This is a genomic window from Pseudomonas sp. LS2P72, assembly GCF_054897865.1.
This window is the reverse complement of the sequence record NZ_CM142708.1, coordinates 4,622,184-5,081,293: the sequence shown is the minus strand read 5'-3', so window position 1 is coordinate 5,081,293 and position 459,110 is coordinate 4,622,184. Positions and strand designations below refer to the sequence as shown.

Genomic DNA, 459,110 nt, shown 5'->3' with positions numbered 1-459,110 from the left:
TGTCGTGGGCTATCAGGGCTTGTTGTATGCGCTTTATGATCCTGGTCGCTGGGAGGCAGTCGATGTGCTGCGCTGGCTCAAGGAGTTCACCGAAGCGGCGGCGCGCGCGCAGATACCGGCTTGAGGATTCTCTTCTAGGTTCGCTCCGGCCGCTGTTGGATAATGCTGCCCTGTATTGAGGGTCAGAACTTTCGTATGTCCATTTCATCTTTTTCTGCTGCGCACAACCAGGCCAGCACGCTCTACTTGCCGCCTGGTCCGTGGCAGACCGTACTCGATTGTCTGTGCGAACACTTCAGCGCCATCGGTCGTGAACAATGGCTGGACAGAATCGCTCGCGGTCGTGTCCTCGACGGTCACGGCATGCCGATCGCCCTTGATCTGCCTTACAAGGAAGGCTTGCGGATTCATTATTTCCGTGAGGTGCCGGACGAAAAGCCGATCCCGGTGGTCGAGTCGATTCTGTACGCGGATGAGCATCTGGTCGTGGCGGACAAGCCACATTTTCTGCCAGTGACTCCGGCGGGTGAATACGTGGAGCAGACCCTGTTGCGGCGGCTGATCCGTCGACTCGATAACCCGCATCTGGTGCCTTTGCATCGCATTGACCGGCACACAGCGGGGCTGGTGCTGTTTTCCGCCAATCCTCAGAGCCGTTCTGCCTATCAATCGTTGTTTCCTACACGACAGATCGAAAAGCGCTACGAGGCCATTGCCCGAGCGTTGCCTGAACTCTCTTTTCCATTGGTCCATAAGAGCCGACTCATCGATGGCGAGCCTTTTTTCCGCATGCAGGAAGGTCCGGGCGTCAGCAATACCGAAACGGCTGTCGAAGTCAGGGAGAAGAACGGTGACCTCTGGCGTTATGCGCTTTACCCGGTGACGGGCAAGAAACATCAGTTACGGGTACACATGACAGCCTTGGGCGCCAGCATCTGCAACGACCCGTTTTATCCGCAGGTCCTAAAGGATGTTCAGGATGACTATGCCAATCCTTTGAAACTGCTCGCTCAGGGGCTACGGTTCGTGGACCCGGTCACCGGCCAGGAAAGAGCATTCGAAAGCAACATCACCCTGCAGTGGTGATCACGAAGTTCAGCGAGTCTGTTGATCTTCAGCCACGAAAAAGCCCGCATAAAGCGGGCTTTTTCATATCCGGTTGTTACCGCAAAATTACAGCTCTTTAACGGTACGAACCTGATCCTTGTTGATGCGGGTCTGCTTGCCATCCAGTTGTTCGAATTCGTAGAAACCCGAATCCGTATCGAACTTTGGCGCGTCGACAGCCTGGATTTCTCGACCGTCATTCAAGGTGATCACTGTAGGCGATGCGCAGCCGGCGAGGGTAGCGAGGCCCAGTGCGAGCATGAAAGTGGCGAGGGTCCGTTGAGTCATGAGTGTGTCTCCGAATATGAATTCTTTTGGTTACTGAGCTTGAGACGTGTCCAGCGCGTGCAAGTTCCTTCTCCTGTCAGTCTGACACAGAGTTGTGGGCACTTAACAGTTCTGGTGTGTTGAGGTTGGCCAGGCGTGGGTCATTGTCGGGGCATTGCAGGGCGGTAGCGCCCAGTTTGCGCATGAGGCGACCCGGACTGCGCTCACCGTCGTCCCAGGCACTGTCGAATTCGGCCGAGAGCGCCACGGGGATGATGCACAGCAGAGGTTCCCAATGTTCGCCATGGCGCAGCATCAGCGGTTGGTCCGGGTGCTGGCTGGCGGAGTCGCGCATGCTGTTGAGTAGGGCGGCGTCGATGCGCGGTACGTCACACGGCAGTACCAGCAGATGTGTATGGCGGGCGGCCTTCAGGCCTGCACGAATACCGGCCAGGGGGCCAGGAAAGTCGCCTTCATCGTCATGAACCAGTTGGTCGGCGTAGGGCGCGTACTTTTCCAGGTTTCTGTTGCAGGAGATGATCAGGTCATCGCTTAGTGAACGGGTCTTGCGGTGCAAGTGGGCAATCAATGGCTCGCCATGCCATTCCAGCAGCCCTTTGTCCTGACCGCCCATGCGTTGGCCACGTCCACCTGCCAGGAGCAGAATGGAACAGGGCGGCAGATGTGTATTCGAGGTCATGGCAGGTCTCCATGGGGGCGGCGAAAAAATGAGGCGCTGTGATATAACACCGGGCTGTTTCTCCTACAACTGGATGAGCCTATGAAAGCCAAGGCTGATGTACCTTTCGCACCGCTCAACATCGCGGTGCTGACGGTCAGCGATACCCGTACCCTGGAAACCGATACCTCAGGCCAGGTCTTCGTCGACGGTTTGAGTGCTGCCGGCCATAACCTGGCGGCCCGGGTTCTGCTCAAAGATGATCTCTACAAAATTCGCGCGCAAGTCGCCAATTGGATTGCCGACGATGTCGTGCAGGTGGTGCTGATCACTGGCGGTACCGGGTTCACGGGACGCGACAGCACTCCGGAAGCGGTGACTTGCCTGCTGGACAAACAGGTCGACGGTTTTGGTGAGCTGTTCAGGCAGATATCGGTGGCGGATATTGGCACCTCTACTGTTCAGTCCCGTGCACTGGCCGGCCTGGCTAATGGCACGCTGGTCTGCTGCTTGCCAGGTTCGACCAATGCCGTGCGCACCGGTTGGGATGGCATTCTTGCCGAGCAGCTGGATTCGCGGCACCGCCCGTGCAACTTCGTCGCTCATCTCAAACAGGCGGCACCCTGTGAATCCCGCGGGTAAGCCAGGCAAGACTGGCAGTCTGATGGCTGTCGAGGTGGCACTGGCACGCTTGCTGGCAATGGCCGAAACTTCACCGATTTGTGAGCGTGAACGCTTGCCATTGGCGCAGGTTCAGGGCCGGGTGCTGGCCGATGACCTGGTTTCGACGCTTGATCTGCCACCTTGGCCCAACAGTGCCATGGACGGTTATGCCCTGCGCGTGGCCGACTGGACTGGAGAGCCACTGGTGGTCAGCCAGAAGATTTTTGCCGGTCAGGCTCCGGAGCCCTTGAAGCTTGGCACCTGTGCACGAATCTTCACCGGTGCGCCAGTGCCCGCAGGTGCAGATTGCGTCGAGATGCAGGAAAACGCCGAGGTTCAGGCGGATGAGCGAGTACGTTTCACCGAAACCATGGCCCCAGGACAAAACATTCGTCCTCAAGGCCAGGAAGCTACTGTCGGTGAGTTGATACTGCCAGCCGGCACGCGCCTCGGGCCGATCGAACAGGGGTTGGCTGCTTCGCTGGGATGCGCAGAGCTGGACGTGATTCGCAAGGTTCGCGTTGCTGTTCTGTCCACCGGGGATGAACTGATTGAACCGGGTCAGGCCCTGGGGCCGGGACAGATCTACAACAGCAATCGAGTGTTGCTGTGCAGTTGGTTGCAGCGCCTGGGCTGTGAGGTGATCGATGCCGGAATTCTTCCGGATGATTTAGCGACCACCCGCACTCAACTGGGTGAATTGAAAGATGTCGATCTGATCCTTTCCACCGGTGGTGTCTCGGTGGGAGAAGCTGACTTTCTGGGCATTGCCTTGCGTGAAGAGGGCGAGTTGACGTTGTGGAAACTCGCCATCAAACCTGGCAAACCGCTGACATTCGGGCATTTTCGCGGCGTACCTGTGATTGGTTTGCCTGGCAATCCGGCTTCAACGCTGGTGACCTTTGCTTTGTTGGCAAGGCCCTATCTCTTGCGCCGACAGGGTGTAAAAGAGGTCGAACCCCTGAAGTTTCAGGTGCCTGCAGGGTTTGCATGGCCAAAAGCAGGCAATCGACGCGAGTACTTGCGCGGCCGTCTGGAGAATGGCCGGGCAATTATCTACAGGAATCAGAGTTCGGGTGTACTGCGTAGCGCTGCCTGGGCTGATGGTCTGGTTGAGGTGTTGGAGGACCGCACGCTGATCGAAGGTGACAACGTGAGCTTCATCCCGCTGAGCGAAGTCCTGAGCTGACTCCTGTCGTTGGCTTACTGAGCAAAACCCGGTTGATCAAACCGGGTTTTGCGTTCATGGCTTACCCTTAACGAGCCAGGAGTGTCACGAGCTGGTCGAAACGGCTGTTGGCGATCCAGGCCAGAACCCCGATGACGACGGCTGCTCCCATAGCCGAATAGGCAAGCCGGTGTTTTATGGATTTGACGTCACTACGGACTTCATCCATGTCTCGTCGGATGTATTTGAGGTGTGTCTCCAATTCAACGACGCGAGATTCCATAGCAGCTTCTCCAATGGGCTTTGCGCTGTTTTTGAATTCAGCGTGATGATCGGCGCGTTTTTCGGCGAACGGTACGACCGGAATGACCGTTGACCTGATCTCTTGGCTTTGCATGGCACGTCCCTGTGTAGTTGCTGCTGATGTTTGATAACTGCAGGCGCCAAGGTGTACCAATCGCATGGAGCGGTCAATTGAGCCGATTCCTCACATCTTGTAAGAAAAAGTCCCGCCTTGTAGGACGCCATACTGCTCGACTTCAAATAATTCAAAATTCTTGCAACTTTTATAGGGAGAGATGAGGTCAACATCTCCCATACGGAACTCAATCATGGGAGTGACCACTAATGAGCGAACGCAAGGCGCTGTTGATTCTGCATGGCAAGCAAGCGCTCAACGAGGCGGTTCGTTCTGCCGTTGCGGACAAGCGCCAACAGGGTTGGGAGCTGGCCGTTCGAGTGACCTGGGAAGCGGGCGACGCACAGCGTCTGGTAGATGAAGCACTGGCGGCAGGCTACACGCAGATCATCGCCGGTGGCGGTGACGGGACCTTGCGCGATATTGCCGAGGCCATGGCGGCGCATTCGACGAAGGCCAGTCTGGTACTGATGCCGTTGGGGACCGCCAATGATTTTGCGCGTGCCGCCGGCGTGCCTCTGGAGCCCGAGCAGGCGCTGGAACTTCTCGACATTGCGCCGAGCGCCATAGATCTGGGGGAGGTCGGCGGGCAGGTGTTCCTGAATATGGCCACGGGCGGTTTTGGCAGTCAGGTCACGGCAAACACCTCGGAGGACTTGAAAAAAATCCTCGGGGGCGCGGCTTACCTGTTCACCGGTTTATCGCGCTTCAGTGAGTTGCACGCCGCCTATGGCGAGTTGCAGGGGCCTGATTTCCATTGGAGTGGCGAGTTGTTGGCATTGGGCATAGGCAATGGCCGACAGGCCGGCGGTGGACATGTGTTGTGTCCAGAAGCGCTGGCTGACGACGGATTGTTGGACATCAGCATTCTGCCTGCACCGCAGGAAGTCGTCGGCACCTTGAAAACCCTGCTGGCGGATGGCTTCGGCATCGACAACATGTTTGTGCGAGTCCGGTTGCCATGGGTCGAAATCAAGGTCTCGGAAGGCCTCTACATCAACCTCGATGGGGAACCTCTGGAAGGTGACAGCTTGCGTTTCTCGACACGTCCAGCGGCACTGCGCGTGCATTTACCTGAAAACTCGCCGCTGCTGGGGTCATCACAATTGATCAATCATCCAGGCTGATGATCTGCTCGCGAACGGCGAACAACACCAGGCCCGCCACATCGTAGATCTGTAAGCGCTTCATGATCTGCGAACGGTGGGTTTCAACGGTCTTGATGCTGAGGCCCAGGCCATTGGCAATTTCCCGGGTGGATTTTCCGCGAACGATCAGCCGAAGAATTTCCAGCTGACGCGCGGTCAGGTTGTGCGAGTCGGCAGGTTCGGGCTGGTTTTTCTGCGTTCGGGTCAGCGCCTGGTTGATGACGGTGTGGGCGATGGCCGGGCTCAGGTAGCGCTCGTTATTACGCAAGGCATCCAGGGCATGTTCGAGCTCGGTAGCCGTGGTGTCCTTGAGCAGGTAGCCATGTGCACCGGATTCCAGTGCTTGCATGATGAGTGCTGGATCAGTGTGCATCGACAGGATCAGCACCTTGCTGTGCGGGCGTACTCGCTTGAGTCGCTGCAATGCGTCAAGGCCACTGGTTTCCTTCATGGAAATATCCAGCAGGATGATGTCGGGGGACAGTTGCTCGACCATATCGAGCAACTGCGAGCCGTCATTGGCCTCACCGATTACCGCGTAGCCGGGAATATCCAGTACCAGAGCGCGCACGCCTGCCCTGATAAGCGAGTGGTCATCCACCAGAAGTAAGTTACAAGTCAACGCATAACCTTATTCGTACTGGCCCGTTCGAGTGCACGAGGCGCCCAGGGGAAGAGTGCTTCGATTTGAGTGCCTTTGCCCGGCTCGCTGGTCACGCTCAGTGTGCCTCCCAGCTGATTGATCCGTTCCGACATCCCTGCCATTCCACGTTGCCCCTCACGACCTGGATCGGTCGCTGGTGCGAATCCCAGGCCATCGTCACTGATCAATAGTGTCAGGCCCTGAGGCTGACGTTGCAGGCGGACCAACAGATTTTTCGCTTCGGCATGGCGCAATATATTGGTCACCGCTTCCTGAGTAATTCGAAAGGCGGCCAGGGTCATTTCCTCCGGTATACCGGTCAATCGCTGATGGCATTCCAGGCTCCAGTGCACCGGCGTGTTGGCCAGCGTCTTGAGTAAATGCGCCCGCAGACTGGCTTCCAGCCCGAGACTGGTCAGCTGCCTCGGATTGAGAATGGCCGATACGTCTCGCACTTTGGCGAGGGTTTCCTCCAGCGTGTCGCAGAGCACCGCACACTGGTCCTGAAGTTCTTCGGGCATTCGGCGTTTGAGCCAGTCGCTTTGAAGTTTTGCCGCAGTCAGCAATTGGCCGATGTCGTCATGCAGTTCCCGACTGAGCCGGTGGCGTTCGTTTTCCTGAACCTCCAACAGCCGGTCAGCCAACTCCTGGGGTTGAAACTTTATCGACTTGCGCGAAAGACAGTACTGCACCCAGACGCAGGTCAATGCCGCAATATTGAGCACCAGCAGACTCAACGGCAGGGGAGTGGACAGGCTGTAAATCAGCAGGCAGCCAAGCGCCGAGCAGGTACACAACACAAGCGTGACCAGGCGCGCGTTTTTTCGGGAGAGTGGCTTTAGGGTGATCGACTTGAGGCTGGCGTACATAGCGGATGGAGCCAATGGATGTTCGCTGCGGGAAGACCGGGCAATGTGGATGACGGGTCTCTGTCTGGAGTCACTCTGCTATTAATTGACGTCAACTAATGGGCGGCATAATACCACTTAAGATACCCTTGGTCGCGTTTGGTATATAAGTCTGCCGAGCCAGTAAACAGGCGTTTATGGACAGCAGTTCCATAATGGAAAAAGTTGGCTGGCAAGAATGGATTATTTGTTTCGAGTTGTCGTAAGCGCTGTGGAATATTCAATTGCGACATGAGCCCGCTAACGTTGAGAGGCAATCATGGCAATGAAAACTCGCAGCACGGCATAGAGGCCCGATAATTCAGGCTTGCCGACCTGCAAAGGAAACGAGTGTGAACGGTTTGGAATTAGCGGGGAGCTGAAACTGACTGTGTCCGACCTGAAAGGCGAAGGCTTCGATCAAGGAGGTCTGTTCGCTGTCATCAAGGCTGAGTTGGCCGGTCTTCTGATCGATAAGCTCGAGTTGCCAGGCGATCAACGTCAGGCAGTCTTTCAGCGCACTCAAGGCCTCGTCGTGTAGATCCATGTGATTCTGGGCATGGCTCAGCAAACCATGGATGTGCAACGAAAATTCCGAAACGGCTGCAAGAGCGAGGGCATCAGCCTTGTTGGCCAGTTTGAGCAGGGTGCTCAGCATGCAGTCGATGGCATCCTTGTCATTGCTGATCAGTTGCAAATGACTCAGGCATTCCTCGGTTTTAACCAGGAGTATCTCTGCTTCGACGAGAAATTCAGGGAGCCGGTGAGCCCATTCGTTACGATCGTTCGGCATGTTTATCTCCACAACGTCATGTCAAATGCGGGAATGTCGTGTGTGTCGACGGGAACGGTCTGAGTCCCCGCATTGCCATGCCGTCGTGAGATCGCGCGCCGGCCTGTCTGGCTGCAGGCTGGGAAACTCGATAGGGTGGATGGCCACTTACCTGCGATCGCACACAAAAGCCTGACTCCGTTCATGCAATGAGAATGGCGTCACATTAATGGCTATTGGATATTGCGAATATCAGGTTGGGCCTGATTGTTACTAGGGGAATCCCTTACACGGGGGAACCAACCGAACGAAACGAAGTCTCGCGGCAGGCAATGGGGCAGATGAAATCGCCTGGCCAGTAAAGCATGATGTTAATGTGACATCAATGTTTGGTCGTGGCATTTTACACGGGGGTCAAGGTCCGGCGAAAACAGCCGATAACCCGCTTTAGTGAATTCATCAGAACAAGCCCAGGAGTCATTGATGGCCGGCATTCTCGACACGGTAGACCAACGCACGCAACTGGTGGGTGAGAATCGCCTGGAAATTCTCATGTTCCGGCTGGCCGGACGTCAATTGTTCGCGATCAACGTCTTCAAAGTGCAGGAAGTGCTGCAACTGCCGAAGCTGACCCTGATGCCCCAGCGTCATCCGTTTGTCTGCGGCGTGGTTAATCTGCGTGGCCAGACCCTGCCGGTGATCGACCTGTCCCAGGCCATCGGCATGCGTCCGCTGGTGCCAAGCCCGACCAGTACGATCATCGTTACCGAGTACAACCGTTCGGTGCAGGCGTTCCTGGTCGGTGGTGTGGACCGCATCGTCAACATGAACTGGGAAGCCATTCTGCCGCCGCCGGCCAGCGCCGGTCGTCAACATTACCTGACGGCCATCAGCAAGGTCGACGACCAGTTGGTGGAAATCATCGACGTCGAAAAAGTCCTGGCGGAAATCGTCCCGTACAACGCCAAGGTATCGCGCGACAAACTCGACGATCCGGTTCTGGAACGTGCCCGTGGCCGTGAAGTGCTGCTGGTGGACGACTCGAACGTGGCCCTGTCGCAATTGCGTGACACCCTGGGTCAGTTGGGCGTGAAGATGCACATCGCCAGCGATGGCTTGAAGGCACTGAACATGCTCAAGGCCTGGGCCGATACCGGTGTGAACATGACCGACAAACTGCTGATGATCTTCACCGACGCGGAAATGCCGGAAATGGACGGCTATCGCCTGACCACGGAAATCCGCAATGACCCGCGTCTGCGAGGCCTCTACGTGGTTCTGCATACCTCGTTGTCCGGCAGCTTCAACGACTCGATGGTGAAGAAGGTCGGCTGCGACAACTTCCTCTCAAAATTCCAGCCGGACAAACTCGTCGATGTGGTGCGCCAGCGCTTGATGCTCGATGAAGTGCCTGCCTGACCACTATCAAGGACTGACCACATTCCCTGTGGGAGCGAGCCTGCTCGCGATGAGGCCCTGTCAGCCACCCTTCTGGTTACTGACACACCGCTATCGCGAGCAGGCTCACTCCCACCATGTATGCAGTGTCCCGTTCTCAGGCTTTGATTCAATCAGCAAGCTCGTATAGGGTGGCGTTTTTGCCCACAGGGAGCTGGCCATGTTGCGTCTGAGCGCGCTTTACCGTTATCCGTTGAAATCCGGCAAGGGCGAGATCCTGCAGCAGGTCCGCCTCGACAAGCTGGGCCTGGACGGTGATCGACGCTGGATGCTGGTGGACGAAGCCAGCGGGCGCTTTCTGACCCAGCGTGCGGTGGCGCAGATGAGTCAGCTGTCGGCATTGTGGAATGCCGACGGTGGCTTGACCCTCGGTGCGCCGGGCCGCTCACCGATCGATATCGCCTTGCCCGCCAGCGACGCGGAACTGCGTGGCGTGACCATCTGGCGCGACACACTGCGTGTACCGGATGCCGGTGACGAGGCGGGTGCCTGGGTCAGTGAGTTCATTGGCAAACCGACTCGCCTGGTACAAGTCCCTCTTGATCGCGCACGGACCACCCAGGCCGGCTATGGCAAGGACGACGATCAGGTGGCCTTCGCCGATGGCTTTCCGTTGTTGCTGATCGGACAGGCATCGTTGGAAGACTTGTCGCAAAAAGTCGGCCGCCCGCTGGAAATGCTGCGCTTTCGGCCCAACCTGGTGATCGAGGGCAGCGAAGCGTATGCCGAAGATGGCTGGAAGCGCATTCGCATCGGCGATGTCGAGTTCCGGGTGGTCAAGTCGTGTTCACGCTGCATTTTGACCACCATCGACCCGCAAACCGGCGAACGCAGCGAAGATCGCGAACCACTGGCCACGTTGCAGAAATACCGTTCCGAGGCCGATGGTGCGATGTTCGGACAGAACCTGGTCAACGATAGCAATGGCCAACTTGAGGTCGGTATGCCGGTGACCATCCTGGAATAAGACCATCTGAATGACTGCTCTTGAACAAAAAAATGCCCGTGTCCAAAGACGCGGGCATTTTTTTGTCGCTGTGAAACCCAGGGGTTTAGCCGCGGTATTCGCACAGGTAAGCGGTGTCGACGGCCACTTTCAGCTGGAATTTGCTGTTGGCGGGCACGTTGAACTGGCTGCCGGCGGCGAAGGTTTCCCAGTCGCTGCTGTCTGGCAGTTTGACGGTCAGGGCGCCGGACACCACGTGCATGATTTCACGCTGGCTGGTGCCGAATTCGTACTCGCCCGGTGCCATGACGCCGATGGTCGCAGGACCTTCAGCGGTGCCAAAGGCGATCGACTTGACGGTGCCGTCGAAGTACTCGTTGACTTTAAACATGGGCGATTCCTCGAAAAGGGCTGAAAAGGGCTGAAAAGGGCCGGCCAGTATGCACAAGGCCCATGCCGGCGTCACCTCTCTAAGACGGAAGAACCAGTGGCAATAATCGTGCGGTATTGCGCGCATCTTCCAGCGCCCGATGTTGTTGGCCGCTGAACTGCATGCCCGCCAGTTGCAGCGCGCCGTTGAGCCCCAGCGGGCGCTCCAGCCGGCGAGCCTTGGCAAAGCGCTGTTTGAGGTTCATGTGCGGCACTCGGCTCAGGGCGCTGTCGAGTTGCAGTCGCTCCCACTCCTGAACCAACTGTTTGCGATCGTAATCGCCCCAACTGACCCAGCCTTCGAGGCGCGAGTGATGCTGGCCGAGCCAATGCTCGAACGACGCCCAGACCTCGCTCAGAGGCTGCGCGGCGTCGATGTTGGCCTGGGTGATGTGGGTCAGTTGCCGGCAAAACGGCGTCAGCAAGGGCCGACGCAGCGGCCGGACGAAACGCTGGAAAGCATCCAGTTCGCGCCCCTTGCGGTCCACCAGGGTGGCGCCGATTTCGATGATTTCCATTTCTGTTACTGGCCAACCACCCTCATCGGTGGTGGCTTCTAGATCAATGACCAGCCAGTGAGGCATCGCAGGGTTCCTGGTATCCGCGTCCTGATAGGGCTTGAGCGTAGCCAAACCCGGCGGATCCGCCTAGCGGCTTATTCGACCTCCAACAAAATCTGACGATTTTTCACCTGATCGCCCACCCTGACCTGCAAGCGCGTGAGCACGCCGTCGATGCCCGACTTGAGCGGATGCTCCATTTTCATGGCTTCCAGCACGACCAACAACTGGCCTTTACTGACCGGGCTGCCTTCAGTCACCAACACGTCGACGATCGCCCCGTCCATCGGAGCCTTGAGGGTGCCGGTGCCGGTGCTGACGCTGGCCTGGCTGTTGACCAGCGCCTGTGTCCGGTCCACCAGCCGCACACTGCCGGGACGGGTGAACAGCCAGAGTTGCCCGGCCTCAAGACGGTAAGCATGACGTCGCCGGACACCGTTGATTTCCAGGCTGGCCCAGCGTCCGTCGCACTGGATGACCTTCAATTCAAAGGGCGTTGTGGCGACTTGAATCCGATACGGTTCACCCGGCACAGCGTTCAGTTCCACTGGCCAATCCTGATCCTCAAGGCCGATTCGATAGTGCAAGGGCACGCTGGCGTTGTTGCGCCAACCGGCCAGTGGCGCGTGATGAACCCGCGCCGAAGCTTGATAGAACAGCGCCGCTGCGATGGCCAGTTCTTCGGCGCTCGGCACATGCGCATGCAGGCAGGGATGCTCGGCAAAGTGTGCCGGGATGAACCCGGTGCTGAATTCGCCACTGATGAATTGCGGGTGTTCGAGCAGGCTGGCGAGCAAGCGCTGATTGCTTCGCACGCCGAGCAGCACGCTGTCCTGCACCGCCCGCAGCAACTGGCGCCGGGCTTCTTCGCGAGTGGCGCCGTGGGCGATGATCTTGCCCAGCATCGGGTCATAAAACGGGCTGATTGTCTGGCCTTCGATCAGGCCATGATCGATCCGTACGCCGCCCTGCAACGCAGGCTCCCAGGCGGAGATGCGGCCAGTTTGTGGCAGAAAACCGTTTGCCGGATCTTCGGCGTACAAACGGACTTCCATGGCGTGGCCATTGAGCTGGACCTGCTCCTGTCGTAAGGGCAGAGGCAGTCCTTCGGCGACGTGCAGCTGCCAGGCCACCAGATCGAGGCCGGTGATCAATTCGGTCACCGGGTGCTCCACCTGGAGTCGGGTGTTCATCTCGAGAAAATAAAACTGCCCGCGCGCATCCAGCAGGAACTCGACGGTGCCAGCGCCGACGTAATTCACTGCGCGCCCCGCCTTGAGCGCCGCTTCGCCCATGGCTTGGCGCAGTTCGGCGGTCATCACCGGGCAGGGCGCTTCTTCGATGACTTTTTGATGGCGACGCTGGATCGAGCAGTCGCGCTCGCCAAGGTAGATCAGGTTGCCGTGCTGGTCGCCGAACAGTTGAACTTCGACGTGACGCGGGTCGATCAGCGCTTGCTCGAGAATCAGTTCGTCACTGCCAAACCCGTGCAGCGCTTCGGAGCGGGCGGTGCGCAGTTGTTCGAGCAAATTATTGGCCTCGTGCACCAGGCGCATGCCACGTCCGCCACCGCCGGCACTGGCCTTGATCATCAGTGGATAGCCGATGCGTGCGGCTTCGCGGCTCAGGGTTGCTTCGTCCTGTTCTTTGCCCTGATAACCTTTGATGCACGGCACACCGGCTTCGAGCATGGCGAGTTTCGACAGGCGTTTGCTGCCCATCAGTTCGATCGCTTCGGGGCTGGGGCCGATGAAGGTAATGCCGGCATCCTGGCAGGCGCGGGCGAAGCCGGCATTTTCCGAGAGGAAGCCGTAGCCCGGATGGATCGCGTCAGCGCCCGTGCGCCGGGCGGCGTCGAGAATGGCCGGGATATTCAGATAGGACTGCTGCACCGGGGCCGGGCCGACGTTCACGGCTTCGTCGGCCATCTGCACATGCAGGGCATCGGCGTCGGCGTCGCTGAAGATTGCGACCGTGCGATAGCCCAGGGCCTGGGCAGTGCGCTGGATGCGGCAGGCGATTTCACCGCGGTTGGCGATCAGGATTTTTCTGAGTCCGGGCATGGGTTCTTCCCTTTGTTTTGCGGTGAATGTGATGGCCCCATCGCGGGCAAGCCTTGCTCCTACAGGGTTTGGGATTGAATCACCGTGGTGGGATCGACCGTGAACCTGTAGGAGCAAGGCTTGCCCGCGATGCTTTTAAAGGGCCCAGCCCGGTTTGCGTTTCTGCACGAAGGCCATGGTCCCCTCAATACCTTCAGCCCCGGTCACCGCCTCGCTGAACCAATCGGCCGCTTCATCCAGCAACGCATTCGACGGTTGTCCGGCACTCGCGAGCAGGAGCTTTTTGGTCGTCGCATTGGCCTCCGGCGCGCAGCACAACACGTGGGCCAGAATTTCATCGAGGCGCTCGGCCAATGCTTGCGCGTCATGCTCGACAAAATGCACCAGTCCCATGCGCCGTGCGTGTGTGCCATCGAAACGTGCCGCGGTCAGCGCCAGTCGGCGCGTCTGGGTCAGGCCGATGCGCTGCACCACGAACGGCGCGATTTGCGCTGGCAGCAGACCGAGGCTGGTTTCCGGCAGACCAAATTGCGCCTGATGATCGGCCAAGGCGACGTCGCTGACGCAGGCTAGACCAAAACCACCGCCGAGCACCGCGCCTTGCAGCACCGTGATTACCACTTGTGGTGCGTGTTGCACCTCTTGCAGCAGCGCACCGAACGCGCGATTCAAGTCGCGATAGGCGCTCGGGCCTTGAGCGCGTGCGTTGGCCATGTCCTTGATGTCGCCGCCGGCGCAAAAGTGCCCGCCGGCACCCCCGATCACCAAGGCACGAATCTCACGGTCATCGCGCACGGCCAACAGCACGGCACGCAGTTCCGCGACCATCAACAGGCTCATGGCATTGCGGCTTTCCGGGCGGTTGAGGGTGATGTGCAGAACGCCGTTGTGCGATTCAAGCAGCAAGGTCTGGCAAACCGGCAAGGTGCTCATTTCTTTTTCCCCGGCAGAATGCCCATGAGTTTGCAGATAATCCCCAGCATGATTTCGTCGGCACCGCCGCCGATCGACACCAGCCGCACGTCACGGTAAGCGCGGGCCACCGGGTTGTCCCACATGAAACCCATGCCGCCCCAGTATTGCAGGCAGCTGTCGCTGACTTCCCGGCCCAGACGCCCGGCCTTGAGTTTGGCCATCGACGCCAGGCGGGTGACGTCCTGGCCTTTGATGTATTGCTCGGTGGCCTGATAAACCAACGCCCGCAGGCATTCGATTTCGGTTTGCAGTTCGGCCAGTCGGAAGTGGATGACCTGATTGTCGATCAGCGCACTGCCGAAGGTTTTGCGCTCCTTGCAGTATTCGATGGTGCTGTCGATGCAGTACTCCAGGCCCTTGATCATGTTCGCCGCGCCGAACAGCCGTTCCTCCTGGAACTGCAGCATCTGCATCATGAACCCCGCGCCTTCATGGCCGATGCGGTTGCGTTGCGGCACGCGCACGTTGTCGAAAAACACCTGAGCGGTTTCCGAACTGCGCATACCGAGCTTGTCCAGGTGCGAGCTGAGGCTGATGCCCGGCGTGTTCATCGGCACCATGATCAGAGACTTGTTGATGTGCGGTTTGTCGTCCGAGGTGTTGGCCAGCAGACAGATGAAATCGGCGCTCGGTGAGTTGGTGATCCACATCTTGCTACCGTTGATCACGTAGTCGTCGCCGTCCTTGCGGGCGGTGGTTTTCAAACCGGCCACGTCGGAACCGGCGCCGACTTCGGAAACACCGATGCAGCCGACCTGCTCGCCAGTGATCGCCGGCCGCAGGAATTCTTCACGCAGTTCATCGGAGCCAAAACGCGCCAGCGCCGGGGTACACATGTCGGTCTGCACGCCAATGGACATCGGAATGCCGCCGCAGTGGATGGTGCCGAACTCTTCAGCCGCGACGATTGAATAGCTGTAGTCGAGCCCCATGCCGCCAAACTTTTCCGGTTTGGAAATCCCCAGCAGGCCGAGGTCGCCGGCCTTGCGGAAGATCTCGTGGATTGGAAAGCGCCCGGCCTTTTCCCATTCCTCGACGTGAGGATTGATCTCATGATCGACGAATTGGCGGACGGTGCGGCGCAGTGCTTCGTGTTCCTGGGTGAAGATCATTTTTATTGTTCTCCTTATCGTCCTTAGAAGCGGGCTACACCAAAACTGTTGGATTGCAGCGGCCGCACTTCAGCCTCATGACAGATATCCAGCAAGTATCCGAGCAGGGTCCGGGTATCGCGAGGATCGATCAGCCCGTCGTCCCACAAACTGGCGCTGCCATAGAGCGCGGTGGACTGACTGTCGAGTTTCTGCGCGGTGACCTGTTCCAGCATGTCGAGCATTTTCGGGTCGGGCACCAGACCGTCCTTGGCCTGCTTGGCCTCGGTGACGATCCGCAGCACTTTGCCGGCCTGGGCGCCGCCCATCACCGCCGTGCGGCTGTTGGGCCAGGCGAAAATGAAGCGCGGGTCGAGGCCGCGGCCGCACATCGCGTAGTTGCCGGCGCCGTAGGAGCCACCGACGACGATGGTCAGTTTAGGCACGCGGGCGTTGGCCACTGCTTGAATCATTTTCGCGCCGTGTTTGATCACGCCTTGCTGCTCCGACTCGGTGCCGACCATGAACCCGGTGGTGTTGTGAAAAAACAGCAGCGGCGTCTGGCTCTGGTCGCAGAGCTGAATGAACTGCGCCGCCTTGCTCGCACCCTTGGGCGTGATCGGCCCATTGTTGCCAATGAACCCGCAGGCGCGGCCTTGAATCTGCAAATGGCCGCAGACGGTTTGCTGATCGAACTCGCCCTTGAATTCGAGAAAGTTCGAGCCGTCGGCTATCCGCGCGATGATTTCGCGTACGTCATAGGGCTTTTTGGGGTCATCAGGAATCAGCCCGAGCAACTCGTCGATGGAGTAGAGCGGTTCTTCCCACCGACGTTCGGGTACCCAGTGCAACTGATCATTCCACGACAACAGGCTGACAATCTCGCGCACCTGGCGCACGCCATCGGCATCGTTCTCGGCCAGGTATTCAGCGGTGCCGGCGATTTGCGCGTGCATCTCGGCGCCGCCCAGTGCTTCATCGGTGGCGACTTCGCCGGTGGCCGCCTTGAGCAGCGGCGGGCCGGCCAGAAACAGCTTGGCCTTGCCACGCACCACCACCACGTAATCCGACAACCCTGGCTGATAGGCGCCGCCCGCCGTGGCCGAGCCATGGACTACGGTAATTTGCGGCAGGCCCATGGCCGACATCCGCGCCTGATTGGCAAAGCTGCGGGCGCCTTCGACGAAAATCTCCGCCGCGTAATTGAGGTTGGCGCCACCGCTTTCGGCCAGGGTAATGACCGGCAGTTTGTTCTCCATGGCGATCTGTTGCAGGCGCAGGGATTTTTTCAAACCGCTGGGGGAAATGGTCCCGCCCTTGATCGCACTGTTGTTCGCCACCACCAGCACCCGCACGCCGGACACGTAGCCGATCCCGGCGATCAAGCCGCCGCCTGCGGAGCTGCCGTCCTTGTCGTCGTGCAGTTTGTAGCCGGCCAGGCTCGCCAGTTCGAGGAACGGGGCGCCAGGGTCCAGCAGCAGATTGAGGCGTTCGCGGGGCAACAATTGGCCGCGCTTGTCGAACCGGGGTTTGGCTTCGGCCGCCTTGTTCAGCAGGGTCTGTTCGAGCTGGCGGACGTGCTCGATGCCGACCAGCATCGCCGCGCGATTGCGCGCGAACTGTTCGCTGAACGGGTCCACTTGCGACTGAATCACCGGCATGGCTTATTCCTTATCCTTGAGAACGTCCGGCAAGTAGGCGCGATGGAAGCCGTTATACGACTCGCTGATCTGCGCCTTGTGTATCGGCCAGGCGCGCCCGCCCAGGCTGGCGGCGCCGTCGATGCGCAAGGTGCTGCCGCTGACAAACGCCGCTGCCGGGCTGAGCAGGAAAACGATTGCCGCACTGACTTCCGATTCGGTGCCGATCCGTTTCAGTGGAACGTGCTCACGCAGCGTCGGGATCACCGCTTTGAACGCGCCTTCGTAGGTGTCCATGCCGCTGGACGCGATCCAGCCCGGCGCCACGGCGTTGACCCGCACCCCGGCATAACCCCATTCGAACGCGGCGGTCTTGGTGAGGTTGTCCATGCCTGAACGCGCCGCGCCCGAGTGGCCCATGCCGGGCATGCCGCCCCACATGTCGGCGAGCATATTGACGATGGCGCCACCGTGCGTGCTCATGGACTGGTTGAACACTTCCCGGGCCATCAGGAAGCCGCCCATCAGGTTGGTGCGCAACACCGTATCGAAGCCTTTTTGATTGATCGACGCCAGCGGTGACGGGTACTGCCCGCCGGCATTATTGACCAGGCCGTGAATCGGTCCGTGCTTGCGGATCAATTCGCTGACCACATGCTTGACCGTTTCTTCCTCACGAATATCGCAGGCCATCCAATCCGCCTTGCCGCCATCTTCGGCGATCTCGGCTGCGACGTTTTTCAACTTGTCGGCCTTGCGTCCCAGCAGAAGCACATGGGCGCCGAGGGCCGCCAGTTCGTGAGCGGTGCAACGACCGATGCCGCTGCCGCCACCGGTGACGATGATGTTTTGGCCTGCAAACAAATCGGCTTTGAAAATCGAATCGTAAGCCATGGCGGCAGTCCTCTAGTTGACCTGGTCGGCGATGCGCTGAGGCACCGGTATCTGGATTTCCAGCAGTTGCTGGGCGAAGGCCTTGCCTTGCGGATCGATCCGCAGGCTGGCCACGCCACCGCCTCCCAGGGCGTTTTCCAGCAGAAAATTAAGGCTGTGGGTGCCCGGCAGGTACCAGCGTTCGACACGTCCGTGGATCGGGTCGAGGACGTGACTCATCCAGTCGACGATCACTTCCGGCGTCAAGGCTTCGGCAATCCACGGCAGGTACTCCGGCTCGCGGGCCATGACGCCGATGTTGCTGTGGTTGCCCTTGTCACCGGAACGCGCCACGGCGAGTTTGACCAGGGCCACGCTGGCATCGGCCCGGTCTGAGGGTTTCGGTGGGGCGCACGCCACGGGCAAGTCGGCGGTGTCGAGCACATCAACGGCGGGCAGGGCGCAGGGGTGGCCCTGGCCCTTGAGATCAATTTCCAGCGTGCAGGCGGTTTTGTCGATAAGGAACGAGAACAGCCGGATCAGCGGATACACCGTCGGCCGTCCACCGACAATTCCGGTCAGTCCCGGCGCCATGCCGGTGGCGGCCTGGGCGATCTCTCGGGAGAACACAATCAACGCCTGTTTACCCGGATGGCGCACCGCGAGTTTGATCACCACTTCGCGGCTGTCCTGACGCTGACCGTGGGGGCCGTAAGTGGCCTCGCTGCCGAGCAGTTCGATGTTCACTTCGCTGTAAGGTGGCCAACCGCGCTGGTTGAAGATTTCCGAGGTCTTGTTGATGATCGCTTCGCTGACTCGACGCGCCTTGTCGACCGCATCGATCCCGGCGATCAGGCAACTGGCGGTGCAGCGGAAACCGTCCAGGTACGTCGCGCTGACCTTGTACTGGTCGGTCGGCGGCAAGCCTTTTGCGCCGTGCACCCGAACCGCGTTTTTGCCTTGTTGCACGAGTTTGACTTCAGTGAAATCGCAGACCACGTCCGGCAGCAGATACGCCTGCGGGTTGCCGATTTCATACAGCATCTGCTCGCCGACCGTCAGCGGGGTGACCAGCCCGCCGGAGCCTTCGGGTTTGCTGACGATGAACTGGCTGTCGGCGCTGACTTCGACGATGGGGAAGCCGATGTGTTCATAGTCGGGCACCTCGCGCCAATCGGTGAAATTGCCGCCGGTGCACTGGGCGCCACATTCGATGATGTGCCCGGCCAATGCGGCCTGGGCAATTTTGTCGTAGTCGTGCCACGACCAGCCGAACTCATGCACCAGCGCGGCACTGACCACGGCGCTGTCGACCACGCGTCCGGTGATGACGATGTCGGCGCCCAGACGCAGGGCTTCGACGATGCCCGGTGCGCCGAGGTAGGCGTTGGTCGAGACGCACATCGGCGGCAGGGGCGCGCCGCTGAACATTTCATGGATACCGCTGCTGCTCAGCTGTTTGAGCTGCGGCTGCAGGTCATCGCCCAGCAGCACGGCGATTTTCAGCGTTACCCCGGCCTTGTCGCAGGCCGCTTGCAGGGCGGCGGCGCAGGCTTGCGGATTAACCCCGCCGGCGTTGCTGATGACGCGGATTTTCTGTTCGGCGAGGTGACCCAACAGCGGGCTGAGGACTTCGATGAAGTCGCTGGCGTAACCGGCCAGGGGATCTTTCATCCGCGCGCCGGCCATGATTGACATCGTGATTTCGGCCAGATAATCGAAGACCAGATAATCCAGACCCCCACCTTCCACCAATTGCGCGGCGGCGGTCGAGGTGTCACCCCAGAAGGCGCTGGCGCAGCCGATACGGATTGTTTTGGGCACAGTCAACTCCATAGCCACCTCCGATAGAAGTGCGTCGAGACTACCAAGCAAGCGCTTGGTTTGTAAACGGCTGAAATATCTTCTGCCCGAGCGCTTGCTTGGTTGCCCTCGCCAGCTTAAATTGCCCGCGCAACCCCGCAGTTTTAGCGGCGAGCGGCGTATTTGATTGATCGACTGTAGGAGAGAACGGGTGGACGAGCAAAAAGCCCTGAGGGTGATGCGCGAATTGGTCGACAACGGCCAATTGACCGACCCGGACAGCGCCCGCGGCAAACTGCTGCAAGTGGCGGCTCACCTGTTCCGCAACAAAGGTTTTGAACGCACCACCGTGCGCGATCTGGCCGGCGCCGTGGGGATTCAGTCAGGCAGCATTTTTCATCACTTCAAAAGCAAGGATGAGATCCTGCGGGCGGTGATGGAAGAAACCATTCGCTACAACACTGCGTTGATGCGTGCAGCCCTGGCAGAAGCCGGCAGTGTGCGCGAGCGGGTACTGGCGCTGATTCGTTGTGAGTTGCAGTCGATCATGGGCGGCAGCGGCGAGGCCATGGCGGTGTTGGTGTATGAATGGCGCTCGCTGTCCGCAGACGGGCAGGCGCAGGTGCTGGCGCTGCGCGACATTTATGAAGACCTCTGGCTACAGGTGCTGGGCGAGGCCAAGGAGGCTGGTTTTATCCGCGGCGATGTGTTCATTACACGTCGTTTCCTGACCGGGGCGTTGTCCTGGACTACCACCTGGTTTCGCGCAGGCGGCAGCATGAGCCTCGATCAATTGGCCGATGAGGCATTGATTCTCGTGCTGGAAGAAAAGCAGTAGTTTTGTTTTGAAGCAGAAGGAAACTGGCTAAGTAGCCGAAACCGCCTAGCTTGAATGCATTGAAGCGTATTTTTTTTGGGGAGTGGGTTGTTTTGATGTCTTCGCCAATTCGGACGGCTTCGCGGCTTTTGCTGGCGACGCTTGCGGTGTTATGCATGGTTCCATCCCAGGCCGCACAGCTGGTGCGGGTCGGTGCCGCACATTTTCCCCCCTATACGGTGCGCCCGGAATCCGGTGCCGACACCGGTTTGCTGCCGCAACTGGTCGAGTCGCTCAATGCCTTGCAGAACGACTATCAGTTTGTATTGGTGCCCACTTCCATTCCCCGGCGTTTCGGTGACTTCAAGCAAGGCCGGGTGGACATGGCGATTTTCGAGAACCCGGACTGGGGCTGGAAGGACATCCCGCACACCACCGTCGACATGGGGCTGGAAGACGCCGAGATTTTTGTCGCACAACGCCAGCCCGATGGCCAGCCGGCTCGTCAGCAGAACTATTTTGCCGACCTCACCGGCAAGCGTCTGGCGCTGTTCAGTGGCTATCACTACGAATTCGCCAACTTCAATGCCGATCCAAAATTCCTCGCGCAAAACTATGACGCAACGCTGACGTATTCCCATGACAGTAACCTGCTGATGGTGCTGCGCGGACGTGCCGACGTTGCCCTGGTGACGCGCTCGTACCTGAGCGATTACCTGCTGCGCAACGAGAATGTCGCCGATCAACTGCTGGTGTCCCAGCGTATCGATCAGGTCTATCACCACTACGCCATCCTCCGGCCCGACGCACCGATCACTGGCGGGGCTTTCGGCAAGTTGCTGCAAGGGTTGCGGGACAATGGCCAGATGCTGAAGATTTTCGATCCCTACAAGATCGCCGTGGTACCGGTCCCGGGTAGCTGAGATCGCGCCACAGGTCGCGTATTGACCGACTTCTCTTAAATTTCCCGCACTGGCTCACGTCACCTCGTTGAACTGTCGACGATTAACGTGAGCCCGACCCATGTCCACTCTGAATGACCTGACTGCCCTGGCCTTGCCGACAGGAAGCCGTCTTGTAGCTGATGAAACCGAAAGCCGCCTGAGCCTCAGCCTTGAAGGGCAGCCGTTGATCCAGCTGTGCCTGACTCGCGAGCCCGAATTGCATGTGCAGGTTGAGGAACGCTTTGGCCATCCCGTCGGTCAGGCGGTCTGGGTGGCCTGTTATTGGCTGTTTGCCCGTGACCCGGCCCGCCAGTGCCTGACCTGGCAACTCGATGAAGTCCCCACCGAAGCATTGCGCAGCGGATTGCTGATCCCTACCGAAACCGTCGGCCAGTATCGTTGCGAACGCACGCTGTTCTGGCAGTTGCCTCAGCCTTGGCTGGGCGCGTCACTGACATCGGGTTATCCGCAGCAAATGGTCATCAGTGGCGGCAAGCGTCATCCGCTGCGGCCGGTGAAACCGCGTGGTGAAGTCTATCGGCGTTTTGATGCGCGCCTCGGTGCCTGGATTTCCCTGCGCACGGTGGACATCGACCTGGACCTGGCGCGTTTCAATCGTTGGCAGAACAGCCCGCGCGTGGCGAGTTTCTGGCAGGAGGAGGACAGTCTTGAACAGCATCACGAGTACCTGAGCAAACTTGAAGCCGATCCCCACACCCTGACGCTGATCGGTTGTTTCGATGATCAGCCGTTCGCCTACTTTGAAGCGTATTGGGCCAAGGAAGATCGCATCGCGCCGTTCTATGACGCCGGCGATTACGACCGCGGTATTCACATGCTGGTGGGTGAAGAAAATCACCGTGGCCCGCACAAGGTGGCGAGCTGGTTATCGGCGTTGACGCATTACCTGTTTCTCGACGAACCACGCACTCAGCGAGTGGTTGCCGAGCCTCGCGCCGACAACGCGAAGATGATCGGGCATATGCAGAATCAGGGTTTCTACTGCGAAAAAGCGTTCGACTTCCCGCACAAGCGCGCGGCGTTGATGGTGCTGGGGCGTGAGCGGTTTTTTGATCGGTGTGCGTTGGCTTGATGCATGAGGCTCAAGATCTGTTTCGGTCTTGAGTGCCCCATCGCGAGCAGGCTCGCTCCCACATTGGATCTTCTGTGACTACACAATTTGTGAGCACAATAGATCAAATGTGGGAGCGAGCCTGCTCGCGATTGGGGGCGACGCGAATCTCAGATCTTAGCGACGGGCAAAGGTATCCACACGACTGCCCGACACCTTGCGGCAGTGCACCAGCGCATCGCGAATCATGAAGTTCACCAGGGTCGGCGAGACGCCTAGCTCCTTGGCGATGTCCTTTTGTGGCACGCCGTGCAGGCGATACATCTCGAAGGCGTAGCGGGTGCGGCTGGGCAGCTCGGTCAGCGCGTCGGCGATGTGTTCCAGCGTCGAGAAGTTGATGTGCGAGGTTTCCGGCGAAGCGCCTTGAATCACCACGTTCAGGCCTTCCTCTTCCGGGCCCGAATACTTCTGCTCCAGCGCCTGTTTGCGGTAGTGATCGATCGCCAGGTTGCGCACGATCTGGAACAGGTAGCTGAGCTGAGCCTTGAACGAGGACGTGATCTGCGGCGCGGATTGCAGCCTGAAAAACGCATCCTGCACCACGTCTTCAGCACGCGACCGACAACCGGTAATGCGTGCTGCAATCTTGACCAGAATCAGTCGATTGTCGACGAATGCCTGAAGTAGCGGTGAATCGCACCTGCTTGTGGACACTTGTTCCGTCATGGAAATCACCTTGCTGCCAATAGGTTCGTGGGACGGCTCGCGGGGGCTGAGCCGTCCAACACATCGAGCGACAAATTATTCTTAATGATAATGATTGTCAAATGAGAAAGAGAACTAATGCTTCGCGAGAATGCAGAGTGAGAACTGCGACACGCGGACGCGCCCGCTTGCGGCACCCAGTCCCATTGGCGATCAGGCCTTTCGACTAATTATTTAAAGACGTCGTCCGTTCTCATTGGTGAATGGCACAGCACAACCCTCATTACCCCGTAGGAGCGAGCTCGCTCGCGATGGTCGTCAACGATGACGATGGGCGCCTGACACCCCGCGGCGTTCTCCGGATTTTCGCGAGCAGGCTCGCTCCTACCAAGCCGAATTCAGGCAGGAAACCTCATGACCGACGCGTTCGAACTCCCCAGCACACTGGTCCAAGCCCTTCAGCGCCGAGCGGCTCTGACGCCGGACCGGGTGGCCTTGCGTTTTCTTGCCGAAACCCAGGATCAGGCTGTGGTGCTCAGTTATCGCGACCTGGATCAGCGGGCGCGGACCATTGCTGGCGCGTTGCAGGCCGAGGCTGCATTTGGCGATCGCGCGGTGCTGCTGTTTCCCAGCGGCCCGGATTACGTCGCGGCGTTCTTCGGCTGCCTGTACGCCGGTGTGATCGCGGTGCCGGCCTATCCGCCGGAATCGACTCGTCGTCATCATCAGGAGCGTTTGCTGTCGATCATCAGCGATGCCGAACCGCGTCTGCTGCTGACCAGCGCCGGTCTGCGCGAGGCGTTGCAGCAAATAGAAGGCGCGCCGCCGCTGCTGTGTGTCGATACGCTCGACAGTGCATCGGCCGAACAATGGGTGGCGCCGATCCTTGCGGACGACCACATCGCGTTCCTGCAATACACCTCCGGCTCCACCGCGTTGCCGAAAGGGGTGCAAGTCAGCCACGGCAATCTGGTGGCGAACGAACTGCTGATTCGCCAAGGCTTCGGCATCGATCTGAATCCTGACGACGTGATCGTCAGCTGGCTCCCGCTGTACCACGACATGGGCCTGATCGGCGGTCTGTTGCAGCCGATTTTTAGCGGCGTGCCGTGCGTGTTGATGTCGCCGGCGTATTTCCTCGGCCGGCCGTTGCGCTGGCTGGAAGCGATCAGCGAGTACGGCGGCACCATCAGCGGCGGGCCGGACTTTGCCTATCGGTTGTGCAGCGAGCGGGTCAGTGAATCGGCCCTGGAACGCCTCGACCTGAGTGGCTGGCGCGTGGCGTATTCCGGTTCCGAACCGATTCGCCTCGATACGCTGGATCGCTTCGCCGAAAAGTTCGCGGCCTGCGGTTTCACCCAAGACAGTTTCATGGCGTCCTACGGGTTGGCCGAAGCGACGCTGTTCGTGGCCGGCAGCCCTCGCGGTCAGGGCACTGGCAACCTGCGCGTGGACGATCAGGCCCTGGCAAAAAACCGTGCCGAGCCGGGCGATGGCAGCCCGATCATGAGTTGCGGCACCAGTCAGCCGGATCACGCGGTGCTGATTGTCGATCCGATTGCGCTCGACGAGTTGGCTGACAATGCGGTCGGCGAAGTCTGGGCCGCCGGGCCGAGCATCGCCCACGGCTACTGGCGCAACCCGCAGGCCAGCGCCAAAACCTTCGTTCAGCACGCTGGCCGTACCTGGCTGCGCACTGGCGATCTGGGCTTTGTGCGCAACGGTGAACTGTTCATCACCGGGCGCCTGAAAGACATGTTGATCGTCCGTGGCCACAACCTTTATCCGCAGGACATCGAGCAAACCATCGAACGCGAAGTGGAGGTGGTGCGCAAAGGTCGGGTCGCCGCGTTCGCCGTCAACATCGAGGGTCAGGAAGGCATCGGCATTGCGGCGGAAATCAGCCGCAGCGTGCAAAAAATCCTCGCGCCAGACGCCCTGATCAAAGCCATCCGCCAAGCCGTGGCCGAGGCGTATCAGGAAGCGCCAAGCGTGGTGGTGCTGCTCAATCCGGGCGCGTTGCCCAAGACCTCCAGCGGCAAATTGCAACGCTTGGCATGCCGCAATCGTCTGGCGGACGGCAGCCTCGACAGCTACGCGCTGTTCCCGTCGGCAGACATCGAAAGTCAATCCGCGACTGAATCAGGTTCCGAGCTGCTAACCCTGATCGGCCAGATCTGGTGCGAACAGCTGAGCGTCAAACAGATCGGCGCCGACGATCACTTCTTCCTGCTGGGCGGCAACTCCATTGCCGCCACTCAGGTAGTCGCACGTCTGCGCGAAGCACTCGGTCTGGAGCTGAACCTGCGTCTGCTGTTCGAAGCGCCGACCCTCGGCGCGTTTGCCGCCGCAGTCGCTCAGCAACAGCAGGACGGCGGACTCGCCCAAGGCGCGATCACCCCGCTGTCGCGCACCGAAGCCATGCCGCAATCGCTTGCGCAAAACCGTTTGTGGATCACCTGGCAACTCGACCCGCGGAGCAGCGCCTACAACATTCCCGGCGCCTTGCGCCTGCGCGGCGAACTGGATGAAGACGCCTTGCGCGCCAGTTTCCAACAGCTGATCGAGCGTCACGAATCCCTGCGTACGCGGTTCTTCGAACGTGATGGTGTGGCGCTGCAACAGGTCGATGCAGCGAGCGAATTCAACCTGCAACTGATCGATATCAGCGACCTGCCGGCTGCCGAGCGTGAAGCCCGTGCGCAGCAAATCCGTGAGGACGAAGCCCGTACTCAATTCGATCTGGAGAAAGGCCCTCTGCTGTGGGTGACCCTGGTGCGCCTCGATGAAGAGGACCATCAACTGTTGGTGACGATGCATCACATCATCGCCGACGGCTGGTCGCTGAACGTGCTGATCGACGAGTTTTCGCGCCTGTATGCCGCAGCGTCACAAGGACAAAAGGCGACACTTCCAGCATTGCCGACCCAGTACGCCGACTACGGCAGCTGGCAGCGTCAATGGCTGGCGCAAGGGGAGGGCGAGCGTCAGCTGGCTTACTGGAAAGCGCAATTGGGCGATGAGCATCCGACCCTGAGCCTGGCCACTGATCACCCGCGCTCGGCGCACCACATTTACACGGCTGCCCGCCATTCTGTGAAGCTGGGCGCGACCCTGAGCGATGCGATTCGCCAGACCGCCCAGGCCCATGAATCCACCTCGTTCATGCTGTTGCTCGCCGCGTTCCAGAGCCTGCTGCACCGCTACAGCGGCCAGCGCGACATCCGCATCGGCATACCGAACGCCAACCGTCCGCGCCTGGAAACCCAAGGGCTGATCGGTTTCTTCATCAACACTCAGGTGCTGCGCGCCGAACTGGATTCGCAGTTGCCATTCGTTGAGCTGCTGGCGCAAACCCGTAGGGCAGCGTTGGACGCACAAGCGCATCAGGATCTGCCGTTCGAACAATTGCTCGAAGCCTTCCCGCAAGCCCGCGAACAAGGCTTGTTCCAGGTCATGTTCAACCACCAGCAACGGGATTTGAGCGCACTGCGTCGCCTGGCTGGGTTGCTGGCTGAAGAGCTGCCGTGGCATAGCCGAGAAGCCAAGTTCGACCTGCAATTGCACAGCGAAGAAGACCGAAATGGTCGCCTGAGCCTGTCCTTCGACTACGCCAGCGAACTGTTCGACGTGGCGACTATCGAGCGCCTGGCCGAGCATTTCAGCAACCTGCTGCGAGCCGTTTGCGAACAACCGAAAACCGCCATCGGTGATCTGCAATTGCTGACCCCGCCCGAGCTCGATCAGCAAACATCGTGGAGCGCCGCACCGTGTACGCCGGCCAGTGTTTGGCTGCCGGAACTGCTCAACGAACAGGCACGCCTGACCCCTGAGCGCACCGCGCTGATGTGGGACGGTGGCGCCATGGACTTCGCCGAACTGCACACCCAGGCCAACCGCCTGGCCCATTACCTGCGCGACAAAGGCGTCGGCCCGGATGTCTGCGTGGCCATCGCCGCCGAGCGTTCGCCACAGTTGCTGATCGGTCTGTTGGCGATCATCAAGGCCGGCGGCGCCTACGTGCCATTGGACCCAGACTACCCGGCCGAACGCCTGGCCTACATGCTCAGCGACAGCAGCGTCGAATTGCTGCTGACCCAGACCCAATTGCTCGACCGCTTGCCGGCCACCAATGGCGTCAGCGTGATCGCCATGGACGCCTTGCATCTGGAGAGCTGGCCGAGCCATGCTCCGGGTTTGCACTTGCACGGCGACAACCTCGCCTACGTGATTTACACGTCAGGGTCCACCGGCCAGCCGAAGGGTGTCGGCAACACCCACGCCGCCCTCGCCGAGCGCCTGCAATGGATGCAGAATACCTATCGTTTGAACGACACCGACGTGCTGATGCAAAAGGCGCCGATCAGTTTTGACGTGTCGGTGTGGGAATGCTTCTGGCCACTGATTACCGGTGCAGGCTTGCTGATCGCCGGCCCCGGCGAACACCGCGATCCGCACCGCATCGCGCAACGGGTTCAGCAATTCGGCGTGACCACGCTGCACTTTGTGCCGCCGCTGCTTTCGTTGTTCATCGACGAACCGCTGACGGCCGAGTGCACCAGCCTGCGCCGCGTTTTCTCCGGCGGCGAAGCCTTGCCCGCCGAACTGCGCAACCGCGTGCTGGAACAACTGCCTGCCGTGCAATTGCACAACCGCTACGGCCCGACCGAAACCGCGATCAACGTCACCCATTGGCACTGCACAACCGCCGATGGCGAACGCTCGCCGATTGGTCGTCCGCTGGGCAATGTGCTGTGCCGCGTGCTCGATGAGGCACTCAATCCCGTGCCGGCCGGTGTGCCGGGCGAGCTGTGCATCAGCGGTATCGGTCTGGCCCGTGGCTATTTGGGTCGTCCGGGTCTGACCGCAGAACGCTTCGTCGTCGATCCGCTGGGAGAGCAGGGCGCACGTCTGTACCGCACCGGTGACCGTGCACGCTGGACCGCCGATGGCGTGATCGAATACCTCGGCCGTCTCGATCAGCAGGTCAAACTGCGTGGCTTCCGCGTTGAACCGGAAGAAATCGAAGCACGATTGCTGGCTCAGGACGGCGTTGCTCAAGCCGTGGTGCTGGTGCGCGAAACGGCGGCCGGTGGGCAGTTGATCGGTTATTACACCGCAACCGATTCCACTGAAGATGTTGATGCTCAAACCGCACGCCTGAAAGCTGCGCTGGCCGCCGAGTTGCCGGAATACATGGTGCCAGCGCAACTCATGCGCCTGGACGAAATGCCCCTGAGCCCGAGCGGCAAATTCGATCGTCGCGCCTTGCCGGAGCCTCAGTGGCAGGTGCGCGAGCACGTTGAACCGGTCACTACACTCGAGCAGCAAATCGCCGGCATCTGGCGTGAAGTATTAGGCCTCGCGCAAATCGGCCTGCGTGACGATTTCTTCGCATTAGGCGGCCATTCCTTGCTGGCCACGCAAATCATTTCCCGCACCCGTCAGGCCTGCGACGTCGAGTTGCCGCTGCGCGCGCTGTTCGAAAACAGTGAACTGGGCGCATTTGCCGAACAGGTTCAACTGATCCAGACCAGCGGCCAAACCAACCAGCAGCCGCCGATCGAGAAAGTCGACCGCAGCCAACCGGTGCCGTTGTCCTATTCCCAGCAGCGCATGTGGTTCCTCTGGCAGATGGAGCCGGACAGTCCGGCCTACAACGTCGGCGGCATGGCGCGGCTGCGCGGGATGCTCGATGTCGGGCGCTTCGAAGCCGCGCTCCAAGCACTGATCATGCGTCATGAAACCCTGCGCACCACGTTCCCGAGCATCAATGGCGTGGCGCAACAACAGGTTCACCCGGACACCGGGATGCGCATGGACTGGAAGGACTTCTCCGCGCTGGATGCCGATGGCCGCGAGTGGGCGGTGCAGCAACTGGCCGACGACGAGGCGCATACACCCTTCGACCTGGAAACCGGACCGCTGCTGCGCGCCTGCATGGTCAAGACCGCCGAGCACGAACATTATCTGGCGCTGACCCTGCACCACATCGTCACCGAAGGCTGGGCGATGGACATTTTCGCCCGGGAACTGAGCGCGCTCTACGAGGCCTTCGTCGATGACCGTGAATCGCCGCTGGCACCGCTGCCGGTGCAGTACCTGGATTACAGCGTCTGGCAGCGCCAGTGGCTGGAGTCCGGCGAGCGTCAGCGCCAACTCGACTACTGGACCGCGCAACTGGGCCGCGAACATCCGTTGCTGGAATTGCCCGCCGACCGTCCGCGTCCTCCCGTACAAAGCCATCAGGGTGAATTGTTCCGTTTCGACCTCAGCGATGAGCTTGCCGCGCGGGTCCGCGCCTTCAATGCTCAAAACGGTCTGACCCTGTTCATGACCATGACCGCCGCGCTGGCGGTGCTGCTTTACCGCTACAGCGGCCAGACCGACCTGCGCATCGGCGCGCCGGTGGCCAACCGGATTCGTCCGGAAAGCGAAGGGCTGATCGGTGCGTTCCTCAACACCCAAGTGCTGCGTTGCCAGCTCGACGGGCAGATGTCCGTCGGCGAATTATTCGAGCAGGTTCGCCACACCGTGATCGAAGGCCAGTCCCATCAGGACCTGCCGTTCGATCATTTGGTGGAAGCTTTGCAGCCACCGCGCAGCGCGGCGTACAACCCATTGTTCCAGGTGATGTGCAACGTGCAGCGCTGGGAATTCCAGCAGAGCCGCACACTCGCCGGCATGACCGTCGAATACCTGGCCAACGATGCCCGCGCAACCAAGTTCGACCTCAACCTGGAAGTCACCGACCTCGACCATCGCCTGGGCTGCTGCCTGACCTACAGCACCGATCTGTTCGATGAACCGCGCATCGCTCGGATGGCCGGACATTGGCGCAACTTGCTGGAAGCGCTGCTGGCCGATCCGCAGCAGCGCCTCAGTGAGCTGCCGCTGCTGGACGCCACCGAACAGCAAAACCTGCTCGACAGCCTCGGCGTCGAGCCGGGTGAGCATCGCCTCGACCAGTGCATTCATCACCTGTTCAGCGAGCGGGCGCTGTCGCGTAAAGACGCGCCGGCATTGACCTTCGCCGGGCAAACCCTGAGCTACGCCGAACTCGACAGCCGCGCCAATCGCCTGGCCTGGATGCTCCGTGAGCGGGGCGTTGGGCCGCAGGTTCGAGTGGGTCTGGCACTTGAGCGCTCGCTGGAAATGGTCGTTGGCTTGTTGGCGATCCTCAAGGCGGGCGGCGCCTACGTGCCGCTGGACCCGGAATACCCGCTGGATCGTTTGCACTACATGATTGAAGACAGCGGCATCGGTTTGCTGCTCAGCGATGCGGCGATGTTCAGGGCGCTCGGTGAATTGCCATCGACCGTTGCGCGTTGGTGTCTGGAAGAAGACGCAGCAGAACTGGCCAACTACCCGGCCACCGAGCTGCCGTTTATCAGCCTGCCGCAGCATCAGGCGTACCTGATTTACACCTCAGGCTCCACCGGCAAACCGAAAGGCGTGGTGGTGTCCCACGGTGAAATCGCCATGCACTGCCGTGCAGTGATCGAGCGTTTCGGCATGCGTGCGGACGACTGCGAGCTGCACTTCTATTCCATCAACTTCGACGCCGCGACCGAGCGTTTGCTGGTGCCGTTGTTGAGTGGTGCTCAGGTTGTGTTGCGAGCACAGGGCCAGTGGGACGCGGAAGAAATCTGCGGGCTGATTCGCCGTCACAACATCAACATTCTCGGCTTCACCCCGAGCTACGGCAGCCAATTGGCGCAGTGGCTGGCGACTCAGGGCGAAATCCTGCCGGTGCGCATGTGCATCACCGGCGGTGAAGCGCTGACTGGCGAGCATCTGGCGCGAATTCGTGCGGCGTTCAAGCCGAGCCTGTTTTTCAACGCCTACGGCCCGACCGAAACCGTGGTCATGCCCCTGGCCAGTCTGGCGCCCGAGCAATTGGAAGAAGGCCTCGGCGGCGTGCCGATCGGCAGTGTGATTGGCGCTCGCGTGGCCTACATTCTCGACGCTGATTTGGCGTTGGTGCCGCAAGGCGCGACCGGCGAGTTGTACGTCGGCGGCGCCGGTCTGGCGCAGGGTTATCACCAGCGTCCGGGTATGACGGCCGAACGTTTTGTGGCTGATCCGTTCGCCCTCAACGGCGGGCGTCTGTACCGCACCGGCGATCTGGTGCGCCAACGCGCCGACGGTCTGGTGGAATACCTCGGACGCATTGACCATCAAGTGAAGATTCGTGGTTTCCGCATCGAACTGGGCGAAATCGAAACCCGTCTGCTGGAACATGAATCGATCCGTGAAGCCGTAGTTCTGGCCCTCGATGCACCGAGCGGCAAACAACTGGTCGGCTATCTGGTGACTGAAGTCGCTGAGCAGGACGAAGCGCAACAAGCTGTACTGCGCGAAGCGCTTAAGGCGCACCTCAAATCGCAACTGCCGGATTACATGGTGCCGACGCACCTGATCCTGCTCGCCAGCATGCCGCTGACCGCCAACGGCAAACTCGACCGCCGCGCATTGCCGGCGCCGGATCCGGAGCTGAACCGTCAGCAGTACGTGGCGCCGAGCAACGAGCTTGAACTGACGTTGGCCGCCATCTGGTGCGAAGTGCTGAACGTTCTGCAGGTCGGCCTCAACGACAACTTCTTTGAACTGGGCGGCGATTCGATTCTGTCGATCCAGGTGGTCAGCCGTGCGCGGCAGCAGGGCATTCACTTCAGCCCCCGTGACCTGTTCCAGCACCAGACCGTGCAGACCCTGGCCGCCGTGGCGACCCGCACCGAGCAGGTCACCGCCGAACAAGGTTTGCTGACCGGCGAATCGCGTCTGACGCCGATCCAGCACTGGTTCTTCGACACCGACATCCCCCAGCGCCAACACTGGAACCAGGCGTTGCTGCTGGAACCGACCGTGGCGCTGGAGCCCCATCGCCTGGAGCAAGCGCTGCTGGCAGTGATCGAACAGCACGACGCCTTGCGTTTGCGCTTCTCTGAGATTGCTGGGCAATGGCAAGCCGAACACCAAACGGTTTCCGACGCGCCGGTGTTGTGGCAAGTGCGCGTTTCGTCCATGGAAAAATGCGCGGCACTGTTCGCCGATGCCCAGCGCAGCCTCGACCTTGAGGAAGGGCCGCTGATGCGCGTGCTGCTGGTCGATGGTCCCGAGGGGCAACAACGGCTGTTCATCGCCATACACCACTTGGTCGTGGATGGGGTTTCGTGGCGGGTGTTGCTGGACGATTTGCAAACGGTGTATCGCCAACTGGACGCGGGGCAGTCGGCAAAACTGCCGGCGAAAACCAGTGCCTTCAAGGACTGGGCCGCACGCTTGCAGGCGTATGCCGGCAGCGAATCCTTGCGTGAGGAATTGAGTTGGTGGCAGTCGCAGCTGACCGGTGAAAGCGCCGATTTGCCGTGTGATCGCCCCGAGGGTGGCCGGCAGAATCGCCACGCGCAAACCGTCAGCGTGCGCCTCGATGTCGAGCGTACTCGCCAACTACTGCAACAGGCACCGAGTGCCTATCGCACTCAGGTCAACGACTTGCTGCTGACCGCATTGGCCCGCGTGCTGTGCCGCTGGAGCGGTCATGAATCGGCGCTGATTCAACTCGAAGGTCACGGCCGCGAAACGCTGTTCGACGAGATCGACCTGACCCGCACCGTCGGCTGGTTCACCAGTGCCTATCCGCTGCGGCTGATGCCAGCGGACGGGCAGGGCGCCTCGATCAAGGCGATCAAGGAACAACTGCGCGCGGTGCCGCACAAAGGTCTGGGTTATGGCGTGCTGCGTTATCTCGCCGATGACTCGAGCCGGCAGGCCATGGCAGCCTTGCCGGTGGCGCCGATCACCTTCAACTACCTCGGTCAGTTCGACCAGAGCTTCGGCGCGGACGCCTTGTTCCATCCGCTCGATGAAGCGGTCGGCGCGGCCCATGATCCTCGCGCGCCGCTGCCCAATGAGTTGAGCGTCGACAGTCAGGTCTATGGCGGTGAGCTGGTGCTGCGTTGGACGTTCAGTGCCGAACGCCACGATCTGCAGACCATCACTGAACTGGCAGACGCTTACCTCGGCGAACTGCAGAGCCTGATCGAGCATTGCCTGGGCGACGATGCGGGAGGCCTGACGCCGTCGGACTTCCCGTTGGCGAAACTGACCCAGCTACAACTCGACGCGCTGCCAATCCCGGCCGCCGCCATCGAAGACGTCTACCCGCTGACCCCGATGCAGGAAGGCATGCTGCTGCACACCTTGCTGGAACCGGGCACCGGCCTCTACTACATGCAGGATCGCTACCGCATCAACAGCGAGCTCGACCCGCAGCGTTTCGCCCAGGCCTGGCAAGCGGTGATCGCTCGTCACGAAGCCTTGCGTGCGTCGTTCTGCTGGAACGTCGGCGAAGACATGCTGCAAGTTATCCACACGCCGGGCAGCACGCCGATCGAGTATCTGGACTGGACGGCAATCGCCGAAACCGAGCAAGAACCGAAGTTGCAGGCGCTGCTGAAAAGCGAGCGCGAGGCCGGGTTCGATCTGCTCAATCAGGCACCGTTCCACCTGCGCCTGATCCGGGTGGGCGTGGCGCGTTACTGGTTCATGATGAGCAACCACCACATCCTCATCGATGCCTGGTGCCGTTCGCTGCTGATGAACGATTTCTTCGAAATCTACACCGCCCTCGGCGAAGGCCGCGACGCGCAGCTGGCCGTGCCGCCGCGTTATCGCGACTACATTGGCTGGCTGCAACGCCAGAGCCTGGCCGAGGCGCGGCAGTGGTGGAAAACCAACCTGCAAGGCTTTCAGCGGACCACGCCGATCCCGAGCGACCGGCCATTCCTGCGCGAACATGCCGGCGAAAGCGGCGGCATGATCGTCGGCGACCGCTACACAAGGCTCGATGCCCGTGACGGTGCGCAACTGCGCGAACTGGCTCAGGCCCATCAGCTGACCATCAACACCTTTGCCCAAGCGGCGTGGGCGCTGGTGCTGCGCCGTTTGAGTGGTGATCGCGACGTGCTGTTTGGTGTCACGGTGGCCGGGCGCCCGGTGGACATGCCAGAGATGCAACGCACGGTCGGGCTGTTCATCAACAGCATCGCGCTGCGGGTGAAGATGCCGGAAGACGACCAGCGCTGCAGCGTTCGTCAATGGCTGAGCGGTTTGCTCGACAGCAACATGCAACTGCGCGAGTACGAATACCTGCCGCTGGTGAGCATTCAGGAAAACAGCGAACTGCCCAAGGGCCAGCCGTTGTTCGACAGCCTGTTCGTGTTCGAAAACGCCCCGGTGGAAGTCTCGGTGCTGGACCGTGCGCAAAGCCTCAACGCGACCTCGGATTCGGGCCGCACCCACACCAACTTCCCGCTGACGGCGGTCTGCTATCCGGGCGATGACCTGGGCTTGCACCTGTCTTACGACCAGCGTTATTTCGATGAGTCGACCGTCGAGCGCATGCTCGGCGAGTTCAAGCGCTTGCTGTTGGCACTGGTCGAAGGTTTCCACGGCGACATGGCCGATCTGCCGTTGCTGGGTGCCGAGGAGCAAGACTTCCTGATTCACGGCTGCAACCAGAGCGAACACGATTACCCGCTGGAGCAGAGTTATGTCTCATTGTTTGAAGCGCAGGTTGCCGAGCATCCACAGCGCATTGCCGCCAGTTGCCTGGATCAGCAGCACAGCTACCTTGAGCTGAATGAGCGCAGTAACCGTCTCGGTCACGCCTTGATCGCTGCTGGCGTGAGGCTGGATCAACCGGTGGCGTTGCTGGCTGAACGTAACCTCGATCTGCTGGGCATGATCATCGGCAGCTTCAAGGCCGGCGCGGGTTATTTGCCGCTGGATCCGGGGCTGCCGAGTCAGCGTTTGAGCCGGATCATCGACCTGAGCCGCACGCCGTTGCTGGTGTGTTCTCAGGCCTGCCGCGAGCAAGCGTTGGCGCTGCTGGATGAGTTCGGTTGCGCCAACCGGCCGAAGTTGTTGGTCTGGGAAGAGGTGCAGGTCAGCGATGTTTCGGTTGCCGACCCGGGCATCTACAGCGGCCCGGACAATCTCGCCTACGTGATCTACACCTCGGGCTCGACCGGCCTGCCGAAAGGCGTGATGGTCGAACAGCGCGGCATGCTCAACAACCAGTTGAGCAAGGTGCCTTACCTGAACTTGAGCGATGCCGATGTGATCGCCCAGACCGCCTCGCAAAGTTTCGACATTTCGGTCTGGCAGTTCCTCGCCGCACCGCTGTTCGGCGCTCGGGTGGACATCGTGCCGAACACCATCGCCCATGATCCGCAAGGGTTGCTGGCGCATGCGTCGGCCCAGGGCATTACCGTATTGGAGAGCGTGCCGTCGCTGATTCAGGGCATGCTCGCCCAGGAACGGATGAGCCTCGATGGCTTGCGCTGGATGCTGCCGACCGGTGAGGCAATGCCGCCGGAGCTGGCGCACCAGTGGCTGCTGCGCTACCCGGAGATCGGGTTGGTGAATGCTTACGGGCCGGCGGAGTGCTCGGATGACGTGGCGTTCTTCCGCGTCGACATGGCGTCGACGCGCGGCAGTTACTTGCCGATTGGTACGCCGACCGACAACAACCGTTTGTACCTGCTTGATGGTGCGTTGGACCTGATGCCGCTGGGGGCGGTGGGCGAGTTGTGCGTCGCCGGCACCGGTGTCGGCCGTGGCTACGTCAGTGATCCGTTGCGCACGGCTCAAGTGTTTGTGCCTAACCCGTTTGGCGCGCCGGGGGATCGTCTGTATCGCACCGGCGACCTGGCCCGTCGGCGCACTGACGGTGTGCTGGAATACGTCGGGCGGATCGACCATCAAGTGAAGATCCGCGGTTACCGCATCGAGCTGGGTGAAATCGAAGCGCGTCTGCATGAGCAACCGGAAGTGCGCGAAGCAGCGGTCGGTGTACAGGAAGGCGTCAACGGCAAACACCTGGTCGGCTATTTGGTAGCGGCTGATGCTTTGATCAATCCAATCGAGCGACTGGAGCGCGTCAAGCAACGCCTGCGTGCTGAACTGCCGGAATACATGGTTCCGCTGCATTGGTTGTGGCTGGATCGGATGCCGCTGAACGCCAACGGCAAGCTTGATCGAAAGGCACTGCCGGTGCTGGAGATCGGTCAGTTGCAGAGTCAGGACTATCAGGCACCACGCAATGAACTGGAGCAGACGCTGGCGGATATCTGGGCCGAAGTGCTGAAGGTCGAGAAGGTCGGTATTTGCGACAACTTCTTCGAGCTGGGCGGGCATTCGCTGCTGGCGACGCAAATCGCTTCGCGGGTGCAGAAAGCCCTGCAGCGTGATGTGCCGCTGCGGGCGATGTTTGAATGCAGCACGGTGGCGGAGTTGGCCGAATACATCGATGGGTTGGCGGCGAGAGATATCACCGAGGAGAAGGTGGATCGTCTTAATGACCTGATGGCGGAGTTGGAAGGGCTTTGATTCTCTAGCGTCTGTGATGGCCTCATCGCGGGCAAGCCATGCTCCTACAGGTTTGGTGTCGTTCCCCAGTATTGAGAACAACATCAAACCTGTAGGAGCATGGCTTGCCCGCGAAGGCGTCGTTGAAATGTGCGCAGATTTGCGCGTTGACTGTCGCTTTGGACCGGCTCAGGCTGCCTGTGCTTTTTTGGGTGGATCGCAATTCACAAAGGAGACAGTCAATGCCCTTCGTTACGGTTGATGGACAACCCCTTCACTACATTGATCAAGGCACTGGCCCTGCCGTTCTGCTGGCCGGCAGTTATCTATGGGACCAGGCCATGTGGGCGCCGCAGATTGCCGCTCTGTCGCAGCAATACCGGGTGATCGCTCCGGACCTCTGGGGTCACGGGGAATCCGGGCGGATGCCCGAGTGCACACAGTCGCTGGATGATGTAGCGCGCCAGGCACTGGCACTGCTTGATCACCTGGACATCGACCGTGTCTCGCTGGTCTGTCTCTCGGTCGGTGGCATGTGGGGCGTGCGTCTGGCGCTGTCGGCACCGCAGCGGATCAATGGTCTGGTGCTGATGGACACCTACGTTGGCGTCGAACCCGAACCGACCCGCCAGTACTATTTCTCGCTGTTCAAACAGATCGAAGACACCGGCGTGATCGAGCCGCAGCTGCTCGACATCGTCGTGCCGATCTTCTTCCGTCCGGGCATCGATCCGCAGTCGGCGTTGTATCAGGATTTCCGCGCCAAACTGGCCGCGCTGCCGCCGGAGCGTTTGCGCGAAAGCATCGTGCCGATGGGGCGGATTACGTTTGGGCGTGATGATCTGTTGCCGCGACTGGGCGAGTTGAATCCTGACACCACGCTGCTGATGTGCGGCGATCAGGACAAGCCGCGGCCGCCATCGGAGACAAGGGAGATGGCCGAGTTGATCGGTTGCCCGTATCTGCTGGTGCCGGAGGCGGGGCATATCTCCAATCTGGAGAATCCGCAGTTTGTCACCGACGCACTGCTGAAGTTTCTGGCTGACAGAACTTAGTCGATCTTGCTGACGCCATCGCGAGCAGGCTCGCTCCCACAGGGATATGCGATCAACTGTGGGAGCGAGCCTGCTCGCGATGGGGCCGGTGAGGTCACTTCGGCCCGAGAATCTGCACCAACTTGTCCGGCGACGGCGCGCCTTGCTGTTGTTGCAGTTCGCCCTTGTCGTCCATGTAGAAAATCGCCGGGGTGGCCTGCAGCTCCAGGTCTTCCATCAACTGCATGTTGGCCGCCAGTTTCGCCTGAATCGCCGGGGGCACGTTTTTCAGGGCTTTTAGCGAGCTTTTCTTGCCTGACTTCTCATGGTCTTCCAGCGCTTTCTGCGGATCCTTGGCGGCCAGCAGTGCAGCCGATTTCCCCGGACTGTCTTCGCGAATGATGCCGACCATGATGTGCCGCAACTGCACCTTGCCAGACTTGACCCATGGCCGTGCCTGTTCCCAGAACACGTTGCAATAAGGGCAGTTCGGATCGCTGAACAGGTACACGATGCGCGGTGCATCTTTGTTCCCGTCGGCGATCCAGTTGCTGGCTTCCATCTTGCCCCAGACTTCCTTGGCCATCGGTGCGTAAACCAGCTTCTGCAACGGCTCGCTGGTCAGGTCATTGCCGTCGGCGTCGTACAGATTGCCGAGCAGCACGTGCTTGCCATCCGGGGTCAGGTACAGCGCCATGCCACGGTTCTGGTACTGCGCGGCATAACCGCGCAAGCCGTCGGGAGCGTCGAATTGGCCGACGATTTTTGCGCCCTTGGCTTCGATTTTCTTGATCGCTTCGGGCAATTCTTCGGCGGCCTGCACCGATGGTAGATGCAGCAGGGCGGCGCCCAGGGTCAACGTCAGCAGGTGGCGGAGGCGGGGCATGGCAGTTTCCTTGAAGAGGTGGCCGGTACGGCAGGATTCGGGGTGTCGAAGTTTTCCAGGGCGCGGGCCAGGCTGGCTTCCGACAGCTCACCCAGATGGCTGCCCAGCAGGCGACCGTCGGGGCTATAGAACAGCGTAGTCGGCAATGCCATGGAGCCGACGGCCTGACCCAATCGGCCACTGCCGTCAAAAAGTACGTTGGACAGGCTCAGGCCCTGAGTTTCCAGAAAAGTACTGACACTTTGCATGCTTTCAGCCTGATTGACGAACAGGAACGTCAGGTCCGGGCGGTGTTGCTGGGCGTTTTCCAGCACCGGCATTTCCCGGCGGCACGGCGGACACCAGGTGGCCCAGAGATTGATCACCAACGGGCCGCCCTTGTAATCGGCCAGTTGCACGGTTTCACCAGCGGCATTGCGCAGGGTGATTTCCGGCAGGCGTGTGCCTTGTTCGTAAATGGTCAGGGAGAAGGTCGCCAGCAGCCAGAACGCCAGGCCGCTGGCCACGCCAAAGCCCAACGGGCGGCGCAAGCCCGGGCGCCGCCAGCCTCGATACAACGCGGCCAGCAGCAGTACGATCACACCTGGCCAGGCGAGGAAACCGCCGTCGCGCAAGTCGATGATCTGCCAGGGGTCATCGCGATAGTGCGCCCAGTAAACGGCCACGAAACCGACCCGGGCGGCCAGCATGCCCAGCAGGAACAGGCTGAACAGCACCGACTCCGGATTCTCGCCGCCTCGCTTGGCCACCCGCCAGCCGACAAAAGTCGCCAGCGCCAGGGCGCTGATCAGCAGCAGGTGATTAAGCGCGATGGCAAAAGTGCCGAGGGTAAAGGTCAGCATTAACGGGCGTCTCGGGTGGTGGTCCAGCGTTGCAGGAAAGTGTCGGCATCGACTTCGCCGGTGATGCGCTGGCTGCGACGCTCGATGCCGTCGGCGCCGATCCATAGCAGGCTCGGTGGCCCCGGCACTTTATAACGGCCGAGCAGTTCGCGGCTGGCGGCATTGTCAGCGGTGACGTCCAGCCGTAGCAAGCGCACATCGCTCAAGGCTTCTAGTACGCGAGCTTTGCCGAACACCTGTTTTTCCATGACTTTGCACGACACGCACCAATCGGCGTAGTAGTCCAGCAGCACCCATTGGCCTTGAGCCTGTGCCGCGTCGAGCTCCCGTTGCAGAGCTGCCGAGTCCTTGATCGTGGTGAATGCGTCGTGCCCGACCGGGTTTGCGGCGCTGCTCGAGTTTGCAGCGCTGTAGACCTGCAAAGGCTTCACCAAGTCATCACTGCCGCCGGCAGCGCCGATCAGCAGCAAGCTGCCCCACACACCCAGCAACAGCGAGCTGGCGCCGAACACATGGGCGACGCGACTGAAACCTTCCGACTGCTTCCAGGCGCTGTACGCGGCAATCAGCAGCAACGCACCGCACAAACCAATCCACAGTGATTCATCCAGCACCGGGCGCAGCATCAGCAACGCGGTGGCGAGGAACAGGAAGCCGAATATGCCTTTGAGCAGGTTCATCCAGGCGCCGGGTTTGGGCAGGAAGCGATTGCCGACGGTGACCAACAGCAGCAGCGGTACACCGATGCCGATGCCCATGGCGAACAGAATCAGCCCGCCATGCAGCGCATTGCCGCTTTGCGCGATGTAGAGCAAGGCGCCCGCCAACGGGGCGGTCATGCACGGACCCACCAGCAAACCGGACAAGGCCCCCAACACTCCGGCACCGAACAGGCTACCGCCGCGCTGATTGCGCGAGACGTTTTCCAATCGATCACGCACGGTCACCGGCAGTTGCAACTCGAAGAAGCCGAACATCGGCAACGCCAGCAACACAAACACCGCCGCGAAACTGCCCAGTAACCAGGGGTTCTGCAACAACGCTTGCAGATTCGCCCCGAGCAGCGCGGCCAGCACGCCCAGCGCGGCATACACCAGCGCCATGCTCACGACGTAGCTGGTGGCCAAGGCGAAACCGCGCTTGGGCGTGGCGCCACTGCCGACGATCAAACCGGCCAGAATCGGCAGCATCGGCAACGAGCAAGGCGTGAAGGCCAGCAACAGCCCCAGACCGAAGAACACCAACAAGCTCCAGCCCAGCGCTCGTTGTTGCAGGCCGCTGGCCAGGGCCTGATCCGGGGCCTCGTTTGTCGCAGAAGTGGTCGCGTTGCCGCCCAGATCCACGACCTGAGTTTGCGGCGGGTAACACAACCCGGCATCGGCACAGCCCTGGAAGCCGACCTTGATCTGGCCGGTGGCACCTGCCGGAATCATCAGTTCCAGACCTTGGCGATAAACTTGCTGTTCGCCAAAAAACTCATCGCTGTGAGCTTCGCCTTCAGGTAATACGGGATGGTGTTCAACGGGTAAACCATCGAACTTCAGGCGTTTTTGATAAAGGTAATACCCGTCGGTGATCTGCCAGTAGAGCTGTGTTTCGCCCGATTCAAGGCGTTCGGAAGTGAAAACGAATGCCTTTTCCACGGGCAAAAATTCGGGTTTGGTCGCGAACGGATCAGTCCCTGCCTGGGCCGCACCCGAGATCAAGAGAACCAAAAATAAAAACAGTCGACGCATGGGTAGGCCTTATCCCTGTGCAAGTGAGGTGCAGGATGGGAGGCGGCGATTAACCGATGATTAACCACAGTGGTCTTGTGGCAATGGCGCTTGCGGCATAATGTCCGCTTAATCGGCCACCGGCCTAATCACCTTTTTTCAACAGGTCTCACCATGCACGTACTGGTTTGCGAAGACGACGAGTTGATCGCCAGCGGCATTGTCGCCGGCCTCACCGCTCAGGGCCTGACGGTAGAGCATGTCGCCACCGCATCGTCTGCGCGGGCGATGCTCAAGGTCGCCGAGTTCGATGTGATGGTGCTCGACCTCGGTCTGCCCGATGAAGACGGTTTGAAGCTGCTGCAGCAGTTGCGGCACAACGGTCTGGAAATCCCGGTGTTGATCCTCACCGCCCGGGATTCAGTCACCGACCGCGTCGATGGCTTGCAGGCCGGCGCCGACGATTACCTGCTCAAGCCGTTCGATTTGCGTGAACTCGCCGCGCGCCTGCACACCTTGTTGCGACGAGTGGCGGGGCGCAGCGTCAACCTGATCGAACATGGCCGTCTGACTTACGACCCAAGCAGTCGCGAAACCATGCTCGGCGGCCAGCCGGTGGACCTTTCCCGTCGTGAGCAGTCGCTGTTGCAGGCCTTGCTGCATAATCGGGGACGGGTGCTGTCCACCGAGCAACTGAAAGACAGCGTTTATGGTTTTAACGATGAGCTGGAAAGCAACGCTCTCAACGTGCATATCCATCACCTGCGGCGCAAACTCGGCAATGGCATTGTCGAGACGGTGCGCGGCCTGGGCTATCGCCTGGGGCCGGCTGATGGCGCAGAGGAATTGAAAAAGTGATGAGCCTGCGTTTGCGCCTGAGCCTGACTCTCGGCGCCGCTTTTGCCCTGATCTGGGCCTTGGCTGCGGCCTGGATGCTCAGCGACCTGCGCAATCAGATGATGTTTTCCCTCGACCAGCGGCTGGTGGCGTCGGCACGCATGGTCGCCGGCCTGATGGAGCAATTGCCGCCATTGCCGAGCAAGGGCGAGGGCACGCATTTCAGCGCTGAACAACTGAACCTCCCCGGCGGCATGGCCTGCCAGGTCAGTTCATTGCGCGGCGAAATCCTCGCCCGCAGTCACACCGATCCGCAACAAACCCTGGAAGCCGAGAAAATGGGCTTCCACGACCAGATGATCGATGGCGCACCGTGGCGCAGTTTCACCCTGGCCCGCGGCGATGTGCGCATCACCACCGCCGACCGGCAGATCGAGCGTGAGGCCTTGAACATGTCGATCCTGCTGGCGGCTTCGGTGCCGGTAGGCGTGGCCTTGCTTGGTTGCCTGTGCCTGCTCTGGCTGGGGATCGGCCAGGGGCTGGCGCCGCTCAACCGCATGCGCGATGCCTTGATGCGCCGCAGCGCCGACTCTCTGGAACCGCTGCAGATCCAGCCGTTACCCAGCGAACTGCAACCGTTGCTGGACACCCAGAATCAGCTGTTCCAGCGCATCGGCAAGACCATCGAACGGGAACGCCGTCTGACCGGTGACGCTGCCCATGAATTGCGCAGCCCACTAACAGCGATCAAGACCCACCTGCAAGTGGCGCGCATGACCGATGGCGCAGCCCGGGATCAATCCCTGGCCCGGGCCGAAGAGGGCGCCGATCGCCTGCACCGGACCCTTGAACAATTGCTGTTGCTGGCGCGGGTCGAGGGCAGTCTGTCGTTCGATGACGGCGTGCAATGCAGCGCCGAGCAAGTGGCGAAACTAGCGATTCAGGACGCCGCCAGCGGTGATCGTCAGCGGATCAAGCTGCAGATGCCGAACAAATACTCCGCTGCACCGGTACAAATGCCGGCAGTTTTGTCGATTGCGGCGTTGCGCAACCTGTTGGACAACGCCCTGCGTCATACCCCGGGCGACGGCGCGGTGGAGCTGAGTCTGGAAACCACCGGCAATCGCGTGCAGTTTTTGGTTCGTGACCATGGGCCCGGCATCGCCGAGGACGATCTGCAACATTTAACCCAACGCTTCTGGCGCAACGGCCAGAGCACCGGCTGCGGACTTGGTCTGGCGATTGTCCAGGCGATTGTCCAGCGCTGCGGCTGCACCCTGCATTTCGACAGCCGGCCGGATGGGTTGCGAGTCGAACTGACCATGCCGTTGCAACCCATCTAATAAACACCACGAACCCTGTAGGAGCCGAGCTTGCTCGCGATGGCGTCCGTACAGTCAACATCAACGTTGAATCTCAGGACGCCATCGCGAGCAAGCTCAGCTCCTTCAGGGCGCTGTGTTGCACATCAAATGTAACTCCTCTCCATTGGCATTCGAGCCACCACCGGCGCTATCGTCCCCGGCAGCTTTTTCTCAATGGATTGAGGTAACAGCGCCATGGATGCCCCCGTACAAATCTGCAAGGCAACCCCCGCCGACGCCGGCATCATCAGCCGGATCGTCGAGCGTTCCATTCGCGTGGGTTGCGCGCTCGACCATCGCAACGATCCGCTCACCGTCGCCACCTGGACCCACAACAAAACCATCGAACACGTGCAGCCCTGGCTGGCCGACGAGCGGTTGTACCTGAACATCGCCCTATTGCAGGACAAACCGGTCGGCGTCGCGATGGCTGCGATCAGCGGCAAAGTCGCGTTTTGTTACGTGCAACCGGAATGGTTTCGTCGCGGGGCCGGGCAAGCGCTGGTGCGCGACCTCGAAGGCTGGCTGACCAATCAGGGGTTATGCCAGGCACGGCTCAACAGCACCCGCACCAGTGAAGCGTTTTACCGTCATCTGGGTTACCAGCCTTGCGCCGAAACCTTCGCCGTAGCCGGGCTCCACGCGATTCCCATGCACAAAGCACTGCCACCACCTTCATAGAAAGCTGATCGAGGGTCTAAATCCTCGGCGCCCTGATGCGTTTCCAGAACAGGAAAACCTTATTGAGGGGTCGAGAGATGTCAGTCGCTACCAGCCTTATGGAAGATCAGTCGGCCCGGATCACTCCGGCGCCGACCGAGACGCTTTATCAGTTCAACGAATCGCCGCTGCTGGCCCGTCAAAACCAGCAGGAATCGAATGCCCGCAGCTATCCGCGACGCATTCCCCTGGCCCTCAAACGTGCCAAGGGCATTTATGTCGAAGACGTCGAAGGCCGCCGTTTCATCGACTGCCTGGCTGGCGCAGGGACGTTAGCCCTTGGGCACAACCATCCGGTGGTGATCGAAGCGATCCAGCAAGTGTTGACCGATGAACTGCCACTGCACACCCTCGACCTGACCACCCCGGTCAAGGATCAGTTCGTTCAGGACCTGTTCGGTCTGCTGCCGCCGGCATTGGCCGCTGAAGCCAAGATCCAGTTCTGTGGCCCGACCGGCACCGACGCGGTGGAAGCCGCGCTGAAACTGGTGCGCACCGCCACCGGACGCAGCACCGTGCTGTCGTTTCAGGGTGGTTATCACGGCATGAGCCAGGGCGCGCTGAGCCTGATGGGCAGTCTGGGGCCGAAGAAACCCTTGGGCGCCTTGCTCAGCAGCGGCGTGCAGTTCATGCCGTACCCCTACGATTACCGCTGCCCGTTCGGGCTCGGCGGCTCGCAAGGTGTGAAGGTCAATCTGAACTACCTGGAAAACCTGCTCAATGATCCAGAAGCCGGCGTGCAATTACCCGCAGCGGTGATCGTTGAAGTGGTGCAGGGCGAAGGCGGGGTGATCCCGGCCGATCTCGACTGGCTGCGCGGCCTGCGGCGGATTACCGAAAAGGCCGGCGTGGCGCTGATCGTCGATGAAATCCAGAGCGGTTTTGGCCGCACCGGCAAGATGTTCGCCTTCGAACACGCCGGGATCATCCCGGATGTGGTGGTCATGTCCAAAGCCATCGGTGGCAGTTTGCCGCTGGCCGTGGTCGTCTATCGCGACTGGCTCGACACCTGGCTGCCGGGTGCCCATGCCGGGACGTTTCGCGGTAATCAGATGGCCATGGCCGCAGGTTCTGCGGTGATGCGTTACCTGACCGAACACAAGGTTTGCGAACACGCCGCCGCCATGGGCGAACGCTTGAGCGAACACCTGCGCATCCTGCAACGGGACTTCCCGCAACTGGGTGATATTCGCGGTCGCGGCTTGATGCTGGGTGTTGAACTGGTCGATCCGACTGGCGAGCTGGATGCGCTGGGTCATCCACCGATCTTCGGTCGTCTGGCGCCGCTGGTGCAGCGTGAATGCCTCAAGCGCGGCTTGATTCTTGAACTGGGCGGCCGTCATGGCGGTGTGGTGCGTTTCCTGCCGCCACTGGTGATCACCGCGGCGGAAATCGATCAGGTGGCCGAGATTTTCGACCGGGCCATGGCCGCTGCCACCGCCAGCCTCTAAATTTCTCAGCCTCAGACACGTTCCTTCTACATACCGGCTGCGCACGCAGTGCAGCCCACCCTACAGCGATGGAGAAAACACCATGACTTCAGTATTCGACCGCGAGGACATCCTCTTTCAGGTCGTGGTCAACCACGAAGAGCAGTACTCGATCTGGCCCGACTACAAAGCCGTGCCAGCAGGCTGGCGCACCGTGGGCAAGAGCGGCTTGAAGAAGGAATGCCTGGCTTACATCGAAGAAACCTGGACTGACATGCGTCCGCTGAGCCTGCGGCAGAAGATGGAAGAGCAGGCGGCCGTGGCTCACTGAGTCACCGCGCAAAACGAAGCCCGCTGAACCAATAAGGTCAGCGGGCTTTTTTTTTGGGTGCGCCAGGCATGGCGCGTTGCGCGTAAGCGCAACCAGTTTGGCTGTGGTGGCCACGCTGGTGACTTGGAGGTGAGAGTCCTCTACACACCCGGCAAGGGGAAGTGTTAGCCAGAGGCAAGGGTGTCGCGGGTGACTGCGAATCTGAAGGAAGCCCGAGGCAAAATGCTGGCCTGACGAACAGGAAGCGGATAGAGGCGGCGCAGCGGGGTAAGACGGCCCAAATCGTCAAAGCCCAATACTTGCACGGAACGCTGTGACGTAAATCCGACAGGCATAAGCAGGAAGGTCGCGCGAATTACCCTGGGAGATCTGCACGTTTGCCACTGTGCTACCGAGCGTCGAGAGGCGACGGGATGAACGTGCAGAAGTCAGCCGAGGCCGTAGTAAGTGACGAATAACCACGTCACCAAGGGCCGAACAGGTTATGCCGCCAGTAGGCGTCAGAGTCTCGTCGAGTATCGAAATGCAGAAATTTCTCCCAGAGAAGACTGTTACCCCGAGTCCCGGACAGTATCCGAGGATGACGGCTGACAGGGCAGAGGTATCGACGGCGTCTGTGGCGTGGACGAACGCGGAGCCGGACACGCTGATGGCGCGGGTGCTTGCACCGGCGAACCTCAAGCGTGCGTATCACCGCGTGGTCAGCAACAAGGGCGCACCGGGTGCCGATGGCATGACGGTCGATGACTTGGCGGGCTACGTAAAACAGTATTGGCCGACCCTCAAGGATCGGTTGCTGGCCGGTGAGTACCACCCGCAAGGTGTATGCGCCGTCGACATCCCCAAACCCAAAGGCGGCACAAGACAGCTGGGTATCCCCAGCGTCGTGGATCGCCTGATCCAGCAGGCTCTGCTGCAACAGCTCACGCCGATCTTCGACCCGCTGTTCTCGGACTACAGCTACGGTTTTCGTCCGGGCAGAAGCGCCCACCAAGCCCTCGAAACCGCTCGGGACCATGTGGCAGCGGGTCACCGCTGGTGCGTGGAACTTGATCTCGAGAAGTTCTTTGATCGGGTCAACCACGATGTCCTGATGGCTTACGTGACGCGTCAAATCGAAGATAAGCGGGTGCTCGCGCTGATCCGTCGTTACCTCGAAGCGGGAACGATGTCGGGCGGACTCGTCAGCCGACGGCAGGAAGGGACGCCGCAAGGCGGCCCGCTCTCGCCGTTGCTGTCGAACATCCTGCTCAACGAACTCGATCGCGAACTGGAACGGCGAGGCCATCGCTTCGTGCGTTATGCCGACGACGCCAACATTTATGTGCGCAGTCGTCGTGCGGGTGAGCGAGTGTTGGCTGGGGTTGAGCGCTACCTGAATCAGCGTCTGAAACTGACGCTGAATCGGGAAAAGAGCTGCGTAGCACGGCCTTGGGTCTGCGACTACTTGGGCTATGGGATGAGCTGGCATAAACAGCCAAAGCTGAGGGTAGCGAGCATAAGCCTGCACCGCCTACGCGATCGACTCAGGGAAATCTTGCGTCGGATACGGGCTCGCTCAATGAGGTATATCGTCGAGCAAGTAACGCCCGTACTGCGTGGTTGGGCTGGCTACTTCAAGCTGACTCAGAGCAAGCGGCCACTTGAGGAACTGGACGGATGGGTGCGTCACAAACTTCGTTGTGTCATCTGGCGTCAATGGAAGCGGCCCTCTACGAGGGCGCGCAACTTGATACGTTTGGGACTCGACGAGGCGCGGGCGTGGAAATCGGCGACCAATGGCCGAGGCCCATGGTGGAACTCGGGAGCGTCGCATATGAATCAGGCGCTACCGAAGAAGCTGTGGGATCGACTCGGGTTGGTCTCGATACTGGATACGATAAACCGGCTTAGCCGCATAACCTGAACCGCCGTATACGGAACCGTACGTACGGTGGTGTGAGAGGACGGCGGCTGTGAAGCCGCCTCCTACTCGATTCTGGAATTTATGTTGTCTTTCAGGCCGCCTTCGCGAGCAGGCTCGCTCCCACATTGGATCTATGGCACGACACAAATCCCCTGTGGGAGCGAGCCTGCTCGCGATGAACGATAACGCGGACCAACTGACGTTACACGCCACTCAACCCCTTGATCAGCAAATCCACATTCCCTTCCAGCTCGGCCACCGGATCCGCCGCATCCACACTCAACACCACCAGACGACTCCCAGCCTCGGCAATCACCGTTTTCACCGCTTCCGACGGCTGTCGGTGGTGCAACACCACCGCCACCTCATTGTCCTTGAGCGTCGAGCCCAATTGCTTGAGCGCTTCGGGTGTCCATTCGGCATCCGGCCGCGCATCGAGGCCGATCAGTTCCAGGTTGAGACCGCCGATCAGATAGCCAAAGTGATCACTCAGGCTCATCACGCTGAGGTTGTCGGCACTGGCCAGCCGCGCTTCGCTGTCGGCGCTGAACTTGAGCAAGCGCTGTTTGAGCGCCGCCAGGTTGGCCTCGATCTTTGGCTTGGCCTCGGGCGCCAGGCGCACCAGGTCCGCCGCCATGACGTCCGCCATCCGCCCCATGTTGTTGCTGGAAAACCACGGCTGACTGTTCAACCCATCAACCTTGTTGCCAGGCAGCACGGCGATGCCGGGCAGGGCGCCGTCCACCGGTCGTGCGGCGTCGACCTCGACGATGCGGATGTTGCTGCGCCGGGAGATCGGGTAAAGCGGATCATCCGCCCACAGCGAACGCAGACCAATCACTGCATCGGCGTCGGTCGCCAGTTTGGCCAGCGCCGGAGCGCCACGACCCGTGAAGTACGCGGTCTGCCGGCTACCGGGCAGACTCGCCGGCGCAGCACGTTCAAGGTTGACATCTGTGCCTTTGAGCAAGACTTCGCCCAGACCATAAGTGATCGGCAAGGACGCCAGCACGCGCAGCGGTTTGGCGCTGTCAGCCGCAAAAGTTGTGTTGACCAGCCCGCAGAGGGCGGCGGCCAGGGTCAGTTGACGCAGAGAGAAAGACATTTATCCGAGATTCCCTTTCAGGCTGGGGACAACGCCGCGCGCAATGGCGGCGAGAGCGAAGGCGATACCGGCCACCAGAATGATCGCTGCGCCGGACGGGATAGGCAGGTCGAACACAATCGGCGCAAGGATCCCGCACAGCGTGCTGACCGTGGCGATCAGCACCGAGCACCAGAAGAAACCTTTCAGCGACTGACTCAGCAATCGCGCCGCTGCCGCCGGAATCACGAGCAGGGCGCCGACCAGAATCGCGCCGATGACTTTTACCGCCGCCACGGTGATCAGGGTCACCAGAATCACAAACAGATAATCCAGGGTCTTCACCGCCACACCACGCACCGCCGCCAGTTGCGGATTGAAACTGGCCAGCATGATGCGGTTGTACAGCGGCAAGGCCAGCGCCATGACCAGCGAGCCGACGATGGCCAACACCAGCAGGTCATTGCCGTTGACGGTCAGCACCGAACCGAACAACACGTTTTCGAGGATGTGCACGTTGACTTTGCCCGCCAATATCAGCAGCAGACTGGCACCCAGCGCCAACGACACCGACAGAAACACACCGATCAACGTATCCGGCGCCAGACCCGTGCGATTGCGCAGGTAGTTCAGCAATATGCCAAACAACAAGCAGTAGCCGAACAGACTGCCGTAAGGCCCGGTGTACGGTTCGCCCAGCAGAATGCCGATGGCCACGCCGGTCAGCGCCGCGTGGCCTACCGCTTCAGAGAAAAATGCGAAACGCTTGACCACCACCAACGTGCCCAAACCACCCAGCACCGGGCCGATCAGCAAACCGGCGAGCAACGCGTTGACCACAAATCCATAGGCCAGCGCCTCGGGCAGATAACCTGACGAGGCCCAGCCCTGGACCATCAAACGAAAGGCTTCGTAACTCATCAGGCAGCGCTCCGTGGATGGGTCGAAAACAGGGTCAGCAGGCGTTCCGGGGTCAGCGCCTGTTTCGGCGTGGCATCGAACAACACCCGGCGATTGAGCCCGGTGACCCGATCCGCCAGCCGTCCAACTGCTTCCAGATCATGCTCGATCCACAGCACGGTGATGCCGCTCTGGCGCCAGTCGCCGAGCAACCGTTCAAACACCTGAATTCCCGCCTCATCCAAAGCCGACATCGGTTCATCCAACACCAACAATTGCGGCGTCGGAATCAACCCTTGAGCCAGCAACACACGCTGGCGTTCACCGCCGGACAACGCACCCATGCGCCGCTTGCGTTTGTCCTGCATGCCGACCCGTTCCAGGGCTTCGCCAATCGCGGCGGCGTAGTGCTTGCTCAACCCGAGAAACGCCGGGCGTCGCTGGCACATCGCGGCCATGAAATCGTCGACGGTCATCGGCAAACCCCGATCGAATTCCAGGGCTTGAGGTACGTAGCCGATGGTTCCCGGTATGCCGGGCCATTGCAGACTCAAGCGACCCTGATGGGGCATCTGCCCGAGCAGGGTCTTGATCAGCGAACTCTTGCCGCCGCCGTTGGGGCCGACCAGCGCATGCACGCTGCTGGGCTGGACCTGAAACGTGACGTTGTCGAGGATCGTCGTGCGGCCCAACGTCAGGCTGACCTCCGAAAAATCTAAGGTCGGCCCGGAAACCTGTGGGAGTGACGGTGCGACGATTCGACCTGCTCGCGATTGCGGTGGGTCAGTCAACATTGATGTCGATTGACACTCCCTCTTCGCGAGCAGGCTCGCTCCCACAGGGGATTCGGGGTTGGTCGAACTGATGGTTTCTTTCGCGGTCATTTACCGGACTCCTGAATCGCCCGGACCACGGTGTTGAGGTTGCCGGTCATTTCCTTTTCATACTTGTCGGCGGTGTATTCGCCATAGGAAATGTGCGACAGCGGGTACAGCTTCACCCCGGATTCACGCTGGATGGTGTCGACGTAGGTGGACGGGAAATCCATCTCCGAGAAGATCACTTTCACATCCAGTTCGCGCAGTTGATCGATGGTTTTTTTCAACTGGCTCGGGCTCGGTTCGATGCCGTGGGCCGGTTCGACCACGGCCGTCACTTCCAGGCCGAATTCGCGCAGCAAATAGTCGTACGCCGCGTGAACCGTGGCCACTCGCAGTTCCGCGTTCGGTGCTTCGGTCAGTTTCGCCAGGGCGTCGGCGCGCATCTGCCGCAGGCGTTTGCCGTAGGCGCGGGCGTTCTGGGTGTAGGTCTTGGCGTTGGCCGGGTCGAGCTTGCCCAGTTCCCGGGCGATGTTGTTGACCTGGGCAATCGAGGCGCTGATCGACAGGAACGTGTGCGGGTTTACGACCTTGCCGGCACCGCGAGCGGCGACGCCGGTGGCGGCCAGCAACGGCACGTTTTCGTTGGCTTCGATCACCGGGACGTTCGGGGTTTCGCTGGCGGCGATCATGCGGTCGGCGAAGTCGTCATGGCCGACGCCGTTGAGCACGACCACGTCCAGACCACTGATGCGCTTGATGTCTTCGGCGCGCGGCTCGTAGGCATGCGGGTTGAAACCGGCCGGAATCAACGGCACCACTTCGGCCTTGTCACCGACGATGTTCGCCACGTAGCTGTAGTAAGGATGCAGGGTGATGCCGATGCGCAGGCGCTTGGCCTCGTCGGCACTGGCCAGCGGAGTCAGCAGACAAGCCAGTAAGCCGACCAGCATCAGGCGCAAGAAAGAACGTTGAGATGAAATAGGCATGGGAAAGCAGTCTTCTCTCGGGTGAAGGCGAGGGTTCAGTGCCGGTGCTGGCGGGTCACGCCGGCATCGAATTGCGCGACGATCTGCTGCCAGCCGGCGCTTTCCAGCGCAGCGTCGGTGAGGTCGGTCGGGGCCGCGAGGGCGTTGCCGCGGTTGAGCCAGACGTCCGGCGCATCGTCGTCAGCGGTCAAGCGCATCAGAAACGAACCCGCCACGGTGGGCGTCTGGCTCTGGCCGAAGTAAGCCTTGGCGTCGAGCAATTGCCAGGCATGACCGCCACGGCTGACGGAACTGGCGTCCTGGGCGAATGGCGCAAAACCCTCACTGGCGAGGGCGGCGGGGGCGGGTAGCGCCTGTTGCTCCTGACGCAGCAGATGAATTTCGTCGAGCGTCACCCGCAGGTCGGCGTAGATGCCTTGCTCGGACGCGCTCAAGTCACGGCGGGCGTCCAGTTGATGGCTGCCAACGCTGCTGACTTCCTGAGACTCACCGCGCCAAGCAACCACCGAACCGGCAACCGCGAGGATCATCAGGCACAACAGCAACACATAGAGGGTTTCATGGCCGGCACCGGCCGGGCGGACGATTTGCGTAGTCGGGGTACTCATGGGGCTTCGATGTCCGCTTGGTCGATCTCGACGACGTGACCGGGACCGGCGTCGAACAACACATAGAATTCGGCGCCCGGCTTCTTGAAAGTCAGGGTCGAATCGGCGCCGAGCTTGCCCGGCACCAGAATGGTTTCGTCGTAGCCGATCACGTCCAGGGTCACCCCCGGTGCGCCGCTGCCGTCGGAGAAACCGCCGGTGCATTTGATCTGCTCGGCGTCGATGGCTTTGCATTCGCACATCGGGTTGTGGGCCAGGGCGCTGGCGCTGAAACCGGCGCAGAGCGCCAGCAGCGCGGCGCTTAGAGGACGTAGAGCGTTGATCATGGTTTGCCTCCTTGTTGGTTCAGCCAGGCGAGGGTGGCCGGGGATGCCTGGCTCAGGGGAATGGAGGCCTGATGCATGGCGCCATCCCAGCCTTCCATGGTGATCCACAGCTCGGCGTCGGCTTTGGTCTTCTCGGGAATCGGCAACATCGCGCCCATGCGGTACGGCGTGCCGAAGAAAATCACCCCGGCAGCGCGCAGGCTGCGCGGTTTGCCAATGCGCAGGTACGTCGCCTTGACCTGATCGCGGCAACTGTCGCACAGCGCCGCGTTGAAGCTTTTCATGTAGCCGGCCGGGCCATCGAGGGTCGGGGCATCGTTGCGCAACTCGGCCAGGCGCAGACTCCAGGGGCCGACCTGAACCTCTCCGATCTCCCGCTCACCCAGGCCGGTGTCACCACGAAACAGCGCAGCGTCGGCAAAGTACTTGGGCATGAACCCCAGCGGCACCAGCAACAGCAGAACGTTGATGTGGAAGCGCCATTTGTGCCAGAAGCGACTCAGTTTCGAAGCCGGTTTATCAGCGATGAACAGGCTCATTGGCTAACCTCCGTGGTTTCACGGCTGTTGGCCGCAGCGATCTGATTGCGCGGGCGTTTATGGCTGCGCTTGAGGGCGTTGGCCGTGGCGAGGGCGGTGCGCTTGGTCCAGATCAACAGGCCGCTGAGGACCATCATGCTCAGGATCAGGCCGAAGAAGAACCAGATCAGTTTGATCCAGATGCCACCGAAGTCGCCGGTGTGCAGCGGACGCATGGACTCGGTCACCAGCTCCAGGCCGGAACGGTCCGACAACAGGCGGGTGGAGGCGATGTCGCCGGTGTACGGGTTGATGTCGGCGGTCTGGAACATCAGCGGATACCAACTGCGCCCGCCCACCGAGAGGTAGCTGTAGGCGTTGGCGGGCAGGCTGACAAAGCTGTCGTCCAGGCCGGGAATACGTTCCTTGGCTTCGCGGATCGCCGTCTCCAGGCTGATCATCGGCGCCGGCGAACCGTCGGCAGTCAGCGGGACACTTTCACGCGGAACCACGGCAGCGACCGGCGCGGTGGAAATTGTAATCTGGTTATCGAACATGAACGCCTGAATCAGAAACCAGGTGCTGGTGATGGAAATCACCGCGATAAACCAGATCGACCAGATGCCGCTGAGGCGGTGAAAGTCGCCCCAGAAAATCCGTGCACCGTGCCGAATGCGCAAAGTCGGTCGCAAGAATCCTTTCCAGAAGCGCTTGTAGACCACCAGCCCGGTGACCAAGGACGCTAATAGCGGCAAGCTCAGGAATGACACCAGGTACCAGCCCCAGCTGTAACCGTTGGTGAACGGCACCAGCCACCAGCCATGCAGGGCGCGGGTAAACGCCTTGAAATTGAATTGCGGGGCCGTGCCCTGAATCACGCCGCTGTAGGGATTGACGTAAACCGTCACCGAGCGACCGTCGGGATAGCTGACGTCCACGTCGAGGGCGAAGTGCGATTCATCGGGTCGGCTGATGGCCTCAACCAGAGTGTTGGGCTCAGCTTTCTTGATGGCGGCGATGATCTGGTCATAGCTGAGCAGCGGCGCATCGTCCGAGGGCTGGCTGGCGCGCATTTGCGGGTTGGCCAGCCAGACGATTTCCTGGCTGACCACCGCCAGGGTGCCGGTCACGCACACGATCAGCACAAAAAACCAGATCGGCAATGCCAGCCAGCTATGGACCAGAAACCAGAGTTTGGAACGGGATTTCTTCGACATGATTAAAGGTCTTGTTTCGATGAGATGGCCGCCGCTAGAGGGTTTCCCGGCGATGAGGTCCATGAAAGGCCGGGCCGTGGCTTTTGCCTACGCGGGCCGACTGCATCTAAATAAGACGGATGAGCATCGAAAATCCCGAAGGGGGATATGAAAGAAAATGTTTCGTATTGCCATGAAGCCTACCCTTTGTAGGAGCGAGCCTGCTCCGGGCGGCGTTCCGACGAAGGCGTCATATCAGTCAATTTCAACGTTGACTGACGCACCGCTTTCGCGAGCAGGCTCGCTCCCACAAGGGATGTTCATTCACTTCGCGGGATCATTGAGTCAACCCTGGCTGTACATCTCCTTCGCCCGCTGCTCGATCTGCTCCTGAGTCAGATCTTCCTTGCGCGTGGCCAGAAACCACAAATGCCCATAGGGATCCTTCAGGGTTCCCGAGCGGTCGCCATAAAACTGATCCTTGACCTCGGACACCACCGTGCCGCCAGCGGCAATCGCCTGTTTATAGGACGTGTCCACATCGTTCACATACAGATGCAGCCCCACGGACGGCGACGTGTCCGGATTGCTCAATGGCCCCTGATCGCACGGCGTGCCAAGCATGATCGGGCAATCGCCGATACGCAGTTCAGCATGGCCGATGCCGCCATCGGGCATGGACAGGCGCATGACTTCGGTGGCGCCAAAAGCTTTCTTGTAAAACTCGATGGCTTCGGCCGCTTTTTGAATGCCCAGATACGGGGTGATGCTGTGATAACCCTCTGGAATAGGTTTGACACTCATGATGGTTCTCCCTGATTTTTTTGTAGATGGAAGATTTCACTTCGCCGCTTTTCAGCAGGATCATCAAGTGTAGGTGCTGCCAAAAATGGCGAGGTCTTGATTTTTGATCCTCAGCATTCACCAAGTTCACAAAAAAGATCACAGCTGCGGCCGCATCACGAGGCAGCAGATTGCGCGGGTTGGTACTGAGAGGCTTGTATGCCTGAATCTACCGTTTATCCGATCAGCCCGCCGGTCGCCCATCGGATCGCCAACGAAGTCGCGCTTCATCCTGACCCGCTACAAAGGCCAGATTGCGCCGGGGTTCCAAGCGAATTAATTGTGGCGAGGGGGCAAGCTCCCTCGCCACAGGAGTGCGATCAGTTCGACTCCAACAGCTGCGCCCCCGGCCCGCGTTCCCCAGCACATCGCCAAGTTGCGCAACGGACATTGCCTCCATCGACAGACCAGTCCGCCCCGCCCTGCACTGCAATCTGGTGGGTTAGATCGACAGCTGCATGACACGCTCGCCCTGAAGGTTTTCGGTGGGCCGGCGCTTGTTCACGGCCAGTTCGCCAATCTTGATCAGACGCGTGCGCGTTACATTGCGGCTCAGCCCCAGCAAAGCAGCGGTGTGCACCTGGTTGTAATGGCTGAAGCGATAGGCCGCCCGCAGTAAAGCGTCTTCGACTTTCTCGTGCAGCGCTCCAGCCTGCTCTTCGAAAAGTTTTTGAAAGGCCCGATCGAGCAGGGCCTCCGGTGAATCGTCGACGGTGCTGTGGTAATCGTCCTGACGCTCGATGCGCATGTTCGACAGGCGCAAATCGTCGCGTTCGATCACGCCGTTTCGGCAGATCAGCAGGGTGTGGTGAATGACGTTTTCCAGTTCGCGGATGTTGCCCGGCCAGCTGTAGCTGCGCAGTTTCAGTTCGGCCTCTTTGCTGATGGTGATGGTGCCGTAGCCGAGGCGCTGGCTGTAGGCTTCGACGAAGTGTCGGGTCAGCGGCAGGATGTCGCCGGGGCGGTCGCGCAGCGGGCTTAATTCGAGGCTGACCACGTCGAGGCGGTAGTACAAATCCTCGCGGAAATGACCGGCGTTGATGGCTTTCTCCAGTTGCACGTTGGTCGCGGCCAGCACGCGCACGTTGATGGGAATGCTCTTGCGTGAACCCAGTCGCACCACTTCGCGCTCTTGCAACACTCGCAACAACTTGACCTGAATCGCCATCGGCAAATCGCCGATTTCGTCGAGGAACAACGTGCCGCCGTCGGCCTCTTCGAACCATCCGGCCTTGGCGCTCAACGCCCCGGTGAAGGCACCTTTTTCATGGCCGAACAACTCGGCCTCCACCAGCGATTCGGAGAACGCGCCGCAGTTCACCGCCACGAATGGCCGGTTGCGCCGGGCGCTGAGGTTGTGGATATGCCGCGCCACCAGCTCCTTGCCGGTGCCGGTTTCGCCGATGATCAGCACGCTGGCTTCACTCGGTGCGACTTGTTGAATGTGGGCGAGCAAGGCCTGGGATTTAGGGTCTTCGAACACCTGCGCCGTGGCGCGGATCGAGGTGGCCAGAGCGGGCGAGGGCGGTAAGGTCAGCAGTTGCATGGGCAGGCTCCATGAATGGAAGGCTATGAATAGAAAGTCGGAACCGGCAGGGACTGGTTGAGCGCCCAGTCACCGAGTTCATGGAGTTTGTAATCCACCGGGTCGTGCAGGGTTTGCGTGCGCAGGTTGCGCCAATGGCGATCCAGTCGCAGTGAGGCATGAGTTGAACGGGCGCCGGTCACTTCGAACAACCGGCTACAGAGTTCCAGACCGTTGCGAGTGGCAGCGACCTTGGCCGTGGCGATAGCGTTAGCGAGGTGTCCACGTTCTTCGGCGCTGAGGTTCGGGCCTTTGGCCCAGGCCTTGTCGAGCAACCCGGCAGCGCGCTCCACCAGCAGTCGAACACTTTCGAGGGCGACCCAGAATTCGCCGTAGTGGCCGAGCACATAAGGATCCTGACGCACATCCTGAGCACTGGATTTGTGCCACGGACGGGTCTCGGTGAGGGTGTATTGCCGCGCTTCTTCGAAGGCACCTTCAGCGATGCCGAGGAACATGTGAGTGAATGTCAGCTGGGCAATCAACGGCCGCAGGCAGGCGAATGGCGTACTCAGCGGGCCGGGATCGAGGAGTAATTCCGACTCTTCGACCCGTACCCGTTCGAACGTCGCGCTGCCGCTGTCGCTCTGGCGCTGGCCCATGTTGTTCCAGTCGTTATGCAAGGTGATGCCGCTGCGACCGCTGGGAATCGCGGCGATCAACAGCTTGCCGCCAGCGCTTTCGTCGACGGCCGAGGCGATCAGCATTTCCGAATCGCTGGCGCCGGAGCAGAAGCTTTTCTTGCCGGAAAACTCACGCCAGCCACCGAGGTTTTTTACCACGGTGCGGGTGTCCAGCGGGTTCAGGGCGTTGCCCCAGAACCAGTTTTTGCGCGCGGTCTGTTCGAACCATGGCTGCCACTGCTCGGGCCGGGCGAACAGGCGCACGGTGGCGAGCATCAGGTGATGGAAGCCGAAGACATGGGCAATCGAACTGTCGACCTTGGCGAACTCGCGCACGATGGTCAGGGTGTCACTCCAGCTGGCGCCGAGGCCGCCGTACTGGGTGGGAATGCTTAACGCGAGCAGACCGCTTTGGCGCAAGGCATCACGTTCGGCTTTGGGTGTACCGCCACGTTCATCGCGCTCGACAGCGGTCAGGGCAAACTCGGCGGCCAATCGGCGGGCGGTCTGCAAGGGGGATATCAGGGCGCTTTGCGGTTTGGCAGGCACACGGGGTTCCTCATGAAAATCGACGCCATCCCCTGTAGGAGCAAGGCTTGCCCGCGATGAACGATGATGCGGTCCAACTGGATAAACCGCAGTGACCGCATCGCGAGCAAGCTTTGCTCCTACAAGGGCGCGTGGGTCAGGCCGTGGCTTTGGTGGGGAGCACATCATTGGCAATCATTTCGCCGAACGGCCCGGTGAGATTAGTGACGCCGCGCCCGGCCAGGCTGGCGTACGGCTCAGGCAACAGCGGGAACACCAGCTCGGCAAAACGATAAGCCTCTTCGAGGTGCGGATAGCCGGAGAAGATGAAGCTCTCGATCCCCAGGTCCGCGTACTCCTTGATTCGCGCCGCCACTTGCTGCGGATCGCCCACCAACGCCGTCCCGGCACCGCCACGCACCAGACCGACACCGGCCCAGAGGTTGGGGGATATTTCCAGGTTGTCACGACGCCCGTCATGCAACGCCGCCATGCGCCGCTGACCTTCGGAATCAAAACGCGAGAACGACTTCTGCGCGGCCGCGATGGTTTCGTCGCTGATGTGTTCGATGAGTTTGTCGGCCGCTTTCCAGGCCTCTTCGGCGGTCTCGCGAACGATCACGTGCAAGCGAATCCCGAACTTCACCGTGCGACCGTTTCGCGCTGCACGCTCACGCACATCGGCCAGTTTTTCCGCCACGGCAGCCGGTGGTTCGCCCCAAGTCAGGTAGACATCAACCTGCTCGGCGGCCAGTTCATGCGCGGCTTCGGAAGAACCGCCGAAGTACAGCGGCGGATAGGGTTTTTGCACCGGCGGATACAGCGCCTTGGCGTTCTGCACTTGCAGGTGTTTGCCTTCGAAATCCACCGATTCGCCTTGCAGCACCCGGCGCCAGATTTTCAGGAATTCGTCGGTCACTTCGTAGCGTTCGCTGTGATCGAGGAAGATGCCGTCACCACGGTTTTCATCCGGGTCACCGCCGGTGACCACGTTGATCAGCAAGCGACCATTGGACAGTCGATCCAGTGTCGCGGCCATGCGCGCCGAGACCGTCGGCGAGATGATCCCCGGCCGAATCGCCACCAGATAACGCAGGCGTTCGGTCAGCGGCACCAGCGCCGAAGCAATCACCCACGAATCCTCGCAGGAGCGCCCGGTGGGAATCAGTACGCCGTGGTAGCCAAGGCTGTCGGCCGCCTGAGCCACTTGTTTCAGGTAGTTGAGTGTCACCGGGCGAGCGCCCTGAGTGGTGCCCAGATAATGGCCGTCGCCGTGGGTCGGCAGGAACCAGAAAACATCCATGAAGAAATCCTTAAGCGATTTTCAGCAGATTTTTGGGGTGCACGCCAAACAACGGCGCGGCGCGTTCTGCCGCAAGACGAATGCGGGCCTTCAAGGGCTCACTGGTTATTTGATAATTCGAGAAATCGGCTTCGGTGGCGTAGACGCCAATCGGCAAGGTCAAGGCCTGGAAGAAACTGAACAGCGGCCGCAACTGGTGATCCAGCACCAGTGCATGACGCTCGCTGCCACCGGTGGCGGCCAGCAATACCGGCGTGTCGATCAATGCATTGAGGTCGATCAGGTCGAACAGATGCTTGAGCAGTCCTGGGTAGGAACCGCGATAAACCGGGGCGGCGACGATCAGCAGGTCGGCGTTCTCGATCGCTTGTAGCTCGGCTTCGATCTCGACGCTCAACTCTTGACGGGACAGTGCAGCACCCAACGGGCGGGCGATGTCACCCAGTTCAATCAGTTTGCTTTCAATCGGCAATTGCTCGGCCAGTTGTGCCAACAGCGCCTGGGTCAGCACCAACGTGCGGGATGGACGCCAGGTACCGCCGGAGAGGGCAACGACTTTCAATGGACGCGACATGACCAGTTCCTTTTTAAACAGTTGCTCAGGGAGCAGTGAGTAGTCACTACAGAGAGCAAGAGCTGTACCAATCCATCGGAACCCCGATTTACGGGGCTTTCAGCGTGTTGGCCGGTAGACACTGTACGAATGGCAGAGCTGTTTGTTGAATGGCTGTTGCCTGGCAAACAGTTGCTTGGGCAACAGTGCGTGAAGCGATGACAGTTGTTATAAAGGCTCTGTGTTATTCCGCAAAAGACCTAGAATTAATATTTATAGATCGTTTAGAGATATAAGGCGCACGACCTGAGCGGCATTAGGCAAAGTTGATAGCCACTATCGAGAGCGTTGATTTCTGCTGATCGGATGCCCGGCGTAGCCTGTGTTCATTGCCTCGAAGCCAGATGTCAGGACACTCACAATGAAACCTCTAATCGCTACTTTCTTGCTGCTTGCGGTCTCCGTGCTCGCCGGATGTGCCAGCCATGTTTCCCCGGAATTACGGCCGTACACCGCAGAAGAAACCAGAGAATTGGCACTTGAGGCATTGAATCGTCGCGGTCTGTCTTTCGACGAGTACCACGCGAAAAAAGCCGAATTGCTCGGCCAACCGCAAAAGACGTTCAGTTTCGACAAACAAGGCGAGATGAACGCCGAACGTGCTGTACAGCTGCACGGTCGTCCTAGCTGATCGCAAACTGTACCGCTTGAAGTTTCACGCAACTGTCCATGGGTTTCCCTCAAAGCGTGCGATAGGGTCAACACCTGACTGACCCCAATGGACTGCCACCCATGACGCTCTCGCTCGATCTGCTGCTGGGCTTTGCCCTGTTTGCGCTTGTCACCTCGATTACTCCCGGACCCAACAACACGATGCTGCTGGCATCGGGCGTGAACTTCGGCTTTAACCGCACCATTCCCCACATGCTTGGCATCACCTGCGGCTTCTTCGTACTCGTGGTGGCGGTAGGTTTCGGCTTGGGCGCAGTGTTTCAAACCTATCCTTTGCTCTATAGCGTGCTGCGCTACGTTGGCGCGGCGTATTTGTTGTATCTGGCGTGGAAAATCGCCCATTCGGGACCGGTTTCCGAGAGTGAAAAGGGCGAGGGTAAGCCGATCAGCTATTTGGGCGCCGCAGCGTTTCAGTGGGTCAATCCCAAGGCCTGGATCATGGCCATCGGAGCCATCAGCACCTACACGCCGATGCAGGGTTATTTCACCAACGTGATCGTGATTGCGGCCGTGTTCGCCTTGATCAACCTGCCGAGCGTCAGTGTCTGGGCGGGCTGTGGCACGTTGTTGCGCAACGTGTTGAAGGATCGCCGCTGGTTGCGGCTGTTCAATTGGGGCATGGCCTTGCTGCTGGTGGCTTCGCTGTACCCGTTGTTGCTCGAAAGCTTTAGCTGACGCATTGCTTCAACCGGTCACCCGATGCCTGTTAAGCTCGACTTCAGGAGCGTTCCTACGCACTTTTAAATGAAGTTGTTCTTCTTTAACGGCCTCCGATCAGGTATTTCTAACGCTCTGAACGATCGGCGCAGCTCACGAGGCTGCGCTTTGACGTTTCAGTGACGAGCCTCCTGATCCCGGAACATGCTCTGCGAGTCTTCTATGAATAAACGTCCTCTGTATTTCGACTACGCCGCCACCACGCCGGTGGATGAGCGAGTCATCAAGGTCATGGTCGAGTGTCTGGGTTTTACCGGCAACTTCGGCAACCCGGCGTCCAGCTCCCATGCGTTCGGTCAACAGGCCCGGCAAACGGTCGAGCAGGCGCGGTGTCAGGTCGCCGAACTGGTCGGCGCTCAGGCGGACCAGATCGTCTGGACCTCCGGCGCCACTGAATCCAACAATCTCGCGCTCAAGGGCGTGGCCCAGGCACGCGGCGTTTCTGGCGGCCACATCATCACCAGCCAGATCGAACACAAAGCGATTCTCGACACGGCAAAGCAGTTGCAGGACGCCGGCGTCGCGGTGACTTATCTGGTGCCTGACGCCGAGGGTTTGATAACTCCGCAAGCGGTCAGCGAAGCGATGCGCGAAGACACCTTTCTGGTGTCGCTGATGCTGGTCAACAACGAGCTGGGCACGGTCAACGACATCTCGGCCATCGGCGAAGTCGTGCGTGCTCGCGATGCGTTGTTCCATGTCGACGCGGCTCAGGGTGCAGGCAAAGTAGTGATCGACCTGGCCCGGTTGCCAGTGGATCTGATGTCATTTTCCGCCCACAAGATTTACGGCCCCAAAGGCATCGGTGCGCTGTACGTCGGGCCGCGCGCGCAGCAGCGTTTGCAGGCGCAGATTCACGGCGGTGGTCATGAGGGCGGTTTGCGTTCCGGCACCCTGGCGACTCACCAGATCGCTGCCATGGGTGTGGCGTTCTCGTTGGCGGCCTCTTCGTTCGATGAAGAGAAAGCCACGATCGTGCGGTTGCGCGAGCGCTTGCTCAAACAGTTGCTGAGTATTCCCGGGGTTCGCCTCAATGGCAGTCCGACCCAGCGCATCCCTCATACCCTGAGCCTGACCTTCAACGAAGGTGAGTTCAGTTCTGCGGCGTTGAGCAACTCGATCGCGTTTTCCGCAACCTCGGCCTGCAATTCCGCGAGCAATGCGCCCTCCCATGTGCTGCTGGCCCTGGGGCATGACGCCCGCTCGGCGAGTCGCACCATTCGTTTGAGTCTCGGCCGGTTCACCACCGAGCAAGACATAGACCAAGCGGTACACCTGATTAAAGCGGCCTGCGCCAGTGCTCCGGCATTTTGGCAATAAGGCCTGAAAGTGCCGGCGTTGATCGGCACTCAACAATAATGATGAAGTCATTAGCAGGAGACATGATGAGTACGCAGCCTTCGATCAATGGATCGGTACCTCAACGCCTGGCGCAAACCCGCGAACTGATGAGCCGGGAGGGCATTCATGCTCTGCTGGTGCCGTCGGCCGACCCACATCTTTCGGAATACCTGCCGGGTTACTGGCAAGGGCGGCAATGGTTGTCGGGCTTCCATGGCTCGGTCGGCACGCTGATCGTTACGCCGGACTTTGCCGGCGTCTGGGCCGACAGCCGTTATTGGGAGCAAGCGACCAAGGAACTCAAGGGCAGCGGCATCGAACTGGTCAAGCTGCAACCGGGTCAGCCCGGCCCGCTGGACTGGTTGGCCGAGCAAACCCCTGAAGGCGGCGTCGTCGCGGTAGATGGTGCGGTAATGGCCGTGGCTTCGGCGCGTACGCTGGGTGGCAAGCTCGAAGAGCGCGGCGCACGTCTGCGCACCGACATCGATCTGTTGAGCGAAGTCTGGAGCGACCGTCCGACGCTGCCAAATGAACCGATCTATCAACACCTGCCGCCTCAGGCGACGGTCAGCCGCGGCGAGAAACTGGCCAAGCTGCGTGAGGTTTTGAAAAGTCGCGGTGCCGACTGGCACTTCATCGCCACCCTCGATGACATCGCCTGGCTGTTCAACTTGCGCGGCGGTGACGTGTCGTTCAACCCGGTGTTTGTTTCCTTTGCCTTGATCAGCCAGCAGCAGGCAACCCTGTTCGTGGCCCTGAGCAAGGTCAATGCCGAACTGCGCGCAATCCTCGAACAGGACGGCGTGACCCTGCGTGATTACAGCGAAGTGGCCGCCGCCTTGCGCGCCGTACCGAGCGGGGCGAGCCTGCAAGTTGATCCGGCGCGCGTCACTGCTGGCTTGCTGGATAACCTGGATAGCGGTGTGAAACTGGTCGAAGGCCTGAACCCGACTACGTTAGCCAAGTCGCAAAAAAGCCTGGCCGATGCCGAGCACATTCGTCAGGCCATGGAGCAGGACGGCGCGGCGCTGTGCGAATTCTTCACCTGGCTGGACACTGCGTTGGGTCGTGAACGCATCACCGAACTGACCATCGACGAACACCTGACGGCCGCGCGTACCCGCCGTCCGGGGTATGTGTCGCTGAGCTTCAACACCATTGCCGCGTTCAACGCCAATGGCGCAATGCCGCACTACCACGCCACCGAAGAAGAACACTCGGTGATCGAAGGCGACGGTCTGTTGTTGATCGACTCCGGCGGCCAGTACCTGGGTGGCACCACTGATATCACGCGGATGGTGCCGGTCGGTACGCCGACCGATGAGCAGAAGCGCGATTGCACGCGGGTGCTCAAAGGCGTGATTGCGTTGTCCCGTGCGCAGTTTCCTCGTGGCATTCTCTCGCCGTTGCTCGATTCGATTGCCCGCGCGCCGATCTGGGCTGAAAGCGTTGATTACGGTCACGGCACCGGTCATGGCGTCGGCTACTTCCTCAACGTGCACGAAGGCCCGCAGGTCATCGCCTATCAAGCCGCCGCGGCACCGCAAACCGCCATGCAGCCGGGCATGATCACGTCCATCGAACCGGGCACTTACCGTCCGGGCCGCTGGGGTGTGCGGATCGAGAACCTGGTGTTGAACCGTGAGGCGGGCAAAAGCGAATTCGGTGAGTTCCTGAAGTTCGAAACCCTGACCTTGTGCCCGATCGACACTCGTTGCCTGGAGCCATCGCTGCTGACTGACGACGAAAAGCAGTGGTTCAACGCCTATCACGCCGAGGTGCGCCAGCGCTTGAGCCCGTTGCTCGACGGTGCAGCCCTTGAGTGGTTGAACACCCGAACTGCGGCTATTTGATCGGTTGGAGTTCAGGCGCTTCTTCGAGCGCCTGGCTCATGTAGTCGACAAAGGCTTTGACCCTGGCGGATTGGCGACGATTCGCCGGGTGCACAGTCTCGCGCCGCTCTCGTTTCGTGGGGCGACGTATTCTGGGGTGTTTACCTTGTTGCCGTTACTGACTGGCAAGGGACGTGAGCATCACGGGGGAGATACTTCGGGAGGCTGCGCAGTTGATCGAGGCGGGTCAGTTGAAACCGTTGCTCGACCCTCGGCAGTTCACCCTGCAAACCGCCGAGGCCGCCCATGAACTGCTCGTTTCGGGAGCTGCGCAGGGGCGGTTGGTTGTCGAGATTTAACTCAGGGCTTCAAGGACGAAGTCCAGGCGATCCTGGCCGAAGAACAGCTGATTATCGACAAACATGCTTGGGGCACCGAACACGCCCCGTTGCACCGCTTTCTCTGTGTTGTCCTTGAGAGTGCCTTTGACCTCCTCGTCGGCGGTCAGGGCCAGCACCGCATTTGGATCGAAACCGTTCTGTGTCAGTACTGACGCGACGGTCGCCAGGTCATCGAGGCTGCGGCCTTCAACCCAGAGGGCGTGAAACAGGCAATCGATGAATGCCTGAAAGCGTTCGGGATGGCGCAACTGCATGCCGGTGACAGCGCGCATCAGCATCAGGGTGTTGATAGGAAAGTGAGGATTGAACTTCAGTGGCACGCCATAGCGCTTGGCATAGCGGTCCAGGTCTTGAAACATGTAGCGGCCCTTGGCGGGGATGGTCGCGGGGGAGGCGTTACCGGTGGCTTTGAAGACGCCGCCCAGCAAGATGGGTATGTAGATCAACTGGCTGTCGGTCTGCTCGCAGATCTTCGGCAGTTGGGTATAGGCCAGGTAGGTGGCGGGGCTGCCGAGGTCGAAATAGAACTCCACGGTTTTGCTCATGGTCGATGCGCTCTGTTTATTATTGTGGGGGAGGGCTTACCAGCGTTCGCTCCAGGGGCGCAGGTCCAGCTCGAAGGTCCATGCGTCACGGGGCTGGCTGTGGAGGTACCAATAGTTCTCGGCAATGTGCTCTGGATCGAGAATGCCGTCCTGGTCCTTGGTCGCGTACTTTTCGGGGAAACTCTCGCGGATAAAGTCGGTATCGATGGCACCGTCGACTACAACATGAGCAACGTGAATGTTCATCGGTCCAAGTTCACGCGCCATGCTTTGCGCCAGGGCACGAATCCCGTGCTTGGCGCCGGCGAACGCTGCAAATCCTGAGGCTCCACGCAGGCCGGCGGTAGCACCGGTAAACAAAATCGTCCCGCGTTGACGCTTGGCCATGCGCTTTGCCACTTCACGAGCGTTGAGAAAACCCGAGAAGCAGGCCATTTCCCAGATCTTGAAATATTTGCGCGCGGTTTCTTCAAGAATGCTGCAAGGCACATTGGCGCCGATGTTGAAGACGAACGCTTCGATCGGGCCAATCTGGCTTTCGATCTGCTCGACTAATGCAATCACGTCCTCTTCCTTGCGCGCATCGCAGGCAAAGCCGTGGGCCTCACCGCCATCGGCCTTGATGGCATCCACCAACGGCTGGAGTTTGTCCGCGCTGCGGCGGGTGACACACGCCACAAATCCTTCCTGCGCAAAGCGTTTTGCAATTGCGCCGCCGGTGGCATCCCCTGCACCTACAACCAGTACGACCTTCTTGTTATTCATGGTGGTTCCCTTTGCTAAACGATCGTTAACCAAACGAACGTTATGCTACGATTCGGCAAGCGTCAAGGCGATCAATCCTGAGGGCAAGACAATGCGTTACTCGGCCAGTCACAAACTGGAAACCAAAGAGAAGCTACTTGAAAGCAGTGCGGTGTCGGCCAAGAAGTCTGGTTTTTCAACAGTTGGTGTCGACGGTTTGATGAAGGCGATCGGTTTGAGTGGCGGGGCTTTCTACAGTCATTTTTCATCGAAGGATGAGCTGTTCGCTTCAATCGTCGAGCGTGAGCTGTCTCAAAGCCTGGAGCGTTTAGGGGCGGACCAGAATCGTGACAGGCTCAAGCGCTGCCTGAAACACTATTTGAGCATGGCTCATGTCGAGCACCCGGAATCCGGTTGTGCATTGCCGGCATTGGGGGCTGAGATTGCACGTTCAGACGTGATGATTCGCCAGCAGGCGGAGAACTGGATTTGTCGGCTTCAGAAGAGTTGGGCTCAGGTTCTGGAAAGCGACAGCCTGGCCTGGGCGATTCTGTCGCAATGTATCGGTGCGTTGGTCATTGCGCGAATGCTGGCCACGCCGGACATTCAGCGCGCAGTACTGAGGTCCAGTTACGATGAGATTGATCGCCAGATCGCAGGTCCACGAACCTGACAAGACGGCATCAATCTACTTGCAAATGACGATCATGCTGCGGCTGGTATAGCCGGCAGGGTTGAGGCCGAACGGGTAATCGCCTGGTTCCTCCACAGCGTCCCCTGACTTGGCGATGACCTTGTAACCTTTGGGAGCGCACGAGTTGGCAGCGCTGGTGTAACACTTGTCCCAGGATGACGAGAGCCCGGAACAGTTGATATGCAGCCCTCTCTTGCCGTGTTTTACCTGGGTTTTCGATGTCGCCGCGCAGCCCGCAACCGCAAGTGCGGCGATCAGTATCAAAATTCGTTTCATTACTGTCCTTATAGCGTCCCCGGATCTTTGCGCCCGGGTCTGGCTGCATTCGCTTTCGCTTGAAGCGTTCTGATATCCCTATCTGAAAAATCCATGTCTGACACTGGGTTACGGGTCTAAACATGGCCTAATTGCGCGGCAAATACCAGACCCTCGTCAAATCCTGTCTCAATCTGCAGCGACAGCAGGCTTGGCTGCACTCCCCATCGTCATGGTCGCGCCTATGGAAGCCAGAATGATGCACATGATGGCCATCCATTGTGACAGTGAGAGGTACTCCTGGAGAAACAACAGGCCTGACAGTGCGCCGATCGCAGGTTCAATGCTCATCAACGTGCCGAAGGTCCGGGTCGGGATTCGGGTGAGGGCGACCATCTCCAGCGTGTAGGGCACGGCGGTGGACAGAATGGCGACAGCGATGGCCACGGGGATCAGTGAGGGAGTGAGCAGCGCGGCGCCAGCATGGACGATGCCGATAGGGGCTACAAAAAGTGCCGCAATCATCACCCCCAGTGCCGCGGTCTGCACGCCGTTGTCGGCGCCCGCCTTTTGGCCGAACAGAATGTACAGCGCCCAGCAGACACCTGCGCCCAATGCATAACCGGCGCCTACCAGATCGATCCCCGCAGTCGTTTCTCCCATCGGTATTAACAGCAGCAAGCCGACGGCTGCCAGGGCGATCCACAAAAAATCGATCGCGCGACGTGAGGCGTAGATGGCTACCGCCAGTGGGCCGGTGAATTCCAGCGCAACCGCGATACCGAGGGGGACTGTTTGCAAGGACATATAGAAGAGGAAGTTCATGCCGCCCAACGCCATTCCATAGACGATGACGGTGCGCAGGGATTTTGCGGTGAGCTTCGCTCGCCAGGGGCGCAGTATTAACATCATGATCACGCTGGCGAAGATCAGCCGCAGGGTGGTGGTCCCTTGCGCACCGATAATGGGGAACATGCTTTTAGCCAGGGAGGCGCCTGACTGGATCGATGCCATGGCTATCAATAGCAGGCCAACCGAAAACAGGGTCGAGGCAAGGCTGCGAGGTTGGTCATTCATGGCGTGGCATCGTCCGCAGTAGGAAGCGAGAGTGTTGTTGGGCAATATACTGCGCATTCGCGGGGGGCGCGTCTATATATAAGCAGCGATTTTGAGCATCCTTATAGAAAAGCTTAATTAAGGGTTGACGGTAGATTCTGGAAGTCTATAATTCGCCCCACTTCCGTCGCAGTCGAAACGGAAAACTCCTTGGTAAACAATGAGTTACGCAGTTTTCGGCAGCGAGTTGCTTCAGGTCATCGAAGCCCAGAAGGAGTCGGTCAGGCCGGATGTTTAGCTTGATTGACGCTTCGATCTTCTCGGTCGAAAGCGGAGCAAAAGAGGTGTTGACAGCAGCGAATAACGCTGTAGAATTCGCCTCCCGCTAACGAGAGATCGAAAGCGCAAGTGGTTGAAGTTGCAAAGGAAACTTTGAAAACTTCGAAAAATAACCGCTTGACAGTAACAGAGGCTGCTGTAGAATGCGCGCCTCGGTTGAGACGAAAGATCTTAACCAACCGCTCTTTAACAACTGAATCAAGCAATTCGTGTGGGTGCTTGTGGAGTCAGACTGATAGTCAACAAGATTATCAGCATCACAAGTTACTCCGCGAGAAATCAAAGATGTAACCAACGATTGCTGAGCCAAGTTTAGGGTTTCTTAAAAACCCAAAGATGTTTGAACTGAAGAGTTTGATCATGGCTCAGATTGAACGCTGGCGGCAGGCCTAACACATGCAAGTCGAGCGGCAGCACGGGTACTTGTACCTGGTGGCGAGCGGCGGACGGGTGAGTAATGCCTAGGAATCTGCCTGGTAGTGGGGGATAACGCTCGGAAACGGACGCTAATACCGCATACGTCCTACGGGAGAAAGCAGGGGACCTTCGGGCCTTGCGCTATCAGATGAGCCTAGGTCGGATTAGCTAGTTGGTGAGGTAATGGCTCACCAAGGCGACGATCCGTAACTGGTCTGAGAGGATGATCAGTCACACTGGAACTGAGACACGGTCCAGACTCCTACGGGAGGCAGCAGTGGGGAATATTGGACAATGGGCGAAAGCCTGATCCAGCCATGCCGCGTGTGTGAAGAAGGTCTTCGGATTGTAAAGCACTTTAAGTTGGGAGGAAGGGCATTAACCTAATACGTTAGTGTTTTGACGTTACCGACAGAATAAGCACCGGCTAACTCTGTGCCAGCAGCCGCGGTAATACAGAGGGTGCAAGCGTTAATCGGAATTACTGGGCGTAAAGCGCGCGTAGGTGGTTTGTTAAGTTGGATGTGAAATCCCCGGGCTCAACCTGGGAACTGCATTCAAAACTGACAAGCTAGAGTATGGTAGAGGGTGGTGGAATTTCCTGTGTAGCGGTGAAATGCGTAGATATAGGAAGGAACACCAGTGGCGAAGGCGACCACCTGGACTGATACTGACACTGAGGTGCGAAAGCGTGGGGAGCAAACAGGATTAGATACCCTGGTAGTCCACGCCGTAAACGATGTCAACTAGCCGTTGGGAGCCTTGAGCTCTTAGTGGCGCAGCTAACGCATTAAGTTGACCGCCTGGGGAGTACGGCCGCAAGGTTAAAACTCAAATGAATTGACGGGGGCCCGCACAAGCGGTGGAGCATGTGGTTTAATTCGAAGCAACGCGAAGAACCTTACCAGGCCTTGACATCCAATGAATCTGCTAGAGATAGCGGAGTGCCTTCGGGAGCATTGAGACAGGTGCTGCATGGCTGTCGTCAGCTCGTGTCGTGAGATGTTGGGTTAAGTCCCGTAACGAGCGCAACCCTTGTCCTTAGTTACCAGCACGTAATGGTGGGCACTCTAAGGAGACTGCCGGTGACAAACCGGAGGAAGGTGGGGATGACGTCAAGTCATCATGGCCCTTACGGCCTGGGCTACACACGTGCTACAATGGTCGGTACAGAGGGTTGCCAAGCCGCGAGGTGGAGCTAATCCCAGAAAACCGATCGTAGTCCGGATCGCAGTCTGCAACTCGACTGCGTGAAGTCGGAATCGCTAGTAATCGCGAATCAGAATGTCGCGGTGAATACGTTCCCGGGCCTTGTACACACCGCCCGTCACACCATGGGAGTGGGTTGCACCAGAAGTAGCTAGTCTAACCTTCGGGAGGACGGTTACCACGGTGTGATTCATGACTGGGGTGAAGTCGTAACAAGGTAGCCGTAGGGGAACCTGCGGCTGGATCACCTCCTTAATCGACGACATCAGCTGCTCCATAAGCTCCCACACGAATTGCTTGATTCATTGAAGAAGACGATAAAAGAAGCAGCCCGAAATTGGGTCTGTAGCTCAGTTGGTTAGAGCGCACCCCTGATAAGGGTGAGGTCGGCAGTTCGAATCTGCCCAGACCCACCAATTTTGTGTGGGAACCTGTAGCAATACGGGGCCATAGCTCAGCTGGGAGAGCGCCTGCCTTGCACGCAGGAGGTCAACGGTTCGATCCCGTTTGGCTCCACCACTACTGCTTCTGTTTGTTGAAAGCTTAGAAATGAGCATTCCATCGTAGGATGGTGAATGTTGATTTCTAGTCTTTGGCTAGATCGTTCTTTAAAAATTTGGGTATGTGATAGAAAGATAGACTGAACGTTACTTTCACTGGTAACGGATCAGGCTAAGGTAAAATTTGTGAGTTGCTCTGTATGAGCAAGAATCGAATTTTCGGCGAATGTCGTCTTCACAGTATAACCAGATTGCTTGGGGTTATATGGTCAAGTGAAGAAGCGCATACGGTGGATGCCTTGGCAGTCAGAGGCGATGAAAGACGTGGTAGCCTGCGAAAAGCTTCGGGGAGTCGGCAAACAGACTTTGATCCGGAGATGTCTGAATGGGGGAACCCAGCCATCATAAGATGGTTATCTTAAGCTGAATACATAGGCTTAAGAGGCGAACCAGGGGAACTGAAACATCTAAGTACCCTGAGGAAAAGAAATCAACCGAGATTCCCTTAGTAGTGGCGAGCGAACGGGGACTAGCCCTTAAGTGGCTTTGAGATTAGCGGAACGCTCTGGAAAGTGCGGCCATAGTGGGTGATAGCCCTGTACGCGAAAATCTCTTGGTCATGAAATCGAGTAGGACGGAGCACGAGAAACTTTGTCTGAATATGGGGGGACCATCCTCCAAGGCTAAATACTACTGACTGACCGATAGTGAACTAGTACCGTGAGGGAAAGGCGAAAAGAACCCCGGAGAGGGGAGTGAAATAGATCCTGAAACCGTATGCGTACAAGCAGTGGGAGCCCACTTTGTTGGGTGACTGCGTACCTTTTGTATAATGGGTCAGCGACTTATTTTCAGTGGCGAGCTTAACCGAATAGGGGAGGCGTAGCGAAAGCGAGTCTTAATAGGGCGTCTAGTCGCTGGGAATAGACCCGAAACCGGGCGATCTATCCATGGGCAGGTTGAAGGTTGGGTAACACTAACTGGAGGACCGAACCGACTACCGTTGAAAAGTTAGCGGATGACCTGTGGATCGGAGTGAAAGGCTAATCAAGCTCGGAGATAGCTGGTTCTCCTCGAAAGCTATTTAGGTAGCGCCTCATGTATCACTGTAGGGGGTAGAGCACTGTTTCGGCTAGGGGGTCATCCCGACTTACCAAACCGATGCAAACTCCGAATACCTACAAGTGCCGAGCATGGGAGACACACGGCGGGTGCTAACGTCCGTCGTGAAAAGGGAAACAACCCAGACCGTCAGCTAAGGTCCCAAAGTTATGGTTAAGTGGGAAACGATGTGGGAAGGCTTAGACAGCTAGGAGGTTGGCTTAGAAGCAGCCACCCTTTAAAGAAAGCGTAATAGCTCACTAGTCGAGTCGGCCTGCGCGGAAGATGTAACGGGGCTCAAACCATACACCGAAGCTACGGGTATCACTTAGGTGATGCGGTAGAGGAGCGTTCTGTAAGCCTGTGAAGGTGAGTTGAGAAGCTTGCTGGAGGTATCAGAAGTGCGAATGCTGACATGAGTAACGACAATGGGTGTGAAAAACACCCACGCCGAAAGACCAAGGTTTCCTGCGCAACGTTAATCGACGCAGGGTTAGTCGGTCCCTAAGGCGAGGCTGAAAAGCGTAGTCGATGGAAAACAGGTTAATATTCCTGTACTTCTGGTTATTGCGATGGAGGGACGGAGAAGGCTAGGCCAGCTTGGCGTTGGTTGTCCAAGTTTAAGGTGGTAGGCTGGAATCTTAGGTAAATCCGGGATTCTAAGGCCGAGAGCTGATGACGAGTTACCCTTTGGGTGACGAAGTGGTTGATGCCATGCTTCCAAGAAAAGCTTCTAAGCTTCAGGTAACCAGGAACCGTACCCCAAACCGACACAGGTGGTTGGGTAGAGAATACCAAGGCGCTTGAGAGAACTCGGGTGAAGGAACTAGGCAAAATGGCACCGTAACTTCGGGAGAAGGTGCGCCGGTGAGGGTGAAGCATTTACTGCGTAAGCCCATGCCGGTCGAAGATACCAGGCCGCTGCGACTGTTTATTAAAAACACAGCACTCTGCAAACACGAAAGTGGACGTATAGGGTGTGACGCCTGCCCGGTGCCGGAAGGTTAATTGATGGGGTTAGCTAACGCGAAGCTCTTGATCGAAGCCCCGGTAAACGGCGGCCGTAACTATAACGGTCCTAAGGTAGCGAAATTCCTTGTCGGGTAAGTTCCGACCTGCACGAATGGCGTAACGATGGCGGCGCTGTCTCCACCCGAGACTCAGTGAAATTGAAATCGCTGTGAAGATGCAGTGTATCCGCGGCTAGACGGAAAGACCCCGTGAACCTTTACTATAGCTTTGCACTGGACTTTGAATTTGCTTGTGTAGGATAGGTGGGAGGCTTTGAAGCGTGGACGCCAGTTCGCGTGGAGCCAACCTTGAAATACCACCCTGGCAACTTTGAGGTTCTAACTCAGGTCCGTTATCCGGATCGAGGACAGTGTATGGTGGGTAGTTTGACTGGGGCGGTCTCCTCCTAAAGAGTAACGGAGGAGTACGAAGGTGCGCTCAGACCGGTCGGAAATCGGTCGTAGAGTATAAAGGCAAAAGCGCGCTTGACTGCGAGACAGACACGTCGAGCAGGTACGAAAGTAGGTCTTAGTGATCCGGTGGTTCTGTATGGAAGGGCCATCGCTCAACGGATAAAAGGTACTCCGGGGATAACAGGCTGATACCGCCCAAGAGTTCATATCGACGGCGGTGTTTGGCACCTCGATGTCGGCTCATCACATCCTGGGGCTGAAGCCGGTCCCAAGGGTATGGCTGTTCGCCATTTAAAGTGGTACGCGAGCTGGGTTTAGAACGTCGTGAGACAGTTCGGTCCCTATCTGCCGTGGACGTTTGAGATTTGAGAGGGGCTGCTCCTAGTACGAGAGGACCGGAGTGGACGAACCTCTGGTGTTCCGGTTGTCACGCCAGTGGCATTGCCGGGTAGCTATGTTCGGAATAGATAACCGCTGAAAGCATCTAAGCGGGAAACTAGCCTCAAGATGAGATCTCACTGGGACCTTGAGTCCCCTGAAGGGCCGTCGAAGACTACGACGTTGATAGGTTGGGTGTGTAAGCGCTGTGAGGCGTTGAGCTAACCAATACTAATTGCCCGTGAGGCTTGACCATATAACACCCAAGCAATTTGCGTCGAAAGGCCAGATTGCGGTGTGTGAAGACGCAACGAACCGAAAATTCGAGAGACTCACAAAACACCCGCTGTCACATACCCGATTTGCTGAAGCGAGGCCGACTGGCCACGACTCGGTACCCGAATTTCTTGACGACCATAGAGCATTGGAACCACCTGATCCCATCCCGAACTCAGCAGTGAAACGATGCATCGCCGATGGTAGTGTGGGGTTTCCCCATGTGAGAGTAGGTCATCGTCAAGATTAAATTCCAAAACCCCTATCTGCGAATGCAGGTAGGGGTTTTGTTTTGCCCGCAGGAAAGTGCGAGCGGACATACCGGTACGGTCACTCGCTACGACGCAGATGTAAACCAACGTGCTGCACACCTGCTTCACGTAAAGCCTGAAGCTCATCGATCAATGCCAGACTCCCGCAACTGCCGCCAAAATGTACAAGGTTTTTGGTATGGTGCAGCTCGTTTTTAACGGACTGATTTCAAGCTTACGGATTGGCGCCCCTTTTACAGTCAAGAGCTGCTGCAGAAATGCCCCAACCGATACCGATCAAGGACCACGAAAAAGAGACGCGCCTGGTCAACAAAAGACTGATGGCTTGCGCCCTGTTCGTTGTTGCCATTACCTGTGCGCTGGTAGTGCGCATGTATGTCCTGCAGGTGGTCGAGTTTGACTATCACTCGACGATCTCAGAAAACAATCGCGTCCATGTCCTGCCGATCACCCCCACGCGCGGATTGATCTATGACCGCAACGGCGTAGTTCTGGCGGACAATCGTCCCAGTTTTAACCTGACCATTACCCGCGAACGCGCCTCTGATGTCAAAGAGGAACTGGATGAAATAGTCACCCTCCTGCACTTGCCGACCGAAGACCGCTCGCTGTTTGACAAGGCAATGAAGCAGGCTCGACATCCATTCGTGCCGGTCACTTTGTTCTACGGGCTCAGCGAAGAACAAATCGCAGTGTTGGCGGTCAACGAGTTCCGTCTGCCGGGGATCGATGTAGAGCCACAATTCGTTCGCCACTACCCGATGGGGGCGCACTTTGCGCATTCGATTGGCTACGTCGGCCGCATCAACGAGAAAGAGTCCAAAGCCCTGGACACGGTGGAATACCGCGGCACTCAATCCATCGGCAAGACTGGCATTGAAAAATTCTACGAATCGCAGTTGCACGGCCAGGTGGGTTACGAAGAAGTCGAAACCAACGCTCAGGGCCGGGTCCTGCGGGTGCTCAAGCACACCGATCCTATCCCGGGCAAAAACATCGTACTGAGCCTCGACGTCAAACTTCAGGAAGCCGCCGAGGAAGCCCTGGGCGATCGTCGCGGTTCGGTGGTCGCTCTCGATCCGTCGACCGGCGAAGTACTCGCGATGGTCAGCAAGCCGAGTTTCGACCCGAACCTGTTCGTCACCGGCATCAGCTTCAAGGAATACGCAGCGCTCCATGACTCCATCGACCGGCCGCTGTTCAACCGCGTACTGCGCGGCCTCTATGCACCGGGTTCGACCATCAAACCGGAAGTGGCTATCGCCGGCCTCGACGCCGGCGTCGTTACCCCGCAGACCCGCGTATTCGACCCTGGTTACTACCAACTCCCGGACTTCGATCATAAATACCGTAACTGGAACCACAGCGGCGATGGCTGGGTGGACATGGACGCGGCGATCATGCGCTCCAACGACACCTACTTCTACGACCTGGCCCATAAGCTGGGGATCGATCGCCTGCATGACTACATGGCCATGTTCGGCCTTGGCGAGAAAGTCTCGCTGGACATGTTCGAAGAGTCTGCCGGTTTGATGCCATCGCAAGCCTGGAAACGTGCCACGCGCCGTCAGGCATGGTTCCCGGGGGAGACCGTGATCCTCGGCATCGGCCAGGGCTACATGCAGGTCACGCCGCTGCAACTGGCTCAGGCCACTGCACTGATCGCCAACAAAGGTGTCTGGAACCGCCCGCATCTGACCAAGACCGTGGACGGTGTTGCGCCCGTGGATGAGCATCCAATGCCAAACATCCTGTTGAAAGACCCACGTGACTGGGAGCAGGTCAACCATGGCATGCAAATGGTAATGCACGACGCTCGCGGGATTGCACGGGCGGCAGCGGCGGGGGCTCAGTACCGCATCGCCGGCAAAAGTGGTACCGCGCAAGTGGTTGCGATCAAGCAGGGCGAACGTTACAACCGGGCGAAAACCCTGGAGCGTAACCGCGACAACGCCTTGTTCGTCGGTTTTGCCCCGGCTGAACATCCGAAAATTGTCATCTCGGTAATGATCGAAAACGGCGAGGCCGGCGGTCGAGTCGCAGGTCCTGTGGTGCGGCAGATCATGGATGCCTGGTTACTCGATCAGGACGGTCACTTGAAGCCGCAGTACGCCACACCCAGCAAAGCACCGGGCGACCCTCACGTCTAAGCGATCAAGGCTTCACAGCACAGGCTCACGAATACTGAGCATGTGCTGGAAGCTTTCGAGGAACACGGTTTCGGCCTGACTCATCTGCTGCTCACGATTCACAACAGCTGGATATCGAAATCCACCACCCCAGGTGAACACAAACCCCGTGGCGAGGGAGCTTGCTCCCGCTTGAGTGCGCAGCACTCACAAAACCGGCGAGGGCTGCCAGAGTTTTGGGGCCGCTACACAGCTCAGCGCGCAAGCTCGCTCGCCACAGAGTGCTCATCCATGCACAAGATTTACGTTCACTGACAGTATTACCCCCAGGCAATTCAGGAGATTTCTACGACCTCGATGACGTGCTCTACGTCTCGGTGCATGGCGCCCCGACCAACTTCTATCCGGGGCTTGCCGGTTTCGCTGATGGGCGGGGTGTCGGGAAGGGCGAGGGCTTCAACCTCAACTTGCCGATGGCGCATGGCGCCAGTGAGGCGGACTTCCTGGGGCAATTGGACGTGGCATTGTCGGCGGTGAGGGTCAAGACGGTATCTACATGAGGATCGAATTCCATATGTAGGAATTGCCGAAGGCTGCGATCTTTTTTTGTCCATCGGGCAAACGCTCTACGGCACTTGCCATCGCCCTGACGTTAACGTAAAGATTGCGGCAGGGCGCTGATCTTGAAAAAGCGCAGGGCGGACCGATCCGGAGCGCTTGATGACGCTAATAAAAACAACTCTTCCAAAACTGCACCGCGAAGCCCGGCTAGCCCGGGAAAAACTCCATCTTGAGGGCGAAGTCCCGGATGGCGTGCTGCGGGCGGAAATCGATGCGTCGTGGCGGCGTAGCCTCAGCCATGGCGTGCACTTCAATGCCAAGCACGAGCTGGCGCTGGAATCGAGCGCGAGCCTCGACGTCCTGTTGGCGAGCAATCGGCTGCTGATCGATGCGGCATTGCCGGCCATCGATTACCTGGCCGAGCGCCAGGGCAAGGAAGGGCTGATCATCCTCGCCAATTCCGACGCCACCATCCTTGCGGTCGAAGGACGCGCCGATCGCCTCAAGGGCAGCGGCCTGCAAGACATCACCCTCGGTGCCTGCTGGAGCGAAGCCGCTCGCGGCACCAATGCGTTGGGCACCGCACTGGTGGAAGCCCGGCCAACGATGATCGATTGCGGCGAACATTACCTCGATCGCCTGACCGATTTCTCCTGCACCTCGGTGCCGATCCATTGCCCCCAAGGCGACATCCTCGGTGTACTCGACCTGACCCGCGAAGGCCCGCTCGGCCGCGTTCACGACAGCACCGCGTTGCTGGCGATGGCCGTCAGCCAGATCGAAAGTCGGGTGTTCAATGCCAGCTATCCGGACGAGATCGTGCTGGCTTTCCATAGCCGTCGGCAGTACCTCGAATCTCCTTGGCAAGGTCTGCTGGCAGTGAGCCTCGGCGGGCAGATTCTCGCGGTCAGCGCCCAAGCCTGTCAGTTGCTCCACGCCGAGCGCTCGGCGCTGCTCGGTCGACGTTGTGAAGAGTTTCTGGGCGTCGATGGCCTGCAACTGCTGTCGCGTCTGCATCAGGGCGGTGTCGGCAGTTTGCAAACGGCCAAAGGCGAGTTCTTCTACAAAACCCTGCGTGCGCCGCAGCGTTCGATCAATGTCAGCACGCCGCCGCGCAGCACAGCGAAAACCGCCAAAGCACAACCGGATCTTGAATCCCTGGCCGGCAGCAATGTCCGGTATGCCCGAGCCTTGCGCATGGCCCGTCAAGGCCTGGCCAATGAGCTGCCGGTGTTGCTGCTGGGCGAAACTGGCACCGGTAAGGAAGTCATCGCCCGCGCCCTGCACATGGCCGGCACTCGCTGCGACAAACCCTTCGTCGCGGTGAACTGCGCGGCGATCCCCGAAGGTCTGATCGAGTCGGAACTGTTCGGCTACCGCGAAGGTGCGTTCACCGGCTCGCGTCGCGGCGGCATGATCGGTCGTCTGCAACAGGCCCATGGCGGCACCTTGTTTCTCGACGAAATCGGTGACATGCCGCTGGCCTTGCAGGCCCGTCTGCTGCGGGTGTTGCAGGACCGCAAAGTGGCACCGTTGGGCGCCGGCGAAGAGCAAGACATCGACGTCGCATTGATCTGCGCCACGCACCGCGACCTCAAGCGTCTGGTCGAAGAAAAACATTTCCGCGAGGACCTGTTCTACCGCGTCAACGGCATCAGCGTGATGCTCCCGGCTCTGCGCGAACGCGAGGATTTCAGCGGTCTGGTCACTCGTCTGCTGGCGAAGTTGGATGCGCCGACGATGGTCCTGCATGACGACTTGAACCGCTTGCTCGGCGGCTATCACTGGCCGGGCAACATTCGCCAATTGGAAATGGTTTTGCGCACAGCGCTGGCCATGCGCGAGCCTGGGGACACCGTACTCACCCTCGACCACTTGCCCGACAGCATGCTCGATGAGTTGACCGCTACCGAACGCCCTCAGGCCGGCAGCATTCGCGAAAATGAACTGGAGCTGATTCGCCAATCCCTGGACACTCACCAGGGCAACGTCTCGGCCGCCGCCGACGCCCTGGGCATCAGCCGCGCGACCTTGTATCGCAAGCTCAAACAGTTGCGCTCGTGATGCAGCGCTTGATCGTTCGGCTGATCGACAGCCAGAACCCCGAAGCCCTGCAAGCGGCATTGCGCTGGCTCTATAGCTTCGTGCGGCCCCATCGTCTGGCGATTGCCGGGTTGCTCGGGTTATCGGTCTGCGCCTCGTTGCTGGTGCTGGTCCAGCCTTGGCTGACCAAACTGCTGATCGACGATGGTTTGCTGGCGCGCAACTTTCCGATGCTGGTGCTGATCGCCGGGCTGATGATCGTGGCCGGGCTGCTCGGAACGGGGCTGTCGGGGATCAACCGTTACCTGCACACGCGCCTGTCCGGGCGGATTCTGTTTGCCCTGCGCGATGATCTTTATCGGCATCTGCAAACGCTCTCGCCGAGCTTCTACGGACAGCGCCGCATCGGTGACCTGATGTCGCGCCTCGATGGCGACGTCGCGGAGATCCAGCGCTTTGCCGTGGACTCGTTGTTCTCGGCGGTGTCGAGCGTGATCGGTCTGGTCTGTGCCGTGGCGATGCTGCTGACCCTGTCGTGGAAACTCTCGTTGCTGGCGCTGGTGCTGATTCCCCTCGACGTGCTCTGGCTGCGCTGGATGCGCCGCAAGGTCGAGCGCGATGTGCGGCAATTGCGTGAGCGCTCGGCGGACATGTCTTCGTTCATGGTCGAGACCTTGCCGGTGATGAAGTTCATTCAGTCTGCCGGCCAGCAACAGCGTGAATCGCGGCGCCTGGAGACATTGGGCCAAGGCTACATGAGCCAGTTGCTGCGCCTGCAAGTCACCGAGTTTTTCACCCAGGCAGTACCGGGCACACTGACGTCTCTGTCCCGTGCCTGCGCGTTCCTGATCGGCGGATATTGGGTAGTGCAGGGGACCTGGCAATTGGGCGCGCTGATCGCGTTTTCCACCTATCTGGGCATGGCCGTCGGACCGGTGCAGAGCCTGCTGGGCCTTTATGTCGCGATTCAGCGAATGACCGTCAGCCTCGGGCGCGTGATGGAGTTGCGCGGCGAAGAGCCGACTGTTCTCACGCCGGCCACGCCGCAGCCGATGCCGACCTCCGGTGAACTGCGTTTTGACAATGTGCACTTCAGCCATCCCGGTCGCCCGACAACCCTGCGCGGCATCGAAGCGCGAATTCCCTACGGTTTGAAAGTCGCCCTGAGCGGCGGCTCCGGGGTCGGCAAATCGACCCTGATCGACCTGCTGCAACGGCACCACGATCCGCAGTCCGGTCGGGTGTTGCTGGGGGAGGTCGATCTGCGCGAACTGGACTTGTTCCAGCTGCGTCGACGAATTGCCGTAGTCAGTCAGGACATCGTGCTGTTTCGCGGCAGCCTCGCCGACAACCTCGCCTACGCGGTGCCGGACGCCAGCCGTGAAGCGATTGCCGAAGTGGCGCGGCTGGCGCAACTCGACAGCCTGATCGAGTCCTTGCCCGAAGGCCTCGACAGTCCGTTGGGTGAACGCGGTCAGCAGTTGTCCGGCGGGCAGAAACAGCGCATCGCCATCGCCCGGGCGCTGTTGCAGGATCCATTGATTCTGGTGCTGGACGAAGCGACCTCGGCGGTGGATGAAACCACCGAGCGCGAAGTCATCGAAGCCATCGATCGACTGTTTGCCGGGCGTACGCGGATCCTCATCAGCCACCGTCCTTCAACCTTGGCGGATGCCGATTTGCGCTTTGAATTGCTCGACGGCGTACTCACTTCAAAAACGGTGCTGCATGAAGCCTGAGCTGCGGATTGGCGTAGTGGACAGCGGTCACTCGGCGGCACAGCGGGTGCAAGTGGTCGCCGGGCGGCGCTTCTCGTTGCTGGCGGATGGATTGGCCGAGAGCGACTTGCGCGACGATCCGCTGGGCCACGGCAGCGCGGTGATCGAGGCCATCGGCCGGCGGGCGCCTTCGGCGGTATTTTGCGTGGCGCAGGTGTTCGACCAACGTGGGGTCACCAGCGCCTTGCAGATCGCCACGGCGATTGACTGGCTGGTGGCGCAGGACGTTCGGCTGATTAATTTGAGCCTCGGCCTGCGTCAGGATCGCAGCCTGCTGCGTGAAGCCTGTGCCGCGGCGGTAGCGCGAGGTGTTTTGCTCTGTGCGTCCAGTCCGGCGCAGGGCGAGGGCGTGTTCCCGGCGGATTATCCACAGGTCCTGCGAGTCACCGGCGATGCGCGTTGTGCCGAACAGGAATGGTCGTGGCTCAACAGCGCTCAGGCGGATTTCGCCGCGTGTGTGCATGGCACCTATCCGGGGCAGTCTGGCGCCAGTCTCGGTTGTGCGGCGTTGAGCGGGCACATCGCGGGGTTTCTGGTGGCACATCCCGAGGCGAGCAACGAACAGGTCACTGAATGGCTGCGGGAGAATGCCCGTTATCGCGGCCCTGAACGGCGCTTCGGAGCATGATTTTGATTCTTGGCGCAGGGCCCGCGGGCGCGGCGGTTGCCTTGGGTTTGCGCCGGCTCGGTTATCCCGTGACGCTGGTCAGCGAATGGCGGCGGTTTTCGGCGCTGGAAGGCGTTTCCATTCGGGTGCTGGAGGCGTTGCGTGGCGCGGGGCTTCATCAGGCGCTGGCGGATGCGGCGCTGCCGTCCCAACGACAGGTGTCATGGAACGGCCAGCAGCATGCGCAGAACATCGAATTTCTGCTGGATCGCCCAAGCTTTGATCGAGGCTTGCGCGAGGATCTGCGCCTGGCTGGCGTTGAGCTGATCGAAGGCCGTGTGCTGACGGTGCAGTCATCGGTTTCGGGCCATCGGATCGAGGTCGAAGGGCGTGAGGCGCTGCTGGCGGATTTTCTGGTTGAGGCGCGTGGACGCCAGGCCCCTGCGCTCGGCAAGGGCCTGCGCGGGCCGGAGACGGTCAGTCTGCTCAATCGCTGGCAAAGCACGCCGGGAAGCACCGCCAGTGCCGTGGAAAGTCTTGAGGACGGCTGGGCCTGGATGGCCCGGCGAGCTGACGGTCAGTGTTACTGGCAATGGACGGTGGACGTGGCCAGTGCTGAATTGCCGGGCAAGGCGATGTTGCTCGATTACTGTCGTCAACGGCGCCAAGGCTCGGCATTGGCGCGGGTGTTTTTCGGTGCAGAACCTGAGATCGATCTACAGCTGCATGCGCGCAGCAGCACCGCGATTCTTTGCCCGCAGGTGTGTGGCGAAAACTGGATTCGGGTAGGGGATGCGGCGATGGCGGTGGATCCGCTGTCGGGCAACGGGATTTTTCAGTCATTGTCCTCGGCGTTACAGGCGCCGACGGTGATCAACACGTTGTTGCGTAAACCCGAGCGAGCGGCACTGGCTCAGCGCTTTCATCAGCAACGGGTGGAGCAGTTGTTTTTGCGTTTTGCGCGGATCGGACGGGATTTTTATGCCGATGAGCAGCGGTGGCTGGAACAACCTTTCTGGCAGGCACGGCGGCAGTGGCCGGATGCTGAGGTGGCGCATGCCGAGGTGGATTTTTCCTCGTTGAGGATTGAGCGTGCGCCGGTGTTGCGCGATGGATTTGTGGATGAAGCCGAGGTGGTGATCACGGCGGATCAGCCGCTGGGGATCTGGCATGTGCAAGGGGTTGAGCTGGCGCCGTTGGTGCGGCGGCTGCGGACCGAACCGGCCGAGCAGGCGTTGATGGGGTTGACGGTGGAGCAGGGCAGGATAGTCAGGCGTTGGTTATTGGCCCAGGGATTCAAACCTTGAATGTGTGGTGACTGATCTGGCCTCTTCGCGAGCAGGCTCGCTCCCACATGGAATGTGTGATCGACACACAGCTACTGTGGGAGCGAGCCTGCTCGCGAAGGCGGCCTAAAGGTCGCCGGTGATTACAACTTGATCAACACCGACTTCAACTCGGTGTAATGCTCAATCGCCGCATACCCCATCTCTCGCCCAACCCCGGACATCTTGTACCCACCAAATGGCAAGGCCGGGTCCAGCGCACTGTGGCAATTGACCCACACCGAGCCCGACTTGATCCGCGGAATCATTCGGTGCACTGCCGCCAGATCGTTCGACCAGATACTCGCCCCCAGCCCATACGGACTGTCATTGGCCATGCGCAACGCATCGGCTTCATCATCAAACGGAATCGCCACCAGCACCGGCCCGAAGATCTCTTCCTGCACCAGCGAGTGCTTCTGATCGACATCGACGATCACCGTCGGTTTAACGAAAAAGCCCGGCCCGAACTGCTCGCCACCACAAGCGATGGTCGCGCCGCTTTCCCGTCCCTTTTCGATGTAACCGTAAACCCGCTCCTGCTGACGCGCCGAGATCAGCGGTCCCATCTCGACGCTAGGGTCCAGGCCATTGCCCAGTTTCATGGCATTGGCGATGTCGGCGATGTCCGCCACCACATTGTCGAAATGCTTACGCTGCACATACAGCCGCGAACCTGCGCAACACACCTGGCCCTGATTGAAGAAAATCGCACTGGCGGCGCCGGCTGCGGCGCTCTTCAGGTCGGCGTCGGCCATGACGATGGTCGGTGATTTTCCGCCCAGTTCCAGGGTAACCCGGGTCATGGAATCCATGGCAATCTTGCCGATCTGCTTGCCCACGGCAGTGGAGCCGGTGAAGGTCAGCTTGTCCACCAGCGGGTTGTGGGTCAGGGCGGAACCAGCGGTGATGCCGGTGCCGGTGACCACGTTGAACACGCCTTCGGGGTAACCGGCTTCCAGCACCAACTCGGCAAGTTTCAGCGCGGTCAGCGGGGTTTCGTCGGCGGGTTTGAGCACCACGGTGCAACCGGTGGCCAGGGCCGGGCCAAGTTTCCAGCAGGCCAGCAGCAGCGGGAAGTTCCAGGCGACGATGGCGCCGACCACGCCCACCGCTTCGCGGCGGATGAAACTGTGGAATTGATCGTTGGGCATCAACGGCAACGACACTTCAACGCTGGAGCCTTCGATCTTGGTCGCCCAACCGGCCATGTAGCGCAGGAAGTCGATGGACAGTTGCACGTCCATCACCTGGGCCACGGCCGCGCTTTTGCCGTTGTTCAGGCATTCCAGTTGCGCCAGCAGTTCGGCGTCGCGTTCCATCAGGTCGGCGAGTTTCCACAGCAGGTTCTGCCGCTCCCGAGGTCGGGTGCGGGTCCAGACGGAATCATCGAAGGCCTGACGGGCGGCGAGCACGGCGCGGTCGACATCCTCAGGTGTGGCCCGTGGCACGACGCACAGCACTTCGCCGGTGGCCGGGTTGTGCAGGGGCATGGTTTGGCCGTCGGCGGCCTCGACCCAGTCGCCGCCGATGAGCATGCGCGGGGCGTGCTGGATGAACGCCGAGGTGGCGGGAAGCAAATAAGGGAGGGGCATGACGAGACCTCTTGTTGTTTGTGAGAACAGAGGTTTCGCAATGGCTGTGCCAAGTATTCTGAAAGGCAGAGAGCCCTTGGCTGGCGGGGTTTTGAAACACTCAAGGAAGTCGTGGGTGCGGGCAGATTGTTGCAAATTGCGACAGCTATGAGACGACGAGCAACCGGGTTGCGACCTTGAGGTACCTATTGTTGAGGACTAGAATTTTTCAGGATCGGTAGGTGAAATGACGGACCGTTCATCCGGCAAACCATCTGGCGTGAGGGAGGTAACGATGTTTCTTTCAACCCTGGAAATTCAAAACATCATTGAACACAGTTTTCTGCCGTCCGTGTGCACCTGCACCGTGGCGGCGGACCAGTCCCTGACGATTCGGGTCTGTGACTGCATGACCGGCAAAGTGGATATTGTGGCCACCCACGTTCCCCTCTGGACACTGGACAGTCCCCATGCGATCGCGTCGCTGGTGGCGGACATGCAGCACGAAATCGATGTACAAAAAAGCATTTCCCCCACCTATGACATCTGAACCGGCATTACGCCGCACCGTGGGAAAACGGTGCGGCCCGCAGCGATTGTTCAGGCTACAAACTTCCGGGAAATCTCTTCAAACGTGCCGCCATCCACGGCAGCCAACAGCTTTCTGTCGTCCTTGAGTGTTGCCAGAAAGGTCACTTCGGTTTCCTTGCCGGCCAGCATGAACCCGGCGATTGCGCCGATGGGGCCCAACAGCATGGCCCCGGCCACGCCAAAGCCGATGGCATCCTTGATGTTGTTGATCGAATCCTCGTTGGCCACTTCCACACTCTTGAACGATGAGAGCGGGAGGGTAATGCCAGGCCATGGATGAAGCGACGTTCTGAGGGTGAAAACGCCGTCTCTGTACTCTCCATCACCCTGCAGAAAGTCCCCCGCCAGGACAGTGATGCTTGCCATTTTTTTATCCCCTGGTGGCAATCGGTGAACCACCATTTCGCGCTTGCAGGGGGGCGACGTCAATTGTCGGCCGATGAGCTGTTCCGGTCAGGCCATCTATGCTGTCTCAGACTGCAACAACTGTCGCGATATTAGACGCAGGCAATCTCGTTCAGCGATGAGGCAAAGCAGCCTTCTTCGTGCAACTCATTGATTAAAAAGGTAATCGGTAAGCTGGCACGCTCCGTGTATTGCTCATCGCAGACGTTTCTTTTGCCTCCGTCAGCGGTGCGCCGCCGACGGCAGAAACCATAAAAACGATAAGCCACAAAAATAAGAAAGCACCGTGCGAGGTTCGACGTTGATGAAGAGAAAACTCCGATCAGGCCTGAGCGCCAGTCTGCTGGCCGTGGCCGCTTGTGTGGCGCTGCATTCGCCTTACGGCCTGGCAGCCCGCGACGCCCAGACCATCCTCAAGGAAACCTGTCAGGGCTGTCATACCCCCGAAGCCGATAATGCCCTGAGCCGCATCAGCCACCAGCGTAAAACTCCGGAAGGCTGGCTGATGAGCATCGCCCGCATGCAAATCATGCACGGTTTGCAGATCAGCGATGACGACCGCCGAACCCTGGTCAAATACCTGGCCGACACCCAAGGCCTGGCCCCAAGCGAGACCGACGGCGTGCGTTATGCATTGGAACGTCGACTCAATACCGTCGAGAAGTTCGACGACCAGACCAGCCAGATGTGCGGCCGCTGCCACTCCGGTGCGCGGGTCGCGCTGCAACGCCGTCCGGCCCAGGAATGGGAGCATCTGGTGAACTTCCACCTCGGCCAATGGCCGTCGCTGGAATACCAGGCGTTGTCTCGCGACCGTGATTGGTTCGACCTTGCTCGAAAAGACATGGTGCCGCTGCTGGCCAAGCGTTATCCGCTGGACAACCCAGCCTGGAAAAAATGGCTGAGCACTGCGCCGAAAGCCGAGGCGCTGGTGGGTGACTGGAGCTTCAGCGGCCACCTACCGGGCAAGGGTGAATTGGCCGGTGTGATGAGCGTCACGGCCGATGGCAGTGACACGTTCAAGGTCAGCGTCAAAGGCCAATACGCCGATGGCAGTCCGTTCAACGGCGATGGCAGTGCGATTCTCTACACCGGCTACGAATGGCGCGGCAACGTGACCATCGACGGCGTGACCATGCGCCAGGTGTTTGCCGCCCAAGGCAATGCGATGCAGGGCCGGATGTTCGAGGCCGAGCACGATGAGCGAGGCCTGGACTTCGTCGCCGCCAAGCAGGGCAGCAGTCGTTTGCTGGCGGTGCAGCCGGGTTACCTGAAGGCTGGCGCTGAAACTGAAGTCACCCTGATCGGCAGCGGTCTCACCGGCAAACCGAACTTCGGCAAAGGTGTGGAAGTGGTCGACGTCATCGAGCAGAGCCCGGAGCGCATCAAGGTCAAACTCAAGGCCGCCGCCAATGCCCAGCCGGGCCTGCGCAACGTCACCGTCGGCACGCTGAAAGGCCCGACCCTGTCGGTCTACAGCAAAATCGCCGAAGTCAAAGTCGTGCCCGAGTTCTCGGTGGCGCGGATCGGCGACGGCGGTGGTTCGACACCGAAAGTCCAGGGCCGTTTTGATGCCGAAGCCTGGGGCAAGGGCGCCGATGGCAAGCCGTATCGCATCGGCGTGTTCCCGGCGCAGTGGTCGGTCGAAGCTTTCGACGACCGTGCCAAGGAAGACGAAGACGTCAAGTTCGCCGGCACCATGCAGGCTGACAGCGGCGTGTTCACACCGGGCGATGCCGGGCCAAACCCGCAGCGCAAAATGTCCACCAACAATGCCGGCAACCTCAAGGTGATCGCCGCGGTCGACGACGCAGGGAAATCCCTGACCGGCGAAGGCCACATGATCGTCACCGTGCAACGCTGGAACAATCCACCCATTCCATGAGTTGGCTGATCCAAAAAGATTCAGACACTTTTTCGGAATGACCGCAGGCCCCGTAGAACGGGGTTTGCACAGGAGGTTGCAATGGGCGCTATTTTGAATCTGGTCGAGCGGAATCTGCACGAAGTGCACGTCGATGCCGACCGCATGCTGTTTCACATTCCCAGCAGTTCGCTGTTCGCCAGCGATGAACTGACGGGCACCATCATCGACACCTTGCGCGGTCCTGGCTGTTCGTCGGACGACCTGATCCAGCGTTTGTCGTCACGCTTCAACGGCGAAGAAATCACCGAGACCTTGCGTGAGTTGATGTCCCTGGAACTGGTCAGCGACGGCTCGCCGCTGACCCCGGACATCGGCACCAAACGGGTCGAGCGCACGGCGATCAACACCGTGGTGCTCAACGTCAATACCGGCTGTAATTTGAGCTGCACCTACTGCTACAAGGAAGATCTGGACAAGCCATCGGCCGGCAAGAAAATGGACGTCGAAACCGCGGTCGCCTCGGTGGAAATGCTGCTGCGTGAATCGCCGGACGAAGAGCGTTTCACCGTGGTGTTTTTCGGTGGTGAGCCACTGAGCAATCGCAAGCTGATCGAGTACATGGTCGACTATTGCGAGAAGCGTTTTCGCGAGGCCGGCAAGTTCGTCGAGTTCGTCATGACCACCAACGCGACGCTGCTCACCGAAGAGACCGTGGACTATCTGAATGCCCACCGTTTTGGCCTGTCAGTCAGTATCGACGGACCAAAAACCGTGCACGACCGCAACCGCATCACCGTGGGCGGGCAGGGCACTTACGACGTGGTGCGACGCAAGGCTGAAATGCTGCTGTCGCGCTACAACAGCCGTCCGGTTGGTGCCCGCGTGACCCTGACCACCGGCGTGACCGACGTCGAAACCATCTGGGATCACCTGTTCAACGAACTAGGTTTTGCTGAAGTCGGTTTTGCCCCGGTGACCTCCGGCGACATCAGCACCTTCAATCTGTCCAGCGACGAACTGATCGAAGTCTTCGCCAACATGAAGAAGCTTGGTCGGCGTTATCTGGAAGCGGCGCTGGAGCACCGCAATATCGGTTTCTCCAACCTGCACCAGCTGATCACCGACATCCACGAAGGCCACAAAAAAGCCCTGCCCTGCGGCGCGGGCCTGAAGATGCTGGCGGTGGATCACAAGGGCGAATTGAATCTGTGCCACCGCTTTACCGGCTCATCGTTGCCAACTTTCGGCAACGTTCACAGCGGGGTGAAACAGGTCGAGTTGAACGACTTCCTGTCCCAGCGCCTCGACCGTACCAACACCGGTTGCGAAGACTGCCAGATCCGCAATCTGTGCTCCGGCGGCTGCTACCACGAGAGCTATGCCCGTTACGGCGATCCGACCCACCCGACCTATCACTACTGCGAACTGATGCGTGACTGGGTCGACTTCGGCATCGAGGTCTACACCCGGATCATGGCCCACAACCCTGCGTTTATCAGCAGCTACATCACTCCGCGCAAGGCTCACTGATATGAAACATCTCAAGGCAATCAATAATAAAGCGCTGAAACTGGATGAGGCCGCGGCCGAAAACCGCATCGAAGAAGTGGTGGCGATGAGTTCCGTCGCCGGCTGCGCCTCGACTACCGACCCGGGTTGGGAAATCGATGCGTTTGGCGGTGTGTCGTCGCTGTGCCAGCCGATGGAAGCCGACCTTTACGGTTGTTCCGACCCTTGCTGGTGGCCGGCCCAGGTGCCCGACATGATGAGCACCTACCCGGACTGGAACAAGGATGCCCAGGCATCCAACGACAACTGGCGCAACCTCGGGACTGTCTTTCCAAAAGACAAGTAATCGGTCAGATAGAAGGATTCCAGCATGCCTAGCATCAAAGCCTGCGGCCTGGCCGCATTCGCCGTCCTGAGCGCCTGTTCGCTCAACGTTCTGGCCGATGAAAACACTGCACTCGAAACGGGTCACGAGTACATGGTGACCACCAATTACCCGAACAACCTGCACGTCATCGACCTGGCCACCGACACCCTGTTCAAGACCTGCAAGATGCCGGATGCCTTCGGTCCCGGCACCGTGCAGTTATCGCCGGACCGCAAGACCGCTTACGTGTTGAACAACCACTACGCGGATGTCTATGGCGTTGAACTCGACAGCTGCAAACAGGTGTTCCACGCCAGCATCACCCAGAAACCGGGGGAGAAAGCCAAGTCGATGTTCGCCTTCACCCTCAGCCACGACGGCAAGGAATTGTTCACCATTGCCAACCCGACGTTGATGCGGAGCGACCGCTACGAAGTGCAGCAACCGCGGCTCGATGTGTACGCCACCGACGCCGGCATGAACGCCAAACCCGTGCGCAGTTTCCCGGCGCCACGGCAGTTGACCATCATGCAGAGCGGTGACGACGGCACGTTGTACGTGGCCGGGGCGGATGTCTACAGGGTTGATGTGAAAACCGGCAAGTTCGACGTGCTGATCCCCAGCCGCCACTGGAAACGCCCGAACTACAGCGCGCCGGACGTGCTCTACGTGTGGAATCAGCAGACCTACCGCCATGACTTCTCGCTGCTCTACACCGCCGCGAAATTCAAGGACAAGAAGCAGGATCCAGCGACTGCCGAATACCTTTACGGGCTGTTCAGCATCGACCTGAAAACCGGCAAGACCGAAACCACCGACTTCGGCCCGCTGACCGAAATCTACTTCAGCGGCATGCGCTCGCCGAAAGATCCGAACCTGATGTTCGGTGTGCTCAACCGTTTGGCGAAGTACGACATCAAGGAAAAGAAAATGCTCCAGGCAGCGACGCTGGATCATTCCTACTACTGCATTTCGTTCAACAAGGACGGCAGCAAGATTTATCTGGCGGGGACGTTTAACGATGTGGCGATCTTTGATCCCGAGAGCATGAAGCAGATTGGCAGCATCAAGTTGCCGGGTGGGGATATGGCGATTACGACGGCGCAGGTTTTCGTCCGGTAATCGAGGCGCCTGAACTGACGCCATCGCGGGCAAGCCTTGCTCCTACGGATCGGGTTGATCGCACCATTTGGTTCGACTCGAACCCGTAGGAGCATGGCTTGCCCGCGATGAGGCCCTCAAGATCACAGATTCATCAAACCCCAGGCACCGGACAACTCATATCCCCCCTCCTGGCACTTCAAATAATTCTTGAAAGTCTCAACCCGCGCCTTGGTCAACTCAGTGATGCAGTTGCTGTAGATCAGCGGATACACACTCCCGCCTTCCACCCCGGCGCTCGAGAACTTGCACTCGGCATCCCGAAACGCAATCCACGAACGCTGTGCCCCGAGCAGCAGCTTTTTGCTTTCGGGGTTGCTCTTCAAACGCTCGTTGAGCTGCTGGTAAAGCGCATTCAACTCCTTGTCCGCCGTCTTGTGCTGCTGCGCCGCGCACTGATTCATCGTCGCCTGATCAGTGGCGTTGTCGCAGTCCAAAGCATAAGCAGCGGTGGTGAACAGCAGAGGCGTCAGTGCCAGAAGAAAGCGTGGGGGCATGGGGATTCTCGTTGTGGCAGGAAAGTCGGGATGCAGTTTAGTGCCGTATTCGACCCTTTATGTTTGCCATTCATCGCACTTTTTAATCGATTCATAGGCGAGCCACGGCACATCATGTGACGCCCAGATATGCGCCTGAGGCGTCGTTTTCGGGTCATCGTCCAGAGTCGCCACACGAACAATAACGTGGGGTTGGGCCAGGCGCTCAGCCATCAAGTGTGAACCGCAGACCGAACAGAAATGCCGAAGCTTGCCCGGCGACGATTCGTAGCTGCTCAGGCGATCCTGGCCTTTGGTCCAGCGAAAATGTTCGCGCATGACCCCGGCTGTCGAGGCGAATGCCGCTGCGTGAGCCTTGCGACAGGTTTGACAGTGGCAATGACTGATGGGCATGTCGAGACGATCGAGCTCGTATTCGACGGCTTTACACAAACAGCTGCCATGCAGGCTAATCATCGCGTGCTCCTGATTGCGTGAGCCCGCAGGCCAGGCCCAGCAAGGCTCCGCGATAACGTTCCGTAAGTGAAAGCTGCATGAATCGTCCTTGTCTGAGTCAACTTCGTCCTGAACGTCAGCAGTTTCGGGCACTGACTATCGTGTTGAAGCCAGAACTTACACCTTGAAATACAGCCGAATATTTCAGGTAGGGTTGATTGCGATATCCGATTGATACAACTTTAAGGTTGGTCTTGTGGCCTGACAGGCCTACTGTTCAGTACAGGAGGTGACTTATGAATCCAGCATCAGATCGCATCGAAAGGAAGATCCTGCTCAAAACGCCGCGCTCGCAGGTCTGGCGCGTGCTGGCCAATGCCGAAGCCTTCGGACAGTGGTTTGGCGTGGCGCTGGAGGGCAAGCGTTTTGTCGCCGGTGAATGGACCCAGGGGCAGATTACGTACCCGGGTTATGAACACTTGCTGTGGAATGTACTGGTGGAGCGGGTCGAGCCGGAACGGGTGTTTTCGTTTCGCTGGCACCCGTATGCCGTGGAGCCTGAGCTCGATTACTCCCAGGAACCCACCACTTTGGTGAAGTTCGAGCTCGAAGACATGGATGAAGGCACGTTACTCAAGGTCACCGAGTCCGGTTTCGATCACATCCCCCAGACGCGCCGGCTCAAGGCGTTCCGGATGGACAGCCGCGGTTGGGATGAACAGATGAACAACATCGAAGAGTTTCTCAAAGTCAGTGCCAAGCAACGCGAGCGTCAAGAAGAGTGATGGCTGCATGTTCGAACCTTGGCTGAAACGCTGGGTGTTTCTCGAGGACGGTAACTCCGGGGCCTAAAGCTCAGCTACAGGCCGCGAAAACCGCGGCTTCGATGCTTGAAACCTGAGCCGTCTAAGGGTTTTCGGAAGGGCGGTTATAGCGAATGTCTTACACGCGATAGTAGCTATGTCGTCTATTGCACATTGGATCCCAAGCGTAATCTAGCCTCATCAACCGAAGCACAGGAAGTGCTCGGGATCATGGATGATCGACCATAAGCAAGGAATCGCTGCCGACAGGGAGTCGTAATGGTCTTGGGAAAAACCCGCTTCGGCGGGTTTTTTTTCGCCTGTCGAAAAGTACTTGGCAGATGAATTCGTGTAGCAGCTGCCGAAGGCTACGTTCGGCAGCTGTTACAGGAAAGGGCTTCAAGGCTGAAATGGTCAAAGGCTTACACCCGCTAACGGGTATGTCGTCTTTTGATGCATCACCGATGTGTTTAATCTGGATACATCAACTGAGTCGCAGGAAGCGCTCAGGATCACGGATGATCGACCATTGGCCAGGATGGCTGCCGACAGGATGTCGAAATGGTCTTGAGAAACCCGCTTAGGCGGGTTTTTTTATGGGTGCGCCAGGCATGGCGCGTTGCGCGTAAGCGCAACCAGTTTGGCTGTGGTGGCCACGCTGGTGACTTGGAGGTGAGAGTCCTCTACACACCCGGCAAGGGGAAGTGTTAGCCAGAGGCAAGGGTGTCGCGGGTGACTGCGAATCTGAAGGAAGCCCGAGGCAAAATGCTGGCCTGACGAACAGGAAGCGGATAGAGGCGGCGCAGCGGGGTAAGACGGCCCAAATCGTCAAAGCCCAATACTTGCACGGAACGCTGTGACGTAAATCCGACAGGCATAAGCAGGAAGGTCGCGCGAATTACCCTGGGAGATCTGCACGTTTGCCACTGTGCTACCGAGCGTCGAGAGGCGACGGGATGAACGTGCAGAAGTCAGCCGAGGCCGTAGTAAGTGACGAATAACCACGTCACCAAGGGCCGAACAGGTTATGCCGCCAGTAGGCGTCAGAGTCTCGTCGAGTATCGAAATGCAGAAATTTCTCCCAGAGAAGACTGTTACCCCGAGTCCCGGACAGTATCCGAGGATGACGGCTGACAGGGCAGAGGTATCGACGGCGTCTGTGGCGTGGACGAACGCGGAGCCGGACACGCTGATGGCGCGGGTGCTTGCACCGGCGAACCTCAAGCGTGCGTATCACCGCGTGGTCAGCAACAAGGGCGCACCGGGTGCCGATGGCATGACGGTCGATGACTTGGCGGGCTACGTAAAACAGTATTGGCCGACCCTCAAGGATCGGTTGCTGGCCGGTGAGTACCACCCGCAAGGTGTATGCGCCGTCGACATCCCCAAACCCAAAGGCGGCACAAGACAGCTGGGTATCCCCAGCGTCGTGGATCGCCTGATCCAGCAGGCTCTGCTGCAACAGCTCACGCCGATCTTCGACCCGCTGTTCTCGGACTACAGCTACGGTTTTCGTCCGGGCAGAAGCGCCCACCAAGCCCTCGAAACCGCTCGGGACCATGTGGCAGCGGGTCACCGCTGGTGCGTGGAACTTGATCTCGAGAAGTTCTTTGATCGGGTCAACCACGATGTCCTGATGGCTTACGTGACGCGTCAAATCGAAGATAAGCGGGTGCTCGCGCTGATCCGTCGTTACCTCGAAGCGGGAACGATGTCGGGCGGACTCGTCAGCCGACGGCAGGAAGGGACGCCGCAAGGCGGCCCGCTCTCGCCGTTGCTGTCGAACATCCTGCTCAACGAACTCGATCGCGAACTGGAACGGCGAGGCCATCGCTTCGTGCGTTATGCCGACGACGCCAACATTTATGTGCGCAGTCGTCGTGCGGGTGAGCGAGTGTTGGCTGGGGTTGAGCGCTACCTGAATCAGCGTCTGAAACTGACGCTGAATCGGGAAAAGAGCTGCGTAGCACGGCCTTGGGTCTGCGACTACTTGGGCTATGGGATGAGCTGGCATAAACAGCCAAAGCTGAGGGTAGCGAGCATAAGCCTGCACCGCCTACGCGATCGACTCAGGGAAATCTTGCGTCGGATACGGGCTCGCTCAATGAGGTATATCGTCGAGCAAGTAACGCCCGTACTGCGTGGTTGGGCTGGCTACTTCAAGCTGACTCAGAGCAAGCGGCCACTTGAGGAACTGGACGGATGGGTGCGTCACAAACTTCGTTGTGTCATCTGGCGTCAATGGAAGCGGCCCTCTACGAGGGCGCGCAACTTGATACGTTTGGGACTCGACGAGGCGCGGGCGTGGAAATCGGCGACCAATGGCCGAGGCCCATGGTGGAACTCGGGAGCGTCGCATATGAATCAGGCGCTACCGAAGAAGCTGTGGGATCGACTCGGGTTGGTCTCGATACTGGATACGATAAACCGGCTTAGCCGCATAACCTGAACCGCCGTATACGGAACCGTACGTACGGTGGTGTGAGAGGACGGCGGCTGTGAAGCCGCCTCCTACTCGATGCGATGGAAAATCCTCGTCGCATCATTTTGGCCGGGGGGAACGGCAGCCAGGCACTGGCTGCCGATCGGGATGGATCAGCGTGCTGACAACTGATCGAGTTTCGCCGCTACACGCTCAGTGATTTCCGAGCGCAGTTTCAATGACCCGGCAGCACGTTTGCGGGCCTCCTCCAGCACGCTGACCGGAGCCGTTTCAGGGCTGCCCGAAGCAAACGGCGGTGCCGGGGCGTATTCGAGCTGCAACTGCACCAGCTCTGCCGTGTCCTTACCGAACAACTCCGCGGCCAGGGTCAGGGCAAAATCGATGCCCGCCGTGATCCCGCCACCGGTCAGCAGATTGCCGTCGCGCACTACACGATCCTTCACCGGGATCGCCCCCAAAGGCACCAGCAATTCGTGATAAGCCCAGTGAGTGGTGGCGCGTTTGCCCTTCAGCAAACCCGCCGCACCGAGCACCAGCGCGCCGGTACACACCGACGTGACGTAACGCGCGGTGGCGGCCTGCGCCTTGATGAAGGCCAGCGTCTGTTCATCCTCCATCAACGGCCCGACGCCACTGCCGCCGGGAATGCAGATCACATCCAGCTTCGGGCAATCGTCGAACGTGGTGGTCGGTTTCAGCACCAGGCCTGTGCTCGCGGTGACCGGCACCAGATCCTTCCAGATCAAATGCACCTTCACGTCCGGCAGCGAGGCCAGTACGTCGTAAGGGCCGGTGAGGTCCAGTTGCTGAACCTGTGGAAACAACAGAAAACCGATCTGCAACGTCATGGCATTTTTCTCATGAAGTGGGTGGACGACTTCACTTTAGGCTCGTAGGATTTGGCGCATACGCCAATCACCCCACGAATTACGCCAATGCCGAAAAACATTCATGTGCTCGCCTTTGCCAATGTGCAACTGCTCGACGTCACCGGGCCATTGCAGGTGTTCGCCTCGGCTAACGATATTTCCCGCCAGCAAGGCTTGCCGGCGCCTTACGCGCCGACGGTGATTGCCTGCGGCGGCGGGGTGGTGATGTCGTCGGCGGGGCTGGCGCTGTTGGCCGAGCCGTTGCCCGTAGAGGGCAGTGACACGTTGATCATTGCCGGAGGCTGGGGCGTTTACGACGCGGCGCGAGATGAACCGCTGGTGGCCTGGGTACGTGAACATGCGATGGGGTGTCGACGGGTGTCGTCGGTGTGCACCGGGGCATTTTTGCTGGCGGCCAGTGGCTGGCTCGATGGCCGGCGGGTGGTCACGCACTGGACCCGTTGCGAGCAGTTGGCGCAGCAGCATCCGCGACTGCAGGTTGAGCCCAATCCGATTTTCATCAATGACGGTCCGGTCTGGACCTCGGCCGGGGTCACCGCCGGTATCGATCTGGCGCTGGCCATGGTCGAAGAAGATCTCGGCCGCACGATGGCCCTGGAAGTTGCCCGGCAACTGGTGGTGTTCCTGAAACGTCCCGGCGGCCAGTCGCAGTTCAGCGTGACCCTCTCTTTGCAAAAGGAAGGCAACCGTTTCGACGAACTTCACGCCTGGATCAGCGAAAACCTCACCAAGGACCTGGGCATCCCGACCCTGGCCTTGCAGGCGGGCATGAGCGAACGCAGCTTCGTCCGCCACTACCGCGCCGACACCGGCCAGACGCCGGCTCGAGCCATCGAACTGATTCGGGTCGAGACCGCCCGACGTTTGCTCAGCGATACCGGCGTACCGATCAAACGGGTGGCGGTGCAATGCGGATTCGGCAGCGAAGAGACGCTTCGACGCAGTTTTCTGCGGGCCATGGGCGTGACCCCGCAGGCCTATCGCGAGCGTTTCAGCGTCAGCCCACCAGCAGATCCAGTAATGCTCTGAGTGTTGCAACGAACCCGCCCCAGCCGTAGCCGCACAGGGTGGCTAGGTTTCGACTTCCGAAACTTGATTGAAGTACTTCGACCGATCCGGCGTAAACGTCACCACCATGTTGGTCCGCGAACAGGTCAACGCCCGCTCTTCACTCAAATCAATATCCAGATCGTCCCCGCGTAACCCTTGCCACTGAGCGAGGTACTTGAGGGATCCGTATTTTTCGAGTTTTTTCAGGCTGCGGCTGACGCCACCTTTCCAGCCCAGCACTGGCAGTTCGCCGGCCAGGCAGCGTTGGGCGAGTTCGGGGAAACGGGCGGCGCGTTGGCGGCCGATTTCCCAGCATTTGATCAGGCCTTTGTCGTGGCATTCCCACAATTCATCCCGGTTCAAGCCTGACCGGAGTGGGGCGTCGATGCTGCGGTGGATGCGTTGGGTCATTCTGGTTCCTTGAATTCGGGTTTTGTTGGACAGCTCCGCTGTACCCGTTGAGGGGGGATGGTAGGTGGGGATGTAACGGCTGGCAACAAAGGATTTTCCGGTGGCGGACGCGGGTTTTGTTTAAGCAATGCAGGACTTCGGACTACACAAACATGTGACGAGGTGCTCTCACGGCTGCCAGAAACTCTTCTCCCCACTCAACTTCCGATCCAGAAAACACGCCGCACTGATCAGTGCCAAATGCGTCAGTGCTTGCGGCGTATTGCCCCGATGCCGCGCATGGCTGTCGATCCGGGAGTCGTCATTGCGATAGCGGTAAACCATGCCTTCGCGCACCAGATTCTTTTCGATGGCGCCGAGGGTCGCGAGCCAGCGCGGGTCTTTGGCGCTGACGAAACGCACCAGTGGCATCAGCAGCATCGAGCCGTCGAGGGCGGTGCCGCCGATGTGCTGGACGAAATGCCCGCATTCTTCGTTCCAGAAATTTCCCCAGATGTCCGCGTAAATCGCCTGTGGGGTCTGGTCCCTGCGGGCGAACGGGGCGGGCAGGGAGCGTTTTGAGGCGAGGCGAATGGCTCGATCCAGTGCCACCCAGCACATCAGCCGCGAGTGCAGGAAATGATGCTGCTCGCCGCGCATTTCCCAGATGCCGACGTCCTTTTGCTCCCGGTTTTCGTAGACCTGGTCGGTATTCATAGCTTAGGTCCGGTAGCGACCACTGTGGCGATGCCACTCCAGACTTCCTGCCACCCAGCTTTTCACGCCTGCCAGAAAACGCTTGAGCAGGGGCGAAGCATCCACGAGCAGCTCCTTTTCGGCGGCTTCATACAGGCGCATGACGTCGTCATGAATGGTCGCACTCAGCTTCATGGCTTGTTCGATAGAGCATTGCCTCTCATTCGCCAGCAGCAACGGCAGATTGAAGTCACCGACTTGGGCAAGGTTTTCCTTGGGCGCCGAATACAGGTCGTTGGCGATGATTGTCGCACTGGCCGCCAACGTGGTGACGCGGCGCACCGCGGGAGAGGAATAGACATTGGCCGGCAGTTCATAGCCGCCGATGACGTCAATCAGCGACATGCAGGGCAAAAAACTATTGGTCTGGCGCTGGGCAAGATATTCCCAGAGGGCAGGTGTGACGCCACTGAAGCGCCAGGCCGCTTCGGCGGTCATGGTAACGAACATGGCGATGATTTCATGACGGACCCTGGCGATCTGGGTGAACGTGGCGAACTCGGCGACGCGTGCCATGTACGCGCGCAGGCCTACCAGCACTGGGTCGCTTTCCAGGGCGGTTTCAAGGTTCGGGCGATAATCCTCGGTCAAATGCACAGGTTCCAGCGCGGCGAGCGCGACGGACAGGCGAGGGCCGACCAGTGCCGGTATGGATCCGGTACGTTCATCATCGCAGTAGTAGTCGTCCACGGCGAATAACGCGGCGATGCATTGAGCGGATAAAAGCAGGCGATCGGGATTGTCGGTATCCGTGTGGCACAACATGGCGAACCGGCCGAATCCCGATGCACGAATTTTTTGCTGTTGACCAGCGAAAATGCCGGTTTTTTCAATCCATTGCATGAGGCGGTCATCGACTTCTGACGCGAGTGTTTCATTGATTCGAAAAGGCGCCACGCAATGCAGTGGCGGTACCTGCCAGTTCGTGACTGCCTGGCTGCGCGTTGCGCCACTCCGTGCGAGCTCATGCCATTGGTGTATGCCGTTCAGGCCGAATTGTTCGAATATCTTGCGAAACCATGCGGTGAACGCCTGTGGTGCCGCATCGATGGCGGCAGGGATTTTCGAGAGATCCAGCCATTGCCAGTTTTCGGCCTCTTCGGTGTTGGCAATGGGGTCGATATCGCAGACACCAGCAAATACATGATCGTATTCGTGCTCGATAAGTTGGTTCGAGACGGGCTCGTGATAGAGAAGTGTCGAGACCTTGAACAATTTGCAGCTGATGCCCATTTCTTCGCGCAACCGCCGTTGCGCCGCTGCGAGCGTTCGCTCACCCAAGCGAGGATGACCACAACAGGTATTGGTCCACAGCCCCGCCGAATGGTATTTGCCAAGTGCGCGTTGTTGCAGCAGCAGATGCCCGTTACGATTGAAAACGAAAATGGAAAACGCGCGGTGTCGCAGGCCTTGTTGATGGACCTGCAACTTGGGGGCGAAGCCGGTCTGGCGATCTTTCGGGCTGACCAGAATCAGTAACTCTTCCATAGCAAGACTCCTGCGTGCCTTCGCTACTGGACATTACTTCGGACCAGACTTCGTAGTGAACTTCAGACTAGTTTTCGGGAATAGAAAATCTAGTTCAGTTCCAATAGCGCCGCAAGGCGTTGCAGACTTTTACACCAGGTACTTTTTACTGCCAGTCGGGTTTGTGGCACCGTGCATCCGCAAAGGATGAGAGGATCCCATGGCAAACCCCTATCGCGAACTATTCAACGCCCCAGGTGCTCGAGCTTTTGTGCTGGCCGGGATGATCGCGCGCATGCCGATTTCCATGACCGGCATCGGCCTGATCACCATGCTCTCGCAATTGCAGGGCGGCTACGGATTGGCCGGTCTGGTGGCGGCAACGTTTGCCCTGGCCACGGCGTTTTGTGCGCCACAGGTCTCGCGGCTGGTGGACCGTTTCGGCCAGCGTCGGATCTTGCCAGTCTCGGCACTGATCGGGGGCGGGGCGTTGTTGCTGGTGTTGCTTTGCACGCGCTTGCAGGCGCCGAACTGGACGTTGTTTGTGTTCGCCGCGCTGGCCGGTTGCATGCCGAGTATGTCGGCGATGGTGCGGGCGCGCTGGACCGAGGTGTATCGCGGCCAGCCTGAACTGCAAACCGCCTATGCGCTGGAGTCGGTGCTGGACGAGGTCTGTTTTATTGTCGGGCCGCCACTGTCGGTGGGGTTGTGCGTGGTGGCGTTTCCCGAAGCGGGGCCGTTGGCGGCGTTGCTGATGCTGGCGATCGGGGTGACGGCGTTTGTGCTGCAACGTGACACCGAGCCGGCGATTCATCCTCATGAAGAACATCACCAAGGTTCGATCATTCGCTCCGGCGAGATTCAGTTGCTGATGCTGTTGATGGTCGCCATGGGCACCATCGTCGGCGTGGTGGATGTGGTCAGCGTGGCGTTCGCCCAGCAGCAGGGCCAGCCGGCGGCGGCGAGCATTGTGTTGTCGGTGTATGCCATCGGCTCGTGCCTGGCCGGGCTGGCGTTCGGGGCATTGCGCTCGAAACTGCCGTTGCCGCAACTGTTCCTGTACGGCGGGGTGGCGACGGCGGTGACCACGTTGCCGTTGCTGCTGGCGACGAACATTCTCGGGCTGTCGCTGGCGGTGTTCGTCGCCGGGCTGTTTTTTGCGCCGACCCTGATTGTGGCGATGGCGTTGGTGGAGCGCATCGTGCCGCCGGCCAAACTCACTGAAGGCCTGACCTGGTTGGTGACCGGATTGAGTATCGGCGTGGCGATCGGTGCGGCCAGTTCGGGTTGGCTGATCGATGCATTTGGAGCCCGGAGCGGGTTCTGGGTCGCCGTCGCCGCTGGCGCCGTGGTCCTCGGTTCCGCCGTGCAAAGCTTCCGCCATTTGAAATGATGATTTACCTGTGGGAGCGAACCCTGTGGCGAGGGGATTTATCCCCGTTCGGCTGCGAAGCAGTCGTAAACGCGGTTTAACTTTGAAATGCCGGGGCCGCTCCGCAGCCCAACGGGGATAAATCCCCTCGCCACAGGCTCACTCCTACAAGGGGGATGTGTACGACTAATTCTCCCCAGCGCTCATCCGTTCTTCTATACAGACAACTTTTCGAGGTAAACCCGGTGACCCAGCTGACATTGCTCTGCCTGCCCTATTCGGGTGCGAGTGCCATGGTCTACAGCCGCTGGCGGCGCAAATTGCCGGAGTGGCTCAAGCTGCAACCCGTGGAACTTCCGGGGCGTGGCGCCCGGTTTGGCGAACCCTTGCACACCGACATGCGCCGCTTGGCGCTGCAACTCGCGCAGGAACAAAAAGCCACGCTCAAGGCGCCGTACGCGCTGTTCGGTCACAGCCTTGGTGCGTTGCTGGCCTGTGAGATGGCTCATGCGTTTCGCTCGCTGGGCTGCCCGGAACCGGTGGCGCTGTTCGCTTCGGGGACGGCTGCACCGACGATGCGGGCCGACTACGACCGGGGTTTCGCCGAGCCCAAAACCGATGCCGAATTGATCGAACAACTGCGCACCCTCAACGGCACCCGTGAAGAGGTGCTGGCCAACGAAGAACTGATGAGTCTGACGCTGCCAGTGTTGCGTGCGGACTTCCTATTGTGCGGACGTTTCGAACCGCAACAGCGTGCGTTGCTCAAATGCCCGGTTCACGTGCTCGGCGGCAAGGCTGATCGCGCTACCACCGAGCAGTTGATCGGCTGGAGCAAGGAAACCCACGGCAGTTTCTCGGTGGACATGCTTGCTGGCGGACACTTCTTTATCCACGAGCACGAGGCCAAGGTGTTGCGGGTGATCAAGGATCAGCTGGACGTTCACCATCGACGGCACGCCATGGCCGTCAGCGCCTGACGCAATACCTGTAGGAGCCGAGCTTGCTCGCGATGACGGACTGACATTCAACATCGATGTCGACAGATACACCGTCATCGCGAGCAAGCTCGGCTCCTACAGGGTTCACTTCACATCCCGCATCAACCCTGGCTTCACCTCCTTCCTGATACTTGTTCTCATTCGCTAATTTTTCCGGTCTGCATTCGTTTTATAGGGACGACGTGCCTTTGTGCTTCCCGCCACTGATCCGGATGCTAAGAAATGAATGCTGAAGACTCCTTGAAACTTGCTCGCCGGTTTATCGGGTTGCCCCTGGAAAAGCGCCAGATGTTCCTTGCGGCCTTGCAAAAGGAAGGCGTTGATTTCTCCCGTTTCCCCATTCCTGCCGGCGTCGAAGCAGAAGATCGCCAGGCCTTGTCGTACGCCCAGCAGCGCATGTGGTTTCTCTGGCAACTGGACCCGCAAAGCGGCGCGTACAACCTGCCGGGCGCGGTGCGTCTGACCGGGCAGTTGAACCTGCCGGCGCTGGAGCAAGCCTTCGCCAGCCTCGTTGAACGTCACGAAACCCTGCGTACGGTGTTCCCGCGCCAGGCCGATGACACTTTGCTGCAAGTGCCGGCCAGCGCGCCGCTGGTCATCGATCAGGTGGATTTCAGCGCATTACCGGCCACGGAGCGCGAAAGGGCCATCGTCCGCGCGGCCGAGCAGCAATCCGTGCTGCCCTTCGATCTATCAGTCGGCCCGCTGTTGCGCGTCACCTTGCTCAAACTCGCCGATCAGGAACACGTCCTGCTGCTGACCCTGCACCACATCGTTTCCGATGGCTGGTCGATGAACGTGCTGATCGACGAATTCATCCGCTGCTACGACGCCTTCAACGCGGGCGCACAACCGCAACTCACGCCATTGCCGATCCAGTACAGCGACTACGCGTTGTGGCAACGCCGCTGGCTGGAGGCGGGCGAACAGGCGCGTCAACTCGACTACTGGCAGGCGCAACTGGGCGACGAACACCCGGTGCTGGAACTGCCCACCGATCACCCGCGCCCGGCGATGCCGAGCTATCGCGGCACCCGTTACGAGTTCGCCGTCGACGGTCAGTTGGCTGAGCAACTGCGGCCCACGGCGCAGAAGCACAACATCACCCTGTTCATGCTGTTGCTCGGTGCCTTCAATGCGCTGCTGCACCGCTACACCGGGCAGACCGACATCCGCGTCGGCGTGCCAATCGCCAACCGCAACCGCGCCGAAATCGAAGGACTGATCGGCTTCTTCGTCAACACCCAGGTGCTGCGCACCCAGCTCGACGGCCAGACCCGCGTCGACGACTTGCTGCGTGCCATCAAGGAAACCGCCCTCGGTGCCCAGGCCCATCAGGACTTGCCGTTCGAGCGCCTGGTCGAGGCGCTGAAACTGGAGCGCAGCCTCAGCCACACGCCGCTGTTCCAGGTGATGTACAACCACCAACCGCAGGTCGCGGACATTTCTACGGTCAACACCGTGTCGGGTCTGGCGCTGGGCGTGATCGAGTGGGAAGGGCGCACCACCCAGTTCGATCTGACCCTGGATACCTATGAAAAGGGCGGCAAGCTGCATGCCGCGCTGACCTACGCCAACGACCTGTTCGACGCGGCGACCATCGCGCGCATGGCGCAGCACTGGACGAATTTGTTGCAGGGCATGGTGAGTGATTCGCAGCAGCGCATCAGTGATTTGCCGCTGCTTGAGAACGCCGAATATCAACGCATCGTGCATGACTGGAATCGCGCAGACGAAAGCTTCCCGCAGGACTTGTGCATTCATGAACTGATCAGCCAGCAAGTCGCAGCGAACCCGACTGCATTGGCGGTGACCTTTGCCACGAAGCAGCTGACTTACGCCGAGCTCGATAATCAGGCCAATCGTCTGGCACATCGGTTGATCGAGCTGGGCGTTGGTCCGGAAATCCGCGTTGGCGTGGCGATGCAACGTTCCGAAAACTTGCTGATAGCGCTGCTGGCGGTACTCAAGTCGGGCGGCGCTTATGTGCCGCTGGACCCGGATTACCCGGCCGAACGGGTTGCCTACATGCTTGAAGACAGCCGCGCTCTGGTGCTGCTGACAGAACAATCTGTCGCCGCAACATTGACCGTCACCGACGACACCCAAGTGTTGCTGATGGACGACACGGAGTGGGCCGCTTACCCAAGTAGCGCGCCGGTCACCCGCGTCACGCCGGACAACATCGCCTACGTGATCTACACCTCCGGCTCCACCGGCAAACCCAAAGGCGTGGCCATCGCCCATCGCAATGTGCTGGCGCTGATCGACTGGTCGAAATCGGTCTACCGCCGCGAAGACATTCAAGGAGTTTTGGCCTCGACGTCCGTGTGCTTCGACCTGTCGGTGTGGGAGCTGTTTGTCACCCTGGCCAACGGCGGCTCGGTGATCATCGCCCGCAATGCCCTGGAATTGCCGCAGCTGCCGGCCCGGGATCAGGTGCGCCTGATCAATACCGTGCCGTCGGCGATCAATGCGTTGCAGCGCGACGGGCAGATCCCGCCGGGCGTGCGCATCATCAACCTCGCCGGCGAGCCGTTGAAGCAGAGCCTGGTGGACGCGTTGTATCAGCAGTCCACGGTCGAGCATGTCTACGATTTGTACGGTCCGTCCGAGGACACCACCTATTCGACCTGGACCCGCCGCGAGGCCGCTGGCCGCGCAAACATCGGCCGGCCGCTCAAGCACACCGCCAGCTATTTGCTCGATGCTGACCTGCAACCGGTGCCGCAAGGCGTGTCCGCCGAGCTGTACCTGGCTGGCGCCGGCATTACCCGTGGTTACCTGGCTCGACCGGGCATGACCGCCGAAAAATACGTGCCGAACCCGTTCTCCAGCACCGGCGAACGCCTGTACCGCACTGGCGATCTGACCCGTTATCAGGCCGACGGCACGTTGCAATACGTCGGTCGTATCGACCATCAGGTCAAGGTCCGTGGCTTCCGCATCGAACTCGGTGAAATCGAAGCGCGGCTGTTGCAGCAGGACGCCGTGCGCGAACTGGCGGTGTTGGCGCAGGACGGCATCAACGGCCAACAACTGGTCGCCTATATCGTGCCGGCCGATCCAGCGCTACTGGACGACATCGACGCTCAAGCGATCCAGCGTGAAACCTTGAAAGCCGCGCTGCGCCAACACCTGCCGGACTTCATGGTCCCGGCGTTTCTACTGTTCCTCGAACAGCTGCCACTGACTCCCAACGGCAAACTCGACCGCAAGGCCTTGCCGGCGATTGACGGCTCGCAGCAACAACGCGAACACGTCGCGCCGCGTACGGCGATGGAAAAAGCCATCGCGATGATTTGGCAGGGCGTGTTGGCCATCGAAAATGTGGGTCTTGAAGACAACTTCTTCGAACTGGGCGGCGACTCCATCGTTTCCATGCAAGTGGTCAGCCGTGCGCGTCAGGCCGGGATCGTGTTGAGCCCCAAAGACCTGTTCCAGCACCAGACCGTCCGCAGCCTGGCCCAGGCCGCTCGCAGCGGTGAGCAGCCATTGATTGACCAAGGTCCAGCGGTGGGCGCGGTGGCGTTGGCGCCGGTGCAACAGTGGTTCTTCGAGCAACCCATCCCCGAGCGTCAGCACTGGAACCAGTCGCTGCTGCTGGTGCCGCGTGAAGCGTTGAACGTCGAGGCGTTGGATCGCGCGTTTGAGCAATTGCTGACCCATCACGACAGCTTGCGCCTGCGCTACCAACAGACCGCCGAAGGTTGGCAACAAACCTACGCCGCGCCGACTACGGAGTCGGTGTTGTGGCAGCGTCAGGCGCAATCGGTCGCGGAACTCAACGCCTTGTGCGACGAAGCCCATCGCAGTCTCGATTTGCAAAATGGCCCGCTGATGCGCGCGCTGCTGGTTGCGATGGCCGACGGTACCGAGCGTTTGCTGCTGGTCATTCATCACTTGGCGGTGGACGGTGTTTCCTGGCGCGTGCTGCTCGAAGACCTTCAGCAGTTCTATAGCGGCGGTAATGTGTCGCTGGCGAAAACCAGCAGCTATCAACGCTGGGTCGCCCGTCTGCAAGCTCATCTTCCAGCCTTTGAAAACAGTCTCGGACACTGGCAGATCCAACTGAAAAACACGCCGAGCGATCTGCCGTGCGACCGCCCAACCGGCGCGCTGGAAAACCGCTTCGAACAAAAACTCGAACTCAAACTCGACGCCGAGCAAACCCGCAAACTGCTGCAACAGGCCCCGGCGGCCTATCGCACCCAGGTCAATGACCTGCTGCTGACCGCGCTGGCGCGGGCGGTTTGCCGCTGGAGCGGGCAGGGCAGCACGCTGATCCAGCTTGAAGGCCATGGCCGCGAAGACCTGTTCGATGACATCGACCTGACCCGCACCGTCGGCTGGTTTACCAGCCTGTTCCCGGTCAATCTGATGCCGTCCAGCGATCTCGGCGCGTCGATCAAATCCATCAAAGAACAACTGCGTGCCGTGCCGGACAAAGGCCTGGGCTATGGCGCGCTGCGCTACCTCGGCACACCGGCGATTCGCGCCGAATTGGCGGCGTTGCCGCAACCGCGCATCACCTTCAACTATCTGGGGCAGTTCGACCGTCAGTTCGACGATGCGGCGATGTTTGTGCCGTCCACCGAAGGCAACGGTATCGCGCAAGATCCATCGGCACCGCTGGGCAACTGGCTGACAGTCGAAGGTCAGGTCTACGGCGGTGAGTTGTCGCTGAGCTGGGGTTTCAGTCGCGAGATGTTCGACCCCGCGACCATCCAGCGTCTGGCGGACGATTACGCGCTGGAACTGAGCGCGCTGATCGATCACTGCTGTGCGCTTGAGTCAACCCAGGCCACGCCGTCGGATTTCCCTTTGGCGAATATCACTCAAGCGCAGCTCGACGCATTGCCTCTCGCTGCCTCGGCGATTGAAGACCTGTATCCACTGTCGCCGATGCAGCAGGGCATGCTGTTTCACACCCTGTACGAACCCGAAGTCGGCGCCTACATCAGTCAGTTGCGCCTGGACATTCAGGGCCTCGATCCGCAGCGATTCGCTCAGGCCTGGCAAACCGCGCTGGAGCGTCACGACATCCTGCGCAGCAGCTTCCACTGGCAAGGCCTCGACACTGCGCACCAGGCAATTGTCCGCCAAGTGGCGCTGCCGCTTGAAGTGCTTGAAACGACCGACACCGATGCGCTGGCCGACGCCGAACGCGCCCAGGGTTTCGAACTGGGCAGTGCACCGCTGTTCCGCTTGAAGCTGGTCCGTACGGGCGCCAATGACTGGCACCTGATCTACACCAGCCACCACATTTTGATGGACGGCTGGAGCAACGCACAGTTGCTGGCCGAAGTGATCCAGCACTACGTCGCCGGGCAATCGCTGCCGGCACCGACCGGGCAATACCGCGATTATCTGGGCTGGTTGCAGCAGCAATCGACCGTCGCTGGCGAGCAGTTCTGGAAAGCGGCATTGGCACCGCTGGAAGCGCCGACGTTGCTGGCCGAAGCCTTGCGGCCGCCGGTGGGTGCCGAAGGTAGTGAGGAATATCGCGTCGCCCTCGACAGCCGTGCGACCCAGCGTCTGGCCGAGTTCGCCCGTCAGCAGAAAGTCACCCTCAACACCGTGCTGCAAGCGGCCTGGAGTCTTTTGCTACAGCGCTACACCGGTCAGGATTGCGTGGTGTTCGGCGCCACCGTGGCCGGGCGTTCGGCGCCGCTGCCGGGCATCGAAGAGCAGCTCGGCTTGTTCATCAACACGCTGCCGCTGGTGTGCGCGATGAAGCCGGATCAAACCGTCAGCCAATGGCTGGGCGAGTTGCAAGGGCTGAACCTGGCCCTGCGCGAATTCGAGCATGTGCCGCTTTACGACATTCAGGGTTGGGCGGGGCAGCAGGGTTCGGCGCTGTTCGACAGCCTGCTGGTGTTCGAAAACTTCCCGGTGGCCGAAGCGCTGAAACAGGGCGCACCGGCCGGGCTGTCGTTCGGCAACCTGCACAACCACGAGCGCACGCACTATCCGCTGACCCTGGGCATCGAGCTGGGCGAAGGCCTGAGCCTGGACTTCAGCTACGACGCTGCGCGATTCAGCGCGGCGCAGGTCGCTGAGTTGTCGGCCAATCTGCAGCATCTGCTGGTGCAATTGGTGGCGCTGCCGGACGCGGCATTGGGCGCGCTGGAACTGCTCGATGTCGATGACAAAAATGCGGTGCTAGCGATCAGTCAGCGGGTGATGGTTGAGTTATCCACAACGCTTTTGGTCCACGAACAAATCGCCGCTCAGGCCGCCGCCACCCCGGACGCACTGGCGTTGCAGATCGACGGTCAATCCCTGAGCTACGGCCAGTTGAACACGCAGGCCAACCGACTGGCCCATCGCTTGATCGAAAACGGTGCCGGCCCCGGCAAGCGCGTCGGCCTGGCGCTGAACCGTGGCCCGCAACTGATCGTCAGCCTGCTGGCCGTGCTCAAAACCGGCGCTGCCTATGTGCCGCTGGACCCGAAATACCCGGCCGAACGTCTGGCGTACATGATCGACGACAGCCGCCTCGACGTGCTGCTGTGCGAGGCCGGCCTATTGGAGGACGTGCCAGGCGTGCGACGTCTGAGCCTCGAAGACAACGCCGACTACTCCGACCTCGATCCGCAAAACCACGCGCTCGCCGACGACCTTGCCTACATCATCTACACCTCCGGCTCCACCGGCCAACCCAAAGGCGTGGCCATTGCCCATGCCGCGCTGCGCGAGTTCTGCCAGACCGCCGCTGACTATTCGGCGCTGTCGGCGTCCGACCGTGTGTTGCAGTTCGCGACTTTCAGTTTCGACGGCTTCGTCGAGCAGTGTTTCCCGGCGTTGTGCGTCGGCGCGGCGTTGATCATGCGCGGCGATGATGTGTGGGATGCCGGCCGCCTCGCCGCCGAAATCGTCCAGCAAGGCGTGACCGTGGCGGATTTGCCGGCGGCTTACTGGTACTTGCTGGCCCGCGAATGCGCGAGCGGTGTGGTGCGCAATCTCGGTGATTTGCGTCAGGTTCACGTCGGCGGCGAAGCGATGTCGGTTGAAGGTCTGCGCTTGTGGCATCAGGCCGGTTTGAGCCATGTGCGATTGCTCAACACCTACGGCCCGACTGAGGCGACGGTGGTTTCCAGCGTTCATGAATGCCATCTCGAAGATGCCAGCGACGCGTTCGGCATCCCGATCGGTCGAGCCATCGCGGGGCGGGCGCTGTACGTGCTGGACGCTGCCGGTCAACTGCTGCCCAACGGTGGCGTCGGCGAATTGTGCATCGGTGCCCCAGCCAGCCTGGCGCAAAGCTACTTCGACCGCCCGGCGCTGGCCGCCGAACGCTTCCTGCCAGATCCATTCGCCCGCGAACCGGGCGCGCGGCTGTACCGCAGCGGCGACCTGGCGCGCTACAACGCTGAGGGGAATCTGGAATACGTCGGCCGCATCGACCATCAAGTGAAGATTCGCGGTTTCCGCATCGAAATGGGCGAGATCGAAGCCTGTCTGCAAGCTCGGGGAAAGGTGCGCGAAGCGGCGGTTATCGCTCAGGACGGTACGCAACTGGTGGCGTATGTCGTGGCCAACGGCGCGGTGGTTTCAGAGACGGAATATCTGGAAGGCCTCAAAGCCGTCTTGCGTCAGTCGCTGCCGGAATACATGGTGCCAAGCCACCTGATTCTGCTGGCCAAACTGCCGCTCAACAACAACGGCAAGCTCGACCGCAAAGCCTTGCCGCGTGCGGAAGCCACCGATGCCCAACGTGACTTCGTGGCCCCGGCCGAAGGGCTGGAAACGCAGCTCGCGCTGATCTGGCAAGAGGTGTTGCAACTCGAGCAAGTGGGCCGTGACGACAACTTCTTCGAGCTGGGCGGACACTCGTTGCTGGTGCTTCAGGTGATCTCTCGCGTGCGTCAGCAGTTGCAGCTTGAACTGTCGGTGAGCAGCCTGTTCTCCGCGACGAATCTGGCGGAATTTTCCGAACGTGCAGCACTGGCGAACGTCAGCGGCCAACCGCTGCTGCAACGTGCAGCGGTCGATCAGCCACACATTCTGTCGTACGCCCAACAGCGTCAATGGATTCTCTGGCAACTGGACCCACAAAGTTCGGCCTACAACATTCCCGCCGCGCTGCGCCTCAATGGCTCGCTGAACCACGAAGCCCTGCGCGAAGCCTTCACTCAATTGCAGGCACGTCACCAAACCCTGCGCACAACCTTTGAGCAGGACGGCCAACAGGCGCGTCCGATACTGCACGACAATCTGGCACTGCAACTGGATGAACGCACGCTCGATCAGTCGTCGATCGACAATGCCGTGGCCGAAGAAATCGCCCGTCCGTTTGATCTGCGTAACGGTCCGCTGTGGCGCGTGTTGCTGCTGCAAGTGAGCAGCGACGAACACGTGCTGGTGCTCACCGTGCACCACATCGCTGCCGATGGCTGGTCGATGCAGGTCATGGTCGATGAATTCAGTGCGCTGTATCAGGCGGCCGTCGAAGGCAAAGCTGCGAACCTGTCGAGCCTGCCGGTGAACTACAGCGACTACGCCCGTTGGCAGCGTGACTGGCTGGAGGCCGGGGAGGGCGCACGCCAGCTGGCGTGGTGGCGCGAGCAACTGGATGGCAGCCACGAACCGCTGGAATTGCCGAGTGAACTGACCCGCCCGGCCCGTCGCACAGAGCGCGGCACCAGCCTGGCGCTGAACGTTGATCGCGAGTTGCTCGCCGGTTTGCGTCACCGTGCCCAGGAACAACAGGTGACGTTGTTCATGCTGTTACTGGCGAGTTTCCAGACCTTGCTGCATCGCCAGAGCGGGCAGTCGAGCATCAGCGTCGGCGTGCCGAGCGCCGGTCGTTCGCGCCTGGAAACCGAAGGCCTGATCGGCTTCTTCATCAACACCCAAGTGCTGCGTGCCGAGATCGATGGGCAGCAGACTTTCAGCACCTTGTTGCAACAGGTCAAGCGCGTGGCATTGGGCGCGCAGGCCAATCAGGACTTGCCGTTCGAGCAACTGGTCGACGCTTTGCAACCGGACCGCAGCCTCAATCACAGCCCATTGTTCCAGGTGCTCTACAACCATCAGCAGCAGTTGGGCGCGAGCGTCGAGCGCAGCGTCGCCGACTTGCAGGTCGAGCGCCTGCACTGGCAGCAACACACCACGCAATTCGATCTGGTGCTCGACACTCAAGAGCAGGGCGAAGAACTCGATGCCAGCCTGACCTACGCCACGGATTTGTACGACGAGGCGTCGATGAACCGCCTCGCCGAGCAGTGGCTGAACCTGCTGCGAGCGGTGGTCGTCGATCCGCAGCAACGCGTCGCCGAACTGCCGTTGCTGCAAACCCCGCAACGCGATGCGCTGATCCAGCACTGGAACCCGACGTTCCAGGCACAACCGCCGTCGCCAACCTTGCACCACTTGTTCGAAACCCAGGCTGCCGAGCGACCGAACGCAATCGCACTGGTCTACGAAGGCGAGCAACTGACCTACGCCGCGCTCAACGCTCAGGCCAACCGACTGGCGCACAAACTGCGTGAACAGGGCGTCGGCCCCGAGGTGCGCGTCGGCATCGCCACCGAACGAGCGATGCCGCTGGTGGTCGGGTTGCTGGCGATTCTCAAGGCCGGCGGCGCCTATGTGCCGCTCGATCCGCAATACCCGGCCGAGCGCCTGAGCTACATGATCGAAGACAGCGGCATCACGTTGCTGCTGACCCAACAACACTTGATCGACGGTTTACCGGCCCGCGACGGCGTGCAGGTGCTGAGGCTGGAGTCGTTGCAACTGGAGGCCTTCAGCGCCGATAACTTGCCAGCGCTGGCGACCCCGGACAACCTCGCTTACGTGATCTACACCTCCGGTTCCACCGGTCGGCCGAAGGGCGCATTGCTCAGCCATGGCAACGTCGGGCGTCTGCTCACGGCCACCGCTGCCGAGTTCAACTTCGGCCCGAACGATGTCTGGACGCTGTTCCACTCCTACGCGTTCGATTTCTCGGTGTGGGAGCTGTTCGGTTCGCTGTGCAGCGGCGGGCGTCTGGTGATTGTGCCGTATTACATCAGCCGCGAGCCGCAAGAGTTCCATCGCTTGCTCTGCGATGAAGGCGTGACGGTGTTGAACCAGACCCCGACCGCGTTCCGCCAGTTGTTGCCGATTGCCTGCGCCAGCGAGCGAAACCTGGCGTTGCGTCAGGTAATTTTCGGCGGCGAAGCGCTGGAAGTCGCGAGCCTGCGTCCATGGTTCGAGCGTTTCGGTGACCAACAGCCCACCCTGGTCAACATGTACGGCATCACCGAAACCACGGTGCACGTGACCTACCGCGCCATCCGTTTGGCCGACCTCGACGGCAAGGCCCAAAGCCCGATTGGCCTGCCGATCCGCGACCTGCGCTGGTACCTGCTCGACAGCCAGTTGCAACCGGTGCCGGTGGGTGTGGCGGGCGAGTTGTACATCGCCGGCGCTGGTCTGGCGCGCGGTTATCACGGGCGTTTCGGCCTGACGGCTGAGCGCTTCGTGCCGAGCCCGTTCGAGGCTTCGCAGCGCCTTTATCGCAGCGGCGACCTGGCGCGTCAGCGTGCCGACGGCAGCATCGATTACCTCGGCCGGATCGACCAGCAAGTGAAGATCCGTGGCTTCCGCATCGAACTGGGTGAAATCGAAGCCGCGCTGCTGGCCCAACCGGGCGTTCGTCAAGCGGTGTTGAGCGTGCATGTCGGCGACGGCGGCCCGCAGCTCTGTGCCTACGTGGTGGCCGAGCACACTCCGCATGACCCGATCGCCTGGCGCGACAACCTGCGCGCCGTGCTCAAAGTGGATCTGCCGGATTACATGCTGCCGAGCCACTGGTTGCTGCTCGATGCCTTGCCGCTGACCGGCAACGGCAAGCTCGACCGCAAGGCCTTGCCGGTGCCTGACGCTCAGGAATGGCAACGCCCGTTCGAAGCCCCCGAAGGCGATCTCGAACGGCAACTGGCAGACATCTGGGCCAGCGTGCTGGGCGTGGCGCAGTTCGGCCGACGCGACAACTTCTTTGAACTGGGCGGGCACTCGCTGCTCGCCGCCCAGGCCAGTGCCCTTGTGGAACTGGAACTGGGCATCGAGCTGCCGCTGCGTGCGCTGTTCGAATCCACCGACCTTCAGGCTTATGCCGCCATGGCCGGGCAACACGCCCCGGCTGACAACGATGCACGTCTTGATGCGCTTGAGTCGCTTCTCGACGAGATGGAGATCAACTGATGGAACACACCACTGCCCAGCGTATCGCCAGCCGCTTCGCCGGCCTGCCTGCCGACAAGCGCCGCGAGTTTCTGCAACGCATGCAAGAGCAGGGCGTGAGCTTTGGCCAACTGCCGATTCCGCCCGCTGCCGAGCCGCAAACGACGTTCGAACTGTCGTATGCGCAACAGCGTCAATGGTTCCTCTGGCAGCTTGATCCGCAGAGCTCGGCGTATAACATTCCGGCCGCGTTGCGTTTGCACGGGCCACTGAATGTCGCGGCGTTGCAGCAGAGTTTCGACGTGCTGCTGGAGCGGCATCAGAGCCTGCGCAGCCGGTTCGTCGAGGACGACGGTCAGGTGGTGCAGACGCTGGCGGGGTTCACTTCGCTGCCGATCGAGCAGATCGACCTGCGCGATGAACCTCAGGAACAGCGCCTCGATCTGGCGATGAAAAGCGTTGAAGAAGAAATTGCCAGGCCGTTCGATCTCCAGCACGGTCCGCTGCTGCGGGTCAGCCTGTTGCAACTCGACGCCGAAGACCATGTGCTGTTGCTGACCTTGCACCACATCGTCACCGATGGCTGGTCGATGGGTGTGTTGGTGGAGGAGTTTTCCCGGCTCTACGCCGCCCACTGCCAAGGGCAAAACGCTGCGCTGGAAGCGCTGCCGATTCAATATTCCGATTACGCCCTGTGGCAACGCCGCTGGATGGAAGCGGGGGAACTGGAGCGTCAACTTAACTGGTGGCGAGAGACCCTGGGCAGCGAACAACCGCTGCTCGAATTGCCGACTGATCGCCCACGCCCGGCACAACCGAGCCAGCGCGGTGCGCGTCTGAATTTCGCCCTCGACGCGACCCTGGCCAGCGGCCTGATGACCTTGGCCAAACAGCGCGGCGTTACGCCGTTCATGCTGTTGCTGGCGAGCTTCCAGGCCTTGCTCTATCGCTACAGCGGCCAGTCCGACCTGCGCATTGGCGTGCCGATTGCCAACCGCAATCGCGCGGAAACCCGTGGCCTGATCGGCTTCTTCGTCAACACCCAGGTGATGCGTGCTGAACTGGACGGACGTCTGCCCTTCAGCCAATTGCTCGACCAAACCCGCGCCGCATCGCTGGATGCCCAGGATTATCAGGACTTGCCGTTCGAGCGTCTGGTGCAGGCGCTGCAAGGTGAACGCAGCCTCAGTCACAGCCCGCTGTTCCAGGTGATGTTCAACCATCAGCAAGCCAAACCGGCGGCGGTCAGCGGTTTGCTCGCCGGCCTGCGCGTCGAAGCACTGAACGCCACGGCGCACACCACGCAGTTCGATCTGCAACTGGACACGCAGGAAGAGGGCGACAAGCTGTTCGCCAGCCTGACGTATGCCACCGATTTGTTCGACGCTGAGCGCATCGAGCATTTAGCGCGTCACTGGCGCAATTTGCTGGCCGGTGTGCTGGCGAACCCGCAATGCCCGCTCGCCGAATTGCCGTTGCTGGATACCGACGAGCGTCTGCGGATCCTCGATGACCTGAACGACACGGCTCAAACCTATCCGGGCGAAGTCTGCGTGCAGCGGCATTTTGAAGCGCGCGTGGCAGAAAACGGTGAGGCGACAGCGCTGGTGTTCCAGGGTCAATCCTTGAGTTACGCCGAACTGAATTTGCGTGCCAACCGTCTGGCCCATCACTTGCGCACCCAGGGTGTCGGCCCGGAAGTACTGGTGGGGATTGCCTGCGACCGCTCGTTTGAAATGGTCGTCGGCTTGTTGGCGATTCTCAAGGCTGGCGGCGCGTATGTGCCGCTGGACCCGGAATACCCGATTGATCGCCTGAGCTACATGATCGAAGACAGCGGCATTTCATTGCTGCTGACTCAGGAACATCTGTTGGCGCAACTCCCGACCCCGGACAACCTGCGCACCTTGTGCCTGCACGCCGAAGCTGACTGGTTGAGCGACTTGCCAGGCACCGATCTGCCCAACCTTGCCATCGCAGAAAACCTCGCCTACGTGATTTACACCTCTGGTTCCACCGGTAAACCCAAGGGCGCGGGCAACCGCCATGTGGCATTGCATAACCGTCTGGAGTGGATGCAGCAAGCCTATAACCTGTTGCCGAGCGACCGCGTGCTGCAAAAAACGCCGTTCAGTTTCGACGTGTCGGTGTGGGAGTTTTTCTGGCCGTTGTTGAAGGGCGCCACCCTGGTCATCGCCGCCCCCGGCGAGCACCGCGATCCGCAACGCCTTGCTGCGTTGATCGTCGAACAAGCGATCACCACGCTGCACTTCGTGCCGTCGATGCTCTCCGCATTCATCAGTGCCGACGAGGCGCTGGCCTGCACGTCGTTGCAACGGATCATTTGCAGCGGTGAAGCGCTGCCGATGGAACTGCAACGCCAGACCTTGCGCAGCCTGCCGCAAGCCAATCTCTACAACCTGTATGGCCCGACCGAAGCGGCCATCGACGTGACTCACTGGACCTGCGTGGAAGAGTGGCGCGACAACGTGCCGATCGGCCGCCCGATCGCCAACCTGCGCACCTGCATTCTCGACAGCGAACTGCAACCGTTGCCGCTGGGCGCGGTGGGCGAGTTGTACCTGGGCGGTGTCGGTCTGGCTCGTGGTTACCACCGCCGTGGCGCGCTGACTGCCGAGCGTTTTGTGGTCGACCCGTTCGGCAGCGGCGAGCGCCTGTACCGCACCGGTGACCTGGCGCGTTATCGCGCTGACGGTGCCATCGACTACTGCGGGCGTATCGACCATCAAGTGAAGATTCGCGGTTTGCGCATCGAACTGGGCGAAATCGAAGCGCGTCTGCAAGAACATGCGGACGTGCAGGAAGCCGTGGTGCTGGCCCTCGACGGCCCGAGCGGTAAGCAACTGGTTGCGTACATCGTGCCGCAAGATCGAGCCTTGGTCAGCGCCGATGCCGAGCAGCAAGGCGCGTGGCGCGAAACCCTGAAAAGCCATCTGCTGGCGAGCCTGCCGGATTACATGGTGCCGGCGCAGACTGTGCTGATCGAGCAAATGCCCCTGAGCCCCAACGGCAAACTCGACCGTAAACGCCTGCCCGCGCCGACCGCACAGGTCAGTCAACGCGCGTTCGAAGCGCCACGCAGCGAACATGAACAGGTGCTGGCGCAGATCTGGCAGGACGTGTTGGGCGTGGGGCAGGTCGGGCGTCAGGACAACTTCTTTGAACTGGGCGGCGACTCGATCATTTCGATTCAAGTGGTCAGCCGTGCCCGTCGTGCAGGCTTGAGCCTGCAACCGCGCGATCTGTTCCAGCAGCAGACGTTGCAAGCGCTGGCCGCCGTGGTCAAAGAGCAGGCGGCACCGTTGGCGCAGCAAGGGCCGGTGGACGGCGTGCAAATACTCACGCCGATTCAGCGTTGGTTCTTCGACGAGCCGATTCCGCAACGCGCGCACTGGAACCAAGCCGTGTTGCTGACGCCGCGTGAAACCCTCGAATTGCCGCGCCTGCAAGCCGCGCTGCAACGCCTGCTCAAGCAACACGACGCGCTGCGTTTGCGCTTCAGTCAGGTCGCTGGGACACCGCAATCCCTGCAGGATCCCTGTGGGAGTGAGCCTGCTCGCGATGACGCGGGAGCAAACAACATCAATGGTGCCTGTGCTGGCCTTATCGCGAGCAGGCTCGCTCCCACAGAGTGGTCGGCGCGGTATGTCGGGGCCGACAGCGCCGATGTGATCGACATGCTCTGGACCGCTCGCGTGGCCAGCGATGCGTCGCTGGAATCGGTGTGCGACGAAGCCCAGCGCAGCCTCAGCCTGCAAGACGGTCCGCTGCTGCGCGTAGCGTTGATCGCTCAGGCCGATGGCTCGCAGCGGTTGCTGTTGGTGATCCATCACCTGGCGGTGGACGGTGTGTCCTGGCGGGTGTTGCTGGAAGATTTGCAGGCTGCTTATCAAGGGCAAGAGCTGCCACCGAAGACCAGTGCTTTCCAGGCCTGGGCAGACAAACTCGATGCCTATGCACGCTCCGAAACCGCCGCCAACGAACTGAACTGGTGGCAGGCGCAACTGAGCGTCGCCAATGATTCGCTGCCAGCCGCCAACGCTCAAGCCAGCCAGGCCGGGCACTTGCGTCAGGGCGTCAGCATCGGCCTGGACCGCGAGCAGACTCGCCAGTTGCTGCAACAGGCGCCAGCGATCTACCGCACGCAAGTGAACGACCTGCTGCTGACCGCGCTGGCCCGCACTCTCAGCCGCTGGACCGGCGACGCCTCGGCGCTGATTCAGCTCGAAGGCCATGGCCGCGAGGAGCTGTTCGATGACATCGACCTGACCCGCACCGTCGGCTGGTTTTCCAGCCTGTTCCCGGTGCGTCTGACGCCGACCGCCGACCTTTCGGGTTCGATCAAGGCGATCAAGCAGCAACTGCGCGAAATCCCCGGCAAAGGCATGGGCTATGGCCTGTTGCGCTACATGGGCGATGCCGCGACCCAAGCGGCGCTGGCCGCGTTGCCGCAAGCGCGGGTGACGTTCAACTACCTCGGCCAGTTCGACCAGAGCTTTTCCGACGACGCACTATTCACCCCGGCTCGCGAATCCAGCGGGGCCGCGCAATCGGCTGACGCACCGTTGCCGAACTGGTTGTCAGTGGACGGTCAGGTGTATGGCGGTGAACTGAAACTGGACTGGACCTTCAGCCGTGAATGCTTCGACCTGCGCGAGATCGAAGCACTGGCGGCGGATTTCCGCAGTGAGTTGCTGGCGCTGATCGCTCATTGCCTGAGCGACGGCGCGGGCGGCGTGATCCCGGCGGATTTCCCGTTGGCGCGTCTGACTCAAGCGCAACTTGATGGTCTGCCAGTACCGCCGGCGCAAATCGAAGACCTGTATCCGCTGTCGCCGATGCAGGCCGGTTTGTTGTTCCACAGTCTGTACGAGTCGGAGTCCGGCGCTTACGTAAACCAGCTCAGCGTCGAAGCCCGCGGGCTCGATGCCGAACGGCTGGGCCGCGCGTGGCAGGCGGTGCTCGACACCCATCCGATCCTGCGCAGCAGTTTCCACTTCCCGGACGGCTTCGAGGCGCCGATGCAGTTGGTGCATCGTCATCTGCAATTGCCGCTGACTTGCCTCGACTGGCGCAACCGCAGCGATCAGGCCGAAGCGTTGGTTCAACTGATCGACAGCGAACGCTTGCAGCTCGATTCGACCCGCGCGCCGTTGATGCGTTTGACCCTGGTGCGACTCGACGATGAGCGTCAGCAACTGATCTACACCCACCATCACTTGTTGCTCGATGGCTGGAGTAATTCGCTGCTGTTGAGCGAAGTCCTGCAGCGTTATGCCGGGCAAGACGTGCAGGCGCCGATAGGGCGTTTTGCCGACTACATTGGCTGGCTGCAACGTCAGGATGCGCAGGCTGACGAACTGTTCTGGCGCGAGCAATTGGCGACCCTCGACAACCCGACCCTGCTGGCCCAGAGCCTGGCCCATGGCGACAGTAAAAACCTGTCGACGGCGGAATTCGCCGATCACCGCCAGACCTTCGATGTCGCCACCAGCAAACGCTTCAGCGACTTTGCCCGTCAGCAAAAGGTCACCCTCAACACCTTGGTTCAAGGTGCCTGGGCACTGTTGCTGCAACGCTACAGCGGTCAACGCAGCGTCGCGTTCGGCGCGACCGTTGCCGGGCGTCCGGTGGACTTGCCGGGTGCTGAAAGTCAGCTCGGCCTGTTCATCAACACCTTGCCGGTGATCAGCAGCCCGGATGCGGTTGAAAGCGTCGGCCAGTGGCTGACCCGTTTGCAGGCGCAGAACCTGGAGTTGCGTGAACATGAACTCACCGCCCTCGGCGACATTCAGCGCTGGGCCGGGCGTGCCGGCGAGCCACTGTTCGACAGCCTGCTGGTGTTCGAAAACTTCCCGGTGGCCGAAGCGCTGCAACAGGGTGCGCCGGCCGGTTTGAGCTTCTCGATCCCGCAGAACCATGAGCGCACTAACTTCCCGCTGACGTTGGCGGCCACGGCCGAAAGCCAGCTCAGCCTGAACTGGAGCTACCAGTGCGCCCACTTCAGCGGCGAGGCGATTGCCCGCATGAGCGAGCATTTGGCCGCGCTGCTGGCAGCGATGGTCGCCGCGCCACAGGCTGCATTGAGTGAACTGGACCTGCTGACTGCGCCGGAACGTGCGCAACAGTTAGTGGAGTGGAACCCCGCATTCACTGCGTCGGAAAACCCGCTCTGCGTGCATCAGTTGATCGAGGCCCAGGCCGTTGTTCGCCCGGACGCCACGGCACTGATTTTCAACGACCTGGAATTGAGCTTCGACCAACTCAACCGCCGCGCCAACCAATTGGCCCATCGCCTGCGCGCACTGGGCATCGGCCCGGAAGTGCGGGTCGGCCTGGCGATGCAGCGTTCGCCGGAAATGATCATTGGCCTGCTGGCGATCCTCAAGGCCGGCGGCGCTTACGTGCCGCTGGACCCGGCCTATCCGGCCGAGCGCCTGCGTTACTTGATGGACGACAGCGGTATTTCGCTGCTGATCAGCCAATCGTGGCTGCGGGAAAAACTACCGTTGCCGGAAGACCTGTCGGTGCTGGAAATCGACCGCGAGCCGCTGGAGCAGATGTCGGAAACCAACCCGGTCAACCTGACCTGCGGTGAAAACCTCGCGTACCTGATCTACACCTCGGGCTCCACCGGCCGGCCGAAAGGCGTCAGCGTGGCCCACGGTCCGCTGGCCATGCATTGCCTGTCGATCGGCGAGTTGTACGGCATGACCCCGGACGATCGCGAGCTGCAATTTGCTTCGATCAGCTTCGACGGCGCCCACGAGCGCTGGTTGACGCCACTGGTGTTCGGTTCGGCGGTGATGCCTCGCGATGACGAGTTGTGGAGCGTGGAGCGCACGTGCGCCGAGATCGAAAAGCACGGCATCACCATCGCCTGTTTCACCCCAACCTATCTGGGGCAAATCGCCGAATTCATGGGCGAAGCGGGGCGTGAGCTGCCGATCCGCTCCTACACCCCGTGTGGTGAAGGCATGGCCAAACATGCGTTCGATGAAGTCCAGCAAGTGCTGCAACCGAAGCGCCTGATCAACGGCTACGGCCCGACCGAAACGGTGATCACGCCGTTGATCTGGCTGGCGTATCCGGATACCGAATTCGACTCGGCGTTCATGCCGATTGGCCGGCCGGTCGGCAACCGCAGCGCTTATATTCTGGACGGCGGCTTGCAGCCGTTGCCGGTTGGCGTGGCGGGCGAGTTGTACCTGGGCGGCGAGGGCGTCGCCCGTGGCTACCATCAACGTCCCGATTTGACTGCTGAGCGTTTCGTGCCGGACCCGTTCGTGCCGGGCGCGCGTTTGTATCGCAGTGGCGACCTCGCACGGTTCCGCGCTGACGGCGTCGTTGAATACCTCGGTCGTATCGACCAACAAGTGAAGATTCGCGGGTTCCGTATCGAACTCGGCGAAATCGAAGCCTGCCTGCTCGAACACGAAGGCGTGCGTGAAGCGTTGGTGATCGATCGCGATGGCCCGGTGAGTCGGCAGTTGGTCGGTTACGTGGTGCCGCGCGATCCGCTCGCCGACGAGCATGATTTGCGTGAAGCGCTGACCCTGCACCTGCGCAGCCGTCTGCCGGCGCACATGCTGCCGGCGCATTTGATGTGCCTGGCCGCGTTGCCGCTGACGCCGAACGGCAAGCTTGATCGCCAAGGCCTGCCAGCGCCGGAAGCGTCGCGGCAGAACCACGATCAAGTCGCCGCTGCGTCGCCGGCCGAAACGTTGCTGGTGGAGATCTGGCAGGAACTGCTGGGGCTGGAGTCGGTGGGCGTCACCGAGAACTTCTTCGAACTGGGCGGTGACTCGATCATTTCCCTGCAAGCGGTGAGCCGTGCCGGTCAGCGCGGGCTGGTGTTCAGTCCGAAGCAACTGTTCGAGCAGCAAACCATTCGGGCACTCGCTGCGGTGGCGACCAGTCGTGAAGCGGCGTTGGTTGAAGCGCCGAAAGTCCCTGCTTTTGCGTTGGTGCCGCACATCGACATCGCCGCCCGGGTCGGTCTGCAAGACCTGTATCCGCTGTCGCCGATGCAGCAAGGCATGCTGTTCCATTGCCTCGATTCGCCGGAGCTGAACCCCTACGTCAACCAGTTGAGCGTGGCGGTCGACGGCTTGCAGGTGCCGCGTTTCCGCGCCGCTTGGCAAACCCTGGTGGAACGTCATGAAGTGCTGCGCGCGGCGTTCCGCTGGCGCGATGGTCTGGCCGATCCGCTGCAAGCGGTGTTCGCTGACGTCGAGTTGCCGATCGAAGAACTCGATTGGCGTGACCGCACCGACACTGAACAGGCGCTGGGCGAACTGGCGGCTGCGGAACAGGCCAAGGGATTCGACCTGAGCTGCCCGCCGCTGATGCGTTTCATCCTGGTTCGCCTGGGTGATGACCGTTACCAGATGATCTGGATTTACCACCACCTGTTGCTGGACGGCTGGAGTGCTTCGCGTCTGCTGGGCGACATGCTGCGCCTGTACCACAACGACAGCCTGCCGACCCTGACCGGTCGTTACGCTGACTACATCGCCTGGCTGCAACGCCAGGACGGTGCGCAGGCGGAAGGTTTCTGGCGCGAGCGCCTGGCGTTGCTCGAGGAACCGACCATTCTGGCCAAGGCTTCGGGTGCCGCAGGTTCCGGCCACGGCGTGATGTACAGCAACCTCGACGCCGAGGCGACGCGCAAACTGCACAGCTTCGCCAAGCGTCAGCGCGTGACGTTGAACACGCTGGTGCAAGGTGCATGGCTCTTGTTGCTGCAACGTCACAGTGGCCAACGCAGCGTCGCGTTCGGCGCCACGGTGGCGGGGCGTCCGACCGGGCTGGCTGGCGCGCAGGACATGCTCGGTCTGTTCATCAACACTTTGCCGGTGATCCAGACCCTCGATCCGCAACAACCACTGGGTGAGTGGTTGCGCGAGTTGCAGGATTACAACCTGATGGTGCGCGACTACGAGCACACGCCGTTGTCGGACATTCAGCGCTGGGCCGGGCAGGGCGGTCAGGGCTTGTTCGACAGCATCATCGTGTTCGAAAACCATCCGGTGGACCGTGCCTTGAAGGGGGGCGAGGAAGGTGAATTGCGGTTCGCCGAAGTCGGCAGTGGCGGGGTGACCAACTTCCCGATGGACTTGATGGTCAGCGCCAACGAAGAAGGCCTGGAGGTTGAGTATCTGTTCCTGCGTGATCGCTTCAGTGACGTGGAAGTAGAACGGATTCGTTCGCAGCTTGAAGGGTTGCTGCGTGCGTTGCCGGAGGATGCCACGCGTCTGCTTGGCAACATTGGTTTGCCTGAAGCGCGTTTGAGTCTGCCGCAGGTGTCCGACGATAACGCCGATTTGCTGCACGCGTTCAATCAGCACGTACGCACGCAACCGCAGAAAGTCGCCTTGATCTGCGAAGATCGGGAAGTCAGTTATGCACAGCTTGAGGCGCAGGCCAATGGGCTGGCGCAGCAACTGATTGGTCGCGGCATCGGCCCGGAAAGTCTGGTGGCGGTGGCGTTGCCGCGTTCCGAACGCACCATCGTTGCGTTCCTTGCGGTGCTTAAAGCAGGGGCGGCGTATCTGCCCTTGGACCTGGCGTACCCGGCCGAGCGACTGGCTTATATGTTGAGCGATTCCGCGGCCAGCCTGTTGCTCTGCGACAGTGATCTGGGCGAACGACTGACCCTGGCTGATAACCCGCCACGGCTGTTGCTCGATCAGCTGGCCGTTGCTGGCAACACCGAGTGCCCGGATTCCAATCCACTGCCGGGGCACCTCGCGTACCTGATTTACACCTCCGGTTCCACTGGCCAACCGAAAGGCGTGGCCGTGGCGCGTGGTCCGATTGCCCGGCATTGCCGCGGCATCATCGAGCTCTACGAACTGGCGCCGCGCAGCCGCGAGCTGCACTTCATGTCGTTCGCCTTTGACGGTGCTCAGGAGCGTTGGCTGAGTGTGCTGTTGGCGGGCGGCAGTCTGGTGATTCGTGATGACAGTTTGTGGACCCCGGAGCAAACCCTGGAAGTGCTGCATCGTCACGCTGTCACCGTGGCCTGCTTTCCGCCGGCGTACCTGCAACAGATGGCCGAAGTCGCCGAACGCTTGGGCAATCCGCCGGCGGTCGAGGTGTATTGCTTTGGCGGTGATGCGGTGCCGGAGGCCAGTTTCGAACAGGTCAAACGGGCTCTGCGTCCGCAGCGTCTGGTTAACGGTTACGGCCCGACCGAAACCGTGGTCACGCCGCTGTTGTGGCGTGCCGAGGTCAGCGAAACCTGCGACGCGGCGTATGCGCCGATTGGTCGTGGTGTGGCCGGGCGTGGCTTGTATGTGCTGGATGCCGACCTCAATCCGTTGCCGGTCGGTGTCAGCGGCGAGTTGTACCTGGGCGGCGAATGCCTGGCGCGCGGTTATCACCAGCGTCCCGGCATGAGCGCCGAGCGTTTCATCCCCGATCCGTTCGGGGCCGGTGGCCGCATGTACCGCACCGGCGACCTGGTGCGCCAGCGTGAATGCGGGTTGATCGACTACCTGGGGCGTCTCGACCAGCAAGTGAAGATCCGTGGTTTCCGCATCGAACCGGGCGAAATCGAAGCGCGTCTGCGCGACTGCGCCGGGGTGCAGGATGCCGCCGTGGTGGTACACGACACGCCGACCGGCAAGCAATTGGTCGGTTATGTGGTGGCGGCCGGTGCTGTCGGGCTGGATCGTCGACTCAAGACTGAACTGCAAGCGCAACTGCCGGATTACATGGTGCCGGCGCGGATCCTGGTGCTGGAGCGTTTCCCGCTGTCGGCCAACGGCAAGCTCGACCGTCGCGCACTGCCTACGCCGGAATGGGCGCTCGGCGGTTATCGCGCACCGCGCAACGCACTGGAAACAGTGCTGACCGAGATCTGGCAAGAGGTGCTGGGCGTGCCTCAAGTAGGTATTGACGACAACTTCTTCGAACTCGGCGGCGACTCGTTGCAGGTGCTCAAAGTCATTTCGCGGGTACGCAGTCAGCCGCAACTGGGCTTCGAATTGAAACTGCGCGACCTGATGCAGAAACCGTGCATCGCCGAACTCAGTGGCTATCAGGCTGCCGAGCCGGCGTCTGCACCGGACCCGTTGCTGGCGCTGAATGCGCGAATCCCCAACGTGCCGGCGCTGTTCTGCCTGCACGCCGGTTTCGGCACGGTGTTCGACTACGAACCGCTGGCCCGTCGACTGGAAGGCCGGCGCACGGTGTACGGCGTGCAATGCCGGATGCTGCTTGATCCGCACTGGCAGGACTCGTCGCTGTTGGCGATGGCGCAAGCCTATGCGCAACGGATTCGCAGTCAACAGGCCAAGGGACCTTATTACTTGCTGGGCTGGTCGCTTGGTGGCGCGTTGACGCAACTGGTCGCTCACGAACTGGAAACCCAGGGTGAAACGGTTGCGTTTGCCGGGCTGGTCGACAGTTACGTAGCGGGCACCGCAGAAGCGGGGGATTGGCGCGAGGACCTGGGCGACTTCCTGAAGTTTGTGCTCGGTCTGCCGGCCGATGAGGCTCAAGCGTTGATTGCGCTGAAAGCCGCTGATTTGAATGAGCGCGAGGGTTCCACGGTGGTGATCGAGGCGGCGATGCACGGTTCCAATGAACAAGCTGCGTTGGGCGCGGGGGAACTCACGCAGATCTTCGCCACCGGCTCACGCCTCAAGCAACTGGCGTTGGCGCATCGGCAACTGCCGGCGATTCAGATTAAGGCGCATCGCTGGTGGGTGGCCGAACGCGATGACGAGCGTCGGGTGTTTGAGGCACAGGTCGGTAGCCACGGCGTTGATCGCCTGTTGGCGGGCGGGCATTACGAGTTGCTGCGCGGTGAAGAGTTGCTCGACGAGCTTGAAGACCTGTTGGAACGCAGGCCGGCTATCGCGTAACTGCTTTTCTGTAGGAGCAAGGCTTGCCCGCGATGGCGTCCTTGAGATCGCTATCGCGGGCAAGCCATGCTCCTACAGGTCCGGTGTTTCTTCCCGATTTACACCTAATTCAGTTGAAGGATTTTCCCATGGCTGTATTGCCAGAACTTGAAGCATTTCTGGAACTCGCCGAATTCGGCCGGATGACCGGCAAAAGTCGCGCGATGCATGAACAGTCGCCGCAACAGGCGCGGATCGATTTCGAAGCGTCGTCGGGGTTTCTCGATGTGCCGCTGGACAGCGTTGCCTGCGAGGACTTCACCATCGCCGCGCGAGATGGCCACAGCCTGTCGGCCAGGGTGTATCGCAACGGACTATCGGTCGAAGGGCTGCAACCGGTGGTGCTGTATTTCCATGGCGGTGGCTACGTGGTCGGCAGCCTCGATTCCCATGATGCGCTGTGCCGGCGGCTGACCTCCCAAGGCGGTTTTGCCTTGTTGACGGTGGATTATCGTCTGGCGCCGGAATGGCGGTTCCCGACGCCGGTGCAGGATGCCTGCGACGCGGGGAACTGGCTGGTGCGTGAAGGCGCGGCACATGGCCTGGACGCAACGCGGGTGGCCGTGGCCGGTGACAGCGTGGGCGCGACACTGGCGACGGTGTTGTCGATCATGGCGGTGCATGAACCTGAGGAACTGGCGTTGAAACCCAAGGCGCAATTGTTGGTGTACCCGGTGACGGATGCGACGACCCAGCGCGCGTCACATCGGGATTTTGCCGAGGGGTATTTGCTGGAGACGCCGACGCTGGATTGGTTCTATGCGCATTACGGGCGTACGCCAGAGGATCTGGCAGATTGGCGCTGCTCGCCGTTGCTGGCGGAGGATCTGTCGGGCGTGGCGCCGGCGCTGGTGTACCTGGCCGGGCATGATCCGTTGCATGACGAAGGGTTGGCGTATGCGGATCGACTGCGTGCCGCCGGTAATGACGTGACGTTGCTGGAACAGCCTGGAATGACCCATGACTTTTTGCGCATGGGTGGGTTGTTGAGTGAAGTGGCAGGAATTCATGCGGAAGTGGCGGGGTGGGTGCGTTCGCGGCTTTGAGATGAAGTCTGATCGTTCCCACGTTTCTGCGTGGGAATGCCGCCAGCTTGACGCTCTGCGTTCCGCTTTTGGATGTTAAATGCTGTAGATGTGTGTTTGATAGGGAGTGCATCTCTCTGAACACCTCAATCTATGGCCTCCCCGAGGCAACCTTTTTTCTGGCGTGTCAAACTCCCCGCGGAATTGGAAAGTTCGTAATGCCTAACCATTTAGGCCTCTATCCACTCGGGTGTATTACCTACCATGGAAACGCTAGTTGAATGTCGTCCTCGACCTTTCTTCTGACTTTTACAGAGAGCCCGATCAACCGCACGGCCCGGCCTTCCCGACGGGTATCCCAGAGCAGCCGACAAAGCGACGTGACGGTGTGTTGGCACAGGGTAGTGGCTGGCGCCTCCGTGGATGAGATCGAGAAGTCGGAGAATTTAAGTTTCACCTGATTTTTGATGATCAGGTAGTCATCGCCCATTTCTGCAATACGTTCCCTCAGGCCTTCCGACAATCGATCCAGTTCTTTCAGGCAACTGGCAAGCGTATGGCAGTCGAGGGGGAGTGTTCTTTCAGTGCCCACGGATTTGATATCGCTGCCCCGTTCGTCGTGTTCTTCGATACCCTGGCATCGCTCCCAGACATAGAATCCGTGCACGCCGAGATAGCGCATCAGCGCGGGGATTTTATCCTCTGTAATATCCTTGCACAGTCTACAGCCCAGATTTTCCAACACCGCGTAGGTCTTGGGGCCGACACCAGGAATTTTTCGAACATCGAGTTCGTCGAGAAAACCTCGTACCTGGTTCGGTGTGATGACGAACATTCCGTTTGGCTTCTGCACTTCCGAAGCAATCTTGGCCAGGTATTTCAACGGTGCGACCCCCGCAGATGCCGTAAGGCCCAGTTCCTGCTGAACCGTAGCGCGGATGTGCGCGGCCATGTAGGTGGCCGAGCCGTTGAAGCATGTCTGCCCCGTGACTTCAAGAGATGCCTCGTCCAGCGACAGAAACTCAACCTTGTCGGTATATCGCCTGAAGATCTCGTCGAGCTTTCGGGTGATAGCTTCATACACCTCGAACCGCGTTGGCAGCAGTACCAGATCCGGGCACAAGCGATGCGCCGTCGCGGTGGCCAGGCCGCTTTTGACGCCAAACTTCCTGGCGATGTAGTTCGCCGTACTGATCACGCCACGGTCGGCAGCCGTGCCGCCCACTGCGACGGGGCGCAGGCCTAGATGGGGCGCGTCGAGGAGTTCGACGGAAACAAAAAAAGAGTCCATGTCGACATGAATGAACTTGCGCTCGTTCGTGCCAGTTGTCGTGGCAGCCATTTACTCTCCCGTACGCATCGACATTAGACCGTTACGCCGTGCAGTACATTGACCAGCAGGGTCACCGTACCGTCGTCGTGGTGGCTGTAGTACACACCTTGGATATGGGGCGCGAACTCGGGATAGATATTGATCAGGGCTTGCACAGCCGTGAGGTAATCGATCAATGCCGCATTCCAGCACTCCCCGGGCGCAATGCACATGACTCCAGGCGGATACGGGATCACCCCCTCGGCAGCCACACGGTCCAGGACGTCTGCAAGACCGGTCAGCTTGTACTGTCCCCGAACGAAGGCCTGGTTTGCCGCATGGGGTGTCAACACTGCCTGCGCCGATGTCACAGAACTGAATATGTCCGATTGGAGCTGTTCGATCTGGTAGTGCTGAAACAGGTTGTTGATAACGTTGCACAGTTCACGCAAAGAGATATTGGCGTAATTGTGTCCGGCGTTGGCAAGCGACGGCAACACGTCGGTCACCCATGTGCCGTTCGCCAGTTCTCGCTCCAACTGCTTCAGTGCGTACATCAATCGAGTCAGTTGCACTGCGTCGGAAGAAGGAGATACCAGTAATGTGAAATTATAGAAGTCGGATTTTTCCGGGGTGAAGTTCATTTCTCTGAGGTAATAAGTGACGATGCTCGCGGGAATGGAAACGTACTCGGAATCTAATGCGTCTTTGCTCGCACGCGTAGTGAATATAACCTTGCACGGGTCCAGGTAGTGCAGGCCACCTTCGATTGGGCGGGCGTTGCGGCTGAGGGGACGGAATTCCTCTGCACAGACTTCCGGGGAAAGATCGTCCTGCGCGCTTGGAGCCTGCGGCGTCCTGTTGCCGTAATACGGTTTGATGATCCGGCAATGTCTATCGACCTGTCGTTTGAATTCGCTAGCGACCGAAACAGCAGAACTCCATAGCCGTTGACCGTTGCCATTGGCATGAATGGCCGCATTGATCTCCAATGACATGAACAAGGGATAGAACGGGCTGGTCGATGAATGCAGCATGAACGCGCTATTGAACACGTGGCCTGAGCAATAGCGCTGCTGATTCTGGATATGCCTGTCCTTTTTATGGATCTGCGAGGTTTGTGAAAGCCCGGACATCTGTTTGTGGACGGACTGCGTCACGATGATGCCCGGGGAATCCGGCGAAAGTGGAATGTGCAGAGGCGATCTGTGGGCAAGCAGGTCGACAAAAGGCTCGTAGCCCAACCAAGCGGAGTCGAATAGAACGTAATCACATAGGTGACCTATTCGCTCCAGCAGCGCGCCGGCGTCCACCACAACGCCATCGCACGTGGCGTGCTGCACGATTGCCAGGCGAAACGGCCTTGGCTGCCTGGCCCTGGTCTCGTCGATTCTGGCCGCTCTGGCCCTGAGCTGATCCTCTTGCAAGGCGCCTTTTCGGTAGCCACCGAGCACGCCGCAGTCATCGCGAAAATTATCGAGATACACCGCACGCGCCTCGCTTTGCACAAGCGCACCCAAATACACTGACTTGTGATTATTTCGATCCATCAGCACAAGATCGCCCGAAGCGAGCAACGCGCTGGTGACGATCTTGTTGGCGGTCGAGGTGCCGTTCAAGACAAAATACGTCTCGTCGGCATTAAACACCTCGGCAGCTAGATCCTCTGCCTGCTTGATTGGCCCCTCATGGCTGAGCACATCGCCAAGTTCGGGCGCTGCGTGGGGCACATCCACGGTGAAGAATTCTCCGCCCAGCAGCTGTTTGAAGCGCAACCCGGCGGGGTGCAGGTCAAGACACTGGCCACCCTGATGACCTGGGCAGGCAAAGGTAGGTCTTTTCCTTGAGACGAACTCGGCGATGGCCGAGCTAAAAGGCGGCAACGCCGCCGACTCGAAGGCTCTGGCGGCATCGATGACGCAGGCTGTGGCAACGTCCGACAACGGCACTTGAAGCTGGGTCGGGCGAAGTTTGGCGAGCGCTGAAGAACACAGGTTCTGATCGCCGTCCCGAATCACAAACAGCGGAATACGCCATCTGTCGACACTGTCGATCACACGATCCGTCGACGCATCTTCCAGGTTCAGTACGAGCGCGGAAGCCCAGAGCAGATTACTGCACTCTGCAAAAGCGACGACCGCAAGCCCTGGCCGCTCATCAAGGCGGACGGTTGCACTACAAACAATCTTTGTCTGCATCATCTCTCCTTACGCTCCAACCCAAGGGTGCAATACACAGCATGAAGGTCATGCCGATAAAAGTGGCCGGCCCCACGATCAGGAACATGAGACTTGCAATAAGGCCGGACACGGCATCGCCAATGACAGCCGTGAAGTAGTACAGGGAAAAGTTTTTACCGACTTCCTGCGGGTTCGACAGGCATTGAATGTTGGTGATGATTGCAATGTCTACAAAGGCGCCGATAAAACCAACGCCCAGCAGCAAGCAGATGAACAGGTAGGTGTTGAACTCCAGGGCGATGGCGGTGAGTAAAAAAAGTACGCCATACAGCAGCCAGTAGTGGATTACCGAACGCGCGGTTGTCGTCGAGTTGAATTTCACATACAGCATGCCGCCGATCACGGTCCCCAGCGCCAGTAGGGAAAATATGTAACCTACTGCGGCCTCGGATTGAAAGTTTTCGATGACCGCGGCCGGTAATATGAAGCGTATGACGGATGTGGCAAATATGGCGCACAGCGTCGTGCAGCAAATGACGGTAAATAGCGGCGTATTGAATTTGCGTAGGCTGCCGACGCTGCGAGTGGCATCCTTGAAAATAGCCAGTAGGTGGAACGGCTTTTTTACGCTTCTCGGTGATGACAGCAGGGTCAGGGTACAGGCGGCCGACACCAGCAAGCTGACCGAGAAGAATGCAAATGCATAACTGGGCGCCAGCAGAATTGTAATAAGAGAGAATATGAGCGGGCCAATGATCGAAGAGATATCTTCAATAACCTGTATCCCACTATTCACAGAAGGCAGATCTTCGTTATCTACGATATCGGGAAAATAGGAACGAAAGGTTGGGGTGTAAAGACAATCAAGTGCGGTCATGAGCATGGATGCCACGATGACCGCAGACAACGAAGCCTGGGCATGTTCGAACACCGCAAACAGCACCATTGCCACTGCACACTTCAATAATTCGACGGCGACCAGCGTGGATTTCTTTTCAACGTTATCGGCCAACCACCCGCCCACCGGGGAAAACAATGCGCTGGGCAGGTAACGGAAAAAATAAACCAGGCCAATTAACAGAAAGTCCGCATCGGTCAGGGTAACAACGGCCACGGCAAATGCTGTTTCGAATGCAAACTCGCCGCATTTGGAAAAAAAGTAGGCGACCGAAAGCCGTTGAGTACCATAGTTTAACGCAAGTGCCCGCATATCATTGCCTGCTGAGTAGTACTAGCCTGCGGAGTAAATCAACTCATCTCGAGTTATATCTCTTCCGTTAGCACTAAGCTTTTCGAATACTAACTTTTTCAAGATGTTTTGTTCACTTTCCGGAATTAAGTAAAACATAACGTTGCTGTACCACAACCAGCCCAGCTTGGTCAGTTCGAAGGTTGTGTCTGTTTCAATGACCAAATCCGCTTCGACTAATTCATGCAATCGCTCCAGCAAGCCTTGAGGCAACTGACTCATCGCCACCTTGGACTTGACGATTTCCCCGTGGTAGGGGAGCCGCATCACAACGGGCTTGACAAGATCGAGCACCGGGGCATGTTGGCTGACCTGACAGACATAGTCGCCAGCGGTCATCTTGGCGATATATTGCTCGCGCAACGAGGTATTGGTGATCACGTTTTCCGACACCGACGAGATGGCCCCGACGCCGAAGCCCAGCAAGTCATGATCGGTATAACCGTACACATGCTCGTGGTAGATGAACGAATATTCGCGAGTAATCAATGTCGGTTGCGCACTGGTGCGCCGCACATAACCATGGCCGTTGTAAGGCAGGTAGCCCTTATGCCGCATATGCTCGTCGATCATCAGCTTCATGTTCAATTTGCGCATGGCCGGGAACACTGCGGCAGTGCGTTCTTTGATTTGCTTGTGAAGTTTTACCGATGTAACAACATTGTTGATCGGGTAAATATCAATATTGCTCAGACCCAGTTCGACGGCTTTGTCGATATCTAGCAAGGTCTGAGTCTCGCTGCTGCCGTTCATGCCGTACATGATGTCGCATAGAACACGTTCGAACGTGGGAACCAGAAGATTGGACGCTCGCTCGATTTCGGCTATGTCTTCGTTGAGATTGAACAGTCTGCGCCAGGTGGGATCAATGGTCTGCAAGCCAAAGCGCGCGTGCGTAACGCCAATGTCAGCCAGCGCGATATTGCGTTCCCGCGTGACGCTGGTGATGTTGAATTCGAAAGAAAACTCCTCGACCGTCGACATATCGAAATAACGGTGTAAAGCTTCGCCGATGTCATTGATATTTTGTGGCGAGAGCAGCGAAGGCGTGCCGCCACCGAAAAAGATCGCTCTGACCGGAACGGCTTTAAAGTCCATCAGCCGGGACTTGTATTCGATTTCTTTTATCAATGCCTTGGTATAGCGGTTGATATCTTCTTCATTTTTGTACAAGCCACGGGTGAACGGGCAAAAAGAACAGATGGCTTCGCAGAAAGGAATATGAAAATACAATGCCCGCGACTTCGCCTTGGCGTTGGCGCCATCGAGCAAGCCGGACAACTGTGCTTCGCTGGGGCGAAAGGTATTTAGGGATTGTGAAGGGAAAAAGAAATTGTACAAGGGGAACTGGTAGTCGAATTTAACCATGCCGTTATTGATAAGTTTCATTTTCCACCTCTTCGGAAATGAGAACATTGCTTCCGCGAAGAAGTGTGTGGGTGGCGATCTGCACATCGCTACCGAAAAACTCCAGTATGCCTTCATTGATCGACATGTTATTCGAACCACATGTATAGACGTCGATACTGATGTAGTGGCTTTCCGGGTAGGTGTGATAGGAAAGGTGGGATTCGGACAGTAAATAAAGGCCAGTTACCCCCTCCCCGCCAGCACTAAATTTGTGTATTAGGTGATCGAGCACAGTGAAACGCGAACGCTGCAAGGTGCCGAGGAAGAAATCGTGCAGTGCAAGTGCGTCTTTTAACAAGCGGGCATCCACACCGGTAATATCCCAAATAGTATGATAACCCAAGTCATCCATAATGGTCGTTGCTCCTGTCCCTAAGAAACCTGAGATCGTCCAAACTAAGAAGAGGGGATTTAACTCCCCTCATCTTTTGTGCATTTACCAGAGGCACACACCTTTGGTGGTAACGCCGGTTACTTCAGTGCTAAATAGATCGATTGCAGATTTCATAGTACGTTCCTTGTTCAAATTTTAGATTGATCCTGCATCAGCAGGCGTTACAAAAACTAGCAGAAAACATTTATTGAGGAAGTCGTAAAATGTAAAAAAATCTTTCTGGATTTGTCTTGTTTTAATTATCTTCAATATTTTCAAACATGTACCCGGAGCGAGGTGGTCATCCCGAATGAAGTGTCACTCTAGTAACTCGAGGGCCGTTAATACAGCTGCCCCTGTACTCATGCACCATTCGACCTGGCAGACGACATGGATCTGTTAATCCATGTAGTACTTTTCTTACAGAAGTAGGGCTTAAACAGCGTTTTAATATTATTTGATCGCTCGCAAGATACTCTGGATACAGTCCCCAAAATAAAAACCGCCATGACAGTTGCTTCCAATTTTTGATCTCTGGTCGCACTCGCATTCTATCTCCACTGAGGATCCCCTGTGGGAGCTACCCGCGAAGGCGGCATTCACACAAATTCATAACCAAAAAAAATGCCCGGATCTCACGACACGGGCATTTTTTCATTTCAGCCTACCGCTCAGAAATCATACTTCGCCGTAATCTGCAGGTTACGCGGCTCTCCGTAGAACGTGGTGCCGAAGTTGCCCAGGCCCGACATGTACTTCTTGTCGAAGACGTTGTTGGCATTGGCGGTGAAGCTCAGGTGTTCGTCGTACTGATAACGGGTCATCAGGTCCACAAGGGTGTAGCCGCCTTGTTTGAGCATGGTGCTGCCGCCTTCGCCGTTGCCTACGTTGGGGCTGTAGCTCTGGCCGTAGAAAGCGCTCTGCCAGCTGACACCACCACCGACGGTGAATTGGTTCAGCGCGCCAGGCAGACGGTAAGTGGTGAACGTACGCACTACGTGTTCCGGTTTGCTGGAGGCCAGCGGGAAACCGAAGATGCGTTGTTCGTCCTTGTCACGGGTGCGGGCGTAGGTGTAGCCGGCAGACACGTTCCAGTCCTGAGCCAGTTCGCCGGCCAGTTCCAGTTCCACACCATTGGTGGTGGCGCCGTCGGTGGCTTTGAAAATGCCATCGCCCGTATTCAAATCGGTGCCGATCGATTGAGCGACGTTGTCTTGCTCAATGCGGAAGAAGGCCAGGCTGGCGTTCAGTTTGCCTTCGAAGTAGGCCGCTTTCAGGCCGGTTTCGTAGCTGTCGCCTTCGACCGGTGCCAGGGTCGAACCGTTGATGTCCTTGTTGATCTGAGGTTGGTAGATCTTGGTGTAGCTGGCGTAGACCGAGTAGGTATCGTTCAGGTCATAGACCACACCGGCGTAAGGCGTGACAACGCCGTGTTCCTTGTAGCTGGCGTGAGTGTCGGTGAGGGTGCCGCCCGGATAGTAGGAGTAATCCTCGTTGTACTTGAAGGTGCTCAGACGGCTGCCGAGGATGAACGACAGGTCGTCGGTCGGACGCAGGCGCGTGGCCAGGTAAAGACCGTTCTGGCTTTGAGTGCGTTCGTATTTACCGTTTTTCGGGAACTCCTGTTTCGGCAGGCTACCGTTCCAGTCATAGATGCTGCCCGGCACCAGTTCGAAGGCGCTGGTGTCGTACGTTGAACCGGTCTGGCGCGAGTGGGACGCCATGAAGCCAGCCACCAGTTCGTGCTCGCGACCGCCCAGGGTGAACGGTCCGGAGACGTTCACGTCAGCCGTGTTCTGCACGCGATGACCTTCCCAGCGACCCCAGTAAAGGAAATTGCCTTCGCCCGTGGCGCGGTCTGCGTAACCACCGCTGGCCGAGGCCAGTTGGGTATCGTGATCAGTGGTTTTCTGGTCGAAGCTGGCCTTGAATTTCCAGTCATTGGCCAGTGCTTGTTCCAGCGACGAGAAGTAGGTGACGCTGTCGAAATCACGACGGCTCCAGTCGGCGCCGGGGTTGAAACTGCGAGAGAAGTCGGTACGGCCGCCGTCAGTGAAGTACGGCGAGTTGCCGGTCCAGGAGCTGCCGCGCGGGGTGGCACTGGACTTGTCGACGCCGAGGGTCAACAGGGTGTCGTCCGTCAGATCGGCTTCGAGGATGCCGTAGAACAGGTCTTTCTTCTGGCTGTAGTGGTCGATGTACGAATCTTTATCCTGGAGGGCGCCGACAAAGCGGCCGCGCACGCTGCCGGAGTCGTTCAGCGAGCCGGAGATGTCGCCTTCGGTGCGGTAGTTGTCCCAGTAACCGGCGGTGGCACTGACCGAAGCCTTGAATTCCTTGGTCGGCTTCTTGCGCACCAGGTTGACGGTGGCGGACGGGTCGCCCGAGCCAGTCATCAGGCCGGTAGCGCCTTTGATGACTTCGACGCGATCGAGGCTGGCGGCGTCGTCGCTGTTGTTGGGGTTCTCACCGTAAACGCCGTCGTATGGGAGGTTGATGCCATCGTACTGGTAGTTGGTGATGGCGAAGCCTCGGGCGGAAAACTCGGTACGGTCACTGTCGTACTTCTGCGCCGTGACGCCGGGGGTGTTGCGCAATACGTCGCCGACGCTCTTGGCGCCGCGATCGTCCATTTGCTGACGCGTCACCACGGTCACCGATTGTGGTGTTTCGCGAAGGGTCAACGGCAGTTTGGTGGCGGTGGTGGTGGCGCCGGTAGTGTAGGAGCCGGTGTCCTCAGTGGTCAGGCCCAGGGCCTGGCCGGAAATGGTGGTCGCGCCCAGTTGCAGGCTTGAGCCGCCGGACACCAGCGTGACGCTATTGCCGCTGATCTGGAACGAAATGCCAGTGCCTTTCAGCAAAGCCGCGAGGGCCTCGGATGGCTCCAGAGAACCGGACACCGCGCGGGACTTGATCCCTGCAACCTGATCCGGGCTGTAAAGGATCTGCAGGTTAGTCTGCATGCCCAACTGGGTCAGCGCGTTGGAAAGCGATTGACCTGCAATGTTCACTTTTACAGGTGCAGCATTGGCCATCGAGCTCCCCAGCAAGGTGGCGGTCAGCAGTACGCTTGTGAACAGGGTGCGATGCAAAGTCGGGCGCTGTACGGCTAGCGCGAGAGGTGTGCGGCGTGTTTGAGGTCGCATTACTTACCTGAGCTCCTGAAAAAATGTTGTGCAGAGTTTTTGTTAATAAGAATGATTATTAGACGCAGCACGAGCGTAAAACCGGAAAGAAACCGGGAAAATAAATCTCGGAAGAGTGGAACAAGGGGGAAACGCCCGCTCTTGTAGGAGCACGGCTTGCCGGCGATGGCGTCCTCAAATTGGCCATCGCCGGCAAGCCGTACTCCTACAGAGGCGTTTATTCAGGCAGGGGCGAGCTCCGTGACAACCCGTCCGCTTTCCATGCGCACCAGTTGGTCCGCCACGTCGAAATAACGGTCATCGTGGGAGATCACGATGATGGTCTTGCCCAGACGTTTAAGGTCCGGCAGCAGCTCGGTGTAGAAAATCCGCCGGAAGGTCGGGTCCTGATCGGCCGCCCATTCATCGAACACCAGCACCGGACGTTCCTCCAGCCAGGCATTGACCAGGGCCAGGCGTTTGCGTTGGCCAGTGGAGAGGTCGGTGGTGGTGAAGTTGCCATCCTTGACGCTGACCTTGTGCGCGATCTCCAGCCGTTGCAGGTATTTGTTGGCGTCTTCGGGGATATGCGTATCACCCTGGACCACGTCATCGAACAGGTAATAGTCGGCAAAAATCGTGGTGAACAACTGGCGATAGTCATCGCGGTTCTGCGCGTCGATCGCTTCGCCGTTGACGTGGATTGCACCCTGCTGCGGCGTGTACAGGCCCAGCAGCAGTTTGATCAGCGTGGTCTTGCCGCAACCGTTCTCACCGACAATAAAGGTGATGTCGCCTTGCTTGATCGTCAGGTTCACCGGTCCAAGCTGGAAAGGCGCAGCGCCTTCGGCCGCCGGGAAGCTGAAACGTACATCGGCCAGTTTCAGTTCGTGTACGGCTTGCTTGACGTTGCCCTTATCGCTGAGCAGCAGATGAGGTTCCGGGGTGGAAAACTGCTCCGACAGTTCGGCGATGTGGCGGAAAGCGATCTGCGCGCGGCTGACGATTGGCAGGGTGCTGATCAAATGCTCCAGCGGGCCTTTCATATAAAGCAGCACCAGCACGAAGCCGCTCATCACGGTTTTGTCGGTACTCGGCCAAAAGCTTTGCAGCGCGAGGGCCAGGCCGATGACCACGAAGAACAGCATCGAGCCGAAGGTCTTGGCGATCACGAAGGTGTTGATGGAACGCACTTGGGTGTTGCAGATGAATTCGGCCGTGGCCTTGATGCCCGAGACGAACATGCGCTGGCGGCGTGGGCGATGAATGCGCAATTCCTTGGCACCTTCGGCAATCGCGTTGTAGTGCTTTTGCAGTTCATCTTCGGCCTCACGGGCGGCCATGAAGCCCTGCACCCCTTTGCTCTGGGCGTAGGCCTGGATCGCGGTGCCGATCAGGATGGCGGCGACCATGATCAGGAACATCGGCCACGACAGAATGGCCAGGTAGCCCATGCAGCCCAATGTCACGGTGACGGAAATGGCCAGCGGCGCGAAGGCGAAGGCGAAGTCGCTGATGGTGTCGACGTCGTGGGTCAGCACCGGGATCAGGCGGTGGCTGCGATAGCGCTCGATCTGTTCGATCGGTGCCGACAGGACCTTCTCACCCAACTGTTTACGCAGCTTGGCGATGATGTGCTGGCCGACATAGTTGGTGCCGATGTCCGAGCAGATCGAACTGGCCAGCGCCAGCAGGCACAGGCCGGCGAACAGGGCGACCACGCCTTGGGTCAGGCCGGTGTCCGAATGCAGGGCGTTGTTGATGGTCGCCAGCAATACCGTGACGCTCAGGCCGCCGACCATGCCCAGGAAAATGGACGCGGCGACGATGAGCCGAAAGGGTTTCAACAGGGCGAACAATTCGCCGATGGCGCCACGGGTAGGCTGGGTCATGGAAGACAGTTCCTTGGGTCGTGAAGGCAGATACCCAGTAGAACGTCTGGTGGAAGGCTTAATTTAGAAGGGCGCCGACTGGCGGCGGGGCGTGCCACACAAAACCCTGTAGGAGCTGAGCTTGCTCGCGATGACGGCCGTCCAGTCGATAGAGATGTCGACTGATAGTCCGCTATCGCGAGCAAGCTCAGCTCCTACAGGAGGGGGGTATGGCTTAGAGGTCACGCACGATGCGGAAGCCCATCCAGTCGCCGCGTTCTTGCGGGTACTGGCTGTTGCGGTTGCCGGAGCGGGAGAACACCGGCGCTTCGCCCCAGTCGTTGCCGCGAATCCGCACGGCTTCGCATTTGGGCTCGACCCAGGCGCTGCCATCGGTGGGCGCACCGACGTAGTCCGGGTGTTCGCAGTCTTCGACCCATTCGTAAACGTTGCCGTGCATGTCGTACAGGCCGAAGGCGTTCGGCGGGTAGCTGCCCACTGGCGAGCTGAAGCTGTAACCGTCCGCCGGGCCATAGGTGTTGGCGTGTTTGCTGATGCTGTATTCCTTGCCCTCATCGAACGGGAAGGGGAACGGTCCTTTGCTGCCGCCACGCGCGGCATATTCGCGCTGGGCTTCGCTGACCATGCGGTATGTCTGCCCGGTCTTTTTCGACAGCCAGGCGACGTAGTTTTTCACGTCGTCGAAGTTCATGCACACCGCCGGCTGACGCGGGCTTTGCGGATAGCGCGGCTTGCTGGCGACGCATTCGCGACCCGGCCGGGTGTCGCCGTTGGCGATGCTCACGCCACTCTCGCGCACGTAGCTGTCCCATTCACCGGCAGTGACCTGGAAGCGGCTCATGGCGAACGGTTTGGCGAAGGTCACTTCGTGCATCGGGCCTTCATCAGGCTCGCGCCCGACTTCATCATCAGGGGTGCCCATGGTGAAAGTGCCGGCGGGCAGCACGACCATTTCCGGGCAGTCTCGGCAGTCTTTGAACACCTTGCCCGGTTGCGGGGTGGCGGCCGCTTGGGCGGTGGTCGGCAAAAGTCCGACCATGAGTGCGGTCAGGGCCAGGGCCTTGAGCGGCAAGGTCAATTGATTTCGGTTCATGAATCATCTCGATATAAAAAAACGGGTGTCGCGCCAGGTCCAATGTGGGGGTGAGCCTGCTCGCGATCGGGCCATCACATTCAACATTGATGGTGACTGATCCACCGCTATCGCGAGCAGGCTCGCTCCCACAGGGTTCTGCGTCATGGCGTCAGGTGGTTTTGTTCAGCAAGGCCATGAAGCGGTCGATATCGTTTTCGGTGTTGAGCAGGCCGGGGGCGATGCGGATCACCGGGCCGACGTCGCGGTCCACCGAATCGCAGACCACGCGGTTTTCCATCAACTGCACGGCGACTTTTTCGCAGTCGCGATCCTTGATCCGGAAGAAGGTAAAACCGGCCGACAGGTCCGGGCTTTTTGGCGTCACCAATTCGATCCGCGGGTGCTCCAGCAAGCGGTTTTTCGCATAGGTATTCAGCGCGTGGATGCGCGCCTGCACCTCGGCCTTGCCCAGGTCCAGGTGCAGCTTGAAGGCTTCATTCAAGGCCCAGCGATGCTCAAAGCTGTGATAGCCGCCGGGGGTCATGATGGTCGAGAAGGTGGTGGCTTCGGAGAACGTCGGGATGGTCGGTGTCACGTCCTTGAGCTCGGTCGAACGGGCGCAGATGATCCCGGTACCTCGCGGGCCGAACATCCATTTGTGCGTGCCGGCAATGAAGAAATCGCAGTGCATGTCGGGGAAGTCGAGGTCCTCGACGCCGAAGCCATGGACGCCGTCGACCACATACAGGATGCGGTCCTTTTCCTCTCGGTTGCGATTCTGTTCGTCCACCAGTTTGCCGATCTCGCCGATCGGCAGTTTCACGCCGCTGCCCGATTGCACCCACGTCATGCCGAGCACTCGGGTTTCGGGGCGAATGCCTTTGGCAATCGAGCCCAGCACTTCATCCACGGAAATGCTGTGGCTGTTCTCGAACAGCTTGAGCTTGCGAACCTTGACCCCGTCCTTTTGCTGGCGGTAAGCCAGGGCATAGTTCGTCGCGTAATGTTCGTGTTCGCTGGTGAGGATTTCCTGATCAGGGCGCACATGAATGCCGCCGTAGATCAGCGAAAGGCCTTCGGTGGTGCTGCCGGTGAGGGCGATCTGCTCGGGCTTGGCCTTGAGGTAACGACCGGCCCAGACGCGCACTTCCTGCTCGCGCTTTTCGGTTTCCCCAAAGTCCCAGTCCATGGCCCGACCGGGATTACGGTCGAGGTTGGCGCGGTGCATGTCGATGGCGTCACGCACAGGTTTGGGGTGCGAGGTCACCAGAAAGTTGGCGAAGTGCAGGTAATCCGGGTCCTGATTGAACATCTGGCGCAGTTGCGCCCATTTATCCTTCGGCAGCGGCGCCGGATTGGCGGCCAGCGCCGGCAGGTTCACGGCTGCGCCCAAGGGTAGGCCGGCCGCGAGAATACCGGCCTGCTTGAGGAATGAACGACGGTTGGTCATGTGCTCGGTTCGCTTCTGCAAAAGAGAGAATCAGTTTTTCGCCACAGGCTTGGAAGACTTCTGCACCAAGTCCCAGACCCGCAGGAAGTTGCCGCCCCAGAGCTTGGCGATATCGGCTTCGCCGTAGCCGCGACTGATCAGCTCGGCTGTCACGTTGCGTGCCTCGCTGACATCCTTCCAGCCGTCCAGACCGCCGCCATCATTGAAGTCGGAACTGATGCCGACATGGTCGATGCCGATTTTCTTCACCGCGTAGTCGATCGCGTCGCCGTAGTCCTTGAGCGTGGCCTTGGGCTCCTCGTCAACGATGGCATAGAGCTGACTGGCGTACTCGCCGAAACGTTGCTCGGACCAGACGGTGATCACTGGATCGCCCGGCATCAGCGCCATCTCCAGGCCTTGCAGCGGTTGCAGGTCGAAGCGTGCGCGCAGGGCGTTGAGTTTGTCCTGGGTGGCCTGGCTGAGCGGACGGATGTAAGTCGGGAAACCGACAATCTGCACCACGCCGCCGCTGTTTTTGATCAGCTGCATTTCCTGATCACTGAGGTTGCGCGGGATGTCCACCAGCCCTCGCGGCGCCGAGTGGGACGCGACCATCGGCGCACGGCTCAGCTGCGCAACTTGTTCCAGGGCCTTGGTCGACATCTGCGAGACGTCGATGATCACGCCGAGGTCGTTGAGGCGGTGCACGGCCTGCTTGCCAATCTCCGAGAGGCCGCCAAGGGCGTCGCGGGAATCGTTGAAAAACGGCAGCGGCCGGGACGAGTCAGCCCAGGCGTTATTGCCCACATAGCTGAAGCCGAACATGCGCATGCCGCGCGCTGCCCACTTGTCCAGGGCGTTCAGGTCGTTGCCCAGCGGATAGGCGTTGAGCATGCTCATGAAGATCGCGAACTTGCCTTCGCCATGCAGGCGTCGGAAGTCGTCAGGGGTGTAGGCGATGGCAACCTGATTGGGGAAGTCGCGAACCATTGTGCTGATGATTTTGTAGCGGGTTTCCTGCTCGAACCGTGCTTCGTCGACAAACCCGGCGGTGGGGCGGTGCGGGGCGTTGGCGCCGTTCCAGATTTCCGGCCAGCCGAAAATCGTCAGGGCTGCCCCGGACAGGCGTCCACGCCCGGTCTTGACCAGGTCGAACTGCCCGGTGCCGTCCTTGTCCGCTTCATTGCCGGCGGTGCCGAAGTCCAGTGGGACGGTGACGTGGCTGTCGAAGGAGAGGATTCGCTCGTGCAGCTCATCGGCCTGTTTCATCACCTTGACCGGGTAACCGGGATTGTTTTTGAACCAGTAATCCCAGGCCGCAAAGCCTGCACCGGCGCTGATCGCCAGGGCCAGCGGCAGGCCGATGTAAAGAGCCTTTTTCGAACGTGGTTTTGTCATTGCCGTCTCAGTCAGGTCCGCCGTAGGGGGAGCAGGCGCAGGGGCCTTTGCTATCTGGGAAGAACGAGTGGCCCGTCCAATAATTTAGGTGTTTGTGCCGGCCTCATCGCGAGCAAGCTTTGCTCCTACAGGTTTGTGGTTGCCGCCCAAGACCTGTAGGAGCAAAGCTTGCTCGCGATGCTTTTAAATTTGTGGGCGCAACAAACGTTCTAGCTTGGATAAAGCCTGCTTCATGGCTGACACAGGTAGGGCAATGACGATTTCTCGACGATGGTTCATGGCAGGTCTGGCGCTGACCGGCGCCGCCGTGCCTGCGGCTTTTTATGGGCATCGTGAATGGACGAAAGCGGATCCGACGATCACCCCCGGCGAAGCGTCATTCGATGTCGCGGATGTCGCTGGCCAGCATTTGGCGAACACCTTGCGCGGTGTCTGGCAGATTCGTTTCGAGGGGCGTGACGCCGGTATCGAAGGCCTGCCACGGGACGGGCTGGAGGTGTTTCTCGACATCGGTCACAAAGGTCGCGGCCTGAGCGGGTTCCTCGACACCGCCGAGCGTTTGCGTTCCAGTGAAACGCCGCGTTACCGGGTGCTCGGCGATCTGGCCGGCGCCAAACCGGCGCAATTGAGCTGGCGGCTGCTCAGCGCCAGCGGCGCAGCGGATTACGAATTCAGCCTGTTGCTGGACGAAGTCTGGGCCGGTTTCGGCAACGCTGGCAGCGGCACCCTCAGTGGTCGGGTGTTGAATCTGGATCGTCCGTTGATGTTGACGGCCCAGGACAATCGCTTCATTGCCGTCAAACGCCTATTCCCCGAAGCCCGCGAGCGCAGCGGTCTCAATCCACCATTGCTGGCCTGGCTGGTGTCTCCGGAGCATCGGCTGTTTCACCAGCTCTGGCATGCCTCCCGGGACAAATGGCACACGTTGTCCGAAGACAAGCGCGGCGCCCTGCGCGGCATTGGCTGGCAGCCTGGCCCGCGAGACAAGGAGCGTGATGCCCGTGGCGCGCGCAAGGATCGTAACGGCTCGGGCGTGGATTTCTTCTTCATGCACCGACACATGCTCGGCAAGGCGCGCTCCCTGCAAGACTTGCCGTCCTGGTCGCATTTCCCCTTGCCACAGCCGGAACTGGCGCGTGATCGCATTGGCTTCGCCCGTTATTTCGACAACCACGACGGCACTGCGCTGCCGCCGACCTGGCTGGCCGACGACGATGCCGAGTACTCGCAATGGGTCAGCGACATCAAGACCGCCGAAACTTACCACAGCAATTTCCAGGTCTGGGAATCGCAGTATCGCGATCCGCGTTACCTGTCGAAATTGACCCTGGGTCAGTTCGGTTCAGAGGTCGAATTAGGGCTGCATGACTGGCTGCACATGCGTTGGGCCTCGGTGCCACGTGATCCGTCCAACGGCCAACCCGTGCCGTTCGCCCGGGATCCCTCGGACTTTTCCGCACGCTGGTATGCGCCGGAAAACGACTTCCTCGGCGATCCGTTTTCGTCTCATGTAAACCCGGTTTTCTGGCATTTCCATGGCTGGATCGATGATCGACTGGAAGACTGGTTCCGTGCGCACGAACGCTTTCATCCGGGGGAGGTCAGTCGGCTGGAAGTGAGTGGCGTGCCCTGGTTTGCGCCCGGTCGTTGGGTCGAGATCGACGACCCGTGGCTCGGCCCGAGCACCCATGGTTGCGCCACCACGCCGGGATTACAGGCCGGCAAGTCGGTGGAGATGGACCCGGAAACCATGAAGCTGGCGTTGCGGATTACCTTTGGTGAGGACGAGAAGAAGCTGGAGGATCTGTTCCGCAAAGTGCCGCAGCGGCCTTGGTATGCGCGGCATTTGAAGGCTAAACCAGTTACCACTTAAGCAGGTGATACCGCGTTATCGTTCAATCGCGAGCAGGCTCGCTCCCACAATGGATCTATGGCGAATACATTATGTGTGAGCACCTGAGATCAACTGTGGGAGCGAGCCTGCTCGCGATGGCGGATTCACTGGCGCCGCAAATCACAACACCTGCCACCCGCCGCCGAGCGCTTTGTACAACGCAATACTCGCCTGCATCCGCGACAACCGCAGTTGCACATTCAAATCCTGCGCCGCATACAGCGTGCGCTGTGTCTCCAGCACCGTCAGCAAATCCTCGGCACCGGCCTGATAACGGCTTTGCGCAATGTTGAACGCGGTCTGTGCCTGGTTCAGTTCTTCACTTTGCCACTGCCGCTGCTCGTCCAGGCCGCGAATGCTGTTCAACGCTTTTTCCACGTCGGCGAAGCCATTGATGATCGCCCCGCGATACGTCTCCAGCAATTCTTCCTGGCGGGCCGTGGCTTTATCACGCTCGGCGCTCAAACGACCATTGTTGAAGACCGGCGCAAGCAATCCGGTGGTGAGGTTGTAGAAAGGATTGCGCATCATGTCCGCCGCACGATCCGCGCCCGATCCGAGTTCCGCGCTCAACGTGACCTTCGGTAGCATCGCCGCACGGGCGACGGTGACGTCGGCTTGTGCGGCGGCCAATTGCGCTTCGGCGCGGGCGATGTCCGGGCGACGGCTGATCAGTTCGCTGGGCAGGCCAGCGCCAATGGTTGGCCATGACAATTGATCAAAGCGTTCCTGACCCAAGGACAACTCCTGCACCGGCCGACCGAGCAGGGCGGCAAGGCTGATCTGTGCGTCCCGGGCCTGTTGCTGCACTAACGGCAATTGCCGTTGTTGCGCGGCGACCAGACTCTTCTGCTGCGCCAGTTCAAGGGCAGTTGCCGAGCCTGAGTCAAAACGCGTCTGCACCAGTTTCAAAACATTTTGCGCGTTCGCCAGATTCAACTCGGCGATGCGACTTTGCTCACGCAACGACAAGCTTTGCGCGTAGCTGTTGGCGACGCCGCTGAGCAGCGTCAACTCCACTGTCGCCTGATCGAATTCGCTGGCCTGCAAGCCGAATTGCGCACTGTCGCGGGAGGCGCGTTGGCCGCCCCAGAAGTCGACTTCATAAGTGGCGCTGAGGTTGGCGTTAAAGTAATCGACGGCCTTGTTATCGCCGTCGGCATCGAGCTGGCTGTAGCCGTTGCCGCGCAATAGTTTCTGCCGATTGGCGTTCAGGCCGGCCTTGACCTCCGGCAGCAGAGAGCCGCCGGCAATCACGGTATCGGCTTGCGCTTGACGCACCCGAGCGATGGCGGCGGCCAAGTCGTAACTGCCGACCCGCGCCTGTGCGATCAGGCGATCAAGCTCCGGGCTGCCGAACTGCGTCCACCATTGCAGGTGGCTGCGGGTAGCGCTTTGAGTGTGTGGCGATTGCCAGGCAGCGGGCGGCTGGAGGCCACTGTCCGGGCGCTGGGCGGGACTGCCACAGGCGCCGAGCAACAGGCAAAGAGTCAGCAAACTGAGTTGCGGCTTCATAGATAGATCATTCACTGGTAAGGGCCGTGACCGGGTCGAGTCGGGCAGCTTTGCGGGCCGGCATGAAGCCGAAGACAACACCGGTGACCAGGGCGCAGCCGAAGGCGCCGAGCACCGCTATCAAGGAGAACGCCACGGCGACTTCGCTGAGGATCAGCACGCCGCCGACGATCAGCGCCAGGGCGATCCCGGCGAGCCCGCCGACCACCGAGAGCATCACCGCTTCGGTGAGGAACTGGCGCAGGATGTCCCGTTGTCGGGCACCGGTGGCCATGCGGATACCGATCTCCCGAGTCCGTTCGCGCACGGTCATGAGCATGATGTTCATCACGCCGATCCCGCCCACCAGCAGCGAGATCGCGGCAATCGAGCCGAGCATCAGTGACAGCGTGTTTTGCGTGCGTGCCTCGGCCTGAATCATCGCCGCGTTATTGGTCAGTTCGAAATCCTTCTTGCCGTTGTGCAGGCGCAGCATCAACTGTTCGATGGCTTTTTCCGTCTCTTTGACCTTGCGTGCATCGGCGGCGGCGATGGCCACGTATTCGGGATTGTGGGTGCCGAACAGTCGGACGCTGGCGGCGGAATAGGGGATGGCGATGCGGTCGTCGCTGTCGGAGTCGCCGGAGCTGGCGCCTTTTTCCGCAAGCACGCCGACCACCTGGAACGGCACGTTCTCGATCAGGATGTATTGGCCGATCGGGTTGGCGACGTCCTTGAGCAACTTGGTCCGCACCTTGTGCCCGATGACTGCGACGGCTGCTGCGTTGCGTTCATCGTCCTGGGTGAAATAGTTGCCTTCCACCACCGGCCAGTTGAAAATCGCCGGGAAGTTGGTGTCGTTGCCGCCGACGTAACTCAAGTGGTCGAGGTTGCCGAAGCGAACCCCGGCCTCCTGGCCATTGACCGGCATGATCCGTGTCACTTGCGGCAAGCTTCCCACCGCAGCGACATCATCCAGGGTGACGATGCCCAGCGGCGTTCGCGGGTTTGGTGACGAGCCGCTGAGGTAAATGATGTTGGAGCCGAACGCGCCCATTTGCGCCATCACTTGGCGCTTGCTGCCTTCACCGACGGCCAGCATGACCACCACCGACGCGACGCCGATGATGATGCCGAGCAGCGTCAGTGCGGTACGAAAACGGTTGATCCACATCACCCGCCACGCGGCTTGCACCGCATCGACCAGTTCACCTTTCCAGGCCCCGGTGGCTTCGGCGCCTTCGGTCAGGCGCTTGCGTAAGTCCACCGCTTGCAGCGCGCCAGGGTTGGCCGAGGTCTGCGCTTCGGGGTTGTCCCGGGCGCTGTCGCTGATGATCAGCCCGTCGCGAATTTCGATGATGCGTTTGGCCCGTGCCGCCACCTCGCGGTCGTGGGTGATGAGGATCACCACGTGGCCCTGGCTCGCCAGTTCGTCGAGCAGGGTCATGACCTCGGCGCCGCTGTGGCTGTCGAGGGCGCCGGTGGGTTCGTCGGCGAGGATGATGTGGCCGCCGTTCATCAAGGCGCGGGCGATGGACACCCGTTGTTGCTGGCCGCCGGAGAGCTGGTGCGGACGGTTGCCGGTGCGTGAGGCCAGGCCGAGGCGGTCGAGCAGGGCGGCTGCGCGGGCGTGGCGTTCGGCTGCCGGCAATCCTGCGTAGATCGCAGGCATCTCGACGTTTTCCTGGGCCGAACCGGACGGAATCAGGTGATAACCCTGGAACACAAAGCCGAAGGCTTCGCGGCGCAACCAGGCCAGTTCGTCGCTGTCGAGTGCGGCAACGTTTTCCCCGGCGAAACGGTATTCGCCCGAGGTCGGGCGGTCGAGGCAGCCGAGGATGTTCATCAGCGTCGACTTGCCGGAGCCGGAGGCACCGACGATTGCCACGAACTCCCCGGCATGGATCGACAGGTCAATGCCGCGCAACACGTGAACTTTCGGTGAATCGCCGCCGCCGTAGGCTTTGCGGATGTCGTGCAGGTCGATCAGGGGCGTCAGCATTCAGCCGCCACTCCCGTCGGCCGGGCCGATCAGCAGATGATCGCCTTCCTGCAAGCCGTCGAGGATCTGCACCCGCAGGCGATCGCTGATGCCGGTGCGCACGTCGCGCTGCTGGATACTGCCGTTTTTGGCGACGACCTGGGCAATTTGCCTATTCGCTTCAGTGCCGGCCTGCAGCGCCGCGACAGGCGCAGTCAGGGTGTTTTTCGCCTGCTCCGAAACGAAGAAGACCTGGGTGGTCATTTCCGCCATCAGCGCATTGTCGGCGTTGTCGACGTCAAGCAATACGGTGTACAGCACCACGCGAGCGCTGCCGCTTTTGCTCGAACTGGCGGGGCTGCCGCCGCCCTGGCTGGTCTGGTCCAGCGGCTTGGGCGGCACCGGCAAAATCTGCCGCACGGTGCTGTTCCAGCGACGGTTGCCGCCGCTGAGGGTGGTGAACCAGGCCGTCATCCCGGGTTTGACGTGACCGATGTCGGCTTCCGACACCTCGGCCCAGACGGTCATCGGCGACAACTTGGCGATGCGCAGAATCAGTGGCGTTTGTTGCTGGGCGTTGAGGGTCTGGCCCTCACGGGCGTCGAGTGCGACGACGGTTCCGCTCATCGGCGCATAGATTCGGGTGTAACCCAGTTCTGCCTGATCGCTGCGCAGGCTGGCCTGGGCCTGGCGGATCTGCGCCTGGAACTTGTCGGTGCGGGCCTGGGTGGCGCGCAATTCGGCCTCGGCGGTCTGTACGTCTTCTTCGCGGGTGGCGCCACCGGCCTTGAGGTTCTGCTGACGCTGGAATTTCTGCCGGGCGAGGTCGTGCTGCGCCCGTTGTTCCTGCAGCTGCGCCTTGAGGTTTTCGATGGAGAAACGCCCGGCGTCGAGTTTGGCCTGTTGCGTGGATGGATCGATTTCCACCAGCAACTGGCCTTCCTTCACCCCATCGCCGACTTCCACGTGGATCTTGTGGATCTGCCCGGACGCCTGGGCACCGACGTCGACATAACGTCGAGGTTGCAGAGTGCCCAGCGCGGTGACGCTGCTTTCGATGTCGGCACGGGTGACCTGAGCGGTGGCGAACTGGTCGCGACCGGGCGGGATGATCTGCCAGGCAGCCACGGCGATAACGGGGATCAGACACAGTGCTACAAGCAGGGCGCGTCGGGTCTGTCGGGGACGTTTCATGCAGGGTTCCGGCCAATGAATATCGGCCCGTCGTTCAGGCTGTGCGCGAAAACGTGCGACAGAGACGGGGAGCTGTCCTGTAAACGAGGAAAGTACCGGGGAATTTAGGTCACGACGCAAGCAACCTGTGGGAGCGGGCTTGTGTGGCGAGGGGATTTATCCCCGTTCGGCTGCGAAGCAGTCGTAAACGCGCTTTAACTTTGAAATGCCGGGGCCGCTTCGCAGCCCAACGGGGATAAATCCCCTCGCCACACAGGCTCGCTCCCACAAGTTCGCGACTATTTGTCAGTCAAGGTGAAGCAATACTTTAAATCTATATGAGAATTACTATAAATTACGCACCTTGAACTGCCACTATCGTGCCACTGCCCATTTCGGCGGTCGTCGGTCTGGCTCAAGGACAGAAACCGCACCCCTGCGGCCGGGAGTCATGTTGGAAAACTACTATCGCGAGCTGGTGTGTTTTTTGAACGCCAGGCTGGGCAACCGTCAGGTCGCCGAAGATGTGGTGCATGACGCTTATCTGCGGGTATTGGAGCGGTCCAGCGACACGCCGATCGAGCAGCCTCGGGCGTTCCTGTATCGCACCGCGCTCAACCTGGTGATCGATGACCATCGGCGCAATGCCCTGCGTCAGGTCGAATCGCTGGAAGTGCTCGACACCGAAGAGCGCTACTTCACCCCATCCCCCCATCACAGCCTCGATCACGGTCAACGCCTGGAGATGCTTCAGCGTGCATTGGCGGAATTGCCACGGCTGTGCCGCGAGAGTTTCCTGCTGCGCAAGATCGAAGGCCTGTCGCATCCGGAGATTGCCGAGCACCTCGGTATTTCGCGCGCGCTGGTGGAGAAGCACATCGTCAATGCCATGAAGCATTGCCGTGTGCGGATGCGGCAGTGGGACGCCCACTGATCTCTCCTCTCTAAATTTTTTTTCATTGTCCTCGTTCCTACTCAACAGACGACCTGCTGTCCTGCATCAGGTCACTTAGGCTTATTCCCCTTGTTGAGGGGTTCATCCAGAGGACACTGGAAATGACACAGGCAATTACATCGCCCATCGTTCACGACCTGATCGGCGTCGGTTTCGGCCCTTCGAACCTGGCGCTGGCCATCGCTCTGCAAGAGCGCGGGCCGAGTCAGGGCGAGTTGGATGTTCTGTTTCTCGACAAGCAGGCCGACTACCGCTGGCACGGCAACACCCTGGTGACCCAGAGTGAGTTGCAGATCTCCTTCCTCAAGGACCTGGTGACCCTGCGCAACCCGACCAGCCCATACTCCTTCGTCAACTACCTCAAGCACCACGGTCGTCTGGTGGACTTCATCAACCTGGGCACCTTTTATCCGTGCCGCATGGAGTACAACGATTACCTGCGCTGGGTCGCCGGGCAATTTGAAGCGCAGAGCCGCTACGGCGAAGAGGTGCTGACCATCGAGCCGGTGCTGCACAACCAACAGGTCGATGCGCTGCGGGTGATTTCGCGCGATGCCCAAGGTCAGCAGCACGTTCGCACCACCCGTTCGGTGGTGGTCAGTGCCGGCGGAACACCGCGCATTCCCGAAGCGTTCAAGGCGCTCAAGGTTGACAGCCGGGTGTTCCACCACTCCCAGTACCTGGCGCAGATGGTCCAGCAGCCGTGCGTGAACAACCAGCCGATGAGCATTGCGATCATCGGCGGCGGGCAGAGCGCGGCGGAAGCGTTCATCGATTTGAACGACAGCTTCCCGTCGGTGCAGGTGGACATGATCCTGCGTGGCTCGGCCCTGAAACCGGCGGACGACAGCCCGTTCGTCAACGAAGTGTTCTCGCCGGAGTTCACTGATCTGGTGTTCCAGCAGGCGAGCAGCGAGCGCGAGCGTCTGGTCAACGAGTACCACAACACCAACTATTCGGTGGTGGACATCGACCTGATCGAACGCATCTACGGCATCTTCTATCGTCAGAAAGTCTCGGGCATCGCGCGCCATGCGTTCCGCACCTTGACCACCATCGAAAAAGCCACCGCCACCGAGCGCGGCATCGAGTTGACCGTGCGCAACAACGCCACCGGCGAAGTCACGGTCCGTCATTACGACGCCGTGGTGCTGGCCACCGGTTACGAGCGTCAGATGCACCGCAAACTGCTGGCGCCGCTGGAGCAGTATCTGGGCGACTTCGAGGTAGACCGTAATTACAAACTGATCACTGACGAGCGCTGCAAGGCCGGCATCTATATGCAGGGCTTCTGCCAGGCCAGCCATGGCTTGAGCGACACCTTGCTGTCGATCCTGCCGATTCGGGCGGATGAGATTGCCGGTTCGTTGTATGACCATGGCAAGGCACGTGGGCATGGCCGTTCGGTGATGGACTTGCTGTTGGCGACTGCCAGCTGAGATTTTTGGTGCCTGTGAGGCCGCCTTCGCGAGCAGGCTCACTCCTACAATGGAACTGTGAATGCAGGGCCAATGTGGGAGTGAGCCGGCTCCGGGCGGCGTTCCGACGATGAGGCCCTTGAAAGTACCCAAAACATTCAATCCTGAACCCTTCCTGAAGAACCCCGCGATTCCCCCTCCACATGCCTTTCCTTCGTTTGCGCTCAAAGCGATGGTGAGCAATACCCAAACGCAGGAGGCTGCCGAAGGCTGCCATCTTTTGATCTTGATCCTCGAGCACAAATTGCCGAGAAGCCAGATCAAAGGATCGCAGCCCGCGGCAGCTTCTACAGAAGGAGCGTGTTTGGACAGGTCACCGGAAGATGGACGCGGCTTTTAGGAAAAGTCCTACAGAAAGCTCGACAGGTCTTCCGTAGCCTTGCGCCCTCACGAATCTGACACTCTCCTGGGGGCCCACGTTGTCGAACAAAGCCTTACGTATCCTGATCGCCGACGAGTTGCATTTTCACCGCATGAAGGTCGAGCGACTGTTCAATCAACTCGACTACTACCGGATAGCACCGGTGCACAGCCGTGAAGAGCTGTTGACCCTGGTCGAATACGGTTGCGAGCCATTTGATCTGGTGGTCATCAATGCCTCGCTGGCGGGCGGGGCGTTGAACCTGTTCGATTTTTTCCTTGATAACCAACAGGTTCATCACGCCTTGATCTATGACGGTCAGCAGGCGCAACTCCCGCCCATTCCTGCCTGCGTTCAACAGAAGGTTGAGGTGAGCCACGCAATGCTGCCTGATCTGGCAGCCATTGCGCGGCTGATGGCGATCATCGACCCTCGTCTACCGTTCGTCGGCACTGTCATTTCTGTCAGGTAGCTGAGCCCGGGTTTCCATGCAAAAGTCTTTGCGCAGCCAGTACGTTCAACCGGGCCGGGTTTATGGGCATTGATCTGCTCAATCGTCGTTTTTGTTGCACAGGGAGTTGCCATGAAGTCAGTGCTGATTGTGGACGATCATCCGGTGGTTCGCGCCGCAGTCAAAGTCATATTGGTGCAGGAGGGTTTCAAGCAGATATACGAAGCGGCGTGTGGTAATGAGGTCTTGCCGAAGATCCGCGAACTCAAGCCTGATCTGGTGGTACTGGATCTGGTGATGCCCTCGCTTGACGGGCTGGATGTACTGGCGCGAATCAAGATCAGTGGGGTGTCCTGTCGAGTACTGGTCTTCACGTCCCAGGACCCCACGTTTTATCAGGATCGTTGCATGCACGCCGGCGCCGCAGGCTATATCGCCAAGTCCAATGACTTGCAGCACTTGCACAGCGCCGTGAATGCCGTGATGGGCGGTTACACCTATTTCGCCCAGCTACCCTCGGCGTCGGTGTCGCTGAGCTCGATACAACTGAGTGAAAAACAGATGATCGATAACCTCTCTGACCGGGAACTGACGATCTTTCAGCATCTGGCCCGGGGCATCAGTAACAAGGCGATCGCTGAAATCATGCACTTGAGTCACAAGACCGTCAGCACCTACAAGACCCGTGTGGTTGGAAAACTCAAAGTGGAGTCAGCGGTGTACCTGAGGGATTTTGCCAAGCGTAATCATCTGATCTGAGTAAGCCCGATCATGCGCGATTGTTTGTGGGTTCTGTTGCTGTTCTGTGGACTGGGAGCACCGGCGACGGCGGCCGATGAGCCAAAGCTTTTGCATGTGCTGGGGCATTCCACGGTGGAGGGTTATCAGGTCCAGCTGGATGAAAAAGACTGGCAGTGGTTGCGTGGCAAACGAGTCTTGCGCCTCGGGGTGTCGGGGCCGGACTACCCACCGTTCGAGATCACGCGCAACGTTGATGAGCTGGAAGGCATTACCGCAGACTACGCAGCATTGTTGGGGCAACTGCTGCACGTAAAAATCGACGTGCTTCGTTATCGCACGCGCGAGGCAGCCATGGATGCGCTCAAGCGCGATGAACTGGATCTGCTCGGCACCTCCAACAACTTCGAGGCGGCTGACCCGGAGCTGATCCGATCCAGTGCTTATGCCGAAGACCAGCCGATGCTGGTTACCCGCCTGGACGACTGGATGCCCGTCGACCTCGCGGGCAAACGCATCGCCATGGTCGATGACTATCTGCAGACGCAGACTGTCGAAGCCTTCTATCCCGATGCGAGCTTGCAACGCTACCCCTCGGCACTCGATGCGATCGGGGCGGTGGCGTTCGGGCTTGATGATGTGTACCTCGGGGACTTCATCAGCGCCAATTACCTCATCAATAACAACTACCTCAGTAACGTACGCCTGGTGGGTCCTTCCGGCCTGGACGCCAATCCGTTCGGCTTTGCCTTAAACCGCAGCAATCCACGTCTGAAAAGCATTGTCGATAAGGCGCTGGCGACGATTCCCATGGATCAGCGCACGGACATCGAGCAGCGCTGGAGTGCCGGAAGAGCCAACATGGCGGGTCAAGAGCGAGTACGTTTGAGCGCCAGTGAACAACGTTGGCTGGATCAACATCCGACGGTGGAAGTGGGTGCCATCGAGAACTTTGCACCGCTGACTTTTTACGATGCCCAGGGACAACTCAGCGGGTTGACCGCGCAATTGCTGACGCTGATCAGCCAGCGCAGCGGCTTGACCTTCAACGTGCAGCGGGGTAACTCCCTCGATCAGCAGATCCAGCAACTCAAGGACGGCAAGATCGACGTGTTACCTGTGGTCACGCCCAGTATCGAACGCGAAGTCGAACTGCGTTTCACTCGGGCCTACTTGAACAATCCGTTTGTACTGGTCAGTGCGACCACCCCGGGAAGCCCCAGGACTCTGGATGACATGGCCGGTAAACGCCTGGCGATCTATCGCGGTCATCCGTTGCTCGGGTTCATCCGCGCTCGGGCGCCCACTGTACGTCTGGTCGAAGTGCAGAGTCCGGCGCAGGGTCTGGAATGGGTGATCAAGGGCCAGGCCGATGGGGCAGTCAGTTCATTGATCGTGGCTCGGTATCTGATTACCCGGCAATACCGCGAGCGTCTGCGAATCAGCAGCACCGTGGGTGATGAACCGGCGCGTATCGCTCTGGCCACCAGCCGTGGTGCGCTGGAGTTGCACTCGATTCTGAACAAGGCACTGCTGAGCATTTCGCCCCGGGAGATGGATGAGCTGTTAGCCCGCTGGAGCAATGATGTGGTGGTCGATGACAGCTACTGGCTGCGTCATCGCCAAGGCATTTTCCAGGCGTTTGCCGCTGCGGGCGCTTTGCTGTTGCTCGCACTGGCCTGGATAGGCTGGCAGCGTCGGCAGATCACTCAACGCCAACAATTGCTCGGGCAATTGCAGGATGCCAAGGACGCCGCCGACGATGCCAACCGCGCCAAAACCACCTTTCTGGCGACCATGAGTCATGAAATCCGCACGCCGATGAATGCCCTGATCGGCATGCTCGAACTGGCGCTGAAGCGAGCGGAAGAGGGCCTCACTGATCGCTCCGCCATCGAAGTGGCATCCAATGCCGCGCAGCAATTGCTGGCGTTGATCGGCGACATCCTGGACATCGCCCGCATTGAGTCCGGGCATTTGTCGCTGACCCCGGAGCGGGCCAATCTACGCACGCTGGTGGAGTCGGTGTGCCGGGTTTTCGAAGGCCTGGCACGGCAGAAGAACCTGCGGTGGCGGGTCGAATTGGCCGAACACAGCGATTGTGACGTGTTAGTCGACCCCACGCGCTTCAAGCAGGTGCTGTCCAATCTGCTGAGCAACGCGATCAAGTTCACCCGTGAAGGTGAGGTGAGCCTGACACTGCGAGTAGAGCCCGGTGTGTCGGGGCATCTGGCGGTCAGTGTGCGTATTGAGGACAGCGGCATCGGTGTCAGTGTGGGCGATCAGCAACGACTGTTCAGCCCGTTCGTACAGGCCGGAAACAGCCAGCAGTCCGGCCACAATGGCTCCGGCCTGGGACTGGTGATCAGCCGCACTTTGTGCGAAATGATGGGCGGCCGATTGCAGCTCGACAGCGTCCTCGGACGGGGTACGCAGGTCGATATCAGCCTTGATCTGATTGAGTTGCAACCGTTGGCCTGCAGCGAGCGGGCCGATAGCGGATTGCCGGTGGCCACTCGGCTGCTGAGCATTCTGGTGGTCGACGATTACCCGGCCAATCGATTGTTGCTCTCTCGGCAGTTGAGCTACCTGGGGCATCAGGTGCTGGAGGTGGAGGATGGCGAGCGTGGTCTTGCGCAGTGGCGCGAGCATGAGCTCGATTTGGTCATCACCGATTGCAACATGCCGGTGGTCAATGGTTATGAATTGGCGGGTGCGATACGCGATGAAGAGCGCGCTAATGGTTTGCCACCCACGCTGATTCTTGGGTTTAGCGCCAATGCGCAGCCGGAGGAAAAGATCCGTTGCCTTGAAGCAGGCATGGACGACTGTCTGTTCAAACCGATCCGGCTGGCCGATTTGAGTGCCTGGCTGGCGTCCCGATTTGTGAATGAACCGCCAGCGCCGGTTGAAGAGCAAGCAACGTCCGAGATCGACTTGACCGGCCTGGAGCTCTACGTCGGTGAAGACCGGACGCTGATCAATCAGTTGTTGCACGAACTGGCCGAGACCAATCGCTACGATCGCGAAGATCTGCTTGCAGCGCACGTCAGTGGCAATCGTCACCGGCTGGAAGACCTGGCGCACCGCATCAAAGGTGGTGCGCGGATGGTTCGTGCAAACCGTTTGATCGAGTGCTGCGAACATCTGGAACGTGCCTGCGCCGAGGGGCGCGCGGCGTTGATCGACGAGGCCGTCGATCAATTGCAACACGCCATGGCACGCCTGGATCAGAGCCTCAAGCCAGACTGACGCTTAATCCCACTGGGGCGCGATGCCTTTGGGGCTGGTCAGTCGATGGTCACGATCCAGACCCGCAAATCAGCGCCATGTCGGCGTCGCTCAGGTTTCTAAGCAATATCACTGTGGCTGAATTCCTCGCCCAGAAAGTCGATCAATGCGCGCACCGACGGCAGCAGCCCACGGCGTGAAGGGAAGATGGCATGCACGATCCCGCATTTGGGTGCCCAGCCCGGCACCAGTTCCACCAGTCGGCCCGCGGCAATGTCATCGCGCACCACCACGCTGGGCAGGTGAGCGATTCCGATCCCGGCCACCACGGCGTGACGCAACGCCAACAGATCATCGGTGACCATTCGTGGCGCATGTCGAATCACCGCGCTCGCGCCATCGGCTCCAAGCAATTCCCACTGATATTCACGCTGCGCCGCGCCCCAATGCAGGCTCGGCAACCCGCTGAGGTCAGCCGGGGAGGCCGGTGATGACAGGCGCGGCATGAAGGCCGGGCTGCCAACCAGGCACTGGGTGCTGTTGCCCAGCACCTTCATCACCATGTCGGTGTTTTCCAGCGGTGGAAAGCGCACGCGCAGGGCGATGTCGAAACCCTCGTGGATCAGGTCGACCCGGCGGTTGGTGCTCTCGATGAACAACTCCACCAGCGGGTACTTGAGCATGTAGCGGGTCAACATCGGCCCGACCCAGGAGTTGAGCAGCGCGGTCGGGCAACTGATGCGCACCAGGCCTTGGGGTTCGGAGCGGTTGCGTTCGATCAGTTCGGCAGCGCTTTCCGCTTCCACGCGCATCGCCAGACAACGCTGATAATAGGCCTGGCCGATTTCCGTCAGTGAACAATGCCGGCTTGTGCGGTGCAGCAGGCGTACACCGAGGCGCTCTTCGAGCTCGGCAATGCGCCGGCTCAGCTTTGACTTGGGCATGTCCAGCGCCCGACCGGCCGGGGCGAAACCGTGGTGTTCCACCACTTGGGTGAAGTAGTAGAGGGTGTTGAGGTCTTCCACCATCGTTCTCCATATAGAACGCTAAGGCTGATTTTTGCAGTCTAGTGCATTAAATGGTTCAGTTTTAAGCTTTGTCCATCGCGTCACTCACCCGATTCGGAGGCAGAATGAAAAACATCATCGGTATCTACACCAGCCCACGGGCCCATTGGGTCGGCGACGGTTTTCCGGTTCGCACGCTGTTTTCCTACGACAACCTGGGCAAGCACATCAGCCCCTTTTTGCTGCTCGATCACGCCGGTCCCGCTGAATTCACCCCGACCACCGAGCGTCGTGGCGTTGGTCAGCATCCGCACCGCGGTTTCGAAACCGTGACTATCGTTTATAAGGGCGAACTGGAACACCGCGACTCCACCGGCAGCGGCGGCAAGATCGGCCCTGGCGACGTGCAATGGATGACCGCAGCCTCCGGGATTCTCCACGAAGAGTTCCACTCAGAAGGTTTCGCCAAAACCGGCGGCACCCTGGAAATGGTGCAGCTGTGGGTCAACCTGCCGGCCAAGGACAAGATGGCCGACGCCGGTTACCAGACGATTCTCGATGGCGACATCCCGAGCATCGCGCTCAAGGACCAGGCCGGCAACCTGCGCTTGATCGCCGGTGAGTTCGACGGCCACACCGGCCCGGCGCGCACGTTTACCCCGATTGACGTCTGGGACCTGCGCCTCAACGGCGGCAAGTTGCTGACCCTGGACCTGCACGAAGGTCGTAACACGGCACTTGTAGTGTTGCGTGGCACGGTTCAGGTCAACGGTGTGGAACTGGTGCGCGAGGGGCAGTTGGCGTTGTTCGAACGCAATGGCCAGCAGCTCAGCCTGGAAGCCAATAACGATGCCGTTGTGTTGCTGCTCAGTGGCGAGCCGATCGACGAACCCATCGTCGGTCACGGTCCGTTCGTGATGAACACCGAGCAGGAAATCCACCAGGCCTTTGCTGACTTCCAGTCAGGCCGGTTCGGTCGGATGAGCGGTTGAACTCATTGTTGTAACGCTGTGGCGTGCCGGGCGAGGGCGACTACCCTTGCTTGGCCGCTTTTTAACGAACTATCAGGTTTCTCTCACGCCGGCCCGTTCGGCATCGATAAAAAGCGAGGATTACTCCCATGACTACCTCTTACAAACGTCTCGACAAAGATAACGCCGCCGTTCTGTTGGTTGATCACCAGGCGGGTCTGCTTTCTCTGGTGCGCGACATTGACCCGGACCGTTTCAAGAACAACGTGTTGGCCCTGGCTGACCTGGCCAAGTACTTCAAGTTGCCGACCATTCTCACCACCAGTTTCGAAACCGGCCCCAACGGCCCGCTGGTGCCCGAGCTCAAGGCGCTGTTCCCGGATGCGCCGTACATTGCCCGTCCTGGCCAGATCAATGCCTGGGACAACGAAGACTTCGTCAAGGCGATCAAGGCCACCGGCAAGAAACAACTGATCATCGCCGGCGTGGTGACCGAAGTATGCGTGGCGTTCCCGGCGCTGTCGGCACTGGCTGAAGGCTTCGAGGTGTTCGTGGTGACTGACGCTTCCGGCACCTTCAACGAACTGACCCGTCAATCGGCCTGGGACCGCATGTCGTCCTCCGGCGCACAGTTGATGACCTGGTTCGGCCTGGCCTGTGAGCTGCATCGCGACTGGCGCAACGACGTGGAAGGCTTGGGCACCTTGTTCTCCAACCACATCCCGGACTACCGCAACCTGTTTACCAGCTACAACGCGCTGACCAACAGCAAGTAACCTCTGACGACATAGTTCCCCTGTGGGAGCGAGCCTGCTCGCGATGGTGGTACGACAGACACTGATTCGGTGACTGTCAGACCGCTATCGCGAGCAGGCTCGCTCCCACAGTGTTTTGTGATGTTCTCAGGTCACCAATTCCTCCTACACTGTGCCCATCCGTACATGGCTGGAGTTGCTTGATGCTGTCACTGCTTACCGATCACCCATTGATCTGCGCGATGGCTTTGGTCCTTATCGATCTGGGGTTGTGGCGCCTGCTCAGTGCCAATGGCAGTCAATGGAAACTGGTCGTGCGGTTGGTGATTTTTTCGTTGTTCAGTGTCCTGCTGTTCAACGAAGGCCTGAACCCCATGGAAACGGCGCCCTGGGCCGACAACGTCCCGCTGCACCTGGCCGCCACCGGATTGCAGATTGGCTGGTGGTTGTTCGGCGCGCGCACCCTGACGGTGCTGATCGGCGCGGTGATGATGCAACGGGTCGGGCACACCGGGCGCTTGTTGCAGGATTTGCTTGGCGCGGTGATTTTCCTGATCGCGATCATCGCGGCGTTGGCGTATGTCCTCGATCTGCCAGTCAAAGGCGTGTTGGCGACCTCCGGCGCGTTGGCGATCATCGTCGGCCTGGCCTTGCAAAGTACCCTCAGCGACGTGTTCTCCGGGATCGTCCTCAATACCACCAAGCCCTATCAACTGGATGACTGGATCTCCATCGACGGCACCGAAGGTCGGGTCACCGATATCGACTGGCGCGCGACGCGCCTGCAAACGGCCCAAGGCAGCATGGCGGTGATCCCCAACTCCCTGGCGGCCAAGGCCAAGATCATCAATTTCAGCCGGCCCAGTGATATTTTCGGCGTCTCCATCAGCTTACAATTGAGCCCGCACGCGCGTCCGCAAACCGTCATCGAAGCACTGGAACGGGCGATGGAGGGTTGCCGTTATCTGTTGAACAAACCGGCGCCGTGTGTCGCATTGAAAGGCTCCAGTGCCAACGGCGTGGAATACGAAATCAGTGGTTTTGTGGTCTCCATGGACCAGAAACGCATGGTCCGTAATCTGCTGTTCGACCTGGCGTACCGGCACTTGCAGGCCAGCGGCGTCAGCCTGTTGTCGAACGTCGAACCGAACGCACCTGCCAACCTGTCGCGGCCACGGGCATTGCTGGACGCGTCGAACATTTTCTCGACCCTGCGTCAGGAAGAGAAAGAAACCTTCAGCCAGAACATGACCCTGCAGAACTTCCGCGCCGGTGAAATGATCCTGCCGGCGGGGGAGGTCAGCGATCATTTGTTCATCATCGAATCCGGCGTCGTGTCGGTGGAGCTGAGCCGTGGTGGGGTCATGTTCGAATCCGGGCGCATGGGCCCGGGTGAGGTGATCGGCGAGGGCGGGATTTTGTCCGATACGGCACTACCGGCGGACTTCAGCGCCAAGACGTTTTGCAGCTTGTACCGGATCGAGAAGGAATACCTCAAACCGTGCCTGGATGCGCGGCATGACATCGGCGAAGCAATGAAGGCGTTGCTGGATTTTCGCTTGAACAAGGCTCAGACGTTGACTCAGGAAGCGCCTAGGGTTGTGCAGAAGAAGGGATTTTTGCAGTGGCTGCGCAATCGAGCGTAGGGGCTTGAAGGTCATGGGCGCGGGTGCAATCGAGTGAGTCGGCAGCAGGCGCCTGGCCAATAAGCTGTGCGCCGACCTGGATACGGTCGTGACTGTTCCAGTGCTCGAACGGCGCATGTTGCCAAATCATCCCGACGGGGCCGGCGATCAACAGCAAGGCCAGATAAACCAGGGTTTGTCGACGGGTCAGCGGTTTTTTGCACGCCGACCGCCGCGCGGCGATCCGGGCTCGACCATGCCCATGAATCTGGGCGAGCAGAAAGGCTTCGCGCGCCTGTTCCGGCATTTCCCACAACAAGGATTCCAGGTGCCAACGCGATTCGGAATTCGGCGAAATAGTAGCTGGCAAAGGCATTTCGGATGAGGACGACATGGGCAGGAGGCACTCGTTTCCGGCATCCTGGCCGCGCTATCAAGAATGAGTCGCATTCTATGGGCGTCAGTGGTGTGATGGCAATTACCCATCTAGATTATTTTTCAAACCCGCCCATTGGCATCCTAATCTTCCCGGTAATTGGCTATTTGCTGCAGGTCAGTGCGGGATTAACGTAGCTCCACACCCTTTTGACTGGAGCCCACCATGCAACCGCGTATTGATTTCTATACTGCTTCCCCAGATGCACTCAAAGCCATGATCGCGCTGGACACCGCTGTTTCGAAGCTGCCTCTGGAAAAATCGTTGATTGAACTGGTCAAGCTGCGCGCCTCGCAAATTAATGGCTGCGCCTTCTGCCTGGATATGCACAGCGCCGATGCCCGCAAGGGCGGTGAAGACGAGCGCCGTCTGTACACATTGTCGGCCTGGCGTGAAACGCCGTTCTTCACTCCGCGCGAACGTGCGGCGCTGGCCTGGACCGAATCCCTGACGCTGCTGAGCCAGACTCACGCACCGGATGAGGACTACGAGCTGGCGGCGTTCGAGTTCAGTCCGAAGGAGTTGGTCGACTTGACCGTGGCCATTACCACGATCAACGCCTGGAACCGTCTGGCGGTTGGCTTTCGCAAAATGCCTCAGGCCTGATCAATGAGCGTCTGCTGACGGCGCCGCCGGTGGTTGCACCTTGCGCATCAGGGGCACCATCGCCGTGGCGATGATGAAGCAGACCATGATCATCAGGAACGCATCGCCGTAAGTCTGCGTCTGCGCTTCGCGGTAGGTCAGCAGCCACAGCTGATGCAGGCTGGCGGTGACACCCACGTCACCGCTTTGGCCGAGGGCGGCGAAGTTGTTGCCGACCTGGGACAGCCACTGATTCAGTGCTTCATTGGTGCTGTTGAGGTTTTCCGCCAACCGGGTGAAGTGCAGGTTGGTGCGGTCATTCAGAATGGTTGCGCACGCAGCGATGCCGATGGCGCCACCCAGGTTTCGCATCAGGTTGAATAACCCCGACGCGTGTTTAAGCCGCGCCGGTGCCAGACCACCCAAGGTCAACGTCACCGCTGGCGGCACCGCCAGTTGCTGGGCAATCCCGCGCAGCGCTTGTGGCAGCATCAATTCCTTAGCCCCCCAGTCATGGGTGATCGGGCTGAAATCCCACATCGACAACGCGAACAACCCGAGGCCGATCATCATGATCCAGCGCAGATCGATGCGGTTGGCCAGAAAGGCGTACAGCGGAATCGCCATGATCTGGAACACCCCGGTGGAGAAAACCGCCAGACCAATGTCCAGCGCGCCATAGCCACGCACCCGACCGAGAAACAGCGGCGTCAGGTAAATGGTGGCGAACAGGCCGATCCCGGTGACGAACGAAAAGAAGCAGCCAAGGGCGAAGTTACGGTCTTTCAAGGCGCGTAAATCGACGATCGGGTTGGCGACATGCAGGGTTCTGCCGATGAACGCCAGGCCGGCCAGTCCGCTGATCCATGCCGTGGTCAGAATCGTGCTGTCGCTGAACCAGTTCCAGCGTGGGCCTTCTTCGAGGGTGTATTGCAGGCAACCGAGAAACAGCGCCATGAACGCCATGCTCAAATAGTCGGCGCCCTTGAGCAGCGACAATTCCGGCTGGTCGATTTTCACCAGCATCGGTACCGCCACTGCGACGAAGATCCCCGGCACCAGGTTGATGTAGAACAGCCAGTGCCAGGATGAAATGTCGGTAATCCAGCCACCAATCACTGGCCCCAGCGTCGGTGCCAAAGAGGCCACCGCGCCGATGGTTGCAGCCGCGATCACCCGTTGCTTGCCAGTGAAGAAAAAGAATGCCGTGGTGAACACCAGCGGAATCATCGAACCGCCGAGAAACCCTTGCAGGGCACGGAAGGCGATCATGCTCTGAATGTTCCAGGCCGCGCCGCAGAGCAGGCTGGCCAGGGTAAAGCCCACCGCTGAAGCGCAGAACAGCCAACGTGTCGAGAACACTCGGGAGAGCCAGCCGGACAGCGGGATCACGATGATTTCGGCGATCAGGTAACTGGTTTGCACCCACGCGGTTTCGTCGGTGCCGGCCGAGAGCCCGCCGCCGATGTCACGCAACGACGCCGAGACGATCTGAATATCCAGCAGCGCAATGAACATGCCGATGCACATGGTGGCGAAGGCGAACACCTTGGTCGCCGTTGTCATGTCCGCGGCATTGAACGGTTGCGCGGGAGCGGCGAGGGCGCGGCTCATGGCGTGCTGGCCACGGCCGGGGTTGCAGGTTCCTTGCGAGTGTCCACTTCAGCGGTGACCGACAGGCCCGGACGCAGATGGCCGAGCACGCCATCGGCCGGATCAAGCACGATACGCACCGGCACCCGCTGAACGATTTTGGTGAAGTTGCCCGTGGCGTTTTCCGGCGGCAGCACGCTGAACTGTGAACCACTGGCCGGCGCGAGACTGTCCAGATGACCGTGGAATTCCTGCCCCGAGAGCACGTCGGCATGAATGATCACCCGTTGCCCCGGTGTCATTCGCGATAGCTGATCTTCTTTGAAGTTGGCATCGACCCACAGCCCGCTGGCCGGTACCACCGACAGCAGTTGCGAACCGGCCTGGGCATAAGCGCCGACCCGCGCCCGGCGATTGCCAATCGAGCCGTCCACCGGGGCCTTCAGTTCGGTGTAATCCACGTTCAACTGTGCCAGATCACGTTCGGCAAGAGCCTGCATCAGCGCGGCGCGGGCTTGTTGTTTCTGGGTTGCGATCACGTTCAGCTGACGTTGCGCGGCGAGCAATTCAGCCTGGGCCCGGGCGCTGAGGGCCTGGGCGGTCTTGAAGGTGGCGTTGGCGCGTTGGGCGCTTTCCACCGAGACGGCATTGCTGCCGACCAGTTTTTTGTAGCGAGCATCATCATCCCGGGAACGGACGGTTTCGGCGCCGGCGGCATCGATCCCGGCGCGGGCCTGGCCGATCACCGCGTGTTGCAATTGTTCGGTGGCATCGAGATTGGCGAGCAGCGCTTCTTCGGCGGCCACTGCGCCTTCGGCCTTGGCCAGGTTGGCGCGGTAATCGCGGGAGTCGAGGCGAATCAACACATCGCCGGCCTTGACCTTCTGGTTGTCGGTCACCAGCACTTCTTCGATGTAACCCGCCACCTTCGGCCCGATCACCGTTACATCGCCGCCGATGTAGGCGTCGTCGGTTTCTTCGATAAAACGTCCGGCGGTCCACCAGTGAGTCGCATACAGCCCGGCGAACACCAGGGCAGCAATGACCGCAGCCAGCAAGATCAACCGTTTGAGCAGGGGAGGCTTGGGTGTGCTCACCGGGACAGCAAGGGCGGGTTCAAGGCTGGGTATGGAGACTACCTGTGGGAAACGGGTCTTTACTACGCACGAAATATGACGCAGGCAATATTTGGTGACGATTGATTTTTGCTCCCGGCCGTCAGGTGGTTGTTCGATAAAGATGCCGCCTGACGCACAGCAATCGCGGGCAGTTTCGCTCCCGCGTTGCTCGCGAAGAATGACGACGTGTATTAGCGGGAAGCTTGCGCGGTGTCACTCGGCGGGGTTCTCAGCCCTGCTGTCTCGCCACCGTCCACCGTCAACACCGTACCGTTGACATAGCTGGACGCCGACGACAGTAACCAGCAAATCGCCTGGGCCACCTCTTCGGGCGCGGCAAGACGACCGGCAGGGATCCGTGCGGTCAGGGCGGCAAGACGAGGTGCGTCCTGCATAATCGCTCCCATCATGCGGGTGGCAATCTGGCCGGGACAAACCGCGTTAAAACGCACGCTTGCGCCATATTCGAGGGCCAGTGCCTGAGTCAGGCCGATCAATGCGGCCTTGCTGGCGCAGTAAGTGGCCAGTCCCTCTTCGCCGGCCTTGCCGGCGATCGACGACACATTCACCACCGCTCCATTACCTGTCTGCAAGCCGGGCAAGGCATGCTTGATAAAGAAAAATGCCGAGCGGGTGTTGACCTCAAACATGGTGTCCCATTCCAGCTGCGAGGTCTGTGTGAGCGCCTTGCGTCCGGCCATGCCGGCGTTGTTGACCAGACCTTGCAACAAGCCGTTGCCCAGTTCCAGTGCACGATCGACCACTCGCTGACAATCGGCCTCTTGCCGCACATCACCCGCCACGAACGTGCTGCCCGGCAGGCGTTGGACGAGCCGTTCCCCCGCATCGACATCTCGTCCAGTGAACACAACCGACAAGCCTTGGCCGATCAACTGCTCCACGGTGGCGGCGCCGATGCCCTGGGTGCCGCCGGTCACGATATACATGCTCATCCGTTATTGCTCCTTGAGTTGGCGAGCGGTGCGTTGTGCACGCAAGGTCAGCCAGGTAGTGGTCATAAGCCCGACGATGCCCACCAGTAACAACAATGTCGACATGGCGAGAATCGAGGGGTCGATGGTGTCGCGTATGCCATCGAACATTTGGCGAGGCAAGGTCCTTTGGCTGGGGCCACCGATGAACAGCACCACGACGATTTCATCAAACGATGTCATGAAGGCGAAGAGTGCGCCCGATATCACGCCGGGCGCGATGATTGGCAAAGCGATGCCTGTGAAGGCCCGCACCGGCGAGGCGCCGGACATGGCGGCGGCTTTGAGCAGGGTCATGTCGAAACCCTGAAGGCTGGCGGCTACGCTGATCAGGACGAAAGGCGTGGCCAGTACCGTGTGGGCCAGAATCAGACCGAACAGGGTTCCGGTCAGGCCCAAGTTGCCGAAGAGGAAATACATGCCCAGCCCGGAGATCACCGGAGGGAAAATCATCGGTGAAATCAGCAGACCGAGCATTCCGCTGGCGGCCGGCAGGTTGTGTCGTGCAAAGGCAAGCGCGGCCAGCGTGCCCAGCAGCGTCGCCAACAGCGTCGAGGCGATGCCGACCCACAGGCTGTTGCTCAGCGCCTGCATCCAGGGGCCGCTGGTGAATACCCGTTCATACCATTGCAGCGACAGTCCTGGCAGCGGATAGGAGAGGAACGTGCCACTGCTGAATGAAATCGGGACCACCGCCAACAAGGGCGCGATCATGAAAATGCTCATCAATAGGCCGAACAATAGGTGAGCCTTGCGGGCGAGGTAAGCCTGTATGAAATGGTTCATGAGAGCTCCTTCAGCGCAGGCCGGCAATCTGGCGAATACCTACCAGGCGCGCGGCCAGCAGGTAAATGACCATCACGCAGGAAATCAGCACCAGCCCCAGTGCCGAGGCCATGCCCCAATTCACCGTGGTATTGGTATAGAACGCAATGAAATAGCCGAGCATCTGTTCGCGTGCACTGCCCACGAGGGTCGGTGTCACGTAGTAACCCGCTGCGACGATGAACGTGAGCAGGGTGCCGGAACCGATTCCCGTCAAGGTCATGGGCAAGTAAACACGAATGAACCCGCGTACAGGATGAGCGCCGAGCGAGGCCGAGGCGCGCATGAAATGTGGCGGGATGTTTTTCATCACGTTGTACAGGGGCAGCACGCTGAACGGCAGAAGGATGTGCACCATCACGATGTACACGCCGGGCAGATTGAAAATCATCGGCAGCGGGTTATCGATCAGGCCCAGGCGCAGCAGTAACGTGTTGACGATGCCTTTGTCCTGCAGGACCACGATCCAGGCCGTGGTTCGTGCCAGCAACGAGGTCCAGAACGGCAGCATGACCGCCAGGAACAGCAGGACTTGCAGGGCCGGTGAAGCCTTGACCATCAACGCGGCAAACGGAAAGCCCAGCAAGAGACACAACAGTGAGACGATCAGGGCGATTTTCAGGGTCTTGAAGGTCAGGTCCAGGTACACCCGCTGGCTTTCTTCGACCGGCGCGATGCCTTGATCCGTTTGCTTCAAGTCCAGGGCGGCCAGCAGGTAATACGGTGTGTAGGCCGGGGAAGCGCGGCGAAAGTCCTCCCATAACTGGGGTGAAATCCAACGTTCATCAATGGCGGCCAAACGCTCGCGGGCGCTCTGGCTGCCCGGGGTCGCCAGCGGCTTTCTGTAGGTGCGGGCGGTGTTCATGACCAGGAAGCGATAACCGCTGTTTTCATAGTTGAGACGTCGTGCCGCCTCACCCATGACCGCGTTGCTCGGGGCGTTGATGAAGTCTTGCTCGAGCGAATCGAACACCCGGTCGCCCGGCAGCGCGGTTGAATCGTTTGCCTGCTCGTCGGCCATCGCGGAGATGGCCTGGGGGAAGGCTTGCAACAGTTCGGGGTTGCTGACGGCCCGATAGAACATCATGCCGATCGGCAGAGCGAAAAAAACACAGGTGTAAGCCAGCAGCGGCAAGAGCAGCAGCATCGAAACCCAGCGCTTGCGGCGACTGGATTGATGATGAGCGATGGCCAGCGTGTCGACGCGAGCCGGTGCATCTATCGAGGAAACGGACATAGTCAAACCCACCTTGAAAAAAACATACTCGAACCGCGCCGTCGTCATCGGCGGCGCGGTCTTGAGGCCTGTTTACTGGGCTACCCAGCGGGTAAACCGGTTCATCAGGTCTTCCTCGTAGTTGACCCAGAACGGCGTATCGAGCAGCAGGGCATCTTTCATGTTGGCCGGCGCGTTGGGCAATGCGCTGGCTGTCTTCTCATCCATGGCCGCGATGGCCTTGCTGTTGACGATGCCGTAGGGAATCGCGTGGGCGAAATCACTTTGGGCCTTGGTGCTGAGGATGTAGTCGAGTAGCTGATAGCTGGCGGTTTTGTTGGGGGTGTTCTTGATGATGGTCCAGTAGTCCATGCTGTACAGCTGTTGCTGCCAGATCAGCGGGAAATGGTTGCCCTGTTGATTGGCGATGGCGATCCGGCCGTTGTAGGCGGCACTCACGGCGATATTGCCGGCGGCCAGCCATTCCAGCGGCTGAGCGCCAGTTTCCCACCATTGGATGTAGGGTTTGATTTCGTCCAGTTTGGCAAATGCGCGGTTCTGTCCTGCCGGGGTCGCCAGTAATTTGTAGACATCGGCCGGTGCGACGCCGTCGGCCATCAGGGCAATTTCCAGGGTCATGCGGGCTTGTTTGCGCAAGCCGCGTTTACCTGGCCATTTCTGCACGTTCCAGAAATCAACCCAGCTTTTCGGGCCGTCGGCACCGAATTTTTTCGGGTCGTAGGTCATCACTTCGGACCAGACGAAGGCGCCGACACCACACTCGGAAAAGGCCTCGGGATTGACCTCGGCCGCATTCTTCAATTGTTTGTGGTCGAGGTCTTCCAGCAGGCCCTGTTCGCAGGCCAGCTCCATTTCGTTCTGGTCCATCTGCACCAGGTCCCAGGTCGGATTGCCCGACTCGACCATCGCTTTCTGTTTGGCCAGACCGCCGCCGTAGCTGTCTTGAACGACTGGTTTGGCGCTTTGGGCGGCAAACGGTTTGAACCAGGCCTTGTCGAAAGCTTCCTGCGTGGCGCCACCGAAACCGACCACCGTCAGGTCGCGGGCCTGGGCGAGGGGGCCGGTCAGTGCCAGCGCGAGTACAAGGGCCAAGCGTGTTGAATGTGAGTGCATGGTGCATCTCTCCTGCTGAAGGAAAAGCAAATAGGGATTGGCGGGTGTAGCGGCAGGAAAGCGACTCAGGTCGAGTGATCGAAGCTTTGCATGGTGATGACCTTCTTATTGTTGTGGGTGGGGGGTGTTTCGGTGATGAAAAGGGTTGTGGGTCAGGCGCGGGGTGATGCTCAACCCAGCGGGAAAACCCGCGCGTCTTCGGGTCGCCAGGTAAAGCCGATGTGTTGACCGTTGTTGAGGCCCTTGATGGCCTCGTCGTTGGCAGTTTTTACAATCAGCGTGTCGCCGTTACCCAGTTTCAAGTGAATGCGCAGGTGGTCGCCCAGGTAGACGCGGTCGGCGAGGGTGGCTTGATAGCTGTTCTGATTGATTGGGCACAGCCGGATGTTTTCCGGACGGATCAGCAACTCGACTTTTTTCGAGGCGCCGATCGGCACCGTAACGCCCATGCCACGGGCCCCGAAGCCAGCCTCCAGCGCAACCTCCAGTTCATGCCCGTGGCGAGCAACGAGATGGCCGCGCAGCACATTGTTTTCGCCGATAAACGTGGCCACATAAGCGTTTTCAGGGTGTTCGTACAGTGAAACCGGATCACCGATCTGGGCGATATCACCTTGATGAAACACGGCCACCCGGTCGGACATGGTCAAGGCTTCGCCCTGATCGTGGGTCACGTACACCACCGTGACACCCAGTCTTCGATGCAACTGCTTGATCTCGTACTGCATGTGCTCGCGCAGGTTCTTGTCGAGTGCGCCCAGTGGCTCGTCCATCAGGATGACCTGCGGTTCGAACACCATGGCGCGGGCCAGGGCGACGCGTTGCTGCTGGCCACCGGACAACTCCGTGGGGCGCCGCTGCTGCATGTCATGCAACTGCACCATCTCGATGGCGCGCTTGACCTTGTTCTGCACATCGAGGCGATTGAGCCCGCGCATCTTCAACGGGTAGGCCAGGTTCTCGGCCACGGTCATGTGCGGAAACAGCGCGTAGTTCTGGAACACCATGCCCATGCCGCGTCGGTGTGCCGGGACGTTCTGAATCGGTTTGCCCGCCATGCGGATTTCGCCACGGGTCGGGGTTTCGAAGCCGGCGAGCATCATCAGCGTGGTGGTCTTGCCCGAGCCGGAAGCACCGAGCAGGGTCAGGAATTCGCCTTGCGCGATGGAGAGGTTCAGGTCCTTGATGATCAGCGTCTTACCGTCGTAACTCTTTTGCACATGAGTGAGATCGATCAAGGCGCCGGAGGCGTCGTGGGAATGGGCGAGGATATTCATGAGCAGTGTCCCGTGGCGAGATTGACGTCGTTCAGCGCGTCCGTCAGGCGGCCGACCAGTTCGCGGATTTGCTCCGGTTCAATGATGAAAGGCGGCGCCAGGGCGATCGAATCGCCCATGTTGCGCACGATCAGGCCGTGTTTGCGGGCGGCCAGTTCGACCTGCGCCCCAATCGCCACCTGCGCGGCAAATGAGCGTCGCGACGCCTTGTCGGCCACCAGTTCCAGCCCCGCAACCAGACCGATACCGCGGATTTCGCCGACCAGGGGATGGTCGAGCAGTGACGCAAGTTCACTGTGCAGGACCTCGCCCAACTGGCGGGTGCGGGCCGGGATGTCCAGCTCCTGGTAGATGGAAAGCGTTTCGAGGGCGACGGCGGCGGCCACCGGGTGCCCGGAATAGGTGAAGCCATGCCCGAAGCCGTTCAGTTGCTGGCTCTGTTCTTCGAGCACTTGGTAGACCGGGCCGCTGACCACGGTGCAGGAAATCGGCTGATAGCCCGCTGAAAGGCTTTTGGCACACGCCATCATGTCGGGTGCAAAGCCCATCGTCTGATGGCCGAACCACTGGCCGGTGCGGCCAAAACCACAAATGATCTCGTCGGCCAGCATCAAAATGTCGTGCCGCGCCAGCAGCGCCTGCACCGCGCCAAAGTAGCCAGGCGGCGGGACGATCACGCCGCCGGCACCCATGATCGGTTCACTGATGAAGGCGGCGATGGTGTCTGCCCCTTCAGCCTCAATGCGCTGTTGCAAGTCGGCGACCAGGCGTTCGCAGAAGGCGGCTTCCGTCTCGCCGGGCAAGCCATTGCGGTAGTAATGAGGGCACTCGAGATGAATCACCTGGTCCAGTGGCAAGCCGAACGCGGCATGCATGTTTGGCAATCCTGACAGCGTCGCCCCCATGACCGTGGAGCCATGAAAACCTTTCTGGTGGGCGATGATTTTGCGCTTGTGTGTATTGCCTCGAGCCCGGTGCCAGGCCCAGGACATTTTGATCATCGAGTCGTTGGCTTCCGAGCCCGAGCAGGCAAAAAACACTTTTGCATCCGGCAGGGGGGCGAGGGCGGCGATGCGTTCGGCCAGGCGTACTGTCACCGCTGGAACCCGATGATTGAAGGTGTGGTAGTAGGGCAGGACATCGAACTGGCGTTGTGCGGCTTCGGCCAGCCGATGATTGGAAAACCCCAGACTGGCGCACCACAGGCCAGACATCCCTTCAATGTAGCAGTGCCCATGTTCGTCGATGACGTGGATGCCATCTCCGCGTTCGATGACCATCGGGCCTTGTTGTTGATGGCGCCGCAGATTGGTCTGCGAGTGCAGGTGAAAGCGTTGATCTGCCTGGGCCAGAACGCTGGCTGCGGGGGTGTTTTCGTGCGACACGAGTGGCATCTCCGAGAGCTGGAATACATATAACTTATAAGATAAGAAAATCAGGCCTAGTCTGGCCGGGTCTTTCCTGCCTATTGGAAAAAATAACGCCAACGGCTTGTCGCTGCAATATATATCTTATAAGTTGTAAGAAGGAGGCCGCGAGAGCGGTCTCCTCTCTAACAATCATTCAGGAAATGCAGCCATGTCGATTGCCGCCCCACCCCCCATTCCCGTTCCCGTCGAGGACCTGAGTGCCGAGCACATCGCCCACCTCAAAGAGCGCGCCTTGTTTGTTCGTCTGGAAACCGTGCGCCTGATTTCCATCGCCAAGGTGGGGCACTACACCTCCGTATTTTCGTGCGCGGAAATTTTCTCGGCGCTGTATTACGACGCCATGCGCTTGCGCCACGGCGAGCCAAAATGGCCTGGTCGTGATCGCTTCTTGATGGGCAAGGGACATGCTGCAGTCGGGCTGTATCCGTTACTGGCGGACTGGGGCTTTTTCGACAAGGCGCTGCTCGACGGTTACACCCGCCTGGGTAATCCGTTGGGCGATCACCCGGACATGCGCAAGGTCGCGGGGGTGGATTTCAGTTCCGGTTCCATTGGTCATGCGTTGTCCGGCGGACTGGGCATGGCACTGGGCGGACGTCTGCAAAACAACCCGTTCGATGTGTATGTGCTGTTGGGCGATGGCGAAATGCATGAAGGCCAGGTGTGGGAAGCGGCCATGGCAGCCGCGCATTACAAAACCTCGAACCTGATCGCGATCATCGACCGAAACGGTTATCAGCTCGACGGCAAGGTCGACGACATCATTGGCATCGAGCCACTGGGCGACAAATGGCGCGCTTTCGGCTGGGACGTGCATGAGGTCGATGGGCATGACGTTGCGGCGGTGGCTCGCCTGTTGCGCCAGCTAAAAGCCGATACGCAGCGCGAAAAGCCAGTCTGCGTGATCGCCTTGACCGTCAAGGGCAAGGGCGTCGAGTACATGGAAACCGAACCCGGCTGGCACCTTGGCTGGTTGGCCGAGGAAGACGAATTGCTCGCTATCGAAGAAATCAAAACCAAAGGAGGTGTGCGATGAGCTCGCCCGTCAGCGCCGATACCTGGCAATACCGGCAAATCAACGCTCGCGCCCCGGGCCTGAGCTACTTGTCCGATGCGTTGATCGACCTGGTTGAAGCAGGTCACAAGATCGCCGTCGGCACCGCCGATCTGCAGTACTCCAATGGCTTGAGTCGCTTCGCTCAGCGCTACCCCGAACTGTTTATCCAGTTCGGTATCTCCGAGCAAAACATGGTCACCGCGGCGGCGGGCATTGCCACCACTGGGAGCATGCCGTTTGTGGCGACATTCGCTTCATTTCTGGCCTTGCTCTGCTGCGAGCAAATTCGCATGGACGTGGCCTACAGCGCGCTGCCGGTGCGGCTGATCGGGCACCATTCTGGTATCAGCCTTGGCTTCTATGGCACCTCGCATCACGCCACCGAAGACCTGGCAATCACCCGCAGCATCGCTGATCTGACTGTGGTTGCGCCGGCCGATGGCCCACAGCTGGCGGCGGCGATCCGCGCCTCGATCGATCATCCTCAACCGATTTATTTCCGTATCGGCCGCGGCCAGGAACCCAACGTTTACCCCGATGACGTGGTGTTCGAATTTGGCAAAGCCATCGTTCATGAGCGGGGCAGCGACCTGACGCTGATCGCGACCGGCAGCATGCTTCACCCGACGCTGGCAGCGGCACAGGCCTTGCGCGCCAGTGGTTTATCGGTGGGTGTGATCGATATGCACACCATCAAGCCGTTGGATCGTGACGCCGTGTTACGTGCGGCGGGTGAAAGCGGGTTGTTGATGACCGTTGAAGAACACAACGTGCTGGGAGGCCTGGGCGGTGCGGTGGCGGAAGTGCTGGCCGATACGGGGCAGGGGACGCGTCTGCGGCGTCACGGGATCGAAGATGAATACAGCCTGATTGCACCGCCAACCCATCTCTATCGCCATTACCGCCTGGACGCCGTCGGTATTGAAGCCGTGGCCCGGGAGGCACTCGCCCAAGGAGTCGGTCATGTTGCTTGATGCCAATCAATCCTTGCATGAACGGGCCCGGCAGGTGTTGCCGGGCGGTCATCTGAGCCCGAGCCGCAAGCTCGGGCAGCCTTACGCGTTTGTCCGCGCAGAAGGCCCCTATCTGTACGACGCCAATGGCGAGCGTCATACCGATTTCCACTGCGGATTCGGGGCGCATGTACTCGGGCACGGCAACCAGGCGATTCGTCAACGCGTGGCGCAGGTCAGCGAACGCCTTGATCTGATCGGTGCCGGCATTACCGATCTGGAAGTCGAGACAGCGGAAGCCCTGGTCGAGTGCATTCCCTGTGCCGAGCAGGTCGCGTTTTGCAACAGTGGCTCTGAAGCGACTTACCACGCCTTGCGCCTGGCACGGGCCGTTACCGGCGCCAAACGGATCATCAAGTTCCAAGGCGGATATCACGGCTGGCACGACTATGTGGCGATGAACGGCCAGACATCCCGTGAGCGCATGGACAGCTTCGACCCGATGTCCGACGGTATCCTGCTGGATGCGGCGCAGTACACGATCATCCTGCCGTATAACGATGCCGAGGCGGTGGAGCGTTACCTCAAAGCCAATCCGGGGCAGGTCGCGGCAATCATCGTCGAGCCGATTGCCCACAACATGGGCTCGGTGGCGGCATCGACGGAATTTCTGCGGGCGCTTCGGCAATTGACCCTCGAGCACGGCGTCATTCTGATTTTCGACGAGGTCATCACCGGGTTTCGTCATGCGCTGGGTGGCTACCAGTCCATCGTCGGCGTGACACCGGACCTGGCGACTTTCGGCAAGGCAGCTTCATCGGGTTATCCGGTGGGCCTGGTCGCCGGCCGTCGGGATCTGTTGGAGCGGGTAGGGCAGTCGGGCGACCGTGGTGTGTTCATGGGCGGAACGTTCAATGGCACGCCGTCGACGCTGGCGGCGGTGTTGGCAACCATCGAGGAGCTTTCTCGCGAAGGTGTCTACGAGCGTCTGTTTGCCATGGGTGATTACTTGCGCGGGCAGCTCGACGGCATCATTCAGCGGCTGGGCATTCCCGCTCAAAGTGCCGGATATGGGTCGGTCTGGCTGATGTACTTCTTCGAGGGGGCCTACAGTCAGTACCGCGATTTGTTGCGCAACGACGATGCACTCGACCTGGCGTTTCGCAAGCGCTTGATCGAGCAGCGGATGATTTTTCAGCCATTGCCCCTTAAGCGCCTGTACCTGTCGACCTTGCATACCACGAAGATTCTCGATGAAAGCCTCGACGTCATCGAACACACCCTCAAAGCATTGATTCGCTAGGCCGGGCAACGGAGAGCGGCACGCGCAATGCCGCTCTTTCTGCAACTGATTCCCGAACCGCTGTAATGCAAGGTTGAGTCTTACTTATAGGATATAAGACAATGTATTTCAGATTCTTGGCGCACGCCCGACAGGCTGCGCAATAAAAAAGCATCATCCAGGAGTTCGACCGTGCAGATTCAACCGCTGGAACAAGGCAACCTGTCCGCCCGCGCCTACTACGCCATCCGCGAAGGGCTGATTGCCGGCAACTTCAAGCCCGGCGAGCGGTTGGTCATGCAAGACCTGGCCGACAAGCTCGGCACCAGCGTCACCCCGGTCCGCGAAGCCTGCCTGAGGCTGGTCAGCGAACGTGGCCTTGAGTTGCGTTCAGGCCGTTTTGCCATGGTCCCGGAGCTGACCATGAGCCGTTATCTGGAGGTGCGCACCATCCGTATCGCACTGGAAGGCCTGGCTGCGGAACTCGCCACGCGCAACGTGACGCCCGAGGACCTGACGCGGCTGGAAGAACTGCATGCCAGTTTTCAGCAAGCCGACCAGGCCAATGATGGTCCACAAGCGATGCACTTCAACCGTGAATTCCACTTCACGGTCTACCGGTTGGCGGCCATGGACATGCTGACTGCCCAGATCGAAGGGTTGTGGGTGTCAATGGGGCCGATCCTCAATCTGTTCTACACCAAAGGGCATAACACCTACATCGGTGCCGACGAGCATCTGGTGCTGATCGAAGCCCTGCGCGAGAAAAAACCGGCCAAGGCGCGCAAGGCCATCGCCGAAGACATTATGCGAGGGGGCGTCAGCATTATCGGCTTCATTACCGAAAGCGAAGGCAAGTAGTCTTTTCCATCAAGCGATGCCCGCCGCGTTTGCGGCGGGACCCAAGCCATTCCTTTCAGGGGGCCCACTGCCCACCGCTAACCCATCCTGCCCACCCCCGCCAACCACTCTTCCAACACTGACTGTCGCAGGCGTCTTTGCGACAGGTGCTGTGGAACAGGTGTATTAACCAATCGCGGTCCGATTGCTCTGTGCTATCACTAATTAGTTACCAATGGAACTGCTAATGTATTGGGCTTACGCTCACGGCTGGGCTAAGGAAGTCGATGTGGTAGCCGGAAGATCCATCACCAATAGCTAAATGAACCCCACTGATACCTTCATTCATCTGTGAGTTGATTGTAATCAATACTTGGCGCGATAGCCTCGTTTACCCCGATAGCGAACTCGGTCAGCTTAAGTCCGCGAGAACCAGCTGCAAGATCCAAAAGTTTTAAATGTTCCTCGTTTTTCACTTTCAGTGAGGTGATGATATTGTCTTCAACTGATAAGAATGCCCCTTCTTCCGATATGCGATCACTCAGCCATTTTAGTGAGGTTTTAATCCTTCTGGCAATGTCGGGTTAGGTTTTCTCAGTACTGTCAGTATCCCTGCGATTTTCAAAGTTCCGCTAAAAAAAAAGGGGCAAGGTTCTTGTGGGTTCATATGTGCATAATGAACTTCAAAAAATTCTGCCACGGACTGAACAAAGTCGTGTCTATCTCTTCGGCAAGTAGTGCGTATGGCTGTGCGTGAGGGAAAGTCGTGACGCGCTGTTGGAGTTCTCGTAAAGCTCTCTAGGTTGTTTGTGTAAGGTATATCTGTAATCTTGTTCTGAAAATTTAATATTTCCATTTTTTTTGTTGTTGCTGATGATCTGATGTCGTTAGGTTGTTTGTGGGGGTTGTTTTTTGAAAGCTAAATGTTCAACTGTTAAAAGAGGGTTAAATAGTGCATGCATCAAAGAAGTACCTGACAGATACGTCTGTCCATCAAGCCCTGCTACTGGTTGATCTTACCGAGGCGAGCGCTCCCGATCACGCCGTCCGACTATTGTTAAATGAAGTTCTTCAGGGGCTTGCTGAAAAAGGCTGGCCCCAAGCGCAACTTCAGACCGGACCGCGAATTGTGTCCGCTGAAGAAAATTACGGTTTGCTGGGTTATGACCCAGCAGAAGTCACTCTTGGGAGTGAACACACCCGTTGGGTCGATGAGTGTTCCCTTTTGCGTACACAAACCACCAGTCAAATTCCGGCGGCACTTCAGCGTGCAGCTCATGTGCGGCAACCGGGGGAGACGATATTGCTGGCCGCGCCAGGTATCACTTTTCGTCGAGATAGTCGGGACCGTTGGCATTGTGCAGAACCACATCAAATGGATATCTGGGTGCTGGGTGATCCGGAACTGTCGACGCATGACCACTTGTTGCGTCTGGTCAGCGATATCCTCACATCAGCCGTTCCTGACAAGCGTTGGGTCTACAGCGACAGTCCGCATCACTACACGGAGGGCGGAATCGAAGTGAATGTGGTGAATGACGGCTCACCTGTCGAGGTGCTGGAGTGTGGTCGTATTGCTACGTCTTTGTTAGAGCGCTTGAAGATTGATCCGCAGCGTCATGGAGGGCTGGCGCTCGGGATGGGGTTGGATCGACTGACCATGCTGCGCAAGGGAATTCCGGATATTCGCTTGCTACGTGATCAGAACGTACGAGTACAGGCGCAGATGCATGATTTGAATCCCTGGAGCGCTGTATCACGTTTGCCTTCGATTGCTCGCGATATTTCGTTGGCGATAACGCCAGGGTTAAGTGAGGAAGTGTTGACTGAGAGGATGTTACAAGCTGCTGGCGACAACTCTGACTGGATCGAGGAGATGCAGGTCAAGGGACGTTGGGGATTCTCGGATTTACCTGTGCAGGCAATTGAACGCCTCGGACTGCTACCGGGCCAGGAAAATGTGCTTCTGCGCGTTGTACTGCGTGATTGTTCGCGATCAATCACTACCCACGAGGCGAACGCCTTGTATGCGAACATTCAGTCGGCGTTGCATGAAGGTGCGCCGGGGGCGGGTTACAGAATGGATCTTCCAAAGGCTTGAAAACCGCCATTGTCGAATTGCCCAAGTAATCATTGAGACACCGTGTAATCGTTCATCGCGAGCAAGCTCTCTTCCGCGTTAGATCTTCAATGAACACAAATTCTGTGTACGACGCTGATCAAATGTGTGAGCGAGCTTGCTCCGGGCGGCGATCCGACGATAGCGGCAGGTCAGTCAGCGTCAATGCTGAGTGATCAATTGTGTTGGCGCTCGGGAATCCAGCATAGAACTGACACAAACGGAAATCGGAGACGGTCATTTCGGAAACCTCCCACACCCAGAGGTTGAGCTTCCCGGTAGGGTCAACGGCCCCGGCACCCTGCCGAGACACCCCAAGGAAGAACGAACCATGACCAGAAAGGCTGTTATCGTTTTCAGCGGCGGACAAGACTCGACCACCTGCTTGATCCATGCATTGCCGATGTACGATGAAATTCATTGCATTACATTTGATTATGGCCAGCGCCATCGTGGGGAAATCGAAGTGGCGCAACAGCTTTCGAAACAGCTTGGCGTGAAGGTGCACAAGGTATTGGACACTTCATTGTTAAGCGAACTGGCCATTAGCAGTTTGACGCGCGACCACATTCCAATTGCAAAGAGTACGGGGAGCGGCGTGCCTGATACGTTCGTACCTGGCAGGAATATTCTGTTTTTAACGTTGGCTTCTATTTATGCCTATCAAGTGGGCGCGGAAGCTGTCATCACTGGTGTGTGTGAAACAGAGAGCTCTGGTTATCCTGATTGTGGTGATGAGTTTGTTAAGGTGTTGAACAGTGCCATTCACTTGGGCATGGACTATAAGATTCGAATCGAGACACCGCTTATGCAGCTTAATAAAGCTGAGACCTGGGCTTTGGCTGATTATCATGAGCAGCTGGATTTGATTCGTTACCATACATTGACTTGCTACAACGGGATAATTGGGAGTGGATGCGGCGACTGTGATGCTTGTAGTCTTCGTTCAAAAGGATTGAGTGAGTTTTTGGAAAATACAGCAGAGGTTATTCACAGTCTAAAAACTAAATTAGAACTATAGGAAGCAATGCACAATGGGGGAGGGTCGATTAGCAGCTAATTCACACTCCCCTGGGTCTTATGCGGCATTGGCTTCAGATATGTATCTTTTAAATAATGATCTTGCCCCATAGGCCGGCAGAATATTAAAAACAGCAAAACACATTTTTATGGCTATTTGTACATAAACTATATTAAGGATGTCGCTGTTTTGCATGGTTCCATAAAACGCAATAAAGCAAAAGATGAAGCTGTCTATTATTACGGCAAAAAAAGTGCTGAAAAATACTCGCAAGAATAAAAATCTTGAGTTTGTAAGTTTTTTTATTTTGCATAGAAGATAAGAGTTGACGTATTCAGAAAAAAGGAACGAAATGCAGGATGCTGCTAATGCAGATGTTACATGTGTAATCACCTCTCTGTAGGGGTCGTCGAGTTTCCAACCAGTTAAGCCTGGAAGATAGCTGGTGGTGCTCAGCAAAATGATAATAAATGCATTGCTTGCAAAAGCGAATAATATGGCCCGTCTCGCGAGTCTGAGTCCGTAAGATTCATTCAGAATGTCAACAACTAAAAAGGTTAGTGGGTATAGAAAAACACCCGGGGTAACAACGATGTCAAATAGTTTTATGTATATCAGTTTCGTCGAGGCAACATTTGTGAAGATGTAAAGTGCGAAAAGAAGCAGGTTGAGGGCAACGTAAGTCATCCACGACCGTTCATTGCGGTCATTCATTTCGTAGGTGGTTGGCGCGGTTCCGCCAGAGTAATATTTGCGGTATATATCCTTGATTTCCAGCTTGCTTAGGTTGTCTATTACTTCGCTTTTTAATACCTCGCCTATCTTTATTTTTATAACTTTTCCTGTGGAGAGCACCATAATGACGACCAGGTTTTTATTTTTCTCAAAACCCAATAATTTGTATTTGCTGTTCTCCGCTTCATTGTTAATTACCATTAAATCTTTCCTCGATCACTTCTCCAATAATGTAGCTAGTGTCAGTGTCAAAAACGTCAGTGGTGATACGTAGTTTTTTTGTTGTTTTATCGTATGCCAATTTTTCCCCATCACCACTCGATAGACCCTTCTTGACTATCAAGAGATCCCCTGACTCATTCATCCCGCTAATATCATTCTCCAGAAGTACGCCTATTAAATTGCATGCCGTGCCGAAGTAATATGTCAGCGGATGCGTGATGGCCAGCTCACCAATTCTTTTGTCCAAGCTCTCAATCAACAAACACTCTCTAATGACCGGGACTGCAGCGGGATTCATATTCCCTTGTGGTGAGACACTACTCTCTATTGTTTCTTTCTCTTCAAAATCTATTGTCTCTATTTCTTTATAAGACACACCAAAAAAATCCGATATTTTTCGGATCGTAGATTGTTGCACATGGACAACCCTTCCTTCCAAAATGTTATAGATGGTCGTTCTGGTCAATCCGCTAGCATTGCACAACGAAAGCCGAGTCTCTCCACGGCTCTTTATCAGGTATTTGATGTTGTTTTTTAACTTTTCCGTTCTGTCTTTCTTATGCATTAAATATTTACCATTTGCTTGTCGTTGCAATAGATCGCACGTGGGAGCTGATTCGCTTTGAGTGCAGCATCCTACACGCCTGCCACCTAGACAAAAAAGATAATTTTTCTCACGGGTTAAACAGCTGTGGAATATTTTTTATTGCCGCGATTGGGTTCTGGCATTGGATGTCAGACGTTGCCTACTCAAGCTATAGAAGTTTCTTACAGTAACTAGGAAGAGCCAAAAAATATTAATCTGGCGGGAATCATTTAATTACACAGATGTTCATTTATTTGATTAATTAAATGGAATTTTCTGGTAATAAATCTACCGGTCCGCCGTGTATAGCCGTCACCCAATCCTGGTTGAAGGCAAGAGACGGGCGCTTTCTTAAACCTTGCAAGGAGCTCCGGCATGAAAAAGATCACCTCAATCGCAATCGAACCGTCAGACCTTCCGGCCGACGACACCGTCGATTCATCCAGTCCCGCCAAAGTCACCGAACAACTCGTCAGCGTGCCTCTGCGCACTCGCACACTTCCCAAGTCTGCCAACTATTTCTTCGCCGTCGTTCCGGATGTCGACATGGAATCGCTGCTCTGTCACGCCTCTGAAACCCTCGCCTCTCTCAGCGTCATGGCCACCGATCTCGCCCGTGAACTGGAAGGCCCTCGTCGCCATGTCATTGTGGGTATTCAGCAACTGTCTGCGCTGGGCGAATTGCTGGTCAATCGAGCGCTGGACAACCTGGAGCCGCCCCGGGGATCGTCTGAAGGTCGTCCAACTGCCAGCGCTGAATAATCGTGTGCCTTTACCCAATGGAGGTTTTTCATCATGGATCGATACATGCCTATCACTGGCATCGACTGCAACATCCCATCATTGCTGATCGACACTGAAGCGCCACTGGACGTGTTGCATGAAACCGCGGCCTACCGCATTCGTACCGCAACGCAACTGTTGGAGAGCATCGCATTTGGCGAGGGGGTTCACAGTGAGCTGGCGCGGGTGTTGGTGACTTCACTGCGCGATGGCTGTGATTTGATGGATGTCGTCGGACGACGATTGCAGGGGCAGGTTTGAGTGCAGGAAAAAAGGTAGTGCCAATCAATAAGCCGTAACACGATCTGTAGCAGCTGGCGAAGCCTGCGTTCGGCTGCGCAGCAGTCGTGAAATCAGACGATGCGGGGTTTCAGGAAGCCCGCTAACTCAGGTTTTACGACTGCTGCGCAGCCGAACGCAGGCTTCGCCAGCTGCTACGGTCCGTGTCGTTCCTTAACTGATCGGCACCGACGGCCGGCTACTACGGGTCGTTAATCCCATTGCTTCCGGTTAATAGGAAGCATTACTATTCACGCCCCGTCTTCACAGCACACCGCAATGACCCCCAAGCTGCCCCGCAGACACGGCTTTTTCGAGCATTACGAAGAGTTGGTCGGGACCTGGACCCGTCGCCTGAGAAATCGTCAGCAGGCCGAGGACCTGGCCCACGACACCTTCGTGAGAGTGCTTGAGTCCGATTCGGCGACGGTTGCACAACCTCGGGCGTATTTGCATCAGACCGCGCGCAACATTGCGGTGGATGGTTATCGGCGCGAGGATCGGCGGGGCGCCATGGAGTCGGAGGCGGTTGATCACAGCGTGTCGTCGTCCGGCGACCCGGAGCATTTCATGCACGCGATCCAGTTGGCTGACTCCATCGAACGGGCGCTCACCGAGCTGCCGGTCAACTGCCGCAAAGTGTTTGTCTGGCAGAAGATCGAAGGCCTGACCCAGGCCGAAATCGCCGAACGCCTGGGACTGTCCAAGAACATGGTGGAAAAGTATATGATCCGCACGCTGCGGCATCTGCGCGACCGCCTTGACGGATTGCAGCCATGATCGGCGGTGCCTTTTCATCCCCAGCCAAACAGGAACTTCCATGATGGATACTCGTGATTGTGCGTGCGGGCAAACAACGGTTCGCGACGAGGCGGCGCGGTGGTTTGTGCGTTTGCAGGAACCTGCGATCAATGTCGAAGAGTATCGGCATTTCGAAGCCTGGCTGGACGAACACCCTCAGCATCGCGACGAATTCCAGTTGCTCCAGGGCTTGTGGTCGGCGGCGGATTTGCTGCCGGCGGCGCGTCTGCAAGCCTTGTGTGAAACCCCGCCAGTACGCAGCAAGCGCCGCCCACTGGTGCGTTATGCGCTGGCCGCCAGTGTGTTGGCGGTCGCGCTCGGGTTGGGGTTGTTCAGTGGTTTGAATCACCCGGCGATCTACACCGCCGAATTTTCCACGGCCCTGGGCGAGCGACGTCATGTGGCGTTACCGGACGGTTCGGTGATCGACCTGAACAGTCGCAGCCGCGTTCAGGTGCGCTATGAAAACGACCGCCGCAGCATCGAACTGACGCAGGGCGAAGCGATGTTCAGCGTCGAGCATGACACCCGCCGGCCCTTCGTGGTCGAGGCGGGCAGCGGCAAGGTCACGGTCACCGGTACCCGTTTTGATGTGCGCCGCGACACCGCCCAAACCCGGGTCGTGGTGGAGCAGGGCACCGTCAAGGTTCAGGGGCACGCAGCGGCGGACAGCGATTTCATCAGCCTCACTGCCGGTCTCGGCACGCACATCGATGCCGAGGGCAAAGTGGCCGCTGCCTACGCGGTCAACCCTGCCGAGCTGACTGCCTGGCGCAGCGGCAAACTGGTGTTCAACAACGCCAGACTCAGCGACGTCGCCGAGGAAGTCTCGCGCTATCGGGCGAAACCGCTCACCGTCGATAACGACAAAGTGGGCAATCTGCGCCTGACCAGCGTGTTCAAATCCGATAACACCGACGCACTGCTCAAGGCCTTGCCGAGCATTCTGCCGGTGGCCGTGCGCACCCTCGATGACGGCAGTCAGGAAATATTTTCAAAATAAATTCAGGTTTTTTTCGAGTTGATCGTCTTCCTGTCCAACTGCAACTGGTTTGCATTAACAAGCGCACACTCTTGCGATCCACAGGACTACGTTCGACGTGAAAACATCCACCGCTAAAAACAACAAATCACCTTGGTTGCGCCTCGCTCTCGCCCTGGCCGTCAGCACGGCGCTGCCCCAGGCCTTTGCCGCCGACGCGATTCACATCCCGGCGCAACCGCTGGGTCAGGCCCTGAGTGAACTAGGCCAGCAAACCTCGCTGCAGGTGTTCTTCAGCCCTGAGCTGGTCGCCGGCAAACAGGCCCCGGCGGTGGACGGCAACCTTTCGCCAGAAGACGCGCTACGCCAGTTGCTGCAGGGCAGCGGTCTGCAATACCAGATCGACGAAGGTTCGGTCACGTTGATGCCAGCACCGACTTCGGCTGCAAACGGCCCTTTGGAATTGGGCGTGACCGACATCAAAGTGGTGGGTAACTGGCTCGGTGACGCCGATGCCGCCGTGGTGCAGAACCACCCCGGCGCTCGTACGGTGATTCGCCGCGAGGCGATGGTCGAGCAGGGCGCGATGAACGTCGGCGACGTGTTGAAGCGCGTGCCCGGTGTGCAAGTGCAGGACGCCAACGGCACCGGTGGCAGCGATATTTCCCTGAACGTCGGCGTGCGCGGCCTGACTTCGCGCCTGTCGCCACGCTCCACTGTGCTGATCGACGGCGTGCCGGCAGCGTTCGCCCCGTACGGCCAGCCGCAGTTGTCCATGGCCCCGATTTCCTCCGGCAACCTCGACAGCATCGATGTGGTTCGCGGCGCCGGTTCCGTGCGTTACGGGCCACAGAACGTCGGTGGCGTGATCAACTTTGTTACTCGCGCGATTCCGGAAAAAGCCACCGGTGAAATCGGCAGCACTCTGGAAACCTCCCAGCACGGTGGCTGGAAGCACATCGACACGGCGTTTCTCGGCGGCACCGCGGACAACGGCATCGGCATGGCGCTGTTGTACTCGGGCGTGAACGGCAACGGTTACCGTGAACGCAACAACGGCAACGACATCGACGACGTGATCCTCAAGACCCACTGGGCACCCACCGATGTGGACGATTTCAGCCTCAACTTCCACTACTACGACGCCAGCGCCGACATGCCCGGCGGCCTGACCCAGGCACAGTACGACGCCGATCCGTTTCAATCCGACCGCAACAACGACAACTTCAGCGGGCGCCGCAAGGACGTCTCGTTCAAGTGGGCACGGCAGATCGACGACCGCACCCAGGCCGAAGTGCTGACTTACTATTCCGACAGCTTTCGTGGCAGCAACATCGCCGCTCGCGACCAGAAAACCCTCGGCTCGTTCCCGCGTACTTACTACACCTTCGGGATTGAACCGCGGGTCTCCCGTGTGTTTGACGTCGGCCCGACCACCCAGGAAGTCAGTGTCGGTTATCGCTACCTCAAGGAAGGCATGCACGAAGAGGCGAGCCGCCTGGCGCTGGTCAACAACGAGCCGGTCGCGACCAAGAGCTCGGACGGCCATGTCTATCAGGACCGCACCGGTGGCACTGAAGCCAACTCGGTGTACGTCGATAACAAAATCGACGTCGGCAACTGGACCATCACCCCCGGCATCCGCTTTGAACACATCAGCACCGATTGGCACGATCGCCCGGTGCTCGACACCGCCGGCAAACCGGTGCTGGAAAAGAATCGCAGCATCGAAAGCAACGAGCTGCTGCCGGCCCTGAGCGTGATGTATCACGTGTCGGAGGAGTGGAAACTGTTCGCCAACTACGAAACCTCGTTCGGCAGCCTGCAGTATTTCCAGCTCGGCCAGGGTGGCGCGGGTGACGAACCCGCCAATGGCCTGGAACCGGAAAAGGCCAAGACCTACGAGGTCGGCACGCGCTACAACAATGATGTGTGGGGCGGGGAAGTGACGCTGTTCTACATCGACTTCGATAAAGAGCTGCAATACATCAGCAACGATGCGGGCTGGACCAACCTCGGCGCGACCACGCACCAGGGCCTCGAAGCCTCGGTACACTACGACATGGCGGCGCTGGACCCACGGCTGGACGGCCTGACCGCCAATGCCGGCTTCACTTACACCCGCGCCGTTTATGAAGGTGAGATCCCGGGCTTCAAGGGCCGTGACCTGCCGTTCTACTCGCGTCAGGTGGCAACTGCCGGTCTGCGTTACGACATCAACCGCTGGACTTACAACCTCGATGCCTTTGCCCAGTCCAAGCAGCGTTCGCCGGGTGTGGCTGTGAACGCTGATGGCAGCTTCAGCGGCAACTACATCACCGAAGGCACTGCGGACGGCCAGTACGGCGACATTCCGGGGTACGTCACCTGGAACGTGCGCGGTGGTTATGACTTCGGCGCGACGCTGTCGAACCTGAAAGTCGGCGCCGGGGTGAAGAACATCTTCGACAAGCAGTACTTCACCCGTTCCAGCGACAACAACTCGGGGATGTACGTGGGTGCGCCGCGCACGTTCTTTGTGCAGGCCAGCGTCGGGTTCTGATAGACCGAGTTGCCCTCATCGCGGGCAAGCCTTGCTCCTACAGGTCCACGTAAATCCTGTAGGAGCAAGGCTTGCCCGCGATGCTTTTCAGACTTTCAACACCTTCCCACCAATGGCCACCGCCACCAGCAACACCGCCATCAACCCGAAGGCAAAACTCAAACTGCTGCCATGGGCGATAAACCCGATCAGCGCAGGCCCCGCAAGAATCCCGGCATAACCCAGCGTGGTAATGGCCGGTACGGCGACGCTTTCGGGCATCACCGTCTGTTTACCCACTGCGGTGTACAGCACCGGCACAATGTTTGAACAACCGGCCCCCAACAATGCATAACCCACCAGCGCCGCTTCCCAACTCGGGGCGAAGGTCGCCACAAACAGGCCCGCCGCGGCCGTCAACCCGCCGAACACAATCACCCGCGTTGCGCCGAGACGACGCACGATCGAATCACCGGTCAAACGGCCGACGGTCATGGTCAGCGCAAACGCAGCGTAACCCAGCCCCGCATAAGCGGTGTCGATCCCGCGTTCCTGCGCCAGGAACACCGCGCTCCAGTCGAGCGCCGCGCCTTCGGCGAGGAACACGATGAAACACATCCCGCCGATGAACAGCACGATGCCATGGGGAACAGCAAACGCCGGCCCCGAACTTTCGCTGCCGTAAGGCAACAGGTGCGGCGCGGCCTTGGCCAGGGCGATCAGCAGCATCACGATCACCACCAGCGTCGCCCCCAGCGGTGAAACCCCGAAGCCGAGCAGGGCGCTGACGCCCGCCGCACCGACAATCCCGCCCAGGCTGAACAGCCCATGGAAACCCGACATCATGGTCTTGCCGCTGGCCCGTTCGACGATCACCGCTTGCAGGTTCACCGTCGAATCCACCGTGCCCAGGCCTGCGCCGAACATGAACAACGCAGCAATCAACGCCGGAATCGACGTCACCGTCGCCAACAGCGGCAGGGACGCACAGATCAGCAACACCCCGGCGCTCACCACCCGACGACAACCGAAACGCGTGGCCAGAAGCCCCGCCATCGGCATCGCCAGAATCGACCCCACCCCCAGACACAACAGCAGCAAACCGAGCGTCCCTTCATCCAGCCCGGCCCGAGCCTTGGCGTAGGGCACCAGCGGCGCCCACGCGGCGATGCCGAAACCGGCAATGAAAAAAGCGATGCGCGTGGACATCTGCTCCTGGCGTCCGGGAACAAATGCGGTTTGAGTGTTGAGGTTGGTCATATCAATCCTTGGCAAAAAACGTCGCGTACCCAAGGGACAGTGACTCACCCGTGAGGGTTCGATCAGCGTCCGCCCAGGTTCGCGGTCAGGCAGGGTGACATCCTTGCACAGCCTGACCCTCTGCCGCGAGCGCAAGTGCCGCCATTGTGCGGCTGGTCTATGCGAGCTACTTGATAGCTCTGACAGTTTACGGCGTGTTTTTTTTGCGAATAAAACGAAGGCCGGCACTCGAGACGTCGTCGGTCAACGGGCAACATAACGCGTCACCTCGACGACCTGAGTCCCTTCCACCTGAACATGCATAAGCGCCGCAGGAAGGGAATGCTCACCGTCGAAACACTCAATAATCACGGTTTTGGCCGCTGTCGCCTGCACCGAAAGATGGTGTGATTGGCGCAACAGGCGTTTGATCGCGGCACTCAGGGGAACCGGCGAATGGCCCTTGCAAACTTGCTCGCAAAACGCCAGCGCCACTTCACGCGGTGCAGGCGGGGGCGGTGAAACCATTCCTGCTTCATCAAACAGTCGATTGAGCTGGTCGGCCGCGGACACGGCTCTCGGGAAACCGGCGAACGCTGAAGCTTGCAGCAATATTCCCGTCATCTCTCCCGGCGCGAGTCCTGAAGCCAACCCCGTTTTGAAATGCACACTCAAGGGTGGCCCCACCATGCCGGCTGCGACAATTGCGGCGAACGATACCGCTTCGCGCAGACGTGGGTCCAAGTCGGGACGGCCATGTAAGTAACCATAAACAACGCCGACCGCCAGCTCTCCCAGGGCCGGAACCGTTCGAAATAGTGCGTCCAGACGGGCGCCTCCGTCTGGTACCAGGTCGATAAAGGTTTTCCGGCCCTCGCGGTACAGCGTGGGCATGGGAGAGTTTGGGGGTTTGCTGCTCATGTCGAGCCCTCTTTTCAGACCTGCACCACATTGGCTTTTCATGGCCAATCTAAAACGTGCCACGTGTCTCGATGTCGGTGCCGCTGGTGAAGCTGACATTAGAACCCGGCTGCCAGCGCACGGCTCCCGACGAATCGTTACTGCGCTCGATGCATTTCCACTGGATGTCTTGTTTCGCCGGCACGTCAATCGAACCGCTCCATTGGTTCTGCGGGGGGTGTTGATCAATGCCACGGCATGACGAGGATCCCAGGCCCCCAGCTCCAGTGACGAGCCCACCGCATAAACGGTTTTACCGGGAAGGGGCGTGGCGTAGTCGCAAGTGAAGCGAACATTGACGGACAGGTGTTCGGCGGCAATGCTCCAGATCCGGATCTTCCCGTCATCCTAAGTCAGCACGGGATCGGTCAGTCCCGGGGGAAGCTTTGTGAGATCCGAATCCAGGGCAATGACCAGGCTTTTGTTGGCGCCTGTTCCATGAACGAGCCACCCTTATCGCATTCGCCACAATCATGCCGCCACTCATTCCGGCCCCTCGGAAACTGCGGTTCGACTGTCTTGCTGTCATCCATGTGATTGGGTACCACGTCATAGACGACCTTTACCCCTGCGACATTCAACGCGGCAGCGACCTGTTTGAGCTGTGCATCAGTGCCGTAATGGTCGTTTTTGTCAAAGTCCTGCCAGAAGTAACCTTCACCTCCGCCTGAAGTGCCCTTGCGGCTGTCCTCCCAGCTGGAACGATCGCGCCAGGGCGGCGGCATCCAGATGGTGGTGAAACCGTCCCGGCCGATCTGACCGGCCGTGCGAGCAAGTACGGGGTACCACTTTTCGGCGGCGTCGCGACTGGAATTCCAATGAAAGCCCTGCAACAGAATTTCTTCTCCAGTGCCGTTGCGAACGGAGACGGTTTCATCGGCGATAACCGCGCCGGTCAGCGCCAGGGGTATCAGCAGGGGCAGCAGGGACATCCTTTTCATAGTCGTCTTCCGAACGATCAAATCAGGTTTTACTCTGAGCCGGTTTCGAACGACTGTCTGCTGTCATAAGTGACAGGTGTCGGCAATCGTTTCGCGATAAAAAAGAGGGAAGTGTGCGAGTTTATCTTTTGCACAGCACCCAACAGATAAAAAAAGGACCGGTACATGGCGCAGTTCTACGATGCACGCGGCAATATTTATGGCGTGGTGTCTCCCGCAGCGGTGCGTCGCGCCGGTGTCGACTTACCGACAACGGCTGGCCACGCCGCATCGTCCCGGGCAGCCTGGAGTCGGCAAACGGTGGATGCATTCTGCGAATGGCCGTCGCATTCGCGCCCCGTCAATGCCAAGTCGCATCGCTGCGATGGCTTGCTGATCGGGCCGTTTCAAGACTCGCCACCGTTTGACCTGCTGATCGTCAACACTGACGGCACGCTCGCCGAGCGCAGTGGCAACGGGCTGACGATTTTCTCTCAGGCCCTGAGTGAGCAAGGGCGGCTGCCGAGGGACGAGGTTTGTTTGCTCAGGGTTCATCACGACAAGGCTGATGCGGTTTCGCCTGTGGACACTTCGGTGAAACCGGCCGAGGTCGAGGGTGTGAAAGGCTTCTGGCTGGATTTGGGAAAACCCTCGTTCGGGCCTGACGCGGTGGGGGCTAAAGGGGTTAAAAGCGTGCTGTTGAACGGTCGCGACGTCAGCCATGTGCAGCCGTTGTCGGCGCTCGATCCTGCCTGGTCTCGAAGCCAGTTTGTGCGCATCGGCAATCCACATTGTGTGACGCTTTTAGAGAACGCCGACGAATTGCCGGGCAATGAGCAGATGCGCGAGCCGGGATTGTCCGAAGGGCTGACGCGTATCGCCTATGCCATGCCGACCGGGGCAGGCTGGCCGTGCCCGGCGGGGATCAATCTGCAATGGGCGATGCTTGAGTCTGAAGGGCGAGTCGTCGCGCGGGTATTCGAGCGTGGAGAGGGGCCGACGGCGTCGTCGGGCACCAGCGCCAGTGCGGTGGCTTGCGCCGCTTGGCGGGTGGGTTGGGTCAGTGCCGGGGAGGTCAAAGTGGTCATGCCCGGTGGTACGGCGCCGATTTTGTTGGAGGTACAAGACGGTGAGTTGAGTCGGGTCAGGTTATTCGGCACGGCGCGGTTGATGGAGTGATTTTGAGACTGCCATCGCGGGCAAGCCATGCTCCTACAGAACCAGCGTTTCGCGACGAACACCGGTTCTGTAGGAGCATGGCTTGCCCGCGATAGCGTCAGCTTAGTCAACGCAAATCTCAGCTCTGATCGCCGAAGAACTCCACCACCGGCATCTGCCGCTTCATCAATACCTTGCCATCGCGCACCGAATACAGCGGCAGGCCCTGGCTGCGGATCACCTCGTAATCGCTGTCCGCCGACAGAATCAGCAAATTCGCCGGCCGCCCGCGTTCCAGTCCATATCGATCTCCCAAATTCATGGCCTTGGCGCTGTTGTCGGTGACCAGGTCCAGCGCGCTTTGCAGATTGCGGTAACCGAGCATGTGGCAGATGTGCAGGCCGGCTTCGAGCACCCGCAAGATATTGCCGTTGCCCAGCGGGTACCACGGGTCGACGATCGAATCCTGGCCGAAACACACGTTCATCCCGGCTTCGAGCAGCTCGTTGACACGGGTTACGCCACGGCGTTTCGGGAAGTTGTCGAAGCGCCCTTGCAGGTGAATGCTTTCGGTGGGGCAGGAGACAAAACTGATCCCCGAATGCCCAAGCAGGCGGAACAGTTTGGCGCAGTAAGCGTTGTCGTAAGAGCCCATGGCCGTGGTGTGGCTGGCGGTCACTCGCGAACCCATGTCGCGGCTGCGGGCTTCTTCGGCCAGCACTTCCAGAAAACGCGAGTGCGGGTCATCGGTTTCATCGCAATGCACGTCCACCAGGCAACCGGTGCGCTCGGCCAGGTCCATCAAGAACTTCACTGAACTCACGCCTTGATCGCGGGTGTACTCGAAATGCGGAATACCGCCGACCACATCGGCCCCCATGCGGATCGCTTCTTCCATCAGCTCGCGACCGTTGCGGTACGACTCGATGCCTTCCTGCGGGAACGCAACGATCTGCATGTCGATCAGGTGACGGCTTTCCTCGCGCACTTCGAGCATCGCCTTGAGCGCGGTGAGCTGCGGGTCGGTGACGTCGACGTGAGTGCGCACGTGCTGGATGCCGTGGGCGGCGAGGGTCTGGATGGTTTTCTTGGCGCGGGTTTTGGTGTCCTCCTCAGTGATGGTCACCTTGCGCTCGCCCCAGCATTCGATGCCTTCGAACAGCGTGCCGCTCATGTTCCAGCGCGGTTCGCCGGCGGTGAGCGTGGCGTCGAGGTGGATGTGTGGCTCGACGAAGGGCGGCACCACCAGGTTGCCGCCGGCATCCAGATCATCGGCCCCCAGGGTTGGGGCTTCGGTCTGTCGGGCGATGTTGCTGATCAGGCCGTTTTCCAGGTGCAACTCATGCAGGCCATCTTGGTTGCGCAGGCGGGCGTTGATGATGTGCATCAGGCGAATCCTTTTATAGATCTTGTAATGGTGCGTTGGCAGTACGGGCACCCAGCACGCCGGTCAGTAACACATACGTTAACGCGGCAGCGGCAATCCCTACCAGTGGCGCGACCCATGGTGAACTGAACGCAGCGACAGTGCCGACGGCGTAGGCGGCCAAACCGGACCAGTTGAACGCCGGCAACCGGGCATCGGCCAGACGTGGATATTGACCACGATAGCGGTAGAAGAAGTCCGCCATGATCACGCCGCCAATCGGCGGAATCACGGTGCCCAGCAGAATCAGGTAGGGCACCAGCATGTCGTACATGCCGAGCAGCGCCAGCAACGTGCCGATCACTGCGCCAGCCAGGGTTACGGTTTTGCGACGGCCGGTGCGCAGCAGGTTGCAACCGGCGACGGCGAAGTTGTAGATGGTGTTGTCCTGGGTGCTCCAGATATTGAGCAGCAGCATCGCCATCGCCGCCATGGCGAAACCTTGCAACAGCAACACTTCGACTACGTCCGGTTGCTGGTAAACGATGGCGCCGTAAGCACCGATCAACACCATCAGACCGTTGCCGATGAAGAAGCCGATCAGGCTCGCCAGCACCGCGACGCGTGCCGAACGGGAGAAACGCGTCCAGTTGGTCGCCTGGGTTGCGCCGCTGACAAAGGTGCCAAACACCAACGTTATGGCTGTCGACCAGTCCAATGTCCCCGTCGGAACCACAGCGAGCAAACTGTCGAGGCCGCCGACCTTCACCGTGGCGGCCCACATCGACAGCATCAGCAGCAACATCATCGCCGGTACGGCGATGTACGACAGAATCTCCAAACCGCGATAACCGACATACGCGGTCGCGCAAAACATCAGGCCGAACAGCACCATCAGCCCGAGAACGGTGCCCTCGCTCAATTCGAAATACTTGCCCAGCACCACGGCGGCAGTGGCGGTGCCCCAGGCGTACCAGCCGATCTGGGTAAAGCCGAGGATCAGGTCGCTGAGCTTGCTGCCCACTTCACCAAAACAAAAGCGTCCCATCAGCACCGAATTCAGACCGCTCTTGAAGGCGATGTAACCCAGGCCTGCGGCGTAGATCCCCAGCAGCAGATTGCCGACGATAATCACCGCCATCATCTCGCCGAAACTGAACGCCACACCGAGCTTGCCGCCGGCAAACATGGTCGCGGTAAAAAAGGTGAAACCCAGCAACACCATGGCCGTGGAGGCCAGGCCTTTGCGGGCATGCATCGGGACTTCGCTGAGGGGGTAATCGTTGCCGGGATCGTTCTGCGTCATGGGGCGTTCCTTGCTGAATGAGTGACGCGGGGGCGTGTTGCAGTGGTCGTGCCAAGCGTGGGGTGGCTTAGTTATTTATAGCCGAGCGGGGGAATTTGGCTTGGGGAAGGCTCGATAGCGGTGCACCTGAAGGAACACAGAACCCATGTGGGAGCGAGCCGGCTCGCTCCCACAGTGGATTCGGTTTCTTCAGGGGGATGTGTGTTGCGGTAGAAACCGCAGCAACGCCGCGACGATCGCTTCCGGCGCATCTTCCTGAACCAGATGCCCGGCATTCGGAATCGCCTGAAACCGCGACCCCGGAATCATCAGATGCAACGCCTGCCCGCGCTCAATGGGAATCCACTGATCGTCTTCCCCCCACAGAATCTGCACCGGACAACGAACCGTCGGGTACAGCCCTTCGGCCTCACGGGTATAACGCTCATCCATCTGTGCGATCTGCCGATAGAACGCCGCTTGTCCCGGATCGCCGAGCCACGGCTGCACGTAAGGCGCGAGTTCGTCGTCCGGGATTTCGCGCTTGATCGCCCCGCGAATATAGGTCGGCACGATCGCCCGCTGAATGTAATCGGGCAGGCCACTGAATGCCGCCTCATGCTGACGCACATGCTGCACAAACGGCGAACCCCAGGGCGTCAGCGCCACGGGATCAATCAGCGTCAGGCTGCGGTAGTCCTTGCCGTTCAGCAGGTGAGCCCGCAATGCGGTGGCGCCGCCGAAGTCGTGAGCGACGATGTCTGGTCGCTCCAGACCCCAGTGATCCAGCAAGTTAGCCAACAGGTCGTTCTGCACACCCAGCGATACATCGCCCTCGTATTTCTCCGATAGGCCATAGCCCAGCAGATCAAAGTAATGCACCCGATGGGTGGTGATGAAGTGTGGCGCAATCCGGTGCCACACGTAAGAAGAGAAGGGCGTGCCATGCACGAACACCAACGGCGGACCGTCACCCCGTACGGCGTAGCGAACGGAGCGCCCGTTGAAACGATAGGTCTGAGGCAGCGGCCAGTCAGTCATTGGGGGTGTCCTCTTGGCGTGGGGGAGCCAAAAAGCATAGGCATAAAAAAACAGCCATAGAAGGCTGTTTTTATATTCACTGACGAAACGCAGTTCATTGTGGGAGTGAGCCTGCTCGCGATGGCGGCCTGGCAGTCAAATTGATGTTGGATGTGCAGACGCCATCGCGAGCAGGCTCGCTCCCACAGGGATTTTGTTGTCTTTTAAATCAGCTTACTCGCCGTGATAGATGCAACCGCTGGTGCACGTCTCGTGGATACGAATCGCGCTGAGTTCCGGCAGCAGAGGCTTCAATTCTTTCCAGATAAATTTGGCCAGGACTTCACTGGTCGGGTTTTCCAGACCGGGAATGTCGTTCAGGTAGTTATGGTCCAGACGCTCGTAGAGCGGCTTGAAGATCGCCTTGATTTCCGAGAAATCGCGGATCCAGCCCGTGTGCGGATCGAGGTCGCCGCTCAGGTGGATCGCCACTTTGAACGAGTGACCGTGCAGGCGGCCGCACTTGTGGCCTTCCGGTACGTGGGGCAGGCGGTGGGCGGATTCGAAGGTGAACTCTTTGAAAATTTCCAAGTGATTTCAGCTCTGTCAGGTGGCGATCGCCGCGGCGATGTGGGCAGGCGGCGAGTTTAACAGTTTGCGTTTGGCGTTGCGGGAAAACACTGACTAAAGGGTCAGCAAGCGCTCCCCGAGTCGACCGCTGGCAGCCAGTTCGAGGAACTCATCGCCCATGCGACGGCTTTCAGCCATCGTTGCGCGCCAGTATTTCTGCCGGCTCGGGGCATCGCCCATGAAGCGTTTGAAATCGTTGCGGTCCGGGAGTTTGCCGTAGGGCAGGCGCGCCAGGTAATCCTTCGACGGCGCCAGCAACAGGACATCCTGCAACCGCGCAGGACACGCGCGGCGCCACGGCAGGGTTTTGTCGAACCAGCCAGGAATGACCCGGTCGGTGAAATGTGGGTAGAGCACGATGTCGTTGCCGCTGTAGGGCAGGTCAAGGTGATAGTCCAGCAGACCGCCATCGCGAAACGTCCCAATACCGGCACCCGGCAGGTCACGCACGCCTTCCATCACCATCGGGATCGAGCCCGATGCGAGCAAGGCCTGGCGCAGGTTGCCGGCATTCAGCGCAACGAAGCGCGAGGGGAAATCGTTGAGTGCATTGACCGGCGGTGCCAGGCGCGGATCGTGAATGATCAACCGCTCGAAATGCCGCGACAGCCGCGCCCGGCCGCGCAGGTTGTCGGCGATCACCGATGACAGGCCCAGCCCCAGTCGGCCGCGATGATCGTCCGCCAGCAGGCCGTGGCTTTTGACCACCATGATGTTCAGCCGGTAATGGGTGTTGTCCAGAATCGAAGCATCGCGGCCGTCGAGCAGCTCATCGAGCATGCGCCGGGAGCTCTGGCTGATCTGCGCCATGGTCACGCCCTTGGCGAAGTTCTGCTCGGTGTAGAGGTGACCGAGGCGGCGGATACCTTCGGCGGCATCCGGCAGACACGCGCTGGCGAAGCGCCAGGAACCCACCGACGCACCGATCAACGAGCGCTCCCGCGGCGCCGCTGGCAGCCATTCACCGAACAACGCCAGGTCCAGACCTTGAATCCCCAACGCCTTGGGACCACCGGCGGCACCCGGCAGTATGCCGACATCGGCGGCGCTCAAACCGTTTTCACGGATGCGCGCTAAAGCACGAGGGCCGGCCTTGAGCGTCAGCGAGGGGAACTTGATGTGGATAGCGGTCATACCGATCTCTATGTCTGGCAAGCGGGGGATTATGTGGGAGCGGGCACAAAATCTGTAGGAGCAAAGCTTGCTCGCGATGGCGATCTCACGGACGCCATCGCCGGCAAGCCGTGCTCCTACAGGTATGCGTATTGTCTGGTCATCCTCAATGATGGCAATTCAGTTTCAATTAAGTTCGCCCCGTTAAGGTGCACTCCGTAGGCTACACATAAAAAATACGGAGACACCCCATGAAAACCCTGACTGCCCTGTTCACCGCGTCCATCTTCGGCATGACCGCCAGCCTCGCCCACGCACGCGACCTCGGTCCCGACGAAGCCCTGAGACTGCGCGACGCTGGTACCATTGTGTCTTTCGAGAAGCTCAACGCTACCGCTCTGACCAAACACCCTGGTGCCACCATCACCGAAACCGAGCTGGAAGAAGAGTACGGCAAGTACATCTATCAGGTGGAATTGCGCGATCCTCAGGGCATTGAGTGGGACCTGGAATTGGACGCTGTCAGCGGGCAGGTTCTCAAGGATCATCAGGATACGTAATGAAGGTGTTTTCTTTTTCACAGCGGCGCACGAGAGGTCGAATGGCTCTGGTGCTTCTGGCTTTTTGCTCGGTGGTCATGGCCCGCGACCTGGATCAGGACGAAGCCCTGCGCCTGCGTCAACAGGGCGTGATCCTGCCGCTGGAGCAGATGTTGCAGCAAGCGCTGGACCGCTACCCCGGGGCCAAATTGCTGGAAGCCGAGCTTGAAGAGAAACACGACGTCTACATTTATGAAGTCGAGTTGCTGACCGCCGAAGGCGTGGTCCGCGAACTGGACCTCGACGCCACCACCGGCCAGTTACTGAAAGACAAGGAAGATTGATCGATGCGTTTGCTTCTGGTGGAAGACCATGTGCCGCTGGCCGACGAACTGATGGCCGGCCTCAACCGTCAGGGCTACGCCGTGGACTGGCTGGCCGACGGTCGCGACGCGGTGTATCAGGGCAGCAGCGAGCCTTATGACCTGATCATCCTCGACCTCGGCCTGCCGGGTTTGCCAGGGCTCGAGGTGCTGACGCAATGGCGGGCTGGTGGTCTGTCCACGCCAGTGCTGATCCTCACCGCCCGTGATTCCTGGGCCGAACGGATCGAAGGCCTCAAGGCCGGCGCCGATGATTACCTGACCAAACCCTTCCACCCCGAAGAGCTGCACTTGCGCGTCCAGGCGCTGTTGCGCCGTTCCCATGGGCATGCCAACCAGCCGATGCTCAAGTCTGCCGGACTGCACCTGGACGAAGGCCGTCAATGCGTGACCCGCGACGGTGCTGACATCCAGCTCACCGCCGCTGAATTCCGCCTGCTGCGTTATTTCATGCTGCACCCCGAGCAGATTCTTTCCAAAAGCCACCTCGCCGAACACCTCTACGACGGTGAAACCGAGCGTGACTCCAACGTACTCGAAGTCCACGTCAACCACCTGCGGCGCAAACTCGGGCGCAGCGTCATCGAAACCCGTCGCGGCCAGGGTTACCTGTTCGGCGGGCAAGCCCAGTGAGATCGATCCAGCGCCGCTTGAGCCTGGGTTTGATCAGCGTGATGGTGATCGTCGGCCTGGTGCTGGCGCAGACCAGCTTGTGGCTGTTCGAAATGGGTTTGCAACGCTACCTCGAAGCCGGGCTGCGCAACGACAGCGAAAACCTGCTGGTGGCGCTGGTGCGTGGGCCGCAGGGTTTACAGCTGGATGAGCGACACCTGTCGCCGGCCTATCAGCGACCGTTTTCCGGGCATTACTTTCGCATCGATTTTGCCGACAGCCATTGGCGCTCCCGTTCGCTGTGGGATCAGGAACTGCCGCGCCTCGACCATGCCGGCTTGCACAGCAACCTGCAATTGGGGCCGGAAGGCCAGCAATTGCTGGTGCTGCGTTCGGACTATCGGCGCTTGGGCCAATCGATTTCCATCAGCGTGGCCCAGGATTACACGCCGGTGCGCGAGAGTTTCCTGCGTATGCAACAGGTTGGTCTCGGCCTGGGATTGGCGGGGTTGTTGCTGATTCTGCTGCTGCAACGCATCACCGTGCGCCGCGCCTTGCGCCCGCTGGAAAAGGCCCGTGAGCAGATCGCCCAGTTGCAGCAGGGTCAGCGCTCGCAACTTGATGACCAGGTGCCGGTAGAACTTGAACCGCTGGTGGCGCAGATCAACCATTTGCTCGCTCACACCGAAGACAGCCTCAAGCGTTCGCGCAATGCGCTGGGCAACCTCGGCCACGCCTTGAAAACCCCGCTGGCGGTGTTGTTGAGCCTGGCCTCAAGCGAGAAGCTCGATGCGCAGCCGGAGCTGCGCAAGGTGATTAAGGCGCAGCTGGAACAGGTCCAGCTGCGACTCAATCGCGAACTCAACCGCGCACGGCTATCCGGCGATGCGTTGCCGGGGGCGCTGTTTGATTGCGATGCTGAATTGCCGGGGTTGTTGGCGACGTTGAACATGATTCATGGTGAGCATCTTGAGCTCAGCTATGTGGCGCCGAAGGGATTGCAGCTGCCATGGGATCGCGAGGACTTGCTCGAACTGCTCGGTAACCTGCTGGACAACGCCTGCAAGTGGGCGGATGCCGAGGTTCGGTTGAGCGTGGTCGAGACGGCCGAAGGGTTTGAGTTAAGCGTGGAAGACGATGGGCCGGGGATTCCCGAAAACCAGCGCGATCAGGTGTTTAGCCGCGGGACCAGGCTTGATGAACAGACCGATGGGCATGGGTTGGGATTGGGGATTGTGCGGGACATCGTCGATACGTGGGGCGGGGTTTTGCGGTTGGAGGAGAGCGAGTGGGGTGGGTTGAGGGTGGTGATTGAGTTGCCTAAGCGTTCAGGCTGAAAACCACCCCTCACCCCAGCCCTCTCCCCAGTGGGGAGAGGGGGAAAGGGAGCAGATCTTCAAGCTTTTCAAAACTTAAGTTCGACTCGATATTTCAGGTCGATGTAGCTCCAAGAACAACTCGGTCAGTCCCCTCTACCTTTGGGCGGTCCGACGTTTCGGGAGGGTTAGGGTGAGGGCTTCTCAGACCCGAAACTGATCCATCAAACTCTGCTGCTGATTCGCCAGGCTATTAAGCGACTGACTCACCCGTGCCGACTCATTCGCCTGCCCGGACAGCGACTCCGTCACATCCCGAATCGTCGCCACGTTGTTGTTGATCTCCTCGGCCACCGCACTTTGCTCCTCGGCAGCACTGGCGATCTGCAAGTTCATGTCGCTGATCACCGTCACCGCGTCACCAATCTGGCGCAGCGCCGTCACCGCCTGACCCACCTGTTCGACGCTGCCCTGAGCCTGGCGATGGCTGTTGTTCATCGAACCGACCACGTCCTGCGTGCCGCTCTGCAACTGCTCGATCACCAGACGGGTTTCTTCGACAGACTCCTGAGTCCGGCGTGCCAGGTTGCGCACTTCATCGGCCACCACGGCAAAACCGCGTCCAGCTTCACCGGCACGAGCGGCCTCGATGGCGGCGTTGAGCGCCAGCAGGTTGGTCTGTTCGGCGATGGCCCGGATCACTTCCAGCACCGAGCCGATCTTCTCGCTATTGGCCGCCAGGCCTTCGACTTGGACCATCGCCGCGCTCATATCGGCCGCGAGGTTGTCGATACTGGTGGTGGTGCGGTCGATCACGGTCAGACCGCGGCGGGTGGCCTGATCCGCATCCCGCGCCGCCTGTGCTGCTTGCGCTGCACTGCGGGCAACATCCTGGGCGGTGGCGCTCATTTCGTGGGAAGCGGTAGCGACCTGATCCACCTGGCGGTATTGCTGTTCCATGCCGGCGCTGGTCTGGGTGGCAATGGCGGACGACTGATCCGCCGTGCTGCGCGCGTCCTGCACCGAGCGTTTGACCTCGGCGATGATCGGTTGCAGCTTGTCGAGGAAGCGGTTGAACCAGCCGGCCAATTGGCCGAGTTCATCCTGCTTGTCGTAGGCCAGGCGGCGGGTCAGATCGCCTTCGCCGCTGGCAATGTCTTCGAGCATCTGCGCCACACCCAGGATCGGCCTGGTCACGCTGCGGGCCATCAGCCACACCAGCAACAGGCCAATCAACGCGGCCAACACGCCCAGGCCGAGTTCGATCAGGGTGCCGGCGGTGTTGCTTTCATCAAGTTGTTTTTTCAGCGCTTCGGCGGGGCCGACCAGAACTTTCTCCGGCACCTCGAGCAACACGCCCCAGGACTTGCCACCGGGAATCGGCTGGAATGGCGACAGCACTTTGAGCTGTTGATTGTTGTGCAGGCTTTCGGTCTTGCTGCTGGCGGCGAGCATGCGGATCAGCTCGGCACCGTTGGCCTTGTCCACGGTGTCCAGGCGCTGGCTAAGCTTGCTGGCGTCCGGGCTGTAACCGGCCAGCAAACCGACCGGGCTGATGATGCTGACGTGGGTCTGGCCATCATAGAGCTTCTTGCTCGCACCCTGGCTGACGGCTTGCAGGCTATTGAGGTTGATGTCTACCGACAGCGAAGCGATGACCTTGCCATTGACCATCAGCGGGAAAACGATGCTGGTCATCAGCACGTTCTGGCCGTCGATCACATAGAAGTAGGGTTCGATCACGCAGGGCTTGAGGGTCGTGCGCGGGCAGGTGAACCAGGCGTTGGCCGGTTCGCCGCTGGGGCCGGTGCTGGTGTCGGCCATGTCGCTTTCCGGTAGCGCCATCGACGTCACCTTGCCAGGAACAGGTTGCGACCAATAGAGCGCAAAACGGCCCTTGTCGTTGCTGCCCAACTCGGCCTGGCCGGCGAACAGATCGTCCTTGCCGTCCAGCGCATTGGCTTCGAACACCAGCGACAGGCCGAGCAGGTCCGGGTTGGCTTGCAGGGCCGACTTGACCTGACGCGTCAGGTCTTCACGCAAGTCAAAGGCATCGAGAAAGCGCTTCTCGGCCTGCTCGCGCAAGAACAGCACCTGACGCGAAAAACCGTGGCCATATTGATAGGCATCCATGAACTGCTGGCGAATACCCAGCGCCTGGTTCTCACCCTGGGATTCGATCCGGGCCTGGGCCGCTTCGGTGAGCATCTCCATGCTGGATGCTTTCACCATCTCGGAGCTGTGCTCCATGCGATACAGCGAAAGACCCACCAGCAGGGTCACGATGCCCGCCAGGCACAGCCCGGCCAACAGGGTGATTTTCCATTGAATGGAAAGTTGTCTGAGCGACATGGAGACGTCCTTATTCGATATTTATCTGAGACTTTGCACTGTAACGGCCGTGATTCGGCTTTCTTTATGCCGCTCGACGAATATCGAGGCACACAAACCTGTAGCAGCTGGCGCAGCCCTTGTGGGAGCGAGCCTGCTCGCGATGACGGAGTGTCAGGCGACATTTGTGTTGCCTGATCCACCGCTATCGCGAGCAGGCTCGCTCCCACAAGGGCATCACCAGCGGCAACAAGGGATCGTGTTCGCTTTGACAAGGGATTGATGCTGCGGCACAGTGCGCGCCCTCTAATAAAACCCTCTCATTTAATCCGCTGGCGGCTCTTTGCAGACTGTCGGCCGGGCTCTTTCCGTTTGCCTTGAGGTAATGATGATTAATGCTGTAATTGCCGCGGTCGGCGTCATGCTGATCCTCAGCCTGTCCCGCGTGCACGTAGTAATCGCGCTGATCGTGGGCGCCCTGGTGGGTGGTTTGACCGGTGGCCTGGGCATCGAGGCAACATTAAAAGCCTTCAATAGCGGCCTCGGTGGCGGCGCGACGGTCGCGTTGTCCTATGCATTGCTCGGCGCTTTCGCCGTGGCCATTGCCAAGTCTGGCCTGGCGCATGCCCTGGCAGACAAAGCCTTGCTGATGGTCGACCGCCAGCACGCCAGCGGTGGCCGTCAGGTCAAATGGCTGTTGATCGGTCTACTGTGGGTGGTGGCCATCGCTTCGCAGAACATTCTGCCGATACATATCGCCTTTATTCCGCTGCTGGTTCCGCCACTGTTATATGTGCTGACCAAGCTGCAGCTGGACCGCCGATTGATTGCCTGCGTCATGACCTTCGGTCTGATTACGCCGTACATGTTCTTGCCCGTGGGCTTCGGCAACATCTTCCTTAATGAAATCCTGTTGGCCAACGTCGCCCGTAGCGGGGTGGACATCAGCGGCATCAACGTCACCCATGCCATGGGGATTCCGGCATTGGGCATGGTCGTCGGGCTCGCGGCAGCGTTTGTCAGCTACCGCAAGAAGCGCGTCTACGATCTGGAAAAGATCGAGCAGGTCGAACAGGTCGCGGTGCAGTACAACCCGCTGAGCCTGATGGTCGCCGGTCTGGCCATTGCGGTGGCGTTCATCATTCAGCTGTTGCTGGATTCGATGATCATCGGTGCGCTGACAGGTTTTCTGATTTTTTCGGTGTCGGGGATCGTGAAGTGGCGTGAAACCGACGACCTGTTCACCGAAGGCATGAAGATGATGGCGATGATCGGTTTCATCATGATCGCCGCGTCCGGTTTTGCCGAAGTGATGAAAGCCACCGGTCAGGTGCAGACACTGGTCGAAGCCTCGGCCTCGTGGATCGGCCACAGCAAAGGCATTGGCGCGTTGCTGATGTTGCTGGTCGGACTGTTGGTGACCATGGGCATCGGTTCGTCGTTTTCCACAGTGCCGATCCTCGCCGCGATTTTTGTGCCGTTGTGCGTACAGTTGGGTTTCAGCCCGATCGCGATCGTGTGCATCGTGGGGACTGCCGGTGCGCTGGGCGATGCCGGCTCACCAGCTTCGGACTCGACCCTCGGCCCGACCTCCGGTCTGAACATCGACGGCCAGCATCACCACATCTGGGACACCGTGGTCCCGACCTTCCTGCACTACAACCTGCCGCTGCTGGCGTTCGGCTGGGTGGCGGCGATGGTCCTGTAAACCCATAACCCCTGTGGGAGCGGGCTTGTGTGGCGAGGGGATTTATCCCCGTTGGGCTGCGAAGCGGCCCCAAAAGCTTTACGACTGCTTCGCAGCCGAACGGGGATAAATCCCCTCGCCACACAAGCCGCTCCCACAAGGACCGCATTCAACTTTTGATCCGGCGTGCCGTTAAAGCCTTTAACCACGCCAATAAAATCAAAAGAGTGAACCGTCATGCGCATGAGCCTGAAGGCTAAAGTCCTGTCCCTTGCCGTCCTCCCGGTGTTGCTCTTTGCGCTGGTCATCAGCCTGACCACGTTGTTCATTCTGCAGGAGCAGGCCCGCAAGGAGGTCGAGGAAACTCGCCAGCGCCTGCTCAGCGATGCCAAGGCGACGCTGCAAAGCTACGTCGCCGTGGCCATGACCACGATTAAACCGCTCTACGACGCGGCCGCCCCCGGTGATGACGCGGCGCGGGCTCAGGTGATCAAGTTGCTGTCGAGCATCACCTACGGCAAGGACGGCTACTTCTTCGGCTACGACTCCAACACCGTGCGCCTGTTCAAGGCCAACAGCCCGGAAGGCGTGGGCCAGAGCTTCAAGGACAACCGCGATCCGAACGGCGTCTACGTCAACCGGGATCTGGTGAAAGTCGCCAAGGACGGCACCCATTACCTGCAATACAGCTCGACGCTGCCCGGCAACACCCAAGTGCTGGTGCCCAAGCTCGGCTACACCGAATACCTGCCGAAGTGGGACATGGCGGTCGGCACCTCGGTGAACCTCGATGGCATTGAAGCCCAAGTGGCACTGGTCGAAATCAAGGTCCAGGAGCGCATGCAAGGCGTGGTGCTGAGCATCGTCGGGATTGCCGTGGTGGTGCTGGTGGTGATTGCCGCCGCCGGGATGCTGCTGGCCAACACCATCCTGCGTCCGCTGAACCTGATGAAAGCCAACCTCGATGACATCGCGGCGGGCGAGGGTGACCTGACGCGTCGCCTGACCATCACCAGCCAGGACGAGCTAGGCGAACTGGCCGGCTCGTTCAACCGTTTCGTCGACAAGATCCACGGCCTGGTGCGCCAGATCACCGAAATGACTTCGCAACTGACCGGACTGGTGAATCAGGTCTCCGATCAGGCCCAGCGTTCGGATCAGGCTATGGAGCGTCAGCGTCACGAGACCGATCAGGTCGCCACGGCGATCAACCAGATGTCCGCCGCTGCTCAGGAAGTGGCGAAAAGTGCGCAAAACGCTGCGGTGGCTGCCCAGCAGACCGACGAAGAAGGCCAGGCTGCCAAGCGTGTGGTGGCCGGCAGCATCGTGAAGATTCATGCGTTGGTGGACGACATTCGCAGCAGTGGCGTGTCCCTCGACAGCCTGCAAAAAGACGTGTCGTCGATTGTCAGCGTGCTCGGCGTGATCCGTTCGATAGCAGAGCAGACCAACTTGCTGGCGCTCAATGCCGCCATCGAAGCCGCCCGTGCCGGTGAGGCCGGGCGTGGCTTTGCCGTGGTGGCCGACGAGGTTCGAGCGCTGGCCAGTCGCACGCAAATCAGCACCCAGGAAATCCAGGGCATGATCGATCGTTTGCAGGCCGGCACTCAGTCGGCGGTGGAGGCGATGCGCCGTTCCAGCGAGGCTGGCGACGGCACGTCGGCTCAGGCCAACGAAGCGGGTGCATCGCTGGACACCATGGCCCAACTGATCGGCACCATCAATTCGATGAACGCGCAGATCGCCAGCGCCGCCGAAGAGCAGACCGCCGTGGCCGAAGAGATCAACCGCAGCGTGCATCAGATCGCCGTGGCCGTGGACAGCGTTGCTGACGAAACCCAACTCGGCGCTCAGACCTCCCGCAGCCTCGCCGATCTCGGTCAGCGCTTGGGCAAACTAGTCGGTCAGTTCCGAATCTGACACCACCCAAAAACTGTAGGAGCACGGCTTGCCGGCGATGGCGATCTCAAGAACGCCATCGTCGGAACGCCGCCCGGAGCAAGCTCAGCTCCTACAAGGGCGGGTGGTTACGGTCTGTCCCAGTAGGGCACCGCGCCAAAACACTCGACATAGAAATCAATCACTGTCCGCACCTTCACCGACAACCGCCGGCTCCCAGGCCACAGCACCGCAATCTGCTGCGGCTCCAGGCTGTTGGATACCTGATACGCCCCGAGCACCGGCACCAGCGTGCCGTTGCGCACCGCCTCACCAATCAGCCACGACGGAAACATCACCAGCCCCAAGCCTTGTTCGGCGGCTTGCGTCAGGGTGTCGGCGTGGTTTCCGGTGATCGGTCCCTTCACCGAGCAGGCCGTCCAGTCCTGCTGATCCTTTCGGAAAAACCAGCGTTGCTGACCGGTCACGCCCTTGTAGGCCAGGCACTGATGCACGGCCAGTTCTTCGGGGTGTTGCGGCGTGCCGTGACGTTCCAGATAGGCCGGGCTCGCGGCGACTTGAAAACGATGGGGCGCCAGAATCCGCGCCTGCATGCTCGAATCGTGCAGCGGGCCGATGCGAAACAGCAGGTCGGCGCCTTCCTGCAACGGGTCGACGTAGCTGTCGGTCTGCTGGATATCCAGTTGCAGTTTCGGGTAACGCTCGCAGAGCTTCCCCAGCCACGGCGTCAGGTGCCGCTGACCGAACACCACTGGCGCATTGATCCGCACCAGTCCGCTCGGTTCGCTTTGCTGTTCCTGCAAGGCCTGTTCGGCCTCTTCGAGTTGCACCAGCACCAACCGCGCGTGATGACCGAGCATGCGCCCGGCTTCGGTGGGCGAGACGGCGCGGGTGTGGCGGTAGAGCAATTGCTGGCTCAGGGCTTGTTCCATCAATTGGATCTGCCGGGAAATCGAAGAGGGTGCCAGGCCCTCACGGCGGGCGACTTCGGAAAAACTGCCGTGGTCCAGCACCGCTACAAACAGCCGAAGCGCCTTGAATCCCAGTTCGTTGAGGCCATGCATGACGAATCCTGCTGTGCGAGTTACGCAAAAGTGTTGTCAGGATGCTCCCATTTATCGCAAAGGATCGCCAGCCGATAATGCCCACCACCACCCTCCCTTGTAGGAGCTGAGCTTGCTCGCGAAGGCTGCGTGCCAGTCGCCATCTTCGGTGTCTGACACACCGTCTTCGCGAGCAAGCTCAGCTCCTACAGGGGCCGTGTTCATCTGATAATTGGCAGGTTTTCGCTATGCAATCTTCTTCAATCGAAATCGCTGAGACGCCAGCGACCAAACCCGGGCTGCGACTGTTGCTGCTGCCGCTGGTGATTCTGGCCGGCATGGGCCTGTCCGTGGAGGCCGGTTTGCTCGGGCCGCTCGGGGTTCAGGTCGGGCACTTGTGGGCGACCTTGAGCATCTTCGGTGTGGGCTCGGCGATTCTGTTTTTGCTGTTGCTGTTCAGCGGTCCGCAACAGGGGCCGGCCTTGAATGAGCTGCCGCGCTGGCAGTTGATCGGCGGGTTCCTGGGGCCGATGTACGTGATCGTGCTGACCTTGGCCACGCCGCACATCGGCATTGCCATGACGATGATCGCGATCCTCTCCGGTCAGGTTGGCAAAAGCGTGTTGATTGACCACTTCGGCTGGTTCGGCGCTACCCGCAAAAAGGTCAACGGTGAACGTTGGCTGGCCTTGCTGCTGATTGTCGCGGCACTTGTTCTGATCGCTCGGGGTTGATGATGAATCTGATTATTTTGTTGGCGGTGGTCGTGGCGGCCGGTGCGGTGTTGAGTGTCCAGGCGGCGATCAATGGGCGGCTGGGCGAAACGGTGGGCGTGTTGCGCAGCAGTTTGTTGACCTTCGTGGTCGGTGCCGTGACCACCGGGTTGCTGATCCTGTTTTTCGAACCGGCCAATGCCGTGAGTTTGCTGGACGTGCCGAAATGGCAGCTCAGCGGCGCGTTGTTCGGGGTGGTCTACATGATGGTGATGGTTGGCGCGGTGCCGCGGGTCGGCACGGCGGTGGCGACGGTGGCGGTGATCGTCGGGCAACTGGGGATGGGGATGTTGATCGATAACTTCGGATGGCTGGGTAACCCGGCGATCGAGTTGTCCAGCAGCCGGATACTGGCGATGGTGTGTCTCGCGTTGGCGTTGCTGTTCATGTATCGCAGCAGTACCCGGCAAGCATAACGCTGACCCCCGTGTAGGCGCTGCCGCAGGCTGCCTAAGATCAAGATCTAAAGATCGCAGCCTGCGGCAGCTCCTACACTGGTATTACGGTGCGCATTCGTCGCACCGGACGACCACAACCAATGGAGTCAGGCTCATGATCGACAGTGAAAGTAAATGCGACTGCCCCAAATGCTCCTGCAAACTAGGCGAACATCCGATCGCGCGCCACGGCAAGCACTATTGCTGTGAGGCGTGTGCCAAGCACCACGAACATGGCGAAGAATGTGCAAGCAAGGGCTGTAAGTGCGCCAAAGGCTGACATCAGCCAAGCACAGAATGTGGGGCCTATTCGGGCTCCACTTCCAGTTTCAGGCTTTGATCTTCCAGCTGTTCGGTATGGCGGATGATCCCATTGAGTCGTCGTCCATCCACCCTCACCAACACCGTTTTTGCCTGTTCAAGATCTTGCGGTATAGGTGGCTGGACGCGTAGTGCGAAGCGGGTCGGGTCATGCTCGACTTGTTCAAGACCGACCTGACACTCGGCGCTTTTGGTGATTCGACCGAACAGCGTATCGAGGCCGTAGTCGAGGTGTGCCGTGCTGGTGAGTTGCGTTGATTTCATGCGCCGATCCTTCCAAATGTCCAACGCCGCGCCATCCGTTAATTCGCCGGCCGCCACTTGACGTTTTCCACGCCGAATTTTTCAGCCATCGGCTTGCTGGTTTTTTGCACCTTCTCTCGGCCGAAACGAGGGATTCGTCCGACCCCCGCGTCGCAACTGGCCCAATGCCAAGCCTCCGCGTTGTCCATTTTGTCCAGGCGGATAATGAAAGACTTGGGTGCGCCATGAAGGGTGTATTCAATGACAAAAAGTTTTGCGTTGTTCATAGAGCCCGTATTCCTCCCTGTGGTAATACAAGGATCGTTTGGGTTACGGAAAATTCACTCGGATTGTCAGATGGATGCCGCCAGTAGCGACGAGACTGGTGGCTCGTTACCCTGCAATCTCTGAAACCCCCAATGATTGCTGCCCATGGCCCTTGCCGCGCCCCCAGACCTGAGTGACACCGATGCAGATGCGCAATATCTCCTCCGGCCGTCATTCCATCCCTGTAGATACTCTGTTCACGGTCAAGCCTCGGGAACGCCTTTCTCCCACGCCGAGCAGTTCTATAAAATCTCCTGCACCCGCGGATTTCCCGTCCGGTACAGGTTCTCCACCGCCAGCCGCTGGACATCGACCAATCCCTCACGACTCGCCCGTAGCAGCGCTTCATAATTGGAGTTGTCTTCCTGCAGCGTCGTGCAGTACTCGCCTTTGTTATCAGTCAGCAGCTTAGTCCAGACCGGGGCAGACGGATACTTCATGCGCCACGCTAGCGATTCCTTGCTCTCGCTCAGCTCGACTTTGTGGCTGAGGGCGAAGGCCTTGGCCTGCAACTTCGGGTTGAGCTCGAAGATTTCGGTCTTGTAATCCAGTGGCGGCTTTTCATTCGGGCCTTTGGTGTTGATGCCGATATAACCGGTCGGCCAGTCTTTCGGCGCGTCCCGGGAATCCAGCTCCCATTGGGTGCCGAACTTCACCAGATAATGCGCCCACGTTAGTTTTCCCACGGGAAGCGACCATAGAAGTTGGCCGACAGGTTGACCAATGGGTGTCGATGTCGGTGCCTAAACCGCTAGTCCTGTAACGCTGGCCAGCAGCAAGGAAACAGCAAAAGTGCGCAAGCAAGTCACGCGGCTGAACGGATTCGCGGGGCCTCGGGGGAGACGACGTTGATGTAGACTCTTCGGCAATGATTTCACAAGGTATGTCCCCCATGAGCGAACCGATTCGTCTGACTCAATACAGCCACGGCGCAGGATGCGGCTGCAAAATCTCTCCGCAGGTGCTGGAGGTGATTCTGGCCGGCAGCGGGGCGCAGAACCTTGACCCGAAACTCTGGGTCGGCAACACCTCGCGCGATGACGCGGCAGTGTACGCCATCGATGAAGAACGCGGCGTGGTCTCGACCACCGACTTCTTTATGCCGATCGTCGACGACCCGTTCGATTTCGGTCGCATCGCCGCCACCAATGCCATCAGCGACATCTACGCCATGGGCGGCGATCCATTGATGGCGATTGCGATCCTTGGCTGGCCGGTCAACGTACTGGCGCCGGAGATTGCCCGGGAAGTGATTCGCGGCGGGCGTTCGGTCTGCGATGAAGCCGGAATTCCGTTGGCCGGTGGGCATTCCATCGACGCGCCAGAACCGATCTTCGGCCTCGCCGTGACCGGTCTGGTGGAAAAGCGCCACATGAAGCGCAACGACACCGCCACCGCCGGTTGCCTGCTCTACCTCACCAAACCGCTGGGCATCGGCATCCTCACCACCGCCGAAAAGAAGGGCAAGTTGCGCCACGCCGACATCGGCCTGGCCCGCGACTGGATGTGTACCCTGAACAAACCCGGCAGCCGTTTCGGCAAGCTCGAGTGCGTCACGGCGATGACCGACGTCACCGGTTTTGGCCTGCTGGGGCATTTGGTGGAAATGGCCGACGGCAGCAACGTGACCGCTCGCATCGAGTACGACCGCGTACCGCGCCTTCCGGGTGTCGAGTATTACCTCGACCAAGGCTGTGTGCCGGGCGGGACGCTGCGCAACTTCGACAGCTACGCCAGCAAGCTTGGGCGTCTTCAGGAAATGCACAAACGCGTGCTCTGCGATCCGCAGACCAGCGGTGGCCTGCTGATTGCGGTCACCCCTGAAGGAAACGAACACTTCCTCAAAGTAGCCGCCGAGCTGGGCCTGACCCTTGAGCCGATCGGTGAACTGATCGAGCGACAGACCAACGCGGTTGAGGTGTTTTGATGTCCATCGAATTCACCGATTACCGCGACATTTTCCTCAATGACCGACCGATGATGGATGCCCGTGCGCCGGTCGAATTTCTCAAAGGCTCATTCCCCGGCGTGATCAACCTGCCGCTGATGAATGACCATGAACGGCAACGAATCGGCACCTGTTACAAGCAACACGGCCAGCAAGCGGCCATTACGCTGGGACACCAGTTGGTGTCCGGCGAGATCAAAGCCGGGCGTATCCAGGCCTGGGCCGATTTTGCCCGGGCTCATCCAGACGGGTATTTGTATTGTTTTCGCGGCGGTTTGCGTTCGCAGATAGTCCAGCAATGGCTCAAGGACGAGGCGGGCATCGACTATCCGCGAGTGGGTGGCGGCTACAAGGCGATGCGCAGCTTCTTGCTCGACACGCTCGATCAGGCCGTTACCCAGTGCGATTTCGTCTTGCTGGGCGGCATGACCGGCACTGGTAAAACCGAAGTGCTCACGCAGTTGCGCAACGGCCTGGACCTTGAAGGTCACGCCCATCATCGCGGCTCCAGTTTCGGTAAACGCGCCACCGGCCAACCCTCCAACATCGATTTTGAGAACCGCTTGGCGGTGGATGTGCTGAAGAAGCGTGCCCACGGCATCGAACAGTTTGTACTGGAAGACGAGAGCCGCGCGATCGGCAGTTGTGCGCTGCCGTTGCCGCTGTTTCAGGGCATGCAACAGTTTCCGATGGTCTGGCTTGAAGACAGCCTTGAAGGGCGGGTCGAACGGATCCTGCGCGATTACGTGGTGGACTTGTGTGCCGAGTTCATCGGCATGCATGGCGATGAAGGCTTCGCGCTATTTTCCGAACGCTTGCTGGAAAGCCTGAACAATGTGCAGAAACGTCTGGGCGGTGAACGCCATCGGCGGATGCTGATATTGATGGAAGAGGCGCTGGCGGAGCAGGCGTGCAGCGGGGCGGTGGACTTGCACCGGGGCTGGATCGAAGGGTTGCTACGCGAGTATTACGACCCGATGTATGCGTTTCAGCGGGAGAAGAAAGGGGGTCGTATTGAGTTTGCGGGGGAGCGGGGTGCCGTGCTTGAGTACCTTCGAGCGCGTGTTATCCAGTGAGAGTTATGTAGTTTTTGCCGGCCCCATCGCGAGCAGGCTCGCTCCCACATTTGATCTTAGGTGAACACAGATTTTTGTGTACTACCAAGATCCGGTGTGGGAGTGAGCCTGCTCGCGATGGGGGCCTGACAGGCACCACATCTCTTAAAGTTTACGTCGGACAGGTCTCCCGCCCATTATCCAGCCCTTGCTTGTAGGCATGGCTCTGCACACTGGCCTTGCCGTTGTGCCAGGTCAGGGTGAGCACGTACAGCGAGTCGTAGTCGCTGGATTCCCAGTCAGCGGTGATGTTCTGTTTCTTGCCGACGGCTTCTCCCGCGACCTTGTTGATCAGTTCCGGCAGGTAGCCGTGGGACCAGGCGGTGTAGATGACCGAGTTGTGATACTTGTCGTGGAGCAATTCATCGGCCAGGTCGCTGGTGTCGTTGGCCGAGAAGTTGATGTTCACCGGCAAACCGAGCTTGATCGCGCTGGGGCTGATGGTCATCAGGGGACGGATGTAACTGTAGGAATTGTCCAGTTCGCCTTCCTCGACATTGCGCGTCGGGTTGGCGGCAAACACGTAGTTGGCCTTGCCGAATTTTTCCGGCAGCAAGGTGGCCAGGTCGATGGCACGGTTCAGGCCCTGGCAGTTGAGCTGGCCGAGGCCGCCTTCAGGTTTTTCCGCGTGGCGCAGGAACACCAGCGTCTGGGTGCCGTCCGCCATTTGGGCGCGGCTTTCGCTGGACTCAAGGGACAGGAACAGCGCGCTGACCGCCAACAGGGAGGGCAGGACGACATACGCGCGATGCTTGAAGCGTTTGGCGAATTTGAAAAGGTTCATCATTTGAATAGGTGATCTTCAGCGCATTCGGTTAAGGCTGACAAACCTTTACACCGCGAGCTCCCTGCGTCGGGTGTTTTCCATGTCGTTGGGCCGGTCCGTTTCCGAAAGGGCAATGCTCAGAGTCCTCTGAAGCCCATTTGGTTCGATCCGAGCGAGTGCGCAGCACTGTAGCGGCAACCTGAGATGGGTTGGGTCAGAGGTTATCGACAGGATGTTGCGGATTTATGGACACAGTACACGTGTCGGCGTCACTGACCGGCTGCGATCTTTTGATCTTGCTCATCAGCAACATTGATACGCCAAAAAATCGCAGCTTTCGCCAGTCCCTACATTATGATCAGCGTCTGCTTTTTCCGTGTGGATGCTTCTGATGACCGATCTGTCCGCGTTCCCGATTACCCAAAAATGGCCGGCTCAATACCCCGAGTGGATCCAGCTGTACTCCTTGCCGACCCCCAACGGCGTCAAGGTGTCGATCATGCTCGAAGAGATCGGACTGCCCTACGAACCGCATCGTGTGGGCTTCGACACCCATGATCAGATGTCCCCGGAATTTCTTTCGCTGAACCCCAACAACAAGATCCCGGCAATCCTCGACCCCCACGGTCCGGGGGATCAACCCTTGGCGCTGTTCGAGTCCGGGGCAATTTTGATCTACCTGGCTGACAAGAGCGGGCAACTGCTGGCCCAGGAATCGGCGGCGCGATACGAGACCCTTCAATGGCTGATGTTTCAGATGGGCGGCATCGGGCCGATGTTCGGCCAAGTCGGTTTTTTCAACAGATTTGCCGGCAAGGACTACGAGGACAAACGTCCCCGCGACCGCTACGTCGATGAAAGCAAACGCCTGCTTAATGTGCTCAATAACCGCCTGGAAGGGCGCGACTGGATCATGGGCGAGCGCTACACCATCGCGGACATCGCGACCTTCCCCTGGGTGCGCAACTTGATCGGCTTCTATGAGGCCGGTGAGCTGGTGGGCATCAAGGACTTCCCGAACGTCACGCGAGTGCTGGAGCGCTTTCTGGCGCGGCCGGCGGTGATGCGCGGGCTGGAAATTCCCAAGCAAAACGCTTCGATTTGATCCAGACCAAGGCAGGCCATGCACTCATTCGATTTCAAGCAAGTAGATGTCTTCAGCCGTGTTGCGCTCAAGGGCAATCCGTTGGCGGTGGTGTTCGGCGCCGATGAGCTCAGCGATGAGCGCATGGCGGCGTTCGCCAGCTGGACCAACCTCAGCGAAACCACATTCATACTCGAACCGCGCGATCCTCGCGCCGATTATCGCGTGCGGATCTTCACCACCCTGAACGAATTGCCGTTCGCTGGCCATCCGACACTGGGCACCTGCCATGCGTGGCTGGAGGCCGGTGGCGTGCCCAAGGGCGAAGAGATCATTCAGGAGTGCGGCGTGGGGCTGGTGCGGGTTCGTCGACAAGGGACAGAGCTGGCGTTTCTCGCACCGCCATTGCTCAAAACCGGACCAGTGGAGGCGGATGTGGTGGAACGGGTGCGGCGGGGGCTCGGGCTGGAACCGGGGGCGATTGTGCGCACTCAGTGGGTCGACAACGGTGCCGGATGGCTGGCCGTGATGGTCGAGGATCGCCAGCAGGTGCTGGACCTGCAACCGGATCATTCGCAAATGCTTGGCCTGGCCGTCGGTGTCATCGCACCATGGCATCCCGAGCGCGATGGCGATGGCGCACAGTTCGAAGTGCGAGCGTTCATCTCCGGCGACGGCATGCCGGAAGACCCCGCCACCGGCAGCCTGAACGCCGGGATTGCCCAATGGCTACTCAGCGAAGGACTGGCGCCGGCGTCCTATGGGGTCAGCCAGGGCCTGACCATGGGCCGCGCCGGACGCATTCAGGTCGAGCAAGTGGGCGACGAGATCTGGATCGGCGGCGCGGTGGTGACCTGTATCAGCGGAACCTTGAATCTGTAGCGCTGAGCGTCGCGGCCTAACGGTTACTCGCCGCCAGTTTGATCCCGAACCCGACCAGCGCCATACCGGTGACGCGGGACGCGATTTTTCGCGCCATGGGGATGGCTTTCAAACGACGGGCCGCGGCATTGCCCAGCAGAACCAGCAACCCCTGATACAACGCGCTGATGAACGAAACATGCAGCATCATCGCGATCAGGGTCAGGCTGGAGGCATCTGGGTGAATGAACAGCGGAAAAAACGCCACAAAAAACAGGATGACTTTGGGGTTGGTCAGGCTCACCGCCAGGGCAGTGCGAAAGTAGATCCGGGCCGACCGTTTCGGCTCCAGCCCAGCCGAGTCCCTGGCCGCTGGCGCGCGCAGCAATTGCACGCCGATCCAGCACAAGTACGCGGCGCCGAACCACTGCAGCACCTGGAACAGCATGGGATTGGCTTGCATCACGGCCGCCAGACCGATGGCCGCAGCAATCATGTACGTCGCATCACCCAGCAGCGTGCCACCCACGGCGCCGAACCCGGCCCCCACGCCATTGCGGGCGGTGGCGTTGAGAATGGCGAAGGTGCCCGGCCCTGGCATTAACTGGAAGATCAGAATCGCGGCAATGAAGCTGCCGTAATTTTGGATATCAAACATGCTGCGTCACTCCCTGTGTTGGTTTTGCTCAATCCTGAACGTTGTCTTTAGCCGGCGCAATGAGGGTAGATTATTGCCGGGCCCGTAACAAAGTCTTCCACAATCGATGTTTGTGCCCCTGACCGTTGAGGGAATAAGCTTCGCCCCCTACGACTTTCGTCTCGTCCTCCGTTTTTCAGGAAACCCTCATGCCCAGTCAGTTCCCCGAAGCACGTCCTCGCCGTCTGCGCCGCAATGCGAGCCTGCGCAGCCTGTTCCAGGAAGCCGAGTTCAGCTTGAACGATCTGGTGCTGCCGATTTTCGTCGAGGAAGAGATCGACGACTTCGTACCGATCAAAAGCATGCCCGGCGTGATGCGTATTCCAGAGTCGAAACTGGCGGGTGAGATCGAGCGTTATGCCCGTGCCGGGATCAAGTCGGTGATGACGTTCGGCGTGTCGCATCATTTGGACGGCAACGGCAGCGACACCTGGAGCGACAACGGTCTGGTGTCGCGCATGTCGCGCATCGCCAAGGACGCGGTGCCGGACATGATTGTGATGTCCGACACCTGCTTCTGTGAGTACACCGACCACGGCCATTGTGGCGTGCTGCATAACCATGAGGTCGACAACGACCAGACCCTGATCAATCTCGGCAAACAGGCGGTGGCCGCGGCCCGTGCCGGCGCCGATGTGATCGCCCCGTCGGCCGCCATGGACGGGCAGGTTCAGGCCATTCGCCGGGCGCTCGATGAAGCGGGTTTCAACCAGACCGCGATCATGGCCTATTCGACCAAGTTTGCCTCGGCGCTCTACGGTCCGTTCCGTGAAGCCGGCGGCAGCGCGCTCAAGGGCGACCGCAAAAGCTATCAGATGAACCCGATGAACCGCCGCGAAGCCGTGCGCGAATCACTGATGGACGAGCAGGAAGGCGCCGACGCGCTGATGGTCAAACCGGCCGGCGCGTACCTGGACATCATCCGCGACATCCGTGAAACCTCGCGATTGCCGCTGTCGGCGTATCAGGTGAGTGGCGAGTACGCGATGATCAAATTCGCCGCGCAGGCTGGGGCGATAGATGAAGATCGCGTGGTGCGTGAGAGCCTTGGCGCGATCAAGCGGGCAGGGGCGGATCTGATCTTCACTTACTTCGCGATGGACCTGGCGCTGGCCGGGATCTAAAAACACCACAAACCTAATGTGGGAGCAAGCCCGCTCCCACATTTCTACGGTGTTGAATCAGCGGGCGCCGAAAAACGGCCTGATCCCGTGATCCTGGAAGTACCGCTCGATCACCTTGGGATCGGCAGAATTGTCGGCAATCGCCACGTACGTATCCGGCCGCAACAGATAAAACCCGTTACGCCCCAGGCCAGCCGCTTCAAATGCCGGCCGCCAGTCAAACACATGCAGTGGCAAATGATGTTCATGGCACCAGGCGATCATTTCGTCGCTGGTGTCGCCATACACATGCACCTGCCAGGTTGGACATTTCAGCGATTCGAAATTGTCCCCCTCACCATCGTGAGCCCAAGGCAGGCGGTCGCCACCGTGAACATGACCGGCAACGCCCGTGCTCAACGGCATCCCGCGATAATTCAGGGTGATCTGCGACACCGTGCGAAACAGGAATTCACGGGACGCCTCAAACGATGCCATTTTCGGAATCACGAACGGCGCCAGGCGCGTGCGCAGTAAATCGGCCATGCGCCCTTCGGCCGTGACAAAACTGAACACCCGATCGGTGGTGGCGACCAGTTTGCGGGCAAACGCGATGCGCTCGGTTTCGTAAGTGTCGAGGAGTTTGGCCTCAGCGCCGCCGCTCAACACCGCCGCGAGTTTCCAGGCGAGGTTGATGGCATCGCCAATGCCGGTGTTCATCCCCTGGCCACCGGCGGGGCTGTGGACGTGGGCGGCGTCACCCAATAGAAACGCGCGCCCGGTGTGAAAATGATCCGCCACCCGATGATGCACGCGGTAGGTCGAGAACCAGTTCAGTTGCTCGATCTTTACTTTCATATGCTCGATGGCCCGGCTGCTGACGTCTTCAAATTGCAGGGTTTCGGCCTGCTCGGCGCGCTCGTCGCGTACGGTCCCGATCAGACGGGCGCGGCCTTCACCGGCCAAGGGAAACACTGCGAGAAAATCCGCTTCGTCGAGATCCACGTGCAGTTCGCCGTTGAACGCCGGCCCGCTGGCTTGCACGTCGGCGACGTAGAAAATCTGCTGGTAGGTGCCGCCGGGAAATCCGGTGTCCAGGGTCTTGCGCACGATCGACCGGGCGCCGTCGCAACCTGCCAGATAGCAGGCCTGGCAGATTTCCTCCTGACCATCGGCCAAGCGCAGATAAGCGGTGATGCCGTCACCGGTTTCCATGAAACTCTCCAGCGCCGTGTTGCGCTCGACCTTGATGCCAAAGGCTTCGAGGCGGTCTATCAGCAGCCGTTCGTGTTCGTCCTGAGGAAAGATTTCGAGGAACGCATAAGGCGTCAGGCCTTCGCCGACGCGGCTCAACGGCAAGCGCGCCACGGGTTCGCCCTTGACCCAGAAGTTCGCCGCGGCCACTCGATGACCGTTCTGCACCACCGCATTGCTGAGGTCGAGCTGACGATACAGTTCCAGCGTCCGCGCCTGGACGGCCAGCGCCCGCGAAGTGGTTCCGGGCGCCGACGTTTTGTCGATGATGCGCACTTGCACGCCAAGCTTGCTTAGCCATAGCGCCAACACCAGCCCGGTCGGGCCGGCGCCGATGATCAGTATGTCGCTACGGTTCATGAGCCTGTCCTCCTCGGTGTGTGGCTCAAGTATGGTTCAGCCGCGACGAACGGGCAGGCTGTCTGCCAAACGGAAAAAGGCCCCGCAGCCCTTATTGCCGAACCGAACGCAGCCTCGCAGGCTCGGCAGCTGCTACGGAACAGAGCGCGGCAGCCGCAGTCATAGCCTGCGCCATGCCATTGATCGTATGGTTACCCCGGCTCAACGGATTTGATGGAGCAACATGCAAGCCAATCGATTGATGATGAGCGTCGCCGCGCTGCTGGTGCTGGCGGGTTGCGGCACTCAGCGCACGCAAGAGCCCACTGCGCGCAAGCCTGCCGCGGTCAAGGCCGAGATCGTGCGTCTGCTGCCGGCTAAAACCGCCGATCGCCAGGGCTGGGCTACCGATATTTACGCAGCATTTGCTGCCCAGAACATTTATCCATCCACCCAGAACCTGTGCTCGGTACTGGCGGTCACCGAGCAGGAGTCGACCTTTCAGGTGGACCCACCGGTACCGGGCCTGGGCAAAATCGCCCGCGAGGAAATTGCCCGCCGAGCCGACAAAGTCCACATTCCCGGCCTGCTGGTGAGCGGTGCGCTGCAGGTGAGTTCATCCAACGGCAAAAGCTACAGCGACCGCCTCAATGCCGCGCGCAGCGAGAAAGAACTCAGCGCGATCTTCGATGACTTCATTGGCATGGTGCCCATGGGCCGGACGCTGTTCGGTGGGTTCAACCCGGTGCACACCGGTGGGCCAATGCAGGTCAGCATCGATTTCGCCGAGCAACAGGCGAAGGCGTATCCGTACCCGGTGGACGGCTCGATCCGTCATGAAGTGTTCAGCCGTCGCGGCGGCATGTACTTCGGTATCGCCCATTTGCTCGGTTATCCGGTGAGCTACAAACAACCGCTGTATCGCTTTGCCGATTTCAATGCCGGTTGGTACGCCAGTCGCAATGCCGCGTTTCAGAACGCGGTGAGTCGCGCATCGGGCATACCGCTGGCGCTGGATGGTGACCTGGTTCGCTACGATTCGATCATGCCGGGCACCACGGAATTGGCGGTGCGTACCCTCGGCAAGCAACTGGGCATGCGCAATCCGACCATTCGGGACCAATTGGAGGAGGGTAAAAACTTCGCGTTCGAAAACACCCAGCTCTATGCACGGGTTTTCGCCCTGGCCGAAAAGGCGCAAGGTCGGCCATTACCGCGAGCGGTGTTGCCGGGGATTGTGCTGCAAAGCCCGAAAATCACCCGCAAACTCACCACAGCGTGGTTTGCCAAGCGGGTCGATGAGCGTTATCAGCGTTGCATGGCGCGGGCCGGCAAGTGACCGGGCGCAAAAACAGGTGTAAAAAAACCCGGCTGATAAGGCCGGGTTTTTCATTGAGTACTGCGGTAAAACCATTCATTTATACAGCGCGGTTTTCGATCAGACGATCGGAGCCACCTTCAGCGACGCGGTTCTCGATCAGACGATCGGAGCCACCTTCAGCGACGCGGTTTTCGATCAGACGATCGGAGCCACCTTCAGCGACGCGGTTCTCGATCAGACGATCCGAACCACCTTCAGCGACGCGGTTTTCGATCAGACGATCCGAACCACCTTCTGCCACACGACTTTCAATCAGACGATCCGAGCCGCCTTCAGCGACAACCGGGTGAACAGAGGTAGCGGCGAAAGCGTTAACTGCAAAAACCGAGAAAGCGATGCTGAGGATAGTTTGGCGTTTCATGAGGGTGTGCTCCGGGGTGTAGTTGTGGGGTCTGGCGCTGATGTTACGCCGCGGATTTTTTATGAGAACTTCATTGCCGTGATGGTGAACATCGACGGCAATGATAGGAAGGACGACGCACCCCACGCGAGCATGATGGTTCAGTTCAACGACTCACGTGCGACGGCGAACAAACTTGCGCCACAACCAGACCCACAGCATGAACAGCGGGAAGGCCAGAATCAGGAAGGGCAGCGCGTAGCTGACTTTTTCCAGCGCATCGGCGGCGCCATCGGCCAGGTTGTCCAGCAAATTGCTGAACGCTTGACTCAGGTGCGACGAGCGACTGCTGGCGTCGGTCGGCTGGAACGACAACGTGACCCGATTGGTGTCCAGTCGGCGCTGATGCCCGGCGGCGATCTGGGCCAGGGCTTGCAGGTCGTTTTCGATCCCGGCCTGTTCCTTGCTCAAGGTAATCAGGTCCGTGACGCTGATGTCTTTGCGGGTCGCCAACTCATCCAGACGCTGCTGCTGAGCCTTGAGTCGTTCTTGACGCCGACGAGTGTCGTCCACGGCGTCGGCCAGGTCTTCGGCACTGGTGATCCGCTGACCCAGTTCCCCACCCTCGGCCGCCATGGTGACCAGCGGCTCGACGCCAGCGGGGGCAATGCGCAAGGTGATCTCGGCGCGGCCGGCGCCTTGCTCGATACGCAGAACGTTACAGGCCCCGAAGCGAGCGGTCTCGCAGGCCTCGCGTGTGGCCTGCAAGCGCGGCCCGATCTGTGCCTGTGGCAGCAAAAGTTGCAGTTCGTGCTCATAGGCGAGCATGGCGCCACCGCGCCCTTGTTCACCGGCTAGACTGGCCGATGACGAATGTTCGCTCGGAGAGCAGCCACTCAAGGCCAGGCCAGCCAGAAGAAACCCATAGATACGAAGAAGCGGGGCGAGACCGCCATCCTGTTGGCGCATGTTCTTTCCTTGAGGTGTGCAGTAGGGCTTGAACCGCGATGGGTAGTCATGAGTGCGGCCCGGGAGGCGTATCTTACCTGTATCGCCCGGCCCAAGGGCAGGGAGCGTGCTTCGTGCCCACTCGTCAGCTGACTCTCTTTCATTTCGCCAGGAGCGCGCGATATGTACCAGCTATACGGACACCAGAACTCCGGCGCTGCCGCGATAGAAGCGGCGCTGGAACTTTGCGAAATCCCTTACCGCTTCATCGACGTTGAATCCTCTGCCGAGGCGACCCACGCGCTGGAGAAGCTCAACCCGCTCAAACAGATCCCGACACTGCAATTGCCCGATGGCAGCGTTCTCACCGAGAGCGCGGCGATTCTGATTCACTTGGGGCTCACGTTCCCCCAATCAAACCTGTTGCCGAAAGACACCGCCGCGCGGGATCAGGCCATTCGCGGCCTGGTGTACATCGTCAGCAATTGTTATTCGGCGATTGGCATCATTGACTACCCCGAGCGCTGGTTGGCCGAGGCGGATGAATCGTCCAGGCAAAACCTCATGATCGGCGTCCGCGCGCGACTGCACAGGAATTGGGAGGTGTTTGCCGATCAGTTTTCGGGCGATTTGTATCTGGGCGACGAGACGCCGGGAGCCCTGGATGTGCTGGCGGCGGTGGTTTCCAGATGGGCGGGTAGCCGGGAGCATTTACGCAGCGCAAGGCCCGGGTTTTTCGCGTGGCTTACGCGCATCGACCGGCACCCGACATTGGCACCGGTCTTCGCACGGCATTGGCCGGATTGATCTATTCGCCGCGAATGTACTGCTCCAACTGGCGAATCAGCTCCGCCTGTTCGGCGATGGCCTCCTTGACCAGGTCGCCGATCGACAGCAAACCGATCAATGTGCCATTTTCCACCACCGGCAAGTGGCGCAGGCGTTTGTCGGACATGATGCCCATGCAGGTTTCGACGGTTTGATGGGTGTCCACAGTGATCACCGGCGACACCATGATGTCTTCGACCGGCGTACCGACGGAGGAGCGACCCTTGAGCACGAGTTTGCGCGCATAGTCACGCTCGCTGATGATGCCGACGACCTCGCCATTCTTCACGACCGGCAATGCGCCGACGTTTTTCGCGGCCATGACCATCAGCGCTTCCAGCACCATTTGATGCGGTGCAATGGTGTGGACTTCATGGTTCTGTTCAGCCTTTAACTTCAGCAGTTGGGCGACGGTTTTCATGGCAGTTTCTCAGGTGTTGTCGTTGTCCTTGAAGAATCGTAGACACGGGCGCTGAGGGCAAGGCAGAAAGCGGCAGATAACACGCAAAAAACGTCATTCAGCGGTTTTTCTTCGGTAAACCTGAAATTTTTCACAGTTATTCATTGATCCATGGGCTGACTCAATCCATGTGGGAGCGAGCCTGCTCGCGAAGACGGTGGGTCAGTCTATATAGGTGTCGACTGATACGCCGCCTTCGCGAGCAGGCTCGCTCCCACACGGATTGCATCCACCTCGCAGAGAGGGCTATCGCCTTCGATGACGCGTAGAATTGCGCCTTGAATCAAATCTTGAGGTTGCAGTGGTGGATTTACAGCGGGGCTTCGTCCTGACCCGGCATTGGCGTGATACCCCGGCCGGTACGGAAGTCGAGTTCTGGCTGGCGACCGACACCGGTCCCCAGCGGATCCGTTTGCCTCATCAACCGTCGGTGGCGTTCATCCCCGCAGCTCAGCGCGAGCAGGCCGAAGCGCTGCTGCGCGGCGAAAAGAATGTCGAGCTGCGGCCGTTGGCGTTGCTGGATTTCGAGCACCGCCCGGTGCTCGGTCTGTATTGCCAGCAGCACGGTCAGCTTATGCGTCTGGAAACCGCGCTGCGCCGGGCCGGCGTCGACATGTTCGAAGCCGACGTGCGCCCGCCGGAACGCTACATGATGGAGCGTTTCATCACCGCCCCGGTCCGGTTCAGTGGCACGCCGAACGCCGAGGGCCTGCTGCTCGATGCACAGATGAAACCCGACCCCGACTACCGCCCGAGCCTCAGGTTGGTCTCACTGGACATCGAAACCACCGCTCAGGGCGAGCTGTATTCCATTGCCCTGGAAGGCTGCGGTGAGCGCCAGGTCTACATGCTCGGCCCGCCCAATGGCGACGACAGCGAGGTGGATTTCCAACTCGAATACTGCGACTCCCGAACCCTGTTGCTGAAAAGACTCAACGAGTGGTTCGCCCGCCATGACCCCGACGCGATCATCGGCTGGAACGTCGTGCAGTTCGACCTGCGAGTGCTCCATGAACACGCTCGGCGCCTGGCGGTGCCGCTGAAACTGGGGCGTGGCGGCGAGGAAATGCAGTGGCGCGAACACGGGAGCCGCAACCATTACTTCGCCTCGGCCGCTGGCCGGCTGATCATCGACGGCATCGAATCCCTGCGTTCGGCAACCTGGAGTTTCCCCTCGTTCAGCCTGGAAAATGTCGCGCAAACCCTGCTTGGCGAGGGCAAGTCGATCGACAATCCGTACCAGCGCATGGACGAAATCAACCGCATGTTCGCCGAGGACAAACCGGCCCTGGCCAAGTACAACCTCAAGGATTGCGAGCTGGTGACGCGGATTTTCGCCAAGACCGAGCTGCTGACCTTCCTGCTGGAACGGGCCAGCGTCACCGGTTTGCCGGCGGATCGCAGCGGCGGCTCGGTGGCGGCGTTCACGCACCTTTACATGCCGCTGATGCACCGCCAGGGTTTCGTGGCGCCGAACCTTGGGAACAAGCCTGCGCAGGCCAGCCCCGGCGGTTTTGTCATGGACTCGCAACCGGGCCTGTACGAGTCGGTGCTGGTGCTCGATTACAAAAGCCTCTATCCGTCGATCATTCGAACCTTCCTCATCGACCCGGTGGGCTTGATCGAGGGGCTTGAACATCCCGATGACAGCGAGTCGGTGCCGGGTTTTCGCGGTGCGCGTTTTTCCAGAACCCGGCATTGCCTGCCCGCCATCATCGCCCGGGTCGCCGAAGGTCGCGAAACCGCCAAGCGCGAACACAACACGCCGTTGTCCCAGGCCCTGAAAATCATCATGAACGCCTTTTACGGCGTGCTCGGTTCCAGCGGTTGCCGCTTCTTCGACACACGCCTGGCGTCGTCCATCACCCTGCGCGGTCACGAGATCATGCTGCGTACGCGACAGCTGATCGAAGCCCAGGGCCACACGGTAATTTACGGCGACACCGACTCGACCTTCGTCTGGCTGCGCCGTGCCCATGGTCAACAGGAAGCCGCACAGATCGGCCGCGCGCTGGTGGATCACGTCAACCAGTGGTGGCGCGAGCATGTGCAGCAGGAATATGGTCTGGAAAGTGCGCTGGAGTTGCAGTTCGAAACCCACTACAAGCGCTTTCTGATGCCGACCATTCGCGGCGCCGAGGAGGGCAGCAAGAAGCGCTATGCGGGGCTTGTGACCCGCGTCGATGGCACCGACGAAATGGTCTACAAAGGCCTGGAAACCGTGCGCACCGACTGGTCGCCGCTGGCCCGGCAATTCCAGCAGGAGCTGTACCTGCGCATCTTCAATCGCAAGCCTTATCAGGATTATGTGCGCGACTATGTGCGCAAGACCTTGGCGGGGGAGTTCGACGATCGCCTGATCTACCGCAAGCGCCTGCGCCGCACCCTCGATGACTATCAGCGCAATGTGCCGCCGCATGTGCGGGCCGCGCGAATTGCCGATGAGTACAACGACCAGCAGGGCCGTCCGCGGCAATACCAGAACGGTGGCTGGATCAGTTACGTGATCACCGTCGCCGGGCCTGAACCGCTGGAAATCCGCAGCGCGCCTATCGACTACGACCACTACGTCACCCGGCAACTGCAACCGGTGGCGGACGCCATTCTGCCCTTCGTGGACGACGACTTTTCAACCTTGATTGGTGGGCAACTGGGCTTGTTTTGAGTCCAGCAGCAACAACGTCCAGTCATCCAGGATGCCATGGAAATACTGGTCCAGCGCTTGATGAAAGTCGCTGTTGGCGCCGGCAACCTGGGCGAACAGCGTCATGGAAGAGTGAAACTTGAGATTGTCGGGGTGACCGAAGATGGCCGTAATTGAGCTATTTTCGATGTTCAGCACCAATCGCGTGCAGGTGCGCAACCGTGAACCCAGCAGTGGATGATTGAGGTACGCGGCAGCTTCCTCTTTGGAACGAATGGCAAAGTGGCGGGACATCTCGCTGCCGCCCAATCCTGAGAATTGCGGAAAGATGAACCACATCCAGTGACTGCGCTTGTGACCGGCGTTCAGCTCGGCCTGGACCCGTTTGTACACCGGGTCCTGTGCCTGGATAAAGCGTTGCAGATTAAAGGAATCGAGCTGATCGGTGCTTCTCATGAAGAAGCCCTCTGTCAGAACTGCGATGGCTCAGACCATAGCCAATCGCTGTTTGCGTTGTGGCGCGCGAAATGCCTGGTCCAGCGCCTCCAGATCCCCAGTCTCCAGTTGCAATTGCGCCGCTTGCGCGTTGAGTTGTACGTGTTCGGGTCGGATCGCTTTGGGGATGGCGATCACGCCTTCCTTACGCAGCATCCATGCCAGCGCTACCTGGGCCGGCGTCATACGGTGACGAGCGGCTATTTGTTTGAGCGTTGCATGGTTCAGCATAGGCCCACCCTGACCGATCGGACAGTAGGCCATGACCGGCATTCGATGCTGGCGGCTCCAGGGCAGTAAATCAAACTCGATGCCGCGTTCTTCCAGGTTGTAGAGCACCTGATTGGTGGCACAGGCCGGTGAGGCCAGTTCCTCCAGGTCATCGACGTCGAAATTGGAGACGCCCCAGCGACCGATCTTGCCTTCTTCGCGCAGGCGTTCGAAAGCTTCGACCGTTTCTTCGAGGGGATACTGGCCGCGCCAGTGCAGCAGGTAGAGATCGATGTAATCGGTATCCAGCCGCCGCAGACTGCGTTCGCACGCTTGGGGGATGCCTTTGCGGCTGGCGTTGTGCGGGTACACCTTGCTCACCAGAAACACTTCGTCACGCCTGCCGGCGATGGCTTCACCGACCACTTCCTCCGCGCCACCCTCGCCGTACATTTCAGCGGTGTCGATGAGGGTCATGCCCAATTCGATGCCCAGGCGCAAAGCCGCCACTTCCTCAGTGTGCCGGGAACGATCTTCTCCCATGCGCCAGGTGCCTTGGCCGATGACCGGTACGTTGACGCCGGCCAGTTCGAGGGTCCGCATTCAAACCTCCTTATTTTGAATCGATAAATACTCATCGGTTGGCAACAGAATACCCCGGTGGTTCCATCGACCTGTAGCAGCTGTCGAGCCCGCGAGGCTGCGTTCGGCTCGGGCTGCGTTCGGCTGCGAAGCAGTCGCCGAATCAAACAATGAGGTGTTTCAGGAGCATCGCGTGCGCAGGAACTGCGAGGACTTCGGTCGAGCGCGACCCCGGCTCGGACGCAGCCTCGCAGGCTCGGCAGCTGCTACACGATCACGTGATGTCGGATGTTTAGTTGGCAGAAAACTTCATCACAGTGCTTTGGACATAGGTCTTGCCCGGGTCCAGGCGCGTGGACGGAAAGTTTGGCTGATTCGGTGAGTCCGGATAGTGCTGAGTCTCCAGCGTGAATGCGCCCCAATGCGGATAGACCTTGCCGGCCTTGCCCTTGACCGAACCGTCGAGGAAGTTGCTGGTGTAGAACTGCACACCGGGCTCGGTGGTGTAGAGCTGCAAGCGACGACCGGATTGCGGATCACTGACCTCGGCGGCGAGCTGACCCACATCACCCATGGCGTTCAGCACCCAGTTGAAATCGAAGCCGCCCTGTTTCGGTTCGGCAAATTTCAACTGTGGGTGATCGGCTTTGATGTTTTTGCCAATGGCGGTCGGTTGGGTGAAGTCCATCGGTGTGCCGGCCACCGGGGCCAGTTCGCCGGTCGGGATCAGCTTGCCGGTGACTGGCGTGTAATGGCTGGCGTGCAGGGTGGCGAGTTGTTTCAGCACATCACCGTTACCCGCGCCAGCCAAGTTGAAATAGCTGTGATTGGTCAGGTTCAACACCGTGGCTTTATCGGTGGAAGCCTTGTAGTCGATGCGCAGCTCGTTGTGCTCGTTGAGGCTGTAGGTGACCTCGGTTTTCAGATTGCCTGGGAAGCCCATTTCACCGTCTGCCGACAAATACGTCAGGGTCACGCCGACCGAATCCTTGCCGTTGCTCGGTTGGGCTTTCCAGACGTCTTTGTCAAAACCCTGAGGGCCGCCGTGCAGCGAATTGGAGCCGTCATTGAGCGGTACCTGATAGCGCTTGCCGTCCAGTTCGAAAGCACCGTTGGCCAGACGATTGCCGAAGCGCCCAATGGTCGCACCGAAGTACGCCGTGCCGCTCTGATAGCCCTGTACGTTATCGAAACCGAGCACCACATCGTCGAACTTGCCGTTTTTGTCCGGCACTTTCAGCGACTGCAGGATTCCGCCATAGGTAATGACCGTGGCGGTCAGGCCATGGCTGTTGCGCAAGATATATTGCTCGACGGGCGTGCCGTCATTGGTTTTGCCGAAGGCCTTGTGTTCGCTGGACAGGCCGGCAGCCTGGGCGGAGAGAGTGGCGATCATCAGGGACAGTCCAAGGACGCAGAGCGGGTGTCGGGATTGAAGCATGGTAACCTTCCTTTTTGATGTTTTTGACAAAGTAGTCATACTAATAATCGAGATTTAATCCGATCAAGGAAGGATTTATAGTCTATGTGTGAGCTGCTGCAATTATAAAGTATGACTAATATGGTAATCCTCTTAACGATTGCCAACGCTTACGGACCATCGGCACTGCACTTTTCAAGGATTCACGGCTCTATCCTTGGCCAGCCTGCGGCGAATCCCCACCGTCGGCCCATGCCCAAGTTCAATAACCCATGGCTCGAGTTTTACCCCTCATCTCCACACCCATCCGCCGCCGTTGCCTGCTGTTGGCCTGCTTGTCGATGCTCGCAACCTCCGGGTGCAGCCAGCAGCAGGGTAGCGACATCATCAGTCAGTTCCGCGAAGGCAAACCCCAGGAATTCCTCCAGACCAGCGTCGACCGCATGGCGTCCCTGGCGATGCGCGACAACCTCGACAGCCTCTACCTGCTGATGAGCAAGCTCTACCTGCGCAACCCGGACGAGCTGAAAAAATCCGGCTTCCTCGACGCCCGCACCGCTGGCAAGCAAGTGCGCATGGCCATCGAACAGCAACAACCGCTGCCGACCCTGGGGGGCAAAAAAGACCTGGCAGCGCTGAGTTATGCCATGAGCCCGGAGTTTCTCGGCGACCGGGTCGGTGCCTTCATCTATGCCATCGGCAGCATGCTCGTCACCGCCCACGGCAATCGGCTCGAGTTCTACATGACGGATGCGATCAACCCGACGTTCGTCAGCAACGCCGCCCGCAACATCGAGAAAGCCACCTGGATACTCAGTCAGCGACAAAACAAGAACGGCGAGCCGTTGCTTTTCTCCAACGAAATTTCGGAGGAGGGCAGCAACCTGAGTTTTGCCGTGGAGTTTGGCAAGATCGTCGCGCGGCTGGACCTGCTGACGCAGATGCTGGACGAACGTTACCGTAGGATCGGTTTGAATTACGCGCAGAGTTTACTGTTCCTCAATTTTCTGCCAGTACAGTGAACCCAACCTTGTGGGAGCGGACTTTGTGGCGAGGGGATTTATCCCCGTTGGACTGCGCAGCAGTCCCATTTTTTAGGGCCGCTTCGCATCCCAACGGGGATAAATCCCCTCGCCACAAAGGCTCCCACAGGGAACTGCATGCATACTTAAGGCATAAAGATAGATCGCATCGATATAAGTGGTTATAAGAAAAATCGCTATGCTGCGGGCCAGATTTTTCATGCGTTTTTGTGGGCGTGTTAATGGAATTCGGTAATTTCGGTTTAGTCGTGGCAGGTCTGGTAGTCGGCTTTATTGTCGGGATGACTGGGGTTGGTGGCGGTTCGTTGATGACTCCCATTCTGTTGTGGTTCGGCGTCAATCCGGCCACCGCAGTGGGGACGGATTTGCTGTACGCGGCGATTACCAAGTCCAGTGGCGTGCTGGTTCATCGAAAGAACAAGAACATCGACTGGGCGATTACCGGTTGGCTGACCCTCGGCAGTGTGCCGGCGGTGGCGTTGACGTTGTGGTTCCTGAGCACCTTGCAAACGTCGCCCGAGGCGATGAACGCGGTTATCAAGCAGGCCTTGGGCTTTGTCCTGTTTGCCACGGCGCTGGCGATCTTCTTCAAGAAACGCTTGCTCGATTTCGCCCACAAACGCGCGGGCGGTCATTACAACCCCAGCGGCAACCGCTTGAATGCACTGACCGTGATCACCGGCCTGGTCCTCGGCACCATGGTTGCCCTGACCTCCATCGGCGCTGGCGCCCTGGGCACCGTCGCGTTGTTCATTCTCTATCCGCTGCTGCCGACCCGCCGCCTGGTCGGCACGGAAATCGCGCACGCCGTACCGCTGACCCTGGTGGCCGGCCTCGGTCATGCGAGCATGGGCAATATGGATTGGCACGTGCTGGGTTATTTGCTGATCGGTTCGTTGCCGGGGATTTACCTGGGCAGCCACCTGACGGGCCGTATCTCCGATGAAGTGCTGCGACCTTGCCTGGCCACGATGCTGGTGCTGATCGGGTACAAACTGGCCTTTTGATCGGGTAAAGGTTCCAGAAACAATCCAGCTTGGCAGGCGCCCTCAAGCGCGGGTCAGAATCTCCAGCAGATGCCCGTCCGGGTCATCGAAATAAATCCGCCGGCCTCCGCCGTAATCGTTGATCTCGTTTGGTCGTTGTTTGCCGGGGTCGGCCCAACAGGGTTGCTTTCTGGCTTGCAGGCGGGCGAAGGCCGCATCGAAATCCTCGTCACCGATCAAAAACGCGTAGTGCTGGGAGGCAATCGGCGGGTCATTGTCGTAGAAATCCAGCGACACACCGTTGTCGAACTTGACGATCAGCATCGGGCCAAAGGGTTCGGGGCGGGGCAGGCCGAGGATGTCTGCCAGATAGTTGGCTGATGTCTGCTTGTCGCGACACCAGACGATGGTGTGGTTCAACTGAGCGCTCATGCACAGGTCCTCACGGCGGATCAGGGCTTGGTTGTTGAGCTATGAGATTAGCTCAGCCTGTTGCGCAATGACTGCCCTGACCTAAGCTTGGGGCAAGGCGAGACATAATTGCGTGCGTCACCCTGAACGAACGCCGCGATGCGCAATCATTAGAGCGTGGATATCAAAAGGAGATGCGCATGCTCATCAGGTCATTGACCCTGACTACCCTGCTGGCTTTCGCCGGCCCCTTGTTCGCTGCCGATGACGGCTCGCCGCTGGATATGGACAAGGGCAGGTCCCGGCCGTTGATTGTCATCGCTCCAAGTACGGTCGATCCCACGTGGATCAGCCTGAAAAAGTCGCTGGATGAACCGGCCAATCGCAAGGGGTTCACCGAGCGAAACATGGTCCTGTACACCGTGCTCAATTTGATGGGCCAGCGCGAGGGCAAAGACCTGGGTCCACAAGACACGGCGGCATTGATCCGCTCGCTCAAGTTGGGTGCCGGCGCGAAGAGCAAAGTCATCCTGGTGGGCAAGGACGGCGAGAAGAAGTTCGAGAGTTCGGGGGATGACTCGAAATCGGTCGATTTGAAGAAAATTTTCGATACGATCGACGCCTTGCCAGCGACTGAGAAAGAAGCCGCAGCGCCGACGGTCGCGAAGCCTGTTGACGCGGCTGAACCGGTCAATGGTGCAAAGAGCGCCAAGGGCGCAAAACCAGGCAAACCGGCGAAACCCGCCAAGCCGCCTGAAATGCCGGATGATTAAACGCAGATTTTTGTAGCAACAATGAAAAATGGGCGACCTCAAGAGGTCGCCCATTTTTTTGCTCGGCTGCTGCTAAAAAAAACGGATGTTCCAGGGTGAGATGTATTGGCTTCTATTGGTCTCGGAAGTTTCCTGCAAGTTCTGTCGGTTTTGATGAACTGGTTTCTGTCAGAGCGCACCGCTAGCCTTCGTCAGCCACCGCAAAATCGCGGTCGGACGTGGGAATCCGCGACACTGAGGGATCCAGGGACGAAAAACACCAATGGCACAAGAAGGAGCCTCGTCTGTGAAAAAGTTCAGCAAGCATCTACAGAAAACCCAAACCGACGCCGATCATCTCGACCCCGCGAAGCCGTGTGAAACCGCAAAAGGCGCAGTCACCCAAAGCCTCAGGCGTACCGCCGAGACTCAGCAGATTTTCACTGTTGCTCCGGGTGTCGACACACTGACCCTGCTGAATCAGGCCTGCGAAAACCTGGCCTCCCTGTCTGTCCTGATTGCGAATTTTGCCGGGAAACTGGAAGGCTCGAACCGCACGGTGCTGCTGTCGATTCAGCAATTGGTGGCGGTCACCGAGTTGTTGGTGAATCAGGCGCGGGAGAATCTTGATCCGAGAAACGATGCGCCTGACGCTCAGCCGCCGACTCGGCATTGAGATGACGCAGTAACGACAATGGGCGACCCCAATGGGGTAGCCCATTTTGTTTGCCCGCTGAAGATCTGTAGCCGCTGTCGAGCCTGCGAGGTGTGGTGAGGGGATTTAGCGAAACGTCGCACCGCCCCGTTCGGCGGCGAAGCCGTCGTAATCCATTGGACGCGGTGTGGCTGGAAAAACAGGGGCCGCTTCGCAGCCCAACGGGGATAAATCCCCTCACCACACCTCGCAGGCTCGACAGCTGCTACAAGAAAGCGCGGTTCTTGGCTACTTGGCCAGTGCGCTCAATATCGTATGAGCAATCTTGATCCGCTCAGGGTTCGGGTAGTTTTTGTTGGCCAGGATCACGATGCCGATGTCTTTCGACGGCACGTACGCCACGTAAGCACCGAAGCCGCTTGTTGAGCCGGTTTTGTTGATCAATACGTTTTCCGGTTGAGGTTGCGGCGGGGTCAGCCACTGGACTTCGTGAGCCTCCATCGCCATCTGCGTCGAGTTACCCGCCAGCAATGTATCGAGGGTGACCGGGTAGTTGTAGAACTCCCATCCCAGGCCTTGAGTCATGTCGCCCACCTTGTAATACCCGGTATGAGTGAGGGCGATTGCCCGTTGCATCGGGTCTTCGAGGCTGGCCGGCTTCATGTTCGCCTCAACATACCGAATCATATCCGCCGCGCTGGTTTTCACCCCATAAGCTTGCGAATCCAGTGCCCCCGGCCCGACTCGTACCGGTTTGTCATCCTTGTTGTAACCCTGAGCGTAAAGACCCATTTGAGCTTGCGGTACTGTGAGGTAGGTGTGTTTCAGCCCGAGTTTCGGCAGCAGGGTTTTTTCCATCACGTCATCAAACGGTGCGCCCATGCTTTTGGCTGCCAGATAACCGAACAACCCCAGGCTCGGGTTCGAATACTGCCGATGGGTGCCCGCCGCATAAGTCGGTTTCCACTGTTGGAAATAGCCGAGCATTTTGTCCGGTGCATCGGCATTGTCGGGGAATTGCAGCGGCAAGCCGCCAGCGCTGTAGGTGCCCAGTTGCAACACGCTGATGTTATCGAACGCGCTGCCACGCAGATCCGGCAGAACACTGCTGGCCTTGTCCGACAGGGACAGTTTGCCGGTGGCCTGAGCGTAGGCGGCGAGGGTGGCGGTGAAGGTTTTGCTTACCGAACCGATCTCGAACAGGGTGTTCTCAGTGACGGGTTGTGCGCTCTCTTTCGACGCCACGCCGTAGTTAAAGTAATACGGCTTTCCGTTGACAGTCACGGCCACGGCGATTCCGGGAACAGCCTGGGCTTGCATGACCGGTCGTACGGCGGCATTCACCAGCGTCTCGATTTGATCCTGTGCGACACATTGGCCAGTGGCGAGCAGCGCCACGCAAACGGCGAGAGTTTTCAGCCTATCCATGTTGGTTTGGTCCGTCATTGATTCGATTGCGCGCCATTTTAGTGTGTTAACCGCTACGCTCCGAGCGGTTTTTTAAACCCGGCCGCGCATAGGCGGGCCGGGTTGATTGTTAACAGGCCAGGCGCGACCGCTGAATCAACGCACCAGACACGGCCGCTTGTTATCGAATTTCCAATCCGGAATCAGAAACTGCATCGCCACGCTGTCATCCCGCGCGCCCAGTCCCATGCCTTTGTACAACTCATGGGCCTTGGCCAACTGATCCATGTCCAGTTCGACGCCCAGCCCTGATTTCTTCGGCACCTGTACGCAGCCGCCGACGATTTGCAGAGGCGCTTGGGTCAGGCGCTGGCCGTCCTGCCAGATCCAGTGGGTGTCGATCGCTGTGATTTCGCCGGGCGCGGCGGCCGCGACGTGGGTGAACATGGCCAGGGAAATATCGAAATGATTATTGGAATGCGAACCCCAGGTCAGGCCCCATTCATGGCACATCTGCGCCACGCGGACCGAGCCCTGCATGGTCCAGAAGTGCGGGTCAGCCAGCGGAATATCCACTGATTGCAACTGGATCGCGTGGCCCATTTCCCGCCAGTCGGTGGCGATCATGTTGGTGGCGGTTTTCAAACCCGTGGCGCGACGGAATTCAGCCATGACTTCACGTCCCGAATAACCGTTTTCCGCGCCGCACGGGTCTTCGGCGTAAGCGAGGACGTGATGCTGATCCCGGCACAGGCGAATGGCTTCCCTCAGTGACCACGCGCCATTCGGATCGAGGGTGATGCGCGCATCGGGGAAGCGTTCGGCCAGGGCGGTGACGGCTTCGATTTCTTCATCGCCACTGAGCACGCCGCCCTTGAGTTTGAAGTCCTTGAAACCGTAGCGGGCGTGGGCAGCTTCGGCCAGACGCACCACGGCGTCGGCGGTCATGGCTTTTTCGTGACGTACGCGGAACCAGTCGTTGTCGGCGTCCGGTTCGCCGCGGTAGGCCAGGTCGGTTTCGTTGCGATCACCGACATAAAACAGATAGCCGAGCATCTTCACTTCATCGCGCTGCTGACCTTCGCCGAGCAGGGCGGCGACCGGCACGTCCAGATGCTGGCCAAGCAGATCAAGCAGTGCAGCTTCAAGGCCGGTGACGGCGTGGATGGTGATGCGCAAATCGAACGTCTGTAACCCGCGGCCGCCGGCATCGCGATCGGCGAAGGTCTGGCGCACTTGATTGAGGATCTTCTGATACGTACCGATCGGACTGCCAACCACTAATGAGCGAGCGTCTTCGAGGGTCTGGCGTATGCGCTCGCCGCCCGGTACTTCACCGACACCGGTGTGACCGGCGTTGTCCTTGAGGATCACGATGTTGCGGGTGAAAAACGGCCCGTGAGCGCCACTCAGGTTGAGCAACATGCCGTCGTGGCCGGCCACCGGAACAACCTGCATGCTGGTGATGATCGGGGCTTTGGCGGTTTCTTGTGTGTTCATTGTCATGTCCTTCAAAACAGTGCTCTTGCATGAGTGTTCAGGCGTGGTTGGGCGCTTGTTTGGCCAGTGCGACGGCAGGTGCGGATTTCGGTTTATTGCGTGCGGCGAAGACGATGATCGCGGCAATGATCGAGGTCGCGGCCAGGCCGTACAGGCCGCCCTGAATCGAGCCGGTGCGTTCTTCCAGCAGGCCGAATGTGGTCGGCGCGACGAAGCCGCCGAGGTTGCCCACCGAGTTGATCAGCGCGATCACACCCGCCGCGATCCGTGCATCCAGATAGGCCTGCGGAATCGGCCAGAACAGCGACGACGCCGATTTGAAACCCAACGCAGCAAAGCAGATGGCTACGAAAGCGAAGATCGGCCCGCCGGTGGTGGACATGAACATCCCGGCTGCTGCGATCAGCAGGGCAGCGGCGACCCACGCTTGTTGATGCTTCCATTTGGCCGACAGCGAAGCGAAGGCGTACATGCCGACGATCGACAGCAGCCACGGAATCGAGTTGAACAACCCCACTTGAATATCGCTCAGGTCGCCCATCTTTTTGATGATGCTCGGGAGCCAGAAGGTCGCGGCGTAGATGGTCAATTGGATGAAGAAATAGATCAGGCAGAACAGGATGATCTGGCGATCCTTGAGCAGTTTGCCCAATGACGGTTTGATCGGCGTCGCAGCTTCGCGGGCCAGTTGTTCGTCGTCGATGGCCTTGACCAGCGCGTCTTGTTCTTCACGGCTCAGCCATTTGGCGTCGTGGGGTTTGGAGTCCAGCCAGAACCAGACGAACACGCACAGCCCGACCGAGAACATCCCTTCAATGAAGTACATCCATTGCCAGCCGTGCATCCCTAAACCGCTGATTTGCAGCAGTAACCCGGACAGCGGGCCGGAGATCAGCGAAGCAATCGCCGAACCGCTGAGGAAGATGGCAATCGCCTTGCCGCGCTCAACGCCAGGCAACCAGCGAGTGAAGTAATAAATCACTCCGGGGAAGAACCCGGCCTCGGCAACGCCCAACAGGAATCGCAGGATGTAGAAGTGGGTTTCGTTCTGGATGAAGGCCATGCAAGCGGCGACCAGGCCCCAGGTCAGCATGATGCGGGTCAGCCAGATTCGCGCGCCGACTTTTTGCAGGAGGATGTTGGAGGGGACTTCGAACAGCGCGTAACCGATGAAGAACAACCCGGCGCCGAGGCCGTAGGCGGCAGCGCCGATGCCCAGGTCGTGTTCCATGTGGGCGCGGACGAAACCGATGTTCACGCGGTCGATGTAGTTGACGATGAACATGATCACGAACAACGGCAGAACATGGCGTTTCACTTTCGAGATGGCGGACTTCAGGACCGAATCGGCGCCATCGTTCATCCCGGATATGGATGTATTCACTGCGTTATCTCCCACTGATTATTTTTATGCGGGGTGTGACTGGGTGTTGCGATGTTGATAGACATCATACAACTACGTTTTTTCATTCCGCAAGAGTGGTCGTCCAACAAAATGGCGCTTTGTGGAGCATTTATTATTCTTTTTTGCTGGCGCATGAGTGTTCTGATGGGCGTAAATAACCTGTTTGTTGAGTGTTGTCATACAAGTCATCGACGTTTTCCTGAGATTCCCATCGAGTGCAGTGCTACGATTCCGATAGTTCTGCTTCCGGATGATCGCCATGCAAGAAGACCTCGACGCACCTGCCCGCAAACGCACCCACAACCTGGCCCATGACCTGGTCGCCAAACTGACCCAGAGCATCTTGCTCGGCCAGATGCTGCCCGGGGACAAGCTGCCGTCCGAGAACACGATTGTTCAGGAGCACGGGGTCAGTCGCACGGTGGTGCGCGAGGCGATCTCGAAGTTGCAGGCCTCAGGTCTCGTGGAAACCCGCCACGGCATTGGCACCTTTGTTATCGAGCGAGCACCGGAACAGGGTCTGCGGTTGAACGTCGATACCGCGCTGGGGGTGCGCAGCATTCTGGAGTTGCGCATGGGCCTGGAAACCCAGGCCGCTGCACTGGCGGCAACCCGTCGCACGGATGATCAATTGGCGCAGATGCGCGAAGCGCTGGACGACTATCAAAGTCTGCTGGCCAACAACGACAGCTGCGTCGAAGCCGACAAGCGCTTCCATCTGCTGATCGCCGAAGCCACCGGCAACGTGTGCTTCACCGAGATCATGCAGCACCTGGGCAGCGCCATGATCCCGCGCACCCGCGTGAATGCCGTCGAGCGCGGCGCAGTGGACTTGAGCAAGCTCGGGCACTTGGCCAACCTTGAGCACGAGGCGATTCTCAATGCGATCAAACGCCAGGATCCGGATGCGGCGCGGGCGGCCATGTGGCTGCACCTGACCAACAGTCGCGACCGGTTTTCGGCCGATCGCTGACCACCGTTTGTCTACTCGATAGCACCTCATCTGCGGCCCTGCTTCCAACGAGTACGGCCCAGATTTGCTGGACCTCATCAGTGAGGTGCGTCATGGCTAACGATTCGATGTTCCAGGGTGGAACGCCCAATACCGACCCAACCCGACCCATGCCCGGCATCGACGAGCCGACGATGGATCACGACGCGCCCCCCGGCATGGACCCTTCGCGGGACCCGACTGAGGCCGACATTGATCGACCTGAAGACTGGATGGATCCAGATGCGGCCGAGGACTTGCCTCCGGCAGATGAGCCAACACCGCTGTCCGATGACAGGCGATAAAAACAACCCGGCCATTGCGTCTAATGCCAATCAGTTAAGCAATTTCAGCTGCGATGCACTTTCGTGTAGCAGCTGGCGAAGCCTGCGTTCGGCTGCGCAGCAGTTGTAAAATCAGCTATTGCGGTGCGTCAGGCGGACCGCGTTAGCCGGATTCACGACTGCTTCGTCCGAACGCGGCCCGAACCTAACGCAGGCTTCGCCAGCTGCTATGTATGGACTCGCCCCCACTGTCTACCCGCTTTTAAAAAAACTGCCGCCCCGTTGCATCTATGTATTAGGCCTACTCGAGGAAGCCGTCGTCGGCTTCTGGCCAAAATTGGAAGAGCTCGTGGCATGCCGATTACAGTCAGGCCTCGAAGGCCACTAGCAGCTTAGGCATCTATCCACGCCGGTCTTACCAGGGGTCAATGTTTTTTCAGCAACAGGTTGGTCAGTAGGTACCTCGGTGGCAGAACTCGGTGGATCAGTGGCTCATCGTCGCTTGCTGGCCGTCGGCGGGCTGGCGACGATAAGTCTGGTCATTCTGTAACAGCACCCAGACGATGCGCAGGTTGCGATTGGCCAACCTGACCGCCGCGTCCTTGCGGCCCAATCGGCTCATCCAGCGCAACAAACGGCGGTCGTCGGGCTGTTGGGAATCAGGTCGCAACTGCTGCAATACCGCGTGGGCACCCTGGATCATCAGGCTGCGCAAATAGCTATCGCCTCGCTTGGTCATGTCCCCCAGTTGAATCGTCTTCCCGCTGCTGTGCTGATCAGGGACCATGCCGAAGTACGCGGCGAACATGCGAGCATCGGCAAAGCGCTCCGGCTTGGTTTCCTTGGCCACCAGCGCCGTAGCGGTGATGGGGCCGATACCGCGCACGGTCATCAACCGTTTGGCTGTATTGTCGGCGTTCGCGGCCACTTCCAGGCGTCCCGTCAGGACGTTGATGCGCTCGCCCAAATGGCGCCACTCGGCCAGCAGTTCGTCGATCAGCTCGCGCAACAGGGCAGGCACCGGCTGGGTGGCATCCTCCAATATCCGCGGGATTCTCTGGCTGATCGCGACGTCGCCCTGTGCCAGCGCAATCCCGTGCTCCAGCAGCAGGCCGCGCATCTGATTACTCACGGCGGTGCGGCGACGCACGTAACCTTGACGAGCGCGATGCAGTGCCTGCATGGCCAGCGCTGCGACACTTTTGACCGGCACTGCGCAGATCTTTTCGTCGCGACCGGCACGCAGGATTGCCAGCGCATCGTTACGATCATTTTTAGGGCCGCTGCGATGCTTGGCCACCAGACCGGCAGGAAGGATCCGCGCCAGGTTGCCTTGATCCTGCAGCTGCCGGGCCCAAGCTTGAGCGCCCGGGCCGGTCTCCATCAGGACCACGACATGAGGCGGCAGCTGGCGGAGAAACTCATAGAACGCCTCGCGCGACTTGATCCGCTGCTCATAATGCACCTTGCCGAGGGCGTCTTCGCCGGCGAGCTGGAAAACATGCTTGGCCAGGTCGACCGCCACGGTAGTGCAGGCCGATAAATCGGCAGAAGACAAGGATTGATCAATCGAAGTATGCTTTTTCATGGACTCGCCCTCGCTGTCGTTGGCTGTTTAGACTGCCACCGTGGCGCATTGACGCCTCGGCGTGGGCGAGTCCATTCAATTACGAATCGCGTTTTGGCTTAACTGATCGGGATTGGCCATTGCGCTGGGTTTTTTGTGCTCGACAGGTTTGCATCAGGCCTCGGTTACTCGAACAACCACCGGCCTGCGTTCCAGATTCAATGCCAACACGCTAACCAGCACCACCAGTGCGCCCCCAACGATCATCAACGTCGGCCGCTCGCCCAGCGCAAAAGAGGCAATCGCCATGGCGGTCGGTGGAATCAGATACAGCGTCATCGTTGCGCGGCTCAAATCCACATGAGTGAGCACATAGGCCCAGGCGAGATACGCAAGGGCACTTGGGAAAATGCCCAACCCGATGACCGCAAGCTGCACTTCAACCGGAGCACTGATGACCTGGCTCACCAGCTCCGGGAGATAAACCAACAGCAGCAGCGTCCCGAACCAAACCGTGTAACACACCAACGTCAGCCCGTCGTAGCGCCGCGAGTGATGCTTCTGTAAGGCAAAGTAGAAACTCCATGACACCGCCGCCAGCAGGATCAATAAGCCATGGGCGTCGATGCTCCCCAGTCCGTGATCCCCGGCCACCACAATCACCACGCCGATCAACCCCAGAAGAATGCAGCCCCAGCGCCACGCGCTCACCCGGTCCTTGAACACGAAGCGCGCCAGCAACGTGCTGAACAACGGCGTTGATTGCGCCAACACACTGGAGGCGCCGGCGCTGACACTTTGCTGGCCGAAATTCAGCGCGACATGGTGCAGGCTCACGGCAAAAAAACCGAGTGCGAACAGCAGCGGCAGGTCACGCATTTTCGGCAGGCTGATACCCCGGAACACTGCGACCACCGCCATGAATGCCGACGCCAGCAGAAACCGCAGCAAGGCCAGATGACCAGGCTCATAGGCCTGCAAACCGATGTGAATACCGGTCGGTGAGTAACCCCAGCAGCCGACCACAAATGCCATGGCCAGGATGATTTTGACGGGCGAACCGGGGGAGGGCGTGAGTGGCTTCATGATCGGGCACCTGTAGGCGGATGTACCCAGTATCAGAAGCCTGACTGTTCGCCACAACTGACTTATAGTGCGTCAACTCTTCACTTTAGGTGATGTATGGAGCTGGCACAGATACGCATGTTCAAGACCGTCGCCGAGGTCGGCAGCATCGCCCGCGCAGCCGAGCTATTGCATTGTGTGCCGTCGAATATCACGGCGCGGATCAAGTCCCTGGAAGCGGAGCTGGGTGTTGCGCTGTTTCTGCGCGAGGGCCGAGGGCTGCGAATCAGCCCGGCGGGGCAGACCTTTCTGGCTTATGCCTCGAAAATTCTCGCCCTGACGGCGGAAGCCAAGCGCGCCGTAGACCCTTCGTCCGAGCCGTCCGGGCCGTTGCGCATTGGCGCCATCGAGTCGTCGGCGACCGGTCGATTGCCGCGTTTGCTGGCGAAATTCCACAAACGTTTCCCCGGCGTTGCGCTGGAACTGACCACCGGCACCTGGAGCCAATTGCTCGACGACACACTCAATCACCGGCTCGACGGCGCGATCGTCGCAGTGGATGTCGAGCGTTCACACCTCAAGCGCACGCCGATGTACCGCGAGGAGCTTTTGTTGATCGCCTCGACATCCTTGGGGCCGGTGCGTGACATCGCGGACTTGCAGGACAAGACCGTGTTCATGTGGCCTCAGGGCTGTCCCTACCGGGCGGCGCTGGAGCATTGGTTGCTGCGGCAGGGGCAGGCGTTGCCGATTGTCAGCCTGGCCAGTTACGGGGCGATTGTCGGCTGCGTCAGTGCCGGGGCGGGTGTCGCGCTGGTGCCAAAAGGCGTGTTTGATCAGTACGCCAAAGGGGCGGGTTGCGCGGGGTATGAGTTCCCCGAGCTGACGGCGATCGACAACCTGTTTTACTGGCATGAAAACGCCGGGGTTCACCCGGCGCGGGAGGCGTTTGTGGGGATGTTGCGGGAGGAGTTCACGTAACGGCTTACCTGTGGGAGCGAGCCTGCTCGCGAAAGCGGTTCAACATCCAACAATGATGTTGGCTGAAAGTCCGTCTTCGCGAGCAGGCTCGCTCCCACAAGTTTGTGTCGCTTGATGATATTCAGCTTACGCTGACATCCCGCATCAACAACCCAAACCGCAAATCCACCGCATCCGGAATCGGCAGGTACACCGTATGCCCGTCCCCCGGCGCCACCTCGATCGGCTCGCCTTTGACGTTTTGTAGCTCATGCAAGTCGAATTGGAAGTTGCCCTTGGGCGTCATCAGTTCCAGGTGGTCGCCCAGGCCAAATCGATTCTTCACCTTGATTTCCGCCATCCGGTCACGCCGCTCGCCGGTCAGCTCGCCGACAAACTGCTGCCGCTCCGACACCGAACTGCCGTGCTGGTAGTTCTGGTATTCGTCATGCACATGCCGCCGCAGAAAACCTTCGGTGTAACCGCGCTGGGCGAGGGATTCCAGATCGGTCATCAGGCTGCGGTCGAACTCGCGACCGGCCACCGCGTCGTCGATCGCCCGACGATAAACCTGAGTGGTCCGCGCGCAATAAAAGTGGGATTTGGTCCGGCCCTCGATTTTCAGCGAGTGCACGCCCATCTGCGTCAGGCGCTCGACATGCTGCACCGCGCGCAGGTCCTTGGCGTTCATGATGTAAGTGCCGTGTTCGTCTTCGAAGGCCGGCATCAATTCGTCGGGCCGGTTGGCTTCCTGCAACAGGAACACCTGATCGGTCGGGGCGCCGATGCCCAGGGTCGGTTCGGGCTGGAAGGTCTGCACGATCTCGCCGAGCTGGTTTTCTGTGGCCTCTTGCGCCGAATATTTCCAGCGACAGGCGTTGGTGCAACTGCCCTGGTTCGCGTCGCGCTTGTTCATATAGCCCGACAACAGGCAGCGACCGGAATAAGCCATGCACAAGGCGCCGTGGACGAACACCTCCAGCTCCATCGCCGGGACTTGCTCGCGGATTTCGGCGATTTCTTCCAGGGACAGTTCCCGCGACAGGATGACCCGGCTCAAGCCTTGTTGCTGCCAGAACTCGACACTGGCCCAGTTCACCGTGTTGGCCTGTACCGAAAGGTGAATCGGCATCTGCGGATAATGCCGGCGAACCAGCATGATCAGGCCTGGATCGGACATGATCAGCGCATCCGGCGCCATGGCAATCACCGGCGCCAGGTCTTTGAGGAAGGTTTTCAGTTTGGCGTTGTGCGGGGCGATGTTCACCACCACATAGAAGCGCTTGCCTTGAGCCTGGGCCTCGTGGATGCCGAGGGCCAGATTGGCGTGATCGAATTCGTTGTTGCGCACCCGCAGGCTGTAGCGCGGCTGACCGGCGTACACCGCGTCGGCGCCGTAGGCGAAGGCATATCGCATGTTTTTCAGGGTGCCGGCAGGGGCGAGCAGTTCTGGGGGTAGGAGGGTCATGGCAGAGTCGGTCACAAAAGCCGCCAAGAATAAGCGGCTTGCCCGCGGGGTTCATTGATCTGGATCTATGCTTGATGAACAAACGGATGGCACTCGCGCGAACCGTGGCGGACTAAGCATCAGGGCGCGACATTGTGTCCTTGCGGACTGACATGGATCGGACATGAACGAAGAGACAGTACAAAACAAATCACTGGTGATCTTGCTGGGGCTGGTCACCGCCGCTTTCGTCTGGATTTTGCTGCCGTTTTACGGTGCGGTGTTCTGGGCGGTCATCCTCGGCATCCTCTTCGCGCCCCTGCAGCGTCGACTGCAACTGAAGTTCGGCTGGGAGCGCAACTTGACGTCGCTGCTCACCTTGAGCATCTGCCTGGTGATCGCGATCCTGCCGGTGATCATCCTCAGTATCTTGCTGGTTCAAGAAGGGGCCGCGCTGTACAAGAGCATCGAAAGCGGCGAACTGGACATCGCCGGGTATGTGACGCATTTCAAACGCAGCTTGCCGCCGTATTTTCAGCATGTGCTCGATCGGGCCGGGGTTGGCGAGCTGGACGGGTTGCGGGAGAAAATCATCAAGAGTGCAGTGTCGGGCAATGAGTTCATCGCCAACAAAGCCTTCAGTTTTGGTCAGGGTACGTTCGAATTCGTGGTTGGGTTTTTCATCATGCTGTACCTGCTGTTCTTCTTTCTGCGGGACGGCGCCGAACTGGCGCGAAAAGTTCGTGCCGCTGTGCCGCTGCAGGAGCACCAGAAACGTCGCTTGCAACTCAAGTTCAATCGCGTGGTGCGGGCGACAGTGAAGGGCAACCTGCTGGTGGCAATCACGCAAGGCGCGTTGGGCGGTTTGATTTTTTGGTTTCTGGACGTTCCGAGCGCGTTGCTCTGGGCGGTGCTGATGGCGTTTCTATCCCTGTTGCCAGCGGTGGGAGCGGGGATCGTCTGGGCACCGGTAGCGGCATTTTTCCTGTTCGCCGGGGCGATCTGGCAGGGCGTAGTGCTGGTGCTGTTCGGGATTTTTGTGATCGGCCTGGTGGATAACGTGCTGCGACCGATCCTGGTGGGCAAGGATACCAAGATGCCGGACTATCTGATCCTGATCTCGACCCTTGGCGGTCTGGCGGTCTTCGGCCTCAATGGCTTTGTGATCGGGCCGCTGATCGCTGCGCTGTTTATGTCGAGCTGGTCAATCTTCATTGAAACCAAGCCGAGGGTGCAGCTGCCTTAAGCGCTGATATGGCCTTGGCCGATGCGTTGCGACAATGCCTGGGCGGCCGGCAGCGAGGTGAGCGGGCCGCTGATCGGTTCGCCGTCCTGCACCAGGTACCAACAGGCGAGCAATCCTAGCTCTCTAAGCGGTGCGGGAACGGCGCTGCCGATAACGGACATGATCTGAACCTGGGACATAAGTACCTCCATCAATCTGTGGAGCTACCTTACGGACCGGACGCTTGAACGGACAATCAACGCTTTCGATAGTCGTCATTGATGCCAGTGAGGCTTCGCTTCAGTCCACCACCAGATCCAGCATATGAACAACTTCCTGCTCGTTGAGCAGGCCTTTTCGCACCAGGTTTTCTGCCAGCAGCGAAAGAAACTTGGCGTTGCGATGGCCTTCCAGGTGCTTGAGTTCGGTCAGTGCGTTGTACACCTTGCTGGAAGTGCACAAGCCGACAATGCGGTGCGGGTTTTGCGTGGGCATAAGGTCGTCCTTGTTTTTATCAACCTGTTGTTTACGGACAGATCCAAGATTGCGGACCCGACATGACACACATATGACCGTTTTCCCCAGCGCGGGGGAAGGATGGCGAGTCAATCTTGCCAACTTGCCCCGCAAAGACTGTCCCGACAGCGACCTTGGCGAGATTTATCCAGACCTCTGCCGACGGACGGTCACAAAAAAGGCCCCGCTGATGAGGCGGGGCCTGATGATTCCGTTACCAGCGGCCATAACCGCGAGGAGGGCCGTAGTAGCCGCGCGGTGGACCGTAATAGCCACGTGGCGGGCCGTAATAAACCGGAGGAGGGTCGTAATAGACCGGTTGTTGCACGTAGACCGGTGCCGGCTGGTAATAAACCGGGGGCGGGCCGTAGTAAACCGGTTGTGGCTGAGCGTAAACCGGTTGCTGTACATAGACTGGCCGGTTGCTGTTGATGATGGCCGAACCGACGATGGCCGTGCCAACAATCGCGCCAAATACCGCCGGTCCTTCCCAACCGTGACCGCCGTGACCGCCGCCAGCTTCTGCCTGCCCTGCGATAGCAAGAGCACTGATCAGCAAGGCTACTGTGGGGATTTTACGGATCATGATAGTTCCTCGGTTCTTCGCCCCGGCGCTTGTGCCTGCAATAGACCCAAGGATTGTCGCGGGGATACTTCTAAGACAGCGTTTTTTTCAAAATCAGCAGAGCCGTTGGGTAAATTTTGTGTAAGGTCTGTACTCGCTTCTTTACGGTTCAGTGAGGCCGCGTGCAGACACACCGTTATGATCGATCAGACCCGATGGATTGGCTAATCCCGTCCATCTGAAAGTGCTATTCAAGGAGATTTTTCATGCAGATGAACCCCAACAGAGACACCCAGCTGTGCATGTCGCTTTCCGCACGCCCCGGGAACTTCGGCCTGCGGTTTCACAATCATCTGTATGAGCAATTGGACCTGAATTTTTACTACAAGGCCTTCAGCAGTCAGGATCTGCCAGGCGCCGTTGGCGGTATTCGCGCCTTGGGGATTCGTGGTTGCGGCGTGTCGATGCCATTCAAGGAGGCTTGCATTGCGCTGGTCGATGAACTGGATCCCTCCGCTGCGGCCATTCAATCGATCAACACCATCGTTAACACTAACGGCCATCTCAAGGCTTACAACACCGACTACATCGCGATCGCCCAGTTGCTTGACACCCACCAGGTGCCGAAGGAATTGACCTTTGCCCTGCGCGGCAGCGGCGGCATGGCCAAGGCTGTGGCCAGTGCCTTGCGCGATGGTGGCTACAAAAATGGCCTGATCGTTGCCCGTAACGAGCATGCCGGGCGGGCGTTGGCCGAATCGCTGGGCTATCGATGGCAAGCGGAACTGGGCTCGGAGCGGCCGCAGATGCTGATCAACGTCACACCGATCGGGATGTCCGGCCCCGAGGCCGATCTGCTGGCGTTCGATGTTGAAACCATCGCTGCTGCCGAGACTGTCTTCGATGTCGTGGCAGTCCCCTCGGAAACACCGTTGATTGTGCGCGCTCGTGCTGAAGGCAAGCGAGTGATCACCGGACTGGAGGTGATCGCGATCCAGGCGCTGGAGCAGTTCGTGCTGTACACCGGCGTGCGGCCGACCGATGAGCAGTTTCACAAAGCCGTGGAATTTGCCCGCAGTGGCCTTGGCTATCCTGCTGCCCAGCAAGCGAAACCGTGACTGAGGTGACTCATGCATCCTGCCATTCTTAATCTGGATCAGGCCGAACTTGAACCGCTGCCCGAAGCGTTTGCCCCGACGGGAGACACCGCCGACCGCTATAGGCAACGGCAGGCGCGCATCGGCCAGCAACTGGGTGCGCAGAAGCTGGGTTATCGCCTGTATGCGCTGGAACCGGGGATGCGTGGCAGCCCGTTTCACAGTCATCGGGTCAACGAGGAGATGTTTTACATCGTGGCCGGGGAAGGGGAGATTCGTTTGGGCGCCGAGCGCTTTCCCGTTCGCGCCGGTGATGTCATTGCCTGCCCGCCGGGCGGACCTGAAGCCGCGCACCAGATCATCAACACCAGCAATGCTGAGCTGCGCTACCTGGCGGTCAGCACCCAACAATCACCCGAGATTTGCGAGTACCCGGATTCCGGCAAGTATGCGGTGATGGACGACTTCAAGGTCGATGCCGAGGGCAATGCCTCGGGCTTCGTCGCCGTCGCCAGGCCGGCGGACGGCGTGGATTATTGGGACGGCGAATAATCGCGCCTCCCTCTGTGTAGCAGCTGTCGAGCCTGCGAGGCGGCGTTTGGCTGCGCAGCAGTCGTTAAATCAAGCGACGCGGTGTTTCAGGAAAACCTTACATGCAGGGTTTACGACTGCTGCGCAGCCAAACGCCGCCTCGCAGGCTCGACAGCTGCTACATAGACTACATAGACCGCGTTGTTTATTCGAGGCGGGCCAGTCGCTCTTCCAGCGCCGCAATTCGCGCCTCCAGCTCTTCGATCCGCTCAACCGATACGCCGCCACCCGCGCTGCGCTCGGTCGGGTTCTGCCGTGCTGCCAGGATCACTTCGATGTCCGCCGGGTCGCCCAAGGCGTGCATGTAGCGGTCTTCACGCTGACCGGCCTGGCGCGGGATCAACAGCGCCAGACCGCGAGCGATCAAGCGTTCCAGTTGATGCACCACCTGTTCGGCATCTTCGAAGTCATGCATGCGGCCGCTGCGGGTCAGCAGTTCATTAACCGTTTGCGGACCGCGCAGGAACAGCAGTCCCGCAAGAATGACTTGAGCCGGCACCAGTTCCAGTGCCTTGTCGACCTTGTGTTCCCAGCGATCCGCACGGCTGCCCATCACCAGTTTGGTAAAGCCGCGTCCCTCGAGGGCGCGCAGGCTTTGTCCGACCTGACCCTGGGTAAGGTTCATCACCGGCTCGCGGCTGGTTTTCTGGTTGCAGGCAATCACCAGCGCATTGAGGGTCAGCGGATAGGTTTCCGGGCTGGTGGCCTGTTTTTCGATCAGCGAACCCAGAATGCGGATTTCCGTGCTGTTGAGTCGCGGCTCGTCGAAGGTCGTTTCTTGCTCAGTGCTCATCGCGCTTTTCCCTATGCAATCGAAGCATGCAGTCGAAGCCGCCTAGCGTAATCCTTGCTGGATAAAAGACAAGCCGCAGGAGCGGCGGGGATGGCTATAATCGCCCCACGTTTCCCTCCTGTCACAACACGAGACTGCCATGACTATTTCCCTGTACGCCGCTTCCGTTCCGGTTTTCAAACAAATGCTCAACGCCCTGAGCGACGTTTTGAACAAGGCCGAAGCCCACGCCACCGCCAAGAACATCGACCCAAATGCTTTCCTGCAAGCCCGTCTGTACCCGGACATGTTCCCGCTGATCCGTCAGGTGCAGATCGCCGTTGATTTCGCCAAGGGCGTTTCCGCGCGTCTGGCCGAAGTTGAACTGCCGAAGTACGACGACACCGAAACCACCTTCGCCGAGCTGCAAGCGCTGATCGCCAAAGTGCTGGCCTTCATCGGTGAGATCAAACCGGAGCAGATCGACGGCAAGGAAGGCATCGAAATCATTACCCGTCAGGGCACGCCGAAAGAGAAGCGCTTCACCGGCCAGGCTTACCTGCTGAGCTACGGTCTGCCGCAATTTTTCTTCCACGTCACCACCACCTACGCACTGCTGCGTCACAACGGTGTGGAAGTGGGCAAGCGCGATTACATGGGCGCGTTCTAAACCTCCCAGCGTAAAAAAGCCCGCCAAGGTGTAAGCCTTGGCGGGCTTTTTTTGATCCTGCGGATCGGGGGATGCTCGGGATTGGCGGCTCATGTAATACCTGTAGGAGCCAGGCTTGCCGGCGAAGGCGATCTCAGGTGCGCCTTCGCCGGCAAGCCTGGCTCCTACAGATACGCTATGCGAGACGCTCGGCTTTCTGTTCTTCGCCCAAGCAAGCCGCGGCAGTGAACAGTACGTCGGTTGAGGAATTCAGCGCAGTTTCCGCCGAGTCCTGCAGCACACCGATGATGAACCCGACCGCCACCACCTGCATGGCGATCTCACTTGGAATGCCAAACAGGCTGCACGCCAGTGGAATCAACAGCAACGAGCCGCCCGCCACGCCCGAGGCACCACAGGCACAGATCGCCGCGACGACGCTCAGCAGAATGGCCGTCGGAACGTCCACGGCGATGCCCAGTGTATGCACGGCGGCCAGTGTCAGCACGGTAATGGTGATCGCGGCGCCGGCCATGTTGATGGTCGCGCCGAGCGGGATCGAGACCGAGTAGGTGTCTTCGTGCAGACCCAGGCGCTTGCTCAATTCCAGATTGACCGGAATGTTCGCCGCCGAGCTGCGGGTGAAAAACGCGGTGATGCCGCTTTCGCGCAAGCACGTGATCACCAGCGGATAAGGGTTGCGACGCAGCTTCCAGAACACGATGACCGGGTTCATCACCAGCGCCACAAACAGCATGCAGCCCAGCAGCACCGCCAGCAGATGCACGTAGCCGATGAGGGCACCGAAACCGGAGGTGGCGAGGGTCGAAGCCACCAGGCCGAAAATGCCCAGCGGCGCAAAACGAATCACCAAACGCACGATCAGGGTCACGCCGTTCGACAAGTCACCGAGCACCTCGCGAGTGGTGTCACCGGCATGGCGAATGGCAACGCCCATACCAATCGCCCACGCCAGAATGCCGATGAAGTTGGCATTCATCAGCGCGCTGACCGGGTTGTCGACCACGCTCAGCAGCAGACTTTGCAGCACTTCACTGATACCGCCCGGCGCGGTGATCGCAACGTCTTGAGTGGCCAATACCAGGCTCGACGGGAACAACGTACTGGCGACAACGGCCACCACCGCCGCCGCGAAAGTTCCCAGCAGATACAGAAACAGAATCGGCCGGATGTGGGTTTCCTGGCCGTGCTTATGGTTGGCAATCGAGGCCATGACCAGCACGAACACCAGAATCGGCGCGACAGCTTTAAGCGCCGATACGAAGACTTTGCCGATGAACGCGGTGGACTTCGCCACCTCCGGCGCGATCAGGGCCAGGGCAATCCCGGCGATCAGGCCGATGATGATTTGTGTGACCAGGCTTAAGCGTTTCAGGCGTAACCAAAGCGAAGGGGATGGAGCGGTCATAAAACGGCATCTCTGATTTTATTAGGTGCGGAGGTATCGCGACATCAATGCCAATCAATGGCCGATGAACAGGGTGTACGTATCGCAGGGCGCGGACTTTATCACAGCGTGGTCTTCATCCTTCAGACCTGTGACGATCTGCCGCCCGAAGGGGCAACGAGATCGGCAGGTTCGTGCAACCCTGATCGGAAACACTCTGTTAAGATTCGCCATCCTCATTTTCAAGTCATGCCAGTGGGCCTTCGGGCCATCGCTGATGTCGTCGTTTTCTGGAGTTCTGCATGCTGTTGCCCATCCTTCTGTTGTCTGCCGCCGGTTTCACGGTGCTGACCACGGAATTCATCATCGTCGGCCTGTTGCCGGCGATCGCTCGAGACCTTGAAGTCAGCGTCCCCCAGGCGGGTTTGCTGGTGACCTTGTTCGCCTTCACGGTCGCTGCATTCGGGCCGTTCCTGACCGCCTGGTTCGCGAGGTTCGAGCGTCGCAAATTGTTCATCTCGGTGCTGATCATGTTCGGCCTGGCCAACACCCTCGCGGCGTTTGCGCCGAACATCTGGGTGATGTCCGTCGCCCGGTTGATCCCCGCGTTGGGGCTGCCAGTGTTCTGGGCGCTGGCCAGTGAAACCGCGGTGGACATTGTCGGCCCGGACTACGCCGGTCGCGCCATCGCCAAGATTGGTTTCGGCATTGTTTGCGCGACGGTGTTCGGCATTCCGGTGGGCACACTGATCTCCGATGCGTTCGGTTGGCGCAGTGCTTTCGGCATTCTGGCGGTGATCGCGTTTGCCAAGGCGTTGCTGCTGTTTATCTACTTGCCGAAAACCAATCTGCATCAGCATCAAGTGAGCTTTCGCTCTCAGTTCAGAATCCTGCGCAGCCCGCTGATGGTGGGGCATGTGCTGCTGTCGATCCTGGTGTTTAGCGGTATGTTTACCGCCTACACCTATTTGGCGGACATTCTTGAGCGACTGGCCGGTTTCAGCGGCTCGGTGGTCGGCTGGTGCCTGATGGGCTTCGGCGCGGTCGGCTTGATCGGCAACTCACTGGGAGGCCGCGCAGTGGATCGTCATCCGTTGATCGCCTCGATGATGTTCTGCGCGTTCATGATCGCCGGCCTGGTGGCGTTGGTGCCGAACATTCATTCGCCGCTGGGTCTGGCTGCAGCGATGGGGATCTGGGGCGTGACTCAAGCGGCGTTGTTCCTTGTCAGCCATGTGCGATTGATGAAGGCTGCACCCGAAGCGCCGGCGTTCGCGGCATCGCTGAACATTGCCGGCGCTAATCTCGGGATTGGCCTGGGCGCCATGATTGGCGGTAGGGTCATCGACGGTGTGGGGCTGCAAGGTCTTGGTTTCGCAGCGGCCGCTTTTATCCTCGCCTCGATCCTCCTGGCCATTGCGCTGATGACCTTCAAACCCCGCGAAGTCTGCGCCTGACACCTCACATTTCGGTGAACAACTCGCGTCGGGCACCTTCGGTAATCGCGACAATGCCGGGGTGCATGACCTTGCGTTCCACCGAAATGGCGTAGAACGACTCGGTCACCGCGTCGGTCTGGCCAATCAATTCCACGCCGTATTGGCGTATCACTTCATCGGCAATCACGCTTGGGCCGATGAAAATCCCACTGCCGGATTGGCCGAACGCCTGCATCAAGGCGCTGTCGTCGAACTCGCCGACGATGCGCGGCTGGATCTGTTGCTCGGCAAACCAGCGCTGCAAGCGACTGCGCACCACGGTCTCCGGCCCTGGAATCAGCAGCGGTGCGCCGTGCAGGCTGCGGGGGAAATCCTGACCGTATTGCGCCGCCAGTTCAGCAGTGGCGAAGAAGCTGATCCCGCATTCCCCGAGTTTCTGGCTGTAGCCCTTGATGTCCAGGTGCGAGGGCATCGGGCTGTCGGAAATCACCAGGTCGAGACGCTGGATTGCCAGGTCGGCGAGCAGGCGTTCCAGTTTGTCTTCACGACAGGTGATGCGCAGCGGCTCGCTCAATTCCATGGTCGGCGCAATCAGGCGATAGACGATGGATTTGGGCACCACGTCGGCCACGCCAACCCGAAACAGAATCTGCTGCTCATTGGGCTGCGCTCGCAACATCAACTCCAGTTCTCCGCCCAGCTGAAACATTTGCTCGGCGTAGGGCAGGGTCTGACGCCCGGCCTCGGTGAGTTCAAGCTGCCGGCCGACCCGCCGAAACAGCTCGATGCCATAGGTTTGTTCGAGCAAGGAAATCTGCCCGCTGATGGTCTGCGGCGTCAGATTCAGCTGCTCACAGGCGCGCACGATGCTGCCGGTCTTGGCTACCACCCAAAAATAATGCAATTGCCGATAATTGAGCATGACGACCTACAGTTCGTAAAAACCGAAGTATAACCGCTAAAAATACGAATTTTCCTGAAGTGTTCGCCTCCCTAGAATGCCTCGCTATCAACGGGCCATCGTTTCGGCCCGGTTTGTTCTATCGAGGAAAGCATCATGAAGCTTAAAACTACGGCACTGCTGATTACGTCTTTACTGGTATTGGCCGGTTGTGACCAGGCCGAAAAAAGCGCTCAGCAACTGATGGGCAAGGCTGCCGAAACCGCCAAACAAGCGATCGACGACACCCACAAAGCCGCAGAGCAGGCAATCAGTGACGCCACGGGCGGGCTGATCAGCAAGAAAGAACAATCGGGCGAAGATAAAGCGAAAACCGAATCTTCGTCCCAGGAAATCTAAACCGTCTTAAACGAGTCAGGACTGACCCATGGAATACCTTTTAGAACTTGCTGCAAGCCCCACCGCCTGGGTTGCCCTGGCTACGTTGATCGTCATGGAAGTCGTGCTCGGCATCGATAACCTGATCTTCATTTCGATCCTGACCAACAAGCTACCCGAGCAGCATCGGCAGAAGGCGCGGCGCATTGGTATCGGCATGGCGCTGATCCTGCGACTGGCGCTGCTGAGCACCATCGCGTTCATCGTCCAGTTGACTGAGCCTGTGATCGATATCTTTGGCCAGACGTTCTCCTGGAAGGACATGATCCTGATCGCCGGCGGCCTGTTCCTGTTGTGGAAGGCGACCACCGAGATCCATCACAGCATGGACCCGGCGCCGGAAGATCCGAAGTCGGCCACCTCGACCGTGACCCTGGGCTTCGCTGCCGCGATCGGTCAGATCCTGCTGCTGGACATGGTGTTCTCCATCGACAGCATCATTACCGCTGTCGGCATGACCGAGCATTTGCCGATCATGATCATCGCGGTGGTGGTGTCGGTACTGGTGATGTTGCTGGCGGCTGATCCTCTGGCCAAGTTCATCAACGACAACCCGACGGTGGTGATGCTGGCGCTGGGCTTCCTGATCATGATCGGCATGACGCTGATCGCCGAAGGTTTCGGCGCCCATGTACCGAAAGGCTATGTGTATGCGGCCATGGCGTTCTCGGCGACGATCGAGGGTTTGAACATGATGTCGCGACGGGCAAGGCAGAAGCGTTTAGCCGCTGAAGCTTAACCTGCGTTAAACGAAACGGCCGCCTGTGCTTGATAGAGCCAGGCGGCCGTTTTTGTTTGGGTACACAAGGGTGTCGGTCAGTGTGCGGTAGCGTGCTGTTCAGCGGTTTTATCGGGTTTCGCCACTGGCGTCGACTGAGCCGGATGATGGTGCCGGCGGGTAATGCGCAGGACTCCCCATAACATGGCGGCGGCAACGGCCAGCCAGCCAGAAATCAACATCACAATGGTCATTGTCAGGCTCATCAGTGCCTCCTCTTCGCCCTGCTGCGGGCACACACTCTTTGCACATGACAGTCTAGTCGCTGCTGTGTTTCAGGCTATTGACCAAAGGTCGGCTGTCACCAATCAGTTCGCTCTATCGATTGCCATCATCTGCCGGTTAAGGCTATACCGCTGCCGCGCGGCGTCCTATGATCGACGGCCAAGCCGGGAGCGCGAGTACCTGGCGTCTAAATCAAGAGAGTGATGATGGTGCGGGTATTTTCTCGAATTCGATCGTTAGTGCTGGTCGTTGGCTGCGTTGCAGGTCTGGCTGGCTGCGCGGGGAGTGTGGCGCCGGAAATCAAGCGCCTGCCGGAGCGAGTCGAGCTCAGTGGCACGTTCTACCGTGGCGTGGCGAATCAGAGTGGGCCGCAAGTGCTGGCCAGCATGTTGTCCCAACAAGGCATTGTGATTACCCCGGGTTTGCTCGAAAAACCATTGCATTTGCCGGGTGCCGAAGCCCAGTTGCAGCAGAACATGCAGAACCTCGCTCGCGAGTACGGCATGGTCGTCTATCCCCTCGAGAGCAATCTGCCTGCACTGTTGACGCAGGTGGCGGCGGGTTACCCGGTAATGGTGCGTTTCACGGAAGGCTCTGCGTTCTGGGCTGAACCGCGTTACGCCATTCTTGCCGGGTACAACCGTCAGAAGCAGACAGTGCTGCTGCGCTCGGGCATGAATCGTCGGGAGTTGATGGGGTTCGGTTCGTTTGAATCGGCGCTCAAGGATGCCGGTGGCTGGGCCGTGCTGATTCAGAAGCCGAATCAACTGCCGGCCAATGTCGATCAGCAGCGATGGCTCAAGGCAGCGAGCGACCTAGCCCAGGCAGGACAGGAGCAGGCAGCCGCCAGGGCGAAAAAAGCGCTGAACGCGCAATAAGTCCGTTCGTCATCTGTCGGGCACCCTTGCGTGTTGTCGACCTCTAACGAAGTAGGGCCCGGATTTTCTTCGGGCCAATCTCAAAGGAGGCGCCTATGGCACGTTCCACTACCCCCGACGGCCCGCACTCGTCTGAGCATTCTTCGGGTGATGAGTTAGGCTTCGATCCAGATTCGCCGGACCTTGCCGATCCTCAGGTCGACCCCATCGGACCTGCCAAAGCGCCCAAGGATGTGAAGCCGGGCGACAATTCCAAGGAGCCCGCGAAGCCTTACGATCCACTCGCCGATCTGAAATCCTGAGCCTGATTGAGGTGCGTATGTCTACCGATTCGAGTTTCAACGACAAACGTCCGGACAGCGTTCCAACCACCCCTGAAAAAGACATCGACCCCGTGATGGATCCGGACAGCCCGTTAAGGGATCCTTTGGCCAGGCCCGTAGTCGTGCCAACGGAACATCCCCTCGGCACGAGAGACCCTAGTGCCGGGGACGGCATTCCGGATGACGACCAGATGCCGCTGCCGAATGACTGACGCCGGACGAAAAAAGCCCCGAAAATTCGGGGCTTTCTTCTATCTGTCGTTCCGTTATTTCGACGCTTCAACCACGCCGCTCTGACGATGCTTGAGGTTCTTGTCGGATTTGTACTGCAAGGCTACAGACGGCACGTTCGTGCCCTTGCCGGTTTCCACCCAGCTGCGAATGCGACTGGCATCGGCAAAGTGCGTGTACTTGCCAAAAGCATCAAGAATCACCAGCGCAACCTGGCGATTACCCATGCTGGTGACCAGCACCAGGCAGTGACCTGCCTCATTGGTGAATCCGGTTTTCGTCAGTTTGATGTCCCAGTTCGGCTTCCTGACCAGATGGTCGGTATTACGGAAACCCAGGCTGTAATTGGGTTTACGGAACGAGACGGTTTTTTCCTTGGTCGTGCTCAGCTCAGTCAATAGTGGATACTTGTGCGCGGCGATCAACAGTTTGCTCAGGTCGCGGGCGGTGGACACGTTGCGAGGGGAGAGACCGGTCGGTTCGACGAAGTGGGTGCTGGTCATGCCCAGTGCCTTGGCTTTGGCATTCATCGCTGCAATGAACGCAACATAGCCGCCACGGTAGTGATGGGCAAGGCTCGCGGCAGCGCGGTTTTCCGAGGACATCAGGGCAATCAGCAGCATTTCCCGGCGCGACAATTCGCTTTTGAGTTTGACTCGGGAAAACACGCCTTTCATTTCCGGCGTGTCGCTGATGTTGATGGAAAGGTATTCGTCCATGTTCTGATTGGCTTCGACGACGATCAGGCCAGCCATCAGTTTGCTGACGGAAGCGATCGGCATTACCACGTCAGGGTTGCTGGCATAGATGACTTTGTTGGTCTGCATATCCAGCAGCAATGCGCTGCCGGAAGCGATCTTCAGTGATGAGGTATCTCGCGGCGCCGAAGTGGTGTCGGCAGCGTTGACCATTGGCGTGGTGAAAGTCCCTGTAAATGCAAAAAATAGGCTCAGGATGGAAAGACGGATTTTCACGCTGGCGAACTCATAAGGGTGGATATGCCGTTTTGTTACGGGCTGTTTCTTTAAAACGACGCATTCTAGGAGTATGAGCTACGAAAGCGCTAGGCGCCCGTAAGGCGAGAGCATTATATGAAAAAAAATTTAATGTTTTTGATGCCTGCCCTTGGTGAGCAGGCGCCGGATTGGCTTACTTTTGATCGTTGCGCCGTGGGTCGGGTTTGCGTTTGGTCAGAGGCACCAGCATTGCGACGTTCTGCTGATAGCGTCGGTATTGCTCCCCAAACAGATCCACCAGATCTTTCTCTTCAAAATGCACCCCAATCAGGATGTAGAGAGTGTTGAGCAGCGCAAACAGTAGATGTCCGGCTGTCATGTCGGGTGTCGCCCAGAACACCATCACAAACCCCAAGTACATCGGGTGGCGAACCAGCTTGTAGAGTAAAGGGGTTTTAAAAGCGGGGTTCTCGGGGCTGGCGGAGTAAAAGGCGTTGAGTGCCTGCTTTATGCCGAACAGTTCGAAATGGCTGATCAGGAACGTCGCGAGCACGACCAGCCCCAGGCCCAGCCAAAATAAAGCCATGAGTAATCCGTGGCCCCATACAGACGTTACGCGCCAGATGGACGTCTCCATGGGTTGCCATAACCAGAACAGCAGCGCGAGCGGCAGGCACGTCGACAATACGTAGGTCGCGCGCTCGATGGGGTGTGGGACGAACCGCGTCCACCAGCGCTTGAAGCGTTTTCGCGCCATGCCGCTGTGCTGTACGGCAAACAGCGTAATCAGCAAGGTGTCGACGAGGGCAGCCACGGGCCAGCCGCGGCTGGAGCCGGAGTTAATGTCTTTGGGCACTCCAATGCCTGAGAGAAAACCCGTCAGGTAAAGCGCGGTGAGCAGAAAACACAGGTAACAGAAGAGGCTGTAAAGCAGGCCAGCGAGTTTTCCAGTGAAAACGAAAAAGCGATGTTGAGTCAGACCGCGGGGGTTCATAAATGTTGCCTTTTCAGCGTCGCGCGTACTTCCCGATTCGCGTCTACGGTTTATGGGGTGTTTCGATAATCAGTCTAGGGCGATTTAAGCTTTTCGCCGTTGCTCTGTCTGGCAGTCCTTCAGGGGGATTACTTGTTCCATGGCTGAAAACGAGAAACCCCACCAGCGGCGGGGTTTCTTGTTTGTTCAGCGTAGCCGGTGGAATCAGCTGTGCAGTGTTTCGGCTGCGTACAGGGTGTTTTCCAGCAGGCAAGCGCGGGTCATCGGGCCAACGCCACCCGGGACTGGAGTGATCCAGCCGGCGCGGGGCAGGGCGGTGTCGTAGATCACGTCACCGACCAGCTTGCCGTCTGCCTGGCGGTTGATGCCGACGTCGATCACGATCGCGCCTTCCTTGATCCACTCACCCTTTACCAGCCCCGGCTTGCCGGCGGCGACCACCACCAGATCGGCGCGACCGACGTGGCCTGCCAGATCCTTGGTGAAGCGGTGGGTGACGGTCACGGTGCAGCCGGCCAGCAGTAATTCCATCGCCATCGGGCGGCCAACAATGTTGGAAGCCCCGACAACCACTGCGTCCATCCCGTAGAGATCGACACCGGTGCTTTCCAGCAACGTCATGATGCCTTTAGGCGTGCACGGACGCAGCAGCGGAATACGCTGGGCCAGACGGCCGACGTTATAAGGGTGGAAACCGTCGACGTCCTTGTCTGGACGAATGCGCTCCAGCAATCTGGAGGCGTCCAGGTGTTCAGGTAAAGGAAGCTGAAGCAGAACGCCATCAATCGCCGGGTCGTCGTTCAGGCGATCGATCAGGTCGGTCAGCGCTTCTTGAGTGGTTTCGGAAGGCAGGTCGTAGGCTTGGGAAATGAAGCCGACCTCTTCACAGTCTTTACGCTTGTGCGAGACATAAACCTGAGAGGCAGGATCGCTGCCGACCAGGATCACCGCGAGGCCGGGCGTGCGCAGACCTTGCTGGCGACGCTCGTTGACGCGTTTGGCGATCTGCTGGCGCAGGCTGGCGGCGATCGATTTGCCGTCGATTAGTTGTGCAGTCATTGCGCGTGATTAACCATCGAGAGGGGAAAAAAAGAGAACGCATTCTCGCATGTCATGAGGTGAGGGCAAAGGCGCTTGGTCTGCAAATTCCCCTAACCCCTTTAATTAAATGAATTTTTTTTAAAAAAGAGTTGACGACCTTCAGGGTCACCTATAACATTCGTCGCACTTGTCGGGCACAGCCTAGCACTGGTTAAGAAGGTCGAGCAGAGTTGATGTTTGATTCGGTGAGACTGAAAGCACTTAGTTTGTAATCGTCCAAGAATACAGATTAACAAGGCGCCCGTAGCTCAGCTGGATAGAGCATCCGCCTTCTAAGCGGATGGTCGCAGGTTCGAGTCCTGCCGGGTGCGCCATTAGGCAGCTTTGGCACAAGTAACGCAACATGGCAATATGGTGGGCGTAGCTCAGTTGGTAGAGCACGGGATTGTGACTCCCGTTGTCGAGGGTTCGATCCCCTTCGTCCACCCCATATTTAGAAAGGCGCCAGATTAACAGTCTGGCGCCTTTGCTTTAAAAGCTTGATGCGGATGTGGTGGAATTGGTAGACACACTGGATTTAGGTTCCAGCGCCGCAAGGTGTGAGAGTTCGAGTCTCTCCGTCCGCACCATTACAAGTAGCTATTTAATAGCAGAAAACGGCGCAGCACCTGAAAAGGGCTGCGCCGTTTTTGTTTTAGAAGTCTGAATTTTCAAAGCGGCCGCAGGTTCTGGGTCGAGAGGGCGTCTCGGATCGTCGGGTTTATGTTTCTCGATGATGCTGGCTCGCCCGTTGGTCCCCTCGTGGGGTCGACTGTCAGGGATGGATTGCCGATACCTTCTATATATAGAAAGATTGGTTCAGAGCCCTGGCATGATTGGCTGTATTTGCTAACAGGGCGAGGCACAACCGTTTGTCCCCGCCTATAAATTGCCTGCTGCTTTTTTACCCGTTTTCAGTAGGGTGACTTCTTGAGTTTGACCCACTAGAATGCATGCCCTTGATTCTGGGGTCGGAAACGGCCGGCTAACGTCTGTGCAACGAGGAATATCCATGCAAGTTTCTGTTGAAAATACTTCTGCTCTTGAGCGCCGCATGAGCATCACCGTGCCGGCTGAGCGTATTGAGAGCCAGGTCAACAAGCGTCTGCAGCAGACTGCCCAAAAGGCCAAGATTGCTGGCTTCCGTCCAGGCAAAGTGCCAATGAGTGAAATCAAGCGCCGTTTTGGTGCTGATGCACGTCAGGAAGCTGTTGGCGACGTGATCCAGTCTTCTTTCTACGAAGCTGTTGTAGAGCAGAAGCTGAACCCTGCTGGCGCTCCTTCGATCGAGCCGAAATCGCTGGAAGCCGGCAAAGACCTGGAATACGTCGCGATTTTCGAAGTGTTCCCTGAGTTCACCGTTGCCGGTTTCGAAGGTATCGCGGTTGAGCGCCTGAGCGCTGACGTGGCTGATGCCGATCTGGACAAAATGCTGGAAGTGCTGCGCAAGCAGAACACCCGTTTCGAAGTGGCCGATCGCGCTGCTCAAAACGAAGACCAACTGAACATCGATTTCGTTGGCAAGGTCGACGGTGAAGTGTTCGCTGGCGGTTCCGCCAAAGGTACTCAGCTGGTTCTGGGTTCCGGCCGCATGGTCCCTGGTTTTGAAGACGGTCTGGTTGGCGCTAAAGCCGGCGAAGAGCGCGTTCTGAACCTGACCTTCCCTGAGGACTATCAGAACCTCGACCTGGCAGGCAAAACCGCTGAGTTCACCGTGACCGTGAACACTGTTTCCGAGCCAAAACTGCCAGAACTGACCGAAGAATTCTTCGCTCAATTCGGCATCAAGGAAACGGGTCTGGAAGGCTTCCGCACCGAAGTTCGCAAGAACATGGAGCGTGAACTGCGTCAGGCGATCAAATCCAAGGTCAAGAATCAGGTAATGGACGGTCTGCTGGCCACCAACCCGATCGAAGTGCCTAAGGCTCTGCTGTCCAACGAAGTTGACCGTCTGCGCGTGCAGGCCGTTCAGCAGTTCGGCGGCAACATCAAGCCAGAGCAACTGCCGGCCGAGCTGTTCGAAGAGCAAGCCAAGCGCCGCGTTGTGCTGGGTCTGATCGTGGCTGAAGTGGTCAAGCAATTCGACCTCAAGCCTGACGAAGCCCGCGTTCGTGAAATGATTCAGGAAATGGCTTCGGCTTACCAGGAGCCTGAGCAGGTTGTGTCCTGGTACTACAAGAACGACCAGCAACTGAACGAAGTCCGTTCGGTTGTGCTGGAAGAACAAGTTGTGGATACTGTTCTGCAGAAAGCTAGCGTGACCGACAAATCGGTCTCTTACGAAGAAGCAGTCAAGCCGGTAGAAGCTCCACAAGCCGACTGATCGTTTTTGCGGTAAGAAGTACACACCATAAGCCAGCCTTCGTGCTGGCTTATGCGTATTCAAGACATAACTATTTGGGAGTGACTGCAGAGCATGTTCCGTAATTCGTATATTCAGCAGAACTCTGATATCCAGGCCGCAGGCGGCCTGGTCCCGATGGTTGTCGAGCAGTCTGCTCGTGGCGAGCGCGCCTATGACATCTACTCGCGCCTTCTCAAGGAGCGAGTAATTTTTCTGGTTGGTCCGGTAGAGGACTACATGGCCAACCTGATCTGTGCGCAACTGCTGTTCCTTGAAGCGGAAAACCCGGACAAGGACATCCATCTCTATATCAACTCCCCGGGCGGTTCGGTGACGGCGGGCATGTCGATCTATGACACCATGCAGTTCATCAAGCCAAACGTGTCGACCACCTGTATCGGTCAAGCGTGCAGCATGGGTGCGTTTCTATTGACGGCCGGTGCTGCTGGCAAGCGTTACTGCCTGCCGAACTCGCGTGTGATGATTCACCAGCCACTGGGCGGTTTCCAGGGCCAGGCTTCGGATATCGAAATCCATGCCAAGGAAATCCTCTTCATTCGTGAGCGTCTCAACACGCTGATGGCCAAGCATAGCGGGCATACTCTTGAAGAAATCGAGCGCGATACCAATCGCGATAATTTCATGAGTGCAGAAGCAGCGCGTGAATACGGGTTGATCGATGAAGTCATCAACCAGCGCCCCGCTTAAAATAAGCAGCTCAAAATAGGGTTGGTCGGCGCGTCCGATCATTAGCGGGCTTGAAAAAGCCCGCAATAGCCTTCATCTTGTGTTGCAAGCCTATCGGATTTGGATCGAACGAATGACTGACACCCGCAACGGCGAGGACAACGGCAAGCTGCTCTATTGCTCCTTCTGTGGCAAAAGCCAGCATGAAGTGCGCAAATTGATTGCCGGCCCCTCGGTCTTTATCTGCGACGAGTGCGTCGACCTGTGCAACGACATCATCCGTGAGGAGGTGCAGGAAGCCCAGGCCGAAAGCAGCGCGCATAAATTGCCTTCGCCTAAAGAAATCAGCGGCATCCTTGATCAGTACGTGATTGGTCAGGAGCGTGCGAAAAAGGTTCTGGCCGTAGCGGTGTACAACCACTACAAGCGCCTGAACCAGCGTGACAAAAAGAATGACGATGTCGAACTCGGCAAGAGCAACATCTTGCTGATCGGCCCGACAGGCTCGGGTAAAACCCTGCTTGCCGAAACACTGGCCCGCTTGCTGAACGTTCCGTTCACCATCGCCGACGCAACCACCCTCACCGAGGCAGGTTACGTGGGTGAAGATGTCGAAAACATCATTCAGAAGCTGCTGCAGAAGTGCGATTACGACGTAGAAAAGGCCCAAATGGGCATTGTCTACATCGATGAGATCGACAAGATCTCGCGCAAGTCTGACAACCCGTCGATCACCCGGGACGTTTCCGGTGAAGGCGTGCAGCAGGCCCTGCTCAAGTTGATCGAAGGTACGGTCGCTTCCGTTCCGCCTCAAGGTGGTCGCAAGCATCCGCAGCAGGAATTCCTTCAGGTCGACACCCGTAACATTCTGTTTATCTGCGGTGGTGCGTTCTCCGGTCTGGAAAAGGTTATTCAAAACCGTTCCACCAAGGGCGGCATCGGTTTCAACGCGGAAGTGCGCAGCAAGGAAGAAGGCAAGAAAGTCGGTGAGTCCCTGCGTGAAGTCGAGCCTGACGATCTGGTCAAGTTCGGTCTGATCCCGGAATTCGTCGGTCGTCTGCCGGTACTTGCCACGCTGGACGAGCTTGATGAGGCTGCGCTGATGCAGATTCTCACCGAGCCGAAAAATGCTCTGACCAAACAGTATGCCAAGCTGTTCGAGATGGAAGGTGTAGACCTGGAATTCCGGGCCGACGCTCTGAAATCGGTCGCCAAACGTGCCCTGGAACGCAAAACCGGTGCCCGTGGACTGCGTTCGATTCTCGAAGGTGTATTGCTCGACACTATGTATGAAATCCCCTCGCAGTCCGAGGTGAGTAAAGTAGTGATCGACGAAAGCGTTATAGAAGGCAAGTCCAAGCCACTGTATATCTACGAAAACAGTGAGCCGGCTGCCAAGGCAGCGCCAGACGCCTAAGCGTCACGCTGCTGGAATAAAGAAGGGGCCTTCGGGCCCCTTTGCTTTTTGCGCGTTTTAACACCTTCTTTAAGCTTGTTTTTTTTGAAGGTAGCCCCCATCTTGGTTTCAAGCTCACTTCCATCTGTTTACGGCCTTATGGCCGCCGTAGAGGCGAAATCATGAAGACAACCATCGAATTGCCTCTCCTGCCATTGCGTGATGTTGTGGTTTATCCGCACATGGTTATCCCGCTGTTCGTGGGGCGCGAGAAATCCATCGAAGCCCTCGAGGCAGCGATGACGGGCGACAAGCAGATCCTTCTGCTGGCTCAGAGAAACCCTGCTGACGACGATCCCGGTGAAGAAGCACTTTATCGCGTAGGTACCATTGCGACCGTTCTACAGCTGCTCAAGCTGCCTGACGGCACGGTCAAGGTTTTGGTCGAAGGTGAGCAGCGTGGCGCCGTTGAGCGTTTCAGCGAAGTGGACGGCCACTGCCGTGCCGAAGTCTCATTGATCGACGAAGTCGACGCGCCAGAACGCGAGTCGGAAGTGTTCGTGCGCAGCCTGCTGGCTCAGTTCGAACAATACGTACAGCTGGGCAAGAAAGTCCCCGCTGAGGTCCTGTCGTCGCTCAACAGCATCGACGAGCCAGGCCGCCTGGTCGACACCATGGCCGCGCACATGGCCCTGAAGATCGAGCAGAAGCAGGAAATCCTCGAAATCATTGATTTGTCGGCCCGGGTCGAGCACGTTCTGGCGTTGCTGGATGCCGAGATCGACCTGCTGCAAGTCGAAAAACGCATTCGCGGTCGCGTCAAAAAACAAATGGAGCGCAGCCAGCGCGAGTACTACCTGAATGAGCAGATGAAGGCCATTCAGAAAGAACTCGGCGACAGCGACGAAGTCCACAACGAAATCGAAGAGCTGAAAAAGCGCATCGATGCCGCCGGTCTTCCGAAAGACGCCTTGGCCAAAGCCCAAGGCGAACTGAACAAGTTAAAACAAATGTCGCCAATGTCTGCGGAAGCGACGGTGGTGCGCTCATATATCGACTGGCTGGTTCAGGTGCCGTGGAAGGCGCAGAGCAAAGTGCGTCTGGATCTGGCGCGCGCTGAAGACATTCTCGATGCAGACCACTATGGTCTGGAAGAAGTCAAAGAACGGATCCTCGAATACCTCGCCGTGCAAAAACGCGTGAAGAAAATTCGTGGTCCGGTGTTGTGCCTGGTCGGTCCTCCTGGGGTGGGTAAAACCTCTCTGGCGGAGTCGATTGCTCACGCCACCAACCGCAAATTCGTGCGCATGGCCCTCGGCGGTGTACGTGATGAAGCGGAAATTCGTGGTCATCGCCGTACTTACATCGGTTCGATGCCGGGAAGATTGATTCAAAAAATGACAAAAGTGGGCGTCCGCAACCCGCTGTTCCTGCTCGATGAAATCGACAAAATGGGCAGCGACATGCGTGGCGATCCGGCGTCGGCGTTGCTGGAAGTGCTCGACCCTGAGCAGAACCACAACTTCAACGATCACTATCTGGAAGTCGACTACGACCTGTCCGATGTGATGTTCCTTTGCACCTCGAACTCCATGAACATTCCACCAGCCCTGCTGGACCGGATGGAAGTGATTCGTCTGCCGGGTTACACCGAAGACGAGAAGATCAACATTGCCGTCAAATACCTTTCGCCAAAGCAGATTACTGCCAATGGTTTGAAAAAAGGCGAGCTGGAATTCGACGCTGAAGCAATCCGCGACATCATCCGCTACTACACCCGCGAAGCCGGCGTACGTGGGCTGGAGCGCCAGATTGCCAAGGTTTGCCGCAAGGCGGTCAAAGAGCATGCAATGGAAAAACGCTTCTCGGTGAAGGTCACTGCCGAGATGCTGGAACACTTCCTGGGCGTGCGCAAATTCCGCTACGGTCTGGCCGAATCGCAGGATCAGATCGGTCAGGTGACCGGGCTGGCGTGGACTCAGGTGGGTGGCGAATTGCTGACTATCGAAGCCGCCGTCGTACCGGGTAAAGGCCAGTTGATCAAGACCGGTTCCCTGGGTGACGTCATGGTCGAATCGATCACGGCGGCGCTGACCGTTGTTCGCAGTCGCGCGAAGAGCCTGGGGATTCCCCTGGACTTTCACGAGAAGCGCGACACGCATATCCACATGCCGGAAGGGGCGACCCCGAAGGACGGCCCTAGCGCCGGTGTGGGCATGTGCACGGCTCTGGTGTCGGCATTGACCGGGATCCCTGTGCGCGCGGACGTCGCCATGACTGGCGAAATTACACTGCGTGGTCAGGTGCTGGCGATTGGCGGTTTGAAAGAAAAACTGCTCGCTGCTCACCGTGGCGGAATCAAGACGGTGATCATTCCTGAAGAGAACGTACGCGATCTGAAGGAAATTCCTGACAATATCAAGCAAGATCTGCAGATTAAACCGGTTAAATGGATTGACGAGGTCCTGCAAATTGCGCTGCAATACGCGCCGGAGCCCTTGCCAGATGTAGCTCCAGAGATAGTTGCAAAGGATGAAAAACGCGAGTCTGACTCTAAGGAAAGAATTAGCACGCATTAGTACGCATTTGCCTGGGTGGCTTGTTGACAGCTTTTTAGAGCCCTTGTTATAAAGCGGCTCTTAAGTGTCTGTAGGCCATTCAGCACTCGTTTTTGCTTTCACCAAAAAACTTAGAATCATACTCAAATAGATATAAGGGGACTTAGAGTGAACAAGTCGGAACTGATTGATGCTATCGCTGCATCCGCTGATATCCCGAAAGCTGCTGCTGGCCGTGCGCTGGACGCTGTAATCGAATCCGTCACTGGCGCTCTCAAGGCTGGCGACTCTGTTGTTCTGGTTGGTTTCGGTACTTTCTCCGTAACTGATCGTCCAGCTCGCATTGGTCGCAACCCACAGACCGGTAAGACGCTGGAAATCGCAGCAGCTAAAAAACCAGGTTTCAAAGCCGGTAAAGCACTGAAAGAAGCTGTCAACTAAGTTCGATTCAGGTTTTTGCCTATCCGGGTCGGGGTCATGCCTGACCTGGCAGCGGAGCGGTAGTCCAGTCGGCGAGTCGCCGATCCGAGACACCGAGGCTCGCAAGTTCGAGTCATCGGTCCGCTCCGCCAGTTACGAGAAGGCGCATCCTCGGATGCGCCTTTCTTCTATCCGGATTCTACCCACGCTCCACGGTTGCCTAATTTTGAAGTTCAACCGTTTCTGGGGGACGCATGCTGCAGAATATCAGGGACAATTCACAAGGCTGGATTGCCAAGACCATTATCGGGATCATCGTTGTACTGATGGCTTTCACCGGTATCGAGGCCATTTTCCAGGCGACGACCAACAGCCAGGATGCGGCCAAGGTCAATGGTGAAGAAATTAGCCAAAACGAGCTGAGCCAGGCGGTTGATATGCAACGCCGTCAGCTCATGCAACAGCTGGGCAAGGATTTCGATGCTTCCTTGCTCGATGAAAAAATGCTGCGCGAATCGGCCCTCAAAGGCCTGATCGATCGCAAGCTGCTGCTGCAAGGCGCAGAAGACTCGAAGTTCGCTTTTTCTGAAGCTGCTTTGGACCAGGTGATCCTGCTGACGCCGGAATTCCAGGTTGATGGCAAGTTCAGCCCAGAGCGTTTCGACCAGGTTATTCGCCAACTCGGCTACAGCCGTATGCAATTCCGCCAGATGCTGGCTCAGGAAATGCTGATCGGTCAGCTGCGCGCTGGTCTGGCAGGTAGCGGTTTCGTCACCGACGCACAGGTTCTGGCATTCGCCCGTCTGGAAAAACAGACCCGCGATTTCGCTTCGCTGAACGTCAAGGCTGACCCGGCGGCTGTGAAGCTGACCGACGATGAAGTCAAAGCCTATTACGACGAACACGCCAAGGAATTCATGACGCCGGATCAGGTGGTCATTGATTACCTGGAGTTGAAGAAGGCTTCGTTCTTTGATCAGGTCAGCGTCAAGGACGAAGACCTGCAAGCGGCGTATCAGAAAGAAACCGCGAACCTGTCGGAACAACGCCGGGCCGCGCACATTCTGATCGAAGTGAACGACAAGGTGACCGAAGCGCAAGCCAAGGCCAAGATCGATGAGATCCAGGCGCGTCTGGCAAAAGGCGAGAAGTTCGAAGCTCTGGCCAAGGAGTTCTCTCAGGATCCTGGTTCGGCGAACAACGGCGGTGACCTCGGCTTTGCCGGTCCTGGTGTCTACGATCCAGCCTTCGAAACAGCGCTGTATGCGTTGGCCTCGGATCAGGTCTCGGCGCCGGTTCGGACCGACTTCGGTTTCCACCTGATCAAGCTGTTGGGTGTCGAAGCGCCTGAAGTGCCGACATTCGCCAGCCTGAAAGACAAGTTGACCCGTGAGCTGAAAACCCAGCAGGTCGAGCAGCGTTTCGTCGAGGCGACCAAGCAACTGGAAGACTCGTCGTTCGAAGCCTCCGATCTGGCTCAGCCGGCGCAGGACCTGAAGCTCACTGTTCATACGTCCAAACCGTTCGGCCGTGAAGGTGGCGAAGGTGTTGCGGCCAACCGTGCCGTGATCGCTGCTGCGTTCAGTCCTGAAGTGTTGGATGAGGGTGCCAACAGCACCGCCATCGAACTCGATCCGGAAACCGTGATCGTGCTGCGCGCCAAGGAACACCTGAAGCCTGCACAACTGCCGCTGGAAAGCGTGGCTGCCGGCATTCGCGTGCAATTGGCCAAGGAGCACGCCAGTGCTGCCGCCAAGACCAAGGCTGAAGAGCTGATTGTCAGCCTGCGCGATGCCAAGACTCCGCTGGACAAGGCGATCGACGGTCAGAGCTGGAAAGTGACCCAGGCAGCCACTCGTGGCCAGGAAGGGATTGACCCAACCGTGCTGCAGGCGTTGTTCCGCATGCCCAAGCCTGTCGCCAAGGACAAGCCGACGTTCAGCAGCGTGACCCTGGCCGATGGTAGCCTGGTGATTGTGCGTCTGAACGGCGTGAACGAAGCTGCTGCGCCGACCGAAGAAGAGAAGGCTCAATACCGTCGCTTCCTCGCTTCGCGCATTGGCCAGCAAGACTTTGCGGCCTACCGCAAACTGCTGGAAAGCCAGGCTGAGATCAAACGCTTCTGATGCCTGACTGAGTTTTGCGCTACACAAAGACCCCGGCCGAAAGGCTGGGGTTTTTTATGGGTGCGCCAGGCATGGCGCGTTGCGCGTAAGCGCAACCAGTTTGGCTGTGGTGGCCACGCTGGTGACTTGGAGGTGAGAGTCCTCTACACACCCGGCAAGGGGAAGTGTTAGCCAGAGGCAAGGGTGTCGCGGGTGACTGCGAATCTGAAGGAAGCCCGAGGCAAAATGCTGGCCTGACGAACAGGAAGCGGATAGAGGCGGCGCAGCGGGGTAAGACGGCCCAAATCGTCAAAGCCCAATACTTGCACGGAACGCTGTGACGTAAATCCGACAGGCATAAGCAGGAAGGTCGCGCGAATTACCCTGGGAGATCTGCACGTTTGCCACTGTGCTACCGAGCGTCGAGAGGCGACGGGATGAACGTGCAGAAGTCAGCCGAGGCCGTAGTAAGTGACGAATAACCACGTCACCAAGGGCCGAACAGGTTATGCCGCCAGTAGGCGTCAGAGTCTCGTCGAGTATCGAAATGCAGAAATTTCTCCCAGAGAAGACTGTTACCCCGAGTCCCGGACAGTATCCGAGGATGACGGCTGACAGGGCAGAGGTATCGACGGCGTCTGTGGCGTGGACGAACGCGGAGCCGGACACGCTGATGGCGCGGGTGCTTGCACCGGCGAACCTCAAGCGTGCGTATCACCGCGTGGTCAGCAACAAGGGCGCACCGGGTGCCGATGGCATGACGGTCGATGACTTGGCGGGCTACGTAAAACAGTATTGGCCGACCCTCAAGGATCGGTTGCTGGCCGGTGAGTACCACCCGCAAGGTGTATGCGCCGTCGACATCCCCAAACCCAAAGGCGGCACAAGACAGCTGGGTATCCCCAGCGTCGTGGATCGCCTGATCCAGCAGGCTCTGCTGCAACAGCTCACGCCGATCTTCGACCCGCTGTTCTCGGACTACAGCTACGGTTTTCGTCCGGGCAGAAGCGCCCACCAAGCCCTCGAAACCGCTCGGGACCATGTGGCAGCGGGTCACCGCTGGTGCGTGGAACTTGATCTCGAGAAGTTCTTTGATCGGGTCAACCACGATGTCCTGATGGCTTACGTGACGCGTCAAATCGAAGATAAGCGGGTGCTCGCGCTGATCCGTCGTTACCTCGAAGCGGGAACGATGTCGGGCGGACTCGTCAGCCGACGGCAGGAAGGGACGCCGCAAGGCGGCCCGCTCTCGCCGTTGCTGTCGAACATCCTGCTCAACGAACTCGATCGCGAACTGGAACGGCGAGGCCATCGCTTCGTGCGTTATGCCGACGACGCCAACATTTATGTGCGCAGTCGTCGTGCGGGTGAGCGAGTGTTGGCTGGGGTTGAGCGCTACCTGAATCAGCGTCTGAAACTGACGCTGAATCGGGAAAAGAGCTGCGTAGCACGGCCTTGGGTCTGCGACTACTTGGGCTATGGGATGAGCTGGCATAAACAGCCAAAGCTGAGGGTAGCGAGCATAAGCCTGCACCGCCTACGCGATCGACTCAGGGAAATCTTGCGTCGGATACGGGCTCGCTCAATGAGGTATATCGTCGAGCAAGTAACGCCCGTACTGCGTGGTTGGGCTGGCTACTTCAAGCTGACTCAGAGCAAGCGGCCACTTGAGGAACTGGACGGATGGGTGCGTCACAAACTTCGTTGTGTCATCTGGCGTCAATGGAAGCGGCCCTCTACGAGGGCGCGCAACTTGATACGTTTGGGACTCGACGAGGCGCGGGCGTGGAAATCGGCGACCAATGGCCGAGGCCCATGGTGGAACTCGGGAGCGTCGCATATGAATCAGGCGCTACCGAAGAAGCTGTGGGATCGACTCGGGTTGGTCTCGATACTGGATACGATAAACCGGCTTAGCCGCATAACCTGAACCGCCGTATACGGAACCGTACGTACGGTGGTGTGAGAGGACGGCGGCTGTGAAGCCGCCTCCTACTCGATGTGAAACGAAAGCAGCGCGGGTTACCCGTCGCTTGAGGTATTTACCGCGCGACTTTTTCCTGTAAATGACAGTCAGTAAACTTGTAACTGTTTTAAGACACTAATCGATACTCCGCTAAGCATCGATCTGTTGCACAATACGCCCCGGACCGTTTTCCTCAGGATGTTCAATGTTTAAATCATTTCCCATGCGTGTTGCAGGGCTGGCGTTGGTGCTGGCCGCCGCGGCCGGCTGCTCGTCGAAGAAAGCCCCTATCTACGAACATGAGAATTTCGATGACTCCGGAACGTTTTCGCGCAGCTACCCGGTGACGGATGCGCAGACGTGCGAAGCCGCCCGTCGGGCGTTGCTCAGCCAGGGTTACATCATCACCAGCTCCGACCCGAAACTGGTCAGCGGACACAAAAGCTTCCAGCAGACCGGCGAGACCCACATGGAGATCAGCTTCAGTGTGGTTTGCGCCGATGATGGCAGTGAAGGGCGCCACGCGACGGTGTTCGCCAACGCCCTGCAAGACCGTTATGCGCTGAAGAAGACCAACAACTCCGCCAGCGTTGGTGTAGGCGTGCTGGGCTCTGTGTCGATGCCGATCGGCTCGTCCGACGACTCGATGGTCAAGGTTGCCAGCGAAACCGTATCGTCGCCCAAGTTCTACGAGCGGTTCTTTACCCTGGTCGAGTTGTTCCTGCCGCCGGAAGCGAAAAAGGCCGCGCACATCAAGGAAAAGCCGAAACCCGATCTCGGCGTGCCTGAAGCCAAGGCCGCACCAGCTTCGTTGGCGCCGACCCCGGCACCTGCGGCAGAACCCGCGCCGGCACCCGCTGAAGCTGCTCCAGCAGCCTCTGAGCCGGTTGCACCGCCGCCTGAAGCCGCTCCGATTGCTCCGGCCGAGAATAGCGAGCCGGCGTCGACCACAGAAACGGTCACTCCGCCGCCCCAATCAAATCTGCCTCCACCTACCGAGCCTATTTCGTCTATCCCTGTATCAGGCCAGTAATCGTGCTCTGACGCTGCGGGATCGGGTCAGACGACACCGATCCCGCAGCGCCGCGTCAACCCAGGCCGTTGTCCTACAGCCTGTATCGAAAAAATCCTGTGATAAATTCCTGACGGCCTGCTACGTTTTATCAAGTAGCTGCTGAGCGGCGTGCCTGCGTCATTTTTCTTTCACGTGGGCACTTTATGCTCGGGGCGCTGGTCATTTATTCAGGCGTTTTTTCAACGAGTTGTGGGGGATTCAAAATGGACGATTATCAAGAAGAGCTGCTCGAGTATCAGGCGTTTGAACTGGACCCGCTGGAACCGGCCGAAGACGCTACCGAGCTGTAAGCGTCAAGCGGATTGGCGATGACTGCGGCGAAACTCGCCGGGAGTCTGGCCGCTCCAGCGTTTGAAGGCCCGTTGAAAGGCTTCGGCTGAGGCAAAGCCCAGCAGGTAGGCGATTTCTCCGAACGCCAGTTCGGTATCGCGGATGTAGGTCATGGCCAGGTCGCGACGCGTGTCATTGAGGATCGCGCGAAATTGCGTGCCTTCCTCGGCGAGTTTGCGGCGCAAGGTCCAGGTTGGCAGCTTCAAGCGTGCCGCCACTTCTTCCAGGTCGGGTTCCCGGCCACCATTGAGCAATGGCCCCAGTAACTGAGTGATGCGTTCACGCAGGCTACGGGTGCGTGTCAGTTGCTCCAGTTCCCGCTCACACAGTTGCAGCAAGTGTCGCCAAGTGCTCGGGCAGTGTTCCGGGTTGCGCTGGGCGAGGCTGGCGAGGCTCAAGCGCAGTTGATTGTGTTCGCAGCCAAACTGGATCGGGCAGTCGCCCAGCACTTCATAAGCCGTGCGGTAATCCGTATCTTCAAACTCGATCTCGATGCGTTCGGCCCGCAACGGGGCAGGGCTGATGCTGGACAATTGCTGCAACCAGCCAGCGATGATCGAATCCACCACAAAGCGGTTGTAGGCGTTGTAAGGGCTGATGGAATAAAACCGCAGCCAGGCACCTTGGGCGTCTTCGTGAAAGCTCGATTGACCACGATAGTTGGAGCCATACAAGGCTTCGAAGCGAATCAGGCACCGCGCGGCTTCTCGCACCGTTGGCGCCTGAGCGGCCGTGACCCCGGCCAGGCCGACCTGGCTCAGGCGACTGAGCTGACCCATGCGCAAGCCAAGTGCCGGGTTGTCGGTCAGTTGAATGGCGCTGTGACCCAGGCGCATGTAGCGCGGGATCGAGAGCCGGGCGCTCGCTTCGCTCAGGCGAGCCGCGTCGAGGCCGTATTGTTCGAGCAACGGCTGAGGGTCTGCACCGTGGCTGCGCACGGCGTCGGCCAGGCTATGAACAAAGCCCACCGACAGATCGCCGAGGCGCATCGGCAACGGTTTCATCGGTTACAACCAGAGGTTCAGCAATCGCGCGCCACGGGCATTGCCGTCGGCGAACTGCTGCCCGTTGCTGCTGAGAAAGCTTTGACCGGCGCTGCCCTGATCCCAGAATTGACCGCGCAGGAACACGCTCATGCCGGCGATTGCCTGGCTGCTGGGCGGTTGAGCGGTGAGTGTCAGACGATGCCAGGCCTGACCTTCGCTGAGCTCACCGGCCTTGAGGCTGACGGAGCCAGGCGTCGACAGCCCCTTGTAACCGCGCCACGGTTTGTCCCAGGTGCCGCGCCCGACCACAAACGCCGGGACCGCGACGAACTGCGCACCCTGGTCGTCAAGCTTGCGGTAATTGTCCGGGTACCAGCTGTCGCTGCCGATCAGCACGCCCAGGCGTCCGGCCGGGGTGTCGACGACGTTAAGCGTATGCTCGCCATTGGCGGCGATGACATCATGTTCGGCGAAGATCGGATGCATCTGGCGCTGGGGTTGGCCGATCGGCCGGCCATCGCGACCGAACACCACGCTGCTGTTGTACAACGCGCCGCGGCCGATTTTCAGGGTGCCGTCGATAATGCTGGGCTCGGGTAGCACGATGGAGCCCGCCACCAACGTCACGTGAAATTCTTTCGCCAGACCACCAAACAGCGCCTGGTAGTCCTTGGCCATGCCTTTGGCCTTCATGCGCAGGTGAGCGTCGTCCAGACGTTTTTCGCCCTTGGCGCTGATCAGTGCGCGGACGAACTTCAGTGGGTTACTGACCGCCAGCCAATTCATGGCTTCCTTGAGCGTGGTTGCCTGGTACAGCTCATCTTTCTCGCCGCTGACCATCAACCAGGTGCCGACGTGTTCGGGCAGGACGACGATGGTTTTTTCGTTCAGCAAGCCCTGGTCCTGCGCCTTCTGCATATAGGCCGCCAGCTTGCGGTGCAAGCGTTCGGGGCTTTGATAGTCGGTGGGAAACAGTTCGGGCTGGATGCCCAGCAAGTTGCCGCGATCGGCGGGTGTGCCTTGGTCGACCGCGAGGTTGATGCGCAGGTCCGACAGGTAATGACCCACCGGACGGTCCGCGGCCCACATGGCGTAGGTCGTAAGGGCGGCAATCAATGCCATGGAGAAGGTCAAATACAGAAGTTTGCGCATGGGGAAACAGTCAACGGCCGTGTGCAGGATTCGCGACTAGGGTAGGGCGCATGCCGGCACTTGCCAAGGGGCGCTGCACATTTGGATCAATAAGTTGTCAGTTACGGTCATTGAGTGACGGCGGCGCGGCTCTTAGTCTGTCCAACATGACTGACGGGGGCCGAAGAGCTCCTGCACTTTTTCCGTGATCGCTCGATGTGGAGTTACCGATGGCCGCCGCTCATTACCCGCACCTGTTGGCCCCGCTGGACCTGGGTTTTACCACGCTGCGCAACCGTACCCTGATGGGTTCGATGCACACCGGTCTTGAGGAAAAGCCCGGCGGTTTCGAGCGCATGGCGGCGTACTTCGCCGAACGTGCCCGAGGCGGCGTTGGCCTGATGGTCACCGGCGGTATTGGTCCGAACGATGAGGGCGGGGTGTACTCCGGCGCAGCCAAACTGACCACCGAGGAAGAAGCGCTCAAGCACCGCATCGTCACCCGCGCAGTGCACGAGGCGGGCGGCAAGATCTGCATGCAGATCCTTCACGCCGGGCGTTATGCCTACAGCCCGAAACAAGTCGCGCCGAGCGCCATTCAGGCACCCATCAACCCGTTCAAGCCAAAAGAGCTGGACGAGGAAGGCATCGAGAAGCAGATCAGCGATTTCGTCACCTGTTCGACCCTGGCACAACAGGCCGAGTACGACGGCGTCGAGATCATGGGCTCCGAAGGTTATTTCATTAACCAGTTCCTGGCCGCCCATACCAACCACCGTAATGACCGCTGGGGCGGCAGCTACGAAAACCGCATGCGCCTGCCGGTGGAAATCGTCCGCCGGGTGCGCGAAGCGGTAGGCCCGAATTTCATTATTATCTTCCGCCTGTCGATGCTGGATCTGGTGGAGGGTGGCAGCAGCTGGGAAGAAATTGTAACGCTGGCCAAGGCCATCGAGCAGGCCGGTGCGACCATCATCAACACCGGTATCGGCTGGCACGAAGCGCGGATCCCGACCATCGCCACCAAAGTGCCGCGCGGTGCGTTTAGCAAAGTCACGGCCAAGCTGCGTGGCTCGGTGAGCATTCCGCTGATCACCACCAACCGTATCAACACCCCGGAAGTGGCCGAGCAGATTCTGGCCGAAGGCGATGCCGACATGGTCTCCATGGCGCGGCCGTTCCTCGCCGACCCGGACTTCGTCAACAAGGCCGCTGAAGGTCGCGGCGATGAAATCAACACCTGCATCGGTTGCAACCAGGCCTGCCTGGACCACACCTTTGGCGGCAAGTTGACCAGTTGCCTGGTCAACCCGCGCGCCTGTCACGAAACCGAACTCAATTACCTGCCGGTGCAGCAGATCAAGAAAATCGCGGTGGTCGGTGCCGGGCCTGCGGGGCTGTCCGCGGCGACCGTGGCCGCCGAGCGTGGTCATCAGGTGACGCTGTTTGATTCGGCCAGCGAAATCGGCGGTCAGTTCAACATCGCCAAGCGTGTGCCGGGCAAGGAAGAGTTCTTCGAAACCCTGCGCTACTTCAGCCGCAAACTGCAGACCACCCATGTCGAGGTGTGCCTGAACACCCGTGTTGACGTGGCGAAACTGGTCGAGGGCGGTTACGACGAGATCATTCTCGCCACCGGCATCGCGCCAAGAACTCCGGCGATTCCGGGTGTCGAGAACGCCAAGGTGCTGAGCTACCTGGACGTGATCCTTGAGCGCAAACCGGTGGGCAAACGCGTCGCGGTGATTGGTGCAGGTGGTATCGGATTCGATGTCTCGGAGTTCCTGGTTCACCAGGGCGTGGCCACCAGCCAGAATCGCGAGGCGTTCTGGAAGGAATGGGGCATCGATACGCATCTGGAAGCGCGCGGCGGTGTCGCCGGCATCAAGGCTGAACCCCATGCACCGGCGCGTGAAGTGTTCCTGCTGCAACGCAAGAAATCCAAGGTCGGCGATGGCCTGGGCAAAACCACGGGCTGGATTCACCGCACCGGTCTGAAAAACAAGCAGGTGCAAATGCTCAACAGCGTCGAGTACCTGAAGATCGACGACGAGGGTTTGCACATCCGCATCGGTGAAACTGGCGAGCCGCAAGTGCTGCCGGTGGACAACATCGTGATCTGCGCCGGGCAGGATCCGCTACGTGAATTGCACGAGGGGCTGGTGGCGGCCGGGCAGAACGTGCATTTGATTGGCGGCGCGGATGTAGCTGCTGAATTGGATGCCAAGCGCGCGATCAACCAAGGGTCCCGGTTGGCTGCTGAGTTGTAATAAGCAGGCTCAGCGTGCCAATGGCTTTCGCGAGCAGGCTCGCTCCCACAGTAGATCTTCGGTGCGACATGGATCGAGTGTGGGAGCGAGCCTGCTCGCGAAGGCGTCCTCAGAGCGACTAGAATGCTGGCTCTTCACCCAGAGCCGGCATCGATGCTTCTCCCGCCCAACGACTGGCTACCCCAAGCCCCGCTGCAACCCCTGCAACTCGACTGGCTCACCTCAGCCGGCATCGAAATCGCGATCCTGCGCCTCGACCAGATCGACCCACTGATCAGTGGCAACAAGTGGTTCAAACTCATCGAACATCTGAAAGCCGCTGACCGGATCGGTGCCAAAGGCATCATCAGTCTGGGCGGTGCCCACTCCAATCATCTGCATGCACTGGCCGCCGCAGGCAAACGATTCGGTTTTCGCACCGTTGGCCTGCTGCGCGGTCATCCGCAAGAGACGCCGACGGTGAAAGACTTGCAGGCGTTCGGCATGCAGTTGCATTGGCTCGGTTATGGCGGTTATCGAGCGCGGCACGAGCCGGATTTCTGGCTGCCATGGCAGGCGCAGTATCCGGATCTGCATCCGGTGCCGGAAGGTGGCGGCGGTTTGCCGGGAGCAAAGGGTTGCATGCCGCTGAGGACAATGGTCAGCGCGCAACTGAACGGTCTGGGCTGGAGCGACTACGACGGCTGGTGGCTGGCCTGCGGAACGGGCACGACCCTGGCCGGTCTGGTGCTGGCCGAGGCGGGTGAACACCCGGTGTATGGCGCGCTGGCGGTGCCCGACGATCATGGGGTGGCGCAGCAGGTCGAATCGATTGTGCAAGAGGCGGGTTTACACAATCGCGCCGCTTATGAATTGTTCGACGCCAGCCGTGGCGGCTTTGCCAAAGTCGATCCGCTGTTGCTCGAATTCATCGATCAGACCGAACAGGCCAGCGGCATTCCCCTCGAACCGCTGTACACCGGAAAAGCCCTGTTGGCACTCAAGCAGCAAGTCGAAGCCGGAAGATTGGAAAAGGGCACGCACCTGATCTTCATCCATACCGGCGGTTTGCAGGGCCGCCGGGGTTTCCAGTGAGCGGCGGGGTTCACCCGCGCTTGGGCATCATTCGCAGCAAGGTGTTATCGCGCACCACATAGTGGTGATAAATCCCCGCCACGGCGTGCAGGCCGATCAGCCAGTATCCAATGGTGCCGCCGAGTTCATGCCAACCCTCGATCTGCTTGGCGAACGTCTTGTCCTCCGCGATCAGCAACGGCAGGTCGAAGCCGTAGAACATCACTTGGTGCCCTTTTGCGCTGGTGACCAGCCAGCCCAGAATCGGCATCGCGATCATGAAAATGTACAGCGCCCAGTGCATCAGTTTGGCCAACACGGTCTGCCAGTGAGGCGAGGCCGGAAAGATTTGCGGTGCCGGGCCCAGGCTGCGCGCGAACAAGCGCAACCACACCAGTACGAACACGGTCAGACCGAGCATAAAGTGCGATTCAACGATCAGCGTCCGCCCGCCACTGCCTTTTGGAAAGATCCCGCGAAATTCGATGCAGGCGTAAACCAGCGCCAGCAGGACCAGCATCAACCAATGCAGGGTGATCGATACGGTGCTGTAGCGTGAGTCGGAGTTCTTCCAGGGCATACGGTGTTCCTCACAGGTCAGGTCGAGCCACCGTTCTTGTTCGACGGTGTGCCTTAACTGTAATCCGCTTTGGTGGAGTTGCCTGTGGCTATGTGGGCGTTCAATGCTCTGGATCAAGTGATTGGCCACAAAAAAGCGCCAGTTCCGTACAGGAGCTGGCGCTTTTTTAAGCAGCGACAGGCGCAATCAGCTGGTTTGTGGCATCTCGCCCTTGGCCAGGCGCTGGTTGATATCGGCGATCACTTCCGGCAAATCGGTGATGGTGTCGATCATGTAGTGTGGCCGCGAGCCTTCGAACATCCTGTGGATGCGCTTGCGTTCGCTGGCCAGTTGGTCGCTGCCGAGGGCGCGGTAACCTTCGTAGTCCAGGCCCAGCGCGTTGCCCGAGCAGATCAGCGCCACGGTCCACATGCCGGCGCGACGACCTTCAAGAATGCCCGGCACGGTGTCGTCGATCTTCACGCAGGCGGCGACATCATCGATGCCCAGCGCAATTACGTTGGCCAGTGCCTGGGCCGGCCATGGGCGGCCGTTGGGTACTTCGTCGGTGGCAACCACGTGGTCGGCGACATAACCGTTGGTGGCGGCCAGTTCGACAACTTTGTCCATGACCTGTTTTGGATAGCCGGAGCAGGAACCGATCTTGATCCCTTGCTGGCGAAGATTGGCGATGGTGTCCAATGCGCCCGGAATCAGCGCCGAGTGCTCGGCGATTTTCTCGATTTGCAGCGGCATGAAGCGTTTGTAGATGGCGGTGACGTCATCGTCGGTCGGCGTACGGCCGAACACCGCGCGATAACGCTCGGCGACTTGCGGCTGATCGCACAGGGTGCGGATGTGATCCCACTTGCCCATGCCCATCGGCCCGCGGGCCTCTTCGATGGACACCTGGACGTCGAACTCGGCGAAGGCTTCGACAAAAATCTGCGTCGGCGCGAAGGAGCCGAAGTCGACCACGGTGCCGGCCCAGTCGAGGATGGCGGCTTGCAGCTTGGTTGGGTTTGCGTAGTTCATGGTGATCAAGTCCTGTGGCAACTGGCTAATAGAGGCGCTGCTTTTGTGGGAGTGAGCCTGCTCGCGATGGGGCCCTGTCAGTCGACATCAAGGGTGAATGTCAGACCGCTATCGCGAGCAGGCTCGCTCCCACATTAGATCGCGGTGTGAATCAGATTTCTAAGACTTCCATCTCGCGCAGCACTTCGGCGATCGCCGCCACGGCCGCGCGCATCTCGTCCTGGTTGACGTGGCCGATGCAGCCGACGCGGAAGGTTTCGACCTGGGTCAATTTGCCGGGGTAGAGGATGAAACCCTTGGCCTTGACGCGTTCGTAGAATTCCTTGAACTGGTAGCGCGGATCTTTCGGTGCATGAAAGGTGACGATGATCGGCGCCTGAATCTCGGCGGGCAGGAAGCTGCGCAGTCCGAGTTTGGCCATGTCATCGAGCAACACTTGGCAGTTGTTGGCATAGCGCTGATGCCGGACGGGCAAACCACCTTCTTCGTTGTATTGCAGCAGGGCTTCGTGCAGCGCGGCGACCACGTGGGTCGGCGGGGTGAAGCGCCATTGGCCGGTCTTGGCCATGTAGGTGTGCTGGTCGAAAAGGTCCATCGCCAGCGAGTGCGAGTTGCCGGCGGCATTGGCCAGCGCTTCTTTGCGAGCAAAGACGAAGCCCATTCCCGGTACGCCTTCCAGGCATTTGCCCGAAGCGGCGATCAGCGCATCGAACGGCACCTGTTGCGCATCAATCGGCAGCGCGCCGAAGGAACTCATGGCGTCGATGATCAGGCGTTTGCCGTGTTGCGCGATGACGTGGGCGATTTCCGGCAGCGGGTTGAGGATCCCGGTGCTGGTTTCGCAGTGAATCAGTGCGATGTGGGTGATGCTGGCGTCGGCACGCAGCAGGCGGTCGACGTCGGCGGCGGTGGTCGGCTCGTCTTCGGCGGTTTCGAAGGTGCTGAAGGAGCGGCCGAGCACTTCGCAGATTTTCGCCAGGCGTTTGCCGTAGGCGCCATTGATCAGCACCAGGACTTTGCCGTCGCGAGGCACCAGCGTGCCGATTGCCGCTTCGACCGCGAAGGTTCCGCTGCCTTGCAGGGGCACACAGTGGTGGCTATCGCCGCCGTTGATGATCGCCAGCAGTTGTTCGCACAGGCTGGCGGTCAGTTGATTGAAGCGGTCATCCCATGAACCCCAGTCGACCATCATCGCCTGACGGGTGCGGGCCGATGTGGTCAGTGGGCCGGGGGTGAGCAGGATGGGTTCGGCGGTACTCATTCTCGTGTCCTCGCAATCGATGGGATGAAGCTACGGGGCTTAAATTGCAATTTGCCGAGCTATCAATCAAATTGTTTGTTGTTATGCCAGCCATCAGTGAGGGTTATTCATGAATCTGTTCCAGCTCCGCGCATTCGATGCGGTGGCCCGCGAGGGCAGCTTCACCCGGGCCGCCGCGCGACTGTTCATCAGCCAACCGGCGGTCACCGGGCACATCAAGGCGCTGGAGGAGCATTACCAGATCACGTTGTTGCGACGCACCGCGCGACGGGTGGAGCTGACGGAGGAGGGCACCAAACTGGCCGCGATCACCCGGGCGATGTTCGGTCTGGCTGAAGAAGCGCAGGTGATGCTCGAGGCCAACCGGCAGTTGCTGACTGGGCGTCTGGAGGTTGCGGCGGACGGACCGCACATGGTCATGCCGATGCTCGCCAATTTGCGCGCGCGGTATCCCGGCATTACCGTGAACCTGCGGCTGGGCAATGCTCAGGAAACCCTGGCGGCGTTGTTGTCGGAGCATGCCGACGTGGCGGTGCTGACCGAAGTCGCACCGCGCAAGGGGCTGCATTTGCAAGACTTGAGCGAATCACGGATTTGTGCGCTGGTGCCCGACGGTCATCCTTGGGCGCAGATGTCCAAGGGGGTGCCGCTCAAGGCTCTGGATCAGGTGATCATGGTGTTGCGCGAGCCGAGTTCGATCACCCGGCGCACCTTCGACGAGGCGTGCGCGGCGGCGTTGGTCAGTCCACGGGTGTTATTGGAGCTGGACAGTCGCGAGGCGGTGACCGAAGCCGTCGCCGCAGAGTTGGGGGTCGGCGTGGTATCGTCGGTGGAGGTCAGTCATGACCCGCGGGTGGTGGCGGTGCCGATTCTTGGCGATGGGTTGGTGAATCGACACATGATTGGCTGCATGGAGCGGCGGCGGGATTTGCGTTTGATACAGGCGTTTTTTGGACTAGCACCTTCCAGATAAACCGAGGCGCGGCCATCGCGGGCAAGCCTTGCTCCTACGGGAGGAAACGCCATTCCTGTAGGAGCAAGGCTTGCTCGCGATGAGGCCGGACCTGCTTATGCCAGACTCTCGCGAACCATCTCCAGAAACGTCGCCACCACCCGCCGCGAACTCTGCTCGCGCAGGCACACCAGCGTCTCGGTCAATCGTCGTTTGCAGTCGGTAATCGGCAACGCGCACACCCGCGAATCCGCACCGAACTCGGCAGCTGATACCACACCGACACCAATCCCCACGACCACCGCCTCACGCGCCGCTTCCCGACCTTCAACCTGTATCGCCGGGCGAATGCGAAAGCCTGCCTGAGCCATTTCTTCTTCCAGCGTTTGCCGCGTCACCGAACCGATTTCCCGCAGCACCAAAGGTGTGTCATCCAGATCCGCAAGGCAAATCGACTCGCGGTCGGCCCACGGATGATTGCGCGAAACGAACGCCACCATCGGGTCATTGCGCAGCGGCAGCGAGATCAGTCGTTCGTCACTGACATCGCGACCGAGCAGCGCGAGATCAGCCTGGTAGTTGAACAACCGAAACAGCGATTCATCGGTGTTGCCGGTTTCGATCTTCACGCTGATGCCGGGATAGCGTTCGCAGAACCGTGCGATCTGCGGCAGCACATGCACCGGCGCATCGACGGCGAGAATCAGACTGCCGGTCTGCAGTGCCTGGGACTCCTGAAGTAATTCTTGAGCCTCGGCCTCGATAACGAACAATCGCTGGGTAATGCTCAGCAAACGCTCGCCCAGATCCGTCAGGCGTACCGAACGTTTATTGCGGTGGAACAGGAGCACACCGAAACGTTCTTCGAGCTTGCGCACTTGGTCGGAAATCGCCGGTTGCGTGAGGAATAGCCGTTCGGCGGCTTTGGTGAAGCTTCCATGGACGGCCACGGCGTGGAAGGCTTTGAGCTGGGCGTGGGAAACCGACATCGAAACCTCCAGTAACAAGCTGAGCTTATATTGGAAATACGATAAATCGATTTCACTTATTAATCAGTAATTGTTTTTATCCACCTCAGCCCCGGTGACTGGTCAGTCGAACAGCGTCGGCGGCCATGAGCCTGTGCGTGCAATAGCAGGGCTCATCTGACCGATATCGCCTCAGGGAAGCTGCGATATCGAAGTGCTCAACAATAAAAAAACAGGCGTTATTTCTCAATTTCTGCCGGCACACTCACACCCTGAGGTCAGAACCACAATGAACAAGCACATCGGCACTATCAAGCGTTGGCGCGTGCAGATCTTCGCGATCACCTGGCTCGCTTACGCCGCTTTCTACTTCACCCGCAAAGCTTTTTCCGTGGCAAAACTGGGGATCGCCGAAGACCCCACCTTCATGCTCGACAAAATGGCCATGGCCAACCTCGATGCCATCTACCTCACGGCTTACGCCATCGGGCAATTCACCTGGGGCATCCTGGCCGACCGCTTTGGCCCAAGGGTCGTAGTGTTTGGCGGGTTGTTGATTTCAGCGGCAGCAGCCTTGGTGATGGGCAGTTTCGCGACGTTGCCAATCTTCGCTACCTGCATGTTGATTCAAGGGTTTGCTCAGTCCACCGGCTGGTCCGGGCTGTGCAAGAACCTCGGCAGTTTCTTTCCCGCCGAGCAGCGCGGGCGGGTGCTGGGGTTGTGGAGTTCCTGCTACGCCTTTGGTGGGTTGGTGGCTTCGCCGTTCGCTGGCTGGTGGGCGTATACGCTGATCGGCACCTGGCATGCGGCGTTCTTTTCCAGTGCAGCGGTGGTTGGGCTGGTCGCCGTGCTGTTTTTTATCTTTCAACGCAACAAACCGGAAGACGTTGGCTTGCCGGCGGTGGAGCCGGAACCGCAACTGACGGCGCAAGAGGCCGATGCGCAAAGCAAGATCAGCATGCTGGAACCGTTAAAAGAAATTCTGCGCAACCGCACCGTGCTGGTGCTGGGCCTGGCGTACTTTCTGCTGAAACCGGCGCGCTACGCGATTCTGCTCTGGGGACCGGTGATCGTCTTCGAGCAGATGCCCTCGGTGGGCAAGGTCGGCGCGGCAATCATTCCGACCGCGTTTGAACTGGCCGGATTGCTCGGGCCGATTCTGCTGGGGCTCGCTTCGGACAAACTGTTCGGCGCCCGGCGCATGCCGGCGTGTGTGCTCAGCCTGTTGGCGTTGACCGTCACTTTGGCCTTGTTCATGGGCGCCCTGCAAACCGGCAGCGTGATGCTGGTGGTGGCGCTGCTGTTCGTTATGGGCCTGACCTTGTACGGACCGGACTCGATGATCAGCGGCGCGGCCGCGATCGATTTCGGCACCGCCAAGGCGGGCGCCACAGCGGCCGGTTTCGTCAACGGTTGCGGCTCGGTCGGGGCGATTCTCGGTGGATTGCTGCCGGGCTACTTCGACTCGGTCACCGTGTTCATCGTCTTCGCTGGCTGCGCATTGTTTTCGGCCCTGGTGCTGATCCCGCACTGGAACAGCCGCCCGGCGGGCCTGCGTGCCGAAAGCGTTTTCGTGCCTAACCAACCGATCACCGTAAAACCTCTGCGTACTTAAGGATTGACCCATGAGACCTTTCTGGCTGGAACAGGCGCTGGCGGCCGAGTCCTGCGCGCCATGCGAACCCTTGGCGGGCGATACCCGCGCCGACGTCTGCATCGTCGGCGGCGGCTACACCGGGTTGTGGACCGCAATCATGCTCAAGGAACAGAACCCCGAGCTGGATGTGCTGCTGATCGAGGCTGATATCTGCGGCGCCGGTGCCAGTGGCCGCAACGGTGGTTGTGCACTGTCGTGGTCGGCCAAGTACTTCACCCTTGAACGGCTGTTCGGCGTCGAAGAAGCCGTGCGATTGGTCACGGAGTCGGAGCGCAGCATCCATGCCATCGGCGCCTTTTGCGAACAGTACGCGGTGGACGCCGATTACCGCCTCGACGGCACGCTCTACACCGCCACCAACCGCGCCCAATGCGGCTCGACCGACGCCGTGATCGCGGCGCTGGAGCGCAATGGCATCAACTCGTTCACCCAACGACCGGTGGCCGATGTGCAACGCATGGCCGGTTCCAGCAAACATCTGGAAGGCTGGTTTTCCCCGGCGGCGGCCAGTGTGCAGCCGGGCAAGCTGGTGCGCGGCTTGCGCCGGGTCGCCTTGCAACTCGGGGTGAGGATTCACGAGCACACCGCCATGACCGGTTTGCAGGAGGGCAAGCCTGCGGGGATACACACCCCGAACGGCACCATTCGTGCAGATCGGGTGGTACTGGCGATGAACGCCTGGATGGCCCGGGCGTTTCCACAGTTCGAGCGCAGTGTGGCGATTGTTTCCAGCGACATGCTGATCACCGAACCACGACCCGATCTGCTCAACGAGATCGGTTTGACCAGCGGCGTCACCGTGCTCGATTCGCGGATTTTCGTGCACTACTACCACAACACGCCGGACGGCCGAATCATGCTCGGCAAGGGCGGCAACACCTTTGCTTATGGCGGGCGAATGTTGCCGGTGTTCGATCAGCCATCGCCCTATGCCGGTTTATTGCAGCACAGCCTGAGCGAGTTCTTTCCGGCGTTTGCCCAGGTCAAGGTCGAGGCGACCTGGAACGGTCCGTCTGATCGCTCCGTCACCGGTTTGCCGTTCTTCGGTCAGATGAGCGCCAGTGGCAACGTGTTTTATGGTTTCGGATACTCCGGCAGCGGGGTTGGCCCGTGTCATATGGGCGGGCAGATTCTCGCCTCGATGGTCCAGGGACTGGACAACGCCTGGACCCGTTCGCCTCTGGTCAACGGCCCGTTGGGCTTGTTTCCACCGGAACCGATTCGTTACCTCGGCTCCCTGATGGTGCGCAACGCCATTCGCCGCAAGGAGCGCGCCGAGGATCATGGGCATCGGCCACGGCATCTGGATGTGCGTCTGGCGAAGTTCGCGGCGGCGGCCGGCAAGGCCGACAAGGGCTGAGTGTCAGGGTGTGAGGTCCGAGCGATTGACCAGCCAGTCGAGCAGCAAGTGGCTGTCGCGGCGTGGCTCGGGAACGGGCCGAGTGCGCGGGTGATGGCCCATGCCGACGCACAGCACGGGCCGGTCCGGGTCGCTGTCGAGAAAACTGATCAGGACGTCGCTGCCGGCCTTTGGCAGGCTGGATGGGTCAATCCGACCGTCCGGCGCTGCAAGGGCCACCGGTAGCCAGATCCCGGCGGATTTAAACGAATCCGCTTGCGCTGTTGGCCACAGCCTGACCTGTATTCGACCTCGATCATCCAGCGCCGCCGGTTGCCCGGCCGGCCCCAGCACCCGGGCGGGCTGATAACCCGGGATGCTCGGCCGGGTCTGTCTGAGCGCCGGCCTGAAGACCGTTGACCAGGGAATGGCGGTGAACTGATTGAGGTAATGGCGGACAGTGACGGGTTTGTCGGTGGCAAGAATCGAAGGCTGCTGCCCCTGATGTCGGGTTTCGGTGAGCAGCCATTGATCGTTGAAATTCGGCAGTGGATGCTCCGACACCTGCACTATCCGTGCGCTGCGCAGTGCGCTCTGATTGCTTTGACCGTGGATCTGCAGGTGCTGGCAACGCAGACGTTCCAGTTGTCGTCGGCTCAACTGATCGCGATGGAGGTGCGCGGGAGCGGTGCGGACCATCACCGGCAATGGTTTGCTGAAAGCATGGTTGGCCGCGCCGTCGTCGGGGTTTTGCGAGCCACGGTTCCTGGCCTCCAGTCGCGAGGGAAAGGGCGGCGAGTCATGGCGCTGGAACAGCTCACTGATCACCGGCAGGTCACTTTCTTCGGACACATTGCTCAGGAAAGGCGCCAGGAGCGGTTCCTGGGGGAAACTCAGACTGTCATCGGCCAGGACCAGCACATGCCCGTCGCGCTGATGTTCGAAGTGATAGTGAATGCCTTCTTCTTCGCACAGCCGTTGCAGCAATGCCAGATCGCTCTCCTCGTACTGAATGCAAAAAGGTCGGAGCGGATAGTGCCCGTTCGACAATTCGAAGCGATAGCTCCCCTCGGGCACATCATGTTCCTCCAGCAGTTGGCGCAGGATCATCGGTACGCTGAGGTGATGAAAGACGCGGCGTGAACGCTGCCGGTCGAGCCATTGAAGGTAGGGCACCAGCACCAGTTTGTAGCCGATCCGGTGGGGGCCGCGATGCTCGCGACTGGCACTGTGAAGGACACCGTGAATACCCTGGCCCTCCATCAGGCTGAGGAAAACCGGCTGTTGCAGTAATTGGTCGAGACTCATGGCCGGTGCCAGGCCGATCACTTCGATGTCGAATCGATAGGGGTGGTTGAGGGCTTCTCGGCCACTGAACTGCAACACCTGCAAGCTCAAATCGCCGTCGAGGAGTGTCAGGGTGAAGGGACTTTCCTTGTCGTTGTGCATCGAATGCGCTTCTGCCATGGAATTCGGGCGCAGAGGGTACGAAACCACAGCCCTTTATGGTCACCGCAAATCGAAGTTTCAGAATCGCCCTACAACTGCCGGTGAAGATGTCGATCGTCATGCGGGTAAACAGGATGGAATTTTTGGTCGATTGCCAACTTTAGGGCGTATAAACTTGGCGCCATGCGTCGGCCAATAGATGTCTCGGCGCCACAGATCAAGAGAGTGAGTAATGGGCGCACAGTGGAAGGTTAAACACAAAGAAGCGGCATCTAACGCCAAGGGCAAGATCTTCGGCAAACTGGTAAAAGAGATCACCATCGCTGCCCGCAACGGTGCCGATACTGCCACCAACGCACACCTGCGTCTGGTGGTCGAGCAGGCCAAGAAAGCCTCGATGCCCAAGGAAACCCTGGATCGCGCGATCAAGAAAGGCGCGGGCCTGTTGGGCGAAACCGTGCAATACCATCGCGTGACCTATGAAGGTTTCGCACCGCATCAGGTGCCGCTGATCGTTGAATGCGTGACCGACAACATCAACCGCACCGTCGCTGAAATCCGCGTTGCGTTCCGCAAGGGCCAATTGGGCGCTTCCGGTTCGGTAGCGTGGGACTTCAACCATGTCGGCATGATCGAGGCGTCCCCGGACAGCCCTGACGCCGATCCGGAAATGGCCGCGATCGAAGCCGGCGCCCAGGATTTCGAGCCGGGCGAGGAAGAGGGCACGACTCTGTTCCTGACCGAGCCTGCGGACCTGGATGCGGTGCAGAAAGCCCTGCCGGAGCAAGGTTTCACCGTGTTGTCGGCCAAGCTGGGTTATCAGCCGAAAAACCCGGTCAGCGGTCTGAGCGACGAGCAGATGGCAGAAGTCGAAGCCTTCCTTGAAGGCCTCGATAACCACGATGACGTGCAGGACCTGTTTGTCGGGTTGGCGGGGTAATTTGATTTTTCAGTGATACCGCCATCGCGAGCAGGCTCGCTCCCACAGTAGGTTGTGTTGAATAAAAATTATATGTTCGACACAAAACCTGTGGGAGCGAGCCTGCTCCGGGCGGCGATCCGACGATTGACCGCGAAGCGGTCACCAGCGATTCAACGCCTGCACAATCTCGCTGAACCCCGGTCGCTCCAGCACCTGCGGCTGACAGCAGCGCTGCTGCAATGCCTCTAGCTGCACACGATTCTCATCGATCAACCCCGAGTCGATCCGCTCCAACAATTCCCCCAGCAAAATACCAAACGCCCGCACTTCTATCCGTTGCAGCGCACGGCTTTCAAGGCTGTCCGAGATGGCATGGAAAGACGCGGCGCCAAAATCCCCCAGCAGGCAATCACCGTGCTCGTTCCACAAAATGTTGTGGCCGTAGAGGTCGCCGTGGGTGATGCCATGCTGGTGCAAATGCTCGGCTGCCGAGGCGATGCCACAGGCGATGCGCAATGCCACGCCAGCGCTGAACCGGGTGTCGCTGGCATAAACATCGCGGGTACATGACGCCAGGCTCGGCAGCCCCGCCAGATTGCGATAGCTCGGATCAATCAATTGCATCACCAGCCCGGCCTGGGCTTCTGGATGCCCGACGACGCGCCCTTCAACCCGAATCAGGTTGGGGTGAAAACCTGCGGTCATGCAGGCGTTCATTTCGTGCAACGGTGAGCCATCGCTGGTCATTTCGCCTTTGTAGAGTTTGACCGCGACCTGAGTGGCCGGTTGGCCCGGTCGGTCCCACGTGGCCCGATGAATCACACCCGATGCGCCTTCGCCCAGTTGCTGCTCCAGTTGCAGTTCGGACCAGGGAATGCGAGGGGTGGCTTCGAGGGCGGCCGCATCGGCTTCGGTCTCCAGCGGGTTACCGGCGTACGCCAGCCAGGTCAGGCTCGGCAGGGACAGCAGCCACTCGGGCAACTCGCTCAACTGATTGGCGGCGATGCGGATCAGTTCGAGTCGATGGCAATGACGCAAGCTGTCCGGCAAGCGTTGCAAGCGGTTGCCGGCAAGCATGAGTTTTTGCAGGTGCGGGCGTTCACCCAGCTCGGCGGGCAACTCAGTGATGCAGTTATCGGTCAGGACTAACCAGCGCAGCAACGGTGGCAGGGCAGCGCCTGACACGCGCTCGATACGGTTGGCCTTGAAGCTGGCCATTGTCAGCGCGGAGCATTGGCCCAGGCAGTCGGGCAGTTCGGTGAACAGATTGTCCGAGCAGAACAACACGCGCAAACGGGTCAGGCGGTGCAAGTCATCCGGCAGGCTGCTCAAGGCATTGCCACTGAGGTCGAGGATTTCCAGCGAGTCCGCCAGGTCGAAGATTTCTCGCGGAAACTCCGTCAGGCCGCCGGTGAGGCCCAGGCGAGTGATGCCCGATAGTTGGCCGGCGCGCAGTTGGGCAAGGGTATCCATGAACAGATTCACTATTGATCGAGAGGAGGGCGCGGAGGCCAGAAAATGGGCGCCATCATAGCTGGAAAAGTGTGGTGTCTGTCAGGCTGTACCAAATGTGGAATTTCCATTCCAGCTGTGTCGACGATGCTCTTGTGGTGAGAGGGCTTGCCTGTGGCGAGGGAGCTTGCTCCCGCCGGCCGATCCGCGCCCGGGCGCAGCAGTCGTAACCGTTCAACGCGGTGTGTGAAAAACCGCGCTTTCATGGTTTTGAGGCTGCGTCGCAGCCCAGCGGGAGCAAGCTCCCTCGCCACAGGTGTTGTGGTGTTCCCAGATCTGGTTGGGCCGGCTATCTACCGCTCGATACTGCGATTCCACCGCGCATTCCATTCCGGACGCTGTTCGTTGACCTGATCCCAATCGATCGCAATGGCCGTGGTCAGGTACTGCTTCATCGCCTCGACCTGACCGCGAGTCTTGTCAGTGGTCGGGGTATTGGGGTTGGACGGGATCTGGTCGCCATCTTCAAGCGCGGCGGCCTGCGCTTCTGGTGTCAGCAAGAAGGCGGCGAGTTTCTGCGCCAGTTCTGGCTGAGTGTTGTTGGCGATGGCACATTCAGCCACGTTGAGCACCACGGCGCCTTCCTTCGGTTGCGCATATTCGACTGGCATGCCCTTGAGTTTCAGGGCGGTGACCTGGGTCGGTGTCAGCGGGAACAGCGCGGCTTCGTCGGTCTGAAGCATTTCGGAAATCTTCGCCGAGCTCGGGATGTACTCCAGCACGTTGCGCCCGACGGTGTTCGGCCAAGCCTTGAAGCCCGGCTCGACGTCGGTTTCGCTGCCGCCCTGAATCCGGTTGAACATCAGGAAGCCGTGCAGGCCGAAGGTCGAGGAGGCCATCGACTGGAACACCAGTTTGTCCTTGAAACGCGGGTCGGCCATGTCCATCCATGAGGTCGGTGCGGTCCAGCCTTTCTCCTTGAACAACCGCGTGTTGTACGCCAGCCCGGTCACGCCGAGACTCACCGCCACCGCTTGATCCTTGATGCGGCCCTTGGCCGGAATCTGCGCCAGCGGCGCGCTGTCTTCGAGTTTGTCGCACAGCCCCATGGCGATGGCGCGGTACATGATGCCGTCGTCAAGGAACATCACGTGCATCTGCGGGTTGCCTTTGCTGGCCTGGACCTTGGCCAGAATATCGGCGGAGGTGCCGGGCACAATCACCACTTTGACGTTGTTGGCCTTCTCGAAAACCGGCAGCACCTTGTCGGCGTAGAGCCGCTCCATGGTCCCGCCGTTCATGCCCAGGTAAAGCGTCGGTTCGGCATGGGCCTGGCTGACCGTGAGCAGGGCGCTCATGCAGGAGATACCGAGCAGTGCAGTGCGTTTGACGTTATTCATTGGCGCGACCTTCCTCTATCAAGCAACGGAGATGGAGTGAAACCGGGTGATGGAAAACGCATCCAGTGGCGTCTTTGAGGCGCCGCTGCAGATGATTTCGGTGAGCGCCTGGCCCACCGCGGGACCGATCTGAAAACCTGCACCGGCAAAGCCGAACGCGTGCAACAGACCGGGTTGAGTGCCACTGTGGCCGATCACCGGTTGGCGATCGGGCAGGTAACCTTCGGTGCCGCTCCAGGTACGAATCGCCTGGGCGCCTTCAAGAAACGGATACAGCTCGACGGCCTGACGCAGGATCTCGATCACGGCGTGTTGACCGGGCCGGGCGCGAGCGTCGTCGAGGGCAAAACCCTGACCGCCACCCAGCACGCAATTGCCGCGCGCGACCTGACGGGCATAGATACCACCGCCCTCGACCCCGGTGCTGGCATTCATCACCAGCGGTAACGGTTCGGTGACCAGCATCGCCGGGTGCCCGGCGTGCATCGGCACGCCCTCGCCGAACTGTTCTGCCAGGCTGTCGGCCCAGGCCCCGGCGCAATTCAGCAGCCAGGGCGCTTGCAGCTCCAGACCGGTTTGCGTGCTGATGCGAAAGCGTTGACCGTCGTGTTCCACCGCCGTCACCGGGGATTGTTCATGGACTTGCGCGCCATGCCGCCGCGCCGCCTGGGCAAATGCCGGGGAGACCAGTCGCGGGTTAGCGTGACCGTCATCGGGGCAAAACGAGGCACCGACCGCCACCTCGCCGACCCACGGAAAACGTGCGCGTAATTCACTGCGCTCGAGTACCTGCAAATCGAGGCCAAAGCCCCGACTGCTGGCGGCATAGTCTTGCAAGGCGTGCAGATCGTTGAGGCTGCGGGCCAGTTTCAGGTGGCCGCTGCGCTGATACTCACCGTCGATGCCAATCAGCTGCGGCAGTTGTCCCCAGATGTCGTGGGCCCGCTGCGACAACGGCAATTGCGACAGCGGTCGCCCCTGACGCCGCACGCCGCCGTAGTTCACGCCGCTGGAATGCGAGCCGCAGAAGTCCCGCTCAAGCAGCGCCACGCGACGACCGGCCCTGCTCAAAAAGAGAGCGGCGGAGGCGCCGACAATACCGCCGCCAATGATGACGGCATCGACTTCGATCATGACTCGACCTCCAGACCAAACGGCAGGGGTTTTATCGGCGCCTGAGCCCGAAGCCTGCCGATGTCGGATACGGATCGCTGGCTTTCGCAGGCAATGATTTCCGCGGCGGCGGCGCCACACATCCGTCCCTGACAGCGGCCCATGCCGACCCGGCAATGCGCCTTGACCCGGTTGATTTCCCAATGGCCCTCGCGCACCACTTGGCGGATGTCGCCGGCCCGTACTTCTTCGCAGCGGCAGATCATCACGTCATTCGGGGCATCGACGGCCCATTTTTCGGGAAAGACGAAGGCCCGTTCCAGGCCTTGGCGGAAGGTATCGATCCGTCTCAGCGCCTGCTCCAATTGCGCCCCACGTTGCGACGGGGTCAGGTAACCGATGTCTTCGAGCAACGCCAGGGCTGCGCGTTCGCCGGCCATTTCCGCCGCGTCGGCGCCCATGATGCCGGCGCCGTCACCGGCCAGGTAAACCTCGGCGACACTGCTACGACCGGCGCCGTCACGCTGCGGCAGCCAGGCGCGGTTGAGCGGATTCCAGGCGAATTCACAGCCAAGCAGGTCGGCGAGTTGGGTTTCACTGCGCAGGCCATGGGCGAAGGCGACGGCGTCGCAATCGAGTGGTTGTTCACCCTTTGCATTGGACCAGTTCAGCGATTGCACACGTTGTTCGCCATTGATGTGTTTCAGGTTGGCGCCCTGATGCACCGGAATACCGTGGGCGGTCAGCCAGCTGCGGTAATAGATGCCTTTGGCCAGGGTGGCCGGTTGCGAGAGCAGGCCGGGCAGGGCGCGGGCCTGAGCGCTGAAGGGCGAACTGTCGAGCACAGCGACGACATTCGCACCGGCCTTGGCGTATTGATACGCCACCAGGTACAGCAACGGCCCGCTGCCGGCGAACACCACGCGTTCACCGATGGCGCAGCCTTGAAACTTGAGGGCAATCTGCGCGGCGCCGAGGCTGTAGACCCCTGGAAGGGTCCAGCCCGGCACCGGCAGAATCCGGTCGGTGGCGCCCGTGGCGACGATCACCCGCGAGAACGCCAGCCGCGCGGCGCGGCCTTCATGCAAAGTGTCGAGCGCACCGTCCTCGACGTTCCATACCAGGGTTTCAGGACGGTAATCGAGTTGCTCGCGCAGCGCGTCGATCGTCTGATGCAACGCGTTGGCCTTGCTGGCTTCGAAGCCGTACAGCTTGACTGGGGAACGCTTGAAGTTGGCCGGTTGGCGACGATAAATCTGCCCGCCACCGCGTGCTGCTTCGTCCAGCAGCACTGGGCGAACGCCGTGGGCGACCAGGGTTTGTGCGGCACGAATGCCGGCGGGCCCCGCACCGATGATGACTACAGGTTTCATACCCACCCCGTCGGCGTTGCCCACATTATTTTTGACCGCCACGGAACCCCTGTGGGAGCGAGCCTGTTCGCGATGACGGCGGTACATTCAACATGGGTGGTGGCTGACAATCCGCTATCGCGAGCAGGCTCGCTCCCACAGTTGATTGAGGTATGCCGCATTATTTTTGGCTGGATCCCACAGAGGATCGGGTTTCTGCAGGGAAGGTTCGTGTTCATACCGATCGCCCCGGTTCTCGGCTGATCTGCTGCCCGGCTTCGAGCAGCGTCGAGCACGCGCGCACGCGTCGGCCATCGCCCAGTCGTACCCAGCAGTCCTGACACGCACCCATCATGCAAAAACCGGCGCGGGGTTCGGCGCTGAAGTCGCTGCCGCGCAAGTGTTCGCTGCAGGTCAGCACCGCTGTCAGCAAGGTGTCGCCGAGCAGACCGGTGGCCGGTGTGCCGTCGAGGGTAAAGTCCAGGGCCGGGCGGTCGCCTTCGGCCAGTCGTTTCAGCAGAGCCATGGCGCCCTCATTGTTTGCCCACCAGGACCCGATCGAGGCCGTAGACCCGGTCGAGCAAAATCATCGTCAGCGCGGTCAGCCCAATCACCAGTGCCGACACCGCCGCCATCATCGGATCGATGGATTCGGTGGCGTACACGTACATCCGCACCGGCAAAGTTTGCGTGGCCGGCGAGGTGACGAAAATCGACAGCGTGACCTCGTCAAAACTGTTGATGAACGCCAGCAGCCAACCACCGGCCACCCCCGGCAGAATCATCGGCAAAGTGATTTCCCGGAACAGCGTGAAGCGCCCGGCACCGAGCGATTGCGCGGCGTGTTCGGCGCTGCGATCCAGGCCGATGGCCGACGCCAGCACCAGCCGCAGCACGTACGGTGTGATCACCAGCACGTGGGCGAAAATCAGCCAGGCGAAGCTGCCGTTGACGCCCATCAGCGCAAACAAGCGCAGCAATGCGACACCCAGCACCAAGTGCGGAATGATGATCGGCGACAGGAACAGACCGTTGAGAAAGTCGCGGCCGGGGAACTCGAAGCGCGTGATCGCCAGCGCCGCCGGCACCGCAATCAGCGTCGCCAGACTGGCCGCGCAGAACGCCAGGATCAGGCTGTTGTAGAACGCATCGACAAAGTCAGCACGCTCAAACACCGCGCGGAACCAGCGCAGGGAAAACTCCGTGGTCGGCAGGCTCAGGGTGTTTTCCGGGGTGAAGGCCACAAGGCAGACCACCACCAGCGGCGCGAGCATGAACAACACCACCAGGGTATGGAACAGCAGGGCGAAAGGACCGTTCTTGGACATGTCGAGTTATCCCAATGACTTCTTGTAGCGGCCTTCGATCATCCGGTTCCACGACAGCATGATCAGCAGGTTGAGCAACAGCAGGGCCACGGCGATGGCCGCGCCCATTGGCCAGTTGAGCTCCGACAGGTACTGGTCGTAGATCAGCGTGGCGACCATTTTTATCCGGCGCCCGCCGAGCAGGCCGGGGATCGCGAAGGAGCTGGCGGCGAGACCGAACACGATCAAGGTGCCCGAGAGCACGCCGGGCATGATCTGCGGCAACACCACTTGGCGCATCACGGTGAAGTGGCTGGCACCGAGGGACATCGCGGCCTGCTCGGCGGCCGGGTCGAGTTTTTGCAGCGAGGTCCAGACCGGGATGATCATGAACGGCAGCATTACGTGGACCAGCGCAATCACCACTGCGAACGGCGTGTACAGCAGCTTCATCGGCGAGCCGCCTAAGGCTTGCAAGGTCTGGTTGACCAGGCCGTCGGCACCCAGCAACAGGCTCCAGCCGAAGGCGCGCACCACCACCGAAATCAGCAACGGGGTGAGGATCAGAATCAGGAAAATCGAGCGCCACGGCGTGCCCATGCGGCTGAGGATGTAGGCCTCGGGCACGCCGATCACCACGCAGAGCAGGGTGGTCAGGGCGCTGATCCACATCGTGCGCAGAAAGATTTCGTAGAAGTACGGATCGCCGAGCAGGCTGCTGTAGTGATCGAGGGTGTAGGCGTCGCTGTTGATTCCCGAGCTGTAGTCGAAGACGTTGAACGACAGCACCAAGGTCAGCAGCAGCGGGATCACCAGCAGGCCGAGGTACAAGGCCAGGGCCGGTGCCGACAGCCAGTAACCCTGGCGTCCCTGGCGAATGGCGACAAGCGTACTCATGCCGGCACCTCGTCGGCACTCAGCACCCGCAGCAACGTCGCGTCCCAATCGAGCCCGACCGCCGTGCCTTCGGTCAGCGGTGCCGAACCGTCGTTGCGGCGCACCACGCTGAGTTCACCCAGAGTCGTCGATACGCCGTACAGCCATTGGCTGCCGAGAAAGAAGCGGCTGACGATGTTGCCTTGCAGACGGCCCAGGCCTTTGTCCCGCAGATCGATTTTTTCCGGTCGCAGGCTCAAGGTCAGTTCGCCGCCACTGCGAACCTGGACCACGCCCGCGCCATCACGCTCACCGGGTAGCAGATTGGCCTTGCCGACGAACCCGGAAATGAACTCGGTGCGGGGGTGTTCGTAGAGGGTGTAGGGCGCGTCGATCTGGGTGATGCGCCCGGCCTGCATCACCACCACCCGGTCGCTGATGGACAGCGCTTCGGACTGGTCATGGGTGACCATCAGTGTGGTGATCCCGACTTCGCGCTGGATGCGGCGGATCTCGAATTGCATCTCTTCGCGCAGGTTGGCGTCGAGGTTGGACAGCGGCTCATCGAGCAGCAGCACCGGCGGTTCGATCACCAGGGCCCGAGCCAATGCAACACGTTGACGCTGACCACCGGAAAGCTCCCTGGGGTAACGCTCGGCATGCGGGTTGAGTCGCACCAGTTTCAGCACCCGGTCCACTCGCTGCTGCAACTCGGCACCGGGCACTTTGCGCATGCGCAGGCCGAAGGCGACGTTGTCCTTCACGGTCATGTGCGGGAACAGCGCGTAGCTCTGGAACACCACCCCCAGACCACGGCTGGCGGGTTTGGCGTGGGTGATGTCGCGACCGTCCAGCAGGATGCGACCGCTGCTGACTTCGACGAAGCCGGCGATCATTTGCAGGGTGGTGGTTTTGCCGCATCCGGAGGGGCCGAGCAGCGAGACAAACTCGCCTTTCTCGACCGAGAGGTTGGTAGCAACGACGGCGTCGATCTCACCGTAACGTTTGCCGAGTCCTTCAAGTTGCACAAAAGCCATAACTGCGCTCCACCTGAGATTGTTATGCGTCGCCCGAAGGCGCGCTTTTTTGTATGGGCAGATACGAAAAGGTCTTGCCGGGTGCGTTGACGCTCGACTTGAGTCGGCTGCCGCTGTTGTTCGAATCGCCCCTGTGGACGCAGATTAGGACGAAGACTAGGATGGGCTCAATGGCCTATTTCACTGAATCGATGCCTATTTTCGATTTCATTCAGTGAGTAAATTAATACTCGAGAAAACCCATGACAGATTCCATTGAGCGGAATGAAAGCAAAAGTGATGTCGGTGTTGGCGCGGTCTCCAGACTGTTTGCCGTGCTGCGCAGTCTGGGTGACACCGTCGAGGGCGGGGAGCGCGTGACGCAACTGGCTCAGCGCATCGGGTTGTCACAACCGACCACGCACCGATTGCTGCGCAGCCTGATGGATGAGGGCATGGTCGAGCAGGATGTGCGCAGCAAACGCTATCGCCTGAGCCTGGAGTTTTTCGCTTTGGCGGCCCGCGCGGGGAACACCGGAAACTTGCGTGAACTGGTGCGTCCGGCGCTGCTGCGGCTGTCGGCGTCGTTGGGCGATTCTTTGTTCTTGCTGGCGCGCAGTGGTTTTGATGCGATCTGTCTGGATCGCAGTGAAGGGCCGTTTCCGATCCGGACCTTTACTGGTGACATCGGCGGGCGGGTGGCGCTGGGTGTGGGGCAGGGCAGCTTGGCGATTCTGGCATTCCTGCCAGAAGAAGAGCGCGACACGGTGATTCACTACAACTTGCCGAGGCTCAAGGATTTCCACCTGTACGACGAGGTGTTCCTGCGCTCGGAAGTCGAGAATGTGCGCAAGCTGGGTTATGCCGGGCGCAACACCGGCGTGTTGCAGGGAATGGCCGGGGTGGCGGTGCCGATTCTGGATCGTGAAGGGCGGGCCGTGGCGGCACTGAGTGTGGCGACCGTGAGTGATCGGCTGGGGCCGGATCGCTTGCCGACGGTGGTCGAAATGCTCAAGCGCGAAGCGGCACTGATCGGGCCGCGGATCAATCCGTTCGACCCGTTACTGCGTAGGCCTTCGCAAGTGTTCGGGCAGGGTTGAACACAATCCACAAATGTTCGCCGAGCCCCCTGTGGGAGCGAGCCTGCTCGCGAAAGCGGTGGGTCAGTCGACTTCAATGTTTGATGTGCCGACCTCTTCGCGAGCAGGCTCGCTCCCACAGGGGATTGGTGGTGTGGTCAGAACTGCACGGTTTGCTTGAGCATCTGCGCCGCCGGCGTATCGCTCGGGCTGACCATCGCGTAGTTGTACCCGCCCCCCGACCAGTACTCGGCCTGCAACTCGCCATCGCTGCGACTGCCCCTCGGTAACAGGTAATTTTTCGGTCCCGGTGGGCGGACGTAGAAGCTGACTTTATGGCCGCTTTGATTCTCGTAAACCACCATCGCCGCCGGCCCTTGTTCGGTGCTCAGCAAGCGTCCGCTGACCGGTTTGAAACCTGCGCCCGAGAGGTCGGGTAAGCGATTGGCCTGAGTGAAATAACGGTCGAGCCAACCCTGCATATCACCGTCGTCACTGACTTTGTAGTCGGCCGGCAGGATGCCTTGCTGGGCAATCAGGCGATAGGCCTGCAGGGCATCGGTCATCGGCAGTTGGGCACTGATGAGCGTCATTTCCCGGGCTTGCCAACCGCTGAACCCGCCGACGCTGACCGCGATCAGCAACACGGCAGCGCTGGCCAGGTGACGGCGAGATTGTCGTTTGAGGCGTTGGCGAATCAGCGCCGGGTCGAGGTCCGGATTGGCCGGTTGCTGCAGGACGCCGCTCAATGCCGCGCGCAATTGCTGGGCGTCCTGCTGCCAGGCGCGCACTTGGGCAGCCACCTCAGCGTTGCTGGCCAGAAAAGTCTCCACCAGACGTCGGTCGGCATCGCTGAGTTGCTGGTCGACGTAGGCGTGCAGGTCACGCTCGCTTGGGGGCATGCTGATCATTTGAGTCTCCGCAGTGAAGGACGGGTGATTTCGCCGTCGCTCAGCTGGCGCAAGGCTTGGCGGGCACGGGACAGGCGGGACATTACGGTGCCGGTGGGGACGTCGAGAATCTCGGCGACCTCTTTGTAACTCAAACCTTCGACCGAGACCCAGAGCAGCAGGGCGCGTTGTTCGGTGGTGAGCTGATCGAAGGCTTGCAGGGTCGATTGGGCGATCACGGTGCGTTCCACCGACGGCTGTGAATCGTCACGCCCGGTAAAGAATTCGAGCATCCGCGCATAACGCCGGGAGCGCCGGTGAGCATCGAGAAACTGTCGATACAGAATCGAAAACAGCCAGGCGCGCAAGTCTCCCTCGGGGCGTTTGTCGCTCCAACTCGACAATGCGCGCTCAAGGCAAGACTGCACCAGGTCGTCGGCGCTGCTGGGATTGCGCGTCAACGACACGGCAAACCGGCGCAATCTGGGAATGATTTCTCGCAGTTGTTCGTCGATATCGTTCATGAGTTTCTGGCTAGTCACTACGCTGTGGGCTAGAGAGACGCCCGGCATGCGAGGTTATTCCACGCCTGAAAAAATAAATACGGCGCGATGGAATAAACCGCAGTGGGGTTCGTCTGCTTGATCCTTCTCACTTGTGGCCGATGGCCCTGGAGTCTTTCATGGTAGATCGCTCATCACCGCCCACCCGGCCACCCTTGAGTGCCGCGAGCCTGACATTGCGTCTGGCCGGTATTGCTGTGGTGGTTGCTGCTCTGGCCGGGGCTTTTGCCTACGTCAACGGCACCTTTGACCCACAGCGCCTGACCCCGAAAAAACTGATCAATGTGCTGGAGACCAACAACGGCGTGCATGCGGGCTTCCGGCGTAACCACTCCAAAGGCGTGTGCGTGATCGGACATTTCGAAAGCAGCGGTGAGGCGCGCAGCTATTCCAGCGCTCAGGTGTTCAATGAAGCGCGGACCCCGGTGGTCGGGCGTTTCGCATTGCCGGCCGGTAATCCTTATGCCCCAGACAACAGCGTGCCGATTCGCAGCCTGGCGTTGCGATTCACCCAGGCCAACGGCCAGCAGTGGCGCACCGGGATGAACAGCATGCCGGTGTTCCCGGTGGGTACGCCGGAGGCGTTTTATCAATTGCAACAAGCCCAGTCACCGGACCCGGCCACCGGCAAGCCGAACCCGGCTGCCGTGCCCGCGTTCTTCGGTTCGCATCCGGAAGCTGCACCGTTCCTGGCCTGGATCAAAACCGCCAAGCCGTCGGCCAGCTACGTGACGGAAACCTATAACAGCGTCAATGCGTTTTACCTGGTGAACGCTGCGGGACAACGGCAGGCGGTGCGCTGGAGCATGGTGCCCGTCGCTCAGGATGCCGCGGGCGCTACGGCGCCGGAGGGTGGTGAATTCCTGGAGAAAGACCTGGTTCAGCGTATTTCCGCAGGGCCGCTGCGTTGGCAACTGAACATCACGCTGGCCAACCCTGGCGATCCGGTCAACGACGCCAGCAAGGCCTGGCCCGAGGGTCGCAAAGTGTTGAACGCCGGCACCCTCGTGCTCGAAAGCACCCAGCCGCAACTCAATGGCGAATGCCGGGACATCAACTACGACCCGCTGGTACTGCCCGCCGGCATAGAAGGTTCCGACGACCCATTGCTCGCCGCTCGTTCAGCGGGGTACGCCACTTCCTACTTGCGTCGTACCAGCGAAGTCAGCCAGTTGCCCTCTGCCAATAAACAGGAGTCTCGTCAATGAGCGCTCAACCGAACCACTTCGCGCCTTTAGCGCGATTGCTGCACTGGCTGATGGCGCTGATGATCATTGCCATGCTGTTTATCGGCGCGGGCATGGCCGCTTCGGTGTCCGAGCGTCATGAGTGGCTCATTCATCTGCACAAACCCTTGGGCGTCGCGATTTTGCTGTTGGTGATCGTGCGCCTGGCCGTGCGTTTTTCCACGCAACAGCCACCGCTGCCGGCGGATCTGCCGGGTTGGCAAGCGCTGGCGGCCAAGGCTTCGCATGTGTTGCTGTACGCCTTAATGCTGATTCTGCCGCTGCTGGGCTGGGCGATGATTTCGGCGGCGGGGGATCCGGTGATGCTCAGCAGCTCGTTGCAGTTGCCGTCGATCGTACCGGCGAATGCGCAGGTGTTTGCGTTCCTGCGCAAGGCTCACGGGTATCTGGCGTGTTTGTTGTTTTTGACGGTGCTGCTGCATTTGGCGGCGGCGTTGTTTCACGGCTGGGTGCGCCGCGATGACGTGCTGGACAGCATGTTGCGGGGCAAGGATCGCGGCTGAGCCTTTGTAGCAGCCTTCGGCAGCTGCTACATGGATCGGGGGAATCAGCGCAAGGTGTTGACCATGTCCGCAACGGTCGTCAGCACATCTTTGCCCAACTGCTTCGAACGCTTGCCGGACCAGCCGGTCAGCGCATTCGGTGCATCATTGTTGTCCTTGAAGGGCATTTCGAGGGTCAGTGACAGGCAGTCGAATTTCTCGCCGACGCTGTTGCACGCCAGGGTCATGTTGGCTTTGCCCGGTTCGTCGCGGGTGTAGCCGTGCTTGGTCTGGAAGTCCTTGGTCAGGTGCTTCAGATGACTGCGGAAATGTTCTTCGAGTTTTTCGATTCGTGGCGTGTACCCCGGGTTGCCTTCGCAACCGGCGGTGAACACGTAGGGGATTTCTTCATCGCCATGGATGTCGAGGAACAGGTCGACGCCGTACTTTTCCATCTGCTGCTGAACGAACAGCACTTCCGGGCTGAGTTCCTGGCTGGCGCTCTGCCAGGCGCGGTTCAGGTCCTGACCCATGGCGTTGGTGCGCAGGTGACCGTGGAACGCGCCGTCCGGGTTCATGTTCGGCACCAAATACAGATCGGCGCTGGTCAGCAGTTTGGTCAATACCGGATCGTCGTGTTTTTCGAGACGTTCGATCACGCCTTCCATGAACCACTCGGCCATGTGTTCGCCGGGGTGTTGCTGGGCAATGATCCAGACCTTGCGCTGACCTTCGGCGCCCGTGCCTTTACGCAGCAGCTGGATGTCTCGACCTTCGACGCTCTTGCCGGTGGCCAGCAGTTCGGTGCCGGCCTTGGTCAGCGCTTGCTCGATCAACCAGTCATGGCGACCGCGGCTGTAGGGTTCGAAGTAAGCAAACCAGGCGTGAGTGGCGGTGGCTTCAAGGCTGAAGCGCAGGCAGTCACCTTCGAAAATGGTCGGCACCCGAAACCAGTTGACGTGGTCGTAGGACGCCACCGCCTGATAACCATCCCAGGCTTTGTTGTAGGAGGACTTGCTGGCATTGTTCAGACGAAACCAGTGTTCCTGGCCGACGTGCAGACCGCTGGCCTTGAAGTGGAACCACTGAAAGTGCTGGCTGCGGGTGTCTGGCTTGATGGCCAGCAGGGCTTGCAACGGATTGCTGATGTCCAGCACTTCAATGTTGCCACTGTCGAAGTTGGCACTGATGTCGAAAGAGGATTTAGCCACGGCCATAGTCGATTCCTGAATATGATTTTTATGGCTGTTACTTTACACGCTGGGAAGGGAAAAACCGGGGGAATTCTGGCCTGAAGCGGGGGGCGTCCTCCTTGACGCCGACGCAGCTTAGAGACTGTGCGATTGATTCTCAAGCGCTATTTTTGATTAGTTTGGGCCAATGATGCCGGGCTTCTCTTGCCAACGGATATTCTTTTGATATCATCCGCGCCATTCGAATTTGCAGCACCTAAAGACTTCATTAGCCTGAAGGTAAAGCCAGAATAACTGGCAAAAAAAAGACCCGGCAAAAAGCCGGGTCAAAAACCGTGATTAGCCTGATGAGGAGATAGTCCAGGAGACCGACCTAAGGTCACTTGGACAATCGACTGATCTCGCGACCAGCTGCATGCAATAATAATCATTCTCGTTTGCAAGTCAAATGCTTTTATCTGCGCGATTGGAAAAATCTTTCCTGTCCTCCTCGCAAGCACCCGTGGCTCACCCGTTCTGATCGCCCTCCAGGGATCGATCCACCATCGCCCTGGCCATGTCGATCATGTGCACCGCCGAAAACGCCAGGTCCCGACTTGCGCCCTGTAAATTGCTGGCTGACTCGTACGCAATGGCGGCGGCGCAACGTAGCAAATCCGTGGCATGGACCAGCGCCTCTTCGCAGCTGATGTTGCGGTTTACGTCAAAGAAACGTTCTTCGACCACTTCCTCTGAAACAGCTGGTTTCAAGTAATAGTCCAGCGCTCGTTGCGCGGCGGCAGAGCCTTTTGGCGAGGTGAGGGAAGTGTCGATTTGCATGTCAGGCAGGTCGTTGCAGGGGATGGACATGGCGATAGCAAACTCCGTGATAGATTCAGATCCGTGAACCAATCCTAGTACGTACTGTATTTATGACGAGAGATTAAATACTACAATTTGTGTTTTGACGGTCGGAGGCGCCCACGTATCGTGCCGCACATGGATAAATGGATTGAATTGGTCAAGGCCAAGATGAGTGAACTCAAAATCACTCAAGAAGAACTCGCAGATCGCCTCGGGATGTCCCAGGGCGGCGTCGGCCACTGGCTGAACAAACGCCGCGACCCCGGCGTCCTCAACATGAACCGTGTGTTGAAGGCGCTGGGGATGGACTTTCTCGAAGTGGTGCTGGTGATCCGCGAACCACTCATCCTGGAAGAGGAGGAGATGCCTCTGGCGCTGAAGTACAACCCGTACTTCCGCTACCCGGTCAGTGACTGGAAGGAGCCGGCGCAGCTGCGCGATGGTGAGCTGACGGTGTATCGCAAGGAGGAACGCTTCGAGCTGACCGACTACCACGCCCAGGGCCCGGCCTTCTGGCTGAGTGTGGTGGGCGATGCGATGACCGCGCCCACGGGTATCAGCATTGCCGAGGGCATGATGATCCTGGTGGACCCGGCCATCGTGCCGGAGCCCGGAAAACTGGTGATCGCCCAGTGGCCCGACAGCGCCGAGGCGACCTTTCGCAAGCTGATCGAAGAGGGCGGGCAGCGTTACCTGGTCCCGCTCAATCCGACCTATCCGAAGGCTATCTTCACCGACGAGTGCCGAATTATCGGCGTAGTGGTTCAGGCAACCGCCAAATTCTAATCAGATCGGTCCTCGCAAGACGTAGGACCGATCTTCATTTCATGCTTCTTCAAACTCGACCAACGCGCTGCCTTCGCTGACCATCTCACCTTCCTGGCAATACAGCGCTTTGATCACCCCGGCGTGTGGCGCACGAATGCTGTGCTCCATCTTCATCGCTTCCAGCACCACCAGTTGCGCCCCGGCTTCGACCGTTTGCCCGGCTTCCACCAGCACCCGCACGATGCTGCCATTCATGGGCGCGGTCAGCCCGCCGTGATGGCTGTGGCTGGCTTCGACGGCACTGATCGGGTCGTAGGACTCGATGCGGCGCAATTCACCTTCCCATTGCAGATACACAACGTCGCCACGGCGGATTACCCGATGCTGGCGGCGCAGGCCGTTGTGCTCGGTCAGCAGTTGCTCGCCCTTGAGTTGAGCGGTGTGGGCATCAGCGTCGCCCAACGTCAGCGCGCAATCCTGGCCTTCACAACTCAAGTGCAGGGTGATTTCTGTCGGCAGTCCGGCACGAAAACCATTGCTGTTGGCCCAAGGCGAAGCCGGGTCATCGGCACGGATCGTACTCGGCTGACTTTGGGCAAACGCCTGGGCGGCGGCTTGCCAGAATTCGTCACTGAGGTCCGAGGCGACGGGCAGCAGTTGTTCCTGATGACGCGGAATGAACCCGGTATCCAGTTCGGCCGCAGCAAATGCCGGATGGCCGACGATCCGGCGCAAGAAGTTGATGTTGGTCTTGAGCCCGCCAATGGCAAACTCATCGAGCATGCTCAGCAGCCGCAGTCGCGCCTGTTCGCGATCCTCGCCCCAGGCAATCAGTTTGCCGAGCATCGGGTCGTAGAACGGTGAAATTTCATCGCCTTCTTCAACACCACTGTCCACCCGCCGTCCCGGACCCTGCGCGGATTCGCGATACAGCTCCAGTCGGCCGGTCGCCGGCAGGAAATCATTGCCCGGGTCTTCGGCATACAACCGCACTTCGATGGCATGGCCGATCAGCGGAACCTCGGCTTGAGTCATCGGCAGCGCTTCGCCGCGGGCCACACGAATCTGCCAGGCCACCAGATCGAGGCCGGTGATGGCTTCGGTGACCGGGTGTTCGACTTGCAGGCGCGTGTTCATCTCCATGAAGAAGAACTCACCGCGAGAGTCCAGCAGAAACTCCACAGTGCCGGCGCCGACATAGCCGATGGCTTGTGCCGAACGCACGGCGGCTTCGCCCATGGCGCGACGCAGCTCCGGGCTCAAGCCTGGAGCGGGTGCTTCTTCAACGACTTTTTGGTGCCGACGCTGAATCGAACAATCACGTTCGTTGAGGTACAGGCAGTTGCCGTGCTGATCGGCAAAGACCTGGATTTCCACGTGACGGGGTTTGAGCAGGTACTTCTCCACCAGCATCCGCGAATCGCCGAACGAGGATTTCGCTTCACGCTGGGCCGAGGCCAGGGCTTCGGCCAACTGGCTGACGTCCTCGACCACTTTCATGCCTTTGCCGCCACCGCCCGCAGTGGCCTTGAGCAGCACCGGATAACCGATGCGCTCGCAAGCGTCGCGGAAGGTGTCGAGGTCCTGAGCTTCACCGTGATAGCCAGGCACCAGCGGCACGCCGGCGGTTTCCATCAAGGCTTTGGCGGCGGATTTGCTGCCCATCGCGTCGATGGCTGAGGCGGGCGGGCCGAGGAACATCAGGCCAGCTTCTTCAATCGCGCGGGCGAACCCGGCGTTCTCGGAAAGAAAGCCATAACCCGGATGAATCGCCTGAGCGCCGCTGGCCTTGGCCGCGGCGATCAGTTTGTCGATTTGCAGGTAACTGTCGGCGGCTTTGCTGCCACCGAGGTCGACGCGGATATCCGCTTCGCGGCTGTGTCGGGCTTCACGGTCAGTGGCGCTATGAACGGCCACGGTGGTCAGGCCCAGGGCTTTGGCGGTGCGCATCACCCGGCAAGCGATTTCGCCGCGGTTGGCCACCAGCAGGGTGGTGAGAACAGGTGCGCTCATCAACGCGGCTCCTTGGGGGTGGTTTCGGCTTGCCAGCTCGGCGGACGTTTTTGCAGAAAGGCCCGCAAGCCTTCCTGACCTTCGGGGCTGACGCGAATTCGGGCGATGGCATTTTCGGTGTAGCGGCGTAGTGCCGGGGTCAGCGCGCCGTGGCCGACTTCGCGCAGCAAGTCCTTGCTGGAGCGCATGGCGGCCGGGCTATTGAGCAACAGGTTGTCGATCCACTGCTCGACTTTCTGTTCCAGTTCTGCGATCGGATAACTCTCCGACAACAAGCCGATTTCCCGCGCTCGTTGTCCGCCGAAACGCTCGGCAGTCAGCGCATAGCGACGTGCCGCGCGTTCGCCGATGGCTTGCACCACGAACGGACTGATCACCGCCGGGGCCAGGCCGATGCGCACTTCCGACAGGCAGAACTGCGCGTCATCGGCGCCGATGGCCATGTCGCAGCAACTGATCAGGCCCAACGCGCCACCGAATGCAGCGCCTTGCACCACCGCCAGCGTCGGGACTTTCAGCTTGGCGAGGTTGTACATCAACTCTGCAAGTTCCCGGGCGTCGTCGAGGTTGGTGTGGTAATCGAGTTCGGCCGATTGCTGCATCCAGGCCAGATCCGCGCCGGCGCTGAAATGCTTGCCGCGTCCACGCACTAACAGAAAACGCAGACTGGCATCGCTCGACACTTTGTCCAGCGCGAGGATCAGTTCGCGGATCATTTCGGCGTTGAACGCGTTGTTCTTTTCTTCACGGCTGAGCCACAGGGTCGCAAAACCACGCGGGTCGGTCAGCAGTTCGAGGGTGTTGAAGTCGCTCATGATTTTCTCCCGATCACATCCGGAACACGCCGAAGCGGCTCTGTTCGACTGGCGCATTCAGCGACGCCGACAAGGCCAGGGCCAATACATCGCGGGTTTGCGCCGGGTCGATGACGCCGTCGTCCCACAACCGGGCGCTGGAGTAGTAGGGATGACCCTGTTCTTCATACTGGTCGAGGATCGGTTGCTTGATCTCGGCTTCCTGCTCGGCGCTGAAACTGTGACCACTGCGCTCCGCTTGCTCGCGTTTAACCTGCACCAAAACACCCGCGGCCTGCTCGGCGCCCATCACGCCGATGCGTGCGTTCGGCCACATCCACAGGAAACGTGGATCGTAAGCTCGCCCACACATGCCGTAGTTACCGGCACCGAAACTGCCGCCGATGATTACAGTGAATTTCGGCACCTTGGCGCACGCCACCGCGGTCACCAGTTTCGCGCCGTGCTTGGCGATGCCGCCGGCCTCGTATTTCTGGCCGACCATGAAGCCGGTGATGTTTTGCAGGAACAGCAACGGAATGCCGCGCTGACAGGCCAGCTCGATGAAGTGCGCGCCTTTCTGCGCGGCTTCAGCGAACAGAATGCCGTTGTTGGCAAGGATCGCGATCGGGTAACCGTGCAAGTGGGCAAAGCCGCACACCAGGGTCGTCCCGAACAGTGCTTTGAATTCGTCGAACACCGAACCGTCCACCAACCGCGCGATCACTTCGCGCACGTCGAACGGCTGCTTGGCATCCGCCGACACCACGCCGTACAACTCGTCGCTGTTGTAGAGCGGGGCGATGGGCGTGCGCTGTTGCACTTCGCCGAGTTTTCGCCAGTTGAGGTTGGCGATGCTGCGTCGCGCAATGGCCAAGGCGTGTTCGTCGCTCTCGGCGTAGTGGTCGGCCACCCCGGAAATCTTGCAGTGCACATCGGCCCCGCCGAGGTCTTCGGCGCTGACCACTTCACCCGTGGCGGCTTTTACCAGTGGCGGGCCGGCGAGGAAAATCGTCGCTTGCTCGCGCACCATGATTGCTTCGTCGGCCATGGCCGGCACGTACGCGCCACCGGCGGTGCAGGAACCCATGACCACCGCGATTTGCGGGATGCCCATGGCGCTCATATTCGCTTGGTTGAAGAAGATCCGTCCGAAGTGCTCGCGGTCCGGGAACACTTCATCCTGACGCGGCAGGTTGGCACCGCCAGAGTCCACCAGGTAGATGCACGGCAAGCGGTTCTGCTGGGCGATGGTTTGGGCGCGCAGGTGTTTTTTCACGGTCAGCGGGTAATACGAGCCACCTTTTACGGTGGCGTCGTTGGCGACGATCATGCATTCGACGCCTTCCACACGGCCAATCCCGGCAATCACGCCAGCGGCCGGAACGTCTTCGCCATACACCTCGTAGGCCGCCAGTTGGCTGATTTCGAGAAACGGCGAACCCGGATCGAGCAAGCGATTAATCCGTTCACGGGGCAGCAGTTTGCCCCGCGAGGTGTGGCGCTCTTGCGCCTTCGGGCCGCCACCTTGCTGTACTTTGGCGAGCAGGGTGTGCAGGGCGTCGACCTGTTTGAGCATCGCTGCGCTGTTGGCCGCGAACTCCGCCGAACGGGGGTTGAGCTGGGTATGCAGGATAGCCATGGACAGCTCCGTTTAGCGGGTTTCGTTGAACAGTTCGCGACCGATCAGCATGCGACGGATCTCACTGGTGCCGGCGCCGATTTCGTACAGCTTGGCGTCACGCAGCAGACGACCGGCCGGGAATTCATTGATGTAGCCATTGCCGCCGAGAATCTGGATCGCGTCGAGGGCCATTCGGGTCGCGCATTCGGCGCTGTAGAGGATGACTCCGGCGGCGTCCTTGCGGGCGGTTTCGCCGCGTTCGCACGCTTGTGCAACCGCATAGAGGTAGGCACGGCTGGCGTTGAGTTGGGTGTACATGTCGGCGACCTTGCCCTGGATCAGCTGGAACTCGCCGATGCTTTGGCCGAACTGCTTGCGGTCGTGGATGTACGGCACGATCAGGTCCATGCAGGCCTGCATGATCCCGGTCGGGCCGCCGGACAGGACAACGCGTTCGTAATCGAGGCCGCTCATCAGCACTTTCACGCCGCCGTTGAGCACGCCGAGGATGTTTTCCTCCGGCACTTCGACGTCATCGAAGAACAGCTCGCAGGTGTTGGAACCGCGCATGCCGAGCTTGTCGAATTTGTTGCTGCGGGTGAAGCCTTTGGAATCACGTTCTACGATGAACGCAGTGATGCCGTGGGGGCCTTTTTCCAGGTCGGTCTTGGCGTAGATCACGTAGGTATTGGCGTCTGGGCCGTTGGTGATCCAGGTCTTGCTGCCGTTGAGGACGTAGTGATCGCCGCGTTTGTCGGCACGCAGTTTCATTGACACCACGTCAGAACCGGCATTCGGTTCGCTCATGGCCAGGGCGCCGACGTGCTCGCCGCTGATCAGCTTCGGCAGGTATTTGGTTTTCTGTTCGTGATTGCCGTTGCGGTTGATCTGGTTGACGCAGAGGTTGGAGTGCGCGCCGTAGGACAGTGCGACCGAGGCCGAACCGCGGCTGATTTCTTCCATGATCACCACGTGGGCCAGGTAACCCAGGCCCGCGCCGCCGTATTCTTCCGGGACGGTCACGCCCAGCAAGCCCATGTCGCCGAATTTACGCCACAGGTCGGCGGGGAACAGGTTGTCGATGTCGATCTGAGCGGCGCGTGGTGCGATCTCTTTGGCGACGAAGGACTGAACCTGATCGCGCAGCATGTCGATGGTTTCACCGAGGGCAAAGTTCAGGGATGGGTAGCTCATGGGGCACCTTTTGGCTTTTTTGTAGGGTAGGGAGGGCCGTGATTTGGTTCTCACCTTTACGTTAACGTAAGCCTGTGATGAATGGCTGTCAATCACCCTTTACGTTAACGTCAACTTGAGCGACTCTGTAGGAGCAAAGCTTGCTCGCGATAAACGATAACGCGGTCCTGCAACTACACCGCAGTGCTCCTATCGCAAGCAAGCTTAGCTCCCACAATAAAGACAATAGGGGGTCGTCATGGATCAACCCAGTGCAAGCCCGCTGCGCAGCTATACCCGCGGTTCCCAAGACAAAGCCTTGCTGGCGATGACCATCGGCCAGGCGTTCGATAACACCGTCGCGCAGTACCCGACCGGGGAGGCGCTGGTCGTGCGCCATCAACAGTTGCGCTACACCTGGCAGCAACTGGCCGAAGCCGTGGATCTGCATGCCAGAGCATTATTGGCGCTGGGCTTGCAGGCCGGTGACCGTCTCGGCATCTGGGCACCGAACTGCGCCCAATGGTGTATCAGCCAGTTCGCCAGCGCGAAAATTGGTGTGATTCTGGTCAACATCAATCCGGCCTACCGCAGCTCCGAACTCGAATACGTGTTGAAGCAATCCGGCTGCCAATGGCTGGTCTGCGCCGGCGCCTTCAAGACCTCCGACTATCACGGGATGCTGCAGGGTTTGGTGCCTGAGTTGGCGGAGCAATCCATCGGGAAATTGCAAAGCGAACGCCTGCCGGATCTGCGCGGGGTGATCAGCCTCGATGCCCAACCGCCATCGGGCTTCCTGCCTTGGTCACAATTGACCGATCTGGCGGGCAGCGTGTCAGCCGAGCAGTTGCGCGAACGTCAGCACAGCCTGCATTTCGACCAGGCGGTAAACATCCAGTACACCTCCGGCACCACCGGTTTCCCGAAGGGCGCGACCCTCAGTCACTACAACATTTTGAACAACGGTTACATGGTCGGCGAAAGCCTCGGCCTGACCGCGAGTGATCGTCTGGTCATCCCGGTGCCGCTGTATCACTGCTTCGGCATGGTCATGGGCAACCTCGGCTGCATGACTCACGGCAGCACCATGATTTACCCCAACGATGCATTCGATCCGCTGCTGACCCTGACCACCGTCGCCGAAGAAAAGGCCACCGCGCTTTATGGCGTGCCAACCATGTTCATCGCCATGCTCGATCAGCCCAAACGCGCTGAATTCGATCTGTCGAGCCTGCGCACCGGGATCATGGCCGGGGCGACCTGTCCGATCGAAGTGATGCGTCGGGTCATCAGTGACATGCACATGAGCGAAGTGCAGATTGCCTACGGCATGACGGAAACCAGTCCGGTGTCGTTGCAGACCGGTCCGTCAGACGAACTGGAACTGCGCGTCACCACTGTCGGTCGCACCCAGCCACAACTGGAAAGCAAGATCATCGACGAGGCGGGCAACCTCGTGCCGCGTGGCACTATCGGCGAGTTGTGCACCCGCGGCTACAGCGTGATGCTCGGTTACTGGAACAACCCGCAAGGCACCGCGGAAGCCATCGACCAGGCCGGCTGGATGCACACCGGTGATCTGGCGAGCATGAACGACGAAGGCTACGTATGCATTGCCGGACGTAACAAGGACATGATCATCCGCGGCGGTGAGAATATTTACCCGAGGGAGCTGGAAGAGTTCTTCTTTACCCATCCGGCAGTCGCGGATGTGCAAGTGATCGGGATTCCGTGTTCGCGTTATGGCGAAGAGATTGTTGCCTGGATCAAATTCCATCCGGGCCACAGCGCCACCGAGCAGGAGCTGCAAACGTGGTGCAAGGAGCGCATCGCGCACTTCAAGACACCGCGTTACTTTAAATTCGTCGAAGAGTTTCCGATGACCGTGACCGGGAAGATCCAGAAGTTTCGGATGCGCGAGATCAGTATCGAGGAGTTGAAGACCAATAACATATGACGAAAATCCCAAGTGGGAGCGAGCTCGCTCCCACTTGGGATGGCGCTGCAAATTACAAACGCCAGAAAGCACAAAGGGGAGCCGAAGCTCCCCTTTAATTTTGTCGTTGCGCGTGCTCTTTTTTTATTATTGAGGGGCGGTCTGTTGTTGTTTTTGGAAACCGTGACCCTTTACCGCTGTTTTTGTCGATCCCCATCCGGGATCAAGAGCAAACGTATTTTTTTGAGCGCTGATCTACTTTTTCGCTAAGCGATCCAACCAGTTCGGGAGCTACCTGAAGGTAGTTTTATTGTTCTCTGCCCGGTTGCGGGTTACTCCGAAAAGCACCCTGAAAAGCACATCCTCTCCAAAAAAATCTGTTAGCTGCGTCTCTGCCGTGTTGTTTTTGTTATGTCAGAGTCGTTACGTCTTATTGTTATTAGGTTTGCCGCTTTTTTTATTCTTGTTATGCAGTAGAGATAGCAGAAGCCGTGCCAACTTTTAAAAAGTCTTTAAAATCAATGATTTATGTTTTTGTCGGATTTTTCCGTCAGTCAAAACCCGACAATTTGTTTCCGTGTTACTCGCTTGCGCCCCACGTTTCAGACGCAGCGGTAACACCCGGACACCTCACTGTGCGCTACGAGCCTTGGCCACGCGCGAACCGGTCGCTCGCCCCAGCACCGTGCAAATCTGCTGACCGGCCAGAATCAAGGCGTCCAGGTCAATACCGGTCTCGATACCGAGGCCGTTGAGCAGGTAAACCACGTCTTCGGTGGCGACGTTACCGCTGGCGCCCTTGGCGTACGGGCAGCCGCCGAGACCGGCGATGGAGCTGTCGAACACCGAGATGCCTTCCAGCAGACTGGCGTAGATGTTGGCCATGGCCTGGCCATAGGTGTCGTGGAAGTGCCCGGCCAGTTTTTCACGGGGCACATCGGCCGAGACCACTTCGAACATCTTGCGGGTCGCGCCAGCGGTGCCGGTGCCGATGGTGTCGCCCAGGGAAACTTCATAGCAGCCCATCGCATAGAGCTCGCGAGCGACTCGAGCGACTTGATCCGGCGCGACGTTACCTTCGTAAGGGCAGCCCAGCACACAGGACACGTAACCGCGCACGCTGACACCGTGTTGCCTGGCGGCGTCCATGATCGGCACGAAGCGCTCCAGGCTTTCGCTGATCGAGCAATTGATGTTGCGCTGGGAAAACGATTCGGACGCGGCGGCGAACACCGCGACTTCCTTGACCCCGGCCGCGATGGCGTCTTCAAACCCGCGCAGGTTCGGTGCAAGTGCACCATAGGTCACGCCCGGTTTACGCTGGATTTGTGCGAAGACGTCGGCGGAACCGGCCATTTGCGGTACCCATTTGGGCGAAACGAAACTGCCGACTTCTATATAGCCGAGGCCGGCGGCGGTCAGCGCGTCGACCAGTTGCACCTTGTCCGCAACACTGATGGGTTGGGCTTCGTTTTGCAGACCGTCGCGTGGGCCGACTTCGACCAGGCGTACGTGAGTGGGTAAGGGCATGGCAATGGACCTGTTGAAATTGTATGAATGTTCACAGAACCCCTGTAGGCGCTCAGCTCCTACACGAGCTGCTGGCTCTTGATGGTCTGTTCCAGCGCCTGGGTGCAACGCTCCTGCGCGGTGTCCAGTTCCAGCTTCATCTGTTCGATGTCGAGCATTTGCTGTTCGAGCTGTTCACGACGTTCGGCGATTTTGGTCAGCATGGTTTGCAGCTGTTTCTGATTGCCACCGGAGGGGTCGTAGAGTTCGATCAGCTCGCGGCATTCGGCCAGGGAGAAACCAATGCGCTTGCCCCGCAGGATCAGCTTCAGGCTGACCTTGTCACGGGGCGAGTAGATACGTTCCTGACCGCGTCGCTCGGGGCTGAGCAGGCCTTGCTCTTCATAAAAGCGAATGGCTCGGGTGGTGATGTCGAGCTCGCGGGCGAGGTCGGAAATGCTATAGGTCTGGCTGCTCATGGAAGCGCTCGAAAAAGGTCATGGCGCTAAGCTAATGTCAGGTTGACGTTTACGTCAAGGGGCATGGATTTTTGCTGTCAGTGCCGGCCCCTTCGCGAGCAGGCGCGCTCCCACATTCGACCGCATTCTTTCTGGAAGAACCGGGTTAAATGTGGGAGCGAGCCTGCTCGCGATGGGGGCGCCGCGGTGTAAAGTCTTACACCTTATCGAGCTTCTTCTCATGTGCCGTCACCTGCTGGCACAACTCGATCATCTGCTCGCGCATCCAGCGGTTGGCCGGGTCCTGGTCGGTGCTTTCGTGCCAATAGAGGTGGGTTTCCACCGGCGGCACATCGTTGACCGGCAGGTTCACCGAGTACAAATCATGGCGACGGGCGAAGCGTTCCGGCACGGTCATTACCATGTCGGTCTGCTGCAACACCTGGGATGCCATCAAGTAATGCTGGGATCGCAGGGCGATCTTGCGCTGGATGCCCATTTTGCCCAGGGCCAGGTCGACATGGCCCAGACCACTGCGGCGGCTGGAGATATGGATGTGGGTCAGCGACAGGTAATCGTCGAGGGTGAACTTTTCTTTTCCCGCCAGCGGATGGCCCTTGCGCATGGCACACACGTAACGGTCTTCCATCAACTTGACGTGGCGCACTTGCGGGTCAGTGTTTAGCGGCGCGTCGACAGCGAAATCAAGACGCCCGGCCGCCAGTTCCTTGGTGGTTTCGCGGCGCTTGGACAGAAAGCTTTCGATGATCACCGTCGGCGCCAAACGCCGCAGGCGCTGGAACAGTGCTGGCAGAATCACCGCTTCGGTGAGGTCGGTCATGCTGATGCGATACGTCTTGACCGCCTGCAACGGGTTGAAAATACGGCTTTCCTGCACCGACACCCGCAGCAAGGAGAGGGCGTTGCGCACCGGCCCGATTATGTTCTGCGCCATGGGCGTCGGGACCATGCCCTGAGCGGTACGCACGAACAACGGGTCATTGAAGGTCTCGCGCAGACGGGCCAGGGCGTTCGAGACCGCCGGTTGAGTAATGCCGACAATCTGCCCGGCACGGGTCAGGTTGGCTTCGGTGTAGATCGCGTCGAAGACGATGAAAAGGTTGAGGTCGACCTTGCTCAGATTCATTGCGCTGCACTCTTATTGTTGGGCTCTCGATCAGCCGATCATATATCGGTGATGAATGTTAATACACGCCGAGAATAGGCTAGGTAAATTTTCGTAGCTGTTCTAGCATCGATTCCATGACCTGAACAACTCATCAAAACCCTCCATTAAAAGGTAGAGCTGCCCATGGATTTCGCTTATTCGCCCAAGGTGCAAGAACTGCGTGAGCGCGTGACCGCGTTCATGGACACCTACGTTTATCCCGCCGAAGCGGTGTTCGAGCGCCAGGTCGCCGAGGGCGATCGCTGGCAGCCGACCGCAATCATGGAGGAGCTCAAACTCAAGGCCAAGGCTGAAGGTTTGTGGAATTTGTTTTTGCCGGAGTCCGAACTCGGCGCCGGCCTGACCAACCTTGAATACGCGCCATTGGCCGAAATCATGGGCCGCTCGCTGCTGGGCCCCGAGCCGTTCAACTGCTCGGCGCCAGACACCGGCAACATGGAAGTGCTGGTGCGTTACGCCAACGAAGAGCAGAAGCAACGCTGGCTCGAACCGTTGCTGCGCGGCGAGATCCGCTCGGCGTTCGCCATGACCGAACCGGACGTGGCCTCGTCCGACGCCACCAACATGGCCGCCCGCGCCGTGCGTGATGGCGACGAGTGGGTAATCAACGGCAAAAAATGGTGGACCTCAGGCGCTTGCGATCCACGCTGCAAGATTCTGATCTTCATGGGCCTGAGCGATCCCGACGCGCCGCGCCATGCCCAGCACTCGATGATTCTGGTGCCGGTGGATGCTCCGGGTGTGAAGATCGTTCGTCCGCTGCCAGTGTTCGGTTACGACGACGCACCTCACGGCCACGCCGAAGTGCTGTTCGAAAACGTCCGCGTGCCGTACGAAAACGTCCTGTTGGGCGAAGGACGCGGCTTCGAAATCGCTCAGGGTCGCCTTGGCCCGGGTCGGATTCACCACTGCATGCGTTCAATCGGCATGGCTGAACGTGCATTGGAACTGATGTGCAAACGGGCGGTAACCCGTACTGCGTTCGGTAAACCTTTGGCACGCCTGGGCGGCAACATCGACAAGATTGCCGACTCGCGGATGGAAATCGACATGGCGCGCCTGCTGACGTTGAAAGCGGCGTACATGATGGACACCGTTGGCAACAAGATTGCGAAAAGCGAAATCGCTCAGATCAAGGTTGTCGCACCGAACGTGGCCTTGCGGGTGATCGACCGGGCGATCCAGATCCATGGCGGGGCAGGGGTTTCCAACGATTTCCCACTGGCGTACATGTATGCGATGCAGCGTACTCTGCGCCTGGCCGATGGCCCGGACGAAGTGCACCGTGCGGCGATCGGCAAGTTCGAGATCGGCAAGTACGTGCCCAAAGAAATGATGCGCGGCAGCCACTGATAATGTCGGAGCGAGCTTGCTCGCTCCCACAGGTTCGGTTCGTCAGTTCACCATTGGCAAGCCGTAGAACGCTCGCGCACACGCCGTGCTGTGAGCGGCCAGATCTTCCTCGCTCTCCCCGCGATGCAGCGCCACTTCCCGCAATACTTCGGTCAGATACGCCGGTTCGTTGCGGCCATTCTTCGGCTTGGGCCGCAGACTGCGCGGCAACAGATACGGCGCATCGCTTTCCAGCATTAGCCGTCCCTGTTTGATCTCTTTCACCAGTGGATGCAGGTGCGTGCCCCGGCGCTCGTCGCAGATCCAGCCGGTGATGCCGATGTGCAAATCCAGATCGAGGTAACTGAACAGCGCCTTCTTTTCGCCCGTGAAGCAATGCACCACAGCGGCCGGCAATTGATCACGGTAATCGCGAAGGATCTCCAGCAAGCGCTGACTGGCGTCGCGCTCGTGGAGGAACACCGGCAATTGCAGTTCGACTGCCAACTCCAAGTGCTTTTCCAGGACTTTTTCCTGCTGCGGGCGCGGCGAGAAATCACGGTTGAAATCCAGCCCGCATTCACCCACCGCCACGACGTTCGGCTCTTTGAGCAAACTGCGCAGACGCTGGGCGCTGTCGGCGTTCCAGTCGCTGGCGCAGTGGGGATGAATGCCGGCGGTGGCGAACAGCCGTTGAGCCGTTTCGTCCAGTTGCCGGCACAGTTCCAGCGCCTGCTCGCTGCCCTCGACACTGGTGCCGGTGAGCACCAATTGGCAGACCCCGGCAGCGTAGGCACGGTCGAGTACAGCCTGGTGTTTGTCGGCAAAACTGGGGTTGGTCAGGTTGACGCCGATATCGATGAGTTGCATGGTGCTACCTCGGACCAAAGGCCGGAAAGCATATCAGAGCTGTAGATTTATAAGAAAAGCCAAGAACTACAATGAGTTAAAGCTGTCTCTTGATGCCGCGAGACAGGTCAGGGTGGCTAAGGTGCCATCACTGTGCCAGTCTTTCGCACTTTGCCAGCGCTCAAGGCGCTCTGTTTCTGTCGTTCGATTTCATGAAAATTCTTGAGATCGGCCCAGTATTCTTTCTGGAGAGTGGATGATACGTCCCTCGGTTTTGCTACTGCTGTGTTGCTCGTTGCTGCTGCCGATGCCGGCGGTTGCGCGTCTGGCCGGGCCGCTGCAAGCCGTGCCTTCGGCCAAAGTGCGCGACTTGGCGGAAATCCGCAGCAGTCGCGTGCTGCGCGTGTTGGTCAACCAGAGCCGCAACAGCTCCGGCGAAGTCCAGGGCCAGGCCATCGGTGTGGAATACCACCGCTTGCGTGCCTTCGAGCAGTACCTCAACGGTCACGCCCGTGACGGTCAGGAAATTACCCTCAAGATCATTCCCAAGGGCAAGGATCAACTGATCGGCGCGTTGCAGCGCGGCGAGGGTGATCTGGTCGCACCGGGCGAACTGCTGGACCTGCAACCGGGCCACGCGGTCAGCACCAGTGAACCGATTGCCAGCAACATCCCGTTGATATTGGTCGGGATTAAAGGCGAGCGACGTTACACCCGTCTCGAACAACTTTCCGGCAAAACCCTGGCGTTGCCCACCGGCAGTGCCGCCGGGGACGCGGTCAGTCAAATCAATCAAAAGCTCGCGCTGTTGAAACTGCCACCGGTGAGCATCGAGTGGGTCGATCCCAGTCTGGCGGTCGAGGATGTGTTGGAGATGGTCCAGGGCGGAATCTTTCACCTGACGATCGTGGAACAACCCATTGCCGAACGCTGGGGCAAGATCCTGCCCAAATTGCGTTTCGATCGGCAGGTGCTCATCAGCGAGCCGGGCGAAGAGTTCTGGTTCGTGCGCCGCGACGCCTCAATGTTGCGCGCGAGCATTGATCGCTTCCTGGCCGGTTACAAAAAACCGTCGGATCAGGATGCCGCGTTCCTGCGGATCTATCGACGTCTGTATCAAGTGCACTATCCATTGGCCAAGGCAGATCGGCAGCGCCTCGAGAAACTTCGACCGGTGCTGCAGAAACACGCTGAAGCCCAAGGCATGGACTGGTTGAACCTGGCGGCCCTGGCGTTCAAGGAATCGGCCTTGCAGCCCAATGCCCGCAGTGGCAGCGGCCCTACCGGCCTGATGCAGATCACCCCGTCCGCCGCGCAGCGGGTGGGGGTCAACAACATTCAGAATCTCGACGCCAATGTGCAGGCCGGGGCCAAGTACCTGGCGATGATTCGTCGCAAGTTCTTTGCCAGCCCCAAACTCAACGAGCGTGAGCGCATGGCGTTCGTGCTGGCGGCCTACAACATGGGGCCGGAGCGGGTTCAGGGCATGCGTGCCGAGGCTCGGCGGCGCGGTTTGAATCCCAATCAGTGGTTCTTCCAGGTCGAACGCATCGCCATGGAGCAGGTGGGAATGGGCGCCGTCAGCTATGTTAACAGCGTGAACAAGTATTACCTGGCGTTCGATCGGGAGCGGGAGACGTTGGAGCCCCAGGGGCAGAAAGTTGCCTCACGCAAATAATCGAATAAACTGATTGTAATGGCGCATTAATTGCGCTTTTTACATGAAATTTACCGATTAATATAGCGGCCAACCAACACACACTGACAATGGATGACACAGCATGAGCACACTGATCAACAAGGTACTGTTTACCCGCGCTGGCTACGGCTTGACTGTCTTGCGGATTTTCGTCGGCATCATCTTCGCTGCCCACGGCTCGCAGAAACTCTTTGGGGCGTTCGGTGGTTACGGCCTGGCGGGCACCGCGCAGTACATGGAAAGCATCGGCCTGGCGCCGGGCTATCTGATGGCGATGCTGGCGGGCGGTACCGAGTTCTTCGCCGGTCTGGCCTTGATCATTGGCCTGCTGGTTCGCCCGGCAGCCCTCGGCCTGGCCTTCCTCTCGCTGGTGGCAATCTTCTCGGTCCACCTTCCTAACGGTCTGTTCATGGCCAACAACGGTTATGAATTCGCCCTGGCCCTGCTCGGTGGCAGCATCGCGGTGCTGATCGAAGGCGCCGGCAAGCTCTCGGCTGACCGCGCTATCGCTGGCTGACCGCTCTGGCTCAATGAAAAGGCCCGCATTGCGCAGGCCTTTTTTGTTCTCGTCATTCTTGACACTGTCCGGTCAGCTTCTCTAGGATGCTGCCCATGCGCCGATTTAAACAGCTACTTGCGGGGCGCCAGGTGACTCATTCAGTTGCCGATAGAAGCTTGAAACAGGCTTCGAAATACCGCTAAAGCGCTGGTTCGGTGTTGCCTCTCACCTGCCATGCAGACTTTTGAGGCCGAGACACGACACAATGAATGCACTAAGCCCCGTTATACGCCCCGCGCCGATCACGGCACACCTGACCCAGCGCAATCCAAAAATCCTGCTTGGCGGCAAACATCAGCCGACACTTTTGCGTTATCTCGATGGTTGGCCACGTCGCACCGGTGGGCCTGCGGCCTTCCTGATCCAGTTTGTCGAAGAGGGTGAATCGCTGGCTCGATTTGCCAGCGACAGTTTCGATCTGGCGGTGATTCAATCGCCCAGCCTCGAGGACGCCCCCGAAGTGATCAAGCAACTGATTCGCGTTGCCCGACAGGGGCTGATTACCCGCCGTTGAGGCTTTGAGCGCTGCGGTTCAAAGATAGTCGATCGCCACGATATACACGCACTGCTCACCCGTCGGTGTCTGGACTCGAACCTCGGCGTCCAGCGCCTTGCCGATCAGGGCGCGCGCCAACGGCGAATCGATGCTGATCAGGCCCAGTTTCAAGTCCAGTTCATCCGGCCCGACAATGCGGTAGCGCGATTCTTTGCCGTCCTCGTCTTCGATCGTGACCCAGGCACCAAAATAAACTTTGTTCGGATCGCTCGGTTTTTCGCTGACAACTTTGAGCGCTTCCAGCCGCTTGGTGAGAAAGCGCACGCGACTGTCGATCTCGCGCAGCATCTTTTTGCCGTAGGTGTATTCGGCGTTTTCCGAGCGGTCGCCCTGGGCCGCGGCCTCACTGACGGACTGTGTCACCTGCGGCCGGCGCACATGCCAGAGCTCATGAAACTCGGCCCGCATCCGCGCTTCACCTTCGGGGGTGATCAGCGCGGTGCCAGCGGTGCGGGGAGGGCGATAACGGCTCATGGCGACTTCTTGTGGTAGAGAGAGCGTGAGTCTATCAACCCTCGCGCAAGACTGTCAGGGGGCTGGCGTTCAGCGCGCGGCGCGTACCGAACACGCCGGCACCGCCGATCAGTACCGCGCCGATCAGTGGCAATACCAGCAACCACGGATGCGGGTGCCACGGCAGGTCGAAGGCATAGCGGTAGAGCACCATACTCACCAGTTCCGAACCCAGCGCTGCCAACAATCCGCTGACCGCCCCCAGCAGACCGAACTCGATCCGCCGGGCCTTGACCAATAGTTGCCGCTCGGCCCCTAGCGCTCGCAACAAGGCGCCTTGGCGAATGCGCTCATCGAGCGTCGCCTGCAAGCCTGAAAACAACACCGCCATCCCCGCCGCCAACACGAACAACAGCACGTATTCCACCGCCAGGGTGACTTGGGCGAGGATGCTGCGCAGCTGTTCGAGCAACGCTTCGACTTGCAAGATGGTCACCGCCGGGAACGCCCGGGACAGATCCACGATCTGCTGATCATGACCGGCCGCCAGATAAAAACTGGTCAGGTAGGTCGCCGGCAAATCCTTCAGCGTGCCGGGCTGGAAGATCATGAAGAAGTTAGGCTGGAAGTTGTCCCAGTTGACCTCCCGCAGGCTGGTGACTTTTGCTTCGCGATTGGCGCCGCCCACGGTAAACACCATGTGATCGCCGAGCTTGAGCTTCAGGCTTTCGGCGACTTTGTCTTCCACCGATACACCGGGAATTTCGTCCGGTGTCTGATCAGTCCACCAGTTGCCCGCCGTGAGTTTGTTGCCGGTCGGCAAATCCGCCGCCCAGGTCAGGCTCAGGTCGCGCTGGATCGCTCGATCACCGGCCGTATCCTTGCTGACGATTTCCTGCACCGGTTCGCCGTTGACGCTGATCAGCCGTCCAGGTACCACCGGGTACAGTGGCGCCGATTGCGCCGACAGTTTGATCAGGCGATCGATGAATGCCTGTTTGTCCGCCGGCAGAATGTTCAGTGCGAAATAGTTGGGCGCGTTTTTCGGTAGCTGGTTCTGCCAGGTGTCCAGCAATTCGCCGCGCAGCAAAGCGATCAGCGCCATGGACAGCAAAATCAAGCCAAAGGCCAGGGATTGCCCCGCGGCCGCCAGCGGATGGCGCAGCAATTGGCCCAGCCCGAGGCGCCATGGCAAAGAGGCACGCGCGAGCATTCGACGCAGACTCTTCAGAAGCAGCAACAGCAAGCCGCCAAGCACCAATGCTGCGATTACACCGCCACCGAGCAGGGCGAAGGTCAATATCAAGTCCAGGCTCAGCCGCCACATGATCAGCCCGAGGGCGCCCAATGCCGCGCCGTAGACCATCCAGGTGCTGGAAGGAATCGGCAGCATGTCCCGACGCAAGACCCGCAATGGCGGAACCCGGCCCAGTGCCGCCAGCGGCGGCAAGGCAAAACCGGCCAGCGCCACCAATCCGGTGCCGATCCCTGCGATGGCAGGAAACAGACCGCCCGGTGGAACGTCGGTCGGCAATAAATCATGCAGCAGCGCGAACAGCCCTAGCTGCGCGAACCAGCCGATGAGGGCGCCGCTGATACTGGCGAGCAGTCCGAGCACCGTCAGCTGCAAACTGAACAGCACCATGGTTTCCCGTCGGGACAGCCCCAGACAACGCAGCAATGCACTGGCATCGAATCGGCGGGTGGCGAAGCGCGTGGCTGACAGAGCCACCGCCACACCTGACAACAGAACCGCCACCAGACTGGCCATGTTCAAGTAACGCTCGGCCTTGCCCAACGCGCCGCCGATCTGTCGGTTGCCATCACGGGCATCCTGAATACGCTGGTTGGCGGCCAGGCCGGGTTTGATCAATTGACGATAGGTTTCCAGCGCCTCGGCTTTGCCGCGCCAGAGTTCGCGGAAACTGACCCGGCTACCGGGTTGCACCACGCCGGTCGCGGCGAGGTCGCTGAGATTGATCAGCACTCTCGGCGTCAGGCTATAGAAGTTGCCGGCACGGTCCGGTTCGTAGGTCAGCACTCGCGCCAGTTTGAGGGTTCTAATGCCGACGTCGATGCTGTCGCCGATCTTCAGGTCCAGCGCGGTCAGCAGTCGCGCTTCGACCCAGGCTTCACCGGGTTTCGGTCCGCCACCGGGTTCTTCCGGGGCGAAGGGCGCCGGGGCACTTTTCAGTTCGCCGCGCAGTGGGTAGATGTCGTCGGCCGCTTTGATGCTGGACAACTGAATGCCATTGTCGGTGGCGATGACGCTGGAAAACTCCACCACTTGAGCGTGTTCGAGGCCCAGCTCCGTGCCGCTTTTAATCTGTTCGGGTCGCGCAGGAGAGCTGCCTTCGAGCAACAGGTCGGCACCGAGAAACTCGGTGGCGCGCAGCATCATGGCGCCGTTCAGGCGGGCGCCAAAGTAGCCGATGGCAGTACTCGCCGCCACGGCCACCAGCAAGGCAAAAAACAACACGCGCAACTCACCGGCACGGGCGTCGCGCATTAGTTGGCGGATGGCAAGACTGAACAGGCGTAACAGCGGCAGGCGTGCCATTAAACCTCCAGAGGCGGGACGAGCAGGCCGGCGTCGAGGCGGATCAGGCGTCGGCAGCGATGTGCCAGGCGTTCGTCGTGGGTTACCAGCACCAGGGTCGTGCCGCGTTCCTGATTGAGTTCGAACAGCAGATCGCTGATGCGCTCGCCGGTATGGCTGTCGAGGTTACCGGTGGGTTCGTCGGCAAACAGCACATCAGGTTCGGCGGCAAACGCACGGGCAATCGCCACGCGCTGCTGTTCGCCGCCTGAGAGCTGGCGAGGCGAATGGGTCAGGCGTTGACCCAGCCCGACGCGTTGCAGCAGTTCGGTGGCGCGCTCACGGGCGTCCTTGCGCCCATCGAGTTCCAGCGGCAGCATGACGTTTTCCAGGGCGTTGAGGCTGTCCAGTAGCTGGAATGATTGAAAGACAAAACCCACATGCTCGGCACGGATGCGCGCCCGTTGGTCTTCATCGAGGTTGCTCAGGGCTTGACCGGCGAGCGTGACTTCACCGCTGCTCGGCAGATCGAGACCGGCGAGCAGGCCCAGGAGGGTGGATTTGCCGGAACCGGAGGCCCCGACGATGGCCAGACTGTCGCCCTTGTTCAGTTTCAGGCTCAGTTCGTGCAGGATGGTCAGTTCACCTTCCGCGCTGGGAACCACTTTGCTGAGGTTCTTCGCGGTGAGAATGCTTGCGCCCATGGAGAATCCGATGCGAGTGTGGTTTTTGAGTGCTGGCCTGGCCTTGATGTGCATGGCCCAGAACGCAGCGGCGGGTACAGTCCTGATCGTTGGCGATAGTATCAGCGCGGGTTTCGGGCTGGATACCCGGTTGGGGTGGGTGTCATTGCTCGAGCAACGGCTCAAGCGCGAAGGTTTTGACGATAAGGTGGTCAATGCGTCCATCAGCGGCGACACCAGTGCCGGAGGCCAGGCGCGCCTGCCCGCGCTGCTTGCAGAGCATAAGCCGGAGCTGGTAATCCTCGAGTTGGGCGGCAACGATGGCCTGCGCGGATTGCTGCCAACGCAATTGCAACAAAACCTTGCAGCAATGATCGACAGCTCCCGCGCCAGTGGCGCCAAGGTGCTGCTGCTCGGCATGCAATTGCCACCCAACTACGGCGTTCGCTATACCGAGGCCTTCGCGAAGGTCTACAGCACGCTGGCCGAGGAGAAAAAGATCCCGTTGGTGCCGTTTTTTCTCGACGGCGTGGGCGGTCATCCTGACTTGATGCAAGCAGACGGCTTGCACCCGGCTGTCGGGGCTCAGGACAAGTTGCTGGAAAATGTCTGGCCTACACTGAAACCGCTGCTTTGACGCTTTTCTAGCGGCGGTGTTTCGGCTAAGGTGGCGCCCCCGATTTGGAGCCCCCGATGCCGCGTCCTGCCTGGTCACTTTTTGCCTACCAACTGATCGAGCCTGACGAACAGCTGGATCTGTTCGCCTGCCAGGAAGTGCGGGTACATCTGGTGACCCGTCAACTGGAGTTGGGCGGCTCGGCGGACCGGACCTTGTGTGGCAGCCTGTTGCCAGCACAACCGCGCTGGTCGAGTGTCGATCGCCGTGTGTTCCAGGATCAGCGCCTGTGCTCGCTGTGCCGGGCCATTCTGGAATCGCAAAAACGCGGCACATCGCCGATCTGGCCGGAACTGCGTTTCGAGCTTTAGACGCCGATAGATTGCTTGCTATCGGTCAACTCCCCGATTTTCCGGATGCCGGTGTACAATCCCGTTTTTATACCCTTGTCGATCATGCGAAGGATTTTCCGGATGTTGCCGCGCTTTCCTGCCGTCACCCGCTACCTGTCTCTCGCCGCCCTTTGTGTGGCGGGTCCCGTAGCAGCATTGGAGCTGCCCCTGCCACCGCCCGGTGAAGACATCATCGGTCAGATCCAGGTGATCAAGGCCAAGTACGAGGATACCTTCGCCGACCTTGGCACCACCTACGATCTGGGCTATTCGGAAATGGTCGCGGCCAACCCTGGCGTCGATCCATGGCTGCCGGGCGCTGGCACCGAAGTGGTGCTGCCGACGCGCTTCATCCTGCCACCGGGCCCGCGTGAAGGCATCGTCATCAACCTGGCCGAGTACCGCCTCTATTACTTCCCGAAAGGCCGGAACGTGGTGTACACCTTCCCGCTGGGTATAGGCCGTGAAGGCTGGGGCTCGCCGATTGCCCATACCAGCATCATCGCCAAGACGCCGAACCCGACCTGGACCCCTCCAGCGTCGATCAAGGCCGAGCACGCCGCTGATGGCGATCCACTGCCGAACGTGGTGCCGGCCGGCCCGGACAACCCGCTGGGGCCGTTCAAGTTCACCCTGGGCACGCCGGGTTACCTGATCCACGGTTCGAACAAGAAGTTCGGCATCGGCATGCGCACCAGCCACGGTTGCTTCCGCATGTTCAACAACAACGTGCTGGAAATGGCCGGCATGGTGCCGGTAGGCACGTCGGTGCGCATTATCAGCGACCCGTACAAGTTCGGTGTCAGTGGCGGCAAGGTGTATCTGGAAGCGCACACGCCGCTGGACGACAAAGGCAACCCTTCTGTGGTCGACAAACACACCGCGGTGATCAACGCGATGCTCAAGCGTGAGGACATCACCAACAACCTGCGCATGAACTGGGATGTGGTCCGCGACGTGGTTGCTGCCGAAGATGGTCTGCCGGTGGAAATCGGAGTACCGAATTCCTCAGCGCCGATGGTGACGAGTGCGCCGATCGACCCGTTGCAGTAATGCTTGAAAGGAACCCGCCGACGCTGACTGCGCCGGCGGGTTTTTTATTGCCTGGACAAAACGCCGGGCAATAAAAAAGCCGACCCAAAAAATGGGTCGGCTTGATAACAATCCCGAGGGATTATTACTTGCGGCTAGCTTTGTCCAGCATGCGCAGAGCACGCTCGTTAGCTTCGTCAGCAGTCTGTTGTGCTTTTTGAGCAGCAGCCAGAGCTTCATCAGCTTTACGGTAAGCTTCGTCTGCACGAGCCTGGGAGCGAGCTGCTGCGTCTTCAGTAGCGGTCAGACGTGCTTCGGTTTCTTTCGATACGCTGCTGCAACCGGTAGCCAGAACTGCGGCCAGAGCCAGAGCAGAGAATTTCAGAACGTTGTTCATCGTGTTCCCCTTCAAGGACTTTCTATTAAGTTAGCGGTCTCCTCAGATTGAGGAAATAGCCGGCGTACATACTACCCATTACTTGTCGTAAGTAAACTGACGTAAAGCAAGAAGCCAAAAAAATTGTAGGCGTTGATTCTTTTTCGAGCAACTTTTAACTGCATTGTTTAAAAAATATCCAGCTGGGAGGCCCGAGCTGAGCGAGCCGCCGAAGAAAGGTTCCGCGCGCTCACAGCTCTTTCCCAGTCTTGGCTAAAGTCTGTCTAGATGGATTCGTCTACACTTTTGTTCGGGTTCTGTGTGGCGCCTCTCATATCTTTCTCCATGTTCAGGTGACTTTAACAAAGGGCGCTCGTCTTAAGTCTCAACATCCGGCAATGTTCAGGCTGTCGACCTTCAGATATCTTGGTCAAGCCGTCTCTGCGTAACCCGGAGCAGCATCCCGCCCCAGCGTGATGACGAGCGTACCTTGAGCATTTCTGCCAATGGTGCCTACTATTTGATATGTGCTCGGTTGCGCGAGATGGGTGCAGTTCTTCTCGGTGTCCATTCAGGCACGGGGTGGCGTAGATGTTCCTTCGCCGGAAAAACATCAGTAAGGTAGGGGTCAGAATTCCAGACCCGCGAGGAGTAGTGATGAGCGAGGCGTTGTCCATCCACCATGACCAGGCTGGTCATCAGTTCGAGACCAATGTGGACGGTCATCGTGCCTACCTGACCTATATGGATCTGGGAAAACAGACCCTGGATATCTATCGCACCTTTGTGCCCAACGCGCTGCGTGGTCGCGGCATAGCGGCAGCCTTGACCGAGAAGGCGTTGGAATACGCTGAAGAAATGGGTTACACCGTCATTCCATCGTGTTCCTACGTGGAACGCTACATGGAGCGCCACCAGCGGCATGCAGCGAAGCTTAGCCAGTAACTTTTCAAAGAATCGAACGCATAAAAACGCCGGGTCAAACCCGGCGTTTTTATGTGCGGCGAAAAGTGATCAGCTGCGATCGCGTTTCGGCAGTACGTCCTTGAGCTTGGCATGCATGCTGCGCAAGGTGTTTTCGGTGGAGGTCCAGTCGATGCAGGCATCGGTGATCGACACGCCGTATTGCAGGTCGGCGAGGTCTTTCGGGATCGCCTGGCAACCCCAGTTCAGGTGACTTTCGACCATCAGGCCGATGATCGACTGGTTGCCTTCGAGGATCTGGTTGGCGACGTTCTCCATCACCAGCGGTTGCAGGGCCGGGTCCTTGTTGGAGTTGGCGTGGCTGCAATCGACCATGATGTTCGGCTTGATCTTCGCTTTGTTCAGCGCTTGCTCGCAAAGCGCGACGCTGACCGAATCGTAGTTCGGCTTGCCGTTGCCACCGCGCAGTACCACGTGACCGTAGGCATTGCCCTTGGTGGTGACGATCGACACGCCACCTTCCTGGTTGATGCCCAGGAAGCGGTGAGGGCTGGAAACCGATTGCAGGGCGTTGATAGCGACCGTCAGGCCGCCGTCGGTGCCGTTCTTGAAGCCGACTGCCGAGGACAGGCCGGAGGCCATTTCACGGTGAGTCTGGGATTCGGTGGTGCGCGCACCGATGGCCGACCAGCTGATCAGGTCCTGCAGGTATTGCGGGGAGATCGGGTCGAGGGCTTCAGTGGCGGTCGGCAGGCCCATCTCGGCCAGGTCCAGCAACAATTGACGACCGATGTGCAGACCGTCCTGAATCTTGAAGGAATCGTCCAGGTACGGATCGTTGATCAAACCTTTCCAGCCGACGGTGGTGCGTGGCTTCTCGAAATACACGCGCATGACCAGATACAGCGTATCGGACACTTCGGCCGCAAGTGCCTTCAGGCGCTCGGCGTATTCGTGGGCAGCCTTGATGTCGTGGATCGAGCAAGGCCCGATGACAACAAACAGGCGATGGTCGGTGCCATCAAGAATGTTGCGAATGACTTCGCGGCCCTTGGTGACGGTGCGCAGGGCAGCGTCGCTCAGAGGAATATCACGCTTGAGCTGATCGGGAGTGATCAGCGTCTCGTTGGAAGCGACGTTTAGGTCGTTGATCGGTAAATCAGCCATCGTTTACTCGTCAGGTCACGGGTGCCGGCCGCCAGCGAACCCGCGCGGCGGAGCACAGCAAATTAAGCGCGTCGGGGAGCAGAACCTTAGCGCGTTACACCGTGGCTCGACAATGGGCAGACACCGGTTTAAGGGGCATTCTCAATGAGTTTGCGCGGGGAAACCCATTGAGGATGCCCCTGCTAATCCAGCACAACCTGCATAAATGCCTTGCGAACCGTGTCGTGAGAGAACTCGTCGGCATGCTCCTGGACCCATTCGAGGGCCAGGGCCTGAGTTTCCTGTAGGTCGTCATGCGCGTCATGCAGGCGGCAGTAATGTTCGATCTGGCACACCTGCTCGCCCATCCGGGCACTGAACATCATCTGTTCGTCAACAAAGGCAATGCCTACCAGATAACCGCGCTTGCGTCGCAGGCACCAGGCTACATAGCCCAGAAAACGCATGTCGGGGTTCAAGGTCGGCATGCGCACTTCCAGCGCCGTACCGTGGCGCCACGCCCGGTGATAATTGCAAGCCATGCCCCCGAGGCTGATAGTGTGCAGCTGTTGCCGTGAAATACACTCAGGTTTGAGCAACGTTAATTCGACGGGCACATCGTCAGGGTGAGGAATAAAACGTCCCATGAACACGGACTCCATGTGTCGGCCATCTGACATTGTTTCCCCCAGTATAGTGGTCGAATCGGAACTGACTGATTTCGACGCCGACCAACGGCTGCTGGCGATGAGTGGTGTGTCGCTGGTCATTTTTACCAGCGTCGGCTGCGCCAGTTGCCGTTTTGCCCGTGAGCAATTGCCACGACTCGATCTGGACGTCGATCGGTTGTGCTGGATCGATGCCGGGAACAATGGCGGGGTGGTCGAGCGTTATCAGGTTTTTTATTTGCCGGCGCTGTTTGTGGTGCGCGACGGTGAGTTTTTCGGGGCACTAAAATCGCGCCTGACCGGCACCGAGCTCAATGCAGCCGTGGGCCAGGCGTTGAGTCGAATTGCAGAGGAGTTGCCATGATGGGGGCAGTGACCAAACCGACAATCGGTATTATCGGAACCGGTGCGATCGGCGGTTTCTACGGGTTGATGCTGGCGCGTGCCGGTTTCGACGTGCATTTTCTGTTACGCAGTGAATTCTCAGCGGTGGCCGAGCGCGGGTTGCAGCTCGACAGTGCGACGCATGGCGCGCTGACGTTGAATCCGGTTCAGGCCTATTCGAGTGCCGAAGACATGCCGCCCTGTGACTGGTTGCTGGTGGGTGCGAAAACCACCAGTAACGCGCAGCTGGCACCGACGATCATTCAAGCCGCAGCACCGAATGCCAAAGTGTTGTTGCTGCAAAATGGCCTGGACGTTGAAGACAGTCTGCGAGCGTTGCTCCCCGATTCGCTGCATGTGCTCGGTGGGCTCTGCTATATCTGCGTTCATCGCGACGGACCAGGCGTCATCACCCATCAGGCGCTCGGTGCGGTGAATGTGGGCTATCACAGTGGCCCTGCCGCTGATGAGCAAGCGCGCATGGCGATTGTCGAGGAAGGCGCCGGGCTATTCCGCGCCGCCGGTATCGACTCCCAGGCCATGGCGAACCTGCATCAGGCGCGCTGGCAAAAACTGGTCTGGAATATTCCCTACAACGGTCTGTCGGTGCTGCTCGGGGCAAGCACCACGCCGTTGATGGCCGATGCCGACAGTCGGGAACTGATCAAGGCGCTGATGGCGGAAGTGGCTCAGGGAGCAATCGCTTGCGGTCACGACGTACCGGCCGGTTATGCCGATCAACTGTTCATGATGACCGAGAAAATGCCGGACTATTGGCCAAGCATGTACCACGATTTGCTGCACAAACGACCACTTGAGCTGGAGGCGATTTACGCCCGGCCACTGGCCGCAGCCAGGACCGCAGGATGCGAGTTGCCGCGAATCGAAGCCTTGTATCGCAGTTTGAGTTTTATCGATCGACGTAATACTTGAGTCGATCATCCTGAGGGAGAAGGGCATGGCAAAGACTATCGACGACAAACTGGTGCTGGCGATTTCTTCGCGTGCGCTGTTCGACCTGAGCGAAAGCCACAAGGTCTATCTGTCGAGCGGCGTCGAAGCCTATCGGCAATATCAGATCGAACACGAAGACGAAATCCTCGAGCCCGGTGATGCATTCCCGTTGGTGCAGAAACTCCTCAACCTCAATTCCAGCCTTGGCCGCGCCCGGGTCGAGGTGATCCTGGTGTCGCGCAACAGTGCCGACACCGGCCTGCGGGTGTTCAATTCGATCCACCACTATGGCCTGGCGATTTCCCGCGCGGCGTTTGTTGGCGGACGCAGTCCTTATCCGTACCTGAAGGCGTTTGGCTGCGACCTGTTTCTCTCGACGCATGCCGAAGACGTGCGCAGCGCGCTGGATGCCGGGTTCGCCGCGGCGACCATTCTGTCGGGTGGCGCCAGCCGTGCGGCCAGTGATGAATTGCGCATTGCCTTCGATGGTGACGCGGTGCTGTTTTCCGACGAATCGGAGCGCGTCTATCAGTCCGGTGGTCTGGAAGCGTTTCAGGCCAGCGAGCGTGAGGCCGCCCGCGAGCCCTTGCGCGGTGGGCCTTTCAAAGGCTTCCTCGCAGCCCTCAATCTGTTGCAGCGCGAGTTCCCGGAAGACGCCTGCCCAATCCGTACCGCGCTGGTGACCGCGCGATCGGCGCCGGCCCATGAGCGAGTGATTCGTACCTTGCGCGAATGGGATATTCGTCTGGATGAGTCGCTGTTTCTCGGTGGGCTGACCAAATCGGCGTTTCTTGAAGCCTTTGCCGCCGACGTGTTTTTCGACGATCAGGCCGGTCATTGCGAGTTGGCCCGCGAGGTGGTCGCCACCGGCCACGTGCCGCATGGCATAAGCAACGAGCAAAAGGTTTAAGCCCACGGTTCAACGCGTTACGCGAAACGTCGTACTCGCCAAGGCACTGCTAAGCTGAATCAATCTCCGCCATGTTGGCACTCAAGGAGGTCATATGATTCATTCGATGCTGTACGCCACTGACCTCGGCCTGTACGCACCTTTGGTGATGCAGCATGCCTTGGCGCTGGCGCGAACATTCAATGCCGATCTCTACGTGGTGCACGCCGTTGAACCGATGGGGCTGTTTGCCGAGTCGGTGCTTCAGAGTTATCTCGATGAGCAGTCGTTGAACGAGTTTCACAGTCAGGGGCTGAATACGGTGATTGCCAATATCGAGCAGCGGGTGCTCGACAGCTTTCGTGAAGAATTGGGGGATGAAGGGGAGCAGGACCTGGAGCGGATCAAAGCAGTACGGGTGCTTCAGGGCGATCCGTCGCAGGTGATTCTCGATCAGGCGCAGAAACTCTCCGTGGATTTGTTGATCGTAGGTAGTCATAGCCATGGTGCCGGCGCGGAAACGCCTTTGGGCCGGACCGCAGCGCGGGTGTTGCAACTGTCTCGGGTGCCGGTCTATCTGGTGCCGCTGGTGGAACGTCGTCGCCAAGGGGATCGTTAGTGTCCTGCCTCGCGTATTCACGAGGCAGGACGCCAGAACACGAATAGTGGCAGTTTGATAAAAAAGTTCTAGATTTATTCTTCAAACCATTAATATAGTTATATACCGTCGCTGATGCCCGTGGCGTCTACCTGCTTTGAGGGATTCATATGAAGCTTCAACAATTGCGCTACATCTGGGAAGTGGCGCACCACGACCTCAACGTTTCCGCTACAGCCCAAAGCCTTTACACGTCGCAACCGGGCATCAGTAAGCAGATCCGTCTGCTGGAAGACGAATTGGGGGTTGAGGTTTTCGCTCGCAGCGGCAAGCACCTGACTCGCGTCACCCCGGCCGGCGAGCGAATTATCACCACCGCCGGCGAGATCCTGCGCAAGGTTGAAAGCATCAAGCAGATCGCCCAGGAGTTCTCCAACGAGAAGAAAGGCACCCTGTCGATCGCCACCACGCACACCCAGGCGCGTTATGCGTTGCCACCGGTGATCAGCAATTTCATCAAGCAATACCCGGACGTTGCCCTGCACATGCACCAGGGTTCGCCGATGCAGATCGCTGAAATGGCCGCTGACGGCACCGTGGATTTCGCCATCGCCACCGAAGCGCTGGAACTGTTCGGTGATCTGGTGATGATGCCGTGCTATCGCTGGAACCGCTGCGTGGTCGTGCCTCAGGGCCACCCGCTGACCAAGCTGTCGAAGCTGACCCTCGAAGCCCTGGCCGAATACCCGATCGTGACGTACGTGTTTGGTTTCACCGGCCGTTCGAAGCTCGACGAAGCGTTCAGCCATCGCGGCCTGACACCGAAAGTGGTGTTCACCGCCGCCGACGCCGACGTGATCAAAACTTACGTTCGCCTGGGACTGGGCGTGGGCATCGTGGCGAAAATGGCGGTCGATGCCAAACTCGACAGCGACCTGGTCATGCTTGATGCCAGCGACTTGTTCGAATCCAGCATTACTAAAATCGGTTTCCGTCGCGGCACGTTCCTGCGTGGCTTCATGTGCGACTTCATCGAGAAGTTTGCCCCGCACCTGACCCGCGAAGTCATGGCCAAGGCCATCCAGTGCCACAACAAGCAGGAACTGGAAGAGCTGTTCGACGGCGTCGAACTGCCGGTCCATTAATCTGCCACGTCAGACCACCTCGGTGACAGAAAACTGTTGCCGAGCACCCGCCACCAGAATCTCCACTTCGTCCCCTTCGAACTTGCCCAGCAGGCTTTTGCCCAGCGGTGAGCGAGGGGTGATGACGGTAATCCATTGCCCCACAACATCGACCTTTAAACCCGCCGCGTCGGGGGCCAGAAACAACCATTGCTCACGACCCTTTTCATCTTCCAGGCCGAGCAGGGCACCGACTTCAATGCCGCGCTGATCGTCGTAAGGGCGCAGTGTCAGGTTCTGGCAAAGCGTCAGCGACTGCCTGATTTCCTCCACCCGTCTGGCCTGCCCGGCTGCCAGGTACGACGCCTCCAACCCCAGCGTGTCGTACTTGTTCTCGGCGATGTTTTCTTCATGGGTTGCGGTTTCGTAAGCGGTTTGTGCGGCACGCTCGGCGATGTCGAGGTCGATCCGCAGCTTGTCGAGAATCAGTTGGTGGACGGTCGGCTTGTGCATAGAGAGCTTCTTGATCAATCGCAGAATTGCAGGACGTTGGCGCGGCTTTTTTCGCTAGGCGCAGTCTGGTCCTGTTGCAGCCAGAACTGGCATTTCGGGTTGGACAGATTGCGGCCGGTGCTGCGGGCCTGATCCATTCGTTGCTGCTGCTCGTTTTTGCGCAGGTTCTCTTCGTACTGTTCGAACAACGGGCTCTGCGGTGGAATATCCGGCATCGGTTGCACCACCACCGGTGGTTTGGCCAGTTGCTGCACGGCCTCAGCCACAGGCGCCAGCTGCTCGCTGAACAACAGTCGAGAGGCGAGCCAGCACGTCAGCGCGATCGCGATAAACCCCAGCCACACACCCAGGGCAATGCTGCCGGTCAGTTGCAAGGCGTTGAGCTGGATCGGCAACGGGCGGCGCGGGTTGGGACGGTAGGGCATGGCTGCCTCCTGGCGGGTGGTCGCGGGCGAGTGGCGATTGTCGCATGAAGATTAATCGCCGTCGGCTCTTCTGCACGGGGTAATTTATGAGGACAATCGGCGCCTTTGCCAACGGGAGCCTGGAATGCCTGAAATGAAAGCCCGCTGGGATATCTTCTGCGCGGTGGTCGACAACTTTGGCGACATCGGCGTGACTTGGCGTCTGGCCCGACAACTGGTGGCCGAACATTCGGCGACGGTGCGTTTGTGGGTCGATGATTTGCGAGCCTTTGAGCGCTTGTGCCCGGAAATCGACATCAACGCCTCACAGCAATGGCAGCAGGGCGTCGAAGTGCGTCAGTGGACGGCCGACTGGCAGCCCACTGAAGCCGCTGATGTGGTGATCGCCGCGTTCGCCTGCCAATTGCCGAGTGCTTACATGGACGCCATGGCCGAGCGGGAAAAACCGCCGCTGTGGATGAACCTCGACTATCTGAGTGCCGAGGACTGGATCGTCGGCTGCCACGGCTTGCCGTCGGTGAAATACAAGAGCGTACAAAAATTCTTCTTCTTCCCGGGGTTTCAGAAGGGCACCGGTGGCTTGCTGCGTGAAAGCGGATTGCTTGAGCGTCGTCAGCAGTTTCAGCAAAACCCCGAGGCTCAACGAGAATTCCTGCAAGGTCTGGGGATCGATCGCGCGCAAGGTGCGCAGTTGATCTCGCTGTTTGCCTACGAAAATAACGGGCTGGCCAGCTGGCTCGAGGCAATGGCTGGCGACTCGACGCCCACTCATCTGCTGGTGCCCGAAGGCAGGATTCTTGGGGATGTCGAACGTTGGCTCGGTGTGGACGGTCTGGTGGCAGGCGCGGTGCATGTGCGCGGTGAATTGACCGTGCAAGTGCTGCCGTTCGTTCGACAGGATCAATACGATCACTTGCTCTGGTGCTGCGATTTCAACGCCGTGCGCGGTGAGGATTCTTTTGTCCGCGCCCAATGGGCGGGCCGGCCGCTGCTGTGGCACATCTATCGGCAGGACGAAGATATCCATCTGGACAAGCTCGACGCCTTCCTCACTCTGTACACCAAAGGCCTGTCCGAGCCTGCCCGCGAGGCGATCAGCGGTCTTTGGCGCGCGTGGAATGCGGGTGACAATATGACCGGGCACTGGCAATCGACCCGAAAACACTGGCCAGAACTGCAAAAACACGCCGAAGCGTGGTGTCTGGAACAGGCTTTGCAGGCAGATCTTGCCGCGGCGCTGGTACAGTTTTATGTAAATTGGATATGATACGCGGCCTAGATTTTTGTAAATCCCATCCAAATTCGGATATTCGCAATGAAAACTGGTAAAGAACTGAAACCCGGTACCGTGATCCGTCTCGAAAACGATCCTTGGCTGGTTCAGAAAGCTGAATTCACCAAGTCTGGTCGTAACAGCGCAATCATGAAGACCAAGCTGAAAAACCTGCTGACCGGTTACAAGACCGAGATCGTTTACAGCGCCGACGACAAGCTGGACGACGTAATCCTCGACCGCAAAGAAGCGACCCTGTCCTTCATCAGCGGCGACACCTACACGTTCATGGACACCACTGACTACACCATGTACGAGCTGAACGCTGAAGACATCGAAGCCGTTCTGCCTTTCGTTGAAGAAGGCATGACCGATGTTTGCGAAGCGATCTTCTTCGAAGAGCGTCTGGTTTCCGTAGAACTGCCGACCACCATCGTGCGCGTAGTTGACTACACCGAAGGTTCGGCTCGCGGCGACACTTCCGGCAAAGTAATGAAGCCTGCCAAGCTGAGCAACGGTACTGAGTTGCAAGTTGCTGACTTCATCGAAATCGGTGACAAGATCGAAATCGACACCCGCGAAGGCGGTTCCTACAAAGGCCGTGCTAAATAAGCACTGCTTCAGGAATGAAAAAGCCCGACCATTGAGTCGGGCTTTTTTGTACCTGAAGGAAATGTATGGACCGATGCGCGGCCGATACACAACCCAATCCCTGTAGGAGCACGGCTTGCCGGCGATAGCGACCTCAAGTACGCCATCGCCGGCAAGCCGTGCTCCTACAGGGGGGATGTTATTTCAGGTGTTGCTTCAGTTCTTCAGAGGCTTGCAGCATCGCCGAGCGCACCGCCGGCACCTGGCTCACCACGTTGAGCAAACCGTAGTCGTGGATCATGCCGTTGTATCGCACCGCCGTGACCGGCACGCCAGCCTCGTCGAGTTTGCGGGCGTAGGCTTCGCCTTCATCACGCAACACGTCGGCGCCGGCAGTTTGCACCAATGCAGGTGGCAGACCCTTGAGTTGCGCAGCGGTCGCCCGCAACGGCGAGGCGTAGATCTCGTTACGCTGTTTGGCATCGGTGGTGTAGTTGTCCCAGAACCACTTCATCATGTTTTTGGTGAGGAAGTGACCCTCGGCAAACTGGTTGTAGGACGCCGTCTCGAAGCTGGCGTCAGTCACCGGCCACAGCAGCACCTGGAATTTGATCGCCGGCGTGCCCTTGTCTTTGGCCATCAGCGCAACCACTGCCGCCATGTTGCCGCCGACGCTGTTGCCGGCCACGGCCAGACGTTTGCCGTCGACGTTGATCTCTTTACCGTGCTCGGCCACCCATTGGGTTGCGGCGTAAGCCTGATTGATCGCCACCGGGTAATGCGCTTCCGGTGACGGGGTGTAATTGACGAACACGGCCGCCGCCCCCGAACCGGTTACCAAGTCCCGAACCAGACGTTCATGGGTCGGGAAATCTCCCAGCACCCAGCCGCCGCCGTGGAAGAACATGAACACGGGCAGCGGACCTTTGACCCCGGCCGGCCGGACGATGGTCAGGTTGAGCGGTTGGCCGTCGACTTGAATGGTCTTCTCGCTGACATCGGCTTTTGGCAGCGTCAGTTTCACCCCGGCCTGCGCGCCGACCAGCACGGCGCGGGCTTCTTTAGGGGTGAGTTGTTCCATCGGTTTGCCGGTGCCGGCATTCAGAACGTCGAGGAACGCCTGGGTGTTGTGTTCAACACCCTCACCTGCAAACGCGCTGTGGATGGACAAGGCGAGAAGGGTGCCGGTCAAGACTTTGCTGAAAGTGTTCATGTTCGTTTCCTGTTCGGGCCTTGGAATTAGCGGTTAGACGGTGACGTGCAGGCGCACATCGACGTTGCCACGGGTGGCGTTGGAGTACGGGCAGACCTGGTGTGCAGCGTCGACCAGGCTTTGTGCATCGGCTTGCTCAAGACCCGGCAAGCTGATGTGCAGGTCGATGTCCAGGCCGAAACCGCCAGGGATCTGGCCGATGCCGACGTGGGCAGTAATCGAGGCGTCGTTCGGGATGGTGCGTTTGGTCTGGCTGGCCACGAATTTCAGCGCGCCGATGAAGCAGGCGGAGTAACCGGCGGCGAACAGTTGCTCAGGGTTGGTCGCTGCGCCGCCGGCACCACCGAGTTCTTTTGGGGTGGCGAGTTTGACATCGAGGATGTTGTCGCTGGAAACCGCACGACCGTCACGGCCGCCGGTGGAAGTTGCGATAGCGGTGTAGAGAGTTTGCATGGTGTGAGCCTCATTTGGAGTTCGGTGTTTTGCGCTAAATGTTTGCGCGCTAAGTAAGTGCGAGATGAATGTATCGCGCAAATATTTAGCGCGCAATATAAATTTTTGAAAAAGTTTTGGTCGGGTTTTTTGCGGGCGATGCGAAGGGCTGAACTAGAGCTGTCGAGGGGAGATTTTCAGGACTGAAAATTTTTTCGGAGAGGGGCGAAGGTGGCTGGAAGGGGCACCACAAAACCAATGTGGGAGCGAGCCTGAACTCGCGATAGCGGTGTCTCAGTCGACATCAACGTTTGAATGTCAGATCGCTATCGCGAGCAGGCTCGCTCCCACAGGGGATCTAGGTTGATTTGAGTATCAGAGGCTGTCTTGTAGATTGCTACGCAGCGTTTGCAGTTCCGCTTGCAGTTTCTGCAGTCTCTCCAGCGTCATCCCGCTGGCGCCGAGGATGCACTGGGGAATACCGCGCGCGCGCTCCCGCAATGCATGACCCTGTTCAGTGAGTTCGACAATCACCACTCGCTCGTCTTCACGGCTGCGGGTGCGGCTGAGTAAACCTTCGACTTCCAGGCGTTTGAGCAACGGCGTCAGTGAGCCAGGATCGGTCAGCAGGCGCGTGCTGATTTCGCCTACGGTCAAACCGTCCTGTTCCCACAACACCATCATCGCCAGGTATTGCGGATAGGTCAGGCCCAGTGCTTGCAACAGCGGCTTGTAGACCTTGGTCATCAGCAGCGAGGTGGAGTGCAGGGCGAAGCAGGCCTGATTATCCAGCAGTAGGTCGTCGCAGTTTTCGGGGGTGTTGCGCTCGGTGGTCATTTCGAAGCCTTGATCAGTGATCGTCATAAATCTAGCGGGCGAATCTTTAATGCACCAGACAATTCTAGCCTAGTGCCGGTCGAGGGTACTTCGCAGCGCCAGATCCCACGGCGGGATCGGGCTGAAGCGGGTTTTCAGGTATTCCAGCAACAAGCGGCTGCGGGGATTGGGCTGTTGCTCAAGGCGCAAGGCATAAATGCCGGTCGTTTCCGGGGGTGGCAGGCCGTGTTCGCAGAACAGCGGAAGCAGTTCACCGCGTAACAGGTATTCGCTGGTCAACCAGGTTGGCAAGTGCGCGATACCCAGCCCGGCTAATGCGCCGCAGACCAAAGCCTCGGCATTGTTGGCACTCATGCGGATGCGCACCGGGCGGTGCAAGTGCAGCTGACCGTCCCGTTCGAAGCGCCAGGCGAATGGCGGAGCCAGACCATCCCAGTCGAGCCCGTCATGCTCAATCAGCTGCGCCGGATCGGTCGGCACACCACGTCGTTGCAAATACTCCGGGCTGGCACAGGCGATGCGCACCATGCTCGCCAGCGGCGTGGCCACCAGCCGGGTATCGGCCATTTGCCCGGCGCGCAGCACCAGATCGACCTTGCCCAGATTCAAACCCTGCATGTCGACGAAACTGTCGATCAGGTGCAGTTGCACATCGAGGCCGGGGTAGAGCATCAGAAAGTCGGCGATCACCGGCGCCAGATGCCGCCGTCCGAACGCTGCCGGTGCATCGATCCGAATCAAGCCTTCCGGTGCGCTGCTCAAGGAGACCGCCTCAGCCCGAGCCAGCCGCAGTTCAGTCACGATCCGCCGCGCGCGCTCGGCAAACGCCAAACCCGCCGGGGTCGCGCGCACCGCGTGAGTGCTGCGAATGAACAACTGGCTGCCGACGGCGTTTTCCAGGCTGTCGATGCGCCGTGCCACCGCCGAAGGGGTCAGCGGGTGGCGGCGGGACGCGGCGGAAAAACTGCCGGTTTCCAGCACGTCGAGGAACAGACCCAGTTGTTCGGTCAATTGATTGGGGTTCATGGTGTTGTCAGCGCTTGTGCGAAGTTGGCACAGCCATTGTGCGTTGCTGTGCGTTTCCCCGCCAGCGTCGACTGCGTAGGATGAACAGCCTGACGTGAAGGGAAAATCGCCTGTGATTGAGTTTTTGATGTACCTGGTATTTGGCGCTGCCTTGGGAACCCTCGGTGGATTGTTCGGCATTGGCGGTGGTTTGATTGCGATCCCGCTGCTGGGCGTGTTGTTCGGCCTCGATCAGCAGATTGCCCAAGGCACGGCGCTGGTGATGGTAGTGCCCAACGTAATGCTGGCGCTGTGGCGTTATCACCAGCGCAACCGGATTGAATTGTGCCACGCGCTGCCATTGGCTTCGATGGGGTTCTGTTTTGCCTGGATCGGTTCGATCTGGGCGGTGGGCATTGATGCGCAAACCATGCGCGTCGGATTTGTCGCGTTCCTGATTGCCCTGTCGGCCTACAACCTGGTGCGAATGTTCGCTGCCAACGCGCCGGCATCTGCGCAGATGAATTACTCATGGCCATGGCTGGGCGTGCTCGGTGCCGCCTCCGGCACCATGGGCGGGTTGTTTGGCGTGGGCGGGGCGGTGGTGGCGACACCAGTGCTGACCAGTCTGTTCGGCACCAGTCAGGTGGTTGCGCAAGGTTTGTCGCTGGCGCTGGCGTTGCCGAGTACGGGCGTCACACTGGTGACTTACGCGGCGCACCATCAGGTGGACTGGGTGATCGGTCTGCCCTTGGCGGTCGGCGGTCTGATGAGCATCAGCTGGGGCGTGAAAATCGCCCACGCACTGCCGGAGCGGCTGCTGCGCGGGTTGTTCTGTGGTTTCCTGGTGTTCTGCGCGGTGATGCTCGCCCTTAAAGTTTGAAGCCTTCGACGATGTGTTCGGCCAGGCACTCAGTGATCGGCGACGGGTTGTGCAGGTTGCGCACCAGCATGATGCTGGCCTCGGGCAGAATCGGCAGGTCTTCGGCTTCACCGAGTATGCGCATGTCGGGCGTGATCAGGCTTTCGAGTTGTGCGGTGACGGCGAGTCCGGCGCTGACCACCGCCATGATCGCCGACAGGCTGTCGCTGTTGTACGCCACGCGGTAATCGCGACCCATGGCGTCCAGCGCATTGCAGGCCCACAGCCTGCAGAAGCAATCACTGTTGAACATCGCCAGTGGCAGCGGTGTTTGCTCATGGGCGCTGAAACATTGCGCCTCGGCCCAGACAAAATGCTCCTTGCGCAATAATTGGCCGATCTCGTTGCCCGGCTCGCGGGTGACGATGGTCAAGTCCAGGTCCTGGCGCAGCAGCAATTGTTTTGATGATTCGCAGTGCACCTCGATCTGGATCAGCGGATACGTCTGGGCAAAACGCCGCAGAATCCCCGGCAAAAAACGCATCACGTAATCGTCGGGTGTGCCAATGCGCACCATGCCGACCATGTGCGGCTCGCGCAACGTGTTGAACACCTCACTGTGCAGCTGGAGGATGCGCCGGGCATAGCCGAGCAATACCTGACCCTCAGCGGTCAGGCGCACCTGCCGACCGTCGCGCTGAAACAATTGACGCTGTAACACATCCTCTTCCAACCGCTTCATCTGCATGCTCACGGCGGACTGAGTGCGGTTGACCAACTCACCGGCGCGGGTAAAACCGCCTTGGTCGGCGATGGCGACAAAGGTGCGCAGCACTTCGGTGTCGATACTTGGGAAGGCGGACATTCATCAATCTCCGAGATGTATTACATAAGAAACATTCGTTGGATTGATCTTAGTCCCGGCGCGACACTTGAGCCATCCAAACGGAGGGCAACAAGATGAAAGGTCAAAAAGGTTATGTCGACGTAGAAAAACACTCGGTGCATTTGATCTCTGATTTGCTGCACAAACTCAATCGCTGGTACGAACTGCACCGTGAACGTGAAATGTTGGCGGGCATGAGTGATGAAGCGTTGAAGGACATCGGGCTCAGTCGTGCGGATGTCGAGCACGAAGCCATCCGCCCATTCTGGGATGACCCGATGCACAAATGAGTCATACACAACTACACAAACCGTCTCCCGGTGAGGTAGGTTGCGAGCAGACAAGGAGATGCTCATGCCCGCAACACTGTCCTTTTCCATCAAACAGGCTCGGCGTCTGGCGCTGGCCTCCCAAGGATTCAACGGGCGCCAGCCGCCAGCGGCGATCAAACCGGTTCAGCTCAATCGTCTGATCGAACGGCTGGGCATTCTGCAGATCGATTCGGTCAATGCGTTGGTGCGTTCGCACTACCTTCCCTTGTTTTCCCGCCTCGGCAATTACTCATCCGACTTGCTCGACCAGGCTGCCTGGAGTTCGGGCCGGCGGCGCACGCTTTTCGAATATTGGGGGCATGAAGCCTCGTTGCTGCCCTTGTCGATGTACCCATTGATGCGCTGGCGCATGCTGCGCGCGACCCGTGGCGAAGATATCTATCAGCAACTGGCACGTTTCGGTCAGGAGCGGCAGGACACGATTCGCCGGGTACTGGCCTCGGTTCAGGAGCTGGGCGCGCTGGGGGCCGGCAGCCTGTCGACCCGTCAGGAACGGGCAGGGCCCTGGTGGGACTGGAGCGCGGAAAAGCATGCGCTGGAATGGTTATTCGCCGCCGGTGAAGTCACCGTGGCCGGGCGGCGCGGGTTCGAGCGGCTTTATGATCTGCCGGAGCGGGTGATTCCTTCGGCGATTCTTGCGCAGCCGCTGCTGAGTGAGGCCGAGGCCCAGCGCGGCCTGTTGCTGCATGCCGCGACAGCCTTGGGTGTGGCCACTGAAAAGGATTTGCGGGATTACTTTCGCCTGAGTCCCGGCGATGCGCGTCCGCGTTTGGCGGAACTGGTGGAGGCGGGTGAGTTACTGAGCTGTGAAGTCCTGGGCTGGCGGCAACCGGCCTATTGTCTGCCTGAGCCGAAGGTGCCGCGCAAGGTCGAGGCTAGCGCCTTGCTTTCACCCTTCGACTCACTGATCTGGGAGCGCAGTCGCACCGAGCGCCTGTTCGATTTTCGCTATCGGCTGGAGATTTATACGCCGCAGGACAAGCGGGTCTACGGCTATTACGTGTTGCCGTTTTTGCACAACGAACGGATTGCCGCGCGGGTGGATCTGCGCGCCGAGCGAGCGTTGGGCAGGCTGGCGGTGCACGCTGTGCATGAGGAAGAGCCAGGGCTGGATGACGAGGGGATGCTGGCGTTGGCGGTCAATCTGCGGCGAATGGCGGATTGGCTGGGGCTTGAGCGGGTTCAGTTGAATTGCCCTAGGGCGAGTGCGGTGCGGTTGGGGGTGGCATTGGCTCAGATTGATAGTGGCTGAGCTGGCGCCTTCGCGAGCAAGCTTTGCTCCTACAGGATTTTTGTCGTTCACAGTGTCGGCGAACGACACAAAACCTGTAGGAGCAAGGCTTGCCCGCGAAGGACTTAACGCGATTTAGCGGCGGACTTGCTTCAGGGTTTCAGCAATCAAAAACGCCAACTCCAGCGACTGATCGGCATTCATCCGCGGGTCGCAATGGGTGTGATACCGATCCGACAACCCGTCCTCGGTAATCGGCCGCGCCCCACCAATGCATTCAGTGACATTCTGCCCGGTCATCTCGATGTGGATGCCGCCGGCATACGTGCCTTCCGCTTCGTGAACCTGGAAGAACTGCTTCACTTCGCCAAGGATCTGCGCAAAGTCGCGGGTCTTGTAGCCGCTGCTCGCCTTGATGGTGTTGCCGTGCATCGGGTCGGAACTCCACAGCACTTGCTTGCCTTCGCGCTGCACGGCACGGATCAGTTGCGGCAGGTGATCGCCGACCTTGTTCGCACCCATCCGCGCAATCAGGTTCAGACGACCCGGATCGTTGTCCGGGTTGAGCACGTCGATCAGGCGAATCAGGTCTTCGGGGTTCATGCTCGGGCCGACTTTGACCCCGATCGGATTGTTCACGCCACGCAGGAACTCGACGTGAGCACCGTCGAGCTGACGGGTGCGGTCGCCGATCCACAGCATGTGCGCCGAGCAATCGTAGTAATCGTTGGTCAGGCTGTCACGACGCACGAAGGCTTCTTCATAGTTCAGCAGCAGCGCTTCGTGGGCGGTGAAGAAACTGGTTTCGCGCAGTTGCGGCGAGCTGTCCATGCCGCAGGCGCGCATGAAGGCCAGGGTTTCATCGATGCGATCGGCCAGGTGGCTGTACTTCTCGGCCAGCGCCGAGTTGGCGATGAAGTCCAGGTTCCATTTGTGCACCTGATGCAGGTCGGCAAAACCGCCCTGGGCGAAGGCGCGCAGCAGGTTCAGGGTCGCGGTGGACTGGTGGTAGGACTGGAGCAAGCGCTCCGGGTCCGGCACGCGGCTTTTTTCGTCGAAACCGATGCCATTGACGATGTCGCCACGGTAGGCCGGCAGGGTCACGCCGTCGATGGTTTCGTCATTGGCTGAGCGCGGCTTGGCGAACTGCCCGGCCATGCGCCCGACCTTGACCACCGGGCAACCGGCAGCGAAGGTCATGACGATCGCCATTTGCAGCAGCACCTTAAAGGTGTCGCGGATTTTCGCGGCGGAGAACTCGGCGAAGCTTTCAGCGCAGTCGCCGCCCTGTAGCAGAAACGCGCGGCCCTGGGTCACTTCGGCAAACTGACGGCGCAACTCCCGGGCTTCACCGGCAAACACCAGCGGCGGATAACTGGCCAGCGTTTGCTCGACGTGCAGCAAGTGCGCTGCGTCGGGGTAATGGGGTTGTTGCTGGATCGGCAGGGCGCGCCAGCTGTCAGGGCTCCAGGGTTGGCTCATCACGGTCTCTAGTGTTTTACGCTCGGACGGTCATGTTATCAGCAATTAGTGCGTGACCTGTTCCCGTCGCTTCGCGGACAATCGCGCTTTTGCCGCGCCACTCCGCGGTTTTATCGCGTTGCCGGGCCCGGTGACGATCAGGAGACGAAATGACTGAGGAGCGCGTCGAGCATCTGCTCGCCGAGGTACAGGACGAGTTCGGCGTGATTCGCGTGCTGGAAGTGGCCGATTACCGTTTTCTCGAGTTCGGTGATGCCATCGAACAGAGCTGCGTGTTCACGGCCGATCCAAGCTGGCTCGAATACGATTACACCCGGGCGATGCTGATTGGCGCGTTGTGCCACGAGCAGCCGGAAAGCGCACTGTTCCTCGGCCTCGGTGCCGGCACCCTGACCCAGGCCTGCCTCAAGTTCCTGCCGCTGGAAGACGTCGAAGCCATCGAACTGCGTCCCGACGTACCGCGCCTGGCCATTGAATACCTTGGGCTGGATGACGATCCGCGGCTGTATATCCGGGTAGGCGATGCGCTGGAACTGCTCGATACCGCTGAGCCGGCGGACCTGATTTTCGTCGACCTCTATACCGATGTCGGGCCGGGTGTCGGGCATCTGGCATGGAGTTTTCTGGAAAACTGTCAGAAACGCTTGAACCCGGGTGGCTGGCTGGTGATCAATCAGTGGGCCACCGACGATGGCAAACCGTTGGGCGCGGCATTGTTTCGCGGGCTCTATCACCGGCATTACTGGGAACTGCCGGTGAAGGAGGGCAACGTGATTCTGCTGGTGCCTTCGGAGCTGGATCAGGAGCTGGACATGGACGGCTTGATCGCCCGCGCCGAAGGCCTGGCGCCGCGGTTGGGGTATTCGTTGCAGTCGTTGATCAAGGCAATCCGCCCGGCGACCTGATTTGTTGCCTGTAAGGGCCTCTTCGCGGGCAAGCCATGCTCCTACAGGTTATGTGTTGTTCACACTGCCGGCGAACGACACATAACCTGTAGGAGCATGGCTTGCCCGCGATGGCGATATCGCTCACGACACACCTCTCAAACCCCTTTGAACACGCCCGGCCGCTTCTCGATCATCGATCGCACGCCTTCCTTGGCATCCTCACTGGCCAGCAACTTCTTCACTAGCGGCGGTAAACTCCGCGCCGCCGCTGTTTCCCCTTCATAACGTGCCTGTCTTGCAGACATCAGCGTCGCCTGAACCCCAAGCGGCGCCTGCCGGGCAATCCGCTCCGCCAGCTCAATCGCCCGCGGCATCAGATCTTCGCTGGCCATGACTTCCTGCACCAACCCCAGGTTCAACGCCTCATGGGCATCGAATTCATCGCCGGTCAGCAGCCAGCGCATGGCATTGCCCCAGCCAGCGACCTGGTGCAGGCGAAGCGTGGCGCCGCCGAACGGGAAGAGCCCGCGTTGCACTTCTTTCTGGGCGAAACGGGTGTTGCTGGCGCACAGGTTGATGTCGGCGGCCAGCATCAATTCGATACCGATGGTCAGGCAGTAGCCTTGTGCGGCGACAATCACCGGTTTGCTGACTCTGGGGCCGGCGAATACACCCCACGGATCGCAGCCGCCGGGCGGTGTCTGCCAGCCTTGCGCCAGGGACGCGCTGGCACTGACCAAGTCCAGCCCTGCGGTGAAATGCTCGCCATGGCCGAACACGACCGCCACCCGCGCTTCGCTGTCGGCCTCGAACTCGCCATAGGCCAGGCTCAGTTCATTGAGCAGATCGAGATCGAAGGCGTTGCGTTTGGCCACCCGATCCAGGCCGATCATCAGGATATGACCGTGCCGTTCACGGCTCACACGACTGGAGCAGGGCTGATTCATGGAGTATTTCCTCGGGCGGGAAGGGGTGGGTAGGGGGGGATGTAAGACAGCAGGTCTGCCTGATAACGATGAACCGTTTTAGCGCGATCTCCAGCAGGGCCGGGCCTTTGAAAAATAGACTGTTGCACGATTATCCGCAAAGCCTGTGACACGACGGTGTATCCGTCAGTTTTCCGACAAATAATGCTCCCTTTTTGAGCTAATTCCGGTATAGTGCGCGCCGGCCTTTAACCGGGCCGCGTTTAGGTAGCGCAATTCCCCGAAGTCAGCTTCGGCTGCACGTCCGCACAGCGGACTCTCCCTTGACGAATCTTTTTCATTCATTCGTTTTCGCAAATCCCCGCCGACAAAGCAGCCAGGGCGACTCTTGAGTCTTACACGGCATGCGCAGCTTTGGAGCATGGGTCTTTGCGGATGCACTTAGAGGCAGACCCATGACCCAGGAAACCGGCGGCTTCGCCGCTTTTAATCTTAATCCGAATATTCTTGCAGCCGTCATTGCGACTGGCTACGAAGAGCCTTCGGCTATTCAGCAGCAATCGATCCCGATCATCATGGCCGGCCACGACATGATTGGCCAGGCGCAAACCGGTACGGGTAAAACCGCTGCGTTCGCCCTGCCGATCCTGCATCGCATCGATCCTGCCAAGCGCGAGCCGCAAGCCCTGATCCTGGCGCCAACCCGTGAGTTGGCGCTGCAAGTAGCAACCGCTTTCGAAACCTACGCCAAGCAAATGCCGGGCGTTACCGTTGTGGCCGTTTACGGCGGCGCCCCTATGGGTCCACAACTGAAAGCAATCCGTAATGGCGCACAGATCGTTGTCGCCACTCCGGGCCGTCTGTGCGACCACCTGCGTCGCGACGAAAAAGTTCTGTCGACCGTGAACCACCTGGTTCTCGACGAAGCGGACGAAATGTTGAAACTGGGTTTCATGGACGACCTCGAAGTTATCTTCAAGGCTCTGCCTCCAACCCGTCAGACCGTATTGTTCTCGGCCACCTTGCCGCAGTCGATCCGTGCCATTGCCGAACGCCATCTGCGCGATCCGCAACACGTGAAGATCCAGACCAAGACTCAGACCGTTACCGCGATCGAACAGGCTCACCTGTTGGTTCACGCTGACCAGAAGACCTCGGCTGTATTGAGCCTGCTGGAAGTTGAAGACTTCGATGCCCTGATCATGTTCGTGCGCACCAAGCAAGCGACCCTGGACCTGGCCAGTGCCCTGGAAGCCAAAGGCTACAAAGCCGCTGCGCTGAACGGTGACATTGCTCAGAACCAACGTGAGCGCGTGATCGAATCCCTCAAGGATGGCCGTCTGGACATCGTTGTGGCGACCGACGTTGCTGCTCGTGGTCTGGACGTTCCGCGCATCACTCACGTGTTCAACGTTGACATGCCGTACGATCCAGAGTCCTACGTTCACCGTATCGGCCGTACCGGCCGCGCCGGTCGCGAAGGTCGTGCACTGCTGCTGGTGACTCCACGTGAGCGCCGCATGCTGCAAGTGATCGAGCGTGTAACCGGTCAGAAAGTTGCCGAAGTTCGCCTGCCGGACGCTCAGGCCGTTCTCGATGCCCGCATCAAGAAACTGACCAACAGCCTGTCGCCGCTGGTGGCTGATGCCGAATCGACTCACGGTGATCTGCTGGATCGCCTGACTGCCGACATCGGTTGCACCCCGCGTGCACTGGCCGCTGCTCTGCTGCGCAAGGCAACCAACGCGCAAGCGCTGACCCTGGCTGCCATCGAGAAAGAACGTCCACTGGTGCCGAACAACGCACCGCGTGGCGATCGTCCAGAGCGTACCGGTGATCGTCCGGACCGTGGTGATCGTGAGCGTCGTGCTCCGGTTGCATTGGCTGAAGGTCGTGCTCGTTGCCGTACCGCGCTGGGTGCGCGTGATGGTATCGCTGCCAAGAACCTGCTGGGCGCTATCCTCAATGAGGGTGGTCTGGCTCGCGAAGCAATCGGTCGCATCCAGGTGCGTGACAGCTTCAGCCTCGTTGAGCTGCCGGAAGATGGTCTGGAGCGTCTGCTGACCAAGCTGAAGGACACTCGCGTTGCTGGTAAGCAGTTGAAGCTGCGTCGCTATCGCGAAGATTGATCCGCTCTCGGGCTGATTGATCGAACATAAAAAATCCCCGACTGGTTCGGGGATTTTTTTGCCTGCCGTTTGTAGCATTGTGGCGAGGGGATTTATCCCCGTTCGGCTGCGAAGCAGTCGTGAATTCAGACAACGCGGCGCATCAGATAGATCGTGCGTTCAGGTTTTACGACTGCTTCGCAGCCGAACGGGGATAAATCCCCTCGCCACAAGGCAGCTGCAGGGTTATTCCACTTCCGTCCCGCCACCTGCCGTGATCACTTGCACGCTCATACGCGGTGTCGCCAGATCGAACCCGGCTTCGTCCAGATGCCGTTTAAGTGACAGGTTGAACGCTCGGGACACTTCCCACTGTTTGATCGGTGCGGTCTTGAACCGGGCACGAAGAATCGCGTTGCCTGACTCGAAACTCTCGACACCCTGAATCTCCAGTGGTGACCAGATGTTGCGCCGTTGCAGTGGGTCGGTGCGCATCTTCTGGCCCACGTCGCGCATCAGTTTGATCGCGTTATCGATGTCCATGTTGGAAGGTATCGCCACCCGGAAGATTGCGTAGCCGAATTCCCGGGAGTAGTTCTTGATGCTTTTGATTTCGCTGAACGGAATGGTGTGGACGATGCCGTCAATGTCCCGCAGGCGCACGGTACGAATCGTCAGCCCCTCGACGGTGCCCAGGTGGCCGCCGACGTCCACGTAGTCGTCGATGGCCAGCGAGTCTTCGATGATGATGAACAGCCCGGTGATCAGGTCTGCTACCAGCGACTGTGCACCGAAACCGATGGCCAGACCGATCACGCCGGCACCGGCCAGCAGTGGCGTGACGTTCATGCCCATGTTCGCCAGGGCGACGATCAGCGCAACGATGAAAATCGCCACGAACAACACGTTGCGGATCAGCGGCATCATCGTCTGCGCGCGGGCATTCGCCAGGCCTTTGCGCGAGCGGGTGAGGGCGTGGTGTACGGCGGTGTCGCTGAGAATCCAGATCAGCCAGGCAAAAATCAACGTGCCGCCGAGGCTGAACAGTTTGACGCTGACTTCATGGCCTTCGCCCTCGGTGAAGCGGATCAGCGACAGGCCCCAGACCCGCAGGCCGAGTTCGATGAACGCCAGCCACACCACCAAATGAGCAAGTGTGTAGAAGAAGCTTTTCAGGCGTTCCGAATACAGCGCATGACGCTTCACGCCGCGCTGTGGTTTGAGTGAATGGCGGCGCACGAGGCCGTTGATGACCATGCACAACACCAGCAGCACGGTGCAGATCAGCGACTGACGCAGTGCGGTGCTGGTATCGCCGGCCGAGACGAACGTGGCGAACAGCGAAATCCCTACGAGCACCAGCGCCGGCATGTACCAGAAGGTCCCGAGAATTTCGATCGTGTCGCTGAGGGCGCGGCGGGTCAGGCGTCGGGACAGCGGTTGGTTGCGGATCAAGTGGGCGATGGGGCGACGGAACCGCAAGATGAACAGCCCCGTGGACAGCGCCGCCAGTACGTTGGCGACCGTCGCGGCGGTGTGCGCCAGATGACTGCCAAGGCTTTCGACCAGGCGCGGATCGCTCAGGGCTTCACCGAAGGCGGCGAAACTGCCGATCAGCCACAGCGGCCGAAAGGCTTGGTGCCGCAGGATGTACAAGGCGCGGTGGCGGTGTGGGCCGTCGAGCAGCGAAAAGGCGATCACGCAGATCGCCGAAAAACAGGTGCCGACCACCAGTGCATAAGCCAGCACCATGGCCAGGCTTTTGCCCAGTGACGAGGGCAGGGCATAGGTCATGTAGACCGTCATGACCAAAGCAATCAGCCACGGCCCTAGTTTGCGCAGGGCGAAGCGCAACATGTCCAGAGCCTTGGGGTGCTGCGGCAGTTCTTCGGTCAGGCCGAAGCGCATCCGCACCCGGTGGCTGACCCAGATCAGCGCCGCGGCCAGCAAGCTCCAGACCATCAGGATCATGGCAAAGGCAAAGATGATCGGTAGCCATTCATTGGCTGGCAGCGCCAGTGCTGTCAGTTCATCCTCCGCCAGTTTGAACTCTTCGGACCAGCGAGTGAGTGGGCTGTCCGCGCCTGAAAACTGTTTTTCGAAACTGGCCAGGGTGCCACCGATCAGTCCCAGGACGCCTACTTCGGTGGCCGGCTGGGCCTTTTTGGTGACATCGCGCAGCTTCTTCAAATCCGCCAGCAATTTGGAGCGTTGCTGATCGTTCTCCAGCGACTTGATGACTTCGTCCAGGGATTGCCCCAAGGGCTCTTGCGCCTCTGGCTGTTTGGCCGAGCTGTTGAGCAGGCCAGGCAAGCCGACCGCCTGGGCGGGCGCCATCGGCAGCAGCGTCATGAGGCAGACAAGGAATAAACACGGCAGGGCAAAAAGACGAGCGAACACTAGGCGGTCAACCTCGGGATGGGCGGGTCGACCGAGTGTACGAGCCCGTCAAAATCAATGCGAGCCAGGGGTGAGGATTTATTCGTTGAGTTTGGCGAGGATCTTGAAAATTACGGTGGCGAGGATCGTCAACATGCCGATCCACATTGCGAACACGCCGATGTTCTTGTCGCGAAAATTGAAGCCGATTGCCAGCATGATCATCCCGGAAAGAATCGGGATCAGCATGGCGTGAAACGAAGACAACGAGATCATGAGCGACTGCCTTGTCGAAAGGGGTTGTTGAAGTCTAGGTGGCTTTTGGCCGACCGGTGGTGAACACCTGTAGGAGCATGGCTTGCCAGCGATGGCGTCCTTAAGATCGCCATCGCTGGCAAGCCATGCTCCTACACGGATTACGGCAGCTCGCGGCAGGCGTAAAACGCGCCAAGCACTTTGACCAGATGCGCCAGGTCATGGCTGCCACACAGTTCACGGATCGAGTGCATGGCGAAGGTTGGCAGGCCGATGTCCACGGTGCGCACGCCCAGATGGCTGGCGGTGATCGGGCCGATGGTCGAGCCGCAACCCATGTCGCTGCGCACCACGAAGCTCTGCACCGGCACTTCTTCGGCCATGCACAGGTGGCGGAAGAACCCGGCAGTTTCGCTGTTGGTGGCGTAGCGCTGGTTGCTGTTGACCTTGATCACCGGGCCGGCGTTGAGTTTCGGGCCGTGGTTGGCATCGTGCTTGTCGGCGTAGTTGGGATGCACGCCGTGGGCGTTGTCGGCCGAGACCAGCAGGGATTTCTGAATGGTCCGTACGAATTCATCACCTTCAGGCAGCAGGCGACGCAGCGTTTGCTCCAGCATCGGGCCATCGGCGCCGCAGGCCGAGCAGGAACCGACTTCTTCATGATCGTTGCAGATCAGCACGCAGGTTTCGTCGGTTTCGGTGGTCAGCAAGGCTTGCAGGCCGGCATAGCACGACAGCAGGTTGTCCAGGCGCGCCCCGGCAATGAAGTCGCCATGCAGGCCGATGACCGCAGCGCTTTGGGTGTCGTAGAAGCTCAGCTCATAGTCGAGCACCACGTCGGCGTTCAAGCCGTGTTCGCGGGCGAGTTGATCGGTGAGCACGGCGCGGAAGTCCACGCGCTCGTCACCGGCAAATTGCGCAAGGATTGGCGGCAGTTCGGTCTGGGCGTTGATCGCCCAGCCCATGTTGGCTTCACGGTTAAGGTGAATGGCCAGGTTCGGGATGATGGCGATCGGCGCCTTGAAGTCGACCAGCTGGCTCTCGACCTTGCCGTCACGGCGGAAGGTCACGCGGCCGGCCAGGGACAGGTCGCGGTCGAACCATGGCGCCAGCAGTGCACCGCCATAGACTTCGACGCCCAGTTGCCAGAAGCCCTGACGTTGCAGTTCCGGCTGGGGTTTGACCCGCAGGCACGGGCTGTCGGTGTGCGCGCCAACCAGGCGAATGCCGCCGTGCAGGGGCGAGTGACGGCCCATCTTGAACGCGACAATCGAGGAGTCGTTACGGGTGACGTAGTAACGACCGTTGGCTTCGGTGGTCCATGGCTCGCGCTCGTCAAGGCGTTGATAGCCCGCCGCTTCCAGGCGCTGAACAAGGCTGGCGGTGGCATGGAATGGGGTAGGGGAGGCCTTGAGGAAATCGATCAGGCCTTGGTTCAACTCTTCGCGCATAAGTAGCTCCAGACAGCAATGGCGCAAGTTTAACGTATTGGCTCGCGGCATTGCAGAGACAATGCCGTTCGACGTCCGCCGGCTGCCGATTGGCGAAGAGGCTGAGTCAGCCGGTGATCAGCTTGCCATTGAGGAACACTTCGCGACGTTGCTTGCGGCCCACATCTTCATGTTTGCTCGCGAGGTACACCTCGTTGAATTTTTCCTTCGAAATGCCCGGGATCTGTCGAATGTAGTCGTCCACCAGCCGGTCATAGGCGGCTTCGGTGATGAGCTTGTAGATATCCCGGCGATAGAAGAAGCCCAGTTGAAAGCCCAGGGTTTCACTTTGATGGTTTGTCTGGCCGGCAAAGCAGTTCTCAAAATCGATGGCTTTGAGCGGAGTCTTTGGTGTTTCCGGGATCATGATGTTGCCGGCCCAGAAATCCATGTGCGTGATGTTTTTCCGCGACAGGGAACTCAGCAATTCGAAGGCGTCGAGAATGAATGTTTCGACGTTGTCCGGGTTGCGTTTAAGCCATTGCACGCCGTCGATATGATCGTCGAGCAGGCGCGTGATGATGAAATATTCCTGGGTCAGCCCCAGTCGGTCCTTGGTGTAACCGAACCCTTGCAGCGGCGGCATTTGTACGCCACGGCGTTGCGCTTCAAGCGTGTTGATCAGCTCTTCCAGCGGCCAGTCGAATCGACCATTGCGCTGTGGTTTGCCGAAGGTCACGCGCACTTTTGCCTTCAAGGTATCCAGTGGCTGGACCTTGGCAAACAGCGGCGTATCGCCGGAGGCCAGCGGCGCACTCGCACGGGTGAGCTTGTGGGCGCGGCGTTTGTGTATGAGCTGTTCGAGCGCCTGTTGTGCTTCGGCTGAAGGCTGCTCGCTAAGGTGCAGCGTGGTGTTGAACAGGCAGAAGGTGAACGGGTAGTCGTCTTGGAATGTCTTGTTGCTGAGCACGAGGGCTTCCTGCCTGCTATCAAATTGATGGCATTTTACGTTTCATTACAAATTCATGACAATATTTTCACGCCATTTTCACGTCTATTTGTAACAAGAAATAAAAAAACGCCCTTCAATGGAAGGACGTTTTTTTGGTTAGGCAGTTGCTTAAAAAGGAGCAGGGCACTCGAAGCGCAAGCGTTCGCCACTTTGCGGGTGAGTGAAGCTCAGCATGCTCGCGTGCAAACATAGTCGTGGCCAGGCGGCCAGTGCTTGCTCGTGGGCATACAGCCCGTCACCCAGCAGTGGGTGGCCGATGGAAAGCATGTGCACGCGCAACTGATGGGAGCGGCCGGTGATCGGCGTCAATTCGACACGACACCAGTCGCCGCAACGCTCCAGTACGCGCCAGAAGGTCAGGGCATGTTTGCCGAATTCATGGTCCACCACATGGCGTGGCTTGGTCGGCGGGTCGTAGCGCAAGGGTAGATCGATGCTGCCACTGTCCAGTTCCGGTTGTCCCCAGCACAGGGCGGTGTAGGCCTTTTCGGTTTCACGGTCGTGAAATTGCCGAGACAGCTCGCGGTGCGTGTCCGGGTCACGGGCCAGCAGAATAATCCCGGAAGTTTCCCAGTCCAGACGATGGACGATTCGCGCTTCCGGGTAGCCGTTTTCCTGCAGGCGGGTAATCAGGCAATCCTTGTTGTCATCGGCCCGGCCAGGGACAGAGAGCAGCAGGGTCGGTTTGTTCACCACCAGTACGGCGGCGTCCTGATGGATGATGCTGATGTTGGACAGCGGCATTAAAACAGCCTCGTAACAAACGCCAACGGCGGCTCAGAACCCCCGCACTCTGTAGGAGCCGAGCTTGCTCGCGATAGCGGTTGGTCATTCAACATCGTCGTTGAATGTAAAACCGTCATCGCGAGCAAGCTCGGCTCCTACAAAATGCAGGTTCTGGGCCGCCGAGGCTCCTGTCTGATCGACTAGCGGTCAGGCAGGGTGATATTGAGTTCCAGAATCGAGCAGCTGCCCTGGTTTTCCAGAGCGACGTGCACGTCATCGGACCCGATATTGACGTACTTGCGGATGACCTCGACCAATTCCTTCTGCAAGGCTGGCAGGTAGTCCGGTGTACTGCGCTGGCCGCGTTCGTGCGCCACGATGATCTGCAGACGCTCTTTCGCTACCGACGCGGTGCTGACTTTTTTGCTGGCACGAAAGAAGTCAAAAAGATTCATTATCTACCTCCAAACAGGCGCTCGAAGAATCCCTTCTTCGTTACATCGAGAAAACGATGCTCCACGTTTTTACCCAGCAGACGATCGACCGCATCGCTGTATGCCTGACCGGCATCGCTCTGGTCGTCGAGAATGACCGGCACGCCCGAGTTGGAAGCCTTGAGTACCGCTTGTGATTCCGGAATGACACCCAGCAGGGCGACCGCCAGAATCTCTTTGACGTCTTCGACGCCGAGCATCTCGCCGTCACTGACCCGTTGCGGGTTGTAGCGGGTCAGCAGCAGGTGTTCCTTGATCGCCTCTTCGCCCTTTTCAGCACGGCGCGATTTGCTGGCCAGCAGGCCGAGCATGCGGTCCGAGTCACGAACGGAGGACACTTCCGGGTTGGTCACGATAATCGCTTCGTCTGCGAAGTACATGGCCAGGTGGGCGCCTTTTTCGATGCCGGCCGGAGAGTCGCAGACCACGTATTCGAAGTCTTCCTTCAGCGCCATCAACACTTTTTCCACGCCTTCCACGGTCAGCGCGTCTTTGTCGCGGGTCTGGCTGGCGGCCAGTACGTAGAGGTTTTCCAGGCGTTTGTCTTTGATCAGGGCTTGTTGCAGGTTGGCTTCGCCGTTTACCACGTTGACGAAGTCATACACCACGCGGCGCTCGCAACCCATGATCAGGTCGAGGTTACGCAAACCGACGTCGAAGTCGACGATAACTGTTTTGTGACCGCGCAGTGCGAGGCCGGTACCGATAGCAGCACTGGTGGTGGTCTTACCCACACCACCCTTGCCGGATGTAACCACGAGAATCTTGGCCAAGGTGTTTCACCCCTAAGGAAAAAGGACATTTAGCCCCTGAAAAACATCTCTAGAAAAACTACTGCAGTCGGACAGCCTTGGCTGGAATTCGGTCCAGAACGGCGCTTACCTCGGGTAAACACTGCTTATGACCTTTTTCCTACTTCGTTTGAGCCGTTTTCGATACGTTTTAGAGATGTTTGGAAAATGCGGCAGTATCCGTTAAAGCCGAATGATGTTCAACACATCGCCCGACAGGCTGACCTGTACGCCCGCGCCCCACAAAGGGTCGCGACGCAGATCCTCCGATACTTTGTAGTGGCCTGCGATGGAGACCAGTTCAGCGCTCATTTGCTGACAGAAAATCCTGGCTTTCGTGTCGCCTTTGACGCCGGCCAACACTCGACCACGCATCGGGCCGTATACATGGATGTTCCCGTCGGCGAGAAGTTCCGCTCCCGGGCTGACCGACGAGATCACCACCAGATCGCAACCCTGAGCATAAATCTGCTGCCCACCGCGTACGGGCGAGGTGATGATCTTCGTTGGCTTGATCGTCGGCTCTGGCGGTTTTTCCGGTTTTTTCTTGATTTGGCCTTCTAGCGGGTCAAGCGGACGCTCCCGGGCGCCGGACGGTGGCAGCACTGGCAGGTCGACCGCGATGGCCGCTGCGATGTCTTCGATGCGACTGGCACGGATCGCCAGCGTGCGCAGGCCATGCTGGCGGCAGACGCGCATCAGGCCCGGCAGATCGACCGCGCCTTCGCTGGCCGGGAGTTTGTCCAGGGCCAGCACCAGGGGCGCGTTACTGAAGAAGTTTGGCGCCTGGGCGACCTTGGCGGCCAGTTGACGATCGAGGCTTACGAGGTCGTTACGGGCCAGTTCCAGCACTGTAATGGCGAGCATGCTGCCCTTCAGCTGGAACACGGGATCTTGGTCTAGTGGTTCGGTTTGGCTCATGGTCGGCATACAACGACTTGTCACTAAAAGTGCCGAGACTTATAACGAGAACGCCCGCGAGCCGCAAGCCGGGTCGAACGATGTAGAATGCGCGGCCATTGTCTTTCCGGAACCTTTAATGGATCGCCCGCGTTTTCGAACAGCATTTCTATCTCCACGTTTCTGGCCGCTGTGGTGTGGCTTGGGGCTGTTGTGGCTGATTGTCCAGTTGCCGTATCCGGCGTTGCTGTCGATCGGTCGCGCCCTGGGTGCATTGATGTATCGAGTGGCGGGCGACAGACGGCGCATTGCCAAGCGCAATCTGGAACTGTGTTTCCCTGAAAAAACCGCTGCCGAGCGCAAACGCCTGCTCAAGGAAAACTTCGCCTCAACGGGCATCGCGTTTTTCGAAATGGCCATGAGCTGGTGGTGGTCGCGCGAGCGTCTGGCGAAGCTGGCCCACGTCGAAGGGCTGGAGCATTTGAAAAAAGCCCAGCGCGACGGCAAAGGCGTGATCCTGATGGCCGTCCATTTCACCACGCTGGAAATCGGCGCGGCGTTGCTCGGCCAGCAGCACACCATTGATGGCATGTACCGCGAACACAAAAATCCATTGTTCGATTACATCCAGCGAAATGGTCGCGAGCGGCATAACCTCGACTCGTTGGCCGTGGAGCGTGAAGACGTGCGCGGCATGCTGAAACTGCTGCGCGCAGGCCGGGCAATCTGGTACGCACCGGATCAGGACTATGGCGCCAAGCAAAGTATCTTCGTGCCGCTGTTCGGGATTCAGGCCGCGACCGTCACTGCCACCAGCAAGTTTGCGCGGTTGGGCAAGGCGCTGGTGGTGCCGTTCACTCAGGAACGTCTGGCAGACGGCAGCGGGTATCGACTGGTGATTCATGCACCGCTCGAAGGTTTCCCCGGCGAAACCGAAGAAGCCGATTGCCTGCGGATCAACCAATGGGTCGAAGGCGTCTTGCGCGAATGTCCGGAGCAATACCTTTGGGCCCATCGCCGCTTCAAGAGCCGTCCGCCGGGCGAGCCGAAGCTGTACGCAAAACGCGGTTGAACCACCGACCTTATAAGCACCATGGAGTGTTGCGATGAGTCCTGCTGAACCGGTTACAGGGTTGATTCTTTCCGGCGGCGGGGCTCGGGCGGCTTATCAGGTGGGTGTGCTGGCGGCAATTGCCGAGCTGTTGCCGGTCGGCGCGAGCAATCCGTTTCCGGTGATCGTCGGCACCTCGGCTGGCGCAATCAATGCGGTCAGCCTCGCCAGTGGGGCGATGGACTTTCGTGGTGCGATTCAACGTCTGACAGCCTTCTGGCAAGGCTTTCGCAGCCATCTGGTGCTGCGCAGCGACTGGCCGGGCGTGATCCATCAGGCCAGCCGTTTTGTCAGTCACAGTTTGCTCGGGATTGGCGCTCAGGTGCCGGTGGCGTTGCTCAACAGTTCGCCGCTGCGTGGATTGCTCAACGACAAACTGCAGATGAGCGGGATTGCCGAGGCCATTGCACAGAAGCAATTGCAGGCGGTTGCGGTGACCGCGTTCGGCTACGAGTCCGGTCAGGCGGTGACCTTTTATCAGGGCGGCGGCACCATCGATGCCTGGTTGCGCCACCGGCGAATCGGCGTTCCCACGCAATTGACCGTCGATCACTTGCTGGCCAGCTCCGCCATTCCGCTGCTGTTTGCGCCAGTGAAAATCGGTGAAGAGTATTTCGGTGACGGCGCGGTACGTCAGTCGGCACCGATCAGCCCGGCACTGCACCTGGGCGCCAGCCGAGTGCTGGTGGTGGGCGTCAGCGGCAACCCCCGCGGCGTCGACCCGGAACAACCGCTGCTGCGCGCCTACACCGGTCAGCAGCCAAGCCTGGCGCAGATCGGCGGACACATGCTCAACAGCACGTTCATTGACAGCCTGGAAAGTGACATCGAGTTGCTGCAGCGGCTCAATCAGTTCAGTCATCTGCTGCCCGATGGCACGCCGACGCGCGCGTTGGGTGTGGCGCCGGTAGACGTGCTGGTGATTTCGCCGAGTCAACCGATCGACGAGATTGCGGCGCGGCATCGTCACGAGTTGCCGGCGGCGCTGCGCCTGTTTCTGCGCGGGCCGGGGGCGACCAGGACGAGCGGGGCGGGGGTGCTGAGTTATCTGCTGTTCGAGGCGGGATATTGCAGCGAATTGATTGATTTGGGGCGGCGGGATGCGTTGGCCAAGCGCGGGGAGTTGTGCCGGTTTCTCGGGTTGGCGGAGCCTGTGGTTTCGGCTTGAGATCGACGGTGTGGCCATCGCGAGCAAGCTTTGCTCCTACAGGTTTTATGTCGTTTACATAATTGGCGAACGACACAAAACCTGTAGGAGCAAGCGGGCGGCGATCCGACTTGCCCGCGATGGCGTCCTTACAGGCGCCGCGGGATCAGAAGTGAACCTTGACCAGGAAGCTGGTCACGCTCTGATCGGTCTTGAAGCCCTGGCTGTCTTCAATACCGTACTTGTTTTTCCAGTAGTCATACTCGACACCAACGTACAACTGCTTTTCGCCAAGATTCAACGCCTTGCCCAAGTCGTATTTGACTTGTGGATTGAAGTGCAGGTTGGCGTGGTATTCGCCTTTTTTGTTGACGTCGTTGTCGACCACCCAATCCATGAAGCCATCGATCAGGATGTTCGAATCGCCCACCGGGAGGGTGTAAGACCAGACCGGAGTGATCTGCCAGATATTGTCACCCGGACGGTCGCCTTCGGTATGACGGTTGTAGAAGTTCAGCTGGAAGTAGTCGAAGCCCGGGATCGCCAGGTCGAAAGCAGGACCGATCAGGTAGGACTCGGTATCGTCTTCACCGAACTCGTACGTCATAGCCAGGAGCACATCTTTGATCGGGCCGAATTCGAGTTTCTGATCGAAGATTTTGCCAAACGAAAGGCGCGGGCTGATTTCACCGTAGTAGCTGTTCTCGCCGGCGTAGTAATCTTCCTTGCCGTTGTAGAAAATCTTGTCGATGAACATGAAGTTGTCGCCGTACTTCCAGCCATCGACGTGTTCGAAGGTCACCGTCTGCTGAATGCGCGGGTTGACCTGGAAGTCCTTGCCATACAGGTAGGTCAGGCTGTTGTTCTGCCATTGCAGCAAGTCGCCGGCCATGGCCTGGCCCCCGGCCAGCAAAGATCCCGCCAGCATCAGGCTAGTGCACGTACGTTTCATTCGGTTGCTCCCAAAAAGTAGGTGGTTCCACGTTATTTTTCTAAGGTCGGCGCTCTGGTGTGGCGCCTTTTTCTGTCGCTGTAAAAAATCATCCGATCGGTCAGCTTCAGTGCTGTTAGCAAGAGCTGAGCCAAGGCTTTTGAAAAGCCAAAAAACTCCCGTTCGGCGGCTCAAGAGCCGTCGATTGAGAGTGGTTTTGGAATGCCTTGGTACCGTCCATCGCCGGGATAAGTTGGCTTTCTGGTCAGGAATTATATCCGGGCTTTTTTTTAGACCAGATTCGGGCGGCCGCGGAGAATACTGACTCCTTGGCCAGGTCTCAAGTGCCCCGCAACAGCGCACCGACGACAGGTTTGGAGCACGGTTGCGGATCATCTAGAAATGCACCTTCACCAGCAGGCTGGTGGTGTTTTCATTGGTGTCGAAGTTGGCGTTGTTTTCGATGCCGTACTTGTCTTTCCAGTAGCTGTATTCGACGCCGACGTACACCTGTTTCTCTCGCCAGCCCATGGCCTTGCCCAGGTCATATTTGATCTGCGGGTTGAAGTGCAGGTTGGCGTGGTAGGTGCCCTGTGAGTTCTGGTCGTTATCCACGACCCAGTCGATGTAGCCGTCGATCAACAGGTTCGAGTTGCCCAATGGCAGGGTGTAGGACCAGGCCGGCGTGATTTGCCAGACATCGTCGCCGGGACGCGAGCCTTCGGTCTGGCGATAGTAGAAGTTCAAGGTGAAAAAATTGAAGCCCGGTACCGCGAGGTCGAAACCGGGGCCGATCAGATAGGCCTCGGTGTCGTCTTCGCCATTCTCGTAGGTCATGGCCAGCAACACGTCCTTGATCGGGCCGAATTCGAAACGGCGGTCGAGGATTTTGCCGAAAGACAGGCGCGGACTGAACTCGCCGTAATAGGCGTGAACGCCTTTGTTCCGGTCTTTCTCGCCGTTGTAGTAAGTGCTGTCGACGAACAGGAAGTTATCACCGTACTTCCAGCGGTCGGCGTGCTCAAAGGTTATTGTCTGCTGGATTGACGGATTGACCGCGAAATCCTTGCCATACAGATAGCTCAGGCTGTTGGTCTGCCACAGCAGTAAATCGCCGGCCATGGCTTGACTGGCGGCCAATAGACCACCGCCTAACAGCATGTTTGTGTGTGTCCGAATCATCTGTTGCTCCCTCTTGTTTTTATTGTTTGAGGCACAGGTGTGGCCACTGTGGGAGCAACTGCTCCCACAGGTTTTGTGGTTTTAGTCAGTTAATGCGGGTGGGCGTGGCAGTCGTTGATGGCCGCGCGTTCGGCGCCGCCGAGGATGTTGAACAGCAGGTTCAGCGACAGCGCACTCAACGTCGCCATGGCAATACCGCTGTGAGTGATGGGACTCATCCACATCGGAAGGTGGGCGAAGAATTCCGGACGGACCACCGGAATCAGTCCCATGCCAATGCTCACCGCCACCAGCAACTGGTTGCGACGGTCACCGATGTCGGCTTCCTGAAGAATCTTGATGCCGGTGGCGGCGACCATGCCGAACATCGCAATCGCCGCGCCGCCCAGTACGGCTGGTGGAATCGAGGCCACCAGAAACGCCGCCTTCGGCAGCAAACTCAGCACCACCAGCAAACCGCCGGCGACGATGGTCACCGAGCGGCAGCGCACGCCCGTCATCTGCACCAGGCCGATGTTCTGCGCGAAAGAGGAGTGGGTGAAGGTGTTGAAGAAACCGGCGAAGAACGAGGCACCGGCATCACACAACAATCCGCGACGCAGCATCCGTGGGCAGACTTCCTGGCCGGTGATTTTGCCCAGTGCCAGGAACATCCCGGTGGACTCGACGAAGATGATTACTACCACCAGGCACATGGACAGGATCGGTGCGAGTTCGAACTTCGGCATGCCGAAATGCAGCGGTGTCACGAATTGCAGCCACGGCGCCTGGGCCATGCCGCTCAGGTCGACCATGCCGATCAGGCCGCAGAGCACGTAACCCAGGCACATGCCGATCAGCACGGAAATGTTGACCCAGAAACCGCGCATGAAGCGATGGACCAGCAGAATGGTTGCCAGCACCAGTGCAGCGATGGCCAGGTAAATCGGTGAGCCGAATTGCGCGGCGTCCGCACCGCCGCCGGCCCAGTTGACGGCCACGGGGAACAGCGACAAACCGATCGAGGTGATGACCGTGCCGGTCACCAGAGGCGGGAAGAAGCGTACGACTTTGGACATGAATGGCGCGATGATCATGCCGAAGAATCCGGCGGCGATGGTCGCGCCGAAGATCCCTTGCAGACCGATGCCCGGCATGCCGGCCATGGCAACCATGCTGCCGACGGCGGCGAAACTGGCGCCCATCATCACCGGCATGCGGATACCCATGGGGCCGATGCCCAGCGACTGCACGATGGTAGCGATCCCGGCTACCAGCAGGTCGGCGTTGATCAGGAAGGCGATTTCTTCACGAGACAGGCCTGCGGCCTGTCCGATGATCAGCGGCACCGCGATGGCTCCGCCGTACATCAGCAGAACGTGTTGCAGGCCAACCAGGATCAGTTGCAAAAGAGGTAAACGCTGAATGGCGGGTGCGTCGGGGATGCGCGCTTTGGATAGCTCGGACATGCAACACCTCGGATCTTTTTTATTCTTGTGATTTTCTGCAGCAGGGACCGCGGCACGGCCAATCGCGGGCAAGCCTTGCTCCTACAGGAGCGAAGCTTGCTCGCGATGCTTTTCAACGGTTAGTTGGTTGGGGCTCCCTGAACAATCCACGCGCCGATCAGGTCACGTTCCTGCTGGGTCATCTGGGTGATGTTGCCCAGTGGCATGATCTGGCTGGTGACGGCTTGAGCCTGGATGCGTGCCGCGTTCTGGCGGATCTGCTCGGGGGTATCGAGCATCACGCCGGCCGGTGCAGCACTGAACAGCGGGCTGGTCGGTTTGGCCGAATGGCAGACCGTGCAGCGTTCCTGGATCACACTGTGAACCTTGTCGAAACCGGGGCCGGCGTTGGACGCCTGAGCCGGTGCAGCGGCAGGTGCAGCAGGTTTCGCCGTTTCAGGTTTCACACCACCACCAACAGCGGTCTCCGGCAACGGCTGGTACTCGATGGTGCCAGGCGCCTTGGCCACTTCAGGCGCGCTCGGCATCTGCGCCGGGCCAGACACGTAAGCCAGGCAGATCATGCCGACTGCCGCAACGGGCAAGGTCCAGGCAAATTTGTGGCTGTCGTGACGGGTGTTGAAGTAATGACGCACCAACACCGCCAGCACCGCGATCCCGGCCAGGATCAGCCAGTTGTATTGGCTGCCGTAAGTGCTCGGGAAGTGGTTGCTGATCATGATGAACAGCACCGGCAAGGTGAAGTAGTTGTTGTGACGCGAACGCAGCAAGCCTTTGGCCGGCAGTGCCGGGTCCGGCGTGCGGTTTTCGGCAATCGCGGCAACCAGTGCGCGCTGCGCCGGCATGATGATGCGGAACACGTTGCCGACCATGATGGTGCCGATGATCGCGCCGACGTGCAGGTACGCACCGCGACCGCTGAACACCTTGCTGAAGCCGTAAGCGGCGCCAATGATCAGCACGAACAGGATGAAGCCGAGCAGGGCAGGGCGTTTGCCCAAGGCCGAGTCGCAGAGGAAGGAGTAGACGAACCAGCCGACGAACAACGAGGCAATGCCCAGTGCGACCCCTTCAGGGCCGGTCAGGCTGCTGCCCGGTGCCAGCAGGTACAGCGTCGGATTGGAGTAGAACACCACGCACAGCAGCGCGATCCCCGACAACCAGGTGAAATAGGCTTCCCATTTGAACCAGTGCAGGTTGTCCGGCATGGTCGGTGGAGCCAGTTTGTATTTTTCCAGGTGATAGATACCGCCGCCGTGGATCGCCCACAAATCGCCCGCCAGACCACTTTTCGGGTTGACCCGATTGAGGTTGTTTTCCAGCCAGACGAAATAGAACGACGCACCGATCCAGGCCACGCCAGTAATCATGTGAACCCAGCGCACGCTCAGGTTCAGCCATTCCAACAGATGTGCTTCCACAGTCTTTACCTCTCGCCTGTCACTCTGTTGTCGAGTGATCAGACCTTCTCTTATTGGTGGGGGGCGAGGATCAAACGCTCATCCTCTTTGAAAAAATGCTCATCGCAGTTATTGCCTGTGCCACTGCGATCAACCACCAGGAAGTCATCCCGCTTTTCGATCGTCAGCACCGGATGGTGCCAAACGCCGCGATGGTAATTAATGCCCTGCCTGCCGTTGGTGACGAAGGCGCGGACCAAGCCTGATACAGGTTCATCGCCAAGTGGCGCGACCACGATCAGAAAAGGGTTGCCGAGCAGCGGAATGAAAGCCTGGCTGCCCAGCGGGTGACGCTCCAGCATGCTGACGGTCAGCGGCATGTCCTGCGCGTCGGCGCGGAAGATGCTGATGATCGCGTTGTCCTCTGGCGTGGCGGTTTCCACCGTCGCCAGTTTATGGAAGCGCATGGTCGAACCGTTGTTGATCATGAAGTGATCGCTGCCGTCGGTTTCGATCACGTCACCGAAAGGGGCGAAGGCTTCTTTGGTCAGCGGTTCAATCGTCAATGTGCGCATGCTGGTCTTCTTACCTTGAATTCGTTGTTGTATTGCCCTTTGTAGGAGCACAGCTTGCTGGCGATGGGGCCCTCACTGACGCCATCGCCAGCAAGCTGTGCTCCTACAGGTTTTTCATCAGCCGCTTACTTAGCTACCTTGCCCAAAACGCGCAGGCGACTCACACCACCATCCGGGAACACGTTCAGGCGGATGTGGGTGATCGGACCCAGCGCCTTGATCTGCTCGGCGAAGGTGTGTTCGGCGTGCATTTCCAGTTTCTGCGCCGGCAGCAATTCGCGCCAGAACAGCGATTGGGTTTCGATCTGGCTGTCGGTGCCGCCCTTCACGAAAGCGCCCTGGATCGAGCACGTGTCCGGGTAGTTGCCCTTGAAGTGCAGGGTGTCGACGATGACTTTTTCGATCTCGCCGGCATGACCCAGCGCGACGATCACCCAGTCATTGCCCGGCGTGCGACGACGTGCGGTTTCCCAGCCGTCGCCCATGTTGATGCCGCGACCCGGGTTGAGGATGTTGCTCATGCGACCGAAGTGTTCGTCGGAGCAGGCGAGGGCGCGGCCACCGTTCAGGGCTGCGGCCAGGTCAACTTGCTCGTTGTCGCCCACAGCGGACCAGTCGCGGAACGGAACACCGTAAACACGCAGACGGGCCACACCACCATCCGGGTAGATGTTGAAGCGCAGGTGGCTGAACGCCTGGTCGTTGTTGATTTCGTGGTAGTGGTGGCTGTTGCCTTGTAGCTCGACGGCGGACAGCACTTCAGTCCACTGGGTGTTGTCGTCTGGCTCGCCCGAGGCCAGGAAGCACGCTTCCAGGGAGGCCGACGGCGGGAAGTTGCCGGTGAAGAATGAAGTGTCGATGTCCACGCCTTTGATCGAACCCGGTACGCCCAGGCGGATCACGGCGCTGTCGTAGCCTTCGAAGCGCTTGCGGCGCGACTCCCAGCCGTCCATCCACTTGCCGTTGTCATCGAACACGCCCTCCTTCCACACAGCCGGGGTCGGCTGGAACAGGCGGTTGGCATCAGCGAACCAGTCATCGGTGACCGAGATGATTTTGGTGCCCAGGCGGGCGTCGGCCAGGTTGACGAACTTCTCGAAAGGTACGGCGTAAGCTTTCATTCTTCTTGTCTGCCTTTAATAAGTTGGCTTGGGATGCTCTCAGGACCCAGGGCGATTTGTGCGTTCAATTCCGCTCGGGCCAAGGTCGCTATAGGGTCAGTAATCGGAACAGGGCGATCTTGTTGATCTCCGCCAGCGCGCATTTGAACTCGGTGTCTTGCGGGTTGTGAATGCGCGTTTCGAACGCCGCGAGGATCTGATGCCGGTTGCTGCCTTTTACCGCCATGATGAAGGGAAACTTGAACTTGGCCTTGTAGGCGTCGTTCAGCTCGGTGAAGCGTTGAAACTCTTCGGCCGTGCATTGGTGGATACCCGCGCCAGACTGTTCTTCAGTGCTGGCTGCGGTAAGTTGGCCCTGGACGGCAGCTTTGCCGGCCAGGTCCGGGTGAGCGTTGATCAGTGTCAATTGACTGGCGTGATCGGCGCTCAACAGGATGTCGCTCATGCGCTGGTGCAGGGTTTCGATCTGGTCGATCGAAGCGTCCTGGCCCAGGTCGAAGGCCTTTTCGGCCACCCATGGCGAATGTTCATAGATGTCGGCGAAGGCAGCGACGAAGGCGTCGCGGCTCAAGGTCGAGGGCTTCAGAGTTTGGAAGTGGCTCATTTCGCGGCCCCTTGATACGGGTGGGTTTCGTGCCAGTGGCGAGCGATGTCGACGCGACGGCTGAACCACACCTGTTCATGACTTTTAGCGTATTCGATAAAGCGTTTGAGCGAGGCCAGACGCGCCGGACGGCCGATCAGACGGCAGTGCAGGCCGATCGACAACATTTTCGGCGCCTCGGCGCCTTCGGCGTAAAGCACGTCGAAGGCGTCTTTGAGGTATTCAAAGAAATCGTCGCCCTTGTTGAAACCCTGGACCTGGGTGAAGCGCATGTCGTTGGTGTCCAGCGTGTAGGGAATCACCAGGTGCGGCTTGCCGGTCGGGTTGTTCGGTTCCCAATAGGGCAGGTCGTCGTCGTAGGTGTCGCAGTCGTAGAGGAAACCGCCTTCTTCCATCACCAGACGACGGGTGTTCGGGCCAGTGCGGCCGGTGTACCAGCCCAGTGGGCGCTCGCCGGTGATTTCGGTGAGGACGCGAATCGCTTCGAGCATGTGCTCGCGTTCCTGCGCTTCGTCCATGTACTGATAGTCGATCCAGCGATAGCCGTGGCTGCAGATCTCATGGCCGGCATCGACCATCGCGCGGATCACGTCCGGGTGACGCTGGGCGGCCATGGCGACGGCGAAGATGGTCAGTGGAATGTCGAATTCCTTGAACAGTTTCAGAACCCGCCAGACACCGGCGCGGCTGCCATACTCGTAAAGGGATTCCATGCTCATGTTGCGCGCGCCTTGCAGCGGCTGCGCCGAGACCATTTCCGAGAGGAAGGCTTCGGATTCTTTATCGCCGTGCAGGATATTGCGCTCGCCGCCTTCTTCGTAATTGAGCACGAAGGACAAGGCGATGCGGGCATTGCCCGGCCAGTGTGGGTGAGGAGGGTTACTGCCGTAACCGATCAGGTCGCGTGGGTAGTCAGCGCTCACTGCAGTCTTCCTTCTTATTCGTTCGACTTGTTCAAGGTCAGGTTTGTGTGGCGGCCTGCAATGTGATGACAGGCTGGCGTCACAGCGATGGGCTGATTGTATACAACTTTATATCAACTTTGTAAGCCTGTTTTTTTGCATTTTTCAAAACGGCCATCTTCACATGTTATTGCAAGAAACCTGCCTGATTGGTCAGTTAATAGATGGAAGGTCCTCTGATCCTATGGCGCGGCGGTAGATTTGGCGGGAATCACTGAATGACGGGTAAAGCGGTAAATATGTTGTTTTTATTGTGTACAATTTTTTTGAAAAGTGTCTTAATCAGTCGCTCGCCGCAGCGTTTCGTGCTCCGAATCGGTGCGGTCTCCTTTTCAACTGACTTCGGGAGGCGCGAGGTCTGACTGCTCATGCAGGCAGGCGCGCAGAATCAATGGGACGTTTGACTACTCACGTTTTAGACGCTGCACACGGTTGCCCGGGCAGCTCGATCAAGGTCGAGTTGTACCGCGTTGAAGGTTCGCAGCTGGAATTGGTCGCCACTGCGATAACCAACAGCGATGGGCGGGTCGATGCACCGCTGCTGCAAGGTGATGACTACCGTTCAGGGGTCTATCAGGTTCAGTTTCATGCGGGCGATTACTACCGCGCTCGCGGCATTCAGTTGCCGGAGCCTGCGTTCCTGGATGTGGTGGTGCTGCGTTTTGGCATCTCTGCGGAACAGGATCACTACCACGTGCCCTTGCTGATTTCGCCGTACAGCTATTCGACCTACAGAGGAAGCTAGGACTTTCCCCCCAGCCCCCTTCTTCTCAAAAAAAGCTGCGCATATAGCTTCTTTGGTCTTTCGCCCGCTCACACTGCGGGCTTTTTTTTGCTTGCTGGGAAAGGTGTCGCTTGTGCTGACGCCATCGCGAGCAAGCTTTGCTCCTACAGGTTTGGTGTCGTTCCCCAACTATGTGAACGACACCAAACCTGTAGGAGCAAAGCTTGCTCGCGATGCTTTTTGCTTTTAGCGGCTCAACAACGACGCAGCACCGGCACCACTGAACAACCCCGCACTCACCCGGTTGAACCAGCTCTGCCCCTTGCCGCTGCGCAGGTACCGCGCAGCGCCGTGAGCCCCGAGCCCATAAGCCAACTTGCACAGCAAATCCAGCACGGTCCAGGTCGCAATCATCACCAGCAACTGCGGCAGGAACGGTTGTTCGGCACTGAGGAACTGCGGGAGGAAAGCAGCGAAGAACAGAATATCTTTCGGGTTGCTGGCGCCCAACATAAACGCGCGCCCGAACAATGCGCGAAAACGCGGAACCGGCGCAGCCTGGGGCACTTCAGCGCCGTGGGAGGGCAGGCGCGATTGCTGCCAGCTCTGCCAGGCCAGATAGAACAGGTACAGCGCCCCGACGATCTTCAGGGCGCTGAACAACTGTTCCGACGCCAGCAGCAAGGCGCCCAAACCCAGCGCCGACGCACTGAGCAAGCAGATTGACGCAACCACACCACCCAGAAACGCCGGGTAAGAACGACGCAAACCGTAATTCAGACTGTTGCTGATCATCAGCAAAGACAGTGGCCCCGGTATCAGGATTACCACCAGCGCAGCGCCGCTGAACAGCAGCCAGGTTTCCAGACTCATCACTTTCCTCCATTTGCACAAAAGCCTCACCCGACGGGGTGAGGCTGTTTTGAAACACTGCTTTTGAAGCGTGTTCGGCTTACAAGAAAATGAACTTGGCGATGAAGATCGCGCAGAGCACCCACAGACTGATGGAAATTTCCTTGTACTTACCGGTCCCGGCCTTCATTACCACGTAAGTGATAAAGCCCAGCGCAATGCCGTCGGCGACCGAGAAGGTCAGGGGCATCATGATCGCGGTAACGATCGCCGGAATGCTGTCGGTCGCTTCATCCCATTCAATGTGAGCCATACCGCCCATCATCAGCATCGCCACATAAATCAGCGCACCGGCGGTGGCGTAAGCGGGAATCATGCCAGCCAGCGGTGCGAAAAACATCGCCGCAATAAATAGCACACCTACGGTTACGGCGGTAAGACCAGTCCGACCACCTGCCGCTACGCCAGCGGCACTTTCTACATAGCTGGTAACCGGCGGAACGCCGACCACCGCACCGAATACGCTGGACGCACTGTCTGCTTTCAAGGCGCGGGAGAGGTTTTCGATCTTGCCGTCGGCGTTCACCAGGCCGGCGCGCTGGGCGACGCCCATCAAGGTACCGGCAGTGTCGAACATGTGCACGAAGAGGAAGGCCAGCACCACACTGATCATGCTGATGTTGAATACGCCGGCGACGTCCATGGCCATCCAGGTCGGGGCCAGGCTCGGCGGGGCGGACATGATGCCCTCGTAGTGCACCAGGCCCAGACCCCAACCCGCCAGCGTCACGGTGATGATGCTGATGAGGATCGCACCAAACACTTTGTGGTAGCTGAGCACGGCGATCATCAGGAAGCAGATGGCGGCCAGCAGCGGGCCAGGTTCGCGCAGGGAGCCGAGCTTGATCAGGGTGGCCGGGCTGTCGACCACGATACCCGCGGTTTTCAAGCCGATCAGCCCCAGGAACAAGCCCACGCCAGCGCCCATGGCAAAGCGCAAACTGACCGGGATGCTATTGAGCAGCCATTCGCGAATCCGCGAAAAGGTCAGGAACATGAACAACACACCGGATACAAACACCGCGCCAAGAGCGGTTTCCCAGTTGTAGCCCATGGTGCCGACCACGGTGTAAGTGAAGAAGGCGTTGAGACCCATGCCCGGCGCGAGGCCGACCGGCCAGTTGGCGTACAGGCCCATCAACAGGCAACCCAACGCGGCGGCGATGCAGGTGGCGACGAACGCGGCACCGTGATCGATCCCGGCGTCGGCCATGATGTTGGGGTTGACGAAGATGATGTAGGCCATGGTGATGAAGGTTGTCAGACCGGCAATCAACTCGGTCTTCACCGTGGTGCCATGCAAGCTGAGTTTGAAGATGCGCTCCAGCCAGCCATTACGTAATGGCGGCGAGAGTTCGAGCGTCGGGGCTTCGGATTTGCGGCTTTCCACAGCGAATACTCCTCAAGAGTTTTATTGTTATTTCCAGGGCCGGACCCATGAGGGTGGCAGCGACCCTTTGAGGTGCTTGCGAATTTGTTGACTGCTTGGTCAGGAACTCGCACGAAGTGGATTATGCTTTTGTATACAAATAAAGCAAATAATGTTTTTGGTTTTGTAGACGAAAAGTTTGGCAATAGGGATATATCGCCAGATCAGTTACGGAAAATGGCCGTCGCCGCTGGACACGCGTACGTTGCTCAAGGCTGCCCTGGGGTGCAAAAACAAACAAACCGGCCAATGGGCCGGTTTATTTTTATCCGAAATCTGTACGGTTTCAGGCGGCGGCAAACCGCTTGTCCAGATAATCGATGATCACCTTGGACTCATACATCCAGGTCGTCTGGCCATTCTCTTCGATGCGCAGGCACGGCACCTTGATCTTGCCACCCTGTTCCAGCAGGGTCTGGCGATCCTGTTCATTGTTCTTCGCATCGCGCAACGCCACCGGCACGTTCAAGCGGCGCAGGGTACGGCGGGTTTTCACACAGAACGGGCAGGCGTGGAACTGATACAGGGTCAGGTCCTTGGCGGCTGTTTCGACCTGAGCCTGGGCGGCGGCAGGGCGCTGCTTTTTGCCGGGGCGGGTAATGAAGTCGATGAAGATGATCAGTTGGCCAAGGCCGACACGAAGTGCTTTAACGAACACGGTATAAGCCTCACAGGGGCAAACAGAAGGCGCGCAGCTTACCTGATTTTTCACGGACGAAAAAAAACCGGCGATGAATGCCGGTTTTCTTCTGCTGCGAATTACTTGATCAGGCTGAGAAATTCGCTGCGGGTGGCCGCGTTTTCGCGGAACTCACCCAGCATCACCGACGTGATCATCGACGAATTCTGTTTCTCCACACCGCGCATCATCATGCACATGTGCTTGGCCTCGATTACCACCGCAACGCCCAGGGCGCCGGTGACTTGCTGGACCGCATCGGCGATCTGGCGGCTGAGGTTTTCCTGGATCTGCAAGCGGCGGGCGTACATATCGACAATCCGCGCGACTTTCGACAGACCCAATACCTTGCCGCTCGGGATGTAGGCGACGTGAGCCTTGCCGATAAACGGCAGCAGGTGGTGTTCGCACAAGGAGTAGAGCTCGATGTCCTTCACCAGCACCATTTCGCTGTTGTCGGAGCTGAACAAGGCACCGTTGGTGACCTCTTCCAGTGTCTGTTCATAACCGCGGCAGAGGTACTGCATGGCTTTGGCGGCACGTTTTGGCGTGTCGAGCAGGCCCTCGCGGGAGGCGTCCTCGCCCAGTTGGCCGAGAATCGCGGTGTAGTTCTGTTCCAGTGTCACAGAGGCTGATTCCATACGGGTTTCAGAGGGGTACTGTTTCTGTCTGTACCAATTGTGTACCAATCAAGCTCTTTTCAATCTTCCCGGGCTCACTCCAGTCGGTGCTGGCGTTGATCCATCGGGTGCAGGTCGATAGCAATATCTGAACGCTATGACCGAGCTGAGTGGCAATAATCGCAGGGTTCATCCCCGACATGGGGCACATGGTAGCGTATGTGTGCCGGCAGTTGTATTGCCGGCGGGCGCGAATCCCCAAATCGGTCATTTCGGGTCTGCGTATCCCGCTACACCCTGTCGCCAAGGTGCAGCAGTGATGCTTCCCTGAAGCCTGTCTTGCTCGTCAGGCCGAGCAGGTTGTATCAGGCGTGAGTGATCGACAGATCGCTGATGATGCAGACAGAACCGTCTAGCGGGTCGGTGGTGTCGGAGTAATCGATCTGGTTGTACACGCCGCCGTGAAAGGCGAGTGTTTTCGTGTCCCAGGTGTTGTCGAGGCGCATGATCGCGGAAGTGGATTTGACGCCGTTACAACTGGCCGATACTGAGACGGCGCCGCTCGAATTGGCGTGAATGTTGATTTTGAAAAGCGCACCGAGCGGTACGTTCTCCAAAACCGTCGAGTTGACCGGATCGTCCTGGAGGTAGCTTGACCGGAACCCCATGGTGATTTTTCCTTTGTTCCAGAACACCTTTACCGGAGGTCGTTCTGAACCCTTCACATGAATCTGGCCAATCACGACTTTCTGCAGCGAGTTGACTTTGGTCAGTCGCATTTCCTGGCGATTCCAGTGGTCCGCGGCGCTGGAAAACAGCCAGTAACCTGGCTCCTTCCACTCGCAGCGAGTGCGTTTCGTGCTCTTGCTCGAGGCTCCAAGTGTCGGCGCTGTCATCTGCAGCGAACCATCATCAAGCATTGAAATGACGTCGGGGCATTCGATCAGTGCGCGCCAGCCGATGAGCTCAAGCGCAATCGGGTTGGTGTCGGAGATTGGAAGCGGGGTAGCGATGGTGAAGTTGCTGATGTCTACAGTCATGGTTTTTGCCTCAGTCCATTGATGTCGCTTTTTGCTCTGGTGAGCGTTGCGTTTGATGCAGGCCTACATCCCACTGCCCACTCAGTGAATGGGCAGAAGTGATGCCTGGCAGGTTCCGATCGATTTCCCGTTGGCTTGGATATAAATATGGGTGTTCCCATATTTTGTGTCAACGGGTATTCCCATATTTTATTCCGTACCTATATTCCAGGGCAAAAAAAGCCCGCGCTTGGCGGGCTTCTCATGGATGGGTGTCGATTTTCCGTATTGCACGTTATGGCACTGGACGCTCCCGAATCACCGCAACTCAGTTCACCGCGAATACATCGCCCACCAAAAGATATGACCCAGGATCGCAAGCTGCTGCTCCTGGATCTCGGCGAAGGTGTAGTCCTCGTCCGGATGCTCGTCACGGTTGAAGCTGCGTAGGCGGATCCCGCTGGGCAGTCGGTAGACCTGTTTCACGCGGAGCTGGCCGTTGTGGTTGATCGCGTACATTTCGCCGTCGACGATGTCGCCCAGCGAGTTCTTTCCGACGTTCATGCCAACCGTAGCGCCGTCGCGCAGTACCGGGAGCATGCTGTTTCCGCTCACCACCACGCACTTGGCGTTGTTGAACTGCACGTTGTTGTGACGCAGGTCTTTCTTGAAGAAGCGCAGCCGGGCGCTGTCGTTTTCTGCGATCACGAAACGGCCTGAACCGGCCGCCAGCTCAACTTCACGCAGGAAGGGGACATACACCTCGTCGTCATCCAGGGGCGTGCTGTCGTCCCAAGGCTGGATGTCTGACATTGAAACGCTTGGAGGAGTGCGATTCAACGGAGCAGCATCGGACACACCTTTAAGCATGTCACCGACACCTTCAGCCAGCCACATCGGTGAGACGCCACACACCGAAGCGATCTGGGCAACAAAGGCTGTTGCCTTCGATTTCCCGCGTTCAAGGTCGGAGATAGAGGTTTGCGTCAGGCCTGCGCGCTCGGCAAGCTCGGTCTGATTGAGCTTGGCGTGTTGGCGGGCTGTTTTGAGTCGTTCTTTAAATTCCATCTGCGGAGTATTACGGGAGCTCCCATATCATTGCAAATCGTTATCCGGATAATTTGCCGGGCGACCGCTTTACTCGTCGCGACCTTCCATCATGGTCCGCTTGAGCATCACATAAACCGCTCCGGCGCCGCCGTGCTTCGCTTGGCACGAGGTGAAGCCGAGTACTTGTGAATGTTGGCGCAACCAGGTGTTGACGTGGCTTTTGATCATCGGTCGCTTGCCGTCCAGACGCACAGCCTTGCCGTGGGTGACGCGCACGCAGCGGATTTCGAATTTGGTCGCTTCGGCCAGAAACGCCCAGAGGGTTTCCCGGGCCTTTTCCACGCTCATGCCATGGAGGTCGAGGCTGCCTTCGAATGGAATCTGTCCGATCTTGAGCTTGCGCATCTGGCTTTCCTGAACACCATCACGCGCCCACATCAGCTCGTCTTCCGGGCCAACATCGATGACGAACTGATCGGACAGCCCGTCAACGGTGGTGGCATCGGTGCGCACGGTGGCGGCTTGACGCAACTTGGCGATTTGCGCGCGGTCAGCTTTGGGTTTGCCGGTTTCGGCGCGATCGTGTTTGATCGGCTTGACGCCTTGGATCGCGCTTTTGAACAGGGAAAAATCGTCGTCTTGCATGTCAGCCTCCGCGAAGGGCGGCCAGTTTACCCAACTCGAGGCGAATGGGGCGCGAGAAAACGCGCAACGCTCGGCTCAGTCGTGCTTTTTCATCAAATGCGGGGAGATGTTCAGCGCTTGCGACTGCCGCGAGCGGCGACGGCAGCGACGCCACAGCCACACGCCGAGGTACAGCACGAACAGGCCAATCGCCAGAATCACTGCCGAACCGACCCGGTTGGTATTCAACTCGCCCAGGGCGGGTGCGTGGCCAAGCAGGCTGGCGGCACCGGCCATCGCCATCAACACACCGCACATCGACAGCAAGGCAGCAAATGCCGCGCCGATTCGAAAACGCCAGTTGCGTTGGCCTTTAGGCCGCAAGCGGCGAGCGTCAAAACCATCGGATAACTTCATTCCGACCTTCCTCAATGGGTATCGGCCCTTCGACCGGGAGTTGACCGGGATGTTCCTGAGGCTAAGGCAATTACAGCAAATGATAGGCTTTTGCGGATGAGCGGCGGCATGGACCGCTCATCGAGCGTCGATCAGATCAGTTCGTGAGTCAGCGCGAGGGTGGCGAAGTTGTCCGCCATGATCGCCATTTCGGTCTGCTGAACGTGGTCTGCGCTCAATACGCCGCCCTTGTAAGGCAGGTCGCGAGTCGCGCAGGCGTCTTCCACCAGCGTGCAACGAAAGCCCAGGTTCTTCGCGGCGCGCACCGTGGTGCTGACGCTGGAGTGGCTCATGAAACCGCACACGATCAGGTCCAGCGAGCCGAGATTCTGCAGGCGTTCCAGCAATTCGGTGCCATGGAACGCACTCGGTAGCAATTTACCGATGATGGTTTCGTCGCCCTGTGGTTCCAGGCCCGGGATGAACTCACCGCGCTCACCTTGTGGATCGAACAGCCCACCGACGGTGCCAAGGTGGCGGACATGGACGATCGGCCGGCCGGCTGCACGGGCAGCGGCCACCAGTTGTTTGATGTTCGCGACGGCAGCATCCATGCCGCTCAAGGCCAACGGGCCGCTGAGGTATTCTTTCTGGGCATCGATGATGACAAGGGTCGCATGACTCAGAACGGCTGCTGCATAACCGCGGCCGCTGAGTTGAAACATCGTTTTTGGAACGGACATTCTGGGGCTCCTTCGAGTGGGGCTTTTGCGACATTGTCCTCTGGCTGAGCGCTTCTGTGAATCGCTACCATCGTAGGCGCCGTCTTTGCTGGCTCGCAGCCTTGTCAATAGGTGCGTTTTGTTCAATAGCCAGCTGAAAAAATAGAAGAGTCCTACATTTGCGACGGTAGTTTTCCCGCGTCGTCGAGACGCGTTTTGGCTGTTAGAATCGCCAGTCGTTTTTTTTGGAGTTTGCCTCGTGATCACTTCCCGACTTCGTACCCTGCGTGACCATATCCGTTGGGCCGTCAGCCGCTTCCATGGGGAGGATCTGTTTTTCGGCCATGGGACCGACAACGCCTGGGACGAAGCGCGTCAGTTGGTGTTGGGTGCCTTGCACTTGCCGTGGGAAATCGCCGACAGCTACCTCGACTGCAATCTTGAAGAAGACGAGCTGGTCAAGCTGCAACGCATGCTCAAGCGCCGTATCGAAGAACGCATTCCTACCGCCTACTTGTTGGGTGAAGCGTGGTTTTGCGGCATGTCGTTCATTGTCGATGAGCGCGTATTGATCCCGCGTTCGCCGATTGGCGAACTGATCGAAAAACGTTTCGCTCCGTGGCTGGGTACCGAACCTGCGCGAATTCTCGACCTGTGCACCGGTTCCGGCTGCATCGGTATCGCCTGTGCCTACGAGTTCCAGAACGCCGAAGTGGTGTTGGCCGACCTGTCGTTCGAAGCGCTGGAAGTGGCCAACCAGAACATCGAGCGCCATGGCGTCGATGAGCGGGTGTACACGGTTCAGGGCGATGGATTCGATGGTTTGCCGGGTCAGCGTTTCGACCTGATCGTGTCGAACCCGCCTTACGTCGATGCGGAAGATTTCGCCGACATGCCGGACGAATACCAGCACGAACCTGAGCTTGGCCTGGCCTGCGGTGATGATGGTTTGAACCTGGTGCGTCGCATGCTCGCCGAAGCGGCGGATCACCTGACCGAGAAGGGCTTGCTGATTGTCGAAGTGGGCAACAGTCAGGTTCACGTCTCGGCGCTGTACCCGGAAGTCGACTTCGCCTGGCTCGATTTCGAGCGCGGTGGGCATGGCGTGTTCATGCTGACGGCGGAGCAATGCAGCAACCATCAGGCCTTGTTCGCTTCTCGCGTGTAACTCAACTGGCTTCTGTGGCGAGGGGATTTAGCGAAACGTCGCACCGCCCCGTTGGACTGCGTAGCAGTCCCTTTTTTTGGGGCCGCTTCGCAGCCCAACGGGGCGGTGCGACGTTTCGCTAAATCCCCTCGCCACAAAAAGCCGTTAACGGTGCGTGGCAATCCAGATCAACAACCCCGCCTGAAACACCGCAAACGCCACCAGACAGGTGATGGTAAAGCGCAGCCCGGCGTCTTCGCGCTTGTACTTGCTGACCTTTTCTTCGTGTTTCTTGAGTTTGACTTCCTGCTCGGCGAGATTTTGCTCGGCTTGCTGGAGCATCTGCGCCGCCTCAAGAATTTCCACGACCTGCAGTTTTTCCGTACTCCAGTCACTCAACAGGTCGCCGACCTGCACTTCCTTGACGCTGCCCTTCAAATGCTGGGCGTCGGCGTAGATCACATCGAAACCATGCATCCGCAAAAAGTGATCGCGGCGCAGGCGAGTGTCTTCGTTCAGCGCATCCTTGTTGTTCAGGTCGGTGCCGTCGATGGTGTAGCCTGGCCATCTCTTTTTCGCCCAGGTAATGCCCTGAGCGGCCATGAAGCGACCGATGCCACGGTTCATCGGTTCGATCTGCAAACCGCTGTCAGGTCCGAAATGCACCCGCCTGGTGGCGTGATCGACCCACACGTCCAGATGATTCTGTTCCTTGCGCACACGCTGGCCGGGCAGCGCAATGCTCATGCGCATCAGGCTGTGTTCCTTGTTGTTGCGCTCGGCGTAACCGAATTCAACAAAGCGCAGCGGCCGTCCACCGGTGTTGCGGTCGGTTTGCAAGGGCGCCAGACGGAGCATCTTGTGGTGCTCGGCGTGGACGTCCGCCCACGGCAGCTCGACCACTGGCGGTGCGTCTTTTTCAGCGGTGGTGTCGGGTGAAGTCTGGGTATCAGTCATAACGGCGAGATCCTGTCCAAGCTCTGCTTGCCGCCAGTCATAGCGCTGGCGACAAAGGCTTATCGGCCGTTTTTTTTAAGACTAGAGGGTAAACAGCGCTTAACTGGCGCGAAGTCCGTCAATAAACCCGAGGATTCGCGCGCCGAGTTCGGCCGCCAGCGGCAATTGCGGATCCTTGTAAGAGGCCAATTGCCGTTTTACATCGTTGGGCACGATGCGCATGACGTGGTTCATGCCTTCGATCAGCGCCAGCTCGGCGTCCGGTTTGGCGGCCTTCAACAGCCTGGCGTCACCGACACCGACCTGGATGTCGTTGCTGCCCTGGATGATCAGCGCCGGCATCTTCAACTTGGCGAACGCCGCTGCCGGGTCCTGGCGGAACAATGAAATCAGATACGGCTGCACGCTCGGGCGGAAAATCACCTGCAACTGCGGCGGCACGTTGTCGTCAGTGTGGCCAGCCTTGAGGCTGTCGAGCAGTTCATTGCTGCGCAGCATCAGTGCTGGCGGCAGGCGATTGCTCAATTGCTGGCGCAGCACCTGATCGATCGGCCGGGCGCTGCCGGACATCGAGATGACCGCGGCGGCGTCCAGGCTCGGTGCCGCAAGGCTGGCGATCAAGGCGCCTTCGCTGTGGCCCAGCAGGATCAGTTGGCCAAAGCGCGGATCTGTTTTGAGCTTCCGGCCCCAGGCCTCCGCGTCCGCCACGTAGGCTTCAACCGACAGATTGCGTTCATCCGGGGTGGCCGCAAGGCTCGCCGCCACGCCGCGTTTGTCATAACGCACGCTGGCGATGTTGTGTTTGGCCAGTACCCAAGCGAGTCGCTTGAGGCTGTCGTTACGTCCGCCATCGGGGTTGTTTCCGTCACGATCCGTAGGACCGGAGCCGGAAATGATCAGGACAACCGGAACCGGCGTGTCGGACTTGGGCAGCAATAACGAGCCGAAAAGCTCGCCGGTGCCGGTGTCCAACGTGATCGGGCGTTGCAGGACAGTGGCCTGTACAAAGCCGGTAAAGAGGGTAAGGCTCAAGGCTATAACTCGCAGCATCATCACGCCATCATGAACAAGATGCCGGTTGGACTCGCAGGCACCCATAAGGTTCGAGGATGAACTAGTCGGGTAGCCTGCGTATACTGGCGCGCATTACGTATTTGGTTTGAATTCACGGAGCGTCCTGCATGTCCGGCAATACCTACGGCAAGCTGTTCACTGTCACCACCGCGGGCGAAAGCCATGGTCCGGCGTTGGTCGCCATTGTCGACGGCTGCCCGCCGGGCCTGGAGATCTCCCTGGAGGATCTGCAGCGTGACCTGGATCGCCGCAAACCCGGCACCAGCCGCCACACCACCCAGCGCCAGGAAGCCGACGAAGTCGAAATCCTCTCCGGCGTGTTCGAAGGGCGCACCACCGGTTGCTCCATCGGCCTGTTGATTCGCAACACCGACCAGAAGTCCAAGGATTACTCGGCGATCAAGGATTTGTTCCGCCCGGCCCACGCCGACTACACCTATCACCACAAATACGGCGAGCGCGATTACCGCGGTGGCGGTCGCAGTTCTGCCCGCGAAACGGCCATGCGCGTGGCCGCCGGGGCGATTGCGAAAAAATACCTGGCCACTCAGGGCATCGTCATTCGTGGCTACATGAGTCAGCTCGGCCCGATCGAAATCCCGTTCAAGACCTGGGATTCGGTAGAAGAGAACGCTTTCTTCAGCCCTGATCCGGACAAGGTCCCGGAGTTGGAAGCCTACATGGACCAGTTGCGTCGCGACCAGGATTCGGTTGGCGCGAAGATCACCGTAGTCGCTGAAGGCGTAATGCCGGGCCTTGGCGAGCCGATCTTCGACCGTCTCGATGCCGAACTCGCTCACGCGCTGATGAGCATCAACGCGGTCAAAGGCGTGGAAATCGGCGCCGGTTTCGCCAGCGTTGCCCAACGCGGTACTGAACACCGCGATGAAATGACCCCGCAAGGTTTTCTCAGCAACAACGCGGGCGGCATTTTGGGTGGCATTTCGTCGGGACAGCCGATCGTCGCGCACCTGGCGCTCAAGCCAACCTCAAGCATCACCACGCCGGGCCGTTCCATCGACATCCATGGCAACCCGGTGGAAGTCGTCACCAAGGGTCGTCATGACCCGTGCGTCGGCATCCGCGCTACACCGATCGCCGAAGCGATGATGGCCATCGTGCTGATGGATCACCTGTTGCGTCACCGCGGGCAGAACCTGGACGTGCGCGTGAGCACGCCGGTGCTGGGTCAGCTTTAATGTCTGACCTTGGGTCTGTACGAAAACTCGCCGAGCGGCGATCAGGCAAGGCAAAAACAGGCGAGCAAGCGGAGTGTAGGGACCTACATGAGCATTGCGAGCCTGTTTTTAACGCAGCATGATCGTCGCGCAGGCAGTTCTCGTACAGAGCCTCAACGCCGCTGCGGTCTGATGGCTGTGTCGGCGCTCCCGTACTGGCGGCTCTCCAGTTTCTATCTGTTCTATTTCGCCTTGCTCGGTTCGACAGCGCCGTTTCTGGCGCTGTACTTCGATCACTTGGGCTTTTCCAGCGCGCGCATCGGCGAGCTGGTGGCGATCCCGATGCTGATGCGCTGTGTGGCGCCGAATATCTGGGGCTGGCTCGGGGACTACACCGGTCGACGCCTGGCCATCGTGCGCTTTGGCGCGGTGTGCACGCTGCTGACGTTTTCGCTGATCTTTGTCAGCAAGACCTACGCCTGGCTGGCAATGGTCATGGCCTTGCACGCGTTTTTCTGGCACGCGGTGTTGCCGCAGTTCGAAGTCATCACGTTGGCGCACTTGCAGGGCCAGACTAACCGTTACAGCCAGATCCGCCTGTGGGGCTCCATCGGTTTTATCATCACCGTGGTCGCGCTTGGCCGGTTGTTCGAAGGGTTGAGCCTGGATATCTATCCGCTGGCGTTGGTACTGATCATGGCCGGAATCGTGGTCAGCAGTGTGTGGGTGCCAAATGCCCAACCGGCTCAGGGCAATCGAATTGCGGGTGATGGGTTTCTCAAGCAATTGCGCAATCCCGGGGTGCTGGCGTTTTACGGTTGCGTGGCGCTGATGCAGATGAGCCACGGTCCTTATTACACCTTTCTGACCTTGCATCTGGAGCGACTCGGGTACAGCCGAGGGCTGATCGGCGTGCTCTGGGCGGTCGGTGTGGTCGCCGAAGTCTTGATGTTTCTGGCCATGAGCAAGATCCTCGCGCGTTTCTCCGTGCGTCGGGTGTTGCTGGCGAGTTTTCTGCTGGCGGCGTTGCGTTGGTTGTTGCTTGGTTCGTTTGCTGAATTCCTTTGGGTGCTGTTGTTTGCCCAAGTGCTGCACGCGGCGACATTCGGCAGCTTTCACGCGGCTGCCATCCAGTTCGTGCAACGTAGTTTCGGCGCGCGCCAACAAGGGCAGGGCCAGGCGTTATACGCCGCACTGGCCGGCACCGGCGGCGCACTGGGCGCGTTGTATTCCGGCTACAGCTGGAATGCCCTCGGCCCCGCATTGACCTTTAGTATTGCCAGCCTCGCAGCCTTCGCGGCAGCCGTTATCATTGCCACACGTATGCAAGAGGATCGGCCATGAGCCTTACCCGTGAGCACCTCGCCCGGGAAATCAATGAAGTCTTGCGGTGTCAGGCGCGACAGCACCGTGGCATTCACCGAATGCGTGTGCAGCACCGCGCCGATCTCCCGGCGCCGTGTGCCGATTTTCGACAACGATCAGGACATTGCGCGCCTCGCCGCCAAGGTGCAGCCTTGGCGGCGAGGCGCATCCCGATTGCGTCGGCTACCTGATCCGCGGCCACGGTCTCTACACCTGGGGTGCGCGCATGAGCGACGCGCTGCGGCAGATCGAGGCCTTTGAATTTTTGTTCGAGTGCGAGTTGAAGGTGCGCTCGCTCTCGAACCATAAAGCATGAACCGCTAAGGAGTTGCCCTGATGAGCAGCCTGTCCGTTTACCACGTCTCAAGCCCTGATTTGCCAAACAAGGTGCTGACGCATTTTGAAGACATCGCCTCGACCCTGGCTGAACAGGGCGTGCGTTTCGACCGTTGGCAAGCCACGGCGAAAATCCAGCCCGGCGCCAGTCAGGAAGAAGTGATCGCCGCGTATCAGGAGCAAATCGACAAGCTGATGACCGAACGCGGTTACATCACCGTCGATGTGATCAGCCTGAACAGCGATCACCCGCAAAAAGCCGAATTGCGCGCCAGGTTTCTCGACGAACATCGTCATGGCGAAGACGAGGTACGATTTTTCGTCGCCGGCCGTGGCTTGTTCACCCTGCACATCGACGATTACGTCTACGCGGTGCTTTGTGAGAAAAACGACCTGATCTCGGTACCGGCCGGCACCCCGCACTGGTTCGACATGGGCGAGCATCCGCATTTCGTCGCGATCCGTCTGTTCAACAACGCCGAAGGCTGGGTGGCCAATTTCACCGGCGACGACATTGCCAGTCGCTTCCCGCGTCTTGAGGACTGAGGCGATGGCGATCAAAGCGATTCTCACCGACATCGAAGGCACTACGAGCGCGGTGAGTTTAGTGTTCGACGTGCTGTTTCCCTACGCGGCCAAACACTTGCCGGATTTTGTTCGCCATAACGCCGCGCGTGCGGATGTTGCCGAGCATCTGGTCGCCGTTCGCCGGGATACCAACGAGCCGAACGCAGTTTTGCGCGGATCGATCCTTCGACCCTATAACCACATAACCCTGTAGGAGCTGAGCTTGCTCGCGATGGCGGCGTGTCAGTCAGCACTAATGTCGCCTGATACACCGCCATCGCGAGCAAGCTCAGCTCCTACAGGGTTCAGGGACTGGTGCAATTTCAGAAACAAAACAGGCCGTGAAGCGAAAGCTTTCACGGCCTGTTTGTTTACAGCTCTGGAACGGTTTAAACCGAGTGATACGTCGGCAGGGCAAACCGCTGCTGGCTTTGCAGCATGGAAATCTGCGGCAGTTCGCTGGCCTGTTCGGCGATGTCACGGCGGATGGCACTGATCACCCAGGACAGCTGATCGCCAGCATGTAATTGCTGGTAGGAAATCGAACGTTTGAAGACTTTGCCGTCGGTGTTGCTCAAGGTCAGCAGAATGCCACCATCAGGACGCGGCTGGGTGGTCACTTCGAAGTTGGAGAACAGGGACGAAAATTTTTCTTGGATCAGGTTCATGTCTATCAGCTCCGTTAGCTCGTGAATGGCAAGCATGCAGAGGTAGTTGCAGTGATTGTGCCAGCATCTGATTTTTTTAAAATCCTTATAAATCAATAAGTTAATTTCTTATGGTTTTTCGCTTTCGTGCAATCTGCATGAATGGCCATCGTGCATCCTGCATTTTGCGTGGTCGACATCGATTCAATGGAACCATTTGCCCGGCGCAAGCTCACGAGATCGAATGCCGCAGCCGTGGATACAAATCATTTCAAAAACCGCGTGTACAGCTCAGGAACCGCTGACGTATTTTCGGCCTCAATCAACGCCGCCCGAACAATAAAAAGATCGACCGGGAGCAACCATGAGCCGCACGCCGCACGACACGATTACCTGGGGCATGATGCTCCGCAAGCTGCCTTCCATTGCCAAAGCCATTCCTCGCGTGGTGAAGGGCATGAAAGCCGCCAACGTCAAGGACCCGACCCAACCGTGCGGCCTGGGCTGGAGCTTCGAGCAAGCGACGTTGCGCAATCCCGATGGCCCGGCATTGCTGCAGAACGAGGTGGCGCTGACTTATTTTCAGGTCAACCAATGGGCCAATCGCATTGCCCATCATCTGATTGCCCAAGGCATCCGCAAGGGCGATGTGGTGGCGGTCTTTATCGAGAATCGCCCGGAGCTGCTGGTGACGATTCTGGCGGTGGCCAAGGTCGGCGCGGTCAGTGCGTTGCTCAATACGTCGCAGACCCGCGATACCCTGGCTCACAGCCTGAACCTGGTAGCACCCGCGGCGATCATCGTCGGACAAGAGCTGGTCCCGGCGTTTTCGGCGGTCCGCGAAAGGGTGTCGATCGACGCGGCGCGCACCTGGTTCGTCGCTGATCGAGACACCTTCAGCCACCCGGGCATTGCGCCCGACGGGTTCATCAACCTGATGACCGCCAGTGCCGACAGCTCCAGCGCCAACCCCGCCAGCAGTCAGCAGGTTTTTTTCGACGACCCTTGTTTCTATATCTACACCTCGGGCACCACTGGCTTACCCAAGGCCGGGGTGTTCAAGCACGGCCGCTGGATGCGCAGCTCCGCAAGCTTCGGGCTGATCGCCTTGGATATGCGCCCGGAGGATGTCGTCTATTGCACTTTGCCGCTCTATCACGCCACCGGGCTGTGCGTGTGCTGGGGCTCGGCGATCAGTGGCGCCTCGGGCTTTGCCATTCGCCGCAAGTTCAGCGCCAGTCAATTCTGGAACGACGTGCGCAAGTACCGCGCCACCACCCTCGGCTACGTCGGTGAATTGTGCCGCTACCTCGTGGATCAACCGCCCAGCGCCGACGACAGCAAGCACAGCGTGACGAAGATGATCGGCAATGGCCTGCGCCCCGGCGCGTGGGGCGAGTTCAAGACGCGATTCGGGGTGAACCACATCTGCGAGCTCTACGCCGCCAGCGACGGCAACATTGGTTTCACCAACATCCTCAACTTTGATAACACCGTCGGTTTTTCCCTGATGTCATGGGAGTTGGCGGCCTACGACCACGATAGCGGCGCGCCGATTCGGGATGCCCAGGGCTTTATGCGCAAGGTTGCCAAAGGCGAGCAGGGACTGTTGCTGGCGAAGATCGACGACAAGGCGCCGCTGGATGGCTACACCGATCCGCAGAAGACCGAAAAGGTTGTGCTGCACGACGTGTTCGAAAAGGGCGACCGTTACTTCAATACCGGTGACCTGCTGCGCAACATCGGTTTCGGTCATGCACAGTTTGTTGACCGTTTGGGAGATACCTTCCGCTGGAAGGGTGAAAACGTCTCGACCACCGAGGTCGAAAACATCCTTCTGCAACACCCGAATATTTCCGAAGCGGTGGCCTACGGCGTGGAAATCCGCAACACCAACGGGCGCGCGGGGATGGCGGCGATTACGCCAGCCGAGTCCCTGGCGACCCTGGACTTCAGTGAGCTGCTGGCTTTCGCCCGTGAACAAATGCCTGCTTATGCGGTGCCGCTGTTCCTGCGAGTGAAAGTGAAAATGGAGACCACCGGCACCTTCAAGTATCAGAAGACCCGCCTCAAGGACGAAGCCTTCGACCCCGGCAAAACCGGCGATGATCCGATCTACGCCTGGCTGCCGGGAACCCAGACTTACGTGCAGGTCACTCCGCAGTTGCTGGCGGATATTCACGGCGGCGCTTTTCGTTATTGAATGCAGCGCTATTGAATGTGGCTATGGCCGTCCATGAGAAAAAAGAAGTGACAGCCTCGGGGCTGCTCGGGAAACTGTCGGCTTTGCGAATAACCGAACGTGGAGTGCCCAATGTCAGACCAAAGCCGCCAGATGTCCCCCGAAGAAGCCGCTGAATTTGCCGAACAGGTATTCAACAAGGCGCGCGAGGGCGATGCAGCCATGATGGCAGCGCTGTTGACCAAGGGCCTGCCGCCGAACCTGCGTAACCACAAGGGCGACACCTTGCTGATGTTGGCCGCTTACCACGGCCATGTGGAGACGGTAAAAGTCCTGCTCGAACACAAGGCCGATCCGGAAATCCGCAACGACAACGGCCAGAGCCCGATTGCCGGCGCGGCGTTCAAAGGTGACCTGGCGGTGGTGAAGGCACTGGTTGAAGGCGGTGCGCAAGTGGAAGGGTCGTCCTTCGACGGTCGTACTGCGCTGATGATGGCGGCGATGTTCAATCGCGTCGAAATCGTCGACTACCTGATCAGCAAAGGCGCCGACCCGAAAGCCAAGGATGCCAATGGCGTCTCTGCGCTGGATGCCGCCAAGACCATGGGCGCGGTGGACACCACGGCGCAGTTGCAGAATCTGCTTGGCTGATCTCCTCCGTGTATCAGCCATGTAGCAGCTGTCGAGCCTGCGAGGCTGCGTTCGGCTCGGGCCGCGTTCGGACGCAGCAGTCGTAAAACCTGTATGTGCGGTCTCCCTGAAACACCGCATCGCCTGATTTCACGACGGCTTCGCCGCCGAACGCAGCCTCGCAGGCTCGACAGCTGCTACACACACACCATCAATACACCCACACCTCAACCCGCCGATTCTTGATTCGCCCCTCATCCGCGCTATTGGCCGCCACCGGCATTTCAGCGCCAAAACCACGAATCTCGCGAAACACCACGCCGCTTTTCACCAGTTCGCGCCGTACCGCCATGGCGCGCAGTTTCGACAGCAGATCGGCACGCGCCGGATCACTCTTGGCGTCGCCAAACCCCACCAGCGTCACCTGCCGATTGGTTTTCTCGTGCTGCTTTATATAGTCGAGCACCCGCCACAGGTCCTGCCGGGCCTTGTTGTCCAGCGTCGCACTGCCTTCCTCGAAACGAAAATTCACTGTCAGGCGCTGGGCGTGGCGACTGAGTGCCTGATAACCCTCCGGCATCAATGCATTCGGCGTGACCGTCATGGCCTGGACGGTCTGGGCGATAAAACCATTGGCCGCGACAATCGCCTGACCCTTGCTGCTTTGGGCGAACGCCACCAATGCTTCGGCCCAGGGATTTCTCCCATCGGGCGGCAGATAAAAGAACAGCCGGCGGGACAACGGATAGTCTTCCGTGGCAATCAGGTTGTTGAGCGGCAGCATGGCTTGGGATTGGCCATCGGCAATCGCCACGGCTTTGGCCTGACGCACGTAAGGCAGGCCGATGAAGCCGATACCTTGCGGGTCGAGGCTGACCGCGTCGGACAATTGCTCGCTGGATTCGAAACGTTTCGCAGCGCTGCTCAGCGTTTTTCCACGACGGCTGAGGACCAATTCCTTGAACGTGTCGTAGGTGCCCGATTGATCATCCCGCGCATAGAGGTGAATCGTCCCACCATTGCCGCCAAGTTCTTCCCAGGTTTTTGCCTCGCCGCTGAAGATTCGCGCCAGTTGTTCAGTGTTCAGTTCGCTCAACGGATTTTGCGGATGAAGAATGATCGCCAGGCCATCGATGGCGATGACCTGTTCGGCGCCGGGGCTTTTGAAGTCGCCCAGGCGTGCAAGGTCTGTCCGTTCGCTGTCCTTGATCGGGCGCGAGGAGGCGGCGAGGTCGGCGGTGGCGGTTTTCAGGGCGGCGAAACCGGTGCTGGACCCGTGGGCCGCGATGTCCACCGCGACCCGTCGGCCCTGAACGGTTTCGCCGATGACGCGCAGTTCGTTGGCTTTGTCCGGGGCCTCGCTGTGAACCTTGAGCAGGCCCTGTTCGCGCATCAACCCCTCAACCAGCGCCGGGCCCAACGCCGCGCCAATGGTGTTGGAACCCTGGATGCGCAGCACCGGGCCTGACTCGGGCATCGGCAACGCGCCAGCCGACGCCGTCAGCGGCAGCCCGGCGCACAGCATCAACAGGAACAACACACGCAGCGTCATGCCGGCACCCTATAAAGCCAAAGGAAGTGCCGGGAGAATAAGTCAGTAAGGTTTCTGAAAGATGACAGTTATCGACATTGTGGGAGCGAGCCTGCTCGCGATAGCGGTGTGTCAGTCGACATCAATATCGAATGACACACCGCTATCGCGAGCAGGCTCGCTCCCACAGTTGATCTGTGTCGACAGGTAGGGATCAGCTCAGTTCAAGCCAGATCGGCGCATGATCCGATGGTTTTTCCATCCCGCGCAGTTCGTAATCCACACCCGCATCCTTCACGCGTGGCAACAACCCATGGGACGCCATGATCAAGTCAATCCGCAGCCCACGCTTGGGCACATCCTCAAAACCGCGGCTACGGTAGTCGAACCAGCTGAAACGGTCGGCCACTTCCGGGTTCAAGTGACGGAAGCTGTCCACCAGGCCCCAGTTCTTCAAGCGGGCCATCCACTCGCGCTCTTCCGGCAGGAAGCTGCATTTACCGGTTTTCAACCAGCGTTTCATGTTGTCCGGGCCGATACCGATGTCGCAGTCTTCCGGAGAAATGTTCACGTCGCCCATCACCACCACCGGCTGATCGTTGCTGAACTGGCTTTCCAGCAGTTGCTGCAGATCGCCGTAAAAGCGTTCCTTGGCCGGGAACTTGGTCGGGTGATCGCGGCTTTCGCCCTGTGGGAAATAGCCGTTCATGATGGTCACCGGCACGCCATTGGCGTCGGCGAACGAACCCCAGATGAAGCGGCGCTGAGCGTCTTCTTCATCGGTGGCGAAACCTTTGTGCAGCGCGATAGGTTCCTGACGCGAGAGCAGGGCCACGCCGTAATGACCTTTTTGACCGTGGAAATACACGTGATAGCCCAGTGCCTGAACCTCGGCCAGCGGGAATTGGTCGTCGTGAACCTTGGTTTCCTGCAAGCCGATCACGTCTGGCTGATGCTTTTCAATCAGCGCCGCCAGCTGATGCGGGCGAGCGCGCAGCCCGTTGATGTTGAAGGAGACGATCTTCATGGTCGGCAGTCCTGGCAAAAGGGCGATGCTAGCTGACATGTAGGAATGGGGCCAGTGTGGGGTGAGGGGATTCACTGTGTTCTGTCAGATCTTTATTGGCAGTTAGGGCCTCTTCGCGAGCAGGCTCGCTCCCACAGGTAATGAGTCTGGTCTATACCTTGTGGGAGCGAGCCTGCTCGCGATGGCGGCATCACAACCAACACTGATTCGGATCAGCAAGGAACTGTGCCAGCGCGATAGGCTCGTAACCAGAAGAGCGCAGTCATTTGACCTGTGCCAGGGGAGAACTACCGTCATGCCCGAAACCTCGACCGTCATCGCCGATATTCACATGCTCGACAGCGGCTATTCCCGCGAAGCACGTTCGTTGTTGTACCAGGCTTATCGGCATGAGCCGACGTTCGGCTACCTGTTCGAAGCGGAGCGTCCCGGTTATGAACAGCGGGTCCGCGCCACCGTGCGCGAACTGGTCAAACAACACTTTCTTCAGGACTTGCCGGCCATCGGCCTGTTGGTCAACGACCGGTTGATCGGCATCGCGTTGATCGCGCCGCCGCAACGTCGCCTTGGCATCACAGAGAGTTGGGCCTGGCGTCTGCGCATGGTGCTCAGCACCGGGTTTCGCTGCACCCGACGCTATCTCGAGTATCACGATGCCGTGATGGCTTGCGTGCCGTCCGATTCGGTACACCTGCTGCCGTTGCTGGGGGTTCATCCGCAATTTCAGGGCCAACACTTTGGCGAACAATTGCTGCAAGCGGTGCACAACTGGTGCGCGGTGGATGAGCACTCCGAGGGCGTAATCCTCGATACCGGGAATCCTCGTTATCTGGAGTTCTATAAGCGTCAGGGCTATGAGGAAATCGGTGAGGTCGCCGTAGGACCGATTCGCGAGCACGTGTTTTTCCATGCCAATCCGCAGGTGTTACAAACAGCAAGGGCATAAAGGTAGAACTTTCCCCGCATGCAAGGCTCTATCACGCTCCCAAGCTCGTGATAGCATCCGCGCCTATGAAGTTTCCAGGAAGAATTACCAGCGGCGTGCTGATGCTGATTACCAGCTGCGCGGCGCTGGCGCAAAGTGAATTGGATGTGCGGATCAAACCGTCCAACGATGAACTGAAAGCCAATATAGAGGGCTATATCGGCAGCCTCGGCGATCGAGACGAAGAGGCCTTGCTGCGCTTCAGTCGTGGCGCCGAAGAACAGGCGCGCAAGGCTGCCCAGGCCTTGGGTTATTACCAGCCGCAGATCGACTCGGATGTGAAGGGCGGCAAGACGCCGCGCCTGGTGCTGAACATTGATCCCGGCGAGCCGGTGCATTTGCGCAATGTCACTATTCGCATCGACGGCCCGGCCGCCTCCCTCAAATCCTTCCGTGTACCCAAAAGCGATGCGCTGAAGACCGGCGCCGTGCTCAACCATGGCCATTACGAAGACGCCAAGCGCCTGATTCAGAATCAGGGCTCGCGCTATGGCTTTTTCAGTGGTCATTTCAGCAGCCAGAAATTGTTGGTCGACCCGCGAGCCGGCGTCGCCGACATCGAACTGATCTACAACAGCGGCCCGCGTTATTCACTGGGCAAGGTCAGTTTCGAAGGTGACACGCCGTTCGACGAGGACCTGCTGCAACGCATGGTGCCCTTCAAGGCGGGCGCACCTTATGACTCCGAATTGATCGCCGAGCTCAGTCAGGCCATGCAATCGAGCGGCTATTTCGAAAGCGTGAGGGTGGATGCGGCGCCGACGGCGTCCAGGAACGACGTGATCCCGGTCGACGTCAAACTCGAAACCCGTAAACCACGGACCATGGGCCTGGGACTGGGTTATTCCACCGACGTCGGCCCACGGGTCAAGGCCAACTGGACCCGGCACTGGGTCAACCCTCAAGGGCACAGCTATGGCTGGGAGACCGAAGTTTCCGCGCCTCGGCAGAACGTCGGTGTGTTCTATGACATTCCCCTGGACCCGCCGCTGACCGACAAGCTGCGGTTCGCCGGGGGTTATCAGAACGAAGAAATCGCCGACAAGGACTCCCTCAGCAAACTGCTGACCGTCGGCCCCGAGTGGCACAGCAAGCTGCCCAGCGGTTGGCAGCGAGTGGTGTCGCTCAAGTGGCAGCGCGAGGAATACAGGCTCGGCGACGACTCGGGGCTCAGCACGTTGCTGATGCCTGGCGTCAGCTATTCCTACCTTAAAAGTGATAACCGCATCGACCCGCACAACGGTTATCGCCTGGAATTCGAGACCAAAGTGGCGAAAGAAGGTTTGGGCTCCGACACCAACCTGCTGTACGGCACCGCGTTGGTGAAAGGCTTGACCACGGTCTTCGACAAGCACCGCTTCCTCGGTCGGGTGCAGGTTGGTGGCAGCGCCACCAATGGCTACAAATCGGTGCCGCCGTCGCTGCGCTTCTTCGCCGGTGGCGATCAGAGCGTGCGTGGTTACGACTACCAGAGCCTGTCCCCGGAAAACTCCGAGGGCGACCGCATCGGTGGTCGTTACATGATCGCCGGCAGCGTCGAGTATCAGTACTCCGTCGCCGAAAAATGGCGGGTCGCGACCTTCATCGACCAGGGCAACTCTTTCAATACCCTCGAACTGCCGGACCTCAAGACCGGTGTCGGTATCGGTGTGCGCTGGGTTTCTCCTGTAGGACCGATACGCCTCGACCTGGCCCATGCGATGGACGATGACGGCGGCATTCGACTGCACTTTTCCATGGGGCCTGAGCTGTGAATCGTGGTTTGAAAATAACGCTGCTGGCGATTCTGGCGCTGCTGATGCTGGTCGTTTTGACCGTGGCCACAGTGCTGGGCACGGCAACGGGCAGTCGCTGGGCGTTGGGGTTCGTGCCGGGTTTGACCGTAGAAAATTATCAGGGTCGATTGGGCGGACAGTGGAGCGCCGACCGTGTGTTATGGCAGCAAGACGCCAGCCGGGTTGAGCTGAGCAAAGTCATTTTCGCTTGGTCGCCGCTGTGCCTGACGCGCATGGCACTGTGCATCGAGCAATTGAAGGCCGATCAAGTCAGCCTGCAATTTCCACCGGGCACGGATGAAGACAGCAGCGGTTCGATCGAACTTCCGGACCTGGATTTGCCGCTGGCCATCGAGCTGGGCGACGTCCAGGTCGGCAGCCTGCTGTTCAACGGCAGCGAAGAACTCAAGGGCCTGCAACTGGCGGCGCACTGGACGGTCAACGGTTTGCAGATCGATTCCGTTCATTTGCAACGGGATGACCTGAGCCTCAACCTTTCAGGCCTGCTGCAACCCAGCGGTAACTGGCCGCTCAAGGCCGAAGGCAAACTGACCCTGCCAGCCCCCGGCACCGGGCCTTGGACGCTGGCCCTGAAGGTCGATGGCGATCTGCTGAAAACCCTCAACCTGAAAGCCGACAGCAGCGGTTACCTCAACGGGCAATTGACTGGCGAACTGCAACCGCTGGTGGAAAACCTGCCGGCCAAGGTGCGGATCACCGCTGACGGCTTCAAGCCCGGCGTTGATCTGCCGGACACCTTGCAACTCAACCAACTGGAACTCACCGGCGACGGCGACCTGAAAAACGGTTATCAGTTGCTCGGCAAAGCCACGTTGCCTGGCGAAAAAGGACCCGTCGCGTTGTTGCTGCAAGGCAAGGTCGACGCCAACGGCGCTCAGATCGCCGGGTTGAACCTCACGGCCAATGACAAGCAAAGCCTGAAACTCACTGGCAACCTCGACTGGAGCAAAGGCCTGAGTGCCGATGCCAAAATCGACTGGCTGGATTTCCCGTGGCATAGCCTCTATCCACTGATCGACGAGCCAGAAGTAGCGTTGCGCAGCTTCAACGGTGAAGTCTCCTACACCGACGGTAAATACCTCGGCAACTTCAACGCCGCACTCGACGGCCCGGCCGGGGCGTTCAGCCTGACCAGCCCATTCAGCGGCGACCTGACGAAAATCTATCTGCAACAAATTCAACTCGAAGCCGGGCAGGGCAAGGCCGAAGGGCACCTGAACCTGCAATTTGCCGATGGCATTGCCTGGGACACCGCGCTGGACCTGTCGGCGATCAACCCGGCGTACTGGGTCGCGGAGTTGCCGGGCACCCTGGCCGGACCGTTGCGCAGCAAGGGCGAGATGAAGAATGAAAAACTCAGCCTGACCGCTGATCTCGATCTGAAAGGCAAACTGCGCGGCCAACCGGCAGTGATCCAGGCCAACGCCGATGGCGGTGGTGAACAATGGAACCTTAGCGCGCTGCAAATTCGCCTGGGGGACAACAGCATCAACGGCAAGGGCAGCCTGCAACAGAAACTCGCCGGCCAGATCGATATCAAGCTGCCGCGCCTGGCTCAGTTGTGGCCGCAACTGCGCGGTCAGCTCAATGGTCGCGTCGATGTCGCCGGTACCCTCAAGGCCCCGCAAGGCAAGCTCGGGCTGCAAGGCACGCAACTGGCCTTCGAAGACAATCGTCTGCAAAGCCTGAATCTGGACGCCACTCTCGACAGCACGCAGCGCGCGAAAATCGACCTCAAGGGCAGCGGCATTCAGGCCGGTGAGACGTCACTGGGGACGCTGACCGCCAGCGGCCAGGGCGATATCAAAAACCAGAAACTCGCCCTCGACCTGCAAGGGCCGAAGCTGAAACTCGCGCTCGGCCTCGACGGCAATCTGGACCAGGGCAATTGGCGTGGGCGGCTGGCCAGCGGCGATATCCAGGCCGGAGGGCAGGACTGGAAACTGCAAGGTCCGGCGAAGCTTGAACGGCTGGCGGACGGCAAGATCAATTTTGGCGCTCATTGCTGGGCGTCCGGCCCGGCCAGCCTGTGCGGTGAGGATCAGCGCCTGATGCCTGAGCCGAAGCTGCGTTATCACCTCAAACAGTTCCCGATCGACAGCCTCGCGCAGTGGTTGCCCAAGGATTTCGCCTGGAAGGGCCGGCTCAACGCCGACCTGCAACTGGACCTGCCGGCCAGCGGCCCGAACGGCCAGATCAGCATCGATGCCAGCGGCGGCACGTTGCGCATCAAGGAGAAGGATCAGTGGCTGGACTTCCCGTACCAGACCCTGAAACTCAACAGCAAACTCACGCCCAAGCGCATCGACACTGACCTCAATTTCGTCGGCGGCAAGCTCGGTGAGCTTATGCTCCAGGCGCAGATCAATCCGTTACTGAAGGACAAACCTCTGACCGGCTCCTTCCGTTTGAATGGACTGGACTTGTCGGTAGCGCGGCCGTTTGTGCCGATGGTCGAGAAGATGACCGGACGCTTGAATGGCAGCGGCACGCTCGCAGGTACGCTGCTGGCGCCGCAGGTCAACGGCAATCTGCTGCTCAGCGACGGCGAGATTTCCGGGCCTGAATTGCCGATGGACCTTGAAGCGCTGCAACTTCAAGCCGTGATCGCTGGCGAAACCGTGCAGTTGAACGGCGGCTGGAAAAGCGGCAAGACCGGGCAGGGCACCTTGAGCGGCAACATCGCCTGGGGTCAGGCATTGGTGGTTGATCTGGCGCTCAAAGGCACGCAATTGCCCGTTACCGTCGAGCCGTACGCCAAGCTGGAAATGGCGCCGGACCTGAAGATTTCGGTGAAGGACGACAAACTGGCGATCACCGGCAAAGTGCTGGTGCCGAAAGGCGAGATCACCGTGCGCGAGTTGCCGCCATCGACGGTCAAGGTGTCCGATGACACGGTGATCGTCGGTCAGCAGACCGAAGAGGGCAAACCACCGATGGCCATGACGATGGACATCGATGTGGTGGTCGGTCAGGACAAACTCAGCTTCGCCGGGTTTGGCCTGACCGCCAACCTGCAAGGTCATGTGCACATCGGCGACAACATGGACACCCGCGGCGAGCTCTGGCTCAACGATGGGCGTTATCGCGCCTACGGTCAGCGGTTGACCGTGCGCCGTGCGCGTTTGCTGTTTGCAGGTCCCATCGACCAGCCGTATCTGGACATCGAAGCGATTCGCCAGACCGACGACGTGATCGCCGGCATCCGCCTGAGCGGCAGTGCCGAGCAGCCGACCACACAGATCTTCTCCGAGCCGGCGATGAGCCAGGAACAGGCGTTGTCCTATCTGGTGCTGGGGCGTCCGTTGAGCACCAACGGTGAGGACAACAACATGCTCGCCCAAGCGGCGCTGGGGTTGGGCTTGATGGGCAGTTCCGGTGTGACCAGCGGCTTGGCCAAGAACCTGGGCATTCAGGACTTCCAGCTCGACACCGAGGGCAGCGGCAACGCCACCAGCGTGGTAGCCAGCGGCAATATCTCCGAGAAGCTCAGCCTGCGATATGGCGTTGGCGTGTTCGAACCGGCCAACACCATCGCCTTGCGTTACAAGCTGAGCAAGAAGGTCTACCTCGAAGCGGCGGGCGGCGTGGCCAGTTCGCTGGACATCTTCTACAAGCGGGATTTCTAGACCCGCGTCCTTTCTCCACACCGAGTGGCCGCTATCGCGAGCAGGCTCGCTCCCACAGGGATCACACCGAACCTGTGGGAGCGAGCCTGCTCGCGATAGCGGTCTGACGGCTGCCATTTATCAACTAAATAGCAAGCAGCCTAACTATTGCGTTGACATTCGCTGCCTAGGCAGTAACATCTCGCCATACATTCTCTGCCTAGGCAGCTAATCGGTGGCCAGATGAAACATTTCACCTCATACGATTTCCATAATTGCCATCTCGGCCTCCTGCTCGGGCGCGCCGCGCTGCTCAAGGACCGGATCATCGACACGCACATGGAACCCCACGGCATCACCGCCGCGCAGTTCAAAGTGCTGATCATCATGGCCCAGTTCGGCGTCGATACCCCGGCCGAGCTGTGCCGTCACCTGTCGCTGGACAGCGGTTCGATGACCCGCATGCTCGATCGTCTGGAACAGAAAGGCTTCCTCGCCCGCCAACGCTCCGAAGCGGATCGCCGTCAGGTTCAGCTGGTGCTGACCGAACAAGGCCAGCAGTTGACTGACCGCCTGCCGGAGATCGGCGCCGATGCCATGAATGAACTGGCCGGCGCGATCACCCCAGAGGAGTTGAAAACCCTCGAACAGATCCTGAAGAAAATTCTGGTGGCAGCCGGTGACTCGATCACGTTGCTGCGGGTAGGTGACAAATGAGCAGTAAAACCCTGCGTACCGGCCTGAGCCTGGTGCTGGCGGCCATGACCCTGGCCGGTTGCGCCAGCTACAGCGGCCTGACCACCGAAGGCAAAAGCCTCGATGCGAAAACCCTCAAGGCCGGACAATCCCTCAGCGGCGTGACCCTGTCGCCCGCGGCCTGGCCGAAAAGCGACTGGTGGAAAAGCCTCGGCGACCCACAGCTCGACGGCTTGATTCGCGAAGCCCTGCACGACAGCCCCGACATGCAAATCGCCGACGCCCGCGCCCACCAGGCCAGCGCCGCCGCTTATGCAGCGGATGCCGCACGCATGCCCACCCTCGATGCCAGTGCCGGCGTCAGCCGTTCGCGTCTGGCACGCGATCAAGACCCGAGGGGCGAGGGCGATGCGTACTCCACCGTGCGCAACATCGGCGCCAGTTTCAATTACAACTTCGACCTCTGGGGCGGTCAGCGTGATGCCTGGGAAGCCGCGCTCGGTCAGGCCCGTGCTGCCGAAGTCGATCAACAAGCCGCTCAGCTGACCTTGTCCGCCGACGTGGCTCGCGCTTACAGCGATCTGGGTCAGGCGCACATCGTCTATGACCTCGCCAGTGAAGACCTCAAACGCACCAGACAAATGCTCGACCTGAGCCAGCGCCGCCTGAGCTCGGGGATCGACAGTCAGTACCAGTTCCAGCAAACCGAGAGTCTGGAAGCCACGTCCGAAGCCAGCCTGATCGACGCCGAGAAACGCCTGCAAAGCGCGAAAATCGCTTTGGCCGTCTTGCTCGGTAAAGGCCCGGATCGCGGCAACGAAATCGCCCGGCCGAAAATTCTTCAGGCCAGCGCCGTCGCGTTGCCATCGGTGCTGCCGGCCGAGTTGTTGGGTCGTCGTCCAGACCTGGTGGCCGCGCGTTGGCGGGTCGAGGCCGCGAGCAAGAACATCGACGCCGGCAAAACCCGGTTCTACCCCAACCTCAACCTGAGCGCCGCGGCCGGTGCCGAGTCGTTGCTGGGCGATGCGATGTTCGGTTCGGCCAGTCGTTTCTTCAACATTGCGCCGACCATTTCTGTGCCGATTTTCGACGGTGGCCGCTTGCGTGCCGACCTCGATTCCCGCGACGCCGATTACGACCTCGCGGTGGCGCAGTACAACAAAAGCCTGGTGAAAGCCTTGGGCGATGTCAGCGACACCATCAACCAATTGCGCGATATCGGCCGGCAGATCGGCGCTCAGCAACGCGCCACCGACATTGCCCAGGATTCTTACAACACTGTGGTCCAGCGGTACGGTTCCGGCATCGGGAATTACCTGGACGTGCTCAGCATCGAGCAGCAATTGCTCCAGGCCCAGCGTCAGCTGGCCAACCTGAATGCCGAGCAGATCGACCTGTCGATCCAACTGATGCAGGCGCTGGGCGGCGGCTTCCAGGGCGAAACCCTGACCGCAGCCAACGCAACCCCAGCCACGCAGCACAACTAATTCAAGGTAATTGTCATGGCCACTGCCGATAAAACCCAATCCCCTGACAACACTCAAGACGCGAGCAATTCGCGCAAACGCAAAGTCATGCTGGTGCTGCTCGCGATCGTGGTGATCCTCGCCGGTGCCGGCGTCTGGGGGTATCACGAACTCTACGGTCGCTGGAACGAAAGCACCGACGACGCCTACGTGAACGGCAACGTGGTGGAAATTACTCCGTTGGTCACCGGCACGGTGGTCAGCATCGGTGCCGACGACGGCGACCTGGTTCACGAAGGCCAGGTGCTGATCAACTTCGACCCGAACGACGCCGAAGTCGGTCTGCAAAGTGCCCAGGCCAATCTGGCCCGCACCGTGCGTCAGGTTCGCGGCTTGTACAGCAACGTCGACGGCATGAAAGCCCAGGTCAACGCCCAACAAGCTGAAGTGCAAAAGGCTCAGGACAACTTCAATCGCCGGAAAAACCTCGCCGCTGGCGGCGCGATTTCCCAGGAAGAACTGTCCCATGCTCGCGACGACCTGACCTCGGCGCAAAACGCCTTGGCCAACGCCAAACAGCAACTGAAAACCACCAGTGCGCTGGTCGATGACACCGTGGTGTCGTCGCACCCGGACGTGATGTCCGCTGCTGCGCAATTGCGTCAGGCTTACTTGAACAATTCGCGCAGCACCTTGATCGCGCCGGTCACCGGTTATGTCGCCAAACGTTCCGTGCAACTGGGCCAACGCGTCCAGCCGGGCACCGCATTGATGGCGGTCATTCCGCTGGATCAGCTGTGGATCGACGCCAACTTCAAGGAAACCCAACTGCGTGACATGCGCATCGGTCAGCCGGTGGACATCGAAGCCGACCTCTATGGCAGCGACGTGAAATTCAGCGGCACCATCGACAGCCTCGGCGCCGGCACCGGCAGCGCGTTTGCCTTGCTGCCAGCGCAGAACGCCACCGGTAACTGGATCAAGATCGTCCAGCGGGTGCCGGTGCGGATTCACATCAACGCTGAACAACTCACCAAGCACCCGTTGCGGGTCGGCCTGTCGACTCAGGTCGATGTGAACCTGCGTGACCAGAGCGGCCCGGTGCTGGCGCAACAACCGCCGCAAAAGGCCTCGTTCAGCACCAATGTGTATGACCGTCAGTTGGCCGAGGCCGACGCGATGATCACTCAACTTATCCACGACAACAGCGCTGCGGTCAGCAAAACCGTTCAACGCTGATTAGTCATCACACCGACCCTGTGTGGCGAGGGGATTTATCCCCGTTCGGCTGCGAAGCAGACGTCAGCTCATTAATGCGATTGGACTTTGAAGTGCTGGGGCCGCTTCGCGACCCAACGGGGATAAATCCCCTCACCACAAAGGCTCACTCCCACAAGGTCAGATGCGTCTGTAACAGGCGCAGCGCCAGCCAAGTTTCAAAGGATTCGCGATGAGCAATAACGCCTCTTTCACGCCGCCCAGCCTGTTGCTCAGCACCATCGGCCTGTCGCTGGCGACCTTCATGCAAGTACTCGACACCACCATTGCCAACGTGGCGCTGCCGACGATTTCCGGCAACCTGGGCGTGAGTTCGGAGCAGGGCACTTGGGTGATTACCTCGTTCGCCGTGAGCAACGCCATCGCGCTGCCGCTGACCGGTTGGCTCAGTCGGCGTTTCGGCGAGGTGAAGCTGTTTCTCTGGGCGACGATTCTGTTCGTGCTGGCGTCGTTTCTGTGCGGTATCTCGACCTCGATGCCTGAGCTGATCGGCTTTCGAGTGCTTCAAGGTCTGGTGGCAGGCCCCTTGTACCCGATGACTCAAACGCTGCTGATTGCCGTCTATCCGCCCGCCAGGCGCGGCATGGCCCTGGCGTTGCTGGCGATGGTCACGGTGGTGGCGCCGATTGCCGGTCCCATCCTCGGCGGCTGGATTACCGACAGTTATAGCTGGCCGTGGATCTTCTTTATCAACGTACCGATCGGTGTTTTCGCGGTGATGGTGGTGCGCCAGCAACTCAAGGCGCGGCCGGTGGAAACCAGCTACCAGCCGATGGATTACGTCGGTTTGATCACCCTGATCATTGGCGTCGGAGCCTTGCAGGTGATCCTCGACAAGGGCAATGACCTGGACTGGTTCGAGTCGAACTTCATCCTCATCGGCGCGGCTATTTCGGTGATAGCGCTGGCAGTGTTCGTGATCTGGGAAATGACTGACAAACACCCGGTGGTGAATCTGCGGCTGTTCGCTTACCGCAACTTCCGCATCGGCACGATTGTGCTGGTGTTGGGTTATGCCGGGTTCTTCGGGATCAACCTGATCCTGCCGCAATGGCTGCAAACCCAGATGGGTTATACGGCGACGTGGGCGGGGCTGGCGGTGGCGCCGATCGGGATTCTGCCAGTGCTGATGTCGCCGTTTGTCGGCAAATACGCACACAAGTTCGACCTGCGATTGCTGGCTGGCCTGGCGTTCCTGGCGATTGGCTTGAGCTGCTTCATGCGTGCCGGGTTTACCAACGAAGTGGATTTCCAGCACATCGCCCTGGTGCAGCTGTTCATGGGGATTGGCGTGGCGCTGTTCTTCATGCCGACCTTGAGCATTCTGATGTCAGACCTGCCACCGAACCAGATCGCCGACGGCGCGGGCCTGGCGACGTTCCTGCGGACCTTGGGCGGTAGTTTTGCGGCGTCGTTGACGACGTGGATCTGGATTCGCCGGGCGGATCAGCACCACGCCTATATGAGCGAAAGCATCAGCACCTATGAGCCGGCTACCCGCGAGGCGTTGAACAGCCTGGGCGGGGCGGGCAACCCGGCGTATGCGCAACTGGATCACGTGCTGACCAGTCAGGCGTACATGCTCTCCACCGTGGATTACTTCACGTTGCTGGGGTGGGCGTTCATGGGGTTGATCGTGATTGTGTGGCTGGCGAAACCGCCGTTTGCCGCTAAAGCAGGCCCTGCTGCCAGCGGCCACTGACCAAACGCGATCAAACTGTAGGAAGTGAGCCTGCTCGCGATAGCGGTGTATCAGTCAACAAAGTTGTTGAATGTGATACCGCTATCGCGAGCAGGCTCACTCCTACAGTGGGTTTTGTGTTTGGTAGTTAGTTAGCGGGTGCTGCAAGCTGTGGCGGCGGGGTGAAGTCGAACGGCGCCAACGCAAATCCTTGCTCATCCACCTGCAACGCCCACCCCTGACGATCCCAATCCCCCAGCACAATCCGCTTGGCCGCCTGTTCGCCAATCTGCAACTTGTGAATGGCCGGGCGATGGGTATGCCCATGGATCAGCGTTTTCACGCCAAATGCCTGCATGATTCGCGGCACTTCTTCCGGCGTGACATCCACAATGTCATTGGCCTTCATCCGCGTCTGCGCACGGCTTTCACTGCGCAGCTTGCGCGCCAGTTTATGCCGGGTGCCCAAGGGCAGATGCCGCAGGATGAACAGGGTGATCGGATTACGCAGATAGCGACGCAGCTTCATATAGGCTTCGTCGCGGGTGCAGAGGCTGTCGCCGTGCATCAACAGCACCGGCTCGCCGTAAAACTGCACGACACTCGGGTCTTTCAACAACGTGCAGCCGGCCTGTTTGCAGAAGGCCTGGCCGAGCATGAAGTCGCGATTGCCGTGCATCAGAAAAATGGCCGTGCCGCTGTCGCTGAGTTCGCGCAGGGCCTGGCAGATGGAACGCTGGAACGGCGTCATGGCATCGTCGCCAATCCACGCCTCGAAAAAGTCGCCCAGGATGTACAACGCACTCGCCGAGCGGGCGCGTCCGGCGAGCAAATCCAGAAACGCCCGGCTGATGTCCGGGCGCTCCTCTTCCAGATGCAAGTCTGAAATCAGCAGTATCACTCAATGATCTCGGCTTTCTCGATGATCACGTCTTCTGCTGGTACGTCCTGGTGGCCGGACTTCATGGTGGTGGAAACACCTTTGATCTTGTCCACTACGTCGGTGCCTGCAACGACTTTGGCGAATACCGCGTAGCCCCAGCCCTGAGTGGTCTTGGCGCTGTGGTTCAGGAAGCTGTTGTCAGCCACGTTGATGAAGAACTGGGCGGAAGCCGAATGCGGCTCCATGGTGCGCGCCATGGCCACGGTGTACTTCTCGTTCGGCAGGCCGTTGTCGGCTTCGTTCTGGATGCTTGGGCGCTTGTCTTTCTTTTCTTTCATGCCTGGCTCGAAACCGCCGCCCTGGATCATGAAGTTACCGATGACGCGGTGGAAAACAGTGTTTTCGTAGTGACCGGCTTTGACGTACTCGATGAAGTTGGCCACGGTGATCGGGGCTTTTTCAGCGTTCAGTTCCAGGACGATGTCGCCATGGTTGGTGGTCAGTTTGACTTGGGTCATGATCGGTACTCTTCTAATGAATTCGTGGGTTTCTGGGCGTTAAAGCCCTAAACCGGTCCGGCTAACAGCAGCCAAGGTGCGCAGTTTAGCGTGCCGGGCGCGAATTTCGAGGCTGTTTTTCATTTGCATTCGATTAAATGCAGCCGTTTTTTGCCCTGTGCTGTCAGCGACTTGACGGCATCGGCTATGATAAGCCCCTTTGTTTTAACCGCCGCTTTGATTTGGCCAACTGGCCGCGCACTTGTACGTTCAAGGATCCTATGAGCAAGCCCACTGTCGACCCTACCTCGAATTCCAAGACCGGCCCTGCCGTGCCGGTCAATTTCCTGCGCCCGATCATCCAGGCGGACCTGGACTCGGGTAAGCACACGCAGATCGTCACCCGTTTCCCGCCTGAGCCCAACGGCTACCTGCACATCGGTCACGCCAAGTCGATTTGCGTGAACTTCGGCCTGGCCCAGGAATTTGGCGGCGTCACGCACCTGCGTTTCGACGACACCAACCCGGCCAAGGAAGACCAGGAATACATCGACGCGATCGAAAGCGACGTCAAATGGCTGGGCTTCGAATGGTCCGGTGAAGTGCGCTACGCCTCGCAGTATTTCGACCAGTTGCACGACTGGGCCGTTGCGCTGATCAAGGCCGGCAAGGCCTACGTCGATGACCTGAGCCCTGAACAGGCCAAGGAATACCGTGGCAGCCTGACCGAGCCGGGCAAGAACAGCCCGTTCCGCGATCGTTCCGTGGAAGAGAACCTGGATTGGTTCGCCCGCATGAAGGCCGGTGAATTCAAGGACGGCGCACGCGTGTTGCGGGCCAAGATCGACATGGCCTCGCCGAACATGAACCTGCGCGACCCGATCATGTATCGCATCCGCCACGCTCACCACCACCAGACCGGTGACAAGTGGTGCATCTACCCGAACTACGACTTCACCCACGGTCAGTCGGACGCCATCGAAGGCATCACTCACTCGATCTGCACCCTGGAGTTCGAAAGCCATCGTCCGCTGTACGAGTGGTTCCTCGAGAACCTGCCCGTACCGGCGCAACCGCGTCAGTACGAATTCAGCCGCCTGAACCTGAATTACACGATCACCAGCAAGCGCAAGCTCAAGCAACTGGTCGATGAAAAGCACGTTCTTGGCTGGGACGATCCGCGCATGTCCACGCTGTCCGGCTTCCGCCGCCGTGGCTACACGCCGAAATCGATCCGCAACTTCTGCGAAATGATCGGCACCAACCGTTCCGACGGCGTGGTCGACTTCGGCATGCTGGAATTCAGCATCCGTGACGACCTCGACCACAGCGCCCCGCGTGCCATGTGCGTGCTGCGTCCGCTGAAAGTCGTGATCACCAACTACCCGGAAGGCCAGGTCGAAAACCTCGAATTGGCGTGCCACCCGAAAGAAGACATGGGCGTGCGCGTTCTGCCGTTCGCCCGTGAGATCTACATCGACCGTGAAGATTTCATGGAAGAGCCGCCAAAAGGCTACAAACGCCTGGAACCTGCTGGCGAAGTGCGTCTGCGCGGCAGTTACGTGATTCGCGCCGACGAAGCGATCAAGGACGCCGATGGCAACATCGTCGAACTGCGTTGCTCGTATGACCCGGAAACCCTGGGCAAGAACCCTGAAGGCCGCAAGGTCAAAGGCGTGGTGCACTGGGTGCCGGCCGCGGCCAGCGTCGAGTGCGAAGTGCGTCTGTACGATCGCCTGTTCCGTTCGGCCAACCCTGAGAAGGCCGAAGACAGCGCCAGTTTCCTGGACAACATCAACCCTGACTCGCTGCAAGTCCTCACCGGTTGTCGTGCCGAGCCTTCGCTTGGCAATGCACAGCCGGAAGACCGTTTCCAGTTCGAGCGCGAAGGTTACTTCTGCGCGGATATCAAGGACTCGAAACCCGGTCATCCGGTGTTCAACCGTACCGTGACCTTGCGTGATTCGTGGGGCCAGTGATTCAAGGAATCTAACGTGCTAACGATCTACAACACGCTCACCAAGAGCAAAGAAGTCTTCAAGCCTCTGGATGGCAACAAGGTGCGCATGTACGTCTGCGGGATGACCGTGTACGACTATTGCCACCTGGGCCACGGCCGCAGCATGGTCGCGTTCGACCTGGTGACCCGCTGGTTGCGGTTCAGCGGCTACGACCTGACTTACGTGCGCAACATCACCGACATCGACGACAAGATCATCAATCGGGCCAAGGAGAACGGCGAGTCGTTCGAAGCCTTGACCGAGCGTATGATCGCGGCGATGCACGAAGACGAAGCGCGCCTGAACATCCAGAAGCCGGACATGGAACCGCGCGCCACCGGTCATATCCCCGGCATGCACGCGATGATCCAGACCCTGATTGACAAGGGCTACGCCTACGCTCCGGGTAATGGCGACGTGTATTACCGCGTCGCCAAGTTCATGGGCTATGGCAAGCTGTCGCGCAAGAAAATCGAAGACCTGCGCATCGGCGCGCGGATCGAAGTCGACGAATCCAAGCAGGACCCGCTGGACTTCGTGCTGTGGAAGGGCGCCAAGCCGGGCGAGCCGAGCTGGCCTTCGCCTTGGGGCGATGGTCGTCCGGGCTGGCACATCGAGTGCTCGGTGATGTCGACCTGCTGCCTCGGCGAGACCTTCGACATTCATGGTGGCGGCAGCGACCTCGAGTTCCCGCACCACGAAAACGAAATCGCCCAGAGCGAAGCGGCCACCGGCAAGACCTACGCCAACGCGTGGATGCATTGCGGCATGATTCGCATCAATGGCGAGAAGATGTCCAAGTCCTTGAACAACTTCTTCACCATTCGCGACGTGCTGGAAAAGTACCACCCGGAAGTCGTGCGTTACCTGCTGGTGTCGAGCCACTACCGCAGTGCGATCAACTACTCGGAAGACAACCTCAAGGACGCCAAAGGCGCGCTCGAGCGTTTCTACCATGCGTTGAAAGGCCTGCCGAACGTGGCGCCTGCTGGCGGTGAAGCCTTTGTCGAGCGTTTCACTCAGGTGATGAACGACGACTTTGGTACGCCGGAAGCGTGCGCGGTGCTGTTCGAGATGGTTCGCGAGATCAACCGTCTGCGTGAGAGCGATCTCGATGCGGCGGCCGGTCTGGCAGCGCGCTTGAAGGAATTGGCCAGTGTGTTGGGCGTGTTGCAGCTTGAGGCTGATGACTTCCTGCAGGCCGGCGCTGAAGGGCGGGTGGATGCGGCTGAGGTTGATGCGTTGATTGCCGCGCGTCTGGCCGCTCGTGCTGGTAAAGATTGGGCCGAATCCGACCGTATCCGCGATCAGCTCACCGCCATGGGCGTGGTGCTGGAAGACGGGAAGGGCGGCACGACCTGGCGACTGGCTGACTGATCGCTGCGTTTGCTACAAACAAAACCCGCCTTGTGCGGGTTTTTGTTTATGGTTTGTCCGCGAGTGCGACGGCATCCTGAGATTCCCCCCTCACCCTAACCCTCTCCCCCAGGAGAGGGGACTGATTGGGGGATGTTCGGCATATTTTGCGACCTGAAAGTCTTGTCGTGAATCCATAATCGACTCGGTTTTTCAGGTCGATGTATGACGCCAGACACCTCGATCGGCCCCCTCTACCTCCGGGAGAGGGCTGGGGTGAGGGGTTGCTTTCGGTCTTCGCATACGTCTTGATGTCGGACGCAGCCTGACTGCGTCGCGTGCAGCCGGATGCTCATCAGCGGCGAGTACAAAATGGAGAAATCATGGCTAATCCCTATCGCGAACTTCTGACGACCCCGGGCGCCACGGGGTTGGTACTCGCGAGCGCCATTGCCCGTCTGCCACAGGCAATGATCGGCATCGGCATCATCACCATGTTGGTGCAGCAGACCGGTGTTTATTGGCTGGCCGGCGCGGTCGCCGGTACGTTTACCTTGGCCAATGCGCTGTTTGGCCCGCACATATCGAAACTGGTTGATCAGCGTGGCCAGAGTGGCGTGCTGCCCGTCGTGACGGCTGTCAGCATTGGCATGTTGCTGGCGCTGATCATCGCTGTGTACCTGCGGGCGCCGGTCGCGCTGCTGTTTGTTCTGGCGGCACTCGCGGGGACGATGCCGAGCATGCCGTCGATGATCCGGGCTCGATGGACACAGTTGTTCCGTGGCAGGCCGCAACTGCACACGGCGTTCTCTCTGGACACCGTGCTGACTGAACTCGCCTACATCATCGGCCCGCCACTGGCGATCGGTTTGAGCGTGAGCTTTTTCGCCGAAGCCGGGCCGCTGGTTGCCGTCGTGCTGCTGGCGGTCGGGATGACGACTTTTCTTATGCAGCGCCAGACAGAACCGAAAGTGGTCGTGGGCAACATCAGCCGCACCAGCTCTACATTGCTTATTCCCGGCGTACGCACCATCGTCCTCGCGCTGCTGGCGATGGGGGTGATTGGCGGATCAATCGACGTGGCAGTCGTGGCCTTCGCCAACGCACAAGGCTGGCCAGAGTCCGCCACGTTCATCCTCGCAGCCTATGCGCTCGGCTCGATGGTTGCGGGTCTGACATTTGGTGCGTTGAAGATTTCTCTGCCGATAGAAAAACAGTTCTTTATCGGGATATTGGTCACGGCACTCACAGGTGTTTTACCGATTTTCTCAGCGGACGTTTTTATCCTTTCAGGGATGCTGTTTATCGCTGGCGTGTCATTTGCGCCAACCATGGTGGTGGTGATGAATCTGGGTACGATCATCGTTCCGCCATCGAGGATTACCGAAGGCCTGACGTGGATGACCACCGGCATCAGCATCGGCGTAGCGCTCGGTGGCATGCTTTCGGGTCTGGTTATTGATGCCTATGGCGCGCGGGCAGGGTTTGGAGTGGCCATTGGCGCCGGTGTCGTGATGGTAGTTGTCGTGCTGGTTGGTCTGCGCACATTGAGTGCGGTCTCAGCTGCGAATGTTGAGCCAGCCTTTCAATAATTGGCACTGTCCGGAATTTCGCCCTCACCCTAACCCTCTCCCCCAGGAGAGGGGACTGATTCGGGGATGCTCAAGAGATACACCGACCTGAACGATTTGTGCCGAATCCATATTCAACTCGGTTTTTCAGGTCGATGTATGACGCCAGACACCTCGGTCGGCTCCCTCTCCCCCTGGGAGAGGGCTGGGGTGAGGGTAGTCTGGCTCACTTAATCTCCAAGTTGTCGCAGCCGCTTATAAAGGGTATTTCGGCTAACCCCGAGCCTGCGGGCCAAATGGGAGATATTCCCCCCAGCCGCCTGCAACTGCCGATTCAAGTCCTCGGCATCATTCAAATCCACCGCCAACGGCTCCGCCACCTCCACCGGCTCCAATTCCAAATCAACAAAGAAATCATCCGGCAAATGCTCCAGCCGCACCGGTTGCTCCTCGGCCATGGCCAGCGCTACCTGCATCACGCTGCTGACCTGTCTTAAATTCCCCGGCCACGGATGACGCCCGAACAACTCCAATACCTCTCTGCTCAAGCCGGCCCATTGGCTCGGCTCGCGGTGTTGTTCCCACAGACGTTTGAACAAGGCCTCTTTATCACTGCGTTCTCTTAACGGCGGCAGCTCCAAGGTCAAACCGCCGATGCGGTAGTACAGGTCTTCGCGGAAGCGCCCCAACTGAACCTGTTCGCGCAACGAGCGGTTGGTCGCCGAAATAATCCGTATATCCACCGGGAACAACTCGCTGCTGCCCACCGGTTGCACGCAACGCTCCTGCAACACTCGCAGCAGTCGAGCCTGAGTCGGCAACGGCATATCGCCGATTTCATCGAGGAACAGGGTGCCTTTGTCGGCCTTGCGAATCAGCCCGATGCTGCCTTTCTGGTTGGCACCGGTGAACGCGCCTTTCTCGTAGCCAAACAGTTCGGATTCCACCAATTCGGCGGGAATGGCTGCGCAGTTGACGGCGATGAACGGTTTTTTGCTTCGCGAACTGGCCTGATGCAGGGCTTTGACGAAGACTTCCTTGCCGACCCCGGTTTCGCCGTGGATCAACAACGGAATGTCTTTTTCCAGCAACCGCTCGGCCTGGCGCACGGCTTTCTCTACGCGGCTGTCGCCAAAATGCAGGGTATTGAGGCTGATCGCTGTGGGCGCCGGCACCGTGGGTTCAGCAAACACTCGGGCTTGAATCGGCGCTTGTTTTGGCCGTTTCAGCAGGCATTGAAAGCGGTTACGCCCCGAGGCTTGCAGGGCAAACGGCAGGCCGTCCGGCTGGTTCAGCAACTCCAGCAGCGAGACCTTGAACAGGCTTTCGACACTCACCCGCGACAGACTGATGCCCAGCAGATTGTCGGCCCGGCGGTTGGCGGACAGCACCTGACCGGTTTCATCAAAGATCAGCAGTCCGGCCCATTGGCTGTCAAGGTTGTTCAGTCCGGTGTTGAAGGTCAGTTGAAAATGCTGGCCATGGAACAGGTTGAGGATCAGCCGGTTTTCCACGGTCTGACTCATCATCTTGACCATGCCGAGGGTGTGAGACGGCGGCAGATAGCTGTCGCTGGACACATCCAGCACCGCGATTACCTTGCGTTCGGCATCGAAAATCGGTGCGGCGGAACCGGTCATGAATCGATTGGCTTTGAGGAAATGTTCATCGTGCTCGATGTGCACCGCCTGCTCGCAGGCCAGTGCAGTGCCAATCGCATTGGTGCCGCTGCAACGCTCCATCCAGCTGGCGCCGGCGCTGAAACCTCGGGTCAGGTTCGGCTCGATAAAACGCTGGGTGCCCCAGGACGTCAGCACCTGGCCCTGATTGTCGGCGAGCATGATCAGGCAGTTGGAGTTACTGAGGATGTTCTCGTAGTACGGCAAGACTTCCTGGTGAGTGGTTTGCACCAGTGAGTGCTGGCTCTCCAGCAGTTGCGCAATGCCCTCGGCCGGCAACTGATCGAACGCCGGGGCACTCTGATGATTGAGGCCGAACGCGCGGCAACGGGACCAGGAGTCCTGGATGATGGCGTCGTGGGAGAGCGGCAAGGCGGGTGCGGCCATGGCAATCGATCTCTGAGCGTTATTATTTTTGTTATGAGTAACGCGATCGCGGGGGATTCGAGTATTCGTGTCGCTAAAGCATCCGTAGAGTGTTGTTCACTATTGTTCATTGTCAACGGCTGGATTGTTCAATTGTTCAGTCGCGGTTGTTCATTTCTGTTCAGCAACGAACGCGGTTTTTCTTCCACTTCCAAGGATTCTCAAGCCGGATCAACGGCTTGCATTTTCTGGCACGAATGTCGCTCTGTAGCTCCGGTCGCTTGACTCCAATAATAAAAAGGCCGAGCCATGTCATTAACCCTGGAGCACGTCAGCCGCACCGTCGAGGGCCAGACCTGGATCGACGATGCGTGCCTTAATTTCGAAGCCGGATCCTTCAACGTTTTGCTCGGGCGCACGCTGTCCGGCAAAACCAGTCTCATGCGCCTGATGGCCGGTCTGGACAAGCCCGACAGCGGCCGCATTCTGATGAACGGCGTCGACGTCACCCAGCGCCCGGTGCGTTTGCGCAACGTTTCGATGGTCTATCAGCAGTTCATCAACTACCCGACCATGACGGTGTTCGAAAACATCGCCTCGCCCTTGCGCCAGGGCGGTGTGTCCAATGAGCTGATCCAGAGCAAAGTGCTGGAAACCGCGAAGATGTTGCGCATCGAGAAATTCCTCCAGCGCCATCCGCTTGAGCTTTCCGGCGGCCAGCAACAGCGCACGGCGATGGCCCGGGCGCTGGTCAAGGATGCCGAGCTGATCCTGTTCGACGAGCCGCTGGTGAACCTCGACTACAAGCTGCGCGAAGAACTGCGTCAGGAAATGCGCGAGCTGTTCAAGGCTCACCACACCATCGCCATCTACGCCACCACCGAACCCAACGAAGCCCTGGCGCTGGGCGGCACCACCACCATTCTTCACGAAGGCCGGGTGATTCAGAGCGGCAAGTCTTCCGAGGTTTATCACCAGCCGCAAACCGTGCTGGCGGCGGAGCTGTTCTCTGAGCCGCCGATCAATCTGATGCCGGGGCGTATCGCCGGCAACGAAGTCAGCTTCGCCAATTTCGTGCACTTCCCGCTGAACGTCGATTTGCGGCCGGTGGGCGAGGGCGAGTTCCGCTTTGGCGTACGGCCCAGCCATATTTCGCTGGTGCCGAGCAACGACGATGACCTGGAACTGGCGGTCACCGTCGAGGTGGCCGAGATCAGCGGGTCGGAAACCTTCCTCCATGTGCGAAACGAACATTTCCTGTTGGTGCTGCACTTGCCCGGCGTTCACGAATACGACGTCGATGCGCCGATTCGTATCTACATTCCGACCCATAAACTGTTTGTCTTCGATACGCAAGGGCGGCTGGTCCAGGCGCCCGGTCGCCGTATCGCGAGGGTTGCCTGATGGCCGAAATCCGTTTGCAGCACCTTGCCCACTGTTACACCCGGACGCCGAGCGGCCCCGAGGATTATGCGATCCGCGAGATGGACCACGTCTGGGAGCAGGGCGGTGCTTATGCCTTGCTCGGGCCTTCGGGCTGCGGCAAGTCGACCTTGCTCAACATCATTTCCGGGCTGCTCAGTCCGTCCCAGGGTCAGGTGCTGTTCGACAGCAAAGTGGTCAACGACCTGACCCCGGAGAAGCGCAACATCGCCCAGGTTTTCCAGTTTCCGGTGGTCTACGACACCATGACGGTGTTCGATAACCTGGCCTTCCCGCTGCGCAATCAGGGCATGGCCGAGGCGAAAATTCACAGCAAGGTGCAGGAAATCGCCGAAGTCCTCGACCTCCAGACGCTGCTGAGCAAGAAGGCGCGCAACCTCACCGCCGATGAAAAGCAGAAAGTCTCCATGGGCCGTGGGCTGGTGCGCGATGACGTGTCGGCGATCCTGTTCGATGAGCCGCTGACCGTGATCGACCCGCACCTGAAGTGGAAATTGCGACGCAAGCTCAAGCAGATCCACGAGCAGTTCAACATCACCATGGTCTATGTCACCCACGATCAACTCGAAGCCTCGACCTTCGCCGACAAGATCGCGGTGATGTACGGCGGGCAGATTGTGCAATTCGGTACGCCGAGAGAACTGTTCGAGCGACCGAGCCACACCTTTGTCGGCTATTTCATCGGCAGCCCGGGGATGAATCTGATCGAGGTACAGCCGCAGCCCGGCGGTGTCGGTTTCGCCTCGACTCATTTGCCGCTGTCCGATGCTCAGCAGAAGCGCATAGCCGAGTCCGAGTGGAAAACCCTGAAGGTTGGCATCCGTCCGGAGTTCGTGCACGTGTGGGACGAGCCGTTTGATGAGGCGATGCAGGCACAGGTCGTACACGTCGAAGACCTTGGCACCTACAAGATCATGACCCTGAACCTCGACGGCGCCCCTTTGAAAGTGCGCCTGGCCGAAGACAAGCCAGTGCCTGAGGGAACCGCCTACATCAGCTTTCCGGCGCAATGGTTGATGGTGTATGCCGACGAATACCTCCTGGAGACGTAGCCATGAACAAGGTGCAGAACAACAAGGCCTGGTGGCTGGTGTTGCCGGTGTTTTTGCTGGTGGCGTTCAGTGCGGTGATCCCGATGATGACGGTGGTCAACTACTCGGTGCAGGACATCTTCGACCAGTCCAGCCGCTACTTCGTCGGTGCCGACTGGTACAGGCAAGTGCTGCTCGATCCGCGCCTGCATGACTCGTTGCTGCGCCAGTTCATCTACTCCGGCTGTGTGCTGCTGATCGAAATCCCGCTGGGCATCGCCATCGCCCTGACCATGCCGACCAAGGGTCGCTGGTCATCGCTGGTGCTGATCATCCTGGCGATTCCGTTGCTGATTCCTTGGAACGTGGTCGGCACCATCTGGCAGATCTTCGGTCGGGCGGACATTGGTCTGCTCGGCGCCAGCCTCAAGGCTATGGGCATCAACTACAACTACGCGGCCAACACCATGGACGCCTGGGTCACGGTGCTGGTGATGGACGTCTGGCATTGGACGTCGTTGGTGGCGCTGTTGTGCTTCTCGGGGTTGCGGGCGATTCCGGACGTGTACTACCAGGCGGCGCGGATTGATCGGGCATCGGCCTGGGCGGTTTTCCGACACATCCAGCTGCCCAAGCTCAAGAGCGTATTGCTGATCGCGGTGATGCTGCGGTTCATGGACAGTTTCATGATCTACACCGAGCCGTTTGTGCTGACCGGTGGCGGTCCGGGTAATGCCACGACGTTCTTGAGTCAGACCCTGACGCAAATGGCGATCGGGCAGTTCGACCTCGGCCCGGCGGCGGCTTTCTCGCTGGTGTACTTCCTGATCATCCTGTTGGTGTCCTGGCTGTTCTACACCGCCATGACTCACTCTGACGCCAACCGCTGAGGTCTGCCATGAGTAAAAGAAAGCTCATTCCGCTGCTGATCTACATCCTGTTCCTGCTGGTGCCGATCTACTGGCTACTGAACATGTCTTTCAAGAGCAACACCGAAATCCTCAGCGGGCTGACGTTGTTTCCGCAGGACTTCACCTTTGCCAACTACAAGGTGATCTTCACCGATCCGGCCTGGTACACCGGTTACCTCAACTCGCTGTACTACGTGAGCCTGAACACGGTGATCTCGCTGAGCGTGGCATTGCCGGCGGCGTATGCGTTCTCGCGCTATCGGTTCCTCGGTGACAAGCACCTGTTCTTTTGGCTCCTGACCAACCGAATGGCGCCGCCGGCGGTGTTTTTGCTGCCGTTCTTCCAGTTGTATTCCTCGATCGGTTTATTCGATACGCACATCGCCGTCGCGTTGGCTCATTGCCTGTTTAACGTGCCGTTGGCGGTGTGGATCCTTGAGGGCTTCATGTCCGGCGTGCCGAAGGAGATCGACGAAACCGCCTACATCGACGGCTACAGTTTCCCCAAGTTCTTTGTGAAAATTTTCGTTCCGCTGATTGGCTCCGGGATCGGTGTGACGGCGTTTTTCTGCTTCATGTTTTCCTGGGTCGAACTGCTGCTGGCGCGAACCCTGACGTCGGTCAACGCCAAACCGATTGCGGCGGTGATGACGCGCACGGTCTCGGCGTCCGGTATCGACTGGGGCGTGCTGGCGGCGGCGGGGGTATTGACTATCCTGCCAGGCATGCTGGTGATCTGGTTTGTTCGCAACCACGTGGCCAAGGGCTTTGCCCTGGGCCGGGTCTGAGGAGCTGATGATGGAATGGATGAGTTGGACCGGCCCTACGGCGGCATTCTTCAGTGTCATTGCCTTGATTCTGGTGGGCATGACGACCTGGGAACTGCGTTCGCCGAGCATTCTTCGGCGTGGTTTGTTGCCGATTGCCACCACCCGTGGCGATCGGTTGTTCATCGGTCTTCTCGGCAGCGCCTACCTGCATTTGCTGGTAATCGGCGTCACCGACTGGAGCATCTGGGTTGCGTTCGCGTTGTCCCTGGTGTGGCTGTTGGCTGTGATGCGTTGGGGCTAGTCGAATCGCTCGGCAAAGTTGCTCCGAAACCCTAAAAGGAGGTCTCTATGTTCGACAAAAACAATAAGCTGCGACATAGCGTTTCATTGGCAGCCATGCTGGCACTCAGCGGGTTGAGCGCTGCAGCCTGGGCCGATGCCTATGAAGATGCGGCCAAGAAATGGATTAGCAGCGAATTCAAACCGTCCACCCTGACCGAAGCCCAGCAGCTCGAAGAGCTGAAGTGGTTCATCAAGGCGTCCGAGCCGTTTCGCGGGATGAGCATCAAGGTGGTCTCGGAAACCATCGCGACCCACGAATATGAATCCAAAGTGCTGGCCAAAGCCTTTACCGAAATCACCGGGATCAAGCTGACCCACGACTTGCTGCAAGAAGGCGACGTGGTGGAAAAGCTGCAGACCCAGATGCAGTCGGACAAGAACATCTATGACGGCTGGGTCAACGACTCGGACCTGATCGGCACGCACTTTCGCTACGGCAAAACCGAATCGATCACCGACCTGATGGCCAACGAAGGCAAGGCCTATACCTCGCCGACCCTGGACATCAAAGACTTCATCGGCATCTCGTTCACCACCGCGCCGGACGGCAAGATCTATCAACTGCCCGACCAGCAGTTCGCCAACCTTTACTGGTTTCGCGCCGACTGGTTCGAGCGGGCGGATCTGAAAGCAAAATTCAAAGAAAAATACGGTTATGAACTGGGCGTGCCGGTGAACTGGTCGGCCTATGAAGACATCGCCAAATTCTTCAGCGAAGACGTCAAGGAAATCGACGGCAAGCGCGTCTACGGTCACATGGACTACGGCAAGAAAGATCCGTCCCTCGGCTGGCGCTTCACCGATGCCTGGTTCTCCATGGCCGGCGCTGGCGACAAAGGCATTCCCAACGGCTTGCCGGTGGACGAGTGGGGCATCCGGGTCGAGGACTGCCATCCGGTTGGTTCCAGCGTGACCCGCGGCGGCGACACCAACGGCCCGGCGGCGGTCTATGCCACCACCAAATACGTCGACTGGCTGAAGAAATATGCGCCACCGGAAGCGGCGGGCATGACCTTCTCCGAATCCGGTCCGGTGCCGTCCCAGGGCAACATCGCGCAGCAGATCTTCTGGTACACCGCGTTTACCGCCGACATGACCAAACCGGGCTTGCCGGTGATGAACGCCGACGGCACGCCGAAATGGCGCATGGCACCGTCGCCGAAAGGTCCGTATTGGGAAGAGGGCATGAAACTCGGTTATCAGGACGCCGGTTCCTGGACCTTCCTCAAATCCACGCCAGAGAAGCAAAGACTGGCGGCCTGGTTGTACGCGCAGTTCGTGACTTCGAAAACCGTATCCCTGAAGAAAACCATCGTTGGCCTGACGCCGATCCGCGAGTCGGACATCAACTCGCAAGCCATGACCGACCTGGCACCGAAACTCGGTGGTCTGGTTGAGTTCTATCGCAGCCCGGCCCGTGTGCAATGGACCCCGACCGGGACCAACGTGCCGGACTATCCGCGTTTGGCGCAACTGTGGTGGAGCCACATCGCCGAAGCCGCCAGCGGCGAGAAAACCCCGCAACAGGCGCTGGATGGTTTGGCCAAAGATCAGGACGCGATCATGACCCGTCTGGAACGCTCGAAAGCGCAAGCCACCTGCGCACCGAAAATGAACCCCGAGCGCGACGCGCAGTACTGGTTGGATCAACCGGGTGCACCGAAGCCGAAACTGGCGAACGAGAAGCCTAAAGGTGAAACGGTGAGCTATGCCGAACTGCTGAAATCGTGGGAGGCGGCGCGTAAGTAAGCGTCTGTAATGTGAAACGCGAACGGCACCGAGAGGTGCCGTTTTCATTTTTGCCTGATGGACCGCTTTTGCGAACAAGCCCGCACACGGTATTCCGGAGTGCCAGCAGACTTTGTGTGCACCGCTAAGGCCCGCTGGCATGGTCGCCGGGTGACAACGTCGCAAGCTGTGGATAACGCTTGGGGGATGGGGGAATTACAATTTCGTCATGTGGAGCGAGCCCCAAGTACACGAATCCTTGTAGGAGTGAGCCTGCTCGCGATGGCGGAATGTCAGGCAATGAAGATGTTGATTGTGCCGACGCCATCGCGAGCAGGCTCGCTCCCACATTGGTTTGGGTGAGTCTGATGAATCACATGTGCGCAGATGTGGCTTCTATTTTTCGAAGGTATCTAGCATACCGTCTGACAGAGGGGCATCGAGGTCATCGGGAAGTGTGAGTTTGCCCTTCATGGCGCCGATCCGTTGTACGCGCGTTTTTTTCAAAGTAACTCTGCTTTGGCGTTCTTCGGCTAACGCCTCGAGGCCGTCCATCAACTCTGAAAAAACATCTCGCTTCATGGTTCGCGATCTCCACTTGATAGTTGAGCTTCAAATTTAACGACAAATGGCTCCTGTCGAATGTCAGCCATTGCTCACCGCTTTGCAGGCAAACTCCGAAAAAGGGGGAGGGCGTTGAAGATCAAAAGATCGCAGCCTTCGGCAGTTCCTACAGGGCGCACGCCATCCCAATGTAGGAGCTGCCGAAGGCTGGGATCTTTTGATGTTGAATCCCACAAAAACAAAAACGGCACCCGAAGGTGCCGTTTCTGTTTTCTACCAAGTACCGCTAAACAATCAACCGGCCAACCCCGCCTGCTGAACCAGGATCAGCAACGGCTGCGGATACAGACCAAGGAAGAACGCCAGTGCAGCGATCGCCAGCAGCATCACGCCGCCTGCACGTTGTTCCCAGTGCAGTTGCGCATCGTGGCGACGCAGGTTTGGTTCGATCAGGAACAGGGTGACCATCACACGCAGGTAGTAGAAGACGCCGATGGCGCTGCCCAGAACCAGGGAGCCGACCAGCCACCATTGGTGCGACTCAACACCGGTAGCGATGATGTAGAACTTGCCGATGAAGCCCGCGGTCAGCGGGATGCCGGCCAGGGACAGCATCATCACGGTCAGTACGGCGGTCAGGTACGGACGGCGCCAGAACAGGCCACGGTATTCGTACAGGGCATCTGCGTCACGGCCGTTGTACGGCGAGGACATCAGGGTGATCACGCCGAACGCGCCGAGGCTGGTGATCACGTAGGTGACCAGGTACACGCCGATGGCTTCCACGGCCAGACCCTTGCTCGCCACCAGGGCGATCAGCAGGTAACCGAAGTGAGCGATGGACGAGTAGCCCAGCAGACGCTTGAGGTTGCTCTGGGTCAGTGCCAGCAGGTTACCGAACAGGATCGACGCGATGGCGATGATGGTCAGCACGTCGCTCAGTACACCGCTGCTCGCCGCCGGCGAGATCTGGAACAGACGCACCATTACTGCGAACACAGCGACTTTCGAAGCGGTGGCCAGGAACGCGGCCACCGGTGCCGGAGCACCTTCGTAAACGTCCGGAGTCCAGAGGTGGAACGGTACCAGCGACAGCTTGAACGCCAGACCGATCAGCATCATGCCCAGGCCCAGTTGCGCCAGCGAGCTTGGCAGGCCGGTGGCCGCGAGGGCCTGGCCGATACCGACGAAGCTCAGGCTGCCGGAATCGGCATACAGCAGGGCCATACCGAACAACAGGAACGCAGAACCGGCGGCCGACAGCACCATGTACTTGATACCGGCTTCCAGCGAACGCTTGTTGAAGAAGGCGTAAGCCACCAGACCGTAGACCGGTACCGAGAGCAGTTCCAGACCGATGAACAACCCGGCCAGGTGCTGCGCGCTGACCAGTACCAGGCCACCGGCGGCGGCCATCAGAATCAGCAGGTAAAGTTCTTCACGGTTGCCCGGATAACCCGAACCGCCATCGCCGAGGTAGGCGTGGGCGAGGGTCACACAAGCGAGGGTGGCGACCAGGATCAGCGCCATGTACAAGCAAGCGAAGGTGTCGATTTGCAGCAATGGAGTCACGGCCAGAGGCGCGACTTTCAGGGCTGGCAGGATCGACAGCAACGCCAGGTTCAGACCCGCCACGGAAATCAGGAAGGTCTGCGAGTGGTTGCGGCGCCAGGCGATCGCCAGCATCACCACGATGATCGTGACGCTGGTGATCAACAACGGCGCAAGCGCGATAAAGTGTTGAGTCGTGAATTCCATAGCGCTCTTACCGGGCCGAAGCGAGTTGAGTGAAGGCGGTGCCGAGCCATTGCTGCACGCCATGCATCGTCGCAGCAGAGGTATCGAGGAACGGTTGCGGGTACACGCCGATGTAAATCAGCAACGCTGCCAGACCGACCACCATGATCAGTTCGCGACCATCCATGCCACGCAGCACCACGTCCGATTTGGACGGGCCGAAGTAGGCACGGTGAATCATGATCAGCGAGTAGACCGAACCGAACACCAGACCGGACGTCGCGATGATAGTGATCCATGGGGCGCTCGGGAACGTGCCGATCAGGATCAGGAATTCGCCGACGAAGTTACCGGTCGCCGGCAAGCCCAGGGAGGCCGCCGCGAAGAACAGGCTGACGCCTGGCAGGTAGGTGATCTTCGACCACAGGCCACCCATTTCACGCATGTCGCGAGTGTGAGTGCGCTCGTAGAGTTGGCCACACAGGATAAAGAGTGCCGCCGCCGACAGACCGTGCGCGAGCATCAGCATCACCGCGCCCTGCAGCGCCAGTTGGCTGCCGGAGTAGATGCCGATCAGCACGAAGCCCATGTGCGAAACGCTGGAGTACGCGACCAGACGCTTGATGTCAGTTTGCGCGAACGCCAGGAACGCACCGTAGAAGATCCCGATCAGACCCAGGGTCATGGCGAACGGCGCGAACTCGGCCGAAGCATTCGGGAACAGCGGCAGGGCGAAACGCAGCAGACCGTAAGCCGCCGTTTTCAACAAGATACCGGCCAGGTCGACCGAACCCGCTGTCGGCGCCTGGGCGTGAGCGTCAGGCAACCAGGAGTGGAACGGCACCACTGGCAGCTTCACCGCAAAGGCGATGAAGAAGCCGAGCATCAGGATGTACTCGGTGGTCAGCGACATCTTGGTTTTCAACAGGTCGGCGTAGTTGAAGGTAATCACGCCGGTGTCGTCGAAGTTGACCAGGACCAGACCCAGGATCGCCACCAACATGATCAGGCCGGAAGCCTGAGTGAAGATGAAGAACTTGGTCGCCGCGTAGATCCGGGTTTTCTTGCCGTCCGAAGAACTGTGACCCCAGAGCGCGATGAGGAAGTACATCGGCACCAGCATCATTTCCCAGAAGAAGAAGAACATGAACAGGTCGAGGGCGAGGAACACACCGACGACACCGCCCAGGATCCACATCAGGTTCAAGTGGAAGAAGCCAACGTGACGCTGGATCTCTTTCCACGAGCAGAGTACCGAGAGGATACCCAGCAGACCGGTCAGCATGATCATCAACAGCGACAGGCCGTCGAGGGCCAGGTGCACGCTGATGCCGAAGCGCTCGATCCAGATGTGCTTGAACTCAAGCACCCAGCTCGGATCGGCGCCAGGCGCCGGGGCAAGTGAATAGTCACCGTTGGCCCACAGCCAGAGGCCGAGGGAGAGCAACAGGGACATGGTGATCAGCGCAATCCAGCGGGGGAGGGTAGCGCCGAAGCGCTCACCCATCCAGCACAGCAGGCCGCCGATGAAGGGGATCAGGATTAGCCAAGGCAGAATCATGACGGGCTCAATTCCTTTCGCAAGTTCGCAAGGTTCATATCAGACCGCTACCAGCACGATGGCGCCGATGACCAGCACGGAGCCGGCTGCCATCGATGCCGCGTACCAACGCAGTTGACCGGTTTCGGTACGGCTCAGGGCGGTGTGACCACCTTTGGCCATACGCGGGATCAGACCGATGGTCTGGTCGAGCGGGTCTCTGCGCAGTGCGTGGCTGATCGCAAGGTATGGCTTGACGAACAGTTTGTCGTAGATCCAGTCGAAGCCCCAGGCGGCGAACCACCAGGCCGAAAGGAAGCGGCCGATGCCGCTGTTGGCGATTGCAGTGACGAAACGACGCTTGCCGAGGAACAGCAGCGCGGCCAGCAGGATACCGGCCAGGGCGATGGCGCCCGACGCGATTTCCAGACTGTGCTTGGCTTCGCCGCCGGCATGGCCGACGCTTTCCGGCAGCACGCCGTGCAGCGGTGGAACGATCATCGCGCCAATGGCGGTAGACAATACGATCAGCACCGACAGTGGCAGCCAGTGAGCGATGCCGTGACCGGCGTGCGCTTCGGTCTTCACTTCACCGTGGAACGCGATGAAGATCAGGCGGAACGTGTACAGCGACGTCATGAACGCACCCACCAGACCTGCATACAGCAAACCGTGGTTGCCGCTGGCGAACGCTTCCCAGAGGATTTCGTCCTTGGAGTAGAAGCCTGCGGTCACCAGTGGCAGGGCAGACAATGCCGCGCCGCCGACGATGAAGCTGGCGTAGGCCAGTGGCAGTTTCTTCCACAGACCGCCCATCTTGAAGATGTTCTGCTCGTGGTGGCAGGCAACGATCACCGCACCGGATGCAAGGAACAGCAGCGCCTTGAAGAAGGCGTGGGTCATCAGGTGGAAGATCGCGCCATCCCACGCGCCAACGCCCAGGGCCAGGAACATGTAGCCGATCTGGCTCATGGTCGAGTAGGCGAGGATACGTTTGATGTCGGTCTGAACCAGTGCAGCAAAACCTGCCAGCACCAGGGTCACACCGCCGACAACGCCAACCAGGTGCAGGATATCCGGCGCCAGGGCAAACAGACCGTGAGTACGGGCGATCAGGTAGACACCGGCGGTCACCATGGTTGCGGCGTGGATCAGTGCCGAAACCGGAGTAGGACCGGCCATTGCGTCCGCCAGCCAGGTTTGCAGCGGCAGTTGCGCGGATTTACCGACAGCGCCGCCCAGCAGCATCAGGGTCGCCATGACCATCCAGAAGTCGCCAGACTGGAATTTCTGCGGCGCCAGCACCAGCAGTTCCTGGATGTTCAGCGTGCCCAGTTGCGCGAACAGGATGAACAGGCCGATGGCCATGAACACGTCGCCGATACGGGTGACGATGAAGGCTTTGAGTGCCGCGTTACCGTTGTTGCGGTTGCTGTAGTAGAAACCGATCAACAGGTACGAGCACAGGCCCACGCCTTCCCAACCGAAGTACAGGAACAACAGGTTATCGCCCAGGACCAGGAACAGCATGCTGGCGATAAACAGGTTGGTGTAGGCGAAGAAGCGCGAGTAACCGGCTTCACCGCGCATGTACCAGGACGCGAACAGGTGGATCAGGAAGCCAACGCCGACCACCACACCGAGCATGGTCAGGGACAGACCATCCAGGTACAGCGCGAAGTTAGGCGTAAAGCCTTCCACCGCCATCCACTGCCACAACACCTGCGTGTAGTGACCACCTTCAGGTGGCGCAACGTTGAACTGCCAGATCACATAAGCCGTGACGATGGCAGACAAGCCGATGGAACCGACGCCAATCAGCGCCGACAGGTTTTCCGAAAAACGGCCGCGTGAGAACGCCAGCAGCAGGAAACCTATGAGAGGGAATACGAAAGTCAGATAGAGAAGATTCATCCGCGCATCTCGCTGGCAGCGTCGATATCGAGAGTGTGGAAGCGGCGATACAGCTGCAACAGAATCGCCAGGCCAATACTGGCCTCGGCGGCTGCCAGGCTGATCACCAGGATGAACATGATCTGTCCATCCGGCTGCGCCCAGCGGCTACCGGCAACGATGAAGGCCAGTGCGGAGGCATTCATCATGACCTCCAGGCTCATCAGCACGAAGAGAATGTTGCGCCGGACCATCAGGCCGACCAGACCGAGGCAGAACAGGATGCCGGCGACCGCCAGACCATGCTCCATAGGGATAGCAGGCATCGTCATTGCTCCTTGGCTTCGTTGCGGCCCAAGTGGAACGCCGTGACGGCTGCGGCGAGCAGCAGCATCGAGGCGAGTTCGACCACCAGCAGATAAGGACCGAACAGGCTGATGCCCACGGCCTTGGCGTCTACGGTGGTGTGGCCGATGGCCTGACCGCTGGCGTCGCTGAACAGCACGTACAGCAGTTCAACCAGCAGCAGGGTGCCGAGTGCGACCGGGCCGAGCCAGATGCCGGGCTTGAGCCAGACGCGCTCTTGCTGAACCGAGGCGGGCCCCAGGTTCAGCATCATCACCACGAACACGAACAGCACCATGATGGCGCCAGCGTAGGCGATCACTTCCAGCACACCGGCAAACGGTGCGCCGAGGGCGAAAAACGTCATCGCCACGGCAATCAGCGAAATGATCAGGTAGAGCAGGGCGTGCACAGGGTTGGTGTTGGTGATCACGCGAAGCGTGGACACAACAGCGATACCCGATGCGAAATAGAAAGCGAATTCCATCTTTCTTCCTTAAGGCAGCAAGCTCTTCACGTTGATCGGTTCGGCTTCATTCTGCGCGGCGCCTTTCGGCTTACCGGCAATCGCCATACCTGCAACACGATAGAAGTTGTAATCAGGGTTTTTGCCGGGGCCGGAGATCAGCAGATCTTCTTTCTCGTACACCAGGTCCTGACGTTTGAACTCGGCCATCTCGAAATCCGGTGTCAGCTGGATCGCGGTGGTCGGGCAGGCTTCCTCGCAGAGGCCGCAGAAAATGCAGCGCGAGAAGTTGATGCGGAAGAAGTCCGGGTACCAGCGACCGTCTTCGGTTTCAGCTTTCTGCAGCGAGATGCAACCAACCGGGCACGCCACGGCGCACAGGTTGCAGGCTACGCAACGCTCTTCGCCGTCGGGGTCGCGGGTCAGCACGATACGGCCACGGAAGCGCGGCGGCAGGTACACCGCCTCTTCCGGGTATTGCAGCGTGTCGCGCTTGCGGAAGGCGTGGCCGAAGATCATCACCAGGCTGCGAAGCTGGGTGAAGAAGCCATGCACGATGTCAAATATGTACTTCATGATTCTCTATCCTCACTGCGCCGCGACGGCGGGCGTGTTGAGCAACACGATCGCAGCGGTCACCAGCATGTTGACGAGGGTCAGCGGCAGGCAGAACTTCCAGCTGAAATCCATCACTTGGTCATACCGTGGGCGCGGAATCGAGGCGCGCAGCAGGATGAAGAACATGATGAAGAACGCGGTTTTCAGTGCGAACCAGATGAACGGGATCTGCGGCAGAATGCCGAACGGACCGTGCCAGCCACCGAAGAACAAGGTCACCAGCAGCGCCGAAATCAACACGATGCCGATGTACTCGCCGACGAAGAACATGCCCCATTTCATGCCGGCGTATTCAATGTGGTAACCGTCGGCCAGTTCCTGTTCCGCTTCCGGCTGGTCGAACGGGTGACGGTGAGTCACGGCAACGCCGGCAATGAAGAAGGTCAGGAAACCGAAGATCTGCGGGATGACGAACCACAGGTTCTGCGCCTGGTATTCAACGATGTCGCGCATGTTGAACGAGCCAACCTGGATCACGATGCCCATCAGCGACAGGCCCATGAACACTTCGTACGACACGGTTTGCGCCGAGGCCCGCAAGCTGCCCAACAGGGCGAACTTGTTGTTACTCGACCAGCCGGCGAACAGCACCGCGTAGACCGACAGACCGGCCATGGCGAAGAAGAACAGGATGCCGATGTTGATGTCCGCCACACCCCAGGTCGGGGTGATCGGGATGATCGCGAAGGCAATCAGCAAGGCGCTCATGGCCACGACCGGTGCCAAAGTGAAGATCACTTTGTCGGCGAACGGCGGGGTCCAGTCTTCCTTGAAGAACATCTTGATCATGTCGGCCGCAATCTGGAACGCGCCGAACGGGCCGACGCGGTTCGGACCGTAACGGTCCTGCCAGAGGGCGAGCAAACGGCGCTCGACCCAGCTCAGCAACGCGCCGCACACCACCACGGCGAGCAGAATCACGATGGCCTTGAGGACCGAGATGATCACGTCAATCACTTCAGGCGTGAACCAGGTCATTGAGCTGCCTCCTGCAGACCGTCAACGGATTTGCCAAAGATCGCTGGCGGAATGCCGGCGATACCGGCCGGCAACGCGACCAGACCGGCACCCAGCTCTTCGTTGATGCGCAGCGGCAGACGCAGGGTCTGGCCAGCAACGCTCAAGCTCAGCAGGGCGCCGTCATTGACACCCAGACGGTCGGCTTCGGATTTGGCCAGCGACACGTAAGCGGCCGGGATGCGTTCCTGAACCGGTGCGGCTTTGGAAGAGTTCTCTTCGCTGCCGAACAGGTGGAAGAACGGCACAACCTGCCAGGTGCCCGGCGCCGGGTTGAACGCACGCGGAACACTGGCAAACCAGTTCAGCGAGTCGCCGGTGCTTTCGATCAGGCGAGTGCCTGGGTCGCCAGCGCGGATGTGACCACCGACTTCGTCCTGGAACTTGTTCCAGGCTTGCGGCGAGTTCCAGCCCGGAGACCAGGCGAATGGCACTTGCTGACGCGGTTCGACCGAGCCCGAGTAACCTTCCATGGAGAACGAGAACGCGGTGTCGTTGTCCTGGGAAGTACGCGGTTCGTGCACGCTGATGTCGGCGCGCATGGCGGTACGACCGGAGTAACGCAGCGGTTCGCGAGCCAGTTTCAGGCCTTTGATGCGGAACGCGGCGGACGGTGCGGCGCTGACGATGCCGGCCAGTTGCGGAGTGCTTGCGGCACAGGCAGCGGTGACGTGGTCCAGTTGAGTCCAGTCGATCGGCTGGTTCAACAGGGTGGCGCGCAGGGCATGCAGCCAGCGCCAGCCTTCGTGAACCATGATGCTTGCGTCGAGGTAAGTCGGGTCGAAGACCTGGAAGAAACGCTGGGCGCGGCCTTCCTGGCTGACCAGCGTACCGTCGCCTTCAGCGAAGCTGGCGGCTGGCAGAATCAGGTGCGCGCGATCGCTGGTGGCGGTCTTCTGATGGTCCGCCACGATCAGCACTTTCGCGGCGTTCAGGGCAGCATCGACACGGGCTTTGTCGGTACGGGTGTACAGATCGTTTTCCAGCACGACGATGGCGTCAGCTTTACCGTCGATCACCGCTTGCAGGGCTGCGTCGACCGATTCACCACCGAGCATGGCCAGGCCGAGGCTGTTGGCCTCTGGCACGATCAGGCTGATGGAACCGTTCTTCTCGCGCAGCTTCAGGGCTTTGGCGATGTTTGCAGCGGCTTCGATCAGCGCCTTGGAACCCAACGAGGTACCGGCAATGATCAGCGGACGCTTGGCGGCGAGCAGGGCGTCGGCAATGCGCTTGGCCAGCTCTAGGGCTTCAGCGTCCAGACCTTCAACAGCAGGCGCGCTGGCGTCGAGGGCGTGAGCCACGGCGAAACCGATGCGGGCCAGGTCGTCTGGCGCAGCGTGTACGCATTCTTCAGCGATGTCGTCGAGCTTGGTTTCGGCCAGGCTGGCGATGAACAGCGGGTTCAGCGCGTTCTGACCGATGTTCTTCACGGCGGCGTCGAGCCAAGGCTGAACGCGCATGGCGTCGGCCATGTCTTCGGCTTTGCCCTTGACCGATTGACGCAAGGACAGGGCCATGCGCGCAGCAGTCTGGGTCAGGTCTTCGCCGAGGACGAAGATCGCATCGTGGTCTTCGATGTCGCGCATGTTCGGGATCGGCAGCGGGCTGTCTTTGAGCACCTGCATGACCAGACGAATGCGTTCCAGCTCGGCAGCTTCGATACCAGAGTAGAAGTGCTCGGTGCCGACCAGTTCGCGCAACGCGTAGTTGCTTTCGAGGCTGGCGCGTGGCGAACCGATACCGACGATGTTGCGGCCGCGCAGCAGGTCTGCCGCTTTATCCAGCGCTTCGTCGAGCGTCAGCTTGGCGCCGTTGGCCAGCAATGCCTGACGCGGGCGATCCTTGCGATTGACGTAGCCATAGCCGAAACGGCCACGGTCGCACAGGAAGTACTGGTTTACCGAACCGTTGAAACGGTTTTCGATGCGACGCAGTTCACCGTAGCGCTCGCCCGGGGAGATGTTGCAACCGCTGGAGCAGCCATGACAGATGCTCGGCGAGAACTGCATGTCCCACTTGCGGTTGTAGCGCTCGGAGTGAGTCTTGTCGGTGAACACTCCGGTCGGGCAGACCTCGGTGAGGTTGCCGGAGAACTCGCTTTCCAGGGTGCCGTCTTCAACGCGACCGAAGTACACGTTGTCGTGGGCGCCGAATACGCCGAGGTCGGTGCCGCCAGCGTAGTCCTTATAAAAGCGCACGCAGCGGTAGCAAGCGATGCAGCGGTTCATTTCGTGGGAAATGAACGGCCCCAGTTGCTGGTTCTGGTGAGTACGCTTGGTGAAGCGATAACGGCGCTCGTTGTGGCCGGTCATCACCGTCATGTCTTGCAGGTGGCAGTGACCGCCTTCTTCACAGACCGGGCAGTCGTGAGGGTGGTTGGTCATCAGCCATTCAACGACGCTGGCGCGAAACACTTTCGCTTCTTCGTCGTCGATGGAGATCCAGCTGCCGTCGGTAGCTGGCGTCATGCACGACATGACGATCCGACCGCGCTTGTCGTTTTCGTCGGTGTACTGCTTGACCGCGCACTGGCGGCAAGCGCCAACGCTGCCAAGGGCTGGGTGCCAGCAGAAATAAGGGATATCGAGGCCTAGCGACAGACATGCCTGTAACAGGTTGTCTGCCCCGTCGACTTCGAGCTCTTTGCCGTCTACGTGGATAGTGGCCATGGTTCAAAGTTCTTCGTTGGCCCGGTGTCAGCGGGCGTGGCTAATGGAATCTTGTTATTCGCGTGAATCAACACAGCCGTTTACGGCGACCTCACACGAAAAGCTGCGGGCACGGACCCTTCGCTTTTTTAAGCGTTTACGCGCCGACTACGATCGGCCTTGCCAGAGGCGGGACGACGGCGCTGGTAGGCGCGATGCCGGCTTCGAACTCATGGCGGAAGTATTTGATTGCGCTGCCCAACGGCTCCACGGCGCCCGGTGCGTGAGCACAGAAGGTCTTGCCTGGGCCGAGGAAACCGACCAGACCCAGCAGGGTCTCGATATCGCCGGCTTGCCCTTCACCGTTCTCGATCGCGCGCAGAAGCTTGACGCTCCACGGCAATCCGTCACGGCACGGGGTGCAGAAGCCGCAAGATTCGCGGGAGAAGAACTCTTCCATGTTGCGCAGCAGGGAAACCATGTTGACGCTGTCGTCCACCGCCATGGCCAGGCCGGTACCCATACGGGTGCCCACTTTGGCGATGCCGCCGGCGTACATTTGTGCGTCCAGGTGTTCCGGCAACAGGAAACCGGTACCGGCGCCGCCTGGCTGCCAGCACTTGAGCTTGTAACCGTCGCGCATGCCGCCGGCGTAGTCTTCGAACAACTCGCGACCGGTGACGCCGAACGGCAATTCCCACAGGCCCGGGTTCTTGACCTTGCCGGAGAAGCCCATGAGCTTGGTGCCCATGTCTTCACTGCCTTCACGCGCCAACGATTTGTACCAGTCAACGCCGTCGGCAATGATCGCCGGCACGTTGCACAGGGTTTCAACGTTGTTCACGCAAGTCGGCTTGCCCCACACGCCAACGGCGGCAGGGAAGGGCGGCTTGGAGCGCGGGTTGGCGCGGCGACCTTCGAGGGAGTTGATCAGTGCGGTTTCTTCACCGCAGATGTAACGCCCGGCGCCGGTGTGGACGAACAGCTCGAAATCGAAGCCGCTGCCCAGAATGTTTTTACCCAACAGGCCCGCTGCCTTGGCTTCTTCCACGGCACGGTTCAGGTGCTTGGCGGCGGTGGTGTATTCGCCACGCAGGAAGATGTAGCCACGGTAGGTTTTCAGCGCGCGAGCACTGATCAGCATGCCTTCGATCAGCAGATGGGGCAGTTGCTCCATCAGCATGCGGTCTTTCCAGGTGTTCGGTTCCATCTCGTCCGCGTTGCACAGCAGGTAGCGGATGTTGATGGATTCGTCTTTGGGCATCAGGCCCCACTTGACACCCGTGGGGAAGCCTGCACCGCCGCGGCCTTTAAGGCCTGCGTCTTTCACGGTCTGGACGATGTCGTCCTGAGCCATGTCGGCGAAAGCCTTGCGCGCAGCCGCGTAACCGTTCTTGGCCTGGTACTCGTCGAGCCATACGGCTTCGCCGTCGTCACGCAGACGCCAGGTCAGCGGGTGAGTCTCGGCCGAACGCTTGATGCGGTTGGCTGGACCGAAGGAAGTCAGGGTCATACGTAGCCCTCGAGCAATTTGGCAACGCCGGCAGGCTGCACATCACCGAATGTGTCGTCGTCGATCATCAACGCCGGCGCCTTGTCGCAGTTGCCGAGGCAGCAGACCGGCAGCAGGGTGAAACGACCGTCGGCGGTGGTCTGACCCAGGCCGATGCCCAGATTGCTCTGGATTTCGCTGACTACGGACTCATGGCCGCCGATGTAGCAGACCATGCTGTCGCAGACGCGAATGATGTGACGGCCGACCGGCTGACGGAAGATCTGGCTATAGAACGTCGCCACCCCTTCAACGTCGCTGGCCGGGATGCCGAGGATCTCGCCGATGGCGTAGAGCGCGCCATCAGGCACCCAGCCACGTTCCTTCTGGACGATCTTCAGGGCTTCGATCGACGCCGCGCGCGGGTCTTCGTAGTGATGCAGCTCGTGCTCGATGGCCGAGCGCTCGGTTTCGCTCAGGGCGAAACGGTCTGTCTGGATAAGCGTGCTGTTCATGCTTAGCGGTCCACGTCGGCCATAACGAAATCGATACTACCCAGGTACGCGATCAAGTCCGCGACCATGCTGCCTTTGATCACCGAAGGGATCTGCTGCAGGTGCGGGAAGCTTGGGGTGCGAATCCGGGTGCGGTAGCTCATGGTGCCGCCATCGCTCGTCAGGTAATAACTGTTGATGCCCTTGGTCGCTTCGATCATCTGGAAGGATTCGTTGGCCGGCATGACCGGGCCCCACGAAACTTGCAGGAAGTGCGTGATCAAGGTCTCGATGTGTTGCAGGGTGCGCTCTTTCGGCGGCGGCGTGGTCAGCGGGTGATCCGCCTTGTACGGGCCTTCCGGCATGTTGCGCATGCACTGCTCGATGATCTTCAGGCTCTGGCGCATTTCTTCGACACGCACGATGCAACGGTCGTAGGCATCGCCATTGGCCGCCAGCGGCACTTCAAATTCGAAGTTCTCGTAACCGGAGTACGGGCGAGCTTTACGCAGGTCGAAATCGCAGCCGGTCGAACGCAGGCCGGAACCGGTGACGCCCCATTCCAGGGCTTCTTTGGTGTTGTAGGCGGCGACGCCGATGGTCCGGCCACGCAGGATGCTGTTGTCCAGTGCGGCTTTCTGGTATTCGTCCAGACGCTTTGGCATCCAGTCGATGAAGTCTTTCACCAGTTTTTCCCAGCCGCGCGGCAGGTCGTGAGCGACGCCACCGATGCGGTACCAGGCCGGGTGCAGACGGAAACCGGTAATGGCTTCGATCACCGTGTACGCCTTCTGACGGTCGGTGAACGTGAAGAACACCGGAGTCATGGCGCCGACGTCCTGGATGTAAGTCCCCAGGAACAGCAGGTGGCTGGTGATCCGGAAGAACTCGGCCATCATGATGCGGATGACGTCGACCTTCTCAGGCACCTTGATGCCGGCGAGCTTCTCGACCGAGAGCACATAAGGCAGGTTGTTCATCACGCCGCCGAGGTAGTCGATACGGTCGGTGTACGGAATGAAGCTGTGCCAGGACTGACGCTCGGCCATCTTCTCGGCACCACGGTGGTGGTAACCGACGTCCGGCACGCAGTCGACGATCTCTTCACCGTCCAGCTGCAGAATGATGCGGAACGCACCGTGCGCGGAAGGGTGGTTAGGACCGAGGTTGAGGAACATGTAGTCCTCGTTCGCACCGGAACGCTTCATGCCCCAGTCTTCAGGCTTGAAGCGCGCGGCTTCTTCCTCAAGCTGTTGCTTGGCCAGGGTCAGGCTGAACGGGTCGAACTCGGTGGCACGGGCCGGGAAGTCCTTGCGCAGCGGGTGACCTTCCCAGGTCGGCGGCATCATGATGCGGGTCAGGTGCGGGTGACCGGCAAAGTTGATGCCGTACATGTCCCACACTTCACGCTCGTACCAGTTGGCGTTCGGCCAGATGCCGGTCACGGTCGGCACGCTGAGGTCGCTCTCGGACAAGGCGACCTTGATCATTACGTCACTATTACGTTCGATCGACATCAAGTGATAGAACACAGTGAAGTCGGCGCCGCTTGGCAGCCCTTGACGCTTGGTGCGCAGACGCTCGTCCACGCCGTGCAGGTCATAGAGCATGACGTACGGCTTGGGCAGGTTACGCAGGAAGGTCAGGACTTCGACGAGTTTGGCACGGGCAACCCAAAGCACCGGCATGCCGGTGCGGGTCGGCTGGGCGGTGAACGCCTCGGGGCCAAAACGGTTGTTCAGTTCGACGACCACATCCTGGTCGTCTGCCTTATAAGGCGGGATGTACAGAGCACTGCCTGTAGTCATGGTTATTTATCGCTTTCGGTCAACGTAAAGAATGAAGCCAGGTTCTCGTTCTATAAAAGAAGCAGGTCTGGATCAGACTTCGTCGGGGCTGCGCAGGTTGGTGACTGCGATTCGCTGTTCGCGGCGCTGTTCCTTTTGCGAAGGCATCTCGGCGCGGTACACGCCTTGATCGCCGACGACCCAGGAAAGTGGGCGACGCTCCTGTCCAATCGACTCTTGCAAGAGCATCAAGCCTTGCAGAAAAGCTTCAGGGCGGGGCGGGCAGCCAGGCACGTAGACGTCCACGGGCAGGAACTTGTCCACCCCTTGAACGACGGAGTAGATGTCGTACATGCCACCGGAGTTGGCGCACGAACCCATGGAGATAACCCACTTGGGTTCGAGCATTTGCTCATAGAGACGCTGAATGATCGGCGCCATCTTGATGAAGCAGGTACCGGCGATAACCATGAAATCCGCCTGGCGCGGCGATGCCCGGATAACCTCGGCGCCAAAGCGCGCGATGTCGTGGGGCGCCGTGAAGGCGGTGGTCATTTCCACGTAGCAGCACGAAAGACCGAAGTTATACGGCCACAGGGAGTTCTTGCGCCCCCAGTTGATCGTGCCGTTAAGCACGTCTTCGAGCTTGCCCATGAAAATGTTTTTGTGGACTTGATCTTCTAACGGATCGGAAACGGTTTCCCGTTCGCCAATCGGATACTGCTCGTTAGGAGCATCGGGGTCGATCCTGGTGAGATTGTATTGCATTGCCAAAGCCTCATTGTTTCAGCTTCGCCTGCCGCTTGCGACGAGCTTCTGGAGCCCAGTCAAGGGCGCCCACTCGGAACAGGTAGACAAGACCTGCCAACAGAATTGCTATGAAAACGAGAGCTTCGACGAATCCGGTCCAGCCGCTTTCGCGGACGGACACAGACCAGGCAAAGAGAAAAAGGGCTTCGATATCGAAGATCACGAAGAGCATCGCGACCAGATAGAATTTTGCAGAGAGCCGCAGACGGGCGCCACCTGTAGGCAGCATGCCGGATTCGAACGGTTCGTTTTTGCTGCGGCCCCAGGCTTTTGACCCGAGGAGGCTGGAGACGCCGAGCATGAAGGCACAAAGGCCGACGACGCCCAGAAGGAAAATGGCAAAGCCCCAGTTGTGGGCCATGAGTCCTGTCGCTTCGGGCATGCTGGTAATCCTTAACAGAGAGCAAAGGTCTCTGAGCTTGAAAAGAAACAAAGCAGTGACGATATGTCGCAGCAATCAATCCCGCTGATTTTATGGCACAACACCGTGCAAGTAAAATTCCTATAGCGAAATTATTTATAGGAATAAGGACATAGCGCACCTCCAAAGCCCCGCAGCCCATGCGGCTCGGGCATTAGCCGGGATTTCATCAATATTGTCCTGTTTGGAATGTAACGAACATATTTCTGGCTAAATGATAATCAATATTGTTTGCGGCGGTTTTTAAACTATTAAATGGGATAAGCGCCGGGAAGTTGTCTTATATGCGCGTTACTGCAAGTAGCGAGCGGCGACGTTTTACCTTCTTTTCCTGATCGAGAAACTGCTCTGGATCAATGATTTTTCCGTGCTTTTGTAGGAGCAAGCGGTGCGGCGGTCCGACTTGCCCGCGATGAGCGATGACGCGGTATCCCTGATTCACCGCGGCGCCCCCATCGCGGGCAAGCCTTGCTCCTACAAGATCGTGTCGTGGCTGAATTACAGGCAAAAAAAACGCCCCGAACCAGTCGGGGCGTCAGATGTGCGGCGTTGCGGTTAGCTTTCTACTCGGTCCGCAACGGCCGTTTGCTCAGGTGAAGCAGATCAGTGGAACTGTTCTTCTTCAGTCGAACCGGTCAGTGCGGTTACCGAAGACGAGCCACCTTGAATCACGGTGGTCATGTCGTCGAAGTAGCCGGTGCCCACTTCCTGCTGGTGAGCCACGAAGGTGTAGCCCTTCGACGCGTCAGCGAACTCTTGCTCTTGCAGCTTCACGTAGGCAGTCATGTCGTTGCGGGCGTAGTCGTGCGCCAGGTTGAACATGCTGTGCCACATGTTGTGAATGCCGGCCAGGGTGATGAACTGGTGCTTGTAACCCATGGCGGACAATTCGCGCTGAAACTTGGCGATGGTCGCGTCGTCCAGGTTTTTCTTCCAGTTGAAGGAAGGCGAGCAGTTGTACGACAGCAGTTGGTCCGGGTATTCCTTTTTGATCGCTTCAGCGAAGCGACGAGCCTCGTCCAGGTCCGGCTTGGCGGTTTCGCACCAGATCAGGTCGGCGTACGGAGCGTAAGCCAGGCCGCGAGAGATCGCCTGGTCGAGACCGGCGCGCACTTTGTAGAAGCCTTCCTGGGTGCGTTCGCCAGTCACGAACTCTTTGTCGTACGGGTCGCAATCGGAAGTCAGCAGGTCAGCTGCGTTAGCGTCGGTACGGGCCAGAATGATGGTCGGAGTACCGGCAACGTCAGCTGCCAGACGAGCAGCGGTCAGCTTCTGTACAGCTTCCTGGGTAGGAACCAGTACCTTGCCGCCCATGTGGCCGCATTTTTTCACGGAAGCCAGTTGGTCTTCGAAGTGAACGCCGGCGGCGCCTGCTTCGATCATGCTTTTCATCAGCTCGTAAGCGTTCAGTACGCCGCCGAAACCGGCTTCAGCGTCCGCCACGATTGGCGCGAAGTAGTCGATGTAGCCTTCGTCGCCCGGGCCTTTGCCGGCTTTCCACTGGATCTGGTCAGCACGACGGAACGAATTGTTGATGCGCTTGACCACGGTTGGAACCGAATCCACCGGGTACAGCGACTGGTCCGGGTACATCGATTCGGCGGAGTTGTTGTCCGCAGCGACTTGCCAGCCCGACAGGTAGATCGCCTGGATACCGGCTTTAACTTGTTGTACAGCCTGGCCGCCGGTCAGGGCGCCCATGCAGTTGACGAAATCTTTATCAGGACGGAAGGACGGCTTGGCGCCCTGGGTTACCAGGTTCCAAAGCTTCTCGGCGCCCAATTTTGCAAAGGTGTGCTCAGGTTGAACCGAGCCACGCAGGCGGACGACGTCAGCAGCGGAGTAAGCGCGTGTCACGCCTTTCCAGCGTGGGTTTTCAGCCCAATCTTTTTCGAGGGCTGCAATTTGCTGTTCGCGTGTCAGTGCCATGGAGATAAACCTCGTTGCATAGGTCTGGGGTGGAAAATTCCTTGCTCCTGCCAGATACGCGTTTCAACAGGGGGCGTAAAAGGCTGCTCGCTGACCAGAAGCTTAGGTGGTCAAGTCGGATTCGGCGGGGATGGCGACGGGGTGAACGATGGGCTCGAGGGGAAGTGAGCAGGTAAGGGCGAACTGGCGAGCGCATTCGGGCGTCGTGGGCCTTGGTGCGAACTTCAGTGTGGAGCCGGGTTACCTAATTACGCTTCCGTCCCTCGGGACAACTTCGTTCCAGTCGGCAACCTCGTCAAACACACCTTGTGGGCGGTACAGACACGAAGCGGCTCGCGGGGTAGGTGCGAGCGGCGCCTCGAAGGCCCTTGCCAGGGCCCCTGATTAGCGGGAGCGAGGCCATCATGCCTTTGCTTTTTTGTATCGTCAAACGTTTTGTAGTGCTTTTTTTATGGCACTACATCTTTGGTCTAATACGACTAATCAGTCAGTTTTCGGTGGTTTAGTCCAAAGTATCGACCTTCACCCGCAGGGTCATGTCATCGCGGCCCTGAGTCGAGTAGCTGCGGGTCTGGCCCTGTTTGTCGGCCTGAGTCTGGCGGTTGACACCGGCCAGGGTGATCCATTCGCCCAGTCGTCCGGTGACAGTTGTGTCGGTACTTTGCACATTCACTACATCGGGACGTTCCTGGCTCATGCGGTCACGATTGGTGCTGATCGCCAGATGAACGATGTCGCCGGTAACGCTTGCGGTGACATAGAAACCCTGGGTGACGTTGCGGTATTCGGTCTGGCTGCGCAGGTCGCCATAGGAATCGGTCTGAGAGCTGGTGAGCGGAACGCTCTGGCCGACCTGGATCAGAGCTGGCGCGCCTTCGCTGGCCTGGATCTGCTGAATCCCGCCGTCACGGCTATCGGTGCTGCGGTTGATGATGCGAGTCTGGCTCGGTTTCGCGCCGTTTACCGAGTAGCCCTGATCGCCCTGGAAGTTGTTTTCGTTGGTGTCGACAGTGATCAGCAGGCGTTTGGCGGCAACATCGAGTTGCGTGATCAAGGCTTTAAGTTCGTCGATCTTGCGCTGATCGGCGTTAACGATCAATTGGTTGCCATAGGCGCTGACCTGGCCATCCTTGCCGATGAAATCCTGGGCCATCGGCAGCATGTCGGCACTGGTGCGGTAGTTCAGTGGCACGATCTCGGTGGCGGCCATGACCGAAAAACTGCAGGTCAGCAGCAGCGTGGTGAGCTGGGTGCGTAGGGACATATCCGTTATCTCCGGCATCTTGAAGTGTTGATATTGCCAGTTTGTCGGCCCGGCGTGGGGCAAGTTGAATCGTAGGCAGCAAAACGCCCCGGCATCCGAAGACGGCGGGGCGTTTTGTGTGTTCTTGCGGGCCTCATCGCGAGCAGGCTCGCTCCCACAGGGTTTCAGGTGTTGTTACAGATTGCAGCAACACCATCAATCCATTGTGGGAGCGAGCCTGCTCGCGATGGCCGCTCCGCGGTGTCAGGCCGAATGCCGCACCATGTCCACATGCGGAATGCCTGCTTCCAGGAATTCCTCACTGACCAGGCTGAAGCCCAGGCGCTCATAGAACGCCGTGGCTTGTACCTGTGCGCTCAACATCTGCTGCTTGAGCCCGCGCTTTTCGGCTTCGCCGATCACCGCTTGCATCAGCGCATCGCCGACTTTCAGGCCGCGCCAGTCTTTGAGCACCGACACCCGGCCAACGTGGCCATCGGGCAGCAGGCGCGCGGTGCCTATCGGAAAGTCGCCTTCGAAGGCCAGAAAATGCACCGCCGTTGCGTCATCAGCATCCCATTCCAGCTCAGGCGGAACGGATTGCTCGGCGATGAACACCGTCTCACGAATGCGCCGTATCTCGGCGTTGTCCTTTTGCCAGTCTGCGACACGTACGTGAATTTTATTCATCAGCAAACCCCAGGCTTCCTTGCTTGATCAGTTCGCACAGCAGGCCGCGACCGTCTTCGTCGCTCAGCCAGTCGCCGAGATTGTCGACGTGCAGTGCGTCTGCGGCGCAAATCATTTTCAACAGCTCGCGCAGTTTGCCTGGCAGATAACGACTCTGGCCGCTGGCGAACAGCAGCAGGTCGTCATCGACTTCGGACCAGGCCAGGCGCGCGCTTGGATTGCGGATCAGTACGGCACCTTGCTCAAGGCTGGCGAGCACGTCGTCTTCTTCGATCTCTTCCGGACCCACCACCAGTTCCGGGTAGCGCGGCTCGGTCATGAACTGGCCGAACCAGGTCAGCAGCAGGCGCTCGTCGCTCATGTGTTCGGCGAGCAGGCCTTTCAAGCGATCGAGGGCGTCGTGCTGGATCTGATGCGGATCAGCAGCGGGCAGGGCGTCGGCGTCGGTGTAACGCTCTTCGTCCGGCAGGAACTGGCTGAGGAAGTCGGTGAAGTGGGTCAGCACTTCAGCGGCGCTCGGCGCGCGGAAGCCGACCGAGTAGGTCAGGCAGTCATCAACGGCAACGCCGCAGTGGGCCAGGCGCGGCGGCAGGTAAAGCATGTCGCCCGGTTCCAGAACCCATTCGTCGGTCGCTTCGAAGTCTGCAAGGATGCGCAGGTCGGCATGTTGCAGCAACTTGCTCTCGGAATCGCACATCTGGCCGATTTTCCAGTTGCGCTTGCCGTGACCTTGCAGCAGGAACACGTCGTAGTTATCGAAGTGCGGACCGACGCTGCCACCTGGGGCGGCGAAGCTGATCATCACATCGTCGATACGCCAGCTCGGCAGGAAGCGGAAGTTTTCCAGCAGCTCGGCGACTTCCGGTACGAATTGGTCGACGGCTTGAACCAGCAGGGTCCAGTCGCGTTCCGGCAGCTTGCTGAACTCGTCTTCGGCGAACGGGCCGCGGCGCAACTCCCAAGGGCGCTCGCCATTCTCGATGATCAGGCGCGACTCAACTTCTTCTTCCAGTGCCAGGCCGGCCAGTTCGTCGGCGTCGATCGGGCTTTCGAAATCAGGAATTGCCTGGCGGATCAGCAGGGGTTTTTTCTGCCAGTAGTCGCGCAGGAATTCGCGTGCCGTGATGCCGCCCAGAAGTTGAAGAGGAATATCAGGATTCATGTGTAACCTATTGAAAAAATGCACTTTTCAGACGGGAATAAAAACGCCCGGCGCTGCCGGGCGTCTCAAACGGGTAAAGCGGTCGATCAGATGCGTTTGGCTTGCTCTACAGCGTTACCGATGTAGTTCGCCGGGGTGAGCAGTTTCAGCTCGGCCTTGGCGGCGGCTGGCATGTCCAGGCCGTCGATGAAAGTTTGCAGTGCTTCAGGGCTGATGCCCTTGCCACGGGTCAACTCTTTCAGCTTTTCATACGGGTTTTCGATGTTGTAGCGGCGCATCACGGTCTGGATTGGCTCGGCCAATACTTCCCAGCATGCATCCAGGTCAGCAGCGATCTTCTGAGCGTTGAGCTCCAGTTTGCTGATGCCTTTCAGACTGGCTTCGTACGCGATCACGCTGTGGGCGAAGCCGACACCGAGGTTGCGCAATACGGTGGAGTCGGTCAGGTCGCGCTGCCAGCGGGAGATCGGCAGCTTGCTCGCCAGATGCTGGAACAGTGCGTTGGCGATACCCAGGTTACCTTCGGAGTTTTCGAAGTCGATCGGGTTGACCTTGTGCGGCATGGTCGACGAACCGATTTCGCCAGCGATGGTGCGCTGCTTGAAATAACCCAGGGAGATGTAGCCCCAGATGTCGCGGTCGAAGTCGATCAGGATGGTGTTGAAGCGCGCGATCGCGTCGAACAGCTCGGCGATGTAGTCGTGCGGTTCGATCTGCGTGGTGTACGGGTTGAAGCCCAGGCCCAGCTCGTCCTCGATGAAGGCGCGGGCGTTCTCTTCCCAGTCGATCTCAGGGTAGGCCGACAGGTGAGCGTTGTAGTTGCCGACAGCGCCATTGATCTTGCCCAGCAGCGGAACGGCTGCGACTTGAGCGATTTGACGCTCCAGACGGTAAACCACGTTCGCCAGTTCTTTGCCCAGGGTGGTCGGCGAGGCCGGTTGACCGTGGGTGCGCGACAGCATCGGCACGTCAGCGAAACGGATGGCCAATTCGCGGATGGCTTCGGCGGTTTGGCGCATCAGCGGCAGCATCACGTCATCACGGCCTTCGCGCAGCATCAGGGCGTGGGACAGGTTGTTGATGTCCTCGCTGGTGCAGGCAAAGTGGATGAATTCGCTGACAGCAGCCAGTTCCGGCAGCTTGGCCGCTTGCTCTTTGAGCAGGTATTCGATGGCTTTGACGTCGTGATTGGTGGTGCGCTCGATCTCTTTGACACGCTCGGCGTGCTCCAGAGCGAAGTTTTCCGCCAGGGTGTTCAGTACAGCGTTGGCTTCGGCGGAGAACGCCGGCACTTCGCTGATACCAGGGTGAGCGGCCAGGCGCTGGAGCCAGCGCACTTCAACCAGAACGCGAGCACGGATCAGGCCGTATTCGCTGAAAATTGGGCGCAGGGCCTGGGTTTTGCCGGCGTAGCGGCCGTCAACAGGGGAAACCGCAGTGAGCGAAGAAAGCTGCATGGGGTGTTCTCGGACAGTCGGGCAACGAAATGGGGCGCGTATCATACATGAAAAAATCCGCCGGTCCGTTGCCAACTGACCAGCGTCTTACGCGTTACAAATTACAAAAGGTCTTGCGGGCGCGGTTCAGCTGCTGCGCATCAGCGGGTAAAGCTCTTTGAGCAACTTGCGACGGCTGATCACCAGCTGCCAGCGATGACCGCCCAACTGCCGCCACAGGCGTGCCGAACGAATTCCGGCCAGCAACAGGGCGCGGATTTTCGAAGCGTTGCTTGGTTGCTGCAGGTTGCGCATGTCGCCATGCACCTGAATTCGCTGGCGCAGGGTGCTCAGGGTGTCCTGATACAGGGCGCCACACGCTGCAATCACGTTTTCGTGCGCCGGGCCGAAGTGCTCGACCTGGGACTGAATCTGCGGCAGACGCTTGCCGATCTCGTCCAGCATGTCGTCGCGCTTGGCCAGTTGACGCTCCAGGCCGAGCATCGCCAGCGCATAACGCAGCGGTTCGCGCTGAAGGGTGCTTGGGTCGCGCTCAAGGGCGCCGATCAGCGCGCGATAGCCTTCACGCAGATTGATGTCGTCGCCGCCGTAGACCTCAAGCGTGTCCTTTGGGTCGCGAATCAGCAGGCTGCCGAGCATGCAGGTCAGACCGGCTTCGGTGGTCTGGCCGGTCTTGGCGATCTTGTCGACCAGCACGGCGGCGAGGAACACGCCGCCCAGTGCCGTCAGTTGCTCCTGAGTCGGGTTCATTGCTGCTCGCCTTGAGCCGTGCCTTTGCTGGTCCACGGCTCCGCGACTTCAATCACGCCGCCACCGAGGCAGATTTCACCGTCATAGAACACCACGGACTGGCCTGGAGTGACCGCGCGTTGCGGGTCATCGAAGGTGGCGCGGTAGCCGGTGACGGTTTTTTCCAGCGTGCATGGCTGGTCGCTTTGGCGGTAGCGGACTTTGGCGGTCAAGCGGCGTGGTTCGCTCAGGTCGATCGGGTTGACCCAATAGATGTCTGAAGCGAGCAGGGCGCGGGAGAACAGATACGGGTGGTCATTGCCCTGGCCAACGATCAATTCGTTGTGTTCCAGGTCTTTGATCAGCACGTACCACGGCTCGTCACTGGCGTCTTTCAAGCCGCCGATGCCCAGGCCCTGACGCTGACCGATGGTGTGATACATCAAGCCGTGGTGACGGCCGATGACTTCACCTTCGGTGGTCTTGATCTCGCCCGGTTGGGCCGGCAGGTACTGCTTGAGGAAGTCGCTGAAGCGGCGTTCGCCGATAAAGCAGATCCCGGTGGAATCCTTTTTCTTCGCGGTGGCGAGTTCGTGTTTCTCGGCAATCGCGCGGACTTCGGGTTTTTCCAGCTCGCCGACCGGGAACAGGGTCTTGGCGATCTGTTCACCGCCGACGGCGTGCAGGAAGTAACTCTGGTCCTTGTTCGGGTCCAGGCCCTTGAGCAATTCGGTGCGGCCATCGATGTCGCGGCGACGCACGTAGTGGCCGGTGGCGATCAGGTCGGCGCCGAGCATCATGGCGTAGTCGAGGAACGCCTTGAACTTGATCTCGCGGTTGCACAGGATGTCCGGGTTCGGCGTGCGACCGGCCTTGTATTCGGCCAGGAAGTGCTCGAACACGTTGTCCCAGTACTCGGCGGCGAAGTTGGCAGTGTGCAGCTTGATGCCAATCCTGTCGCACACCGCCTGGGCGTCCGCCAGGTCATCCATGGCGGTGCAGTATTCCGTTCCATCGTCTTCTTCCCAGTTCTTCATGAACAGGCCTTCCACCTCATAACCCTGCTCGATCAGCAGGAGAGCGGAAACGGAAGAGTCCACGCCGCCGGACATGCCGACAATGACGCGCTTCTTTTGTGTGTCAGAAGGGGCTGGATCACGCATAGGGATTCAATGAGTGTCTTGAAAAAGGACGCGATTCTAACAGGCCGAAGCCCGCAAGGCTAAAGAGAAGGGCGGATCAGTTCGAGACCGAAGTGTTTGCCGTCCAGATAATCATCGATGCAGCGGATGATCAGCTCACTGCGCCAGTTTGCGCGCAGTGCCAGCAGTTCGTCACGCGTCAGCCATTTTGCGCCGACGATGCCGTCGTCCAGCTGATAGTCCGGGTGGTGTTTGAGTGGTTTTGCGGTGAAGCAGACTCGCTGATACGTCACGCCGTTGCTCGGGGCGGTGTAGAGGTAAATGCCCACTACGCCGGTCGGCTCGACGTCCCAGCCGGTTTCTTCGAGGGTTTCGCGTATGGCGGCTTCGATCAGGGTTTCGTCCGGGTCCAGATGACCGGCAGGCTGGTTGAGCACCGTTCGTCCGCCCTTGGATTCTTCGACCATCAGGAAGCGGCCGTTGTCTTCGACGATGGTCGCGACGGTGATGTGGGGTAGCCAATCCATAAAGCTTCCTCGGTTCTGAAATTGAAATACAGTCAATGTGGGAGCGAGCCTGCTCGCGAAAGCGGTGGGCCAGTCAATATTGATTTTGAATGATAAACCGCATTCGCGAGCAGGCTCACTCCCACATTTGATCCGGTTTCCACAGGTAAAAATGTGTAAACGCTACAAACAGAAACCCCGGCGCAGGGCCGGGGCTTCTTTGCATCCTTACAACCTTAAACCAGCGCAGCGATCGCGGCGTTGAAGGTATTGCTCGGGCGCATGGCCTGGCTGATCAGCTCGGCATTGGCGTGGTAGTAGCCGCCGATGTCCACTGGTTTGCCCTGAACGGCGTTGAGCTCGGCAACGATGGTCGCTTCGTTCTCGGTCAGGGTCTTGGCCAGTTCGCCGAACTGCGCTTGCAGTGCAGCGTCTTCGGTCTGGGCAGCCAGGGCTTGTGCCCAGTACAGCGCCAGGTAGAAGTGGCTGCCGCGGTTGTCGATATTGCCGACTTTGCGCGATGGCGACTTGTTGTTGTCCAGGAACTGGCCGGTGGCCTGATCCAGGGTCTTGGCCAGAACCAGCGCCTTAGGGTTGTTGTAGGTAACACCCAGGTGCTCAAGGGAAGCGGCCAGGGCCAGGAACTCGCCCAGGGAATCCCAGCGCAGGAAGTTCTCTTCCAGCAGTTGCTGAACGTGCTTTGGTGCCGAACCGCCGGCGCCGGTTTCGAACAGACCGCCGCCGTTCATCAGCGGAACGATCGACAGCATTTTGGCGCTGGTGCCCAGTTCCATGATCGGGAACAGGTCGGTCAGGTAGTCGCGCAGTACGTTGCCGGTCACCGAGATGGTGTCCTTGCCTTCGCGGGTACGGCCCAGAGTGAAGGCCATCGCGTCGACTGGCGACATGATGCGGATGTCCAGCCCTGAAGTGTCGTGATCCTTCAGGTAAGCCTGAACTTTCTCGATCACTACACCGTCGTGGGCGCGCATTGGGTCCAGCCAGAAGATCGCTGGAGTGGCGCTTGCGCGAGCACGGTTGACGGCCAGTTTGACCCAGTCCTGGATCGGGGCGTCTTTGGTCTGGCACATGCGGAAGATGTCGCCGGCTTCAACCGACTGTTCCAGCAGGGTGCGGCCGGCGCCGTCGGAAACCCGAACCACGCCGTTGGCCTTGATCTGGAAAGTCTTGTCGTGCGAGCCGTATTCTTCGGCTTTTTTCGCCATCAGGCCAACGTTTGGCACGCTGCCCATGGTGGTTGGATCGAAAGCGCCGTGCAGCTTGCAGTCTTCGATCACCGCCTGGTAGATGGTGGCGTAGCAGCGATCCGGGATCACAGCCTTGGTGTCGTGCAGCTGACCGTCAGTGCCCCACATTTTGCCGGAATCACGGATCATCGCTGGCATCGAGGCGTCGACGATAACGTCGCTCGGCACGTGCAGGTTGGTGATGCCTTTATCGGAGTTGACCATGGCCAACGACGGACGATCGGCGTAGACCGCCTGGATGTCCGCTTCGATCTGCGCTTGTTGCTCGGCCGGCAGGGCTTTGATGCGAGCGTACAGATCGCCGATGCCGTTGTTCAGGTTGAAGCCGATCTGCGCCAGTACGTCAGCGTGCTTGGCCAGTGCGTCTTTATAGAACTCGGCAACGATCTGGCCGAACATGATCGGGTCGGAGACCTTCATCATGGTGGCTTTGAGGTGAACCGACAGCAGCACGCCTTTTTGCTTGGCGTCTTCGATCTCGGCAGCGATGAAGCTGCGCAGAGCGTTTTTGCTCATGACCGCGCAATCGAGGATCTCACCGGCTTGCACGGTGGTTTTTTCTTTCAGGACGGTGGTGGTGCCGTCTTGAGCGATCAGTTCGATTTTGACGGCGTCAGCGGCGTCGATCAGGGCAGCCTTTTCGCTACCGTAGAAATCGCCGGTGCTCATATGCGCTACGTGGGACTTGGAGTCCGCAGCCCAGGCGCCCATTTTGTGCGGGTGCTTGCGCGCGTAGTTCTTGACCGACAGCGGTGCGCGGCGATCGGAGTTGCCTTCGCGCAGAACCGGGTTTACGGCGCTGCCCTTGATCTTGTCGTAACGCGATTTGGCGAGCTTGTCGGCATCGCTGGTCACGGTTTCCGGGTAGTCAGGCAGTGCGAAGCCCTGGGCTTGCAGTTCCTTGATCGCGGCTTGCAGTTGCGGAACCGAAGCGCTGATGTTCGGCAATTTGATGATGTTGGCTTCAGGCGTAACGGCCAGGTCGCCCAGTTCGGCGAGGTGGTCGGCTACGGCTTTGTCACCCAGTTGCTCGGGGAAGCTGGCCAGGATGCGCCCTGCAAGAGAGATATCGCGGGTTTCCACGGCGATATCAGCGGAGGCGGTGAAGGCCTCTACGATAGGCAACAGTGAATAGGTGGCGAGGGCGGGAGCTTCGTCGGTGAAGGTATAGATGATCTTCGAGCGGGTGGGCATATTCGGATTAACTCTCTCTTCTTTGCTAAAGCGTGCGCAGAAAAACTCGAGGGGCGCCGGGTAAGCGCGTTCGTTCAAAGTCATCCATGAGCCGAATGTCGAGATTTCTTCGCGGTGATGTTGGGTGCATCAGTCGAGCGTCAAGCGGGTGGACTGCGGTAACAGTCCTGCTTTTTCGGGCCGAGGGTCTCGTCGTAGAGCGGTCGGCCGTCGTGACTCTGTGGTCAGCGGGCGGCATTATACATAGGTAGCTGGCAATCTGCCGATGGTTCATATGCAACGATTGTCGTCCATTGGTCTAAAGGTCGCAGGGGCGAGTGGGGCGTAGAGTCTTGCACCGTGCTTGAGTTTGGCGCTTTTCCCTTTGCTTTCAGGCTTGTACGTCGCGAACTGTGCAGCTTTGCGGCAGATGGTTGGAACATAGGGTTTGCGTGCCGATTTAACTGGGGTACGCTCGAACGAAGCCAGATGTTCAATCCAAACAATGGAGTTCAGCATGGGATACAAGAAGATTCAGGTTCCAGCAGTCGGCGACAAAATCACCGTCAACGCGGACCATTCTCTCAATGTTCCTAACAACCCGATCATCCCCTTCATCGAAGGTGATGGTATTGGCGTTGATATCAGCCCGGTCATGATCAAGGTTGTCGATGCTGCTGTTAAGAAAGCTTACGGCGGCGAGCGCAAAATTTCCTGGATGGAAGTCTACGCCGGGGAGAAAGCGACTCAGGTTTACGATCAGGACACCTGGCTACCCCAGGAAACCCTGGACGCAGTTAAAGATTACGTGGTTTCCATCAAGGGCCCTCTGACCACTCCAGTCGGTGGCGGCATCCGTTCCCTGAACGTGGCCCTGCGTCAGCAACTCGACCTTTATGTCTGCCTGCGCCCAGTGCGCTGGTTCGAAGGCGTGCCTAGCCCGGTCAAGAAGCCAGGCGACGTCGACATGACGATCTTCCGTGAGAACTCGGAAGACATCTACGCGGGTATCGAGTGGAAAGCCGGTTCGCCGGAAGCGACGAAAGTCATCAAGTTTCTTAAAGATGAAATGGGCGTCACCAAGATCCGTTTCGACGAAAACTGCGGTATCGGCATCAAACCGGTTTCGCTGCAAGGCACCAAGCGTCTGGCGCGAAAAGCGCTGCAGTATGTGGTCGACAACGACCGCGACTCGCTGACCATCGTGCACAAAGGCAACATCATGAAGTTCACCGAAGGTGCCTTCAAGGAATGGGCCTACGAAGTGGCGGCTGAAGAATTCGGCGCGACCCTGCTCGATGGCGGTCCGTGGATGCAGTTCAAAAACCCGAAAACCGGCAAGAACGTCATTGTCAAAGACGCCATCGCCGACGCCATGCTCCAGCAGATCCTGCTGCGCCCGGCCGAATACGATGTGATCGCGACCCTGAACCTGAACGGCGACTACCTCTCCGACGCTCTGGCGGCGGAAGTGGGCGGTATCGGTATCGCACCGGGTGCCAACCTGTCTGACACCATTGCGATGTTCGAAGCGACCCACGGTACTGCGCCGAAGTACGCTGGCAAGGACCAGGTCAACCCTGGCTCCCTGATCCTGTCCGCAGAGATGATGCTGCGTCACATGGGCTGGACCGAAGCGGCTGATCTGATCATCAAAGGCACCAACGGCGCGATTTCGGCCAAGACCGTGACCTATGACTTCGAACGTCTGATGGAAGGCGCGAAACTGCTGTCTTCGTCCGCGTTTGGTGATGCGCTGATTTCGCACATGTAAGCGAAATCCAGGCAATACACCAGCCTAAAAAAAGCCGCCCGACTCAAGTAATTGAGTCGGGCGGTTTTTTTATGACTGGATGGTAAGTGCGATCTCAGGCCGTAACGGTCTGTTCACCAGCGGGAGCGGTGACTGCCTGAGCATCAACAGGCGCGCTGATGTTCACGGCATGCAGGCCTTTTGGGCCCTGAATGATCTCAAAGACGACGGCTTGCCCGGCTTTCAGGGTTTTATAACCGTCCATCTTGATGACCGAGTAGTGGGCGAACAGATCTTCGGTCTTGCCTTCCTCGTTGATGAAGCCGTAACCCTTGGCATTGTTGAACCATTTGACCTTGCCGCTGACCTTGACACCTGACATACCCATATCCCTCTGCAACAGACTCCATCACTGGAGTATCATCCAGTTCATCCGCAGTCATTTCCTGGAAATAAGATTGACTCCGCGGACCTTTTTTACCCACTGTGGGCTCTATTGGTTGTAACACCGTTTTCCCGATAGTCAAGGTGACCGGGCAGTCGGAGTTGAAATCGTCCATAGCCGCCCCCACCACTGTATTTGCACAACTGACGAACCTTTCTTTCCATGCATGCAATCAGCCAGATTCGACTAACATTCAATCAGGATCATCCTGATTCACACGACGACGATTCCGCAGGCATTGCTGTTCAGGAGGCAAAGCCTGCTTTACAGGCGCCGCCGATGTACAAGGTGGTTTTGTTTAATGATGACTACACACCGATGGATTTCGTCGTCGAAGTGCTCGAGGTGTTTTTTAACCTGAATCGCGAGCTGGCGACCAAGGTCATGCTGGCCGTCCACACAGAAGGACGGGCAGTATGTGGAGTGTTTACCCGCGACATCGCCGAGACTAAGGCCATGCAGGTCAACCAGTACGCCAGGGAAAGCCAGCATCCGCTACTCTGTGAAATCGAGAAGGACGGTTAATCGCCGACCACTTGGGTATGAGGTGAAGCTATGTTAAACCGCGAGCTCGAAGTCACCCTCAATCTTGCCTTCAAGGAGGCCCGTTCGAAGCGTCATGAATTCATGACCGTCGAGCACCTCCTGCTGGCCCTATTGGACAATGAGGCTGCCGCCACCGTTTTGCGTGCCTGCGGCGCAAACCTCGACAAACTCAAGCACGATCTGCAGGAGTTCATCGACTCCACCACGCCATTGATCCCCGTTCATGACGAGGATCGTGAGACCCAGCCAACCCTGGGCTTCCAGCGTGTTCTGCAACGTGCTGTCTTTCACGTACAGAGCTCGGGCAAACGCGAAGTGACTGGCGCCAACGTACTGGTCGCGATCTTCAGTGAGCAAGAGAGTCAGGCAGTGTTCCTGCTGAAACAGCAGAGCGTTGCGCGCATCGATGTCGTCAACTACATCGCACACGGCATTTCCAAAGTGCCGGGGCATGGCGATCACTCTGAAGGTGAGCAAGATATGCAGGACGACGAGGGCGGTGAGTCTTCTTCTTCAGGCAATCCTCTGGATGCTTATGCCAGCAACCTCAACGAACTCGCGCGCCAGGGTCGTATCGATCCATTGGTAGGCCGTGAGCTGGAAGTCGAGCGCGTCGCGCAGATCCTGGCGCGTCGTCGCAAAAACAATCCGTTGCTGGTGGGCGAGGCGGGCGTGGGTAAAACCGCGATTGCCGAAGGCCTGGCCAAACGCATTGTCGACAACCAGGTGCCGGACCTGCTGGCCAACAGCGTTGTGTATTCCCTCGATCTGGGGGCCTTGCTGGCCGGGACCAAATACCGCGGCGATTTCGAGAAACGCTTCAAGGCGTTACTCAATGAGCTGAAAAAACGTCCGCAGGCGATCCTGTTCATCGACGAAATCCACACCATCATTGGTGCGGGTGCCGCGTCCGGTGGGGTAATGGACGCCTCGAACCTGCTCAAGCCGCTGCTGTCGTCGGGTGATATCCGCTGCATCGGTTCGACCACGTTCCAGGAATTCCGCGGGATCTTCGAGAAGGACCGTGCTTTGGCCCGACGCTTCCAGAAGGTCGATATATCGGAACCTTCGGTGGAAGACACCATTGGCATCCTGCGCGGCCTGAAAGGTCGTTTTGAAGCGCATCACAACATCGAATACAGCGATGAAGCGTTGCGTGCGGCGGCCGAACTGGCCTCGCGCTATATCAATGACCGGCACATGCCGGACAAGGCCATCGACGTCATCGACGAGGCGGGCGCTTATCAGCGTCTGCAGCCAATCGAGAAGCGCGTGAAACGCATCGAAGTACCTCAAGTCGAGGACATCGTCGCGAAAATCGCACGGATTCCGCCTAAGCACGTCACCAGTTCCGACAAAGAGCTGCTGCGTAATCTTGAGCGTGACCTGAAGCTGACAGTATTTGGCCAGGATGCCGCGATCGACTCGCTGTCGACCGCGATCAAACTGTCCCGTGCCGGCCTCAAGTCGCCTGACAAGCCTGTCGGTTCGTTCCTGTTCGCAGGGCCTACCGGTGTCGGTAAAACCGAAGCGGCGCGTCAGTTGGCCAAAGCGATGGGCATCGAACTGGTTCGTTTCGACATGTCCGAGTACATGGAGCGCCACACCGTATCGCGTCTGATCGGTGCGCCTCCAGGCTATGTCGGGTTCGACCAGGGCGGTCTGCTGACCGAAGCCATCACCAAGCAGCCTCACTGCGTGCTGTTGCTCGATGAAATCGAGAAGGCGCATCCGGAAGTCTTCAACCTGCTGCTGCAGGTGATGGACCACGGTACGCTGACCGATAACAACGGGCGCAAGGCGGATTTCCGTAACGTGATCGTCATCATGACGACCAACGCCGGCGCCGAAACGGCAGCTCGCGCATCCATCGGTTTCACCCATCAGGACCACTCGTCCGATGCGATGGAAGTGATCAAGAAGAGCTTCACTCCAGAGTTCCGCAACCGTCTGGACACCATTATCCAGTTTGGTCGCCTCAGTCATGAGGTCATCAAAAGCGTGGTGGACAAGTTCCTTACCGAGCTTCAGGCGCAGCTGGAAGACAAGCGCGTGCAGCTGGAAGTGACGGACGCGGCGCGCAGCTGGCTGGCGGAGAGTGGCTACGACACGGCAATGGGCGCTCGACCAATGGCGCGTTTGATTCAGGACAAGATCAAGCGTCCGCTGGCGGAAGAGATCCTGTTTGGCGAACTGGCCGACCATGGTGGTGTGGTTCACATCGATCTCAAAGACGGCGAGCTGACGTTCGACTTCGAGACCACGGCTGAAATGGCCTGACGGTTGTTGCTGTAGAGCAAAGGCGCCGAAAGGCGCCTTTTTGCTGTCTGCTGATAATGCGCCGTACCCCTGTGGGAGCGAGCCTGCTCCGGGCGGCGTTCCGACGATAGCGGTGGGTCAGCTTGCATTTGTATTGCATGTGCTGCCCTCATCGCGAGCAGGCTCGCTCCCACATTGGCTATGTGTGGGGGTGTCAAATCGCAGGCAAACAAAAACGCCCGGCATAAACCGGGCGTTTTGTATTGACTTGATTAGCGAGCGCGGTAAGTGATGCGCCCTTTGCTCAAGTCATAGGGCGTCAGCTCGACGCGCACTTTGTCACCGGTAAGAATACGGATGTAGTTCTTGCGCATCTTGCCGGAGATATGCGCGGTTACGACGTGCCCATTTTCCAACTCCACACGAAACATGGTGTTGGGCAGGGTGTCGACGACAGTGCCTTCCATTTCGAAGCTGTCTTCTTTCGACATGCAGTAAAGCCCTCGGTGTCCAATGAATGGCCCGGTGCAACTGCGCCAGGCAAAAGCGGCGTGCATTGTGCCCGAAAAATGGGGTTTAAGCCAAGGGGTTTACGGCTTGCTCTAGTTCAGGATGACCCAGCGCTGATTAATCAGCAGTTCGATAGGTCGATATTGAGTCTTGTAGCTCATCTTTTTGCAGTTTTTGATCCAATAGCCCAGATAAACGGCTTCCAGCCCCAGACGCTGAGCCTCGCCGATTTGCCAGAGAATCGCATAACGCCCCAGGCTGCGGCGTTCTTCAGCGGGCTCGTAGAAGGTGTAGACCGCCGACAGACCGTTCGGCAGCAAGTCGGTGACGGCCACCGCTACCAGTCGTCCTTCGAGGCGGAATTCGTAGAATCGGGAAAACGGCAGATCACGTACCAGGAACGTCGCAAACTGATCGCGACTCGGCGGGTACATATCGCCATCGGCGTGACGCTGTTCGATATAGCGCTGATAAAGGTCGAAATACTCTTCGCTGAATTGCGGCCTGCCAGGACGCACCTTTAGGTCGACGTTGCGTTTGAAAATGCGTTTCTGCTGGCGGTTGGGCGAAAATTGCGCCACAGGGATGCGCGCCGGTACACACGCATTGCAATTCTGACAATGGGGCCGGTAGAGGTGATCGCCGCTGCGACGGAAGCCCATTTCAGACAGATCTGCGTAGACATGCACATCCATGGGCTGACTAGGGTCGAGAAACAGGGTTGTGGCCTGCTCCTCGGGCAGATAGCTGCAAGAGTGGGGCTGAGTGGCATAAAACTTCAAACGCGCCAACTCGGTCATGATCAACCCTCGGTATAAGCTTTTGAATAAGTGTAAGCCACTGGCGCAAAAGCCGCTCAGCAAACCCAGGTCGCGCGGCTGGGTTGATCCAGATGCTGCGCAAGGTAGTCGGCAAACTCGCGGCGGGGGATCGCTCGCGCGCCGAGGCTGTGCAGATGGTCGGTCGGCATCTGGCAGTCAATCAGCACAAAGCCTGAGTCTTTCAGATGTCGGACCAGTGTGGCAAAGCCATATTTCGAGGCGTTATCGGCGCGGCTGAACATGGATTCTCCGAAAAACAGCTGACCCATCGCCAGGCCATAGAGCCCACCGACCAGTTCGCCCTGGTCCCAGACTTCCACCGAATGGGCGTAGCCACGCTTGTGCAGCTCGAGGTAGGCGTTCTGCATGGCTTCTGTGATCCAGGTGCCGTCGGCGTAATCCCGAGGCGCGGCGCAAGCGCGGATGACCGCGGCAAAATCCTGATCAAAGGTCACTTGATAGCGTTGCTGGCGCAGCAGTTTGTTCAGGCTGCGCGAGACATGCAGTTCGTCGGGAAACAGTACGGTGCGTGGATCCGGCGACCACCAGAGTATCGGCTGGCCTTCCGAGAACCACGGAAAACAGCCGTGGCGATAGGCCTGAATCAGACGATCGGCGGACAGATCCCCGCCCGCGGCCAACAGCCCGTTGGGATCGCGCATGGCTTTTTCCAGGGGCGGGAAGGTCAGGGTGTTGCGTTGTAACCAAGTCAGCATGGCATCCGGGCTTGCAGAAGGGGAGGGCAGTGGTGGGCGGGTGGGCCCACCGTGAAGTGTGCCGTCAAACGACTGGAATGTCGTCGAGATACTTCTCGGCGTCCAGTGCGGCCATGCAACCGGCCCCGGCAGACGTCACGGCCTGGCGGTAAACGTGATCGGCCACGTCGCCGGCGGCAAACACGCCCGGGATCTCGGTGCTGGTAGCGTCGCCTTCGCTGCCGCCCTTGACCAGCAGGTAGCCGTCACGCATTTTCAGCTGACCCTCGAACAGGTCGGTGTTGGGTTTGTGGCCGATGGCGATGAACACGCCGGTCAGCGGCAATTCACTGGTTTCGTCGGTGTGGCTGTCCCGCAGGCGGGCGCCGGTCACACCGCTGGTATCCCCCAGCACTTCATCCAGATTCTGATTCCAGTGCAGGCGGATATTGCCTTTGGCGGCTTTTTCGAAGAGTTTGTCTTGAAGTATTTTCTCCGAGCGCAACTTGTCACGCCGGTGAATCAGGTGAACTTCCTTGGCGATGTTCGACAGGTATAGCGCTTCTTCAACCGCCGTGTTGCCGCCGCCAACGACTGCGACCACCTGATTGCGATAGAAGAAACCGTCGCACGTCGCGCAGGCCGACACCCCTTTGCCGGCAAATGTCTCTTCCGATGGCAGTCCCAGGTATTGCGCCGAGGCGCCGGTGGCGATAATCAGCGCATCACAGGTGTAAGTGCCGCTGTCGCCTATGAGTTCGAATGGGCGCTGCTGCAACTTGGCGGTGTGGATGTGGTCGTAAACGATCTCTGTATGAAAGCGCTCGGCGTGTTTTTGCATGCGTTCCATCAGCACCGGACCGGTAAGGCCTTCGACATCACCGGGCCAGTTGTCGACTTCGACGGTGGTGGTGAGCTGGCCACCTGCCTGTATGCCGGTGATGACAACGGGATTGAGGTTGGCGCGAGCGGCATAAACGGCTGCGCTGTAACCGGCAGGGCCGGAACCCAGAATGATCAGGCGGGAATGCTTCGCTTCGCTCATAAAAACACCTCATAAGCCTTTGTCACAAAAGAGAATGCATGCTCAAATTGAACCGCACGTTATGTGCTGTTGGCTATGCTACACCTTGGGTTTCAAGCATGGCATCGGACGAACAAACCCGTACAATGCCTGCCTGTTACAGTGTTTGTAATAAAATAAACGCCGTGCGTCGTGTTTATAAAAACCGGAGCGTAGTGTTAAAAGTAGTCTCAGTTACGCCTGTTAACTTTTTTACCTGCCTGGATTGGGCAGTTTTTTATAGTCAATCAACAGATGGACGCGCCACAGGCGCAGGAAAAGAAGCGTTTTGAAGAAATCCACCGCAGCACCAAAAACAGTCGTTCCGCTCTGGCGCCAGCAATTGCACTACCGGCTCAAGGAAGGTGCATTGATCGCCATCGGCGGCTTGTGCCTGTTCCTGATGATGGCCTTGTTGACCTACGGCAAGGACGATCCGGGCTGGAGCCATAACAGCAAGATTGACGATGTGCAGAACTTCGGCGGGCCGGTCGGCTCCTACAGCGCCGATATCCTGTTCATGGTGTTGGGTTACTTTGCCTACATCTTCCCGCTATTGCTGGCGATCAAGGCATATCAAATCTTCCGTCAGCGCCACGAGCAGTGGGAGTGGAGCGGCTGGCTGTTCTCCTGGCGCCTGATCGGCCTGGTGTTTCTGGTGCTGTCGGGCGCGGCCCTGGCCCATATCCATTTCCATGCCGCGACCGGTCTGCCGGCCGGCGCTGGCGGCGCTTTGGGCGAAAGCCTCGGTGATCTGGCCAGGAACGCCCTGAATATCCAGGGCAGTACACTGTTGCTCATTGCATTGTTCCTGTTCGGCCTGACTGTGTTCACCGACCTGTCTTGGTTCAAAGTGATGGACCTCACCGGCAAGATCACCCTCGACCTGTTCGAATTGTTCCAAGGCGCGGCCAACCGCTGGTGGGCGGCCCGTGTCGAGCGCAAACAATTGGTTGCGCAGTTGCGTGAAGTTGATGATCGCGTGCATGACGTGGTCGCGCCGACCGTCACCGACAAGCGCGAACAGGCCAAGGTCAAGGAACGCCTGATCGAGCGCGAGCAAGCGTTGAGCAAGCACATGTCGGACCGCGAGAAGCAGGTGCCGCCGGTGATTGCCCCAGCTCCGCCCAAGCCAGCGGCGCCCAGCAAGCGCGTGGAGAAAGAGAAGCAGGCGCCGTTGTTCGTCGACAGCGCCGTCGAGGGCACCTTGCCGCCGATTTCGATTCTCGACCCGGCAGAAAAGAAACAACTCAATTATTCCCCAGAGTCGCTGGCAGCCGTCGGCCACTTGCTGGAAATCAAGCTCAAGGAATTCGGCGTCGAAGTCTCGGTGGATTCGATTCACCCGGGCCCGGTGATTACCCGTTACGAAATCCAGCCAGCGGCCGGCGTCAAGGTCAGCCGCATCTCCAATCTGGCGAAAGACCTGGCACGTTCCCTGGCCGTGACCAGCGTGCGTGTGGTGGAAGTGATTCCGGGCAAGACCACTGTCGGTATCGAGATTCCTAACGAAGACCGCCAGATCGTGCGCTTCTCCGAAGTGCTATCGACCCCCGAGTACGACAACTTCAAGTCGCCGGTCACTTTAGCCCTGGGTCACGACATCGGCGGCAAACCGGTCATCACCGACCTCGCGAAAATGCCTCACTTGCTGGTAGCTGGTACGACCGGTTCCGGTAAATCGGTGGGCGTGAACGCGATGATCCTGTCGATCCTGTTCAAGTCCGGCCCGGAAGACGCCAAGCTGATCATGATCGACCCGAAAATGCTTGAACTGTCGATCTACGAAGGCATTCCGCACCTGTTGTGCCCGGTCGTGACCGACATGAAGGACGCTGCCAACGCCCTGCGCTGGAGCGTGGCGGAGATGGAGCGTCGCTACAAACTGATGGCGAAAATGGGCGTGCGTAACCTGTCGGGCTTCAATGCCAAGGTCAAGGAAGCCCAGGACGCCGGTACGCCGTTGACCGATCCGTTGTACAAGCGCGAAAGCATTCACGACGAAGCGCCGCTGCTGACCAAGCTGCCGACGATTGTCGTGGTGGTGGACGAATTCGCCGACATGATGATGATCGTCGGCAAGAAGGTGGAAGAACTGATCGCCCGTATCGCCCAGAAGGCGCGTGCGGCTGGTATCCACTTGATCCTCGCGACCCAGCGTCCGTCGGTTGACGTGATCACCGGTCTGATCAAGGCCAACATTCCGACCCGTATGGCGTTCCAGGTGTCGAGCAAGATCGACTCCCGGACCATCATCGACCAGGGCGGTGCTGAACAACTGCTGGGCCACGGGGACATGCTTTACATGCCGCCGGGCACCAGTCTGCCGATTCGTGTCCACGGTGCCTTTGTGTCCGATGACGAGGTTCACCGGGTGGTCGAAGCCTGGAAACTGCGCGGTGCGCCGGAATACAACGACGAGATCCTCGCCGGTGTCGAAGAGCCGGGTAGCGGCTTTGAAGGCGGCAGCGGCGGCGACGAAGACAGTGAATCCGATGCGCTCTACGACGAAGCGGTGCAGTTCGTACTGGAAAGCCGTCGTGCGTCCATCTCTGCGGTTCAGCGCAAGCTGAAAATCGGCTACAACCGCGCCGCGCGCATGATCGAAGCCATGGAAATGGCCGGGGTCGTGACGTCCATGAACACCAACGGTTCGCGTGAAGTCCTGGCTCCGGGCCCGGTACGCGACTGAATTGATTGAAGCGCGGTGGCGTAATAACGCGCCATCGCACCCCCACGAATGTTATGAGGACTCCCATGCGTCTTATCCGCATGCTGTTGCTGCCGGTTTTGGCTTTGACCACGCTCTCGGCCCACGCCGATGACAAGGACGTGGCGCGTCTGACCCAATTGCTGGAAAAATCCCAGACCCTGACCGCGCGTTTCTCCCAGCTGACCCTCGACGGCAGCGGCACCCAGTTGCAGGAAACCGCGGGTGAAATGTCCTTGCAGCGTCCTGGCTTGTTTTACTGGCACACCAACGCGCCGGCTGAACAAACGATGGTTTCCGACGGCAAGAAGGTGACGTTGTGGGACCCGGACCTGGAACAGGCCACCATCAAGACCCTCGACCAGCGCCTGACCCAGACCCCGGCGTTGCTGCTATCCGGCGACGTGTCCAAGATCAGCCAGAGCTTCGACATCAGCGCCAAGGAAGCCGGTGGCGTGATCGACTTCACCTTGAAGCCGAAAACCAAGGACACCCTGTTCGACAGCCTGCGTCTGTCGTTCCGCAATGGCCTGGTCAATGACATGCAGATGATCGACAGCGTCGGTCAGCGCACCAACATCCTGTTCACCGGCGTGAAAGCCAACGAACCGATCCCGGCTTCCAAGTTCAAGTTCGACATCCCGAAGGGTGCCGACGTGATCCAGGAATAAAACGCATAACCTGTGGGAACGGGCTTTTGTGGCGAGGGGATTTATCCCCGTTGGGCCGCGAAGCGGCCCCAAGATCTGTTAGTGCGGTGTATCAGGAATACCGCATGCAATGGTTTCGCGACTGCTGCGCAGCCGAACGGGGATAAATCCCCTCGCCACAGGATTTTCGCCAGGCATGAGTACTGCGCAATAAGTGAGGTTTTAACAATACGTGATGGACCTGTTTCGCAGTGCCCCGATTGCTCAGCCCTTGGCCGCCCGTTTGCGTGCTGCCAATCTGGACGAGTACGTCGGTCAGGAACACCTGCTCGCTCGCGGCAAGCCTTTGCGCGAAGCGCTGGAGCAGGGTGCCCTGCACTCGATGATTTTCTGGGGGCCGCCGGGTGTGGGCAAAACCACACTGGCGCGGCTGCTGGCGGAAGTCTCGGATGCGCACTTCGAAACGGTTTCGGCGGTATTGGCCGGGGTGAAGGAAATCCGTCAGGCGGTGGAAATCGCCAAGCAGCAGGCCGGGCAGTACGGCAAGCGAACCATCCTGTTCGTCGATGAAGTGCATCGCTTCAACAAGTCCCAGCAGGACGCGTTCCTGCCGTACGTCGAAGACGGCACGTTGATTTTCATCGGCGCAACCACTGAAAACCCCTCGTTTGAACTCAACAACGCGTTGCTCTCCCGAGCCCGCGTCTACGTGCTCAAAAGCCTCGACGAAGCGGCCCTGCGCAAACTGGTGCATCGCGCGCTGACTGAAGAGCGTGGTTTGGGCAAGCGGCAATTGACCCTCAGCGATGAAGGCTTCCAGATGCTGCTGTCGGCCGCCGATGGCGATGGCCGGCGTCTGCTCAACTTGCTGGAAAACGCCTCGGACCTGGCTGAAGACAACAGCGAGATCGGCGTCGACCTGCTGCAAAGCCTGCTCGGTGATACCCGCCGGCGTTTCGACAAGGGCGGCGAAGCGTTTTACGACCAGATCTCTGCGCTGCATAAATCGGTGCGCGGCTCCAATCCTGATGGCGCGTTGTATTGGTTCGCGCGGATGATCGACGGCGGTTGCGATCCGTTGTACCTGGCCCGGCGCGTGGTGCGCATGGCCAGCGAAGACATCGGCAACGCCGACCCGCGCGCCTTGAGCCTGTGCCTGGCAGCGTGGGAAGTGCAGGAGCGTCTCGGCAGCCCTGAAGGCGAATTGGCGGTGGCCCAGGCCATCACTTATTTGGCTTGTGCGCCGAAAAGCAACGCGGTGTACATGGGTTTCAAAGCCGCGATGCGCAGCGCCACCGAACACGGTTCGCTGGAAGTGCCGCTGCACCTGCGCAACGCTCCGACCAAGCTGATGAAACAACTGGGTTATGGCGATGAATACCGTTACGCCCACGATGAGCCGGACGCTTACGCCGCTGGCGAAGACTATTTCCCGGAAGAACTCGAGCCACAACCGTTCTATCAGCCGGTGCCGCGTGGTCTGGAGCTGAAGATCGGCGAGAAGCTCAATCACCTTGCGCAACTTGACCGTCTCAGTCCCCGGCAGCGGAGAAAATAGTGATTCCTTTGATCGTTGCCGTTTCCGTGGGCGGTATCGCCGGAACGCTTCTACGCTTTGCCACGGGTAACTGGATCAACGCTAATTGGCCGCGGCACTTCTATACCGCGACGCTGGCCGTTAATATCGTCGGCTGTTTGCTGATCGGCGTTCTATACGGTCTGTTTTTAGTACGCCCGGAGGTGCCGATTGAGGTGCGCGCCGGGTTGATGGTCGGCTTCCTCGGGGGGCTGACGACTTTTTCATCTTTTTCACTGGATACGGTGCGTCTGCTGGAAACCGGGCAAATGCCGCTGGCTTTTGTCTATGCTGCCATCAGCGTATTCGGCGGGCTGCTCGCCACCTGGGCTGGCCTGTCCTTGACCAAACTTTGATAACGAGAGACCGACATGCTCGATTCCAAACTGTTACGTAGCAACCTTCAGGACGTAGCGGACCGCCTGGCATCCCGTGGCTACACGCTGGATGTTGCGCGCATCGAAGCGCTGGAAGAACAGCGCAAGACCGTCCAGACCCGCACCGAAGCACTGCAGGCTGACCGTAATGCGCGCTCCAAATCCATCGGCCAGGCCAAGCAGCGCGGCGAAGACATCGCACCGCTGATGGCTGACGTCGAGCGCATGGCGAACGAATTGAGCGCCGGTAAAGTCGAGCTGGACGGGATCCAGATCGATCTGGATTCGATCCTGCTCGGCATCCCGAACCTGCCGCACGAATCCGTGCCGATCGGTGACGACGAAGACGGCAACGTCGAAGTGCGCCGCTGGGGTACCCCGACCGCGTTCGATTTCCCGGTTCAGGACCACGTGGCCTTGGGCGAGAAATTCGGCTGGCTGGACTTCGAAACCGCCGCCAAGCTGTCCGGCGCCCGTTTCGCCCTGTTGCGTGGCCCGATCGCTCGTATGCACCGCGCCCTGGCGCAGTTCATGATCAACCTGCACACCAGCGAACACGGTTACGAAGAGGCGTACACGCCTTATCTGGTTCAAGCGCCGGCGCTGCAAGGCACGGGTCAGCTGCCGAAGTTCGAAGAAGACCTGTTCAAGATCACTCGCGAAGGCGAAGCCGATCTGTACCTGATTCCGACCGCTGAAGTGTCGCTGACCAACATCGTCGCTGGCGAAATCGTCGATTCGAAACTGCTGCCGATCAAGTTCGTCGCCCACACTCCGTGCTTTCGCAGTGAAGCCGGTGCGTCGGGTCGCGATACGCGCGGCATGATCCGTCAGCATCAGTTCGACAAGGTTGAAATGGTCCAGATCGTTGAGCCGTCGACCTCGATGGAAGCGCTGGAAGGCCTGACGGCCAACGCCGAAAAAGTCCTGCAATTGCTCGAGCTGCCTTATCGCACCATTGCGCTGTGCACCGGCGACATGGGCTTCAGCGCAGTCAAGACCTATGACCTGGAAGTGTGGATCCCGAGCCAGGACAAATACCGCGAGATTTCCTCGTGCTCCAACTGCGGCGATTTCCAGGCCCGTCGCATGCAAGCGCGTTTCCGCAACCCGGAAACCGGCAAGCCTGAACTGGTGCACACCCTGAACGGTTCCGGCCTGGCGGTCGGTCGTACGCTGGTGGCGGTGCTGGAAAACTACCAGCAGGCCGACGGTTCGATCCGTGTTCCGGAGGTGCTGAAACCGTACATGGGTGGCCTCGAGGTCATCGGCTAAATGGACTATCTGCCGCTGTTCCATAACCTTCGCGGCAGTCGTGTCTTGGTCGTCGGCGGGGGAGAGATTGCCTTGCGCAAATCCCGCCTGCTGGCCGAAGCCGGTGCGCTGCTGCGGGTGGTCGCACCTGAAATCGAACCGCAACTGCGCGAACTGGTTGCCGACAGCGGTGGCGAGTGTCTGGTGCGAGGCTACGTTGAAGCAGATCTGGATGGTTGCGGGCTGATCATTGCCGCCACCGACGACGAACCGCTGAACGCGCAAGTCTCCGCCGATGCCCATCGCCGTTGTGTGCCGGTCAATGTGGTGGATGCGCCAGCCTTGTGCAGCGTGATCTTCCCGGCGATCGTCGACCGCTCTCCTTTGATCATTGCGGTCTCCAGCGGCGGCGATGCGCCGGTGCTGGCGCGGTTGATCCGGGCCAAACTGGAAACCTGGATTCCTTCCACCTACGGTCAACTGGCCGGCCTGGCCGCGCGGTTCCGCAGCCAGGTCAAACGCCTGTTCCCGGATGTGCAGCAGCGTCGGGCGTTCTGGGAAGATGTGTTCCAGGGCCCGATTGCCGACCGGCAACTGGCCGGGCAGGGTGCCGAAGCCGAGCGCTTGATGCTGGCGAAAATTGCCGGTGAAGCACCGACTGCAACGGGCGAAGTCTATTTGGTCGGCGCCGGCCCGGGTGATCCCGACCTGCTGACCTTCCGTGCCTTGCGTCTGATGCAGCAAGCCGATGTGGTGCTGTATGACCGCTTGGTGGCACCGGCGATTCTGGATTTGTGCCGTCGCGATGCCGAGCGAATTTACGTCGGCAAGCGTCGCTCCGATCACGCTGTGCCGCAGGATCAGATCAACCAGCAATTGGTGGATTTGGCCAAACAAGGCAAACGGGTCGTGCGGTTGAAGGGCGGTGATCCGTTCATCTTCGGTCGCGGCGGTGAAGAGATCGAAGAACTGGCGGCCCATGGCATCCCGTTCCAGGTCGTGCCGGGTATTACGGCCGCCAGCGGTTGCGCGGCGTATGCCGGGATTCCGCTGACTCACCGTGATTACGCACAGTCTGTGCGTTTTGTCACCGGGCACCTGAAGGACGGTTCCACCGATTTACCGTGGGCCGACCTGGTCGCGCCGGCGCAAACCCTGGTGTTTTACATGGGGCTGGTGGGCTTGCCGATCATCTGCGAGCAGTTGATCAAGCATGGGCGCGCGGCGGATACGCCGGCGGCGTTGATCCAGCAGGGCACTACCGTCAATCAGCGGGTGTTTACCGGCACGTTGGCGGATTTGCCAAGTCTGGTGGCGGAGCATGAAGTGCATGCGCCGACGCTGGTGATCGTTGGTGAAGTGGTGCAATTGCGCGAGAAACTGGCGTGGTTCGAGGGCGCTCAGGCACAAGTCTGAACACCGCGTCGCCCCCATCGCGGGCAAGCCTTGCTCCTACAGGTTGGCGTCGTTTGCAATTTTGCGAACGACACACATCCGTAGGAGCAAGGCTTGCCCGCGATGGCGTCATCAGAATCAACACGCTTTTCGGATCAGACTTCAGCTCTACGCCAAACCCCTTTCCCGCTCAACCGCTCGCGATCATGCGGCGCTGTGAAATCCTGCGCCGGCCCTTTAGGCACAATCCCGGTCGGGTTAATGGTTTTGTGGCTGCCGTAGTAGTGATTCTTGATGTGGGTAAAGTCCACCGTCTCGGCAATCCCCGGCCACTGATAAATCTCGCGTAGCCAGTTCGACAGGTTGGGATAATCGGCGATCCGCCGCAGGTTGCACTTGAAGTGGCCGTGATACACGGCATCAAAGCGAATCAGCGTGGTGAACAGCCGAATATCTGCTTCGGTCAGGTATTCACCCACCAGGTAACGATTGGCGCCTAGCAGCGCTTCCAATCGATCCAGTTCCGCAAACAACCCGTCGAACGCCTCTTCATACGCCTGCTGCGACGTGGCAAACCCCGCGCGATACACGCCATTGTTCACCGCCGGATAAATCCGTTCGTTCAGCGCGTCGATCTCACCCCGCAGCGGTGCCGGGTAGAAATCCAGGTCATTACCCGTCAAATCATCGAAGGCGCCATTGAACATGCGGATGATCTCCGCCGATTCATTGTTGACGATGCGATTCTGCTGTTTGTCCCAGAGCACTGGCACGGTGACGCGGCCGGTGTAGTCGGCGGTATCGGCGGTGTAGCGCTGATGCATGAAATTGAAGTGATCGAGTTTGTCGCCGGTCGATCCGAGGTTCCGGTCGAAGGTCCAGCCGTTTTCCAGCATCAGCCAACTGACCACCGAGACGTCGATGAGGCTTTCGAGGCCTTTGAGTTTGCGCAGGATCAGCGTGCGGTGAGCCCATGGACAGGCAAGGGACACGTAGAGGTGATAACGACCGGCCTCGGCCGCAAAGCCACCGACACCGGTCGGGCCAGGCTTGCCGTCGGCGGTCAGCCAGTTACGACGCTGCGCTTGTTCACGCTGGAACGTACCGTCCTTGCCGCTTTCGTACCACTGGTCATGCCAGCGACCTTCAACTAACAAACCCATGTTCAAGACTCCTCAACCAATAAGCGTTGGAGAGGAGTCTATTCGCATAGGTTCGATAAAAAAGCGCAAAGGTTGGGCGCTTATGATCGGTTAAATCGATTTGTTCCGAGCGTCCCAATACTGCTGGGCGGTTTCGAAGGCGTGCTCGCGGGTTTGGCCGAGGCCGCGCAACGCCAGGGCCATGGTCGAGATCAGCGCCATTTGCGGGTAGCTGTCGACCACGTCGCCACGCCACACGGCTTTTAAATGCTCGGGATCGAGGGTGGCCGGTTTTACGTGCCGTTGAGCCGACAGCTGCGGCCATTCCTCGTCCCAGCTTTCGCCGCCAGTGGTGCCGTACAAGTGACTGTCGGCGTCCGGGTTGATCTCGATTTCGCCGCCATCGCCTTTCACCACGATCGCGGTATCGCCGAGCAAACCGCTGGCATCGCGATGCACCGCCTGATAACCGGGGTGGAAAATGCTTTGCAGACCACAGCGAGCACCCAACGGATTGAGAATCCGCGTCAGGGAATGGATCGGCGAGCGCAGGCCCAGCGTATTGCGCAGATCGATCATTCGTTGCAGCTGGGGCGCCCAATCCACCAGCGGCATGAAGGCCAGACCGCCGTTATCGAGTGCCTCGCCGACCTGCTGCCAGTCGCGGCACAATGGAATCTTCAACTCATAGAGCAATTGTTCGCTATAGAGCCGACCCGCCGTGTGTGCGCCGCCGCCGTGCATGAAGATCCGCACGCCGTTCTGCGCCAGGCATTTGGCCGCCAGCAGGTACCACGGCAGATGACGTTTCTTGCCGGCGTAGGTTGGCCAGTCCAGATCGACGGCTAGTGCCGGCGGATTCAGACGCTCGCGCAACGCTTCGGTGAACCCCGCCATTTCCTCGGCACTTTCTTCCTTGTGCCGCAACAGCATCAGGAATGCGCCGAGCTGGGTGTCTTCGACCTTGTGGTCGAGCACCATGCCCATGGCGACCCGGGCTTCCTCGCGGGTCAGGTCGCGGGCGCCGCGTTTGCCTTTGCCGAGGATGCGCACGAACTGGGCGAACGGGTGTTCGGCGGGTGTTTCGAGGGTCAGCGCTGGGTAGTCGGTCATAAGCAATTCGTCGGTTTGGGCAGGCCCGCCAGTTTCGCGGCGAGTTTGGCAGGGGTGCCTTTGAACAATCGGTTCAGGTGCAGGCTGTTGCCCTTGTCCGGGCCCAGCTTCAGCGCGGTGTACTTGATCAGCGGGCGGGTGGCCGGGGACAGCTGGAATTCGGCGTAGAAACTGCGCAGCAGTTCGAGGATTTCCCAGTGTTCGGGGCTCAACTCGATGTCTTCGGCGGCGGCCAGGGCGCTGGCCACGTCGCAGGACCAGTCGCTCAGTTCGACCAGAAAGCCGTCCTTGTCCAACTCGATGGCGCGGGCGCCGACCGTCAGGGAGTTCATAGCCAACTGTTGACCTTGTCGTAGTGAATCGACAGCTCGACGAAGGCCGGGTAATCAATGGCCTTGGCCGTGTCAGGAATCTCCAGCGCGCGAGCCTGGGCGTCTTCGGCCAGTACGAATAGTTTCAGATTGCGGGCGTTCAGCGCATTGAACGGCGCGGTGCCCGGTTGCAACACATAAACCGCGTCGCCGGTCAGCAGCAACGCATCGTCAGCGCCCATCAAGCGCAGGCAACTGGTCAGGCGATCGTCGCCGAACGGGGAATGAGATAACACGTGCAAAGTCGACATCAGAGGGTGATCACCTGGTCGTAACGGTCAATAAGTGCGGTGATTTCGTGGGCGGCCAGCACCTGCGCTTCGTCCAGGGACAAACCGGCCGGGTCCAGCCCCCGTTCTGCAGCGCTGTCGCCACAGACAAACAGCTCGTCGACACCGAACATCGGCAAGGCTTGCAGGTTGGCGCTCAGGTCCTTCTGCTGAAGGGCCTTGGCGTCCTGTTTCGCGGCGAGCTGGAAGACGCCGTCATCGAGAAACAGCAAGCCGATCGGCAGATCAAAGGCACCGCCGGCCAGCACGATGTCCAGCGCTTCGCGCGCACTCGGCCCGGACCAGGGCGCCTGACGGCTGATAATCAGCAAGGATTTAGCCATCTCACGCGCCTCCGAAACAGATCAGGCGGTCAGCATCCTGCACCGCGTCATGCAACTGGCCCAGGCCAGACAATTCCCACGGCGCGCCCACCGCAACGGCATCACGCTGATAGCGCCCGGCTTCTTCTTCGTTCAGCACGCCACGACGCAGGGCAGCCGCGATGCACACGACGCCGTCCAGTTGATGCTCGGTGACGAAGTTGCGCCATTGCTTGGGCAAATCCTGCTCATCCTGCGGCGTGACCACGCTGCCGGAGGCGTTGTAGACGCCGTCCTGATAGAAAAACAGACGGATAATCTCATGCCCGCCGGCCAGCGCAGCCTGGGCGAACAGCAGGGCGCGGCGCGAGGAGGGCGCATGGGCGGCGGAAAACAGCGCGATGGCGAACTTCATGACGGACTCGATCAGTAAAACTGCGGCCATGATAAAGCTTTATCGCCGGGGCGGCTAAATGGGTTTTTCCCTTGGGACCGAGTCATCCCTATCGCGAGCAGGCTCGCTCCCACAAGGGATTTGTGTCGCACATAACATTGAAGTCCACCAGAAACCCCTGTGGGAGCGAGCCTGCTCGCGATGGCGGGCTGGCAGGCGCCGATCAGCGCGGCATATAACCCAACTGCCAGCGCCGCGGAATTTTCAGTGACAGCAACCCGACCACGCCGGCCAACAGTCCGCTGACAAATAACGCCCTGAGCCCCAAATGATGTTCCAGCACGGCGCCGAGTACCGCGCCGGCAAACATCCCGGTCCAGGGGATCAGTTGCACGCGCCAACCGTTGCGCCGTTCGCCGAGCATCCAGCGTCCCAGGCCACGGCCGAAGCGCGACAGGGCGCCGGTGACGTAGGTCAGGCCGACCGGCAGGCCGTTCACTTCTTCCACGGCGGCATTGAGCATGCCCATGGCGATGATCGTCGCCAGTAGCGCTGGCAATTGTTCGTCGTAGGGCCAGGCAGCGGCGCCGCAGAGCAGCGTGGCGATGCACAGCAGCAAGGGCAGCGCACGGCGCCCGCCGAGGCGGCTGACGACAATCCCCAAGGCGTTGCCGATGATGAAGGTGCCGACGAGGATCACCAGGCGCAAGGTCAGGCCCATGTCACCGTCGCTGATAGCGACGGCGAGGCGGGTGGTGTTGCCGCTCATGAACGAGACGAAATCGCCGCTGGCCATGAAGCCGATGGCGTCGGTCATGCCCGCGAGCACCGACAGGCTGGCCACCAGCGACATGCCGATGCGTCCGCGCCATTTGCGGGTATGCAGATGGCCTGGACTGGCGCGGTCAGTTGAGAGGGATGGCAACATCAGCGAAGGTCGTCCTCAGGCAGCGACCGTTATGGTCACTTACTCAATCCATATAACTCGCAATACTCCAGCCAGTCCATGCCGGCCATCTCGGCCACTTCCTTGTGCACTTCCAGGCGCTGTGCCTGATAGTCCTCGGGCGTCGTGGCGGTCAGTTGCAGCGTCAGCTCCCACGCAAACAATCCCAGACGCTCGGCCTCGGCTTCGAAGGCTTCATGCAAGCGCTCCTCGCGATACTGCGCCGCGGTCTCGCCCTTGGCCTGAGCCAACAGCGGGTTGAGGTTGTCGAGTTCGACGCGCAGTTCAGGGCGCTCGTCGAGAAACTTCTTCAGCGCTTGCTCGTGTTGCTGTTCGGTTGCCGCCATGGTCGCTCCTTGAGGCTGGGTTACGAGGACTGTTTCTTGCTGGCCTTGGCGGCTGCTGCCAGGCATTCGAGTGCAAACTGCTCGGGATAGGTCATTTGGATCGGCGTGGTTTCACCTTTGACGGTTCTTTCGCCGTCGAGGATGTAACGAATCCGTTTGTCGGTGACGCCAATTCGCTTGGCAATCCAGGACGGCGTCTGACCGATCTGGCTGATCAGCTTGTCGGCATATTCAGCGGTCGGTTTGTAATATTCGGCGTTGGGTGTCATGGCCTTTCCAAAAAATGAGCCCGGAAAAACGGGCGATGCGGTGTTAATGGCGCGACAGGGTGCGCGAATCGTCACTCGGTGTCGCGGTATAAATGAAGTAAAGCAGAACGATACGCCGTGCCGCAGTGATACAGTCCGCTTTTTCTTGATGAGCGAACGCAATGCGAATTCTGATGGTGGCGCTGGCCGTAACGTTGCTGGCGGGATGCGCGGGCTCGGCGATGAACGACGCCCGCACTGGAACCCCGTACAAAACCCTGAGGTCGGACAAACCGGAAAAAGTCGTTGCCCAGTGTGTGCAGTTTTCCTGGCAGGATGAGGCGGTGTTCGGTGTCGATGCGGGCGCGTATTTGCAGCCTGGCGAGAAGGGCGGCACTACCGTTTACACGCGCTCGGCGGAGTCCTTTGTAGACGTGAAGACTGACGCTTCCGCCACCGTGCTGAATTATTACGCGCAGCATGACGACTTTGTCGCCAAGCGCCGACTGGCGGCGTTGGCGACTTGCCTCTGACCTTTGGACCGACGCATATTCCTGTAGGAGCAAAGCTTGCTCGCGATGAACGATAACGCGGTGTGTCAGTAAATACGCCATCGCGGGCAAGCCTTGCTCCTACGAGGTCAGGCTTCGTTGATCAGGCGCTTCTGGAAAAAGAAGCGCTTGTGGCCAGGCGGGTAGTCGGCGATCTGGCCTAACTCGCTGTAGCCGAGCTTCCTGTAGAACTCCGGCGCCTGGAAGTCGAAGGTGTCGAGCCAGATTCCGATGCATTCCTTTTCCCGTGCCAGGTCTTCAGCCATCTGCATCAGCTTCGTGCCCATGCCCTGTCCCCGGGCTTGCTCCGGTACCGACAGCAGGTCGATGTACATCCATTGGTAAAACACTCGACCGTGAAGCCCACCGAGAATCTCGCCGCTTTCGTCACGCACCAGCAAGGCAATGGGCTCCTGAGTCGAGACGCCGGCTTTTGCGGCGTTATAGGCGCGCAACGGCAGCAGGATCGCCTGGCGCTCTTCATCCGTGGGGTTTAGCGACCGTTCGATTCGCAGGGTCATCAGCTATTTCCTTATGGCAGGGGTGGAAAACATTTCCAAGCCTATCGCGGCCCCTGGTCGATGTTCCAGTCCTCAAGTTGAACCGTCGTCATCACGCAGATGTCTAGCCTAAACAGCGTCATTCCTGAACGCGGCCTATGAGGACTTTCTGTGAATATTTTCGAAGCCTTGCGCGAAAGCCATGAGCGCCAACGCACTTACGCCGATGCACTGATCCAGACCAGCGGCGACACCCCTGAGCGGGTCGAGGCTTACAAGCAGCTCAAGTCCGAACTTCAGGCCCACGAAACCGCTGAAGAACGCCATTTCTACATCCCGCTGATGGCGTTCGATAACGGCGTCGACCTCAGCCGCCATGCGATTGCCGAACATCATGAGATGGACGAAATGATGGAGGAACTGGACGAGACCGAGATGTCCAGCCCAACCTGGCTGGCGGTCGCGAAGAAGCTCGCCGAGAAGGTCAATCACCACCTCGAAGAGGAAGAGCAGAAGTTCTTTCAGATGGCCGGCAAGCTACTCGACGACAAACAGAAAGAGACGCTGGCGGGTCAGTATGAGAAGGAATACAAGGCTCAGCTGTCTTAGCGCCAGGCTTTCGTTTTCGCCTAAGATATGCGCCTTCTGACGAAAAAAGGGATGTTGTCATGTTGAACACAGCCGAGCGGGTCAACCTCATCGAGTCTCAGGTGTTGTCCCAGGACTGGTACCTGCTCAAGAAAATCACCTTCGATTACCAGCGCAACAATGGCGAGTGGCAACGTCAGACCCGTGAGGTCTATGACCGTGGCAACGGCGCGGCGATCCTGCTGTTCAACCGTGAAAAGAAAACCGTCGTGCTGACCCGGCAATTCCGGTTGCCGGTGTTCGTCAATGGCCACGATGGGTTGCTGATCGAAGTGGCGGCGGGGCTGCTCGAAGGTGCGGCGCCTGAAGAGCGCATCCGCGAAGAAGCCGAGGAAGAAACCGGTTATCGCGTGCACCATGTGCATAAGGTGTTCGAGGCCTACATGAGCCCCGGTTCAGTGACCGAAAAGCTGCACTTCTTCATCGCTGAGTACGATGCTGCTTCGAAGGTCAGCGAGGGCGGCGGGCTGGAGGAGGAGACCGAGGAACTGGAAGTGCTGGAATGGAGATTCGACGACGCACTTGAGGCGTTTTATCGCGGGGAAATCTGCGATGCGAAGACCATCATGTTGCTGCAGTATGCGGCGATGAAAAACATCTTCGCCGCGGGCTAATCAATGTAGCAGCTGTCGAGCCTGCGAGGCTCGCGCCGCGTTCGGACGAAGCAGTCGTAAAACCATTCACTGCGCTGTTCCAGATAAACCGTGGCGCCTGAGTTTGCGACTGCTGCGCAGTCGGACGCAGCCTCGCAGGCTCGACAGCTGCTACAGATCGCGTTGCGGCTGATCAAAACAAATCGCCCGTCCTGCCGGCCCCTGACCATTCGCAACCTTCCAGCGTCAGCAACTGCTCCTTCGCCTCAAGTCCACCGGCAAATCCGGTGAGTTTCCCCGAAGCGCCAATCACCCGATGACACGGCGCAACAATTGAAATCGGATTCTTGCCATTCGCCGCACCCACTGCCCGAACCGCACTGGGATTGCCGATTTGCCGGGCTATCTCGCTATAACTGCGAGTCTCACCAAACGGAATGGTCAGCAGCGCTGCCCAGACCTTCTTCTGAAATTCCGTCCCGGCAAAATCCAGATCCAGGTCGAAACGATTGCGCGTACCCGCAAAGTATTCCCGCAGCTGCTGAGCGGTGCGCATCAGGATCGGATTATCCGGCGCCTCAAGCATCGGCCCAAGTCGCACTCGCCCCGGTTTGTCGTTTTCCCAGAGGATGGCTGCCAGTCGTGAGCCGTTCGCGACCAGCTTCAACTCGCCCACAGGAGAGGCGAGGGTGATGAAGGTGTAACTCATGCCGGTGGACTCCGTAGAAGTGCTGAGCAGAGGCCAAGCATACTGCCTCGATGGGGAGGCGCAATACGCAATCCCAGCCATACTTGCCTCTGCTCTTGAAGCCTTCCCTCTGTTTTTTTACAGAACCTAAAAACAAAAAGAGACCGACTCATGAAGTTCGAACCTTTTGCCAAATCGCTGATTGCGACCTCATTGGCGCTCAGCTGCCTCAGTGCTTACGCGGCCTCCGTGGCGCCGGTTGCGGCCGAAAACGGCATGGTCGTCACCGCCCAGCACCTGGCCAGTCACGTGGGCGTCGATGTGCTCAAGAATGGTGGCAACGCCGTTGATGCCGCGGTAGCGGTTGGTTATGCGCTGGCGGTGGTTTATCCCGCGGCGGGCAACCTGGGTGGCGGCGGTTTCATGACCATTCAGTTGGCGGACGGGCGCAAGACCTTCCTCGACTTCCGTGAAAAAGCACCGTTGGCCGCCACCGCCGACATGTACCTCGACAAGGAGGGTAACGTCGTCCCTGAGCTGAGCACCCGTGGCCATCTGGCTGTTGGCGTGCCGGGCACCGTGTCAGGCATGGAGCTGGCGCTGAAGAAATACGGCACCAAACCGCGCAAGGAAGTGATCGCCCCGGCCATCAAGCTCGCCGAAGAAGGTTTTGTGCTGGAGCAGGGCGATGTCGAGTTGCTGGAATACGCCACCGACGTGTTCAAGAAGGACATCAAGGATTCCGGTGCGATCTTCCTGAGCAACGGCGAGCCGATGCAAGTCGGTCAGAAACTGGTGCAAAAAGACCTCGGCAAGACCCTGCGGGAAATCTCCGAGAACGGCGCCGACGGCTTCTATAAGGGCTGGGTGGCGGATGCCATCGTCACCTCCAGTCAGGCCAACAAAGGCATCATCACCCAGGCCGATCTCGACAAATACAAGACCCGCGAACTGGCCCCGATTGAATGCGATTACCGCGGCTACCACGTGGTTTCAGCGCCACCGCCAAGCTCTGGCGGCGTGGTGATTTGCGAGATCATGAACATTCTCGAAGGCTATCCGATGAAAGACCTGGGCTATCACTCGGCCCAGAGCATGCACTACCAGATCGAAGCGATGCGTCACGCCTATGTGGACCGCAACAGCTACCTGGGCGACCCGGATTTTGTGAAGAACCCGATCGCCCATCTGCTGGATAAAAACTACGCCACCAAAATCCGCACCGCCATCGACCCGCAAAAGGCCGGTGTGTCCCGCGAGCTCAAACCCGGCGTAGCGCCCCACGAAGGCAGCAACACCACCCATTACTCCATCGTCGATAAATGGGGCAACGCGGTGTCGGTGACCTACACCTTGAACGACTGGTTCGGCGCCGGCGTCATGGCCAGCAAAACCGGGGTCATTCTCAACGACGAAATGGATGACTTCACCTCGAAGATCGGCGTGCCGAACATGTACGGTCTGGTGCAAGGGGAGGCCAACGCCATCGCTCCCGGCAAGGCACCGCTGTCGTCCATGAGCCCGACCATCGTCACCAAGGACGGCAAAGTGGTCATGGTGGTCGGCACCCCCGGCGGCAGCCGCATTATCACCGCGACCTTGCTGACCATGCTCAACGTGATCGACTACGGCATGAACATCCAGGAAGCGGTCGATGCACCGCGTTTCCACCAGCAGTGGTTGCCGGAAGAGACCAACCTTGAGACCTTCACTACCAGCCCCGATACGGTGAAGATGCTCGAAAGTTGGGGGCACAAGTTTGCCGGGCCGCAGGACGCCAACCATGTGGCGGCGATTCTGGTAGGCGCACCGTCGCTGGAAGGCAAACCGGTGGGCAAAAACCGCTTCTATGGGGCGAACGATCCACGTCGTAACACCGGGTTATCGCTCGGGTATTGAGGCAGGTCCGGGCCATCCAGATTCTTGAGGGTGGCCCCCGATCCTCACCACAGCCTCGCAGGCTCGGCAGCTGCTACAAGTTAAAAGGGGAGCGGATTCCAAATCCGTTGCCGATTCACCGACCTATCAAGGGAGGAAGCTCATGGCTACCGCACTGCTGATCATCGATGTCCAGCAAGCCCTGTGCACTGGCGAGTACGCATGTT

General features: G+C 59.4%; 395 protein-coding genes, 5 tRNA genes, 3 rRNA genes and 16 pseudogenes (2 of these 419 cut by a window edge). 191 read left to right on the top strand and 228 right to left on the bottom strand.

What is annotated here, in order from left to right; genetic code table 11:
• Positions 1-124, top strand: the final stretch of a protein-coding gene (locus tag ACYZUA_RS23305; protein WP_046049178.1) for a hypothetical protein. The gene continues 194 nt to the left of window position 1, outside the view; the window shows 124 of its 318 coding nt (coding positions 195-318); the start codon falls outside the window, past its left edge; the stop codon is at positions 122-124.
• 71 nt (positions 125-195) lie between these two features.
• Positions 196-1,086, top strand: a complete 891-nt coding sequence (locus ACYZUA_RS23300) for a pseudouridine synthase (RefSeq protein ID WP_461960784.1) — start codon at positions 196-198, stop codon at positions 1,084-1,086.
• Positions 1,087-1,173: 87 nt separating this feature from the next.
• Here the strand turns inward: ACYZUA_RS23300 and ACYZUA_RS23295 are convergent, their stop codons facing one another.
• Together ACYZUA_RS23295 and mobA are read right to left on the bottom strand one after the other, a co-directional pair.
• A complete protein-coding gene (locus tag ACYZUA_RS23295; protein ID WP_461960783.1) occupies positions 1,174-1,395 on the bottom strand; it encodes a YgdI/YgdR family lipoprotein in 222 nt (73 codons plus the stop codon).
• Between the two features lie 76 nt (positions 1,396-1,471).
• A complete protein-coding gene (gene mobA, locus ACYZUA_RS23290) occupies positions 1,472-2,074 on the bottom strand; it encodes a molybdenum cofactor guanylyltransferase MobA (RefSeq protein ID WP_461960782.1) in 603 nt (200 codons plus the stop codon).
• Positions 2,075-2,155: 81 nt separating this feature from the next.
• On the opposite strand from mobA, the gene moaB reads away from it, so the two are divergent.
• Positions 2,156-2,695: a molybdenum cofactor biosynthesis protein B gene (gene moaB, locus ACYZUA_RS23285; protein WP_461960781.1), complete on the top strand. Its 540-nt coding sequence runs from the start codon at positions 2,156-2,158 to the stop codon at positions 2,693-2,695.
• Positions 2,679-3,905 carry a molybdopterin molybdotransferase MoeA gene (locus ACYZUA_RS23280; protein ID WP_461960780.1) on the top strand — a complete coding sequence of 409 codons (1,227 nt, stop codon included), beginning with the start codon at positions 2,679-2,681 and terminating at the stop codon, positions 3,903-3,905. Before moaB ends, ACYZUA_RS23280 begins: the two co-directional genes overlap by 17 nt.
• 67 nt (positions 3,906-3,972) lie before the next feature.
• On the opposite strand, the gene ACYZUA_RS23275 is transcribed toward ACYZUA_RS23280, so the two are convergent.
• Positions 3,973-4,281 (bottom strand): hypothetical protein, encoded by a 309-nt coding sequence (locus ACYZUA_RS23275; protein WP_461960779.1) that lies wholly within the window; start codon positions 4,279-4,281, stop codon positions 3,973-3,975.
• 230 nt (positions 4,282-4,511) lie between these two features.
• On the opposite strand from ACYZUA_RS23275, the gene yegS reads away from it, so the two are divergent.
• Entirely contained in the window at positions 4,512-5,429 is a 918-nt protein-coding gene (gene yegS / locus ACYZUA_RS23270) for a lipid kinase YegS (RefSeq protein ID WP_461960778.1), read from the top strand.
• On the opposite strand, the gene ACYZUA_RS23265 is transcribed toward yegS, so the two are convergent.
• The 3 genes from ACYZUA_RS23265 to ACYZUA_RS23255 form a co-directional block, all read right to left on the bottom strand.
• A complete protein-coding gene (locus tag ACYZUA_RS23265; protein ID WP_461960777.1) occupies positions 5,413-6,072 on the bottom strand; it encodes a response regulator in 660 nt (219 codons plus the stop codon). The genes yegS and ACYZUA_RS23265 overlap by 17 nt on opposite strands.
• Positions 6,069-6,962, bottom strand: a complete 894-nt coding sequence (locus ACYZUA_RS23260) for a sensor histidine kinase (RefSeq protein ID WP_461964094.1) — start codon at positions 6,960-6,962, stop codon at positions 6,069-6,071. Before ACYZUA_RS23260 ends, ACYZUA_RS23265 begins: the two co-directional genes overlap by 4 nt.
• A 340-nt stretch (positions 6,963-7,302) precedes the next feature.
• On the bottom strand, positions 7,303-7,773 hold the full coding sequence (locus tag ACYZUA_RS23255) for a hypothetical protein (RefSeq protein ID WP_461960776.1): 471 nt from the start codon (positions 7,771-7,773) through the stop codon (positions 7,303-7,305).
• A gap of 462 nt (positions 7,774-8,235) precedes the next feature.
• Between ACYZUA_RS23255 and ACYZUA_RS23250 the strand changes: the two genes are divergently transcribed.
• Positions 8,236-9,171 carry a chemotaxis protein CheV gene (locus ACYZUA_RS23250; RefSeq protein ID WP_046049189.1) on the top strand — a complete coding sequence of 312 codons (936 nt, stop codon included), beginning with the start codon at positions 8,236-8,238 and terminating at the stop codon, positions 9,169-9,171.
• A 199-nt stretch (positions 9,172-9,370) separates the two neighbouring features.
• Positions 9,371-10,177 (top strand): MOSC domain-containing protein, encoded by an 807-nt coding sequence (locus ACYZUA_RS23245; protein WP_461960775.1) that lies wholly within the window; start codon positions 9,371-9,373, stop codon positions 10,175-10,177.
• Positions 10,178-10,262: 85 nt separating this feature from the next.
• Here ACYZUA_RS23245 and ppnP read toward each other — a convergent pair whose 3' ends face one another.
• From ppnP to ACYZUA_RS23205, 8 genes are all read right to left on the bottom strand, one after another.
• A complete protein-coding gene (gene ppnP / locus ACYZUA_RS23240; RefSeq protein ID WP_007940055.1) occupies positions 10,263-10,547 on the bottom strand; it encodes a pyrimidine/purine nucleoside phosphorylase in 285 nt (94 codons plus the stop codon).
• A 79-nt stretch (positions 10,548-10,626) separates the two neighbouring features.
• Positions 10,627-11,169 carry a 3'-5' exonuclease gene (locus ACYZUA_RS23235; protein WP_461960774.1) on the bottom strand — a complete coding sequence of 181 codons (543 nt, stop codon included), beginning with the start codon at positions 11,167-11,169 and terminating at the stop codon, positions 10,627-10,629.
• Between the two features lie 71 nt (positions 11,170-11,240).
• Complete coding sequence (locus ACYZUA_RS23230; protein WP_461960773.1) at positions 11,241-13,208, bottom strand: acetyl/propionyl/methylcrotonyl-CoA carboxylase subunit alpha; 1,968 nt, start codon at positions 13,206-13,208, stop codon at positions 11,241-11,243.
• A gap of 135 nt (positions 13,209-13,343) precedes the next feature.
• On the bottom strand, positions 13,344-14,141 hold the full coding sequence (locus ACYZUA_RS23225) for an enoyl-CoA hydratase/isomerase family protein (protein WP_461960772.1): 798 nt from the start codon (positions 14,139-14,141) through the stop codon (positions 13,344-13,346).
• The gene (gene atuD / locus ACYZUA_RS23220) at positions 14,138-15,295 is read right to left on the bottom strand and encodes a citronellyl-CoA dehydrogenase (protein WP_461960771.1); all 1,158 of its coding nucleotides are present in this window, start codon (positions 15,293-15,295) and stop codon (positions 14,138-14,140) included. Before atuD ends, ACYZUA_RS23225 begins: the two co-directional genes overlap by 4 nt.
• A 23-nt stretch (positions 15,296-15,318) precedes the next feature.
• Positions 15,319-16,935 carry a geranyl-CoA carboxylase subunit beta gene (gene atuC, locus ACYZUA_RS23215; RefSeq protein WP_461960770.1) on the bottom strand — a complete coding sequence of 539 codons (1,617 nt, stop codon included), beginning with the start codon at positions 16,933-16,935 and terminating at the stop codon, positions 15,319-15,321.
• A gap of 3 nt (positions 16,936-16,938) precedes the next feature.
• A complete protein-coding gene (locus tag ACYZUA_RS23210; protein WP_461960769.1) occupies positions 16,939-17,808 on the bottom strand; it encodes an SDR family oxidoreductase in 870 nt (289 codons plus the stop codon).
• A 12-nt stretch (positions 17,809-17,820) separates the two neighbouring features.
• On the bottom strand, positions 17,821-19,611 hold the full coding sequence (locus ACYZUA_RS23205) for an acyclic terpene utilization AtuA family protein (RefSeq protein WP_461960768.1): 1,791 nt from the start codon (positions 19,609-19,611) through the stop codon (positions 17,821-17,823).
• A gap of 190 nt (positions 19,612-19,801) precedes the next feature.
• Here ACYZUA_RS23205 and ACYZUA_RS23200 point away from each other — a divergent pair, with 190 nt between their 5' ends.
• The 3 genes from ACYZUA_RS23200 (at position 19,802) to ACYZUA_RS23190 (ending at position 22,444) form a co-directional block, all read left to right on the top strand.
• A complete protein-coding gene (locus ACYZUA_RS23200; protein WP_461960767.1) occupies positions 19,802-20,428 on the top strand; it encodes a TetR/AcrR family transcriptional regulator in 627 nt (208 codons plus the stop codon).
• 95 nt (positions 20,429-20,523) lie between these two features.
• Positions 20,524-21,330, top strand: coding sequence for a substrate-binding periplasmic protein (locus ACYZUA_RS23195; protein ID WP_461960766.1), 807 nt, complete (start codon positions 20,524-20,526; stop codon positions 21,328-21,330).
• A gap of 100 nt (positions 21,331-21,430) precedes the next feature.
• On the top strand, positions 21,431-22,444 hold the full coding sequence (locus ACYZUA_RS23190; protein ID WP_461960765.1) for a GNAT family N-acetyltransferase: 1,014 nt from the start codon (positions 21,431-21,433) through the stop codon (positions 22,442-22,444).
• A 156-nt stretch (positions 22,445-22,600) separates the two neighbouring features.
• Here ACYZUA_RS23190 and ACYZUA_RS23185 read toward each other — a convergent pair whose 3' ends face one another.
• Entirely contained in the window at positions 22,601-23,149 is a 549-nt protein-coding gene (locus tag ACYZUA_RS23185; protein WP_008145913.1) for an RNA polymerase factor sigma-70, read from the bottom strand.
• A 393-nt stretch (positions 23,150-23,542) separates the two neighbouring features.
• Between ACYZUA_RS23185 and ACYZUA_RS23180 the strand changes: the two genes are divergently transcribed.
• Both ACYZUA_RS23180 and ACYZUA_RS23175 read left to right on the top strand, forming a co-directional pair.
• Positions 23,543-36,526: a non-ribosomal peptide synthetase gene (locus ACYZUA_RS23180; RefSeq protein ID WP_461960764.1), complete on the top strand. Its 12,984-nt coding sequence runs from the start codon at positions 23,543-23,545 to the stop codon at positions 36,524-36,526.
• A 221-nt stretch (positions 36,527-36,747) separates the two neighbouring features.
• Positions 36,748-37,560 carry an alpha/beta fold hydrolase gene (locus ACYZUA_RS23175; protein ID WP_461960763.1) on the top strand — a complete coding sequence of 271 codons (813 nt, stop codon included), beginning with the start codon at positions 36,748-36,750 and terminating at the stop codon, positions 37,558-37,560.
• Positions 37,561-37,654: 94 nt separating this feature from the next.
• On the opposite strand, the gene dsbG is transcribed toward ACYZUA_RS23175, so the two are convergent.
• The 3 genes from dsbG to dsbD are packed head-to-tail and all read right to left on the bottom strand — an operon-like array spanning position 37,655 to position 41,003.
• Positions 37,655-38,425: a thiol:disulfide interchange protein DsbG gene (dsbG, locus tag ACYZUA_RS23170; RefSeq protein WP_461960762.1), complete on the bottom strand. Its 771-nt coding sequence runs from the start codon at positions 38,423-38,425 to the stop codon at positions 37,655-37,657.
• Positions 38,401-39,267 (bottom strand): TlpA family protein disulfide reductase, encoded by an 867-nt coding sequence (locus ACYZUA_RS23165; RefSeq protein WP_461960761.1) that lies wholly within the window; start codon positions 39,265-39,267, stop codon positions 38,401-38,403. Before ACYZUA_RS23165 ends, dsbG begins: the two co-directional genes overlap by 25 nt.
• On the bottom strand, positions 39,267-41,003 hold the full coding sequence (gene dsbD / locus ACYZUA_RS23160; RefSeq protein WP_461960760.1) for a protein-disulfide reductase DsbD: 1,737 nt from the start codon (positions 41,001-41,003) through the stop codon (positions 39,267-39,269). Before dsbD ends, ACYZUA_RS23165 begins: the two co-directional genes overlap by 1 nt.
• 153 nt (positions 41,004-41,156) lie before the next feature.
• Here dsbD and ACYZUA_RS23155 point away from each other — a divergent pair, with 153 nt between their 5' ends.
• The 6 genes from ACYZUA_RS23155 to ltrA (ACYZUA_RS23130) all read left to right on the top strand — a co-directional run bounded on the left by ACYZUA_RS23155 (position 41,157) and on the right by ltrA (ACYZUA_RS23130) (position 47,570).
• Positions 41,157-41,840, top strand: a complete 684-nt coding sequence (locus tag ACYZUA_RS23155) for a response regulator (protein ID WP_282481350.1) — start codon at positions 41,157-41,159, stop codon at positions 41,838-41,840.
• Positions 41,837-43,162 carry an ATP-binding protein gene (locus ACYZUA_RS23150; protein WP_461960759.1) on the top strand — a complete coding sequence of 442 codons (1,326 nt, stop codon included), beginning with the start codon at positions 41,837-41,839 and terminating at the stop codon, positions 43,160-43,162. The genes ACYZUA_RS23155 and ACYZUA_RS23150 overlap by 4 nt, the downstream gene beginning before the upstream one ends.
• 216 nt (positions 43,163-43,378) lie before the next feature.
• On the top strand, positions 43,379-43,864 hold the full coding sequence (locus ACYZUA_RS23145; RefSeq protein ID WP_461960758.1) for a GNAT family N-acetyltransferase: 486 nt from the start codon (positions 43,379-43,381) through the stop codon (positions 43,862-43,864).
• Positions 43,865-43,941: 77 nt separating this feature from the next.
• A complete protein-coding gene (locus ACYZUA_RS23140; protein ID WP_461960757.1) occupies positions 43,942-45,354 on the top strand; it encodes a diaminobutyrate--2-oxoglutarate transaminase in 1,413 nt (470 codons plus the stop codon).
• 82 nt (positions 45,355-45,436) lie between these two features.
• Complete coding sequence (locus ACYZUA_RS23135; protein ID WP_008152757.1) at positions 45,437-45,664, top strand: MbtH family protein; 228 nt, start codon at positions 45,437-45,439, stop codon at positions 45,662-45,664.
• 484 nt (positions 45,665-46,148) lie between these two features.
• Positions 46,149-47,570, top strand: a complete 1,422-nt coding sequence (gene ltrA, locus ACYZUA_RS23130) for a group II intron reverse transcriptase/maturase (RefSeq protein ID WP_461959972.1) — start codon at positions 46,149-46,151, stop codon at positions 47,568-47,570.
• Between the two features lie 202 nt (positions 47,571-47,772).
• Here the strand turns inward: ltrA (ACYZUA_RS23130) and ACYZUA_RS23125 are convergent, their stop codons facing one another.
• The 13 genes from ACYZUA_RS23125 to msuE form a co-directional block, all read right to left on the bottom strand.
• The gene (locus tag ACYZUA_RS23125) at positions 47,773-48,675 is read right to left on the bottom strand and encodes a metal ABC transporter substrate-binding protein (protein WP_461960756.1); all 903 of its coding nucleotides are present in this window, start codon (positions 48,673-48,675) and stop codon (positions 47,773-47,775) included.
• Positions 48,676-49,575, bottom strand: a complete 900-nt coding sequence (locus tag ACYZUA_RS23120) for a metal ABC transporter permease (protein ID WP_427631526.1) — start codon at positions 49,573-49,575, stop codon at positions 48,676-48,678.
• On the bottom strand, positions 49,575-50,438 hold the full coding sequence (locus ACYZUA_RS23115) for a metal ABC transporter ATP-binding protein (protein ID WP_461960755.1): 864 nt from the start codon (positions 50,436-50,438) through the stop codon (positions 49,575-49,577). Before ACYZUA_RS23115 ends, ACYZUA_RS23120 begins: the two co-directional genes overlap by 1 nt.
• Positions 50,435-51,361 (bottom strand): metal ABC transporter substrate-binding protein, encoded by a 927-nt coding sequence (locus ACYZUA_RS23110; RefSeq protein ID WP_461960754.1) that lies wholly within the window; start codon positions 51,359-51,361, stop codon positions 50,435-50,437. Before ACYZUA_RS23110 ends, ACYZUA_RS23115 begins: the two co-directional genes overlap by 4 nt.
• Before the next feature lie 35 nt (positions 51,362-51,396).
• The gene (locus ACYZUA_RS23105) at positions 51,397-51,969 is read right to left on the bottom strand and encodes a DUF6162 family protein (protein ID WP_461960753.1); all 573 of its coding nucleotides are present in this window, start codon (positions 51,967-51,969) and stop codon (positions 51,397-51,399) included.
• Complete coding sequence (locus ACYZUA_RS23100; protein WP_461960752.1) at positions 51,966-52,295, bottom strand: hypothetical protein; 330 nt, start codon at positions 52,293-52,295, stop codon at positions 51,966-51,968. Before ACYZUA_RS23100 ends, ACYZUA_RS23105 begins: the two co-directional genes overlap by 4 nt.
• Positions 52,292-52,834: a thiamine pyrophosphate-binding protein gene (locus ACYZUA_RS23095; RefSeq protein ID WP_461960751.1), complete on the bottom strand. Its 543-nt coding sequence runs from the start codon at positions 52,832-52,834 to the stop codon at positions 52,292-52,294. Before ACYZUA_RS23095 ends, ACYZUA_RS23100 begins: the two co-directional genes overlap by 4 nt.
• The gene (locus ACYZUA_RS23090; protein ID WP_461960750.1) at positions 52,831-54,030 is read right to left on the bottom strand and encodes a PepSY-associated TM helix domain-containing protein; all 1,200 of its coding nucleotides are present in this window, start codon (positions 54,028-54,030) and stop codon (positions 52,831-52,833) included. The genes ACYZUA_RS23095 and ACYZUA_RS23090 overlap by 4 nt, the downstream gene beginning before the upstream one ends.
• Before the next feature lie 324 nt (positions 54,031-54,354).
• Positions 54,355-54,813, bottom strand: a complete 459-nt coding sequence (locus ACYZUA_RS23085; RefSeq protein ID WP_461960749.1) for a VOC family protein — start codon at positions 54,811-54,813, stop codon at positions 54,355-54,357.
• Between the two features lie 481 nt (positions 54,814-55,294).
• Complete coding sequence (locus ACYZUA_RS23080) at positions 55,295-56,398, bottom strand: sigma-54 interaction domain-containing protein (protein ID WP_046049225.1); 1,104 nt, start codon at positions 56,396-56,398, stop codon at positions 55,295-55,297.
• Between the two features lie 23 nt (positions 56,399-56,421).
• Positions 56,422-57,609, bottom strand: a complete 1,188-nt coding sequence (locus tag ACYZUA_RS23075) for an acyl-CoA dehydrogenase family protein (RefSeq protein ID WP_461960748.1) — start codon at positions 57,607-57,609, stop codon at positions 56,422-56,424.
• A gap of 136 nt (positions 57,610-57,745) precedes the next feature.
• Positions 57,746-58,891 carry an FMNH2-dependent alkanesulfonate monooxygenase gene (gene ssuD / locus ACYZUA_RS23070; protein ID WP_033059220.1) on the bottom strand — a complete coding sequence of 382 codons (1,146 nt, stop codon included), beginning with the start codon at positions 58,889-58,891 and terminating at the stop codon, positions 57,746-57,748.
• A 10-nt stretch (positions 58,892-58,901) separates the two neighbouring features.
• Entirely contained in the window at positions 58,902-59,465 is a 564-nt protein-coding gene (msuE, locus tag ACYZUA_RS23065) for an FMN reductase (RefSeq protein ID WP_461960747.1), read from the bottom strand.
• Positions 59,466-59,865: 400 nt separating this feature from the next.
• On the opposite strand from msuE, the gene ACYZUA_RS23060 reads away from it, so the two are divergent.
• The 4 genes from ACYZUA_RS23060 to ACYZUA_RS23045 all read left to right on the top strand — a co-directional run bounded on the left by ACYZUA_RS23060 (position 59,866) and on the right by ACYZUA_RS23045 (position 64,087).
• Complete coding sequence (locus ACYZUA_RS23060; RefSeq protein WP_461960746.1) at positions 59,866-60,135, top strand: hypothetical protein; 270 nt, start codon at positions 59,866-59,868, stop codon at positions 60,133-60,135.
• Between the two features lie 101 nt (positions 60,136-60,236).
• Entirely contained in the window at positions 60,237-60,851 is a 615-nt protein-coding gene (locus tag ACYZUA_RS23055) for a LysE family translocator (RefSeq protein ID WP_461960745.1), read from the top strand.
• 204 nt (positions 60,852-61,055) lie between these two features.
• Positions 61,056-62,213, top strand: coding sequence for a cysteine desulfurase family protein (locus ACYZUA_RS23050; RefSeq protein ID WP_461960744.1), 1,158 nt, complete (start codon positions 61,056-61,058; stop codon positions 62,211-62,213).
• Positions 62,214-62,278: 65 nt separating this feature from the next.
• A complete protein-coding gene (locus tag ACYZUA_RS23045) occupies positions 62,279-64,087 on the top strand; it encodes an aminopeptidase P family protein (RefSeq protein WP_461960743.1) in 1,809 nt (602 codons plus the stop codon).
• Here the strand turns inward: ACYZUA_RS23045 and ACYZUA_RS23040 are convergent.
• Positions 64,080-64,181, bottom strand: a pseudogene (locus tag ACYZUA_RS23040) (LysR family transcriptional regulator); the annotation flags it as partial. The gene ACYZUA_RS23045 and the pseudogene ACYZUA_RS23040 sit on opposite strands and share 8 nt — an antisense overlap.
• On the opposite strand from ACYZUA_RS23040, the pseudogene ACYZUA_RS23035 reads away from it, so the two are divergent.
• A pseudogene (locus ACYZUA_RS23035) lies at positions 64,179-64,425 on the top strand (zinc-binding dehydrogenase); the annotation flags it as partial. The pseudogenes ACYZUA_RS23040 and ACYZUA_RS23035 sit on opposite strands and share 3 nt — an antisense overlap.
• On the opposite strand, the gene ACYZUA_RS23030 reads toward ACYZUA_RS23035, so the two are convergent.
• Together ACYZUA_RS23030 and ACYZUA_RS23025 are read right to left on the bottom strand one after the other, a co-directional pair.
• Positions 64,422-65,012 (bottom strand): 2-hydroxychromene-2-carboxylate isomerase, encoded by a 591-nt coding sequence (locus ACYZUA_RS23030; protein WP_461960742.1) that lies wholly within the window; start codon positions 65,010-65,012, stop codon positions 64,422-64,424. The pseudogene ACYZUA_RS23035 and the gene ACYZUA_RS23030 sit on opposite strands and share 4 nt — an antisense overlap.
• A 36-nt stretch (positions 65,013-65,048) precedes the next feature.
• Positions 65,049-65,777, bottom strand: a complete 729-nt coding sequence (locus ACYZUA_RS23025) for an SDR family oxidoreductase (protein WP_461960741.1) — start codon at positions 65,775-65,777, stop codon at positions 65,049-65,051.
• 91 nt (positions 65,778-65,868) lie between these two features.
• On the opposite strand from ACYZUA_RS23025, the gene ACYZUA_RS23020 reads away from it, so the two are divergent.
• Positions 65,869-66,429, top strand: coding sequence for a TetR/AcrR family transcriptional regulator (locus ACYZUA_RS23020; protein ID WP_461964091.1), 561 nt, complete (start codon positions 65,869-65,871; stop codon positions 66,427-66,429).
• 15 nt (positions 66,430-66,444) lie between these two features.
• On the opposite strand, the gene ACYZUA_RS23015 is transcribed toward ACYZUA_RS23020, so the two are convergent.
• Together ACYZUA_RS23015 and rhtA are read right to left on the bottom strand one after the other, a co-directional pair.
• A complete protein-coding gene (locus ACYZUA_RS23015) occupies positions 66,445-66,726 on the bottom strand; it encodes a hypothetical protein (protein WP_461960740.1) in 282 nt (93 codons plus the stop codon).
• 168 nt (positions 66,727-66,894) lie between these two features.
• The gene (gene rhtA, locus ACYZUA_RS23010; RefSeq protein ID WP_461960739.1) at positions 66,895-67,782 is read right to left on the bottom strand and encodes a threonine/homoserine exporter RhtA; all 888 of its coding nucleotides are present in this window, start codon (positions 67,780-67,782) and stop codon (positions 66,895-66,897) included.
• Between the two features lie 660 nt (positions 67,783-68,442).
• Between rhtA and ACYZUA_RS23005 the strand changes: the two genes are divergently transcribed.
• From ACYZUA_RS23005 to mrdA, 6 genes are all read left to right on the top strand, one after another.
• Positions 68,443-69,981, top strand: a 16S ribosomal RNA gene (locus tag ACYZUA_RS23005).
• An 84-nt stretch (positions 69,982-70,065) separates the two neighbouring features.
• Positions 70,066-70,142, top strand: a tRNA-Ile gene (locus tag ACYZUA_RS23000).
• A 27-nt stretch (positions 70,143-70,169) separates the two neighbouring features.
• Positions 70,170-70,245 (top strand) — tRNA-Ala (locus tag ACYZUA_RS22995).
• Positions 70,246-70,493: 248 nt separating this feature from the next.
• A 23S ribosomal RNA gene (locus ACYZUA_RS22990) occupies positions 70,494-73,385 on the top strand.
• Between the two features lie 150 nt (positions 73,386-73,535).
• Positions 73,536-73,651: ribosomal RNA gene (gene rrf, locus ACYZUA_RS22985) — 5S ribosomal RNA — on the top strand.
• The 16S, 23S and 5S rRNA genes sit together here with 2 tRNA genes alongside, the layout of an rRNA operon.
• Before the next feature lie 283 nt (positions 73,652-73,934).
• The gene (gene mrdA, locus ACYZUA_RS22980) at positions 73,935-75,827 is read left to right on the top strand and encodes a penicillin-binding protein 2 (RefSeq protein WP_461960738.1); all 1,893 of its coding nucleotides are present in this window, start codon (positions 73,935-73,937) and stop codon (positions 75,825-75,827) included.
• A gap of 12 nt (positions 75,828-75,839) precedes the next feature.
• Here mrdA and ACYZUA_RS22975 read toward each other — a convergent pair.
• Positions 75,840-75,958: pseudogene (locus ACYZUA_RS22975) on the bottom strand (LysR family transcriptional regulator); the annotation flags it as partial.
• Positions 75,959-76,150: 192 nt separating this feature from the next.
• On the opposite strand from ACYZUA_RS22975, the pseudogene ACYZUA_RS22970 reads away from it, so the two are divergent.
• From ACYZUA_RS22970 to qhpG, 5 genes and pseudogenes are all read left to right on the top strand, one after another.
• Positions 76,151-76,345, top strand: a pseudogene (locus tag ACYZUA_RS22970) (histone deacetylase family protein); the annotation flags it as partial.
• Positions 76,346-76,526: 181 nt separating this feature from the next.
• A complete protein-coding gene (locus ACYZUA_RS22965) occupies positions 76,527-78,431 on the top strand; it encodes a sigma-54-dependent Fis family transcriptional regulator (protein WP_461960737.1) in 1,905 nt (634 codons plus the stop codon).
• The gene (locus ACYZUA_RS22960) at positions 78,431-80,149 is read left to right on the top strand and encodes an ABC transporter ATP-binding protein (RefSeq protein ID WP_461960736.1); all 1,719 of its coding nucleotides are present in this window, start codon (positions 78,431-78,433) and stop codon (positions 80,147-80,149) included. Before ACYZUA_RS22965 ends, ACYZUA_RS22960 begins: the two co-directional genes overlap by 1 nt.
• Positions 80,139-80,816: a subtilisin-like serine protease QhpE gene (gene qhpE, locus ACYZUA_RS22955; protein WP_461960735.1), complete on the top strand. Its 678-nt coding sequence runs from the start codon at positions 80,139-80,141 to the stop codon at positions 80,814-80,816. Before ACYZUA_RS22960 ends, qhpE begins: the two co-directional genes overlap by 11 nt.
• Entirely contained in the window at positions 80,813-82,102 is a 1,290-nt protein-coding gene (qhpG, locus tag ACYZUA_RS22950) for a flavin-dependent monooxygenase QhpG (protein WP_461960734.1), read from the top strand. The genes qhpE and qhpG overlap by 4 nt, the downstream gene beginning before the upstream one ends.
• A gap of 122 nt (positions 82,103-82,224) precedes the next feature.
• On the opposite strand, the gene ACYZUA_RS22945 is transcribed toward qhpG, so the two are convergent.
• Positions 82,225-83,715: an aldehyde dehydrogenase family protein gene (locus ACYZUA_RS22945; protein WP_461960733.1), complete on the bottom strand. Its 1,491-nt coding sequence runs from the start codon at positions 83,713-83,715 to the stop codon at positions 82,225-82,227.
• A gap of 274 nt (positions 83,716-83,989) precedes the next feature.
• Here ACYZUA_RS22945 and ACYZUA_RS22940 point away from each other — a divergent pair, with 274 nt between their 5' ends.
• Positions 83,990-84,244, top strand: coding sequence for a DUF1652 domain-containing protein (locus ACYZUA_RS22940; protein ID WP_461960732.1), 255 nt, complete (start codon positions 83,990-83,992; stop codon positions 84,242-84,244).
• A 50-nt stretch (positions 84,245-84,294) separates the two neighbouring features.
• On the opposite strand, the gene ACYZUA_RS22935 is transcribed toward ACYZUA_RS22940, so the two are convergent.
• The gene (locus ACYZUA_RS22935; RefSeq protein WP_461960731.1) at positions 84,295-84,651 is read right to left on the bottom strand and encodes a hypothetical protein; all 357 of its coding nucleotides are present in this window, start codon (positions 84,649-84,651) and stop codon (positions 84,295-84,297) included.
• Between the two features lie 343 nt (positions 84,652-84,994).
• Between ACYZUA_RS22935 and peaA the strand changes: the two genes are divergently transcribed.
• The 4 genes from peaA to peaD all read left to right on the top strand — a co-directional run bounded on the left by peaA (position 84,995) and on the right by peaD (position 89,555).
• Positions 84,995-86,575, top strand: a complete 1,581-nt coding sequence (gene peaA, locus ACYZUA_RS22930; RefSeq protein WP_461960730.1) for a quinohemoprotein amine dehydrogenase subunit alpha — start codon at positions 84,995-84,997, stop codon at positions 86,573-86,575.
• 81 nt (positions 86,576-86,656) lie between these two features.
• Entirely contained in the window at positions 86,657-88,087 is a 1,431-nt protein-coding gene (gene peaB / locus ACYZUA_RS22925; RefSeq protein WP_046048405.1) for a quinohemoprotein amine dehydrogenase maturation protein, read from the top strand.
• Position 88,088: 1 nt separating this feature from the next.
• Positions 88,089-88,412, top strand: a complete 324-nt coding sequence (gene qhpC, locus ACYZUA_RS22920) for a quinohemoprotein amine dehydrogenase subunit gamma (RefSeq protein ID WP_008027961.1) — start codon at positions 88,089-88,091, stop codon at positions 88,410-88,412.
• A gap of 24 nt (positions 88,413-88,436) precedes the next feature.
• Entirely contained in the window at positions 88,437-89,555 is a 1,119-nt protein-coding gene (peaD, locus tag ACYZUA_RS22915) for a quinohemoprotein amine dehydrogenase subunit beta (protein WP_461960729.1), read from the top strand.
• 133 nt (positions 89,556-89,688) lie between these two features.
• Here peaD and ACYZUA_RS22910 read toward each other — a convergent pair.
• Positions 89,689-90,091 (bottom strand): annotated as a pseudogene (locus ACYZUA_RS22910) (lysozyme inhibitor LprI family protein).
• 57 nt (positions 90,092-90,148) lie between these two features.
• Complete coding sequence (locus tag ACYZUA_RS22905; protein ID WP_461960728.1) at positions 90,149-90,547, bottom strand: GFA family protein; 399 nt, start codon at positions 90,545-90,547, stop codon at positions 90,149-90,151.
• 275 nt (positions 90,548-90,822) lie between these two features.
• Between ACYZUA_RS22905 and ACYZUA_RS22900 the strand changes: the two genes are divergently transcribed.
• Positions 90,823-91,311, top strand: coding sequence for an SRPBCC family protein (locus tag ACYZUA_RS22900; protein ID WP_461960727.1), 489 nt, complete (start codon positions 90,823-90,825; stop codon positions 91,309-91,311).
• A gap of 1,045 nt (positions 91,312-92,356) precedes the next feature.
• Positions 92,357-93,778: a group II intron reverse transcriptase/maturase gene (gene ltrA / locus ACYZUA_RS22895; RefSeq protein ID WP_461959972.1), complete on the top strand. Its 1,422-nt coding sequence runs from the start codon at positions 92,357-92,359 to the stop codon at positions 93,776-93,778.
• A 146-nt stretch (positions 93,779-93,924) separates the two neighbouring features.
• Here ltrA (ACYZUA_RS22895) and inhA read toward each other — a convergent pair whose 3' ends face one another.
• On the bottom strand, positions 93,925-94,620 hold the full coding sequence (gene inhA / locus ACYZUA_RS22890; protein ID WP_461960726.1) for an isonitrile hydratase: 696 nt from the start codon (positions 94,618-94,620) through the stop codon (positions 93,925-93,927).
• A gap of 87 nt (positions 94,621-94,707) precedes the next feature.
• Between inhA and ACYZUA_RS22885 the strand changes: the two genes are divergently transcribed.
• Positions 94,708-95,691, top strand: coding sequence for a GlxA family transcriptional regulator (locus ACYZUA_RS22885; RefSeq protein ID WP_461960725.1), 984 nt, complete (start codon positions 94,708-94,710; stop codon positions 95,689-95,691).
• A gap of 42 nt (positions 95,692-95,733) precedes the next feature.
• On the opposite strand, the gene ACYZUA_RS22880 is transcribed toward ACYZUA_RS22885, so the two are convergent.
• The 3 genes and pseudogenes from ACYZUA_RS22880 to ACYZUA_RS22870 form a co-directional block, all read right to left on the bottom strand.
• Positions 95,734-96,123, bottom strand: a complete 390-nt coding sequence (locus ACYZUA_RS22880; RefSeq protein ID WP_461960724.1) for a hypothetical protein — start codon at positions 96,121-96,123, stop codon at positions 95,734-95,736.
• A gap of 168 nt (positions 96,124-96,291) precedes the next feature.
• Positions 96,292-96,810, bottom strand: a pseudogene (locus ACYZUA_RS22875) (glycoside hydrolase family 15 protein); the annotation flags it as partial.
• A 12-nt stretch (positions 96,811-96,822) separates the two neighbouring features.
• Positions 96,823-98,346 carry a family 2 encapsulin nanocompartment cargo protein terpene cyclase gene (locus tag ACYZUA_RS22870; protein WP_461960723.1) on the bottom strand — a complete coding sequence of 508 codons (1,524 nt, stop codon included), beginning with the start codon at positions 98,344-98,346 and terminating at the stop codon, positions 96,823-96,825.
• Between the two features lie 199 nt (positions 98,347-98,545).
• Between ACYZUA_RS22870 and ACYZUA_RS22865 the strand changes: the two genes are divergently transcribed.
• The 5 genes from ACYZUA_RS22865 to ACYZUA_RS22845 all read left to right on the top strand — a co-directional run bounded on the left by ACYZUA_RS22865 (position 98,546) and on the right by ACYZUA_RS22845 (position 124,855).
• On the top strand, positions 98,546-99,718 hold the full coding sequence (locus ACYZUA_RS22865; protein ID WP_461960722.1) for an MFS transporter: 1,173 nt from the start codon (positions 98,546-98,548) through the stop codon (positions 99,716-99,718).
• A 224-nt stretch (positions 99,719-99,942) separates the two neighbouring features.
• The gene (locus ACYZUA_RS22860; protein ID WP_461960721.1) at positions 99,943-100,677 is read left to right on the top strand and encodes a thioesterase II family protein; all 735 of its coding nucleotides are present in this window, start codon (positions 99,943-99,945) and stop codon (positions 100,675-100,677) included.
• A 243-nt stretch (positions 100,678-100,920) separates the two neighbouring features.
• Positions 100,921-111,894, top strand: a complete 10,974-nt coding sequence (locus ACYZUA_RS22855) for an amino acid adenylation domain-containing protein (RefSeq protein ID WP_461960720.1) — start codon at positions 100,921-100,923, stop codon at positions 111,892-111,894.
• Entirely contained in the window at positions 111,894-123,770 is an 11,877-nt protein-coding gene (locus tag ACYZUA_RS22850; RefSeq protein WP_461960719.1) for a non-ribosomal peptide synthase/polyketide synthase, read from the top strand. Before ACYZUA_RS22855 ends, ACYZUA_RS22850 begins: the two co-directional genes overlap by 1 nt.
• A 128-nt stretch (positions 123,771-123,898) precedes the next feature.
• Entirely contained in the window at positions 123,899-124,855 is a 957-nt protein-coding gene (locus ACYZUA_RS22845; protein WP_461960718.1) for an alpha/beta hydrolase, read from the top strand.
• A 238-nt stretch (positions 124,856-125,093) separates the two neighbouring features.
• Here ACYZUA_RS22845 and dinB read toward each other — a convergent pair whose 3' ends face one another.
• From dinB to pvdM, 10 genes are all read right to left on the bottom strand, one after another.
• Complete coding sequence (gene dinB, locus ACYZUA_RS22840) at positions 125,094-126,176, bottom strand: DNA polymerase IV (protein ID WP_461960717.1); 1,083 nt, start codon at positions 126,174-126,176, stop codon at positions 125,094-125,096.
• Between the two features lie 23 nt (positions 126,177-126,199).
• Positions 126,200-128,344: an Orn/Lys/Arg family decarboxylase gene (locus tag ACYZUA_RS22835; RefSeq protein ID WP_461960716.1), complete on the bottom strand. Its 2,145-nt coding sequence runs from the start codon at positions 128,342-128,344 to the stop codon at positions 126,200-126,202.
• Positions 128,322-129,536, bottom strand: a complete 1,215-nt coding sequence (locus ACYZUA_RS22830; RefSeq protein ID WP_461960715.1) for an MFS transporter — start codon at positions 129,534-129,536, stop codon at positions 128,322-128,324. Before ACYZUA_RS22830 ends, ACYZUA_RS22835 begins: the two co-directional genes overlap by 23 nt.
• A 21-nt stretch (positions 129,537-129,557) precedes the next feature.
• Positions 129,558-130,964: a coproporphyrinogen-III oxidase family protein gene (locus ACYZUA_RS22825; protein WP_461960714.1), complete on the bottom strand. Its 1,407-nt coding sequence runs from the start codon at positions 130,962-130,964 to the stop codon at positions 129,558-129,560.
• On the bottom strand, positions 130,948-131,337 hold the full coding sequence (gene speD, locus ACYZUA_RS22820) for an adenosylmethionine decarboxylase (protein ID WP_461960713.1): 390 nt from the start codon (positions 131,335-131,337) through the stop codon (positions 130,948-130,950). The genes ACYZUA_RS22825 and speD overlap by 17 nt, the downstream gene beginning before the upstream one ends.
• 692 nt (positions 131,338-132,029) lie before the next feature.
• A complete protein-coding gene (locus ACYZUA_RS22815) occupies positions 132,030-134,504 on the bottom strand; it encodes a TonB-dependent siderophore receptor (RefSeq protein ID WP_461960712.1) in 2,475 nt (824 codons plus the stop codon).
• A gap of 221 nt (positions 134,505-134,725) precedes the next feature.
• Positions 134,726-136,375: a cyclic peptide export ABC transporter gene (locus ACYZUA_RS22810; protein ID WP_461960711.1), complete on the bottom strand. Its 1,650-nt coding sequence runs from the start codon at positions 136,373-136,375 to the stop codon at positions 134,726-134,728.
• Positions 136,376-136,589: 214 nt separating this feature from the next.
• A complete protein-coding gene (pvdO, locus tag ACYZUA_RS22805) occupies positions 136,590-137,468 on the bottom strand; it encodes a dihydropyoverdine dehydrogenase (RefSeq protein ID WP_461960710.1) in 879 nt (292 codons plus the stop codon).
• A 151-nt stretch (positions 137,469-137,619) separates the two neighbouring features.
• On the bottom strand, positions 137,620-138,900 hold the full coding sequence (pvdN, locus tag ACYZUA_RS22800) for a pyoverdine-tailoring periplasmic protein PvdN (protein ID WP_461960709.1): 1,281 nt from the start codon (positions 138,898-138,900) through the stop codon (positions 137,620-137,622).
• 30 nt (positions 138,901-138,930) lie between these two features.
• Positions 138,931-140,280: a pyoverdine-tailoring dipeptidase-like protein PvdM gene (gene pvdM, locus ACYZUA_RS22795; protein WP_461960708.1), complete on the bottom strand. Its 1,350-nt coding sequence runs from the start codon at positions 140,278-140,280 to the stop codon at positions 138,931-138,933.
• A 253-nt stretch (positions 140,281-140,533) separates the two neighbouring features.
• Here pvdM and pvdP point away from each other — a divergent pair, with 253 nt between their 5' ends.
• On the top strand, positions 140,534-142,153 hold the full coding sequence (gene pvdP, locus ACYZUA_RS22790; RefSeq protein ID WP_461960707.1) for a pyoverdine maturation tyrosinase PvdP: 1,620 nt from the start codon (positions 140,534-140,536) through the stop codon (positions 142,151-142,153).
• A gap of 141 nt (positions 142,154-142,294) precedes the next feature.
• Here the strand turns inward: pvdP and ACYZUA_RS22785 are convergent, their stop codons facing one another.
• From ACYZUA_RS22785 to ACYZUA_RS22775, 3 genes are read right to left on the bottom strand one after another with little or no spacing between them, the layout of a single operon-like run.
• Entirely contained in the window at positions 142,295-143,689 is a 1,395-nt protein-coding gene (locus ACYZUA_RS22785; protein ID WP_461960706.1) for an efflux transporter outer membrane subunit, read from the bottom strand.
• A gap of 7 nt (positions 143,690-143,696) precedes the next feature.
• The gene (locus ACYZUA_RS22780; protein ID WP_461960705.1) at positions 143,697-145,670 is read right to left on the bottom strand and encodes a MacB family efflux pump subunit; all 1,974 of its coding nucleotides are present in this window, start codon (positions 145,668-145,670) and stop codon (positions 143,697-143,699) included.
• The gene (locus ACYZUA_RS22775; RefSeq protein ID WP_461960704.1) at positions 145,671-146,843 is read right to left on the bottom strand and encodes an efflux RND transporter periplasmic adaptor subunit; all 1,173 of its coding nucleotides are present in this window, start codon (positions 146,841-146,843) and stop codon (positions 145,671-145,673) included.
• A 430-nt stretch (positions 146,844-147,273) separates the two neighbouring features.
• Between ACYZUA_RS22775 and ACYZUA_RS22770 the strand changes: the two genes are divergently transcribed.
• The 6 genes from ACYZUA_RS22770 to ACYZUA_RS22745 all read left to right on the top strand — a co-directional run bounded on the left by ACYZUA_RS22770 (position 147,274) and on the right by ACYZUA_RS22745 (position 154,057).
• The gene (locus tag ACYZUA_RS22770; protein ID WP_461960703.1) at positions 147,274-147,756 is read left to right on the top strand and encodes a sigma-70 family RNA polymerase sigma factor; all 483 of its coding nucleotides are present in this window, start codon (positions 147,274-147,276) and stop codon (positions 147,754-147,756) included.
• Positions 147,757-147,878: 122 nt separating this feature from the next.
• Positions 147,879-149,216, top strand: coding sequence for a lysine N(6)-hydroxylase/L-ornithine N(5)-oxygenase family protein (locus ACYZUA_RS22765; RefSeq protein WP_461960702.1), 1,338 nt, complete (start codon positions 147,879-147,881; stop codon positions 149,214-149,216).
• A 118-nt stretch (positions 149,217-149,334) separates the two neighbouring features.
• Positions 149,335-149,595: a hypothetical protein gene (locus ACYZUA_RS22760; protein ID WP_461960701.1), complete on the top strand. Its 261-nt coding sequence runs from the start codon at positions 149,335-149,337 to the stop codon at positions 149,593-149,595.
• A 79-nt stretch (positions 149,596-149,674) separates the two neighbouring features.
• Positions 149,675-150,088, top strand: coding sequence for a response regulator (locus ACYZUA_RS22755; protein ID WP_461960700.1), 414 nt, complete (start codon positions 149,675-149,677; stop codon positions 150,086-150,088).
• 111 nt (positions 150,089-150,199) lie between these two features.
• The gene (locus ACYZUA_RS22750; protein ID WP_461960699.1) at positions 150,200-150,826 is read left to right on the top strand and encodes a response regulator; all 627 of its coding nucleotides are present in this window, start codon (positions 150,200-150,202) and stop codon (positions 150,824-150,826) included.
• A gap of 12 nt (positions 150,827-150,838) precedes the next feature.
• Positions 150,839-154,057, top strand: coding sequence for a transporter substrate-binding domain-containing protein (locus tag ACYZUA_RS22745; protein WP_461960698.1), 3,219 nt, complete (start codon positions 150,839-150,841; stop codon positions 154,055-154,057).
• 3 nt (positions 154,058-154,060) lie between these two features.
• Here ACYZUA_RS22745 and dkgB read toward each other — a convergent pair.
• Positions 154,061-154,151: pseudogene (dkgB, locus tag ACYZUA_RS22740) on the bottom strand (2,5-didehydrogluconate reductase DkgB); the annotation flags it as partial.
• Positions 154,152-154,155: 4 nt separating this feature from the next.
• The gene (locus tag ACYZUA_RS22735; RefSeq protein WP_461960697.1) at positions 154,156-155,064 is read right to left on the bottom strand and encodes a LysR substrate-binding domain-containing protein; all 909 of its coding nucleotides are present in this window, start codon (positions 155,062-155,064) and stop codon (positions 154,156-154,158) included.
• Positions 155,065-155,168: 104 nt separating this feature from the next.
• On the opposite strand from ACYZUA_RS22735, the gene ACYZUA_RS22730 reads away from it, so the two are divergent.
• From ACYZUA_RS22730 to ACYZUA_RS22720, 3 genes are all read left to right on the top strand, one after another.
• A complete protein-coding gene (locus tag ACYZUA_RS22730; RefSeq protein ID WP_461960696.1) occupies positions 155,169-156,035 on the top strand; it encodes a pirin family protein in 867 nt (288 codons plus the stop codon).
• 128 nt (positions 156,036-156,163) lie between these two features.
• Positions 156,164-156,790, top strand: coding sequence for an isochorismate family cysteine hydrolase YcaC (ycaC, locus tag ACYZUA_RS22725; RefSeq protein ID WP_461960695.1), 627 nt, complete (start codon positions 156,164-156,166; stop codon positions 156,788-156,790).
• A 182-nt stretch (positions 156,791-156,972) separates the two neighbouring features.
• Positions 156,973-158,415 (top strand): mechanosensitive ion channel domain-containing protein, encoded by a 1,443-nt coding sequence (locus ACYZUA_RS22720; RefSeq protein ID WP_461960694.1) that lies wholly within the window; start codon positions 156,973-156,975, stop codon positions 158,413-158,415.
• Here ACYZUA_RS22720 and ACYZUA_RS22715 read toward each other — a convergent pair.
• Positions 158,363-158,788: a hypothetical protein gene (locus ACYZUA_RS22715; protein WP_461960693.1), complete on the bottom strand. Its 426-nt coding sequence runs from the start codon at positions 158,786-158,788 to the stop codon at positions 158,363-158,365. The two genes, ACYZUA_RS22720 and ACYZUA_RS22715, sit on opposite strands and share 53 nt — an antisense overlap.
• 207 nt (positions 158,789-158,995) lie before the next feature.
• On the opposite strand from ACYZUA_RS22715, the gene ACYZUA_RS22710 reads away from it, so the two are divergent.
• Positions 158,996-159,436, top strand: a complete 441-nt coding sequence (locus ACYZUA_RS22710) for a carboxymuconolactone decarboxylase family protein (RefSeq protein ID WP_461960692.1) — start codon at positions 158,996-158,998, stop codon at positions 159,434-159,436.
• Here the strand turns inward: ACYZUA_RS22710 and ACYZUA_RS22705 are convergent, their stop codons facing one another.
• The 8 genes from ACYZUA_RS22705 to ACYZUA_RS22670 form a co-directional block, all read right to left on the bottom strand.
• On the bottom strand, positions 159,437-161,029 hold the full coding sequence (locus ACYZUA_RS22705; RefSeq protein WP_461960691.1) for a DHA2 family efflux MFS transporter permease subunit: 1,593 nt from the start codon (positions 161,027-161,029) through the stop codon (positions 159,437-159,439).
• On the bottom strand, positions 161,026-162,180 hold the full coding sequence (locus tag ACYZUA_RS22700) for an HlyD family secretion protein (RefSeq protein WP_461964088.1): 1,155 nt from the start codon (positions 162,178-162,180) through the stop codon (positions 161,026-161,028). The genes ACYZUA_RS22705 and ACYZUA_RS22700 overlap by 4 nt, the downstream gene beginning before the upstream one ends.
• Positions 162,181-162,317: 137 nt before the next feature.
• Entirely contained in the window at positions 162,318-163,079 is a 762-nt protein-coding gene (locus ACYZUA_RS22695; RefSeq protein ID WP_461960690.1) for an SDR family NAD(P)-dependent oxidoreductase, read from the bottom strand.
• Positions 163,080-163,082: 3 nt separating this feature from the next.
• Complete coding sequence (locus ACYZUA_RS22690) at positions 163,083-163,904, bottom strand: ABC transporter permease (RefSeq protein ID WP_461960689.1); 822 nt, start codon at positions 163,902-163,904, stop codon at positions 163,083-163,085.
• 10 nt (positions 163,905-163,914) lie between these two features.
• Complete coding sequence (locus ACYZUA_RS22685; RefSeq protein ID WP_461960688.1) at positions 163,915-165,180, bottom strand: ABC transporter permease; 1,266 nt, start codon at positions 165,178-165,180, stop codon at positions 163,915-163,917.
• A gap of 72 nt (positions 165,181-165,252) precedes the next feature.
• Positions 165,253-166,293, bottom strand: coding sequence for an ABC transporter substrate-binding protein (locus ACYZUA_RS22680; protein WP_461960687.1), 1,041 nt, complete (start codon positions 166,291-166,293; stop codon positions 165,253-165,255).
• Between the two features lie 170 nt (positions 166,294-166,463).
• Entirely contained in the window at positions 166,464-167,570 is a 1,107-nt protein-coding gene (locus ACYZUA_RS22675; RefSeq protein ID WP_461960686.1) for an ABC transporter ATP-binding protein, read from the bottom strand.
• Positions 167,567-168,964, bottom strand: coding sequence for an aminotransferase (locus tag ACYZUA_RS22670; protein WP_461960685.1), 1,398 nt, complete (start codon positions 168,962-168,964; stop codon positions 167,567-167,569). The genes ACYZUA_RS22675 and ACYZUA_RS22670 overlap by 4 nt, the downstream gene beginning before the upstream one ends.
• 184 nt (positions 168,965-169,148) lie before the next feature.
• Here ACYZUA_RS22670 and ACYZUA_RS22665 point away from each other — a divergent pair, with 184 nt between their 5' ends.
• The 6 genes from ACYZUA_RS22665 to queC all read left to right on the top strand — a co-directional run bounded on the left by ACYZUA_RS22665 (position 169,149) and on the right by queC (position 176,272).
• Positions 169,149-170,036 (top strand): transketolase, encoded by an 888-nt coding sequence (locus ACYZUA_RS22665; protein ID WP_461960684.1) that lies wholly within the window; start codon positions 169,149-169,151, stop codon positions 170,034-170,036.
• Positions 170,033-171,031 carry a transketolase family protein gene (locus ACYZUA_RS22660; protein ID WP_461960683.1) on the top strand — a complete coding sequence of 333 codons (999 nt, stop codon included), beginning with the start codon at positions 170,033-170,035 and terminating at the stop codon, positions 171,029-171,031. Before ACYZUA_RS22665 ends, ACYZUA_RS22660 begins: the two co-directional genes overlap by 4 nt.
• Positions 171,021-172,313, top strand: a complete 1,293-nt coding sequence (locus ACYZUA_RS22655; RefSeq protein WP_429510678.1) for an aspartate aminotransferase family protein — start codon at positions 171,021-171,023, stop codon at positions 172,311-172,313. Before ACYZUA_RS22660 ends, ACYZUA_RS22655 begins: the two co-directional genes overlap by 11 nt.
• 171 nt (positions 172,314-172,484) lie before the next feature.
• Entirely contained in the window at positions 172,485-173,153 is a 669-nt protein-coding gene (locus ACYZUA_RS22650; RefSeq protein ID WP_283188697.1) for a GntR family transcriptional regulator, read from the top strand.
• Between the two features lie 931 nt (positions 173,154-174,084).
• Positions 174,085-175,233, top strand: a complete 1,149-nt coding sequence (srmL, locus tag ACYZUA_RS22645) for a PheS-related mystery ligase SrmL (RefSeq protein ID WP_461960682.1) — start codon at positions 174,085-174,087, stop codon at positions 175,231-175,233.
• Between the two features lie 349 nt (positions 175,234-175,582).
• Positions 175,583-176,272, top strand: a complete 690-nt coding sequence (queC, locus tag ACYZUA_RS22640) for a 7-cyano-7-deazaguanine synthase QueC (RefSeq protein WP_461960681.1) — start codon at positions 175,583-175,585, stop codon at positions 176,270-176,272.
• Positions 176,273-176,329: 57 nt separating this feature from the next.
• Here queC and ACYZUA_RS22635 read toward each other — a convergent pair whose 3' ends face one another.
• Positions 176,330-177,208, bottom strand: a complete 879-nt coding sequence (locus tag ACYZUA_RS22635) for a queuosine precursor transporter (protein WP_461960680.1) — start codon at positions 177,206-177,208, stop codon at positions 176,330-176,332.
• Positions 177,198-177,794: a helix-turn-helix transcriptional regulator gene (locus ACYZUA_RS22630; RefSeq protein WP_461960679.1), complete on the bottom strand. Its 597-nt coding sequence runs from the start codon at positions 177,792-177,794 to the stop codon at positions 177,198-177,200. The genes ACYZUA_RS22635 and ACYZUA_RS22630 overlap by 11 nt, the downstream gene beginning before the upstream one ends.
• A 396-nt stretch (positions 177,795-178,190) precedes the next feature.
• Here ACYZUA_RS22630 and ACYZUA_RS22625 point away from each other — a divergent pair, with 396 nt between their 5' ends.
• The 5 genes from ACYZUA_RS22625 (at position 178,191) to ACYZUA_RS22605 (ending at position 183,202) form a co-directional block, all read left to right on the top strand.
• Positions 178,191-178,577, top strand: a complete 387-nt coding sequence (locus ACYZUA_RS22625) for a DUF6124 family protein (protein WP_461960678.1) — start codon at positions 178,191-178,193, stop codon at positions 178,575-178,577.
• 33 nt (positions 178,578-178,610) lie between these two features.
• A complete protein-coding gene (locus ACYZUA_RS22620) occupies positions 178,611-178,859 on the top strand; it encodes a hypothetical protein (RefSeq protein WP_461960677.1) in 249 nt (82 codons plus the stop codon).
• Positions 178,860-179,156: 297 nt separating this feature from the next.
• A complete protein-coding gene (locus ACYZUA_RS22615; protein ID WP_033061101.1) occupies positions 179,157-179,657 on the top strand; it encodes a sigma-70 family RNA polymerase sigma factor in 501 nt (166 codons plus the stop codon).
• Positions 179,658-179,697: 40 nt separating this feature from the next.
• Positions 179,698-180,681, top strand: a complete 984-nt coding sequence (locus ACYZUA_RS22610) for a FecR family protein (protein ID WP_461960676.1) — start codon at positions 179,698-179,700, stop codon at positions 180,679-180,681.
• A gap of 97 nt (positions 180,682-180,778) precedes the next feature.
• Positions 180,779-183,202, top strand: coding sequence for a TonB-dependent siderophore receptor (locus tag ACYZUA_RS22605; protein ID WP_461960675.1), 2,424 nt, complete (start codon positions 180,779-180,781; stop codon positions 183,200-183,202).
• An 87-nt stretch (positions 183,203-183,289) separates the two neighbouring features.
• On the opposite strand, the gene ACYZUA_RS22600 is transcribed toward ACYZUA_RS22605, so the two are convergent.
• The 4 genes and pseudogenes from ACYZUA_RS22600 to ACYZUA_RS22585 all read right to left on the bottom strand — a co-directional run bounded on the left by ACYZUA_RS22600 (position 183,290) and on the right by ACYZUA_RS22585 (position 186,321).
• Positions 183,290-184,441: an MFS transporter gene (locus ACYZUA_RS22600; RefSeq protein WP_461960674.1), complete on the bottom strand. Its 1,152-nt coding sequence runs from the start codon at positions 184,439-184,441 to the stop codon at positions 183,290-183,292.
• A 243-nt stretch (positions 184,442-184,684) separates the two neighbouring features.
• Positions 184,685-185,341: a carboxymuconolactone decarboxylase family protein gene (locus ACYZUA_RS22595; protein ID WP_461960673.1), complete on the bottom strand. Its 657-nt coding sequence runs from the start codon at positions 185,339-185,341 to the stop codon at positions 184,685-184,687.
• A gap of 49 nt (positions 185,342-185,390) precedes the next feature.
• Positions 185,391-185,620: pseudogene (locus ACYZUA_RS22590) on the bottom strand (carbohydrate-binding module family 20 domain-containing protein).
• Positions 185,621-185,748: 128 nt separating this feature from the next.
• The gene (locus ACYZUA_RS22585; protein ID WP_461960672.1) at positions 185,749-186,321 is read right to left on the bottom strand and encodes an alpha-amylase family glycosyl hydrolase; all 573 of its coding nucleotides are present in this window, start codon (positions 186,319-186,321) and stop codon (positions 185,749-185,751) included.
• 165 nt (positions 186,322-186,486) lie between these two features.
• Between ACYZUA_RS22585 and ACYZUA_RS22580 the strand changes: the two genes are divergently transcribed.
• Positions 186,487-187,479 carry a diaminopimelate epimerase gene (locus tag ACYZUA_RS22580; RefSeq protein WP_461960671.1) on the top strand — a complete coding sequence of 331 codons (993 nt, stop codon included), beginning with the start codon at positions 186,487-186,489 and terminating at the stop codon, positions 187,477-187,479.
• Positions 187,480-187,597: 118 nt separating this feature from the next.
• On the opposite strand, the gene codA is transcribed toward ACYZUA_RS22580, so the two are convergent.
• The 5 genes from codA to ACYZUA_RS22555 form a co-directional block, all read right to left on the bottom strand.
• A complete protein-coding gene (codA, locus tag ACYZUA_RS22575; protein WP_461960670.1) occupies positions 187,598-188,845 on the bottom strand; it encodes a cytosine deaminase in 1,248 nt (415 codons plus the stop codon).
• Positions 188,846-188,858: 13 nt separating this feature from the next.
• On the bottom strand, positions 188,859-190,130 hold the full coding sequence (gene codB, locus ACYZUA_RS22570; protein ID WP_461960669.1) for a cytosine permease: 1,272 nt from the start codon (positions 190,128-190,130) through the stop codon (positions 188,859-188,861).
• Positions 190,131-190,319: 189 nt separating this feature from the next.
• A complete protein-coding gene (locus ACYZUA_RS22565; RefSeq protein ID WP_461960668.1) occupies positions 190,320-191,150 on the bottom strand; it encodes an alpha/beta fold hydrolase in 831 nt (276 codons plus the stop codon).
• Between the two features lie 213 nt (positions 191,151-191,363).
• On the bottom strand, positions 191,364-191,720 hold the full coding sequence (gene queD, locus ACYZUA_RS22560; protein WP_008152165.1) for a 6-carboxytetrahydropterin synthase QueD: 357 nt from the start codon (positions 191,718-191,720) through the stop codon (positions 191,364-191,366).
• 93 nt (positions 191,721-191,813) lie between these two features.
• Positions 191,814-192,893 carry a patatin-like phospholipase family protein gene (locus ACYZUA_RS22555; protein ID WP_461960667.1) on the bottom strand — a complete coding sequence of 360 codons (1,080 nt, stop codon included), beginning with the start codon at positions 192,891-192,893 and terminating at the stop codon, positions 191,814-191,816.
• 230 nt (positions 192,894-193,123) lie between these two features.
• Between ACYZUA_RS22555 and ACYZUA_RS22550 the strand changes: the two genes are divergently transcribed.
• Genes ACYZUA_RS22550 through ACYZUA_RS22535 form a run of 4 tightly spaced genes read left to right on the top strand, consistent with a single transcriptional unit; the run spans position 193,124 to position 195,743 of the window.
• A complete protein-coding gene (locus tag ACYZUA_RS22550; protein WP_461960666.1) occupies positions 193,124-193,432 on the top strand; it encodes a PepSY domain-containing protein in 309 nt (102 codons plus the stop codon).
• A complete protein-coding gene (locus tag ACYZUA_RS22545; protein WP_461960665.1) occupies positions 193,432-193,755 on the top strand; it encodes a PepSY domain-containing protein in 324 nt (107 codons plus the stop codon). Before ACYZUA_RS22550 ends, ACYZUA_RS22545 begins: the two co-directional genes overlap by 1 nt.
• Before the next feature lie 3 nt (positions 193,756-193,758).
• Positions 193,759-194,427: a response regulator transcription factor gene (locus ACYZUA_RS22540; protein WP_461960664.1), complete on the top strand. Its 669-nt coding sequence runs from the start codon at positions 193,759-193,761 to the stop codon at positions 194,425-194,427.
• Positions 194,424-195,743, top strand: a complete 1,320-nt coding sequence (locus ACYZUA_RS22535; protein WP_461960663.1) for a sensor histidine kinase — start codon at positions 194,424-194,426, stop codon at positions 195,741-195,743. The genes ACYZUA_RS22540 and ACYZUA_RS22535 overlap by 4 nt, the downstream gene beginning before the upstream one ends.
• Before the next feature lie 183 nt (positions 195,744-195,926).
• Here the strand turns inward: ACYZUA_RS22535 and ACYZUA_RS22530 are convergent, their stop codons facing one another.
• Together ACYZUA_RS22530 and ACYZUA_RS22525 are read right to left on the bottom strand one after the other, a co-directional pair.
• Entirely contained in the window at positions 195,927-196,631 is a 705-nt protein-coding gene (locus tag ACYZUA_RS22530; RefSeq protein ID WP_461964085.1) for a methyl-accepting chemotaxis protein, read from the bottom strand.
• A 201-nt stretch (positions 196,632-196,832) separates the two neighbouring features.
• Positions 196,833-196,889 (bottom strand): annotated as a pseudogene (locus ACYZUA_RS22525) (hypothetical protein); the annotation flags it as partial.
• A gap of 1,555 nt (positions 196,890-198,444) precedes the next feature.
• Here ACYZUA_RS22525 and ACYZUA_RS22520 point away from each other — a divergent pair.
• From ACYZUA_RS22520 to ACYZUA_RS22510, 3 genes and pseudogenes are all read left to right on the top strand, one after another.
• A complete protein-coding gene (locus ACYZUA_RS22520) occupies positions 198,445-199,761 on the top strand; it encodes a Na+/H+ antiporter family protein (protein ID WP_461964082.1) in 1,317 nt (438 codons plus the stop codon).
• A gap of 216 nt (positions 199,762-199,977) precedes the next feature.
• Positions 199,978-200,754, top strand: a pseudogene (locus tag ACYZUA_RS22515) (cache domain-containing protein); the annotation flags it as partial.
• A gap of 84 nt (positions 200,755-200,838) precedes the next feature.
• Positions 200,839-201,660 carry a methyl-accepting chemotaxis protein gene (locus tag ACYZUA_RS22510; protein WP_371922184.1) on the top strand — a complete coding sequence of 274 codons (822 nt, stop codon included), beginning with the start codon at positions 200,839-200,841 and terminating at the stop codon, positions 201,658-201,660.
• Between the two features lie 107 nt (positions 201,661-201,767).
• Here the strand turns inward: ACYZUA_RS22510 and ACYZUA_RS22505 are convergent, their stop codons facing one another.
• Positions 201,768-202,703 (bottom strand): LysR family transcriptional regulator, encoded by a 936-nt coding sequence (locus tag ACYZUA_RS22505; protein WP_461960662.1) that lies wholly within the window; start codon positions 202,701-202,703, stop codon positions 201,768-201,770.
• Positions 202,704-202,930: 227 nt separating this feature from the next.
• Here ACYZUA_RS22505 and ACYZUA_RS22500 point away from each other — a divergent pair, with 227 nt between their 5' ends.
• The 3 genes from ACYZUA_RS22500 (at position 202,931) to ACYZUA_RS22490 (ending at position 204,172) form a co-directional block, all read left to right on the top strand.
• A complete protein-coding gene (locus ACYZUA_RS22500; RefSeq protein WP_461960661.1) occupies positions 202,931-203,416 on the top strand; it encodes a DMT family transporter in 486 nt (161 codons plus the stop codon).
• A 2-nt stretch (positions 203,417-203,418) separates the two neighbouring features.
• Positions 203,419-203,871: a DMT family transporter gene (locus ACYZUA_RS22495; RefSeq protein WP_461960660.1), complete on the top strand. Its 453-nt coding sequence runs from the start codon at positions 203,419-203,421 to the stop codon at positions 203,869-203,871.
• 136 nt (positions 203,872-204,007) lie between these two features.
• Positions 204,008-204,172 (top strand): metallothionein, encoded by a 165-nt coding sequence (locus tag ACYZUA_RS22490; protein WP_309675185.1) that lies wholly within the window; start codon positions 204,008-204,010, stop codon positions 204,170-204,172.
• A 26-nt stretch (positions 204,173-204,198) separates the two neighbouring features.
• Here the strand turns inward: ACYZUA_RS22490 and ACYZUA_RS22485 are convergent, their stop codons facing one another.
• The 3 genes and pseudogenes from ACYZUA_RS22485 to ACYZUA_RS22475 form a co-directional block, all read right to left on the bottom strand.
• Positions 204,199-204,477 (bottom strand): hypothetical protein, encoded by a 279-nt coding sequence (locus ACYZUA_RS22485; protein WP_461960659.1) that lies wholly within the window; start codon positions 204,475-204,477, stop codon positions 204,199-204,201.
• 38 nt (positions 204,478-204,515) lie between these two features.
• Positions 204,516-204,743 (bottom strand): DUF6555 family protein, encoded by a 228-nt coding sequence (locus tag ACYZUA_RS22480; RefSeq protein WP_008152143.1) that lies wholly within the window; start codon positions 204,741-204,743, stop codon positions 204,516-204,518.
• Positions 204,744-205,025: 282 nt separating this feature from the next.
• A pseudogene (locus ACYZUA_RS22475) lies at positions 205,026-205,469 on the bottom strand (nucleoside phosphorylase-I family protein); the annotation flags it as partial.
• 206 nt (positions 205,470-205,675) lie between these two features.
• On the opposite strand from ACYZUA_RS22475, the gene selD reads away from it, so the two are divergent.
• Positions 205,676-206,710: a selenide, water dikinase SelD gene (gene selD, locus ACYZUA_RS22470; RefSeq protein WP_461960658.1), complete on the top strand. Its 1,035-nt coding sequence runs from the start codon at positions 205,676-205,678 to the stop codon at positions 206,708-206,710.
• On the top strand, positions 206,710-207,807 hold the full coding sequence (mnmH, locus tag ACYZUA_RS22465) for a tRNA 2-selenouridine(34) synthase MnmH (protein ID WP_461960657.1): 1,098 nt from the start codon (positions 206,710-206,712) through the stop codon (positions 207,805-207,807). Before selD ends, mnmH begins: the two co-directional genes overlap by 1 nt.
• A 151-nt stretch (positions 207,808-207,958) precedes the next feature.
• Here mnmH and ACYZUA_RS22460 read toward each other — a convergent pair whose 3' ends face one another.
• Positions 207,959-208,633, bottom strand: a complete 675-nt coding sequence (locus ACYZUA_RS22460; protein WP_461960656.1) for a histidine phosphatase family protein — start codon at positions 208,631-208,633, stop codon at positions 207,959-207,961.
• Positions 208,634-209,003: 370 nt separating this feature from the next.
• Between ACYZUA_RS22460 and ACYZUA_RS22455 the strand changes: the two genes are divergently transcribed.
• Positions 209,004-209,717, top strand: a complete 714-nt coding sequence (locus ACYZUA_RS22455) for a glutathione binding-like protein (protein WP_461960655.1) — start codon at positions 209,004-209,006, stop codon at positions 209,715-209,717.
• 18 nt (positions 209,718-209,735) lie between these two features.
• Entirely contained in the window at positions 209,736-210,578 is an 843-nt protein-coding gene (locus ACYZUA_RS22450) for a PhzF family phenazine biosynthesis protein (protein ID WP_461960654.1), read from the top strand.
• 16 nt (positions 210,579-210,594) lie between these two features.
• Here the strand turns inward: ACYZUA_RS22450 and ACYZUA_RS22445 are convergent, their stop codons facing one another.
• Positions 210,595-211,215 (bottom strand): LysE family translocator, encoded by a 621-nt coding sequence (locus ACYZUA_RS22445; protein ID WP_461960653.1) that lies wholly within the window; start codon positions 211,213-211,215, stop codon positions 210,595-210,597.
• A gap of 188 nt (positions 211,216-211,403) precedes the next feature.
• Between ACYZUA_RS22445 and hemB the strand changes: the two genes are divergently transcribed.
• Entirely contained in the window at positions 211,404-212,378 is a 975-nt protein-coding gene (hemB, locus tag ACYZUA_RS22440) for a porphobilinogen synthase (RefSeq protein ID WP_461960652.1), read from the top strand.
• Between the two features lie 57 nt (positions 212,379-212,435).
• Here hemB and ACYZUA_RS22435 read toward each other — a convergent pair whose 3' ends face one another.
• On the bottom strand, positions 212,436-213,971 hold the full coding sequence (locus ACYZUA_RS22435; protein ID WP_461960651.1) for an FAD-dependent oxidoreductase: 1,536 nt from the start codon (positions 213,969-213,971) through the stop codon (positions 212,436-212,438).
• Positions 213,972-214,194: 223 nt separating this feature from the next.
• Between ACYZUA_RS22435 and ACYZUA_RS22430 the strand changes: the two genes are divergently transcribed.
• Complete coding sequence (locus ACYZUA_RS22430; RefSeq protein WP_461960650.1) at positions 214,195-215,289, top strand: DUF1615 domain-containing protein; 1,095 nt, start codon at positions 214,195-214,197, stop codon at positions 215,287-215,289.
• A 79-nt stretch (positions 215,290-215,368) separates the two neighbouring features.
• Here ACYZUA_RS22430 and ACYZUA_RS22425 read toward each other — a convergent pair whose 3' ends face one another.
• Positions 215,369-215,692 (bottom strand): hypothetical protein, encoded by a 324-nt coding sequence (locus ACYZUA_RS22425; RefSeq protein ID WP_461960649.1) that lies wholly within the window; start codon positions 215,690-215,692, stop codon positions 215,369-215,371.
• A 153-nt stretch (positions 215,693-215,845) separates the two neighbouring features.
• Positions 215,846-216,640, bottom strand: a complete 795-nt coding sequence (locus tag ACYZUA_RS22420; protein ID WP_461960648.1) for a DUF4349 domain-containing protein — start codon at positions 216,638-216,640, stop codon at positions 215,846-215,848.
• A 162-nt stretch (positions 216,641-216,802) separates the two neighbouring features.
• Between ACYZUA_RS22420 and ACYZUA_RS22415 the strand changes: the two genes are divergently transcribed.
• Complete coding sequence (locus ACYZUA_RS22415) at positions 216,803-217,426, top strand: glutathione S-transferase family protein (RefSeq protein ID WP_461960647.1); 624 nt, start codon at positions 216,803-216,805, stop codon at positions 217,424-217,426.
• A gap of 1 nt (position 217,427) precedes the next feature.
• Here the strand turns inward: ACYZUA_RS22415 and ACYZUA_RS22410 are convergent, their stop codons facing one another.
• Entirely contained in the window at positions 217,428-217,868 is a 441-nt protein-coding gene (locus ACYZUA_RS22410; RefSeq protein WP_033057363.1) for a CBS domain-containing protein, read from the bottom strand.
• 343 nt (positions 217,869-218,211) lie between these two features.
• Between ACYZUA_RS22410 and ACYZUA_RS22405 the strand changes: the two genes are divergently transcribed.
• On the top strand, positions 218,212-220,572 hold the full coding sequence (locus ACYZUA_RS22405; protein ID WP_461964078.1) for a DNA polymerase II: 2,361 nt from the start codon (positions 218,212-218,214) through the stop codon (positions 220,570-220,572).
• Here ACYZUA_RS22405 and ACYZUA_RS22400 read toward each other — a convergent pair.
• The 3 genes from ACYZUA_RS22400 to ACYZUA_RS22390 form a co-directional block, all read right to left on the bottom strand.
• On the bottom strand, positions 220,537-221,007 hold the full coding sequence (locus ACYZUA_RS22400) for a DUF1810 domain-containing protein (protein ID WP_461960646.1): 471 nt from the start codon (positions 221,005-221,007) through the stop codon (positions 220,537-220,539). The genes ACYZUA_RS22405 and ACYZUA_RS22400 overlap by 36 nt on opposite strands.
• 30 nt (positions 221,008-221,037) lie before the next feature.
• Positions 221,038-221,859: an aldo/keto reductase gene (locus tag ACYZUA_RS22395; protein WP_461960645.1), complete on the bottom strand. Its 822-nt coding sequence runs from the start codon at positions 221,857-221,859 to the stop codon at positions 221,038-221,040.
• A gap of 271 nt (positions 221,860-222,130) precedes the next feature.
• Complete coding sequence (locus ACYZUA_RS22390) at positions 222,131-223,279, bottom strand: aldose epimerase family protein (RefSeq protein WP_461960644.1); 1,149 nt, start codon at positions 223,277-223,279, stop codon at positions 222,131-222,133.
• Positions 223,280-223,530: 251 nt separating this feature from the next.
• Here ACYZUA_RS22390 and ACYZUA_RS22385 point away from each other — a divergent pair, with 251 nt between their 5' ends.
• Both ACYZUA_RS22385 and ACYZUA_RS22380 read left to right on the top strand, forming a co-directional pair.
• Entirely contained in the window at positions 223,531-224,280 is a 750-nt protein-coding gene (locus tag ACYZUA_RS22385; protein ID WP_461960643.1) for a hypothetical protein, read from the top strand.
• 242 nt (positions 224,281-224,522) lie between these two features.
• Complete coding sequence (locus ACYZUA_RS22380) at positions 224,523-225,308, top strand: sulfite exporter TauE/SafE family protein (RefSeq protein ID WP_046047606.1); 786 nt, start codon at positions 224,523-224,525, stop codon at positions 225,306-225,308.
• A 42-nt stretch (positions 225,309-225,350) separates the two neighbouring features.
• On the opposite strand, the gene ACYZUA_RS22375 is transcribed toward ACYZUA_RS22380, so the two are convergent.
• Entirely contained in the window at positions 225,351-225,719 is a 369-nt protein-coding gene (locus ACYZUA_RS22375) for a VOC family protein (RefSeq protein WP_461960642.1), read from the bottom strand.
• A gap of 179 nt (positions 225,720-225,898) precedes the next feature.
• On the opposite strand from ACYZUA_RS22375, the gene ACYZUA_RS22370 reads away from it, so the two are divergent.
• Both ACYZUA_RS22370 and ACYZUA_RS22365 read left to right on the top strand, forming a co-directional pair.
• The gene (locus ACYZUA_RS22370) at positions 225,899-226,471 is read left to right on the top strand and encodes a DUF4174 domain-containing protein (RefSeq protein ID WP_461960641.1); all 573 of its coding nucleotides are present in this window, start codon (positions 225,899-225,901) and stop codon (positions 226,469-226,471) included.
• A 286-nt stretch (positions 226,472-226,757) separates the two neighbouring features.
• Positions 226,758-227,126: a DUF6124 family protein gene (locus tag ACYZUA_RS22365; protein ID WP_461960640.1), complete on the top strand. Its 369-nt coding sequence runs from the start codon at positions 226,758-226,760 to the stop codon at positions 227,124-227,126.
• Positions 227,127-227,393: 267 nt separating this feature from the next.
• Here ACYZUA_RS22365 and ampC read toward each other — a convergent pair whose 3' ends face one another.
• The 3 genes from ampC to ACYZUA_RS22350 all read right to left on the bottom strand — a co-directional run bounded on the left by ampC (position 227,394) and on the right by ACYZUA_RS22350 (position 231,396).
• Positions 227,394-228,551 carry a class C beta-lactamase gene (gene ampC, locus ACYZUA_RS22360; RefSeq protein WP_461960639.1) on the bottom strand — a complete coding sequence of 386 codons (1,158 nt, stop codon included), beginning with the start codon at positions 228,549-228,551 and terminating at the stop codon, positions 227,394-227,396.
• 117 nt (positions 228,552-228,668) lie between these two features.
• Entirely contained in the window at positions 228,669-230,012 is a 1,344-nt protein-coding gene (gene gudD / locus ACYZUA_RS22355) for a glucarate dehydratase (protein ID WP_461960638.1), read from the bottom strand.
• Positions 230,013-230,049: 37 nt separating this feature from the next.
• Positions 230,050-231,396, bottom strand: a complete 1,347-nt coding sequence (locus ACYZUA_RS22350) for an MFS transporter (RefSeq protein ID WP_461960637.1) — start codon at positions 231,394-231,396, stop codon at positions 230,050-230,052.
• A 280-nt stretch (positions 231,397-231,676) separates the two neighbouring features.
• On the opposite strand from ACYZUA_RS22350, the gene ACYZUA_RS22345 reads away from it, so the two are divergent.
• Together ACYZUA_RS22345 and ACYZUA_RS22340 are read left to right on the top strand one after the other, a co-directional pair.
• On the top strand, positions 231,677-232,390 hold the full coding sequence (locus ACYZUA_RS22345) for a FadR/GntR family transcriptional regulator (RefSeq protein WP_461960636.1): 714 nt from the start codon (positions 231,677-231,679) through the stop codon (positions 232,388-232,390).
• 92 nt (positions 232,391-232,482) lie between these two features.
• Entirely contained in the window at positions 232,483-232,713 is a 231-nt protein-coding gene (locus ACYZUA_RS22340; RefSeq protein ID WP_461960635.1) for a hypothetical protein, read from the top strand.
• A 463-nt stretch (positions 232,714-233,176) separates the two neighbouring features.
• Here the strand turns inward: ACYZUA_RS22340 and ACYZUA_RS22335 are convergent, their stop codons facing one another.
• Positions 233,177-234,280: an IS110 family RNA-guided transposase gene (locus tag ACYZUA_RS22335; RefSeq protein ID WP_461959558.1), complete on the bottom strand. Its 1,104-nt coding sequence runs from the start codon at positions 234,278-234,280 to the stop codon at positions 233,177-233,179.
• 153 nt (positions 234,281-234,433) lie between these two features.
• Positions 234,434-235,345, bottom strand: coding sequence for a DMT family transporter (locus tag ACYZUA_RS22330; protein ID WP_461960634.1), 912 nt, complete (start codon positions 235,343-235,345; stop codon positions 234,434-234,436).
• 96 nt (positions 235,346-235,441) lie between these two features.
• Between ACYZUA_RS22330 and ACYZUA_RS22325 the strand changes: the two genes are divergently transcribed.
• Positions 235,442-236,305 (top strand): LysR family transcriptional regulator, encoded by an 864-nt coding sequence (locus ACYZUA_RS22325; RefSeq protein WP_309674573.1) that lies wholly within the window; start codon positions 235,442-235,444, stop codon positions 236,303-236,305.
• Between the two features lie 121 nt (positions 236,306-236,426).
• Here the strand turns inward: ACYZUA_RS22325 and trhP are convergent, their stop codons facing one another.
• On the bottom strand, positions 236,427-237,752 hold the full coding sequence (trhP, locus tag ACYZUA_RS22320) for a prephenate-dependent tRNA uridine(34) hydroxylase TrhP (RefSeq protein WP_461960633.1): 1,326 nt from the start codon (positions 237,750-237,752) through the stop codon (positions 236,427-236,429).
• Between the two features lie 163 nt (positions 237,753-237,915).
• Here trhP and ACYZUA_RS22315 point away from each other — a divergent pair, with 163 nt between their 5' ends.
• Complete coding sequence (locus ACYZUA_RS22315) at positions 237,916-238,977, top strand: AI-2E family transporter (protein ID WP_461960632.1); 1,062 nt, start codon at positions 237,916-237,918, stop codon at positions 238,975-238,977.
• On the opposite strand, the gene ACYZUA_RS22310 is transcribed toward ACYZUA_RS22315, so the two are convergent.
• The 3 genes from ACYZUA_RS22310 to ACYZUA_RS22300 all read right to left on the bottom strand — a co-directional run bounded on the left by ACYZUA_RS22310 (position 238,974) and on the right by ACYZUA_RS22300 (position 240,058).
• On the bottom strand, positions 238,974-239,156 hold the full coding sequence (locus ACYZUA_RS22310; protein ID WP_461960631.1) for a hypothetical protein: 183 nt from the start codon (positions 239,154-239,156) through the stop codon (positions 238,974-238,976). The two genes, ACYZUA_RS22315 and ACYZUA_RS22310, sit on opposite strands and share 4 nt — an antisense overlap.
• Before the next feature lie 100 nt (positions 239,157-239,256).
• Positions 239,257-239,451, bottom strand: a complete 195-nt coding sequence (locus ACYZUA_RS22305) for a hypothetical protein (protein WP_461960630.1) — start codon at positions 239,449-239,451, stop codon at positions 239,257-239,259.
• Positions 239,452-239,686: 235 nt separating this feature from the next.
• Positions 239,687-240,058 (bottom strand): hypothetical protein, encoded by a 372-nt coding sequence (locus tag ACYZUA_RS22300; RefSeq protein ID WP_461960629.1) that lies wholly within the window; start codon positions 240,056-240,058, stop codon positions 239,687-239,689.
• Between the two features lie 245 nt (positions 240,059-240,303).
• Between ACYZUA_RS22300 and ACYZUA_RS22295 the strand changes: the two genes are divergently transcribed.
• The gene (locus ACYZUA_RS22295) at positions 240,304-241,155 is read left to right on the top strand and encodes a shikimate 5-dehydrogenase (RefSeq protein WP_461960628.1); all 852 of its coding nucleotides are present in this window, start codon (positions 240,304-240,306) and stop codon (positions 241,153-241,155) included.
• A gap of 12 nt (positions 241,156-241,167) precedes the next feature.
• Entirely contained in the window at positions 241,168-241,686 is a 519-nt protein-coding gene (locus tag ACYZUA_RS22290; protein WP_033057334.1) for a cupin domain-containing protein, read from the top strand.
• A gap of 184 nt (positions 241,687-241,870) precedes the next feature.
• Here ACYZUA_RS22290 and ACYZUA_RS22285 read toward each other — a convergent pair whose 3' ends face one another.
• Complete coding sequence (locus ACYZUA_RS22285; RefSeq protein ID WP_461960627.1) at positions 241,871-242,518, bottom strand: YceH family protein; 648 nt, start codon at positions 242,516-242,518, stop codon at positions 241,871-241,873.
• Between the two features lie 139 nt (positions 242,519-242,657).
• Between ACYZUA_RS22285 and ACYZUA_RS22280 the strand changes: the two genes are divergently transcribed.
• Positions 242,658-243,167 carry a DUF1993 domain-containing protein gene (locus ACYZUA_RS22280; RefSeq protein WP_461960626.1) on the top strand — a complete coding sequence of 170 codons (510 nt, stop codon included), beginning with the start codon at positions 242,658-242,660 and terminating at the stop codon, positions 243,165-243,167.
• A gap of 175 nt (positions 243,168-243,342) precedes the next feature.
• Here the strand turns inward: ACYZUA_RS22280 and sstT are convergent, their stop codons facing one another.
• Positions 243,343-244,575: a serine/threonine transporter SstT gene (gene sstT, locus ACYZUA_RS22275; RefSeq protein WP_461960625.1), complete on the bottom strand. Its 1,233-nt coding sequence runs from the start codon at positions 244,573-244,575 to the stop codon at positions 243,343-243,345.
• A 281-nt stretch (positions 244,576-244,856) separates the two neighbouring features.
• Between sstT and ACYZUA_RS22270 the strand changes: the two genes are divergently transcribed.
• Entirely contained in the window at positions 244,857-246,011 is a 1,155-nt protein-coding gene (locus ACYZUA_RS22270) for an MFS transporter (RefSeq protein WP_461960624.1), read from the top strand.
• 4 nt (positions 246,012-246,015) lie between these two features.
• On the opposite strand, the gene nhaR is transcribed toward ACYZUA_RS22270, so the two are convergent.
• The gene (nhaR, locus tag ACYZUA_RS22265) at positions 246,016-246,915 is read right to left on the bottom strand and encodes a transcriptional activator NhaR (RefSeq protein ID WP_461960623.1); all 900 of its coding nucleotides are present in this window, start codon (positions 246,913-246,915) and stop codon (positions 246,016-246,018) included.
• Positions 246,916-247,050: 135 nt separating this feature from the next.
• Here nhaR and ACYZUA_RS22260 point away from each other — a divergent pair, with 135 nt between their 5' ends.
• Both ACYZUA_RS22260 and ACYZUA_RS22255 read left to right on the top strand, forming a co-directional pair.
• Entirely contained in the window at positions 247,051-247,293 is a 243-nt protein-coding gene (locus tag ACYZUA_RS22260) for a hypothetical protein (RefSeq protein ID WP_461960622.1), read from the top strand.
• A 28-nt stretch (positions 247,294-247,321) separates the two neighbouring features.
• Entirely contained in the window at positions 247,322-248,071 is a 750-nt protein-coding gene (locus ACYZUA_RS22255) for a TerC family protein (RefSeq protein ID WP_461960621.1), read from the top strand.
• Between the two features lie 77 nt (positions 248,072-248,148).
• Here ACYZUA_RS22255 and ACYZUA_RS22250 read toward each other — a convergent pair whose 3' ends face one another.
• Positions 248,149-248,316 carry a hypothetical protein gene (locus ACYZUA_RS22250; protein ID WP_165934015.1) on the bottom strand — a complete coding sequence of 56 codons (168 nt, stop codon included), beginning with the start codon at positions 248,314-248,316 and terminating at the stop codon, positions 248,149-248,151.
• A 167-nt stretch (positions 248,317-248,483) separates the two neighbouring features.
• On the opposite strand from ACYZUA_RS22250, the pseudogene ACYZUA_RS22245 reads away from it, so the two are divergent.
• The 3 genes and pseudogenes from ACYZUA_RS22245 to ACYZUA_RS22235 all read left to right on the top strand — a co-directional run bounded on the left by ACYZUA_RS22245 (position 248,484) and on the right by ACYZUA_RS22235 (position 249,748).
• A pseudogene (locus tag ACYZUA_RS22245) lies at positions 248,484-249,213 on the top strand (peptidase C39 family protein).
• Positions 249,214-249,308: 95 nt separating this feature from the next.
• On the top strand, positions 249,309-249,515 hold the full coding sequence (locus ACYZUA_RS22240) for a DUF6021 family protein (protein WP_461960620.1): 207 nt from the start codon (positions 249,309-249,311) through the stop codon (positions 249,513-249,515).
• Between the two features lie 17 nt (positions 249,516-249,532).
• The gene (locus ACYZUA_RS22235; protein WP_461960619.1) at positions 249,533-249,748 is read left to right on the top strand and encodes a hypothetical protein; all 216 of its coding nucleotides are present in this window, start codon (positions 249,533-249,535) and stop codon (positions 249,746-249,748) included.
• 54 nt (positions 249,749-249,802) lie between these two features.
• Here ACYZUA_RS22235 and pbpG read toward each other — a convergent pair whose 3' ends face one another.
• The 3 genes from pbpG to folD form a co-directional block, all read right to left on the bottom strand.
• Positions 249,803-250,741 (bottom strand): D-alanyl-D-alanine endopeptidase, encoded by a 939-nt coding sequence (gene pbpG / locus ACYZUA_RS22230; protein ID WP_461960618.1) that lies wholly within the window; start codon positions 250,739-250,741, stop codon positions 249,803-249,805.
• 175 nt (positions 250,742-250,916) lie between these two features.
• A complete protein-coding gene (mddA, locus tag ACYZUA_RS22225; protein WP_461960617.1) occupies positions 250,917-251,717 on the bottom strand; it encodes a methanethiol S-methyltransferase in 801 nt (266 codons plus the stop codon).
• A 204-nt stretch (positions 251,718-251,921) separates the two neighbouring features.
• Positions 251,922-252,776, bottom strand: a complete 855-nt coding sequence (gene folD / locus ACYZUA_RS22220; protein ID WP_461960616.1) for a bifunctional methylenetetrahydrofolate dehydrogenase/methenyltetrahydrofolate cyclohydrolase FolD — start codon at positions 252,774-252,776, stop codon at positions 251,922-251,924.
• A gap of 279 nt (positions 252,777-253,055) precedes the next feature.
• Here folD and ACYZUA_RS22215 point away from each other — a divergent pair.
• The 12 genes from ACYZUA_RS22215 (at position 253,056) to ACYZUA_RS22160 (ending at position 265,638) form a co-directional block, all read left to right on the top strand.
• A tRNA-Arg gene (locus tag ACYZUA_RS22215) sits at positions 253,056-253,132 on the top strand.
• A gap of 40 nt (positions 253,133-253,172) precedes the next feature.
• A tRNA-His gene (locus tag ACYZUA_RS22210) sits at positions 253,173-253,248 on the top strand.
• 54 nt (positions 253,249-253,302) lie between these two features.
• Positions 253,303-253,387, top strand: a tRNA-Leu gene (locus tag ACYZUA_RS22205).
• 422 nt (positions 253,388-253,809) lie between these two features.
• Positions 253,810-255,120, top strand: coding sequence for a trigger factor (gene tig / locus ACYZUA_RS22200; RefSeq protein WP_461960615.1), 1,311 nt, complete (start codon positions 253,810-253,812; stop codon positions 255,118-255,120).
• A 93-nt stretch (positions 255,121-255,213) separates the two neighbouring features.
• Complete coding sequence (gene clpP, locus ACYZUA_RS22195) at positions 255,214-255,849, top strand: ATP-dependent Clp endopeptidase proteolytic subunit ClpP (RefSeq protein ID WP_010458706.1); 636 nt, start codon at positions 255,214-255,216, stop codon at positions 255,847-255,849.
• Between the two features lie 112 nt (positions 255,850-255,961).
• A complete protein-coding gene (gene clpX, locus ACYZUA_RS22190; protein WP_007946893.1) occupies positions 255,962-257,245 on the top strand; it encodes an ATP-dependent Clp protease ATP-binding subunit ClpX in 1,284 nt (427 codons plus the stop codon).
• 161 nt (positions 257,246-257,406) lie between these two features.
• Positions 257,407-259,803: an endopeptidase La gene (gene lon / locus ACYZUA_RS22185; RefSeq protein ID WP_461960614.1), complete on the top strand. Its 2,397-nt coding sequence runs from the start codon at positions 257,407-257,409 to the stop codon at positions 259,801-259,803.
• 147 nt (positions 259,804-259,950) lie between these two features.
• Positions 259,951-260,223 (top strand): HU family DNA-binding protein, encoded by a 273-nt coding sequence (locus tag ACYZUA_RS22180; protein WP_002552737.1) that lies wholly within the window; start codon positions 259,951-259,953, stop codon positions 260,221-260,223.
• A gap of 233 nt (positions 260,224-260,456) precedes the next feature.
• Positions 260,457-262,328 (top strand): SurA N-terminal domain-containing protein, encoded by a 1,872-nt coding sequence (locus ACYZUA_RS22175; RefSeq protein ID WP_461960613.1) that lies wholly within the window; start codon positions 260,457-260,459, stop codon positions 262,326-262,328.
• A 487-nt stretch (positions 262,329-262,815) separates the two neighbouring features.
• Complete coding sequence (gene ltrA, locus ACYZUA_RS22170; protein ID WP_461959972.1) at positions 262,816-264,237, top strand: group II intron reverse transcriptase/maturase; 1,422 nt, start codon at positions 262,816-262,818, stop codon at positions 264,235-264,237.
• 241 nt (positions 264,238-264,478) lie between these two features.
• Positions 264,479-265,306 carry a DUF2242 domain-containing protein gene (locus ACYZUA_RS22165; protein WP_461960612.1) on the top strand — a complete coding sequence of 276 codons (828 nt, stop codon included), beginning with the start codon at positions 264,479-264,481 and terminating at the stop codon, positions 265,304-265,306.
• Between the two features lie 185 nt (positions 265,307-265,491).
• A complete protein-coding gene (locus ACYZUA_RS22160) occupies positions 265,492-265,638 on the top strand; it encodes a hypothetical protein (protein WP_461960611.1) in 147 nt (48 codons plus the stop codon).
• Between the two features lie 3 nt (positions 265,639-265,641).
• Here the strand turns inward: ACYZUA_RS22160 and ACYZUA_RS22155 are convergent, their stop codons facing one another.
• Both ACYZUA_RS22155 and ACYZUA_RS22150 read right to left on the bottom strand, forming a co-directional pair.
• On the bottom strand, positions 265,642-266,682 hold the full coding sequence (locus ACYZUA_RS22155) for an AraC family transcriptional regulator (protein ID WP_461960610.1): 1,041 nt from the start codon (positions 266,680-266,682) through the stop codon (positions 265,642-265,644).
• A 3-nt stretch (positions 266,683-266,685) separates the two neighbouring features.
• Entirely contained in the window at positions 266,686-267,816 is a 1,131-nt protein-coding gene (locus tag ACYZUA_RS22150; RefSeq protein WP_461960609.1) for a carbon-nitrogen hydrolase family protein, read from the bottom strand.
• A gap of 209 nt (positions 267,817-268,025) precedes the next feature.
• Here ACYZUA_RS22150 and ACYZUA_RS22145 point away from each other — a divergent pair, with 209 nt between their 5' ends.
• On the top strand, positions 268,026-270,065 hold the full coding sequence (locus ACYZUA_RS22145; RefSeq protein WP_461960608.1) for an oxidoreductase: 2,040 nt from the start codon (positions 268,026-268,028) through the stop codon (positions 270,063-270,065).
• A 153-nt stretch (positions 270,066-270,218) separates the two neighbouring features.
• Positions 270,219-271,139, top strand: a complete 921-nt coding sequence (locus tag ACYZUA_RS22140) for a 1-aminocyclopropane-1-carboxylate deaminase/D-cysteine desulfhydrase (RefSeq protein WP_461960607.1) — start codon at positions 270,219-270,221, stop codon at positions 271,137-271,139.
• Positions 271,140-271,149: 10 nt separating this feature from the next.
• Here the strand turns inward: ACYZUA_RS22140 and ACYZUA_RS22135 are convergent, their stop codons facing one another.
• The 3 genes from ACYZUA_RS22135 to ACYZUA_RS22125 form a co-directional block, all read right to left on the bottom strand.
• Positions 271,150-271,698 carry a cytochrome b gene (locus ACYZUA_RS22135; RefSeq protein ID WP_461960606.1) on the bottom strand — a complete coding sequence of 183 codons (549 nt, stop codon included), beginning with the start codon at positions 271,696-271,698 and terminating at the stop codon, positions 271,150-271,152.
• A gap of 186 nt (positions 271,699-271,884) precedes the next feature.
• Positions 271,885-272,712, bottom strand: coding sequence for a phosphonoacetaldehyde hydrolase (phnX, locus tag ACYZUA_RS22130; protein ID WP_461960605.1), 828 nt, complete (start codon positions 272,710-272,712; stop codon positions 271,885-271,887).
• A 151-nt stretch (positions 272,713-272,863) separates the two neighbouring features.
• Positions 272,864-273,973 (bottom strand): 2-aminoethylphosphonate--pyruvate transaminase, encoded by a 1,110-nt coding sequence (locus ACYZUA_RS22125; RefSeq protein WP_461960604.1) that lies wholly within the window; start codon positions 273,971-273,973, stop codon positions 272,864-272,866.
• Positions 273,974-274,082: 109 nt separating this feature from the next.
• Here ACYZUA_RS22125 and ACYZUA_RS22120 point away from each other — a divergent pair, with 109 nt between their 5' ends.
• Entirely contained in the window at positions 274,083-274,946 is an 864-nt protein-coding gene (locus tag ACYZUA_RS22120) for a LysR substrate-binding domain-containing protein (protein WP_461960603.1), read from the top strand.
• A gap of 95 nt (positions 274,947-275,041) precedes the next feature.
• Here ACYZUA_RS22120 and ACYZUA_RS22115 read toward each other — a convergent pair whose 3' ends face one another.
• Positions 275,042-275,914 (bottom strand): LysR family transcriptional regulator, encoded by an 873-nt coding sequence (locus ACYZUA_RS22115; protein ID WP_461960602.1) that lies wholly within the window; start codon positions 275,912-275,914, stop codon positions 275,042-275,044.
• Positions 275,915-276,182: 268 nt separating this feature from the next.
• Here ACYZUA_RS22115 and ACYZUA_RS22110 point away from each other — a divergent pair, with 268 nt between their 5' ends.
• Together ACYZUA_RS22110 and ACYZUA_RS22105 are read left to right on the top strand one after the other, a co-directional pair.
• Complete coding sequence (locus ACYZUA_RS22110; protein ID WP_461960601.1) at positions 276,183-277,508, top strand: MFS transporter; 1,326 nt, start codon at positions 276,183-276,185, stop codon at positions 277,506-277,508.
• Positions 277,509-277,518: 10 nt separating this feature from the next.
• Positions 277,519-278,910: an FAD-dependent oxidoreductase gene (locus tag ACYZUA_RS22105; RefSeq protein WP_461960600.1), complete on the top strand. Its 1,392-nt coding sequence runs from the start codon at positions 277,519-277,521 to the stop codon at positions 278,908-278,910.
• A 3-nt stretch (positions 278,911-278,913) separates the two neighbouring features.
• On the opposite strand, the gene ACYZUA_RS22100 is transcribed toward ACYZUA_RS22105, so the two are convergent.
• The gene (locus tag ACYZUA_RS22100; RefSeq protein ID WP_461960599.1) at positions 278,914-280,338 is read right to left on the bottom strand and encodes a type VI secretion system Vgr family protein; all 1,425 of its coding nucleotides are present in this window, start codon (positions 280,336-280,338) and stop codon (positions 278,914-278,916) included.
• 232 nt (positions 280,339-280,570) lie between these two features.
• Between ACYZUA_RS22100 and ACYZUA_RS22095 the strand changes: the two genes are divergently transcribed.
• Entirely contained in the window at positions 280,571-281,278 is a 708-nt protein-coding gene (locus ACYZUA_RS22095; RefSeq protein ID WP_461960598.1) for a YebC/PmpR family DNA-binding transcriptional regulator, read from the top strand.
• Between the two features lie 141 nt (positions 281,279-281,419).
• Here the strand turns inward: ACYZUA_RS22095 and ACYZUA_RS22090 are convergent, their stop codons facing one another.
• The 8 genes from ACYZUA_RS22090 to ACYZUA_RS22055 form a co-directional block, all read right to left on the bottom strand.
• Positions 281,420-282,733: a leucine-rich repeat-containing protein kinase family protein gene (locus ACYZUA_RS22090; RefSeq protein WP_461960597.1), complete on the bottom strand. Its 1,314-nt coding sequence runs from the start codon at positions 282,731-282,733 to the stop codon at positions 281,420-281,422.
• 332 nt (positions 282,734-283,065) lie between these two features.
• Positions 283,066-284,112, bottom strand: a complete 1,047-nt coding sequence (locus tag ACYZUA_RS22085) for an ABC transporter substrate-binding protein (RefSeq protein ID WP_461960596.1) — start codon at positions 284,110-284,112, stop codon at positions 283,066-283,068.
• A gap of 18 nt (positions 284,113-284,130) precedes the next feature.
• Entirely contained in the window at positions 284,131-285,246 is a 1,116-nt protein-coding gene (locus ACYZUA_RS22080; RefSeq protein ID WP_461960595.1) for an NAD(P)/FAD-dependent oxidoreductase, read from the bottom strand.
• Positions 285,243-286,598 (bottom strand): FAD/NAD(P)-dependent oxidoreductase, encoded by a 1,356-nt coding sequence (locus ACYZUA_RS22075; protein ID WP_461960594.1) that lies wholly within the window; start codon positions 286,596-286,598, stop codon positions 285,243-285,245. Before ACYZUA_RS22075 ends, ACYZUA_RS22080 begins: the two co-directional genes overlap by 4 nt.
• Before the next feature lie 214 nt (positions 286,599-286,812).
• The gene (locus ACYZUA_RS22070) at positions 286,813-287,103 is read right to left on the bottom strand and encodes a (2Fe-2S)-binding protein (protein WP_461960593.1); all 291 of its coding nucleotides are present in this window, start codon (positions 287,101-287,103) and stop codon (positions 286,813-286,815) included.
• A gap of 7 nt (positions 287,104-287,110) precedes the next feature.
• Positions 287,111-287,905 carry an ABC transporter permease gene (locus ACYZUA_RS22065; RefSeq protein ID WP_008148452.1) on the bottom strand — a complete coding sequence of 265 codons (795 nt, stop codon included), beginning with the start codon at positions 287,903-287,905 and terminating at the stop codon, positions 287,111-287,113.
• Positions 287,906-287,911: 6 nt separating this feature from the next.
• Positions 287,912-288,781 carry an ABC transporter permease gene (locus ACYZUA_RS22060; RefSeq protein ID WP_461960592.1) on the bottom strand — a complete coding sequence of 290 codons (870 nt, stop codon included), beginning with the start codon at positions 288,779-288,781 and terminating at the stop codon, positions 287,912-287,914.
• Entirely contained in the window at positions 288,778-289,797 is a 1,020-nt protein-coding gene (locus ACYZUA_RS22055; RefSeq protein WP_461960591.1) for an ABC transporter ATP-binding protein, read from the bottom strand. The genes ACYZUA_RS22060 and ACYZUA_RS22055 overlap by 4 nt, the downstream gene beginning before the upstream one ends.
• A gap of 242 nt (positions 289,798-290,039) precedes the next feature.
• Here ACYZUA_RS22055 and ACYZUA_RS22050 point away from each other — a divergent pair, with 242 nt between their 5' ends.
• Complete coding sequence (locus tag ACYZUA_RS22050; protein WP_461960590.1) at positions 290,040-290,876, top strand: IclR family transcriptional regulator; 837 nt, start codon at positions 290,040-290,042, stop codon at positions 290,874-290,876.
• Between the two features lie 137 nt (positions 290,877-291,013).
• Here ACYZUA_RS22050 and ACYZUA_RS22045 read toward each other — a convergent pair whose 3' ends face one another.
• Positions 291,014-291,766, bottom strand: coding sequence for an anti-sigma factor family protein (locus ACYZUA_RS22045; RefSeq protein WP_461960589.1), 753 nt, complete (start codon positions 291,764-291,766; stop codon positions 291,014-291,016).
• On the bottom strand, positions 291,763-292,269 hold the full coding sequence (locus ACYZUA_RS22040; RefSeq protein WP_461960588.1) for an RNA polymerase sigma factor: 507 nt from the start codon (positions 292,267-292,269) through the stop codon (positions 291,763-291,765). Before ACYZUA_RS22040 ends, ACYZUA_RS22045 begins: the two co-directional genes overlap by 4 nt.
• A 158-nt stretch (positions 292,270-292,427) precedes the next feature.
• Between ACYZUA_RS22040 and ACYZUA_RS22035 the strand changes: the two genes are divergently transcribed.
• Both ACYZUA_RS22035 and ACYZUA_RS22030 read left to right on the top strand, forming a co-directional pair.
• Positions 292,428-293,516, top strand: a complete 1,089-nt coding sequence (locus ACYZUA_RS22035) for a catalase family peroxidase (protein WP_461960587.1) — start codon at positions 292,428-292,430, stop codon at positions 293,514-293,516.
• Entirely contained in the window at positions 293,513-294,058 is a 546-nt protein-coding gene (locus tag ACYZUA_RS22030) for a cytochrome b (RefSeq protein WP_461960586.1), read from the top strand. The genes ACYZUA_RS22035 and ACYZUA_RS22030 overlap by 4 nt, the downstream gene beginning before the upstream one ends.
• Positions 294,059-294,102: 44 nt before the next feature.
• Here ACYZUA_RS22030 and ACYZUA_RS22025 read toward each other — a convergent pair whose 3' ends face one another.
• Complete coding sequence (locus tag ACYZUA_RS22025; RefSeq protein WP_461960585.1) at positions 294,103-295,254, bottom strand: M14 family metallopeptidase; 1,152 nt, start codon at positions 295,252-295,254, stop codon at positions 294,103-294,105.
• A 483-nt stretch (positions 295,255-295,737) separates the two neighbouring features.
• Positions 295,738-296,079, bottom strand: a complete 342-nt coding sequence (locus ACYZUA_RS22020; RefSeq protein WP_046047549.1) for a DUF6124 family protein — start codon at positions 296,077-296,079, stop codon at positions 295,738-295,740.
• A 129-nt stretch (positions 296,080-296,208) separates the two neighbouring features.
• Here ACYZUA_RS22020 and ACYZUA_RS22015 point away from each other — a divergent pair, with 129 nt between their 5' ends.
• Positions 296,209-296,859, top strand: coding sequence for a LexA family protein (locus ACYZUA_RS22015; RefSeq protein WP_461960584.1), 651 nt, complete (start codon positions 296,209-296,211; stop codon positions 296,857-296,859).
• Positions 296,860-296,898: 39 nt separating this feature from the next.
• Here the strand turns inward: ACYZUA_RS22015 and ACYZUA_RS22010 are convergent, their stop codons facing one another.
• Genes ACYZUA_RS22010 through ACYZUA_RS21995 form a run of 4 tightly spaced genes read right to left on the bottom strand, consistent with a single transcriptional unit; the run spans position 296,899 to position 302,466 of the window.
• The gene (locus tag ACYZUA_RS22010) at positions 296,899-298,854 is read right to left on the bottom strand and encodes an acetyl/propionyl/methylcrotonyl-CoA carboxylase subunit alpha (protein ID WP_461960583.1); all 1,956 of its coding nucleotides are present in this window, start codon (positions 298,852-298,854) and stop codon (positions 296,899-296,901) included.
• Positions 298,854-299,669 carry a gamma-carboxygeranoyl-CoA hydratase gene (locus tag ACYZUA_RS22005; RefSeq protein ID WP_461960582.1) on the bottom strand — a complete coding sequence of 272 codons (816 nt, stop codon included), beginning with the start codon at positions 299,667-299,669 and terminating at the stop codon, positions 298,854-298,856. The genes ACYZUA_RS22010 and ACYZUA_RS22005 overlap by 1 nt, the downstream gene beginning before the upstream one ends.
• Positions 299,670-299,682: 13 nt before the next feature.
• Entirely contained in the window at positions 299,683-301,290 is a 1,608-nt protein-coding gene (locus tag ACYZUA_RS22000) for a carboxyl transferase domain-containing protein (protein WP_095128910.1), read from the bottom strand.
• A 12-nt stretch (positions 301,291-301,302) separates the two neighbouring features.
• On the bottom strand, positions 301,303-302,466 hold the full coding sequence (locus tag ACYZUA_RS21995; RefSeq protein ID WP_461960581.1) for an isovaleryl-CoA dehydrogenase: 1,164 nt from the start codon (positions 302,464-302,466) through the stop codon (positions 301,303-301,305).
• Between the two features lie 238 nt (positions 302,467-302,704).
• Here ACYZUA_RS21995 and ACYZUA_RS21990 point away from each other — a divergent pair, with 238 nt between their 5' ends.
• Entirely contained in the window at positions 302,705-304,402 is a 1,698-nt protein-coding gene (locus ACYZUA_RS21990; RefSeq protein ID WP_461960580.1) for an AMP-binding protein, read from the top strand.
• A 609-nt stretch (positions 304,403-305,011) separates the two neighbouring features.
• On the opposite strand, the gene ACYZUA_RS21985 is transcribed toward ACYZUA_RS21990, so the two are convergent.
• The 3 genes from ACYZUA_RS21985 to ACYZUA_RS21975 form a co-directional block, all read right to left on the bottom strand.
• Positions 305,012-305,911 carry a hydroxymethylglutaryl-CoA lyase gene (locus tag ACYZUA_RS21985; protein ID WP_461960579.1) on the bottom strand — a complete coding sequence of 300 codons (900 nt, stop codon included), beginning with the start codon at positions 305,909-305,911 and terminating at the stop codon, positions 305,012-305,014.
• Between the two features lie 59 nt (positions 305,912-305,970).
• Positions 305,971-306,369 carry a MerR family transcriptional regulator gene (locus ACYZUA_RS21980; RefSeq protein WP_008148495.1) on the bottom strand — a complete coding sequence of 133 codons (399 nt, stop codon included), beginning with the start codon at positions 306,367-306,369 and terminating at the stop codon, positions 305,971-305,973.
• A 196-nt stretch (positions 306,370-306,565) separates the two neighbouring features.
• Positions 306,566-307,495: a LysR family transcriptional regulator gene (locus ACYZUA_RS21975; protein WP_046047541.1), complete on the bottom strand. Its 930-nt coding sequence runs from the start codon at positions 307,493-307,495 to the stop codon at positions 306,566-306,568.
• A gap of 165 nt (positions 307,496-307,660) precedes the next feature.
• On the opposite strand from ACYZUA_RS21975, the gene ACYZUA_RS21970 reads away from it, so the two are divergent.
• Positions 307,661-308,890, top strand: a complete 1,230-nt coding sequence (locus ACYZUA_RS21970) for an acyl-CoA dehydrogenase (protein ID WP_461960578.1) — start codon at positions 307,661-307,663, stop codon at positions 308,888-308,890.
• 42 nt (positions 308,891-308,932) lie between these two features.
• Here ACYZUA_RS21970 and ACYZUA_RS21965 read toward each other — a convergent pair whose 3' ends face one another.
• Entirely contained in the window at positions 308,933-309,739 is an 807-nt protein-coding gene (locus ACYZUA_RS21965) for a TatD family hydrolase (RefSeq protein ID WP_461960577.1), read from the bottom strand.
• Positions 309,740-309,974: 235 nt separating this feature from the next.
• Here ACYZUA_RS21965 and ACYZUA_RS21960 point away from each other — a divergent pair, with 235 nt between their 5' ends.
• The 3 genes from ACYZUA_RS21960 (at position 309,975) to ACYZUA_RS21950 (ending at position 312,490) form a co-directional block, all read left to right on the top strand.
• Positions 309,975-311,396 carry an MltF family protein gene (locus tag ACYZUA_RS21960; RefSeq protein WP_461960576.1) on the top strand — a complete coding sequence of 474 codons (1,422 nt, stop codon included), beginning with the start codon at positions 309,975-309,977 and terminating at the stop codon, positions 311,394-311,396.
• A gap of 103 nt (positions 311,397-311,499) precedes the next feature.
• Positions 311,500-311,934 (top strand): DoxX family protein, encoded by a 435-nt coding sequence (locus tag ACYZUA_RS21955; protein WP_461960575.1) that lies wholly within the window; start codon positions 311,500-311,502, stop codon positions 311,932-311,934.
• Between the two features lie 247 nt (positions 311,935-312,181).
• Complete coding sequence (locus tag ACYZUA_RS21950; RefSeq protein ID WP_008148504.1) at positions 312,182-312,490, top strand: hypothetical protein; 309 nt, start codon at positions 312,182-312,184, stop codon at positions 312,488-312,490.
• 18 nt (positions 312,491-312,508) lie between these two features.
• Here ACYZUA_RS21950 and greB read toward each other — a convergent pair whose 3' ends face one another.
• The 3 genes from greB to ACYZUA_RS21935 are packed head-to-tail and all read right to left on the bottom strand — an operon-like array spanning position 312,509 to position 316,228.
• Positions 312,509-313,006, bottom strand: coding sequence for a transcription elongation factor GreB (greB, locus tag ACYZUA_RS21945; protein ID WP_129436988.1), 498 nt, complete (start codon positions 313,004-313,006; stop codon positions 312,509-312,511).
• Positions 313,007-313,040: 34 nt separating this feature from the next.
• A complete protein-coding gene (locus ACYZUA_RS21940) occupies positions 313,041-315,545 on the bottom strand; it encodes an ABC transporter permease (RefSeq protein ID WP_461960574.1) in 2,505 nt (834 codons plus the stop codon).
• The gene (locus ACYZUA_RS21935; RefSeq protein WP_008148510.1) at positions 315,545-316,228 is read right to left on the bottom strand and encodes an ABC transporter ATP-binding protein; all 684 of its coding nucleotides are present in this window, start codon (positions 316,226-316,228) and stop codon (positions 315,545-315,547) included. The genes ACYZUA_RS21940 and ACYZUA_RS21935 overlap by 1 nt, the downstream gene beginning before the upstream one ends.
• 10 nt (positions 316,229-316,238) lie before the next feature.
• Here ACYZUA_RS21935 and ACYZUA_RS21930 point away from each other — a divergent pair, with 10 nt between their 5' ends.
• From ACYZUA_RS21930 to ACYZUA_RS21920, 3 genes are all read left to right on the top strand, one after another.
• Positions 316,239-316,844, top strand: coding sequence for an arylesterase (locus ACYZUA_RS21930; RefSeq protein ID WP_150656342.1), 606 nt, complete (start codon positions 316,239-316,241; stop codon positions 316,842-316,844).
• A gap of 56 nt (positions 316,845-316,900) precedes the next feature.
• Positions 316,901-317,194 carry a hypothetical protein gene (locus ACYZUA_RS21925; protein ID WP_003226812.1) on the top strand — a complete coding sequence of 98 codons (294 nt, stop codon included), beginning with the start codon at positions 316,901-316,903 and terminating at the stop codon, positions 317,192-317,194.
• Between the two features lie 102 nt (positions 317,195-317,296).
• Positions 317,297-318,268 carry a L,D-transpeptidase family protein gene (locus ACYZUA_RS21920; RefSeq protein WP_461960573.1) on the top strand — a complete coding sequence of 324 codons (972 nt, stop codon included), beginning with the start codon at positions 317,297-317,299 and terminating at the stop codon, positions 318,266-318,268.
• Between the two features lie 124 nt (positions 318,269-318,392).
• On the opposite strand, the gene oprI is transcribed toward ACYZUA_RS21920, so the two are convergent.
• Entirely contained in the window at positions 318,393-318,644 is a 252-nt protein-coding gene (gene oprI / locus ACYZUA_RS21915; RefSeq protein WP_002553018.1) for an outer membrane lipoprotei OprI, read from the bottom strand.
• A gap of 636 nt (positions 318,645-319,280) precedes the next feature.
• Here oprI and ACYZUA_RS21910 point away from each other — a divergent pair.
• Positions 319,281-319,568 carry a GNAT family N-acetyltransferase gene (locus ACYZUA_RS21910; protein WP_008057026.1) on the top strand — a complete coding sequence of 96 codons (288 nt, stop codon included), beginning with the start codon at positions 319,281-319,283 and terminating at the stop codon, positions 319,566-319,568.
• A 69-nt stretch (positions 319,569-319,637) separates the two neighbouring features.
• On the opposite strand, the gene ACYZUA_RS21905 is transcribed toward ACYZUA_RS21910, so the two are convergent.
• Positions 319,638-320,714, bottom strand: a complete 1,077-nt coding sequence (locus ACYZUA_RS21905; protein ID WP_461960572.1) for a 3-deoxy-7-phosphoheptulonate synthase — start codon at positions 320,712-320,714, stop codon at positions 319,638-319,640.
• Between the two features lie 182 nt (positions 320,715-320,896).
• Complete coding sequence (locus ACYZUA_RS21900; RefSeq protein ID WP_461960571.1) at positions 320,897-321,340, bottom strand: PilZ domain-containing protein; 444 nt, start codon at positions 321,338-321,340, stop codon at positions 320,897-320,899.
• On the opposite strand from ACYZUA_RS21900, the gene ACYZUA_RS21895 reads away from it, so the two are divergent.
• The 5 genes from ACYZUA_RS21895 (at position 321,339) to cysB (ending at position 325,331) form a co-directional block, all read left to right on the top strand.
• Positions 321,339-321,725: a YbbN family protein gene (locus ACYZUA_RS21895; RefSeq protein WP_461960570.1), complete on the top strand. Its 387-nt coding sequence runs from the start codon at positions 321,339-321,341 to the stop codon at positions 321,723-321,725. The two genes, ACYZUA_RS21900 and ACYZUA_RS21895, sit on opposite strands and share 2 nt — an antisense overlap.
• Positions 321,722-322,678, top strand: coding sequence for a putative 2-dehydropantoate 2-reductase (locus ACYZUA_RS21890; RefSeq protein ID WP_461960569.1), 957 nt, complete (start codon positions 321,722-321,724; stop codon positions 322,676-322,678). Before ACYZUA_RS21895 ends, ACYZUA_RS21890 begins: the two co-directional genes overlap by 4 nt.
• Before the next feature lie 25 nt (positions 322,679-322,703).
• A complete protein-coding gene (locus ACYZUA_RS21885) occupies positions 322,704-323,609 on the top strand; it encodes a 5'-nucleotidase (protein ID WP_223430592.1) in 906 nt (301 codons plus the stop codon).
• Between the two features lie 94 nt (positions 323,610-323,703).
• Positions 323,704-324,207 (top strand): universal stress protein, encoded by a 504-nt coding sequence (locus tag ACYZUA_RS21880; RefSeq protein ID WP_008148547.1) that lies wholly within the window; start codon positions 323,704-323,706, stop codon positions 324,205-324,207.
• A gap of 149 nt (positions 324,208-324,356) precedes the next feature.
• Positions 324,357-325,331, top strand: coding sequence for an HTH-type transcriptional regulator CysB (gene cysB / locus ACYZUA_RS21875; RefSeq protein WP_008148549.1), 975 nt, complete (start codon positions 324,357-324,359; stop codon positions 325,329-325,331).
• 9 nt (positions 325,332-325,340) lie between these two features.
• Here the strand turns inward: cysB and ACYZUA_RS21870 are convergent, their stop codons facing one another.
• Positions 325,341-325,823: a GreA/GreB family elongation factor gene (locus tag ACYZUA_RS21870; RefSeq protein ID WP_150656334.1), complete on the bottom strand. Its 483-nt coding sequence runs from the start codon at positions 325,821-325,823 to the stop codon at positions 325,341-325,343.
• Between the two features lie 14 nt (positions 325,824-325,837).
• On the bottom strand, positions 325,838-326,248 hold the full coding sequence (locus ACYZUA_RS21865; RefSeq protein WP_461960568.1) for a hypothetical protein: 411 nt from the start codon (positions 326,246-326,248) through the stop codon (positions 325,838-325,840).
• A gap of 124 nt (positions 326,249-326,372) precedes the next feature.
• Here ACYZUA_RS21865 and earP point away from each other — a divergent pair, with 124 nt between their 5' ends.
• Both earP and ACYZUA_RS21855 read left to right on the top strand, forming a co-directional pair.
• Positions 326,373-327,515 (top strand): elongation factor P maturation arginine rhamnosyltransferase EarP, encoded by a 1,143-nt coding sequence (gene earP / locus ACYZUA_RS21860; protein WP_461960567.1) that lies wholly within the window; start codon positions 326,373-326,375, stop codon positions 327,513-327,515.
• 48 nt (positions 327,516-327,563) lie between these two features.
• Entirely contained in the window at positions 327,564-328,133 is a 570-nt protein-coding gene (locus tag ACYZUA_RS21855; RefSeq protein WP_028619992.1) for an elongation factor P, read from the top strand.
• Positions 328,134-328,311: 178 nt separating this feature from the next.
• Here the strand turns inward: ACYZUA_RS21855 and ACYZUA_RS21850 are convergent, their stop codons facing one another.
• The 4 genes from ACYZUA_RS21850 to ACYZUA_RS21835 all read right to left on the bottom strand — a co-directional run bounded on the left by ACYZUA_RS21850 (position 328,312) and on the right by ACYZUA_RS21835 (position 331,620).
• Complete coding sequence (locus ACYZUA_RS21850) at positions 328,312-329,325, bottom strand: alpha/beta hydrolase (RefSeq protein ID WP_461960566.1); 1,014 nt, start codon at positions 329,323-329,325, stop codon at positions 328,312-328,314.
• Positions 329,326-329,358: 33 nt separating this feature from the next.
• Complete coding sequence (locus tag ACYZUA_RS21845; RefSeq protein WP_027925717.1) at positions 329,359-329,778, bottom strand: organic hydroperoxide resistance protein; 420 nt, start codon at positions 329,776-329,778, stop codon at positions 329,359-329,361.
• A 354-nt stretch (positions 329,779-330,132) separates the two neighbouring features.
• Positions 330,133-330,594: a MarR family winged helix-turn-helix transcriptional regulator gene (locus tag ACYZUA_RS21840; protein WP_461964076.1), complete on the bottom strand. Its 462-nt coding sequence runs from the start codon at positions 330,592-330,594 to the stop codon at positions 330,133-330,135.
• Positions 330,595-330,663: 69 nt separating this feature from the next.
• Complete coding sequence (locus ACYZUA_RS21835; RefSeq protein WP_461960565.1) at positions 330,664-331,620, bottom strand: LysR family transcriptional regulator; 957 nt, start codon at positions 331,618-331,620, stop codon at positions 330,664-330,666.
• A gap of 112 nt (positions 331,621-331,732) precedes the next feature.
• Here ACYZUA_RS21835 and ACYZUA_RS21830 point away from each other — a divergent pair, with 112 nt between their 5' ends.
• On the top strand, positions 331,733-332,482 hold the full coding sequence (locus ACYZUA_RS21830; RefSeq protein WP_461960564.1) for a sulfite exporter TauE/SafE family protein: 750 nt from the start codon (positions 331,733-331,735) through the stop codon (positions 332,480-332,482).
• Here ACYZUA_RS21830 and ACYZUA_RS21825 read toward each other — a convergent pair.
• Positions 332,472-333,326, bottom strand: coding sequence for a LysR substrate-binding domain-containing protein (locus tag ACYZUA_RS21825; RefSeq protein ID WP_461960563.1), 855 nt, complete (start codon positions 333,324-333,326; stop codon positions 332,472-332,474). The two genes, ACYZUA_RS21830 and ACYZUA_RS21825, sit on opposite strands and share 11 nt — an antisense overlap.
• A gap of 95 nt (positions 333,327-333,421) precedes the next feature.
• Here ACYZUA_RS21825 and ACYZUA_RS21820 point away from each other — a divergent pair, with 95 nt between their 5' ends.
• Both ACYZUA_RS21820 and ACYZUA_RS21815 read left to right on the top strand, forming a co-directional pair.
• On the top strand, positions 333,422-333,637 hold the full coding sequence (locus tag ACYZUA_RS21820) for a DUF1127 domain-containing protein (protein WP_461960562.1): 216 nt from the start codon (positions 333,422-333,424) through the stop codon (positions 333,635-333,637).
• 64 nt (positions 333,638-333,701) lie between these two features.
• On the top strand, positions 333,702-334,931 hold the full coding sequence (locus ACYZUA_RS21815; protein WP_461960561.1) for a winged helix-turn-helix domain-containing protein: 1,230 nt from the start codon (positions 333,702-333,704) through the stop codon (positions 334,929-334,931).
• Between the two features lie 114 nt (positions 334,932-335,045).
• On the opposite strand, the gene ACYZUA_RS21810 is transcribed toward ACYZUA_RS21815, so the two are convergent.
• Positions 335,046-336,392, bottom strand: coding sequence for a class II 3-deoxy-7-phosphoheptulonate synthase (locus ACYZUA_RS21810; protein WP_008031425.1), 1,347 nt, complete (start codon positions 336,390-336,392; stop codon positions 335,046-335,048).
• Between the two features lie 149 nt (positions 336,393-336,541).
• On the opposite strand from ACYZUA_RS21810, the gene ACYZUA_RS21805 reads away from it, so the two are divergent.
• A complete protein-coding gene (locus ACYZUA_RS21805; protein WP_008146187.1) occupies positions 336,542-337,297 on the top strand; it encodes a spermidine synthase in 756 nt (251 codons plus the stop codon).
• A gap of 137 nt (positions 337,298-337,434) precedes the next feature.
• Here the strand turns inward: ACYZUA_RS21805 and ACYZUA_RS21800 are convergent, their stop codons facing one another.
• The gene (locus ACYZUA_RS21800; RefSeq protein ID WP_461960560.1) at positions 337,435-338,226 is read right to left on the bottom strand and encodes a crotonase/enoyl-CoA hydratase family protein; all 792 of its coding nucleotides are present in this window, start codon (positions 338,224-338,226) and stop codon (positions 337,435-337,437) included.
• 434 nt (positions 338,227-338,660) lie between these two features.
• Between ACYZUA_RS21800 and ACYZUA_RS21795 the strand changes: the two genes are divergently transcribed.
• The gene (locus ACYZUA_RS21795; RefSeq protein ID WP_461960559.1) at positions 338,661-340,334 is read left to right on the top strand and encodes a DEAD/DEAH box helicase; all 1,674 of its coding nucleotides are present in this window, start codon (positions 338,661-338,663) and stop codon (positions 340,332-340,334) included.
• Positions 340,335-340,559: 225 nt separating this feature from the next.
• On the opposite strand, the gene ACYZUA_RS21790 is transcribed toward ACYZUA_RS21795, so the two are convergent.
• From ACYZUA_RS21790 to minC, 8 genes are all read right to left on the bottom strand, one after another.
• A complete protein-coding gene (locus tag ACYZUA_RS21790) occupies positions 340,560-342,713 on the bottom strand; it encodes a mechanosensitive ion channel family protein (RefSeq protein WP_461960558.1) in 2,154 nt (717 codons plus the stop codon).
• Between the two features lie 78 nt (positions 342,714-342,791).
• Entirely contained in the window at positions 342,792-342,968 is a 177-nt protein-coding gene (locus ACYZUA_RS21785; protein ID WP_176471556.1) for a hypothetical protein, read from the bottom strand.
• Positions 342,969-343,108: 140 nt separating this feature from the next.
• A complete protein-coding gene (locus tag ACYZUA_RS21780; RefSeq protein ID WP_461960557.1) occupies positions 343,109-344,398 on the bottom strand; it encodes a M18 family aminopeptidase in 1,290 nt (429 codons plus the stop codon).
• 106 nt (positions 344,399-344,504) lie between these two features.
• Positions 344,505-345,347, bottom strand: a complete 843-nt coding sequence (locus ACYZUA_RS21775) for a protein kinase family protein (protein WP_461960556.1) — start codon at positions 345,345-345,347, stop codon at positions 344,505-344,507.
• A gap of 150 nt (positions 345,348-345,497) precedes the next feature.
• Positions 345,498-346,133 (bottom strand): RluA family pseudouridine synthase, encoded by a 636-nt coding sequence (locus ACYZUA_RS21770; RefSeq protein ID WP_046047515.1) that lies wholly within the window; start codon positions 346,131-346,133, stop codon positions 345,498-345,500.
• A 182-nt stretch (positions 346,134-346,315) separates the two neighbouring features.
• Complete coding sequence (minE, locus tag ACYZUA_RS21765) at positions 346,316-346,570, bottom strand: cell division topological specificity factor MinE (RefSeq protein ID WP_007898843.1); 255 nt, start codon at positions 346,568-346,570, stop codon at positions 346,316-346,318.
• Complete coding sequence (gene minD, locus ACYZUA_RS21760) at positions 346,570-347,382, bottom strand: septum site-determining protein MinD (RefSeq protein ID WP_008146172.1); 813 nt, start codon at positions 347,380-347,382, stop codon at positions 346,570-346,572. The genes minE and minD overlap by 1 nt, the downstream gene beginning before the upstream one ends.
• 201 nt (positions 347,383-347,583) lie before the next feature.
• Complete coding sequence (gene minC / locus ACYZUA_RS21755) at positions 347,584-348,321, bottom strand: septum site-determining protein MinC (protein ID WP_461960555.1); 738 nt, start codon at positions 348,319-348,321, stop codon at positions 347,584-347,586.
• Positions 348,322-348,439: 118 nt separating this feature from the next.
• Between minC and ACYZUA_RS21750 the strand changes: the two genes are divergently transcribed.
• Positions 348,440-349,372 (top strand): lipid A biosynthesis lauroyl acyltransferase, encoded by a 933-nt coding sequence (locus tag ACYZUA_RS21750; protein ID WP_461960554.1) that lies wholly within the window; start codon positions 348,440-348,442, stop codon positions 349,370-349,372.
• Between the two features lie 34 nt (positions 349,373-349,406).
• Positions 349,407-350,579, top strand: a complete 1,173-nt coding sequence (locus tag ACYZUA_RS21745; RefSeq protein ID WP_461960553.1) for a patatin-like phospholipase family protein — start codon at positions 349,407-349,409, stop codon at positions 350,577-350,579.
• A gap of 145 nt (positions 350,580-350,724) precedes the next feature.
• Here ACYZUA_RS21745 and ACYZUA_RS21740 read toward each other — a convergent pair whose 3' ends face one another.
• The 8 genes from ACYZUA_RS21740 to puuE all read right to left on the bottom strand — a co-directional run bounded on the left by ACYZUA_RS21740 (position 350,725) and on the right by puuE (position 358,742).
• Positions 350,725-351,510 (bottom strand): outer membrane protein OmpK, encoded by a 786-nt coding sequence (locus ACYZUA_RS21740; protein WP_461960552.1) that lies wholly within the window; start codon positions 351,508-351,510, stop codon positions 350,725-350,727.
• Between the two features lie 375 nt (positions 351,511-351,885).
• Positions 351,886-352,671: an outer membrane protein OmpK gene (locus ACYZUA_RS21735; RefSeq protein ID WP_461960551.1), complete on the bottom strand. Its 786-nt coding sequence runs from the start codon at positions 352,669-352,671 to the stop codon at positions 351,886-351,888.
• A gap of 89 nt (positions 352,672-352,760) precedes the next feature.
• On the bottom strand, positions 352,761-354,119 hold the full coding sequence (locus tag ACYZUA_RS21730; RefSeq protein ID WP_461960550.1) for a nucleobase:cation symporter-2 family protein: 1,359 nt from the start codon (positions 354,117-354,119) through the stop codon (positions 352,761-352,763).
• Between the two features lie 119 nt (positions 354,120-354,238).
• Positions 354,239-355,540, bottom strand: coding sequence for a urate hydroxylase PuuD (locus tag ACYZUA_RS21725; protein ID WP_461960549.1), 1,302 nt, complete (start codon positions 355,538-355,540; stop codon positions 354,239-354,241).
• Between the two features lie 50 nt (positions 355,541-355,590).
• On the bottom strand, positions 355,591-356,094 hold the full coding sequence (locus tag ACYZUA_RS21720) for an ureidoglycolate lyase (RefSeq protein ID WP_007960046.1): 504 nt from the start codon (positions 356,092-356,094) through the stop codon (positions 355,591-355,593).
• A 125-nt stretch (positions 356,095-356,219) separates the two neighbouring features.
• Positions 356,220-357,215: an allantoicase gene (alc, locus tag ACYZUA_RS21715; protein WP_461960548.1), complete on the bottom strand. Its 996-nt coding sequence runs from the start codon at positions 357,213-357,215 to the stop codon at positions 356,220-356,222.
• A gap of 88 nt (positions 357,216-357,303) precedes the next feature.
• On the bottom strand, positions 357,304-357,819 hold the full coding sequence (uraD, locus tag ACYZUA_RS21710) for a 2-oxo-4-hydroxy-4-carboxy-5-ureidoimidazoline decarboxylase (RefSeq protein WP_461960547.1): 516 nt from the start codon (positions 357,817-357,819) through the stop codon (positions 357,304-357,306).
• Positions 357,816-358,742, bottom strand: a complete 927-nt coding sequence (gene puuE / locus ACYZUA_RS21705) for an allantoinase PuuE (RefSeq protein ID WP_008146148.1) — start codon at positions 358,740-358,742, stop codon at positions 357,816-357,818. Before puuE ends, uraD begins: the two co-directional genes overlap by 4 nt.
• A gap of 430 nt (positions 358,743-359,172) precedes the next feature.
• Here puuE and uraH point away from each other — a divergent pair, with 430 nt between their 5' ends.
• Positions 359,173-359,526, top strand: coding sequence for a hydroxyisourate hydrolase (gene uraH / locus ACYZUA_RS21700; RefSeq protein ID WP_461960546.1), 354 nt, complete (start codon positions 359,173-359,175; stop codon positions 359,524-359,526).
• A 225-nt stretch (positions 359,527-359,751) separates the two neighbouring features.
• On the opposite strand, the gene ACYZUA_RS21695 is transcribed toward uraH, so the two are convergent.
• The 10 genes and pseudogenes from ACYZUA_RS21695 to ACYZUA_RS21650 form a co-directional block, all read right to left on the bottom strand.
• Positions 359,752-360,378, bottom strand: coding sequence for a LysE family translocator (locus ACYZUA_RS21695; RefSeq protein WP_461960545.1), 627 nt, complete (start codon positions 360,376-360,378; stop codon positions 359,752-359,754).
• 79 nt (positions 360,379-360,457) lie between these two features.
• The gene (locus tag ACYZUA_RS21690) at positions 360,458-361,807 is read right to left on the bottom strand and encodes an NCS2 family permease (protein ID WP_461960544.1); all 1,350 of its coding nucleotides are present in this window, start codon (positions 361,805-361,807) and stop codon (positions 360,458-360,460) included.
• 325 nt (positions 361,808-362,132) lie between these two features.
• A complete protein-coding gene (locus ACYZUA_RS21685; protein WP_046047502.1) occupies positions 362,133-362,504 on the bottom strand; it encodes a glutathione S-transferase N-terminal domain-containing protein in 372 nt (123 codons plus the stop codon).
• A 101-nt stretch (positions 362,505-362,605) separates the two neighbouring features.
• Positions 362,606-363,151, bottom strand: coding sequence for a GTP cyclohydrolase I FolE (gene folE, locus ACYZUA_RS21680; protein WP_213028761.1), 546 nt, complete (start codon positions 363,149-363,151; stop codon positions 362,606-362,608).
• Between the two features lie 22 nt (positions 363,152-363,173).
• A pseudogene (locus ACYZUA_RS21675) lies at positions 363,174-363,416 on the bottom strand (site-specific integrase); the annotation flags it as partial.
• Positions 363,417-363,510: 94 nt separating this feature from the next.
• Entirely contained in the window at positions 363,511-364,185 is a 675-nt protein-coding gene (locus tag ACYZUA_RS21670; protein ID WP_461960543.1) for a polysaccharide lyase family 7 protein, read from the bottom strand.
• 312 nt (positions 364,186-364,497) lie between these two features.
• Positions 364,498-365,232 (bottom strand): XRE family transcriptional regulator, encoded by a 735-nt coding sequence (locus tag ACYZUA_RS21665; RefSeq protein ID WP_461960542.1) that lies wholly within the window; start codon positions 365,230-365,232, stop codon positions 364,498-364,500.
• 69 nt (positions 365,233-365,301) lie between these two features.
• On the bottom strand, positions 365,302-365,859 hold the full coding sequence (locus ACYZUA_RS21660) for a Smr/MutS family protein (protein ID WP_008146127.1): 558 nt from the start codon (positions 365,857-365,859) through the stop codon (positions 365,302-365,304).
• Between the two features lie 75 nt (positions 365,860-365,934).
• The gene (locus ACYZUA_RS21655; RefSeq protein ID WP_461960541.1) at positions 365,935-366,255 is read right to left on the bottom strand and encodes a hypothetical protein; all 321 of its coding nucleotides are present in this window, start codon (positions 366,253-366,255) and stop codon (positions 365,935-365,937) included.
• 131 nt (positions 366,256-366,386) lie between these two features.
• Positions 366,387-366,977 (bottom strand): cysteine hydrolase family protein, encoded by a 591-nt coding sequence (locus ACYZUA_RS21650; protein WP_008146122.1) that lies wholly within the window; start codon positions 366,975-366,977, stop codon positions 366,387-366,389.
• A gap of 238 nt (positions 366,978-367,215) precedes the next feature.
• On the opposite strand from ACYZUA_RS21650, the gene prmB reads away from it, so the two are divergent.
• Entirely contained in the window at positions 367,216-368,124 is a 909-nt protein-coding gene (gene prmB, locus ACYZUA_RS21645; protein WP_461960540.1) for a 50S ribosomal protein L3 N(5)-glutamine methyltransferase, read from the top strand.
• 144 nt (positions 368,125-368,268) lie between these two features.
• Here the strand turns inward: prmB and ACYZUA_RS21640 are convergent, their stop codons facing one another.
• Positions 368,269-369,060 carry a hypothetical protein gene (locus ACYZUA_RS21640; protein ID WP_461960539.1) on the bottom strand — a complete coding sequence of 264 codons (792 nt, stop codon included), beginning with the start codon at positions 369,058-369,060 and terminating at the stop codon, positions 368,269-368,271.
• A gap of 99 nt (positions 369,061-369,159) precedes the next feature.
• A complete protein-coding gene (locus ACYZUA_RS21635; RefSeq protein WP_461960538.1) occupies positions 369,160-370,158 on the bottom strand; it encodes an alpha/beta hydrolase in 999 nt (332 codons plus the stop codon).
• Between the two features lie 83 nt (positions 370,159-370,241).
• On the opposite strand from ACYZUA_RS21635, the gene aroC reads away from it, so the two are divergent.
• Both aroC and ACYZUA_RS21625 read left to right on the top strand, forming a co-directional pair.
• Positions 370,242-371,333 carry a chorismate synthase gene (aroC, locus tag ACYZUA_RS21630; RefSeq protein WP_008146116.1) on the top strand — a complete coding sequence of 364 codons (1,092 nt, stop codon included), beginning with the start codon at positions 370,242-370,244 and terminating at the stop codon, positions 371,331-371,333.
• Between the two features lie 171 nt (positions 371,334-371,504).
• Positions 371,505-372,656 carry an MFS transporter gene (locus ACYZUA_RS21625; RefSeq protein ID WP_461964073.1) on the top strand — a complete coding sequence of 384 codons (1,152 nt, stop codon included), beginning with the start codon at positions 371,505-371,507 and terminating at the stop codon, positions 372,654-372,656.
• Between the two features lie 25 nt (positions 372,657-372,681).
• Here the strand turns inward: ACYZUA_RS21625 and ACYZUA_RS21620 are convergent.
• Positions 372,682-372,769: pseudogene (locus ACYZUA_RS21620) on the bottom strand (class II aldolase/adducin family protein); the annotation flags it as partial.
• A gap of 4 nt (positions 372,770-372,773) precedes the next feature.
• Here ACYZUA_RS21620 and ACYZUA_RS21615 point away from each other — a divergent pair.
• The 3 genes and pseudogenes from ACYZUA_RS21615 to ACYZUA_RS21605 form a co-directional block, all read left to right on the top strand.
• Positions 372,774-372,993: pseudogene (locus ACYZUA_RS21615) on the top strand (class II aldolase/adducin family protein); the annotation flags it as partial.
• Positions 372,994-373,013: 20 nt separating this feature from the next.
• Positions 373,014-373,559, top strand: coding sequence for a 1,2-dihydroxy-3-keto-5-methylthiopentene dioxygenase (locus ACYZUA_RS21610; protein ID WP_461960537.1), 546 nt, complete (start codon positions 373,014-373,016; stop codon positions 373,557-373,559).
• Positions 373,560-373,563: 4 nt separating this feature from the next.
• Positions 373,564-373,747, top strand: a pseudogene (locus tag ACYZUA_RS21605) (acireductone synthase); the annotation flags it as partial.
• A gap of 222 nt (positions 373,748-373,969) precedes the next feature.
• On the opposite strand, the gene ACYZUA_RS21600 reads toward ACYZUA_RS21605, so the two are convergent.
• Positions 373,970-374,248: a DUF3509 domain-containing protein gene (locus ACYZUA_RS21600; RefSeq protein WP_150656299.1), complete on the bottom strand. Its 279-nt coding sequence runs from the start codon at positions 374,246-374,248 to the stop codon at positions 373,970-373,972.
• 343 nt (positions 374,249-374,591) lie between these two features.
• Here ACYZUA_RS21600 and ACYZUA_RS21595 point away from each other — a divergent pair, with 343 nt between their 5' ends.
• Together ACYZUA_RS21595 and ACYZUA_RS21590 are read left to right on the top strand one after the other, a co-directional pair.
• Positions 374,592-376,430 carry a long-chain-acyl-CoA synthetase gene (locus ACYZUA_RS21595; protein WP_461960536.1) on the top strand — a complete coding sequence of 613 codons (1,839 nt, stop codon included), beginning with the start codon at positions 374,592-374,594 and terminating at the stop codon, positions 376,428-376,430.
• Positions 376,431-376,541: 111 nt separating this feature from the next.
• Complete coding sequence (locus ACYZUA_RS21590) at positions 376,542-377,060, top strand: ankyrin repeat domain-containing protein (RefSeq protein ID WP_461960535.1); 519 nt, start codon at positions 376,542-376,544, stop codon at positions 377,058-377,060.
• Between the two features lie 190 nt (positions 377,061-377,250).
• Here ACYZUA_RS21590 and ACYZUA_RS21585 read toward each other — a convergent pair whose 3' ends face one another.
• Complete coding sequence (locus ACYZUA_RS21585) at positions 377,251-378,591, bottom strand: substrate-binding domain-containing protein (protein WP_461960534.1); 1,341 nt, start codon at positions 378,589-378,591, stop codon at positions 377,251-377,253.
• A gap of 193 nt (positions 378,592-378,784) precedes the next feature.
• A complete protein-coding gene (xthA, locus tag ACYZUA_RS21580) occupies positions 378,785-379,597 on the bottom strand; it encodes an exodeoxyribonuclease III (protein WP_461960533.1) in 813 nt (270 codons plus the stop codon).
• Positions 379,598-379,892: 295 nt separating this feature from the next.
• Here xthA and ACYZUA_RS21575 point away from each other — a divergent pair, with 295 nt between their 5' ends.
• The 7 genes from ACYZUA_RS21575 (at position 379,893) to ACYZUA_RS21545 (ending at position 391,128) form a co-directional block, all read left to right on the top strand.
• A complete protein-coding gene (locus ACYZUA_RS21575) occupies positions 379,893-380,543 on the top strand; it encodes a GNAT family N-acetyltransferase (protein ID WP_461960532.1) in 651 nt (216 codons plus the stop codon).
• 65 nt (positions 380,544-380,608) lie between these two features.
• The gene (locus tag ACYZUA_RS21570; RefSeq protein ID WP_461960531.1) at positions 380,609-382,336 is read left to right on the top strand and encodes an autotransporter assembly complex protein TamA; all 1,728 of its coding nucleotides are present in this window, start codon (positions 380,609-380,611) and stop codon (positions 382,334-382,336) included.
• The gene (locus ACYZUA_RS21565; RefSeq protein WP_461960530.1) at positions 382,333-386,007 is read left to right on the top strand and encodes a translocation/assembly module TamB domain-containing protein; all 3,675 of its coding nucleotides are present in this window, start codon (positions 382,333-382,335) and stop codon (positions 386,005-386,007) included. The genes ACYZUA_RS21570 and ACYZUA_RS21565 overlap by 4 nt, the downstream gene beginning before the upstream one ends.
• A gap of 222 nt (positions 386,008-386,229) precedes the next feature.
• On the top strand, positions 386,230-386,703 hold the full coding sequence (locus ACYZUA_RS21560) for a MarR family winged helix-turn-helix transcriptional regulator (RefSeq protein ID WP_461960529.1): 474 nt from the start codon (positions 386,230-386,232) through the stop codon (positions 386,701-386,703).
• Positions 386,700-388,169: an efflux transporter outer membrane subunit gene (locus ACYZUA_RS21555; RefSeq protein ID WP_461960528.1), complete on the top strand. Its 1,470-nt coding sequence runs from the start codon at positions 386,700-386,702 to the stop codon at positions 388,167-388,169. Before ACYZUA_RS21560 ends, ACYZUA_RS21555 begins: the two co-directional genes overlap by 4 nt.
• A 15-nt stretch (positions 388,170-388,184) precedes the next feature.
• On the top strand, positions 388,185-389,387 hold the full coding sequence (locus ACYZUA_RS21550) for an HlyD family secretion protein (protein ID WP_461960527.1): 1,203 nt from the start codon (positions 388,185-388,187) through the stop codon (positions 389,385-389,387).
• A gap of 211 nt (positions 389,388-389,598) precedes the next feature.
• Positions 389,599-391,128 carry a DHA2 family efflux MFS transporter permease subunit gene (locus ACYZUA_RS21545; RefSeq protein WP_461960526.1) on the top strand — a complete coding sequence of 510 codons (1,530 nt, stop codon included), beginning with the start codon at positions 389,599-389,601 and terminating at the stop codon, positions 391,126-391,128.
• A gap of 127 nt (positions 391,129-391,255) precedes the next feature.
• On the opposite strand, the gene lpxH is transcribed toward ACYZUA_RS21545, so the two are convergent.
• Both lpxH and ACYZUA_RS21535 read right to left on the bottom strand, forming a co-directional pair.
• Positions 391,256-392,008 (bottom strand): UDP-2,3-diacylglucosamine diphosphatase, encoded by a 753-nt coding sequence (gene lpxH / locus ACYZUA_RS21540; RefSeq protein ID WP_461960525.1) that lies wholly within the window; start codon positions 392,006-392,008, stop codon positions 391,256-391,258.
• A complete protein-coding gene (locus ACYZUA_RS21535) occupies positions 392,005-392,508 on the bottom strand; it encodes a peptidylprolyl isomerase (protein ID WP_033057103.1) in 504 nt (167 codons plus the stop codon). The genes lpxH and ACYZUA_RS21535 overlap by 4 nt, the downstream gene beginning before the upstream one ends.
• A gap of 260 nt (positions 392,509-392,768) precedes the next feature.
• Here ACYZUA_RS21535 and ACYZUA_RS21530 point away from each other — a divergent pair, with 260 nt between their 5' ends.
• The 3 genes from ACYZUA_RS21530 to ACYZUA_RS21520 all read left to right on the top strand — a co-directional run bounded on the left by ACYZUA_RS21530 (position 392,769) and on the right by ACYZUA_RS21520 (position 397,435).
• Entirely contained in the window at positions 392,769-394,466 is a 1,698-nt protein-coding gene (locus ACYZUA_RS21530) for a glutamine--tRNA ligase/YqeY domain fusion protein (RefSeq protein ID WP_461960524.1), read from the top strand.
• A gap of 15 nt (positions 394,467-394,481) precedes the next feature.
• Entirely contained in the window at positions 394,482-395,864 is a 1,383-nt protein-coding gene (gene cysS / locus ACYZUA_RS21525) for a cysteine--tRNA ligase (RefSeq protein ID WP_461960523.1), read from the top strand.
• Positions 395,865-396,226: 362 nt separating this feature from the next.
• A complete protein-coding gene (locus ACYZUA_RS21520) occupies positions 396,227-397,435 on the top strand; it encodes an MFS transporter (protein WP_461960522.1) in 1,209 nt (402 codons plus the stop codon).
• Between the two features lie 209 nt (positions 397,436-397,644).
• Here the strand turns inward: ACYZUA_RS21520 and ACYZUA_RS21515 are convergent, their stop codons facing one another.
• Positions 397,645-399,480, bottom strand: coding sequence for a sigma-54-dependent Fis family transcriptional regulator (locus ACYZUA_RS21515; protein ID WP_461960521.1), 1,836 nt, complete (start codon positions 399,478-399,480; stop codon positions 397,645-397,647).
• A 288-nt stretch (positions 399,481-399,768) separates the two neighbouring features.
• On the opposite strand from ACYZUA_RS21515, the gene ACYZUA_RS21510 reads away from it, so the two are divergent.
• From ACYZUA_RS21510 to ACYZUA_RS21485, 6 genes are read left to right on the top strand one after another with little or no spacing between them, the layout of a single operon-like run.
• Positions 399,769-400,863 (top strand): ABC transporter ATP-binding protein, encoded by a 1,095-nt coding sequence (locus ACYZUA_RS21510; protein ID WP_415768228.1) that lies wholly within the window; start codon positions 399,769-399,771, stop codon positions 400,861-400,863.
• Complete coding sequence (locus tag ACYZUA_RS21505; protein ID WP_461960520.1) at positions 400,863-401,954, top strand: ABC transporter ATP-binding protein; 1,092 nt, start codon at positions 400,863-400,865, stop codon at positions 401,952-401,954. Before ACYZUA_RS21510 ends, ACYZUA_RS21505 begins: the two co-directional genes overlap by 1 nt.
• A 2-nt stretch (positions 401,955-401,956) precedes the next feature.
• Entirely contained in the window at positions 401,957-402,823 is an 867-nt protein-coding gene (locus ACYZUA_RS21500; RefSeq protein WP_074878246.1) for a carbohydrate ABC transporter permease, read from the top strand.
• Between the two features lie 8 nt (positions 402,824-402,831).
• Positions 402,832-403,632: a carbohydrate ABC transporter permease gene (locus ACYZUA_RS21495; RefSeq protein WP_017339615.1), complete on the top strand. Its 801-nt coding sequence runs from the start codon at positions 402,832-402,834 to the stop codon at positions 403,630-403,632.
• A 10-nt stretch (positions 403,633-403,642) separates the two neighbouring features.
• The gene (locus ACYZUA_RS21490; protein ID WP_008146061.1) at positions 403,643-403,915 is read left to right on the top strand and encodes a DUF2160 domain-containing protein; all 273 of its coding nucleotides are present in this window, start codon (positions 403,643-403,645) and stop codon (positions 403,913-403,915) included.
• A 47-nt stretch (positions 403,916-403,962) separates the two neighbouring features.
• Positions 403,963-405,705, top strand: a complete 1,743-nt coding sequence (locus ACYZUA_RS21485) for an ABC transporter substrate-binding protein (protein WP_461960519.1) — start codon at positions 403,963-403,965, stop codon at positions 405,703-405,705.
• A 375-nt stretch (positions 405,706-406,080) separates the two neighbouring features.
• Here the strand turns inward: ACYZUA_RS21485 and ACYZUA_RS21480 are convergent, their stop codons facing one another.
• The 23 genes from ACYZUA_RS21480 to ACYZUA_RS21370 form a co-directional block, all read right to left on the bottom strand.
• Entirely contained in the window at positions 406,081-406,266 is a 186-nt protein-coding gene (locus ACYZUA_RS21480) for a hypothetical protein (RefSeq protein WP_461960518.1), read from the bottom strand.
• Positions 406,267-406,542: 276 nt separating this feature from the next.
• Positions 406,543-408,006: an NADH-quinone oxidoreductase subunit NuoN gene (nuoN, locus tag ACYZUA_RS21475; protein ID WP_095128989.1), complete on the bottom strand. Its 1,464-nt coding sequence runs from the start codon at positions 408,004-408,006 to the stop codon at positions 406,543-406,545.
• A 7-nt stretch (positions 408,007-408,013) separates the two neighbouring features.
• The gene (nuoM, locus tag ACYZUA_RS21470) at positions 408,014-409,546 is read right to left on the bottom strand and encodes an NADH-quinone oxidoreductase subunit M (RefSeq protein ID WP_461960517.1); all 1,533 of its coding nucleotides are present in this window, start codon (positions 409,544-409,546) and stop codon (positions 408,014-408,016) included.
• Between the two features lie 39 nt (positions 409,547-409,585).
• A complete protein-coding gene (gene nuoL / locus ACYZUA_RS21465) occupies positions 409,586-411,439 on the bottom strand; it encodes an NADH-quinone oxidoreductase subunit L (RefSeq protein ID WP_461960516.1) in 1,854 nt (617 codons plus the stop codon).
• The gene (nuoK, locus tag ACYZUA_RS21460; RefSeq protein WP_007946416.1) at positions 411,436-411,744 is read right to left on the bottom strand and encodes an NADH-quinone oxidoreductase subunit NuoK; all 309 of its coding nucleotides are present in this window, start codon (positions 411,742-411,744) and stop codon (positions 411,436-411,438) included. The genes nuoL and nuoK overlap by 4 nt, the downstream gene beginning before the upstream one ends.
• 2 nt (positions 411,745-411,746) lie before the next feature.
• The gene (gene nuoJ / locus ACYZUA_RS21455; RefSeq protein ID WP_007905076.1) at positions 411,747-412,250 is read right to left on the bottom strand and encodes an NADH-quinone oxidoreductase subunit J; all 504 of its coding nucleotides are present in this window, start codon (positions 412,248-412,250) and stop codon (positions 411,747-411,749) included.
• 9 nt (positions 412,251-412,259) lie between these two features.
• Positions 412,260-412,805: an NADH-quinone oxidoreductase subunit NuoI gene (nuoI, locus tag ACYZUA_RS21450; RefSeq protein WP_219847839.1), complete on the bottom strand. Its 546-nt coding sequence runs from the start codon at positions 412,803-412,805 to the stop codon at positions 412,260-412,262.
• 12 nt (positions 412,806-412,817) lie between these two features.
• Positions 412,818-413,825 carry an NADH-quinone oxidoreductase subunit NuoH gene (gene nuoH, locus ACYZUA_RS21445; protein ID WP_150766757.1) on the bottom strand — a complete coding sequence of 336 codons (1,008 nt, stop codon included), beginning with the start codon at positions 413,823-413,825 and terminating at the stop codon, positions 412,818-412,820.
• On the bottom strand, positions 413,822-416,536 hold the full coding sequence (gene nuoG, locus ACYZUA_RS21440) for an NADH-quinone oxidoreductase subunit NuoG (protein WP_461960515.1): 2,715 nt from the start codon (positions 416,534-416,536) through the stop codon (positions 413,822-413,824). The genes nuoH and nuoG overlap by 4 nt, the downstream gene beginning before the upstream one ends.
• 136 nt (positions 416,537-416,672) lie before the next feature.
• Positions 416,673-418,028: an NADH-quinone oxidoreductase subunit NuoF gene (nuoF, locus tag ACYZUA_RS21435; protein ID WP_017339604.1), complete on the bottom strand. Its 1,356-nt coding sequence runs from the start codon at positions 418,026-418,028 to the stop codon at positions 416,673-416,675.
• A complete protein-coding gene (nuoE, locus tag ACYZUA_RS21430; protein ID WP_008146039.1) occupies positions 418,025-418,522 on the bottom strand; it encodes an NADH-quinone oxidoreductase subunit NuoE in 498 nt (165 codons plus the stop codon). The genes nuoF and nuoE overlap by 4 nt, the downstream gene beginning before the upstream one ends.
• A 2-nt stretch (positions 418,523-418,524) precedes the next feature.
• Positions 418,525-420,309, bottom strand: coding sequence for an NADH-quinone oxidoreductase subunit C/D (nuoC, locus tag ACYZUA_RS21425; RefSeq protein ID WP_074878214.1), 1,785 nt, complete (start codon positions 420,307-420,309; stop codon positions 418,525-418,527).
• A 72-nt stretch (positions 420,310-420,381) separates the two neighbouring features.
• A complete protein-coding gene (locus ACYZUA_RS21420) occupies positions 420,382-421,056 on the bottom strand; it encodes a NuoB/complex I 20 kDa subunit family protein (RefSeq protein ID WP_008146035.1) in 675 nt (224 codons plus the stop codon).
• A gap of 10 nt (positions 421,057-421,066) precedes the next feature.
• The gene (locus ACYZUA_RS21415; RefSeq protein ID WP_003223812.1) at positions 421,067-421,480 is read right to left on the bottom strand and encodes an NADH-quinone oxidoreductase subunit A; all 414 of its coding nucleotides are present in this window, start codon (positions 421,478-421,480) and stop codon (positions 421,067-421,069) included.
• A gap of 642 nt (positions 421,481-422,122) precedes the next feature.
• Entirely contained in the window at positions 422,123-423,448 is a 1,326-nt protein-coding gene (gene aceA / locus ACYZUA_RS21410; protein ID WP_461954783.1) for an isocitrate lyase, read from the bottom strand.
• Positions 423,449-423,950: 502 nt separating this feature from the next.
• A complete protein-coding gene (locus ACYZUA_RS21405; protein ID WP_461960514.1) occupies positions 423,951-424,712 on the bottom strand; it encodes a secretin N-terminal domain-containing protein in 762 nt (253 codons plus the stop codon).
• Positions 424,713-424,955: 243 nt separating this feature from the next.
• Positions 424,956-425,381, bottom strand: a complete 426-nt coding sequence (locus tag ACYZUA_RS21400; RefSeq protein ID WP_017339601.1) for a GNAT family N-acetyltransferase — start codon at positions 425,379-425,381, stop codon at positions 424,956-424,958.
• Positions 425,374-426,543, bottom strand: coding sequence for a ribosomal protein uL16 3-hydroxylase (locus tag ACYZUA_RS21395; RefSeq protein ID WP_461960513.1), 1,170 nt, complete (start codon positions 426,541-426,543; stop codon positions 425,374-425,376). Before ACYZUA_RS21395 ends, ACYZUA_RS21400 begins: the two co-directional genes overlap by 8 nt.
• Before the next feature lie 86 nt (positions 426,544-426,629).
• Positions 426,630-428,000 carry an adenylosuccinate lyase gene (gene purB, locus ACYZUA_RS21390; RefSeq protein ID WP_027925117.1) on the bottom strand — a complete coding sequence of 457 codons (1,371 nt, stop codon included), beginning with the start codon at positions 427,998-428,000 and terminating at the stop codon, positions 426,630-426,632.
• A 126-nt stretch (positions 428,001-428,126) separates the two neighbouring features.
• Positions 428,127-428,750, bottom strand: a complete 624-nt coding sequence (gene hflD, locus ACYZUA_RS21385; protein ID WP_461960512.1) for a high frequency lysogenization protein HflD — start codon at positions 428,748-428,750, stop codon at positions 428,127-428,129.
• Entirely contained in the window at positions 428,747-429,892 is a 1,146-nt protein-coding gene (mnmA, locus tag ACYZUA_RS21380; protein ID WP_461960511.1) for a tRNA 2-thiouridine(34) synthase MnmA, read from the bottom strand. The genes hflD and mnmA overlap by 4 nt, the downstream gene beginning before the upstream one ends.
• 59 nt (positions 429,893-429,951) lie before the next feature.
• Positions 429,952-430,398 carry an NUDIX hydrolase gene (locus tag ACYZUA_RS21375; protein WP_461960510.1) on the bottom strand — a complete coding sequence of 149 codons (447 nt, stop codon included), beginning with the start codon at positions 430,396-430,398 and terminating at the stop codon, positions 429,952-429,954.
• 215 nt (positions 430,399-430,613) lie between these two features.
• Positions 430,614-432,839 (bottom strand): NADP-dependent isocitrate dehydrogenase, encoded by a 2,226-nt coding sequence (locus tag ACYZUA_RS21370; RefSeq protein ID WP_461960509.1) that lies wholly within the window; start codon positions 432,837-432,839, stop codon positions 430,614-430,616.
• Between the two features lie 496 nt (positions 432,840-433,335).
• Between ACYZUA_RS21370 and icd the strand changes: the two genes are divergently transcribed.
• On the top strand, positions 433,336-434,592 hold the full coding sequence (gene icd / locus ACYZUA_RS21365; RefSeq protein ID WP_008146904.1) for an NADP-dependent isocitrate dehydrogenase: 1,257 nt from the start codon (positions 433,336-433,338) through the stop codon (positions 434,590-434,592).
• A 94-nt stretch (positions 434,593-434,686) separates the two neighbouring features.
• Here icd and cspD read toward each other — a convergent pair whose 3' ends face one another.
• Complete coding sequence (gene cspD / locus ACYZUA_RS21360; protein WP_461960508.1) at positions 434,687-434,953, bottom strand: cold shock domain-containing protein CspD; 267 nt, start codon at positions 434,951-434,953, stop codon at positions 434,687-434,689.
• A 225-nt stretch (positions 434,954-435,178) separates the two neighbouring features.
• Between cspD and clpS the strand changes: the two genes are divergently transcribed.
• Positions 435,179-435,541 (top strand): ATP-dependent Clp protease adapter ClpS, encoded by a 363-nt coding sequence (gene clpS, locus ACYZUA_RS21355; protein ID WP_027925124.1) that lies wholly within the window; start codon positions 435,179-435,181, stop codon positions 435,539-435,541.
• A gap of 30 nt (positions 435,542-435,571) precedes the next feature.
• Positions 435,572-437,842, top strand: coding sequence for an ATP-dependent Clp protease ATP-binding subunit ClpA (gene clpA, locus ACYZUA_RS21350; protein ID WP_461960507.1), 2,271 nt, complete (start codon positions 435,572-435,574; stop codon positions 437,840-437,842).
• A 251-nt stretch (positions 437,843-438,093) separates the two neighbouring features.
• On the opposite strand, the gene infA is transcribed toward clpA, so the two are convergent.
• From infA to trxB, 4 genes are all read right to left on the bottom strand, one after another.
• Positions 438,094-438,312, bottom strand: a complete 219-nt coding sequence (infA, locus tag ACYZUA_RS21345) for a translation initiation factor IF-1 (RefSeq protein ID WP_002553999.1) — start codon at positions 438,310-438,312, stop codon at positions 438,094-438,096.
• 111 nt (positions 438,313-438,423) lie between these two features.
• On the bottom strand, positions 438,424-439,131 hold the full coding sequence (locus tag ACYZUA_RS21340; RefSeq protein ID WP_461960506.1) for an arginyltransferase: 708 nt from the start codon (positions 439,129-439,131) through the stop codon (positions 438,424-438,426).
• A 56-nt stretch (positions 439,132-439,187) separates the two neighbouring features.
• On the bottom strand, positions 439,188-439,868 hold the full coding sequence (aat, locus tag ACYZUA_RS21335) for a leucyl/phenylalanyl-tRNA--protein transferase (protein ID WP_046049405.1): 681 nt from the start codon (positions 439,866-439,868) through the stop codon (positions 439,188-439,190).
• Between the two features lie 64 nt (positions 439,869-439,932).
• Complete coding sequence (trxB, locus tag ACYZUA_RS21330; protein WP_461960505.1) at positions 439,933-440,892, bottom strand: thioredoxin-disulfide reductase; 960 nt, start codon at positions 440,890-440,892, stop codon at positions 439,933-439,935.
• 38 nt (positions 440,893-440,930) lie between these two features.
• Between trxB and ACYZUA_RS21325 the strand changes: the two genes are divergently transcribed.
• The 7 genes from ACYZUA_RS21325 (at position 440,931) to cysG (ending at position 448,893) form a co-directional block, all read left to right on the top strand.
• Complete coding sequence (locus ACYZUA_RS21325; RefSeq protein WP_461960504.1) at positions 440,931-441,203, top strand: hypothetical protein; 273 nt, start codon at positions 440,931-440,933, stop codon at positions 441,201-441,203.
• A complete protein-coding gene (locus ACYZUA_RS21320; RefSeq protein ID WP_461960503.1) occupies positions 441,200-443,602 on the top strand; it encodes a DNA translocase FtsK in 2,403 nt (800 codons plus the stop codon). Before ACYZUA_RS21325 ends, ACYZUA_RS21320 begins: the two co-directional genes overlap by 4 nt.
• Positions 443,603-443,667: 65 nt before the next feature.
• Entirely contained in the window at positions 443,668-444,291 is a 624-nt protein-coding gene (gene lolA / locus ACYZUA_RS21315; protein WP_018925528.1) for an outer membrane lipoprotein periplasmic chaperone LolA, read from the top strand.
• A gap of 214 nt (positions 444,292-444,505) precedes the next feature.
• A complete protein-coding gene (locus ACYZUA_RS21310) occupies positions 444,506-445,828 on the top strand; it encodes a replication-associated recombination protein A (RefSeq protein WP_027925133.1) in 1,323 nt (440 codons plus the stop codon).
• On the top strand, positions 445,828-446,202 hold the full coding sequence (gene crcB / locus ACYZUA_RS21305) for a fluoride efflux transporter CrcB (RefSeq protein WP_046049410.1): 375 nt from the start codon (positions 445,828-445,830) through the stop codon (positions 446,200-446,202). Before ACYZUA_RS21310 ends, crcB begins: the two co-directional genes overlap by 1 nt.
• Positions 446,203-446,217: 15 nt before the next feature.
• Positions 446,218-447,498, top strand: coding sequence for a serine--tRNA ligase (serS, locus tag ACYZUA_RS21300; protein WP_461960502.1), 1,281 nt, complete (start codon positions 446,218-446,220; stop codon positions 447,496-447,498).
• Positions 447,499-448,893: a siroheme synthase CysG gene (gene cysG, locus ACYZUA_RS21295; protein ID WP_461960501.1), complete on the top strand. Its 1,395-nt coding sequence runs from the start codon at positions 447,499-447,501 to the stop codon at positions 448,891-448,893.
• Between the two features lie 134 nt (positions 448,894-449,027).
• Here cysG and ACYZUA_RS21290 read toward each other — a convergent pair whose 3' ends face one another.
• The 9 genes from ACYZUA_RS21290 to ACYZUA_RS21250 all read right to left on the bottom strand — a co-directional run bounded on the left by ACYZUA_RS21290 (position 449,028) and on the right by ACYZUA_RS21250 (position 454,046).
• Positions 449,028-450,035 (bottom strand): glutathione S-transferase family protein, encoded by a 1,008-nt coding sequence (locus ACYZUA_RS21290; RefSeq protein WP_461960500.1) that lies wholly within the window; start codon positions 450,033-450,035, stop codon positions 449,028-449,030.
• A gap of 90 nt (positions 450,036-450,125) precedes the next feature.
• Entirely contained in the window at positions 450,126-451,127 is a 1,002-nt protein-coding gene (locus ACYZUA_RS21285) for a glycosyl transferase family protein (RefSeq protein WP_461960499.1), read from the bottom strand.
• Entirely contained in the window at positions 451,124-451,459 is a 336-nt protein-coding gene (locus tag ACYZUA_RS21280) for a TusE/DsrC/DsvC family sulfur relay protein (protein WP_056743897.1), read from the bottom strand. The genes ACYZUA_RS21285 and ACYZUA_RS21280 overlap by 4 nt, the downstream gene beginning before the upstream one ends.
• Complete coding sequence (gene tusB, locus ACYZUA_RS21275) at positions 451,456-451,749, bottom strand: sulfurtransferase complex subunit TusB (RefSeq protein ID WP_461960498.1); 294 nt, start codon at positions 451,747-451,749, stop codon at positions 451,456-451,458. Before tusB ends, ACYZUA_RS21280 begins: the two co-directional genes overlap by 4 nt.
• Positions 451,749-452,111 carry a sulfurtransferase complex subunit TusC gene (gene tusC / locus ACYZUA_RS21270; protein WP_461960497.1) on the bottom strand — a complete coding sequence of 121 codons (363 nt, stop codon included), beginning with the start codon at positions 452,109-452,111 and terminating at the stop codon, positions 451,749-451,751. Before tusC ends, tusB begins: the two co-directional genes overlap by 1 nt.
• Before the next feature lies 1 nt (position 452,112).
• Positions 452,113-452,505 carry a sulfurtransferase complex subunit TusD gene (tusD, locus tag ACYZUA_RS21265; protein ID WP_461960496.1) on the bottom strand — a complete coding sequence of 131 codons (393 nt, stop codon included), beginning with the start codon at positions 452,503-452,505 and terminating at the stop codon, positions 452,113-452,115.
• 202 nt (positions 452,506-452,707) lie between these two features.
• The gene (locus ACYZUA_RS21260; protein ID WP_461960495.1) at positions 452,708-453,412 is read right to left on the bottom strand and encodes a YoaK family protein; all 705 of its coding nucleotides are present in this window, start codon (positions 453,410-453,412) and stop codon (positions 452,708-452,710) included.
• Positions 453,413-453,447: 35 nt separating this feature from the next.
• On the bottom strand, positions 453,448-453,777 hold the full coding sequence (locus tag ACYZUA_RS21255) for a DUF6388 family protein (protein ID WP_461960494.1): 330 nt from the start codon (positions 453,775-453,777) through the stop codon (positions 453,448-453,450).
• A gap of 20 nt (positions 453,778-453,797) precedes the next feature.
• On the bottom strand, positions 453,798-454,046 hold the full coding sequence (locus tag ACYZUA_RS21250) for a hypothetical protein (protein WP_008154823.1): 249 nt from the start codon (positions 454,044-454,046) through the stop codon (positions 453,798-453,800).
• A gap of 161 nt (positions 454,047-454,207) precedes the next feature.
• On the opposite strand from ACYZUA_RS21250, the gene ACYZUA_RS21245 reads away from it, so the two are divergent.
• Positions 454,208-454,558 carry a hypothetical protein gene (locus ACYZUA_RS21245; protein ID WP_461960493.1) on the top strand — a complete coding sequence of 117 codons (351 nt, stop codon included), beginning with the start codon at positions 454,208-454,210 and terminating at the stop codon, positions 454,556-454,558.
• Between the two features lie 107 nt (positions 454,559-454,665).
• On the opposite strand, the gene ACYZUA_RS21240 is transcribed toward ACYZUA_RS21245, so the two are convergent.
• Positions 454,666-455,097, bottom strand: a complete 432-nt coding sequence (locus ACYZUA_RS21240; RefSeq protein ID WP_461960492.1) for a GNAT family N-acetyltransferase — start codon at positions 455,095-455,097, stop codon at positions 454,666-454,668.
• Between the two features lie 150 nt (positions 455,098-455,247).
• Between ACYZUA_RS21240 and ACYZUA_RS21235 the strand changes: the two genes are divergently transcribed.
• Together ACYZUA_RS21235 and ACYZUA_RS21230 are read left to right on the top strand one after the other, a co-directional pair.
• Positions 455,248-455,685 (top strand): hemerythrin domain-containing protein, encoded by a 438-nt coding sequence (locus ACYZUA_RS21235; RefSeq protein WP_461960491.1) that lies wholly within the window; start codon positions 455,248-455,250, stop codon positions 455,683-455,685.
• 59 nt (positions 455,686-455,744) lie between these two features.
• Positions 455,745-456,338, top strand: a complete 594-nt coding sequence (locus ACYZUA_RS21230; protein ID WP_461960490.1) for an NUDIX domain-containing protein — start codon at positions 455,745-455,747, stop codon at positions 456,336-456,338.
• Positions 456,339-456,510: 172 nt separating this feature from the next.
• Here ACYZUA_RS21230 and ACYZUA_RS21225 read toward each other — a convergent pair whose 3' ends face one another.
• Positions 456,511-457,026 (bottom strand): methylated-DNA--[protein]-cysteine S-methyltransferase, encoded by a 516-nt coding sequence (locus tag ACYZUA_RS21225; RefSeq protein WP_461960489.1) that lies wholly within the window; start codon positions 457,024-457,026, stop codon positions 456,511-456,513.
• Between the two features lie 150 nt (positions 457,027-457,176).
• Here ACYZUA_RS21225 and ggt point away from each other — a divergent pair, with 150 nt between their 5' ends.
• Positions 457,177-458,904, top strand: a complete 1,728-nt coding sequence (gene ggt / locus ACYZUA_RS21220; RefSeq protein ID WP_461960488.1) for a gamma-glutamyltransferase — start codon at positions 457,177-457,179, stop codon at positions 458,902-458,904.
• A 142-nt stretch (positions 458,905-459,046) separates the two neighbouring features.
• On the top strand, positions 459,047-459,110 hold the beginning of the coding sequence (locus tag ACYZUA_RS21215; protein ID WP_461960487.1) for a cysteine hydrolase family protein. It continues 470 nt past the right edge of the window; the window shows 64 of its 534 coding nt (coding positions 1-64); its start codon is at positions 459,047-459,049; its stop codon lies off the right edge, out of view.

Excerpts from the sequence above, each read along its gene's own strand:
- ACYZUA_RS22510 (WP_371922184.1), top strand. The coding sequence starts at position 200,839 with ATGACTTCGCAACTGACCGGACTGGTGAATCAGGTCTCCGATCAGGCC.
- hflD (WP_461960512.1), bottom strand. The coding sequence starts at position 428,750 with ATGAACCCGACTCAGGAGCAACTGACGGCACTGGGCGGCGTGTTCCTC.
- ACYZUA_RS22060 (WP_461960592.1), bottom strand. The coding sequence starts at position 288,781 with ATGAGTACGCTTGTCGCCATTCGCCAGGGACGCCAGGGTTACTGGCTG.
- ACYZUA_RS22000 (WP_095128910.1), bottom strand. The coding sequence starts at position 301,290 with ATGGCTATCCTGCATACCCAGCTCAACCCCCGTTCGGCGGAGTTCGCG.
- ACYZUA_RS22730 (WP_461960696.1), top strand. The coding sequence starts at position 155,169 with ATGAAAAACATCATCGGTATCTACACCAGCCCACGGGCCCATTGGGTC.
- ACYZUA_RS21845 (WP_027925717.1), bottom strand. The coding sequence starts at position 329,778 with ATGCAAACTCTCTACACCGCTATCGCAACTTCCACCGGCGGCCGTGAC.
- ACYZUA_RS23120 (WP_427631526.1), bottom strand. The coding sequence starts at position 49,575 with ATGAGTTACGAAGCCTTTCGTTTGATGGTCCAGGGCTGGGCCTCGTCA.
- ACYZUA_RS22500 (WP_461960661.1), top strand. The coding sequence starts at position 202,931 with ATGCAATCTTCTTCAATCGAAATCGCTGAGACGCCAGCGACCAAACCC.
- ACYZUA_RS21480 (WP_461960518.1), bottom strand. The coding sequence starts at position 406,266 with ATGAAGCGAGATGTTTTTTCAGAGTTGATGGACGGCCTCGAGGCGTTA.
- ACYZUA_RS23090 (WP_461960750.1), bottom strand. The coding sequence starts at position 54,030 with ATGTCGAAGAAATCCCGTTCCAAACTCTGGTTTCTGGTCCATAGCTGG.
- ACYZUA_RS23140 (WP_461960757.1), top strand. The coding sequence starts at position 43,942 with ATGTCAGTCGCTACCAGCCTTATGGAAGATCAGTCGGCCCGGATCACT.
- ACYZUA_RS21555 (WP_461960528.1), top strand. The coding sequence starts at position 386,700 with ATGAGCAGTAAAACCCTGCGTACCGGCCTGAGCCTGGTGCTGGCGGCC.
- ACYZUA_RS22620 (WP_461960677.1), top strand. The coding sequence starts at position 178,611 with ATGGATCGATACATGCCTATCACTGGCATCGACTGCAACATCCCATCA.
- ACYZUA_RS23195 (WP_461960766.1), top strand. The coding sequence starts at position 20,524 with ATGTCTTCGCCAATTCGGACGGCTTCGCGGCTTTTGCTGGCGACGCTT.
- ACYZUA_RS22885 (WP_461960725.1), top strand. The coding sequence starts at position 94,708 with ATGCCGAAAAACATTCATGTGCTCGCCTTTGCCAATGTGCAACTGCTC.
- ACYZUA_RS23250 (WP_046049189.1), top strand. The coding sequence starts at position 8,236 with ATGGCCGGCATTCTCGACACGGTAGACCAACGCACGCAACTGGTGGGT.
- ACYZUA_RS21515 (WP_461960521.1), bottom strand. The coding sequence starts at position 399,480 with ATGGCCGCACCCGCCTTGCCGCTCTCCCACGACGCCATCATCCAGGAC.
- ACYZUA_RS21995 (WP_461960581.1), bottom strand. The coding sequence starts at position 302,466 with ATGAGCTACCCATCCCTGAACTTTGCCCTCGGTGAAACCATCGACATG.
- ycaC (WP_461960695.1), top strand. The coding sequence starts at position 156,164 with ATGACTACCTCTTACAAACGTCTCGACAAAGATAACGCCGCCGTTCTG.
- ACYZUA_RS22455 (WP_461960655.1), top strand. The coding sequence starts at position 209,004 with ATGACCGATCTGTCCGCGTTCCCGATTACCCAAAAATGGCCGGCTCAA.
- ACYZUA_RS22240 (WP_461960620.1), top strand. The coding sequence starts at position 249,309 with ATGGCACGTTCCACTACCCCCGACGGCCCGCACTCGTCTGAGCATTCT.
- ACYZUA_RS21910 (WP_008057026.1), top strand. The coding sequence starts at position 319,281 with ATGAGCGAGGCGTTGTCCATCCACCATGACCAGGCTGGTCATCAGTTC.
- ACYZUA_RS21405 (WP_461960514.1), bottom strand. The coding sequence starts at position 424,712 with ATGTCCCTACGCACCCAGCTCACCACGCTGCTGCTGACCTGCAGTTTT.
- ACYZUA_RS21825 (WP_461960563.1), bottom strand. The coding sequence starts at position 333,326 with ATGTCCGCCTTCCCAAGTATCGACACCGAAGTGCTGCGCACCTTTGTC.
- ACYZUA_RS21870 (WP_150656334.1), bottom strand. The coding sequence starts at position 325,823 with ATGCACAAGCCGACCGTCCACCAACTGATTCTCGACAAGCTGCGGATC.
- ACYZUA_RS21720 (WP_007960046.1), bottom strand. The coding sequence starts at position 356,094 with ATGCGCACATTGACGATTGAACCGCTGACCAAAGAAGCCTTCGCCCCT.
- ACYZUA_RS21285 (WP_461960499.1), bottom strand. The coding sequence starts at position 451,127 with ATGACCGACTACCCAGCGCTGACCCTCGAAACACCCGCCGAACACCCG.
- ACYZUA_RS23260 (WP_461964094.1), bottom strand. The coding sequence starts at position 6,962 with ATGTACGCCAGCCTCAAGTCGATCACCCTAAAGCCACTCTCCCGAAAA.
- ACYZUA_RS21340 (WP_461960506.1), bottom strand. The coding sequence starts at position 439,131 with ATGACCGAGTTGGCGCGTTTGAAGTTTTATGCCACTCAGCCCCACTCT.
- ACYZUA_RS22250 (WP_165934015.1), bottom strand. The coding sequence starts at position 248,316 with ATGAGCCTGACAATGACCATTGTGATGTTGATTTCTGGCTGGCTGGCC.
- ACYZUA_RS23115 (WP_461960755.1), bottom strand. The coding sequence starts at position 50,438 with ATGACCGCGAAAGAAACCATCAGTTCGACCAACCCCGAATCCCCTGTG.
- tig (WP_461960615.1), top strand. The coding sequence starts at position 253,810 with ATGCAAGTTTCTGTTGAAAATACTTCTGCTCTTGAGCGCCGCATGAGC.
- ACYZUA_RS21245 (WP_461960493.1), top strand. The coding sequence starts at position 454,208 with ATGCGAATTCTGATGGTGGCGCTGGCCGTAACGTTGCTGGCGGGATGC.
- earP (WP_461960567.1), top strand. The coding sequence starts at position 326,373 with ATGCCTGAAATGAAAGCCCGCTGGGATATCTTCTGCGCGGTGGTCGAC.
- ACYZUA_RS22395 (WP_461960645.1), bottom strand. The coding sequence starts at position 221,859 with ATGCGGACCCTCGAACTGGCCGGCGTCAACGTACCGGTCATCGGCCAA.
- ACYZUA_RS21520 (WP_461960522.1), top strand. The coding sequence starts at position 396,227 with ATGGCTAATCCCTATCGCGAACTTCTGACGACCCCGGGCGCCACGGGG.
- alc (WP_461960548.1), bottom strand. The coding sequence starts at position 357,215 with ATGAAAGCTTACGCCGTACCTTTCGAGAAGTTCGTCAACCTGGCCGAC.
- ACYZUA_RS22020 (WP_046047549.1), bottom strand. The coding sequence starts at position 296,079 with ATGTCCATCCCCTGCAACGACCTGCCTGACATGCAAATCGACACTTCC.
- ACYZUA_RS23020 (WP_461964091.1), top strand. The coding sequence starts at position 65,869 with ATGCGTTACTCGGCCAGTCACAAACTGGAAACCAAAGAGAAGCTACTT.
- ACYZUA_RS21655 (WP_461960541.1), bottom strand. The coding sequence starts at position 366,255 with ATGAAGTTATCCGATGGTTTTGACGCTCGCCGCTTGCGGCCTAAAGGC.
- phnX (WP_461960605.1), bottom strand. The coding sequence starts at position 272,712 with ATGAACTACGCAAACCCAACCAAGCTGCAAGCCGCCATCCTCGACTGG.
- ACYZUA_RS22945 (WP_461960733.1), bottom strand. The coding sequence starts at position 83,715 with ATGCCCCTCCCTTATTTGCTTCCCGCCACCTCGGCGTTCATCCAGCAC.
- ACYZUA_RS22335 (WP_461959558.1), bottom strand. The coding sequence starts at position 234,280 with ATGAAAAAGCATACTTCGATTGATCAATCCTTGTCTTCTGCCGATTTA.
- ACYZUA_RS22005 (WP_461960582.1), bottom strand. The coding sequence starts at position 299,669 with ATGAGCGACTTCAACACCCTCGAACTGCTGACCGACCCGCGTGGTTTT.
- ACYZUA_RS23050 (WP_461960744.1), top strand. The coding sequence starts at position 61,056 with ATGAATAAACGTCCTCTGTATTTCGACTACGCCGCCACCACGCCGGTG.
- ACYZUA_RS22715 (WP_461960693.1), bottom strand. The coding sequence starts at position 158,788 with ATGTCGTCCTCATCCGAAATGCCTTTGCCAGCTACTATTTCGCCGAAT.
- ampC (WP_461960639.1), bottom strand. The coding sequence starts at position 228,551 with ATGACGGACCAAACCAACATGGATAGGCTGAAAACTCTCGCCGTTTGC.
- ACYZUA_RS23225 (WP_461960772.1), bottom strand. The coding sequence starts at position 14,141 with ATGAGCACCTTGCCGGTTTGCCAGACCTTGCTGCTTGAATCGCACAAC.
- ACYZUA_RS22145 (WP_461960608.1), top strand. The coding sequence starts at position 268,026 with ATGGCCGCCGCTCATTACCCGCACCTGTTGGCCCCGCTGGACCTGGGT.
- peaA (WP_461960730.1), top strand. The coding sequence starts at position 84,995 with ATGAAGAGAAAACTCCGATCAGGCCTGAGCGCCAGTCTGCTGGCCGTG.
- ACYZUA_RS23080 (WP_046049225.1), bottom strand. The coding sequence starts at position 56,398 with ATGCAACTGCTGACCTTACCGCCCTCGCCCGCTCTGGCCACCTCGATC.
- icd (WP_008146904.1), top strand. The coding sequence starts at position 433,336 with ATGGGATACAAGAAGATTCAGGTTCCAGCAGTCGGCGACAAAATCACC.
- ACYZUA_RS22780 (WP_461960705.1), bottom strand. The coding sequence starts at position 145,670 with ATGCTGACGCCCCTGATCGACCTGCACGACATCCGCAAAGCCTACGGC.
- ACYZUA_RS22280 (WP_461960626.1), top strand. The coding sequence starts at position 242,658 with ATGACTATTTCCCTGTACGCCGCTTCCGTTCCGGTTTTCAAACAAATG.
- nuoI (WP_219847839.1), bottom strand. The coding sequence starts at position 412,805 with ATGAAGTACATATTTGACATCGTGCATGGCTTCTTCACCCAGCTTCGC.
- ACYZUA_RS22965 (WP_461960737.1), top strand. The coding sequence starts at position 76,527 with ATGACGCTAATAAAAACAACTCTTCCAAAACTGCACCGCGAAGCCCGG.
- ACYZUA_RS21560 (WP_461960529.1), top strand. The coding sequence starts at position 386,230 with ATGAAACATTTCACCTCATACGATTTCCATAATTGCCATCTCGGCCTC.
- uraD (WP_461960547.1), bottom strand. The coding sequence starts at position 357,819 with ATGAGCCACTTCCAAACTCTGAAGCCCTCGACCTTGAGCCGCGACGCC.
- ACYZUA_RS22815 (WP_461960712.1), bottom strand. The coding sequence starts at position 134,504 with ATGCGACCTCAAACACGCCGCACACCTCTCGCGCTAGCCGTACAGCGC.
- ACYZUA_RS23100 (WP_461960752.1), bottom strand. The coding sequence starts at position 52,295 with ATGATCAACGCTCTACGTCCTCTAAGCGCCGCGCTGCTGGCGCTCTGC.
- ACYZUA_RS21935 (WP_008148510.1), bottom strand. The coding sequence starts at position 316,228 with ATGGGCGCAAGCATTCTCACCGCGAAGAACCTCAGCAAAGTGGTTCCC.
- codB (WP_461960669.1), bottom strand. The coding sequence starts at position 190,130 with ATGACGCAGAACGATCCCGGCAACGATTACCCCCTCAGCGAAGTCCCG.
- ACYZUA_RS22905 (WP_461960728.1), bottom strand. The coding sequence starts at position 90,547 with ATGATTAGCCTGCATGGCAGCTGTTTGTGTAAAGCCGTCGAATACGAG.
- sstT (WP_461960625.1), bottom strand. The coding sequence starts at position 244,575 with ATGACCGCTCCATCCCCTTCGCTTTGGTTACGCCTGAAACGCTTAAGC.
- ACYZUA_RS22150 (WP_461960609.1), bottom strand. The coding sequence starts at position 267,816 with ATGCGCAAACTTCTGTATTTGACCTTCTCCATGGCATTGATTGCCGCC.
- ACYZUA_RS22635 (WP_461960680.1), bottom strand. The coding sequence starts at position 177,208 with ATGGTAATTAACAATGAAGCGGAGAACAGCAAATACAAATTATTGGGT.
- dinB (WP_461960717.1), bottom strand. The coding sequence starts at position 126,176 with ATGGCTGCCACGACAACTGGCACGAACGAGCGCAAGTTCATTCATGTC.
- ACYZUA_RS22695 (WP_461960690.1), bottom strand. The coding sequence starts at position 163,079 with ATGAGCATGTATATCGTGACCGGCGGCACCCAGGGCATCGGCGCCGCC.
- ACYZUA_RS22810 (WP_461960711.1), bottom strand. The coding sequence starts at position 136,375 with ATGACCCAGCCTACCCGTGGCGCCATCGGCGAATTGTTCGCCCTGTTG.
- ACYZUA_RS22380 (WP_046047606.1), top strand. The coding sequence starts at position 224,523 with ATGGAATTCGGTAATTTCGGTTTAGTCGTGGCAGGTCTGGTAGTCGGC.
- ACYZUA_RS21400 (WP_017339601.1), bottom strand. The coding sequence starts at position 425,381 with ATGAATAAAATTCACGTACGTGTCGCAGACTGGCAAAAGGACAACGCC.
- ppnP (WP_007940055.1), bottom strand. The coding sequence starts at position 10,547 with ATGTTTAAAGTCAACGAGTACTTCGACGGCACCGTCAAGTCGATCGCC.
- lon (WP_461960614.1), top strand. The coding sequence starts at position 257,407 with ATGAAGACAACCATCGAATTGCCTCTCCTGCCATTGCGTGATGTTGTG.
- ACYZUA_RS21855 (WP_028619992.1), top strand. The coding sequence starts at position 327,564 with ATGAAAACTGGTAAAGAACTGAAACCCGGTACCGTGATCCGTCTCGAA.
- ACYZUA_RS21495 (WP_017339615.1), top strand. The coding sequence starts at position 402,832 with ATGAGTAAAAGAAAGCTCATTCCGCTGCTGATCTACATCCTGTTCCTG.
- ACYZUA_RS22015 (WP_461960584.1), top strand. The coding sequence starts at position 296,209 with ATGGATAAATGGATTGAATTGGTCAAGGCCAAGATGAGTGAACTCAAA.
- ACYZUA_RS21670 (WP_461960543.1), bottom strand. The coding sequence starts at position 364,185 with ATGACTGTAGACATCAGCAACTTCACCATCGCTACCCCGCTTCCAATC.
- ACYZUA_RS23060 (WP_461960746.1), top strand. The coding sequence starts at position 59,866 with ATGAAACCTCTAATCGCTACTTTCTTGCTGCTTGCGGTCTCCGTGCTC.
- ACYZUA_RS23180 (WP_461960764.1), top strand. The coding sequence starts at position 23,543 with ATGACCGACGCGTTCGAACTCCCCAGCACACTGGTCCAAGCCCTTCAG.
- purB (WP_027925117.1), bottom strand. The coding sequence starts at position 428,000 with ATGCAGCTTTCTTCGCTCACTGCGGTTTCCCCTGTTGACGGCCGCTAC.
- atuC (WP_461960770.1), bottom strand. The coding sequence starts at position 16,935 with ATGCCGGTGATTCAGTCGCAAGTGGACCCGTTCAGCGAACAGTTCGCG.
- ACYZUA_RS22845 (WP_461960718.1), top strand. The coding sequence starts at position 123,899 with ATGGCTGTATTGCCAGAACTTGAAGCATTTCTGGAACTCGCCGAATTC.
- msuE (WP_461960747.1), bottom strand. The coding sequence starts at position 59,465 with ATGTCGCGTCCATTGAAAGTCGTTGCCCTCTCCGGCGGTACCTGGCGT.
- ACYZUA_RS22115 (WP_461960602.1), bottom strand. The coding sequence starts at position 275,914 with ATGTCGGTTTCCCACGCCCAGCTCAAAGCCTTCCACGCCGTGGCCGTC.
- ACYZUA_RS21895 (WP_461960570.1), top strand. The coding sequence starts at position 321,339 with ATGAACACGGACTCCATGTGTCGGCCATCTGACATTGTTTCCCCCAGT.
- ACYZUA_RS22390 (WP_461960644.1), bottom strand. The coding sequence starts at position 223,279 with ATGCTTCAATCCCGACACCCGCTCTGCGTCCTTGGACTGTCCCTGATG.
- ACYZUA_RS23135 (WP_008152757.1), top strand. The coding sequence starts at position 45,437 with ATGACTTCAGTATTCGACCGCGAGGACATCCTCTTTCAGGTCGTGGTC.
- ACYZUA_RS23045 (WP_461960743.1), top strand. The coding sequence starts at position 62,279 with ATGAGTACGCAGCCTTCGATCAATGGATCGGTACCTCAACGCCTGGCG.
- ACYZUA_RS23030 (WP_461960742.1), bottom strand. The coding sequence starts at position 65,012 with ATGAGCAAAACCGTGGAGTTCTATTTCGACCTCGGCAGCCCCGCCACC.
- ACYZUA_RS21740 (WP_461960552.1), bottom strand. The coding sequence starts at position 351,510 with ATGAAACGTACGTGCACTAGCCTGATGCTGGCGGGATCTTTGCTGGCC.
- ACYZUA_RS22410 (WP_033057363.1), bottom strand. The coding sequence starts at position 217,868 with ATGAAAACCGTCGCCCAACTGCTGAAGTTAAAGGCTGAACAGAACCAT.
- ACYZUA_RS21395 (WP_461960513.1), bottom strand. The coding sequence starts at position 426,543 with ATGAATCCTGATATTCCTCTTCAACTTCTGGGCGGCATCACGGCACGC.
- ACYZUA_RS22085 (WP_461960596.1), bottom strand. The coding sequence starts at position 284,112 with ATGAATAACGTCAAACGCACTGCACTGCTCGGTATCTCCTGCATGAGC.
- yegS (WP_461960778.1), top strand. The coding sequence starts at position 4,512 with ATGAGCGAACGCAAGGCGCTGTTGATTCTGCATGGCAAGCAAGCGCTC.
- ACYZUA_RS22600 (WP_461960674.1), bottom strand. The coding sequence starts at position 184,441 with ATGACCAACCTCAACACTCAAACCGCATTTGTTCCCGGACGCCAGGAG.
- ACYZUA_RS21600 (WP_150656299.1), bottom strand. The coding sequence starts at position 374,248 with ATGAACCTGATCCAAGAAAAATTTTCGTCCCTGTTCTCCAACTTCGAA.
- ACYZUA_RS21250 (WP_008154823.1), bottom strand. The coding sequence starts at position 454,046 with ATGACACCCAACGCCGAATATTACAAACCGACCGCTGAATATGCCGAC.
- cspD (WP_461960508.1), bottom strand. The coding sequence starts at position 434,953 with ATGTCAGGTGTCAAGGTCAGCGGCAAGGTCAAATGGTTCAACAATGCC.
- ACYZUA_RS21780 (WP_461960557.1), bottom strand. The coding sequence starts at position 344,398 with ATGCGCGAAGAGTTGAACCAAGGCCTGATCGATTTCCTCAAGGCCTCC.
- qhpC (WP_008027961.1), top strand. The coding sequence starts at position 88,089 with ATGAAACATCTCAAGGCAATCAATAATAAAGCGCTGAAACTGGATGAG.
- nuoJ (WP_007905076.1), bottom strand. The coding sequence starts at position 412,250 with ATGGAATTCGCTTTCTATTTCGCATCGGGTATCGCTGTTGTGTCCACG.
- ACYZUA_RS22125 (WP_461960604.1), bottom strand. The coding sequence starts at position 273,973 with ATGAGTACCGCCGAACCCATCCTGCTCACCCCCGGCCCACTGACCACA.
- moaB (WP_461960781.1), top strand. The coding sequence starts at position 2,156 with ATGAAAGCCAAGGCTGATGTACCTTTCGCACCGCTCAACATCGCGGTG.
- aat (WP_046049405.1), bottom strand. The coding sequence starts at position 439,868 with ATGCTGACTTGGTTACAACGCAACACCCTGACCTTCCCGCCCCTGGAA.
- ACYZUA_RS23095 (WP_461960751.1), bottom strand. The coding sequence starts at position 52,834 with ATGAGCCTGTTCATCGCTGATAAACCGGCTTCGAAACTGAGTCGCTTC.
- ACYZUA_RS22745 (WP_461960698.1), top strand. The coding sequence starts at position 150,839 with ATGCGCGATTGTTTGTGGGTTCTGTTGCTGTTCTGTGGACTGGGAGCA.
- nhaR (WP_461960623.1), bottom strand. The coding sequence starts at position 246,915 with ATGCTCAATTATCGGCAATTGCATTATTTTTGGGTGGTAGCCAAGACC.
- ACYZUA_RS22545 (WP_461960665.1), top strand. The coding sequence starts at position 193,432 with ATGAAGGTGTTTTCTTTTTCACAGCGGCGCACGAGAGGTCGAATGGCT.
- ACYZUA_RS22175 (WP_461960613.1), top strand. The coding sequence starts at position 260,457 with ATGCTGCAGAATATCAGGGACAATTCACAAGGCTGGATTGCCAAGACC.
- ACYZUA_RS21745 (WP_461960553.1), top strand. The coding sequence starts at position 349,407 with ATGAGTCCTGCTGAACCGGTTACAGGGTTGATTCTTTCCGGCGGCGGG.
- ACYZUA_RS21965 (WP_461960577.1), bottom strand. The coding sequence starts at position 309,739 with ATGCAACTCATCGATATCGGCGTCAACCTGACCAACCCCAGTTTTGCC.
- ACYZUA_RS22870 (WP_461960723.1), bottom strand. The coding sequence starts at position 98,346 with ATGGAAGAGTTACTGATTCTGGTCAGCCCGAAAGATCGCCAGACCGGC.
- ACYZUA_RS23145 (WP_461960758.1), top strand. The coding sequence starts at position 43,379 with ATGGATGCCCCCGTACAAATCTGCAAGGCAACCCCCGCCGACGCCGGC.
- ACYZUA_RS23300 (WP_461960784.1), top strand. The coding sequence starts at position 196 with ATGTCCATTTCATCTTTTTCTGCTGCGCACAACCAGGCCAGCACGCTC.
- ACYZUA_RS22425 (WP_461960649.1), bottom strand. The coding sequence starts at position 215,692 with ATGAAACGCCAAACTATCCTCAGCATCGCTTTCTCGGTTTTTGCAGTT.
- ggt (WP_461960488.1), top strand. The coding sequence starts at position 457,177 with ATGAAGTTCGAACCTTTTGCCAAATCGCTGATTGCGACCTCATTGGCG.
- ACYZUA_RS23235 (WP_461960774.1), bottom strand. The coding sequence starts at position 11,169 with ATGCCTCACTGGCTGGTCATTGATCTAGAAGCCACCACCGATGAGGGT.
- ACYZUA_RS21505 (WP_461960520.1), top strand. The coding sequence starts at position 400,863 with ATGGCCGAAATCCGTTTGCAGCACCTTGCCCACTGTTACACCCGGACG.
- ACYZUA_RS21415 (WP_003223812.1), bottom strand. The coding sequence starts at position 421,480 with ATGCCCGAAGCGACAGGACTCATGGCCCACAACTGGGGCTTTGCCATT.
- cysB (WP_008148549.1), top strand. The coding sequence starts at position 324,357 with ATGAAGCTTCAACAATTGCGCTACATCTGGGAAGTGGCGCACCACGAC.
- ACYZUA_RS22615 (WP_033061101.1), top strand. The coding sequence starts at position 179,157 with ATGACCCCCAAGCTGCCCCGCAGACACGGCTTTTTCGAGCATTACGAA.
- qhpE (WP_461960735.1), top strand. The coding sequence starts at position 80,139 with ATGAAGCCTGAGCTGCGGATTGGCGTAGTGGACAGCGGTCACTCGGCG.
- ACYZUA_RS21885 (WP_223430592.1), top strand. The coding sequence starts at position 322,704 with ATGGCAAAGACTATCGACGACAAACTGGTGCTGGCGATTTCTTCGCGT.
- ACYZUA_RS22315 (WP_461960632.1), top strand. The coding sequence starts at position 237,916 with ATGAACGAAGAGACAGTACAAAACAAATCACTGGTGATCTTGCTGGGG.
- ACYZUA_RS23165 (WP_461960761.1), bottom strand. The coding sequence starts at position 39,267 with ATGCTGACCTTTACCCTCGGCACTTTTGCCATCGCGCTTAATCACCTG.
- ssuD (WP_033059220.1), bottom strand. The coding sequence starts at position 58,891 with ATGGATGTTTTCTGGTTCCTGCCGACCCACGGCGACGGCCATTATCTG.
- peaB (WP_046048405.1), top strand. The coding sequence starts at position 86,657 with ATGGGCGCTATTTTGAATCTGGTCGAGCGGAATCTGCACGAAGTGCAC.
- nuoF (WP_017339604.1), bottom strand. The coding sequence starts at position 418,028 with ATGACCCTGACTTCCTTCGGTCCAGCCAACCGCATCAAGCGTTCGGCC.
- inhA (WP_461960726.1), bottom strand. The coding sequence starts at position 94,620 with ATGACGTTGCAGATCGGTTTTCTGTTGTTTCCACAGGTTCAGCAACTG.
- ACYZUA_RS21940 (WP_461960574.1), bottom strand. The coding sequence starts at position 315,545 with ATGGCACGCCTGCCGCTGTTACGCCTGTTCAGTCTTGCCATCCGCCAA.
- ACYZUA_RS22935 (WP_461960731.1), bottom strand. The coding sequence starts at position 84,651 with ATGGCAAGCATCACTGTCCTGGCGGGGGACTTTCTGCAGGGTGATGGA.
- ACYZUA_RS22750 (WP_461960699.1), top strand. The coding sequence starts at position 150,200 with ATGAAGTCAGTGCTGATTGTGGACGATCATCCGGTGGTTCGCGCCGCA.
- ACYZUA_RS22855 (WP_461960720.1), top strand. The coding sequence starts at position 100,921 with ATGAATGCTGAAGACTCCTTGAAACTTGCTCGCCGGTTTATCGGGTTG.
- clpX (WP_007946893.1), top strand. The coding sequence starts at position 255,962 with ATGACTGACACCCGCAACGGCGAGGACAACGGCAAGCTGCTCTATTGC.
- ACYZUA_RS21925 (WP_003226812.1), top strand. The coding sequence starts at position 316,901 with ATGCCGCGTCCTGCCTGGTCACTTTTTGCCTACCAACTGATCGAGCCT.
- ACYZUA_RS22080 (WP_461960595.1), bottom strand. The coding sequence starts at position 285,246 with ATGATCGAAGTCGATGCCGTCATCATTGGCGGCGGTATTGTCGGCGCC.
- ACYZUA_RS21635 (WP_461960538.1), bottom strand. The coding sequence starts at position 370,158 with ATGGGTGCCTGCGAGTCCAACCGGCATCTTGTTCATGATGGCGTGATG.
- ACYZUA_RS23025 (WP_461960741.1), bottom strand. The coding sequence starts at position 65,777 with ATGAATAACAAGAAGGTCGTACTGGTTGTAGGTGCAGGGGATGCCACC.
- ACYZUA_RS22565 (WP_461960668.1), bottom strand. The coding sequence starts at position 191,150 with ATGACTGACTGGCCGCTGCCTCAGACCTATCGTTTCAACGGGCGCTCC.
- ACYZUA_RS21230 (WP_461960490.1), top strand. The coding sequence starts at position 455,745 with ATGTTGAACACAGCCGAGCGGGTCAACCTCATCGAGTCTCAGGTGTTG.
- ACYZUA_RS22610 (WP_461960676.1), top strand. The coding sequence starts at position 179,698 with ATGATGGATACTCGTGATTGTGCGTGCGGGCAAACAACGGTTCGCGAC.
- clpA (WP_461960507.1), top strand. The coding sequence starts at position 435,572 with ATGTTAAACCGCGAGCTCGAAGTCACCCTCAATCTTGCCTTCAAGGAG.
- ACYZUA_RS21255 (WP_461960494.1), bottom strand. The coding sequence starts at position 453,777 with ATGGCGGCAACCGAACAGCAACACGAGCAAGCGCTGAAGAAGTTTCTC.
- greB (WP_129436988.1), bottom strand. The coding sequence starts at position 313,006 with ATGAGCCGTTATCGCCCTCCCCGCACCGCTGGCACCGCGCTGATCACC.
- mddA (WP_461960617.1), bottom strand. The coding sequence starts at position 251,717 with ATGAACCCCCGCGGTCTGACTCAACATCGCTTTTTCGTTTTCACTGGA.
- ACYZUA_RS22625 (WP_461960678.1), top strand. The coding sequence starts at position 178,191 with ATGAAAAAGATCACCTCAATCGCAATCGAACCGTCAGACCTTCCGGCC.
- ACYZUA_RS22310 (WP_461960631.1), bottom strand. The coding sequence starts at position 239,156 with ATGTCCCAGGTTCAGATCATGTCCGTTATCGGCAGCGCCGTTCCCGCA.
- uraH (WP_461960546.1), top strand. The coding sequence starts at position 359,173 with ATGGGACGTTTGACTACTCACGTTTTAGACGCTGCACACGGTTGCCCG.
- ACYZUA_RS22460 (WP_461960656.1), bottom strand. The coding sequence starts at position 208,633 with ATGATGAACCTTTTCAAATTCGCCAAACGCTTCAAGCATCGCGCGTAT.
- ACYZUA_RS23105 (WP_461960753.1), bottom strand. The coding sequence starts at position 51,969 with ATGAGTACCCCGACTACGCAAATCGTCCGCCCGGCCGGTGCCGGCCAT.
- ACYZUA_RS23185 (WP_008145913.1), bottom strand. The coding sequence starts at position 23,149 with ATGACGGAACAAGTGTCCACAAGCAGGTGCGATTCACCGCTACTTCAG.
- ACYZUA_RS22655 (WP_429510678.1), top strand. The coding sequence starts at position 171,021 with ATGTTGCTTGATGCCAATCAATCCTTGCATGAACGGGCCCGGCAGGTG.
- ACYZUA_RS21420 (WP_008146035.1), bottom strand. The coding sequence starts at position 421,056 with ATGCAATACAATCTCACCAGGATCGACCCCGATGCTCCTAACGAGCAG.
- ACYZUA_RS22580 (WP_461960671.1), top strand. The coding sequence starts at position 186,487 with ATGGCGCAGTTCTACGATGCACGCGGCAATATTTATGGCGTGGTGTCT.
- ACYZUA_RS22595 (WP_461960673.1), bottom strand. The coding sequence starts at position 185,341 with ATGAGCAGCAAACCCCCAAACTCTCCCATGCCCACGCTGTACCGCGAG.
- minC (WP_461960555.1), bottom strand. The coding sequence starts at position 348,321 with ATGAGCCAAACCGAACCACTAGACCAAGATCCCGTGTTCCAGCTGAAG.
- ACYZUA_RS21290 (WP_461960500.1), bottom strand. The coding sequence starts at position 450,035 with ATGGGTTTGTTAGTTGAAGGTCGCTGGCATGACCAGTGGTACGAAAGC.
- ACYZUA_RS22555 (WP_461960667.1), bottom strand. The coding sequence starts at position 192,893 with ATGACCGCTATCCACATCAAGTTCCCCTCGCTGACGCTCAAGGCCGGC.
- pvdM (WP_461960708.1), bottom strand. The coding sequence starts at position 140,280 with ATGACAAAACCACGTTCGAAAAAGGCTCTTTACATCGGCCTGCCGCTG.
- ACYZUA_RS22940 (WP_461960732.1), top strand. The coding sequence starts at position 83,990 with ATGTTTCTTTCAACCCTGGAAATTCAAAACATCATTGAACACAGTTTT.
- ACYZUA_RS22140 (WP_461960607.1), top strand. The coding sequence starts at position 270,219 with ATGCTTCTCCCGCCCAACGACTGGCTACCCCAAGCCCCGCTGCAACCC.
- ACYZUA_RS21650 (WP_008146122.1), bottom strand. The coding sequence starts at position 366,977 with ATGTCCGTTCCAAAAACGATGTTTCAACTCAGCGGCCGCGGTTATGCA.
- ACYZUA_RS23085 (WP_461960749.1), bottom strand. The coding sequence starts at position 54,813 with ATGAGTGTCAAACCTATTCCAGAGGGTTATCACAGCATCACCCCGTAT.
- ACYZUA_RS21800 (WP_461960560.1), bottom strand. The coding sequence starts at position 338,226 with ATGAATCAGCCCTGCTCCAGTCGTGTGAGCCGTGAACGGCACGGTCAT.
- ACYZUA_RS23230 (WP_461960773.1), bottom strand. The coding sequence starts at position 13,208 with ATGCCCGGACTCAGAAAAATCCTGATCGCCAACCGCGGTGAAATCGCC.
- ACYZUA_RS21535 (WP_033057103.1), bottom strand. The coding sequence starts at position 392,508 with ATGACCCAAGTCAAACTGACCACCAACCATGGCGACATCGTCCTGGAA.
- ltrA (WP_461959972.1), top strand. The coding sequence starts at position 46,149 with ATGCCGCCAGTAGGCGTCAGAGTCTCGTCGAGTATCGAAATGCAGAAA.
- ACYZUA_RS22835 (WP_461960716.1), bottom strand. The coding sequence starts at position 128,344 with ATGCAGACAAAGATTGTTTGTAGTGCAACCGTCCGCCTTGATGAGCGG.
- ACYZUA_RS21225 (WP_461960489.1), bottom strand. The coding sequence starts at position 457,026 with ATGAGTTACACCTTCATCACCCTCGCCTCTCCTGTGGGCGAGTTGAAG.
- ACYZUA_RS22160 (WP_461960611.1), top strand. The coding sequence starts at position 265,492 with ATGCTCGGGGCGCTGGTCATTTATTCAGGCGTTTTTTCAACGAGTTGT.
- ACYZUA_RS22670 (WP_461960685.1), bottom strand. The coding sequence starts at position 168,964 with ATGCCACTCGTGTCGCACGAAAACACCCCCGCAGCCAGCGTTCTGGCC.
- ACYZUA_RS22050 (WP_461960590.1), top strand. The coding sequence starts at position 290,040 with ATGACAGATTCCATTGAGCGGAATGAAAGCAAAAGTGATGTCGGTGTT.
- ACYZUA_RS22110 (WP_461960601.1), top strand. The coding sequence starts at position 276,183 with ATGAACAAGCACATCGGCACTATCAAGCGTTGGCGCGTGCAGATCTTC.
- ACYZUA_RS22070 (WP_461960593.1), bottom strand. The coding sequence starts at position 287,103 with ATGGCTCTGCTGAAACGACTGGCCGAAGGCGACCGCCCGGCCCTGGAC.
- ACYZUA_RS22040 (WP_461960588.1), bottom strand. The coding sequence starts at position 292,269 with ATGAACGATATCGACGAACAACTGCGAGAAATCATTCCCAGATTGCGC.
- ACYZUA_RS22155 (WP_461960610.1), bottom strand. The coding sequence starts at position 266,682 with ATGAAACCGTTGCCGATGCGCCTCGGCGATCTGTCGGTGGGCTTTGTT.
- ACYZUA_RS22705 (WP_461960691.1), bottom strand. The coding sequence starts at position 161,029 with ATGAGCCGCGCCCTCGCCGCTCCCGCGCAACCGTTCAATGCCGCGGAC.
- mrdA (WP_461960738.1), top strand. The coding sequence starts at position 73,935 with ATGCCCCAACCGATACCGATCAAGGACCACGAAAAAGAGACGCGCCTG.
- ACYZUA_RS21590 (WP_461960535.1), top strand. The coding sequence starts at position 376,542 with ATGTCAGACCAAAGCCGCCAGATGTCCCCCGAAGAAGCCGCTGAATTT.
- ACYZUA_RS21900 (WP_461960571.1), bottom strand. The coding sequence starts at position 321,340 with ATGGGACGTTTTATTCCTCACCCTGACGATGTGCCCGTCGAATTAACG.
- ACYZUA_RS23295 (WP_461960783.1), bottom strand. The coding sequence starts at position 1,395 with ATGACTCAACGGACCCTCGCCACTTTCATGCTCGCACTGGGCCTCGCT.
- ACYZUA_RS22680 (WP_461960687.1), bottom strand. The coding sequence starts at position 166,293 with ATGCACTCACATTCAACACGCTTGGCCCTTGTACTCGCGCTGGCACTG.
- minE (WP_007898843.1), bottom strand. The coding sequence starts at position 346,570 with ATGAATCTTTTTGACTTCTTTCGTGCCAGCAAAAAAGTCAGCACCGCG.
- ACYZUA_RS21950 (WP_008148504.1), top strand. The coding sequence starts at position 312,182 with ATGAATGCACTAAGCCCCGTTATACGCCCCGCGCCGATCACGGCACAC.
- hemB (WP_461960652.1), top strand. The coding sequence starts at position 211,404 with ATGCCCAGTCAGTTCCCCGAAGCACGTCCTCGCCGTCTGCGCCGCAAT.
- pvdO (WP_461960710.1), bottom strand. The coding sequence starts at position 137,468 with ATGAACCGAAATCAATTGACCTTGCCGCTCAAGGCCCTGGCCCTGACC.
- tusD (WP_461960496.1), bottom strand. The coding sequence starts at position 452,505 with ATGAAGTTCGCCATCGCGCTGTTTTCCGCCGCCCATGCGCCCTCCTCG.
- ACYZUA_RS22490 (WP_309675185.1), top strand. The coding sequence starts at position 204,008 with ATGATCGACAGTGAAAGTAAATGCGACTGCCCCAAATGCTCCTGCAAA.
- ACYZUA_RS21260 (WP_461960495.1), bottom strand. The coding sequence starts at position 453,412 with ATGTTGCCATCCCTCTCAACTGACCGCGCCAGTCCAGGCCATCTGCAT.
- ACYZUA_RS21955 (WP_461960575.1), top strand. The coding sequence starts at position 311,500 with ATGAGCACACTGATCAACAAGGTACTGTTTACCCGCGCTGGCTACGGC.
- pvdP (WP_461960707.1), top strand. The coding sequence starts at position 140,534 with ATGACGATTTCTCGACGATGGTTCATGGCAGGTCTGGCGCTGACCGGC.
- ACYZUA_RS21490 (WP_008146061.1), top strand. The coding sequence starts at position 403,643 with ATGGAATGGATGAGTTGGACCGGCCCTACGGCGGCATTCTTCAGTGTC.
- ACYZUA_RS22095 (WP_461960598.1), top strand. The coding sequence starts at position 280,571 with ATGGGCGCACAGTGGAAGGTTAAACACAAAGAAGCGGCATCTAACGCC.
- ACYZUA_RS22450 (WP_461960654.1), top strand. The coding sequence starts at position 209,736 with ATGCACTCATTCGATTTCAAGCAAGTAGATGTCTTCAGCCGTGTTGCG.
- rhtA (WP_461960739.1), bottom strand. The coding sequence starts at position 67,782 with ATGAATGACCAACCTCGCAGCCTTGCCTCGACCCTGTTTTCGGTTGGC.
- ACYZUA_RS22530 (WP_461964085.1), bottom strand. The coding sequence starts at position 196,631 with ATGAGCGCCACCGCCCAGGATGTTGCCCGCAGTGCAGCGCAAGCAGCA.
- pvdN (WP_461960709.1), bottom strand. The coding sequence starts at position 138,900 with ATGACCAACCGTCGTTCATTCCTCAAGCAGGCCGGTATTCTCGCGGCC.
- ACYZUA_RS22900 (WP_461960727.1), top strand. The coding sequence starts at position 90,823 with ATGAATCCAGCATCAGATCGCATCGAAAGGAAGATCCTGCTCAAAACG.
- ACYZUA_RS22690 (WP_461960689.1), bottom strand. The coding sequence starts at position 163,904 with ATGAACCATTTCATACAGGCTTACCTCGCCCGCAAGGCTCACCTATTG.
- ACYZUA_RS22030 (WP_461960586.1), top strand. The coding sequence starts at position 293,513 with ATGAGCGCTCAACCGAACCACTTCGCGCCTTTAGCGCGATTGCTGCAC.
- ACYZUA_RS22375 (WP_461960642.1), bottom strand. The coding sequence starts at position 225,719 with ATGAGCGCTCAGTTGAACCACACCATCGTCTGGTGTCGCGACAAGCAG.
- ACYZUA_RS22055 (WP_461960591.1), bottom strand. The coding sequence starts at position 289,797 with ATGGCTTTTGTGCAACTTGAAGGACTCGGCAAACGTTACGGTGAGATC.
- peaD (WP_461960729.1), top strand. The coding sequence starts at position 88,437 with ATGCCTAGCATCAAAGCCTGCGGCCTGGCCGCATTCGCCGTCCTGAGC.
- ACYZUA_RS22770 (WP_461960703.1), top strand. The coding sequence starts at position 147,274 with ATGTTGGAAAACTACTATCGCGAGCTGGTGTGTTTTTTGAACGCCAGG.
- ACYZUA_RS22370 (WP_461960641.1), top strand. The coding sequence starts at position 225,899 with ATGCTCATCAGGTCATTGACCCTGACTACCCTGCTGGCTTTCGCCGGC.
- ACYZUA_RS22330 (WP_461960634.1), bottom strand. The coding sequence starts at position 235,345 with ATGAAGCCACTCACGCCCTCCCCCGGTTCGCCCGTCAAAATCATCCTG.
- ACYZUA_RS22305 (WP_461960630.1), bottom strand. The coding sequence starts at position 239,451 with ATGCCCACGCAAAACCCGCACCGCATTGTCGGCTTGTGCACTTCCAGC.
- ACYZUA_RS21530 (WP_461960524.1), top strand. The coding sequence starts at position 392,769 with ATGAGCAAGCCCACTGTCGACCCTACCTCGAATTCCAAGACCGGCCCT.
- ACYZUA_RS21310 (WP_027925133.1), top strand. The coding sequence starts at position 444,506 with ATGGACCTGTTTCGCAGTGCCCCGATTGCTCAGCCCTTGGCCGCCCGT.
- ACYZUA_RS22775 (WP_461960704.1), bottom strand. The coding sequence starts at position 146,843 with ATGAAACGTCCCCGACAGACCCGACGCGCCCTGCTTGTAGCACTGTGT.
- ACYZUA_RS22285 (WP_461960627.1), bottom strand. The coding sequence starts at position 242,518 with ATGAGCACTGAGCAAGAAACGACCTTCGACGAGCCGCGACTCAACAGC.
- ACYZUA_RS21810 (WP_008031425.1), bottom strand. The coding sequence starts at position 336,392 with ATGAGCCAACCCTGGAGCCCTGACAGCTGGCGCGCCCTGCCGATCCAG.
- ACYZUA_RS21815 (WP_461960561.1), top strand. The coding sequence starts at position 333,702 with ATGCCCGCAACACTGTCCTTTTCCATCAAACAGGCTCGGCGTCTGGCG.
- ACYZUA_RS21640 (WP_461960539.1), bottom strand. The coding sequence starts at position 369,060 with ATGACTGATACCCAGACTTCACCCGACACCACCGCTGAAAAAGACGCA.
- ACYZUA_RS22585 (WP_461960672.1), bottom strand. The coding sequence starts at position 186,321 with ATGAAAAGGATGTCCCTGCTGCCCCTGCTGATACCCCTGGCGCTGACC.
- ACYZUA_RS21880 (WP_008148547.1), top strand. The coding sequence starts at position 323,704 with ATGATTCATTCGATGCTGTACGCCACTGACCTCGGCCTGTACGCACCT.
- codA (WP_461960670.1), bottom strand. The coding sequence starts at position 188,845 with ATGCACATCATCAACGCCCGCCTGCGCAACCAAGATGGCCTGCATGAG.
- mobA (WP_461960782.1), bottom strand. The coding sequence starts at position 2,074 with ATGACCTCGAATACACATCTGCCGCCCTGTTCCATTCTGCTCCTGGCA.
- ACYZUA_RS22345 (WP_461960636.1), top strand. The coding sequence starts at position 231,677 with ATGCAAGAAGACCTCGACGCACCTGCCCGCAAACGCACCCACAACCTG.
- ACYZUA_RS21985 (WP_461960579.1), bottom strand. The coding sequence starts at position 305,911 with ATGCCCTTACCCACTCACGTACGCCTGGTCGAAGTCGGCCCACGCGAC.
- ACYZUA_RS21785 (WP_176471556.1), bottom strand. The coding sequence starts at position 342,968 with ATGATCTCGTTGTCTTCGTTTCACGCCATGCTGATCCCGATTCTTTCC.
- ACYZUA_RS22495 (WP_461960660.1), top strand. The coding sequence starts at position 203,419 with ATGAATCTGATTATTTTGTTGGCGGTGGTCGTGGCGGCCGGTGCGGTG.
- ACYZUA_RS21795 (WP_461960559.1), top strand. The coding sequence starts at position 338,661 with ATGACCCAGGAAACCGGCGGCTTCGCCGCTTTTAATCTTAATCCGAAT.
- ACYZUA_RS23110 (WP_461960754.1), bottom strand. The coding sequence starts at position 51,361 with ATGCCTATTTCATCTCAACGTTCTTTCTTGCGCCTGATGCTGGTCGGC.
- tusB (WP_461960498.1), bottom strand. The coding sequence starts at position 451,749 with ATGTCGACTTTGCACGTGTTATCTCATTCCCCGTTCGGCGACGATCGC.
- gudD (WP_461960638.1), bottom strand. The coding sequence starts at position 230,012 with ATGAACACACAAGAAACCGCCAAAGCCCCGATCATCACCAGCATGCAG.
- ACYZUA_RS22100 (WP_461960599.1), bottom strand. The coding sequence starts at position 280,338 with ATGCACAACGACAAGGAAAGTCCCTTCACCCTGACACTCCTCGACGGC.
- ACYZUA_RS21660 (WP_008146127.1), bottom strand. The coding sequence starts at position 365,859 with ATGCAAGACGACGATTTTTCCCTGTTCAAAAGCGCGATCCAAGGCGTC.
- nuoC (WP_074878214.1), bottom strand. The coding sequence starts at position 420,309 with ATGACTACAGGCAGTGCTCTGTACATCCCGCCTTATAAGGCAGACGAC.
- lolA (WP_018925528.1), top strand. The coding sequence starts at position 443,668 with ATGCGTCTTATCCGCATGCTGTTGCTGCCGGTTTTGGCTTTGACCACG.
- aceA (WP_461954783.1), bottom strand. The coding sequence starts at position 423,448 with ATGGCACTGACACGCGAACAGCAAATTGCAGCCCTCGAAAAAGATTGG.
- ACYZUA_RS22685 (WP_461960688.1), bottom strand. The coding sequence starts at position 165,180 with ATGTCCGTTTCCTCGATAGATGCACCGGCTCGCGTCGACACGCTGGCC.
- ACYZUA_RS21240 (WP_461960492.1), bottom strand. The coding sequence starts at position 455,097 with ATGACCCTGCGAATCGAACGGTCGCTAAACCCCACGGATGAAGAGCGC.
- ACYZUA_RS22485 (WP_461960659.1), bottom strand. The coding sequence starts at position 204,477 with ATGAAATCAACGCAACTCACCAGCACGGCACACCTCGACTACGGCCTC.
- ACYZUA_RS22445 (WP_461960653.1), bottom strand. The coding sequence starts at position 211,215 with ATGTTTGATATCCAAAATTACGGCAGCTTCATTGCCGCGATTCTGATC.
- ACYZUA_RS22540 (WP_461960664.1), top strand. The coding sequence starts at position 193,759 with ATGCGTTTGCTTCTGGTGGAAGACCATGTGCCGCTGGCCGACGAACTG.
- ACYZUA_RS22630 (WP_461960679.1), bottom strand. The coding sequence starts at position 177,794 with ATGCATAAGAAAGACAGAACGGAAAAGTTAAAAAACAACATCAAATAC.
- ACYZUA_RS23175 (WP_461960763.1), top strand. The coding sequence starts at position 36,748 with ATGCCCTTCGTTACGGTTGATGGACAACCCCTTCACTACATTGATCAA.
- ACYZUA_RS22010 (WP_461960583.1), bottom strand. The coding sequence starts at position 298,854 with ATGAGCGCACCTGTTCTCACCACCCTGCTGGTGGCCAACCGCGGCGAA.
- ACYZUA_RS21545 (WP_461960526.1), top strand. The coding sequence starts at position 389,599 with ATGAGCAATAACGCCTCTTTCACGCCGCCCAGCCTGTTGCTCAGCACC.
- mnmA (WP_461960511.1), bottom strand. The coding sequence starts at position 429,892 with ATGCGTGATCCAGCCCCTTCTGACACACAAAAGAAGCGCGTCATTGTC.
- ACYZUA_RS22710 (WP_461960692.1), top strand. The coding sequence starts at position 158,996 with ATGCAACCGCGTATTGATTTCTATACTGCTTCCCCAGATGCACTCAAA.
- ACYZUA_RS22325 (WP_309674573.1), top strand. The coding sequence starts at position 235,442 with ATGGAGCTGGCACAGATACGCATGTTCAAGACCGTCGCCGAGGTCGGC.
- ACYZUA_RS21890 (WP_461960569.1), top strand. The coding sequence starts at position 321,722 with ATGATGGGGGCAGTGACCAAACCGACAATCGGTATTATCGGAACCGGT.
- ACYZUA_RS22385 (WP_461960643.1), top strand. The coding sequence starts at position 223,531 with ATGGCTCGAGTTTTACCCCTCATCTCCACACCCATCCGCCGCCGTTGC.
- ACYZUA_RS21585 (WP_461960534.1), bottom strand. The coding sequence starts at position 378,591 with ATGACGCTGCGTGTGTTGTTCCTGTTGATGCTGTGCGCCGGGCTGCCG.
- ACYZUA_RS22785 (WP_461960706.1), bottom strand. The coding sequence starts at position 143,689 with ATGAAGCCGCAACTCAGTTTGCTGACTCTTTGCCTGTTGCTCGGCGCC.
- ACYZUA_RS22865 (WP_461960722.1), top strand. The coding sequence starts at position 98,546 with ATGGCAAACCCCTATCGCGAACTATTCAACGCCCCAGGTGCTCGAGCT.
- ACYZUA_RS22255 (WP_461960621.1), top strand. The coding sequence starts at position 247,322 with ATGGAATACCTTTTAGAACTTGCTGCAAGCCCCACCGCCTGGGTTGCC.
- ACYZUA_RS21625 (WP_461964073.1), top strand. The coding sequence starts at position 371,505 with ATGGCTGTGTCGGCGCTCCCGTACTGGCGGCTCTCCAGTTTCTATCTG.
- nuoL (WP_461960516.1), bottom strand. The coding sequence starts at position 411,439 with ATGAATCTTCTCTATCTGACTTTCGTATTCCCTCTCATAGGTTTCCTG.
- ACYZUA_RS22065 (WP_008148452.1), bottom strand. The coding sequence starts at position 287,905 with ATGTCCAAGAACGGTCCTTTCGCCCTGCTGTTCCATACCCTGGTGGTG.
- ACYZUA_RS21920 (WP_461960573.1), top strand. The coding sequence starts at position 317,297 with ATGTTGCCGCGCTTTCCTGCCGTCACCCGCTACCTGTCTCTCGCCGCC.
- ACYZUA_RS23275 (WP_461960779.1), bottom strand. The coding sequence starts at position 4,281 with ATGCAAAGCCAAGAGATCAGGTCAACGGTCATTCCGGTCGTACCGTTC.
- folD (WP_461960616.1), bottom strand. The coding sequence starts at position 252,776 with ATGACTGCACAACTAATCGACGGCAAATCGATCGCCGCCAGCCTGCGC.
- ACYZUA_RS22290 (WP_033057334.1), top strand. The coding sequence starts at position 241,168 with ATGCATCCTGCCATTCTTAATCTGGATCAGGCCGAACTTGAACCGCTG.
- ACYZUA_RS21280 (WP_056743897.1), bottom strand. The coding sequence starts at position 451,459 with ATGAACTCCCTGACGGTCGGCGCCCGCGCCATCGAGTTGGACAAGGAC.
- ACYZUA_RS22435 (WP_461960651.1), bottom strand. The coding sequence starts at position 213,971 with ATGAACCGTAGCGACATACTGATCATCGGCGCCGGCCCGACCGGGCTG.
- ACYZUA_RS21905 (WP_461960572.1), bottom strand. The coding sequence starts at position 320,714 with ATGGCTGATTTACCGATCAACGACCTAAACGTCGCTTCCAACGAGACG.
- dsbG (WP_461960762.1), bottom strand. The coding sequence starts at position 38,425 with ATGCCCCGCCTCCGCCACCTGCTGACGTTGACCCTGGGCGCCGCCCTG.
- qhpG (WP_461960734.1), top strand. The coding sequence starts at position 80,813 with ATGATTTTGATTCTTGGCGCAGGGCCCGCGGGCGCGGCGGTTGCCTTG.
- tusC (WP_461960497.1), bottom strand. The coding sequence starts at position 452,111 with ATGGCTAAATCCTTGCTGATTATCAGCCGTCAGGCGCCCTGGTCCGGG.
- ACYZUA_RS22235 (WP_461960619.1), top strand. The coding sequence starts at position 249,533 with ATGTCTACCGATTCGAGTTTCAACGACAAACGTCCGGACAGCGTTCCA.
- ACYZUA_RS22090 (WP_461960597.1), bottom strand. The coding sequence starts at position 282,733 with ATGGATACCCTTGCCCAACTGCGCGCCGGCCAACTATCGGGCATCACT.
- ACYZUA_RS21970 (WP_461960578.1), top strand. The coding sequence starts at position 307,661 with ATGGATTTCGCTTATTCGCCCAAGGTGCAAGAACTGCGTGAGCGCGTG.
- ACYZUA_RS21980 (WP_008148495.1), bottom strand. The coding sequence starts at position 306,369 with ATGAGCAGCCAGACCTATAGCATTTCCGACCTCGCCCGCGAGCTCGAC.
- serS (WP_461960502.1), top strand. The coding sequence starts at position 446,218 with ATGCTCGATTCCAAACTGTTACGTAGCAACCTTCAGGACGTAGCGGAC.
- ACYZUA_RS21595 (WP_461960536.1), top strand. The coding sequence starts at position 374,592 with ATGAGCCGCACGCCGCACGACACGATTACCTGGGGCATGATGCTCCGC.
- oprI (WP_002553018.1), bottom strand. The coding sequence starts at position 318,644 with ATGAACAACGTTCTGAAATTCTCTGCTCTGGCTCTGGCCGCAGTTCTG.
- atuD (WP_461960771.1), bottom strand. The coding sequence starts at position 15,295 with ATGATCTTCACCCAGGAACACGAAGCACTGCGCCGCACCGTCCGCCAA.
- nuoE (WP_008146039.1), bottom strand. The coding sequence starts at position 418,522 with ATGAACAGCACGCTTATCCAGACAGACCGTTTCGCCCTGAGCGAAACC.
- ACYZUA_RS22045 (WP_461960589.1), bottom strand. The coding sequence starts at position 291,766 with ATGATCAGCATGCCCCCAAGCGAGCGTGACCTGCACGCCTACGTCGAC.
- speD (WP_461960713.1), bottom strand. The coding sequence starts at position 131,337 with ATGGATGACTTGGGTTATCATACTATTTGGGATATTACCGGTGTGGAT.
- ACYZUA_RS21665 (WP_461960542.1), bottom strand. The coding sequence starts at position 365,232 with ATGGAATTTAAAGAACGACTCAAAACAGCCCGCCAACACGCCAAGCTC.
- cysG (WP_461960501.1), top strand. The coding sequence starts at position 447,499 with ATGGACTATCTGCCGCTGTTCCATAACCTTCGCGGCAGTCGTGTCTTG.
- ACYZUA_RS23190 (WP_461960765.1), top strand. The coding sequence starts at position 21,431 with ATGTCCACTCTGAATGACCTGACTGCCCTGGCCTTGCCGACAGGAAGC.
- ACYZUA_RS22025 (WP_461960585.1), bottom strand. The coding sequence starts at position 295,254 with ATGGCCGTGGCTAAATCCTCTTTCGACATCAGTGCCAACTTCGACAGT.
- ACYZUA_RS21610 (WP_461960537.1), top strand. The coding sequence starts at position 373,014 with ATGAGCAGCCTGTCCGTTTACCACGTCTCAAGCCCTGATTTGCCAAAC.
- ACYZUA_RS21735 (WP_461960551.1), bottom strand. The coding sequence starts at position 352,671 with ATGATTCGGACACACACAAACATGCTGTTAGGCGGTGGTCTATTGGCC.
- ACYZUA_RS21575 (WP_461960532.1), top strand. The coding sequence starts at position 379,893 with ATGCCCGAAACCTCGACCGTCATCGCCGATATTCACATGCTCGACAGC.
- clpS (WP_027925124.1), top strand. The coding sequence starts at position 435,179 with ATGCATGCAATCAGCCAGATTCGACTAACATTCAATCAGGATCATCCT.
- ACYZUA_RS21820 (WP_461960562.1), top strand. The coding sequence starts at position 333,422 with ATGAAAGGTCAAAAAGGTTATGTCGACGTAGAAAAACACTCGGTGCAT.
- ACYZUA_RS22480 (WP_008152143.1), bottom strand. The coding sequence starts at position 204,743 with ATGAACAACGCAAAACTTTTTGTCATTGAATACACCCTTCATGGCGCA.
- ACYZUA_RS22960 (WP_461960736.1), top strand. The coding sequence starts at position 78,431 with ATGCAGCGCTTGATCGTTCGGCTGATCGACAGCCAGAACCCCGAAGCC.
- ACYZUA_RS21695 (WP_461960545.1), bottom strand. The coding sequence starts at position 360,378 with ATGAGTCTGGAAACCTGGCTGCTGTTCAGCGGCGCTGCGCTGGTGGTA.
- ACYZUA_RS22880 (WP_461960724.1), bottom strand. The coding sequence starts at position 96,123 with ATGACCCAACGCATCCACCGCAGCATCGACGCCCCACTCCGGTCAGGC.
- ACYZUA_RS22665 (WP_461960684.1), top strand. The coding sequence starts at position 169,149 with ATGTCGATTGCCGCCCCACCCCCCATTCCCGTTCCCGTCGAGGACCTG.
- infA (WP_002553999.1), bottom strand. The coding sequence starts at position 438,312 with ATGTCGAAAGAAGACAGCTTCGAAATGGAAGGCACTGTCGTCGACACC.
- ltrA (WP_461959972.1), top strand. The coding sequence starts at position 92,357 with ATGCCGCCAGTAGGCGTCAGAGTCTCGTCGAGTATCGAAATGCAGAAA.
- ACYZUA_RS22165 (WP_461960612.1), top strand. The coding sequence starts at position 264,479 with ATGTTTAAATCATTTCCCATGCGTGTTGCAGGGCTGGCGTTGGTGCTG.
- ACYZUA_RS21865 (WP_461960568.1), bottom strand. The coding sequence starts at position 326,248 with ATGCCCTACCGTCCCAACCCGCGCCGCCCGTTGCCGATCCAGCTCAAC.
- ACYZUA_RS21770 (WP_046047515.1), bottom strand. The coding sequence starts at position 346,133 with ATGCCGCTGTCCAACATCAGCATCATCCATCAGGACGCCGCCGTACTG.
- ACYZUA_RS22720 (WP_461960694.1), top strand. The coding sequence starts at position 156,973 with ATGCTGTCACTGCTTACCGATCACCCATTGATCTGCGCGATGGCTTTG.
- selD (WP_461960658.1), top strand. The coding sequence starts at position 205,676 with ATGAGCGAACCGATTCGTCTGACTCAATACAGCCACGGCGCAGGATGC.
- ACYZUA_RS21960 (WP_461960576.1), top strand. The coding sequence starts at position 309,975 with ATGATACGTCCCTCGGTTTTGCTACTGCTGTGTTGCTCGTTGCTGCTG.
- ACYZUA_RS22550 (WP_461960666.1), top strand. The coding sequence starts at position 193,124 with ATGAAAACCCTGACTGCCCTGTTCACCGCGTCCATCTTCGGCATGACC.
- ACYZUA_RS22075 (WP_461960594.1), bottom strand. The coding sequence starts at position 286,598 with ATGAAACCTGTAGTCATCATCGGTGCGGGGCCCGCCGGCATTCGTGCC.
- ltrA (WP_461959972.1), top strand. The coding sequence starts at position 262,816 with ATGCCGCCAGTAGGCGTCAGAGTCTCGTCGAGTATCGAAATGCAGAAA.
- ACYZUA_RS22850 (WP_461960719.1), top strand. The coding sequence starts at position 111,894 with ATGGAACACACCACTGCCCAGCGTATCGCCAGCCGCTTCGCCGGCCTG.
- ACYZUA_RS22135 (WP_461960606.1), bottom strand. The coding sequence starts at position 271,698 with ATGCCCTGGAAGAACTCCGACTCACGCTACAGCACCGTATCGATCACC.
- dsbD (WP_461960760.1), bottom strand. The coding sequence starts at position 41,003 with ATGCGTCGACTGTTTTTATTTTTGGTTCTCTTGATCTCGGGTGCGGCC.
- xthA (WP_461960533.1), bottom strand. The coding sequence starts at position 379,597 with ATGAAGATCGTCTCCTTCAACATCAACGGGCTGCGCGCTCGCCCGCAT.
- ACYZUA_RS23245 (WP_461960775.1), top strand. The coding sequence starts at position 9,371 with ATGTTGCGTCTGAGCGCGCTTTACCGTTATCCGTTGAAATCCGGCAAG.
- ACYZUA_RS22400 (WP_461960646.1), bottom strand. The coding sequence starts at position 221,007 with ATGAGAAGCACCGATCAGCTCGATTCCTTTAATCTGCAACGCTTTATC.
- trhP (WP_461960633.1), bottom strand. The coding sequence starts at position 237,752 with ATGACCCTCCTACCCCCAGAACTGCTCGCCCCTGCCGGCACCCTGAAA.
- ACYZUA_RS21805 (WP_008146187.1), top strand. The coding sequence starts at position 336,542 with ATGACTGAGGAGCGCGTCGAGCATCTGCTCGCCGAGGTACAGGACGAG.
- ACYZUA_RS22120 (WP_461960603.1), top strand. The coding sequence starts at position 274,083 with ATGAATCTGTTCCAGCTCCGCGCATTCGATGCGGTGGCCCGCGAGGGC.
- trxB (WP_461960505.1), bottom strand. The coding sequence starts at position 440,892 with ATGAGCGAAGCGAAGCATTCCCGCCTGATCATTCTGGGTTCCGGCCCT.
- ACYZUA_RS21375 (WP_461960510.1), bottom strand. The coding sequence starts at position 430,398 with ATGGATTGGCTACCCCACATCACCGTCGCGACCATCGTCGAAGACAAC.
- ACYZUA_RS22660 (WP_461960683.1), top strand. The coding sequence starts at position 170,033 with ATGAGCTCGCCCGTCAGCGCCGATACCTGGCAATACCGGCAAATCAAC.
- mnmH (WP_461960657.1), top strand. The coding sequence starts at position 206,710 with ATGTCCATCGAATTCACCGATTACCGCGACATTTTCCTCAATGACCGA.
- ACYZUA_RS21840 (WP_461964076.1), bottom strand. The coding sequence starts at position 330,594 with ATGACCACCGAGCGCAACACCCCCGAAAACTGCGACGACCTACTGCTG.
- ACYZUA_RS22505 (WP_461960662.1), bottom strand. The coding sequence starts at position 202,703 with ATGCATGGCCTCAACGAACTGGGATTCAAGGCGCTTCGGCTGTTTGTA.
- ACYZUA_RS23015 (WP_461960740.1), bottom strand. The coding sequence starts at position 66,726 with ATGAAACGAATTTTGATACTGATCGCCGCACTTGCGGTTGCGGGCTGC.
- ACYZUA_RS22765 (WP_461960702.1), top strand. The coding sequence starts at position 147,879 with ATGACACAGGCAATTACATCGCCCATCGTTCACGACCTGATCGGCGTC.
- ACYZUA_RS22830 (WP_461960715.1), bottom strand. The coding sequence starts at position 129,536 with ATGCGGGCACTTGCGTTAAACTATGGTACTCAACGGCTTTCGGTCGCC.
- ACYZUA_RS22340 (WP_461960635.1), top strand. The coding sequence starts at position 232,483 with ATGGCTAACGATTCGATGTTCCAGGGTGGAACGCCCAATACCGACCCA.
- ACYZUA_RS22735 (WP_461960697.1), bottom strand. The coding sequence starts at position 155,064 with ATGGTGGAAGACCTCAACACCCTCTACTACTTCACCCAAGTGGTGGAA.
- ACYZUA_RS22825 (WP_461960714.1), bottom strand. The coding sequence starts at position 130,964 with ATGAAACTTATCAATAACGGCATGGTTAAATTCGACTACCAGTTCCCC.
- ACYZUA_RS22430 (WP_461960650.1), top strand. The coding sequence starts at position 214,195 with ATGCAAGCCAATCGATTGATGATGAGCGTCGCCGCGCTGCTGGTGCTG.
- ACYZUA_RS21835 (WP_461960565.1), bottom strand. The coding sequence starts at position 331,620 with ATGAACCCCAATCAATTGACCGAACAACTGGGTCTGTTCCTCGACGTG.
- ACYZUA_RS23255 (WP_461960776.1), bottom strand. The coding sequence starts at position 7,773 with ATGCCGAACGATCGTAACGAATGGGCTCACCGGCTCCCTGAATTTCTC.
- ACYZUA_RS23210 (WP_461960769.1), bottom strand. The coding sequence starts at position 17,808 with ATGGCTTACGATTCGATTTTCAAAGCCGATTTGTTTGCAGGCCAAAAC.
- ACYZUA_RS21550 (WP_461960527.1), top strand. The coding sequence starts at position 388,185 with ATGGCCACTGCCGATAAAACCCAATCCCCTGACAACACTCAAGACGCG.
- ACYZUA_RS22295 (WP_461960628.1), top strand. The coding sequence starts at position 240,304 with ATGCAGATGAACCCCAACAGAGACACCCAGCTGTGCATGTCGCTTTCC.
- ACYZUA_RS22035 (WP_461960587.1), top strand. The coding sequence starts at position 292,428 with ATGGTAGATCGCTCATCACCGCCCACCCGGCCACCCTTGAGTGCCGCG.
- queC (WP_461960681.1), top strand. The coding sequence starts at position 175,583 with ATGACCAGAAAGGCTGTTATCGTTTTCAGCGGCGGACAAGACTCGACC.
- ACYZUA_RS21570 (WP_461960531.1), top strand. The coding sequence starts at position 380,609 with ATGAAGTTTCCAGGAAGAATTACCAGCGGCGTGCTGATGCTGATTACC.
- ACYZUA_RS23055 (WP_461960745.1), top strand. The coding sequence starts at position 60,237 with ATGACGCTCTCGCTCGATCTGCTGCTGGGCTTTGCCCTGTTTGCGCTT.
- ACYZUA_RS21990 (WP_461960580.1), top strand. The coding sequence starts at position 302,705 with ATGGATCAACCCAGTGCAAGCCCGCTGCGCAGCTATACCCGCGGTTCC.
- ACYZUA_RS21930 (WP_150656342.1), top strand. The coding sequence starts at position 316,239 with ATGCGAGTGTGGTTTTTGAGTGCTGGCCTGGCCTTGATGTGCATGGCC.
- nuoG (WP_461960515.1), bottom strand. The coding sequence starts at position 416,536 with ATGGCCACTATCCACGTAGACGGCAAAGAGCTCGAAGTCGACGGGGCA.
- clpP (WP_010458706.1), top strand. The coding sequence starts at position 255,214 with ATGTTCCGTAATTCGTATATTCAGCAGAACTCTGATATCCAGGCCGCA.
- ACYZUA_RS22420 (WP_461960648.1), bottom strand. The coding sequence starts at position 216,640 with ATGCGCCAACAGGATGGCGGTCTCGCCCCGCTTCTTCGTATCTATGGG.
- ACYZUA_RS22675 (WP_461960686.1), bottom strand. The coding sequence starts at position 167,570 with ATGAATATCCTCGCCCATTCCCACGACGCCTCCGGCGCCTTGATCGAT.
- ACYZUA_RS21370 (WP_461960509.1), bottom strand. The coding sequence starts at position 432,839 with ATGCCCACCCGCTCGAAGATCATCTATACCTTCACCGACGAAGCTCCC.
- ACYZUA_RS21500 (WP_074878246.1), top strand. The coding sequence starts at position 401,957 with ATGAACAAGGTGCAGAACAACAAGGCCTGGTGGCTGGTGTTGCCGGTG.
- ACYZUA_RS21750 (WP_461960554.1), top strand. The coding sequence starts at position 348,440 with ATGGATCGCCCGCGTTTTCGAACAGCATTTCTATCTCCACGTTTCTGG.
- ACYZUA_RS21850 (WP_461960566.1), bottom strand. The coding sequence starts at position 329,325 with ATGAACACTTTCAGCAAAGTCTTGACCGGCACCCTTCTCGCCTTGTCC.
- ACYZUA_RS21325 (WP_461960504.1), top strand. The coding sequence starts at position 440,931 with ATGCTCAAATTGAACCGCACGTTATGTGCTGTTGGCTATGCTACACCT.
- ACYZUA_RS22270 (WP_461960624.1), top strand. The coding sequence starts at position 244,857 with ATGCTGTTGCCCATCCTTCTGTTGTCTGCCGCCGGTTTCACGGTGCTG.
- nuoH (WP_150766757.1), bottom strand. The coding sequence starts at position 413,825 with ATGACCTGGTTCACGCCTGAAGTGATTGACGTGATCATCTCGGTCCTC.
- ACYZUA_RS22105 (WP_461960600.1), top strand. The coding sequence starts at position 277,519 with ATGAGACCTTTCTGGCTGGAACAGGCGCTGGCGGCCGAGTCCTGCGCG.
- ACYZUA_RS21510 (WP_415768228.1), top strand. The coding sequence starts at position 399,769 with ATGTCATTAACCCTGGAGCACGTCAGCCGCACCGTCGAGGGCCAGACC.
- ACYZUA_RS21975 (WP_046047541.1), bottom strand. The coding sequence starts at position 307,495 with ATGAATCTGAGCAAGGTCGACCTCAACCTTTTCATCGTCTTCGACGCG.
- ACYZUA_RS21485 (WP_461960519.1), top strand. The coding sequence starts at position 403,963 with ATGTTCGACAAAAACAATAAGCTGCGACATAGCGTTTCATTGGCAGCC.
- ACYZUA_RS22260 (WP_461960622.1), top strand. The coding sequence starts at position 247,051 with ATGAAGCTTAAAACTACGGCACTGCTGATTACGTCTTTACTGGTATTG.
- nuoN (WP_095128989.1), bottom strand. The coding sequence starts at position 408,006 with ATGGAATTCACGACTCAACACTTTATCGCGCTTGCGCCGTTGTTGATC.
- nuoK (WP_007946416.1), bottom strand. The coding sequence starts at position 411,744 with ATGCCTGCTATCCCTATGGAGCATGGTCTGGCGGTCGCCGGCATCCTG.
- aroC (WP_008146116.1), top strand. The coding sequence starts at position 370,242 with ATGTCCGGCAATACCTACGGCAAGCTGTTCACTGTCACCACCGCGGGC.
- nuoM (WP_461960517.1), bottom strand. The coding sequence starts at position 409,546 with ATGATTCTGCCTTGGCTAATCCTGATCCCCTTCATCGGCGGCCTGCTG.
- ACYZUA_RS23155 (WP_282481350.1), top strand. The coding sequence starts at position 41,157 with ATGCACGTACTGGTTTGCGAAGACGACGAGTTGATCGCCAGCGGCATT.
- ACYZUA_RS22415 (WP_461960647.1), top strand. The coding sequence starts at position 216,803 with ATGTACCAGCTATACGGACACCAGAACTCCGGCGCTGCCGCGATAGAA.
- ACYZUA_RS23125 (WP_461960756.1), bottom strand. The coding sequence starts at position 48,675 with ATGTCTTTCTCTCTGCGTCAACTGACCCTGGCCGCCGCCCTCTGCGGG.
- ACYZUA_RS21730 (WP_461960550.1), bottom strand. The coding sequence starts at position 354,119 with ATGTCCGAGCTATCCAAAGCGCGCATCCCCGACGCACCCGCCATTCAG.
- ACYZUA_RS22300 (WP_461960629.1), bottom strand. The coding sequence starts at position 240,058 with ATGATCCGTAAAATCCCCACAGTAGCCTTGCTGATCAGTGCTCTTGCT.